This is a genomic window from Agrobacterium tumefaciens (genome assembly GCA_025560025.1).
Classification (GTDB): domain Bacteria; phylum Pseudomonadota; class Alphaproteobacteria; order Rhizobiales; family Rhizobiaceae; genus Agrobacterium.
Window position 1 is genome coordinate 804,609 of the sequence record CP048486.1, and the last position, 332,892, is coordinate 1,137,500.

307 protein-coding genes, 5 tRNA genes and 1 other RNA gene (1 of these 313 cut by a window edge) are annotated in these 332,892 nt (G+C 59.3%); 103 read left to right on the forward strand and 210 right to left on the reverse strand.

Annotated features, from left to right (window positions below):
• The first annotated feature begins 66 nt into the window (after positions 1 to 66).
• Complete coding sequence (locus FY152_17605; protein UXS33979.1) at positions 67 to 1,941, forward strand: acyltransferase; 1,875 nt, start codon at positions 67 to 69, stop codon at positions 1,939 to 1,941.
• Between the two features lie 6 nt (positions 1,942 to 1,947).
• On the opposite strand, the gene FY152_17610 is transcribed toward FY152_17605, so the two are convergent.
• From FY152_17610 to FY152_17805, 40 genes are all read right to left on the reverse strand, one after another.
• The gene (locus FY152_17610) at positions 1,948 to 2,487 is read right to left on the reverse strand and encodes a DUF4376 domain-containing protein (GenBank protein ID UXS33980.1); all 540 of its coding nucleotides are present in this window, start codon (positions 2,485 to 2,487) and stop codon (positions 1,948 to 1,950) included.
• 29 nt (positions 2,488 to 2,516) lie between these two features.
• Positions 2,517 to 3,371: a hypothetical protein gene (locus FY152_17615; GenBank protein ID UXS33981.1), complete on the reverse strand. Its 855-nt coding sequence runs from the start codon at positions 3,369 to 3,371 to the stop codon at positions 2,517 to 2,519.
• 12 nt (positions 3,372 to 3,383) lie between these two features.
• Positions 3,384 to 4,088 carry a DUF2313 domain-containing protein gene (locus FY152_17620; GenBank protein UXS33982.1) on the reverse strand — a complete coding sequence of 235 codons (705 nt, stop codon included), beginning with the start codon at positions 4,086 to 4,088 and terminating at the stop codon, positions 3,384 to 3,386.
• Positions 4,078 to 5,163, reverse strand: coding sequence for a hypothetical protein (locus FY152_17625; protein ID UXS33983.1), 1,086 nt, complete (start codon positions 5,161 to 5,163; stop codon positions 4,078 to 4,080). The genes FY152_17620 and FY152_17625 overlap by 11 nt, the downstream gene beginning before the upstream one ends.
• Entirely contained in the window at positions 5,135 to 5,671 is a 537-nt protein-coding gene (locus tag FY152_17630) for a hypothetical protein (GenBank protein UXS33984.1), read from the reverse strand. The genes FY152_17625 and FY152_17630 overlap by 29 nt, the downstream gene beginning before the upstream one ends.
• Positions 5,672 to 5,681: 10 nt before the next feature.
• Positions 5,682 to 6,170, reverse strand: a complete 489-nt coding sequence (locus tag FY152_17635; GenBank protein UXS33985.1) for a hypothetical protein — start codon at positions 6,168 to 6,170, stop codon at positions 5,682 to 5,684.
• Positions 6,167 to 7,171 (reverse strand): hypothetical protein, encoded by a 1,005-nt coding sequence (locus tag FY152_17640; protein ID UXS33986.1) that lies wholly within the window; start codon positions 7,169 to 7,171, stop codon positions 6,167 to 6,169. The genes FY152_17635 and FY152_17640 overlap by 4 nt, the downstream gene beginning before the upstream one ends.
• 59 nt (positions 7,172 to 7,230) lie before the next feature.
• Entirely contained in the window at positions 7,231 to 7,854 is a 624-nt protein-coding gene (locus FY152_17645) for a hypothetical protein (protein UXS33987.1), read from the reverse strand.
• Complete coding sequence (locus FY152_17650; GenBank protein UXS33988.1) at positions 7,854 to 8,312, reverse strand: hypothetical protein; 459 nt, start codon at positions 8,310 to 8,312, stop codon at positions 7,854 to 7,856. The genes FY152_17645 and FY152_17650 overlap by 1 nt, the downstream gene beginning before the upstream one ends.
• A gap of 25 nt (positions 8,313 to 8,337) precedes the next feature.
• Positions 8,338 to 10,296 carry a phage tail tape measure protein gene (locus FY152_17655; GenBank protein ID UXS33989.1) on the reverse strand — a complete coding sequence of 653 codons (1,959 nt, stop codon included), beginning with the start codon at positions 10,294 to 10,296 and terminating at the stop codon, positions 8,338 to 8,340.
• A gap of 9 nt (positions 10,297 to 10,305) precedes the next feature.
• Positions 10,306 to 10,860, reverse strand: coding sequence for a hypothetical protein (locus tag FY152_17660; GenBank protein UXS33990.1), 555 nt, complete (start codon positions 10,858 to 10,860; stop codon positions 10,306 to 10,308).
• A gap of 112 nt (positions 10,861 to 10,972) precedes the next feature.
• On the reverse strand, positions 10,973 to 11,191 hold the full coding sequence (locus tag FY152_17665) for a hypothetical protein (protein ID UXS33991.1): 219 nt from the start codon (positions 11,189 to 11,191) through the stop codon (positions 10,973 to 10,975).
• A gap of 111 nt (positions 11,192 to 11,302) precedes the next feature.
• Positions 11,303 to 11,674, reverse strand: a complete 372-nt coding sequence (locus FY152_17670) for a hypothetical protein (protein UXS33992.1) — start codon at positions 11,672 to 11,674, stop codon at positions 11,303 to 11,305.
• Positions 11,675 to 11,723: 49 nt separating this feature from the next.
• Positions 11,724 to 13,202, reverse strand: coding sequence for a hypothetical protein (locus FY152_17675; protein UXS33993.1), 1,479 nt, complete (start codon positions 13,200 to 13,202; stop codon positions 11,724 to 11,726).
• Between the two features lie 5 nt (positions 13,203 to 13,207).
• Positions 13,208 to 13,390: a hypothetical protein gene (locus FY152_17680; protein ID UXS33994.1), complete on the reverse strand. Its 183-nt coding sequence runs from the start codon at positions 13,388 to 13,390 to the stop codon at positions 13,208 to 13,210.
• Between the two features lie 13 nt (positions 13,391 to 13,403).
• A complete protein-coding gene (locus FY152_17685; protein ID UXS33995.1) occupies positions 13,404 to 14,132 on the reverse strand; it encodes a hypothetical protein in 729 nt (242 codons plus the stop codon).
• Positions 14,119 to 14,520 (reverse strand): hypothetical protein, encoded by a 402-nt coding sequence (locus tag FY152_17690; protein ID UXS33996.1) that lies wholly within the window; start codon positions 14,518 to 14,520, stop codon positions 14,119 to 14,121. The genes FY152_17685 and FY152_17690 overlap by 14 nt, the downstream gene beginning before the upstream one ends.
• A gap of 5 nt (positions 14,521 to 14,525) precedes the next feature.
• Positions 14,526 to 14,984 carry a hypothetical protein gene (locus FY152_17695; GenBank protein UXS33997.1) on the reverse strand — a complete coding sequence of 153 codons (459 nt, stop codon included), beginning with the start codon at positions 14,982 to 14,984 and terminating at the stop codon, positions 14,526 to 14,528.
• A 40-nt stretch (positions 14,985 to 15,024) separates the two neighbouring features.
• Positions 15,025 to 16,035, reverse strand: a complete 1,011-nt coding sequence (locus tag FY152_17700) for a major capsid protein (GenBank protein UXS33998.1) — start codon at positions 16,033 to 16,035, stop codon at positions 15,025 to 15,027.
• A 13-nt stretch (positions 16,036 to 16,048) separates the two neighbouring features.
• Entirely contained in the window at positions 16,049 to 16,420 is a 372-nt protein-coding gene (locus tag FY152_17705; GenBank protein ID UXS35096.1) for a head decoration protein, read from the reverse strand.
• Positions 16,421 to 16,435: 15 nt separating this feature from the next.
• Entirely contained in the window at positions 16,436 to 16,870 is a 435-nt protein-coding gene (locus FY152_17710) for a hypothetical protein (GenBank protein UXS33999.1), read from the reverse strand.
• 155 nt (positions 16,871 to 17,025) lie between these two features.
• The gene (locus tag FY152_17715) at positions 17,026 to 17,946 is read right to left on the reverse strand and encodes a S49 family peptidase (protein ID UXS34000.1); all 921 of its coding nucleotides are present in this window, start codon (positions 17,944 to 17,946) and stop codon (positions 17,026 to 17,028) included.
• 14 nt (positions 17,947 to 17,960) lie between these two features.
• Entirely contained in the window at positions 17,961 to 18,227 is a 267-nt protein-coding gene (locus FY152_17720; protein ID UXS34001.1) for a hypothetical protein, read from the reverse strand.
• Positions 18,224 to 19,831, reverse strand: a complete 1,608-nt coding sequence (locus tag FY152_17725; GenBank protein UXS34002.1) for a phage portal protein — start codon at positions 19,829 to 19,831, stop codon at positions 18,224 to 18,226. The genes FY152_17720 and FY152_17725 overlap by 4 nt, the downstream gene beginning before the upstream one ends.
• On the reverse strand, positions 19,828 to 21,813 hold the full coding sequence (locus FY152_17730) for a terminase (protein UXS34003.1): 1,986 nt from the start codon (positions 21,811 to 21,813) through the stop codon (positions 19,828 to 19,830). Before FY152_17730 ends, FY152_17725 begins: the two co-directional genes overlap by 4 nt.
• Complete coding sequence (locus FY152_17735; GenBank protein UXS34004.1) at positions 21,810 to 22,415, reverse strand: hypothetical protein; 606 nt, start codon at positions 22,413 to 22,415, stop codon at positions 21,810 to 21,812. The genes FY152_17730 and FY152_17735 overlap by 4 nt, the downstream gene beginning before the upstream one ends.
• Positions 22,416 to 22,886: 471 nt before the next feature.
• Complete coding sequence (locus FY152_17740) at positions 22,887 to 23,540, reverse strand: hypothetical protein (GenBank protein ID UXS34005.1); 654 nt, start codon at positions 23,538 to 23,540, stop codon at positions 22,887 to 22,889.
• Positions 23,527 to 24,738, reverse strand: a complete 1,212-nt coding sequence (locus FY152_17745) for a helix-turn-helix domain-containing protein (protein UXS35097.1) — start codon at positions 24,736 to 24,738, stop codon at positions 23,527 to 23,529. The genes FY152_17740 and FY152_17745 overlap by 14 nt, the downstream gene beginning before the upstream one ends.
• An 11-nt stretch (positions 24,739 to 24,749) precedes the next feature.
• On the reverse strand, positions 24,750 to 25,043 hold the full coding sequence (locus FY152_17750) for a hypothetical protein (GenBank protein ID UXS34006.1): 294 nt from the start codon (positions 25,041 to 25,043) through the stop codon (positions 24,750 to 24,752).
• Positions 25,040 to 25,603 (reverse strand): hypothetical protein, encoded by a 564-nt coding sequence (locus FY152_17755; GenBank protein UXS34007.1) that lies wholly within the window; start codon positions 25,601 to 25,603, stop codon positions 25,040 to 25,042. The genes FY152_17750 and FY152_17755 overlap by 4 nt, the downstream gene beginning before the upstream one ends.
• A complete protein-coding gene (locus tag FY152_17760; protein UXS35098.1) occupies positions 25,600 to 26,313 on the reverse strand; it encodes a hypothetical protein in 714 nt (237 codons plus the stop codon). The genes FY152_17755 and FY152_17760 overlap by 4 nt, the downstream gene beginning before the upstream one ends.
• Before the next feature lie 29 nt (positions 26,314 to 26,342).
• Positions 26,343 to 27,350: a phosphoadenosine phosphosulfate reductase family protein gene (locus FY152_17765; GenBank protein UXS34008.1), complete on the reverse strand. Its 1,008-nt coding sequence runs from the start codon at positions 27,348 to 27,350 to the stop codon at positions 26,343 to 26,345.
• Positions 27,347 to 28,669 carry a ParB N-terminal domain-containing protein gene (locus FY152_17770; protein UXS35099.1) on the reverse strand — a complete coding sequence of 441 codons (1,323 nt, stop codon included), beginning with the start codon at positions 28,667 to 28,669 and terminating at the stop codon, positions 27,347 to 27,349. Before FY152_17770 ends, FY152_17765 begins: the two co-directional genes overlap by 4 nt.
• A 116-nt stretch (positions 28,670 to 28,785) precedes the next feature.
• The gene (locus FY152_17775; GenBank protein UXS34009.1) at positions 28,786 to 28,962 is read right to left on the reverse strand and encodes a hypothetical protein; all 177 of its coding nucleotides are present in this window, start codon (positions 28,960 to 28,962) and stop codon (positions 28,786 to 28,788) included.
• Entirely contained in the window at positions 28,962 to 29,189 is a 228-nt protein-coding gene (locus FY152_17780) for a hypothetical protein (protein ID UXS34010.1), read from the reverse strand. The genes FY152_17775 and FY152_17780 overlap by 1 nt, the downstream gene beginning before the upstream one ends.
• A complete protein-coding gene (locus FY152_17785; GenBank protein ID UXS34011.1) occupies positions 29,186 to 29,353 on the reverse strand; it encodes a hypothetical protein in 168 nt (55 codons plus the stop codon). Before FY152_17785 ends, FY152_17780 begins: the two co-directional genes overlap by 4 nt.
• Entirely contained in the window at positions 29,350 to 30,273 is a 924-nt protein-coding gene (locus tag FY152_17790) for a ParB N-terminal domain-containing protein (GenBank protein ID UXS34012.1), read from the reverse strand. The genes FY152_17785 and FY152_17790 overlap by 4 nt, the downstream gene beginning before the upstream one ends.
• A 5-nt stretch (positions 30,274 to 30,278) precedes the next feature.
• Positions 30,279 to 30,746 carry a hypothetical protein gene (locus FY152_17795; protein ID UXS34013.1) on the reverse strand — a complete coding sequence of 156 codons (468 nt, stop codon included), beginning with the start codon at positions 30,744 to 30,746 and terminating at the stop codon, positions 30,279 to 30,281.
• A 324-nt stretch (positions 30,747 to 31,070) separates the two neighbouring features.
• Positions 31,071 to 31,137 (reverse strand) — tRNA-OTHER (locus FY152_17800).
• A gap of 17 nt (positions 31,138 to 31,154) precedes the next feature.
• Positions 31,155 to 31,409: a hypothetical protein gene (locus FY152_17805; protein ID UXS34014.1), complete on the reverse strand. Its 255-nt coding sequence runs from the start codon at positions 31,407 to 31,409 to the stop codon at positions 31,155 to 31,157.
• An 85-nt stretch (positions 31,410 to 31,494) separates the two neighbouring features.
• On the opposite strand from FY152_17805, the gene FY152_17810 reads away from it, so the two are divergent.
• From FY152_17810 to FY152_17905, 20 genes are all read left to right on the forward strand, one after another.
• Positions 31,495 to 32,166, forward strand: coding sequence for a helix-turn-helix domain-containing protein (locus tag FY152_17810; protein ID UXS35100.1), 672 nt, complete (start codon positions 31,495 to 31,497; stop codon positions 32,164 to 32,166).
• A 1-nt stretch (position 32,167) separates the two neighbouring features.
• Positions 32,168 to 32,605, forward strand: a complete 438-nt coding sequence (locus tag FY152_17815) for a hypothetical protein (protein UXS34015.1) — start codon at positions 32,168 to 32,170, stop codon at positions 32,603 to 32,605.
• Between the two features lie 240 nt (positions 32,606 to 32,845).
• Complete coding sequence (locus FY152_17820; GenBank protein ID UXS35101.1) at positions 32,846 to 33,037, forward strand: hypothetical protein; 192 nt, start codon at positions 32,846 to 32,848, stop codon at positions 33,035 to 33,037.
• Positions 33,038 to 33,095: 58 nt separating this feature from the next.
• Positions 33,096 to 33,359, forward strand: coding sequence for a hypothetical protein (locus FY152_17825; GenBank protein UXS34016.1), 264 nt, complete (start codon positions 33,096 to 33,098; stop codon positions 33,357 to 33,359).
• A gap of 64 nt (positions 33,360 to 33,423) precedes the next feature.
• On the forward strand, positions 33,424 to 33,624 hold the full coding sequence (locus FY152_17830) for a hypothetical protein (GenBank protein ID UXS34017.1): 201 nt from the start codon (positions 33,424 to 33,426) through the stop codon (positions 33,622 to 33,624).
• A gap of 33 nt (positions 33,625 to 33,657) precedes the next feature.
• A complete protein-coding gene (locus tag FY152_17835) occupies positions 33,658 to 34,533 on the forward strand; it encodes a hypothetical protein (GenBank protein UXS34018.1) in 876 nt (291 codons plus the stop codon).
• A gap of 52 nt (positions 34,534 to 34,585) precedes the next feature.
• Positions 34,586 to 35,515: a hypothetical protein gene (locus FY152_17840; protein UXS34019.1), complete on the forward strand. Its 930-nt coding sequence runs from the start codon at positions 34,586 to 34,588 to the stop codon at positions 35,513 to 35,515.
• A gap of 44 nt (positions 35,516 to 35,559) precedes the next feature.
• Positions 35,560 to 35,937, forward strand: coding sequence for a diversity-generating retroelement protein Avd (avd, locus tag FY152_17845; protein ID UXS34020.1), 378 nt, complete (start codon positions 35,560 to 35,562; stop codon positions 35,935 to 35,937).
• A complete protein-coding gene (locus FY152_17850; protein ID UXS34021.1) occupies positions 35,934 to 37,268 on the forward strand; it encodes a Retron-type reverse transcriptase in 1,335 nt (444 codons plus the stop codon). The genes avd and FY152_17850 overlap by 4 nt, the downstream gene beginning before the upstream one ends.
• On the forward strand, positions 37,252 to 37,545 hold the full coding sequence (locus tag FY152_17855) for a hypothetical protein (protein ID UXS34022.1): 294 nt from the start codon (positions 37,252 to 37,254) through the stop codon (positions 37,543 to 37,545). Before FY152_17850 ends, FY152_17855 begins: the two co-directional genes overlap by 17 nt.
• Complete coding sequence (locus tag FY152_17860; GenBank protein ID UXS34023.1) at positions 37,536 to 37,886, forward strand: hypothetical protein; 351 nt, start codon at positions 37,536 to 37,538, stop codon at positions 37,884 to 37,886. The genes FY152_17855 and FY152_17860 overlap by 10 nt, the downstream gene beginning before the upstream one ends.
• 7 nt (positions 37,887 to 37,893) lie before the next feature.
• Positions 37,894 to 39,027: a DNA polymerase III subunit beta gene (gene dnaN, locus FY152_17865; protein UXS34024.1), complete on the forward strand. Its 1,134-nt coding sequence runs from the start codon at positions 37,894 to 37,896 to the stop codon at positions 39,025 to 39,027.
• The gene (locus FY152_17870; protein ID UXS34025.1) at positions 39,027 to 39,614 is read left to right on the forward strand and encodes a hypothetical protein; all 588 of its coding nucleotides are present in this window, start codon (positions 39,027 to 39,029) and stop codon (positions 39,612 to 39,614) included. The genes dnaN and FY152_17870 overlap by 1 nt, the downstream gene beginning before the upstream one ends.
• Positions 39,611 to 40,444: a hypothetical protein gene (locus FY152_17875; protein ID UXS34026.1), complete on the forward strand. Its 834-nt coding sequence runs from the start codon at positions 39,611 to 39,613 to the stop codon at positions 40,442 to 40,444. The genes FY152_17870 and FY152_17875 overlap by 4 nt, the downstream gene beginning before the upstream one ends.
• Entirely contained in the window at positions 40,441 to 40,683 is a 243-nt protein-coding gene (locus FY152_17880) for a hypothetical protein (protein UXS34027.1), read from the forward strand. Before FY152_17875 ends, FY152_17880 begins: the two co-directional genes overlap by 4 nt.
• Positions 40,680 to 41,195 (forward strand): DUF1643 domain-containing protein, encoded by a 516-nt coding sequence (locus FY152_17885; GenBank protein UXS34028.1) that lies wholly within the window; start codon positions 40,680 to 40,682, stop codon positions 41,193 to 41,195. Before FY152_17880 ends, FY152_17885 begins: the two co-directional genes overlap by 4 nt.
• Complete coding sequence (locus FY152_17890) at positions 41,188 to 41,373, forward strand: hypothetical protein (GenBank protein ID UXS34029.1); 186 nt, start codon at positions 41,188 to 41,190, stop codon at positions 41,371 to 41,373. Before FY152_17885 ends, FY152_17890 begins: the two co-directional genes overlap by 8 nt.
• On the forward strand, positions 41,370 to 41,738 hold the full coding sequence (locus FY152_17895; protein UXS34030.1) for an HNH endonuclease: 369 nt from the start codon (positions 41,370 to 41,372) through the stop codon (positions 41,736 to 41,738). Before FY152_17890 ends, FY152_17895 begins: the two co-directional genes overlap by 4 nt.
• Entirely contained in the window at positions 41,738 to 41,908 is a 171-nt protein-coding gene (locus FY152_17900; GenBank protein UXS34031.1) for a hypothetical protein, read from the forward strand. The genes FY152_17895 and FY152_17900 overlap by 1 nt, the downstream gene beginning before the upstream one ends.
• Positions 41,909 to 41,918: 10 nt before the next feature.
• Positions 41,919 to 43,010 carry a tyrosine-type recombinase/integrase gene (locus FY152_17905; GenBank protein ID UXS34032.1) on the forward strand — a complete coding sequence of 364 codons (1,092 nt, stop codon included), beginning with the start codon at positions 41,919 to 41,921 and terminating at the stop codon, positions 43,008 to 43,010.
• Positions 43,011 to 43,227: 217 nt separating this feature from the next.
• Here FY152_17905 and FY152_17910 read toward each other — a convergent pair whose 3' ends face one another.
• The 7 genes from FY152_17910 to FY152_17940 form a co-directional block, all read right to left on the reverse strand.
• Positions 43,228 to 43,989, reverse strand: coding sequence for a sulfite exporter TauE/SafE family protein (locus FY152_17910; GenBank protein ID UXS34033.1), 762 nt, complete (start codon positions 43,987 to 43,989; stop codon positions 43,228 to 43,230).
• A 276-nt stretch (positions 43,990 to 44,265) separates the two neighbouring features.
• Complete coding sequence (pbpC, locus tag FY152_17915; GenBank protein ID UXS34034.1) at positions 44,266 to 46,344, reverse strand: penicillin-binding protein 1C; 2,079 nt, start codon at positions 46,342 to 46,344, stop codon at positions 44,266 to 44,268.
• Positions 46,341 to 51,797 carry a tetratricopeptide repeat protein gene (locus tag FY152_17920; GenBank protein UXS34035.1) on the reverse strand — a complete coding sequence of 1,819 codons (5,457 nt, stop codon included), beginning with the start codon at positions 51,795 to 51,797 and terminating at the stop codon, positions 46,341 to 46,343. The genes pbpC and FY152_17920 overlap by 4 nt, the downstream gene beginning before the upstream one ends.
• Before the next feature lie 120 nt (positions 51,798 to 51,917).
• Positions 51,918 to 52,106 (reverse strand): Trm112 family protein, encoded by a 189-nt coding sequence (locus tag FY152_17925; GenBank protein ID UXS34036.1) that lies wholly within the window; start codon positions 52,104 to 52,106, stop codon positions 51,918 to 51,920.
• Positions 52,107 to 52,117: 11 nt separating this feature from the next.
• Positions 52,118 to 52,789, reverse strand: coding sequence for an LON peptidase substrate-binding domain-containing protein (locus FY152_17930; GenBank protein ID UXS34037.1), 672 nt, complete (start codon positions 52,787 to 52,789; stop codon positions 52,118 to 52,120).
• 68 nt (positions 52,790 to 52,857) lie between these two features.
• The gene (gene trxA / locus FY152_17935) at positions 52,858 to 53,826 is read right to left on the reverse strand and encodes a thioredoxin (GenBank protein UXS34038.1); all 969 of its coding nucleotides are present in this window, start codon (positions 53,824 to 53,826) and stop codon (positions 52,858 to 52,860) included.
• A gap of 54 nt (positions 53,827 to 53,880) precedes the next feature.
• Positions 53,881 to 54,390: a prolyl-tRNA synthetase associated domain-containing protein gene (locus FY152_17940; protein ID UXS34039.1), complete on the reverse strand. Its 510-nt coding sequence runs from the start codon at positions 54,388 to 54,390 to the stop codon at positions 53,881 to 53,883.
• Positions 54,391 to 54,648: 258 nt separating this feature from the next.
• On the opposite strand from FY152_17940, the gene FY152_17945 reads away from it, so the two are divergent.
• Positions 54,649 to 54,723 (forward strand) — tRNA-Gly (locus FY152_17945).
• An 832-nt stretch (positions 54,724 to 55,555) separates the two neighbouring features.
• Here the strand turns inward: FY152_17945 and FY152_17950 are convergent.
• From FY152_17950 to ruvC, 24 genes are all read right to left on the reverse strand, one after another.
• A tRNA-Met gene (locus tag FY152_17950) sits at positions 55,556 to 55,632 on the reverse strand.
• Between the two features lie 136 nt (positions 55,633 to 55,768).
• The gene (gene mnmA / locus FY152_17955) at positions 55,769 to 56,965 is read right to left on the reverse strand and encodes a tRNA 2-thiouridine(34) synthase MnmA (GenBank protein UXS34040.1); all 1,197 of its coding nucleotides are present in this window, start codon (positions 56,963 to 56,965) and stop codon (positions 55,769 to 55,771) included.
• Positions 56,966 to 57,171: 206 nt separating this feature from the next.
• Complete coding sequence (OpgC, locus tag FY152_17960) at positions 57,172 to 58,362, reverse strand: succinyl transferase OpgC (protein UXS34041.1); 1,191 nt, start codon at positions 58,360 to 58,362, stop codon at positions 57,172 to 57,174.
• A 514-nt stretch (positions 58,363 to 58,876) separates the two neighbouring features.
• Positions 58,877 to 59,962 (reverse strand): Tim44 domain-containing protein, encoded by a 1,086-nt coding sequence (locus FY152_17965; GenBank protein ID UXS34042.1) that lies wholly within the window; start codon positions 59,960 to 59,962, stop codon positions 58,877 to 58,879.
• A 225-nt stretch (positions 59,963 to 60,187) separates the two neighbouring features.
• Positions 60,188 to 61,783, reverse strand: a complete 1,596-nt coding sequence (locus FY152_17970) for a phosphoglycerate dehydrogenase (GenBank protein ID UXS34043.1) — start codon at positions 61,781 to 61,783, stop codon at positions 60,188 to 60,190.
• Positions 61,784 to 61,866: 83 nt separating this feature from the next.
• Positions 61,867 to 63,045 (reverse strand): phosphoserine transaminase, encoded by a 1,179-nt coding sequence (locus tag FY152_17975; GenBank protein UXS34044.1) that lies wholly within the window; start codon positions 63,043 to 63,045, stop codon positions 61,867 to 61,869.
• 208 nt (positions 63,046 to 63,253) lie between these two features.
• Positions 63,254 to 64,099 carry a porin family protein gene (locus FY152_17980; GenBank protein UXS34045.1) on the reverse strand — a complete coding sequence of 282 codons (846 nt, stop codon included), beginning with the start codon at positions 64,097 to 64,099 and terminating at the stop codon, positions 63,254 to 63,256.
• Between the two features lie 185 nt (positions 64,100 to 64,284).
• The gene (locus FY152_17985) at positions 64,285 to 65,637 is read right to left on the reverse strand and encodes a phosphoglucosamine mutase (GenBank protein UXS34046.1); all 1,353 of its coding nucleotides are present in this window, start codon (positions 65,635 to 65,637) and stop codon (positions 64,285 to 64,287) included.
• A 191-nt stretch (positions 65,638 to 65,828) separates the two neighbouring features.
• Positions 65,829 to 67,793, reverse strand: a complete 1,965-nt coding sequence (locus FY152_17990) for an ATP-dependent metallopeptidase FtsH/Yme1/Tma family protein (protein UXS34047.1) — start codon at positions 67,791 to 67,793, stop codon at positions 65,829 to 65,831.
• Between the two features lie 154 nt (positions 67,794 to 67,947).
• Positions 67,948 to 69,285: a tRNA lysidine(34) synthetase TilS gene (gene tilS / locus FY152_17995; protein UXS34048.1), complete on the reverse strand. Its 1,338-nt coding sequence runs from the start codon at positions 69,283 to 69,285 to the stop codon at positions 67,948 to 67,950.
• Between the two features lie 26 nt (positions 69,286 to 69,311).
• Positions 69,312 to 70,325, reverse strand: a complete 1,014-nt coding sequence (ybgF, locus tag FY152_18000) for a tol-pal system protein YbgF (protein ID UXS34049.1) — start codon at positions 70,323 to 70,325, stop codon at positions 69,312 to 69,314.
• A 158-nt stretch (positions 70,326 to 70,483) separates the two neighbouring features.
• The gene (gene pal, locus FY152_18005; GenBank protein ID UXS34050.1) at positions 70,484 to 71,017 is read right to left on the reverse strand and encodes a peptidoglycan-associated lipoprotein Pal; all 534 of its coding nucleotides are present in this window, start codon (positions 71,015 to 71,017) and stop codon (positions 70,484 to 70,486) included.
• Between the two features lie 208 nt (positions 71,018 to 71,225).
• Entirely contained in the window at positions 71,226 to 72,533 is a 1,308-nt protein-coding gene (tolB, locus tag FY152_18010; GenBank protein UXS34051.1) for a Tol-Pal system protein TolB, read from the reverse strand.
• A 20-nt stretch (positions 72,534 to 72,553) separates the two neighbouring features.
• Entirely contained in the window at positions 72,554 to 73,723 is a 1,170-nt protein-coding gene (locus tag FY152_18015; GenBank protein ID UXS34052.1) for a hypothetical protein, read from the reverse strand.
• Positions 73,724 to 73,732: 9 nt separating this feature from the next.
• Positions 73,733 to 74,194 carry a protein TolR gene (tolR, locus tag FY152_18020; GenBank protein ID UXS34053.1) on the reverse strand — a complete coding sequence of 154 codons (462 nt, stop codon included), beginning with the start codon at positions 74,192 to 74,194 and terminating at the stop codon, positions 73,733 to 73,735.
• A gap of 57 nt (positions 74,195 to 74,251) precedes the next feature.
• A complete protein-coding gene (gene tolQ, locus FY152_18025; protein ID UXS34054.1) occupies positions 74,252 to 74,971 on the reverse strand; it encodes a protein TolQ in 720 nt (239 codons plus the stop codon).
• A 261-nt stretch (positions 74,972 to 75,232) separates the two neighbouring features.
• A complete protein-coding gene (gene ybgC / locus FY152_18030; protein ID UXS34055.1) occupies positions 75,233 to 75,673 on the reverse strand; it encodes a tol-pal system-associated acyl-CoA thioesterase in 441 nt (146 codons plus the stop codon).
• Positions 75,670 to 76,206, reverse strand: coding sequence for an NUDIX hydrolase (locus FY152_18035; GenBank protein UXS34056.1), 537 nt, complete (start codon positions 76,204 to 76,206; stop codon positions 75,670 to 75,672). Before FY152_18035 ends, ybgC begins: the two co-directional genes overlap by 4 nt.
• Positions 76,203 to 76,730 carry an NUDIX hydrolase gene (locus tag FY152_18040; protein ID UXS34057.1) on the reverse strand — a complete coding sequence of 176 codons (528 nt, stop codon included), beginning with the start codon at positions 76,728 to 76,730 and terminating at the stop codon, positions 76,203 to 76,205. Before FY152_18040 ends, FY152_18035 begins: the two co-directional genes overlap by 4 nt.
• Entirely contained in the window at positions 76,727 to 77,308 is a 582-nt protein-coding gene (locus FY152_18045; protein UXS34058.1) for a damage-inducible protein DinB, read from the reverse strand. The genes FY152_18040 and FY152_18045 overlap by 4 nt, the downstream gene beginning before the upstream one ends.
• 35 nt (positions 77,309 to 77,343) lie before the next feature.
• Positions 77,344 to 77,559 (reverse strand): HVA1 family protein, encoded by a 216-nt coding sequence (locus FY152_18050; GenBank protein UXS35102.1) that lies wholly within the window; start codon positions 77,557 to 77,559, stop codon positions 77,344 to 77,346.
• Positions 77,560 to 77,614: 55 nt separating this feature from the next.
• On the reverse strand, positions 77,615 to 78,655 hold the full coding sequence (ruvB, locus tag FY152_18055) for a Holliday junction branch migration DNA helicase RuvB (protein UXS34059.1): 1,041 nt from the start codon (positions 78,653 to 78,655) through the stop codon (positions 77,615 to 77,617).
• 126 nt (positions 78,656 to 78,781) lie between these two features.
• Positions 78,782 to 79,399, reverse strand: coding sequence for a Holliday junction branch migration protein RuvA (ruvA, locus tag FY152_18060; protein UXS34060.1), 618 nt, complete (start codon positions 79,397 to 79,399; stop codon positions 78,782 to 78,784).
• A gap of 29 nt (positions 79,400 to 79,428) precedes the next feature.
• Complete coding sequence (gene ruvC / locus FY152_18065; protein UXS34061.1) at positions 79,429 to 79,941, reverse strand: crossover junction endodeoxyribonuclease RuvC; 513 nt, start codon at positions 79,939 to 79,941, stop codon at positions 79,429 to 79,431.
• A gap of 248 nt (positions 79,942 to 80,189) precedes the next feature.
• On the opposite strand from ruvC, the gene FY152_18070 reads away from it, so the two are divergent.
• Both FY152_18070 and FY152_18075 read left to right on the forward strand, forming a co-directional pair.
• The gene (locus tag FY152_18070; GenBank protein UXS35103.1) at positions 80,190 to 82,499 is read left to right on the forward strand and encodes a methyl-accepting chemotaxis protein; all 2,310 of its coding nucleotides are present in this window, start codon (positions 80,190 to 80,192) and stop codon (positions 82,497 to 82,499) included.
• 131 nt (positions 82,500 to 82,630) lie between these two features.
• A complete protein-coding gene (locus tag FY152_18075) occupies positions 82,631 to 83,632 on the forward strand; it encodes an LLM class flavin-dependent oxidoreductase (protein ID UXS34062.1) in 1,002 nt (333 codons plus the stop codon).
• A 55-nt stretch (positions 83,633 to 83,687) separates the two neighbouring features.
• Here FY152_18075 and FY152_18080 read toward each other — a convergent pair whose 3' ends face one another.
• On the reverse strand, positions 83,688 to 84,434 hold the full coding sequence (locus tag FY152_18080; GenBank protein ID UXS34063.1) for a YebC/PmpR family DNA-binding transcriptional regulator: 747 nt from the start codon (positions 84,432 to 84,434) through the stop codon (positions 83,688 to 83,690).
• Between the two features lie 199 nt (positions 84,435 to 84,633).
• Between FY152_18080 and FY152_18085 the strand changes: the two genes are divergently transcribed.
• Entirely contained in the window at positions 84,634 to 85,137 is a 504-nt protein-coding gene (locus FY152_18085) for a pyridoxamine 5'-phosphate oxidase family protein (GenBank protein UXS34064.1), read from the forward strand.
• Positions 85,138 to 85,170: 33 nt separating this feature from the next.
• Here the strand turns inward: FY152_18085 and FY152_18090 are convergent, their stop codons facing one another.
• The 7 genes from FY152_18090 to FY152_18120 all read right to left on the reverse strand — a co-directional run bounded on the left by FY152_18090 (position 85,171) and on the right by FY152_18120 (position 90,047).
• Positions 85,171 to 86,028 (reverse strand): MBL fold metallo-hydrolase, encoded by an 858-nt coding sequence (locus FY152_18090; protein ID UXS34065.1) that lies wholly within the window; start codon positions 86,026 to 86,028, stop codon positions 85,171 to 85,173.
• Between the two features lie 117 nt (positions 86,029 to 86,145).
• Positions 86,146 to 86,970: a TIGR00282 family metallophosphoesterase gene (locus FY152_18095; GenBank protein ID UXS34066.1), complete on the reverse strand. Its 825-nt coding sequence runs from the start codon at positions 86,968 to 86,970 to the stop codon at positions 86,146 to 86,148.
• Positions 86,971 to 87,052: 82 nt separating this feature from the next.
• Positions 87,053 to 87,658, reverse strand: coding sequence for a 5-formyltetrahydrofolate cyclo-ligase (locus FY152_18100; GenBank protein UXS34067.1), 606 nt, complete (start codon positions 87,656 to 87,658; stop codon positions 87,053 to 87,055).
• A complete protein-coding gene (locus tag FY152_18105; protein ID UXS35104.1) occupies positions 87,658 to 88,920 on the reverse strand; it encodes an HlyC/CorC family transporter in 1,263 nt (420 codons plus the stop codon). Before FY152_18105 ends, FY152_18100 begins: the two co-directional genes overlap by 1 nt.
• A 228-nt stretch (positions 88,921 to 89,148) precedes the next feature.
• A non-coding RNA gene (gene ssrS / locus FY152_18110) (6S RNA) lies at positions 89,149 to 89,307 on the reverse strand.
• 79 nt (positions 89,308 to 89,386) lie between these two features.
• Complete coding sequence (locus FY152_18115) at positions 89,387 to 89,764, reverse strand: cell division protein ZapA (GenBank protein UXS34068.1); 378 nt, start codon at positions 89,762 to 89,764, stop codon at positions 89,387 to 89,389.
• A 10-nt stretch (positions 89,765 to 89,774) separates the two neighbouring features.
• On the reverse strand, positions 89,775 to 90,047 hold the full coding sequence (locus FY152_18120) for a DUF4164 domain-containing protein (GenBank protein UXS34069.1): 273 nt from the start codon (positions 90,045 to 90,047) through the stop codon (positions 89,775 to 89,777).
• Between the two features lie 324 nt (positions 90,048 to 90,371).
• On the opposite strand from FY152_18120, the gene tkt reads away from it, so the two are divergent.
• Both tkt and gap read left to right on the forward strand, forming a co-directional pair.
• The gene (gene tkt, locus FY152_18125) at positions 90,372 to 92,354 is read left to right on the forward strand and encodes a transketolase (GenBank protein UXS34070.1); all 1,983 of its coding nucleotides are present in this window, start codon (positions 90,372 to 90,374) and stop codon (positions 92,352 to 92,354) included.
• 62 nt (positions 92,355 to 92,416) lie between these two features.
• Complete coding sequence (gene gap, locus FY152_18130; GenBank protein UXS34071.1) at positions 92,417 to 93,427, forward strand: type I glyceraldehyde-3-phosphate dehydrogenase; 1,011 nt, start codon at positions 92,417 to 92,419, stop codon at positions 93,425 to 93,427.
• 190 nt (positions 93,428 to 93,617) lie between these two features.
• Here the strand turns inward: gap and FY152_18135 are convergent, their stop codons facing one another.
• Entirely contained in the window at positions 93,618 to 93,887 is a 270-nt protein-coding gene (locus tag FY152_18135) for a hypothetical protein (GenBank protein ID UXS34072.1), read from the reverse strand.
• A 401-nt stretch (positions 93,888 to 94,288) separates the two neighbouring features.
• Here FY152_18135 and FY152_18140 point away from each other — a divergent pair, with 401 nt between their 5' ends.
• From FY152_18140 to FY152_18165, 6 genes are all read left to right on the forward strand, one after another.
• On the forward strand, positions 94,289 to 96,154 hold the full coding sequence (locus FY152_18140) for a potassium/proton antiporter (protein UXS34073.1): 1,866 nt from the start codon (positions 94,289 to 94,291) through the stop codon (positions 96,152 to 96,154).
• A gap of 67 nt (positions 96,155 to 96,221) precedes the next feature.
• On the forward strand, positions 96,222 to 97,424 hold the full coding sequence (locus FY152_18145) for a phosphoglycerate kinase (protein UXS34074.1): 1,203 nt from the start codon (positions 96,222 to 96,224) through the stop codon (positions 97,422 to 97,424).
• 191 nt (positions 97,425 to 97,615) lie between these two features.
• Positions 97,616 to 98,641, forward strand: a complete 1,026-nt coding sequence (locus FY152_18150; GenBank protein ID UXS34075.1) for a fructose-bisphosphate aldolase class I — start codon at positions 97,616 to 97,618, stop codon at positions 98,639 to 98,641.
• A gap of 349 nt (positions 98,642 to 98,990) precedes the next feature.
• Positions 98,991 to 100,280: an MFS transporter gene (locus FY152_18155; protein ID UXS34076.1), complete on the forward strand. Its 1,290-nt coding sequence runs from the start codon at positions 98,991 to 98,993 to the stop codon at positions 100,278 to 100,280.
• The gene (locus tag FY152_18160; protein ID UXS34077.1) at positions 100,277 to 100,468 is read left to right on the forward strand and encodes a DUF1192 domain-containing protein; all 192 of its coding nucleotides are present in this window, start codon (positions 100,277 to 100,279) and stop codon (positions 100,466 to 100,468) included. Before FY152_18155 ends, FY152_18160 begins: the two co-directional genes overlap by 4 nt.
• A gap of 402 nt (positions 100,469 to 100,870) precedes the next feature.
• Positions 100,871 to 101,386, forward strand: coding sequence for a DUF1465 family protein (locus FY152_18165; protein UXS34078.1), 516 nt, complete (start codon positions 100,871 to 100,873; stop codon positions 101,384 to 101,386).
• A gap of 480 nt (positions 101,387 to 101,866) precedes the next feature.
• Here FY152_18165 and rpmE read toward each other — a convergent pair whose 3' ends face one another.
• Positions 101,867 to 102,088 carry a 50S ribosomal protein L31 gene (gene rpmE / locus FY152_18170; protein UXS34079.1) on the reverse strand — a complete coding sequence of 74 codons (222 nt, stop codon included), beginning with the start codon at positions 102,086 to 102,088 and terminating at the stop codon, positions 101,867 to 101,869.
• Positions 102,089 to 102,349: 261 nt separating this feature from the next.
• Between rpmE and FY152_18175 the strand changes: the two genes are divergently transcribed.
• A complete protein-coding gene (locus tag FY152_18175) occupies positions 102,350 to 104,149 on the forward strand; it encodes an ATP-binding cassette domain-containing protein (protein ID UXS34080.1) in 1,800 nt (599 codons plus the stop codon).
• Here the strand turns inward: FY152_18175 and FY152_18180 are convergent, their stop codons facing one another.
• From FY152_18180 to FY152_18205, 6 genes are all read right to left on the reverse strand, one after another.
• Positions 104,150 to 105,796: an FAD-binding dehydrogenase gene (locus FY152_18180; GenBank protein UXS34081.1), complete on the reverse strand. Its 1,647-nt coding sequence runs from the start codon at positions 105,794 to 105,796 to the stop codon at positions 104,150 to 104,152. It lies immediately after the preceding gene.
• Between the two features lie 87 nt (positions 105,797 to 105,883).
• Complete coding sequence (locus FY152_18185; GenBank protein UXS34082.1) at positions 105,884 to 106,915, reverse strand: peptidoglycan -binding protein; 1,032 nt, start codon at positions 106,913 to 106,915, stop codon at positions 105,884 to 105,886.
• Between the two features lie 2 nt (positions 106,916 to 106,917).
• A complete protein-coding gene (locus FY152_18190) occupies positions 106,918 to 107,937 on the reverse strand; it encodes a flagellar motor protein MotA (protein ID UXS34083.1) in 1,020 nt (339 codons plus the stop codon).
• A gap of 202 nt (positions 107,938 to 108,139) precedes the next feature.
• Complete coding sequence (locus FY152_18195; GenBank protein ID UXS34084.1) at positions 108,140 to 108,940, reverse strand: inositol monophosphatase; 801 nt, start codon at positions 108,938 to 108,940, stop codon at positions 108,140 to 108,142.
• 164 nt (positions 108,941 to 109,104) lie between these two features.
• Positions 109,105 to 110,205, reverse strand: coding sequence for a sel1 repeat family protein (locus FY152_18200; GenBank protein UXS34085.1), 1,101 nt, complete (start codon positions 110,203 to 110,205; stop codon positions 109,105 to 109,107).
• A gap of 8 nt (positions 110,206 to 110,213) precedes the next feature.
• On the reverse strand, positions 110,214 to 110,867 hold the full coding sequence (locus FY152_18205; protein UXS34086.1) for a thiamine phosphate synthase: 654 nt from the start codon (positions 110,865 to 110,867) through the stop codon (positions 110,214 to 110,216).
• A gap of 104 nt (positions 110,868 to 110,971) precedes the next feature.
• Between FY152_18205 and FY152_18210 the strand changes: the two genes are divergently transcribed.
• The gene (locus FY152_18210; protein ID UXS34087.1) at positions 110,972 to 111,736 is read left to right on the forward strand and encodes a sulfite exporter TauE/SafE family protein; all 765 of its coding nucleotides are present in this window, start codon (positions 110,972 to 110,974) and stop codon (positions 111,734 to 111,736) included.
• Between the two features lie 99 nt (positions 111,737 to 111,835).
• Here FY152_18210 and FY152_18215 read toward each other — a convergent pair whose 3' ends face one another.
• Positions 111,836 to 112,012 (reverse strand): DUF465 domain-containing protein, encoded by a 177-nt coding sequence (locus FY152_18215; protein UXS34088.1) that lies wholly within the window; start codon positions 112,010 to 112,012, stop codon positions 111,836 to 111,838.
• A 236-nt stretch (positions 112,013 to 112,248) separates the two neighbouring features.
• Here FY152_18215 and FY152_18220 point away from each other — a divergent pair, with 236 nt between their 5' ends.
• The 5 genes from FY152_18220 to FY152_18240 all read left to right on the forward strand — a co-directional run bounded on the left by FY152_18220 (position 112,249) and on the right by FY152_18240 (position 115,077).
• Positions 112,249 to 112,452: a YdcH family protein gene (locus FY152_18220; protein ID UXS34089.1), complete on the forward strand. Its 204-nt coding sequence runs from the start codon at positions 112,249 to 112,251 to the stop codon at positions 112,450 to 112,452.
• A 47-nt stretch (positions 112,453 to 112,499) separates the two neighbouring features.
• Positions 112,500 to 112,967 (forward strand): 5-(carboxyamino)imidazole ribonucleotide mutase, encoded by a 468-nt coding sequence (purE, locus tag FY152_18225; protein UXS35105.1) that lies wholly within the window; start codon positions 112,500 to 112,502, stop codon positions 112,965 to 112,967.
• A 26-nt stretch (positions 112,968 to 112,993) separates the two neighbouring features.
• Positions 112,994 to 114,091: a 5-(carboxyamino)imidazole ribonucleotide synthase gene (locus FY152_18230; protein ID UXS35106.1), complete on the forward strand. Its 1,098-nt coding sequence runs from the start codon at positions 112,994 to 112,996 to the stop codon at positions 114,089 to 114,091.
• A gap of 139 nt (positions 114,092 to 114,230) precedes the next feature.
• Entirely contained in the window at positions 114,231 to 114,356 is a 126-nt protein-coding gene (gene rpmJ, locus FY152_18235; GenBank protein UXS34090.1) for a 50S ribosomal protein L36, read from the forward strand.
• 100 nt (positions 114,357 to 114,456) lie between these two features.
• Positions 114,457 to 115,077: a hypothetical protein gene (locus FY152_18240; protein ID UXS34091.1), complete on the forward strand. Its 621-nt coding sequence runs from the start codon at positions 114,457 to 114,459 to the stop codon at positions 115,075 to 115,077.
• A gap of 68 nt (positions 115,078 to 115,145) precedes the next feature.
• On the opposite strand, the gene FY152_18245 is transcribed toward FY152_18240, so the two are convergent.
• From FY152_18245 to FY152_18255, 3 genes are all read right to left on the reverse strand, one after another.
• Positions 115,146 to 115,400: a DUF2312 domain-containing protein gene (locus FY152_18245; protein ID UXS34092.1), complete on the reverse strand. Its 255-nt coding sequence runs from the start codon at positions 115,398 to 115,400 to the stop codon at positions 115,146 to 115,148.
• Between the two features lie 152 nt (positions 115,401 to 115,552).
• Positions 115,553 to 115,858, reverse strand: a complete 306-nt coding sequence (locus FY152_18250) for a DUF1244 domain-containing protein (protein ID UXS34093.1) — start codon at positions 115,856 to 115,858, stop codon at positions 115,553 to 115,555.
• A 15-nt stretch (positions 115,859 to 115,873) separates the two neighbouring features.
• Positions 115,874 to 116,662, reverse strand: coding sequence for an amidohydrolase (locus tag FY152_18255; GenBank protein UXS34094.1), 789 nt, complete (start codon positions 116,660 to 116,662; stop codon positions 115,874 to 115,876).
• A gap of 195 nt (positions 116,663 to 116,857) precedes the next feature.
• On the opposite strand from FY152_18255, the gene FY152_18260 reads away from it, so the two are divergent.
• Positions 116,858 to 117,340 (forward strand): DUF1036 domain-containing protein, encoded by a 483-nt coding sequence (locus FY152_18260; GenBank protein ID UXS34095.1) that lies wholly within the window; start codon positions 116,858 to 116,860, stop codon positions 117,338 to 117,340.
• Positions 117,340 to 118,779 carry a pyruvate kinase gene (gene pyk, locus FY152_18265; GenBank protein ID UXS34096.1) on the forward strand — a complete coding sequence of 480 codons (1,440 nt, stop codon included), beginning with the start codon at positions 117,340 to 117,342 and terminating at the stop codon, positions 118,777 to 118,779. Before FY152_18260 ends, pyk begins: the two co-directional genes overlap by 1 nt.
• A gap of 84 nt (positions 118,780 to 118,863) precedes the next feature.
• Here pyk and FY152_18270 read toward each other — a convergent pair whose 3' ends face one another.
• Together FY152_18270 and FY152_18275 are read right to left on the reverse strand one after the other, a co-directional pair.
• Positions 118,864 to 120,768 (reverse strand): DUF882 domain-containing protein, encoded by a 1,905-nt coding sequence (locus tag FY152_18270; GenBank protein UXS34097.1) that lies wholly within the window; start codon positions 120,766 to 120,768, stop codon positions 118,864 to 118,866.
• A gap of 176 nt (positions 120,769 to 120,944) precedes the next feature.
• Positions 120,945 to 122,489 carry a sigma-54-dependent Fis family transcriptional regulator gene (locus FY152_18275; GenBank protein ID UXS34098.1) on the reverse strand — a complete coding sequence of 515 codons (1,545 nt, stop codon included), beginning with the start codon at positions 122,487 to 122,489 and terminating at the stop codon, positions 120,945 to 120,947.
• A gap of 170 nt (positions 122,490 to 122,659) precedes the next feature.
• Here FY152_18275 and FY152_18280 point away from each other — a divergent pair, with 170 nt between their 5' ends.
• Together FY152_18280 and FY152_18285 are read left to right on the forward strand one after the other, a co-directional pair.
• Positions 122,660 to 124,510 (forward strand): M3 family oligoendopeptidase, encoded by a 1,851-nt coding sequence (locus tag FY152_18280; GenBank protein ID UXS34099.1) that lies wholly within the window; start codon positions 122,660 to 122,662, stop codon positions 124,508 to 124,510.
• A 99-nt stretch (positions 124,511 to 124,609) separates the two neighbouring features.
• Complete coding sequence (locus tag FY152_18285; GenBank protein ID UXS34100.1) at positions 124,610 to 125,245, forward strand: hypothetical protein; 636 nt, start codon at positions 124,610 to 124,612, stop codon at positions 125,243 to 125,245.
• Here FY152_18285 and FY152_18290 read toward each other — a convergent pair.
• Positions 125,242 to 126,150 carry a GGDEF domain-containing protein gene (locus FY152_18290; protein UXS34101.1) on the reverse strand — a complete coding sequence of 303 codons (909 nt, stop codon included), beginning with the start codon at positions 126,148 to 126,150 and terminating at the stop codon, positions 125,242 to 125,244. The genes FY152_18285 and FY152_18290 overlap by 4 nt on opposite strands.
• Before the next feature lie 259 nt (positions 126,151 to 126,409).
• On the opposite strand from FY152_18290, the gene FY152_18295 reads away from it, so the two are divergent.
• The 6 genes from FY152_18295 (at position 126,410) to FY152_18320 (ending at position 133,491) form a co-directional block, all read left to right on the forward strand.
• Entirely contained in the window at positions 126,410 to 127,855 is a 1,446-nt protein-coding gene (locus FY152_18295; GenBank protein ID UXS34102.1) for a homospermidine synthase, read from the forward strand.
• Positions 127,856 to 128,002: 147 nt separating this feature from the next.
• Entirely contained in the window at positions 128,003 to 128,377 is a 375-nt protein-coding gene (locus tag FY152_18300; protein ID UXS34103.1) for a hypothetical protein, read from the forward strand.
• A 216-nt stretch (positions 128,378 to 128,593) separates the two neighbouring features.
• Positions 128,594 to 130,531, forward strand: a complete 1,938-nt coding sequence (locus tag FY152_18305) for a LysM peptidoglycan-binding domain-containing protein (GenBank protein ID UXS34104.1) — start codon at positions 128,594 to 128,596, stop codon at positions 130,529 to 130,531.
• 349 nt (positions 130,532 to 130,880) lie between these two features.
• Positions 130,881 to 131,915 (forward strand): ferrochelatase, encoded by a 1,035-nt coding sequence (locus FY152_18310; GenBank protein UXS34105.1) that lies wholly within the window; start codon positions 130,881 to 130,883, stop codon positions 131,913 to 131,915.
• Positions 131,916 to 131,974: 59 nt separating this feature from the next.
• Complete coding sequence (locus tag FY152_18315) at positions 131,975 to 133,021, forward strand: SPFH/Band 7/PHB domain protein (GenBank protein UXS34106.1); 1,047 nt, start codon at positions 131,975 to 131,977, stop codon at positions 133,019 to 133,021.
• 2 nt (positions 133,022 to 133,023) lie between these two features.
• Positions 133,024 to 133,491, forward strand: coding sequence for an NfeD family protein (locus FY152_18320; GenBank protein ID UXS34107.1), 468 nt, complete (start codon positions 133,024 to 133,026; stop codon positions 133,489 to 133,491).
• Between the two features lie 3 nt (positions 133,492 to 133,494).
• Here the strand turns inward: FY152_18320 and FY152_18325 are convergent, their stop codons facing one another.
• Positions 133,495 to 134,490, reverse strand: coding sequence for a KpsF/GutQ family sugar-phosphate isomerase (locus FY152_18325; GenBank protein UXS34108.1), 996 nt, complete (start codon positions 134,488 to 134,490; stop codon positions 133,495 to 133,497).
• A 60-nt stretch (positions 134,491 to 134,550) separates the two neighbouring features.
• Positions 134,551 to 134,916 carry a PAS domain-containing protein gene (locus FY152_18330; GenBank protein UXS34109.1) on the reverse strand — a complete coding sequence of 122 codons (366 nt, stop codon included), beginning with the start codon at positions 134,914 to 134,916 and terminating at the stop codon, positions 134,551 to 134,553.
• Positions 134,917 to 135,332: 416 nt separating this feature from the next.
• Here FY152_18330 and FY152_18335 point away from each other — a divergent pair, with 416 nt between their 5' ends.
• Positions 135,333 to 136,814 (forward strand): outer membrane beta-barrel protein, encoded by a 1,482-nt coding sequence (locus FY152_18335; protein UXS34110.1) that lies wholly within the window; start codon positions 135,333 to 135,335, stop codon positions 136,812 to 136,814.
• Positions 136,815 to 136,877: 63 nt separating this feature from the next.
• On the opposite strand, the gene galU is transcribed toward FY152_18335, so the two are convergent.
• The gene (gene galU, locus FY152_18340; GenBank protein ID UXS34111.1) at positions 136,878 to 137,765 is read right to left on the reverse strand and encodes a UTP--glucose-1-phosphate uridylyltransferase GalU; all 888 of its coding nucleotides are present in this window, start codon (positions 137,763 to 137,765) and stop codon (positions 136,878 to 136,880) included.
• Between the two features lie 195 nt (positions 137,766 to 137,960).
• Between galU and FY152_18345 the strand changes: the two genes are divergently transcribed.
• The 4 genes from FY152_18345 to FY152_18360 all read left to right on the forward strand — a co-directional run bounded on the left by FY152_18345 (position 137,961) and on the right by FY152_18360 (position 142,714).
• On the forward strand, positions 137,961 to 139,184 hold the full coding sequence (locus tag FY152_18345; GenBank protein ID UXS34112.1) for a lytic murein transglycosylase: 1,224 nt from the start codon (positions 137,961 to 137,963) through the stop codon (positions 139,182 to 139,184).
• A gap of 64 nt (positions 139,185 to 139,248) precedes the next feature.
• Positions 139,249 to 140,484: a DUF459 domain-containing protein gene (locus tag FY152_18350; protein UXS34113.1), complete on the forward strand. Its 1,236-nt coding sequence runs from the start codon at positions 139,249 to 139,251 to the stop codon at positions 140,482 to 140,484.
• Between the two features lie 203 nt (positions 140,485 to 140,687).
• A complete protein-coding gene (locus FY152_18355; protein UXS34114.1) occupies positions 140,688 to 141,362 on the forward strand; it encodes a response regulator transcription factor in 675 nt (224 codons plus the stop codon).
• Entirely contained in the window at positions 141,359 to 142,714 is a 1,356-nt protein-coding gene (locus tag FY152_18360; GenBank protein ID UXS34115.1) for a HAMP domain-containing histidine kinase, read from the forward strand. Before FY152_18355 ends, FY152_18360 begins: the two co-directional genes overlap by 4 nt.
• A 178-nt stretch (positions 142,715 to 142,892) precedes the next feature.
• On the opposite strand, the gene FY152_18365 is transcribed toward FY152_18360, so the two are convergent.
• From FY152_18365 to gltB, 3 genes are read right to left on the reverse strand one after another with little or no spacing between them, the layout of a single operon-like run.
• Positions 142,893 to 144,347: a glutamate synthase subunit beta gene (locus FY152_18365; GenBank protein ID UXS34116.1), complete on the reverse strand. Its 1,455-nt coding sequence runs from the start codon at positions 144,345 to 144,347 to the stop codon at positions 142,893 to 142,895.
• 15 nt (positions 144,348 to 144,362) lie between these two features.
• Entirely contained in the window at positions 144,363 to 144,521 is a 159-nt protein-coding gene (locus tag FY152_18370) for a hypothetical protein (protein ID UXS33296.1), read from the reverse strand.
• An 8-nt stretch (positions 144,522 to 144,529) separates the two neighbouring features.
• A complete protein-coding gene (gene gltB, locus FY152_18375; GenBank protein ID UXS34117.1) occupies positions 144,530 to 149,275 on the reverse strand; it encodes a glutamate synthase large subunit in 4,746 nt (1,581 codons plus the stop codon).
• A gap of 371 nt (positions 149,276 to 149,646) precedes the next feature.
• Here gltB and FY152_18380 point away from each other — a divergent pair, with 371 nt between their 5' ends.
• Positions 149,647 to 150,699 (forward strand): low specificity L-threonine aldolase, encoded by a 1,053-nt coding sequence (locus FY152_18380; protein ID UXS34118.1) that lies wholly within the window; start codon positions 149,647 to 149,649, stop codon positions 150,697 to 150,699.
• A 30-nt stretch (positions 150,700 to 150,729) separates the two neighbouring features.
• Here the strand turns inward: FY152_18380 and FY152_18385 are convergent, their stop codons facing one another.
• From FY152_18385 to FY152_18420, 8 genes are all read right to left on the reverse strand, one after another.
• Positions 150,730 to 151,419, reverse strand: coding sequence for a response regulator transcription factor (locus FY152_18385; protein ID UXS34119.1), 690 nt, complete (start codon positions 151,417 to 151,419; stop codon positions 150,730 to 150,732).
• 51 nt (positions 151,420 to 151,470) lie between these two features.
• On the reverse strand, positions 151,471 to 154,173 hold the full coding sequence (locus tag FY152_18390; GenBank protein UXS34120.1) for a sensor histidine kinase KdpD: 2,703 nt from the start codon (positions 154,171 to 154,173) through the stop codon (positions 151,471 to 151,473).
• A 62-nt stretch (positions 154,174 to 154,235) separates the two neighbouring features.
• Positions 154,236 to 154,802: a potassium-transporting ATPase subunit KdpC gene (kdpC, locus tag FY152_18395; protein ID UXS34121.1), complete on the reverse strand. Its 567-nt coding sequence runs from the start codon at positions 154,800 to 154,802 to the stop codon at positions 154,236 to 154,238.
• A gap of 11 nt (positions 154,803 to 154,813) precedes the next feature.
• A complete protein-coding gene (kdpB, locus tag FY152_18400; protein UXS34122.1) occupies positions 154,814 to 156,898 on the reverse strand; it encodes a potassium-transporting ATPase subunit KdpB in 2,085 nt (694 codons plus the stop codon).
• 217 nt (positions 156,899 to 157,115) lie between these two features.
• Positions 157,116 to 158,819 (reverse strand): potassium-transporting ATPase subunit KdpA, encoded by a 1,704-nt coding sequence (gene kdpA / locus FY152_18405; protein ID UXS34123.1) that lies wholly within the window; start codon positions 158,817 to 158,819, stop codon positions 157,116 to 157,118.
• A gap of 33 nt (positions 158,820 to 158,852) precedes the next feature.
• The gene (gene kdpF, locus FY152_18410) at positions 158,853 to 158,942 is read right to left on the reverse strand and encodes a K(+)-transporting ATPase subunit F (GenBank protein ID UXS34124.1); all 90 of its coding nucleotides are present in this window, start codon (positions 158,940 to 158,942) and stop codon (positions 158,853 to 158,855) included.
• Positions 158,943 to 159,261: 319 nt separating this feature from the next.
• Positions 159,262 to 160,215 carry an asparaginase gene (locus FY152_18415; GenBank protein ID UXS34125.1) on the reverse strand — a complete coding sequence of 318 codons (954 nt, stop codon included), beginning with the start codon at positions 160,213 to 160,215 and terminating at the stop codon, positions 159,262 to 159,264.
• A complete protein-coding gene (locus tag FY152_18420; GenBank protein UXS34126.1) occupies positions 160,212 to 161,669 on the reverse strand; it encodes an amino acid permease in 1,458 nt (485 codons plus the stop codon). Before FY152_18420 ends, FY152_18415 begins: the two co-directional genes overlap by 4 nt.
• Positions 161,670 to 161,930: 261 nt before the next feature.
• On the opposite strand from FY152_18420, the gene FY152_18425 reads away from it, so the two are divergent.
• Positions 161,931 to 163,370 carry an aspartate ammonia-lyase gene (locus FY152_18425; GenBank protein UXS34127.1) on the forward strand — a complete coding sequence of 480 codons (1,440 nt, stop codon included), beginning with the start codon at positions 161,931 to 161,933 and terminating at the stop codon, positions 163,368 to 163,370.
• Here FY152_18425 and FY152_18430 read toward each other — a convergent pair.
• From FY152_18430 to FY152_18445, 4 genes are all read right to left on the reverse strand, one after another.
• A complete protein-coding gene (locus FY152_18430; protein UXS34128.1) occupies positions 163,339 to 164,055 on the reverse strand; it encodes a FadR family transcriptional regulator in 717 nt (238 codons plus the stop codon). The two genes, FY152_18425 and FY152_18430, sit on opposite strands and share 32 nt — an antisense overlap.
• A gap of 197 nt (positions 164,056 to 164,252) precedes the next feature.
• The gene (locus FY152_18435) at positions 164,253 to 167,324 is read right to left on the reverse strand and encodes an efflux RND transporter permease subunit (GenBank protein UXS34129.1); all 3,072 of its coding nucleotides are present in this window, start codon (positions 167,322 to 167,324) and stop codon (positions 164,253 to 164,255) included.
• Complete coding sequence (locus tag FY152_18440) at positions 167,321 to 168,406, reverse strand: efflux RND transporter periplasmic adaptor subunit (protein UXS34130.1); 1,086 nt, start codon at positions 168,404 to 168,406, stop codon at positions 167,321 to 167,323. Before FY152_18440 ends, FY152_18435 begins: the two co-directional genes overlap by 4 nt.
• On the reverse strand, positions 168,406 to 169,482 hold the full coding sequence (locus FY152_18445) for an efflux RND transporter periplasmic adaptor subunit (protein ID UXS34131.1): 1,077 nt from the start codon (positions 169,480 to 169,482) through the stop codon (positions 168,406 to 168,408). The genes FY152_18440 and FY152_18445 overlap by 1 nt, the downstream gene beginning before the upstream one ends.
• Positions 169,483 to 169,785: 303 nt before the next feature.
• On the opposite strand from FY152_18445, the gene FY152_18450 reads away from it, so the two are divergent.
• Positions 169,786 to 170,400 carry a TetR/AcrR family transcriptional regulator gene (locus FY152_18450; protein ID UXS35107.1) on the forward strand — a complete coding sequence of 205 codons (615 nt, stop codon included), beginning with the start codon at positions 169,786 to 169,788 and terminating at the stop codon, positions 170,398 to 170,400.
• Between the two features lie 58 nt (positions 170,401 to 170,458).
• Here FY152_18450 and FY152_18455 read toward each other — a convergent pair whose 3' ends face one another.
• Genes FY152_18455 through FY152_18485 form a run of 7 tightly spaced genes read right to left on the reverse strand, consistent with a single transcriptional unit; the run spans position 170,459 to position 179,745 of the window.
• Entirely contained in the window at positions 170,459 to 171,781 is a 1,323-nt protein-coding gene (locus tag FY152_18455; protein ID UXS34132.1) for an NtaA/DmoA family FMN-dependent monooxygenase, read from the reverse strand.
• A gap of 60 nt (positions 171,782 to 171,841) precedes the next feature.
• Entirely contained in the window at positions 171,842 to 173,488 is a 1,647-nt protein-coding gene (locus tag FY152_18460; GenBank protein UXS34133.1) for an ABC transporter ATP-binding protein, read from the reverse strand.
• A complete protein-coding gene (locus tag FY152_18465) occupies positions 173,485 to 174,357 on the reverse strand; it encodes an ABC transporter permease (protein ID UXS34134.1) in 873 nt (290 codons plus the stop codon). The genes FY152_18460 and FY152_18465 overlap by 4 nt, the downstream gene beginning before the upstream one ends.
• Positions 174,354 to 175,370, reverse strand: coding sequence for an ABC transporter permease (locus FY152_18470; GenBank protein ID UXS34135.1), 1,017 nt, complete (start codon positions 175,368 to 175,370; stop codon positions 174,354 to 174,356). Before FY152_18470 ends, FY152_18465 begins: the two co-directional genes overlap by 4 nt.
• A gap of 46 nt (positions 175,371 to 175,416) precedes the next feature.
• On the reverse strand, positions 175,417 to 177,039 hold the full coding sequence (locus FY152_18475; GenBank protein UXS34136.1) for an ABC transporter substrate-binding protein: 1,623 nt from the start codon (positions 177,037 to 177,039) through the stop codon (positions 175,417 to 175,419).
• Between the two features lie 36 nt (positions 177,040 to 177,075).
• Complete coding sequence (locus FY152_18480; GenBank protein ID UXS34137.1) at positions 177,076 to 178,713, reverse strand: ABC transporter substrate-binding protein; 1,638 nt, start codon at positions 178,711 to 178,713, stop codon at positions 177,076 to 177,078.
• 30 nt (positions 178,714 to 178,743) lie between these two features.
• Complete coding sequence (locus tag FY152_18485) at positions 178,744 to 179,745, reverse strand: MsnO8 family LLM class oxidoreductase (GenBank protein ID UXS34138.1); 1,002 nt, start codon at positions 179,743 to 179,745, stop codon at positions 178,744 to 178,746.
• Positions 179,746 to 179,972: 227 nt separating this feature from the next.
• Between FY152_18485 and FY152_18490 the strand changes: the two genes are divergently transcribed.
• From FY152_18490 to FY152_18500, 3 genes are read left to right on the forward strand one after another with little or no spacing between them, the layout of a single operon-like run.
• Entirely contained in the window at positions 179,973 to 180,677 is a 705-nt protein-coding gene (locus FY152_18490) for a GNAT family N-acetyltransferase (GenBank protein ID UXS34139.1), read from the forward strand.
• Positions 180,674 to 181,696 (forward strand): LLM class flavin-dependent oxidoreductase, encoded by a 1,023-nt coding sequence (locus tag FY152_18495; GenBank protein ID UXS34140.1) that lies wholly within the window; start codon positions 180,674 to 180,676, stop codon positions 181,694 to 181,696. The genes FY152_18490 and FY152_18495 overlap by 4 nt, the downstream gene beginning before the upstream one ends.
• A 20-nt stretch (positions 181,697 to 181,716) precedes the next feature.
• Positions 181,717 to 182,985, forward strand: a complete 1,269-nt coding sequence (locus tag FY152_18500; GenBank protein UXS34141.1) for an LLM class flavin-dependent oxidoreductase — start codon at positions 181,717 to 181,719, stop codon at positions 182,983 to 182,985.
• Between the two features lie 123 nt (positions 182,986 to 183,108).
• On the opposite strand, the gene FY152_18505 is transcribed toward FY152_18500, so the two are convergent.
• The 4 genes from FY152_18505 to FY152_18520 form a co-directional block, all read right to left on the reverse strand.
• Positions 183,109 to 184,065, reverse strand: coding sequence for a cysteine synthase family protein (locus FY152_18505; protein ID UXS34142.1), 957 nt, complete (start codon positions 184,063 to 184,065; stop codon positions 183,109 to 183,111).
• A 209-nt stretch (positions 184,066 to 184,274) separates the two neighbouring features.
• Positions 184,275 to 185,528: a monooxygenase gene (locus FY152_18510; protein ID UXS34143.1), complete on the reverse strand. Its 1,254-nt coding sequence runs from the start codon at positions 185,526 to 185,528 to the stop codon at positions 184,275 to 184,277.
• A gap of 45 nt (positions 185,529 to 185,573) precedes the next feature.
• Positions 185,574 to 186,665, reverse strand: coding sequence for a thiosulfate sulfurtransferase (locus FY152_18515; protein UXS34144.1), 1,092 nt, complete (start codon positions 186,663 to 186,665; stop codon positions 185,574 to 185,576).
• A 40-nt stretch (positions 186,666 to 186,705) separates the two neighbouring features.
• Positions 186,706 to 188,313, reverse strand: coding sequence for an ABC transporter substrate-binding protein (locus FY152_18520; protein ID UXS34145.1), 1,608 nt, complete (start codon positions 188,311 to 188,313; stop codon positions 186,706 to 186,708).
• Between the two features lie 398 nt (positions 188,314 to 188,711).
• Between FY152_18520 and FY152_18525 the strand changes: the two genes are divergently transcribed.
• A complete protein-coding gene (locus tag FY152_18525) occupies positions 188,712 to 189,554 on the forward strand; it encodes an NADPH-dependent oxidoreductase (GenBank protein UXS34146.1) in 843 nt (280 codons plus the stop codon).
• Between the two features lie 141 nt (positions 189,555 to 189,695).
• Here the strand turns inward: FY152_18525 and FY152_18530 are convergent, their stop codons facing one another.
• The 6 genes from FY152_18530 to FY152_18555 all read right to left on the reverse strand — a co-directional run bounded on the left by FY152_18530 (position 189,696) and on the right by FY152_18555 (position 197,920).
• Positions 189,696 to 190,850, reverse strand: a complete 1,155-nt coding sequence (locus tag FY152_18530; protein ID UXS34147.1) for a mandelate racemase/muconate lactonizing enzyme family protein — start codon at positions 190,848 to 190,850, stop codon at positions 189,696 to 189,698.
• 24 nt (positions 190,851 to 190,874) lie between these two features.
• Entirely contained in the window at positions 190,875 to 192,083 is a 1,209-nt protein-coding gene (locus FY152_18535; GenBank protein UXS34148.1) for a D-galactonate dehydratase family protein, read from the reverse strand.
• Between the two features lie 3 nt (positions 192,084 to 192,086).
• Positions 192,087 to 193,781: an ABC transporter ATP-binding protein gene (locus tag FY152_18540; protein ID UXS34149.1), complete on the reverse strand. Its 1,695-nt coding sequence runs from the start codon at positions 193,779 to 193,781 to the stop codon at positions 192,087 to 192,089.
• Entirely contained in the window at positions 193,781 to 194,929 is a 1,149-nt protein-coding gene (locus FY152_18545; protein ID UXS34150.1) for an ABC transporter permease, read from the reverse strand. Before FY152_18545 ends, FY152_18540 begins: the two co-directional genes overlap by 1 nt.
• Entirely contained in the window at positions 194,926 to 195,912 is a 987-nt protein-coding gene (locus FY152_18550; protein UXS34151.1) for an ABC transporter permease, read from the reverse strand. Before FY152_18550 ends, FY152_18545 begins: the two co-directional genes overlap by 4 nt.
• A 70-nt stretch (positions 195,913 to 195,982) precedes the next feature.
• Positions 195,983 to 197,920, reverse strand: coding sequence for an ABC transporter substrate-binding protein (locus tag FY152_18555; protein ID UXS34152.1), 1,938 nt, complete (start codon positions 197,918 to 197,920; stop codon positions 195,983 to 195,985).
• A 160-nt stretch (positions 197,921 to 198,080) separates the two neighbouring features.
• Between FY152_18555 and FY152_18560 the strand changes: the two genes are divergently transcribed.
• Together FY152_18560 and FY152_18565 are read left to right on the forward strand one after the other, a co-directional pair.
• Positions 198,081 to 198,773 carry a GntR family transcriptional regulator gene (locus FY152_18560; GenBank protein ID UXS34153.1) on the forward strand — a complete coding sequence of 231 codons (693 nt, stop codon included), beginning with the start codon at positions 198,081 to 198,083 and terminating at the stop codon, positions 198,771 to 198,773.
• A gap of 244 nt (positions 198,774 to 199,017) precedes the next feature.
• On the forward strand, positions 199,018 to 199,698 hold the full coding sequence (locus FY152_18565; GenBank protein ID UXS34154.1) for a DUF2161 domain-containing phosphodiesterase: 681 nt from the start codon (positions 199,018 to 199,020) through the stop codon (positions 199,696 to 199,698).
• 92 nt (positions 199,699 to 199,790) lie between these two features.
• On the opposite strand, the gene FY152_18570 is transcribed toward FY152_18565, so the two are convergent.
• The 7 genes from FY152_18570 to FY152_18600 all read right to left on the reverse strand — a co-directional run bounded on the left by FY152_18570 (position 199,791) and on the right by FY152_18600 (position 206,685).
• Positions 199,791 to 200,153 (reverse strand): hypothetical protein, encoded by a 363-nt coding sequence (locus tag FY152_18570; protein ID UXS35108.1) that lies wholly within the window; start codon positions 200,151 to 200,153, stop codon positions 199,791 to 199,793.
• Positions 200,154 to 200,445: 292 nt separating this feature from the next.
• Positions 200,446 to 200,535: transfer RNA gene (locus tag FY152_18575), tRNA-Ser, on the reverse strand.
• A 197-nt stretch (positions 200,536 to 200,732) separates the two neighbouring features.
• Positions 200,733 to 201,614 carry a dihydrodipicolinate synthase family protein gene (locus tag FY152_18580; protein UXS34155.1) on the reverse strand — a complete coding sequence of 294 codons (882 nt, stop codon included), beginning with the start codon at positions 201,612 to 201,614 and terminating at the stop codon, positions 200,733 to 200,735.
• A complete protein-coding gene (locus FY152_18585; protein ID UXS34156.1) occupies positions 201,611 to 203,254 on the reverse strand; it encodes an ABC transporter ATP-binding protein in 1,644 nt (547 codons plus the stop codon). The genes FY152_18580 and FY152_18585 overlap by 4 nt, the downstream gene beginning before the upstream one ends.
• Positions 203,247 to 204,170, reverse strand: a complete 924-nt coding sequence (locus tag FY152_18590; GenBank protein UXS34157.1) for an ABC transporter permease — start codon at positions 204,168 to 204,170, stop codon at positions 203,247 to 203,249. The genes FY152_18585 and FY152_18590 overlap by 8 nt, the downstream gene beginning before the upstream one ends.
• Positions 204,171 to 204,185: 15 nt before the next feature.
• A complete protein-coding gene (locus tag FY152_18595) occupies positions 204,186 to 205,100 on the reverse strand; it encodes an ABC transporter permease (GenBank protein UXS34158.1) in 915 nt (304 codons plus the stop codon).
• A gap of 76 nt (positions 205,101 to 205,176) precedes the next feature.
• Positions 205,177 to 206,685 carry a peptide ABC transporter substrate-binding protein gene (locus FY152_18600; protein ID UXS34159.1) on the reverse strand — a complete coding sequence of 503 codons (1,509 nt, stop codon included), beginning with the start codon at positions 206,683 to 206,685 and terminating at the stop codon, positions 205,177 to 205,179.
• A 323-nt stretch (positions 206,686 to 207,008) separates the two neighbouring features.
• Between FY152_18600 and FY152_18605 the strand changes: the two genes are divergently transcribed.
• Genes FY152_18605 through FY152_18615 form a run of 3 tightly spaced genes read left to right on the forward strand, consistent with a single transcriptional unit; the run spans position 207,009 to position 210,282 of the window.
• Positions 207,009 to 208,205, forward strand: a complete 1,197-nt coding sequence (locus FY152_18605) for a glycosyl hydrolase (GenBank protein UXS34160.1) — start codon at positions 207,009 to 207,011, stop codon at positions 208,203 to 208,205.
• Positions 208,202 to 209,158 (forward strand): 4-hydroxythreonine-4-phosphate dehydrogenase PdxA, encoded by a 957-nt coding sequence (gene pdxA / locus FY152_18610; protein UXS34161.1) that lies wholly within the window; start codon positions 208,202 to 208,204, stop codon positions 209,156 to 209,158. Before FY152_18605 ends, pdxA begins: the two co-directional genes overlap by 4 nt.
• Positions 209,155 to 210,282, forward strand: coding sequence for an iron-containing alcohol dehydrogenase (locus FY152_18615; protein ID UXS34162.1), 1,128 nt, complete (start codon positions 209,155 to 209,157; stop codon positions 210,280 to 210,282). The genes pdxA and FY152_18615 overlap by 4 nt, the downstream gene beginning before the upstream one ends.
• Before the next feature lie 47 nt (positions 210,283 to 210,329).
• On the opposite strand, the gene FY152_18620 is transcribed toward FY152_18615, so the two are convergent.
• The 4 genes from FY152_18620 to FY152_18635 all read right to left on the reverse strand — a co-directional run bounded on the left by FY152_18620 (position 210,330) and on the right by FY152_18635 (position 215,081).
• A complete protein-coding gene (locus tag FY152_18620) occupies positions 210,330 to 211,037 on the reverse strand; it encodes a FadR family transcriptional regulator (protein ID UXS35109.1) in 708 nt (235 codons plus the stop codon).
• A 4-nt stretch (positions 211,038 to 211,041) separates the two neighbouring features.
• Positions 211,042 to 212,082, reverse strand: a complete 1,041-nt coding sequence (locus FY152_18625; GenBank protein UXS34163.1) for a four-carbon acid sugar kinase family protein — start codon at positions 212,080 to 212,082, stop codon at positions 211,042 to 211,044.
• Between the two features lie 197 nt (positions 212,083 to 212,279).
• Entirely contained in the window at positions 212,280 to 214,523 is a 2,244-nt protein-coding gene (locus FY152_18630; protein UXS34164.1) for a polysaccharide deacetylase family protein, read from the reverse strand.
• 168 nt (positions 214,524 to 214,691) lie between these two features.
• Complete coding sequence (locus FY152_18635) at positions 214,692 to 215,081, reverse strand: acyl-CoA thioesterase (protein UXS34165.1); 390 nt, start codon at positions 215,079 to 215,081, stop codon at positions 214,692 to 214,694.
• Between the two features lie 174 nt (positions 215,082 to 215,255).
• Here FY152_18635 and FY152_18640 point away from each other — a divergent pair, with 174 nt between their 5' ends.
• Positions 215,256 to 215,450 (forward strand): hypothetical protein, encoded by a 195-nt coding sequence (locus FY152_18640; GenBank protein ID UXS34166.1) that lies wholly within the window; start codon positions 215,256 to 215,258, stop codon positions 215,448 to 215,450.
• Between the two features lie 27 nt (positions 215,451 to 215,477).
• Here the strand turns inward: FY152_18640 and FY152_18645 are convergent, their stop codons facing one another.
• A complete protein-coding gene (locus tag FY152_18645; protein UXS34167.1) occupies positions 215,478 to 217,286 on the reverse strand; it encodes an ABC transporter ATP-binding protein/permease in 1,809 nt (602 codons plus the stop codon).
• A complete protein-coding gene (locus tag FY152_18650; protein UXS34168.1) occupies positions 217,271 to 217,507 on the reverse strand; it encodes a hypothetical protein in 237 nt (78 codons plus the stop codon). The genes FY152_18645 and FY152_18650 overlap by 16 nt, the downstream gene beginning before the upstream one ends.
• A 72-nt stretch (positions 217,508 to 217,579) precedes the next feature.
• Between FY152_18650 and FY152_18655 the strand changes: the two genes are divergently transcribed.
• The 7 genes from FY152_18655 (at position 217,580) to FY152_18685 (ending at position 229,740) form a co-directional block, all read left to right on the forward strand.
• On the forward strand, positions 217,580 to 220,906 hold the full coding sequence (locus FY152_18655; protein ID UXS34169.1) for a transglutaminase family protein: 3,327 nt from the start codon (positions 217,580 to 217,582) through the stop codon (positions 220,904 to 220,906).
• A 1-nt stretch (position 220,907) separates the two neighbouring features.
• Complete coding sequence (locus FY152_18660) at positions 220,908 to 223,313, forward strand: circularly permuted type 2 ATP-grasp protein (GenBank protein ID UXS34170.1); 2,406 nt, start codon at positions 220,908 to 220,910, stop codon at positions 223,311 to 223,313.
• Between the two features lie 4 nt (positions 223,314 to 223,317).
• Entirely contained in the window at positions 223,318 to 224,199 is an 882-nt protein-coding gene (locus FY152_18665; protein UXS34171.1) for a transglutaminase family protein, read from the forward strand.
• 166 nt (positions 224,200 to 224,365) lie between these two features.
• Entirely contained in the window at positions 224,366 to 225,604 is a 1,239-nt protein-coding gene (locus FY152_18670; protein ID UXS34172.1) for a VWA domain-containing protein, read from the forward strand.
• Positions 225,605 to 225,764: 160 nt separating this feature from the next.
• On the forward strand, positions 225,765 to 227,387 hold the full coding sequence (locus FY152_18675) for an ABC-F family ATP-binding cassette domain-containing protein (protein ID UXS34173.1): 1,623 nt from the start codon (positions 225,765 to 225,767) through the stop codon (positions 227,385 to 227,387).
• Positions 227,388 to 227,448: 61 nt separating this feature from the next.
• Complete coding sequence (locus FY152_18680) at positions 227,449 to 228,459, forward strand: 2-hydroxyacid dehydrogenase (GenBank protein UXS34174.1); 1,011 nt, start codon at positions 227,449 to 227,451, stop codon at positions 228,457 to 228,459.
• Between the two features lie 132 nt (positions 228,460 to 228,591).
• The gene (locus FY152_18685) at positions 228,592 to 229,740 is read left to right on the forward strand and encodes an alpha-hydroxy-acid oxidizing protein (protein UXS34175.1); all 1,149 of its coding nucleotides are present in this window, start codon (positions 228,592 to 228,594) and stop codon (positions 229,738 to 229,740) included.
• Positions 229,741 to 229,805: 65 nt separating this feature from the next.
• Here the strand turns inward: FY152_18685 and FY152_18690 are convergent, their stop codons facing one another.
• Positions 229,806 to 230,150 (reverse strand): hypothetical protein, encoded by a 345-nt coding sequence (locus FY152_18690; protein UXS34176.1) that lies wholly within the window; start codon positions 230,148 to 230,150, stop codon positions 229,806 to 229,808.
• Between the two features lie 203 nt (positions 230,151 to 230,353).
• On the opposite strand from FY152_18690, the gene FY152_18695 reads away from it, so the two are divergent.
• Entirely contained in the window at positions 230,354 to 231,331 is a 978-nt protein-coding gene (locus FY152_18695; GenBank protein UXS34177.1) for a winged helix-turn-helix transcriptional regulator, read from the forward strand.
• On the opposite strand, the gene FY152_18700 is transcribed toward FY152_18695, so the two are convergent.
• Positions 231,328 to 231,765 carry an Lrp/AsnC family transcriptional regulator gene (locus FY152_18700; protein ID UXS34178.1) on the reverse strand — a complete coding sequence of 146 codons (438 nt, stop codon included), beginning with the start codon at positions 231,763 to 231,765 and terminating at the stop codon, positions 231,328 to 231,330. The two genes, FY152_18695 and FY152_18700, sit on opposite strands and share 4 nt — an antisense overlap.
• 133 nt (positions 231,766 to 231,898) lie before the next feature.
• Between FY152_18700 and FY152_18705 the strand changes: the two genes are divergently transcribed.
• Entirely contained in the window at positions 231,899 to 232,948 is a 1,050-nt protein-coding gene (locus tag FY152_18705; GenBank protein ID UXS34179.1) for an ornithine cyclodeaminase, read from the forward strand.
• 11 nt (positions 232,949 to 232,959) lie between these two features.
• Positions 232,960 to 233,883, forward strand: coding sequence for an amidinotransferase (locus tag FY152_18710; protein ID UXS34180.1), 924 nt, complete (start codon positions 232,960 to 232,962; stop codon positions 233,881 to 233,883).
• Positions 233,884 to 233,889: 6 nt separating this feature from the next.
• Here FY152_18710 and FY152_18715 read toward each other — a convergent pair whose 3' ends face one another.
• The 15 genes from FY152_18715 to FY152_18785 form a co-directional block, all read right to left on the reverse strand.
• Complete coding sequence (locus tag FY152_18715; protein UXS34181.1) at positions 233,890 to 234,921, reverse strand: L-idonate 5-dehydrogenase; 1,032 nt, start codon at positions 234,919 to 234,921, stop codon at positions 233,890 to 233,892.
• Between the two features lie 65 nt (positions 234,922 to 234,986).
• Positions 234,987 to 235,661 (reverse strand): RraA family protein, encoded by a 675-nt coding sequence (locus FY152_18720; protein UXS34182.1) that lies wholly within the window; start codon positions 235,659 to 235,661, stop codon positions 234,987 to 234,989.
• Between the two features lie 91 nt (positions 235,662 to 235,752).
• A complete protein-coding gene (locus FY152_18725; protein UXS34183.1) occupies positions 235,753 to 236,589 on the reverse strand; it encodes an ABC transporter substrate-binding protein in 837 nt (278 codons plus the stop codon).
• A gap of 31 nt (positions 236,590 to 236,620) precedes the next feature.
• Positions 236,621 to 237,385 carry an amino acid ABC transporter ATP-binding protein gene (locus tag FY152_18730; GenBank protein UXS34184.1) on the reverse strand — a complete coding sequence of 255 codons (765 nt, stop codon included), beginning with the start codon at positions 237,383 to 237,385 and terminating at the stop codon, positions 236,621 to 236,623.
• The gene (locus tag FY152_18735; protein ID UXS34185.1) at positions 237,382 to 238,143 is read right to left on the reverse strand and encodes an amino acid ABC transporter permease; all 762 of its coding nucleotides are present in this window, start codon (positions 238,141 to 238,143) and stop codon (positions 237,382 to 237,384) included. Before FY152_18735 ends, FY152_18730 begins: the two co-directional genes overlap by 4 nt.
• Complete coding sequence (locus FY152_18740) at positions 238,140 to 238,847, reverse strand: amino acid ABC transporter permease (GenBank protein UXS34186.1); 708 nt, start codon at positions 238,845 to 238,847, stop codon at positions 238,140 to 238,142. The genes FY152_18735 and FY152_18740 overlap by 4 nt, the downstream gene beginning before the upstream one ends.
• Positions 238,844 to 239,629, reverse strand: coding sequence for an SDR family oxidoreductase (locus FY152_18745; GenBank protein ID UXS34187.1), 786 nt, complete (start codon positions 239,627 to 239,629; stop codon positions 238,844 to 238,846). The genes FY152_18740 and FY152_18745 overlap by 4 nt, the downstream gene beginning before the upstream one ends.
• A gap of 168 nt (positions 239,630 to 239,797) precedes the next feature.
• The gene (locus FY152_18750) at positions 239,798 to 240,733 is read right to left on the reverse strand and encodes a 2-hydroxyacid dehydrogenase (GenBank protein ID UXS34188.1); all 936 of its coding nucleotides are present in this window, start codon (positions 240,731 to 240,733) and stop codon (positions 239,798 to 239,800) included.
• Between the two features lie 9 nt (positions 240,734 to 240,742).
• On the reverse strand, positions 240,743 to 241,498 hold the full coding sequence (locus tag FY152_18755; GenBank protein UXS34189.1) for an SDR family oxidoreductase: 756 nt from the start codon (positions 241,496 to 241,498) through the stop codon (positions 240,743 to 240,745).
• Positions 241,495 to 242,481 carry an SDR family oxidoreductase gene (locus FY152_18760; protein UXS34190.1) on the reverse strand — a complete coding sequence of 329 codons (987 nt, stop codon included), beginning with the start codon at positions 242,479 to 242,481 and terminating at the stop codon, positions 241,495 to 241,497. Before FY152_18760 ends, FY152_18755 begins: the two co-directional genes overlap by 4 nt.
• A 42-nt stretch (positions 242,482 to 242,523) precedes the next feature.
• A complete protein-coding gene (locus FY152_18765) occupies positions 242,524 to 244,035 on the reverse strand; it encodes a tripartite tricarboxylate transporter permease (GenBank protein UXS34191.1) in 1,512 nt (503 codons plus the stop codon).
• Entirely contained in the window at positions 244,032 to 244,484 is a 453-nt protein-coding gene (locus tag FY152_18770; protein UXS34192.1) for a tripartite tricarboxylate transporter TctB family protein, read from the reverse strand. The genes FY152_18765 and FY152_18770 overlap by 4 nt, the downstream gene beginning before the upstream one ends.
• A 73-nt stretch (positions 244,485 to 244,557) precedes the next feature.
• Positions 244,558 to 245,226, reverse strand: a complete 669-nt coding sequence (locus FY152_18775; protein UXS34193.1) for a 4-carboxy-4-hydroxy-2-oxoadipate aldolase/oxaloacetate decarboxylase — start codon at positions 245,224 to 245,226, stop codon at positions 244,558 to 244,560.
• Between the two features lie 97 nt (positions 245,227 to 245,323).
• On the reverse strand, positions 245,324 to 246,277 hold the full coding sequence (locus FY152_18780; protein UXS34194.1) for a tripartite tricarboxylate transporter substrate binding protein: 954 nt from the start codon (positions 246,275 to 246,277) through the stop codon (positions 245,324 to 245,326).
• A gap of 101 nt (positions 246,278 to 246,378) precedes the next feature.
• On the reverse strand, positions 246,379 to 247,260 hold the full coding sequence (locus tag FY152_18785; GenBank protein UXS34195.1) for a LysR family transcriptional regulator: 882 nt from the start codon (positions 247,258 to 247,260) through the stop codon (positions 246,379 to 246,381).
• Positions 247,261 to 247,458: 198 nt separating this feature from the next.
• On the opposite strand from FY152_18785, the gene FY152_18790 reads away from it, so the two are divergent.
• On the forward strand, positions 247,459 to 248,388 hold the full coding sequence (locus FY152_18790) for a DMT family transporter (GenBank protein UXS34196.1): 930 nt from the start codon (positions 247,459 to 247,461) through the stop codon (positions 248,386 to 248,388).
• Here FY152_18790 and FY152_18795 read toward each other — a convergent pair.
• Positions 248,357 to 249,283 (reverse strand): DMT family transporter, encoded by a 927-nt coding sequence (locus FY152_18795; GenBank protein UXS34197.1) that lies wholly within the window; start codon positions 249,281 to 249,283, stop codon positions 248,357 to 248,359. The two genes, FY152_18790 and FY152_18795, sit on opposite strands and share 32 nt — an antisense overlap.
• 194 nt (positions 249,284 to 249,477) lie before the next feature.
• Between FY152_18795 and accB the strand changes: the two genes are divergently transcribed.
• Genes accB through FY152_18825 form a run of 6 tightly spaced genes read left to right on the forward strand, consistent with a single transcriptional unit; the run spans position 249,478 to position 254,265 of the window.
• The gene (gene accB, locus FY152_18800) at positions 249,478 to 249,942 is read left to right on the forward strand and encodes an acetyl-CoA carboxylase biotin carboxyl carrier protein (GenBank protein ID UXS34198.1); all 465 of its coding nucleotides are present in this window, start codon (positions 249,478 to 249,480) and stop codon (positions 249,940 to 249,942) included.
• Positions 249,939 to 251,330 carry an acetyl-CoA carboxylase biotin carboxylase subunit gene (gene accC / locus FY152_18805; GenBank protein UXS34199.1) on the forward strand — a complete coding sequence of 464 codons (1,392 nt, stop codon included), beginning with the start codon at positions 249,939 to 249,941 and terminating at the stop codon, positions 251,328 to 251,330. The genes accB and accC overlap by 4 nt, the downstream gene beginning before the upstream one ends.
• Positions 251,327 to 251,767, forward strand: coding sequence for a hypothetical protein (locus FY152_18810; GenBank protein UXS34200.1), 441 nt, complete (start codon positions 251,327 to 251,329; stop codon positions 251,765 to 251,767). The genes accC and FY152_18810 overlap by 4 nt, the downstream gene beginning before the upstream one ends.
• Positions 251,764 to 252,477 carry a 5-oxoprolinase subunit PxpB gene (gene pxpB / locus FY152_18815; GenBank protein UXS34201.1) on the forward strand — a complete coding sequence of 238 codons (714 nt, stop codon included), beginning with the start codon at positions 251,764 to 251,766 and terminating at the stop codon, positions 252,475 to 252,477. The genes FY152_18810 and pxpB overlap by 4 nt, the downstream gene beginning before the upstream one ends.
• Positions 252,474 to 253,472, forward strand: coding sequence for a biotin-dependent carboxyltransferase family protein (locus FY152_18820; protein ID UXS34202.1), 999 nt, complete (start codon positions 252,474 to 252,476; stop codon positions 253,470 to 253,472). The genes pxpB and FY152_18820 overlap by 4 nt, the downstream gene beginning before the upstream one ends.
• A 25-nt stretch (positions 253,473 to 253,497) precedes the next feature.
• Positions 253,498 to 254,265, forward strand: a complete 768-nt coding sequence (locus FY152_18825) for a LamB/YcsF family protein (GenBank protein ID UXS34203.1) — start codon at positions 253,498 to 253,500, stop codon at positions 254,263 to 254,265.
• Between the two features lie 153 nt (positions 254,266 to 254,418).
• Here the strand turns inward: FY152_18825 and FY152_18830 are convergent, their stop codons facing one another.
• Genes FY152_18830 through FY152_18845 form a run of 4 tightly spaced genes read right to left on the reverse strand, consistent with a single transcriptional unit; the run spans position 254,419 to position 258,366 of the window.
• A complete protein-coding gene (locus FY152_18830; GenBank protein UXS34204.1) occupies positions 254,419 to 255,522 on the reverse strand; it encodes an ABC transporter ATP-binding protein in 1,104 nt (367 codons plus the stop codon).
• Positions 255,523 to 255,531: 9 nt separating this feature from the next.
• On the reverse strand, positions 255,532 to 256,608 hold the full coding sequence (locus tag FY152_18835) for an ABC transporter substrate-binding protein (GenBank protein ID UXS34205.1): 1,077 nt from the start codon (positions 256,606 to 256,608) through the stop codon (positions 255,532 to 255,534).
• Between the two features lie 25 nt (positions 256,609 to 256,633).
• Positions 256,634 to 257,437, reverse strand: a complete 804-nt coding sequence (locus FY152_18840) for an ABC transporter permease (GenBank protein UXS34206.1) — start codon at positions 257,435 to 257,437, stop codon at positions 256,634 to 256,636.
• Positions 257,434 to 258,366 (reverse strand): ABC transporter permease, encoded by a 933-nt coding sequence (locus tag FY152_18845; protein ID UXS34207.1) that lies wholly within the window; start codon positions 258,364 to 258,366, stop codon positions 257,434 to 257,436. The genes FY152_18840 and FY152_18845 overlap by 4 nt, the downstream gene beginning before the upstream one ends.
• 431 nt (positions 258,367 to 258,797) lie before the next feature.
• Between FY152_18845 and FY152_18850 the strand changes: the two genes are divergently transcribed.
• Positions 258,798 to 260,000, forward strand: a complete 1,203-nt coding sequence (locus FY152_18850; protein UXS34208.1) for a pyridoxal phosphate-dependent aminotransferase — start codon at positions 258,798 to 258,800, stop codon at positions 259,998 to 260,000.
• Between the two features lie 10 nt (positions 260,001 to 260,010).
• A complete protein-coding gene (locus FY152_18855) occupies positions 260,011 to 260,703 on the forward strand; it encodes an SDR family NAD(P)-dependent oxidoreductase (GenBank protein UXS34209.1) in 693 nt (230 codons plus the stop codon).
• Between the two features lie 63 nt (positions 260,704 to 260,766).
• Here the strand turns inward: FY152_18855 and FY152_18860 are convergent, their stop codons facing one another.
• The 11 genes from FY152_18860 to FY152_18910 all read right to left on the reverse strand — a co-directional run bounded on the left by FY152_18860 (position 260,767) and on the right by FY152_18910 (position 272,422).
• On the reverse strand, positions 260,767 to 261,672 hold the full coding sequence (locus FY152_18860) for a LysR family transcriptional regulator (protein UXS34210.1): 906 nt from the start codon (positions 261,670 to 261,672) through the stop codon (positions 260,767 to 260,769).
• Positions 261,673 to 261,807: 135 nt separating this feature from the next.
• Entirely contained in the window at positions 261,808 to 263,310 is a 1,503-nt protein-coding gene (locus FY152_18865) for a carbohydrate kinase (protein ID UXS34211.1), read from the reverse strand.
• A complete protein-coding gene (locus tag FY152_18870) occupies positions 263,303 to 264,145 on the reverse strand; it encodes an aldolase (protein UXS35110.1) in 843 nt (280 codons plus the stop codon). The genes FY152_18865 and FY152_18870 overlap by 8 nt, the downstream gene beginning before the upstream one ends.
• A 2-nt stretch (positions 264,146 to 264,147) precedes the next feature.
• Positions 264,148 to 265,872 (reverse strand): glycerol-3-phosphate dehydrogenase/oxidase, encoded by a 1,725-nt coding sequence (locus FY152_18875; protein UXS34212.1) that lies wholly within the window; start codon positions 265,870 to 265,872, stop codon positions 264,148 to 264,150.
• A gap of 121 nt (positions 265,873 to 265,993) precedes the next feature.
• Positions 265,994 to 266,992, reverse strand: a complete 999-nt coding sequence (locus tag FY152_18880) for an aldo/keto reductase (protein UXS34213.1) — start codon at positions 266,990 to 266,992, stop codon at positions 265,994 to 265,996.
• Complete coding sequence (locus FY152_18885; GenBank protein UXS34214.1) at positions 266,989 to 267,963, reverse strand: sugar-binding transcriptional regulator; 975 nt, start codon at positions 267,961 to 267,963, stop codon at positions 266,989 to 266,991. The genes FY152_18880 and FY152_18885 overlap by 4 nt, the downstream gene beginning before the upstream one ends.
• Before the next feature lie 41 nt (positions 267,964 to 268,004).
• Positions 268,005 to 269,006 carry an ABC transporter permease gene (locus tag FY152_18890; protein ID UXS34215.1) on the reverse strand — a complete coding sequence of 334 codons (1,002 nt, stop codon included), beginning with the start codon at positions 269,004 to 269,006 and terminating at the stop codon, positions 268,005 to 268,007.
• Positions 269,007 to 269,018: 12 nt separating this feature from the next.
• Complete coding sequence (locus tag FY152_18895) at positions 269,019 to 270,539, reverse strand: sugar ABC transporter ATP-binding protein (protein UXS34216.1); 1,521 nt, start codon at positions 270,537 to 270,539, stop codon at positions 269,019 to 269,021.
• Positions 270,540 to 270,608: 69 nt separating this feature from the next.
• On the reverse strand, positions 270,609 to 271,622 hold the full coding sequence (locus FY152_18900; protein ID UXS34217.1) for a sugar ABC transporter substrate-binding protein: 1,014 nt from the start codon (positions 271,620 to 271,622) through the stop codon (positions 270,609 to 270,611).
• Between the two features lie 281 nt (positions 271,623 to 271,903).
• Positions 271,904 to 271,978 (reverse strand) — tRNA-Val (locus FY152_18905).
• A gap of 81 nt (positions 271,979 to 272,059) precedes the next feature.
• Positions 272,060 to 272,422, reverse strand: coding sequence for a response regulator (locus tag FY152_18910; GenBank protein UXS34218.1), 363 nt, complete (start codon positions 272,420 to 272,422; stop codon positions 272,060 to 272,062).
• A 182-nt stretch (positions 272,423 to 272,604) separates the two neighbouring features.
• Between FY152_18910 and FY152_18915 the strand changes: the two genes are divergently transcribed.
• Together FY152_18915 and hisN are read left to right on the forward strand one after the other, a co-directional pair.
• A complete protein-coding gene (locus tag FY152_18915; protein ID UXS34219.1) occupies positions 272,605 to 273,489 on the forward strand; it encodes an N-formylglutamate amidohydrolase in 885 nt (294 codons plus the stop codon).
• 320 nt (positions 273,490 to 273,809) lie between these two features.
• Complete coding sequence (gene hisN, locus FY152_18920) at positions 273,810 to 274,586, forward strand: histidinol-phosphatase (GenBank protein UXS34220.1); 777 nt, start codon at positions 273,810 to 273,812, stop codon at positions 274,584 to 274,586.
• A gap of 22 nt (positions 274,587 to 274,608) precedes the next feature.
• Here hisN and FY152_18925 read toward each other — a convergent pair whose 3' ends face one another.
• The gene (locus tag FY152_18925; GenBank protein UXS34221.1) at positions 274,609 to 275,550 is read right to left on the reverse strand and encodes an alpha/beta hydrolase; all 942 of its coding nucleotides are present in this window, start codon (positions 275,548 to 275,550) and stop codon (positions 274,609 to 274,611) included.
• Between the two features lie 390 nt (positions 275,551 to 275,940).
• Here FY152_18925 and FY152_18930 point away from each other — a divergent pair, with 390 nt between their 5' ends.
• On the forward strand, positions 275,941 to 276,423 hold the full coding sequence (locus tag FY152_18930) for an Hsp20 family protein (protein ID UXS34222.1): 483 nt from the start codon (positions 275,941 to 275,943) through the stop codon (positions 276,421 to 276,423).
• 66 nt (positions 276,424 to 276,489) lie between these two features.
• On the opposite strand, the gene FY152_18935 is transcribed toward FY152_18930, so the two are convergent.
• Complete coding sequence (locus FY152_18935) at positions 276,490 to 277,509, reverse strand: bile acid:sodium symporter (GenBank protein UXS34223.1); 1,020 nt, start codon at positions 277,507 to 277,509, stop codon at positions 276,490 to 276,492.
• A 99-nt stretch (positions 277,510 to 277,608) separates the two neighbouring features.
• On the opposite strand from FY152_18935, the gene FY152_18940 reads away from it, so the two are divergent.
• Positions 277,609 to 278,469 carry a LysR family transcriptional regulator gene (locus FY152_18940; protein UXS34224.1) on the forward strand — a complete coding sequence of 287 codons (861 nt, stop codon included), beginning with the start codon at positions 277,609 to 277,611 and terminating at the stop codon, positions 278,467 to 278,469.
• A 6-nt stretch (positions 278,470 to 278,475) separates the two neighbouring features.
• Here FY152_18940 and glpK read toward each other — a convergent pair whose 3' ends face one another.
• The 19 genes from glpK to FY152_19035 form a co-directional block, all read right to left on the reverse strand.
• The gene (gene glpK / locus FY152_18945; protein UXS34225.1) at positions 278,476 to 279,975 is read right to left on the reverse strand and encodes a glycerol kinase GlpK; all 1,500 of its coding nucleotides are present in this window, start codon (positions 279,973 to 279,975) and stop codon (positions 278,476 to 278,478) included.
• A 69-nt stretch (positions 279,976 to 280,044) separates the two neighbouring features.
• Entirely contained in the window at positions 280,045 to 281,766 is a 1,722-nt protein-coding gene (locus tag FY152_18950; protein UXS34226.1) for a carbohydrate ABC transporter substrate-binding protein, read from the reverse strand.
• A 74-nt stretch (positions 281,767 to 281,840) separates the two neighbouring features.
• Positions 281,841 to 282,134 carry a DUF2160 domain-containing protein gene (locus FY152_18955; protein ID UXS34227.1) on the reverse strand — a complete coding sequence of 98 codons (294 nt, stop codon included), beginning with the start codon at positions 282,132 to 282,134 and terminating at the stop codon, positions 281,841 to 281,843.
• Between the two features lie 2 nt (positions 282,135 to 282,136).
• On the reverse strand, positions 282,137 to 283,048 hold the full coding sequence (locus tag FY152_18960; GenBank protein ID UXS34228.1) for a carbohydrate ABC transporter permease: 912 nt from the start codon (positions 283,046 to 283,048) through the stop codon (positions 282,137 to 282,139).
• Between the two features lie 3 nt (positions 283,049 to 283,051).
• A complete protein-coding gene (locus FY152_18965; GenBank protein ID UXS34229.1) occupies positions 283,052 to 283,918 on the reverse strand; it encodes a sugar ABC transporter permease in 867 nt (288 codons plus the stop codon).
• 2 nt (positions 283,919 to 283,920) lie between these two features.
• Positions 283,921 to 284,991 (reverse strand): ABC transporter ATP-binding protein, encoded by a 1,071-nt coding sequence (locus FY152_18970; GenBank protein UXS34230.1) that lies wholly within the window; start codon positions 284,989 to 284,991, stop codon positions 283,921 to 283,923.
• 12 nt (positions 284,992 to 285,003) lie between these two features.
• Positions 285,004 to 286,074: an ABC transporter ATP-binding protein gene (locus FY152_18975; protein UXS34231.1), complete on the reverse strand. Its 1,071-nt coding sequence runs from the start codon at positions 286,072 to 286,074 to the stop codon at positions 285,004 to 285,006.
• Positions 286,075 to 286,111: 37 nt separating this feature from the next.
• Positions 286,112 to 287,635, reverse strand: a complete 1,524-nt coding sequence (glpD, locus tag FY152_18980) for a glycerol-3-phosphate dehydrogenase (GenBank protein ID UXS34232.1) — start codon at positions 287,633 to 287,635, stop codon at positions 286,112 to 286,114.
• A gap of 107 nt (positions 287,636 to 287,742) precedes the next feature.
• Positions 287,743 to 288,516 carry a DeoR/GlpR transcriptional regulator gene (locus FY152_18985; GenBank protein UXS34233.1) on the reverse strand — a complete coding sequence of 258 codons (774 nt, stop codon included), beginning with the start codon at positions 288,514 to 288,516 and terminating at the stop codon, positions 287,743 to 287,745.
• Positions 288,517 to 288,667: 151 nt separating this feature from the next.
• A complete protein-coding gene (cobA, locus tag FY152_18990) occupies positions 288,668 to 290,146 on the reverse strand; it encodes a uroporphyrinogen-III C-methyltransferase (GenBank protein UXS34234.1) in 1,479 nt (492 codons plus the stop codon).
• Complete coding sequence (locus tag FY152_18995; GenBank protein UXS34235.1) at positions 290,118 to 292,766, reverse strand: molybdopterin-dependent oxidoreductase; 2,649 nt, start codon at positions 292,764 to 292,766, stop codon at positions 290,118 to 290,120. Before FY152_18995 ends, cobA begins: the two co-directional genes overlap by 29 nt.
• A gap of 214 nt (positions 292,767 to 292,980) precedes the next feature.
• On the reverse strand, positions 292,981 to 293,316 hold the full coding sequence (gene nirD / locus FY152_19000; GenBank protein ID UXS34236.1) for a nitrite reductase small subunit NirD: 336 nt from the start codon (positions 293,314 to 293,316) through the stop codon (positions 292,981 to 292,983).
• A gap of 5 nt (positions 293,317 to 293,321) precedes the next feature.
• Positions 293,322 to 295,769, reverse strand: coding sequence for an NAD(P)/FAD-dependent oxidoreductase (locus FY152_19005; GenBank protein UXS34237.1), 2,448 nt, complete (start codon positions 295,767 to 295,769; stop codon positions 293,322 to 293,324).
• A 5-nt stretch (positions 295,770 to 295,774) separates the two neighbouring features.
• On the reverse strand, positions 295,775 to 296,572 hold the full coding sequence (locus FY152_19010) for an ABC transporter ATP-binding protein (GenBank protein UXS34238.1): 798 nt from the start codon (positions 296,570 to 296,572) through the stop codon (positions 295,775 to 295,777).
• Between the two features lie 13 nt (positions 296,573 to 296,585).
• The gene (ntrB, locus tag FY152_19015; protein UXS34239.1) at positions 296,586 to 297,479 is read right to left on the reverse strand and encodes a nitrate ABC transporter permease; all 894 of its coding nucleotides are present in this window, start codon (positions 297,477 to 297,479) and stop codon (positions 296,586 to 296,588) included.
• A gap of 115 nt (positions 297,480 to 297,594) precedes the next feature.
• Positions 297,595 to 298,887 (reverse strand): ABC transporter substrate-binding protein, encoded by a 1,293-nt coding sequence (locus FY152_19020; protein UXS34240.1) that lies wholly within the window; start codon positions 298,885 to 298,887, stop codon positions 297,595 to 297,597.
• 379 nt (positions 298,888 to 299,266) lie between these two features.
• On the reverse strand, positions 299,267 to 300,562 hold the full coding sequence (locus tag FY152_19025) for an ABC transporter substrate-binding protein (protein ID UXS34241.1): 1,296 nt from the start codon (positions 300,560 to 300,562) through the stop codon (positions 299,267 to 299,269).
• A gap of 36 nt (positions 300,563 to 300,598) precedes the next feature.
• Positions 300,599 to 301,186, reverse strand: a complete 588-nt coding sequence (locus FY152_19030; GenBank protein UXS34242.1) for an ANTAR domain-containing response regulator — start codon at positions 301,184 to 301,186, stop codon at positions 300,599 to 300,601.
• A gap of 102 nt (positions 301,187 to 301,288) precedes the next feature.
• Entirely contained in the window at positions 301,289 to 301,954 is a 666-nt protein-coding gene (locus FY152_19035; protein UXS34243.1) for a GntR family transcriptional regulator, read from the reverse strand.
• A gap of 265 nt (positions 301,955 to 302,219) precedes the next feature.
• Between FY152_19035 and FY152_19040 the strand changes: the two genes are divergently transcribed.
• The 6 genes from FY152_19040 (at position 302,220) to amyA (ending at position 310,038) form a co-directional block, all read left to right on the forward strand.
• A complete protein-coding gene (locus FY152_19040; GenBank protein UXS34244.1) occupies positions 302,220 to 303,476 on the forward strand; it encodes a divalent metal cation transporter in 1,257 nt (418 codons plus the stop codon).
• A 20-nt stretch (positions 303,477 to 303,496) separates the two neighbouring features.
• On the forward strand, positions 303,497 to 304,264 hold the full coding sequence (locus FY152_19045; protein ID UXS34245.1) for a LamB/YcsF family protein: 768 nt from the start codon (positions 303,497 to 303,499) through the stop codon (positions 304,262 to 304,264).
• Positions 304,265 to 304,275: 11 nt separating this feature from the next.
• Positions 304,276 to 305,085: a putative hydro-lyase gene (locus FY152_19050; GenBank protein UXS34246.1), complete on the forward strand. Its 810-nt coding sequence runs from the start codon at positions 304,276 to 304,278 to the stop codon at positions 305,083 to 305,085.
• A 7-nt stretch (positions 305,086 to 305,092) separates the two neighbouring features.
• Positions 305,093 to 306,709 carry a 5-oxoprolinase/urea amidolyase family protein gene (locus FY152_19055; protein ID UXS35111.1) on the forward strand — a complete coding sequence of 539 codons (1,617 nt, stop codon included), beginning with the start codon at positions 305,093 to 305,095 and terminating at the stop codon, positions 306,707 to 306,709.
• A complete protein-coding gene (locus FY152_19060; GenBank protein ID UXS34247.1) occupies positions 306,706 to 308,439 on the forward strand; it encodes a biotin/lipoyl-binding protein in 1,734 nt (577 codons plus the stop codon). The genes FY152_19055 and FY152_19060 overlap by 4 nt, the downstream gene beginning before the upstream one ends.
• A 111-nt stretch (positions 308,440 to 308,550) precedes the next feature.
• Complete coding sequence (amyA, locus tag FY152_19065; protein ID UXS34248.1) at positions 308,551 to 310,038, forward strand: alpha-amylase; 1,488 nt, start codon at positions 308,551 to 308,553, stop codon at positions 310,036 to 310,038.
• A 38-nt stretch (positions 310,039 to 310,076) separates the two neighbouring features.
• On the opposite strand, the gene soxR is transcribed toward amyA, so the two are convergent.
• Both soxR and FY152_19075 read right to left on the reverse strand, forming a co-directional pair.
• The gene (soxR, locus tag FY152_19070) at positions 310,077 to 310,532 is read right to left on the reverse strand and encodes a redox-sensitive transcriptional activator SoxR (protein UXS34249.1); all 456 of its coding nucleotides are present in this window, start codon (positions 310,530 to 310,532) and stop codon (positions 310,077 to 310,079) included.
• 159 nt (positions 310,533 to 310,691) lie between these two features.
• Entirely contained in the window at positions 310,692 to 312,800 is a 2,109-nt protein-coding gene (locus tag FY152_19075) for a TonB-dependent siderophore receptor (protein ID UXS34250.1), read from the reverse strand.
• A 147-nt stretch (positions 312,801 to 312,947) separates the two neighbouring features.
• On the opposite strand from FY152_19075, the gene FY152_19080 reads away from it, so the two are divergent.
• The gene (locus tag FY152_19080) at positions 312,948 to 314,417 is read left to right on the forward strand and encodes a glycosyl transferase family protein (protein UXS34251.1); all 1,470 of its coding nucleotides are present in this window, start codon (positions 312,948 to 312,950) and stop codon (positions 314,415 to 314,417) included.
• 4 nt (positions 314,418 to 314,421) lie between these two features.
• Here the strand turns inward: FY152_19080 and FY152_19085 are convergent, their stop codons facing one another.
• The 6 genes from FY152_19085 to repA all read right to left on the reverse strand — a co-directional run bounded on the left by FY152_19085 (position 314,422) and on the right by repA (position 320,377).
• A complete protein-coding gene (locus tag FY152_19085; GenBank protein ID UXS34252.1) occupies positions 314,422 to 315,621 on the reverse strand; it encodes a hypothetical protein in 1,200 nt (399 codons plus the stop codon).
• 45 nt (positions 315,622 to 315,666) lie between these two features.
• Positions 315,667 to 315,942, reverse strand: coding sequence for a hypothetical protein (locus FY152_19090; GenBank protein ID UXS35112.1), 276 nt, complete (start codon positions 315,940 to 315,942; stop codon positions 315,667 to 315,669).
• Between the two features lie 66 nt (positions 315,943 to 316,008).
• Positions 316,009 to 316,221, reverse strand: coding sequence for a hypothetical protein (locus FY152_19095; GenBank protein UXS34253.1), 213 nt, complete (start codon positions 316,219 to 316,221; stop codon positions 316,009 to 316,011).
• 468 nt (positions 316,222 to 316,689) lie between these two features.
• Entirely contained in the window at positions 316,690 to 317,967 is a 1,278-nt protein-coding gene (locus FY152_19100; protein UXS34254.1) for a replication initiation protein RepC, read from the reverse strand.
• Positions 317,968 to 318,152: 185 nt separating this feature from the next.
• Positions 318,153 to 319,166 carry a plasmid partitioning protein RepB gene (gene repB / locus FY152_19105; protein UXS34255.1) on the reverse strand — a complete coding sequence of 338 codons (1,014 nt, stop codon included), beginning with the start codon at positions 319,164 to 319,166 and terminating at the stop codon, positions 318,153 to 318,155.
• Positions 319,163 to 320,377, reverse strand: a complete 1,215-nt coding sequence (repA, locus tag FY152_19110) for a plasmid partitioning protein RepA (protein UXS34256.1) — start codon at positions 320,375 to 320,377, stop codon at positions 319,163 to 319,165. The genes repB and repA overlap by 4 nt, the downstream gene beginning before the upstream one ends.
• A gap of 429 nt (positions 320,378 to 320,806) precedes the next feature.
• Here repA and FY152_19115 point away from each other — a divergent pair, with 429 nt between their 5' ends.
• From FY152_19115 to FY152_19130, 4 genes are all read left to right on the forward strand, one after another.
• Positions 320,807 to 322,192: an FAD-binding protein gene (locus FY152_19115; protein ID UXS34257.1), complete on the forward strand. Its 1,386-nt coding sequence runs from the start codon at positions 320,807 to 320,809 to the stop codon at positions 322,190 to 322,192.
• Between the two features lie 304 nt (positions 322,193 to 322,496).
• Positions 322,497 to 322,892 (forward strand): RidA family protein, encoded by a 396-nt coding sequence (locus FY152_19120; GenBank protein UXS34258.1) that lies wholly within the window; start codon positions 322,497 to 322,499, stop codon positions 322,890 to 322,892.
• A gap of 31 nt (positions 322,893 to 322,923) precedes the next feature.
• Positions 322,924 to 324,012: a D-TA family PLP-dependent enzyme gene (locus tag FY152_19125; protein ID UXS34259.1), complete on the forward strand. Its 1,089-nt coding sequence runs from the start codon at positions 322,924 to 322,926 to the stop codon at positions 324,010 to 324,012.
• Positions 324,013 to 324,083: 71 nt separating this feature from the next.
• Positions 324,084 to 325,562: a M81 family metallopeptidase gene (locus FY152_19130; protein ID UXS34260.1), complete on the forward strand. Its 1,479-nt coding sequence runs from the start codon at positions 324,084 to 324,086 to the stop codon at positions 325,560 to 325,562.
• Positions 325,563 to 325,574: 12 nt separating this feature from the next.
• Here FY152_19130 and FY152_19135 read toward each other — a convergent pair whose 3' ends face one another.
• The 6 genes from FY152_19135 to FY152_19160 all read right to left on the reverse strand — a co-directional run bounded on the left by FY152_19135 (position 325,575) and on the right by FY152_19160 (position 332,717).
• Positions 325,575 to 326,144, reverse strand: coding sequence for a HutD family protein (locus FY152_19135; protein ID UXS34261.1), 570 nt, complete (start codon positions 326,142 to 326,144; stop codon positions 325,575 to 325,577).
• 48 nt (positions 326,145 to 326,192) lie between these two features.
• Positions 326,193 to 327,218, reverse strand: coding sequence for an alpha/beta hydrolase (locus tag FY152_19140; GenBank protein ID UXS34262.1), 1,026 nt, complete (start codon positions 327,216 to 327,218; stop codon positions 326,193 to 326,195).
• Between the two features lie 220 nt (positions 327,219 to 327,438).
• Complete coding sequence (locus FY152_19145; GenBank protein ID UXS34263.1) at positions 327,439 to 329,112, reverse strand: urocanate hydratase; 1,674 nt, start codon at positions 329,110 to 329,112, stop codon at positions 327,439 to 327,441.
• Between the two features lie 11 nt (positions 329,113 to 329,123).
• Positions 329,124 to 329,924, reverse strand: coding sequence for an N-formylglutamate deformylase (gene hutG, locus FY152_19150; protein UXS34264.1), 801 nt, complete (start codon positions 329,922 to 329,924; stop codon positions 329,124 to 329,126).
• A 1-nt stretch (position 329,925) separates the two neighbouring features.
• Entirely contained in the window at positions 329,926 to 331,461 is a 1,536-nt protein-coding gene (hutH, locus tag FY152_19155; GenBank protein UXS34265.1) for a histidine ammonia-lyase, read from the reverse strand.
• The gene (locus FY152_19160; GenBank protein UXS34266.1) at positions 331,458 to 332,717 is read right to left on the reverse strand and encodes an imidazolonepropionase; all 1,260 of its coding nucleotides are present in this window, start codon (positions 332,715 to 332,717) and stop codon (positions 331,458 to 331,460) included. Before FY152_19160 ends, hutH begins: the two co-directional genes overlap by 4 nt.
• 116 nt (positions 332,718 to 332,833) lie before the next feature.
• On the opposite strand from FY152_19160, the gene FY152_19165 reads away from it, so the two are divergent.
• Positions 332,834 to 332,892, forward strand: partial view of a formimidoylglutamate deiminase gene (locus FY152_19165; GenBank protein UXS34267.1) — the 5' portion only. It continues 1,288 nt past the right edge of the window; only the first 59 of its 1,347 coding nucleotides appear in the window; the start codon lies at positions 332,834 to 332,836; its stop codon lies off the right edge, out of view.

The window sequence follows — 332,892 nt, forward strand, 5'->3', positions numbered from 1 at the left end:
AGGGTTGCATTTGGACACTGTCTTGTTTACCGAAACGTCTGGCGACCCTGATGGCGGCTTGTGAATATGACCTTGAATGTAGCGTACCGTCCCGACATAGACGGCCTTCGCGCCGTTGCGGTGCTAGCCGTCGTGATTTACCACGCCTTTCCAGAGACGCTTCCCGGCGGGTTCGTCGGGGTTGATGTATTCTTCGTCATCTCCGGTTTTTTGATCACCTTGATTATCGTAAATGAAGCGCAAGGCAGCGGCTTCTCATTCTTGCGGTTCTACGACCGTCGATTTCGCCGTATTGCCCCAGCGTTGTGGGTAGTCCTGACCGCAAGTCTGGCCTACGGCTACTTCACGCTACTGCCGGAAACCTTTCTCCGACTGGCGGAGCAGGTTGCCGCATCGGTATTTGGTGCTGCCAATATCTACTATCTGATGCACAGCGGGTACTTCGATCCAAGCTCAGAAACTCAGCCGATGCTGCATATGTGGTCACTCTCGGTTGAGGAACAATTTTACCTTTTCTGGCCGGCCATCATCGCGATGTGCTGGAAATTCTCAGGCCGAAGCACGAGAGCAGTGACGGCGGCGGCTTTCGTGGTCATTTTCGGAGCCAGCCTGACGGCTTCAATCTACTTCACGAAGGTGGACCAATCGCTGGCGTTCTATCTGATGCCGACCCGCGCATGGGAGTTGGCCTTGGGCGCCCTTTTGGTATTTGCCCCGGCCCTAAGAGGGGCGCGCGCACTCATTGCTCCACTACTCGGGCTGGCGTTGGTAGCAGCATCGGTAACCGTCTTCAATTCAAGCATGCCCTTCCCCGGCACTATCGCACTTATACCTTGCTTGGGGGCTGCCTTGGTCATATGGCCGCGGCGACCGGAGTTTTCGGGCCCAAAGGTGCTAACAGCAAGGTGTTCTGTATTTCTCGGGAAAATATCGTACTCCCTCTATCTTTGGCATTGGCCGGTTCTGGTTTTCGCTGGCATCAGGTATGAGTGGAACATACCTTACTGGGTCAGGTTGTTGCTCGTCATAGCTAGCGTCCTCCTGGCCGCGGCCACGTGGTGGCTCGTGGAATCCCCTCTACGCCGTTGGAAACCTAATCCTAAAACCGGGATTGGTTATGGTGCCGCCGGCAGCTTCGGAATTTCACTCATCGCTGCCATTGTGATCTTCAACGCGGGCTTTCCCCAGCGCTTTCCGGCGTCCGTGAATGCGGCTATCGCAATGAAGACCTATGATTATGCCCCAATGTTTCGAGAAGGGTCTTGCTTTCTCGACCCAAAGCAGCCCGCCACAGAATTTCGCACGGACGACTGCATCGGCGAGCACGACGTTGTTCTGTGGGGAGACAGCCACGCCGCCCACTTTTACCAATCTCTAAACGAAAAGATTCCGGGCGGCGTAGGCCAAGCGACAGCAAGTGCATGCCCTCCAATGGTTGGATTAACGATACCCGATCGCCCGCATTGCGGAAATTTCAACGCCACAGTGATTGAGAGATTGGTATCTCACCCACCGAAAACTGTTATTTTAGCAGCGGCATGGACACTATTGCCCGAAAATATCTTGCCTGAGATTTCTGCCAGGCTTGATGAAACGGTCGCGACGCTCTCTAACGCAGGAATAGAGGTCAAGGTCCTTGGTCAGGTACCGTCGTATCGAGTGACCGTTCCAGACTTGGTAGCCGTACGCACTCAAAGTGGAATGGCAGAACGAGGTCAACGATCCGACCTTAATGAAAAACTCATCCCCCTTGATGATAAGCTCGCCGCCCACTTCCAGCCATCTGGCCGATACATTTCGGTGCTGAGATCCGTTTGCGACGCCGACCTGTCGTGCCCGTTGCTGACCGACAAAGGTCCGGTTCAGTTCGACTACAGCCACCTGACGCGCGACGGCGCATCCATGTTCGTTGGCAAATTCATCGAGCGGCTCATCCGTTAACCAGTTTCACGGCCATCCACTTTCAATGTCAATGGCATTCAGAACTGATTGCGTCTCCGCTTCCGACACGGCATCTTTTAATGTGCGGCCGCGCTGCCTGATCCCGGCGTAGTAATCTCCTACCAGAGCTGCGATTGCGAGACCGGCCCCTGGGTCTGGCATGGGGATACGGACATTCTCGACCGTAATCCATCCCTGACTATAACTCTCCGGCCATGCGATAGCGCCAGTCGATGCAGCCATGGCGGTTGTCGCCATAGCTCCCATGTCAACCCTGCTGGCATCGTCTAGGGCGACATGAAGGCCACCTTCTGTCTCAAACCCGTCAGCGAGCCGTGCTGCAATTTGATCTTCTACTGATGAGAGTTTGAGTGCCTTACTATAGGAAAAGACGATTTCGTCGCGTGACACGCCTCTTAACTTTCCCATGACCTCCTCGTCCCCATCGAAACAGTTTTCGACGGGGTGCCAAGAACATAAGCGACGCTCAGAAACAGTGAGCGAATGGAGGTACGCGGGCAGATCGTTTGGATCAATGGAAAACATTCTTGCCTGCTTTCTTTCTTGAAGGATGATCAAATGCTCAGGCGGTTCCCGGACATACGCCCGTTCACGATCGACGCGCCCGATGGAGTGTAGGCGCAGTGACGAACCACATCACCCGTATTGAGGCGTAATACGGCAGTTGTCGACGTGCCCTCGGAATTACCGGTCTCTTCCACCGAATTCACACCGACACGAACACCATTAACCTGGATTTGGGAGGAAAGATTATTCACAGATGGCGAGCATACCAAGAACGTATTCAATACATAAATGCCCGCATCAGCGGCTCCAATCGTGACTGATCCGGACGCCTCCGTAGACGCGGGAAGCACTAATGACTTTGAAGAATAGTTGGTGAGAACGATGACGCCAGCCGCGACAGATTGAGTGATGCCGGACATGATGAACGATCGGCTTCGACGCAACCCCATTACACGAAAGGCGGCACCATCATAGATGAGCTCTGTAATGCCCTGCATCTCCCCACCGATCAGGGGGTAACCATCTTGCGAAATGACGGGCCGATTACCCAGTCCGTTCAGGTTAAGTGTCGGCGCAACTCCCGAAACCACGGCGACATTGATACGGATTGGAGCGCCGACAATATCCGCATATGATTCCGGGGCGGGAGAAAGAGCCGCAGTGAACGCTGTGGCCGTCCCTCCAGCGACAGCATAATTCACCTTTCCGGATTGAACAGCATGAGCAAGCTGCAGTTCGTTCGCCGGTTCCATACCGGACTTTAAAATAAAATCGACGATTTCGCGTTGAGGGGTTTCGATCGCAGCCGCAGGGACAGGTGATCCACGGACAGCGCCAGGCACATCCTTGTCGACATACGATGCATTCGGATCGGTCGATCCGTAGGGAGGATGATATTTCATTGAAGGATCCGTTCAACTGGATAAGACAGGGATCGCCCATGCCGGCGAATGTTGTCGCAAAAGGCAAAGCAACCGTTCCGCTTCACCGTAGGAGAAGAGCGGGTCGTACCCGCACTCGCTTTCACCGGCCCGGAAATAGTCGACTGCCAAATCGGTTACCGTCACGAGCCAGTAAACTTCTTGCCTGACATGCCCGACTGTGTGCTCGCCACCGCATTCCGAAAAGCCGCATTCGAAGATTGCCGGCTCCTCGATTGTGATCGTAAAACCATAAGAAGCTGCGAGCCTTATGAAGTCCGGAGGAGTGACGATGGCGACCGCCATCAATTTCGCTTCGAGCGCCCGCAGTCTTGCCGCCACGCTCTCCTCATCGGCGGCACAGGCATCCGGAAGGCCGTATTCGACCTCCCAGTCGGGTAGCATCTCATCGACACCGAATACTGTGCTTTCATTAACGAGCTTGAACGCGCGCGCGTACAACCATTCCCAAGGCGAAATTAGCACTCGCGTGAAATCGGCGAGCCGGCTCGAAAGAGATATTGCCTGCCCATCTGGCGTGCCAAAGGCAGCACCAGGCGGCCAGAGCGAAACGGCGCCGCCGATAAGGTCATCGTTAGATGGCGAGGCCAGACTGTCCCATGCAGACGGAACACCGCCGGCAGGTGCACCGGCGCTGGCCACTGTGGTTCTGGTGTTCAATCCCGGATCACGAGCCAAAATCAAACTCCCCATTTACTGGAAACTGCCCACCTATCAGCACGATATCGGCGGCCGGCTCGACGAGGGTGTGCCGATCTTCTCCAGTCACTCCAGATATGATTTCCGAATACCAGCTACGGGAGACAGTGAAGCTGTCTCCGGTAAGTCCGGGGCGGCATCTGGCAAGATACATTGCAGTGATGCCGCTCTTGATGGCCGCCCGAATTTCAGCGGTATCACCGGAAAGACCCGTTATAGTGACGTCCACAGGGCGAGGAACCGGGGCCGTGGCGACACTGTCATCAACACGGATCAGCCTCTGCTCATCAATGACGGCCTGCACCGCCTCGACATCGGAGGCAAGGGGAATGTTGTCTTCCCGCCCGTTGAACAGAAAGTGCACGACAATGCCACCGGGTGAAGCGGGAACACGAAAAGCCCACGCTTTCAGCACGCCGGACACGCCCATCGCGATCCGCTCGTAATCCGTCAGGGTTCCGCCGCCAGGCGGGTTGCGCTTACGCTGCAGTCCGCGCTCCTTGAGGCTGTCAGCATCTTCTGCATCTGCTCCGCCACCAAGCCCGTCATCGTCGACCAGCCAACTGGTGCCGAGTGTGGGATAAAGACCAGGGTCAGCAAGAGATAAAAGGCCAGCGCTCGCACGGTTACCGGTCGCCCCTTTCACCTCGGCAACGATAGGGACCGCCAGTGCACCATCTGCGCCCGAGGTGACGGGCAATGTGGAGACATAGGTCACATTGCCGGAGACGAAGCGAATACCGGACGGATAAGTCGTCGAAGCTGCACCCGCGCCGGTAATCTCTCCGCGCGCAGTTGTTGCGGATCGCTGGTAGATGCCCACCTCGGCGGCATGGAGCTTGATCCAAGCAAGGCTTGTCGAGGTCGATAGAAGGATCTGTTTCGAGAGCCAGCCCATGCGCAGTTCGAATTCGTAGGAGATCACTGCAAGAACCTTGCCAACGATCGTCACGAAATTGTTCTTCAGCGCGGTATCCGTGCCGGGCATATATCGCCTGAAGGCGCCACGCACCGCAGCCGAGGCATCATTCAGCGAGCGGATATTCCACGCCATCTATCTGTCTCCATAACAGTCCGAATTTCTGGTTGAACACGGTCTCGCCGTCCCGGCCGTAGAGCGCGATATCGAGGTCGAGGCGGTTTTTCGCCCGGCTGGCGACGGAGGTCACATCGATGCGTGCAACTGCGCCCTGCGTCACGAGAGGCTGCAAGGCTTCGCGAGCATAGTCCTGCGCATCCACCTCGATGCCGTCGTAGATCGACTGCCGCCTCAACAGCCAAAGGCGAGAACCGAGAACATCTTCGCCGTCGAGACGATCGAAGCTGTCGCCGAGCCATCCGCGATTCTGCTCATCGTCCCGCAACTCGCTGTCCTCGACCCGACGATCCGTCATCAGAAGGATCAGCACCTGCGTTGCCAGTCCCTGCTCTGCGCGAAAATCACCCGGCGCAAACGCATGATCGAGATCGTTCAGCAAAAGATCGCCAACGAGGCCATCCCAGCCGAGATCGGGCGAACGATAGATTTCGTCCGCCTCGTCTAGAGGTATGATGCGAAGCATGTGGCTTTTCCTATACGGGTGCACCCGTTTGACCGGTTCCCGGAACAACACCGGTGTGGCAGTGGGTGTCGCCGATATCCTTGCCGTTATGGCGGACCGACCCGCCCTGAATATCAACACCATCGGCGGAGACAGTGAACGTCACACCGCCCTTGCGGATCTGGTAAGCGTTGCCCGCAACATCCACGACGATACCATCGCCCATGACCACCTTGATAATGTTGCCGGCAGCATCGTAAAGCGCCGAGCCGCCGCCAGGTATATCAGCCGGCCGATGGCCTGGATGCTCCAAACCGAGAACAACCGCGAAATCCGGATTGCCCGGAGACGGCAACAGAAGCCCTTTCGATCCCGCAGGTGGTGAAGAGGCAAAGCCGTGTGGCTCCGGGCGATGGATACGAGTGTATCCGTCATTGAACATTCCCCGCCCGGAAACAAATTGTTGGCCAGCCTTCTCTTCAAGGCGGCCATCAAAGTCGAAACGTATGAAGCCGCTCATTCGTCCTCGAAGTCCCCTTCATCGATCGCCGCAGCAGAATAGCCGGACGTCGTCTTGCCGCGCGGGTTCTCGCCGCCCAGTGCGCGAGGATCCGCGAGCGAAAGTGTCGCCCTCGTCATCTCCGCCTGCTCGAAATCAATATCCTTGATGATCATCCAGCCGTCGAGGCCAAGCCAGTCATCGTCAACGCAGACAAGGTAGTTTGGCTGCCAGAGCTTGCCTGCCTCATCGCGCCAGCCGCTGACAACAATCGTCGCGGTAGTACCGTTGCCTGCCGCCCGCCGCGCGTGCCATGCGGCACGTTTTTTCATGCGGCCGGTGGATGCTTCACCTTCGTGCCGCAAGATCAGCGTCCGCTTGCGGCTGATGCCGTTGTCCTTCGCCGACGACTGGCCACGAAACTGCTGCTTATCGCTGCCTTCCGTGGCCTGCCCGCGAACCTTGATGTCACTGTACCGGCCTTTTTCCGTAAAGCTGGCGCTGGAGCCAGGCAGGATGTTGACGCCCCGTTTCAGCTTGCCGGCATGCTTTCCGGCAGGCTTCGTCGCCAATTTGACGCGACCTTCCGGCGTGTCATGGATCAGAAGAGCCCTGCCCCGCGAACGACGCTCAATACTGGAAAACGCGCTCTCCCCGACCATGAGTTTGTGGCGCGCTTCTTTCGGCAATTCGCTGCCATCCGTCTCAATGCCGATTCCGTGGCTATCCAGATCCCTGGCAATATCGTCGAGGCTCTTGTCGAGAATTTCGCCGCTCGCATGTTCTGCCGAGCATTCGACAAAATCCACGGTCCGAGAGACGATGCCGCAGGAGAGCGACCGGCTTTCTTCATCGTAACCGGTATCGACGTCGCGCACATAGCCGGTAAGCAACAAATCGCCGCTCGCCGTGATCTTCGTCGGCTTGCCCGGCATGACGGGCAGGCCGGATCCCGTGATGACAAAATCGGCATTCGCGCTGCGCGCAGCCTCTTCTGCCGACACCCTGATATTGATGCGCATGATCGGCGGCAGGCCGTCGCAGACGACCGTCTCGAATGGTCCTGTCGAAATTTCCTGCATTATTTTTCCAGAGCATTGAAAGCCGATGGCATGAGCAGCGGCGTGGAAACGCCGGCGATTTCGACAAGGCTTTCAGCCCTGTTAGCATCGCCGTAAAGCTGGTAAGCGAGAAATGTAGAAGGCAGCGATATGCCTGTTTCGACCCGAACCACCGGAACCGCGTCTGCTGCCTGATCCGACACCAGGCGGACCGCCACATTCGTCAGGGCAGAGAGCCACATATAAAGATCGACACCGTCTGCACCCATGGCCGAAACCACACTCAGGGCAGCATCGCCAGCGGAGGCAATCCGGTCACGGCCCGCCCGCGCCTGCGGCCGGGAAATCCATTCCGCGCGCCCACCTGCGACAGCAAGTCCGGCGGCAAGCAAAACAGAGGCTGCGTTTGTGGTGTCTGCATCCTCGAATTGCCCGGATCGGAGGGTATCGAAGCCGGGTGCCGACGTAACACTCTCGGCAACGACCCGCATAATCGACAGGCTTTCCATCGCGAAATCATCAGCGGAAAGCATGGGGGCAGCATCAAGGCGCGCCGCGATATTTTCCGCATCGAGCGCATCCACGACAATGGTAGTAGCGAGACTGCCAAGCCAACCACATATTGCCTGTTTGTCAGCAGCCATCAGAACAACCTTCCGAATGCAGACGCGGCCACCGACAAGGCGCCGATAAAGGTGGTATCGACGTCGGCGAGGCTGAGAGAAGACAGAACCTCTCCGATAGCAGGTGCCGCGGTGAATTCGAACGCGACATACCCACGGCGATCCCGCTCCCGGGACCGGTGAAAATCCTCGACATAGGCAAGCTGACCAGCATCCATTGGAAGAACCAGCCTTCCGGGACCTGCGGCGAGACAAGCAGATGTTAAGAGCGAAGCGGAAATATCACTGGCATCGCCGAGGAGATAAGCCGTGACGCTGAACGAGGGCGTCTTGAGACCCATCTCCTCCATGCGTGTACGCCTGCCGCCAGCATATTCGTGCCGCGCCAGACGTTTTCCGCCGGACAAATCCTCGAAATCCACCCAGAAGCGGATACCGCGAAAACTGGCGGGCCGGAGCGTTGATGCCCAGTCTCTCATGTTTCGGTTCTCCGCTTAACGGGGTTTACTGTGCGCCAGTCGGCTTCGAGATATCCGGCGGGAAAGTCCTGCCGGTATCAGCGTTTGCGAGAGCTTTACCCCCCTGCGCGCCAATTGCGGTCGCATTGATCCGGAGGTTCTGCAACCTGTTGGCCGCATCCAGGAGTTTCTGTGCAGCAGCAGTCAATCCCGAGAGAAAGCTGTCGCCAGCGCTTTGCAGTTTTTGCGATCCGCTCTCGATGGCAGCAGCAGCAGTCTGACCTCCATCGGCAATTGACTTCCCAGCCTGGGTTCCCGCAACCTCGGTCGACTGTTCGAGACGCTCGCGAATTCCGCGAAACACATCCATGTTCGCAACTTCGGTCGATATCTTCTGTCCCGCCACTCGGCCTTGCCCGTACTCGCGGTACTGGCGCTGGAGATCGCTGGTAGCAGATGGTCCGGAGGCAATTTCTCTTGGGCGAGGTGCGGGGATGGGTGCGGAACCAGCAGGCAATGTCCGGTTGGTATATCCATGCCCACCGCCCGGGAAATCCCCGATAACAACCGGCCGCCCCTGACGGCCAGTCGAGGCACGAGGGCGGCGCGGATCGTCTCTGCCGGCCCCATATCTGGAAGCCCAATATTCGCCGAGAAACTTCTCGTCGCGGTATCCACCTTCATAGGCGAGATCCATCTCCTCTGTCGTGGAGATGACCCCAAGGTTCCGTCGGAACCAGCCCCACCCCCGCTTTTCCATGCCGCGCTGACGGGCGTTGTAGCGATCCAGCTGCTTGACGCCGCCATCCATGAGGGGTGTGACCGCAGGCGCGACACTTTCGCCCAAAGATGTTTTCAGTTTTTCCCAGCTGTTTGACATCCTGTCGATCGATGCTTGCGTGTCTCCGAAGATGCGGTTCACATCGCGAAAAACAGTGCCGTTGACTTCAGCGGAATTCATCGTGTCGATAAACCGCTTCAGGCTGTCGCTACTGGTCATCAGGGACTGCATGCCCAGACGGAATTCCTGATCGCTGAACAGCAGCGGAAGCTTGGAAAGGTCGCCCTTGATCGCCTCATTCGAGAGCCGGATGAACGCTGTGACGGCGTCTTCTCCGGTTTTCTTTGCGGCCTCCATCTCCTTTCGAAGATCGATGCCGAACTTGGCAAACTTCTTGCCCGTTTCTTCAGAATACATCTTGCCGAAGATGTTTTGCGCCTGAGTAGCGGCGCTGCTGGCGTCGCCTGTGTCCTCGCGGATCGTCTGAAGGATGGCAACAAGTTTCTTCAGACCATCCTCACCCTTGTAACCGAGCGTCGCGAAACTGTTTGCGAGGCCGGGGATGTATTGCGCCATATCCTTCAGTTCAAACTGGCCGGCCTTGCCGCCCATGACCATGATATCGAAGGCGCGCTGCATATTCTTCGTTTCGATCTTCAGGGCGTCGGCGGCCTTGAGACCGGTGTTGGCGATGTCCTGCGTTGCCGCGCCCGTGGCCTGCGCCGTGGCGAGTACGGAAGGCAGGAACGCCATCGCCTCATCCAGCGACTTGCCGGAAGCAACAAGCGTATCAATCGCCTCGATTGCGGGCTGCACGCTGTCGTAGTTCAGATCCTTCGCGATCTGCTGCGCCTGCGCGAAGGCCTCCTTTGTCTGCGCCGCCGACGCATCGGCCGTGATGCCGATGCGGGTCATCTGGCGTTCAAGCGCCGCAAAATCCTTGACCGTACCCGCAATCGCGCGGCCTACCTCATAGGCACCATAGCCGGCGATACCGGTTCGCAGCATCGTGCCGGCTTTGTTAAAGCCTTCGGCAGCGCGCTGCATTCCAGCCGAATGCCGATTGATCGACGCGACCTTGCGGTCGAAGTCGGACGCGGTCTTGTTGAACCGCGACATCTGACGCTCGATCTGGCCCATGCGGGTCGCGACGGAGCGGAAAGCAGGACTGGTGCTGTCCTTGCCATCGATCTCAAGCTCGGCGCGGATTTTCCGATTGGCCATGGATGCATCCTATCGAGGTAAGAGACGTTCGATTTCGTGAACGACACGCGGAAAGAAATAGTCTTCGATCACGCCAGCAAGGACATCGAGATAGACATCCGGATTGTTGGTGATGGCGTGGGCCGGGTTCGCTGCGAACAATTCGCGGATCTGCTCGCGCTTGCCGGTCGCAGACGACATTTGCGTGCCTGGCACCCGGCGAAATGCACCAACATGGCCGCTTTTCATGGCAGCGATGAAGGCGTGGCGATATGAGCCGCGAAGCTTCGCATAGACGCCGGATGCATTCTGCACTGCGCCAAGACGCTGCAAGGGTATCCAGCCGGACTCGGTAACAACCTTTGAGGTGTTACCACCAGCGTTGAAATGCGCCGTCGTCAGCGACGCGACCAGTTCGCGTGGCATTTGCGTGTGCGGACCGAGGCGGGCAACGATGCGTGATCTCGCGGTCTGGGCTACGCGCGTCATGGCACGGCGCATCGCTTTGGTGCGGATTTCACCGGGGAGCCGCCGGAAGGCGCGCTCCAGTTCCTCGAAATCCTTGCTGTTCATTTCCAGTCTCATGACCGGCTCCGTTTTCGTTCCGCGAAGAGGACAGCACGATTGCACCAGTGCGCGATTTCAGCGGCGGTCATGTTCTGTACCCGCATCGGGTCCCAGCCGAGTTGAAACACCATCAGATCGACGGCGTCAACAACCCCGGCTGCCGCATAAAAAAATCGCAAACAGCCTCGGCGACTTCGATCGCATCATGCGCCTCCAGTACCGAAAGTGCGTCATAGGATGGCGAAAGGCACACATTCAGGAGATGACGGTCAATCGCCTCATAGTGCGTGACGACCATCGGCTGACCGGCAACCACGTGCGTTTCACGCGGTTCACCGATGCCGTCCATGTAGATCTCTTTGTATGTTGGCGCCCGAAGCCGAACTTCCGAGAATGGTTGAACTCCCGGAAACTCATATTTCCGAGAAAGAGAGATGATCCTTTCCGTCATGGCCGCCCCTTATCCGCGACGGTATGTTTCGCCGACGATCAGGAGGCCAGAAAGCTCACCGTTCAACCGGTTGGAACTGGGTTCGCCGCTGAAAAACGCATTGAAGTAATAATGCGTCACCCCCGTAAACTCTTCCTGGATGGTGAAATTCTGACGAGGAGCGGTCATGAGCGCATTGAAATCGACGTCCGACGCATCCTTGAATGTCACCTCGGCGCGCGGCGCGGTCGGCGTGCCGACGCGATCGGTTGAACCGTCCTGATTGGTGATAGCTTCGTTTGATTGCCCTGCCGACAGCACGGTAAAATTGCCGCGCAGCGACAGAAGTGGACCACTCGCGAGACGGACGGTCATGCGCCCGCCAAAATCATTTCCTGCCATGGGTGTTCTCCGCAGATGGGATCAAAGAGAGAAAGAGGCGGAGACCGCCTCAAAGCTGAGCGTAGACGCGAGCAAGGCCGGCGAAGATATCGAGCGGGTTGACGCGATCCATCGGCAGGACAATGTCCACCCGGTTCGGATTGTCGAGATTGCGGGTAACGGTAATCTGCGCAGCGATATCGTTGCCGAATTCCAGAACACCGCGCCGCGAAAGGTCGATGCAGGCATGCACCAGCGTCGCCTTTATATCGAGGACCGTGACCAGGGTGGGCAGGTTCGCCGGATTGTCGTCGGCAATCGCCTTATTGGAATGCTCGTAGGCCAGCTGCGCGCGAATGAATTTCAGGGCATAGGTCAACTGGTAGACCGCCTGAATATCACGGAGAGCCGTGTCCGGCACGCCGTTCGTCGTCTGCTGCTGGGTGATGATCTTGTCGATGATCACGTCGCCGCTGCGATCAACCTTCCACGCCGAAACGCCGTTCTGCAGCCACGCATTGCGCGTCGGGTAATCCGGCCAGTAATTGCGATCACGCGGGGCGATCACACCGCTGACGACAAGGCCGGACTGATTTGCGGAAACGCGACCATCGGAGCCGGAGCCGAGCATGGGCAGCGCCCGTGACACAACGGCGCTGACTGCTTCGTAGTCGGGGGTGCCATTGCCGCCGCCCGAAAGGATCGGGATCAGCGACAGATGCCATGTGTCGCGCGCCAGACCCTTCGTATTCACCTGACTGTCGGTGCCCGTGAAGGGATAGAAGGCATGGCCGTAAAGCTGCTGATCATATCCCCAGCGTGATGTCACGAACGCATCGAGTAGCGCCACGGCGGCATCGTCACTGAATGCGGAAACGATCGCCTCGAAAGGATCGTCGCCCATCGCGGCGAGGATGGCGGAAAGGTCCGGATTGCCTGCACCTGGCGTTGTCGTTGCCGCCGTCAGGTTGGCGCTGGTAAAGACGTTCCCGCCTTCCAGAACCGGAATGAAGATGTCGAGCCTGCCCGCATAGGCACCCTTGTGCCGTGCCGTGAGGGTGACAACGTTCGTGGCCACCGTCGCCGTGAAAGGCAAGCTCTTCTTCGTGAGCGCATTGAAATAGGCGTTGATCGCCGCAGCAAGCGCCGAGGCCGTATCGTTCGCCGAGGTCCCGGCGGCGATATCGATCGATACGCTTTCGCCGGCGACCTGAACCACGGCCTGTCCGCCCGCCGCAGGAATGGCGCCGACAGTCAATGTCCGGACTTCCGCCGTGCCGGTATCGGCGACGCGGCCAAGGTAGATCACCTGCGCCGGCGCATTCTTTCTGGCGCGGATGAACATGCTTTCCAACATCGAACCGCGACCGGCAAGACGACGGGCTTCATTGACGGTGCTGCAGATGGCGATCTGGCCTTCAGCAAGAGCGCCGCCGGCGATGCCGAAGCCGAGCAGGATTTCGTTCAGTTCAGAGGAGAACTGCCCGCCGGACTCGATATCGAAGGCGAGCAGCGGTGCGACGATATTGTCGGGAATGTTGTTCACCATCGGGGTCAATCCTTCCTGGACGGTTTCACGGTTTCGGCCGGCGTTTCTTCGGCCTGTTCTTTTTCGACCAGGTCACCGGTCTCGATCATGCGGCGATGCTGGCGCGAAAGCGGATCGATGGGACGGCCACCTTCCGGCCAGCCGCCGGGGATGGCGCACCCTTTGGCCGCCACATAAATCTTGGACATTGGAAATCTCCGGTCAGGGGATCAGGTCGTTTTGACCTATTTCAAGCGAGGTGCTGCCCGGTCCAGCCGTCACACCGTGAATAGTGCTCAGCTGATCGGGGTTTTCAGCCGCAAAACAGGCTGCCAGTTCGGCAAGCTTCTGTTTTGCGTAACTGCCGTCAGGCAATGCTGCCGCAACCGACCCGAGCGGCTCAGGCAGGCCGGGGCGGCTCATGTCGAAATCGTCATCGCCGATTGCGAGGTTAAAGGTGCAGAAAATCCGCTGCCAGCGAAGGCCGAATTCCGGAACGGCGTGCGTCTCTTCGTCAACGCGCAACACCTGCTTGACGAGTTTTCTCCATGGCGCTCCGGCTGCGCTGAATTCAAGACGGCGTCGAACCTGCGCAACCAGGGCAGCAAGAACAAGTCTTGCCTCAACATCGGTACCTGCCGTCATGGCGTCGACATAATCCGTGCCGCCTTCGCGAGTGATGACCGCAAGCTCTGCCATGACAAGCAGCGAAACAGTAGCTTCAGTGTCATCGAAACCCGAAGCTGCGCCAGCGGCGTCCGCACTGCTTTTTTGCGTATAGACCGAGAGAACGGGCGTGTATTTCCGCTCCTGATCAATTTCGGTCAACGTAGGCCCGCGGCTATCAAATACGCGCGAGCCGGCCAGCGTCGGAAAATTCCCGCCTTCAGGAATATTGCTCGGCCTCAGAAGCTCGATTGCCACCAGCCTTACAGCTTCAGCCGCCAACATTCCTCACCTCCGAGACAAACCACGCAGGCCTGCTTGATCCATCCTTGCGCGAGGCCTCGACGCGCCAGGTCTTCTCGCCAACCACGATATGATCGCCCATTCTGGGCGACCATGGCCACAATCCTACATGGGCGGTGATGACGGCGTCGTAAGAGATGACCCCGTTACCCGACTGCGGGTCAGCAGACGGATACCTCCGGATGATGTCGCTTGTCGGCTCGAGATCGACAGAACACATGAAATCAAACGGCGCGCGCGCCGGGTCATCCTGTTCTGAATGATTGACGGTGGCACCCGGTCGCCTTCCTATCAGGCGACCGGTTTTGGTATCGAAGGTCGCCGCGCAGGCGTCTTCCGTGAAGGCCCGTGCGGCTTCCCAGTCAACCATTGCGATCAAGCTTTCAGGAGCAAAAGTTCCGCCTCGGCGGCACTGAGATCGACCTGAGCCGCATCAAGCGCTACAGTATCTGTCCCAGCCGCCGTTACCGCAGCCTTCGCGTTTTCGACCTTCTTTTCAGCCGCATCGATCTCTTCGGCTTTCTTCTTTGCAGCTGCGTCCGCCTCGGACCTCTTTTTTACTGCGGCGTCGGTTTCGGATTTTTCGTCGCTGTCGGAAGATTTGCCTGTGACAGCGATAGCAAAACGATCATCAATAAGGTGCTGGCCATAGTCGACGGGGACTTTGACAGGCTCGTGCGGCGAGCAAACCTTGTCTTCTTTGAGGGACAATACCGCGGCGGGGATAATTCCCCCACGCGGGAACGCAATCGACATTGTTTTCTTTGACATGGATTGTTCCTCTTCCTGTTTCACCGCGCCAAACAACATGACGCTGCAAAACAGGAAGCCCATAAGGCTTCCTGTTCGACTGTATTTCTGGAGTGCCGCCCGATCAGGTCAGGGTCAACCTGCGCAGTGTCTGAGGGCGCGTGCAAACCGAAATTGCATTCATCTGCACTTCGAGATCGTAACCCTTGCCGTTGCGCTTCTCGATCGCACGACTATAGAACGGCAGTCCGGGGGTGTTGACCGTTTCATTGTAATCGGCCGGCGCGAACCTGGTGATAAACAGGTCAGGGACACCTTCCATTACCACCCGAGCCTCGTTGTGGGCGATGTAGGGAGAACCGAGATCTGCCGTCGCCTTGGCGCCGGTTTTGTATCGCTCCCACGTCGCGCCGCCCCAGACGAAGCTGTCCGGAACATCCTGACGAAGAACGGCCGCGCCGGAATTGTACAGGAATGTTTCCCGGACGGATTTGTGCTGCCAGAGAGCCTTGTGGAAATCGCGCCCGGTAAAAACCCTGATTCCTCCATAGGCTTCATCGAGAGAATCTTCGAGCGAGTAAATCACATCCTGCCAGAGACTGGTAACGACCGTGCTGTCGACATCCAGCTCGAGAGATACAGCTGCCGGCACTGCCAGTCCGAACAGGTTATAGAGATCAACGAGAACACCGCCGGACTTGGATGTAACGATGCCCTTGATGGCGCCCACTCGCTGGTGTTCCAGGGTCATCGTCAGATCCCGTGCATGGCGCTGCGCCTTGCGATTGACGCGACCCTCAAGATTTTCGAGGCTGCTTTCAGTACCGAACTCGCGGACATTCTGCACTTCGTCAGCGGCGATACTGTCATCCCGCTGATAATGCGGGACGCCGATGATGTGCTTGCTACGATCGTCGTCGCCTGTCGTTTCGCCGGAACCACCGCGAGAGGTCGGCTCGACGAGGCTGAGTTTTCCGTTGCGCATTTCGATCGAAACGCTCGTCGTCGAAACGCTGTCTTCTTCAAAAAGCGCCGCTGCGGAAATCTGACCGGGGCGATAGGGCTCGGCGTTGACGGCGGCAGTGAGGCTCTCAAGGCTGAAAGGATCGCCGGTATGTGCGTTTGGTGCGGCCATGGATCAGATCTCCTTATCGGGCCTTGATGGTCACGGCACGAAGCTGTGTCAGCTTCGCAGCGCGCTTGGTTGCGTCGTCGACACTGGCGTCGAACACCAGCATCGGATTTTTCACCTCAGCGTCATTGGTGATGCAGACCGCTTTAACGTCGGTTGAAGTCGCATCGACTTCGTAGCCGAGGATAGCGATGGCGGTTTCCGCCCCCTCCTTGCCGACGACGCTCGCGTTTGGAGAAGCAACATATTTGCTGCTCGCCGTCACCTTACCGAGAACGGTGCCCGCAAGAAGCTTGCCAGCCCCGGATGCGATGGTGAGAACCTCGCGAGAAAGGTATCCGTTCGCTTCGGACAGCAGGACGGCCAAATCGCGCGGAGTTTCAGTCATGGAAATGGCCATGGATCATTCTCCCTTGGTCTGGTTACGGCGCGCCGCAAAGATCGCGTCGCGATTGATCTTCGGCGATGCCTTTGCAGCGGACGAGGCAGAACCCGGCATGGCCAGGCTGGCGGCCGCAAGACGCTGTTGCTCGTAGGTTCTCGCAGAGCCCGCTTCTCCTTCTCCTGCCTTCGAGGATGCAGCCTGTGCGGCGGGAACATTCGCGGACACGAAGGCGATAACGGCTTCCGCTGTCATCTGCGGGGATGCGCCGGCAAGCTCGATTGCAGCATTCAGGCGGCCGGCGTCTCCCTTGATGCCTTCAGCGGAGGCAATGGCGTTGATGCGGCCCATGGCCGCAGCGAAACCGTCGTCGCCACCGGAAGCAGCTGTGACGACGGCGGCGAGTGCTCCAGCCGCGGCGGACGCCGGGCCGGACTGGGACTGTTGGACAGTCATGTCACCTCCAGTGGTGGGTTGAGCCGCGCAAGGCGGCGGGTCGGAAGGCGGAGCTTTCGCGCCGGTTTCACCTTCGTTCTCAAACATGAGAACGTCGGCCGTCGATCCGGGAAGCACCGCCGCCCGAATGGCATCTATCAGACTTGACATTGCGTTCATCTCCTTTGGACCGCCTTCACAAAGGCGTCGAAGGTTGCCAGTGGATCACCGACAGCGTCGATGAGGCCGATCTTCAAGGCATCACCCGCTTCGTAGATATCCGCTTCAGTCGCAAGCGCGGATGCTTTTGTGATGCGGCCGGAGCGGCCTTTGCCGACAACTTCAGCAAATTTTTGCCGCATCACTTCGGCCTGCCCACGCCAGCGCCCAGCCAGAGCGGCGGAAAGAGGCTCATACGGGTTTCCGTCAGCCTTTTTTCCTCCGGCACGAATGATCGTAACTTTGATCCCGGAATCGTCCAGCGCCTTGGAATAGTCGGCATGCAACATGATGACGCCAATAGATCCTGCCCCCCCGAATTCCGGCATCACGACAGAACGCGCTTGCGAGGCCAGCAAATAGCCAGCGGAATAAGCGAAGTCAGTGAGGATCGAAATGGTGGGCTTCTCCTTCGACAGGAGGGCCATGGCTGAAGCGACCTCGAAGGCACCATTCACCTGGCCTCCATAGCTGTCGACCTCAAACACCACGCCTCTGACATCAGGACTTCGGCGGGCCATGGCGATCTGGGCAAGCAGCCCCTGATAACTCGTCTGCCCTGAATTAGCACCAATCCACCCGCCTTTGTGCACAAGGGTGCCTTCGATCGGAATGATCGCCACCCCCTGGTAAAGATCAAATGGCAGCAGATTGGCGCCCGTGTAGGCCCTCTCAAGACGGTTGCCAACTTTTCCCGCCAAGGGACGCCCATTTCCTCCCGCCACATGACTGACAGCATCACCGGGATTGGAAACCACAACGGTGTCGCCCGCGATTCTACTGCCCAGTCCATGCAAAAAAGCCTCAGCTTTTCTGGCGTCGTACATCAGTGGCGTATTAAAAACCTGCTGGGCAATATGGGCATAACTCAAGCTCATGGCTTTTCTCGATCCTAAAACTTAAGCCGCCAACGACGCGACGGGCGGCAACCGATCATCTTCGCTTGGCAGGCCGCCTGCAGGCGGACGAGCTCTTTATCGATATCGGCGATGCTGGACGACGCGACCTTTACCCGCTGTTGCATAACAGGAGAGCGAATTTCGCTCTCCTCGATTTGCTCGCCTGCAAGGCGCTTCGCTTTCGCCGCAGCAAGCGCTGCATAGAGAGCACACGGGTCTTCTACATCGACAACGACACCCGCAATCTTCACGGTATTCATGCGGGCGCGCCTTCCTTCTGCGTCGTTTCGGCTGCCGGCTTCGAACCATATCCACGTTCAAACGGGCTCCGCATGCCGGCTTTCACATAACGCTCGTGCCACATGAGCCGGCTCTCAAATACTTCCTCCGGATCGTCGCCGAGTTCGGCACATTCGCGTTCCAGCGTTCCTGTACCGTTGGCGATACGCTCGCTGGATGCCTTTGCACGCTTCTCGTCATCGGCAGTCGGTTTCGAAGGCCCCTGGCAAATTGCCCAAAGGATTTCCTCCCGAAATTGGCGGAAAACTTCATATCCGCCCTTGAACGGTATCCGTCCCTCGCCGATTTCTTCATCCAGCCACCCCGCGTAGGGAACCAGAACGTGTGGTGCCGCAATGCGGTCCGTACGTCTCTGGGCGATGGGCCAGAGAGCCGAATTTTCCATGTTCGTACTGGCATAGGTGGCATTGGTATAGTCCAAGGTATACCCGCCATATGACATGCCGAGCGCCCGCGCCGTCTCACGATGGAGCGAGGCCATGAAACTTTGAGATTCCTTTCCAGGTGTGGAAATGGACTTGAATTCAAGATCTTCACCCGGAGCGAGGTGGGAAACGCCAGCTCCGGCACCGAGGCGAATTTCCGATTCCGCGGCGCGATCCAGTTGCGCCTTGAAGTATTGCGCAAAGTCAGACGCAATATCTTCCACACCGGTGGCGCCGCTTTCCTTCATGCTTTCCAGCGCCTCGAACGCTTCTGCGCTCGGCTTGTCGCTTTTCAGGATGGCAGCGTAAATCGTCTGCAAAAAATGGACCTGGGCCATCGCGTCATCAGTGTTCTCCGCCATCAGGTATTTTCTGAATGTTGTGGCGAGAGGCGACAGGCCACGAACATCGTCCGAAGAGAACGGATCGAACGCATGCATGACGAGCTGTCGCCCGTCTGCGTCCCGTGCGGCATAATCGATTTTCGTCGTCATGCCGTCGCGGCGCTCTTGGAAGCGGTAATGCGTCGGGCGTCCATAGGCATCATGAATGACGCCCTGATACATCCCTTCGATTTCATTCGTATCCTGCACCAGTTTCTGCGGGGAAACGAGCAGAAACTTTGTACCTGTTCTGGTTCCCGGCAGCCTTTGCGCTTCCGGCAAATAGGACACAATGCCCGTACTTTCCCCGAATGCGAGCCAGTGTCTCAGGCCCACATCGGTCTGCTGGGGGATTGTGAATTTCGCACGGAAGTCGCATTCCAGCGGGTTCCATGCCCAAACCTTGAAACGCCCCTTTACCATCCGTGTCCAAGAAACAGCTTCGGCGCGGTCGTAACCGAATTTCGTCAGATCTGGACGCGGGTTCAACTGCAGTTCGACGCCGACCGTGTCGGCAAGGATCTGGTCAGCCGCGCCGCGCAGCCGTCCGGAATTCTGCAGCATATCCATGGCAAGGGCTGCCGCCCGCCACCATACGCGGCGGATTTCGTCGCGATGCTCTCTCAGCGATGCAGGACGGGAAGCTATGATGCCGGATTGTGTATCACGAAGGTACCCGGCCCGATGACGGGACGGATTTCCGGCAGGAACAGCGACACTGCCGGCCTTCACCCGTACCCGCATCTTTTCCGTCATCGTCTTTTCGCCCACCTGTTTTCGACTGGTTTCTTCACCGGCAGAGGTGGCACGATCGGAGATTGCTCCGGCGGTACCCTCTCTGCCACTTGCTGGCTTTCCGGCGACAAAAGGTCGACCGGTGTTGCAGGTTCATATTTCGCGCGGAGCGCAGCCCACTGGCTTTTGGTCAGGCGAGAGATGCCGAGGTGTTCAGCCATCGCCATCGCGTAGATGCGGCAATCAAGAAAGTGGTTATGCTCTCGACGAGGCATCCACTCTTCGTGCAGCTTGCCCTTCACCATCTTCTGGCTGAAATATTCCGCAGTCAGCTGCTGAAAATACTCCTCGCCCAGATCCATATGGAAATGGCAGTAACCTGGTGGATCTGTCGCTTCACCCGAACGCAAACCGGTTTTGTGAAGGTTTCCGTAGAACTCCGCCTTCAACGCCCAGGTGCCGACCGGCCACGACATAGCCGAACCATGCCTCTTGCGTTTTCCACGCTTGTTTACGGATTTGCGCACAGGTGGGCTAATCGCAGCGACGCCACGCCCTGGCATACCCTTGATGGCGTACGCATTCGGGCGCCGCCGACACCATTCGAGCACCTGAGTAGGTCGGTACCCACTGTCGACAGCCAAAGCTTCGATCTTGCGCAGGACACCGTGGCTGTCAGGAAATTCCTGTTCACAAAATTCTTCGAGAAGGAGCCACGCGCCGCCTTGTGGATTATCCGTCGCACCTTCGAAGAACTCAGCGAAAACATTCCAGCTCTGGCGATCTTCTGCGAAGACAACGCCCTCACAGTAAATGCCGTAGGACTGAACGTCAGCACCGGCAACAAAGAGTAGACCACCAGCTGGAATTGTGCCCGCGAGGTATTCTTCCCGTCGCTCCATAAGCCGTTGATGATCGGGGGCATTCCCTTTCATCTGGTAGGGCTTGGCGCAAATCAGATTGGAATAATCCTTTGCGCCCGCCTCGCCCTTGGCCTCATATTTGATCTTGTCTTCCGCGATGGCCTCATAGGACATCATGAGCGACATGAAGGCATCCACATGGAAGCCGGGATGCCTGTCCGGACCCGTTATCGTCGGAATATAGCGCCCTTGCTGCACAGCAGGGACACGCTCCATTTCCGAAATGTGATGCGTGCAACTAACACACCGCATAACCGTCTTATGCAGATGCTCCCGATTTATCAGAAGATTGGCATCTTCCTGAACCTGCTCGGTACCGCACTCCGGACAGCGGATGTACCAGAAACGTTGATCCGAACGGCGAAAATCACGGTCAATGCGGCAATGGCCCGGACCTTCTCCGAGCGCGTCACCGCTATCGAGTTCCGGTGTCGAAAGCCCAAATATCTTGTAGGTTTTCTGCCGACGAAACGCAGTGAAGCGACCGAAGAACAGGTTTTCCGGATCCGCTCCGTTAGGAAGCGTCTGCCATTTTGAAACCTCGTCCTTCACCCCGAAGCGGGTCGTCTTGGCCGAAAGGTCCATAACGGTATTGGCGTTCGCCAGATAAAGCGATCCGCCGGGAAACTTCTTTTCGTAAGTCGTAGATCCTACCCCGGACCGGCTGGTCGTCGGCATGATGATCTGTTTTCCGGTATGCTTCTGCCAGGCGTCAATGAGCGGCTGAAGCTTGCCAGAATTGATATCCTGCAGGGTATCGAGACCCGGCACGCCGTAAATCGAGTTGTCCGGGCAGGTCTCTGCAATGTAGAGCATCCACGCCAGCGCCAGAATTGAGACGCCGGTCTGTTGCGATTTTCGAACCGTTACCTCTGTGCATGGATGCTCAAGACTGAGGCACTGCGCGATTTCGACGAGATACGGCGCATCTTCGGCCGACCATAAATCTCCCTTTTTTGGACCATCCACGAGAACGATGTTTTGAGGAAGATACACGTCAAAGGGGACTGGAGCCTCACTCCGGATTGTTCGCGCCAAGGCTGAAGACACAAGGCGAAAGGCCCCGGGATGCACCGTCATGCGTCTTCATCCTCAATCAGCGGGTCGCTCTCGGGCGCTGTTTCCGCCAGAGCTTCGAGCTTGTCGGCGATGTCATTGCAAATATCGATTGCGATCTGACGAAGTAGCACGCGGACACCGTGAACCCCTTCTTTCGAAACGGCCAAAGCGATTGTGTCAGCCCGATTAGGAAGGCGCTTAACGATGGACTGAATTTCTCCGCCAATGATCGCAACAGCCTGATCGGTTCTGTCTTTGCGGATAAGAGCTCCGCAATCTTCCTGATGTCGGATCTTTTCGCGCCCGACTTTAAGCCATTCTGATTGCCGGCGCGCTTCGTCAAAACTGTTCTCATCTCGGAACGGAAGCTCCGGTGGAGACTTGCCGTCCGCCCTACCATCTGGAGACCGAAGCGGCGCGGTTGCCTTGGCAGGGTTCACATGCCTCTGTCGATAGTGGTCATAGTGGGCAAGAGATACCGCGACCACCTGCCCCTGTGAGCCACGCTCAATCGGAGTGTCCGGGCGATCTTCCGCCAGCTTTTTCACGGTCTTGGAAACGGCAGCCTTGGAAACACCGTCCCGCGCAGCAATCTGCGCGATGGACCACATCACATCGCTCATCGTTGACCCGTTCGTTAACCCATGCGTTAACGCCGTTAACCCCGTTAACCCAATTTTTTCAACTGTTTGACTGGCGGCTTTTCGGGGTCGTCCCGGCCCGCAGGGGGAGAAATCCCGGTACGGTCCCTTGACCCAGGGGGGGGGCATCGGACCCCCTCGAAGGTCATGATGACGCCTTGCCCAAGGGCTGCTCAATCCTTCCATGGCGATGGCGACCGTTGAACGTTAGGTTCAAACCATCGGTCATTCAAAGGCATCTGCCCAGAGCGAGGCGGGCTGGTAATTCTGCGGCGAGAATGTCGCCCATACCTACAATGCAAGAAGGCGACCAATTGGCCGCCTTATCTGTCATCGTCGCATAGCTGTAGCACTGACCCTGAATCGGTGTCTCGCTCGGGAGACTGTCAGGGCTGGGTCCGGGCGCTAGAGCAAAAGCCCGCTAAGAACCGGATTGACCATGCGCATTTGTACTCACACTTTTTCGAGCATGACAAGAGGCATGTTGAAGACCGTGGGCTTGCCGAAGATTTCGATGGTGACGACAGCATCACCTTGATCAGCGCCACCAAAGGCATCAACCGCAACCTCAAAGCCGACGAATGGACCGCTGGTTATCCTGACCTTATCGCCCTTCCTGATGGCATCAGATCGACGGTTGTGATCATACACACCTTGTGCCGCCAACTCCTTGAACTGGCTTATCGATTCCGTATTTATCTTGACCGCAACCTCACCCGACATAATGATACTCTTGACGTGATCGAAGGTGAGGATACCCCGCAGCGCATAAGCATCTGCCACACAGAAAACGAACACTATGCCGTTGAAAACGGGCGTCGGTTTTGATGGAAGTATCTTATATCTACGCTTCCGCTCAGGTCCTTGCCGCATGATGACGCAGGCCTCTATACCTGCATCGATCATGGCATTTTCAACAATATTCTCCCGTCCGTACTCGACCTGAGCGATAATCCAAGCCGAATCGGAAACGCCATGCGCCCTCTCTTTCGATGCCGATTCGCGCTCATGGGCCACTCTCGCCGCCTCTTGCGCGATGCGATCTAGCTTCGCGAAGCCCTTGGGTGAGACGTAACCGCAGATATCTTCGAACTTATGCTGCATCATCGTTCCGTCCCTCGTTCAGTCTGGATTTGAAGTTCTCAATTGCGATGGACACGGCCTCGTCGAGATCGTTCACGTCAGCGGGTATCGGCGGGAACTGGGCGAACTCCAGACGTTCCGGAGCAAGCGGCCATGGCCAGCATCGCTCCGCGTAGGCACGCTTCCATGCCTCCCATACAGGCCCGTTGACGGCGACCCGCTCAAAGTCCTTACTGATCTCGACAATGCGGTTCGTTACCGTGAAGCGCTTGCGCTCGATAAGCTGGACGGCCTCCGGCCAACCCTGCCTTTCCTTCTTATCGCGCCAGATCAGGTCCTTCTTTTCCGGCTTGTTCTCGATGATATTCTGCTCGATAAGCGTCAGGGAGAGCGCCCGAACAGGAAGAAAAAGCTTCGTCATCAGGAGCGCGCGACCAGCGCGGGAAAACACTGAGACCATCTCCGTCGTCTCGGTCTGCGGTGATTGCACGCTCTGTTCCGCAAGCTTCACCCAGCGCCGTTCCTTCAGGTATTTGGCCGCAGAGCAGAGATATTTTCGACCGGTGGACAGGGCGACGGCCTGATAGTTCTCCGAGTGAGCAAGCGCACTGGCCCGCTCATCTGGCGACAATGCGCCCCACTCCCGGCGCGCATCCGGCTCGCTGTCGTGGATCGCCGTCTTCCACGACAGGAAGAACCGCTTGAACGCCGTTTCGATCGCTTTCGGATTTTCTTCCTCATCCCCCAAATTGCCGCGCGCAGGCGCATCTCTCTCTACTGAAGGTTCTATTGATGGTTCTATTACGGTTCGGGTGACATGGTGACACCCCTCTCCGCAGTCAGTGTCACCCGTCTCCGTCGTCGGTGTCACCCGTGTCATGGTGTCACCCGTCTGATCTGCCGGGATGACGGGTGACATGGTGTCACCCGTTGTTTCCGGCTGTTTTGCGTCCGGAAGGCGGTCAATGGCTCGCATATCGAAGTCATATCGTGTCGCCTCACCAGGGCGACCCGTGGCCTTCCTGACGATGATCAACAGGCCTTCGTTGACGAAATCGGCGAGAAGGCGCTGCACGGTCCGGACGGACAATTCTGTTTCCTGCGCCAGCGTTTCCACGGACGGCCAGATACCCTTGCCGTTATCGTCGGCGAAGTCAGCCAGCCGAACCGCCAGCATCTTGCGGCTGCTGGAGCCAAGCTGCGCGCGGAACAGACGGCTCATGATGAGAATGCTCACTTCACACCGCCTTTCCGCGCCAGCGTCTCCATGAAGGTGCGGGCGGCGTTCAGCAGGTGCTCGACATCGGCCGGCAGGCGCCCGAAGCGATCCCGCACCGTCAGCAGCGCCGAGATCTCCAGATCGACAAGCTGTTCACCGCGCATAAACCCGGCCTTTCGCAGGGCGCGGTAAATGGCGGTTTGCTCGCGATAAAAGGTGAATGTCGGGATGTTGAGCAGCCACCGCGCCCGCTCCGCATCCGTCCTGCAATCCTGTAACTGTTCGATAACCGGCGAAATCCCCGTCACGACCGGCCCCCTTTCCATAATTCGAAGTCCGAGCGCAGGTCGATAAACGCCGCCTGCGCCCGCTCCTCACGATTGAGTTGTGTCTTGCTGGTGATGCCGATCAGACTTTTCAGGACCGTATCGGCATGTTCCTTGTTGTGGATGGTGCGCGACTGGGCGGGATGCTGCCGCTGCTCAAGAAATCGATGAAACAGCGTATCCGCGCACAACATGGCCGCATTTGCGGCGAAATCGCCCTCGCGCAAGCGGCTGGTCAGCTGGCGTTCCGGCGGCTGGCTTTGACCGCTTCGAAAGGCAATCTTGGCGCGCTCCCGCAGGGTCAGGAAGAGGATGGTGTTTTCCAGCGCCCCGGTCAGTAGCTCGATTTCATCCGGCAGGGCGTCCGCATAGAGCGTGCCGAGGATGACGCTCTCACCCGTCGAGCGCCGCGCGATGATATGCGTCTGGTCACCATCGGCATCGATCCGCCACCTGTCGCCCTTGCAGCGTCGGGTGATATCCTCCAAACGCGCGACGCGGGCCTTTTCACGCTGGCGATTTTCCTGCTCGCGCACCGTCATGCCGCCACCCCAAGGGCGTATCCGCCCCATTGCAGCGCCATGGCGGCAGCGATACCCGGTTGCGTCTGCGACCGGATTTTCCAGCGGTCTGCACCTGGCGATGCTCGATGAACAACGGACCATCGCTTGTGCTCGTCAGTTCCCGCCTTGGGCGGAACCAGCCTGTTTGTCGCCACGAGTGACGGCAGGCCCCGAAGATAAAAGGATGTCGCCTTGAAGGACGGATCACCGAAATGCCATGGCTGCACCGTCTGGGCGGCCTTGTGATAGTTCCGGATCCGCTCCTTGGCATGCCGGTGCATGACAGGGTTTTCCACGGCGATGCGCGGTATCGGCGCATTCCAGCAGTCGGAAAACAGCGCAGCGCCCTCATCAAGAAGCCGCCACATGATGGAAAGCCGGTCCTCGCGGGACAGAACGGCCCAAACCTCCCGTTCCGCGTCCGTCGCCTCATTCGGGGCATTCTTCGGCGGATCGACCAGCCATCGAACGCCGGAGTTGCAAAGTCGGGTGCATGGCGGATGCATGACGGCCAGCAAATCCCAGCCTTCGTGCAGGATGTCGCGGATGTCGCAGATGATATGCCGGTTGCTGCCATCATCCGCCGGCAACAGGTCGCAGGACCAGACATCATGCCCCAATGCCGCAAAGGCGCGGCGAACGACGCCCGAGGTTTCGCAGCCGATCAGAACCTTGAGCGGCTTTGCGATTTTCAGGGAGGATTCTAGGAAGGCAACCGTCACTCGCACGCCCCCCACTGATTACAGGAGGTGTTGAAGTCGGCCCGCATGAGCGCGAGGCCGTCATATTGCAGGCCGCCACGCGATGTCTTCGACCACTCAACGCGCGCACGGATACCTGTTCGCCCGAGCGACCAATCATAATCTTCATTTTCCCAGCCGCACGCCAGGAGTGGATCGTCGGTAACATTGAAGAATGTGGAATTGCCTCTCTTGCTGACGCTGGAAACGAGGGCTTCCCATTCCTCTATCTTGTCTATGTGGTCTGGAAATCGTTCTGCAATGGCGCGCATTTCGTCTTTGCGGCACATGATGCAAGGCATGCATCCAACACGCCCCATCCCGGAATCGTAAAGCGGATTCCAAGGAACGGAATGCTTGCGATGGAAGTCGAAAACTTCTTCTTCCAGCCATTCAATAAGCGGTCGATAAGCATATGCTGTCCAGCTTTCGCCCGCCCGCCGATCTGCGGCGGGAAGCGAGAACGGAACAGGGTTGATACGCTGGAGCCGAGGCAAGTCACGGCGCGCAATACTCTCTTGGTGGCGAACGCCCTGCCATGAGATCAGCGTATTACCAGACTCAAGGATTGGGCGCTGGACCGTTTCGAACATCGGCACCAGCTTGAGTTCGTCCGTACAAAAACGGGTTTTGGATGAAGGGAATCGCGTTTTCCAAAGGCAAAGGTCAAGGAAGGGATTGCCGGTCGGATGCAGCAGCGCAAGTGCCCTCTCCACCTTGTCCATCGGCACGCCCTCGACGGGCCAGACGCGGGCAACGTATTCTCGCTTCTTGGCAAGCTTGGCGGTAAAATCTGCCTTCACCCACTCGATTTCAGGCCCGCCAGTCCGCCCCGGCAGTTCCCGCACGAAATCATAGGTCCATTCATGCTCGTTGCCGGTATCGGCAAAGACGGCGCGAAACGGCAGACCGCGTTCCATGGCGCGGAGATAGAGCGCCGTCGAATCCTTGCCGCCCGAAACGGAAACCACATGCGAAAGCGTCATTCCGCACCGCCTTCCGGCGCGCCGGCCTGATTGCCCCAGAACTCCCACGTTCCATTCAGGCGCACGTCGCCATCCGCGAGGCTCTCGCGGCGCTGGAACATTTCGAGCTTGGGCATGGTCGGATAAAGCCGGTCGATCTGTTCAGCGAACCAGACGGGCTTTTCGCTGTGACGTCCGACCGGATGTTCGGTGCATTTGATGGGCTGGGTGCCGGGAATGGGCGCGGGGAAATCGCCGCGCGTGCCGATCAGCAGAAGTTCGAGGTTGTCGAAGCTCCAGTACCCGGTCCCGGTCTGATCGCCGGGATAGATTTTCTTCCAGCCCCAATAGCTCTTGTAGGTATACCCCCAGCGTTCCAGCGCCCTGACGCCATTGGCAAGGTCCGTCACCCACATGAAAATCGCCGAATTATGAGCGCCGGGGCAACCGAGCGACATGATGTCGTCGAGGGACATCGTCGGATAGTGGTTCTCGGCGCTCTTTTCGCCGCCGGTCACTTCCGAATAGGTTTTGAAACGCCATGGCGGGTCCGCGTAAATGATCGGGAACGCCCTGCCCTGATCCTGCCCGACACCTTGCCACCATGGTGCAACGTTCTGGCGCGCGGCGATCTGGACCGCGAGATCGGTGCGGACGGCATGTCGCATCTTCTGATCCTCGGCGCGCTTGATCTTGGCGACCTTCGCTAATTCCTTGAAATTCGCCGGTTCCGGCAGGAACATGGTGCGGATTGGCTTGACCGCCGGCTGAGAAACGCCATCGCGGCCCACGATTGTCGCTTGGTGGGGAATTTCCCCACCATCGACCATGCGTTTTCGTGCCGCCGATACCGTCTTGTGATCCACGCCGAGCTGCGCGGCTATGGCGCGATTGGAAACCGTCGGCGCATCCTTAAGATGCTCCTGAATAATCGCCTGCCGCTGCGCGCCGGAAAGATGACGACGCGCGAAGTTGAGAGAACGGGCAAATGATCGCTTGCCTTCTTCTGTCAGTTGCTTGCGGATGAAGCGGGGCCAGTCGGTAATACCGAGCATCTTGCAGATGGCGACACGGTGGTGGCCGTCGAGGATTTCACCGGCCTCGTCATATTCGACCGGAACCTTGACACCGTGCGCGGCGATATCATCGTAAAGCGCCTTGAAGTCGTCATCGGAAAGCGGCGGCAAAAGCTGGTACGGTCCGGTCACCACGATGCGGCTTATGTTATCTTCCGGCAGCTTGCCTTCGGTTTTTGCGCGCTCGATGACGGCAGCCGCGCGATCGCCCGGACGAAACAAGTTGCCATCCTTCGGGTCGCGCGTGAGATAGCGGTGACCCATTGCCGAGCAGGCCGTGCGCACCTCCTGCGAGGTCTGGCAGCGGTATTCGCCGTCGCGCAGCGCGGATGCAATGATGTTCAGGCCGGCATCCTTCGGCATCTGGAGAGATTGCGCCGTCATGCTGCACCGCCTTTGCGCATCAGGCGCAGATCGGTTTCGCGGATGATCTCGGTGGCACGTTCCACCGATACGCCGCGCGCCAGAAGTCGAGCAGCGAAGCGCGGCACGAACTCGAAACCGGCATCATTTATTGCCGTGCGGATCGGGGCGGGAAGTGCATCGAACAGTTCCATCAATGCACCCCTCTCAACTGGCGGAGATAGGCCTGCCCGCTGCTGGTGATGATCGCCTGCCGCTTGTCATTGGACAGACGGACGTATCCGGCGCGCATGCACTGGACTGCGGACGGCATTTCACCGTGGTGGATCTCGCGCCAGCCGTCAGCATGGGCGACGTGTCGCAAAAAACCGCGGTCACGATCCGAAAGCGGATGCTCAAAAAGAGAAACAGCGGCACTCAATGTCCTGCCTCCTCGACAATGCGGCAAACCTCGCATTCAGCGAGGCGCAGCGTTTCAGCGATTTCATGGGTGGATCGACCGGAGCGCCAAAGCTCCATCACCCGCGCGGTGCGGGCCTCATGTACGAGTTTGGAACGGCTGGTTTCGGCGATGCAGAGCGTCACAGGTTAACTCCGATGGCCGCCACACGCGCCATAGCTTCCTGCCGCGTCAGCTTTTCGGATGGCGGTAAAGCAATTCGCGCCGGAAACGCGGTGTCGATCCATCCAAGAATGCCGGCGCGCAGCGTTTCGGATCTTGGCGGATGTTTGCGTCCAAGGCGAAGTGCGGCACGGCGTTCGGATGCGTCGCGATCCACCAGATCCCAGATGTCGTATTTTTCCAGCGCGGGAACGAAGCCCGGGTTCGATAGCGCCGGCGGCCGCTCCGAAAGAGCGAGAAGCAACGGGATCAGAAGTGCCGAATCCCAGATTTCGCGATTGTCGTTGTATCCCTCTGCCTTCATCAGCACTTTGAGGGCGGCAACAACCGCATCGCGTGGGCGCGTTTCGATGACCGAGAGAAACCCCTTGATGCCGTAGATATCGCCCGCAACTTTCGTGAGAGACGATCCGTTCGAGGTCATCAAACGGCAACCGCCTTCTTCGGCTATCGATTGAGCTGTGACCGCCCATTGCTCGCCGGCAGCAAGCGCAGCCTTCAGGAGCTGCCAAACCGTTACGGCGGTGACCACGCCATTGACGGCAGCGAAGGCCGCCGCCTGCTCGGTCCTGTTCATCTGGACGATCTGACAGGGAACCTGCGAGAATCCGCAAATGGCGGCGGCATGCGTGCGGTGCTGGCCGTCGATTATCGCATATGCCCCCCCCTCCACGGGGGAGACGAACACCGGCGAGAACATGGACCAGCGGAAATTTGCCGCGATGCGACGGATCGCCTTCCAGTTCTGCAGCTTCAGGTCACGCTGGTAATCTTCGTCGATGACCAACTGATCGATATCGATCCATTGAAGGATGGGAGCCGGGCCGGCGGAAACTTCTGCCGGCCGGTCAATTTTTGAGAATTCTACCTTTCGCAATGCCATGCCAGTCAGCCTTTCTTGATGTTCACGAGCATCTCTTTCAGCTCGCGAATTGCTTCGTGGATTTCCTTGCCGATCCGCTTCTTTGCGGCGGCCGTGCCAAGCGTTCCGGATGCCTGGGCGGCTTGCAGTTCACGCACGACGTCCATGACCTCGCTCATCAGGTCGATGGCGTCCGTCTCTGTTACGGGTCGCGCCTCATGAGGGTGATCGTCATCGATAACCAGCTTGAAGCCGAGCGTGCGCGCCATAGCGGCGACGATGACGGGCGTTTTCGCACGCCGGTCCGCCTCGATGGCAACATCGACCGGAATCAAGGTTTCTTCGTTTTCGATATTGAAGCTGGCGTAGTTGGAGAGCGTGGAAACCGTCACGCGCGTCAGCAACGGAAAATTGGTCACGCCGCCGCCCAGCTTGTAGCTGGCGTCTGTCGCGCCTTTCAGGCTGCGGATTTCTTCTTCGGAAATAGTGCGCACGAAAACACCCCTGAAAACGCGTCAAGGAAAGAAAATCGGAAAAGGATTCGGTGAAGCCCGCGCGGGCGCGGCCTATTCGTTGCCCATCAGATCAACCGCAGCCCCGCCACATCAGCGGCGGCAGGAACAGGAGAGACAAAGATGAACGCAACGAAAGAAAAGGGCCGCCGGAGCCGGGAGGAGAGGCGTCACGGCGGGTGCGCAGAGGGGAAAGGAGTAACCCTCGCGCAACAGGAAAGACGTTCCGGACGGAAGGGTCCGCAGGCATGTAAAGCCTCTTCCGTCCGGTATCCCGTGCGCGCACTGCCGGGAAAGCGCCGGGATTGGTTGCAGCGGCAGGATTCGAACCGGGGGCATAAACCACGCGGGATGACCGCATCCCTACGCTGCGATAAAACTGGAGCGCCGTCATTCTACGGCCTCCTGCGTCCTGGTCACTTCAGGCCGCTGTACATCAGCGGGCCACGTAATATCTTTGGGCCAATGATCCGAAAACCATTGCATCGCCTTTTCAAAGGTCCCCGTCGCGAGATCGCCACCACTGGCTATACCATCGAGCTTTGCGCCACGATTGAAGACAATCGTTGACAAGCGCTTTCGGCCAATCCCGGCGGAAGCTGCATAAAGGTCTGCGATGCGGACAATCTGATCTTTCATAGCCATGCGGGCTAAATGCGGTCTTTTGTCCGCATTTGTCAAGGTCAAAAGACCGCTTTTGTTTGACCGCATTGCGGCTGATAATCCGCACATGGAGAACAAAGTGCTAGATACAATCAGGCAAGTCATTGATGAGCTTGGCATAACACCAGAGGAAGCAGCCAAACGCAGCGGCCTTGAGCGGAGTTATTTTCGGAAGCTTTTCGAGCGAGGCACGACGCCGAAGCTGGATACGATGCGGAAGATAGCCGCGGGATTGGATGTTCCGCTTGACCGACTCTCGGGAGACAGCCCTTCTTTCGACAGCAAAGAGAACAGCGGGAAAAACCTCAGGATGCCGGATCGGCATGAAATGCCCAACGATGTGCCGGTTCTAGGTACAGCGGCAGGTTCGCACCTGCGCGGCGCGTTTCAGATTACGCCGGATCCCGTTGATTTCGTGAGGAGGCCACCTGCGCTTATGGGTGCGAGAGATATCTATTCGTTGTATGTTGAGGGCGAGTCAATGATCCCTCAGTTCTGGCCCGCCGACCTGCTATTTGTCAGTCCGCACAAGCCTGTGAAGGTAGGTGACCCGGTGGTCCTTCAAAGCCAACTAAATGGAAACGGCTCGATTGAAGCGACAATCGGCATTTTTCTGCGTCGAACCTCGGACTGGATTGTCATCCAAAAACATAACCCTAGGGCGGAAGTCGAAATTTCGCGATCCACGATAATATCGATGCACAAAGTGCTAACAATGAACGAGCTTTTTGGAGTGTAACATGAAGACCTGCGTAATGATTGCCGTCGTTGCTCTGGCACTCTCGGCGACCCCAACCTTCGCGCAGGCTGACAAACTCCCGAAGAAGAATTGCGCGCCAGCCGCAGATCCGGCGGAATGCGCAACGCAGGCGTCAAAGATCGCCAACGACTGGAAAAAGGCGAACAAGGGCGATTATGCGAGCCAGCGCAATATCGCATTTTGCTTTAAGGACGGATGCGGCGGCGCGATAGAGACGAATTTTGTATCCGCGTGCGCCGGGCGGATGATTATCCAGGCTGCGGACAACAACAAGGATGTTGCAGATCGCTGGAGTTTCGATGCCGACTGCAAGTCGCTGACAAACTCAGACCGCCGCACCGCCCTGGGTGAAGCCGAAAAGCTTTTCAAGCGCATCTACGGAAAGCAGATGCCAATAGAGCGCCTACTGAACAACTAGCGCTCGAAACGACGAATCACCTCATCGATACTGCAATAAAAAACCGCTTTTGGCGCAATGCCTTAAGTGGCACTTGCGGTCATTTGTCCGCATTTCGGTTGACAGCGGACAAATGACCGCATTATTGTCCTCTCCATCCAAGCCGCTTGACCTCACGGCTCGGAGAAAGACCGGGCGGCGACCCTACCCCTCTCAACCTCGCGCCGCCCGGTCCAACCTCAACGGATGGAGACCGACATGCTGCACATCAAAACCAAAAACGACGAAGAGCTTAAGGATGTCATGTCCGACGCGATGCTGCGTAAGGGTGAAACCTGCACAGTGACGGATCTGCGCGAGCACTTCACTGACGCCGAAATCCGCCGTTGCGGGAAAGATGCGGCCATCCGCGCATACGACAAGCGCGTCCTCGAAAAGCGCGCCGCCGCGTGATCATCCGCTCCGGTTTCCGCCTCGCCCGAGGCGGTTTCCCGAACGGATGGAGATCAACATGGCGAAATTCTCACCAGCACAACGCCGCAAGGCACATTGCGGACCCGCATTCAGGCAGTCGTACATTGATGACGGCTGGCGCGCAGGTGCTGCACACATCATCTCGGCATTCACGCGTCTGCGGGCAGCGTCCGAAATCCGCAAGCGCTACCAAACCGGCCATGTACGGGCATCCGACGCGCTCCGTATTTCATACGTCACACTTCTCCATGCTCGGAAGGATTTGCACATCGGCCGTCGCATGACGCCTTTGCCAGCCTAACGCCGCATCCGCTTCGGTGTCCGTCTCATCCACGAGGCGGCATCCGAAACGGATGGAGGCAGCTTTGATCCACATTTCCCCGATGATCCCGCAGACCCGCCATGACCTCGGCACCTTCCGCAAGGATAGCGCCGTACCTTATGGCCGCTTCTTTCTGGCCTGCGTCACCGCCGTGCTTTTGCTCGGCTGCATTGGCGGGATCGCGCTCTCCGCCACCCGTCTCTCCGAAATCGAACGCATCTACGCCGCTGACGCGCGCGTCTGACCACTTCCAGCCCAAACCAAAAAGGACCAGACCATGACGACCACTGCCGAACAGCAGACAATCAGCATTCATAGCCCCAGCCCCGGCGCGCCGATCCTGCTCGCCACCGGCCCGACCTCGATTTCCATCAAGGCCGGTTCGCTGGTCGGGATCGGCGACCGCACATATTCCTATGACCGCGAAACCGTGATCGCGCTCGACGATCTGGTGCCCGGTCGCGATTATGCTGTCGGCATCAACGCTGTCGGCGATCTGTTCGCCACCGTCGCCAACGACAATCCGCTGAACGGTGATTTCTTCGCCGGTTTCCATTTCGCTCCCGGTGGCAATGCCGTCGAGCGTAAGGGTGGCGACAGCGTACCCGCCATCAATCCGCACTCGCTCTGGGATATCGAGTATCGCCCCGCCTGCCCGGATCCGCGCGGCATGGTGCGCGTCATCGCCGGAAACATCGTCTGGGTCGATATCTATCTTCTCGGCGTCGATCACGCCGTTCACGGCACCAGCCGCTTTGGCGTGGCGCCAGCGACCGGCAGCACGCTGGATATTCTCGACTACAACACCGCGAAATCCATCCTCGAAGGCCACGGCAAGCGCCTGCTGACCTATGAAGAATTCCGCACCGCCGCCCATGGCGTGACGGAACGCTCTGCCGCCAACAATCGCACCCGCACAACCGGACTCGATGCCGCGCGCACCAGCCTCTACGGCCTCATGCAAGCGACCGGCAATCTCTGGGTATGGGGAACTGACGGCGACATCGACGACCCGCGGCCGTCCCTCTTTGGCGGCTCCTGGATCAGCGGCGGGCACGCCGGCTCCCGGTCTGCGTACTTGGACTGCTGGCCCGGGTACTCGGGCGGGAGCTTCGGGGCGCGCGGCGCGAGCGACCACCTGACGCCTGCCTGACGCGCGCGAAAGCGCGAGTCTCTTTCTCTCCCCTTCAATCAGGATTATCACCATGACGGCAATCGCCAACCTGAAACACAATACGCTGGCGCTGGCGCGCACAGACATTTTAAGCCCGGTTCTGGCCGCGATCGGTCGCAGCGATATCGTTATCAAGGCCGGGACCATTGTCACACTCGACAATCGTCCCCATCGCTTCGACAACGACACGCCTGTGCCGGCGGGCGATCTTCTTCCTGGTCGCGATTATGGCGTCGGCGTCGATGAGAACGGCAACCTGTTTTGCAAAGTTCTGGAATCGTCACCCACCGAAGAAGCGCTGTTTGCCGGTTTTCATTTTGCGCCCGGTGGAAATGCCCGCGCCCGTGAAGGCGGCGACACCAAGCCCGCCATCAACCCTTATTCCATCTGGGATATCGGCTTTCGCCCATCCTGCCCGGATCCGCGCGGCATGGCGCTTGTGGAAACCTTGGGCGGCAAGCTGTTCTGGACTGATATCTACCTTCTGGATGCCGACCACCACGAACAGGGCACCAGCCGCGCAAAGGCGATCATCGCCGATGGCCGCGACCTGCCGATGAGGCTCGACGGCCAGAGCCGACACAGGAAGCTCGACTATGCAACGGCGGCGGAAATCTATGCCGGCCACGGCAAGCGCCTTCTCGGCGCAGAAGAGTTCTTCTCCGCCGCCTATGGCGTGAAGGAGCGCACATCCCGCAGCGACGAGCCGACCGTAACCGGATCGCTCGAAGACAACGCCGTCAGCTTTATCAGCAAGTGGGGCCTGTTCGATATCACCGGCACCATGTGGCAGTGGGGCACAGACGGCCACCCCGACGACCCGCGTCCGTCCCTCTTTGGCGGCTCCTGGGTCAGCGGCGAGTTCGCCGGCTCCCGGTCTGCGAGCTTGGGCTGCTGGCCCGAGAGCTCGCTCGGGTGCATCGGGGCGCGCGGCGCGAGCGACCACCTGAACCATGCCTGACCTGCGCGAAAGCGCGGGTCTCCTGAAACGGATGATCGCCAGCCATGACACGAGATGAGTTTGTAAATCCGCAGGATCTGGCGATCGTCGAGAAATTCGAGAAAGCCGTGGCCTACCTGTACCCGATATTCCAGCGTTGCCCGCGCAGCCACAGTGTGTTGCGCGACAGGCTGATCGGGCTGCTGTTTGACCAGGTCGGTTTTCTCTATCAGGCAGCGAAGTCGAAACAGGCCTCAAAGCTCTACGCGGCAGACGCCAATCTGGCAACGCTGCGCTTCTGGTTGCGCTTTGCCTCCGATCCGAAACTGAAATTCCTTTCCCATCACCAGCACAAGGTGGCGCTTCGCCACATCGCTGAAGCGGGATCGATGCTCGGTCAGTGGATCAGATCGGCAAAAGGCAACGGGCGGTCGGGGTCATGATGCTGTTGCGTCCGTCCATCTTTGGCGGCTCCTGGATCAACGGCGAGAACGCCGGCTCCCGGTATGCGAACTTGGACTACTGGCCCGAGAACTCGAACGAGAACATCGGGGCGCGCGGCGCGAGCGACGACCTATCCACGGCTCGGCGACGGTCACGGCCTCGCCGGTCATCTTCCACGGTCGGCACGGCGGTTTGCGCTCTGCCGCCAAGGTGGTCGGCCCGTCCGTCCGGCTTCGGCGAACACATGACAGGGTCCGGTACAGCGGGGAGTAGCGGCAATGCCGTCGAAACCCGCGACCGGCAATCCGGAGTGATTACCATGGGAAAGAAATACCGGAATCTTATCGGCCAGATCACAGCGGACGCCAACATGCGCCGCGCCTACAGGCGCACCGCCAACGGCAAGCGCCTGACGACAGGCTTTCTGGAATTCAACGAGTTTTCGATCCTCAATCTGGAGGATCTGGCGCAGGCCATGCGTGACGGCACCTATCGTCCCGGCCAGCCGCACGAGTTCAAGATCTTCGATCCGAAGGAGCGGATGATATCGGCGCTGCCCTTTGAGGATCGCGTGGCGCAGCATGCGCTTTGCGCCGTTATCGAACCGATTTTTCAGGTGACGCTGTTGCCACGTACTTTCGCCTGCCGACCGGGCAAGGGAACGCATGCGGCGGCAAAGGCCGTACAGGCCGATATGCGCCGCCTCAGCCTCGACAGCGAACAGCTTTACATCCTCAAGACGGACTTCTCCCGGTACTTCGCCAGCATCGAGCATGGCGCGCTGTGGCAGCTGATCGAAGCGAAGATTTCCTGCTGCGCCACGCTGCGCCTGATCGAAGCCATGTTGCCGCGCACGGGCGTTGGCCTGCCGATCGGCAATCTGCTGTCGCAGATCTTCGCCAACATTTACGGCGGCGTGGTTGACCGGCACCTGCAGCAGGATCTCGGCGAGCGATACTGGTATCGCTACATGGACGATATCGTGGTGCTGGGGCAATCATCCGAGCATCTGCGGAAGGTGCGTGCTTCTATCGAGGATCTGTCGCGCGAGCGGCTTGGCCTGCGGTTTTCCAAATGGAGCATCCAGCCCGTCAGCCGTGGCGTCAACTTTGTCGGTTATCGCATCTGGCCCACCCATAAGCTGCTGCGCCGTGACAGTGTCACGCGCGCAAAGCGCAAGATCCGCGCCTATCGCGCCGGCGGCGATCATCGAAGGCTGGAGAAATTCCTTGCCGCATGGGTCGGGCACGCCAAGTGGGCCGATAGCCGCAATCTTCTCAAATCCCTCAACATCCACGAAAGGAGTGTCCATCATGCGGCACACCGATAAGCGCGGCCCCGCAAAACTGCCATCGTCCGTCATGCTGGTGCGTTGCGTCCAGCGCGGCATGGGTCGCACCCAGATTGCCGAACACTATGGCGCAAGCGTCAGCCGCGTCACGACGCGCTGCAAGGAGCTTGGCATCACGGCCCCTCTCTACGGCAAGACGTGGAACGAGGCCCGTTTCGATTTCACCACCGTCGTCATCCGCCGCTTCGGCAGCAGCATCACGCTGCCCTGCCCCAGCATGTACGCGAAAATTCTGGAGAGCCGCAAATGTTTGTAAATCAGGAAGTCACTATCGATTTCTCCGGCGACGACATCGACGACCGCGTCGTCGAGTGGTTGCTTGAACATCGTCTCCAGGCAGAAGAGCTTGGCGACCTCACATTTACCGCGAAGGTTCAGGTCGAAATCGGCGATCTCGACGAAGACGACATTATTGCCGCATACGACAAGCTGAACAAGCTCGACAACAGCGACCTCTATCATCTCGGCGAGGCCTACCGACGCATGGCGGAAGGCAATCTTGATGAGGCGATGGAGATCCTATCGCGTCACTTTGATCTTGCCCCCCCGTACCACGAACGGGCGATTGCCGACCTCATCACCGGAAAACGGAACTGAGGGCGACATGAGCAAAGAGCCTATCCATTTCCGCGCGCACCGGTCCGAGCTTGCGGCAGCGCTTGCAGCCGTTACCGAGGCCGTTCCCGCCAAGGATAATATTCCGATCCTTGAAAACGTGCTGCTGCAGCCGGACGGTGACCGCCTGATGTTGCGCGGCACCAATCTCGATCTTGAAATCGAAACCCGCTGCGAGCTACTGGAAGCATCTGCCGGCGAGGGGCTGACGATTGCAGCGGACGAGTTCTATCGCATCGTCAAGAATATGCCGGAGTCTGCCGAAATCACCGTCGCCCCCGGAAAATTCCCCGGACAGGTGACGGTCAGTGGCGGCCGGTCACGTTTTAATCTGCACACCCTGCCCGTGTCCGACTTCCCTTCCATTGGTGCGGATCGGCCGCCGCTGGCTTTCACGGTGCAGGCAAACGTCTTGACCGATGCGCTGGGTAGGGTGGCCTATGCCATGAATACCACCATGAAGGATCGCCCATATCTTTCCGGCACCTTCGTCGAGGGACTGGAGAATGGCAGACTTGCCATCGTCGCGACGGACGGCCTCAAGATGGCGGCCTCGCGGATCTCGCCGACCGAGTTGAATGCATTCGATCCGCCCATCATCCCGATCAAGACCGTCCAGGCGATCCGCAAGCTTGTCGGTCACAGCAAGGCGATATGCTCGTTTTACATCAACGACCGCAAGATCGTGATGGAGTGCGAGGACATCTCACTCGTCTCCAAGCTGATTGAAGGCTCGTTCCCGGACTACAAGCGCATCATTCCGCCACGTAACACCGTCTTCCTGCGCGCCGACCGTGCCGCAGTCAGCAAGGCCATCACGCGTGTGAGTGTCATCGCCGGCGACATCAGCAAATCTTCCGTCCGCCTCGACATAGGTCAAGGCTCAATGCAGATCGAGCTTATGGCGCGGGATGGTCAGAACGCTTCGGAGCCGGTCGATATCGAATTCGACGGCGACAGCCATCTGCGGGGTTTCAATCCGACGTTCGTCAACGAAACCCTGTCCAGCATTTCCACCACATCGTTTTGTCTCCACGGCACGGACCCCGGCGCGCCGGGACATTTCACGCCGGATGGCGACGCCGACGAGGATTACATCGTCATGCCTATGAGGGTTTCCTGATGACTGAGCAAACCGCACCCGTCCACCGTATCATTGGCCCGACCATCCTTCTCGGATCCGGCACCTATTTCGATTTCGATAACCCCGAGGCCGCAGAACTGACGATTGAGGATGTGGCTTACAGCCTCGCCTTCCAGTCGCGCTTCACTGGCCAGTGCGTTAGCCGGCGCACCGGCAAGCGGGTCTACTATCCCATCGCCCAGCATTGCGTCATCATGGCGGGCTACGCCGAACCGGGGCACAAGATGGCAGCACTCATGCATGAAGTGGGTGAGGTAACCTGCGGCGATATGAGCTCGCCCCTGAAATCCAAGTGCCCGGATTATAAGACTATCGAAAAGCGCTGCGAGGCGGCCGGTCTGTCGCATTTCGGGATCAACATCGTTTCCCCTTGGTATATCAAACATCTCGATCTGCGCACGTTGGCGACAGAGCAGCGCGATCTTATGCCCAGCAAAGGCGAGACGTGGGAAATGGTCGGCGGGCGCCAGCCATTCGAGGCGGAGATATTCCCTTGGGAAAATCCGCACGCCGCCGCCGAGGCATTCCTTGAAACCTACTACGCATTGCGGAGGGCAGGTGAATGACAAAATCTCATTTACTCCGCAGGAGAGCCGCACGTCGCACCGGATACGAGGAAGGTCTCGCCGCAGGAGAGGTCGAACGAAACAACCTGAAGGGCAAATATCAGTCGATCATCGTACTTCTCGACGCTGCACGCGAGCGGATCCAGGAGATATTTGACCACCTCGATGACGAGGTTGACCGCGTCTACCTCGGCAGCACGAACCATCGTGACTGGCTGCGAGAGATGCTCGATCACATGGATCGCTGGTCTTTTGACGCTATGCTGCCAAAGGGCGACATCAACAAGATGGAGGGCGATCCTTATGCCGAAATCAGAGCGCAGCGTGCACGTGCAAAAGCGGCGGAAACGGAGCTAGGCAGTCGCACACGCGCATTGGATGAGGCGGAAGCTGAGGTTAAGCGCCTGCGTACCGGCATAAAAAGACTCTCCGACGAGGAGGAGCTCTGCGCGGAGACGACCGGAGACGACCCATTCTCTTTGATTTACCTCGCGGCGAAGCTTGCCGGCGCCGAAAAGGTGAGTGCCGAAAATGAGCGGTTGCGAGAAAAAGCAGAGGCCGAGCTGAACCGACTTCAGAGCTGGCGTCCGATCTCCGAGGCTGATAACAGCATCGCTTATGTCCACATCGTTGGGGACATAAAGATCGGCAATTCATATCCGATCTGGGCGCGCGACGCTGACGGACGCGTGTATGAGGCTCTCTGGTCTGACAACGAGAAAAAGGCCTACTGGTGCGATATCGACGGCGAAAGCCCTGTCGATCCCGTGGAGTTCATGCCTCATCCGCTTGATCGTCAATACGACAGCCTCGATGAGGTGAAGCAATGAGCGAGACAATCAAGGACAGCTTACGCGGGCTCAATGCCGCGAAAGCAATCGTAGACGGCCGCGACCCTAACGCAGACTATGCCAAGATCCTTGTAACTGCCGAACATGCTTTTGCGACGGTCTTGCTTGCATGCATGGGCGGCGATGCTCGCAAAGCAGTCGGCATGCTCAACGAGGGTCTGATCCCCGGCATTGAGCACAGGATCGCTTTCTATGCATCGAAAGGCGGTGTTTTATGAGCGATCTACTTATGACTCGCCGCGCTGTATTTTCCGAATGCGGCCTCTATCGCTACCTTCTTGAACACGACTACGGCCGATCCGGCCCTGTTATTTCGCTCGGAATGGTCAATCCATCTGATGCGAACGAGGAGAAGAACGATTCCACCATGACGAAAGTGGACGGCTTCGCGTATCGGCTTGGCGCCAGCAAGGTCATCGTCTGGAACTTGTGCGCGCTCGTTAACAAGGACGTGAAGGCATTGGCGCGCGCCGCTGATCCGGTCGGCCCCGAGAATGATGCGTATATCGCGAAGGCTACACAGGGCGCGGATATTCACATCGTGGCATGGGGTCCAACCACCAAGTTGCCTAAAGCTCTGCGCGCCAGGTGGCAATCCGTTGTCGATGTTCTGCGAGACGCCGGTGCAAACCCGATGTGCTGGGGACTGGCGAAGGACGGTCAGCCTCGACACCCGTTGATGGTGGCGTACGCAACACCCCTCATTCCGTGGAGGGTACCGAATGAGTGAAACGCTTGAGCAAAAACTTGCCGACTTCCTTGACGCGCTGGATGAATGGGATTGCGACGACAACACAGAGCGCGACAAAGCGAACCTCGATTTCCAGCGCTGCGGTTACGATCTGTCGGAATACGTCGAATATCAGGACGGCGACGGACCGCTTCACTCAAAGAGTGAGGTGAATTGATGTCGCGCCGCCAGTCGATCCGCGAAAAAATTATGAGCCGCATCCAGATAGACGCTGAAACCGGATGCTGGATCTGGACCGGCCCGACCTCCGGCAGCACCGGGCGCGGGCGAGGCTACCCCCGTATGTGGCTCGGCGGCCAGACTGTGGCTGTCCATATTACGATGTGGACAAACGAACACGGCTATGTTCCCGGCAAGATGGAGCTGGACCACAAGTGCCGGAACCGTCTCTGCGTCAATCCAAATCCCGATCACCTCGAAATGGTAACCCGGAAAGTCAACGCCCTGCGCCGAGAAGAAGCACGTCGCATGCGATGCGAGGAAATAGCGGGCCGCACCATGTCCATGGAGGATCATTCCTAATGACCCAGCCAGCTATTTTGCGAAAGCAAGACATGATGCGCGCGGCCGAGGTCGCCAATAATTCGGGCTGCCGGATCGAGATAAAGGTCGGCGACACCGTCATCACCGTCATACCCAGTTGCGAAAACGAGAAGGTGAAGGGAATTGACTACTCGCGTCCCGTACTGTGATATCTCGGGCATGCCGAGAAAACTTTACCCACACGTCCACAAGCAAAAGACTCGCCATGACAAGTGGGTCTTTTATTTCCGTCTTGGAAAAGGGAAGCGCGTTCGTTTGCCCAATCCGAATGATCCGACCTTCAAAGCGGCCTATATGGCTGCGCTGAACGGTTCTCCGGTTAAGGTGGAAACCGCACACGAAGGCACGCTGGGCTGGTTGTGGGAGAGATATACGACAGAGAGCGCGAAGTGGGCAGGATACAGCGCCGCCACCCAAAAGCAGCAGCGGCTGATCATGGCGAAGGTGCTCAAGACCGCTGCAAAGTCATCGCTAAAAGTCGTCACTCAGGACGTCATTCAGGAGGGCGTTGATAAGCGCCACGAGACGCCGGCGCAGGCCGGGAATTTCATCAAGGTAATGCGGGGCATGTTCGGCTGGGCAAAGAAAATGCGGTTGGTGGCCGTGGATCCATCGCTTGGCGTGGAAGCCCCCGACTACAAAAAGGGCGGATTTCCAGCTTGGACCATCGACGAGGTTAAGGCGTTCCGCCAGAAATACGAAATCGGGACAACTGCTCGACTGGCGATGGAGCTTATGCTTTTGGCGGGCTTACGCCGATCAGATCTTGTAAGGGCCGGCCGCCAGCATATCAGCGGCAAGATCCTCTCTATGGATACAGAGAAGACAGGCGCGCGGATCACCGTCGAACTTTCCGACGATCTGATCACCGTCATTAATGCCACGCCTCGCAAGGGCCTGCACCTGGTCGAGACATCCCGGGGAAAGCCTTTCGTTAAGGAGGGATTCGGGAATTGGTTTCGGGACCAGTGCAATGAGGCGAAGGTCTACAAGTCCGCGCACGGCCTACGAAAGCTCAGCGCTACGCTTGCCGCCGAAGGTGGTGCGGCCTCACATCACCTGCTTGCTCAGTACGGCTGGACCAACTTGGCGACCGCAGAAATATACACCCGTGGTATCGATAGGCGCCGACTTGGGATCGAGACAAGCCGCATCGTGGCGGATCAGATCGGGAACATAACTTCCCCTCACCCAGTTCCAGGTGAGGGAATTAGCGCAGAAAGCGAAATAAAAACAAATACTAAGAAATAAGGTGGCACACCTCTCGTGGACACCATTTTCCTGTTATCCGTTGCAGCCTGCTCAAGGCAGCAAGTCCTCGGCATACTACAAACGGAGGCAGCGCGCCTGCTTCGGCGTTTCCGACAGCATTCCATCGCCGCAGGCGAAATCGATGAAGGTCCGGTTCGCCCTTCCCAACTGAGATTGCCGTTCCCGGCCTCTGGCTGTTTCCACGGCTACAGGCCTTTCAAAGCCCCGTCACGCCATCCCAGATCAGCTTCACCGCCACCAGCGCCACGGAAGTGTAGGTCAGCGGATAGAAGATGGAGGCGCGCATGCGGCGCACCGTCCAGGCGCCGAGCCATGTCGACACGATCGCCAGCGGAACCATCAGGGCGGCTCGCCCGAGGTTCTGCGCGCCGAAACCGCCCAAGGCGGCGTAAGGCACGAGTTTCAGGACATTGGTGATTGCAAAAAACATCACATTGGTACCCGTGAAGACCTTGGGGTCCATCCGAAGCGGCAGGAGATACACCTGAAGCGGCGGCGCACCGGCATGCGCCACGAAGCTGGTGTAACCCGCAAGCAGGCTCCAGAACCGCCCAGCCATCGGTCGCTCCCTTGCAACCGTGGTCAGAGCACTTTTCGCGAAGACGACACGCAGCACGAACACCGCCGAGACCACGCCAACGACCAGACGGACGACGGCGTCCGAGGTGATTTCGGCGGTCATCCATCCAAGCCCGATGCCAACGACGGCTGCTGGCAAAAGCTGGCGCATGATCCTCCAGTCGACCCAGCTGCGCCAGGCCGCAACGCCAACCATGTCCATGACGACGAGGATCGGAAGCAGGATCGCTGCCGCGGTTACGGGCGACATCACCAGCGCCATGAGCGGAACGCCAAGCAAGCTCATGCCACCGAGACCGCCCTTGGAGAGACCGACCAGCACGACCGCGAGAATGGTGACACCCAGCTCCAGAGGAGAGTTGAAAAGGGTCAAGCGCATCTCCTCGGCAATGCCGCAGGCATCCCTGCCGGATGCCGCACATAAATATCAGCCCTTTTTAGTCGGACCTTTTGACGGTAGATATCAGCGACGACCGCGCTGACGATGATCGGTTCATGGCGATCTCCTGATAGTAAGCATTCACGCCCAGAAATGTGAAGCCCGACATCAACGAAGCGTGGATCACGACACTGAAAATCTGCACCCAGCCGCCCCACAGAGGCTCGTCAAGAGTTGCTACCGCGATGGCATGACGCGCCGTCGTATTCTAAACGCTCACTCGATAAACACCCGCACGCTCGAAGCGCGGCCATCGGCGTCGATCACCGTCAGCGTCGAAAATCCCTGACCCTCCGGCCGCCATTCGCTGTTGCGGCGAAGGGAGACATCCGGCAGGGGCATGCCGTTGGCGAGCCAGCGGAAGGGCGCACGCCCACCCTGCAGCTTCAGCACCAGCGGCGAAATGCCCGACTGGCTGGAAAGCTCGACCCTTGCCCCTTCCGGCGGGTAAACGATGCGGGGGGCACTTTCCCGTCTCGAGGCGGAAAGGAGACCGCTTGCGGTCAGGGTGAAACGCCGCTGGTTGGCGGGAAGGTCGCTCACGGCGACGCGGGCGACACCGGAAGGTGCCGCCGGCATCGGCGTGATTGCCACGCCGGATTTTTCGAAAGCCTCGAACAGAATAGGGGCCGCGGTCGCGTAACCGGCAATGCCGGGCACAGCACCGTTGTCGGCACGCCCGACCCAGACCCCGAGTACATGCCGCCCGTCAAAGCCCACCGACCAGGCATCGCGATAACCATAGCTGGTGCCGGTTTTGTAAGCGATGCCGCGCTGCTTCATGCCAAGCGGCGGCAGCACGCCGGAGAGAATGTCGGTAATATTCCAGATTGCCGCATCGGAAAACAGCCGGTCGCCCCCCAGTCGTTCAGGGAAGGAACGGATACCGTCACCCAGCCGCACGGGATCACTACTGCCGGCAAGTCCCGTATAAAGCTGCACCAGATCAACAAGCGAAATGCCGGCACCGCCAAGCGCGATGGCGAGGCCCGGCGCTTCGTTTGCGGGGAGCACCAGCTTCACCCCTACCCGCCGGAAACGCACCATCAGCGCAGACGGGCTGACCGCATCCAGAAGCTTGACGGCGGGCACGTTGAGCGACAGTTGCAGCGCCTGCCGGATGCTGACATCGCCCTGATAATGCATATCGAAATTGCGTGGCCGGTAACCGGAAAAATCGGCCGGTCGATCCTCGATGATGGTTTCCTGCCCGACAAGACCGTCTTCGAAGGCGAGGCCATAAATGAACGGCTTGAGGGTGGAGCCCGGCGAGCGCACGGCCCGGCTCATTTCCACGAAACCGCGCCTTGCCGTATCGAGATAATCCGCCGAACCGACTTCGGCGAGAATATCTCCGGTCTGCGCATCGGCCATGACGATGGCGACGGACACCTTGTCTCCCAGCTTTTCCGCCGCATGGCGGGCAACGGCTTCCAGTTCCCGCTGGATCGGCAGTTTCAGCGTCGAACGCGCTTCAGCGACATTCGGAAACTTGGTCCGCGCGGCAACGGCCATATGCGGCGCATAGGAAGGCAGATCTCGCCGGTTGGAGGGCACATCCGCAAGCGCCGCCCGTTCCGCCTCCCCTTCACCCACCACCCGCTCGACGGCAAGCCGTTGCAAGACACGCTCCCGCGCCTGCTTCGCCGCCGCCGGAAAACGATCCGGGCGGCGCTTTTCGGGCAATTGCGGCAACGCCACCAGAAGGGCAGCCTCCGCCGTGTCCAGGCGGGCGGGCTCTTTGCCAAACCAGGCGAGACTTGCGGCGCGAACGCCCTCGATATTGCCACCATAGGGCGCGATGTTAAGATAGAGATCGAGGATTTCCGCCTTGCTGAGCCGTCTCTCGATCTGGAGTGCACGTGCGGCCTGCAGGAATTTCGCCGAGAACGACCGGTCGGCGCGCGGTTCGATCAGCCGCGCCACCTGCATGGAAAGCGTCGAAGCGCCGGAAACGATCCTGCCGTTGCTCACCAGTTGCCAGCCGGAGCGCAGCAGCGCCCAGGGGTCGACACCGTGATGATCGTAAAAGCGCTGGTCCTCATAGGCCACCAGCATGCGCAGGAACTGTGGGTCAACCTCGGCGGCCGTGGTTTTAAGCCGCCAGCGGCCATCCGGTGTCGAAAAGGCGCGCAGCAGCCGGCCGTCGCGATCCAGCACCTCGAAGGATCGTTGCCGGGCAGCCTCAAGCGGCGGCGGATAGGCCTTGTCCAGCGCATCGAGACCGAAGGCCGCGCCGCCCACAAGCAACGCGACCGTCACAATGCCTGCGATGATTGCCTTTTTCCGGCTCATGGGGTTGCCGAGCGCACCTCCATGCGGCCGGTTGCCGTGCGGGCGGCAAATTGCGGCCGGTACATATCTTCAACCGAAGCTGCCGGATGATCATAGGTGCCGGGGGTAACGGCGCGGACCACATAAGCGAGCGCAATCTCCGAACTGTCGCCGGCCGAGCGGTCGAAGGCCGCCACGAAACGATCGTAGCGGAATTCCGTATGCGCCGCTTCCGTTTCCGGCAGCCAGTCGAAATTCGACAGTTCCGCCGAATTGACTAGGCTCGGATTGTCGATTTCAAAACCGGAGGGCAACAGGTCCGTCACCAGAATGCGTGACTGCCAGTTATTTTGCGGGACGATATTCAGCGCCACCACATAACGCTCGTTTTGCGTGACCTCGCTCGGGTTCACCTCCTCGCCATCCATGGAATAATAGGTGCGGGTAATGGTGAAGCCCTCGCCACCGGCTGCAAGCGGCTGCGAAGGCGGCGCCACCGTGGTGACGACGGCCGTGACCGGATCTGCCGAGGCATTGGCAATTTTCAGGGGAGCCGCCAGCAATTCATCGCCGCTCATCCGCTTGCCGAAGCCGCCGGTCTGCAGATCACCGTTCACATCGAGGCGGATATCCTTGTCCTCGCCTTTGACGGCGCGGGCGGCAAGCAGCATCCATGCCTGTTCCTGGGTGCTGGTATAGGGCTTCTTTTCCCATTCCTTCGCCACCGCACCGGCAAGCTGCGGCACGACAGCCGGAACCGGGCGGCTTTCCGCCGCAAGCGCCAGCGTCGCGGCACCGTCGCGCAACGCGGAACCGTAATCCGCCCTTGCGAAGCTGACATTGGTGGCGCGGCTTGCCATGTCGAGCGACGCGCCGAACACCGTCTTCGAACGAGCCTGATCGCCATAGAGCGAGAGGGCGGCGGCAACCTGTGCCTTGGCTAGCGGCGTCGGGAAATCGGCAAGCGCCGTATCCGCGTAATAACGCAGATCGTTGATTGCCGCCTTGCGGTTACGCGCCAGCACGTAGAGCGAATAGGCGATCTCGTTGCCGCGATCCTTGACATTGCTGTCATAGGAAAGACCGTTCTGCAGGTTGTTCAGCGCCTGCACCATGGCCTCCTCGGGAACATCGTATTTCTGTTCCCGTGCGCGGGTCAGGAAGTCGCTGATATAGGCATCCAGCCACAGATCGCCGTAACCGGGCGACCAGAGGCCGAAACTGCCGGAGCTCGACTGGAAGGACAGTACCCGGTAGATCGCCTCCTGAACCCGTTTGCGGGTATCAGGGTCTTCCGCAACTCCGCTATCCTTCGTCATTTCCGAAACATAGAGCAGCGGCAAGGCCCGGCTCGTCGTCTGCTCGGCGCAGCCGTAAGGATATTTGTCGAGCATCATCACCAGCGCCGGAATATCGAAGGCGGGCGAACGCGTGACGTTAACGGCGACCGAAGAGCCGAGCAGCATGCTGTCGGCCAGAAGATCGCCATTGATCGTCAGGCTGCTATTGGGCGCAATCTTGATTTCACGCCGCGTCGTAACCGGCAGAACGGCCGGGCGAACCGGAATGTTCAGAACCTGCTCCAGCGAAATGCCGGCAGCATTGGAAACCTTGATGGTGATTGCACCATTGCCGGGCTGTTCGCCCGTCAGCGGAACGGTCAGCGAGGACTTTCCACCTTTCTGAAGCGCCAATGTCTGCGATAGCTCGCCCTGATCGACCGTCAGCGCCGTATTACTGGTCACATCCAGCCGGTAATCGCCGGCCTCGCCATCGGTATTGGCGATATCGAGCCGCAATTGCGAGACGTCACCGGGTGCGAGGAATTTCGGTGCACTGGCCGTCACCACGACGGGGTCACGAATAATGGCATCGGAGACCGCATGTCCCACGCCCGTCTTCGTCCAGGCCACCGCCATGATGCGGGCCGTGCCGTTGAACTGAGGAATATCGAAGCTCACCGTCGCCTTGCCGTCAGCATCGAGTTCGACCGGACCGGCGAAGAAAGCCACGAGCTTTTCGGTGGGTGGGCTGCCCTGAAGTGCTGCGCCCCCGCCATCGCCGCCCGTGCGCAGGCGACCGGTAGCGCCAAGCGAACCGTCGATCAGGCGGCCATAGAGGTCGCGGATTTCCAGCCCCAGCCGGCGCTGGCCGAAATACCATTCATCCGGTTTCGGCGGCTCATAGCGGGTGAGGTTCAATATGCCGACATCGACCGCGGCAACGATGGCATAGGCCTTTTCACCCACGCCCGCACCGGCCACGCTGATCGGGATTTCAAGCGGCTGGCGCGGCAATGTCTTTTGCGGCGCGCCGAGCGTGACGGCAAGCTTGCGCTCGGCCGGATCGACGGCAAGCCACTTGATGCCGATGGCGCGCATCGGCATGCGGCTTTCCTGCGCATCGCCGGGACGGAACAGCGTGGCCGTGACATAAGCGCCAGCACCCCATTCCTCGGTGACAGGAATGTCGATCTCGCCGCCATCCTCGCCGATCTCGGCATTCTGCACGGCAATCAGCTTTTCCGAACCGGAAGTGATCATCAATTCGCCGGCAAAGCGCGACGAAACCTTGAGTTTGGCCGTATCGCCGATCTTGTAGCTCTGCTTGTCGAGGGCAATTTCCAGCGCATCCGGTGTCTCCGTCGAGCTTGCCTCGACATAAAAACCGGCATCGAACTCAACGCTGGAGACAGGCGCGCCATTGCCGGCGCCCTCCACTTCCAGCCGGTAGCGGCCCCAAGTGACAGGCACGGAAATCTCGCCGCCATTGGCATCGACGGACAAGGTGCCAGCCTCTTGCTGCTTGGTATATTCCACAGGCTCGTAACGCCAGGAATTGCCCTGACGATACCATTGATAGTTCCGCTCGACCTTGATGAGCTTCCAGTTGAGGCCGCTCATCGCCTGTTTGGCACCGTCGGCACTAACACCGATGATGTGGAAACGGCCAACGGAGTTCTGGGCGAGGTCACCGGAAAATTGCGGTTTGATGCCAATGACAGGCGCTTCTGCCTTGATAGGCAGTGTCAGCGAGCGCTCCACGGCGCGGCCACCCGCCTCGCGCATGCGCACGGTGATGTTGGCGGAGAGAAGCTGCGTGGTGGATGGCAGATCGGTCAGGTCGACATTGAAGCTTGCCTTGCCTTCTTCGTCCAGCGCCGGAAGATCGGCAAGCGCGGTGCGATTTTCCTCTTCGCTTTCCTCATCGGCCAGACCGAAGAAATAACCTTCGAAATCCGCATTCGTGCGCGTCGGCTTGATGGCGACTTCGCCTTCCAGCGTGAGGCCGGCGGCGGGAGCGCCATAAAGATACCGGCCATCGACATCGATTACCGTTTCCGCGCCCGGATCGATTTGTTTCGCCTTGCTGGAGAGATAGAACTCGGTGCGATCAGGCACGAAATCATCGACCAGAAAGCTCTTTTCGCTGATGGCCGACGTTTTCGGATCGGTGTGGATGCGCACTGTCCAGGTGCCACGCATGGCATTTGCCTGCAACGGCAGGTCGACCGCATGGCCGCCCAGCGCCTTGCCGTCGCTGACGAAGCGCCGGTCCTCGACGCCGTCAGGGCGTGAGAAGATGAAGGTGAGCGGCAGATCCTCAATCGCCTTTCCGTCGACATCACGGGCCAGCGCCGCCGCATGGACGGTCTCGCCGGCGCGGTAGATGCCGCGCTCGGTCCAGCTGAACACATCGATGGCGCCGGGTGCTGCACGTCCCGTCACACCGCGGTCCGACAGATCGAAGCCGGCGCGTGTCATGTCGAGGAACACATAATCCTTATCGCCATTGCGCGCCGTCAGGATGGCGGGAGCCTGCGCCGCCGTGCCGCGCATCAGGCCGGCGGAAAACACCGCCCTGCCATCCGCATCCGTCTTTGCGATACCGAGCACTTCATTGTTCTTGGCGAGCAGCTGCAAATCGACGTCCGCAAGCGGCTTGGCGCTGCCAAGGGCGCGGACGAAGACGTTCAGGCCATCGGTTCCGGCATAGGTGGTAATGCCGGTGTCGGATACGAGGAACCATTGCGTGGCGCGGGAATCCCAGGTTTCCGGCGCGGTACCCGGCGGCACGGCGGTCAGCACATAGATGCCGGGCTTGCGCTCCGGCAGGGCCTCATCCACCGGAAAGCTTGTCACCACGTCCTTGTTGAGGTCGGGCTGAATGTCGATTGCGCCCTGCCAGACCAGCTCGCCGATTTCGTTTTCAATGCGGTCGGCATTATAACCGTCCATCTGCGTCAGAAATTGAGAGTTGGTGAGAAGCGTAGTGATGTTGCGGTCGCCGACGCGGTAAAGCTTCAGGTCGGCCTTGTCGGCATTGACCGAGACGATGGGAATGCCGCGCCGCGCAGTGCCTGGCAGCACGAAATTCTCACCCGTGAAGCGCACGCTGGCGGCACGGTCACGCACGTAAATATCGAGATCGACCTGTTTTTCCAGCGGCTCGTCGACCGAGGAGGGCAGACCGGCGCGCAGCGCGATCTTGTAACGCTGGCCATGCGTCAGCCCTTCGACGCAAATCTCGCTGCCCTTGGCCTCGATGGCCTTGGGTGCGGTTCCATCCAACGTGATGAAGGAGGAATAATCGATACCGTTCTTCACCAGCGGTTCGGAAAACTGCACGCAGGCGCGCGGGCTGACGCTATCGGTATCCACCGTATTGTTGATGACGCGGAAACCCTGCCGCGCGCGCAGATCGGCATAGGTCGCCTTGGTCTGCGCATCATCGGTAAGCGCGAGGCTCTCCTTATAGGCATTGAGTGCTGCGCGATAATTCTGGGTTCGTTCGAAAGCCTTCGCCAGCCGGTTCAGGGCCTCGGTGCGGGCGCTGACCGTGCGGCTCAGCTGATAGGCGTTGATAGCGGCAGACGCGGCCTGCCCGGCAATCGAATAATTATCGGTGACCTGCGCCGCCTTTTCCGACAGTTCCGCCCAGAGCGCGCCGTCGTCAGGTGTAATCGCGAGCGCCTGTTTATAGGTGGTAACCGCATCGGGAATATTGCCTGCCGCTGCCTGCTGCCGTGCGGTCTGCACAAGCGTTTCCACGCCCTGTCCGCCCTCGCCGTCATTGGCCGCAAGGCCGGATTTCAGCCGCCGCGCCTCCTGTTGCAGGCTGTCCGTTACGAAGGACAGGCGCTGTGGCGCACCGATATCGGCCTCAGCCGCCACTTCCACGATCTTGCCGGCAACGGCGCCGGGAAAGGCATTCAGCTGATTGAAATCCGACTTGAGGAAACACCATTTCACCTTGGGATTGTAGGTGAAGGCCTTGCAAGCCGCGTCACCAACGCAAATCTCGCCGCATTGCTCCAGGGAGACATTCTGTTCGGTTCTGAGATCGAAACCGAAATAATCACCATTCTGGGTGGTGACGACCTTGCGGGAAGGCTCCGCTGCCACGGCTGGAAGAAAAGCAATGGCGGTTGAGACCGCAACCAACGAGATCCGGACGAGCGCGCGCAACGACATCAGTTTTCTCCCCGCAACAGACATGTCGGGCGGGACTCTGGTCAAATCCACGCATGGTTGTCAACGCATCATCGTCAACTTGCGACATGACAATGCGTCGCGGACGCGAGGCGGACAGCACTAGTCTTCTATCTTGCGCGCTTCTGAAATCAGCATGATCGGCACGCCGTCGCGGATCGGGTAGGCAAGCCTTGCACTTTCGGAGATCAACTCGTTGTGGGCCCGGTCGTAGGAAAGGCGCCCCTTCGTCAAAGGGCAGACCAGCAGCTCCAGCAGCTTCGGATCGACATTGCTCATCCTGTCGTCCATGGCGGCGGCCCCTATTGCAGCACGTTGCCGCCCTCGCCCGACCCTTGAGCAAGAACGATTTCGGTGATGGCGATCAATGTTTCGGCCCGCGTCTTCAGGTCGGGCGCCTCCAGCAATGCCTGTTTTTCGGCCGGCCCGAAAGGAGACATCATGGAAAGCGAATTAACGAGAACGCGGTTGCCCGCCCTTTCCACGCTTTCCCAATCCGCCTCCAGCTGGTTGGCATCGAGAAACGCGCGGAAAACCCGCAGCAGGTTCTCGCGGTCCACCGCCTCCTCGTCATATTCACCGGAAAGATCGGCGATGAAAGGCGCATGGCGGAAACTGCGATAGGGCTTGCCCGCATCCACCTCTTCCAGCAGGCGGAAACGGCATACTCCGGTGAGCGAAATGATGTAACGGCCGTCACCCGTTTCGGAAAAGGAGGTAATGCGTCCAAGGCACCCGACGGCGCTGAGAGGACCACCCTCCAGCCCCGCCTCAATGACGTTAAGAGCCGGCTGCACCATGCCGATGACGCGGTGGCCAGCCAGTGCCATATCGATCATGGCGAGATATCGCGGTTCGAAGACATTGAGCGGAAGATGGCCTTCCGGCAAAAGCAGCGCGCCCGACAATGGAAACACCGGTACGGTTTCCGGCAGATCGTCGTTCTTCACATATCTCGCATTTCCGACATGCATGGGATCAAGCCCCCTGTTCACTGCTGCCCGGCCGGCGGATCAACCGCCAAGGCCGGGATATGCCCGCATTACGAAAACAGTATAGCCGAAAGCTTCCTGCGACCGGCGACTGTTGCCGGGTCCTTGAAGCCCCAGGCCTCGAAAAACTCCAGAAGCTGGCGGCGCGCACCGTCATCGTCGAAGGTCCGGTCCTTGCGCATGACATAAAGCAGATGATCCGCCGCCTCGTCGCGTCGCCCCTGGGCGTTCAGGACCTTGGCGAGCTTCACTCGCGCCTCGAAATGGTCGGGATTGATCTCAATATCGCGTTCCAGCGCCACCGGGTCGCCAATCTTGCGGGCTTCTTCATATTGCGCGATCTTTTTCGAGACGAGCTGGATGCCCGCATCCTCGGCCAACTCTGCCGGCAGAGAAGAGAGGAGTTCGCTTGCCCGCTCATATTGACCGGCAGCAACCATGCATTCGGCGATACCGGCAATCGCGGCCGGATTTTCCGGATCAGCCTGCATGACGGCGCCAAACAACTGCGCCGCGCCGTTAAAATCGCCATCCGCCAGAAGCTGTTTCGCTTCGGCCAGAGCGGCTTCGATCTCCGCTTTCGGATCACCCGCATCGGGTCCGGCGATCTTGTCGATGAATTGCTTGATCTGGCTTTCCGGCACGGCCCCCATAAAGCCGTCGACAGGCCTGCCATCTAGGAAAGCAACAATGGCTGGAATGGACTGGATGCCGAGCTGGCCCGGAATGGATGGGTGATCATCGATATTCAGCTTCACGAGCTTCACGCGGCCATTGGCCTCGTTGACGACCTTTTCGAGTACCGGCGTGAGCTGCTTGCAAGGACCGCACCATGGCGCCCAGAAATCCACCAGAACCGGCTGTTGGCGCGATTCCTCGAGAACATCCTTGGAGAAGGCGGCCGTCGTCGTATCCTTGATATGGCCGGAGGATGCACCGTTCAGATCCCCGCTATATTGCGCGCTGCCGGACATCTGCCCGCCATAGGAACTGCCGTAAGGATTGTTCGTGCCGCTCATGCCGGTCTCCCGTAATCTCTGTCGTATTGTCTTAATTGAAGCAAAGATCGTATCTCACTCGCTGACTTTCAAGACAAGCGGCGTATGACCCGTCGCCTCCAGAAAACGAATGAGGTCGCTGTTTCCGATCGTCGTCGTCTGGTCGTTGGAAAGCGGATGGCCATTGATCAGCTCGTTTTCGAGGAGCGCGCTGTCGAGCACGAAGGTAACCTGCCCGCCGGCATCGTTGATGGCGCCGAAAACCGTGACGGAACCCGGCACGACGCCCAGATATTCCAGCATTTTTTCCGGTCTGCCAAAGGACACCCGGCTTGCAGCACCAATCGTCTTGTGGACGCTCTTCAGGTCGACGACCGCATTTTCCTCGACGGTCAGAACGAAATACTGATCCTTTTTGTCTTTTACAAAAAGGTTCTTCGTATGACCGCCCGGGATGAGATCACGCAGGGACTGGGACTCGGCAACGGTGTAGACCGGCTCATGCGCCTTCGTCGTATGCGCAATGCCGAGCCCGTCCAGAAACGCGAACAAATCCGTTGCCGTCTTCGGAGAATTTTCCACCATTTCCTGCCGCCCTGTCCTTGCCGATTCCGATATGTTTGCCGCCATGATTAAGGGCGCCACCCGGGCTTGGCAACGCGTGAAAATAGAACGGGACGAAAATTCTCAATCATTTCCGCCGCTTGTCGCATTTCTCAAAGAAATTTTCGCGTTTTTGTCATTTCCCTGTTGCATTCCAAAATCGATTGAGCGATATAGCGCCCGTCGCCGCCAGTCGGACGGCCCACGGTTCAGCTTACTACCCCGGACCGATGGATTTGAGCGGGTGTAGCTCAGGGGTAGAGCACAACCTTGCCAAGGTTGGGGTCGAGGGTTCAAATCCCTTCGCCCGCTCCAAATTTCCAAGCCACAGATATTACATTTAAATATCTCACCTTGCTTTGCGCGGGCCGGACCAATTCATGTTGTTCGGCGTTCAGGGTTGTCATGGTTTTCGTTCCGCGAGCAGGCACGAAATTGCCGGCGCCTGCGGAACTTATGGAGAGAACGAGCGTTTCTCACACGAGGCTCCTAACCTCAGTTCCCCTCTGAATTGCCCGCCGCGAGCGGGCATTTTTTTGCGCTGGGGTCGCCAACGAAAAAATGCGACACGCCCTGGAACAGCTTTAACGTACGGGGCGTTCTCTTGTGTCGATCAACGCCGGGGAAACAACCCATGTCCTCACATCTCAAAAGCCGCGCCCTGATTGCCGCATTCGCGATCCTTTTAGCACCGCCCGCATCTTTTGCCGCCGACATGATCGTATATAGCCATGATCAGGCTCCACGGTACAAAACACACTATAAGCAGCGCGCCATACAAAGCGCCTATTCGAATCACGCTGAAATGCGCTGCAGCGAGAATGTCGTATCCTACCGGTCGCCCTATGAGCGACACACGGAAGTGGTCACGCTCTGCCATCCGCCACTAAACTGGCGAACAAGCCCATCAACGGCAACAATATGGTCGCCATGATCTTGCCATAATTCATTCGATGTGCTTTTGTTCACCCGCCCTTGTGGGAGGGGGTAGAGGTTGAGACCCGCCGGCTGCATTGACAGCAGGCGGGTTTCCCTTTTTTTGGCGTCAGGCTATGGGCCAGCACAACGCCAGAGCCGCTTGCAGCCTTCGAAGTGTGAAAAGCGCACGCGAATGCGCCAACCGGCTTTTTTTGATTTTAGGTGAAAATGGTAGCGGGAGAGGGACTTGAACCCCCGACACGCGGATTATGATTCCGCTGCTCTAACCACCTGAGCTACCCCGCCACAGGGGAAACGTGACAGCCATGTGACCGTCCGCTCCATCAGGATGAGCGGCTTATAAGGTGCCGCTCCCCAAAGTGTCAAGCGCATGATGCGCAAAAAATTCGCTTTCCACGAGAGCGATAAAAACCCAACTGTTTCAGGCGGCAGCCGGCTTTTCCAGAAGCGCCTTCAGCGAAGCCTCGGCTTCCACCGAGCGTTCCGAACGTTCGATGAAGCCGCCGCCATAAACGCGGGCATCGGCGCCCGGTGCGGAATAGAGCACGCAGGCCTGACCGGGGGCGACGCCGGCCTCGCCGGTCATCAGATCCACATAGATACCGTTTTCATCGGCATGCAGGATCGCTTCCGTCGGCGGGCGCGTGGACCGCACCTTGGCGAAACAGGCGAAGCCCTGCCCGGCATCCGTTGCAAGCTCACCATCGCCAAGCCAGTTCATGTCACGCAGATATACCCGTCGGGTTTCCAGCGCCTCACGCGGTCCGACGATGACCCGGCGGCCCCGAGCATCGAGATGCACGACATAGAGCGGCTCTCCGGTCGCGACACCGATGCCCCGGCGCTGGCCGATGGTATAATGCACGATACCATCGTGGCGGCCGAGCACGCGACCGTCCAGATGAACGATATCACCGGCCAATGCCGCATTCGGCTTCAGCTTGTTGATGATATCGGTATATTTGCCCTGCGGCACAAAACAGATGTCCTGGCTATCGGCCTTCTTGGCGACGACAAGCCCCATATCTTCCGCAAGGGCCCGTGTTTCGGCCTTGGAGAGGCCGCCAAGCGGAAAGCGCAGATAGTCGATCTGCTCCTGCGTCGTGGCAAACAGGAACCAGCTCTGGTCACGGTCGCTATCGATCGGGCGATAGAGCGCACGCCGCCCCGGCTGGCCGGAAACGGGATTGGGGCGCGAACGGATATAATGGCCGGTTGCCAGCGCATCGGCGCCCAGTTCCTGCGCCGTGGCGAGCAGATCGGCAAATTTTACCGTCTGGTTGCAGGCGACGCAGGGGATCGGCGTTTCACCCATGGCATAGGCTTCGGCAAAGGGATTGATGACGGTCTCACGGAACCGCGCTTCGTAATCCAGCACATAGTGGGGAATTCCGAGCGTTTCGCAGACCCTGCGCGCATCGTCAATATCCTGCCCCGCGCAACAGGAGCCGGCGCGGTGCACGGCCGCACCATGATCATAAAGCTGGAGGGTAATGCCGAGGACATCATAGCCCTCGCGCTTGAGGATACCGGCCACCACTGAAGAATCGACGCCACCGGACATGGCGACAACGATCCGGGTATCTTCCGGCCTCTTGTCAAAATCGAGCGTATTCACGTTTTTTCCCATCGTCAGTCATAACGGGGGTAAAGGCCCCGCCGCCTGTCGGTCATCCGCCACGTGAGCATCAGCCGAAAATCGGACTGTTCTGGCTCACTACCCTGCGGATTTAAGGGCTGCATATAGAAAGGAATGGCCGCGCACGCAAGTACGGGGCGGAAAACCGCCCCGTCAAGCCGTCAGATTCAGGTATTGAGGGCCTGTTAAGCGCCAGCGGTCTTCTGGCCGCTGCTGCCGATCCACTTGTCGCGTTCCCTCCACAGGGCCGGCAAGGCCAGCAAGCCTATGGCCGTGAAGGCGATCAGCGTCTTGCTGACCTGCGACAGTTCCGCCGTGCGGCCATCCAGATAATAGACGCCATAGACGATGGCCACGTGCCAGACATAGACCTGCAGCGAATGGCGGCCGAGCAATTGCAGGAACTTCAGAGACAGCACCCAGATCACGCCCTCGGCAATGGAGCGCACAAGCGGACGATGGTGTTTCGGGCCAGCGATTACCAGCCATGTCAGGCCGACACCCACGGCAAGGAAGTTGATGAGATAGACCGGACCGAAATCGGCACGGATTTCCATGGTGGAGAATTTGCCCATCATGAATTCCGGCATCAGTCCCCAGGCGGTGGCGATGCGCAGCGGCAGGAAGAACAGGCAGATCAGAAGTGCAGCCTTAGGCAGCCATGTGTGCTGCGGCGAGAAGATCGCCTTCCACGGAATGCGGTTCTGCGCCGTCATCGCGCCCATCACCAGCGCCGAATAGAATACCAGCTGCCAGCCGAGCAGGTTGAAGCTGACGCGGATGCCCTGCTCATCCGCACCCTTGACGAGTTCGTTGAGCGGCGTTGTCACGATCTGCTGAAGACCGAGCTGACCGGCCATCCAGACCAGCAGGGAGCCGGCCATCACATAGGCCCACTTGCCGTCGAGGCAGAGCTTCACCAGCACCGGCGCAAACAGCATGTAGACGATGTATTGCGGCAGGATATCCATGAAGGTCGGCTGGAAGAGGAATGTCGCAATCGCCGCCAGACGCAGCGGATCGTCGAATGTCGTCATGCCAAGCCAGTTATACCAGATATAAGGCGCATGCGGGATGACCATGCGGAAGAACAGCACGGCGATGACCAGACCCATGGCGTAGCGATAAAGCTCCATCGCCCGGTTCCAGATCATCTGTTTACCGGCGTCATAGCCGTACTTCATCATCTTGCGGGCATAGACCATGCCGATCAGCAGACCGGACAGAAACACGAAGCCCTGCGCGTCTTCCACGAAGGCAAACTGACGGTGGTTGATTTCCACGAGCCAGAATCCGCCGGCAAACACCAAATGGTTGATCAGCATGAAGACGAGGAAATAACCACGCATCCCGTCGATCAGGTCAAAGCGTTTCATCTCGATAGCTCTCCGTTCTCGCGGGCCGTGCATTGCCCGGCCACCCAGCCCGGCTTGCGGGAGGCTGGCCGGGAATTGGATTGTCAACGCTGTTTTGCGCCTGAGGTTCCCTTTCCAAAGCGGTTTAGAACCGGCACGAAAAGTCACATTGACGTGTATGTCCCGTGGTTAAGACGCGGGGACTGAATGCCGGATGAATGAAAAAGGGCAATTCCGTGGAGCAAGCGAGCTATGCGCCAGCACGACACCTCGCTGAAGAGGACGCAAACCCTTGCATGGCAAGGAGAAACGGATGCCGCCACGTACGGGGGCGATACAGATATCACCCGTGAGATTTATCAGTCATCTTTTTGAAGAACTCCGCTCTTCCGCCGGATCACCTCGGCGCCGGTCGAATCAATGGAAAGCCAAAGACGGAAGTCGATGTCGGGATATCGCGGATCACGACAAACGAAAGCCCGGAGGTGCGTGATGACCTCCGGGCCGTTTCATTCACAAAGTACTATGTCTAGCCTCAGGCGGCGGCCTGAATGGCGGCGACCTGCCAGTTGTCGTTGCCGGCGCGGCGTACGAAGGTCCACATTTCCACCGATTCGGACGGATGCTGCTCGTCTCCCTCGATTACCTTGCCGGACGTACGGTCACGCATCACATCGATGGCGGAGTAGCGCATCGCAACCGTTGCATAGTCCTGGCCTTCTTCATGCCAGGCTTCAGCGACATCGCCCTGCAGCAGCGTCACGTCGCGCACGTCGTTTTTCACGCCGCTCGTGGCGTTGTCGCTCAGCTCCTCGGCGAGATAGGACATGGCTTCCGGCGTCGTCAGCTTGCGCAGGGTGCCGTAGTCCTCGGCCGCATAGGCGGACTGAACGTCTTCCAGCATTTTCTGGAAGGTTTCGAGATCTCCCTGGGTGATGCCGATCTCATCACCTTCGGAAATGGCGTTCTCGTGCGCCACCGGCTTCACCGTTGCGGCAGTGGCAGTGGCCGCGGCCGCGCCGCCCGCAGCACCGGCAAGCGCGCCGATCTTCGGAATCTTGAACGAAGACGCGGAAGGACCTGCCTGCGAGCCGCCATTAAAGGAAGAACCGGAATGATCCGTGCGCTGAGAGCCGCCGGCTGCACCATAAGCGGGCTGGCCCTGACGGCGCGATGCGAAGAAACGCATGGCGAGCATGACCAGACCACCGATAAGCAGTACCTGCAGCAGCATGCCGAAGAAACCGGCCATGCCGCCAAAACCGCCGCCCATCAGCATGCCGAACAGACCACCCATCAACAGGCCGCCCATCAGACCACCCATCATGCCGCCAAACAGGCCACGGCTCTGCTGCGGGGCCGCCTGCGCACCGGGACGGGCTGGCTGGGCAGCACCCGGCGCTGCCTGGTTGGTATTGGGGGTCATGCTGCGATTAATCGGCGCGGTCTGGCCCGGCGCAGTGCTGGTCGAGGGCGGTGCGGAATATGTCCGCGTACCACGGCTGCCGAAACCGCCGCCGGCCCGGCGTGCTTCTGCCATATCAACCGCCACGAAAGACACCGCGATACCAAGCGCGGCGACTGCGAACAAACCCTTGAAGCGCCGAAAGGCAGCAAACATCGTTATCTCCTGTTGGCCGCCCTCCCATGAGCGGCATGTCAGCAGCCGATATAGCAACTCATGATCATCATTTTTAGACCACTCGGCTTAAATTTTTTGTGATATGCAACCGAAACGCGAGATGGACACCTGACGCAGCAAAACCGCCGTTTGGAAAAACGAAAAACCCGGCACAGGGTCTCCCCTGCACCGGGCCTTATTGTCCCCTTGGGAGGAACGATAAGATCAGTCGACGTTGAAAGTCAGCGGCTTGACCTGGCGGATCGCCGGGTTGGCGCGCAGCTTGTCCAGAACGGTTTCGGAAACCGGACCATCGACATAAAGAAGTGCGATGGCGTCGCCACCTTCCTTTTCGCGGCCGAGCTGGAAGTTGGCGATGTTGACGCCAGCCTCACCGAGCGTAGTGCCCATGAAACCGATCATGCCGGGAACGTCGGTATTGGTGATGTAGATCATGTGCGATCCGACATCGGCATCCATGTTGATGTTCTTGATCTGGATGAAGCGCGGCTTGCCATCCGAGAACACCGTGCCGGCAACCGAGCGGATCTGGTTTTCCGTCTTGACCGTCAGCTTGATGTAACCGTCGTAAACGCCGGTCTTGTCGCGCTTGACCTCGGAGAGGATAATGCCCTTTTCCTTGATCATGACAGGTGCCGAAACCATGTTCACATCTGCAACCTGGCTGCGGATCAGGCCGGCCAGCAATGCACTGGTCAATGCCTTCGTGTTCATGTTGGCGGTTGCGCCATCATAAAGGATTTCGATTTCCTTGGTGGCGCTTTCCTGCACCTGGCCAACGAAGGAGCCGAGAACATCCGCCAGACGGATGAAGGGCTTCAGGCGCGGCGCTTCTTCCGCCGTGATCGACGGCATGTTGATGGCGTTGGAAACCGCACCCTTGACGAGGTAATCCGACATCTGCTCGGCAACCTGAAGGGCGACGTTTTCCTGTGCTTCCGTGGTGGATGCACCAAGATGCGGCGTGCAGACGACATTCGGCAGGCCGAAAAGCGGGCTTTCAGTGGCGGGCTCGACTTCGAACACGTCAAAACCGGCGCCGGCGACATGGCCGGACTTGATGGCATCGGCAAGGGCCGCTTCATCCACCAGACCACCACGGGCGCAGTTGACGATACGCACGCCCTTCTTGGTCTTGGCAAGGTTCTCTGCATTGAGAATGCCGCGCGTCTTGTCGGTCATCGGCACGTGCAGGGTGATGAAATCGGCCTGGGCCAGAAGCTCGTCCAGTTCAACCTTGGTGACGCCCATTTCCTGCGCGCGCTCGGGCGACAGGAAGGGGTCATAGGCCAGAACATGCATCTTGAGGCCGAGTGCACGCGAGCAGACAATGGAGCCGATGTTGCCGGCGCCTATGACGCCGAGCGTCTTACCGGTGATTTCGACACCCATGAATTTCGACTTTTCCCACTTGCCGGCCTGCGTGGAGCTGTCAGCGGCCGGAAGCTGGCGCGCAACGGCGAACATCAGCGCGATAGCGTGTTCCGCTGTCGTGATGGAGTTGCCGAAAGGCGTGTTCATGACGATGATACCGCGGCGCGATGCAGCCGGAATATCGACATTGTCGACGCCGATGCCGGCGCGGCCGATGACCTTGAGATTGGTCGCCGCCTCGATCAGCTTTTCCGTTGCCTTGGTGGCGGAGCGGATGGCAAGACCATCGTAATTGCCGATGATTTCGGCAAGCTTGTCCTTGTCCTTGCCGAGCTTCGGCTGGAAATCGACTTCGACGCCACGATCGCGGAAGATCTGAACGGCGGTTTCCGACAGTTCGTCGGATACGAGTACGCGAGGTGCCATGGTCCACGGGCTCCTTGAAAAACGGTGCAGTTTTGAAAGCGGGGAATGTGCGGCCCTGCATCAGCGCAGGGCCGGTATCAAAATCAGGCGGCAGCCTTGGAAAGTGCTGCCTTCTGCGTCTGGTAGGCCCAGGCCAGCCAGGGCATGACGGCTTCCATATCCGCCGTCTCGATGGTGGCGCCGGCCCAGATACGCAGACCGGACGGGGCGTCACGGTAAGCGCCGATATCGAGGGCGACATTTTCCTTTTCGAGCAGGGCGACAACGCCCTTGGCGAAATCAGCCTGCGCGGCCGCATCCAGCGCCTGCACCTCGGGATCAACGATCTTCAGGCAGACGGAGGTGTTGGAGCGGGTTTCCGGCTTGACGGCCAGATTGGCGATCCAATTATTCTTTTCGATGAAGTCGTAAATCACCTTGGCATTGGCATCGGCACGGCCGATCAGTGCCTTGAGGCCACCGAGGTTCTTCGCCCACAGCAGCGCGTCGATGTAATCCTCAACGCAGAGCATGGACGGCGTATTGATGGTTTCGCCGGTGAAGATGCCTTCGATCAGCTTGCCGCCGGAGACCATGCGGAAGATTTTCGGCAGCGGCCATGCCGGCGCGTAGCTCAGCAGACGCTCGACAGCACGGGGCGAAAGGATGATGACACCATGGCCGCCTTCGCCGCCCAGAACCTTCTGCCAGGAGAAGGTAACGACGTCGAGTTTGGTAAAGTCCATGTCCTGTGCGAAGGCCGCCGAAGTGGCGTCGCAGATGGTCAGGCCCTTGCGGTCGGCCGGGATGAAATCGGCATTGGGGACGCGAACGCCCGAAGTGGTGCCGTTCCAGGTGAAAACCACGTCGCGGTCGAAATCGACTTCGGCAAGGTTCGGCAGGAGGCCGTAATCAGCCTCGAACTTGCGCACGTCCTTCAGCTTCAGCTGCTTGACGACGTCGGTTACCCAGCCAGCGCCGAAGCTTTCCCAGGCGAGCATGTCAACGCCGCGTTCGCCGAGCAGCGACCAGAGCGCCATTTCAACGGCGCCGGTATCAGATGCCGGAACGATACCGATGCGATAATCGGCAGGAACAGCAAGAATTTCACGGGTGAGATCGATGGCCTGCTTCAGCTTGGCTTTGCCAACCTTGGCGCGATGCGAGCGACCGAGCGGCGCATCGGAGAGAGCATCTAGCGACCAACCGGGGCGCTTCGAGCAGGGACCAGAAGAGAAATGCGTATTGCCCGGACGAACGCCCGGCTTCACTATATCTGTCATTTGACTACCCTTTCAGATAGGCGCCTCTCGTTAGGGAGAGGTGTCCTGACGCCGTTGCTATTCCTGTCGCCGGTTTCAGTCAAGCGGAATATGTCGCTACGCAGAAGAATCTTGGTCCATATGCGTCATGGGCGATGCCGCTAAAACAAAAACCGCCCGCACCCGGAGAGGATGCGGACGGCTCGAAGCTATCAGTCTGGCGTGACGTTTATTTATAAACGGCAGGCTGCAGCGGAATATCCGCGGGCGGCATGTATTGTGCCGTGTCGCAACCGTTGAAGACATAACGGCCGCCGACGCGCACTTCGTGCGAATAAAGACCCTTGTCACGGCCCGGACCACCATTGTTCTCGTAACCGAACATGTCGCCCTTGTTGATGTGGCGGAAACGATAGCCAATATCGGCCTTCAGGTTACAGGTGACGTCGATGGAGGCACCGGCCATCAGCGCATAAGCAAAGCGCCACTTGCCCTTGCCGCCATGTTCGGTGGTCGGGTCGCAGCCGAGGCCGTTGGTGCTGCACGAGGAGTTGCGCAGCTTGTCCCACTTGACATAGGAGCCACCGATACCACCACCGACATAAGGCGTGATGCGGCCATAAGTGCCAAGATCGACATAGGCATTGGCCATCAGTGTATAGGCCCGGAGCGAGCTCAGATCAGTCGAGACGCAGGGACCGGGAACGGAGCCGCAGCCACCGATCGTGGAGCCGCGGAAATCCGACTTGCCCATATAGTCGAAGGTCACGTCGCTGCGGAAATAGTTGTTGAACTGATAACCGACACCCGCGCCAATGATATAGCTGTCCTTGATTTTGGCGGTATCAAAATCCTGCAGATAACCGCCCGGCCCACCCTGGTAATAATGGGCGCCGCGCAGCTTGTTGAAGGAATAACCAACATCGCCGCGCAGATACCAGCCGCTGGACTGCGTGATCTGAACTTCGGGGGCCTCAACATAGGCCGGCGCAGGTTCGGCTTGATAAAGATCGGCAGCGAAGGCGCTCGTGCCGGTCATCAGAACGGCCAGAATGCCGGCCAAAGCATTTTTCATGACTTCCACTCCAGAAGAGGCACCTGCGTTGCGACAGCAGATGCCAGTGAACTGTTCAGTCACGGAGATTGGCGTAAAATGGTTAAGTCCCGATTAACCACGATCATTCACTATATTTATTAGCGAATACTCAAAGAAAAAGCCGGCTGGACGGCCGGCTTTTCTATTATTGCTATCGGCCCAACTTAGGCGGCGGAACGAGCGCTTGAGATAACGCCGACGAGATCATTGACGATCTGCTCCACCTGCGCGCTGTCGTCGCCCTCGGCCATGACGCGGATCAATGGTTCCGTGCCGGAAGGGCGAATGACGAGACGGCCATTATTGGCCAGTGCGCTTTCCGCATCCGCAATCGCCTGCTGCACGATAGGATTTTCAAGCGGCTTGCCGCCCGAAATACGCACATTCTTCAAAAGCTGCGGCACAGGCTCAAACTTGCGGCAAACCTCGCTGACGGTGCGGCCGGAGCGTTTGACCTTGGCAAGAACCTGCAGTGCCGCAACGAGGCCATCGCCGGTCGTGCCGTAATCCGACAGCACGATATGGCCGGACTGCTCGCCGCCGACGTTGAAATTATGGTTGCGCATGTGCTCAACAACATAACGGTCGCCTACCTTCGTACGGGCAAGGGTGAGGCCCTTGTCACCAAGGAAACGTTCGAGACCGAGGTTTGACATGACGGTGGCGACGATGCCACCGCCGCGCAGCGTCTTGTCGTCAGCCCAGCTATCGGCAATCACGGCCATCAGTTGGTCGCCATCAACGATCTCGCCGCGTTCGTCGACGATGATGACGCGGTCCGCATCACCATCGAGCGCGATGCCAATATCGGCCCGCACCTCATGCACCTTCTTCTGCAGGGCTTCCGGATGGGTGGAGCCGCATTCGAGGTTGATATTGATACCATTCGGTTCGTTGCCGATGGTGACGACCTCTGCGCCGAGTTCCCAGAGTGCCGCCGGGGCCACCTTGTAAGCGGCGCCATTGGCGCAGTCGATGGCAATCCTCAGTCCGCTCAGCGTCACATCACGCGGCAGGGTGCGTTTGACGAATTCGATATAACGGTAGATATCGCCATCCACGCGCTTTGCGCGACCGATCTCGCTCGGCTTGGCAAGCTGCGCGTAAATATCCTTGTCGAGAAGATCTTCGATCTCCAGTTCCAGCTCATCGGAAAGCTTATATCCATCCGGTCCGAACAGCTTGATGCCATTGTCGGAAAAGGGATTGTGCGACGCCGAGATCATCACGCCGATATCGGCACGCAGCGAGCGGGTGAGCATCGCCACAGCCGGCGTCGGGATCGGCCCGAGCAGGAAGACATCGAGGCCGGCTGCGGTAAATCCGGCAACCAGCGCATTTTCCAGCATGTAGCCCGAAAGCCGCGTATCCTTGCCGATGACGACACGATGGCGATGATGGCCACGGCGGAAGATCGTGCCGACCGCAATGCCCACACGCATCGCCAGATCCGGCGTCATGGGGAAGACGTTCGATTGTCCGCGGATACCATCGGTTCCGAAATAACGGCGTGCCATTTGAACTCCAAATCTTTTCCAGCATTCCGGCAAAAGCTGAAAACAGCCGGAAGCGTTTTTGGCTAGATGCCACAAACCACGATAAACAGCACGTAAATTACCGCAAAAATGGCTTATATCTTGTTACCAAACTGAAAAGGCCACCCGGAAAACCGGGTGGCCTTTTACAATCGCTCGCTCGGCGCTGGCGATCAGTGCGGCTGCGGCTCCATGCCGCCTTCGGCCTCACCATCGCCCTTGGCTTCGCCATCGCCCTTCACTTCACTCGGGCCGTCCTTCTTGGTGCCGGCCTTCGGCACTGCCGAACCGCGGCTGCCGGGAGAATCGTCGCCCAGATCGCGGGCGGGCTTCTCGCCCTTCAGCAGGGCCTTGATCTCGTCACCCGTCAGGGTTTCGTATTCAAGAAGGCCCTCGGCAATGGCGACGAATCCATCGTGGTTATCAGTCAGGATACGCCGTGCCTCGGTATAGGCCTCGTCGATCAGACGGCGAACTTCGGTGTCGATCGTCTGCGCCGTTGCTTCGGAGACATTCTTCGACTGCGAGACGGAATGGCCAAGGAAGACTTCCTGCTGGTTCTCACCGTAGGAAACCTGGCCAAGAGCATCGGAGAAGCCCCATTGCGTGACCATGGCGCGGGCAAGCTTGGTGGCCTGCTCGATATCCGAAGACGCGCCTGACGTGATGTTCTCCTTGCCGAAAGTCAGTTCCTCGGCAACACGTCCACCCATCATGATGACGAGGCGCGACACCATCCACTTGTAGCTCATGGAGTAGCGGTCGCCTTCCGGCAGCTGCATGACCATGCCGAGTGCACGGCCGCGCGGGATGATCGTCGCCTTGTGCAACGGATCGGCCACGGCAACCTTCAGCGCGGTGATGGCATGGCCGGCTTCGTGGTAGGCGGTCAGCTTCTTTTCTGCCTCGGTCATGGCGGAGGAGCGGCGTTCCGCACCCATCATGATCTTGTCCTTGGCGTCTTCGAATTCCTGCATGGTGACCACACGCTTGTTGCGGCGGGCGGCCATAAGGGCAGCTTCGTTGACGAGGTTCATCAGGTCCGCACCCGAAAAACCGGGGGTGCCGCGGGCCAGAACCTTGAGATCGACATTCGGCGCCAGCGGCACGTTGCGGATATGCACCTTGAGGATGCGCTCACGGCCAACGATGTCCGGGTTCGGCACGACGACCTGACGGTCGAAACGGCCGGGACGCAGAAGTGCCGGGTCAAGAACGTCAGGACGGTTGGTGGCGGCGATAAGGATGATGCCTTCATTCGCCTCGAAACCGTCCATCTCGACCAGCAGCTGGTTCAGCGTCTGTTCGCGCTCATCGTTACCGCCGCCAAGACCGGCGCCACGATGGCGACCGACAGCGTCGATTTCGTCGATGAAGATGATGCAGGGTGCGTTCTTCTTCGCCTGTTCGAACATGTCACGCACGCGGCTTGCACCGACGCCCACGAACATTTCCACGAAGTCCGAACCGGAAATGGTGAAGAAGGGCACATTGGCTTCACCGGCGACGGAACGCGCCAGAAGCGTCTTACCGGTACCGGGAGGGCCGACCAGAAGCACGCCGCGCGGGATTTTACCGCCGAGGCGCTGGAACTTCTGCGGATCGCGCAGGAATTCGACGATTTCCTCGAGGTCCTGCTTGGCTTCGTCCACGCCGGCAACATCGTCAAACGTCACGCGGCCATGGGCTTCCGTCAGAAGCTTGGCCTTGGACTTGCCAAAGCCCATTGCGCCACGCGAGCCGCCCTGCATCTGCCGCATGAAGAACAGCCAGACGCCGAGGATGAGGAACATCGGCAAAAGCGTACCGAGATAGCTCAAAAAACCGGAGGATCCGTCGCTTTCAGGACGCGCCACGATGGTCACGTTCTTGCTTTGCAACCGCTCCATCAGGCTGTCGTCGATGACGGGGGAATAGGTCTGAAAGGCCGTGCCGTTTTCGGTATAGGTTCCGAGAACCCGGTTACCGGTGACGGTCACGTCGCGAACTCGCCCGGAATCCACATCGCGAAGAAACTGGGAATACGGAATTTCCCGCGAACCCGTTTGCGTCGGCGACGTCTGGAACATGCTGAACAGCGCGATCAGCAAGAGGGCGATCACGGCCCACAAGGCGAAATTTCTGAAATTTGGGTTCATCGAACTCCCCGAACTCACACGGGCATGTTTGCTGCCCGCTCTTACGTGCCCCTAACATAAGGACGACATCTGCCGTTGCCAAGGCGAAGGGCGTTATCTGATGCGTTTTGGTGTAAAAAGTATTCCAAGGCAATTCACGAAAAAGAGGCCGGATTTAAACCGGGGGCTGTGGATATGCCGCCCGTCCGAATAAATTGGCGATTGCATTCGCCAACTCCAGGTCGAAGCGCGGCAGGAAAAGATCAAAAGGTGCAAGCCTCGGCGTAATGATGATGGCATCTGATAACGAACCCGGCCCATCCGTCGCTGCGACGATTTGCGGCAGACCCGCCATTGCCGGCTTCGCCACCCCAGCCGGTACCGACGAAAAAAGCGCAGCCGCTTGCGCAGCGTCACCGGTCCTGCGCGCTTTGACATGGACTGGAAAAGCCGATCCGTTCTTCACAAGGAAACGATCGTCCCACAGCCCCTGTTGATACGCGCCTACTGGAAGCTCCGGCAGGTTTCGCTGCTCGCGAAACATATAGAGCCCGTCCCTCCGACGATCGAGCAGGACGCGCCCAACCGTCAGTCGCCCGTTTTCACCCGTTTTGAGAAACCGCAAAACGCGCTCCATGCTGCCTGCGGCGGGAAAATATGCCCTTCCGCCCAGGGTGGCGACCAGCGCCGCCAGCCCATGCCGGAACTCTGGAAGATCGGGATCGATGCCATCGCCGGCCAATCTGGCCAGCGCGGCGTGAAAGACCTCTGTGTGACCGCGCAGGAAAATGGCTGTTTTTTCGGAAAGCGCCTGTCTTTTCAGAGAAGCCTCCACATCGATACGGACAGGGGAAGGGGCAAGCGCCTGCCGCACCCGCACTCTCTCATATCGGATATTCTCATTGCTCGGATCGTCAAACCAGCTGCGTGAGCAGGACGAGACGTAGTCGCGGATCGCCTGCCTCTCGCACATCAGAAACGGCCTCATGATCCAGTGACGACTATCGTATAAGACTGCGTCCGCCATGCCGGAGAGACCTGGATTGTCAGAGCCGCCGCCGCGGGCGGCACGCATCGCCACGGTCTCACGCTGGTCGCCGACGGTATGTCCGGTCACGACAAGATCGGCGCCGATCTCACGGGCAACCTCGGCAATTAGGCGGTAACGGGCAAGCCGGGAGGCTTCGGAAAGGCCCGAGGCCGGTTTGGCATCGTCCCATCGGCGAATGACGTGGGGGATGCCAAGCTCCGCACAAAGCACGCCGACCTTGAGCGCCTCATCGGCGGATTCCGCTCTCAGCGCATGGTCGACCGTAACGGCGGAAAGTCGCAAACGGTCCTGACTCCATTCCGCTGCTGCCTCATGCAATGCCAGCAACAGGCCGGTTGAATCACTGCCGCCGGAGATTGCGACGAGGATATGGGCGGGTTTGCGAAGATTTTCGACAAACGACCTTGCCGCCGCAAGCGGCGCAACTGTCCTTTGGCTCAGAATACGGGCATCAACCGGCATGGAAACACCCGCAACGCAGGGAAAAATCAGCAGCTCAGCCGCTTCTGTTCGCTGGCAACCTTGTTCAGCACGGTCTTCGAAGCACTGGGATAACGCTTCGGCACCTCGCGCAGCGTGGCGCAGGCGGTTTCGGTATTGTCGAGAGCGGCAAGCGACATGCCGAGCTTCATCAGCATTTCCGGCGCTTTCGGAGATTTGCCATAGGTCTGGTGACCGTTCAGGAAGGTTTTTGCTGCCTCGTTGAACTTGCCCTGCGAATATAGCGCCTCGCCCAGCCAGAAGCTGGCATCCGCAGCCTTAGCGCCCTTGGGATAACCCTGGAGATATTGCTGGAAACCCTGCTCCGCCAGCTTGTAGTCACCGGAAAGAACATGGCCGTAAGCGGCCTGATAGATATCGCTCTCGCTGGTCAGCGCCGCCGTATTGACCGGATCGGTCTTGCGCGGGCTATTGCCGGTGGTCACACCGGGAAGACTGCCTGACGAGTTGTTGGCGCCCTGATTGAGCGTACCGCCAATCGGCATTCCCTTGGAATCGAGTTCGATGGAGCCGAGTGTCGTCTCTCCCGGTGCGCCTGTCGGCGCATTGGAAGGAGCAGATGGCGAAACGGAAGCGCCACCCTCGGGTGGCGTTTCGATAATCGTTGCAACGTCGTCGGTCGGTGGCGTGGCCGGACTTACCGGACTGGCCTCCGCCTTCTTTTTCGGCGTCGCGGGACTTGCGGCCTTGCCGCCGGCATTGCCGCTTTCCAGTTCCTGGAAGCGGAACTCATTGTCCTCCTGCGCCTTGCGGATCGTTTCCTGCATCTGCAAAAGCTGGAAGCTCATTTCCTCGATACGGCCGTTGAGCTGCCGGATCTGTTCTTCAAGCTGCTGAACCCGATAGGCTTCATTGGCCTGAACCCGGACGACCGGGGCCTGTTGAGAGTTGATCGTGCCGAAGCTACCCCCCGCACCGAACAGCGGACCCGAAACGGCGATGCCGCTCAGGCCGGTGCAGGCTGCAAGCCCCAGCATTCCCGCCACGACAAGTTTCTTCATCTCATTCGTCCTGCCTTAACTGATTTGCACCGGAATGGCGCAAGCCGGATTTTTTCCATATCAACCAAAAAAGCAACTTAACTTCGGCCAAACTATGAAAAAAACAAAAGGCGGCCCGAAGACCGCCTTCCATTTGAGATCACAATAACGTCAGGCAATCACATGCCCGCGCCACCGAGAACCGTAACGGCGCGGCGGTTCTGCGACCAGCAGGAGATGTCGTCGCAAACGGCGACCGGACGTTCCTTGCCGTAGGAGATCGTCTTCATGCGGTTTGCCGGAACGCCCTGGGAAGCCAGGAAGTCACGGGTTGCAGCAGCGCGGCGGGCGCCGAGTGCAAGGTTGTATTCGCGTGTACCGCGTTCGTCGGCATGGCCTTCGACCGTGATCGCGTAGTTCGGGTAACGGGCGAGCCACTGTGCCTGGCGCTGCAGGGTCTGCTGCGCATCGGCGCGGATCGAGGTCGAGTCCGTATCGAAGAAGATGCGGTCGCCGACATTGACCGTGAAGTCCTGCTGGGAGCCCGGCGTTGCGGAACCCGCGCCACCAAGGCCGAGTTCACCGGCGCTGTTCGGCATGTTCTTCTTGTTCGCGCAGCCTGCGAGAGCAAGCGCGAGCGTCATGGCGATGACAGCCGGGTTACGGGCCAGTTTCTGCATCGGGCTGAGTGCCGAAATGTGTGTACGGCTCATCGCCGGTCTCTCCTTGGAATTTCAATAACGTTGCCAGACAATAACTGATCGCGGTTAATAGCCGGCAAACGCTTATGGTTAACAGAAAGGAAATGTCCCACTTTTTTGCTCCCTCACAACAGTTTGCGGCAAGAAAGAGGCGCATTCCCGCATGGCATGCATAAAACATGACGGCGCCGGATATTCCGACGCCGTCATGACAGTCATATCAGTCCAGAAGCGGCGACCATGCCGGGTCCGAAGCAAAGGTCGGCGTCTTGATGAGCTGTTCGTTATAGCCCGTCAGGTCGATCGAATAGAGCTGCGGACCGCCGGCACCGGCGTTCTGACGGAAGAACATCAGCACGCGGCCGTTCGGCGCCCAGGTCGGGCCTTCATTGTGGAAGCCGCTGGTCAGAATGCGCTCGCCCGAACCGTCGGTCTTCATCACGCCGATGGAGAACTTGCCGCCCGACTGTTTGGTGAAGGCGATCAGATCGCCGCGCGGCGACCATACCGGCGTGGAATAGGAACCATCGCCGAAGGAGAGGCGCTGCTGGCCGGAACCATCCGCATTCATCACATAAATCTGCTGACGGCCGCCACGGTCGCTTTCAAAGGCGACGCGCTGTCCATCCGGAGAAAATGATGGCGCCGTATCAATCGCGGACGTGTTCGTCAGCCGCGTCGTGGTGCGCGAGCGCAGGTCCATGGTGTAGATATTGGCGTTGCCATCCTGCTGCAGACTCATGATGACCTTCTGTCCATCAGGCGAGAAGCGCGGCGAGAACGTCATGCCGGGGAAGTTGCCAACGACTTCGCGCTGTCCGGTTTCCAGCTGCAGCAGGTAAACGCGCGGCTGCTGGCCCTCGAAGGACATGTAGGTCACTTCCTGACGGTTCGGCGAGAAACGCGGCGTCAGAACGATGTCATTGGAATTGGTGAGGTTACGGACGTTGAAACCGTCCTGATCCATGATCGACAGCTGGCGCTTGCGGGCCGTCTTCGGGCCGCTTTCGGAGACGAAGACAACGCGGGTGTCGAAGTAACCCTTCTCACCCGTGATCCGCTCATAGATGGCATCCGCGATGATGTGGGCGACACGGCGCCAGTTTTCCGGCTGGGTGAAGAATTGCTGGCCGGTCATTTGCTGGCCCGCAAAAGTATCCCACAGCCGGAATTCGGCACGCAGGCGGCCATCGCTTTCGCGTGTCACGCGGCCGGTCACAAGCGCCTGGGCGTTGATAACCTTCCAGTCTTCAAAACGCGGCTGCTGATCCGGACTGGTAATCTTTTCGATGAAGGCGCTCTTGTTGACCGGCGCGAAAAGACCGGAGCGCTGCAGATCGGCTGCGATGACGGCCGAAACCTGGGCACCGATGCCGTCTCCCGACATGAAGTCGGTGATGGCGATGGGCAAGGGCTCGACGTTACCCTTGTTGATGTTGATTTCCACCCGCGCAAAAGCCGGTGCGGAGAAAACCGACATGAGGGCCGCGACAGCGAGCACCAGCCGGATCGGCGAGAATATTTTCATGTTGCCAGGCCTTTCAGCATTCATAGCAATTCACTGGGATCGAAGTTCACAACGACTTCGTTCCATGCGTCATATTTGTCGGCAGGAAGGTTCGTGAACGGAGCAGAACGCATAATGGCGCGATAGGCTCCGCCGGAAAGAGCACGGCGCGTTCCTTCGGAACCGCCCGTTGCTTCGATCTCGGGCCGACCGATGATGGTTCCATCACGGTCGAGCTTCATGGTGACCCGAACGCGAACGTCCGAGGCATCCGCCATGCCGGGAATGATCTGCCAGTTCTTCTGGATCGCGCCACGCAGCGCATCCATTTCCGTCTGGCTGAGCGTCGAACCGCCCGTTGTCTTCTTGCCGCCAAGCGAAGCGGTTTGCGTCGACCGCTTCGCGCCGCCACCGGAGGGCGCCTGCTTGTTCAACAGGGCTGCAACATCGTCGGCGTTGAAATCGCTTTCCTTGGACGAGGCGGATTTCGCCGTCTCCTGCTTCTTCTCGCCCGGCTTCTTGTCGGAAGGCTTGTCGGTGGACTTTGCCTGGTCGGGCTTGGTCTCGGCCGGTTTTTCAGCGGGCTTCTGCTCTGCAGGCTTGGTTTCAGCCTGCTTCGGCTCTTCCGGCTTCGGCGGCTCGGGGCGGGAATTCGGGCGTGGAACGTTCTGCGGCACGGGAATCTCGGCCGGCTCCTGCGTGGCCGGCGGCGGTTCTTCCGCCTTGGTTTCCTGCGGGGGCGGCTCCGTCTTCGGCTGGGGCGCAATTTCAGGTTTGGTTTGCGGCAAGGCGGCCATTTCCTGCGGCTTGGGAGCCGAGGTCTCTTCCTTGACGATTTCCTTTACCTCGTTCGCCTTGGTATCGACGACCGGCTGCGGCTTTTCCTGCTTTGGCGGGGCAGCGGCGCTGATATTGTCGTTAGGCTTGGTGGTCGGCGTCGGCGGCGCGTCAAGATCGGCCGTGTTGTTGCCGACATTCTGGGCGTTCTCGATGATGTCAGGACGTGTGGTCGGAACAGGAGCGGACTTTTCCGCCTTCGGTGCCTTCTTGTCGCCCTGCTGGATCTGGGTCAGTTCCTCAATGGGCACCAGTTCCACCGGCAAGGCCTCGGCCTGCGACACGTCGAGCGGTTCCGGCGAGCCCAGGGAAACGAGGGCGAAAGCCAGAAGCGACGCATGCACGATCGCGGATGTGGTGATGCTGCCCTTCATCGTTTTACGTCAATTGTCCTGTTTCTGCTGGGTCACAAGGCCGATATTCTTGAAGCCCGCCGCCTGGATACGCGCCATCACATCGGCGACGACGCCGTATGCGGCAACGGAATCCGCGCGCACGAAGATACGTTCGTTATAACCAGTCGTGGCGATTGCCTGCAGCTTGTCGGCCACTTCGGCCGCCTGGATTTCGGTCTCCTGCAAATGGATCTGGCCATTGGCATTGACCGAAATGGTGATCGGCTGCGTGTCCGAATTCAGCGCATTGGCGGATGTCTGCGGCAGATCGATCGGTACGCCGACCGTCATCATCGGCGCTGCCACCATGAAGATGATGAGCAGCACGAGCATGACGTCGACCAGCGGCGTCACGTTGATCTCGCTTATCGCGCCGCCTTTGCGCCGTCCGCCGCGCCCACCCCGGCGTCCACCGGAACCGCCGCCGCTGCCACCTGCTGACATACCCATATCATCTACTCCATTTTGCCTTGCGGCAAATTACTGCACAGCATGCATTGGGGCCGCTTATTGGGCGGCCTGCCGTGTCTGAAGTTTTTCATCGATCTGGCGCGACAGGATCGCGGAGAACTCGTCGGCGAAGCCTTCCATACGGGCGGAAAGCTTGTGCGCGTCGGCCGTGAACTTGTTATAGGCGATAACTGCCGGAATAGCCGCGACAAGGCCGATAGCCGTTGCCAGAAGCGCTTCGGCGATACCCGGCGCCACGACCGCAAGGTTGGTCGACTTCGAACCGGCAATCGCCTGGAACGAGGTCATGATACCGACAACCGTACCGAAGAGGCCGATAAAGGGACCAGCCGAGCCGATGGTGGCGAGCGAACCGAGGCGAGCCTCATATTGTTCGCCTTCACGCGCGATCGTTACATCCATCGCCCGGTCGATACGCATCTGCAGACCGATGGGCGAACGCGCGCCGCGTTCGAATGATTTTTTCCATTCCCGCATGGCGGAAACGAAAATTGCCGCAAGACCGCCATTCTGGCGTTCCGCCAGCGTGCGATAAAGCTCCTCTAGCGACTGGCCAGACCAGAAGACCTGTTCGAACTGGTCGAACTGGCGCTTTGCCTTGCCGAAGCTCACATATTTGTCAAAGACGATCGCCCACGTCCAGACCGAGGCGGCGATAAGTCCGATCATCACGAGCTTCACGATGAGGCCCGCCTGCATAAACAGTGCCCAGAGACTTACATCGTGCGTCGCCGCTGCCAAACCTGCCTGTTCCATAAATATCCAATCCCCGAATCCAAACGCCCGGTACGGGACCGGGCGATTCAAACGCGTGTTAACGCTCGAAGTCATGCGGCGACAGCCGCCAACCCCTTTGCCATACCCCGATACTTGCCAGTAAGCCTTACTTGCCAATAAATTTGGTGAAAGGAAGGCGTGCGCCGCACAAATGCCAGTTGCTAAAGTAAGACACCATTATGGTTAAAGGAGTGTTACAACCGCGCCACGCCTGGTGGATTTACTGGACCGGGCCGCCAATTACTTCAGGAATTTTTCCGCCACCGTCTCCGGAAGACGCCTTGGGCGACCATTGGCATTGATGACGGCAATGATGACCCTCGCGGCAACCAGCAGGGTTTCACCACGCCGGATTTCCTGATTGAGCACCATTTTCGCGCCGCCGGCCTTTTCTGTCACAGTGGTGATTGTCAGCACATCATCCATCCGCGCCGGGGTCTTGAAATCGATCTCCATGCGGTGGACGACGAAAACAAGGCCTTCCTCGTCAGCCGTCAGAAGCGCGCTCTGCTCGCAACCGAGACAACGCAGGTAATCGGTGCGTCCACGCTCGAGAAAATGCAGATAGCGCGCGTGATACACGAGGCCGGAAAAATCCGTGTCCTCATAATAGACGCGTTGTGTCAGGCGGTGCCCGTGTTCGATGAGTTCGCCTGAAAGCGAAACCAAAAGCTCGCTCATACTGTCTCCCTGGAAAGTTCGGCCGCATCGAAGCAACCTTCGCGGACGATAAGATGCTCGTGGCGCTGGGGCAGGTTCTCGATGCGGTCTGCAATAAAACGAGGCCTGAGATCGTGATCCAGCAGGGTGGAAGATTGCGCAGGCAGCCAGCGGAACTCTACCTCGACGCCATCCAGCACCCGGTGCACGATATCGGTACCATGGAAAGGAAAGGCCTGGCGAAGCGAAACCAGATAATAAAACGCCAGCTCATGCGCGGCATAATCGTCATAGGCGAAAAAATTCTCGGCCGACCAGAGGAGGCGCTCAACGGTACAATCCCGATCAAGCTCCTCGCCGATCTCGCGGATGATGGTTTCCTGCGAGCTTTCGCCTATTTCCGCCCGCCCGCCCGGCAAGGCCCAATAACTGTCCTTGGTGCCGCGCTGGACGAGAATATGGTCGTTCTGAAAAATAAGCGCCGCGACGCGCATGCTGAAAAGCTGCGGTTTCCGGTCCAGCCGGATCATGTGGCGTTCGGGGGCAGAAGTCATTTATCGTCCAGATCGCCGTCATGCCAGACGAGATGTCTCGTCGTCTTCGGCAGGTGTTCTATTTCGTCGGCGATGAAATAGGGCGGAATATCAAGCTCCGTCAATGCCTGCCGGGTCGCCGCGACCCAGCGGAATTCCAGCTCGTTATCGCCGTCCTGAACACGGTGGATGATTGCGGTGGGATGAAAAGCCAGCGTCTCCGGCAAGTCCATCAGGTAATAGAAACCGAGTTCGTGCCAGTCCTTGCCCTCGTAGTGGAAAAAATTCTCAACCGCCCATAAAAGCCGCCCGACCTTGGCCTCGACGCCAAGCTCCTCCACCATTTCGCGCGCCAGCGTTTCCTCCGAGCGCTCGCCCATTTCGGCGCGGCCACCCGGAAAGGTCCAGAATTTTTCATGCGATGCCCGGTGCACCAGCACGTGTCCATCACGAAACGCCAGCCCTGCGACACGCATCTGGAAAATGCGTTTCGGCTTGAACTTCATGCGGATGCGGGTGTCCTGCGTCTTGTTATCGTGCGTCATTGTCCGGACCTGCGGGCTGGAAACATCAAATCGGTTTCCGTCCACCCTAACGCATCCATCTCTTCTTTTCTTGCCTTTGCATCATCGCCCACAATGAATTCATCCAGTTGCGGCGGCTTGATCATGGTGCCGGACAACATGGCATGCGCCTGCCCCCGATGATGCGTCTGGTGCTGGAAGAGATGGGACAGGATATCGTCGCAGCGATCCTGCTGGATGCGCGTGCCGCGATGGATATTGACGGTTGCGGCAAGGCCGTCTTCATCGAGCCCGTCGACAAAGGCGATCAGTACCTCGTCCAGGTCCATCTGGGCGCTCCGCAGCGCCGGCATCGTGGCGAAGGGCTCCTCTGTGGCAAAGGCAGCCAGACCGAGCGTCCCGCCCTGGAGGGCATCGATATAGAATCGGTCGACGGTGTAGATGTGGTTCAGCGTGGCGCGGAGCGTTGGAAAGAAGCTGACACGACGGGCGATAAACTCCTCCTGCGAAAGCTGAAGACAGGCTTGGTGCAGCCGGAAATTGGCCAGCCGGTTGTTGCGCGCGAGTTTGCGGAAGATCCGCAGCGGATCGTAAGGCATATGGATTCCTCCATTGACGTCGAATATCGGCGTTTTCAATCGACGCGTTCAAGCTCCGATCTGCTTTTCAGAACCCTGGCGCCGTCTTCCTGTTCGATCAGATAGGCAGGCTCCTGCCTGCTCGCCCTCCGCTTTATTCTGGAGCCGGCGATGGTGCGTTCGACATTATCCGTGAAAGTCTCGACGATTTTACCTTCACCGGTACCACTGCCCCAGTTCCACCGGACCTTCGTGCCCTTGCGATACACCAACATGATCATCTCCGTACCAAAGACGATCAAATGCCGGCACGCCGGGCTTGTTCCCTCAATCCTCCTCCAGCGTCAGCCGGAACTGCGCTGCCTCAAGATCCTTGGGCGGCTGCATTCCCAGATGTTTCCAGGCCGTCCCGGTCAGAATACGCCCGCGCGGTGTGCGCTGGATGAAGCCCTGCTGGATCATATAGGGCTCGATAATATCCTCGATCGCATCGCGTGGCTCCGAAAGGCCGGCGGCGATGGTTTCGATGCCGACCGGGCCGCCGCCGAAATTGACGGCGATCATGGTGAGATACCGCATGTCCAACTGGTCGAGACCCATTTTGTCGACCAGCAGCCGCGTCAAAGCTTCGTCGGCGATCTCACGCGTGACCGCTTCCGCCCGCGCCACCTCGGCGAAATCGCGCACGCGGCGCAAGAGCCGGCCGGCGATGCGCGGCGTGCCACGGGCACGCCTTGCCACCTCGCGCGCGCCTTCATCGGTCATATTCAGCCCCATCAGCCGCGCGCCGCGCCGGACGATCAGCTCCAGCTCATCCACCGTGTAGAAGGCCAACCGGACGGGGATGCCGAAACGGTCGCGCAGCGGCGTCGTCAGCAAACCGAGACGCGTGGTCGCGGCAACGAGAGTGAATTTGGAAAGATCGATCTTGACCGAACGGGCCGCCGGCCCCTCGCCGATGATGAGGTCGAGCTGGAAATCCTCCATGGCGGGGTAGAGGATTTCTTCCACCGCCGGGTTGAGGCGGTGGATTTCATCGATGAAAAGAACATCGCGCTCCTCGAGATTAGTGAGAAGTGCGGCAAGATCGCCCGCCTTGGCGATGACAGGGCCGGATGTCGACTTGAAGTTGACGCCAAGCTCCTTGGCCATGATCTGTGCCAGCGTGGTCTTGCCGAGGCCGGGCGGTCCGACGAACAGCACGTGATCCAGCGCCTCGCCACGGTTCTTGGCGGCCTCGATGAACACCTTAAGATTGGCGCGGGCTTCCGCCTGGCCAGTAAAATCGTCCAGCGACTGTGGACGCATGGTGGTGTCGATATCCTCACCGCGCTTGTCCGCAGAAATCAGTCTGTCCGCATCGCTCATTCAGGGCATTCCATTGTTCTAAACCGAATTCATGAGATGGTCTTCGCCGCTATATCATGACTGTCGCATCAAGGCGCTTCACGAAATTCAATATCGCGCCCGAACAGCATGTGTACTGCGTTCAGCCTATCGCGAAAGCTCTTTCAGCCCGAGCCGGATCAGCCTGGCGCTGTCGCCGCCCTCCCCGCCATTCTTCAATGCGGCAGCTACCGCATTGGCCGCCTGATCGCGTGAATAGCCGAGATTGGTGAGTGCGGAAACGGCATCCGCCACCGGCGCGGATGCGACACCTTCGCCAAGCTCCTGCTTCAATCCTATCGAGGCGGAAGCCTCTCCCGCAAAGGCGGGCGCCTTGTTGCGAAGCTCGGTCACGAGGCGCACCGCCACTTTCGGCCCCACACCGGGCGCACGTGAAATCATCACCTTGTCCTGAAGCGCAATGGCATTGGCCAGTTCGGAGGGCGACAAGGTGGAAAGGACGGCCAAGGCCACTTTCGAACCCACACCCTGCACGCTCTGCAACAGGTTGAACCATTCCCGCTCCAGCGCCGAGAGAAAGCCGAAGAGTTTCAGCTGGTCCTCGCGCACATAGGTTTCGATGAACAGCACCACCGCCTCCCCGACGGAGCCGATTTTCGACAGCGTGCGGGCCGAACAATAGGCGACATAACAAACGCCATGCACATCCACCAGCACGTAATCCGCGCCGATTTCCTCGATGCTGCCTTTCAGTTTTCCGATCATGATGCCGCCCGCTGCAATGAGACTTTATATTAACCGGCCGCCAGTAGCCGCCGCATTCTGTCACCGCCGCGATTATGGGCGTGGCAGATGGCGATGGCGAGCGCGTCCGCTGCATCGTTACCCTTGAATTCGGCCTTCGGCATCAGGATTTTCAGCATCATGTGAATTTGCTGCTTTTCGCCGTGCCCGACACCGATGACGGCTTTTTTGACCGCATTCGGTGCATATTCAAAAACAGGCAATCCCGCCCGTGCCGGAACCAGCATGGCGATGCCGCGCGCCTGACCGAGTTTCAGCGTGGCCACCGCATCCTTGTTCACGAAAGTCTGCTCCACCGCCGCCTCGTCGGGCTGATGGCTGTGCACGATATCGGCCAGCCCGTCATGCAGCTGGCACAGGCGGGAAGCGAGGTCCATATCGCCATCCGATGTCACGGTACCGGACGCAACAAACCGAAGGCTGTTGCCAAGAGTGTCGATGACACCCCATCCGGTGCGACGCAATCCGGGGTCGATGCCGATGATTCGAATCGTCTTTTGCATGAGTTACCTTATCTTTCCGGCTGTGACCCTGCCAGTGATAAGTGAACAAAACGACAACATTCATCAAATTTGCAGTGCAGCATTTACCTCTGCTTAAACCGCGTACCGCATTGTTCCCGCACAAAATCAAAAAAGGGGAGCTGCGGGCATGATGATCCGCAGCATAATATTCAAGCCATATCAGCCATCCGGTGGCGCCATTCATGCTTGGCGTGGGAACTGATCCGGCATTGGGGGCTGCAGCAGCCATGCTGAACCGTTTTCATTCCATATCCACCAAAGTGCTGGTGATTTTCCTTGCACTGATGGCGATCTCGACCGGGGCTCTGACACTTCTCGGTTATCAAAGCAGCAGCGGCGTTCTCGAAGAGCAGGCGTCGAAATCCATGGAAAGCATTCTCGTCTTCCGCGGCGACATGCTTCAGGAGCGCCTTGAACAGCTGAAGACACAGGCGGATTCCATCGCCAAGATCGAATCCCTGCAAATGGCCGTGGTCTCGATGCGCAGCGGCTGGGGCACCGTGCAGAAAAGCTCCGGCGACGCCAAGGCGGAATTGCAGCGCGTCTTCGTCAAGGAAAACCCCTTCACCGACAGGGAAAAGCTGATCAAGCCAGAAAACCCGAGCGGCTTTTATTATTCCACCCATGAGAAGACCCAGACGGATATCGGCGGTTATCTGAAGGAAACACCGTTCAGCGACGTTCTCTTCATCGATCCCGCCGGCACGGTCTATTACTCTTATCTCAAGGGACCAGCTTTCGGAGAAACGATCACGGGCGGCGCCTGGGCGGAAAGCGGCCTTGGCGCTGCATTTGCCCGCGGAGCCGCCAACGCCGAAAAAGCCGTGAACGACGTGGCGCAGACGAGTTTTTCCGGCCTGCGGATCGACGCTGCAACGAATGAAGCCGGCATTTATTATGGCATTCCGGTCGTCAAATTCGGCGCGTTCAAGGGCATTGTCCTCTTCCGCGTCAAGCAGGAGATCTTCAGCCAGATACTCGAAAAAGGCGTTGCCGCCGGCAGCTCCGAAAAATCCGCGATCATTTCTGCCGATGGCAAGGTTCTGGGCGTGGAGGGCGGCAGGCTCGTCAGTCTCGATCCGGTAATCTATGGCTTCCATGGAGAAGCACTGAACGCGGCCGGCATGACGATTGCCAAGATCGACCGGCCGGATGGCGAGGCCAATGCCTATGCGCGGCCTTTCGCTTTCGCCGGTGAAAAATATCTCGCTGTCGAAAGCATGTTGCGCAGCGAGTTGAATGCAGGTTCCATCTCGATTGCCGGCACACTTGCCGTGATCGGCCTTGGCGTTCTGGCCGCCATGTGCGTGGCGACAGCCTTTTTCGCACGGCGGCTGTTCGCGCCGCTGGAAAAGCTTGCCGGGCTGACCGGCGAAGTGGCGGCTGGCAGGCTGGATGCCGAAATCGGCAATCAAGACCGCAACGACGAGATTGGCCGAATGGCGCAGGCACTCGGCAGTTTCCGCGAAAAGCTCATCCTGCAGCGGGAGATGGAGGAGACCGCATCGCGCACGCGGGAGGAAGCCGAAACGGCGCGACGCGCGCATCTTGCCGAGCGCGAAGCCGAGGCCGGCACGCTGCAAATGGTCGTGCGGTCTCTGGATGAAGGTCTGGACCGGCTGGCGAACGGCAATCTCGCCTATCGCATAGACACTGTCTTCCCGGAGGATCTCGAAAGCCTGCGCCATAATTTCAATACGGCGCTTGCCCGACTCAGCGAAACGATGCAGGCCATCGGCGGCAATTCCGCCGCCGTTCGTGGTGGCTCGGAAGAAATGCGGGTGGGAGCGGACCAGCTGGCGGAACGCACGGAACGTCAGGCTGCCTCCATCACCGAGACGGCAAGTGCCATCAAGGCGATCACCGAAGCGGTTCGTGACCAGATCGACCGCGCCGAACAGGCGACAAGGATCGCTCGCGATGCCAGCACGGAAGCCACGGCCTCGAGCCGCGTGATGGAACAGACCATCGCCGCCATGGAGGCGATCCAGACCTCGTCGCGTCAGATCAACCAGATCATCGGCGTCATCGACGAAATCGCCTTCCAGACGAACCTGCTTGCCTTGAATGCGGGTGTCGAGGCCGCCCGTGCGGGCGACGCCGGCAAGGGTTTTGCCGTCGTGGCGCAGGAGGTGCGTGAACTCGCGCAAAGGTCAGCCGCGGCCGCAAAGGAGATCACCAGCCTGCTGAAGCGCTCGACCGACGAGGTTTCCGCGGGCGTGGTGCTGGTCGAAAAGGCCGGCGCTTCGCTGACCGGCATCGGCAAGCATGTGCAGACCATCAGTTCCCGCATCGAGGAGATCATGGAATCCACCCGCGATGAGGCGCACACGCTTGCGGAAATCAACAGTACCGTCACCAGCCTCGACACCATGACCCAGCAGAACGCCGCCATGGTGGAGGAAACGACGGCAGCCATCCACAATCTCGCCTCCGAAGCGGGCGAAATGGATGGCAGGCTCGGACAATTCGTGCTGGCCCCTGACCAGGATGCGCAAGGGTATCGTGAAACCCGGCAATTCCGGCGGGCGGGCTGAGACAGTGAAAGGGGCCTCTTCGGAGGCCCCAATTTTTTTGAACCATCCATCAATTCTATGCGACTTCACTGGTAAATCGGGACACGCGCCTTACATCCGCAACAAAGATTATATTTCTGCAGGAGCGTCGGATGATCCCCTTTTCCATTCTCGACCTTTCGCCCATTGGCGAAGGCGAGAGCGTCAGCGAGGCGCTTGAAAATTCCCGCCGCATGGCGATCAAGGCTGAAGACCATGGCTATAACCGCATCTGGCTGGCGGAACACCATGGGATGCCGGGTATTGCCAGTGCCGCAACCTCGCTCGTCATCGCCCATGTGGGCGCAGCCACGAAACATATCCGGGTCGGCTCGGGTGGCATCATGCTGCCCAACCATTCCCCGCTTGTCATTGCCGAACAGTTCGGCACGCTTGCAGCGCTGCTGCCCGGTCGTGTCGATCTCGGTCTTGGCCGCGCGCCCGGAACCGACATGCGGACGGCAAGGGCACTACGCCGCAACCTCGATGCGGGTGCGGAAAACTTCCCGCAGGATATTATCGAACTCCAGCGCTACCTCGGTCCACCGCAGCAGGATCAGGCGATCTTGGCCGTGCCCGGCATGAATTCGAACGTGCCGCTGTGGCTGCTCGGCTCCAGCACCTACAGCGCGCATCTGGCGGCAGCGCTCGGCCTGCCCTATTCCTTCGCCTCACATTTTGCCCCTGACATGCTGATGGAGGCGATCCATATCTATCGCGAGCGCTTCCAGCCCTCCGAGGTACTGGACAAGCCCTATGTGATGGTGGGTGTGATGGGTGTGGGCGCCGATACGGACGAGGAGGCGCAACATCTCTTCACCTCGTCGCAGCAGCAATTCGTCAATCTGCGCCGCAATGTCCGCACCCCGTTCCCGAAGCCGGTGCACAGCATGGACGGTTACTGGAACGAGATGGAGCGTTTCTCCGTGGAACATACATTGCGTTTCGCCGCCGTCGGCTCGCCCGAAACGATCAGCCGCCATCTTGACGGTTTCCTCGCCGAGACACAGGCGGACGAGCTGATCGTCTCGATGCCGATCCACGACATCGAAAAACGGCTGCGCTCCGTGGAGATTTTCGCCGATGTTCGGACCTCCATCAGGAAGGCCGCCTAAACAAAAAGCCCCGGAGCGACAACGCTACCGGGGCTTTTTTAGAAGATATGAAATGTCAGGCGGAAAGCTTGGCGAGAATTTCTTCGGAAACCTCGAAGTTGGAATAGACGTTCTGCACGTCGTCATCGTCTTCGAGATTGTCGATGAGCTTCATCAGAGACTGCGCCTTTTCCTCATCCACCGGCACCGTGTTCTGCGACTTCCAGATGGCCTTGACGCTTTCGGCTTCACCCAGCACGCCTTCCAGCGCCTTGGAAACCTCGTTCATCGCTTCGAAACCGCAGATGATGGTATGGCCGTCTTCGGTGGTTTCGACATCGTCGGCACCCGCCTCGATAGCCGCTTCCATGACCTTGTCGGCATCGCCGACTTCCGCCTTGTAGGTGATTTCGCCGACACGGTCGAAGGAGAAGGATACGGAACCGGTTTCGCCGAGAGCGCCGCCAGCCTTGGTGAAGATGGAGCGCACGTTGGAAGCGGTACGGTTACGGTTGTCGGTCAGGGCCTCGACGATGACGGCGACGCCGCCCGGACCATAGCCCTCGTAACGGACTTCATCGTAGTTTTCTCCGTCTGCGCCGGAGGCCTTCTTGATGGCACGCTCGATATTGTCTTTCGGCATGGACTGGGCCTTGGCGTTCTGGATTGCCAGACGCAGGCGCGGGTTCATGTTCGGGTCGGGCATGCCCGTCTTTGCCGCAACGGTGATTTCACGCGCAAGCTTGGAAAACATTTTGGACCGTACGGAGTCCTGCTTGCCCTTGCGGTGCATGATGTTCTTGAACTGTGAATGACCAGCCATGGAAAACCTGATTGTCGTAATTTGGAGATTGCGGGCCTTATAAGTGCGATAGGCCCATCGTTCAAGCCCGCAAGCGCTTTCTCTTGCCCGCAAGAATATAAGGAACTGATTTATCCGCTTTTCGTTTTGTTCATGAAAGCGGAAGAGCCGGACATTTTAGCCCTCCCGGTTGCCGCAGCGAACCTGAAGGAGGAAGCACATGGTCAGCCTGACTGAAGCAAGAGAAGCCCCTGCCCGCCAGCTCTGGGACGAGGTCAATTCGGTCCATGCCGGCATGCTCGGCCTCGAGGGCCTGCACAATCATATGCAGCCAATGGCACCGCACGCCGACCCCAAGACCAACACGATATGGTTTTTCTCCAAGAAGGATACCGATCTGGTCAAAACGCTGAAACCGGGTTCGCGGGCGCATTTTTGCCTCGTTGGCAAGGACCATGATTATCACGCCTGCCTTTCGGGTGTGCTTGAGGCGCGTGACGACAAGGCAAAGATCGAGGAATACTGGAACTCCGTTACCGCCGCCTGGTACGAACATGGAAAATCCGATCCGCAATTGACGATGCTGGCGCTTCACGTTGACGATGCCGAAATCTGGGCCTCGACCGACAGCACGCTTAAATTCGGCTGGGAAATCGCCAAGGCCAATATGTCCGACGACAAGACACCGGATGTCGGCGTGCGCCAGCACCTCGCCTTCGCCTGATAACGGGCTCCCCCGCATTCCCCGCCGGCCCCTCTATTGCATGCCTTTTGGCACCAGTATCTGCGGCTGGCGGGGAAGATTTCTCATTGAGACCCGGATGATCGGATCGCTCGCATAGGCAATCCGGAAACTTGCACCAAACATCGTGAGAAACTGCTCCAGCGGCGCACCGGTGCGGTGCATCGGCAAGATCAGCGCGGAACGAAGGCGCTTGACCACGCGGCTCATGCTGTCGGCGCCCATCGTCAGCCCACCATCAACAGGCACCATCAGTACATCCAGACGGCCTATCTCGGCATAGTGCGTATCCGTCAACTCATGATGCAAATGGCCGAGATGACCAATGCACAGCCCCGCGACCTCGAAGATGAAGATGGAATTGCCGTTTTCCTGAAAGGATTCGTAATCGCCCCAGCGGTTGCGGATGTCGGTCGCGACATTGCGGATATAGACATCGTCCACGAGAACCTTGTGTTCGGCCTTTTCCCCCGGCGTATCGCTCCAGCCATGCAATACATATTGAATCGCCGGGTCGGGATTGAGGGTGAAATGCGTCGAATGAGCCCGGTTCATCGTCACCACAGTCGGCGTGACGGGCGGACGATAAACGCCGTTATAATCGGTGGCGATCGTCACGCCGCCGGGGCTTTCGATGAGATAGGTGGAATGGCCGATGAAGCTGATCTTCACCTCTTCCTTCGCCGTCGCCTGCGCCAGCTGAACACTTGGCTGATTGAGGGGCGGTTCGAAGCTCGCGAACATGACGCCGGGTATGTTGCGGGCGATCGCCTGGCACTGGCTGACTGGAGGACGGTTTTCCGTTTGGGCAAAGGTCGCTCCCGCACAGGTGAGCAGACCCGTTATTGCAAGCATAAGCACACGCAGCATCATGCCACTCCCCTGAACTTGCGAAGGTTGAGAGGATGAGACAGGTTTTGCCGGGCGTCCAGTTTCAAGAACGGCGGGACGCTCACAATCTCGTCATTGTGAACGTCTCAAGGGGGCCTGTTAAGCCCAGAAGGACGGGAGGGTTTCGGCAAGCCTCGGGCCGATGCGCAGCGGTGCGATCTTTTCCGCAAGGCCGGTGCGATCCGATATCTCGACTCCCACGCCGCAGATTGTCGCAGGCCCGCTGGCCGCCTCGAAGCGGCCCTTCGGCATTTTGGAAATGAAGCGGTTGATCGGCTCTTCCTTCTCCATGCCAAGCGAACTGTCATAATCGCCACACATGCCGGCATCCGACATATAGGCGGTTCCGCCGTTCAATATCTGCGCGTCGGCGGTCGGAACATGGGTATGAGTGCCGACAACGAAGCTTGCGCGCCCATCGACGAAATGGCCGAAACACTGTTTTTCGCTGGTTGCCTCGGCGTGGAAATCGAAAATGATGGCGTCAGCCTGCTCTTTCAGCGGGCAGGCAGCGAGAATGTTTTCTGCCGACTTGAAGGGATCGTCCAGTTCCGGATGCATGAACACGCGGCCCATGATGTTGGCGACGAGCACGCGCGCGCCGTTGCGGGCATAAAAGATGCCGGAGCCCTTGCCCGGCGTGCCATCGGGATAATTGGCGGGCCGCAGGAACTGATCGTGGCGCTCGCAGAAGGAAACCGCCTCTTTCTGATCCCAGACATGATTGCCTGTCGTCACCACATCGGCGCCGGCATTGATGGTTTCGAGATAGATATCCTCGGTGATGCCGAAACCGCCGGCGGCGTTTTCACCGTTGACGATGACGAAATCAAGCTTCAGATCGGAAATCAGCCCCGGCAGCCTGTCCCAGACCGCCGTGCGTCCGGTCTTGCCAACCATGTCTCCGAGAAAAAGAAGTCTCATTCACCGCCCCGTTTTGCGTATGTTCTTTGGATTTCGTCCCTCTAGCGGGTAATCCGTCTTTTAAAAAGTGCTAAAGCACCGTTTACCCATTATCTGGCATCAACCGCTGGCCGGAAAACCAGCGCAGGCCGCTCTCCGTCAGAACAGCATGAAGCGGCACATCGTGGGGCTCTGCCGGCACCGACGGCACTTCCTGACAGTCAAAGGCGACGCCGATGAGAATGGGAAACCGACCCTTGCCATGCAATCTCGCAATGGCGCGGTCATAGTGTCCCGCGCCATAACCGATCCGCTGGCCCTGCCCGTCAAAAACAGATAGCGGCACGAGTAGAATATCCGGATCGAGAACCGCCGCACCCTCCCCCGGGCCGGTCGTGCCGAAGCCGCTCTTCACCAGCGGCGTGTCCGCCTCGAAGGCACGAAAGACGATGGTTTCACGGTCAAGCACAACGGGGAGAACGAGACGCCCGCCCCTTGTCCGCAACGCTTCCATGAGCAATCGGGTATCGACCTCAGAGCGGATCGGCATAAAGCCGGAAATCAAGGTGCCCGGCGCAAAGGGAATGCCAGAGGCACCGTGAGCCGTTATAGACTGGCTCTTCTGCTGCCGCTCGGCCGGTGTCAGGGCGTCGCGCGCGGCAAGCCTTTCGCCGCGCAGTCTCGCTTTTTCGGCAATGTCGCCGGACATCAGGCGGCCCGGCTCACAAGCACCTTGTCGATACGGTGTCCGTCGAGATCGATAACCTCGAAACGCCAGCCGTTGCGGGTGACATGTTCGCCCAGTTCCGGCAGGCGACGGAATTCGTCCAGAACCAGACCGGCAACGGTTTCGAACTCTGCATCCTCGTCGATCTGAAAGCCCATGCGATAGGCAAACTCATCGGCCGGCATCCAGCCGGCAACGAGGAACGAACCGTCTTCGCGCTCGACCATGGCAGGCTCTTCGTCATTATCTTCCTGGAAGGCACCGGTGATGGCCTCCAGAACGTCGCCGGAACTGACGATACCTTCGAAGTGACCGTACTCGTCGTATACCAGCACCATATGCACGGTGGAACGGCGCAGCGACTGAATGACGTCCACGGCGCTCGTCAGATCCGAGACCACAGGAACTTCACGCAGAAGTTCGCGGACATTCAGTTCTTTTCCGGATGCCAGCGCATCGAAAGCGTCCTTGGCGAAAAGCACGCCCAGAATCTCATCCGAGGCGCCGTTGCGCACGGGCAGACGGGAACGCTGCGTCTCGCGAAGCTGCACGCGGATTTCTTCCGCGCTGTCTTCGATATCGACCACTTCCACATCGCGGCGCGGCGTCATCAGGCCGCGCGCGTTACGGTCGGCAAGGCGCATGACGCTGGTGATCATCGCCGACTCCTCGGTCTCGATCACGCCGGCACTGTGGGCCTCCGCCAGAACCGTGCGAATTTCATCGTCGGTTACCGATGCATTGGACTCGCCGCTATGGCCGAGAAGGGCGAGAACCGTCTTACCGGATTTGTCGAGTAGCCACACCAGAGGCGCACCGACCCTCGAAAGCAGCATCATGGTGGGCGCGACGCGGGCGGCCACCTTTTCCGGATCGCGCAACGCGATCTGCTTGGGCACAAGCTCGCCGACGATCAGCGACAGATAGGTGATGGCGACAACCACCGAACCGACGCCAAGCGCATCGGCGGCGCGGTCGGGAATGCCCTGTTCCAGAAGCCAGGCAGTGAAACGGGCGCCGAGCGTGGCGCCGGAAAAAGCACCGGAAAGGACGCCGACCAGCGTGATGCCGATCTGCACCGTGGAAAGGAAGCGTCCTGGATTTTCGGAAAGGCTGAGCGCCATTGTGGCGCCCTTGCTGCCCTGGGAGGCAAGCACCTTGAGCCTCGCCGGTCTGGAGGAGACAACGGCAAGCTCGGACATGGCAAGCACACCGTTCAATACGGTGAGCAGAACCACGATCATAATTTCAGTAAACAAGTTTAGCTCTTTGGGCTGTTGAACGGCACGTCGCGGTTTTGGCCGCAGCGCCCTTTCTGTAAAAGGGCATGACAGACATACCAATCCGGATAATAGGGAATTGTTCCGCCAATGCAATGATGGCGGGATAAAAAAGCCGAGCCCGGCAGCAATGAAAATAACTGTCGACTATATCAGGGTCAGGGAAGAGCCGGGGTTAACCCGGAACTTCAAGCGCGATCCACGGCGACCGATGGAGATTTACGATCCTGGGTGCCTACAAAAGTAGGTGGGCACCGTGTGTCCAGCCCCACGGGACTGGCCAGGGACAGCTCCCTTTGGATCGAGTATGGCCCCAGGGATTGTGGTTCCTGTCGGGAAGCGCAGAACGCGCTACAGATATAAGACGTATCGAACCAAACCACCAGAGGGCCGGCAGCGAAATTTTGCCGGCGCAAAGCTTCTCTGGCGATCAATGCGCCGCAGGCTTCGGCCGCGCCAGCAATTTTTCCGTAATGCCGTTCAGGCGGTCGGCCAGATCGCCGATGGCGAGCGCCACCATCTCGTCCGATTTCGCCCTGTGCTCGGCCATGCCGTCGCGGTTGCGGGAAAGGGAGGTGACTTCGCCCTCCAGTTTCTCGAGCTTGCGATTGATCTCGGAAAGCTCGTCCATCACCATGATGCCCGCCATGACGGTGAGCCTGAGATCGCCGATTTCGCCGAACTGGCTCTTGAGATGTCCGACGTAACGGTCAAAGCGGGTGGCAAGATCGGTCAGGTGGTCTTCCTGTCCCGCTTCGCACGCCATGCGATAGGCCTTGCCGTCGATCATAACAGTAACTTGCGCCATGAAACCGCTCCTATCGATCCAGCACCGCGCGGATCGTCTCCATCGCCGTCACCAGACGGCGGGAAACCTCGCGGTTGACTTCCTCAAGACGGTTGGCGCGAAATTCGGCCTGATCAAGCTCATGCGCGAGCCTGGCGCGGTCGACATGGACCCGCTTGACCTCGTTATCGATCTCGCCCGTCTCCCTTTGCCGTTCGATACGCATATCGATGGCATTTTCGAGATTTGTGATGGCAGCACTCAGCTCCGTCAGCGCAGATTGTACGGTCTTCTCAGCCGACATCGTTTTTTCCAACTTGCAAGCAACCGGCCGAATCGTCCGGTTTCAGGCCTTTTCAACAATCACGAGGTTATTACCCGATTTATCATCCAGTCAATCAAACCAGTGCATTGAGGCGTTTTGCTCTGTGGATGAACGAGGAAGCCTCGGCACATATCGCGCAGATTTTGTCCGGACACCCGATTTTCTAAACGATTTTTATCTTCGACAGAACCGCAAACGCCCGTGGATTTATTGACTTGCCTGCCTCACCTGCTATGGATCAACCCGCTTTTTGGATAGTTGCGTAAAACTATCTCCTTTCACCCGGAAACAGACGGAAAAGCCATGATTTCTCGCGACAAACACAACCGGATGGCAAATGCGATCCGCTTTCTTGCCATGGATGCAGTGGAGAAGGCCAATTCCGGCCATCCCGGTCTGCCGATGGGCGCCGCTGATGTCGCCACCGTTCTCTTCACCCGTTACCTGAAATTCGATCCCAAGGCTCCGCTGTGGGCGGATCGCGACCGCTTCGTGCTGTCGGCGGGTCATGGTTCGATGCTTCTTTACTCGCTGCTCTATTTGACGGGCTACGAGGATATGACGATCGACGAGATCAAGCGCTTCCGTCAATTCGGGTCCAAGACCGCCGGCCATCCGGAATATGGCCACGCCACGGGCATCGAGACGACCACCGGTCCGCTCGGCCAGGGCATCGCCAACGCCGTCGGCATGGCAATCGCCGAACGCAAGCTGGAAGAGGAGTTCGGCTCCGACCTGCAGAGCCACTTCACTTACGTGCTGTGCGGTGACGGCTGCCTCATGGAAGGCATCAGCCACGAAGCCATCGCGCTTGCCGGCCACCTGAAGCTCAACAAGCTCGTTCTGTTCTGGGATGACAACAACATCACCATCGACGGTGAGGTGGGTCTTTCCGACAGCACCGACCAGATCGCCCGCTTCAACGCCGTTCACTGGAACACAATCCGCGTCGACGGCCACGATCCGGACGCGATTGCAGCCGCCATCGAAGCCGCGCAGAAATCCGACCGCCCGACCTTCATCGCCTGCAAGACCGTGATCGGTTTCGGCGCGCCCAACAAGCAGGGCACCCACAAGGTTCATGGCAACCCGCTCGGCGCCGAAGAAATCGCCGCTGCGCGCAAGAGCCTCAACTGGGAAGCCGAAGCTTTCGTCATTCCGGAAGACGTGCTGGATGCATGGCGTCTCGCCGGCCTGCGCTCCACCAAGACCCGCCAGGACTGGGAAGCCCGCCTCGAAGCCGCTGAAGCCGGCAAGAAGGCCGAGTTCAAGCGCCGTTTCGCCGGCGACCTGCCCGGCAACTTCGACAGCTCCATCGATGCCTTCAAGAAGAAGATCATCGAAAACAACCCGACGGTTGCCACCCGCAAGGCGTCGGAAGACTCGCTCGAAGTCATCAACGGCGTCCTGCCGGAAATGATCGGCGGTTCAGCTGACTTGACGCCGTCCAACAACACCAAGACCAGCCAGATGAAGTCCATCACGCCGACGGATTTCTCCGGTCGTTACCTGCATTACGGCATCCGCGAGCACGGCATGGCGGCGGCGATGAACGGCATCGCCCTGCATGGCGGTCTCATTCCCTATGCCGGCGGCTTCCTGATCTTCTCGGATTATTGCCGTCCGTCGATCCGCCTTGCCGCACTCATGGGTATCCGCGTCGTCCATGTTCTGACGCATGATTCCATCGGCGTTGGCGAAGACGGCCCGACCCACCAGCCGGTCGAGCAGATCGCAGCGCTGCGCGCCATTCCGAACCTTCTCGTCTTCCGCCCGGCGGATGAAACCGAGACGGCGGAATGCTGGCAGCTGGCTCTCGAGCAGAAGCATCGTCCGTCTGCTCTAGCGCTTACCCGCCAGAACCTTGCGCCCTCGCGCAAGGAATATGAAGAAAAGAACCTCTCCGCTTACGGCGCTTACGAACTCGTCTCCGCCAGTGACGCCAAGGTTTCGATCTTCGCATCGGGTTCGGAAGTCGAAGTGGCGCTCAAGGCAGCCGCAACGCTGAAGGACAACGGCGTTTCCGCCCGCGTCGTCTCCGTTCCCTGCTTCGAACTCTTCAAGGAACAGCCGGAAACCTATCGCAACGCCATCATCGGCAAGGCGCCGGTCAAGATCGCGGTGGAAGCCGCCATCCGCCAGGGCTGGGATTACTTCATCGGCTCCGACGGCGCATTCGTCGGCATGCATTCCTTCGGTGCGTCTGCACCGGCGAAGGATCTCTTCAAGCACTTCGGCATCACGGCGGAAGCCGTTGTCGCCGCAGTCGAGGCAAAACTCGCGTGAGGACCCCAAGCCCTCACCATTCAAGCAAAGACCAAGCCCATATCTTGATCGGGAGACTGTAAATGACTGTAAAAGTTGCCATTAACGGCTTCGGCCGCATCGGCCGCAATGTTCTGCGCGCCATCGTCGAATCCGGCCGCACCGATATCGAAGTCGTTGCCATCAACGACCTCGGCCCGGTTGAAACCAACGCGCACCTGCTGCGCTACGATTCGATCCACGGCAAGTTCCCGGCCGAGGTGAAGGTCGAAGGCGACACGATCATCGTTGGCGGCGGCAAGCCGATCAAGGTGACGGCTGTTCGCGATCCCGCAACGCTGCCGCACAAGGAACTCGGCGTGGATATCGCGCTCGAATGCACGGGCATCTTCACCGCCCGCGACAAGGCTGCCGCGCACCTGACCGCCGGCGCAAAGCGCGTCATCGTGTCCGCTCCGGCTGACGGTGCAGACCTCACGGTCGTCTTCGGCGTCAATGACGACCAGCTGACGAAGGACCACCTGGTCATTTCCAACGCATCCTGCACCACCAACTGCCTCGTGCCGGTTGTGAAGGTTCTCGATGACGTCGTTGGCATCGACCATGGTTTCATGACCACGATCCACTCCTATACGGGCGATCAGCCGACGCTGGACACCATGCACAAGGATCTGTACCGCGCCCGCGCCGCAGCCCTGTCCATGATCCCGACCTCGACCGGTGCAGCCAAGGCCGTTGGCCTCGTTCTGCCGCACCTCAAGGGCAAGCTGGACGGCACGTCGATCCGCGTTCCGACCCCGAACGTTTCGGTTGTCGACTTCAAGTTCATCGCCAAGCGCGACACGACGGTTGAGGAAATCAACGAAGCGATCAAGTCCGCTTCCAACGGCAAGCTGAAGGGCATTCTCGGCTATACCGAAGAGCCGCTGGTTTCCCGCGACTTCAACCATGACAGCCATTCCTCGATCTTCGCGATCGACCAGACCAAGGTCATGGAAGGCAAGTTCGTGCGCGTCCTGTCCTGGTACGACAATGAGTGGGGCTTCTCCAACCGCATGTCGGATACGGCCGTCGCCTTCGCGAAGACCATCTAAGCAAATATCACTTTCGTAAAAACCGGCAGGAGCGATCCTGCCGGTTTTTGTTTGCCTGAAAAATGCCGGCGGGAATGAGGGATCCCGCCGGCATCGATCCAGAAGCAAGGCGGGGCGCTTCGGATCGAAACAATCACCGGCGGAGAGACGATGCGGCCGTCCCTCAACCAGTACGGGGCACGCGCATCCGTCATTTTCTGTTGTTGATAATGACCGGGCCGGAATTCCCGGCGCTGCTCCAGATCGTATCGAAAGTCTGTTGCCGCAAATCACTTTGCTGCATGGAGAGCTTCATCATGCAGTCGGCAAAATCCCGAGAACCTTCAGGGTAGCCAAAGACGCGACAACGCTCGCGTTGAGCAGCCATATTTTCGGCCGTCTGTTCCGTGCTTGAGCAACCCGAAACTATCGAGCCCGCCACCAGCACCATAATAAATCCAGTAATATTTATCCGCTTCATCCGATCGCTCCGGTAGTGTTGAAAAGCAATTCGGACGAGAGAAATAACGCCGCTGCATTGTCTCTATGTTACGTCGAAACCCGGGCGCCTGAATTGTTTCGGCGGAGCATATTTCGCGTTGCGCGCCTTGGATTTTTTCGCTCATACGCCGAAAAAATTCCCATTTCCTGCCTTTGTCTGGTCCATTTTGAAACGGACAAGAAGAACAGGGATAACGGTCGTGCGCAATGCACTTCGGCCCTGCCGTATCATTCGATACACCCCGCCTTGCGTCGCCTTTCAACGCCAGCAGAAACAGCGCTGACAGACCGCAACCCGTGGCGCATTGACTGCAGACGCGCAGAGCATTCATTGCGCCACGGGTTGCGGTCTATCAACGCGGTTTGAATGAGGCGGTGGACGTGGAATCATTTTATATTCTGTTGCTGGTGGCAACTGTTCTGGTTCTCGTCGCCGCCTTTTCGAGCCTTATCGCCTTCCGGTTCGGCGCGCCCCTCCTTCTGCTTTTCCTGATGATCGGCCTTGGGGCTGGTGTGGATGGCCTCGGCATCGAATTTACCAACAATCCGCTGGCCTATATGCTTGGCTCGCTCGTGCTTGCCGTTATCCTCTTCGATTCCGGGTTCGGCACGTCCATCCAGTCCTTCCGGCTTTCCGCAGCACCCGCCGTCGCTCTCGCCACAGTCGGCGTCATCCTCACATCCGTCTTTTTTGCCGGCGCGGCGGCCCTGCTGCTCGGGCTTTCCTGGTTGGAAGGCCTGCTGCTCGGCGCCATCGTCGCCTCCACGGATGCGGCGGCCGTGTTCTTCCTGCTGCGCATCGGCGGCATCCATATCCGCGATCAGGTGCGTTCGACGCTGGAAGTCGAATCCGGCACCAACGATCCGATGGCGATCTTCCTTACCATCGCCCTGGTCGAAATCATCGCCAAGGGCCAGGGGCTGGCCGGCATCGATAGCGGCTTTCTGCTGCTTTTCATTGAGCAGATGGGGCTTGGCGTGATCTTCGGCCTGCTCGGCGGCGTCATGATCGCCACCGTCGTCAATCGGTTCGCCGCCGACCGCGGGCTTGCGCCGATCTTCGTGCTGGCGCTGGCGCTGCTCGTCTTCTCCTTCACCGGCACAATTGGCGGCAGCGGTTTTCTGGCGGTCTATGTGGCAGGCATCGTTGCCGGCAACCGCCGGATCTTCGCCAAGGAAACCATTCGCCGTTTCCATGAGGGCCTGACCTGGCTTGCCCAGATCATCATGTTCCTGATGCTCGGCCTGCTCGCCACCCCGTCGCAATTTCCGGCAATCGCCATTCCGGCCGTGCTGCTCGCGCTTTTCCTGATCTTCGTCGCCCGCCCGCTCGCGGTATGGCTCAGCCTCATGCCCTTCAACTATACACAGCAGGAAACATCCTTCGTGGCCTGGGTGGGCCTGCGCGGCGCGGTTTCCATCCTGCTCGCCATCATGCCCATTCTCGGCGGGCTTGATGATGCGCAGATCTATTTCAACGCCGCCTTCATCATCGTGCTGGTGTCGCTGCTGGTGCAGGGCTGGACCATCAAGCCGGTAGCGACGAAACTCGGACTGATCGTGCCGCCGCGCATGGGCGAGGTGGACAAGCTGGAAGTCGATCTACCCGGCACTGCCAATCACGAACTGATCTCCTACCGGGTCGCCAAGGGTAGCGCCATCATGCAGGGCGAGCGCATTCCGCGCTGGGCCATGCCTTCGCTGGTGGTGCGCGACGGCAAATCGATCCGCTACCAATATGCCGGGCGGCTGCGGGAGAACGATCTCGTCTACCTCTTCATCGCGCCCGGCTATTCCCGCCTGATCGACCGGCTGTTCGCCAGCGCCCTGCCGGTTGCCGATGACGACGCCGATTTCTTCGGCACTTTCGCGATCTCGCCCGCCCGCCCGGCAAAGGAACTGGACGCAGCCTATGGCCCCGGCCTGCTTTCGCCCGCCGAGCAGGCGATGAGCGTCGCGGAACTCATCGAGGCGCGCCTTGCCGGAAAGGCCGACTACGCCGACCGCGTGCGCCTTGGCTCCATCGTGCTGATCGTTCGCACACTGGACGAGCACGAGGCGATAACGGGTGTGGGCATCTCCCTCGAGCCGGTGGAGCCGGCCACCAGCCTGCCCATCTTCATCAGCTTTTCAGAAATCCTCAACCGTGTACGCAACCATCTGGCAGAGAAGCGCCAGCCACGCTCCGCCAGCATTGAAGAAAGCGCCCCCGCCGCTGCGAATACAGTGAGAGAAAATGAGGCCTGACCGGCTTGCGTCGTCAATCAGGCATAGTATGGTCCGTGCCGAACTCGCAACAAATCAGGATCGACCTATGCCCGCTTTCAAGACCCTCGACGACCTCAACGACATTGCCGGAAAGCGCGTTCTCGTCCGCGTTGATCTCAACGTGCCGGTCGCAGATGGCAAGGTGACGGACGCAACCCGTATCGAACGCGTTGCGCCAACCATTCTGGAACTCTCCTCCAAGGGCGCGAAAGTCATTCTGCTTGCCCATTTCGGCCGTCCGAAGGGCGAACCTGTCGCCGACATGTCGCTTTCCCAGATCGTGCCTGCCGTCGAGGAAGTGCTCGATCACGCCGTTTCCTTCGCAGCCGACTGCATCGGCGCACCGGCGGCGGACGCCGTCGCTAAACTGAACGATGGCGATATCCTGCTTCTGGAAAACACCCGTTTCCACAAGGGCGAAGAAAAGAACGATCCGGCCTTCGTCGAAGCTCTGGCGGCCAATGGCGATATCTATGTGAACGACGCCTTCTCCGCCGCCCACCGCGCCCACGCTTCCACCGAAGGCCTTGCACGCCACCTGCCCGCCTATGCCGGCCGCACCATGCAGGCCGAGCTTGAGGCTCTGGAAAAGGGCCTCGGCCAGCCGGTGCGTCCGGTCGTTGCCATCGTCGGCGGCGCCAAGGTTTCGAGCAAGATCGATCTGCTGATGAACCTCGTCAAGAAGGTCGATGCCTTGGTCATCGGCGGCGGCATGGCCAACACCTTCCTCGCCGCCCGCGGCGCACAGGTCGGCAAATCGCTCTGTGAGCATGATCTCGCCGAGACTGCGAAGCAGATCATGATCGAGGCAGCGACATCCGGCTGCGCCATCGTGCTGCCGGAAGACGGCGTCGTCGCCCGCGAATTCAAGGCCGGTGCGGCCAATGAAATTGTCGACATCAACGCCATTCCCGTCGACGCCATGGTTCTCGATGTCGGCCCAAAATCGGTTGAAAGCATCAAGGCCTGGATTTCCCGCGCCGAAACGCTGGTCTGGAACGGCCCGCTCGGCGCTTTCGAAATCGAACCCTTCGACGCGGCGACCGTGGCTGCCGCAAAACACGCGGCGGAATGCACCAAGGCCGGCAAGCTCGTCTCCGTCGCTGGCGGCGGCGACACCGTTGCCGCGCTCAACCACGCCGGCGTTTCCGAGGATTTCTCCTATGTTTCGACGGCTGGCGGCGCCTTCCTCGAATGGATGGAAGGCAAGGAATTGCCGGGCGTTGCCATCCTGACCGCCGCCAAGTAAACTCATCCTACTTGCCTGACACAAGGCCGGACAAGCCATGCTTGTCCGGCCTTGCTTTTTGGTAAGCGGCACCGGGAGGAAAAGTTTCAAACGATTGAAATCATTTCAATCGTTTCAATGAGTTAGCGTGCCATTTCCCTGCCCTGGAACTTCTGTTATCGGAAATTTATTGTGCCTTGGGAGAATAGCAAATGACCGAACGTCTCGAAGACATTGCAATCAAAATGGTCGCCGACGGCAAGGGCCTGCTCGCCGCCGACGAATCCACGGGAACGATCAAAAAGCGTTTCGACAGCATCAATCTGGAGTCCACCGAGACCGCCCGCCGCGATTATCGCGAGATGCTGTTCCGTTCCGACGACGCCATGAAGAAATACATCTCCGGCGTCATCCTTTATGAAGAGACCCTGTTCCAGAAGGCCGCCGACGGCACGCCTTTCGTTGATATCATCAAGGCCGCCGGCAGCCTGCCGGGCATCAAGGTGGATATCGGCGCCAAGCCGATGGCTTTCCACCCGCATGAATTCATCACCGAAGGCCTCGACGGTCTTTACGAGCGCCTGCGCAAGTATCATGAGGCCGGCGCGCGTTTCGCCAAGTGGCGCGGTGTCATCACCATCGGTGAGCAGCGTCCGAGCTGGGGTTCGATCAAGGCAAACTCCCAGTCGCTCGCCCGTTACGCCGCTCTCTGCCAGCAGGCGGATATCGTGCCGATCGTGGAGCCGGAAGTGCTGATGGACGGCGAGCCGGGCACGCATGACATCGACCGCTGTGCGGAAGTCACGCAATGGGTTCTCCAGACCGTCTTTGCGGACCTGTTCGACGCCCGCGTGAACCTTGAAGGCATGATCCTCAAGCCGAACATGATCATCGACGGCAAGAAGGCCCGCAAGGCTTCTGTCGAGGAAGTGGCGGAAAAGACCGTGAAGGTTCTGAAGGCGACCGTGCCTTCCGCCGTTCCGGGCATCGCCTTCCTTTCCGGCGGCCAGTCCTCCGAAGAGGCAACCGCGCATCTCTCCGCCATGAATGCCGGTTACGACCTGCCCTGGTCGCTGACCTATTCCTACGGCCGCGCGCTTCAGGATACGGCCCTCAAGACATGGGGCGGCAAGCAGGAGAATGTTGCTGCCGGTCAGCGCGCCTTCACGCACCGCGCTGCGATGAACAGCCTCGCCGCCAAGGGCAACTGGAAGCAGGAACTAGAAAAGGCGGCCTGAGGCCCTCGCCGCAGGTTTTCAGCCAAACAAAAGCCGCCCCATTGGGCGGCTTTTTTGTTACGGACGCAGAAGCAGCGTCACCGACCAAATGACAAAGGCGGCAACCGCAATCTTCCAGCAATCGCCTCTTTTCTTGAGGCCCGGCAGACCAAGCGGCCGAATGATCTGGACCACCATGGCCAGCAGTAAAAAAAGGCCGATCGCCTTTGTCATTTATTGAGCCTTTTCTTTATTTCTGCATCGTCACAGGCTGGACATTTTTACCGTTCACCAGAAGAGTGCAACTCATTCGGGTAATCCCGTTCTATGACCTGTCCGACCGTCCGTCCGAACGCATGAGAGTGTCTTCATGAGCAGAAATCTTCTACCCGTATTCGCTCTTTTATCCAGCACTCTGTTTCTTTTTCTCGGCAACGGCCTTCAGGGCCTCGTGCTGCCGGTTCGCGGTTCGGCGGAAGGTTACTCCAATGAAATACTGGGCTTTCTCGGCACTTCCTGGGCGGCCGGCTTCGTCATCGGCTGCTTCGTGGCGCCCGCCATCGTGCGCCGTGCGGGGCATGTCAGGGCTTTTGGCTCCTTCGTCGCGCTGATCTGCCTGACGGTGCTGATGACCGGCCTCATCGTCGATGATGTCTGGTGGATTGCCCTGCGCGCACTGACCGGCTTCTGCACGGCCGGCACCTCGATGATCATCGAAAGCTGGCTGAACGAGCGTGCGACCAATGAGAGCCGCGGCATGATCTTTTCGCTCTATATCGCCATCACGCTGCTTGGCGTCGTGGCCGGGCAGATGATCGTGCCGATGGGCGACATCAGCAATACCTCGCTGTTCATGATCTGCGGCATCATCTACTGCATCGCCATTCTGCCGGCCACGCTTTCCAAGGCGGCGAGCCCCCAGCCCCTGCAGAAGGTCAGTCTGGATTTACCGGCGCTCTACCGCAATTCACCGGTCTCTTTCGTCGGCATTCTGATGATCGGCATCGCCAACGGTGCTTATGGTACGCTCGGCGCTGTCTTTGGCGCACGAGCCGGTCTCGACCCGACCATGATCGCCATCATGGTCTCCGTCACGATTTTCGTCGGCGCGCTGGCGCAGTTTCCGGCGGGCCGCCTGTCGGACCGGATAGACCGCCGTTACGTCCTGGCCGGGTTGGCCGGGCTCGGCGCGGTCGCGGGCCTTGCCGTCGCGGCGGTGCAACCGCATGATGTCTATGTATTGATCGCCATGATCGCCGTTTATGGCGCCGCCGCCAACGCGCTCTATCCCATCGCTGTGGCGCATGCCAACGACTATGCCGCCTCGGAAGACTTCGTCAAAGTCTCGGGCGGGTTGCTGCTGCTTTATGGCATCGGCACCATTATCGGCCCGACACTCGGCGGCGCGGTCATGACCTATTTCGGCCCCTATGCGCTGTTTCTGGTAACAGCCGTCGCCCATGTGCTGATCACAGCCTATGCCATCATCAGAAGCCGTCAGCGTGCCGCCCTTTCGACCGACGAAAAGGACAATTTCTCGACCATGATGCCGACGACGCCCTCCCCACTCGTCACGCCGGAAAGCATTGCACTTGATCCGCGCGCGCCGCAATATCCCGGGGACGATGGCAACTATGTTGAAAAAGGAGCAGGCATATGAGCCTCTTTGACGATGACCGTCCGCAAAAACCGCTGGCGCACGAGATCGGCTGCGATCTCAGCCTTCTTTCGGTAGACGAACTGACTGGCCGCATCGACCTCCTGCAAACGGAAATCACCCGGCTTGAAGAGGAGCGGACAAGGAAGTCCGCCGGCCGGCTGGCGGCGGAGAATCTCTTCCGGTCCTGACAACCGATCTCTGCAGGGCCTTGGAAAGAACCCGCAAGCCGCAAGATGCGGCCGGCGTGGTGTGCGCAAATAAACAACCTGGCGCAGTCTTTCGTTTACCATTAACCAAAAATTAAGCTTTCTGAGAGATTACTATACATGTCCAGTTCTTCTGGATCTCAGGCATCTTCTCCATTCGGCGAATTGGTCTGATTTTTCTCCCTGTTTTACCTTGAGAGCCGCTTTCGCGGCTCTTTTTTTGCCAGACGGCAAATTCCGTAAAACTGTGGGTATTAACCCTTCTTTAATAATTGCCTTGCGCATTTCAGGTAAAGATACCATCCTGAAAACACTAAAGGCCGGAACAAAATATCCCGGTCGTCGTTGCCTGACAGTGTGGTGCGTGAGCAGGGATTTAAAGAAATGTCGGAACAGGTTTTAAATACCATAAGCTTTGCGGGGCGCGCGGCTGCTTCCAACCAGTTCAAGACCCTCTATACCGAAGGCATGACCTTGGTAGAGGAAACGGCAAGCTATCTCGATGGCGCCGGTCGCGTCGCTTCCAAGGTTCTGCCGCGCATGGCCTCGGTTCTTTATGCGGCGGAATCGATGCGCCTCACCACCCGTCTGATGCAGATGGCCTCCTGGCTGCTGCTGCAGCGCGCCGTTAATAATGGTGAGATGACGCGCGATCAGGTTCTGAGCGAAAAGAACAAGGTGCGTCTCGACAGCTTCAATGTTGACCGCAACGCGCCCGGCTGGAACGATCTGCCGGAATCCTTCCGCGACCTCATCGAACGCTCTCTGCGCCTCCAGAACCGCATCGCCCTTCTTGACCGCGAAATCTATCGTCCGTCCGAAGCCACCAAGGTGCCGGACAATGAAAACAGCGTGCAGGCGCAGCTCAACCTTCTGCGCACGGCTTTCTCCATCAACTGAGAAAAGACGATCTTATCCGGACAATTTGAAAAGCAGGCTTATCGGCCTGCTTTTTTTGTTTCTGGAAGGAAGTAGAAATATCTAGGTATGAAGCAATAAATTTCATCGCCACGCCACATTTCATATTTTAATAAACATCTACCGCACAATAATAGGAGCGAAAATGCGTATCCTTAAGTATATTATGGCTACGTCCGGATGCGCCCTACTAATTGTCGCTTTTATTATCGGCAAAGAATTCTGGGATATAAACGAAAAGATTGACCGGTGCTTTGATGACTACTCTCCGGCATACATCCATGATGACGCCGCGAGAGCCGCTGCCTGCGATTGATCAAACCATGCACCCGTAACATTTAGGGTCTCTGGTCGCTATCAATAAAGCTGTTGTAATCACCCTGAGGCAAATCCAGTCGAAACGGGGCAACAAAAAAGCCCGGTAAAAACCGGGCTTTTTTAAATGATCCGTCCGCAAGAGGATCAGAGGCCGAGGCCGCCGAAACGCTTGTTGAACTTGGAAACGCGACCACCGCGGTCCATAAGCTGCTGGTTGCCGCCCGTCCATGCCGGATGGGACTTGGGGTCGATTTCAAGGTTCATGACGGCGCCTTCCGAACCCCAGGTAGAGCGGGTTTCGTATTCGGTGCCATCGGTCATGACCACCTTGATCGTGTGATAATCGGGATGGATATCAGCCTTCATGACAATCTTCCTGGTTAAGTGACGTGCGGTCCATTTGCCGCAATTGCGTCAACTGAGCCATTTCAATAAATGAAGCCATAGACCAGATGGGCTATGGCTTCCCAATTCGATGCGGAGCCTATACATGAAGGTCGCCCAGATAACAAGAGCCTGCTATCCCCTTGTGAAAGGAGATGGCCGCAGGGGCAGGAATTTTACCGCAGGCCGGAAATTCGACCCCAAAAGACCGAAAAACGGCGCGGAACGAGGAGCATAAAGGACGTGGCAGATATTGAAGCGCAGAAAGCGGCGAAACAGAGAAGCCTGAAGCCGCTTCTTGGCCTTTTCCCCTATCTCAGGCGTTATCGCGGCCTGATGGCGGCTGCCCTTTTCGCACTTGTCCTGTCTTCCGCCACCACACTCGCCCTGCCGCTTGCCGTCCGCCGTATCATTGATCACGGCTTCCAGACGCCCGATGGCGGCATGATCAACAGCTATTTCGCCATGCTGCTGGCAATTGCCGTCCTCCTCGCGCTTGCCAGCGCCATGCGCTATTATTACGTCATGACCATTGGCGAAAGGGTCGTTGCCGACCTGCGCCGCGATGTCTTTGCCCATCTCACCACGCTGTCGCAGCAGTTTTTCGATACTAATCGATCCGGTGAACTGACCTCGCGGCTGACCGCCGACACGGTGCAGATCCGTTCCGCCTTCGGGTCATCCGCCTCTGTAGCATTGCGCAACATCATCATGTGTTGTGGCGCAGTGGCGATGATGATCTATACCAGCCCCGGCCTTTCCGGTCTTGCGCTGCTTGCCATTCCCTTCATCGTGTTTCCGCTGATCGCTTTCGGACGTTCCGTCCGCGCCCGCTCGCGCACCACGCAGGACACATTGGCCAATTCCGCCGCCTATGCTTCCGAGACGATTGCGGCGAGCCGCACGGTGCAATCCTTTAATGCCGAGACCCTCGCAAATGCGCGTTATGGCGCCTCCGTGGAGGCCGCCTATCAGGGTGCGCGCGCCGCGATCGGTGCACGCTCCATCCTCACTGCCGTTGCCATTGCGCTGGTCTTCGGCAGCGTCGTCGGCATTCTCTGGTATGGCGCACAGAGCGTCCTGTCCGGCGGCATGACCGCCGGCACGCTCGGCCAATTCGTGCTTTATTCAGTCATCGCTGCAAGCGGCCTTGGCCAGCTTTCGGAAGTCTGGGGGGAACTGGCGCAGGCGGGCGGTGCCGCCGAACGGCTTTCCGAACTACTGGACGAGCGCTCACCCGTCATCGAACCGACGGCGCCCATTGCCCTGATACAGCCTCCGCGCGGCGAGGCGGCATTTGAGAATGTCGATTTCATCTACCCCCTCGCGACGGGACGGCCGATCATCTCCGGCCTCTCCTTCAAGGTGAACGCCGGTGAAACCGTTGCCATTGTCGGCCCATCCGGCGCGGGCAAGAGCACGGTCTTTTCGCTACTGATGCGGTTTTACGATCCGCAAAAAGGCCGCATCACTGTTGATGGCACGGATATCCGCGACGTCAGCCTGGCGGACCTGCGCGCGCGCCTTTCCATCGTTCCGCAGGATGTGGCGATATTCGCCTCCTCCATCCACGATAACATCGCCTTCGGCCGGCCGGATGCGACACGCGAGGAGGTCCGTGCGGCTGCGACCGCCGCACAGGCGGACAGTTTCATCGCGCGACTGACCGATGGTTATGATACGCAGGTGGGTGAACGCGGCGTTACGCTTTCCGGTGGCCAGCGCCAACGCATTGCGATTGCCCGCGCGATCCTGCGCAATGCGCCGATTCTGCTGCTCGACGAGGCGACCTCAGCGCTCGATGCGGAAAGCGAAATGCTGGTGCAGAAGGCTCTCGATGAGCTGATGAAGACCCGTACTACCATCGTCATCGCCCACCGCCTCGCCACCGTGCTGAAGGCCGACCGCATTCTGGTGATGGATGAGGGCCGTGTCATCGAGGAAGGCACGCACCAGAGCCTCATTCGCCAGAACGGCCTTTATGCAAAGCTTGCCCGACTGCAATTCCAGACGGGGCCGGACGAATTGCGCTTCCAGGCTTAATCACGCCAGCACTTTGCGCCCTGCAACACGGCCTGAAAACAGGCAACCACCAAGGAATGTGCCCTCAAGCGCATTATAGCCGTGCATGCCGCCACCGCCGAAACCCGCCACCTCACCGGCGGCATAAAGACCCGGCACCGGCGCACCGGCACCATCCAGCACGCGCGCCTCAAGGTCCGTATGCAGACCGCCCAGCGTCTTGCGTGTCAACACATGCAGGCGCACGGCGATTAATGGTCCCATCGCGGGATCGAGCAGCCGATGTGGTTTTGCGGTGCGCATCAGCCTGTCGCCAAGATAACGACGTGCGCCATGGATTGCCGTCACCTGCGCATCCTTGCAGAAACCGTTTTCGATCTCACGGTCGCGCGCCTCTATCTGGTGGCGAAGATGGCCAATATCCAATCGGTCATCGCCGCTGATTGCATTCATCGCCGGTACAAGTTCTTCCAGCGTGTCGCGGACAGCAAAATCCTCCCCGCACTCCATGAAAGCCTGTACCGGCCCGGGTGGCTCTTTGCCCAGACGTTTGAGGAGCAGCCGCACATCTTTACCCGTCAGATCAGGATTTTGCTCCGAGCCTGAAAGAGCGAATTCTTTCTTGATGATCGCCTTGGTCAAGATGAACCAGCTATGGCCGCTGCCGCGCTCGCCCAGCATTTTAAGCGTGCCGAGCGTATCGAAGCCCGGCATGGCGGGCGCTGTGAGCCGGTTTCCATCCGCATCACACCAGAAGGACGAAGGGCCGGGCAGGATGCGGATACCGTGGCCCGGCCAGATCGGATCATGGTTTCTCACGCCTTCGGTATAGTGCCACATCCGGTCGCGATTGATGACCGTTCCACCAGCTGTTTCCGAAATCGCGATCATCCGACCATCCACATGAGCGGGTACGCCGCACACCATGTTCGCGGGAGGCTTGCCGAGCCGCTCTACCGGCCAGTTACGCCGCACCAGCTCCTGATTGCCGCCGATGCCGCCGGAACTGACGATGACGGCCGAGGCCGCAATGGTGAAATCCCCCGCTACGTCCCGGCTGCTCTGTTGTCCGCGCAACACCGGATCCGTTGCAAGAACAGCGCCGGAAATGCCAGTCACGCGGCCGTCGGTGATATCCAGCCGATCGACGCGATGACGAAACCGGAGGGTTAGCCGGCCGCTCGCTGCCATGGTTTTCGCCTTTTCAGCAAAAGGCGCCAGCACGCCGGGACCCGTGCCCCATGTGACGTGGAAACGCGGCACGGAATTGCCGTGGCCATGGGCAAGGGCGCCGCCACGCTCGGCCCAGCCAACCACCGGAAACCAGCGCATGCCCAGCCGATGCAACCATTCACGTTTCTCGCCGGCGGCGAAATTGAGATAGGCTTCGGCCCACCGTTGCGGCCAATGATCTTCTGAGCGATCAAAACCGGCCGAACCAAACCAATCCTGCCTCGCCAGATCAAGACTGTCGCGCACCCGCATAAGGCGCTGCTCGGGACTATCGATGAAAAACAGCCCACCGAGCGACCAGAAAGCCTGCCCGCCAAGGTTCTGCTCTCCTTCCTGATCCACAAGGCAAACGCTGAGACCACGCTCGACAGCCTCCGTTGCCGCGACCAGTCCAGCAAGCCCCGCACCGACAACAATCACATCATACCGCTCCATCAGTCCCTCCCAGATATGACGGAATTACTTTTACGCGAACGTAAATTCACTCGCGTCACAAGGCAACCGCCAAGATGCGGCTTCTGACTAGCGCTCGGTGAGCTTCAGTTCGATACGGCGGTTCTGCTGGCGCGCTTCCGGCGTGTCGCCTTCTGCAATCGGCTGATATTCGCCGAACCCGGCAGCAACCAGACGGTTTGACGGAACGCCCTTGGAGATCAGGAATTTCACCACCGAGGTGGCGCGGGCTGAGGAAAGTTCCCAATTGTCGCGGTAACGGCCGGAGCCGGAAAGCTGGACATTGTCCGTATGACCGTCAACGCGCAGGACCCAGTTGATCTCCGCCGGGATTTCCTTGGCAAGATCGATCAAAGCCGTCGCCAGCTTCTCCATCTCAGCCTGCCCTTCCGGATTAAGCTCGTTGCCACCGGAAGGAAACAGCACTTCGGACTGGAAGACGAAACGGTCACCGACGATACGGATATTTTCGCGATCCGAGAGGATTTCGCGCAGACGCCCGAAGAAATCAGACCGATAACGGTTCAGTTCCTGCACCCTCTGCGCCAGCGCCACATTGAGGCGACGGCCGAGATCGGCGATCTTGACCTGAGACGAGGCATCCTTGGCTTCCGAAGCCTGAAGCGCAGCCTCCACCGAAGCGATCTGCGCCCTGAGTGCCGCAATCTGCTGGTTGAGCAATTCGATCTGGGCGGAGGCACGGGAATTTGCCTGTTTCTGGTCGTCCAGTTCGCCGGTAAGGCTACCGATCCGGGCATTGGCGCTTGCATTGTTGCCCGATCCCGCATCAAGAAGCGACTGCAGGCGCGAGCGTTCGTTTTCGGATGCGGCAAGGGTGGATTGAAGGCTCGCCAGTGCGTCCTCGATATCCTGCTTGTTGCCCTTTTCCATGGCCAAAAGCTCGGTCAGTTCCGCTATCTGGCTGTTGAGGCGCGTCAGCACCTCGTCCTTGCCGGTGATTTCCCGCGACAGCACGAATTGCGCCAGCACGAAAACCGTGAGCAGAAACATGATGGCCATGAGCAGCGTCGAGAGCGCATCGACGAAACCCGGCCAATAATCCACACCCCTGTCGCGGCGGCGGTTGCGCGCAAGCGCCATGGCTACTCGCTCCCGTTATCGTGCCGGGTGCGTCCGGAGGATTTTGTCTCCCCGTCGATGCGTGTCGACAGCCGATCGAGCGTGCGCCGGAGCGACCTCGATTCCTCCTGCTGCGCCTCGATCCAGTCGCGCAGCATCTGCTGTTCGCTGCGCATATTCTTGACCAGGCCCTGAATGCCCTCGGCAAGGCTGGTCATGGCCGCGAGCGAACGCTCGGTGCTGACAACTGCACCGGGTTCAGCCTTGAACTCCCTCGGCATTTCCGCCGAGGTATCCGTCACGGAAGACAGCCAGTTCTCGAGCTGGGTGTAAAAACGATTCTGGGCGCGGCCTGCCTGAAGATCGAGAAATCCGAGGATCAGCGAGCCCGAAAGACCAAGCAGCGATGAGGAAAACGCCGTTCCCATGCCCGCCAGCGGCGCGGTCAGGCCGGCCTTGAGGGAGCCGAGAATATCGTTGCTGTCGCCGGCGCTTGGATCAAGCGACTGGATGACGTTGCTGATGGCGCCAATGGTGCCAATGAGGCCCCAGAAGGTGCCGAGCAGGCCAAGGAAAACCAGAAGGCCAACGAGATAACGCGAGGTATCGCGTGTCTCATCAAGGCGAGTCGCGATGGAATCGAGGATCGTGCGCTGCGTAACGGCGGAAAGCCGGACCTCACCGCGCTTGCCGATCAGCGTGCTCATGGGGGCAAGCAGTTTTGGCGCGCGGCCAACCTTCTCAACGCTGCCGGCGGCGCGGAACGCGTTGAACCAGCGCACTTCCGAACGCAGGCTCATTGTCTGCGTGAACACCAGAATGATGCCGATGGCGAGAACGCCGAGAATGAAACCGTTGAGACCCGGGTTCGTCATGAAGGCGGTGTGCGCCTGCCGGTAAAGAATGGCCGCTAGGAAACCGACGAGGATCAGAAACAGAACCATCGTCCAGAGAAACGGTGTCGGGCTGGACAGCTTGTGGCTGTATTGCCGCGTGGTCACCGGCTTCTCGACGCCGAGATCAAGTAACTCCGAATCCGCCATAACGTTCGCATTCCCTTCGGTCAGGTATCCAGCGGAAGCTATTTGAAAATTGCGACGATTTGAAGCGAAAAGCCGGTCTTTCGTCATACGCATTTTGCAAAGACGGATGGGACCAGCGCTCAGGAAAATAAAAACGCCCGGCAAGGGTTCGCCGGGCGCTTAAAAACTTGCATTAAACGGCAGGTTTTCTGCCGGAAATCGATCAGCGGCCCGGTATCGGGCGGTTGGCGACTTCCACAAGCGACTTGTGGATATATTCATTTCCAGCCGCAACAGTACCGCTGCCGAAGATGTCCGTGCCGCCCTTGATATCAGAGGCGAAGCCACCGGCCTCGCGAATCAGCACCAGACCGGCCGCCATGTCCCAGGGCGAAAGATCCGCCTCCCAGAAACCGTCGAGACGGCCCGCAGCAACATAGGCAAGGTCAAGTGCTGCCGCGCCCATGCGGCGAATGCCGGCCGCTTCACCCATGACGTGACGGAGCTCGACGAGGAATTTACCGTGATTGCCACGGCCGAGATGCGGCACACCGCAGCCGATGACGCAATCGGTCAACGCCTTACGCGCTGCAACACGAATGCGGCGATCGTTGAGGAAGGCGCCGCCGCCACGCTCGGCAGTATAGAGTTCGTCGGTCGCCGGGTTGAAGATCACGCCGGCGACGACTTCACCGTTACGCTCCAGCGCGATGGAAACGGCGAAATGCGGAATGCCGTGCAGGAAATTGGTCGTGCCATCAAGCGGATCGACGATCCAGCGATGGGCGCCATCACTGCCTTTTTCCTCGCCGCCTTCCTCGCCCAGGAAGTCGTAGGTGGGGCGGGCCTTCATCAGTTCATCGCGCACGATCTTCTCGGCCTTGAGGTCTGCCTGTGACACGAAGTCACTCGGTCCCTTGACCGAAACCTGAAGGTTCTGCACTTCACCGAAGTCACGCGACAAAGACTTACCCGCCTTGATGGCGGCCTGAACCATGACATTGAGAAGGGCTGAACGGGCCATCGAGTTTGTTTCCTGGAAAGCTTGCGAACCGCCCGAAAGCTTGCCGGGCAGGCACGTCATTATTTTCTTGAATTGAAAGTTTGCGGTTCAAGACCACAAAACGCGCGGAAATTCAAGGCAAAAAGCCCGCGGGCGAACGCCGGCAGCGGTTGAGCCGCCCTGCATCACACCGGGCGGAACCGATTTGCCGCCTCGATCGCCTTTTTCTGCTGCTCGTCGGTGATGCCGAGATAAAAATCCTCAAGAGCCGGATCCTTGAGCCCTGCACGCCGGGAAAGCACATACCATTTAGCCGCTTCCACCGGGTCGGGTCGGGTGCCCAGTGCCTGAATATAGAGGTGCGCCACCTTGTTCTGGGCCACGACATTGCCGCGCTGTGCAGCGCCATAAAGCCAGCGGAAGCCCTCATCCAGATTTCGCTCGCCGCCAAAACCATTGACCAGCCAGATGCCGAGATCGACCTGCGCGGTATCGTAGCCCGCCTTCGCGGCCCGCATCAGCCAGTCCCTTGCCTTGGCCTTCTTTTCGGCAGGCACATCCTTGAGCGACCAGTAAATCTGCGACACCGCATATTGCGCGTCGGCAATGCCCTGTTCGGCGGATTTCTCATAAAACGGCATGGCCATCAGCAATCCCTTGGCACCAGGATTTTCCGAAACCAGGATCTGCCCCCAGTTGAACTGGGCCGAGGCATTGCCGGCTTCCGCGGCCCGGCGCATGTAATCGTCGGCCTTCACCTTGTCGCGGGTGACGAATTTACCTTCCATCAGGATCAGGGCGAATTTGAACATGGCGACGGCGTCACCACCCTGCGCCGCCTGCTGGTACCAGAAAGCCGCTGTCTTTTCGTCACGGGCAATGCCGAGCCCGCGCGACATCATTTCCGCCACCAGCGTCTGGGCAGCCGCATCGCCGTTCTGCGCGCGGTTCAACGCCTTGTCGAGCGCCTGCACATATTCACCGCGCTGGAAATGACCGTAGGCCTCGTCCACCCTGCCCTTGAACTCCTTTTCAGGCGGCAGGGCCGGCAGTTCGGCCCCCATGCGCTGATAGACGTTGACGCCCTGCGACGGTTGCAAATCCTTCTGTTCTTCCGATTGCACCCTGCCCTGACGGGAAGGCTGCGCCTCATCCTCCATCTGCCGGGAAAGCGCGTTGCTTTCGCTCTGCGGTCCGGACTGGGCAAAAGCAATGCCCGCCGACGCGCCAAAAATCAGCGTCATCAGCGAAACGGAAAGGCAGAAAGGAACCGAGCGCATGAACATCGCCTGTATCAACCGCCAAACCGTGGCGCTTTTTCGTCAAGCAACGCGTTGATTTCAGAAACGGCCTGGGCGGCGCCGGCAGCATTGTCGAAAACGCCGCTGCGCATCGCCACAAATTCCACACCGGTTTCAGCAACGGCAATCACCGAGGATGGATCCGTGCCGCCCATGACGATGGCCGGGATTTCGATCATCGAAGCCCACCACTCGCCAAGCGCCAGATTTTTGGGGTGCGCTTCCGGCTTGATGTCGCCTTCGAGCTTGCCAAAAAAGACGTAGTCCGGATTGGACTCACCCTGTTCCAGAGCCTTGTGACGGTCATCCGCATTGCCGCCGCCGACGATCATCTTGGGCGTGAAATTTTCAACGGCTTCGGCAAGCGCCTCGGCATTGCCCGCCACATGCAGGCCGTCCGCCTTCACCCGGCCCGCAACCCGGCTATCGCCCGCGATGAGCGCAGCCGCACCCGCCTTCTGGACGAGAGGCACGATCAGTTCGGCACGCTTCTGGAAAGAGGCGTCATCCAGACCGTATTGCGGAATGATGACCGAGGCCACATCGCCGCCCCGCAGTGCTTCTTCCACATCTGTCGCCTGCTTTTGCGCATCGTCCGATTGCGGGACGATCAGAACAAGGCGGCAACGGTCTTCAACTATGGTCATTGGTTCGTCCATTTCAGGCAGAAGACACTTCCGGCGCGATCTGCACTCGTTTTGATATGATAAATCCGATAAACCGGACCGGCGAAAGGATCAACCATCCATCCATGCTGACCGATTTTCATTTTTTCCTCGTCGCCATCCCCGCAGTCGTGCTTGTCGGCCTTTCCAAGGGTGGTTTGGGCGGCGCGCTGGCGCTGATGGGCGTGCCGCTGATGGCGCTTGCAATCCCGCCGGTACAGGCAGCGGCGATCTTCCTGCCGATCCTGATCGTGATGGATCTCGTGGCGCTTTGGGCGTGGCGACACCACAATCACCGGCAGACGCTCCTCATCATGCTGCCCGGCGCAATCGCCGGCATCGCACTCGGCTGGGCAACCTCGAGCCTCATATCTGCAGATGCGATGCGGCTTGTCGTCGCCTCGGTGACGATCCTCTTCGTGCTGCGCTATTTCCACGAGAGCTTCAAAAGCCGCAACGGGCAGCAAATCCCGGCCAGACCACAACGGCCGGCCGCCGCAACGCTCTGGTCCAGCCTTTCGGGTTATGCGAGTTTTGTCGCCCATGCGGGCGGCCCGCCCTTCCAGATCTATGTCCTGCCGCTGAAGCTCGACCCCAAGACCTATACCGGCATGAGCGTGCGTTTCTTCGCCATCATGAACGCGATCAAGCTCATTCCCTATTTTGCGCTGGGCGCGCTGGACGCCACCAACCTCAAGACCTCGGCCAGCCTTTTGCCAGTCGCAATGCTGGCGACGCTCGCCGGTGCAAGGGTGGTGAAATACCTGAAACCATCGGTGTTTTACCCGCTGATGTATACCATGGCGCTGATCGCGGCCCTGAAACTGCTATGGGACGGACTGCCCTTTTAGGTTTTGACAGCCACTAAAAAGCCCTGGCAACACCGCAGGTGTCGTCAGGGCCGAAAAGGAACCGTCAGTCCTTCATTGAAGGCTGCGGCATGGCATCATTTAATGCCTTGTGGAGGCTTTAAGCCTCTGCAGTTCATCCTTCAGGCGCAGTTTTCGACGTTTGAGGTCAGCGATCTCTGTGTCGTCCGAAGACGGGGAAGCAAGAATACTTTCGAGCTCTTCCTCCAGAGCACCGTGTTTCTTTTCGAGCGATGCAATATGAGCCTGAATGGTCATGCGGCACGTCCTTCCATTTTTAAGCCTACCTCCAGCTCTCCATCGCTGGAGTTTCAGGTTTGCGACGACAATGTGACATGGATTAATGGTATTGTCGAAGGCGAAATGAAGGCAATTAGTGGGCAATTTGGTCGCAACGGATAACTTCCCGTTACCGCGATTTGATGATAGAGGCTCGAGAACAGACGACATAGGCGCCGGAGGCTATCCGGCTGGCATAAAATGGGGATGACAAGATGCCCGATCAGGACCAGGCGGACATCAGGCTCACGCTGGCGCGGCTGCGCCAGGAGCATGAGGATTATGACGCTGCGATCAATGCGATGATCCAGACCAGCTGCGATGCGCTGAGGATACAGCGCATGAAGAAGAAGAAGCTGGCCGTCAAGGACAAGATGACCCAGCTCGAAGACCAGGTCATTCCCGATATCATTGCCTGAGCCGGAGAAATTACGTGACAGCAGAAACGCCCCCCGTCGCCATCATCATGGGCAGCCAGTCCGACTGGGAGACCATGAAAAACGCCGCCGATACGCTGGATGCGCTGGATGTGGAATATGAAGCCCGCATCATTTCCGCCCACCGCACGCCGGATCGACTTTATGATTTCGCCAATGGCGCAAAGGATGAGGGCTTCAAGGTCATCATCGCCGGTGCCGGCGGCGCTGCCCATCTGCCAGGCATGACGGCCGCCATGACCCCGCTTCCGGTCTTCGGCGTTCCGGTGCAGTCTAAGACGATGTCCGGACAGGACAGCCTCTATTCCATCGTCCAGATGCCCGCCGGCATCCCCGTCGGCACGCTCGCCATCGGCAAGGCCGGCGCAATCAACGCCGCCCTTCTTGCGGCAGCGGTTCTGGCGCTCAGTGACGAGGATCTTGCTGACAGGCTTGATGCGTGGCGCGCGCGCCAGTCGGCGGCTGTGGCCGAATATCCCATGGACAGCGCCCAGTGACGGCATCCGGGACAGCTGACGCGACGATGGACACCAATAATTTGACCAAGGGCAACCTCACCATCGGCATTATCGGCGGCGGACAGCTCGGCCGCATGCTGGCAATGGCCGCAGCCCGCCTCAACCACCGCACCATCGTGCTGGAGCCCCAGGCCGATTGTCCGGCCGCACAGGTCTGCAACAGCCAGATCGTCGCGGACTATGACGATGAAACCGCGCTTGCCGAACTCGCCGGTCTTTGCGATGTCGTGACTTACGAATTCGAGAACGTGCCCGTTGCGGCAGCCGAGACGCTCGCCGCCTCCGTTCCTGTCTATCCACCCCCGCAGGCGCTCAGCGCCTCGCAGGACCGGCTGACGGAGAAGCGCTTCCTCAACGGTTGCGGCATTCCGACCGCCGATTTTCGCGCCGTGGACAGCCAGGACGATCTGGACGCAGCATTAGCCGCTTTCGGCGGCAAAGGCGTGTTGAAAACCCGCCGCATGGGCTATGACGGCAAGGGCCAGCGTCTTTTCCGGGGCGGCGAGGACATCACGGGCGCTTTCGAGGCGCTTGGCGGCGTGCCGCTTATCCTCGAAAGCTTCGTTGCCTTCGAGCGGGAGATATCGATCATCGCCGCCCGGTTCAGGGACGGCACGGTCACCTGCTACGATCCCGCCGAGAACGTTCACCTGAACGGCATTCTGCATACTTCGACCGTGCCGGCAGCGCTTTCCGACGGGGCGAAGGATGTTGCCGTACAGTCGGCGGAAAAGCTTCTGGCGGCGCTCGATTATGTCGGCGTGATCGGCATCGAATTCTTCGTCCTGCCCGATGGTTCGCTGGTCGCCAATGAAATGGCGCCGCGTGTTCACAATACCGGGCACTGGACGGAAGCCGCCTGCGTGATCTCGCAATTCGAACAGCATATGCGTGCGGTCTCGGGTCTTGTTCCCGGCAGCACGGCCCGCCATTCGGATTGCGTCATGACCAACCTCATCGGCGATGACATCGACGATGTTCCGGCATGGCTGTCGAAAAAAGACTGCCTCGTGCATCTCTATGGCAAGACCGAAGCGCGCCCCGGCCGCAAGATGGGCCATGTGACAGAGCTTTTGCACATAGGAAAAGCCTCAGTCTTTTAAGGCAAAGACACCGGCAAGTGTTGACAGGCAGGGGTCAAACGGGTATTTGCCTGCCAACCGAAAAGAGCGCGCCCCGTTGCGCGCTTTTGATTGTTTGAATAAGCACGGTAAAAGCCGTGCAAAACTGCGGACCAGTAAAATGAAAATCAAGAATTCGCTTAAAGCGCTTAAGGCCCGTCATCGCGATAACCGCCTGGTTCGCCGCAAGGGCCGCGTCTACATCATCAACAAGCAGAACCCGCGCTTCAAGGCTCGTCAGGGCTGATTGACTGCGACTGCGGTTCGCGATCAGATCGCGGATCACTTTGTTGACAGAGTAGAACTTTGCATTTGATATTGGGCGCAGTCGGGTTAAGCTTTGACCCATGCGCCCAAATCGTTTTTGCATGGCTATCATCGTCACACAGGGTTTCCTGTTTTCGGCCCTTCCGTTTCCGGGAGTGGCTGCCATTGGCCATGCGGCGGATGCGACTGTTCCCGCAGCGGCGGAACCTGCGCTTTCACCCGCCAAAACCGTCGACACTCTTTTTGCATCCCTGAAGAAAGAGCGAAACGCCGTCAAGGCGCGCAGCATCGCCAACCAGATTGCTTCCGAATGGAATGATTCCGGCAGTGCGACGATCAATCTTCTGATGCAATGGGCAGGCGAAGCTTCAGACGAGAAGCGCAATGCCGCCGCTTACGATTTTCTCGACCAGATTATCCTGCTCGACCCCGATTATGTGCAGGCGCCCTATCGCCGCGCCATGGTGCATTTCGCCGACGGCGACACCCGCAAGGCGATGGCGGATATCAACCTGACGCTGGAGAAAGAACCGCGCTATTTTCCGGCGCTGGCAAGCCTTGCCAATATCCTCGAAGCCTCCGGCCGCGAGGAGTTGGCGCTAAAGGCCTGGGAACGCTATCTGGTGCTTTATCCGGCCGACAGGGACGCCCGCAAACAGGCCATCGATCTTTCCGAAAAGCTGGCCGGCACACGCGGCTGAGATTGCAAGAAGCACAAATAAAAATCGCCGCAAAAGCGGCGATTATTTACTAACTCAGCATCAGCCGGTCATTCCATGCCAAGCGCGGCCATATAGGTCTGCAGGATGGTTTCTTCCTCAATACGCTCGTTGGCATCCTTCTTGCGCAGGCGGATGATGGTGCGGATCGCCTTGGTGTCATAACCACGACCCTTCGCCTCGCCCATGACATCCTTGATGTCGCCCTGGATGGCGGCCTTTTCTTCTTCGAGACGCTCGACGCGCTCGATGAATTGACGCAGTTCGGCGGCGGCGACGGTTTCGGTGGTGCTGGTTTCGTCCATCATAACATCCTTTATTGGCGGCTCGTCTGAGCCTTGTTCATTCGATCCGGCTGGAAGCTCCTGCCGGTCGCCACCACCCGGGCGGCACAAATTCAGGCCTGTGAACTGCCCATTGCCGGGCCTCACGTCAAGTCGTTTCCGTCGATCAGGGGTTATTCCTTGGGTCGGCTCTGCTCAAAGGCAGCTTTCTGGGCGTCGCTCGCTTCCGCCTGATATTTTGCCTTCCAGTCTTCATAGGGCATCCCATAGACGATTTCCCGGGATTGATCCTTGCTGAGCGGAACACCCGCCTCTTCAGCCGCCTCCCGATACCAGTTGGAAAGACAATTGCGGCAAAAACCGGCGAGATTCATCATGTCGATGTTCTGCACATCATGGCGCTCGCGAAGATGCTGCACCAGACGGCGGAAGGCGGCGGCCTCGAACTCGATCTGCTGTTTGTCGTTCTGTGTCGTCATGGGGCAACTCCAGGCTCAATAGGGGCCGGTGCGAGAGGCGAACAGCTGGTACTCATGCAGGACGGGATCGTCGTTCATTGCGGCAAAAATGGGAGCGAGCCGGTCTGACCAGTCGGCAATCCCCTCCTCATCCGCGATCAGATCCTGCCGAACCTCAAGAAGCGCATGCGGTATGCCCTTCATCATGCAATGGCGGTACATGGTGTCACCCTTCAGCGCTCCGTCATAGGGTTCGTTGTCGCCGACGAGAATGTCGCCGGTCGCGCGCAGATGCGCCAGAAGCGGATCGACCACACGATTATCCGTGTCCCAGAGAACAGCCGCATGCCAGGGCCGCGGCGTTTCCTTCCAGAACGGCGTGTAGGAATGCAGCGACAGAACGAGAGGCGCCTCCCCGGACGACTGCGCGACACCGTTGAGCACGCGATCAACGGCATCGTGATAAGGCCGGTGAAAAATCTCGATGCGCTTCTGCCATTCCTCATCAGAAATCGGGTGATTGCCGGGGATGATAGCGCCGTCCGAAATCTTCATGATGAGAGTGGGATCGTCCTCACCGCGATTCGGATCGATCAGCAGCCGCGAAAAGCGCCCGAGGACCGCCGGCACGCCAAGGCGGGCGGCGAGCGACCGCGTCAACCCTTCTATGCCGATATCAAATGCGATATGGCGATGAAAAGCGGTTTGCGGAAGGCCAAGTTTGCCGTAGTGTGCCGGCAGGAGGTTCATGGCATGGTCCGCCAGAAGAACCATGCCTTTGTCATAATCGCCTTCTATGATTTCATAGGGTATGAAGTCGTTCATCGATGATTTTCTGGGGCAGGATTGAGGAGAAAAGCTTGATGGCATGGCTTGAGGCCGGGCGCAAGTTTCGGCGAAAGAACAGCCATCTACCTTATCGCACTCATGATCCCACGAACAATATAATCGATTAAACTCGCGTTGACTTTCTCTGGCGGCCACGCCAAGAAGTGTGTTCATTATAACCATGGAATCCGGATGGAAGCCGTGACTCAGTCATCTCTAGCTCTTCCTCGCCTTTTTCGGCATATCACCCGTCTTTTTTCCGCAGCGGCATTGTTTCTGACCCCGTTTGTGTTCGTGGAGACCGCCCATGCGGATTTCCGCGTCTGCAACAGCACGCAAAACCTCGTGGGGGTCGCAATCGGCTACCGGGCACAAAACGGCTGGGTCAGCGAAGGCTGGTGGCAGGTTCCCTCCTCTACCTGCGCAACGCTGATAGAGGGTGAGCTGCAGTCGCGTTATTATTATCTTTATGCCGAGGATGCCGCCCATGGCGGACGCTGGACCGGTGACGTCAACATGTGCGTGGCGGAAAACGAGTTCAAGATCGACGGCGTAGACGATTGTTATGCCCGCAGCTTCCAGAGAATGGGTTTCAAGGAATATGACACGGGCAGACAGGGCAGCTGGATGGTCCAGCTTTCCGATACGCCAGGCACACAGGGAAATCAAAACTGATGAAGCGTAACCGCAAAGTCAAAATTCTTGCAACTCTCGGCCCAGCCTCCTCCGAAGAGGCGATGATCGAGAAGCTGCATCTGGCCGGCGCCGATCTCTTCCGCATCAACATGAGCCATGCGAGCCACGACGTGATGCGGACGCTCATTCAGCGTATCCGTTCGGTCGAGAGCCGTAACGGCCGTCCCATCGGCATTCTGGCCGACCTGCAGGGTCCCAAGCTGCGCGTCGGAAAATTCGCCGAAACCAAGGTCGATCTCGTTCCGGGCCAGACATTCACGCTGGACAATAATGACGCCCCCGGCGACAACAGCCGCGTTTTCCTGCCGCACCCTGAAATTCTCGAAGCGGTCAAGCCTGGCCATCGCCTGTTGATCGACGACGGCAAGCTGCATCTGCGCGCTGAAAAATGCGACGGCAAGAGCATCGTCACCACGGTCGTTTCCGGCACCCGGATTTCCGACCGCAAGGGCATCAGCCTGCCCGACACCCTGCTTGGCGTCGGCGTGCTGACCGATAAGGACCGCGTCGATCTCGATGCCGTTCTGGCGACCAATGAAGTGGACTGGGTTGCACTTTCTTTCGTCCAGCGTCCGGAAGACCTGGCCGAAGTCCGCAAGATTTCCCGCGGCCGCGTTGGCCTGATGTCCAAGATCGAGAAGCCGCAGGCGATCGAGCGGATCGAGGAAATCATTGAACTTTCCGACGCATTGATGGTCGCACGCGGCGATCTCGGTGTCGAAATGCCTCTGGAAGCAGTTCCCGGCATCCAGAAGCAGCTGACGCGCGCCTGCCGTCGGGCCGGCAAGCCCGTCGTTGTCGCCACCCAGATGCTGGAATCCATGATTACCGCACCGGTTCCGACCCGCGCCGAGGTGTCGGACGTCGCGACTGCCGTTTTCGAAGGCGCCGATGCCATCATGCTTTCGGCTGAATCAGCCTCCGGTGATTATCCGGTCGAAGCCGTGTCGACCATGGCGTCCATCGCCAGCACGGTGGAACAGGATCCCTATTATTCCAACATCATCTACGCGCAGCGCCCGCAGCCGGAAGCAACTGGCGCCGACGCGATTTCGCTTGCCGCCCGCCAGATTGCCGAAACGCTGAAGCTTGCGGCGATCGTCACCTATACGTCCTCCGGCACGACGGGCCTGCGCGCCGCGCGTGAACGGCCGCAGGTTCCGATCATTGCGCTTTCGCCGATCATCCAGACCGCACGCCGCCTGTCGGTGGTATGGGGCCTGCACTGCGTCGTCACCGGCGATGCCAGCGATCTGGACGACATGGTGAACCGCGCTTGTCGCATCGTCGTTTCCGAAGGTTTCGGCAAGCCGGGCGAGCGCATCATCATCTCCGCCGGCGTACCACTCGGAACCCCCGGCGCAACCAATATGGTGCGCATCGCCTATATCGGTTCGGACGGCCAGAGCGGCGTCTGAAGTCGGAACAAACCGTCATAAAAAAACCCGCCGTTACCGGCGGGTTTTTTGTTGGCCTTTCGGCCGCATTACAACAGCTTGAGCTCAGTGCATTTTCACCGGCGTGCTGAAGCGGCTGGACTCGATTGCCGCAGCGCCCGGCCTGAAGCTTGCCGAGGTGGCAGAGGCCGACATGTCGTGGCTGAGCATGCGGTTGGCGATAACGCGCGGCGCCTTCACCGAACGCCCGGTCGTACCCTTGTTCTGGTTGAGCGCCCAATCCGAGATCAGATCCTGCGTCAGACGGCCACCACCAACCATCGCCTGATGGGAAACAGCCGCATCCTGCTTGCTCGGGCGCGAACCCTTGGTCGGCAAGCCAGCAGTGAGGCCACCATTGATGGCGGGCTTGAGGTCGAAGGCATCGCCGAAGCCCTGCTTCGATTCTGCCTTGGCCGTTTCGGCCGGCGCTACCGTAACCTTGTGGTTGACAGCGGCCGGGAACGCAGCAGCTGTCGGAACGGCAGCCGATTGAACCTGCGAACGGGCAGCCTGACCGCTCTGTTCAAGAGCCGCCACCACTGTCGGCGAAAGCGTATCCTGCTGTGCGTCGGCGAGATCGTCTTCGCCTTCGGGATCCGCATTGGCCGCTGCCAGCAGGGCTTCCGCGACTGCCGGGCGATTGGCGGGAACCGGAACGGAGGCAAGTTCACCGGTCGCAGCCGGGGTTGCGCCATCTGCCGAAGCCGTCAGGATCGATCCTTCTGCATCGCCTCTCATGCCACGCGGCCCGAGAAGTGTCGGCACGGGTACGGATACCTCAGCCAGATCGGCAAATTGCTGACGCTCAGCCGGAGCGGACGCCGGTGTCGGCGTTGTCGCAGCCTGCAGTGCATCCTGCGCAGCGTTTCGGGCAGGAGAATAAAGTGCAGTCGCAAGGCCGGTATTGGCCGGCTGATTGCCGAAGACAGGACGAGCCGTTGGCAGCGGCGCATCGTTCACGCCAGGAAGAGATTGTGCGGAAGCAACGGCAATGGCCTGTTCCGGCTCGGGCGCTGCGGGCTGCGGAGCAGCCGGCCGTGCGACAGCCGGGCGTTCTGCGGGCTCCGGCGCTGCGATGCTATCCGGATCTTCGTCCTCATCGCCTCCACCGCCAAAGAGTGTCTGCAACAGCGTCTTACGCTTGCCGCCGCCGGAAGAAGCAGGACCGGAACCGGCGCTGGAAGCAACCTGGATAGAGGATGAGCTGACGCGCTTCTTGTAATCCGCCAGAGCCTGCTCGTAACCGGGAAGCGGCTTACCGTCGGAGGGAAGATGCAGCGTATTGCCGTTCGGGAAGATGCGGACGAGTTCCTGGCGGCTCATGCGCGGCCAGGCGCGAACGCCGCCGACATCCATGTGCACGAAGGGGGAACCGGAACTCGGATAGAAACCAACGCCGCCGATCTGCATCTGCATGCCGATTTCGCGCAGACGCGCCAGCTTCACGCCGGGTATGTAAAAATCCATGGCCTTGCCGAGCATATGCTGGCTTTTTTCCGCGACACCCTTGGTCCGGGTGCGCAGGAGACCATTGGTCTCCGGCGAGCGAAAGGCCGAAACGACGTTGATGTAATCGGTCGCGCCGCTGCGGCGATAAACTTCCCAGACGAGATCGAACAGGCGCGGGTCCATCCGTGTCGGCTGGTTGCGGCGCCAGTCACGCAGGAACCGGTTCAGCTCCTGCAGACCCTTCTGGTCGTATTTGCCATTGCGCTTGAAGGTGATGACCGCCTTCTCGCGTGTATGGATATAATACAGTTTAAGGCTGCGCGTCTCGGCGAAGGCTTCCGTCGCCGAGGCACCTACGAAAGGCATGGCGGCGAGCATCAGGCAGGCAAAGGTGACAGCGCGTGCCGACAGCTTCGTGCATATATCCTTGATCAAGCCGCGCGCGATCTTGGTCGACAGCGCGTTATTCCGATGCAGATATGGCAATTCGATCCCCGCCTGGAAGACAATTTCTGTCACATTGCCTCAAATGAACGTCAAATACGGTGACACGATGGCAAAATTGCCACACACATGCAACCTTCCTCTACATAGTGAATCAGCCACTAACAAGAGGTTTATAGACGGTAAGCGGATATCCTTGCTCAGAAGTTAACGAATCTCACGATCTGCCGGGGAATATGCCATTTGCGGCATCAGGCGGCATCTCGAAGCGGATCATCGGGATCGATGCCATAATCCTTCAGTTTTCGATAAAGCGTCGATCGCCCTATGCCGAGTTTCCGTGCGACCTGGCTCATCTGCCCGCGATAGAAACGAAGGGCGAAGCGGATAAGCTCTTCCTCGATCTCCGCCAGTTTTCGGATATTGCCCGAATCGTCCATGCTGGAGATCAGGTTGCCTCCGCGGTAGATGGTCGTCGAAATATCCGCCGTATCCTCAAGAACGGCGTTCGTTTCGGCCAATGGCGGCGGCGGTGAATAGGCCGCGAGTTTCAGCGACGATCCAGACGGCGACCGGATGGAATCTCCCGCATCATCCCCCGTCGCAAATTCCGGCAGTTGCAGCGCGATCTGCGGAAAATCGGAATCCGCCAGTTCCTCGCCCTGCGACAGCACGACAGCGCGGAAAACGGCGTTTTCAAGCTGGCGAATATTGCCCGGCCAATCATAAGCCGTCAGCAGCGCCAGGGCGCTGGCGTCAAGGCCAACGGGGTTGGGCAATTTCTGCTCCGCCGAAAAACGCTCGGCGAAAACCCGCGCAAGATGGGGAATATCCTCCTTGCGGCGGCGCAGCGCCGGAATGGTGATCGGGAAGACGTTGAGGCGATAATAGAGATCCTCGCGGAAACGGCCTTCCTTCACCTCTTCGATAAGGTTCTTGTTGGTGGCGGAAATCAGCCGGACGTTGACCTTCTGGACCCGCGCGGAGCCGACGGTTTCGATTTCGCCCTGCTGAACGGCACGCAGCAGCTTGACCTGAACGTCCAGCGGCAGATCGCCGATTTCATCAAGGAACAGCGTTCCGCCATCCGCCTCCATGAATTTGCCGACATGCTTTTCCGTGGCCCCCGTGAAAGCGCCCTTCTCATGGCCGAAGAGAATGCTTTCGACCAGATTGTGCGGGATAGCGCCGCAATTGACGGTGATGAACGGCTTGTTCGACCGGTCACCGGCCGACTGGATGGCACGCGCGACCATTTCCTTGCCAACACCGGATTCACCTTCCAGCACCACGGGAATGCTGGACTGGGCGGCACGTTGTGCGAGCTCGATGACCCTCAGCATTGCGGGGCTTGCGGAAACGATATCGGTAAAATTCACTGCATTGCTCCGTCCGCGCCTGCCCGTGCGGGCCTTTGCCTCTCTCCTGTCGAGTTTGAGAGCATTGGAGATGGCGGCGCCGATCCTTTCCGGCGAGACCGGCTTGACGACGAAATCGAAGGCGCCGGCGCGCATGGCCTGCACGACGGTGTCGATGCCGCCCTGCCCCGTCTGGACGATGACGGGAACATCGGTGCCAAGTTCACCCACGGCTTTCAAAAAGGTCAGGCCGTCCATTTCCGGCATCATAAGGTCGAGGACAACAACATTGATCTCGCCGCTATATTGCTTGAGCAGCTCGAGCCCCGCTTTGCCGTTTTCGGCAAGCAAGGCGAGATGCCCATAACGTTCCACCGCGTTTTTGAGCAGGCGGCGCTGGACAGGATCATCGTCTATCACGAGAACATGCGCGGTCATTTTTGGCTCCGGTTTCCGGTTTATGGACCTGCGTCATGCGGTCCCTTATGCCGCACTCTGGCACAGGAGACTTGAACATCCAGTTTTGAGATTTGCTTGCATTTTATCCATTGCTACGGGAAACAAAGGCCCCATATGCTTCGAAAAGCATAACCAGAAGGATACGTCCGATGACCCTTAATCGCTCCATTCCGCAACCCGTCTTTTCCCTTGCGGAAACCTCCGGTCCCGTGCTTGGCGACCTGCCCGGCTGGAAGCTTTCGGATCTCTATCCGTCGGGCGATTCGCCAGAATATAAGGGTGATCTCGAGAAGGCGGCGGCGATGGCGACGGCTTTCGAGGATAAATGGAAGGGCAAGCTTGAGACCGCCGCAAAGGCGACAGGCGCCAACGGCATCGGCGCGGCTCTCAAGGAGTATGAAGCGCTGGACGATCTCATCGGCCGCATCGGCTCCTTTGCCGGACTGACCTATTTTTCCGATACGTCGAACCCGGCAAACGGCAAGCTTTACGGCGACGCGCAGGCGAAACTGACGGATATTTCCGCCCACCTCCTGTTCTTTACGCTTGAACTCAACCGCATCGACGATGCGGTGATGGACGCCTGCATGGCAAATGATGCAGCGGCAGGGCATTACCGGCCCTGGCTCGTGGATTTGCGCAAGGACAAGCCGCACCAGCTTGACGACCAGCTGGAACAGCTGTTCCTTGAAAAGTCGATGACCAGCGCCTCGGCCTTCAACCGTCTGTTCGACGAGACGATGGCCGATCTGCGTTTTGATATTGACGGCGCAAGCCTTCCGCTGGAAGTGACGCTCAACATGCTCCAGGAGCCGGAGCCGGAAACCCGCAGGAAGGCGGCGGAAGCGCTGAGCGCCACCTTCAAGGAGAATCTGCGGGTCTTCACCCTCATCACCAACACGCTCGCCAAGGACAAGGATATTTCCGACCGCTGGCGCAAGTTCGAAGACATTGCCGACAGCCGCCATCTGGCGAACCGCGTCGAGCGCGAGGTGGTTGATGCGCTGGCCGCCGCCGTCAAAAACGCCTATCCGCGCCTTTCGCATCGCTATTACGCCATGAAGGCGAAATGGCTCGGCATGGAACAGATGAACTACTGGGACCGCAACGCGCCGCTTCCCGATACGTCCAATACGATCATTCCATGGGATGAGGCGAAGGATACCGTGCTTTCCGCCTATGGCGATTTCGCCCCTGAGATGGCCGATATCGCCCGCCGTTTCTTCGATGAGGAATGGATCGACGCCCCCGCCCGCCCCGGCAAGGCGCCGGGTGCATTCGCACACCCCACCGTGCCATCGGCCCACCCTTACGTTCTGGTCAACTATCTCGGCAAACCGCGTGATGTGATGACGCTCGCCCACGAGCTTGGTCATGGCGTGCATCAGGTGCTGGCCGGCGGCCAGGGCGCGCTGATGTGCGCCACGCCGCTGACGCTTGCAGAAACAGCCTCCGTCTTCGGTGAAATGCTGACCTTCCGCAAGCTGCTCGACGACACCAAGGACGTGAGAGAACGCAAGGCCATGCTCGCCCGCAAGGTCGAGGACATGATCAATACTGTCGTGCGACAGATCGCGTTTTACGAATTCGAACGCAAGCTGCACACCGCCCGCAAACAGGGCGAGTTGACCTCTGAACAGATCGGTGAATTGTGGCTTTCCGTTCAGGCCGAAAGCCTCGGCCCGGCGATCCGGATTTCCGAGGGTTATGAGACATGGTGGACCTATATCCCCCATTTCATCCATTCACCCTTCTATGTTTATGCCTATGCCTTCGGTGACTGCCTGGTGAACTCGCTTTATGCGGTCTACCAGAAAGCCGAGACCGGTTTTCAGGATAAATATTTCGAGCTTTTGAAAGCGGGCGGCACCAAGCACCATTCCGAGCTTTTGAAACCCTTCGGTCTTGATGCGACCGATCCTTCCTTCTGGGACAAGGGCCTTTCGATGATCGAGGGGCTGATCGACGAGCTGGAAGCGCTGGACAACAAACAGGCTTAACCTCGCCAGCCGGCAGGGCTATCCTATTTCGAACAAGCTTTGCCGGTTGATATCGCCGGTATGGACACCAATGATGACGACAGGCGACGAGCAAAGGCAATGAAGCGCAAACCCGCCGATCTGACCCTGAGAGAAACACTGCGCTGGGAGCCGCAAACCGGCTTTCAGCGCATTGACCAGCATATGCGCCGGCTGTTGCGCTCGGCCGATGCGCTTGGTTTTCGCGCACCGGTCAATGCGGTCCAGGTTCTGGAAAAGAAGGTCGGCGGCGAAACCCCGCTCTGCGTCAAGTTGATCATGAACTACAAGGGCGAACTGGACATCGAAACGGCTGATTTCCAGCCGTTGCGGGAGAACACGGTTTGGCGGGTCCGCATCGCGAAACAAACCACTCTCGATTCCGCCGATACCTTCTATCGCCACAAGTCGTCGCGCCGGGAACCCTATGATGCCGCCCGTGCCGAATTTTCAGCCGCGGATGCGGACGAGGTTTTGCTGCTCAACGAACGCGGAGAGTTATGCGAGGGATCGTCCACCAGCATCTTCGTCGAATTGCCGGACGGGCAACTACTGACGCCGCCGCTCGACAGCGGCATTCTGCCGGGCGTCCTGCGCGCTGATCTTATCCGTGAGCGCAAGGCACGCGGACAGGCACTGAAGCCGGAGGATATTGCCGGGCGGCGGCTCTTCGTCGGCAATTCGCTGCATGGATTGATTGCGGCGGAACTGGTTTAGGCCGTCACAGCCAGAAGCCGGTCGCGGCCCTTCTCCTTGGCAGCATAAAGCGCCTGATCGGCGCGCATGAAAATCTCGTCGGCGCTTTCCGCCATGCGATAGGACGTCATGCCGGCGGAGCAGCTATACGAGAAATCCGGAAAATCGGCGAGAGGTCTTGAAAGGCGTACCCTTTGCAGCAACCGCTCGACAATCTCACGGCTTTCCGAAACCGAGCTGCGCGGCAGGACAAGCATGAATTCCTCACCGCCGATCCTGCCAAAACAGTCCACCCGGCGGATAACGGAATGGGCGATGCCGACGAAATCGCGCAGAACCGCATCGCCGCATTTGTGGCCGAAACGATCGTTGATCTGCTTGAAAAAATCGATATCGAGGGTGCAAAGGCAAAAGGGTGCTTCAAGGCCTTTGCCCACCCGCTCCACCTGTAGGGCCAGTTTCGCGAAAACGAAACGCCGGTTTGCCGTTCCGGTCAATTCATCCGTCTGCGAAGCGCGCACCGCAAGATCCCGGTCCTGCCGCAGGGCTCTGTAGCCCTGGCGCAATTCCGTGACGTCGCTTGCAACGCAGAGCATCCAGCCATCCTGCTGCACCGTCTCCGTCATCCAGAACCAGCGACCGTCATACATGTCCATCTCGAAGGCGCGATAGGGCAGCTTGCCGCGCCGGGACTGCGCTGACATCAGCCACCCCTCGAAATCGTTGTTTCTGATGACGACGCCGGTGCCCAGCCGCTGGTTCAGCCGCATGATATCCGCCCAGGTCGGAAAATCACCGGCGGCAAGCTGAAAGCTCTCCCGAAATGATGGGTTGGCATGCCGCAACCGATCCCCGGAATCATAGAGGGCAATGAGAACGGGGGTGGCACTCTGAAGCGCTGCGACACGCTCGATAAGACTATCCAACAGGCAACTCTCCTGTGATGGCGAAAAACTCCCCCGTCGTCATCCGTCCAAAGCCCCCAAGCCTTTGGACATATATACGAAAAGAAGAACCTAATTATAAACGCACTATCTAAAATGCGAAGAGGCAGAATGTGGTGGAAAGGATGCGCGCGGCCATCTCACCACCGCCACCGTCATATGTCCGTCATCCGCCTGCCCTTTATTGTGGCACGCTTTTATGATCTAGCTTACTTATTGGCTGAAAAAGGAAAATTGACGAATGACGGATGCAAACCACCCGATTTACGGCGATATTGACGGCCCCATCATCATGATCGGCTTCGGCTCCATCGGGCGCGGTACTCTTCCGTTGATCGAACGTCATTTCAATTTCGACAGGACCCGGCTCGTCGTCATCGACCCGCGCGAGGATATCGCTGCGTTTCTGGCCGAGAGGAACATTCGCCATATCCGCACACATCTGACCAAGGAGAACTATAAGGAGGTTCTCAAACCGCTTCTCAAAGGGGTTCAGGGTCAGGGCTTCTGCGTCAATCTTTCGGTCGATGCCGCATCCGTGGATCTGATGCGGCTCTGTCGCAAACACGGCATGCTCTATATCGACACCGTGGTGGAGCCATGGCCCGGTTTTTATTTCGACGCCGACGCCGACAACGCCTCCAGAACCAATTATTCGCTGCGCGAGACCATGCTGAAGGAAAAGGCGCGCAAACCGGGCGGCACCACGGCGGTTTCCACCTGCGGCGCCAATCCGGGCATGGTATCCTGGTTCGTGAAGCAGGCGCTGATCAACCTCGCCAGGGATACGGGTCTCGACATCGAGGAGCCGCAGCCGCATGACCGGGAAGCATGGGCAAAGCTCATGAAACAGCTTGGCGTCAAAGGCGTGCATGTGGCCGAGCGCGACACGCAGCGGGCAAGGGAACCCAAGCCCTTCGGCGCTTTCTGGAACACCTGGTCCGTCGAGGGTTTTATTGCAGAAGGTTTTCAACCCGCCGAACTCGGCTGGGGAACGCATGAAAACTGGATGCCCAAAAACGCAAAAAAACAGAAAAAGGGTAGCAAGGCGGCCATCTATCTCGATCAGCCCGGCGCCAATACGCGGGTGCGAACATGGTGCCCGGGCCAGGGCCCGCAATATGGATTTCTGGTCACCCATAACGAGGCGATCTCGATTTCCGACTATTTCACCCTTCGCAATGACGATGGCGGCGTGATCTACCGCCCTACCTGTCATTATGCCTATCACCCCTGCAACGACGCCATTCTTTCCCTGCACGAACTTTTCGGCAATGGCGGCACGGCCCAGCCGATCCAGCATGTGCTCGGCGAAGACGAACTGGTCGACGGCGCCGACGAGCTGGGTGTTCTTCTCTATGGCCATGACAAAAACGCCTATTGGTACGGATCACGGCTGAGCCTGCAGGAAGCGCGCTCGCTTGCCCCCTACCAGAACGCAACCGGATTGCAGGTCAGTTCGGCAGTTCTGGCAGGAATGGTCTGGGCAATTGAGAATCCACAGGTGGGCATCGTTGAGGCGGACGAAATGGATTACCGCCGGTGCCTCGAGGTGCAGCGCCCCTATCTCGGCCCGGTCGAGGGACATTATACGGACTGGACACCGCTCGATGGTCGACCCGGCCTGTTCCCCGACAATATCGACAAGTCCGACCCCTGGCAGTTCCGCAATATTCTGGTGCGCTGAGGGACGGAGTCTCATATTTGTCACGCCGGCGCTTTCATGCGGGACGTCAGGAACCCGGGAGAGCAAACAACGTTGCCTTGAAATAAGTAACGCTTCACGGCATGGTCGAAGCACAAGGGTTTCATCGAATCGCAGGAGAACAGGCTCATGAACTTCAAGACAAGCGCTGCTTTGCTTTCAGCCGCCATCGCGGTGTCTTCATGCGTCGCGCCGGGTCCCTCCCAGCAGACCTCGATGGCCCCATCGCTTGCCCGCGGGCCGGCCGTCGATGGCCGCTGGATCGACCGTAACGGCATCGTATCGACATTCCAGAACGGCGCTTTCTCCACGCGTTCGACCGACACTAATACGCTTCTGGCCTCCGGCACCTATGTCACGATTTCGCCGACACTCTACGAAATCAACATGACGTCCCTGGTGCGCAATACGCAGTCGCGCGTCAACTGCGCTCTCGTCTCCCCGTCACAATTGAATTGCACGACAGACACAAACAGTCAGTTCTCGCTGACACGTCAAGGCTGATAACATCACCTTTTCAATGAGATGACCTTATGGAACGCACGCCTCAGGCGTGCGTTCTTCTTTATTGCGCGGCTGTCATAATTTCGCTTGCGGCAGCTGCCGCTAAATGGAAACATCGCGCTTTGAAAGACTGACATGTTTTCAGATTAGAGAATAAGCACGGCCGGATGATGATCGACCGGCCCGGGCTTCCGCTTTGAACAGGAGAGAGGGACCATGAAGAAAATTTTGGGACTGGGCATGCTGAGCGTTTCGGCAATAACGCTTTCAGCCGGAGTGGCTCTGGCCGATTACGAGCTCAATATTCTTCACATCAACGATTTTCACTCCCGTATCGAATCGATCAACAAGTTCGACTCGACCTGCTCGGCGGAAGAAGAAGGCAAAAACGAATGCTTCGGCGGCGCCGCCCGTCTTCTGACCGCCATCAATCAGACCCGCGATGCCCTGAAGGCTGAAGGCAAGAACGTTCTGCTGCTCAATGCCGGCGACAATTTCCAGGGATCGCTGTTCTACACCACCTATAAGGGCACGGTGGAAGCGGAAGTGCTGAACGCCATGAAGTTCGACGCCATGACCGTCGGCAACCACGAGTTCGACGATAGCGAGGACGGTCTTGCAGGTTTCCTCGACAAGGTTCAGTTTCCGGTCGTGACCGCCAATGTGGTCGCCACCGCCGCCTCCAAAATCGGAGATCGCGTCAAGCCTTCCATCGTTCTTGAAGTCGGCGGGCAGAAAATCGGCATCGTCGGCGCCGTGGCCAATGACACGGCGGAACTGGCGACGCCCGGCCCCAATATCACCATTGCCGAAGACGTCGCGAAAATCAGCGAACAGGTGCAGAAGCTGAAGCAGGACGGCGTCAACAAGATCATCGCCCTCACCCATGTCGGATATCCGCGCGACCTCGAATTCATCGCGAAAATTCCGGATGTGGATGTCGTAGTCGGCGGTCACTCGCATACCCTGCTTTCCAACACCGACCAGAAGGCCGAAGGCCCCTATCCGACACTCGTCGACAATCCCGGCGGCTACAAGGTTCCGGTCGTTCAGGCCGGGCAATACAGCAAATATCTCGGCGACCTGCGCGTCGTCTTCGATGACAGCGGCGTGGTCAAGGAAAGCAAGGGCGATCCAATCCTGATCGATTCCTCCTTCAAGCCCGATGAAGCCACGCTCAAGCGTATCGATGAGCTGAAAGCGCCGATCGAGGCTTTGAAAGCCAAGGTTGTCGGCACTTCGGAAGGCCCGATCGAGGGCGACCGCAAGATTTGCCGCGTCAAGGAATGCTCCATGGGCAATCTGGTCGCGGATGCAACGCTTGCCCGTGTGAAGGATCAGGGCGTCACCATTGCTTTCGCCAATAGCGGCGGTCTGCGCTCCTCCATCGACGGTGGCGATGTCTCTATGGGCGAGGTCCTGACGGTTCTGCCGTTCCAGAACACCGTTGCAACCTTCCAGCTGAAGGGCGAGGACATTCGCGCCGCTCTCGAAAACGGCGTCAGCCAGATCGATGACGGTGCGGGCCGCTTCATGCAGGTTTCCGGCCTGAAATATTCCTTCGACCGCTCGAAGCCAGCCGGCAGCCGTGTCGTTTCGGTTGAGGTCAAGGAAGGGGACGCTTTCGCGCCGCTCGACCCGGCCAAGACCTATATTGTCGCGGCCAATAACTACGTGCGCACCGGCGGTGACGGCTTCAAGGTCTTTGCGACCAAGGCAATCAACGCCTATGACTTCGGCCCGAACCTCGAAGAGGCAGTCGCCGCCTATATCACCGCAAACAGCCCCTATAAGCCCTATACGGATGGCCGCATCAGCGAAGTCACGCCCGCCGGTTACGTGGCTCCGGCAAAACCCGCAGCACCGGCACCCGCGGCAACCGCCCCGGCGCCTGCAGCAAGCACACCTGCTCCAGCCGCCACACCGGCCCCGGCACCCGCAGCGCCTGCGGCCACCGCACCGGCCGCTACTGCGCCTGCGGCAGCCGCTGCTGCCGTCAGCAAATATGTCGTTGAAAAGGGTGACTCGCTCTGGAAGATCGCTGCCGAAAAATATGGCGACGGCGCTCTCTGGACCAGAATTGCCAAGGCGAACACGCTGAAGCATCCGAACCACATCGAAATCGGTGAGGAACTGGAGCTTCCGGCGCAATAAGCCGGTAGCGACCAGACAGGGCAATTTGCCGCAGACCGGAAGCCGACCCTCAACCACGGGGTCGGCTTCTTATTTTCCTATAAAAAACAGGTCATTACAGGCCGCACTTTGCAAAAGGGCATCGTGCCTGTCAGCCAGCCCCGGAAATCAACTCCACCGGTGGTTCAATCCTGAGAAATTTCGTCTAGAACACGTGAACAAATTGACGACAGGGGCGTATAGCTCAAGCATTTGCGACAGGATCCGTCAGGGTTCTCGTCGGTATGCATAAAACAAAAGATGGAGCCTTTCCGCCCTCTCCCAAACGGAAAGCTCTTGTGCAAACAGTCCGAATTTCAGGGTGTCATTCATGGCGATAGAACTATCCGCACTCCCCGTAGACCATCCCGGCATAAGATTTGGCAAGGTCGGCGTCCTGCTCGTCAATCTTGGCACGCCTGATGGTACGGATTACTGGCCGATGCGCCGTTATCTGGCGGAATTCTTAAGCGACAAGCGCGTGATCGAATGGTCCCGGCTCTACTGGTATCCGATCCTGTACGGCATCGTTCTCAACAAACGCCCTCAGAAGGTCGGCAAGGCCTATGAGGAAATCTGGAACCACGAGCGGAACGAAAGTTATCTGCGCACCTATACCCGCAGCCAGGGCGAGCTCATGGCAGAGGCGCTGAAGGATTTGCCCAATGTCGTCGTTGACTGGGCCATGCGTTACGGCCAACCCTCCATCGCTTCCAAAATCGATGCGCTGAAGGAGCAGGGCTGTGAAAAAATCCTGCTTTTCCCGCTGTACCCGCAATATGCCGCATCGACCACGGCAACCGTAAACGACAAGGCATTCGAGCACCTGATGAAGTTGCGCTGGCAGCCTGCGCTTCGCACCGTGCCGCCCTATCATGACGATCCGTCCTATATCGACGCGCTCGCCGCCTCTGTCAAAAACCATCTGGCGACGCTGGACTGGGAGCCGGAGATGCTGATCACCTCCTTCCACGGCATTCCGCAATCCTATTTCAAAAAGGGTGATCCCTATTACTGTCACTGCCAGAAAACCGCCCGCCTGCTGCGCGAGGCGCTGGGACGGACAGACAAGAATTTCATGATCACCTTCCAGTCGCGTTTCGGGCCGGAGGAATGGCTGCAGCCCTATACTGACAAGACCGTGGAAAAACTGGCTTCGGAGGGTATCAAGCGCATTGCTGTCATGAATCCCGGCTTCGTATCGGATTGTCTTGAGACGCTTGAAGAAATTGCCGGTGAAGCCGGTGAGATTTTCCTGCATAATGGCGGCGAGAAATTCACCCATATCCCCTGTCTTAACGACAGCGCCGAGGGCATGGATGTTCTCGAAAAGGTTGTGCGTCGGGAGTTGCAAGGCTGGGTGTAATCTTGCCATAACGATGCTGGGGTAAAACCCCTGACGGTTCTTACCCTGGAGGAAATGTGATGATTGAATTGGGCGGTTTCGATATTGTTGTTCTGGCAGCGGTGGTGCTGGTTATTCTGGTGCTGTTTGCCGGTATCAAGACCGTGCCGCAGGGACATCGTTACACGGTTGAACGGTTCGGGCGCTACACCCGCACGCTCGAGCCCGGCCTTAACCTCATCGTACCCTTCATCGAAAGCATCGGTTCAAAAATGAATGTCATGGAGCAGGTGCTCCATATACCGACACAGGAAGTTATCACACGCGATAATGCCAGTGTCTCCGCCGATGCCGTCACCTTCTATCAGGTGCTCAATGCCGCACAGGCCGCCTACCAGATTTCCAATCTGGAAATGGCGATCGAAAACCTCACCATGACGAACATCCGCTCGGTAATGGGGTCGATGGATCTCGACGAATTGCTGTCCAACCGCGATGCGATCAATGATCGCCTGCTGCGCGTGGTGGATGAGGCCGTGGGACCATGGGGCATCAAGGTCACGCGCATCGAGATCAAGGATATCGCGCCGCCAAAGGACCTCGTCGATTCCATGGCACGGCAGATGAAGGCCGAGCGTGAAAAACGCGCGCAGGTTCTGGAAGCCGAAGGTGCGCGAAACGCTCAGATCCTGCGCGCGGAAGGTGCAAAGCAATCCGCTATTCTTGAGGCGGAAGGTCAGCGCGAAGCGGCGTTCCGCGATGCCGAGGCGCGCGAACGCCTGGCAGAGGCCGAAGCCAACGCCACCCGCATGGTGTCGGAAGCCATCGCCGCCGGTAATGTCCACGCCATCAACTACTTCGTTGCCCAGAAATACACCGAAGCGCTCGCCGAGATCGGCACAGCCAAAAATTCGAAGATCGTATTGATGCCGATGGAAGCCTCGGCGCTGATTGGTTCTCTCGGTGGTATCGGCACGATTGCGAAAGAGGTGTTCGGCGACAGGGGCGATGCGCCAACCGCACCTGCCCCCACGCCTTCCCGCTCCGTGCCGCCAACACGGTCTTCCGGACAGACCATCAACGTCACGGTTCCCGGCAATCCCTTCGGTTCTTCATCGGAGAAGTGACGATGCTGCAACGGCTTGCCTCAGAATTTGGACCATGGAGCTGGTGGATCGTCGGCTTCATTCTGCTGGCCGCCGAACTGGTCGCTCCGGGTGTATTCCTGATCTGGATCGGGCTTGCCGCGCTGGTCATCGGCGCGCTCTCGCTGTTTTTCTGGGAAGCGGGATTCTGGGCATGGCAATTGCAGTTCGTGCTGTTTGCCGCCCTCTCCATCATCTTTGCCCTGCTCGGCCGGAGATATTTCGGCAGGAACCGGGACACCAGCGATGAACCCTTTCTCAACCAGCGGGAGGCAAGCCTTGTCGGTCGCACGGCAACCCTGCAGGAACCGATCGTCGAAGGGCGTGGCCGGATAAGGCTGGATGATACGTGGTGGTCCGTCAACGGCGAGGATATGCCTGCCGGAACACGGGTCAGGATCGCAGCCGCACGTGGCCGCACCTTGGTTATAGAACCGCTCGACCGATCCTGACGATCAGGCGACGCCGATCCGCAGAAGATCGTGGAAATGCACCAGCCCGATGGGCCTGTTGTCTTCATCCACCACGATCAGCGCGCCAATATGATATTTTTCCAGCGTCGCCAGGGCGCTGGTCGCCAGCACCGATTTTTTCACCGTTTTCGGATTGCGGGTCATGATGTCATCCACCGTCAATTCCGCGAGGTTGCGCGACAGGTTGCGGGCCATGTCACCTTCGGTAACGATGCCGCACAGGCGGCCATCCTCGTCCAGAATGCCGACGCAGCCGAAATGCTTGCGGGAGAGAACGCCGACCGCTTCCGGCATGGCCGTTCCCTTATCGACCAGCGGCACACGATCGCCCGTATGCATGATATCGCTGACCAGCGTGAGGCTGGCGCCCAGTTTGCCACCGGGATGAAACACCTTGAAATCACCGGCAGTGAAATTGCGCGCTTCCAGAAGCGCAACGGCAAGGGCATCGCCGAGTGCCAGCTGCATCAACGTGGAGGTTGTTGGCGCGAGACCGAGCGGACAGGCTTCCTGTTCATTGGGAACCAGAAGCACGATATCTGAAGCTTTCGCCAGCGACGAATTTTCCGAACAGGTCAGCGCGATCAGCGGAATGGAGAAACGGCGCGAATAGTTGATGATGCTGCGCAGCTCGGCACTCTCACCGCCCTTGGAAATGGCGAGAATTACATCATCGCCGCCAATCATGCCCAGGTCGCCATGGTTGGCCTCGGCCGCATGCACAAAAAAGGCAGGCGTTCCGGTGGAGGCGAAGGTGGCCGCGAGCTTCGCGCCTATATGTCCGCTTTTGCCGACCCCGGTTATGATGAGACGGCCATTCGACTGGCCAATGGTCTCGATCGCCTTGCAGAAAGGCTCGGAAAGCCCGTTTCTGAGAGCGTCCTCAAGAGCAGCAAGGCCAGCCCGCTCCATCGAAATCGTCCGCACGGCGGATTCGATGGCATTGTCTTCGACCAGTTTGACGGCGCGCGTAATCATGGCCGACTGTTACTCTTTCACCCGGAATAAGTCCACTCTCCAGCGGAAAAGCGCCGTGTTTTAGTGTCGCAAGTCCGGTGGAGAAATCTCCTCCATCGTTCCCAGTCGCTTAAAGGGGATGTTTTCTTCATCGACAAGATACCGTCCGACGGTCCTCACCCACGACACCGAGCCGTCGTCTCGGCGCACGGCATATTCCTGGCTGTAGAAACTTGCCGCCTTCAGCGTGGTCAACGCGGTCTCGATGACGCTATTTCGATGATCCAGATCCACTTTTTCAAGCATCTGGAAAATACTGATGCCCTGCATCGCCTGTCGCAGCGGAATTCCGAAGAGTTCAGCGCATATTTCGTCCAGATAAAATCGATCGTTGGTAATATCCCAGCAATAAAAACCAACCTGATTGATGTTCAAAACGGGATTCATGAAAAGACGCTGTCACAAAAATAAAAATCAATAGGAATTGCTAAGAAATTATAGCCAGTTCCTGCTAATCATAGGGCGATTCCGTGCCAAATTGAAACGTTTAAATCTGATCATATTAGAAATATTTTGCATTATGGCAAATTTCCTCGAGCGGCCTCGCCTCGGAAAATCCGGCTGCCCGATCAGACGACAACGGCGACGGATTTCCTGGCTATGACCGCAGCGCTGAAATCCCGGCAATCTTTATCAACTGTTAACCATAAAAAACCTATTGTTAAAGCGATGTTAAAACTTGCGTCGTCTGCCTGATCGCCGGTTTGTCCACGTCATTCTCAACGGCCTGTCGTCATTGGCCGGCAGAGATGCCTTGGTGAACTTTCGATCCGGCATCGGCCAGATTCGCCGGGTGAAGAGGAATGAATGTGAGGGGCGCCGCCACACGTCTGTCGACGTCGCGGAAAGCAGCAACCATGCTGCTTGCCTGCACGCTTCTTTGCACGTCCGGAAACGCCTTTGCCCAGAGCGTGGTCACGCCGGTGCCGACTGCGGCTCCTTCCCGCGCCGGAACTCCTCCGGGCGTCCCGGCGGAAGAGGCGGAGGCAAACACGACGCCGGCCACACCCGCGCCCGCACCGCAGCAGCTATGGCGGCCTTCCAACAATCCCGGTGATCCGATCTTTGAACAGCAGGACGAAGCGGGACAGCCCTATGCCGAGGCCGAAAACCCCTATGAACCGACGGTCGATGGTGGCGAAAACCCGCAAGTGCCGACCCAACCCGGACAGACGCCGGGGATCCGGCTCGGCACATTCCTGCTGCGGCCTTCGATCAGCCAGACGATCAATACGGAAAAACAGAGCAATACCGGCGGGCCTTCCCGGCGCAACTACCTGACAACGGGCATACGTGGGACGCTGACCAGTGACTGGTCTCGCCACGCGCTGACCGTGACGGGCGACGGCGCCTGGGAAAGAAATTTCGGCAGCGACAAGGATGGCGAAGAGCCGAGGGCAAGGCTCGAGGCCGATCTGCGCCTCGATCTCGGTGAAGAAACGACCGTCAATCTTACGGCCGGTTACGAATTCAGCCGCGAAGATACGACAGATCCCAACGCTTTGACCGGCGCATCGGTGCAGGGCGGCGAACACCGCTTCACGACCGGCGCATCCATTGAACGGGATTTCGGCAAGCTGCGCGGGTTGGCGGCGCTCGATCTTTCGCGAACGGTCTATACGGATGCGAAGGGCCTGAACGGCCAGCCGATCAGCCTGAGCGACCGCGACCAGAAGGCTGCAAACCTGCGCGGTCGCATTGGCTACGAATTGTCGCCGGCCTTGATCCCCTTCCTCGAACTGAACGTCGGAACGACGAAATATGACAGCCGCCTGGATAATTCCGGTTACGCCCGCTCCTCGAATTCCTACGGTGCGAAGATCGGAACCGAGGTAGACCTCGGCGAGAAGACACGCGGCGAGGCCGCAATAGGCTACCTGCGCAAACAATATGACGACGACCGCCTTGCCGCCATCGGCGCATTGACGTTGGACGGCGAACTGAACTGGTCACCCCAGCGCGGTACCAACGTTAATCTCGGGCTGCGCACGATGATTGAGGACTTCGCCGGCGGCCCGCAGGGTGGCTGGATTTCCTATCGCCTTGATGCCGGCCTGACCCACGAATTGCGCAGCAATCTGGTCGCGCGACTGACGGGGCAGATCGTTCACCGCACCTTCCCCTCCTCCGACATCGATAATGTCGTGGAATATACCGCAGGCGCCGGACTGACCTGGGGCCTGAACCGCTATCTCGATCTGACGGCGGATGTCAGCTACCAGTGGACGCCGGTTTATGACAGCAACGAACTGCGTGTCGGCGCAGGACTTGTCCTGAAGCGATAAACTGTCTCCAAAACAGAAATCCCGGCGCGAAGGCCGGGATCCCAATCTCATATTTTGGCTGAATTACTTCAGGCCGTCGATAAGTGCCTTAATCGGCTCCTCGATCGCAGGACGAATATCGCCGCGCTCCAGAGCGAAGGCGACGTTGGCGAGGATGAAACCATCCTTTGCACCGCAATCGAAAGTCTGGCCGCGGAAATGATAGCCGGAAAATTCCTGCGACTTGGCGAGCGTCAGCATGCCATCCGTCAGCTGGATTTCATTCCCGGCGCCGCGCTCCTGATTTTCGAGAATGTCGAAAATCTCCGGCTGAAGGATGTAGCGGCCGTTAATATAGAAATTCGACGGCGCCGTGCCCTTGGCAGGCTTTTCGACCATTTCAGTGATCTTGAAACCTTCGCCAACGGTGTCGCCCACGCCGACGATACCGTATTTATGCGTCTGGTCGGGAGCGCATTCCTGCACGGCGATGACGTTGCCGGCGGTCTGGTCGTAAAGTTCGACCATGCCCTTCAGGCAGCTCTTCTGCGAGTGCATGATCATGTCAGGCAAAAGCACGGCGAAAGGCTCATCACCGACGATGTCACGCGCGCACCATACCGCGTGGCCAAGGCCGAGCGGCACCTGCTGGCGCGTGAAGCTTGCCGTGCCCGCCTTGGGCAGAAGGCCGGCCAGCAATGTCAGCTCGGCATTCTTGTTGCGCTCACGCAGCATCTGTTCGAGTTCAAATTGAATATCAAAATAATCTTCGATGACCGCCTTGCCGCGGCCGGTAACGAATACAAAATGCTCGATGCCCGCTTCCGCCGCCTCATCAACGACATATTGAATGACAGGCTTGTCGACGACGGTGAGCATCTCTTTCGGAACCGCCTTGGTTGCGGGCAGGAAACGCGTGCCGAGACCTGCGACCGGAAATACGGCCTTCCGAATTTTCTTCTGTTCTACCACATATCCCTCCTGAGAGATAAAACTTGATCACAATCCCCGCACGCTGTTGTTATTTCAAAAATAACAACGTTTTGTAAAGGGTGACGCTACCATCTATTAATGGTAAAGAATTTGTTGACGTTCTTTTGTTATCCATGATGACGCCCGATGCGTTTTCGCAATCGAAATGACATTCGAGAGAACGAAAGACTGACGATGACAAAGATGATCCTTTCAGGTGTCCGCAAATTCGGCTGCATGATGGCTGCAGGTCTGGCAATCTCGCTGGCGCCCGTTTCTGCTCACGCAGATGCGGGGTTCAGACAGTGGATCAACCAGTTCTACGCAACAGCCGCGAAAGAAGGCATTAGCAAGGCCACATATCAAAAGGCCTTTGCCGGCGTCAGCGAGCCGGACCCGGACGCGCTGCGCAAGGCAACTTTTCAGCCGGAATTCACCACCCAGGTCTGGGATTATCTCGATTCCCGCGTTAACCCCTATACGGTGCGGATCGGTCGGGAAATGAAGATGAAGCATGCAACGACCCTCAACTGGATCGAGCGCAACTTCAATGTCGACAAACACATCATCCTCGCCATCTGGTCGATGGAATCGAATTACGGCGCCGTTCTCGAAAAGCCGGAGCGACTGCACAATATTCCGCAGGCGCTGGCCACGCTCGCCTATTCCGACCCCAAGCGCGCCAAATTCGCGCGGACACAATTGATCGCCGCGCTCAAAATCCTGCAGGCCGGCGATGTGACGCCAAAGCAATTGACGGGTTCCTGGGCAGGGGCGATGGGCCACACCCAGTTCATCCCGACCAGCTATCTGCTTTACGCGGTGGACGCCGACGGCAACGGCAAGCGCGATATCTGGCACTCGGTTCCCGATGCGCTGGCAACCGCTGCCAATCTTCTTTCCAAGAACGGCTGGGAGCCCGGCCGCACCTGGGGTTATGAGACCGCCGTACCGCGTGGCGGCGCGCGTTATGAAGGCCAGACGAAGACCGTTGCCGAATGGGCAAAGCTTGGTTTTACCCGTCCGAACGGGAAGAATTTCACACGCGGCTCCGACCGCGCCATGCTGAAATTGCAGGGGGGCGCAAACGGCCCCGGTTTCCTGATGATGAAAAACTTCTTCACCATCAAGAAGTACAATGCATCGGACAGCTACGCGCTGGCAGTTGGCCTGCTTGCGGACGAAATTGCCGGTTATGGCGGCATGCAGCAGAAATGGCCGCGTCCGGACGGCACGCTCGATATTCGTGAAAAATTCGAACTCCAGACCCGCATGAAGGAACTGGGTTATTACGATGGCGAAATCGACGGCAATTTCGGCTCCGGGTCGAAGGCCGCAATCAGCGCCATCCAGTCGCGCATGGGCATGGAAAATGACGGCCAGCCGTCGCAGCGATTGCTGAGAGCCCTGCGCAATTAATAATGTGCCGGCGAATTCGGCGACGGTCGTTACCGCCGCCGAGCCATCCGGAAAGGTCGATGCCATGAGTAGGAAACCTGCGGCGAAAAGCGGAAAGACAGGTTGGCGTGTCTGCGCCATCATCCTTTGTGCTGCGCTGTGCACGCCGCTCGTCCCTTCCCAAAGCTTCGCCCAGGAACAGCGGCGTACCCTGTTCGAAATGCTGTTCGGCAGGCCTGTAGGCCGGGAGGATGCGCCCAGCCGCGAATACCAGCCCCGCAACCGCCGGGATTTCCCATCAGCCCCACGCGAAAGAGCCGTCACTCGCCCGCAACCCGCGAGAAAAGCGCCGTCGGTGGTTCAGATGCGAACCATAAAACCGGAACCCGCCGCCAAACTTGAAAATGCAAGGCGCGTGCTGGTCGTCGGCGATTTTCTGGCCGGCGGCATGGGGGAGGAACTGGTCAACGCCTTTGCCAGTTCACCGGCAATCGCCGTCGATGTGCGGGCAAACGGCTCCTCAGGTCTCGTTCGCACTGATTATTACGACTGGTTCGCCAATCTGCCGCAATTCATAACCGAGACCAATCCGGCGACGATCGTCATCATGATGGGATCGAACGATCGCCAGCAGATGCAGATCGGCGATATCAGGGAAAAATTCGGCACCGATGTCTGGTTCAAGGAATATGAACGGCGGATCGATGAACTTCTGACTATTGCGGGCCGCAAGAAGGTGCCGCTGCTATGGGTTGGTCTGCCCGCCTTCCAGTCGCCCTCGCTCACAGCCGATCTGGTCGGCTTCAACCGGCTTTATCGCAGCCATGTCGAGAAATATGGCGGCGAATTCGTGGATGTGTGGGACGGCTTCGTCGACGAGGCGGGGAAATTCGTCATTACCGGTTACGACATGAACGGTCAGCAGGCCCGTCTGCGCGAAGCCGATGGCGTCGGCATGACAAGCGCCGGCAAGCGCAAGCTTGCTTTTTACGTCGAGAAATTCGTGCGCCGGCACCTCGACAGCGCCGGCCCTGATCTCGTGAAACTGGACGGCAGCAACCTGCCAGCGCTTACTTCGCTGCCGGCGCTTGGCATCGACGCGGGACAGGTGCGCACGCAACCGATCAGCCTTACCGATCCGGCGCTTGACGGCGGCGACAAGCTGCTTGGCGATACTCCGGTGACAGCAGGACCGACACGCGTATCGGTGGTGGAATCACCACGCGAGCGGCTGACCAAACGCGGCGAGATGGCCGATGCGCCGGCAGGCCGCATCGATGATTACCGCATCGTCCCGGATACGGCACAGGCCAGACAATAGGCGCTACATCACCAGCATGAGAGCCCGTCAGGGCGTAATGTTTAGGCAATCCGAAAATGGCAGGATAAGTGAAGCTCTGCGGGAGCGCGGCCTATAACCGCGTTTTTGCAAGGCGATATCTCTTCGTTACATCCACGAAGCTGTTGTTTTATTTCATGCGCGGCCCTGCGGGGAAAGCGCGCAGACATTGCCGAGAACACGTCATGCGCCTGCTGCTTGTTGAAGACGAACGCGAAATGGCAGCAGCCCTGTCCGCCGCCCTGCACCGGTTCGATATCATCGTCGATAATGTCGGGACGCTCGACCTTGCCCGCCATGCGATCATGGACGGTGTTCACGATCTTGTCGTGCTTGACCGGCAACTGCCCGATGGCGACGGCATCGAACTCATAGAAGATCTGCGCCTGCTGCCCGTCACCCCGCCCGTCATCGTGTTAACGGCGCAGGGAACACTTGCAGACCGGGTGAACGGTCTCAACCTTGGAGCGGACGATTATCTTGGCAAGCCCTTCGCCGTCGAGGAGCTTCTTGCCCGTATCCGCGCCCTGATGCGCAGACCGGCAGGCGCGGTAACGATGACGGCGAGACTGGGCAAGCTGGAATTCTGCTTCGAAACCCGGGAAGTGCGCATCAAGGGGGAGTTTATTCCCCTGACCAGACGTGAACTGCTTATTCTCGAAGCCCTGTTGCGTCGGCAGGGCCGAACGGTGCTTCGTTCGGTGCTGGAGGAGGCCGTCTATAATTTCGACGATGAAATCCAGTCCAATGCGCTTGATTCCCATATTTCACGCCTGCGCCGCAAATTGCAGGCGGCGGATGCGGGCCTTGAGGTCCACGGCATTCGCGGTGTTGGTTATCTTCTGAGAGCGGCCGCATGAAGCTGGCCAGACGGAAATCGCTCAAACATCGCCTGACAATTCAATTGCTGCTGTTCCAGATCGGCAGCCTTTTCATCGTCAGTGCGGCCTTCGTCGCTTACCTGTCGAGCGGCGGCGCAGGCAGCGCCCTGCTCAGCCCCCAGGCAGCCCAGATCACCGCCAATGCAATCATGCGGGACAAGGATGGCCGGCTGAGACTGGAAGAAACAGAGGAGTTTGCCGCGCTGCGCAACGACATGCCCGATTTCTGGTTCGTTGCGGTCAGCGAAAAAGGTGAAATCGTGCAGGGCGGGCCGGTACCGGAGGTCTTCAGCAATATGGATCAACAGCTTAGCGACATCAAAGTTTCGGATGTGCGCGACGCGGCATTGTCCTATTCCTATCTCGCCGTCGTGCGCATCGCCGTCGTTCGCCGTGCTTCGGGGCCGGCTGGTGAATTCGTCATGATCGGCAAAGGCGGCCCGTTCAGCATGACATTCCCGGTCCTGCTGTTTTCCAACATATTGATCATGCCCATCCTCATTCTCATGTCCATCGTGACGATCGTGACCATTCCCTGGATCATCCGCAGGGAATTTCTCGCCCTTTCCGCCATTGCGCATGCGGCGGAAACCATCGATATCGACAGACGCGGATATCGATTGCCTGACAGTAATATTCCACAGGAAGTGCAGCCGCTCGTGCATGCCGTCAACGGCGCGCTGCAGCGGTTGGACGATGGTTATGAACGGCACAAGCGTTTCATTCTCGATGCCGCCCATGAATTGCGCACCCCGGTCGCCATTCTCCAGACCCGCGTTGAAACGCTGCTCGACGGGCCGGACCGGAGCAGAATATTGGCCGATGCCAGCCGTATCGCCGTGCTTGCCGAACAATTGCTCGATCTGCAGCGACTTGGCGGGCAAAAGGCGCCCCTTATCCCGCTTGATCTTGTCGGTCTTTGCCGGTCGGTCGTGGCGGACATGGCGCCGCTTGCGATTTCTCAAGGATACGGGCTTTCATTCGAGCCAGAGGAAGAACCGATCCTCGCCCTTGCGGATGACGCCTCGCTGCAGCGCGCCCTTATGAACATCGTGCAAAACGCCATCGAACATGGCGGCAATCGCGGAACCATCACCATAAAAGTCGGGGCCAACCGTGTGATAGACATATCCGATGAGGGTCAGGGAATTCCCGAAGAAGACCGGGAAGCCGTGTTCGACGCGTTCCATCGGTTAAGGCCCAAAGATCGCGGCACCGGACTCGGTCTCAACCTCGTACAGGAAATCGTCCGATACCATGGCGGAGAGATCACCATTGGTGATTCACCTACCGGCGGCGCCTCCTTCCGCATCAGCCTACCCTATTGCTGAAACGATCTCATTTTCGGAAACACGTAATGTCATTGCAATTTTAAGGCGCGATATAGTGTCCGTCGCCTGAATGCGAGACCTTCGTTGCATTTCGGTTCTCCAGTCAAACAAAAGGCCTGTTGTGCAACACAACAGGCCTTTCTGTTTTCGGATGGCGGCCTGCGCCGCATCGTCTGGCTCAGCGCGGCAGGACGGTTGCGCCCATCAGCGCCTCGTCGATTGCGCGTGCCGCCTGGCGGCCTTCACGGATGGCCCACACAACCAGCGACTGGCCACGACGAACGTCGCCCGCCGCCCACAGCTTGTCGACCGAGGTTCTGTAGTCCGTCTCATTGGCGACCACATTGGTAGAACCGCGACGATCGGTATTGAGCGTCAGCTTGCCATTCATTTCCTTCAGCACGCTATCGGTGAAGGGGCCGGAGAAGCCGATGGCGATAAAGGCGAGATCAGCCTTGATGATGAATTCCGTGCCGGCGATGGGCTTGCGGCGATCATCCACCTGACAGCACTTCACACCGGTCAGAACGCCATCTTCACCAACGAATTCGAGCGTGGCGACCTGGAACTCGCGGATGGCGCCTTCAGCCTGCGACGAAGAGGTGCGCATCTTGGTTGCCCAGAAAGGCCAGACCGCGAGCTTGTCTTCCTTTTCCGGCGGCATCGGGCGGATGTCGAGCTGCGTGACTTTCACCGCACCCTGACGGAAAGCCGTACCGACGCAGTCAGACGCCGTATCGCCGCCGCCGACAACGACGACGTGCTTGCCGCCGGCGAGGATCGGATCGGCAGGCCAGCCGATGCTGTCGATGTTTTCGCGGCCGACGCGGCGGTTCTGCTGCACGAGGTAAGGCATGGCGTCGTAAACGCCGTTGAAATCAGCGCCGCCGATACCGGCCGGGCGCGGGGTTTCCGAACCGCCGCAATAAAGCACGGCATCGTGGTCGGCCAGAAGCGTCTCGACCGTCACATCCACGCCGACATTGACGCCGCAATGGAAGGTAACGCCTTCGCCCTTGATCTGCTCGACACGGCGATCGATGAAGTTCTTCTCCATCTTGAAGTCAGGAATACCGTAACGCAGCAACCCGCCGGGCTTCGATTCACGCTCGTAGACATGCACTTCATGACCCGCGCGGCCAAGCTGCTGTGCGGCGGCCATGCCCGAGGGGCCGGAACCGATGACGGCAACTTTTTTCCCGGTGTGGATTGTCGCCGGCTTCGGCACGATAAAGCCCAGCTCATAGGCCTTGTCGGCGATGGCCTGCTCGACGGTCTTGATCGCGACCGGTGCATCCTCGAGGTTCAGCGTGCACGCCTCCTCACAAGGCGCGGGACAGACGCGGCCGGTGAATTCCGGGAAGTTGTTGGTGGAGTGGAGGTTGCGGATCGCCTCTTCCCAGTTGTTGTTATAGACCAGATCGTTCCAGTCGGGGATCTGGTTGTGCACGGGACAGCCGGTCGGACCGTGACAATAGGGAATGCCGCAATCCATGCAGCGTGCCGACTGCTTCTGCACCTCGGCATCCGACATCGGAATGGTGAATTCGCGGAAATGGCGGATGCGGTCCGATGCGGGCTGATACTTGCCCACCTGCCGGTCGATCTCCAGAAAACCTGTAACCTTGCCCACGTTTATGTCCTCACATCAAAGCGGAGCGCCTGTCGGGCCCCAGTACCAGTAAGCGAAACCAAAAGCCGCCCCCAGCACGATGAACTCAAATCCGGTCTCGCCGCTCGTCCAGTAGATCGCCGTGGGAACGGCGACCGCGATCATCAGCGAGACCAGTTGGTGTAGTATCCTCACGCGGCGGATTACTCCGCCGCCACGCCCATGCGCATGCGCTCCATTTCCTCAAGCGCACGACGGTATTCGACCGGCATGACCTTGCGGAACTTCGGACGGAACTCGCTCCAGCGGTCGAGTATATCCTTGGCGCGCGACGAGTTTGTGTAGTGGAAATGGTTGGAGATCAGCTGGTAGAGACGCTCCTCATCGTGGCGCGTCATGTCCTCGGAAACGTCTACACGCCCCTTGTGCATGAGGTCGCCGCCGTGATGGTGCAGCTTCTCCAGCATGTCGTCCTCTTCCGGAACCGGCTCCAGCTCGACCATGGCCATGTTGCAGCGGGTGGCGAAATCGCCCGTCTCATCGAGAACATAAGCCACACCGCCGGACATGCCGGCCGCGAAGTTGCGGCCCGTTTCGCCGAGAACGACCACGATACCACCGGTCATATATTCGCAACCGTGATCGCCGACACCTTCGACAACCGCGACCGCGCCGGAGTTACGCACCGCGAAGCGCTCACCCGCGACACCGCGGAAATAGCATTCGCCGGTGATTGCGCCATAAAGAACGGTGTTGCCGACGATGATCGAGTTTTCCGCGACGATGCGGGTGTTTTCCGGCGGGCGCACGATGATGCGGCCACCCGACAGACCCTTGCCCACATAGTCGTTGCCGTCACCCACCAGATCGAAGGTGATGCCGCGTGCGAGGAACGCGCCGAAGGACTGGCCCGCCGTCCCCTTGAGGGTGACGTGGATCGTATCGTCCTTCAGACCCTTGTGGCCCCAGCGCTTGGCAAGCGCACCCGAAAGCATGGCGCCGGCGGAACGGTCAACGTTCTTGATCGGCACTTCGAACACGACGGGCTCGCGGTTTTCCAGCGACGGCAGCGACTTCTCGATCAGCTTGCGGTCGAGAATGTCGTCAATCGGGTGCTTCTGGCGCTCGGTCCAGAAGGTCGCCTCCTTGGGAGCTTCGACCTTGTGGAAGATGCGGCTGAAATCCAGCCCCTTGGCCTTCCAGTGCGCCAGCATCTCATCCTTCTCCAGCAGTTCGGAAGCGCCGATGATCTCATCCAGCTTGGTAACACCAAGCGAGGCGAGAATTTCGCGCACTTCTTCAGCCACGAAGAAGAAATAGTTGATGACGTGTTCCGGCGTGCCCTTGAAGCGCTTGCGCAGAACCGGATCCTGCGTCGCGACGCCGACCGGGCAGGTGTTGAGATGGCACTTGCGCATCATGATGCAGCCGGCCGCAATCAGCGGCGCGGTGGCAAAGCCGAATTCATCCGCACCGAGCAGCGCGCCGATGATGACGTCGCGGCCCGTCTTCAGGCCGCCATCCACCTGCAAGGCGATGCGCGAACGAAGGCCGTTCAGCACCAGAGTCTGCTGGGTTTCGGCAAGGCCGATTTCCCACGGTGAACCGGCGTGCTTGAGCGAAGTCAGCGGCGACGCACCCGTGCCGCCATCGAAACCGGCAATGGTGATATGGTCGGCGCGCGCCTTGGCGACACCGGCCGCAACCGTGCCGACGCCGACTTCCGACACCAGCTTCACCGAAACATCGGCTTCCGGGTTGACGTTCTTCAGATCGTAGATCAGCTGCGCCAGATCTTCGATAGAGTAGATATCATGATGCGGCGGCGGCGAAATGAGGCCGACGCCCGGCGTCGAATGCCGGGTCTTGGCAACGGTCGCATCCACCTTATGGCCGGGCAGTTGGCCGCCCTCGCCGGGCTTGGCACCCTGCGCCACCTTGATCTGCAACATATCGGCATTGACGAGATATTCCGTCGTCACGCCGAAGCGGCCGGAGGCGATCTGCTTGATGGCCGAGCGTTCCGGGTTCGGCTTGCCGTTCAGGAGCGGCATGTAACGGTCGGACTCTTCGCCACCTTCGCCGGTGTTGGACTTGCCGCCGATGCGGTTCATGGCAATCGCAAGCGTGGTATGCGCCTCGCGGCTGATCGAGCCGAAGGACATGGCGCCCGTCGAGAAACGCTTGACGATATCGACCGCCGGTTCGACGTCATCGATGGAAACAGGCTTGCGGCCGAGCGCTTCCGCCGACTTGACCTTGAACAACCCGCGAATGGTGTTCATGCGCAGCGCCGTCTCATTCACCATGCCGGCGAATTCGCGGTAACGCTCCTGGCTGTTGCCGCGCACGGCGTGCTGCAGCGAGGCAACCGCATCCGGCGTCCAGGCGTGGCTTTCGCCGCGCATGCGATAGGCATATTCGCCGCCAATATCGAGCGTATTGGCAAGGATCGGGTCCTTGCCGAAGGCGGCCGTGTGGCGCGTCACGGTTTCTTCCGCAATCTCCGTCAGGCCAACGCCTTCGATCGAGGTGGCGGTGCCGAAGAAATACTTCTCAACGAATTCCGAAGACAGGCCGATGGCGTCGAAAATCTGCGCGCCGCAATAGGACTGGTAGGTGGAAATGCCCATCTTGGACATGACCTTGAGGATGCCCTTGCCGACCGCCTTGATGTAGCGATAGACGACTTCGTCCTCGGAGACTTCCTTCGGGAAAGCGCCGTGCTTGTGCATGTCGAGCAGGGTATCGAAGGCGAGATAGGGATTGATCGCCTCGGCACCATAACCGGCCAGCAGGCAGAAATGGTGGATTTCGCGCGGCTCGCCGGTTTCGACGACGAGACCGACCGAGGTGCGCAGGCCCTTGCGGATCAGGTGATGGTGCACGGCGGCCGTCGCCAGCAGGGCGGGGATCGCAATGCGGTCCGGGCCGAGCTGGCGGTCGGAGAGAACGATGATGTTGTAACCGCCGCGAACAGCCGATTCCGCACGCTCGCACAAGCGGTCGAGCATATCTGGCATGCCTTCGGCGCCGCGCTCCACATCATAGGTGAAGTCGAGTGTCTTGGTGTCGAAACGGTCTTCCGTGTGGCCGATGGAGCGAATCTTTTCCAGATCGCCATTGGTCAGGATCGGCTGGCGCACTTCCAGACGCTTGGCGCGGGCGGCACCTTCATGGTCGAGAATATTCGGACGCGGACCGATGAAGGACACGAGGCTCATCACCAGTTCTTCGCGGATCGGGTCAATCGGCGGGTTGGTGACCTGCGCGAAGTTCTGCTTGAAATAGGTGTAAAGCAGCTTCGACTTTTCCGACATGGCCGAAATCGGCGTATCGGTACCCATGGAGCCAATGGCTTCCTGACCGGTGGTCGCCATGGGCGACATCAGGAGCTTCGTATCTTCGCTGGTGTAACCGAAGGCCTGCTGACGGTCGAGCAGCGACACGTCGCGGCGCAACGCGCGCGGTTCAACCGGCTTCAGCTCTTCGAGGATGAGCTGCGTGCGGTCGAGCCACGTGCGGTAGGGGTGCTTGGCGGCAAGCTCGTGCTTCACTTCCTCGTCGGAAATGATCGAACCCTTTTCCATGTCGATCAGCAGCATCTTGCCGGGCTGCAAACGCCACTTCTTGACGATGCGCTCTTCCGGCACCGGCAGCGTGCCGGCTTCGGACGCCATGATGATGCGGTCATCATCGGTGACGAGATAACGTGCCGGGCGCAGACCGTTGCGGTCGAGCGTCGCGCCGATCTGCTTGCCATCGGTGAAGGCAACGGCGGCCGGGCCGTCCCACGGCTCCATCAGCGCGGCGTGATATTCGTAGAATGCCTTGCGTTCGGCCGACATGGACTGGTTGCCGGCCCAGGCCTCGGGGATCAGCATCATCACGGCATGGGCCATGGAATAACCGCCGCGCACGAGGAATTCGAGCGCATTGTCGAAGCAGGCAGTGTCCGACTGGCCTTCATAGGAAATCGGCCAGAGCTTGGAGATATCGTCGCCGAACAGCGCCGACGAAACGGATGCCTGACGCGCCGCCATCCAGTTGACGTTGCCGCGCAGCGTGTTGATTTCGCCGTTATGGGCGACCATGCGGTAGGGATGCGCGAGCTTCCAGGACGGGAAGGTGTTTGTCGAGAAGCGCTGGTGCACCAGTGCAACCGCGGATTCGAAGCGCGGATCCGCCAGATCCTTGTAATAGGCGCCCACCTGGTAGGCGAGGAACATACCCTTGTAGACGATAGTCGAGGAAGACAGCGATACGGGATAAAAATCCTGCGTCTCCTTGCCGCCACCCTCGTCATAGATGCGGTTGGACAGTACCTTGCGGATCAGAAACAGCTTGCGCTCGAAATCGGCATTGGTGGCAGCGTCACGCCCGGCGCCGATGAAAACCTGAACATGGTGCGGTTCGGTTCCGGCAATATCCGGGGCCTTGGAGAGCGATGCATTGTCAACAGGCACGTCACGGAAGCCGAGGAACTGCTGCTCCTCCTCGCCGATGACATCGACGATCACCTTCTTGTAGTGCTCGATGCGGGACGGATCGCGCGGCATGAAGATGTGGCCGACGGCATATTCACCGGCCTTCGGCAGCGTCACGCCCTGCGCCGCCATTTCCTCACGGAAAAAGCGGTCGGGGATCTGCACGAGAATGCCCGCGCCGTCACCCATCAGCGGATCGGCGCCGACTGCGCCACGATGTGTGAGATTTTCGAGAATGAACAGGCCGTCCTTGACGATCTGGTGCGACTTCTGGCCCTTCATATGGGCCACAAAGCCGACGCCGCAGGCATCATGTTCATTGGCGGGATCATAAAGACCCTGCTTTTCCGGCAAGCCGCCCGCGAAACGCCCCTTCGCAGAAACGGGTGCGGCCGCAGCCGCGGTGGGACAGTCTGTGGTCAGGGTTGCGGCGGCGATCTCTGCCTGCGGCTTGTTCGTCATTTTTGTCCCTCCTGCAATATTACCTGCATGGTTTCATGCGAAGATCCGGCTCGACGCGAATTTTTGCTTCCCGCAAAATCCACACTCAACCCGGCTCGATCAAATTTAGGACAGCAAAGCTGTCTCAATTCGTGAGAATTTTGGCAGAAACCGGTGGATTTAGCAAGGGTACGAATCCAATTAGTCGAACTACCGTTTTGCAGCGAAGTTTCGATACTGACCTATTGCGCGAAACTTTCTTGTCTCAAAGCGGGCCGACCCGTTGCTTTCATTGCCGGATTTGCCAATCGCCACGTTAGGTCCTAGAACTTTTTTCGGTCATCGGTCACGCCTTACCAAATCGAACCCCAGCCATCGGAAAGCCTTCAGAGATGTTTTTTGCTTCAGACAATTGGGCCGGCGCCCATCCGGCCGTCAACGAACGGCTTTCGCGGGAATCCACCCGGTTTGCCGCCGCTTACGGCACCAGCGAACTCGATCTCTCCATCGAAAAGCGCTTCAACGAGATTTTCGAGCGCGAGGTGGCTGTGTTCTTCGTCGCAACAGGCACGGCGGCCAACTCGCTTTCGCTGGCAAGCATCGCCCGCCCCGGCGGCCTGACCTTCTGTCACTCCGAAGCGCATGTGATCGAGGATGAATGTGGCGCACCGGATTTCTTCTCCGGCATGCGTATGGTCGCCGTAGAGGGACCGAACGGCAAGATGCTGCCGGAAAACCTGATCGAGCGCATTGCGCGTTATCCGCAGGACGCAGTCCATCACGGCCGCGCCGCAGCCATCACCATGACGCAGGCGACCGAGGCCGGGACCGTCTATACGCTCGATGAAATCGACGCCATAGCCAAAATCGCAAAAGACAACGGCCTGCCGCTGCATATGGATGGCGCACGTTTCGCCAATGCGCTGGCCGCGCTCGGTGCCACGCCCGCGGAAATGACCTGGAAACGCGGCGTCGACGTCCTGTCTTTCGGCGGCACGAAAAATGGCTGCTGGTGTGCGGAAGCCATCGTCTTCTTCGATCCCTCGCTCGCCCGGGATTTTTCCTTCCTGCGCAAGCGCACCGCCCAGCTTTTTTCCAAGTCGCGCTTCATCGCCGCGCAGTTCGAGGCCTATCTGCAGGACGACCTGTGGCTCGGTCTCGCCAGCCACGCCAATGCCATGGCCAACCAGCTGCGCGCCGGTTTCGCGTCGCTGAACAGCGCCCGCCTTGCATGGCCGACCCAGGCCAATGAAGTGTTCGCCATTCTGCCAAAGGCAGCTGCGGAAGCAGCGACGGAAAAAGGTGCAAAGTTCTACGACTGGCTCGAGCCGCGCGACATGCCGGAAAAGGTCGGCAAGGATGAAGTGCTGATCCGCATGGTCACCAGCTTCGCGACGACCGAGGCCGATGTCGACGAATTCCTGTCGATCTGCGCCGCCGTTTGACAAACATCAGGGCGTCGCATCGCGACGCCCTCACACCTCCTGCAGCCGGTAACCCACACCGGTTTCCGTCAGAATATAACGGGGCTGATCCGGGATCTTTTCGATCTTCTGGCGAAGCTGGCGCACATAGACCCGCAAATATTGCACGTCGGTCAGTTCATCCCACACATGCTCCAGCAGGAAGCGGTGCGTCAGCACCTTGCCCGCATGCTGCACCAGAACCCTGAGGATGTCGTATTCCTTGGGCGAGAGTTTCACCTCGCGGTCCTCCACCTTCACAATGCGCCTGACGAGATCAACCGACAGGTCCCCGGTCTGAAACACCGGCCTCTCCCCTTGGGTCTGCAATCGATGGCGCAGGGCGACGCGGATGCGGGCGACGAGCTCATTCATGCCGAAAGGCTTGGTGATATAGTCATCGGCCCCCAGTTCCAGCGCCTTGACGATACCCGCCTCATCCGTGCGGCTGGAAAGGATGATGACCGGCAGCGCCAGCCCTTCGCCCCGCCATTTCGCCAGAAGATCATGTCCCGACATATCCGGCAGGCCGAGATCGAGAACAACGAGATCAGGCTTGTCCTCACGCATCAGTTCCATCGCAACACGGGCGTTCATCGCCTCGCTGACCGCATAATCCTGCGTCGAGAGACCAACCCGCAGAAGCTTGCGGATAGGCGGCTCGTCATCGACGATCAGAATGCGGACGGCGGAATTGGTCATTCCCGATCTCCTCTGGCGGTGGCGTGAATGATTCTCTCCTGAAATCGCGCCCTAATCATGATCTAGCACAGGTGCCTCGGTGGGAGCCGGCAGGCTTATCGTGAATTGCGCGCCTGAGCGACCCGGTCTGTTTTCCGCACGGATCGACCCGCCCATGGCCTCGATGAACCCCTTGCAGATGGAAAGCCCGAGACCCGTCCCGGCCTGCACATGGTCCACCTTGCGCACCCGGTAAAAACTGTCGAAGACCCGTTCCGTATCATCAGGCGGAATACCCGGTCCCGCATCTGCCACGGACAGGACGATATTCTTGCCCTGCCGCCAGCCGCGAATCTCGATAATCGTGTGTTCGGGCGCGTATTTGGCCGCATTGTCGATGAGATTGAACAGGACCTGTTCGAAAAGCACGGGATCGACCTTCAGCATTGGCAGGTCGGAGGGAATATCCAGAACGATTTCATGCCTGACGACGATTTTTGCCGCGCGCGAAAGTGCGGTTCCAATCATGTCGCCGACGAAATGCAGACCGTAATTCGGCTCCATCGCACCCGAGCCGATCCGGGTCATATCAAGAAGATTGGAGATGAAGCGGTTCAGCCGTTCGGATTCCTCGACGATCGTCGACAGCAGTTCGGCGCGCGCATCCGGCGGGATGTCCTCAGCGAAATCCTTTAGCGTTCCGGCCGAACCCAGAATGGCCGCAAGCGGCGTCTTGAGATCATGGGAAATGGATGTCAGCAGCGCCGTGCGCAGCCGGTCGGTTTCCGCCGCAAGCCTTGCCCGGTCGACATCCGAGACAAGCTGAATCCGCTCGATGGCAAGTGCCGCCTGATCGGCCAAGGCATCGAACAGCCGTTGCTGTTCCGGCGTCAGAAGCGGACCGAGCCGGTCATCGTCCAGCCCCACCACACCGACGGCCCCGCTGCCGGTGCGCAGGGGCAGATAAAGACGTTTGGCGCCGGGAAGCGTATCCGCGCCCCTGCCCGCAGCCTTGTTGTGCTCCCAGGCCCATTGCGCAGCGGCAATATCGGCATCCACCAGCGTATCATCAGGCGGATATCCCGCCTTGACCGTGATCGTATTGTTTTCCGGCAAAAGCAGAACGATCCGGACCTTCAGCATCGAGGCCATCTGGAAAGCGGCCGCCCACAGCACATCGTCCAGCGTTCCGGTTACCGAAAGCTTCTTGGAGAACAGATATAGATCTTCCGTCGTTCGCGCCCTTGCCCGCGCGGCGGCGGCCTGCCGTTGCACCGCCGCCGTGAGGTTGGAAGCGACAAGCGCCACACCAAAATAAAACAGCAGCGCCACGACACTTTCCGGATCGCGAACGGTCAGCGTGTAACGCGGCTCAAGGAAGAAAAAATTGAATGAGAAAGCGCCAAGCAGGGAAGCATAAAGCGCTGGTCCCAGCCCGCCGCGTACGGCGGCGGCCAGAACCGCCATCAGGAACACCAGCGCCAGATTTCTGACGTCGAGCGTCTGGTCGAGCACGATGCCGGCCACGATTGCCAGGCAGACAAACAGGGTGCTGTTAAGATAGGGCCATATGGAAGGATGCGATTGCGCCGAGGCCGGCTTTGCGGCCTGACCCGGCTTCTCTTCCTTTTTATCGCCGGAAATGACGTGAACGCTGATATCGCCCGCATGATCAATCAGATCATGCGTCAGCGAGCGCTGAAAAATCCGCTGCCACCACGATTTTCGCGGGCGGCCGATGATGATGTGAGTGAAATTATTGGCGTTGGCGTAGGAGATGATCTCGCGTGTCAGGTCGAGCGCCGGCAGGGTCACCGTCTCACCACCGAGCTGCTGGGCGAGCCGCATGGTGCCGGCCAGCCGGTCCTTCTCCACCTCTGACAATTGTTGAGACCGCGGCGTATCGAGATGCAGCGCCGTCCATGGTGCGCGCAGACGATCTGCCTGCCGGCGGGCATAACGCACCAGCCCGGGACCGTTGCCGCCGTGATCGAGACAGACCAGCACCCTGTCTCCCGCAGCCCAAGGGCCGGAAATGGCGTGGGACTGCATGTGGTTGAGCAATTGCTCGTCCACCCGCTGCGCGGTGCGCCGCAGCGCCAGCTCGCGCAGCGCCGTCAGATTGCCGCGCGAAAAATAGTTCTCGATAGCGCGCCGCGCCGTGCGCGGCATATAGACCTTGCCATCCTGCAGGCGCTTTATCAGATCGTCGGGGGTGATATCGATGATTTCGACATCGTCGGCCCGGTCGATAATGCTGTCCGGCACCGTTTCGCGCACACGGATACGGGTGATCTGCGCCACCACATCGTTCAGACTTTCGACATGCTGGATGTTGAGGGTCGTATAGACATCGATGCCCTGCGCCAGAATTTCCTGAACATCCATATAACGCTTGGGGTGGCGGCTGCCGGCGGCATTGGTGTGGGCCAACTCATCAACAAGGACCAGAGCCGGGCGACGGGCGAGAATGGCATCGAGATCCATCTCGTCCAGCACCTGGCCACGATAGTCGATATTCCGGCGCGTAATGATCTCGAAACCGTGCACCAGCGTTTCGGTTTCCTTGCGACCATGCGTTTCCACAACACCGATGACGGTGTCGACACCCTCCGCCAGCTTCGCCCGCCCCGACATCAGCATTTCATAGGTCTTGCCGACACCGGGTGCCGCGCCCAGAAAAATTTTCAGCCGGCCCCGCGCCTCGCGCCGGGCGTTTTCCAAGAGCGCATCGGGCGATGGTCGGCTCGGCATATCGCGATTGTCGTCAGGCATGAAACCGATCACCAATAATCGAGGCTATGGCGATTCCCCAGAAGCGCCATAGCCATTTCAGTTTATGAGCCGGCTGCGTCAAGGGCCATGTTGAGTGCCAGCACGTTTACGACAGGCTCACCCATGAAGCCGAGTTCCGGTCCCTCGACATGGCGCTCGACGATGGCGCGCAGCGCCGCTTCGTCCATGCCCCTTGCCTTGGCGACGCGCGGAACCTGAAAATAGGCGGCATCAGGCGAGACGTGCGGGTCGAGCCCGCTGCCCGATGCCGTCACCAGATCGGCTGGAACCTCCGCTGCGGGATTTTCGGCTTTTGCCGCACCGTAATCCTGCTTTACCCGGTCAATCAGTTTGGCGCTTGTCGGCCCGAGGTTGGAGCCAGAAGACGAAGCGGCATTGTAGCCATCGCCAGCAGCGGAAGGTCTGCCGTGGAAATATTTCTCGCCGGTGAAGGCCTGCCCGATCAATTGAGAGCCGACCACCGTGCCATTCTTCTCAATCAGGCTACCATTTGCCTGGACGGGGAAAATCGCCTGCGCGAGACCTGTCATTCCCAAGGGATAAGCAAGGCCGGTGATGGCGGTGGTGGCGAGGATCAGCACCAGTGCGGGACGTAACTGTTTCAACATTTCAATACTCCTCAGGCGAGACCGAGCGCCGTGATGGCAAGGTCGATGGCCTTGATGCCGATGAAGGGCACGATGATGCCGCCCAGACCATAGATGACGAGATTGCGCGACAAGAGCGCGCCGGCGCCGATCGGGCGGTATTTGACACCCTTCAGCGAGAGCGGGATGAGTGCGATGATGATGAGCGCATTGAAGATGATGGCGGAGAGGATCGCGCTCTGCGGCGTCGAAAGCCCCATGATATTCAGCACGCCAAGCTGCGGATAAAAGGCCAGGAACATCGCCGGGATGATGGCGAAATATTTCGCGATGTCGTTGGCGATGGAGAATGTGGTCAGCGCGCCGCGCGTCATCAGCAATTGCTTGCCGATTTCAACGATCTCGATGAGCTTGGTCGGATCACTGTCGAGATCGACCATATTGCCCGCCTCGCGTGCCGCCACCGTACCCGTGTTCATGGCAACGCCGACATCGGCCTGCGCCAGCGCCGGGGCGTCGTTGGTGCCATCACCGCACATGGCGACAAGCTTGCCCTTGGCCTGTTCCTCGCGGATAAGCTCCAGCTTGTTTTCCGGTGTCGCCTGGGCGAGGAAATCATCGACCCCGGCTTCTGCCGCAATCGCAGCAGCCGTCATCGGGTTGTCACCCGTGATCATCACCGTGCGGATACCCATACGGCGAAGCTCGGCGAAACGCTCGCGAATGCCGCCCTTCACGATATCCTTCAGCTGCACGACACCCAGCAGCTTTCCGTCCCGCACAACGGCGAGCGGCGTGCCGCCAGTCTTGGCGATCTCTTCCGCAATGGTGCGGATGTCCCGCGTGGCATCCGTTTCGGTTTTGACGGCAAGCGCCACATTGCCCTGTTGCGAAGCGCCGCCATTAACATAGTCGAGAACGGCGTCGACTGCGCCCTTGCGAATGGAGGAGCCCTCGAAATCGACACCACTCATGCGGGTCTGGGCGGTGAAGGGTACGAAATTCGCATGCAGCTTCTGCATGTCGCGGGCGCGTATACCGTATTTTTCCTTGGCCAGAACCACGATGGACCGGCCTTCCGGCGTTTCGTCGGCAAGGGATGCAAGCTGGGCCGCATCGGCCAGTTCCTGCTCGGAAACACCGGCGACGGGACGAAACTCGGTCGCCTGCCGGTTACCGAGGGTGATGGTGCCGGTCTTGTCGAGCAGCAGCGTATCCACATCGCCGGCCGCCTCGACAGCACGGCCCGACATGGCCAACACGTTGAAACGAACCAGCCTGTCCATGCCGGCAATGCCGATGGCGGACAAAAGAGCACCGATGGTCGTGGGGATGAGCGTTACGAACAACGCCACCAGCACGATGATCGGGATGGAACCGCCGGCATAGGCCGCAAAGCTTGGAATGGTCGCGGTGGCCAAAACGAAAATCAGCGTCATGCCGGCGAGCAAAATGTTGAGTGCGATCTCGTTCGGCGTCTTCTGGCGCTCAGCACCTTCGACGAGCGAAATCATCCGGTCAAGGAAGGTGGAGCCGGCAGCGGCGGTGATGCGAACCCTGATCCAGTCCGACAGCACCTGCGTGCCGCCTGTCACGGCCGAGCGATCACCGCCGGATTCACGGATGACGGGGGCGGATTCGCCCGTTATCGCCGCTTCGTTGACGGAGGCGACACCTTCGATGACCTCACCGTCTGAGGGAATGATATCGCCCGCCTCGACGAGAACGACATCGTTCACCTTCAGGCTGGTGCCCGCTACCATCTTATACTGGCTGCGGTCATCGCCGCTCAGCAGTTTCGCCTGGGTTTCGGTGCGGGTCCTGCGCAGCGAATCCGCCTGCGCCTTGCCACGCCCTTCGGCAACCGCCTCGGCGAAATTGGCAAACAGCACGGTGAACCAGAGCCAGAGGTTGATCTGGAAGGAGAAGCCGAGATTGGCGCTGCCGATGATGAGGTCGCGAATGAACAGAACGGTGGTCAGCACCGATACAGTCGCCACCACGAACATGACGGGGTTGCGCGCAAGCGTGCGCGGATTGAGCTTTTTGAATGCGGCGGCGACCGCCGGTACGAGAATGCGAGAATCGATGATGCTCGCTTGTTTGGACTGGCTCATGAAGAGGCTCCAGCGTTTGAAACAGGGCGACCGATGAAGGTCGATCAGCCCGTGAGAACTTCGAGAGCGACGACGGCAGCGAACAGGGCCGCCATCATCGCAAGAATGAGATTGGAAGCGCACCAGCCGCCGGGGCCGGCGCTCCTGTTGACAGGAGCACCGGTGCGGACACGAGGTTTGCGTCCATGTCGGGAGGTGTCATTGGTCATGGCGCACCTCAAAAGACCTGACCTGCGGCCATCACCAGATGTTCCACGACCGGACCGAGCGCCAGGGCCGGCAGGAAGGTGAGGCCGCCGACGATCAGGATCGTGCCGACAAGCAGGCCGACGAAGAGCGGACCATCCGTGGGGAAGGTGCCGGCCGAAGCCGGAACGGTCTTCTTGGTGATCAGCGAACCGGCAATTGCCAGCGCGGGAATGATCACCAGAAAACGGCCCATCAGCATGCCAAGGCCAAGCGTGATGTTGTACCAGGTCGTATTGCCGGTGAGGCCGCCGAAGGCAGAGCCGTTATTGGCGGCCGCCGACGTATAGGCATAGAGGATCTCGGAAAACCCGTGCGGTCCCGCAGTACCGATCGAGGCGACCGCTGAGGGCAGGATCGTGGCAGTGGCGGTGAAAACCAGCATGGCAAGCGGCAGGCAGAGAATGGCCAGAACCGCCATCTTCATTTCCTTGGCCTCGATCTTTTTGCCGAGATATTCCGGCGTGCGCCCAACCATCAGCCCCGCCACGAAGATGGCGATGATGATGAACAGGAGAATGCCGTAGAAACCCGCGCCGACGCCGCCGACGATGACCTCACCCAACTGCATGTTGATGAGCGGGATAAGACCGCCAAGCGCCGTGAAGCTGCCATGCATCGCGTTGACCGCGCCGCAGGATGCAGCGGTGGTGATGACCGCAAAGAGAGACGAAAGCGCCACGCCAAAACGGGCCTCCTTGCCTTCCATATTGCCGCCGGCAAGACCGAAGCTGTGCATCAACGGATTTCCGGCCGCTTCCGCCCAATAGGTAACCGCAACACCAGCGATGAACAGAACACCCATGGCGGCGAGGATCGCCCAGCCCTGACGGGTGTTGCCCACCATGCGACCAAACACGTTGGTGAAGGCCGCGCCGATTGCGAAGATCGACACCATCTGGATCATGTTGGAAATGGCATCGGGATTTTCGAAAGGATGCGCGGAATTGGCGTTGAAGAAACCGCCGCCATTGGTGCCGAGCATCTTGATCGCCAGCTGCGACGCCACGGGGCCGACGGCAATCATTTGCTGCGCGCCTTCCAGCGTCTGCGCATTCACATAGGCGCCGAGCGTCTGTGGCACGCCGAGCCAGACATAAACGAGGGTCAGCACGATGCAGAGGGGTAAAAGCACGTAGAGGGTCGAGCGGACCATATCCACCCAGAAATTGCCGATCGCCTTGCCGGAAGCGCGGGAAAACGCGCGGATCAGGCCCATGGCGATTGCCATGCCTGTTGCGGCGGAAACGAAGTTCTGCACGGTGAGGCCAGCCATCTGGGTCAGATAGGACAGGGTGCTTTCGCCGCCATAATTCTGCCAGTTGGTGTTGGTGACGAAGCTGACTGCCGTATTGAAGGACAATTCCGGCCCTACGGCCGCCATTCCCTGCGGATTATAGGGCAGCACCGCTTGAAAGCGCATCAGGGCATAAAGCAGGGCAAAACCGAGGAGGTTGAAGAGAAGCATGGAAAACGCATAGGTCGTCCAGTGCTGTTCCTCGCGCTCGCTCGTTCCGGCAAGCGCATAGAGGCCGCGCTCGACGGGTGCGAGCACCGGCGACAGCAGGGTACGTTCGCCATTAAAGACACGCGCCATATAGAAGCCGAGCGGCTTCACCAGCACAACAACGATCCCGCAAAAAAGCAGGATCTGAAACCATCCATTAAGTGTCATGGTATTGAACTTTCAATAGCCGCCGCTTCCCGATCAGAAGCGTTCGGGGCGAATGAGAGCATAGGTGAGATAGGCGGCGATAAAGACGGTGACGGCACCGCTCAAGACATAGTCGAAGATCATCGCAGCCTCCGCCTAAAGCCGGTCGCAGGCGCGCGTATAGGCAAAGCAGAGTGCGAAAAACACCGTGGCCGCGCCGATCAGAATAACATCCATCATCGATGGGGACTCCCTTTTAAATCGAGGAGCCGGACAGGAAGAAAAGCGCCGTCATGTGGGACGTCGCTTCTCATTCTTTCTGGCTTGAGAAGGGAACACCATCCCTTCCCGCACAGAAGAATGCACCCGAACCGCATAAAGGTTCGAGACGGCGGGGGATGGAATAAAATAGGAATCCTATAGGAATTTTGATGCCCGCAAAGGCGGGCATCTCAGCCGCTTCTTAGTGAGAAAGCGGCTCGCCGAAGGCGGAAACAATGGTTGCCGCCGGGCTTTTGCAAGCCAGCAGCGCCGCCAGCAGAATGCGGGCTTGCCCCGGCCGAAGGGTGGAGGAATGCACGGCGCCCGCCGCAACGAGGTCATGCCCGCCGCCGCCGCCGCCATAACTCGCCACCAACAGCCCTTCCGGCACACGGCTGGAAACGACGACGGGAACACCGCGCTCAGTACAACGCTTCACGGCAACGGCAATGCCCGGATTGGCGTTGCCGGAACCAAGTGCCGCAAGCACGATCCCATCAGCACCGGCCTTTAGACTGGCCTCGATATGGGCGGCATCGCAACCGGGATAAATGGCAACGATATCGACCCGCAGATCGGCGACGGGAGCGGCAAGGTCCATCGCTGCGGCATGCGCCGCCGGTCGCGCGGAGCGAAAGGCATCCGCGGCATCCGCACTCCGCTTGTAAAGCCCCCAGGCCGGCAGGCATCTGCCGCCGAAGGACAGGAGTACGCCACGCTCGGCATTCGCCTGATCGAGTGCGGTTTCAATCGCCCGAGCCAGATTGGCCGGCCCATCCGTATTTGGATGGTCCGCGGTGAACTGCGCGCCGGTGAAGACAACCGGTTTGGTGATGGCGTGCTGCAAATGCACGAGCAGTAAGGATTCTTCCATCGCGTCGGTGCCGTGCAGAATAACGACGCCTGCCACGGCGGGGTCATTGAGCTCCACGCCAACGGCGTCACTGATGCGCTGCATGTCGGCCAATGTCAGACTGGAAGAGTCCTTCGCCATCAGATCGATCGGCTTCAGCCGGGCGGTGATCTGCGGAACCAGCGCAAGCAGGTCCTCGCCCGAAAGGCTGGGCGTGCTGGCACCATCGGCGCCACGCCTGCTGGCGATGGTGCCACCGGTGGCGATGACCGCCACCAGCGGTATTGCGCCCTGCCCGCTCAATGCGATGCTCCCGCACCTGCGCGCTCGGCGGCCAGACGGTGGATACGATCGCGCAGCAGATACCAGCCGATGACCAGCGCCGGGATGATGACCAGCAGCGAGGCGATGGTCCACGAGCCGATGGGATAATCGAAGGCCATCAGTACCAGCACGCCGAAGAGGAAGATAAGTGTGAGGATGCCGGTATAAGGCGCACCGAACATGCGGAAATCCGGGCGCACCAGCTCGCCGCGCCGGGAAAGCTGCCAGAGCTTCAACTGGCAGAGAACGATAACCGCCCATGCGCAGATGATGCCAAGCGCCGAGAGGTTGAGTGCGATCTCGAAGGCAGCGGCGGGAACGACGGCATTCAGCGCCACACCGAGAACGGTGACGACGGCGGTCACGGCGATGCCGCCATAGGGCACGCCGGCCTTGTTCATCTTCGCAAGCGCTGCCGGCGCCGAGCCGGAAACCGCCATGGAGTGCAGAATACGGCCGGTGGAATAAAGGCCGGCATTAAGCGATGACAGCACGGCGGTCAGAACCACGAGGTTCATGATCACGTCAGCGCCCTGCACGCCGATGGAGCCAAAGAAGGTGACGAAGGGGCTCTCGCCGGCCTTGTAGGCGGTATAGGGCAGAAGCAGCGTGAACAGCAGCACCGAGCCGACATAAAACACGACGAGGCGCAGAACCACGGCGCGGATGGCGCGGGGCATGACCTTGCGCGGGTCTTCGGTTTCGCCTGCCGCCGTGCCGATCAGTTCGATGGAGGCATAAGCGAAGACGACGCCCTGTATGATGACGAAGGCTGGCAAAATGCCGTTCGGGAAGAAACCGCCATTATCGGTAATGATGCTGAAACCGGTAACGTGGCCTTCAATGGGGGTGCCGAAAATGACGAAATAGACGCCGACGACCAGAAAAATGGCGAGCGCCAGTACCTTGATGAGGCTGAACCAGAATTCAAGCTCACCGAAGACCTTCACGGACAGCATGTTCATCGCCAGCACGACCAGAAGTGCCGTCATCGCAAAGACCCATTGGTCGATACCAGCGAGCCACGGAACATATTGCTTGAAGAAATTCATGTAGAGGGCAACGGCGGTCACATCCGCCACCGAGGTCATGGCCCAGTTCAGCCAATACATCCAGCCGGCGGCGAAGGCCATTTTCTCGCCGTAGAATTCGCGGGCATAGGACACGAAGGAACCGGAGCTCGGACGATGCATGATCAGCTCGCCGAGCGCGCGCAGCACCAGAAACGCGAAGAAACCGCAGAGCGCATAAACGAACACCAGCGCCGGGCCTGCCTGCGCCAAACGCCCGCCCGCACCGAGGAAAAGCCCGGTGCCGATGGCGCCGCCAATGGCGATCATCTGGATCTGACGCGGCTTTAGGGCCTTGTGGTAACCGAGATCTTCTTCGACGAAGACCTCACGGTCGGCAGACGCCGTTTTCCCAGAATGCATGGATATTTATCCTCCCGATAAAGTGCTTGCAGTCGGCGATAAGCCGGAAATGAAAATGAAACTGGCACAGTCCGCGCTGGAATATGGCCAGCATGCATGCTCATGCACGCTGTAAAGCTGCATGACAGATTTTCGCCCCTCATAATGGCAGATAATGCCGTTCGTCAAGCGTATTCGATATGATTGACCTTCTCCTCCCCCCGAATTAAGGTCGAAAAATCTGTAAGACAGCTTTACAGATATAGCAACGCTTAAAAGCCAGTGGAGGAAAAAGTGAGCGTGACGCGCAAGGAGCATGATTTGCTCGGGACGAAGGAAATTCCGGCGGATGTCTATTGGGGCGTGCACACGGCGCGCGCCGTGGAAAACTTCAAGATCACCGGGGTGACCATCGGCCACAACCCCTATCTCGTCAGGGGACTGGCCTATGTGAAGGAGGCGGCGGCACGCGCAAATCACGAGCTCGGCCTTCTCGACACCGAACGCATGGAAGCCATCGCCGAGGCCTGCCGCGAAATCCGCGCCGGCGCGCTGCATGAGCAGTTCGTGGTGGATGAAATCCAGGGCGGCGCCGGCACCTCCACCAACATGAACGCCAATGAGGTGATCGCCAACCGTGCGCTCGAACTGCTCGGCCACGGAAAAGGCGACTATGCCCGCCTTCACCCGAATGATCATGTCAATCTCAGCCAGTCGACCAACGACGCCTATCCGACCGCGATCAATGTCGGGCTGATCGAGGCGATCGACGATCTGGCGACTTCCATGGGCGTGCTGAAGGATGCCTTCGACCGCAAGGCGCAGGAATTTGCCGGCTTCATCAAGATCGGCCGCACGCAATTGCAGGACGCCGTACCGATGACGCTCGGCCAGGAATTCCGCACTTTCGTGGTGATGCTGGGAGAAGATCAGGCGCGCCTCATCGAATCCGCAGCACTTCTGCACGAGATCAACCTCGGCGCCACCGCCATCGGTACCGGGCTGAATGCGCCGCGTGGTTATGCCGAGCTTGCCTGCCAGCATCTGGCGGAACTGACCGGACGACCGCTGGTGACGGCGGCAGACCTCATCGAGGCCACACAGGACCCCGGCGCCTTCGTGCATCTCTCCGGCGTGCTGAAACGCGTTGCCGTGAAGCTGTCGAAAACCTGCAACGACCTTCGCCTGCTCTCTTCCGGCCCGCGCGCCGGGATTGGCGAAATCACCCTGCCATCGGTTCAGGCGGGTTCCAGCATCATGCCGGGCAAGATCAATCCGGTCATTCCCGAAGTGGTCAACCAGGTGGCCTATGCGGTGATCGGCAATGACATCACCATCACCATGGCGGCCGAAGCCGGGCAGCTGCAGCTAAACGCTTTCGAGCCAATCATCGTGCGAGCCTTGTCGCAGAGCATCAGCCAGCTAAGCGCGGCCTGCCGCACGCTGGCGGAACGCTGCGTCGACGGCATTGTCGCCAATCCGGCGATCATGGCGCAGCGTGTGGAAGAATCCATCGGTCTCGCCACCGCGCTCAACCCGCTGATTGGTTATTATGCGGCAACCGAAGTGGCCAAGGAGGCGCTTGCCAGCGGCCGCACCGTGCCGCAGGTGGTTCTGGAACGAGGTTATCTCACCGATGCGCAATTGCAGCAGGCGCTGAGCCCGCGGCACCTTGCAAACCTGCCCGCCGTCACGGCTGGCGAAGCCGATCTTCGCCAATAATCGTGGTCACCACCTGTTTCACCTGCCCAAGGTGAAGCTCCATCGCCTCCCGCGCCTCGGGCGCTGAACCCCGCCGGATCGCCTCGACGATCCGGCGGTGCTCGTAATTCGAAGCAACGCGGCGACCGGCCATCAGGTTCACCATCTCGGATTGCTGGGATACGGCCTCGCGGGCATCCGCTACCACCTTGGCGAACAGTCCGTTGGCCGAAGCTTCCGCAATAGCGCAATGGAATTGCCCATCCAGCAGCACCCAGGGATGCGGCCTTTCCTCGGATTCCATCCGATCGCAAAGGTCCAGCAAGACCTCCAGCTGCGCCTCGGTGCGCCTCAACGCCGCCCAACCGGCCGCAGGAACCTCGATGAAGGGGCGCGCCTCGATCAGGTCGCGGGCAGAATATGTCCCGTAATTCAATTCGGAAGGTGGCGTCGGCGTCATCACATAGGTGCCGCTTCCGGTGCGGGTCTGCGTCAGCCCCAAAGTCTGGAGCGAGCGCAAAGCCTCGCGAATGATCGGCCGGCTGACACCATATCGTGCGGCAAGATCCGCCTCGGAAGGCAGCCGGGTGCCAACCGCAAGCTGACCCGAGGTGATGGCGGAACGGATATCATCGAACACCGCTTCTGCAGCATTCTTGCGATTGATCGGCTGCGCATCCGCAAGCCAATCCGACAACCCGCCCATCTTCAAACCCTCCGCACTCTCAATATGTTCGCAATATCAACGCAAAACCAGAATCGTCCAAACGCAAAAAGGACGGCCGCCGCTCTCGCGGCCAAGCCGACCTTCCTAACATTATCCTGCCCGCCGGAACAACGACGGCGGATATTTTTGTTGGAGTGAGGGTGCGGCCCCACCGCACCCTCTCTCCGCGCCCGATATTACGCCTTGATTTCAGCTGCCTCCGGTTTGTCCTCCTCACGCGGAATGCGGAACCACGCGACATAGAGCGCCGGCAGGAAAAGCAGGGTAAGCGCCGTACCCACCACAATGCCGCCCATCATCGCATAGGCCATCGGCCCCCAGAAGATTTCCCGCGATATGGGGATGAGGGCAAGCGTGGCCGCCGCCGCCGTCAGCATGATCGGCCGCATGCGGTGCTCGGTCGCCTCGATGACGGCGCGCCATGCCGAGACCCCTTCGCTTCTCAGATGCTCGATCTGCACGACGAGGATGACCGAGTTGCGGATCAGGATGCCGATCAGCGCCAGCACGCCGAGAATGGCGACGAAACCCATCGGTGCATTGGAGAAGAGCAGCGCCACCACGACGCCGATCAGGGCAGTCGGCGCCACGGCAAAGACCAGGAACAGCCGGCTGAAGCTCTGCAACTGGATCATCAGGATGGTCGCCATTGCAAACAGCATCATGGGCACGACAGCGACGATCGGCGCTTGCGAATCCGCACTGGATTCCACCGAACCGCCCGTCTCCAGCGTGTAGCCGACGGGAAGCGTTTTCTGGAACGCCTCGATCTTCGGTTTCAGCTGCTCCACGATCGTCGCCGGCTGCGTTGGACCGATAATGGCAGCCTTGACGGTGACCGTCGGGATCCGGTCGCGACGCCAGATGGTCGGCTGCTCCAGCTCATAACGGAAATTGGCGATTGCCGAGAGCGGCACGGCCTTGCCGTTGGTTGCCGGCAATTGCAGGTTTTGCAAGGTCTCGATAGAGCCGCGCTCCGAAAGCTGCGCCCGCGCCACCACGTTGACGAGGTAGATATCGTCCCTCACCTGCGTGACGGTGGAGCCTTCGACAATGCTGTTCATGGCATTGGCGATGTCTTCCGACGAGACGCCGAGCTGGCGGGCCTTGTCCTGCAGAACATCCACTTTCACCACGCGCGTCGGCTCGTTCCAGTCCATCACCATGTTGGACAGCAGCCGGTGTTCGCCGACGATGCCCGACAATTGCTGCCCAAGCTCACGGACCTTCTGGATATCAGGACCGCTCAGGCGATATTGCACCGGCTTTCCGACCGGCGGACCGATATCGAGCAGTTTCACGAAGGCGTCGGTGCCGATAAAAGTCTTGTTCAGATAGTCCTGCAGCTCGGCGCGCACCTTGTCACGCACATCCAGCCCCTTGGTGACGATGACCGTCTGGCCGAAGGTGACATCAGGCGTCTGCACGTCGAAGGACAGGATGAAACGCGGCGCGCCTTCGCCGACATAGGTTGTCCAATGGTCGATATCCGGATTCTTGGCCAGCATGTCCTGCTCAAACTGCGCCATCTGCCGGTTGGTTTCGGCAATCGAACTGTTCTGCGGCAGATTCCAGTCAACGATTAGCTCCACGCGGTCGGATGACGGGAAGAACTGCTGCTGCACAAGGCCCATGCCGCCGACGGAAAGGCCGAACAGCGCGATGGTGAGGATAATCGTCACCCAGCGCCAGCGCAGCGCCCGGCCGAGAAGCCAGGAAAAGGCAGAGGCAAAGCGGCCCTTTTTCTCATGGTGCGATTTCATCGTCTTCGGCAGGATCGTCACGCCGAGCAGCGGCGTAAACAGAACCGCGACGATCCATGACACGATCAGCGAAACGGCGATCACCACAAAAAGCGTGAAGGTGAATTCACCCGCCGCACTGTTGTTGAGGCCGACCGGAATGAAGCCGGCAACGGTGACCAGCGTACCGGTCAACATCGGGAAAGCGGTGGAGGTGTAAACATAGGTCGCCGCTTTCCTGAGATCGTCACCAACCTCAAGCCGCGCGACCATCATCTCGACGGCGATCATCGCATCGTCGACGAGAAGCCCGAGCGCGATGATGAGGGCGCCCAGAGAGATGCGTTGCAGCGAGATGCCGGTATATTCCATGTAGACGAAGGTGATCGCCAGCACGAGCGGAATGGAAACGGCAACCACCATGCCGGCCCTGAGACCAAGGCTGATGAAGCTGATGACGAGAACGATGGCGATGGCCTCGAACAGCGCCGAGGTGAAGCCCGAGACCGCCTCATCGACCACGGCCGGCTGATCGGACACACGATGCACATCGACACCAACAGGCAGATCCGCCACCACCCGCTTCATCTGCGCATCCAGCGCCTCGCCGAAATGCAGCAGGTTCGCGCCAGTTTTCATGCCGATAGCAAGGCCGATGGCCGGCTGACCGTTAAAGCGGAACAGCGAGGACGGCGGATCAACATAACCGCGCCGGATCGTCGCCACTTCCGTCAGCGGGAAGAACCGGTTGTTGACCCGCAGATTGATGGACCGCAGGCTGTCTTCCGAGGTGAACTGGCCGCTGACGCGCAGCGCCACGCGTTCAGGTCCGGCATTCACGAAGCCGGATTGCGTGACGGCGTTTTGCGATTGCAGGGTCTTGATGATCGACTGCTGGTCGATGCCGAGCGCCGCGATCTGCCGTGTGGAGAACTCCAGATAGATCGTCTCGTCCTGCGCGCCGATGACATCGACCTTGCCGATATTGTCGACGGTCAGCACCTTCGCACGCGCATCTTCCACCAGATCGCGCAATTGCCGCTGGCTGAGACCGTCGCTGGTGAAGGCGTAGATATTGCCATAGACATCGCCAAAGCGGTCGTTGAAGAAGGGACCGACGACGCCCGAGGGGAAATCGCCCTTGATGTCGCCGATCATGTTGCGCACCCGCACCCAGGTCGGCTCGACGTTGCGCGCCTTGGTTTCCGGCACCAGTTCCACAAAGATCGTCGTGCGACCGGCCACCGTCTGGCTGCGCAGATGATCGAGATTGTCGAGTTCCTCGAGCTTCTTCTCGATCCTGTCGGTCACCTGCCGGGCCACTTCTTCTGCGGAAGCGCCGGGCCATTGCGCACTGATCACCATGGTCTTGATGGTGAAGTTCGGATCTTCCTCGCGACCGAGGTTGAGATAGGAGAAAACGCCGGCAAGAACGAAAACCAGCATGAAGTACCAGACGAGCGAACGGTGTTCGAGCGCCCAGTCGGAGAGATTGAATTTCTTCACTGACGGACCTCCTGATCGATCCTGATGGCCTGTCCATCCCTAAGCTTGTGAACGCCGGCGCTGGCAACACGCTCGCCGGGCTTGACGCCGCCGGTGATGCGCACGATGCCGCCTTCGACAGGCTCGCCCTCAATCGTGACCGGGCGGAGTGTTACCGTTGCCGTATCGGCATTGACGATCCAGACACCCCATCCATTGTCGGTCTTCAGCAGAGCCGATGATGGAAGCATGATCTGCGGTTCGGAGGCGGCAAGCACCGAGGCAGTAACGACGGAACCGAGCCGGAATGCCGGCGGTGCATCCTGAAGGCTGATTTTCGTGCGGCGCGTGCGCGTCGCCGTTTCGGCTTCCGGAGCAATCTCGCGCACCACGCCGGTGGTGCGGATTTTCGGGTCGAGCTGCAGGGCGATCTCGAAGGTCGAGCCGATTTCCAGCCGCTGAGCCGCAAATTGCGGAACGTCGACCACCACATCACGCACTTCCGGGCGGGCGATGGTTACAACCGTCTGGCCGGCAGAAACGACCTGACCGATTTCGCCTGAGGTTGCTGTCACCACACCGTCAAATTCCGCATGCAGCTGCGCATAACCCAGCTGCTCCTCGGCCTTGTCCAGATTTGCACGGGCCTTGGCAACAGAGGCATTGGCGGTGCGCGTGGCCTGCTCGGCCTCCTCAAGCGCCGCTTCCGTGCCGCTTCGAGCCTCGGCCAGTACACGCTGGCGCTGTTCGGTCGTCACTGCGTTGGCGAGTTGCGCTTCGGCATTGGAAAGATCGGACTGTGCACTTTTCACCGAAAGTTCGAGCGCCAGCGGATCGATCGACGCCACCACATCGCCTTTCTTGACCAGGTCGGCCACATCGACATTGCGGGCTATGATCCGACCAAGAACGCGAAAACCGAGATCGGTCTGAATCCGCGATTCCACCGTACCGGTCAGCCGCAGTGCATCCGCCGCCTTCTCCTCCACAACAACGGACAGAACAGGGCGCGGCGCCTCGGCGGCTGCTTCCTGCTTCTCCTCACAGGAGGAAACCGCAATCGCGACAGCCACCAACAACAAGCTTCTGTATATACTGGACATTATTGTGCCTGCCCCTTTTCATAGGCGACCTTTTCGCCGGCGCGGAGAAATTTGGTCCCGACGGTCACGACGAGATCGCCGGGGTTAAGCCCCTGCGCAATGACGAATTGACCGGTCTCGTAATCGGCGACCTCTACGCGCCGCATGGCGATTTCCGAGGATTGCGGATCGACCACCCAGACGGCGGGGAAGCCGTCCTGCGACGTCATCGCCGACCACGGAAGCTCAATCGCATCGACCTGTTTGAAGCGGAAATGGCCGGATACCGGCGCGCCGAGCGGCATGGTCATATCGCCGTTCAGGCCGACCTTGACCCTGATCGTTCCATTATCGGGGTCTATCGTCGGAGAAATCTCCCGCACCGGCGCCGCAACGCTGCGGGTGGGGTCCGACAGGAGGCTGACATTGACGAGATTGTCGATATCGCGCTCAAGGAAGAGAGATTCATAAACATCAAAAACCGCGTCACGCGGGCCGTCATGCGCCAGCGTGAAGACGAGCTGGGCGGCCTGGGCCACCTGGCCGACCTCCACGTTGCGGGCCGTGATCACCCCGTCTGCATCGGCCCTGAGCTCGGTATAGGAGAGCGCATCGCGCGCCGTGTCGAGCTGCGCCTGCGCCGATCTCACTGCCCCTTGCGTGGTCAGCAGGGTTTCCTGCGCCTTATCGACGGCCGAACGTGAGGTCACCTGCGTCTTGAAGAGGCTTTGCTGACGGTCGAATGTCAATTGCGCCTGCGTCTGCTGCGCTTCGGCAGATTGCAGGTTCGCCAGAGCGACATCGATATCGGCCTTTTGCTCTTCGGGGTCGATGCGGGCGAGCAATTGCCCGGTCGTTACCCGCGCACCCACATCCACCAGCCGCTCGGTAATCTTGCCGCTGACCCGGAAGGACAGGTCCGTCTGGACACGAGCCCTCACTTCACCGGTGATGACGCTGCCGCGATCGACCGGCTTTTTTGTCGCTGTAACCACATCGACGGTGCGCAGCGGCTTTTCCGTGGGAGGCTCTTCATTGCTGCAGGACGACAGGGCGAAAACTCCGCCAACCATCGCCGCTATAAGAATGGTTTTCATGGTGACCTCTTGATCTTCGCCCCATCCTATAATATTTGACTGACTGAATAGTCAATGAAATTCTTGCATCGCCGATCGAAGAACCTTTTGGACACCGGATCGAGCGTCCCGAATGATCATTGCAAGAGTTTTCCCGCCACGCGCTTTCACGCGCATGCGGGATGCTTTGGCATATTGAACCACGCACCACCTCTTGCAAAAATCGATTCCGGTTTTTGCGCCGGTGCTATAGCAAGCGACCTGTCATTCCGCCGATCACGACGGACAAAATGGCACGCGCCCAAATACGTAGGGATCCGGGGTATGGCAAAAGCAAAGCTGACACGTGCTGAACAGAAGATACAACGTCCGCTGCAAATTCTCGACGCCGCATTTGAGGAATTTACCAAAAGGGGATTTACGGCGACGCGGGTTGAAGACATTGCCGAGCGGGTGGGAGTGACGAAAGGCACGGTCTACGTCTATTTCGAAACCAAGGAAGCGCTGTTCGAGGCAATGATCAGACATGCCTCTGCCCCTTTTCAGGAGACCTTCAAGGCCTATGCGCGCACGTCCGAAGACCCCGTCGAAGAGCTTCGCCTGTTGCTCGAGTTCCTGTTCGACGCGCTTGTCGACAACAGGATGATGCGGGAGCTGTTCCGCCTCATAGTCGCGGAAGGCGCAAAATTCCCCGATCTCATAGACCAGCACCATGATGTGTTGATGGCACCGGTATTCGCGCGCATCGATGCAATTCTCGAAGAGGGCGTGGCGAAAAAGAGGTTCAGGGCCAACCCGCCGGAACTCGCCAAGGTCGTGATGTCACCAATGGTCGGAACATTGGTGTTCAGGCTGATTTTTGACGACCGGCGTAGTCTGGACAGGAAGGCGGTTCTCAAGATTCATCTGGAATTGATTATGCGCGGGTTGCTGGCTTAACTGCCTTCAGCCGACGCGGCCAATGCCCCGCCGGCTCGCTTGGTCTGACGACGAGCACCTAAGCCGTACGTGCGCCGGTGAAATTGTCCGAGGCTGCAAATTCGGGTAGCTGGAGGTTGCCGCGGAAGTCGTCGCTTATATAATCAGTGTCGATGATTGCACGGCGGCGCAGTTCCGGCAGAAGTCCGTTGACCAGAAGGTCCTCCTGCTCGGGATTGCCAAACCCGTGAAGAGAAAGAACGTCGAGAATTCCCGCGCGATATCGCTCCTCGATGGCATCCACAAGTTTCTCGGGCGTACCCGCCACGGACCAATGCCCCGTTTCCTGGGCCTGGATAATCAATTCGCGCAATGACAGCCCCTGCTTGACGTAGCGGCGGAAAACTTCCACCCGACCGCGTCTGCGGTTGATGCTTGTCACGTCCGGCAGCAAGGTATCGGGTAGGGACTGGTCAAGCGGCAAGCCGGAAAGGTCGAGATCGCCGCCCAGCATATCCGCCAGTTTCAGTCGCCCCTGCTCGTAGTCGATGCGCTCATGCTTTTCCTTCAATCGACGTGCGACATCCGCATCGGACTCGCCAATGACCGCGTGGAAGGAATTCATGATCAGGGGCAGGCCGCCGGCACGGCCGAAAGCTATTGCCCGCCGCCGCAATTCGGTCGCGAATGCGACGGCATCTTCGAAACGAGGCTGCGATGTGTAGACAACCTCGGCATAACGTGCGCCAACGGTAACACCCGCTTCCGACTGGCCGGCCTGGAACAGCACGGCCCTGCCCTGCGGCAGCGGCGGCACATTGAGCGGTCCCTGCACGCTGAAATACCGACCCTTATAGGCGATGGGGTGAAATTTGGCGGGATCCACTGCGATTGCGCCCGAGGATTTGCGCTGGGCCGCGTCCCGCTCGTTGGCATCATAAAGGGCGTTGACGACTTCGATGAACTCCGCTGCGCGCTCGTAACGCTCCTCCGGGCTTGGCAAGGCTTCGCCGAAATTTTCCTCGCCGACGGAAGATGTCACTGCATTCCAGCCCGCGCGGCCGCCGCTGAGGTGATCCAGCGTGCCGATCTGGCGCGCAAGATTGTAAGGGTGATGGAAGGTGGTGGAAATCGTCGCGATCAAACCGATCCGCGATGTCGCCTGGCTGAGCGCCGCCAGCGTCACGATCGGCTCCTGAATGCCTGCCGTACCAGCAAGACCGGCGGGATCGATATGAAGAAGATCGGCTGTAAACAGGCCGGTGATCTTTTCAGCTTCGGCCTTTTTCGCCAGTTCCACCGCGCGTTTGATGCCGGTTGTCGCAATGGGGTCGTTCGATGCGGCAACCACGCTGCTTGCACCGGTGAGTGTTTTCAGACGTCGGGGGCGAGTGAGCGCCATGATCGGTTCCTTTTCAATGCTGGTTCGTGTTTCTTGCCGGATGGCAGGCAAATGGCGGGCTCACGCAAGCACGGGAACCGCATCGATCAGTTTTCGCGTGTAGCCATGCCGGGGAGCGGAGAATACCTCTGCGACATCGCCGCTTTCGACGATGCGACCGTCTTTCATCACTAGCACCCGGTCGGTCAGGTGGCGCACGACACCGAGATCATGAGAGATGAACAGCAGCGAGGTGCCGGATGCCGCCTGGAGTTCCGCGAGAAGATCGAGAACCTGCGCCTGAACCGAAACATCCAATGCGCTCACCGGCTCGTCGGCGACCAGGAGGCGCGGGCGCGGGGCAAATGCTCTGGCGATGGCCACGCGCTGGCGCTGCCCGCCTGAAAGCTCGCGGGGATAACGGCTGAGGAAATCGCCGCCCAGCCGAACGGCTTCGAGGACTTCCAGCACGCGGTCACGACGCTCAGCACCGCGAAGCCCAGTGACATCGAGGCTTTCGCCAACAATCTTCTCAACCGTATAACGCGGATCGAAGGAGCTGAAGGCATCCTGGGCGATCAGCTGCATGGTGCCGCGGCGCGATCTGCGCAGGCTTTCCGCAACATTGTTCCATGGCTGGCCCTCGATCAAAACCGTGCCTTCCTCGGGTTCGACAAGCCCCAGAACCATTTTTGCGACGGTCGTCTTTCCGGAACCGGACTCGCCCACGATGCCAAGCGCCTCACCGGCGGAAAGCTCGAAGGAGACATCGTTGACGACAGGCGCGTTTTCCGGACCGCCGTAATGTTTGACGAGATTGTGGACTGAAAGAACATGCTTGCCCGGATGGACGGTCCTCAGCGGCAGCGGCTCGCGTTGCGAAACTGGTGCTCCCCCGCCGTCAACCGGCAGCGGCACCGCTGACGAAAGCCGATAACCCTTCGATCCGGCCGATGGCACGGCGTCGAGCAATTGGCGCGTATAGGCGCGTTTCGGCCGACGCAACAGCTCTTGCGTTGGCCCTTCCTCGACGATTCTGCCTTCGTTCATGACAAGAACGCGGTCGGCAAGACGCGAGACCACCGCCAGATCATGGCTGATCAACAGCAGCGTATGTCCAGCTTTTCGACGTTCGGCCAGCAGATCGAGAATCTGTTTCTGCACCGTCGCATCGAGTGCCGTGGTCGGTTCATCTGCGATCAACAGCGAGGGGTTGCGGGCGATTGCCGTCGCGATTAGGGCGCGCTGCCGCAGCCCACCGGAAAGCTGGTGCGGATATTGGCGCAGCCGGCGAACGGGATCGGGAATGCCGACAGACTTCAACAGCACATGGCTGTCGAAACCTTCCGGCGCACGGGCAAAGAGTTTCCGACGGCCGGCGGCATCGGAAAGCTGCTGCGAAATCCGGCGCAGCGGATCGAGCGAGACCAGCGCATCCTGCAGGACAAAGCCAATCTTCTCCCCGCGAAGACGTCGCCAGTCTGCTTCGCGCAGGCCCAGCACATTTTCTCCCGCTACCTCGAACCTGTCCGCTGTCACCCTGGCGGCATGACCGGCAAGCCCGATCAACGAACGGGCAGTGACCGATTTTCCTGACCCGGATTCCCCGACAAGCGCGACGGTTTCGCCGCGATAGATGGTCAGATCGATGCCGTGTACGACGGTGTTGTCACCGTTGCCGCGCGGAAAACCGATCTTCAGATTGCGCACATCGATAAGCGGCGTCATGCCCGTCTCCTGCCTTCGAATGCGAGCTGCCAGCGTTTTCCCAGAATGCTGATGGCAATGACGGTGAGGGTGATGGCGAGGCCCGGCCAGATGCCGATCCACCACGCCACCCGCAGATAATTGCGCGCTTCCGCCAGCATGGCACCCCATTCGGGGATTGGCGGTTGCGGCCCCATGCCGAGAAAGCTGAGGCCCGCTGCCTGAATGATGGTGGAGCCGAGGCCGATCGTCGCCAGAATGGGAACCTGTGCTATCGCATGCGGCAGCACATGCCGGGTGACCAGCGTAAAGCGGCCGAGACCGAAGGTTTTCGCCTGTTCCACATAACCGCTTCTGGCGATGACGAAGGTCTGGGCGCGCACCACGCGGGCAAAACGCGGCACGGAAGCGACACCGAGCGCGAAAATGAGATTGACCGTTCCCGGCCCGGTAAACGAGATCAGCACCAGCGCCAGAAGCAGATCCGGGAACGACGATACGACATCTAGAAACCGCGATATCAGTTCATCCACCGCGCCGCGTGCAAGACCGGCGACAAGGCCGAGAAGGGAACCGACCAGCGCGGCAATGACGATGGCGCTGACACCGATCAGGATCGAATAACGCGCGCCATAGACCACCCGCGAAAAGACATCACGGCCCAGATGGTCGGTTCCGAACCAATGTTCGGCAGATGGCGGCATCTGCGCTTGCAGGGGATCAGCCAGCAGGGGATTGGCGGCGGTGACAAATTGCGGCCAGATGGTCGCCGTTGCCACAAAAAGCAGAAACAGTGATGAGAGTGTCAGCCCCGGTCTGGCAAACAGCACCGATAAAACCTGTCGCAGACGCCCGGTGGCGGATAGGGGCGTGTCGAAGGAAATGCTCATGGCTTTTTCCTCCCACCCTCACTGCGCAGTCTGGGATCAAGCAGCAGGTACAGGACATCCACGAGCGTGCTCATCACCACATAGATGAGTGCGGACAGGATGGCGACCGCCAGGACCACCGGCATGTCATGTGCAAGAACGGCGTCGACTGTTATCCGCCCGAGGCCCGGACGTCCGAACACCGCTTCGGTGATGACGGCGCCGGACAAAAGATTGCCGACCAGCCAGCCGGCAAGGGTTACGGTCGGGAGCGCGGCATGGCGAAGGCCGTGGCGCAGCCTGAGGACAAGATCGCTTGCGCCCCAGCTACGAACCGTCAGCGCAAAAGGCTCCTCAAGCGCCCGTTCCAGCCCTTCACGCAGGACCTGTCCAAGAACGGCGCCGAGCGACAGGCCAAGCGACAGGGCCGGCAGCACCAGCGCCGACAGGTTCCGGTCGCCGGAAACGGGGAAAATCTTGAAGGTGAATGAAAAGACGTAAAGCAGCAGAATGCCCAGCCAGAATGTCGGCGTGGAGATCAGCGTCAGTTCCAGACCGCCGGCAATGCTGCGCGATATGGGTTTGCCGGCGGTGAGGATGGCGCTTGTGACCGCGAAGACGATGGCAACCGCAAGTGCGGCGGCAGTCAGCTTCAGCGTCGGCAGCATCTGCGTTGCCACAAGGCTCGATATATCGGTCTGCAGAATATAAGAGCGGCCGAAATCGCCGTGCAGCAGTCGTGTCAGATAAGCGAGATACTGGTCGAGAATGGACTGATCCAGCCCCCACTCGGCACGGATGGCCGCCTCAACCTCGGGCGTGCGGATCTGTTCACCGATCAGCAGGCTGACAATGTCTCCGGGGGCAAGCTGGATGCTGATAAAGCTCAGCGTCACCGCCGCCCACAGGACCAGTATGCCCGAGCCGATGCGGCCGAGAACCTGAAGCGGCAGGCCGCCCCGCCGCCGGAAACGCCCGCGGCGGAAAAAGGACGTCGGTGCCTGGCCCAGGGATGTCACATTGTCAGCGCTCATGCCGTCCAATCTCACTTTGTTTCAGTTGTCAGCCGGTCCTGAAGGACTATTCGCTCCGCCACACGTCGTAGGCGTTTTCAGGCAATTGCTTGAACGGCCGGAAGCTGATGCCTTTCACATGTTTTGCGGCGGCAACCTGATCTTCGGGCTCATAAAGCGGGATGGCGTAAGCCTGATCGACAATCGCGAAACGCTGCAGCTTGGCATAAACCTCGAAACGCTTTTTCTGATCGAGGGTCGATGCCGCCGCGTTCAGCCATTGCGCCAGTTCCGGCGCTTCGGCGCGGCTGTAGTTGATGGTGCCACCCTTCTGAAGCGGCAGGTAATGATATTCAATGTCGATCGCATCCGTCGGCGTGTTGGAATTGGCGATGGAGCCGAACTGGCCGGTCTTGCGGCGATCCGTATAGGTGCCCGCATCGACATAATTGATGGCTAGATCGATGCCCGCCACTTGCCGGGCCTGCGCCTGCAGCGCCTGCAAAAGGACATCGCGCTGATCGCGCACCGTGGCCTGCGCCTGCACGACATCAATGGTCAGACGCTTGCCGTCCTTGGTGCGGAAACCGTCCGCATCCTTCTCGCGCCAGCCCGCTTCGTCCAGCAACCTGTTGGCCAGTTCAGCATCTGCCCCGTAAGCGTTCTCGATGCTCTTGTCATAAAACTGCGGATCGATCGGCGAGGTGATGCCCCAGGCACGGGTGCGTTCACCGCGATAAACCGCCTTCAGGACCTTGTCGATATCAAGCGAAGCGAGGAGCGCCTTGCGTACTTTGACATCCTGCGTCGGACCCCAGGTGACATTGAGGAAGAGCGAGTAAGGCGTGCCCGTATTGAGCGCCGTCTGATAGGTAAAGTCGGGATTATCCTTGAAGAGAGCCGCGTCGTTGCCCGAAATCCCTTCGATCACATCGAGCTGCCCGGAGGTCAGTGCGCCGGTCCTTACCGAGGATTCCGGCAGGAAACGATAGGTCACCTGATCGAGATAGGCCGCTCCCTGGTGTCTGGCGGTCTTCGGCGCCCAATTATAATCGGGGTTCTTTTCGAACTGGATTTCCTGACCCTTGACGTAGCGCTTGAGAATGAAAGGACCGGTTCCGGCGACTTCCGGTCCGCCAGCCTTGATCTGCGGCGATGCAAAAGCCGCCGGCGACAGGATTTCGAGGCCCGCGACATAATCGAGGAAGGGTGCGTAAATGTCTTTCAGGGTGAAAGATACCGTATGGGAATCGACAGCCTTCAGCTCGGCGATGCGCGAAACAGGACCGGCGCTGACGCTGGTGGAATAGGCAGGATCTTTAAGCTTTTCGAAATTGGCGATCACCGCCTGCGCATCGAATTTCTGGCCGTCGGTGAAGGTGACGTCGTCACGCAGCTTGAACGTATAGGTCTTGCCATCCTCGGAAATGCTGTGGCCGGTCGCGAGCCACGGCACATATCCGCCATCGGCAGTCCGCGCCAGAAGCGATTCATAGGCGTTTCGCAGCAAAAGCTTGGTCTTGTCCTGGCCGTTCAGTTGCGGATTGAGCGTCGCCGGTTCCGTCTCGACACCCCAGGTCAATGTACCGCCACTGACGGGCTTGGCGTCCTGCGCAGAAGACAGCACCGGGAAGGCCGAAATTGCCAGCAGCGCGGTGCCTGCGACGACGAACTGTCTGCGATTGAGCATACTTAAACTCCATTAAAATATTGAATCGCCGACGGATCAGGCGTTTTGCTGAAGCCAGATATCGTAGGCATTATCGGGAAGGCGTTTGAAGGGTCTGAAGCCGACACCCTTGACCGCGACCGAAGCGGCAATCTGGTCGTCGGGCACATAAAGAGGCAGTCCGAGTGCCTGCTCCAGAAGCGCATAACGCTGCAATTTCGCGTAGATTTCGAAGCGTTTTTGCTGATCGAGCGTCGATGCCGCCTCATCCAGCCAGGCGGATATTTCCGGCGCCTCGGTGCGGCTGTAATTGATCGATCCGCCCTTGTCGCGCGGCAGATAGTGGAAATAGATCGTGACGCCGTTTTCCTGCGTCGTCGTCGAATTCGGAATAATGCCGTACTGGCCGTCCTTCTGGCGGCTGGAATAGGTCCCCGCATCGACATATTGCAAGGCAAGATCGATACCGGCATTCTGGCGCAGCTGTGCCTGCACCGCCTGCAGGAGAATATCGCGCTGGTCACGCACGGTCGATTGCGACTGCACGACCTCGATCGTCAATCGCTTGCCGTCCTTCACGCGGAAACCATCACCGTCGCGGGCGGACCAGCCGGCTTCATCGAGCAGGCTATTGGCAAGCTTCGGATTGAAACCATAGGCCTGCTCGATGCTCTTGTCGTAGAAATCGGTATCCGCGGGGGTGAGAATACCCCAGGCACGCTGGCGTTCGCCGCGATAGACGGCTTGCAGGATCTGGTCCACGTCAACCGCCGCCTGAAATGCCCTGCGTATTTTAACGTCGGCAGTCGGCCCGTAATTGACGTTGAGGTAAAGCGTATAGGGCGTACCGGTATTGATTGCCGTCTGATAGGAAAATTCCGGGTCGTCCCGGAAGAGACCTGCATCATTGCCCGGAATTCCCTCGATCACCTGGACCTGACCGGAAGACAGAGCACCGCTGCGCACGGCGGATTCCGGCAGGAAACGATAGGTCACCTCATCCAGATAGGCTGGCCCCTGATGGCCGGCAGTCGCCGGCGCCCAGTTGTAACCGGGATTTTTGACGAAACGGATTTCCTGACCCTTGACGTAACGGTCGAGAACGAACGGCCCGGTGCCGGCGATTCCAGGCCCTCCGGATTTCAGCTGCGGTGAAGAGAAGGCCCGCGGCGACAGGATTTCAATACCGGAAGCGCCGTCAAGGAAAGGCGCATAGACCCGCCCGAGCTTAAGGACGAGCGTGTGCTCGTCCACGGCAAGCGCTTCGGTGACGTGAGACAGGTGGCCGGCGCTGATACTGCCGGAATAGGTCGGCTCCTTCAGCTTGGTGAAATTGAGCGCCACCGCGGCAGCGTTGAACTTCTCGCCATCGCTGAACGTCACGTCGTCGCGCAAGATGAAAGTGTATTGTTTGCCGTCGTCGGAGATCGAATAGCTTTTAGCCAGCCATGGCGCATAACCGCCATCGGGCGTACGGGCCAGAAGCGACTCATAGGCATTGCGCAGAATGAGCTTCGCCTTGGCCTGCCCGTTCAGATGCGGATTGAGCGTGCTTGGCTCGGTCTCCACAGCCCAGATCAACGAACCGCCGCTCGTCGGTTTCTGCGTGGTATCGCCTGCACCGAAGGCGACCCGGCTGCCGGCAAAAATCGCTGCGGCGCTCGTTGCCAGAATGAAATGACGTCTGGTTACCATATCTAATCCCCTGTGCCGAATGGCCTGCCTTCACGCAGCGAGAGCGCGGCTGGCTGCCGCCAGATATTCGATTGTCTTCAGGCGATGCGCGCCGTCGGATACGGGGCAATCCACGACGAATTCGTCGATGCCATGATGGTGATGAAGCCGGAGCAGTTCGGCACGGACAGTGGATGGCGAACCGCGCACGATAAGCGGGCTGCGTTCCTCGATACGATAATGCGTCGCGCCTGCTTGCCGGACATATTCCCGGGCCTGCTCCTCGCTGCCGACATTCACGCCCTGCCCGCCTTCAACCTCGACGCGAAAGCGACGGCTTTCAACCGCAAGCGCATCTGCGGCCTCATCGGTTTCGGCAACCACGACGGCCACGGCGAGAACCGCATATTTGCCGCCGGCGGTTCTGAACGCATCCAGCGCCTCGGAAATGGCCGCCTCATTGCCATGGATATGGCCGGCATAAACGAAGTTCCATCTCAGCCTGCCGGCAAGCCGCCCACTTTCCGGGCTCGCCCCGAGCAGGAAACGGTTTGGCGGCGAAGGCGGAAGGGGATAGGCCGCAAGCCTGTCTTCACCCCGAGTTTCTGCTCCGTCATCGCTGACATACTGCTCGAGATCCTCAAGCTGCCGTTCAAACGAGGGCTTGCGCGCCGGATCATAGGCGCCCTGAAGGGCACGCGTGGAGAGTGGAAGCCCACCCGGCGCCTTGCCAATGCCCAGATCGACACGGCCGGGCGCAAGCGTTGAAAGGAGCTTGAAGTTTTCGGCGACCTTGTAGGCGCTGTAATGCTGCAGCATAACGCCTCCAGAGCCGATATTGATCCGCTGGGTCTGCGCCAACAGAAAACCGATCAGCACTTCGGGAGACGAGCTTGCCAGTTTTGGCGAGTTATGGTGCTCGGCAACCCAGAAGCGCAGGAAGCCGTGAGCTTCCGCTTTTTGCGCCAGCGTCACTGTTCTTTGCAGCGCCGCCACGGCGCTTTCATCGTGATGGATCGGACTCTTGTCGAGAAAGCTCAAACCAAAGGTCATCGACACTCCAAGGTAACGGTCATTAATTTGATAAAATCTATATTTTTAGTGATATAAATAATCGAGCAATGATATTTCCTTATTCAATTGCACAATAAAAGATCATGCCGCGCCAAAGCCGCATGCCTTGCGCCATGCTTCTGCCCGCGGCTGAGGCCGGTGCAAGCTTTCAACGCCTGATCAGCACCGCCCGGACAGCCGGCTTTCGTGTCCAAGCGAGACAAGCCATGCCCGATGTCATCATTCACTCCTCTTTACTTCACCCCTTGACCCAACCTCTCATCGAAGGCCTGATCAGCGAATATGACGGGCGATATGGCGCGACAGATCGCCCCGGCGGTGCGCGCGGCGAGATATTCCGATATCCGGAAGGGCTCTACTCCCCGCCGCTGGGCGATCTCCTGCTGGTGCAGCGAGATGGCAGGACCATTGCCGGCGGCGCCTTCATGAGCCACGACGACGAAACGGCCGAAATAAAGCGGATATGGACCGATCCATCGCTGCGACGTCAGGGACTTGCCCGCACCATCATGTCGGCGCTTGAAGAAAGCGCTGCAGCCCTTGGCTATACCCGCACCTATCTCTCGACCGGATTTCGTCAGCCGGAAGCCGTGGCGCTTTACCTCAGCCTTGGATATCGCCCGCTTTTCGACCCGGCGGCCGATCCGCATCTTTATCGCTCGCTACCTTTCGAAAAGCACATCGGTGCCAGGGCCGGGCACAGGGGAAACACGCCCGTCTATCCTCCCGCCGCTTCCTTCGAAGAGGCGACCGCGCGAGTGAAAGCTTTAAAGGAAGGGCAGGAGGCGAAAATCCTGGCGCGCTTTGCCGGACACAGCGCAGCACGGGCTGAGGCCGGACGCGATGAACTATCGTACCAGAGCGTGCTTTCCGCCCGTACGGCTCAACCCTCAGCACGGAGTGCGACATGACTTTCGCAACGAATTTTCATCTGGGCATAGACCTCAGTCACCGTTCGCTTGATGTATTCGGGCAAGACAGCAAGTCAAATGGCCTTCTCCGGCGTCTTGACGAAGGTTTCGATCTCATCACCCTTGAAGACGATTTTGCGTGCTCCACAGGCGATGGCCTCGACGCCATATTGCTCGCAAACTGGCTTGGCGCCCGAACCAGCCATGCCGGCATCCTCGCCGGTGCGCCGATCAACTTCCTTGAACCCTTCCATGTATCGACCGCCATCGCCACACTCGATTACGTTACCGAAGGTCGTGCCGGCCTTCTTGCGCAACCGCTTGAGGGCAGCCGGGCGGCTGCGGCAAGACGCGCGACAGGGGAGCTTAACGGCTATCCGGAAAACAACCGCCAGGCGCTCGAACGGGATTTCGATGAAGCGATAGACGTCATTCGTCGGCTCTGGGACAGCTGGGAAGATGACGCCGTCATCCGCGATCCGGAAAGCCAGCGCTTCATTGACGGCGCAAAATTGCGCTATGTCGATTTCAGGGGCGCAAATTTTAACGTCCTCGGCCCGTCGATCACACCGCGGCCTCCACAAGGCCAGCCCGTCATCGCTGCCATAGTGGGACCTGAAGACAGCACCCTTCCGACCTCCGCCGTCGATCTCGCCTTCCTGCGTGCAAGCGAGAGCGAGCTTTTGTCGCTGGTGAGGGGGCTCAAATCCAGACATCCGGAGCTGCGGCTCCTTGCCGACATCGGCATTGGGGCTGACGAGCCCGAAAAAGATACGATCCCGCAATGGAAGAGTGACGTGGAGACGACGATTTCGCAGGCACGTGCATTGGCCGCAGCGGGGCTGGATGGCATCCGCTTCCTGCCACGGCAACCGGAACGGGACCTTGCACCCCTCGCGGATCATATCCTGCCGGCGCTTCGCAATGCCGGACTTGCGCAACCAGGACGCGGATCGACGCTGCGTGACCGCCTGTCATTGCCTGCCGCCGTGAACCGTTACGCCGTCGCAGCCGCCTGAAAGCCATCGGAAATAACACCATGTCAAAGAAGCAAGTCATCATCGGGGCCCAGTTTCCGGGCGTCAACAACTTCACGGTCTGGAGCGATCCAGCGGCCGGCAGCCAGATCGCCTTCTCGTCTTTCAGGCATTTCGCCGAAACGGTGGAGCGGGGAAAACTGGACTTCATTTTCCTCGCAGAGGGGTTACGGGTACGCGAACAGAAGGGTCGTTTCCACGAACTGGATGTGGTTGGGCGGCCGAACACATTGGCGATCCTGACGGCAATCTCCGCCGTCACCACCAATGTGGGCCTGATCGGAACGCTCACCACAACATTTAACGAGCCCTATCCGTTAGCCCGCCAGCTTGCCACGCTTGATACCCTTTCAAACGGCCGCGCCGGCTGGAATGTCGTCACCTCGCCCGGCGCCTTTACCGGCGCGAATTTCCGAAGAGGCGACCATCTGCCCTTTGCCGAACGTTATGAGCGCGCAAGGGAATTTATCGAGGCGACGCGGGCCATCTGGAAGGGGCAGGATTTTGCCTTCAAGTCCAAGCACTTCGATATCGCCGGCCGTTCCGATCTGCCACCCTCGCCGCAAGGCGCTCCCGTCATCGCGCAGGCCGGAGATTCCGAGACCGGCCGCGAGCTAGCCGCCAGCCACGCCGATGTCATCTATTCCCGCCACGGCACGCTTGAGGATGGGCAGGCCTTCTACAAGGACGTCAAGGCGCGGCTTTCCAGATATGGCCGCAGCGCGGACGACCTGAAAATATTGCCCGGCGCCGCTTTCGTTCTGGGCGACAGCCAGGAAGATGCCGAGGAACGGCAGCGCGCCATTCGTTTGCAGCAGGTAAGCCCGAAAAACGCGATCGTATTTCTGGAACAGGTATGGAATCGCGATCTCTCTTCTTATGACCCGGATGGACCGCTGCCGGAGATCGACCCCGAAGTCGCCTCTCCTGCAGTTGCGCAAGGCCGTGCGAGCCGTGTCGACGACCGGCTGGAAACCGCCCGCACCTGGCGGGAAATCGCCAAGCGCGAAAAATTGAGCATCCGTCAGCTCATCATCAAGGTGACGGCACGCCAGCATTTCATCGGCACGCCGGAAACGGTGGCGAGACAGATCAACAACTACGTTCAGGAAAACGCCGCCGACGGCTTCGTTTTTGCCCCGCATCTTACGCCAACAGGCTTTGATGAGTTCGTCGACAAGGTCATTCCCTATCTTCAGGAATGGGGCGTCTACCGACAGCAATATGAAACGCAGACATTGCGGGGCAATCTCGGCCTCGCCGTGCATTGATCCTTGGTTCACTCCGGGACCTACGAGAAATACCGACAGGCCACCTTTTTCAAGGCCTGTCGGCACTTGCTTTCAAACGAGTGCGCCACGGAATTCTAAATTCCGTACCCCTTGCTTGATCTTTCAGTCCAGCGCATCAAAAAGCGAAAGATATCGCTCACCACTATCGGGAAAGACGACGGCAATCGTCTTGCCCCTGTTTTCCACGCGCCGTGAAAGTTCGATGGCAACCGCGATGGCAGCGCCGGACGAGGTTCCGACCAGGAGGCCTTCCTCCCTTGCGACAGCAAGTGCCGCCCGCCGCGCCTGCTCGGTCGTAACGGCGACAACCTCATCCACAACGCCCTTGTTGTAAGTCTCCGGCAGGGTGCTTTCCTCCACCTCCGTGACCTTGTGAACGCCTTCGATCGTCGGTGCCCCAGGGTTATCGGGGGACGGAACGGACTCCGGCGTAGGCTCGGCAACGACAATTTTTATTTCCGGGTTTTGCGACTTGAGAAAGCGCCCGGCACCGGAAACGGTGCCGCCCGTACCAACCGTAGCCACCAGAATATCGATGTTTCCGTCGGTATCGCGCCAAATCTCGGGCCCGGTCGTCTCGAAATGCACCTGCGGGTTGGCGTCATTGGAGCGCTGACCGGTGTAAAAGGCGTCAGGGTTTTCACCCTTGATCCGATCGATAATGCGATGGATCGCATCGGGCTGGAAAAGCTCCTCGTTTTCGATCAGTTCGATCTCGGATCCAAATTGGCGCAGAATATTGATCTTATCCTCGCTGATCGTATTGCGAAGGTAAAATTTCGTGCGATATCCGCGCGCGGCGGCGACAGCCGCAAATCCTATACCCGTATTGCCACTGGTGAGATCAAAAAGAAGATCACCCGGCTTCAATTTGCCGTTCTTCTCCGCTTCGCGGATGATGCCCCATGCGGTTCGGTCTTTCACGCTGCCTGCGGGATTGAGGTACTCGATCTTGGCAAGGATCCTCGACGAAAGATCGTATTTCTCCGCTATTCTGGCGAGTTCCACGAGCGGCGTGTTGCCGACGAGTTCCGTAAAATCACGATAGATCCTGCCCAATTTCGCTATCCTGTTTTGAATTGAAGGGGATGTGAAACGACCCGGACAAGGCGCGGGCTCACCTGGCTTCCATCCGTTGACGAGAAGAAATAGGAGGTTGAAAGCGGGCTTGGCGAGACATCTTCACGCTCAGGCGACACGGTGTTTCGCCCATGATGCAAATCTGCCCAGGCCGATCGTCGCAGCGCCATCCGTGACGCACAGCTTTCTCACGCGTCAGTTTTTTCGCTCTCAGTTCGTGGGGCTATTCCCACACCTCCCTGCGGTATTGGCAGGGTGCCGTTCACCGCGAAATCTCCCACGATACGGTCGTGATAAATGCGGGGATTGTGCGAGGTTATGGTGCGGGCGTTTCGCCAGTGCCGGTCCAGACCATGGCTGCGCTTTGCCGCGGAGGCGCCAAGGGCATCGAAAAGGATCGTGGAAGCGTCGAGGATCAGATTGCTGACCACGGTAACCGACTGGCTGACCTCGAGGTCCGCATTGCGATTTGCCAGCGCAATGCGCTCCTCATCCCCGGAGAGATTGGCCTCATAGGCAGCCTGCAAGGCTTCTGCCGCCTTTAACACGATAACGCCGGCGCTGTAGGCCGCACCTCTCACCCGCCCCACGACCTGAAGCACCTGTGGGTCTTCGGCAAAACGCGAGGCGTTGCTGCGCTGATAGACCCGCTTGCGTTCCGCCACATGACGGGCGATTTCCGTGGCGGCCGCGCGGCCAATGCCGGCAAGTGAGGCCAGATGGACAAGCTGGAAAAAGCCGCCTGAATAGCTGAAGCGAAGGGCGCTTGGCTTGATGAGATCATCGGAAATCGCCACGTCCGTAAAACGCGCCGTACCGCTGGCCGTCAGTGCCTGCCCAAAACCGTCCCAGTCGTTGAGAATCTCAACGCCTTCCGCCCTGGTGGGAACGAGAGCGCCAACCGGTACGCCATCGCCATCCACGGCGCCGAGCGTGATCCAGTCGGCATAAAGCGAGCCGGTCGTATAATATTTCTCGCCATTCAGCCGCCAGCCGCCGCCATATCGGGTAAGCTGGGTGGAATATGTTCCAATCCGGGCATCTCCCAATTCGGAAAAACCGCTGCCGATGGTTTCGTCCTGTCCGATCCGGGTAAGCCATGCATCCCGCCATGACGAAGCTGCAGCGTTGAGCAGGTCCTCCGTGAACCCCAGGTGGCTGCGGTAGGCATTGGTGAGATTGGGATCCGCTTCCGCCAGTTCGATGATGAGCCCGAAAAGCTCCGGAAGCGTCAAACCGAGACCACCAAACTCCTCCGGCAGACGCAGCCTGGAAAAGCCGGCTTTTTTCAATGCTTGATAATCATCGAAACGAAGCTCGCGATCGAGATCGTGCCGTATGGAATCCCTGCCAATTTCGGAAAAAATCCCCCGAAAATTCTCGGCTATCGTATCAAAGCGTGCGCTGGGAGCGGAACCCCAGGCCTGGGCGGCATTGGTCATTACAAATTCCTGTCTGTGGACCACTCTGGTGAATATCCCGCCGACCTATGCGGCAGCGGCTTCGGCACCCTGTTCGAAGTCGTGCAAATGAATGGCGATTTCAAAGCCCCGGCGTTTCAGCCAGTGGGCAACCACGCTTGCGCGGGCGCCCAGCAGGTCATCCACCAGAATGACCCGCGCTCCGCGCACGGCAATGGTGCGATAGGCAACACCGAGAAGCTGTCCGCCTTCCGAAGAAATCGAACCTTGCAGGTGTGAGACCGCGAATTCTTCCGGTGTTCTGACATCGAGGAAATAGGTCGTTCGCGCCGGGTCCCGCAACCATGTCTCGGCCGTGACATGATCGATAAACAACACCTCGTCATCGCGGGAAAATGTTTCCAGACGTGTCTTTGCGATGTGCCTGGCGTCATCACTGGCGGGCGAATAGGTTTGTGAAAGACCCGTTTCCAGTTCAAACCCGTCATCCGTCCAGCCGCGCGTCCCATCATGCAAATAGCTGACATCGTTTTCGACACCGGCGTCGATCAACGTCTGGGCGCCAAGGATTGCACGGGGAAGGCCCGCACAGGAGACGACAACCCTTGTTTTGGGTGAGGGCACGAGGTCGGAAAAACGCAGCAGAAGTTCTGCACCCGGCACACCAATGGCACCCGGAACGTGCGCCTTTTCATATTCCGCTATTGTGCGGGTGTCGATGACGACAACATCTTCGCCGGCTTCCTTCCACGCCTTGAGTTCGCGGGCGAAAACGACGGGTGTGTTCTTTTCGCCGCGTATCTGCTGGACGAAGGGAACGCCGGGAATATCGAATGTCGGCAAGGCGTCAACGCCGCCCTCAATCCACGCCGGAATTCCTCCGCGCAGAAAATGAATGTCGCTCCAGCCCCTGGCGGCCAGCCGCTCCGCCGCCTGCTCCGCGCTTCCCTTGCCATCATCCACCAGAACGGTTCGCACGACGCGGCGTGGAATGAAGCGCTCGATTTCCGCATCCAGTCTTTCAGCCGGAAGGTTGGTCGCAAACAGCGGCGAGGCATACCCCACCTCTTCTGCGGAGCGAATGTCGAGAACGGCAAGCTCCCTGCCATCTCTCAACCATTCGATGAGGCGGTCTTTGGTTACAGCATGTACGGACATTGCGTATCCTCCTGGCAAATCCTGATTTCAGATGTGGGTTTCAGGCGGTGGGATCGAGCCACAGATCGCCGAAACTCCAGTTGAGACCCTGCGCGCCGGTGACGTAGTTCTTGACCCGCTTGTGCGCGACGATCTGGCTTCCCGCCGCGACCAGATCGACCGAGGCGACGTCGTTATGGATGAGGTGCTGAAACTTGCTCCAGATCACCCAGCGTTTTTTCGGATCCGGCTCGATGGCCGCAGCCTCCAGAAGCGCATCCGCCTCGGGATTGGCGTAGTTGGCCGCGTTGGAAAAGGGCAGCCCGATCTTGAAATTCTTGCTCCAATAGGCGCGCTGGATGCCGAGCGACGGATCGAAAGTGTTGGAAAGGGATTCCACTACCAGATCAAAAGCGCGATCCGTGTAGACCGTCTTCAGATAGGTCGGCAGGTCGTATTTGCGGATTTCGACGGCGACGCCGATCTTCTCGAGCTGGTTGCGAAGCACATCCGCAAAGCCGGGAGCGAGATAGGAATTATAGGTCAAACGCGCTGCAAAACGTTTGCCGTCGTCCTTGCGGGGATATCCCGCCGCATCGAGCAGTTTTTCCGCTTGCCCGGGATCATAGCCATGGGCCTTGACCGATGCGTCGTACCAGTTCGGTAGGGCTGTGCTGACGGGGCTCGGCGATACCTGCGCATAACCGAAAAGCGCCACATTGACGATTTCATCAAGATTGATCGCCTTGGCAATGGCAAGGCGGACATCTTTCTTGCGGAAGATTTCGTTATCGTAATTGAAAAACAGCTGTTGCTGCGGACCCGCATAGGCATAGGTGTTGGTGTCCAGAACGAGATCGGGGTTCTGTTTCAACCGTTCGAGATCCGCCAGCGGAACCGGGTTGTCGCCAATATCGACTTCACCCGTTTCCAGTGCCACGGCCCGGGCAGCCGGATCGGTGATGATGCGCAGAATGATGCGATCGAGATAAGGTTTGCCCGCATCCCAATAGTCAGGGTTTCGTTCGAAGATCAGATGGCTTCCCGGTGTCCATTCGGTGAGCTTGAAGGGACCGGTGCCAATCGCGGTCTGCAGCGTCTGGCCGTCGGCGGGCTTCAGCTTTTCAAAAATATGCTTCGGCACAATCGGCGATTCCGAACTCGATTGCGCGGCGATCAGAAACGGCGCCGGTTTGGAAAGAACGATAATCGCGGTCAAGGGGTCCGGCGTCTCCACCGCCTCGACATTCTGATAGGTTATGCGGCCGCGCGGATGGGCTTCCTTCAGGCGGAAAATCGAAAACGCGACGTCTTGCGAGGTAAAATCCTGACCATCGTGCCATTTTACATTTGGGCGAAGTTTGAAAGTGTAACGAAGATGGTCATCCGAAACGGACCATTCCGTGGCCAGCAAAGGTTGCGGATTGAGGTCGAAATCGAATGTCAGAAGACCTTCGACGATCTTCGGACCGATCGCCTGCCCCGTGCCGGACGACGTGTTGATGGCAAAAAGCGCGTTGCCGGGATCAACACGATAAAGCAGCTTGAGGGTGCCGCCGGACACGGGCCGGCTCGCATCGCTGCTTGCAGCGAATAACGAGCCTGGCAGGGCCGTCCCTGCCGTTGCCAGAAGAAGCATTTTGTTGAACTGGCGGCGTCCTATCGTCATGAAAATCCCCGTTTGAAAACGTCGTTTCGATGACGAAAGCATCGGGGCAAAGCGGCGCGTTCCTAAGAAGAAAATTCTTCTCATCCCACAAAGAAAACATTTCTTGCAGAATTTTATTCCAATACGTGCGCGGCGAGGCACCAGAATTTGTGCTGAATTACAGGACTGCCTTGGATCGCCGTTGCGTTTCTTCGCAGCACGGCGAGATAAAAGGAAATCTCGACCGCACGTGTCTGGGACTTCGCTTGGAAATGTTGTTTCACTGAAAAAACGCGAATGAGTAAGACATTGCTCGGCACAGGACCTCGCACAGCATATCAAGTCACAGGCGCTTAGCCACCTTCCCCGGCCCCCATCCGGCCCTGCCCTCCACTCCCAACATTCCGGAGTTTCGTACGATGACCCTGCCCAGCTCGATCACCAAACTGGAAATCCCACAGCAGCGGGTCGAGGCCCGTTACGGGGCACAGGCAGCTTTTTCTCCCCCTTTCTGGAACGACACCATCGATGCCTTGCTAAACCATCGAACCGCGCGCGCTTATCTGCCCAAGGCACTGCCGGAAGGCAGCCTGGAACTTCTGGTCGCAGCCGCTCAATCCGCGCCGACCTCGTCCAATCTTCAGGCGTGGAGCGTCGTGGCGGTTCAGGACAAGGATCGCAAGGCGCGGCTTGCAGACTTCACGGGTGGTAACGGCCACATAAAAGATGCGCCTGTCTTCCTCATCTGGCTGATTGACCTGAAGCGCCTGCGAACCGTTGCTTCCAACCATGGCAACAAGGGCGAAGGGCTGGATTATCTGGAAAGCTTCCTTATCGGCGCCATTGATGCAGCATTGGCTGCGCAGAACGCCGTTGCCGCCATCGATTCACTCGGACTTGGCTCCTGCTATGTGGGTGGTATTCGAAACAGACCGGAAGACGTGTCCCGTGAACTGAACCTGCCACCCGAGACGGTGGCGGTTTTTGGCCTTACGGTCGGTTATCCCGACCCTGCGGCGAAAACCGATGTGAAACCGCGCCTGCCGCAATCATCCATTCTCTTTCATGAGACCTATTCGGAAGCGGGAGGGGATGACCTCAATGCTTACGATGAAGTTTTGAAAGTGTTTCAGGAAAAGCAGGGGCTGCCGCAAAATGGCTGGACGGCTCCCATTGCCAAACGCGTGCAGGATGCCGAGGCGCTGAAGGGCCGCGCGGATTTGAGCCACACGTTGCGTCGCCTCGGATTCGGCATCAAATAAACGCCGACGGCCGCAGCCAAGATGTTGCCATCGTCATCACCCGATGGCTAGCCCGTTCACAACCGCTGACAGAATACCGCTGGAAAGAGTTCGGAACCGGCGTCCAGAAGACGCCGGTTGGCGGCCGACCATGGAGGCAGGCTACCAGTTCGTCACCGAACCATCGCGACGTTTCAGATGTGGCGCCTCCCAAAACTCGAAACTCTGTTTGGCCAGCAGGTCTTCATTTACCTCGATACCAAGACCAGGGGCATCAGAAACCGGGTAGAACGCACCTTCGAGCTTCGGCTGGACGGGAAAGAAATCCGAATTGTCGAAACCAAGATGGGTTTCTGCCGGGCTGTTGCGGGTCTCAAGCCAGGAGAAGTTCGGAACGGCCGCGCAGAAATGCACGGTCGCAGCCGTGCAGACGGGTCCAAGCGGATTATGCGGCATCATGTCGACATAGTGGGTCTCGCTCCATGCGGCCACCTTCATCGATTCCGTCAGTCCACCGACATTGCAGACATCGAGGCGGTTGAACTGATGGATATCCCGCTCGATATAGGGCTGAAACTGCCATTTCGATGAGAACTCCTCGCCAATGGCGAAGGGCACGTCAGTCATCCGCCGCAATGCTTCATAGGCCTCGGGGCTTTCGGCCCGGATAGGCTCCTCCAGGAAATCAAGCGTGCCGGATGGCATCTTCTGGCAAAAGCTTGCGGCCTCCGCGACCGTCAACCGGTGGTGATAATCGATGCCGAGCACGATATCCTCGCCCAGCTCCTCACGCGCCTTCACCAGCCATTTCGCCGTCGCTGCTATATGTTCACGCGGCTCGTAGATCTCTTTCTCTTCATGCCCCGAAGGAGAAAGCCGCATGGCCGTCCAGCCATGATCGATCAGCATCTTTGCCTGGTCGATCATTTCCGGCCCCGGTGCAGCAAAGGTTGTCGCAAACGTGGGAATACGATCACGCTGCTTGCCCCCCAGCAATTCATAGACCGGGACGCCAAGCGCTTTACCCTTGATATCGTGGAGCGCAATATCGATCGCCGAAATCGCCGCCTGCAACACGCGCCCGCCCTCGAAATACTGGCTGCGATACATTTCCTGCCAGAGCGCGCCGATCTTGAATGGATCCTGCCCCTTGAGGAATTCCGCATAATGTTCCAGCGCCCCGACCACGGCTTTTTCCCGGCCCGAAAGCCCGCTTTCACCCCAGCCGAAAATACCCTCATCCGTCTCTATCTTGACGAGAAGCTGGTTGCGAATGCCGACCTTGACGGCATAGGTCTTGATGGTGGTGATCTTCATTGTCTTATCTCCCCTTCGCGTCGCTTACCAATGCCAGAGCGTGCCGTCTTCGAGACGGTTCACGGGTAGATAGGCCCGTTCGTAAGGGAATTTGGCGGCAAGCTTTTCGTCGATGTCGACGCCGTGGCCGATCGCCTCACCGGGATGCAGGTAACCGTCGCTGAGGCTCCATGCGCCGGGGAAGACTTCGAGGATCTGAGGCAGATAGCCGGAATATTCCTGGATACCGAAATTCGGCACCCAGAGATCAAGATGCAGGTTGGCGCCGAGGCAGATCGGCGACATGTCCATTGCGCCATGGCAGGCGGTACGAACGTTGTAGATGCTGGCGAAATCCATGATGCGTCGCAGGGCCGTAACACCACCCGCGTGAACACAGGTGGTGCGAATGTAGTCGATGAGCTGCTCCTCGATCAGCAGTCGCGCATCCCATATCGTGTTGAAGACCTCGCCGACGGCAAGCGGCGTCGTCGTATGCTGGCGGATCAGACGAAAACCCTCCTGATGCTCGGCTGCGACTGTGTCTTCCAGCCAGAACAACCGGGCGAATTCCAGATCCTTGCCAAGCCTTGCCGCCTCAATCGGTGTGAGGCGGTGGTGGCTGTCGTGCAACAACTCCACGTCCCAGCCATGCGCCTCGCGCACAGCCTCGAACAGTTTCGGTATATGACGCAGATATTTTGAGGTGGACCAGACTTCCTCATGCGGGACGGCGTCATCCACGGCGTTGTTTGTCACCGTCTTGGCACCGGTGCCATAGACATCGGGCAGACCCGGTATCCCGCATTGGACGCGAACCGCCCTGTAACCCTCATCGATGCGCTTGCCGACCGCTTCGACGGCCTCCGTAATGTTGGTTCCCTGCGCGTGAGTATAGCAGAGAACCCTGTCACGGCTCGCGCCACCGAGAAGCTGATAGAGCGGCATGTTGGCGGCCTTGGCCTTGATGTCCCACAGCGCCATGTCAATACCGGCGATCGCAGCCATCGTCACCGGACCGCGACGCCAATAGGCACCACGATAAAAATACTGCCATATGTCTTCGATGCGGGACGGATCTCGGCCGATCAGAAGCGGTGCGAGATGTTCCTCCAGATAGGCGACGACCGCCTTTTCCCGCCCGTTGAGCGTCGCATCACCAACACCGGTCAGCCCTTCGTCGGTAAATATCTTCACCGTGACGAAGTTGCGGCCGGGGGAGCAGACGATGACTTTGACATCTGTGATTTTCATGACTTATCCGTTCAATGCATGGTTCGCGACATAGCGCACACGGCTGTGCAAACGCCGATCGCGCGGGTCTGGATGGGGAATGGCGGAGAGCAGCGCACGGGTGTAGTCGTGCGTCGGATTGTTGACGACCTGATCGGTATCGCCGGCCTCAACGATCTGTCCGCGATACATCACGGCAACGCGGTCGCACATGTAACGGATCACCGACATATCGTGGGAGATGAAGACGTAGGAAAGGCCAAGCTCGTCCTGCAGCTTCATCATCAGATCGAGAATCTGCGAGCGAAGCGAGACGTCGAGCGCCGAGGTCGCCTCGTCGGCGACAATCAACCTTGGCTTGATGGCGATGGCGCGTGCGATGCCGATGCGCTGGCGTTGGCCGCCGGAAAAGGCATGGGGGTAGCGCTCACGCCAGGCAGGCTCCAGACCCACCTGTTCCATCAGCTCCGCCACCCTCTGGTCCAGCTCCCTGCCCTTCATGCCGGCAAGCTTCAGCGGTTCGGCAATGATCTGCGCAACCGTTTTGCGGGGACTGAGCGATCCGACCGGGTCCTGGAAGATCATCCGCACCTCGCGGCGAACCTCCTTCAGCTGCGAGCTGCTCGCCGTCCTCAAGTCAATGACGTTTCCGTCCGGGCGGCGATAGTTGATATTCCCGGCTTCGGGATCATAGATACGCAGCAGGCAGCGCCCCATCGTCGTCTTGCCCGAGCCAGACTCACCGACAATACCGAGTGTTTCGCCCGGACGGACGGTGAGTGAAACACCGTTTACCGCTTTAACGCCGGATGGAAATGTCAGCGACATGTCGCTGACTTCAAGCAGCGGCGCCGCATCCGCCGGGATCGCGGCACGCTTCAACCTGATGTCGGCCTTGCTTTCCAGTCGCACGACCGAGCCAATCAGCCGCTTGGTATAATCATCTTTCGGTGCGTGGAAGACTTCGTCAACGCTGCCATGTTCCATCACGCGGCCGCGATACATGACGAGCACTTCGTCTGCGATCTCTGCCACCACGCCCATGTCATGGGTGATGAAGATCACGGCCATCCCGTGGCTCTGCTGCAGCTTCCTGATGAGATCGAGAATTTCCGCCTGGGTGGTCACATCAAGCGCTGTCGTCGGCTCGTCGGCTATCAGAACCGACGGATTGCAGGCGAGCGCCATAGCGATCATTACCCGCTGGCGCATGCCACCCGAAAATTCAAATGTGTAGCGATCAATCGCCTGTTCCGCCCGCGGGATTTCCACCTGCTTGAGCAATTCCAGAACACGCTCACGGCGCTCGAGTTTCGGCGTGCCGAAATGTATGCGCAAGGCTTCACCGATCTGATCACCGATCCGGTGGACGGGAGACAGCGAACTCATCGGCTCCTGAAAGATCATCGCGATCTCCCGGCCGCGAACCTCACGAATCTCCTTGCCGCGGGGATCGAGCCTCGCAAGATCGACAGTCGATCCGTCCTGGCGCGTCAGGACGATGGAGCCGCCTTCGATCTTGCCCGGCTTGTCGACGATCTGCAGGATCGAGCGCGCAGTAACCGACTTGCCGGAGCCACTTTCACCAACCACGCAGAGCGTCTTGCCGCGTTTCAACTCGAAAGACACACCGTCGACCGCCTTGAAGGTGCCGGTGCGCGTCGTGAAGTAGGTGCGCAGGTCATCAACCCTGAGTATTGTATCATTTGTCATGGTCATCAGGTGTTCTCATAGGGATCGGCCGCATCGCGCAGTCCGTCTCCAAGGAAGTTGAGGGAAAGCACCGCGATGACGATGGCCGCGGCCGGCGTGAAGAGCAGCCAGGGTGCCTGCGCAACGGCACGAATGTTCTGCGCCTCCTGCAGAAGAACGCCCCAGGAGATGATGGGCGGCTGAAGCCCGATGCCGAGGAAGGACAGGGCTGTTTCCGCCAGGATCATCGTCGGAATGGCGAGCGTCACGGTTGCGATGATATGGCTCATGAAGGACGGCACGAGATGGTGGAATATGATGCCGAGTTCACTCATCCCGTCGAGCCTTGCTGCGGTGACGAAATCCTCGTTGCGCAGGGAAAGAAATTTGCCTCGTACCTCTCGCGCAAGGCTGGTCCAGCCGAGCAGCGACACAATCAGCGTGATGACGAAATAGGTCCTGAGCGGCGGCCAGCCGACCGGGATTGCGGCCGCAAGGCCCATCCACAGAGGGATCGTCGGTATGGACCGCAGGAGTTCGATGACACGCTGGATCGCCACATCCGTCCAGCCGCCGAAGAAGCCGGAGATGCCGCCGATGGTGACACCAAGCACAAGGCTCATGGCAACGCCCACAAGGCCGATGGAAAGCGAGATGCGCGCGCCATAAACGACACGAGAGAAGATGTCGCGGCCCAGGCGATCGGCACCGAACACATAAAGACTGTCACCCGGGCGCGCATCAACGAGGCCGAACAGCTTGGTCTTCATGGGAATGAAGCCGGCAAGCGTGTAGGGATCGGACGGCACGAAGAAGCCGACGGCAATCGGCTTGGCCGGATCCGCAGAAAACTCGCGCCGCATCGACTGGGTGTTGAGCGTCATCTTAAGCTGATCGACATGCGGCATAAACGCGCCATCGTGGATCAGTGAAAGGCCCTGCGGCGGCGCATAGGTGAAACGCGCATTGGTGGCGTTCGGATCGAACGGTGCGATGAACTCCGCAAACAGCGCGACGAGATACATCAAGGCGATGACAACGAGACTGGCCAGCGCGATCTTGTGCTTCTTGAACTTCAGCCAGAACAGGCGCCACTGGCCGGCAACGGCCAAGTCCTTGCCGCGGAGATCGACAACGGCATCCGTGTCGGAGGGAATCTGGGTCATGTCGGTCATTGCAGTCTAATCCTCGGGTCGGTCAGCGCGAGCAGGAGGTCGGAGATCAACGTGCCGATAATGGTGAGAACGGAGATCAGGAGGATGAGGGAGCCGGCAAGGTACATGTCCTGGGCCAGAAGCGCGCGCAACAGGAGCGGACCGGTCGTCGGCAGGCTCATGACGACGGAGACGATGATCTCGCCCGAAATGACGGCCGGCAGTATCCAGCCGAGCGTCGAGATGAGCGGATTGAGTGCCAGCCTGACCGGATAGCGCATCAGAAGCTCGAATTCCGACATGCCCTTGGCGCGTGCGGTGGTGACATAAGGCTTGGAGAGTTCGTCGAGCAGGTTGGCGCGCATGATCCGTACCAAAGCTGCAAGCGAGCCAAGGCCAATCACGATCACCGGCAGCCAGACATGTTTGGCGAAATCAGAAAGCTTGCCGAGGCTCCAGGCGGCATCGGCATATTCGGGAGAAAACAGCCCGCCGACACTCTGACCGAACCATGCGGACATCAAATACATGGCGGAGAGCGCCATGAGGAAGTCGGGCACGGCAAGGAAGAAGAAGGCGAGAAAGGTCGCCGTATAATCCGAGATCGAATATTGCCGCACCGCCGAGAGGATGCCGATCGGGATTGCCACTGCCCAGACAAAGCAGAGGGTCAGGACCGACAGCAGCAGGGAAAAACCCAGACGGCTCCAGATCAACTCCGTGACCGGCTTGCCAAGCTCGAACGAAATACCGAAATCGCCGCGAAGGACGATACCTGCCATCCATTTATAGTACTGGAAATACATCGGCTGATCGAGACCGTAGCGCTCGCGCATGGCGGCAAGCGTTCCGGCCTCGACCGCGCCGCCCTGGGCAGCCCAGTCGGCCATAAGCGTCGTCAGATAGTCGCCCGGTGGCAACTGGATGATGGCAAAGGCGATGATCGATACGGCGAGCAGCGTCGGAATAGCGAACACCAGCCGTTTGGCGATATAGCGAAGCATGAGCAATGACCATTTCGGGGTGTGGTGTGGCCGGAAGCTTCATGCTTCCGGCCAGGATCTCTGGGATCGTTTATTGGGCTTTTTCGAAGTACCACTGCGAGAGGGTCGGTGCCGGGTGCCAGAGGTTGCCGGTGATCGGAATGCCGTTCACGACATTTTTCAGATCCTTGGACACCATCATATATTTGGGCATCGGGCGGGAAATGCCGATATTCAGGAAGTTTTCTGCCGAAAGCGTCAGGAATTCCTTCATCCGCGCCTTGCGATCGTCATCGCTGGACGACGCATTGACCTTGTCATAGGCAGCCATCAGAGCCTTGATCTCGGCCGGTGGTTCCTCGCCAGTCTGCGGATTGGCATACCATTCGGCCCACTTTACCGCGAAGAAGATGTCCGCCTTCTGGAACGGCATGTAGCAACGTGGATCGGTATAAACCTCATTCAGCCCGCCGACGCAGTTCCAGATATAGGCATCCTGCTCATTGGCGTTCCACATCGAATTCAGACGCGCGCGATCAGTGGTACGGATCTGGATGTCGATGCCCACTTTCTTGGCATATTCCTGCACCATCTGCATGATGTCGGGATAGGAGAGGCCGAAGGCATCCGCCACCATGAAATTGATCGTGAAGCGTTTGCCCGTCTCGTCGAGACGATACCCCTGACCATCCTTGTTCGGCATGATCTCATCGAGCGCGGCATTGGCCGCAACCGGATCATATTCCGTGTATTGCGTCGCTTCCTTCTCGTTGAACAGTTCGTTCTCGGGCTGCACCGCCACCTGGGCTGGCGCGCCCTGCCCGACATAGACCAGATCGATGATCTCCTGCCGGTTGATCGCATGGCTGAGCGCGATGCGGAAATCCTTGTTCTGGAAAACCTTCCTCTTCACGGGATCGGTGGAGTTGAGGTTAAGCAGGATGACCGCATCGTTGGCCGGCAGGTCCTTGACGTCGACGAAGCGGAAGTTGCCGCTCTCCTGGCCATCAAACAGCACCGACTTGAAAGTCGCGTTGTTGATGTGGCGAAAAGCAAAGTCGAACTCACCGGATGTCATCTTCAACGCCATCAACTGCGGATCGTCCAGCTTTGCCCAGGTCACATTGTCGATATAGGGCAGCTGGTTACCCTCGCTGTCGACCTTCCAGTAATAGGGATTGCGCTTTGCTGCGACCCGTTCGCCATCCGCATAGGGAATGGTCAGAATCCAGGGATTGAGCGTCGGCAATTCGAGGTTTTGCCAATATGCCGGCTGAAAGGTCAGCGAGACCTTGGAGTTGAACAGTGCGACCCAGTCCCCTGCCGCCGGATTGGCCTTCAGCAGAGCCGGAATGCCGTCTTTGTTGTACTTCTCATGGAACTGGCTGAGATAGTGCTTCGGATAGATGACGGGCAGATGCCCCTGACCATAGGCCAATTGCTGCAGGAACAGGCCGTAAGGCGAGTCAAACTTGAACTCTACCGTCTGCTCATCGATTTTACGAACCTTGACGGGTTTGCCAGCGACCGTGAAGGTAGGATTCTTGGCCGGCGAAAGCGCCGGGTTCATGAATACATCCTCGTACCAGAACATGATGTCGTCGACGGTGAAAGGCTGACCGTCGCTCCACTTCAGGCCCTTGCGAAGCGTGAAAGTGTAAGTTGTGGCGTCATCGGAAACGGTGAATTTTTCGGCCAGCGACGGCTCCACCTTGCTCCATTTGGGATCCCACCTGACGAGCAGTTCGTTGGCAATCGTTCGCGTCAGATTGTACTGATCGCCGTTCGCCAGAATGGTCGTCCGCAACGTACCACCATACTTGCCGACACCGTCCACCATCGTCTCGACAAACGGATTTTCCGGCAGCCGCTCAGCCACGGCAGGCAATGTACCCGCCTTCACCTGCTCCTCAAGCGCGGGCGCCTGTTTGTAGTCTGCCGCCCACGTCGGAAACAACCCAGCCGAAAGTGCGACCGTGACGATTGCAGCAGACACACCAAGTCGATTCAGCACACGCTGATAGCTCATAAATTCTCCTCCCGCCGAATATCGGCTCTCCCGAAACGCACCCTCCCCGGGCACACATCACACGATAACTCACAGATCGTACATTATTTGTCAACAGCGATGTACGCTCTTTACGTTTTGCTATTGGCGACGGGAAAGAAAATGGATTAAAAGCAACCTCATGAGCACAATTTTAAAGCTGGAAACAACCGACACGGAAAACGCGAAACCGAGTGATGAAGCTGGCGCCTCGATCTACGAGCGCTTGCGTGACGACATCATTTCCGGTCGCGTCAAAGCCAATGAGAGGCTGAAGGTTGCCGAACTCGCAACCCGGCTTGGGACATCAACCAACCCGATCCGCGAGGCGCTGCAACAGCTTCGAGGTGAGGGCTTCGTCGTGATGAGCCCCAACCGGGGCGCACGCGTGAGGCCGATCGACGAAGATTTCGTACGTGACATCTGCGAAATCGAAGTGCTGATCGAGCCTGCGCTCACACGCTGGTTCGTAAGCATTGCCACGCACAGCGACATCGCCGAACTGGAGCGTCTGCAGGGAGCGATCGAAAAGATGAACTTCGGCGACGAGATGGCTCACTCCAACCTCGACCTGCAGTTCCATCAGCTGATGTACAATCGGCACTACAATCGTCATGCCGTGGAACTCTGGGTGCGTCATCGCCACATCCTTTGGGCGATTAGCAGAGGATTTCCGACCTCCCTCAGTCGCCAGGCCAACGTGCTGGCCGAACACCGAGAACTTATAGCCTGCGTCAAAGCGCAGGATGCGGAAGGCGCAGCTGATGCGATAGCACGCCATGTGGAAGGCTCAGGCAGGCACATCATAGAACGCATGCGCCTTAGCAAAAGGTAAGTGATATAGCTCCCCGCGCTGATATTGGAACGATCGACAAAGCTCCAAGAAAGCTGCCTTGCGACCTATCCGTTTTGTGAAGGCCGTCTGCATCGACGGTCAGCCAGCACCGCGGGCGAAAGGCGCGCGTCTCGACACCGCCACCGCCACCAACTTATTACCGCGTCTGCGGCTATAATGGTTGTCCTGCGCAGGCGGATAGATGTATTCAAGGGGCCAAATATTCACTCAAACCTGCAGGCACATGGAAACTTCGCTTTATCTGCCCGTCAAAGGCTTCCTTGAGAAGGCGGGTTACACTGTCAAAGGCGAAGTTGGCGGCTGTGACCTCGTTGGCTTGAGCGATACGGATTCCTCCGTGGTCGTGGTCTGCGAGCTAAAGCTCAGCTTCAATCTGGAACTCATTTTGCAGGCCGTCGATCGCGCCACTATAGCGGACGAGGTCTGGATCGCGGCCAGAGTTTCAGCCAGGGGTAAAGGCCGCGAGGCTGACAAACGCTACCGCGATCTCTGCCGCAGGCTCGGCGTCGGCATGCTCGGCATTTCCGATGCTGGAGACGTCAGCATTATCGTCAACTCCGTAACACCGATGCCACGAACCAATCCGAAACGGCGTTCGAGGCTTATGCGTGAACACCAAAGGCGACGCGGCGATCCGGCCGTCGGTGGAAGCACACGCGCGCCTATAATGACCGCCTATCGCCAGCAGGCGCTCGGCTGCGCTTTGGCTCTCGCAACTGGACCGATGCGTGTGCGTGAAATCAGATCAAGCGTCCCGGATGCCGGGAAGATTCTGCTGGCCAACGTCTATGGCTGGTTTGAGCGGCTCGACAGAGGAGTGTATGGCTTGACCGAGGCAGGTCGGCAAGCACTCCAGCAATGGCCGCCGCAAGAAACGCCGGTAACAGCGATAGCGCCCGCCTGATTCTGTTCCGCACCGGAACGCGACGTTGCCTCACGACATATCGCTTTCCAGGCCACTCGACCACTCACTGCCAGGAACCAGCCCTGCGGGCTTCACACTTCGACAGGCTCGCGAACATCATCCAAGAGAAAGTGCACGATTACATAATTCGTCGTATATTTCTGACCGCTATCGGAGACACTCTCAACGCTGCCACCGTCGGAGGGATGCCATTTCTGGTAATGAGGATTGTTGGCGATCAGCGTAATCGCCTTGCCCGAAAACCGGCCATTCAACCGGTAACGGGCCTCTGCCAGATGCCAAATCTTCTCAAAATCCTGCTGGCTGATACGGCTTTTCAAAGCCTTCCTGGATACCACCTCTCCGGGCGAACTATCATCCTGTGCCGCCGATGGAATATGCAGGTCAACCTCTTCCGCACCGTCCAGCAGAAAGGCAAAGTCGTCTGGCCACATCCGTCTCACGTATCGCTCCTCCCAAAGCTTAACGTCCTACAACACAATCATGATAGCGCCTCCGCCGCGAGAGGCAATGGCGGATATGAACATACGTTCTCAGCAGTCCCCACCGCTCCTTATCGTCGCCCCATTTTTTCCGTCGACAACATATGTTCGAGGCATATTCTCATCAGCCAGCATAACGCAAAAAACGCGTCCCGTGGGGCCAGCACATTGCATGCTTCAGCACGGCATCGAATGAAATCAACTAATTCGGGGGGAGGGAATATCACGCATCAGCGTTTGACTATGGCGGAGAGGGTGGGATTCGAACCCACGATACCCTTGCAGGTATGCCGCATTTCGAGTGCGGTGCATTCGACCACTCTGCCACCTCTCCGCATGCGCGAACGCTTGCGTTGCGCGCTCCTCTTAAACATCAATGGCGTGACTGACAAGGGGAATTTCGTGTTTGTGTCACAAATTATTCGTCATGGATGAGGCTCGGGAAATGCATCGGCTTCTGGCCGTTTTCGCAGATATTTTTAAGGTGACGCGCACAATCCGCAGGGGTGCGCGTCACATTCGATAGCAGCGTCAGATCCGTTGATAACGCCGCAGGATTTCCAGGATTTTTTCATCCTGCGCTTTATCCGGCAGAAGGGCAGGTTGGCGGCTGGCGCCGACGGATGGGTCCTGGAGATAAAGCGAGCGTTTGACCATGGCCGGTGCGAAGCCGAGGGTATAGAGATCGGTGCGGAAGTCGGCGTAGATTGCCTGCTGGCGTTCGGCCTCGGTGATGTCACCGGCGTTGAAAGCATTGAGAATGCCGGCCAGCACATCCGGCAGCGCGTTGCCAAGGCCGGAAATGCAGCCTGCGGCACCGTTCTGCAACGACCAGAGAACGAGGTGATCCGGGCCGGAATAAACCTCGAAACCGGGCATCTCCTTTGCCACCTGAAGATAGGCTTCGAGCGTCTGCTGCGCGCCGCCGGAATCCTTGATGCCGGCGATATTGCCGTGGGTGGCGAGTTTGCGGGCGGTTTCCGGCTCTATGTGGTTCTGGGTGCGGGCGGGAATGTCATAGAGATAGACCGGTGTTTCAATGGCGTCGGCCACCGTCGAGAAATGGCGGATCAAGCCGTCCTGCGTGCAGGCGATGAAGAAGGGCGTGATGACGGCGATACCGTTGACGCCGATACGGTCGAAGGCTTTGGCAAGTTGCAGGGTTTCGAAAGTGGCGGGCATGCCGGCATTCACGATGACCTTGGCACGGCCTGCAACTTCATCCACCACCTCTTCCGTCAGCCGGATTTTTTCCGCATGCGTCAGCGCGGTAAAATCGCCATTGGTGCCGGCGCACATGATGTTGTTGCCGGCCGCCACCTGGCGGCGCACCTGTGCGCGGGTCGCTTCGTAATTGATGGTTTCGTCCTCGTTGAAACAGGTGACGAGCGCGACGAAAGCTTGTTTGCTCATGAAAGAACTCCGCTTGAATTTCCGATGGCGTTGCCGGCGACGGCCGGATGACGCTGAGATTGCATATCGGGGTCGGGATCGAGGCTCGCGGATAGAAGGGCACGGGTATAGGCCTCGCGCGGCGCTTCGAACACCTGTCGGACGGTGCCGAACTCCACAACCTCTCCACGTTGCATGACCATGACGTGATCGGCAAAATCCCGAACCACCGGCAAATCATGCGCGATGAAGATGAAGGAGAGGCCCATTTCGCGGCGCAGCTTGTCCAGCAGTGCGATAACCTGCGCCTGAACCGAAACGTCGAGCGCCGAGACCGCCTCGTCGCAGATGATGAGCTTCGGTTCCAGCGCCAATGCGCGGGCGATCGCGATCCGCTGCCGCTGGCCGCCGGAGAACTGGTGCGGATAACGACGCATATGTTCCGGTGAGAGACCCACCTGATGCAGCAATTCGGCAACCCGCTCACGCCATCTTGCTCTGGGCAATATCTCCGGATGGATGATCCAGGCCTCGGAAATCAGCTGGAACACCGTCATGCGAGGATTGAGCGACTGGGTGGGGTCCTGAAACACCATCTGCAAATCGCGCCGGAGCGCAAAGAGTTCGGCAGGCGGAAGCTTGAAGAGGTCGCGCCCCTTCCACAAGGCGCTGCCCGCATCCGGCTCATCCAGCCGCAAGAGAATACGCGCCAGCGTCGACTTACCGGAACCGCTTTCGCCGACGACCGCGATGGTTTCGCCTTCCATGAGGTCGAAGGAAACGCCCTTCAGCGCCTCGAAGGCGCCGTAACGCTTGCGCACATCACGCACGCTGAGCAGCGCTTCGCCCGCCGCCTGCGGCTCGTGCATGTCGCCCCTGCCGGGTGCGGCGCTGATGAGCTTGCGGGTATAGGGGTGCTGCGGATTGCGATAGACCTCGCGAACCGTGCCGGCCTCGACCAGAACGCCCTTTTCCATCACTACGACGCGATCGGCGATTTCGGCGACGACGCCGAGATCGTGGGTGATGATGAGCACGGCCATGCCGGTTTCCCGCTGCAATTCCTTGAGCAGCGAAAGCACCTCGGCCTGCACCGTCACGTCAAGCGCGGTGGTCGGTTCATCCGCGATCAGGAGGTCGGGCCGAAGCGCCAACGCCATGGCGATCATGACGCGCTGGCGCTGGCCGCCGGAAAATTCATGCGGATATTTCTTCAAGGCCCCGTCCGGGTCGGGAATGCCGACGCGGGCGACAAGCCGCCTCGCCTCCGCTTCGGCCTTTGCCTTGTCCATGCCGTGGGTGGTCATCGCCTCACGGATCTGCCAGCCGACGGTATAGACCGGATTGAGATGGCTGAGCGGATCCTGAAAGATCATGGCGATACGCCGGCCGTTGATCTCGCGGCGCGCTTCGGCCGGCATGGTCAGAAGGTCCTGGCCGTCGAGCAATATCTGACCGCCGCTGATATGCCCGGGCGGCATGTCGATGAGGTTCATGATGGCCGAGGACGATACCGACTTGCCCGAACCGCTTTCGCCGAGGATGGCCAGCGTTTCGCCACGGTCGATATGGTAGGAGACATCCTTCACCGCATGGACGACACCGCTTGCGGTGTGGAACTCCACGGAAAGGTTGCGCACGTCGAGAAGATGGTCAGCCATGCTTGCGGCCTTTCATTTCCAGCCGCCAGCGCTGCACGGGATCAAGCGCGATGCGCAGCCAGTTGGAAAGCAGGTTGAGCGACAGGGTGGTAAGGATGATGGCAAGTCCCGGCCAGAAGGACAGCCACCAGGCATTGGTGAGATATTGCCGCCCCTGCGAAATCATCAGGCCCCAGGTGATTTCCGGCGGTTGAATGCCGATGCCGAGGAAGGACAACGCGCTTTCCGCCAGCATCACATAGGCGAAATCGAGCGTGGCAAGCGTCGTCAGCGTCGGCAACACGACGGGCAGGATGTGGCGGAACAGGATGCGTTTGCCCGATGCGCCCATGACCCTAGCCGCCTGCACGAACATGCGCTCGCGCACTTCCAGCACCTCCGCCCTCGTGGTGCGGATGTAAACGGGAATGCGGGTGATGGCGAGAACCAGCATCAGGTTGAGGATGGAGGAGCCGAGCAGATAAAGCACGATGACCGCGATCAGCAGCGACGGGAACGACATGATCACATCGGCGAGCCGCATGATGATCTGGCCGACACGGTTGGAGGAAAAACCGGCGATCAGCCCGAGCACGGTGCCAGTGATGGCGGAAAGAAGCACCGCGCCGGCCGCGATCATCATCGTATTTTGCGTGGCGGCGACAATGCGCGCGAGAAGCGAACGGCCGAGCGCATCCGCTCCCAACCAGAAATACCACTCGCGCTGCCAGTCGAACGGGGCGAGGTTGCGCCCGCGCAGGTTCTGTTTCGTCGCCAGATCGCCAAGCCATGCCGGGCCGACAAAAGCGAGGATAACGACGATGATGAGAAAGATCGCGGCGCAGAGCGCGAATTTATCCGCCCACAACATGCGCAGCATGCGTGTTGCGAAGGAAGGCTCGGCGATGATCTCGGTGTCGGCGCTGGAAAGGCTCATGGCTGAACGGCCTCCTCAGTGCCGGATACGCGGATCGAGGAGCGCATAGGCGATATCGATCAGAAGATTCATCAGGAAGATCGCCAGCGCGGTCACGAGAATGGCGGCCAGCACGACGTTGAAATCGCGCTGAAGAATGGAATCGATCATCAGCTTGCCGACACCGGGAAAACCGAAAATCGTTTCGACGATGACGGCGCCGTTGAGAAGGCTTGCCGCCTGGTCGCCAATGACGGTGATGACCGGCAGCATGGCGTTTCGCAAGGCGTGAATAAAGATGATCGGACCCGACTTCACGCCCTTGGCGCGCGCCGTTTTGACATAGGCCGAGGACAAAGCGCCGATCATCGAGCCGCGCACCACCTGTACGATAATGCCGAAGGGGCGCACGAACAGGACCGCAATCGGCAATATCCAGTGCAGCACGGAGCCCGTGCCCGACGTGGGCAGCCAGGCGAGATTGACGGAGAATACGACGATAGCGACAATCGCCAGCCAGAAATCCGGAACGGATGCACCGATGAGCGAGATGCTCGAGGCCATGCGGTCGAAGAAGCCGCCGGAGCGGAAAGCCGCAAGCGAACCGACAACGATGGCGGCGGTGGTGACGAGCGACATGGTGATGACCGCAAGCCACAGCGTCCAGACGAAAGCCTCCAGCACCACATCCAGCGCCGGGCGGGCTTTCCTGAGCGATTCGCCGAGGTCACCCGTCATCACATCGCCCGCATAACGCAGGAACTGCACCATCAGCGGATCGTTCAGCCCGTGCAGCGCCCGGAACTGCTGCTTCAACTCTTCCGAAGCTTCCACCGGCAGAAACAGTGCGGCCGGGTCTCCCGTCAGGCGGGACAGGAAGAAAACCATGACGATGAGGCCGATCAGAGAGATCAGGCTCGCAACGGAACGTTTTCGGATGAAGCTCAGCATGGTTGCCTCCGGTTTTTCAATGCGGCGGCGAAGCTTTCGCCGCGCCGCCGCTTCTCAATTGACAAGACGCGGGGTCTTATTTGATGCCGATTTCCGAAAGCTGCAGCATCGAGTTGGTGGCGATGGTGGGCTTGAAGTCCAGCCGCTCCGAGACGCGGGAGAAGCCGACCATGTGGAACAGCAGCACATCCGCCACCACATCGTCGTGCAGATAGGCGATGAGTTCCGACCAGAGCTTGGCGCGCTCGTCACCCACGGCTGCGGATGCACGTTCGATCAGATCGTCCACCTTCTTGTCCGAGAAGCCCGACTGCGTGCCCTTGGTGGCATATTTGAAGAACATGGTGAAGGACGGGTCGCCCTTGGAATTATCGTGCATGGCGGCTACGATCTGCGGTCCACGGCCTTCCTTGAAGGGCTTGGAGTAATAGCTTTCGTGCTCGGCCACTTCCACGAATTTCAGGTCGATCTTGAAGCCGACATCCTGCAATTGCTGCTGGATCGCCTCCATGATCTCGGTGACGTTGGGGAAATTCGCGGTGCGCGCGATGATGGTGATCGGCGTATCCACCTTCACACCGGCAGCCTTTGCTTCCTCAAGCAGCTTCTTTGCGCCCTCGGGGTCATAGGGGAAGACCTTGACGTCGGGGTTCCAGCCAAGCGTGGTCGGCGGAACGAGCGCGGTGGCCAGCACGGCACCCTCCGGAACAAGCGTGCCGAGGAAGGCCTGCCGGTCGATGGCAAGGTTGAGTGCGCGGCGCACCCGCACATCGTTCAGCGGCGCAATATTGTGATCGAGACGCATATAGACCGTCTCGCTGTCGAGATAGGAAAAGTCGGTTTTCGTATTGGTAGCGTCGAGCTGCGAAATGGAAGGTGAAAGATCGGCTTCACCGGTCTGCACCATGGCGGCGCGAACCGAAGGATCGGCGCGGAAAAGATAGGTCGCTTCCGTCACCTGCGGCTTGGCGCCCCAATAATCGTCGCGTGCTGTGAGGACAATCTGCTGGCCCGGTGTCCAGTTGGTCAGCTTGTAAGGCCCGGTGCCAACAGGCTCGCGGATGAATTCCATCTTGGTTTCTTCGGGAACGATGGTGACAAGCGACATCAAGAGCGGCAGAATGGGCTGCGCCGGGTCGGTCTTGAAGTCGATCGTGTGATCATCAACGATCGACGGGGTCACCGTCATGCCGCCGAAATAACGACGGGATTCGCAGGCGTTCTTGTCGCTCATGATGCGTTCGAAGCTGTGCTTGACGTCCTTGGCATCGAATGCCGTGCCATCGGAAAACTTCACGCCTTCACGCAGGTGGAAACGCCAGCTGCCATCGGCATTCTGCTCCCACTTCTCGGCAAGGCGCGGCTGAACACCCTTCTTGCCGCGCACATCAAGCTCGGTCAGCGTCTCGCTGACATTTTCCATGATAATGCGGCCGATATTGGAGCGGGTCGCCATGCAGGGTTCAAGCAGATCAGCTTCTTCCGCCAGCACGATCTTGATCGGCCCCGATGCCGCAAGCGCCGGCGAAACCGCGGCGCTGAGGGAACCCAAGACAAGGGCGCCCGCAATCAATGACTTCTTCATTCCGTTCTCCTCCCAGATTCAGAAATTCAGCAACATGGCGGCGCGCCGCAAGGGGCATCTGAAAAATCCCCGTCTCCTGTATTGAGGAGCATGACATGCGGATGATTGTCTCCTCCACCCGTGAGCAGAGCATCGACGTTATCGCATTTTTTGTCAATTTATTTTTCGAATGCGATTTTTATTCAAGCCAAATCCATTAATTTTATTATTTAAAAACAATTATTTAATTCAGAAAATCAAAAATACAGGATCCTTTCTTTTCATCAAATAAACTTGACAACTTTTTGAATATGTCATTTTCATCGAGACAAGAGGAGACCACGATGACCCCTGACGACATCGCTCAAGCCATGACCGGAGCCATCCATGCCGTGTCGCAAAACCGGCAGGAAGCGTTCCTGCCGTCACCCATGATCCAGAACCATGCGAGCTTCCTGCACCTTCTGGATGACGGCACCTTGCTCTGCGCCTGGTTCGGCGGCACGCTGGAAGGAAAATCGGATATTTCGATTTTCGCATCCGTGCTGACAGCGGGCGCAACCCGCTGGGGACCGCCGCAGCGCCTGAGCCACGACCCCGCCCATTCCGAACAGAACCCGGTCCTCTTCACTGCGCCGGATGGCGTTCTCTGGCTGTTTCACACAGCCCAACCCTCCGGCAATCAGGATGAATGCCGCATTCGCATGGCACGCATCCACCGCGATGCGACTGCACCGGAAAAGCTTATTTCCGACGAAGGACGTTTTCTCGATCTCCCGCAGGGCTGCTTCATCCGCGCGCCGCTTCGCATCCGCGATGACGGCGCCTGGCTGCTGCCGATCTTCCGCTGCGTCCAACGCCCCGGCCAGAAATGGAACGGCAGCCACGATACGGCAGCGCTCGGCATATCCACGGACAATGGCGCGACTTGGCAATTGCAGGAACTGGAGGAATCGACCGGCTGCGTGCATATGAGCCTGGTCGCGGTGACGGATGGCCACTACGCCGCCTTCTTCCGCCGCCGTCAGGCCGATTTCGTCTTTCGCACGGAAAGCGCCGATGGCGGCCGCTCGTGGTCAAAGCCGCAGCCGACCGATGTGCCCAACAATAATTCCTCCATTGCGATCATCAGGCTGAACGATGGCAGGCTGGCCATGATCTGCAACCCCGTCAACGCCGCGCAGTCGAGCGATCGCCGCGCCTCGCTTTATGACGAGCTAGGAGAAGAAGACGACAGGCCGGATGCCGATCCGAGCGGCGGCTGTGTGCCGGTCTGGGGCGTGCCGCGCGCGCCGGTTTCGATCCGCCTGTCCGACGATGGCGGGCGCAGTTTTACCACCCGGATCCTGATCGAAGACGGGCCGGGCACCTGCCTTTCGAACGATTCGACCGATGGACGCAATCTGGAAATGTCCTATCCGTGGCTTCTGGAAGCGCCGGACGGTACGCTGCATGCGAGCTACACCTATCATCGCCGCGCAATCAAATATGTCCGGCTGGCGCCCGGCTGGGCTAACAAGAACGACGGGAGACAAAGATGAGCAACATCATTGGCATCACCATGGGCGACCCCTGCGGTGTCGGCCCCGAGATCACGGTGCGGGCGCTCGCCGAAATGTCTGCCCCGGATCGCGTGGCGACGCGGATTTACGGCAACCTCACCACGCTGGAAGCGGCGCGGGATGCGCTCGGCGTTGATATCGATCTTTCTCAGCGCGTGGTCGACCTGCCCGTGGATGGCGCGCCGCTGCCCTGGGGTACATTGTCGCCAGTGGCCGGAGACGCCGCGTTCCGCTTTATCGAAAAGGCCGTTCGTGATGCCGAAGCGGGCGCAATCGGCTGCATCGTCACCGCGCCGATCAACAAGGAAGCCTTGAACCTCGCCGGTCATCATTATGACGGGCACACCGGCATGTTGCGAAGCCTCACCGGCTCCTCGGCCGCCTATATGCTGCTCGCCTCCGAACGGCTGAAGGTCATTCACGTTTCCACTCATGTCTCCCTGCAGGAAGCCATTCGCCGCGCGACGACGGAGCGGGTGCTGGCGACCATCCGTGCCGGCAATGCGCATCTGAAGCGCATCGGTTACGAGCGGCCGCGCATCGCGGTTGCCGGCATCAATCCACATTGTGGTGAAAATGGCCTGTTCGGCACCGAGGATGACGACCAGATCGCACCGGCAGTCGCAGCCGCACGCGCCGAAGGCATCGAGGTGCAGGGACCGATTTCCGCCGATACCGTTTTCCATCGGGCTTATTCCGGCGCTTTCGATCTCGTCGTCGCGCAATATCACGATCAGGGCCATATCCCGATCAAGCTTGTCGCTTTCGACACCGCCGTCAATGTCTCGGTCGATCTGCCGATAGACCGCACCTCCGTCGATCACGGCACGGCTTTCGATATCGCCGGCAAGGGCATCGCCGATCACGGCAACATGAAAGAGGCGATCGCCTATGCGCGCAGGCTCGTGGCGGGCAAGGAGCGGAAGGAATGAGCATCATGTCGACAGCTCCCATTCTCATCCACCAGCCACGACGGCTCGCCGTTGGCGCTGGCACCATTTCACAGGTCGGCACCTGGGCGGGAAAAACCGCATCGACCCTGATTATCGCCACACCGTTGACGGCAAAATTTGCCGAACGGCTGCAATTGCAGGGCCCTTTCACGATCTTCGACGCCATTCCCGGCGAGCCCGACACCGCAACGCTCGATGCCGCCCTTGCCGCGGCGCGCGCTGCCCAACCCGATCTCGTCATCGGCCTCGGTGGCGGTTCCGTAATGGATGTGGCGAAGCTGGTCGCCGCCCTCTGGAATTCCAGCCAGTCGCTTGAAGACGTGGCCGGACCGAACAGGGTTGCCGGGCGCGACACACGGCTGGTGCAGATCGCCACCACCGCCGGCACCGGCTCGGAGGCCGGCATCCGCTCGCTCATCACAGACCCGGTGAAAGGCAGCAAGATCGCGGTCGAAAGCCCTTATCTGATCGCGGATTTCGCCGTGCTTGATCCGGAACTCACCTATTCCGTGCCATCGGCCGTAACGGCGGCAACGGGGGTGGATGCCATGGCCCATTGCGTGGAAGCCTTCACCAACCGCAAGGCCCATCCGATGATCGACGGTTTCGCCCGCATGGGCTTTGCACTGGTCGGCAAATATCTGGCGCGCGCCGTTCGTGATGGCGCGGATACTGAGGCGCGGGAAGGCATGATGCTCGCTTCCTATTATGGCGGCATCTGCCTCGGCCCGGTCAATACGGCGGCCGGCCACGCCATCGCCTATCCGCTCGGCACGCTTCTCAACCTGCCGCATGGGCTGGCAAACGCCATCGTCTTTCCGCATGTTCTGGCCTTCAACCAGCCTTCGGTTTCGGCGAAGACGGCGGAAGTGGCGGGAGCGCTCGGGCTTCGCGAACATCTTTCACCTGATGATCTGCGCAAGGCGGCAACCGATTTCTGTGTCGGGCTCGGTATCGAAATGTCGCTCGCACGGCATGGCGCGACTGAGGCCGATCTTCCCCGCTACGCCGAGGATGCGCACGCCATCCGCCGGCTGATGGATAATAATCCGGTCGATATGAGCCTTGAAGACGTGCTCGGTATTTACCGCCGCGCTTTCTGAGCGGAAATCCGTTGCGCGCTCCCGCGCATCGGTCTGCGGCTGCTTCCTTAATCCGCGTGCGAAGATTCAAACAGGCGGTCACGCGATCCCGTCAGATGCTGAAGCATCAGCTGGCGGGCCGCCTCCGCATCCCCTTCCGCAATCGCCTTTGCAATCGCCTCGTGCTCGGCAAAAACACGGGCAAGGCCTGACGCCTCACGCTTCACCGACATGCCGTGGAACTTCATGCCCATGGCAATATGATCTTTCAGGGCCTCCATCGCGGTGGAGAAATAGCTGTTCCTTGCCGCCCGCGCGATGGCGAGGTGAAACTGATAGTCGGCATCCTCGCGGTGGGACTGGCGATTGGTGGCGTCCCGCATCAGCTCGAGCGCCTTTTTGATCGCTGCAAGCCTCTCGCCATCATGTCGCAGCGCCGCCGCCGCAGCGGCGGCAGGCTCCAGCGTCAGTCGAAATTCGTAACAGTTCAGAAGGTCTGCGACATTTTCCAATTGCCCGAAACCGAGTGGCTCGCGCAGGCCGAAGGCCCGGACATAGCTGCCGGAACCCCTGCGGGAATAGATAAACCCCTGCTCACGCAGCCGCCGCAGCGCCTCGCGAACAACCGGCCTCGAAACTTCGAATTCCATGGCCAGTTCATGTTCGGTCGGCAGCCGTTCATCCGGCTTATAGGCACCGGATTTGATCGCCCGATGCATTCTCTCGAAAATAATGTCCGGAAGTGCCTTGCGCGCCGTTTCTTTCATCAGCCCCATCTGGTCAGCTCTCTCCAGCGTCATTGTCGCCAAGCATCATTTTCGCGATCCGTTTCAACGTGTCAGCTTGCCCAAAACCGCCGGATTTCGCAATGATGCATTGGTCACCGGACCAGCCAACCCCAAGACCGGGCAGGCATTCGCCGGCAAGACGCAGACGCGAAATGCCCATGGCGCGCAACACGGCTTCGGCCGTGGCTCCGCCCGACAAAAGCAGCGTGGCAGCCCCGGCGGTAAAGAGTGGAACGACCCCCTGCCCCAGCCGTTCGGAAACGTCGAGCGGCGAAAGATCATCCGTTCCCTGCGTCGCCTGAATGAGCGTCAAACGGGAACCTGCCTGTGCCTGAGAAGGGACTGCGCCACCGGGCGCGTCGACAATAGACGCCAACCCTTCACCCTTCAGGACTTCAATCTGCCCGACGGTGATCGGATCTCGCGACCCGATGACAAAAAGCCCATTGCCCGAACGAATGGTTGCCGCTTCAGACGCCGCTCTTCCCGTCATCGTCTCGGCCAGCGCCTCGGCAAGCCCGCGCGCACCCACCAGGAGATCAACGCCTTCTGCCCGTCCGGCAACAAGAGCCTCACTCATCTCCGCCTTGGATCGGGTATCGGGTATTGTACAGCGGCCAGCATGCTGACCCAGCCTTTCACGGACCGGAATGGTGCCATCGACACCGAAACCGGACACCGCCCCATTAATGACAACGCGCGCGAAATCCGGAATGGCGGGAGCGACAAGCGCATGCCGATAGGAAATCGCATCCATTTCCGCCGCGATATGTCCCTTCAGGCGGGAATCGATCTTCTTGAACAAAACAATATCGGCCGGAACCAAGCCCAAAAGCTGCCGGGTGAGGCGGTACGCTTCATCGGCCTCTCCATCACGGCATCCCAGATTGACGCTGAGAACCTCCGGTGCATCCGCAAGCGCTGCGCAGACGCCATCAAGGCCGATAGCAACCTCGGTTGCAAGCCCGCGCCCGGCAAAGGGGGCAGCTGCGTCGAGCGCGCCGGTCAGATCGTCGGCAATAATCAACAGCACGGGCAAGGCCTTCAGAAAAGTTGTAATGTTTCTCTTCAAGAAATTTATTTATAATCAATAGATAACAACATGTGAATAACAAAAATAGGCGCTACTTGAATATTTGGATGAGGGCTGAATCTGGAACGGGCGAGCAGCCTCGGGCCGCACCATCATAAGCGGCGCCACGGGAAGACGTAGACGAGAGGGTTTCGTCGTTACAGGAAGCGGAAGGGCAGGCCGGAGATCAGCGCTTTGACAAATCGCTTTTTCTGAAAATGTCCGTTCAGCGATACGCGTGGCAGCAGCATCGGCTTTTCAAGACTATGTGGCCCCAGCACACCGGCCTGCGTGGTAACCGCCACGGAAAAACCCGCGTTAAACACCGCCTCCGCCTCACGCTCTCCGGCGGCCTTTGTCCAGCCATACGGATAGGAAAAGGACTGAGGCCGACGGCCAACATAGGCCTCCACCCGGTGCGTCGATTCCTCGATCTCGTCAGCAAGACGCGCCGCATCGATCCTGCGCATGTTCACATGCGTCATGGTGTGTGCGCCAAGGTGAGCCAGGGGATCATGCGACAGCGCCTTCAGTTCTGCCGCATCCATGACGAGTTCATCCACGATCGCGATGGGATCGATACCGTGTTGCCTCGCGACATGGTCAATCCGCTCCACCGCCTCATCCTCTGCTGTGGTCTGAACGAAATTTTCAAGACGTGTGAATGCTTCCGCTTTTTGCGAAAGGCTGGCGCACTTGACGTGTTCCGACCCGGACCCGAAATCAAAGTCAAACGACGTGACTTTTTGCGTCAGCGCAGCCGCGGATTCCCACCACACGCTACGCGTCCTCTCGACAAAACCCGGCGTGATGAAAATCGTATAGGGAACGCCGAATTTGCGGAAAACCGGAGCGGCATATTCCGCATTGTTGCGATAACCGTCGTCAAGCGTGAAGGCGCAAAACGCCCTCCTTTCGGAATTATCGGCAAGCAGGCCCGGCAGATCGTGCAGATGAACGGGAACCAGACCACATTCAAGGGCAGCCTCTATCGCCTCTTCCAGAAATTGCGGCGTGATCGACAAATGCGCATTGGGCGAAAAAGCTGATGTTTCTTCATGCGGGCGAACATGGTGCAGCGTGAAGATAACGCCACGCCCGGTAAAGGATGGAAAGGCCGAACGAACCGCGGGGAGGGAGCTCACCTCCAGTCCTGCCCGTATGGCCCCGTATTTCAGGGAGCGTTTCACCGACTTCAGCAGCATCCCTGCCGATTGCCGTGAATTCAGGCCGGGCAAAACCCGTTTTTTAATGACTCTCCAGACCGTGAGCGGCAGATCGATTAGGCCCGGCAAGGGGTCGTTGGTCGCAAAGGCAGCCCAGCTGCGGATTTTCCGCAAAGAGGCGAAATAGTCGCCGATACGCGTCTGACCACGCCGGTTCAACGTGAATGCCGCAACGGCATCCCGGACGAGATAGGACCAGGATACGCCTTGCCGCGCACGCACGGCCTGACCGGTCGACACATCATTGGCGACCTGCCACAGCAAGGCGCCAAGATCGATACCGGCTGCCGAACACAGGCCGAACCAGGACCACGGGCGCGGATTGACATCGAGAAGTTTCAGCGATCCGTCCCTGCCGTCCTGCTTGAATTCCACCTCGACCAACCCGCTGTGACCGGCCGACTTCAATATTTTCCGGGCCGCATCGATTGCATCGGCATTGTCGACAACCTCAACGCAAGTGCTGGTATAACCGAAATCGACGGGATATTGGCGCGTGCGCCGGGCGGTGAATTCGGCAACCGGCTCACCGTTCCGCCAGAGCGCCGCATAGGAAAACTGGCTTTCTCCTCCGCCGGGAATAAGCTCCTGCACCACGACATTGCCGGCGCCGATCTCGCCGCTCGCCTCGGTAAAGGCGGCTTTCAACGCCTGCCGGTCATCGGCGCGGATGACCTTTGCCCGCGAAATCACGGTGTCGCCGCCACCCATGTTCGGCTTCAGGATAACGGGAAATGTCATGTCCAGCGCATCGGCGTCATCGGCAGATGTCAGGGCATAGGTGCGGGGAAAGCTGACACCAAGTTCCGCCGCACGCCTGTAGAGCAGCGGTTTCTCACACAGCCATTTAAGGGCTGTCCAGTCCGGCAGGACGATTTTGTAAAGGGCGGAAAGCTCCTCGCGATGTTCCGCAACGAGCTGCACCTCACCGTCTCCCGAAGGCACCAGAAGCCACCCTCTAAGGTCATGCTTCGTGGCCATTTCACGCAAAAACGATATTGCTCCGGCATCGCGCGGACCTGACCAGCGGATCGTTTCGCGCACGAAGCGGGACCAGCCCGGCAGGGGTGAATCATGTGTGAGATAGTGCACAGGCACATTCAGGGCGCCAAGGCTGCGGGCAAGGGCAAGCGTGCCGTGAGCGCCCCCAACAATAACAACTCCTGGAATGGTCAAAGTCTGATCCCCGTCCTACTCCACACCTTGATCGCAAAAATTGTTAAATAAATTGGATATTTCTAAAGTATCGAGCGGCGGCAGATCGAATTGCGGGAACCGAAGCGCCTTGCTCTTTCAACCTGTTGCAAGCAAGCGCTCCGGAATGTGCTTCGCGCGGATGCCGCCTCACGCCTCTTTGCGGACGGCGCGCGGCTCACCATTGTCATCCACCGCAACCATGATGAAGACGGCTTCCGTCACCTTTTCCCGGGAATCCTGATAATGCCTGCGGGTCCAGGCCTCGATCTTGAGCGTGACGGAGGTACGCCCGACCTTTTCGATCCTGGTGTAGACGCATAATGTATCGCCGATCTTGACCGGCTTCTTGAAGACGATCTCATTGACCGCCACGGTGACGGTACGGCCGCCGGCCACATCATTGGCGCGGACGAAAGCGGCAAGGTCCATCTGCGACATCACCCAGCCGCCGAATATATCTCCGGCCGGATTGGCATCCGCCGGCATGGCAAGCGTTCTGAGCGTGAGTTCCATATCTGCGGGCGGTTGCTGGTCCATCTCTCAAAATCCTTTTCACAAACCTCCCGCCGCCGGACTTAAACAACCGCGCGCCATCAGCCAATAGCCGATTTTTCGCGGCAGCCCCTCCAAAACAGCAAGGAATCACAAGGCCATCGTAAGCTTCGGTTAACCATGATGGGGCACGATTCCAAAAAACGCGAGGGCGTGCAAATGGCCTATGACTGGAGTGGAAACAACGCGATACAGCAACGCTACGACCGCATCATTCTGGCGGTCGCCGGCGTCGTCGCCATCAGCCTTGCGACCGGTACCCTCTTCCTGCGCTCGCAGGAAGGGCCGGGCAACACCATAAGCCTTGCCAAACAACAGCGGCTCGATTCGGAAAAATGGCACTTGCGGCTCTGAGCCGACAAGACCTGTGATACCGCGCCCCTATTGCGGAGCGATATCCGGCTTCAACGGACTTTCTTTTGCAGGGGCATGGTCCAGATGGGCCACGGCCGGAGACAGAACCGACAGGAACGTCTCTGACCGGCCGATATAGACAATCGCCACACCCTCAATACCGTGTAAAACCTCCGCCAGCGTATCCTGCGTCTGTTTTTCCAGCCCTTCCAGCAAATCGTCGATGACGATGAATTTCGGTTTGAGCAACAGGGCATTGGCGATCCGGATGCTCGCCTGCTCATCCGAATCCAGTCTCTTGTCCCAGCGAATATTTTCGTCCAGACGGGGAGCCATCTCGCCAAGCCCGCATGCGGTGAGCGCCGCGACATAATCTTCCTCGGTGAACCGCTGGGGTGCACGCGGATAGGCGAGAATTTCGCGCAGCGTGCCGGTCGGCAGATAACCATGCTGGGCAATGAAAAGCGTATCGGATTGTTCGGGCATTTCTATCCTGCCCTGCCCCCACGGCCACAGGCCCGCCATGGCAGCAAACAGCAGCCGCCGGTTCACGCCCTGCTCGCCATTGATCATCAGGCGATCGCCGGGACCGATTTCAACCTCGCCCTCGCGCAGCCAGAAACCCCGCTCCAGATCCTGCCCTCCCGCATCGCGGCAGATAATGACCGACTGAAGGTGGATTTTTCCGTTGTCGGCGCTTCGTTGGAGATCGATCGCCAGCCCATGCTGTTCGACGCTGTCCATCTGGATCAGGGCGTTGCGAAACACCGAAACGCGCTGCAACGTGGCCTTCCAGCTGGCGATCGGCCCAAAATTGTCGATATACCAGCGAAGAGCCGTATTGACCTGGTTGAAAGCACCAACGGCCATCATCAGGCCGCCAAATGTCAGGTTTCCGGAAAAATAAACCGGTGCGGCGATGAGAATGGGCGCGACGACCGCCAACCAGCCGTAGCCGGAAGACACCCAGGTGAGATGGGTGAGCGCCATGGCCAATCCGCGGATCACGCCGAGTACCGCATCGATGTCGACGCCGATCCGCCGCCGCTCGTTTTTTTCGCCGCGCGCAAGCGTAATCGCCGCCAGATTCTCACTAGCGCGCATCAGGGAAAAGCGCAGTTCGGCCTCTTTTGAATAACGCTCTGCATTAAGCCCAACCAGACGGTAGCCGACAAGGTTGCTGAGCAGAGACGCCGAGCCCGCATACAGGATCGCCGCCCAGACCATGTATCCCGGAATGGGGACGAGATCGCCATTGATGGTGATGGAGAAACCCGCCGAAAGCGACCACAAAACGCCGATAAAGCTGATGAGCAGGATCGTCGCATTCACAAGGCCGATGGAAAGCGCCGTGCTGCTTTCCGCCAGATTGCGGACATCGTCATGCAGGCGCTGGTCCGGATTGATCGCAATGGTGCCGAAACCGGCAAGGCGCGCAGCGCGACCCGGTTTCAGCCATTGATCCACCATGTCCTTGGCAAGACCCTCGCGCATGTTCAGCGCCGTCATCTGGTTGAGCCAGGTCTGAATGACGTTGAGCAGCAGCAGCAGCCCGGCAATGATGGCGAAAACCTCAAGCTGGTGAAGGAAGGCGTCGAGATCGCGCCGCTCCAGCGCATTGTAAAACGGGGCGTTCCATTCATTCAGCCTGATCTGCCCATAGGCGGTGAGCAATATCACCGTCAAAAGGGCTATCGACAGCAATATCAGCCGGTTGCGCACGGGAGACGTCCAGAAGGCACGCCCCATCATGCGCAGCTGCGCAGGAAAATCGAGGTCGAAGCCCGAAAGGTTGGCCGCGCTCTTGCGCTGATCGTCGGTCACCGTGGTTGCCATTCATTCCATTCCGAAACGTCAGTCGGCAAAGAAAGCGGGCCGCGACCCTGCGTCTTGCGATGCCAAGCAATAACACGCCGTTGGACCTTGTCCACAATCCTGTCGAAATCCCCGCGGGTACGGTTGAAAAGCCCGGACAATTCTTTGTGCGGGCAAACATCGCGGCCTGTACCAACAATGCGATAGCCCCCGGAAATGATCCTTGCTTTCTTTTCCTGCATTGCACAAAATCCGAATAATTTCAGAGGGGCGGATAAACCGCATAAACCGGAAAAACCGGGCAAGGCAGATTAATGGCGATCAAAGCGAGCATCTATCATCTGACGCATTATAAATATGACAATCCGGTTCGCCTTGGACCACAGATCATAAGATTAAAGCCCGCCTCCCATTCCAGAACCCGCGTCATCAGCCATTCGCTCAAGGTTTCTCCCTCCAACCACTTCGTGAACCTTCAGCAGGACCCTTACGGCAACTACCTCGCCCGTTTCGTTTTTCCCGAGCCGGCGACGGAGTTCAAGATCGAGGTCGATCTTGTCGCCGATATGACGGTTTACAACCCGTTCGATTTCTTCGTCGAGGAAGAAGCGACCAAGTGGCCGTTCGATTATCCGCAGGAACTGCGGGAGGATCTGTCCATCTACATGAAACCGGAGCCGATCGGCCCCCTGTTCACAGCGTTCATGGCCACCGTCGACCGCACGCCCGGACAGCCGACAGTCGATATGGTCGTCGGTCTCAACGCCCGTCTGCAACAGGAAATCGGCTACGTGATCCGCATGGAACCGGGGGTTCAGGCGCCTGAGGAAACGCTGGCTTCCGGCAAGGGATCTTGCCGCGACACCAGCTGGCTGCTGGTGCAGGTTCTGAGGCACCTCGGCCTTGCCGCACGGTTTGTGTCCGGATATCTCATTCAGCTGACACCCGATCTCAAGGCGCTCGACGGCCCCTCTGGAACCGAGGTGGATTTTACCGATCTGCACGCCTGGGCAGAGGTTTACATGCCCGGCGCCGGCTGGATCGGCCTTGACCCCACTTCCGGACTTCTGACCGGCGAAAGCCATATTCCGCTGGCAGCGACACCGCATTATCGCAACGCCGCACCGATTTCCGGCGGCTATTTCGGCGAGGCCAACACGGAATTTGCTTTCGACATGCAGGTCCGGCGCGTCGCCGAAACCCCGCGCATCACCAGGCCATTTTCCGACGATAGCTGGGAAAGCCTCAACGCACTCGGCGAAAAGGTCGATCAGGTTCTGAATGCTCACGACGTGCGATTGACCATGGGTGGCGAGCCGACCTTCGTTTCCATCGACGATTTCGAATCCGACGAATGGAACACCGGCGCGGTCGGACCAACGAAGCGCGAAAAGGCGGACGCCCTGATCCGCCGCCTGCGCGAACGTTTCGCCCCTGGCGGCTTTCTGCATTACGGGCAGGGCAAATGGTATCCCGGGGAAAGCCTGCCGCGCTGGACCTTTTCGCTTTACTGGCGGAAGGATGGAATGCCGATCTGGCAGGACCCGGCGCTGATCGCCGAAGAGGGGGCAGATGCCGGGGTCAAGGCCGAAGATGCGCAGAAGCTGCTCAGCGGCATCGCCACCCACCTTGGCATTGAAAAGGAACTGGTGCTGCCGGCCTATGAGGATCCGGCAGAATGGATCATCAAGGAAGGCAACCTTCCCGACAATGTTGACCCATCCAATTCCAAACTGAAGGATCCCGAGGAGCGAAACCGTATTGCCCGTGTTTTCGAACGCGGCCTGACGACACCGACGGGTTATATTCTTCCGGTGCAAGCCTGGAACGCCAAGGCCAACGGCAAGCGCTGGGTCAGCGAGAAGTGGAAGACACGGCGCGGCAAGATTTTCCTTGTTCCGGGCGACAGCCCGGTGGGATATCGCCTGCCGCTCGGCACATTGCCCTATGTGCCGCCATCCGCCTATCCCTATATCCACGAAGCCGACCCCTCGATCCCGCGAGGGCCGCTTCCAGACATATTCAAACCTTCCGGACGCACCATGCCGGAAGCCTCTTTCCATGCCGATGGAGGCGCGACCCAGGAACGCGTCGAGCAGACACTTGGCGAAATCGGCGGTGCCGTACGCACCGCCATGTCAGTGGAACCGCGCGATGGCCGGCTCTGCGTCTTCATGCCGCCGGTCGAACGCATCGAGGATTATCTCGAACTGATTGCAGCGGCGGAAGCTGCGGCGGCCGATCTCGGATTGCCCGTTCACATCGAAGGTTATGCGCCGCCGCATGATGAGCGCATCAATGTCATTCGCGTCGCGCCCGATCCCGGCGTCATCGAGGTCAATATCCACCCTGCCTCCAGCTGGAAGGATTGCGTCGACATCACGACCGCGGTCTATGATGAGGCGCGCCAGACGCGTCTCGGCGCAGACAAGTTCATGATCGATGGCCGGCATACCGGCACCGGTGGCGGCAACCATGTGGTGGTGGGCGGCGCCAACCCCAATGACAGCCCCTTCCTGCGCCGGCCCGATCTTCTGAAAAGCCTCGTTTTGCACTGGCAGCGGCATCCGTCCCTTTCCTATCTGTTCTCCGGCCTGTTCATCGGCCCGACAAGTCAGGCGCCACGCATCGACGAAGCCCGTCACGACAGTCTCTACGAGCTGGAAATCGCGCTTTCGCAGGTTCCTGCCCCCGGGGAGGGCGTGCCGCCGCTGCCCTGGCTGGTCGACCGCCTGTTCCGCAACCTCCTGACGGATGTCACGGGCAACACCCACCGGGCTGAAATCTGTATCGACAAGCTGTTTTCACCGGACGGACCAACCGGCCGTCTCGGCCTTGTGGAATTCCGTGGCTTCGAAATGCCTCCGAATGCCCGCATGTCGCTTGCCCAGCAATTGCTGGTGCGCGCCCTCATTGCCCGCTTCTGGCAAAACCCAGCCGGCGGTAAATTCGTGCGCTGGGGCACGGCGCTCGCCGATCGCTTCATGCTGTCGCATTACATCTGGGCGGATTTTCTGGATGTGCTTGCCGATCTCAGGGAAAACGGCTTCGACCTAAAGCCGGAATGGTTCACCGCCCAGCAGGAATTCCGTTTCCCCTTCTTCGGCGAAGTGGAATATGAGGGCGCGAAACTGGAATTGCGCCAGGCTCTGGAACCCTGGCATGTGATGGGCGAACAGGGCGCCATCGGGGGAACCGTGCGTTTTGTCGACTCTTCCGTCGAACGCCTGCAGGTGCGCCTCGAAACATCCAATCCGTCGCGTTACACCGTCGCCTGCAACGGACGCGCGGTTCCGCTTGCAACAACGGAGAACCGCAGCGTGGCGGTTGCCGGTGTCCGCTTCAAGGCATGGCAGCCCGCCTCCGGCCTGCATCCCGTTCTGCCCGTCAATTCACCCTTGACCTTTGACATTTATGATACATGGTCGAGGCGATCGATCGGCGGATGCATCTATCATGTTGCTCATCCGGGCGGGCGCAATTACGAGACGTTTCCCGTCAACGGCAATGAGGCCGAGGCACGCCGCCTCGCCCGTTTCGAACCATGGGGGCATACGGCAGGGCAATACCCGCTTCATGGGGAAACCGTGTCGCCAGAATTTCCGCTGACGCTTGATCTGCGTCGGCCATACGGAGTTTAAATTGTCCAAAGCCCCGGCAACGGAACGCAAGACGGAAACGAGCGCGCAACCGCGCGGGCTTGATTATTCCACCTTGCCGGGCGTGGCGGATGAAATGCTCGACACCAATGGCAAGGTCAGGCCGGTCTGGAAGAACCTGCTCGGCGCACTCTCGCGCATGTCTGAGCGCGAACTGCATGAACGCTTTGCCCGCACCGACCGCTATCTGCGCGATGCGGGCGTGTTCTACCGCGATTACGGCAAGGGCAGCAGCGAAAGAAACTGGCCGATCTCCCATATTCCGGTGCTGATCGACGACAGGGAATGGGCTGTTCTTTCCGAGGGACTCAAACAGCGCGCCAATCTTCTCGAAGCCATGGTCGCCGATTTTTACGGCGAAAACCGGCTGGTGAAGGAAGGTTACGTGCCGCCGGCGCTGATCGCCTCCAATCCGGAATATCTGCGGCCGATGGTCGGTGTAAAACCGGCAAGCGGCCACTATCTGCATTTCTGCTCGTTTGAAATCGGGCGTGGACCTGATGGAAACTGGTGGGTGCTGGCCGACAGAACGCAGGCGCCTTCGGGCGCAGGTTTCGCGCTCGAAAACCGGGTGGCGACCACGCGTGCCCTGTCCGACATCTATGCGGAAACCCATGTGCACCGTCTCGCCTCGTTTTTTGGCGCTTTCCGCGACACATTGCAGGCGCACAGAAAACACCCCGATGACCGTATCGCGGTGCTGACGCCCGGACCCGCCAACGAAACCTATTTCGAACACGCCTATATAGCCCGTTATCTCGGCTTCATGCTGCTGGAAGGTGAGGATCTGACCGTCGTCAACGGCCGCGTCATGGTCAGAACCGTGGCGGGGCTGAAACCGATCGGTGTGCTCTGGCGGCGTCTCGATGCTTCCTATTCCGATCCGCTGGAACTCAACCAGCAATCCCATATCGGCACGCCCGGCATGGTGCAGGCGCTGCGCAACGAGGCGCTCACCATCGTCAATGCGCTTGGCAGCGGTATTCTCGAAACGCGGGCCTTGCTGTCCTTCATGCCGCGCGTTTGCCGCCATCTTCTTGGCGAAGACCTGAAACTGCCATCGATAGCGACATGGTGGTGCGGGCAGGAATCGGAACGGCGCCACGTTGCCGGCAATATCGAAGGCATGGTCATAGGCCCGGCCTATTCCCGGCTTCCCTTCTTCGACGACAACGGCCAATCGGTGCTGGGCTCTTCCCTGCGTGAAACGGCCAAGGAATCGATCAGCGACTGGCTCGCCTCGGACGGCCACAGGCTGGTCGGCCAGGAGGTGGTCACACTCTCCACCACGCCGGCCTATGTCGATAACAAGCTCGTGCCACGCCCGATGAGCCTTCGCGTTTTTGCCGCCCGCACCCAGGATGGCTGGCAGATCATGCCCGGCGGTTTTGCGCGGATCGGCAGCAGCAACGACGTGTCCGCCATCGCCATGCAATCGGGCGGCAGTGCGGCGGATGTCTGGATCGTCAGCGACAAGCCGGTGGAACGCACCACGCTTTTGCCGGCGGAAGAGAGCTTCACCCGCAACATGCCGGGCAGCCTGCCAAGCCGGGCCGCCGACAACCTCTTCTGGCTCGGTCGTTATATCGAGCGCTCGGAAGGCGCATTGCGCATCCTGCGTGCCTGGCACGGGCGTTATGCCGAATCGGCCGATCCGCGCCAGCCGCTGCTTGCCCATGTGACGCGTTATCTCGAAGCGCTGGATGTGGAGATGAACGATGCCGTGCCGGAAAGCCTGCTGAACAATATCAACAGCGCGGTTTATTCCGCCAGCAACATCCGCGACCGCTTTTCACCCGATGGATGGCTGGCGCTGAACGATCTTGCCAAAACCGCCCGTCGGTTCCACGCCAAGGTGGCGCCTGGCGACGACGCAACGCACGCCATGACGATCCTGTTGCGCAAGCTTGCCGGCTTTGCCGGTCTCGTGCACGAAAACATGTATCGTTTCACCGGCTGGCGTTTTCTGTCGATCGGCCGCTATCTCGAACGTGGCCTGCATATGACACGGCTGCTCGGCCATATGACCGGACCCGATGCGCCCGATGGGTCCTATGACATGCTGCTGGAAATCGGCGACAGCGTCATGACCCATCGCCGCCGCTACAATGTCAGCACGGCGGGCCTGACCGTCACCGATCTTCTGGCGCTTGATCCGCTCAACCCACGGTCCATTCTGTTTCAGCTGAACGAAATCCGCACGGAGGTGGAACAGCTTCCGAACGCCTTTGTAAACGGGCAGATGTCGCCTTTTTACCGCGAGGCGATGCGGCTGCATTCCGGCCTTGCCGTCATGACGCCGGAAAACATGAACGGCGCGATTTATCGCCAACTCGAAACGGACATGGAACATTTGTCCGATGTTCTCGCCCGAACCTATCTCGGATAAATCGATGCTTTACGATCTTTCCCTGCATATGGGTTACACCTACGACACACCGGCCCATGGTGCGCGGCACATCATCCGTGTCCTGCCTTTGTCCATCCCCGGCCGGCAGCGGCTTATCGCCGGATCTCTCGATGTCTCTCCAGTGCCGGAAGAACGCGTCGTTTTCGACGACTTCTTTCATCAATCGGCCACCTCCGTGCATCTGCGCGCGCCGCATGAGAAGCTGGATATCCGCATGCAGGCGCGCGTGATGGTCGAGACGGCGGCCCTGACGGCCGATTTTTCACCGGAGCTTTCAAGGTTGCCGCAAGATCTTGCCGATGTCTGGTCGCTCGATTTCCAGTCGCCGCACCACTTCATCGGTGCCAGCCCGAGAATAGGGACGGATGCGGCGATCTCGGCTTATGCGCGGGAATTGCTGAAACCCGGAATGACCATTCGCGAAATCGCGCTTGCAATGTGCAAACGCATCCATAAGGACTTCACCTATGACGGTGAGGCGACGACTGTGGATACGACACCGTCCGAAGCCTTCAAGCTGAAACGCGGCGTATGCCAGGATTTTTCGCATATCATGATCATGGCACTGCGTAGCCTCGGCATTCCCACCGGTTATGTCAGCGGCTTCCTGCGCACCATTCCACCGCCGGGCAAGGAACGCCTGGAAGGCGCCGATGCGATGCATGCCTGGGTCCGCATCTGGTGCGGCGAGGCCACCGGTTATCTGGAACTCGACCCCACCAATGACATCGTGGCCGGAAGCGATCATATCGTTGTCGGTTATGGCCGGGACTATTCCGACGTCGCGCCGGTGATCGGGGTATTAAAGAGCTACGGCAACCAGCAGATAAAGCAGGCCGTTGACGTCATCCCCGTCCAGCAATGACGCAGGGTGTGTTATTTCGATCTTTGCACAAACCAATTCTTGAAAATACTTCAAAAACTGCACCAATTTGAACGCTGCATAAAATTGAACCCATAACGTTAGTGGATTTTACATCGTTTACGGGTTTCCTGCGCTCAGTCGTATATTCTAATCGGTGAGCCCTGTCATGACCGCCTCCTCACATCAAAAACTGAAGCGCCGTTTCTTTAGCGATACGAGCGGTAATTTCGGCATCATGACGGCAATATTGCTGCCGGTGCTGCTGGGGTTTGCCGGAGCCGGCATGGAACTGGCGAATGTGATGCAGGTGAAAGCGGACTTGCAGAATACGGCGGATTCAGCGGCCCTTGCAGCAGCGACCGAGGCTCGTTTGAAGGAAGGCGCACTGACCGACGAACAAATCAAGGAGATCGCCAAGGCCTTCATCGCCAGCCAGCTGGAAAAGAACCTGACCGAGGAAGAGAAGAAGGCAATCGAGAAGAATTCGCCAATCAATGTCGGTACGACGGAAGATACCCGTGGCAAGACTTACACAATCGAGACCACGATCAACCGCGAGATACAGCTCAATCCCCTGCTTGGATTAGTCGGGGTAAAAACACTTGAAGTTTCAGCAACCGGTACCGCAAAGAGCACGGTCAACAAGGGCGCGCCGATTTCCATGTATCTGGTGCTGGATCGCTCGGGTTCGATGTCCTTCAAGACCGATACCGTCGACACCAAAAAAACGTCGTGCCAGAACTACACGTCCGATAACTGGGGCAGCTATCCCAATCTTAAGAACACATCGCCCTGCTACGTTAACAAGGCCGCATCGTTGAAAACCGCAGTGGGCTTTCTCGTCGCCACCTTGAACAAGGCCGATCCGACCTCTGCCCTTAGTGGCGGTTCCCAGCTCGTTCGAACTGGTGCTTCGGTTTACACCCATGAGAGCTACGCCGCTCAGGCAATCAACTGGGGTACGAGCGGCGTTGTCAGCTATGTGGACAAAAATATCCCGGAATTTCCATCCGGTGGCACGGACGCCACGAGCGGTCTGAACGCCGCTTACGCCGCCCTGAAAAAGGCGAATACAACCGAAGCGAACGCCCACAAGGCGAAGAAAAGCGAATCCTTCGAGCGTTACATCGTTCTCATGACGGACGGCGAAATGACGGGGTACAGCGCCAATTGGAACTCCACTATCGACCAGACGGTACGCAACACCTGCGATACGGCCAAGAAGGACGGTATCAAGATTTTCAGCGTGGCCTTCATGGCGCCGGACAAGGGCAAATCCCTGCTGCAATATTGCGCCTCAAACCTCGACAATTATTACGCGCCGGAAAATATGGAGCAGATCGTCACCGCCTTTGGTGAAATCGCCCGCAAGGCCGCCGGCAGCATAGCCACACTGACCAACTGATGAAAATTCGGCGAGCGAAGCCCCTGAGACGGCCTCGTTTGCAAGGAACGATACTTCCTGGCGATCCTGTTCGGCTGCATGGCTGGCAAGGCGTGAGCGGCAGGTGACAGCGGCGGCGGCCCGTGGCATAGGAGGGCACTCCCATTCCCAAGGCCCCGTCATGATCCGCATCGAAAATATCAGCAAGTCGAACAGTCACCGCATTCTTTACATCGAGGCCTCCGCCGCGCTCAATCGCGGCGAGAAGATTGGCCTTGTCGGCCCGAACGGCGCTGGCAAGACCACGCTGTTCCGGATGATCACCGGCGAGGAACAGCCCGATGAGGGACAGGTCGTTGCCGAAAAGGGCATGACGGTTGGTTATTTCAATCAGGATGTCGGTGAAATGTCCGGTCGCTCCGCCGTGGCCGAAGTCATGGAAGGCGCCGGCCCGGTCAGCGAAGTGGCGGCTGAGCTCAGGCAACTGGAAGCCGCCATGTCCGATCCGGACCGGATGGACGAGATGGACGCCATTATCGAACGTTACGGCGAAGTGCAGGCGCGGTATGAGGAGCTGGACGGCTATGCGCTGGAGGGCCGTGCCCGCGAGGTTCTGGACGGCCTCAGCTTCAGCCAGGAGATGATGGACGGTGATGTTGGAAAACTTTCCGGCGGCTGGAAAATGCGCGTGGCGCTCGCCCGCATTCTTCTGATGCGCCCGGACGTGATGCTGCTCGACGAACCCTCTAACCATCTCGATCTTGAAAGCCTGATCTGGCTCGAGGATTTTCTGAAGAATTATGACGGCGCGCTTTTGATGACCTCGCACGACCGCGAATTCATGAACCGCATCGTCACCAAGATCATCGAGATCGACGGCGGCAGCCTCACCACCTATTCCGGCGATTACGGCTTTTACGAACAGCAGCGCGCGCAGAACGAAAAACAGCAGCAGGCGCAGTTCGAGCGTCAGCAGGCCATGCTTGCCAAGGAAATTAAATTCATTGAGCGCTTCAAGGCGCGCGCCTCGCACGCTGCACAAGTGCAGAGCCGGGTGAAGAAACTCGACAAGATCGACCGTGTCGAACCGCCGCGCCGGCGCCAGACGGTCGCTTTCGAATTCGCACCGGCACCCCGATCGGGTGAGGATGTCGTCGCACTGAAAAAAGTGAACAAGGCTTATGGCAGCCGCACGATCTATGGTGAACTGGACTTCATGGTACGCCGTAGGGAACGCTGGTGCATCATGGGCGTCAACGGCGCCGGAAAATCGACATTGCTGAAACTGGTGACCGGCACAACCGAGCCGGATTCCGGCAATGTCACGCTCGGCGCCAGCGTCAAGCTCGGTTATTTCGCCCAGCACGCCATGGATGTTCTGGATGGTGACAGCACCATTCTCGAATGGCTGGAAGAACGCTTTCCGAAAGCCGGGCAAGCGCCGCTGCGCGCCCTTGCCGGCTGTTTCGGCTTTTCCGGCGATGACGTGGAAAAACGCTGCCGCGTCCTCTCCGGCGGCGAGAAAGCCCGTCTCGTCATGGCGGCCATGCTGTTTGATCCGCCGAATTTCCTCGTTCTGGACGAACCGACGAACCATCTCGATCTCGACACCAAGGAAATGCTGATCAAGGCCCTGTCGCAATATGAAGGCACGATGCTGTTCGTTTCCCACGATCGCCATTTCCTCGCCGCCCTTTCAAACCGGGTGCTGGAGCTGACGCCGGATGGCATCCACCAATATGGCGGCGGATACACGGAATATGTGGAAAGCACCGGACAGGAAGCGCCGGGCCTGCGGAGCTAGCCAAAGACCGAACGCATAGGGCCCGCGACGGCAGGTTTCGTAACCGATACTGGAGAAGCAGATGCGGATCGTGGTCTATAGCGCCAAACCCTATGACAGGCAGTTTCTTGACGCCGCTACCCCGTCCGGCATGCGGATGCAATATTGCGAAGCGCGCCTCTCCCTTGAGACGGTGGCTCTCGCTAAAGGAGCTGTCGCGATCTGCGCCTTCGTCAACGACGATCTGTCGCGACCCGTGCTCGAGAAGCTGGTGGAGAGCGGCGTGCGGCTCGTCGCCCTGCGCTGCGCCGGCTTCAATCAGGTTGATCTCGCGGCGGCCGAGACGCTGGGCCTGACAATCGCCCGTGTCCCCGCCTATTCGCCCTATGCAGTCGCCGAGCACACCATGGCACTCATCCTGGCGCTCAACCGCAAGATTCACCGCGCCTATAACCGGGTGCGCGAAGGCAACTTCGCCCTTGATGGGCTGCTTGGTTTCGATCTGCACGGCAAGACGGTCGGCATCGTCGGCACGGGAAAGATCGGCGCGATTTTTGCGCGCATCGCGGCCGGCTTCGGCTGTCGTCTCATCGGGCACGATCCATATCCGAATCCCGATTGCGAGGCCCTGGGCATGGTTTATGTTGCCCGGGAGGAGTTGCTCCGCACATCGGACATTCTTGCGCTGATGTGCCCGCTCACGCCTCAGACCCGCCATCTGATCCGCAGGGAAACGTTACCACTGCTGAAAAAAGGCGTGATGCTCGTCAACACCAGCCGCGGCGCAATCATCGATACGCGGGCCGCGATTGCAGGTCTGAAGGATGGCACGATCGGCAGTCTCGGCATCGATGTCTACGAAGAGGAGGCCGATCTCTTCTTCGAAGATCTTTCAAACGACGTGCTGCGCGACGATGTCTTCGCGCGACTGCTGACCTTCCCCAATGTTCTGGTCACTGGCCATCAGGGTTTCTTCACGCAGGAAGCTCTCAAGAATATCGCGGACACCACGATCGGCAACATCCAGAGCTTCTTCGACACCGGCAAAGCCCTGCACACCGTTTCCACCCAGCAGCTGGCAAACCCTGCCTGAATCGCCGCAGCCGACCAAAAGCCTTTCAACAGGGAACCGAAATCGTCCTTGGTGCAATTGCCCGTGCCAAATCCCCGGTATAGGTTTCGGCGATCTTTTGAACGCTTTCACACCGGACCGGTCGGATAACAGATGCAACTCAAGGACTGCTATAATTTCCACGACTTTCGCCGCATGGCGAAGCAGCGTCTTCCCGGACCGATCTTCAACTACATAGACGGCGCCGCCGATGACGAGGTGACGTACCGCCGCAACACGGCCGCCTTCGAGAACTGTGATCTCGTTCCCGACGTGTTGCGCGGCGTCGCGGATGTGGACATGTCTGTCACCGTCATGGGCCAGAAGCTGGCGATGCCGGTCTATTGTTCCCCGACGGCGCTGCAGCGGCTCTTTCACCATCAGGGTGAGCGGGCAGTCGCGGCGGCTGCGGGAAAATATGGCACCATGTTCGGCGTCTCCTCGCTTGGCACCACCAGCCTCGAGGAAGCGCGCCGCATCAGCGGCGGGCCGCAGGTCTATCAGTTCTATTTCCACAAGGACCGTGGCCTAAACCGCGATATGATGGCACGGGCCAAGACTGCCGGCGTGCAGACGATGATGCTGACGGTGGATAGCATCACGGGTGGAAACCGCGAGCGGGACAAGCGAACCGGCTTTGCCATTCCCTTCAAGCTCAATCTTTCCGGCATCGCGCAATTCGCAATCAAGCCTGCCTGGGGCATTAATTACCTCACGCACGAGCGCTTCAGCCTGCCGCAGCTTGATGGCCACATCAAAATGGATGGTGGCGCGCTCTCCATCAGCCGCTATTTCACCGAGATGCTCGACCCTTCCATGAACTGGGACGATGTGGCGCAGATGGTGCGCGAATGGGGCGGCCCCTTTTGCCTGAAGGGGATCATGTCCGTCGATGACGCAAGACGCGCCGTCGAGATCGGCTGCAGCGGCATTGTGCTTTCCAATCACGGCGGCCGCCAGCTGGATGGCTCCCGCAGCGCCTTCGATCAGCTCTCCGAGATTGTCGATGCGGTCGGTGACCGGATCGACGTCATGATGGATGGCGGCGTGCAGCGCGGGACGCATGTTCTCAAGGCGCTCTCTCTCGGGGCGAAGGCCGTGGGGCTTGGCCGCTATTATCTTTTCCCGCTGGCTGCCGCCGGGCAATCCGGTGTGGAGCGCGCTCTTGAGCTGATGCGTATCGAGATCGAGCGCGGCATGAAGCTGATGGGTTGCACCACGGTCGACCAGCTGACACGCCGGAACGTGCGGTTTCGCGACTAAGGTGGGTGGAAAAGAGTGAGTTGGGTTTTCACCCGAAACATTCCAATCAGCGAGCCAGAGTAGTGTTAGAGCCGGCCACTGGCATCACATACCATTTCGGCCGCATTTCGCCGATGTTCCAGAAGCGCCGCGCCGATACTCCAGATAAGCGCCAGACAAATCAGCCCGCAGACACCGCCCGCCATCAATGAACGATGGCGCCTGGCGCCGGAAAGAAACAGCCATCCAACAATGGCGTAGGCCGCGAGTGCCGGCACGGCTGCGATCAGCACGGACATCGGCCCATCGCAATCAACGGCATCAATGCCGATAGCGCGATATTGATTTGGCGTTCCCAACACCCCCAGGGCTGCGACGGGAAACATCGCAGCTAAAACGGCATAACGGAAGAATCGAGGCGTATCGGGCATGGCCTCTCCATAGCCGGATAAAAACTGTGCGAACCGGCAAGAGACCCGGTGAATGGACGTTTGCCGACAGCCGCAGCTTCACAATCCTTTTTCCGAGTTATGGGGTGAGGATTGCCCGCTTTCGCGGAGAAATCCAGCATTTTGAACAACGCGATCTTGGCAGGTCATGCAGATTATGATTATGGTTGTATCGTGCAACCATAATGGATTTCAGCGTGTCACAGCAACCCTTCCCCATAAACGACATCCGCTCCACCTCGCGCCGCCTTGTCCGCGAACTCGGTTTCATGGGTGGGGGTTTCGCTGGCACCGATTTGCCGCCCTCTGCCGTCCATGCGCTGATTGAGCTCGACGCCTGCCCGGGTATCACGGCGCGTGATCTGGGCAAACTGCTCCGGCTTGAGAAGTCAAGCGTCAGCCGCATGCTCCGCAAGCTTGTCCTATCTGGTGATGTTCTGGAGGAGACGGATGGGGAGGATAGTCGCATCAAACGGCTGTATCTCACCGGACGAGGACAGGAGAGGGTTGGAGCAATTCACGGCTTTGCAAACCGGCAGGTCTCGAGCGCCATGATGCGGCTTACGCCGGCGGACGGACATACGATCCTCGAAGGGCTGCGCCTTTACGCCGATGCGCTGGGAGACCGGGGCGAGGCCGCTACGCCCGCGATCGAAATCGTCGAAGGTTACAGGCCGGGCCTCATTGCCCGCATCACGCAGATGCACGCGCTCTATTACGCCCGGACATCGGGTTTCGGCCAGCGCTTCGAATCCGTTGTCGCCGAAGGTCTCGCCTCCTTTTGCAACCGGCTCGAAAACCCGAAAAATGCAATATGGGTCGCAATGCGGGGACAGGAGATCATCGGCTCCGTTGCCATCGACGGCGAGGATCTGGGATCCGGTATCGCGCATCTGCGCTGGTTCATTGTCGATGATGGCGTGCGTGGAGGCGGGGTCGGACGCCGGCTGCTGGCGGCTGCACTTGCCTTTGCAGATGAAAAGGCCTTCGCTGAGACCCATCTATGGACGTTCAACGGCCTTCTGGCCGCACGGCATCTTTATGAAGCCAATGGCTTTACGTGTATGGAGGAACATCCGGGCAGCCAGTGGGGAAGCGAGGTTCTGGAACAGCGTTTTGTCAGGCACCTGAAGGGTAAAGCTGTTTTCTCCGTCAGTGATTAGACGCTACTCAGCAAGAGGCTGGTTTCGCTGTTCGAGACACCGTCTATCATGCGGACCTCGCGCAGCACGCGATCGAAATCCGAGAGGCTTCCGGCGCGAATATTGGCCACGAGGTCCCAGTTGCCATTGGTGGTGTGCAGCGAGGAAATCTCTGCGATACCACGCAGCTTGCGGATGACCTGCGTGGTGGATTTGCCCATGACCTCGATCATCATGACCGCATGCACCGCCCGGTCATCATAATCCTCACGCACACGCACGGTAAAACCAAGCAGCGTGCCGGTTTCCGTCAACCGGTCCAACCTGTTTTGAACCGTACCGCGCGCCACGCCCAATACATCGGACAGCTTGGCCAGCGAGGCGCGGCCGTCGACCCTCAGATGGGCAATGATTTGCCGGTCTAGCTCATCGGGCATGTATTTGGCGATGCTCATTGAAATTCCTGACAGAATTGACAACAGGACTGAGCATATTGTGCAAAATAGTTTCAGAAATAACAAGGTTTTGCGATTTCGGTTGAACAGGTGTGGCGGATATCCTCATTCCAACAAGTGAGGAGTTGCCCATATGCCCCTGTCCCCATCCGCCAAAGCCCTTATCCCCTTCGTCAGCGTCGAAAACATGATGCGCCTCGTGCATCATATCGGCATCGAGCAGATGCTCGTTGAGCTAACCGACGCCATCGAAGCCGATTTTCGCCGATGGGAGTGCTTCGACAAGACACCCCGCGTTGCCTCCCATTCCCGCGAAGGCGTCATCGAACTGATGCCAACATCAGACGGTGAGATTTACGGCTTCAAATATGTGAACGGCCATCCGAAAAACATGGCCGAGGGGCTCCAGACCGTGACCGCTTTCGGCCTGCTTGCCTCAGTCTCGACCGGTTATCCAGTGCTTTTGACCGAGATGACGCTCCTGACGGCGCTGCGCACTGCCGCCACCTCGGCAATGGCCGCCCGCCATCTTGCGCCGAAGGGTGCCGACACCATGGCGATGATCGGCAACGGAGCTCAGGCGGAATTCCAGGCGCTGGCCATGAAGGCGGTACTCGGCATAAAGGAAGTGCGCCTTTACGACATCGACCCCCGCGCCACCGAAAAGACAGCCGCGAACCTGAAAGGGAGCGGCCTGACCGTGACCCCATGCAAATCGGCACAGGCCGCAATCGAAGGGGCCGGCATCGTCACCACCTGCACCGCCGACAAGCAATATGCGACAATCCTGACCGACAATATGGTCGGCGCCGGTGTGCACATCAACGCCATCGGCGGCGATTGTCCCGGCAAGACGGAACTGCACAGGGATATATTGCTGCGCGCCGACACCTTCGTTGAATATCCGCCGCAGACGCGTATCGAGGGTGAAATTCAGCAGATGGACCCGGATTATCAGGTGACCGAGCTTTGGAAAGTAATCGTCGGCGAAGCCGAAGGACGGCGGGACGCAGGCCAGATCACCCTGTTCGACAGCGTCGGTTTCGCCATAGAGGACTTTTCCGCACTGCGTTACGTGCGCGGAAAGCTGGAGGGCTCCGCCTTTTACAAGGAGATCGACATCATCGCCGATCCCGATGATCCACGCGATCTCTTCGGCATGCTGCAACGCGCCCGGGCCTGAGGAGCAAGGTTATGAAAAAAACCTATTCCATTCAAGCTCCGGCCGCGGTCGTAATGGTGCGTCCGCACCATTTCACGGTCAATACCGAGACCGCAGCCGACAACCGGTTTCAGGCAACGCCCGACAGCGGCGAGGACTTCAGCGCCATCGCCCATGCGCAAATCACCCGCGCCGCACAGACGCTGGAAAGCCATGGCGTGACCGTGCATCTCTTTGAAGACGAAGGCAGCCGCACACCGGATTCGGTCTTTCCCAATAACTGGTTTTCCACCCATGCGGGCGGCCATGTCGCCATCTATCCGATGAAAGCCGAAAGCCGCAGGCTCGAGCGACGCCAGGACGTCATCGAGATGCTGAAAAACCGCTACCGCGTTCAGGACATCATCGATTATTCCGGCCTGGAGCCGGACGGCCTGTTTCTGGAAGGAACCGGCGCGATGGTTCTCGATCATATCGACCGTGTCGCCTACGCCGTACGCTCCGACCGCACCGATCCGATCGCGCTCGAACGCTTCTCGACCCATTTCAATTTCGAGCCGATGGTGTTCGACGCACGCGACGAAGCCGGCGTGCCGGTCTACCACACCAATGTGCTGATGTGCATCGGCACGGATTACGCGATGATAGGTCTCGACATGATCGCCGACGGCCTGCGGCGCGCGGAAATCGTCAACCGGCTCGAACGCTCGGGACGACAAGTCATCGCGCTTACCAACGCCCAGATTCGCAGCTTCGTCGGCAATGCGCTGGAGCTACAGGGACGCGACGGCCGCATCCTTGCGCTCTCCACCACCGCATTCGCGTCGCTCACACCGGCCCAGATAGATACGATCCGCGAGAGCGCCGTTCCCGTGCCGCTGGATATACCAACAATCGAGAAGGCCGGCGGTTCGGTGCGCTGCACGCTTGCCGGCATTCATCTGATGCCACGGTGAGAGAGATCAGAAGGCGAGTTGAACCTTCATCGACCTGCTTCTGTCACCGGCGGCTTCGAATGCCGCAACCGCCTCTTCCAATGGAAAGGTTCCGGTCAGCAAGGGCTTCAGGTCGACACGGCGCTGGTTGATGAAATCGACGGCAAGTCCGAATTCCTCATGGAACCGGAAAGTGCCCTTCATCTCGATTTCCTTGGCAACCACCATGTTCTGCGGAATGGACACATCGCCGCCGAGACCGAGTTGCACCACCGTTGAGCGCGGCTTCAGCGCTTCAAGACCCGAACGGACGGCCCTTTCATTGCCGGACGCCTCGAATTGCACATCGAAATAGCCCTTGTTTACCGAATAGGCGGAGAGCGCATCCGGATCACTGGCGACATTGATGACACGGTCGGCACCGATGGCGAGCGCCTTTTGAAGAACCGCATCCATGACGTCGGTTGCGACGATTTCTCGCGCGCCATGGGCGCGGGCGGCGATGATGGCAAGCGCACCGATCGGCCCACAGCCGGTGACGAGAACGCGTTTGTCGGTCAATGCGCCGGCGCGGTTGACGCCATGCAGCGTTACCGCGAAAGGTTCGGCCATCGCCGCTTCATGAATGGAGACGCCATCCCGCACCTTGTGGCACTGATAGGCCTCGGCGACGAGACGCTGACGAAACGCGCCCTGAATATGCGGCATGGGCATGGCGGAGCCGTAAAAGCGCATGTTGAGGCACTGGTTCTGCTGACCCTTCAGGCAGAATTCGCAATGGTTGCAGGGCCGGCTCGGCGATACGGCAACACGGTCGCCGACGGCGAGGCCGGAGACACCCTCCCCCAAAGCCTTGATGGTGCCGGCCACCTCATGGCCGAGGATCATCGGCTCCCGCACGCGCACCGTGCCGAAGCCGCCATGATTGTAATAATGCAGATCGGAGCCGCAGATGCCACCCGCTTCGATGGCCACATCGACCTGCCCCGGGCCGGGCTGCTCGGCCTCCCGTTCCTCGATCCGCAGATCCTTCGCCGCGTGGATGACAACCGCTTTCATAGTCTCTCCTCCCATAAGGCTCGCACGGCGGCAGTCGCCGCCGTTGCCCATTGTCCGGACTTGTCTCAAATATCGACCACGAGGCCCTTGGCTTTCAGAACCGGCTCGAGCTTGCTGACCTCGATCACCGACTTGCCCTGCTTGTAGGCTTCGATGTAACCGGCCTCGGCATCTTCGCGGGCCTGCGAAAGCTTGGCCGCTTCCTGCGCTTCTTCGCGCCTGACGACCACAAGGCCATCGGCGTCGCCGACGATGATATCGCCCGGATTGATGATTTCGCCGCCGACGATCACCTGATCGTTGACCGCAGCAATGGTCTCCTTGACCGTGCCCTTGATGCAGACGCTGAGCGAGAAGACCGGGAAGCCGAGGTCCCGCAGTTGCAGCGTATCGCGCACGCCGGTATCCGTCACCAGGCCACCGATGCCTTTTGCGAGGCAGGCATTGGCGAGAACGTCACCGAAGGAACCGGCTTCTTCATATTCGCCGGCGGAAACGACGATGATGTCACCCGGCTTGGCATAGTTGATGGCGAGCTGCAGCATGATGTTGTCGCGCGGCGCGCATTTCACCGTGAAGGCCGGGCCGCAAAGCTTCATGCGATAATCGACCGGTTTCAGTCGAGAGGACAATGCGCCGCGACGTCCCTGCGCCTCATGGATCGTGGCGGGAGAGAATTTGGCAAGGGCGTCGACATCCGCCTTGGCCGGACGCTGCGCGATATCTTTAATGTGGATCATGAAAAACCTCCCACGTTGAAGCTGTCGGCGAGAGCTTCTCGCCGACCGATAGTGTTGAAGAGTTGGAAATTGGCCGAGGCTGAGCCGAAACTCAGGGGATCGGGTCGAACTTCAGTTCGGACAGAGGCACGACCTTGTCGGTGCGTGTCATCTTGTATTCGGTGTTCGGGCCAAGCCACTTGTCCCAGATGCGGTTGATCTCGCCATCCGCATCGAGCTTGCGCAGGATTTCGTTGATCTTTGCGGTCAGCGCCGGGTTGTCCTTGGCCATGCCGATGCCGATGGGCTGGAAGAGCATCGGCTCTTCGATCATGCGCATCGGCTTGCCCTTGGTCTTGGATTCATTGACGAACTTGGTCATCGTCATGGTGTTGCCGACAATGCCGCGCGCCTTGCCCTGCTGGACGGCGAGATAGGCGGATGCCGTATCCTGGAATGTCAGCGGCTCGGACTTGTTGAGCTTGACGGAGAGTTCCGACGTCGACCCCTTGCTGGACGCGATGCGCTGGCCGACGAAATCGGACTTCTTGGTGCCGGGGTCATCGACCGGAACGATCAGCATTTCCTTAGCCAGATAATATGGGTCGCTGAACTGGATCTGTTCGGCGCGGCTCTGGGTGTAAGCGAGGTTGGCGACCGAGAGGTCGACGCGGCCGAGCTTGACTTCGGGAACGCGCGCTTCAACCGACACTGGCTTGATCTCTGCCTTGACGCCGAGTTCCTTGGCGATGGCGCCGCACAGATCGACATCGAAGCCCGCCATTTCGCGCGTCTTCGGGTCCGGCGAGGCGAAAGGCGGCACATCGGCGAATGTCGCGCAACGCAGCGTCTTGTTCGCAATGATCGTATCGAGCTGGTCGGCCTTGGCCGGCAGGACCGCAGCCGAGGTTGCCAATATGGCGGTAAGAGTAATGCACTTCCAGTTCATTTCAGTTCTCCCGTTATTATAGAGGTTGGGTCTAGTGTCTCAAATCGGCAAGAAACCGCTGGGCACGCGGATGTTGCGGATTTTTGAAAAACTCGTCCGGTTTTGCCGTTTCGAGAATGCGCCCGGCATCGATGAACCAGATGCGGTCGGCCACTTCACGGGCAAAGCCCATTTCATGGGTGACGCAGAGCATGGTCATGCCTTCGGCGGCGAGGCTCTTCATGACCGCGAGCACCTCACCGACCATTTCCGGATCGAGCGCTGAGGTCGGCTCGTCGAACAGCATGACCGGCGGCTCCATGGCGAGCGCCCGCGCGATGGCGACGCGCTGTTGCTGACCGCCGGAAAGCTGGGCGGGATAGGAACCGGCCTTATCGGCAAGGCCGACGCGATCGAGAAGCTTCAGCGCCTTGTCATGGGCGACCGCGGGAGAAACACCCTTCACTCGGATCGGCGACATGGAGACATTTTCCACCACCGAAAGATGCGGGAAGAGGTTGAAGCTCTGGAAGACGAACCCGACCCGGCTGCGCAGCGCGTTCAGCTCCTTTGCGCGCATCTGGGCATGGATGTTCCTGCCATCCAGCATGATCGACCCGCTGCTGATCTCTTCCAGACGGTTGATCGTGCGGATGAGGGTGGACTTGCCGGAACCCGACGGCCCGCAAATGACGACGACCTCGCCACGGGTGACGTTTTCGTTGACATCCTTGAGCACCTGATAATCGCCATAGCTTTTGCAGACCTGCGAAAGCGTGATGGTGTAGTCCTGAGTGGCGGAAACTGGCGCGGTCATAGCTGCTCCGTAGCGATATTGGCGGGGGCCGGTGCCGTGTCTGCGGCAAGCTTGCCGCGCGGGCCGGCCCGGCGGCGGGCGATACGTCGCTCGAGAAGATTGGCGACATGGGTGAGCGACCAGCAGATGATGTAATAAACCAGCGCCAGAATGAGGAAGACCTGGAAGGGCTGGGTCAAAAGCTGATTGTTCACCTGGTTTGCCGCAAAGGTCAGATCAGGCACATTGATGACATAACCGAGCGTCGTATCCTTGATGGTGGATACGAAAGTCGAGATCAGGCTCGGGATCATGTTGTAGAGCGCCTGCGGCAGGATGACATAACGCATCGCACCGAAATAACCGTGGCCAAGCGCCCGTGCTGCATCCATCTGCCCCGTGCCCAGCGATACGATGCCGGCACGGACGACTTCACTCATGAAAGCGCCCTGATAGATGACGAGCGTGGTCAGCATCGTCACGAAGCTCGGCACATCGGCGCCGGTCCAGAGCGGAACGAGAAAATAGCTCCAGAGAATGAGCATCAGCAGCGGCACGCCACGGGTGAAATAGACCACCGCGGTCACCGGCCAGCGCAGGGCCCGCCATTTCGACAGCCGCGCCAGCGCCATCAGGATGCTGACGGGAAAGGCGAGCGCGATGCTGAGCGCTGAGAGGATGAGCGTGTTGGCAAGGCCGCCGAGCGGACCATTGGGATATTGGCCGATCAGGAGCAGCAGCCAGTAATCCTGGATGATTGTGATCATGTCGTGGATCATGCCCGCGCCCTCCGCAGAGGATCGGCACGCATGGAGATATAGGCTCCAAGACCCATGATCAGCAGCGAGAAGAACAGATAAAGCACGGTGGCGACCAGATAGACCTCAAACGTCCGGAAACTCAGATTTTCGACCTCCTTGACCGCATGGGTCAGTTCCGGTGCGCCGATCAGAACGCCGAGACTGCTGTTCTTGAAAAGCGAGGTGCTGTGGTTGATGAGCGGCGGCAGCGCGTTGCGAACGCCCTGCGGCATGATGACGAAGCGCATGGCCGAGACATAGCTATGCCCGAGCGCACGCGCCGCCTCCATCTGGCCGGGATTGATGGAGCGAACGCCCGAACGCAGATCCTCGCTGAAATAGGCCGCCTGACAGAGGCCAAGGCCGATAATGGCGAAGATCGCTTCCGCATTGTGGCTGGAAAGCCAGTTGGCCAGCCCGCTCGGCAGCAGCGTGAAGACGCCGAAATACCAGAGCATCAGCTGCACCAGCGTCGGCACGTTGCGATGATAGGACACATAGGCCGCCACCAGTGGGTCGCCGAAGCGGAAGGGCGAGAGGCGGATAGCGAGAAGCACGATGGCCAGCGACATGGCGAGCAGCCACGAGCCGGCATAGATGATGAACGTCATCTGGATGCCATGCAAAAGCATCGAGACATAGTCCGCATTGTTCAAGATTGCGCCGAGGTCAAAACCGCTCACGCGACTTTTCCTCCGGCTCCGCCCGCCGCGACCTTTTCAGAGGTCTGGGGCTTGGCCGTCTGCAGCCCGCCCATGACCTGAAGCGTCGGGGTAATTTCCATGTGGCCGATATTCATGGCCACGGGTGCGGCGATGGCAAACGCAATCGCATCGGCGATATCGGATGCCTGCGGCAATTCGAAACCATCGATGAAACGTTCGCGAATGCTCGGATCATCGCCGTGCACATGGTTGAAAATGTCGGTCGCGACGCGGCCGGGGCAGATTTCCGTCACCCGCACGCGTTTACCGAAAGCATCGATACGCAGCTGGTTGGACAGCATTGCCACGCCGGCCTTGCTGGCATGATAGGTGGAATTGCCGCCGAAATTGTAATTGCCGGCAATGGAGGAGATGTTGATGACATGACCGCGATCGCGCGCCACCATAGCCGGCACCACCATGCGGCACAGATGCAGCACGGCGCGCAGGTTCACATCGATCAGGAGATCGATATCGCTCTCATCCGCTTCCAGAAACTTCTTCGGGCGGTCGACACCGGCATTGTTCACGAGGACATCGAACGCAACTTCACTGGTGAGCTTTGCAAGCGCCGGCCGATCCGTCACATCGATGGCGTGGGCAAAGCAGCCCGTGCGCTTCGCCAGCTTGTTGAGAGCGTCCGCACTTCTGGCAACCGCATGCACTTCCAGCCCTTCGCGGCAAAGGCGCTCCACGACGGCGGCGCCAATTCCGGAAGATGCGCCGGTTACGAGTGCGGTCTTGTAATCTGAGAATGGCATGTTTGTCCCCTATCGTTGAGCAAACATTAGTGAAGCTTTCATCGCTTGCCTAAGACCGATTTTTTTTGGAGTAATAAGCAACTTGTATGGATGGTGATTGCGCCACTTTCAGCGATGCGGCAATCCGGCCGGCGGGGCATGCATCCCCATGCCGGCCACCGGCACATTCTAGACCACGGCCGTCGGCAGGTCCTGCCCTGCGAAATGCGCATCCAGATTGGCGAGAACCAGAGCGCCCATCTGAAGCCGCGTCTCATGGGTCGCAGCGCCGATGTGCGGGGCGAGAACGACATTGCGCATGCCGATCAGCGCCTCGGGAACATGCGGCTCGTTCTCGAAGACATCGAGCGCCGCACCCTTCAGCCCGCCTGCCATAAGAATATCGACCAGCGCCTTTTCATCCACCAGCGATCCTCTGGCAACGTTGACGAGCACACCGCCCGGCCCCAGCGCCGCCAACACCTCGCGGTTGATCGCGTGTCTGGTCTCCGGCGTCGCCGCCGCCGCGACGATCAGGACATCGCAGGCGCTTGCGAGCGACACTGCCGTTGAATGATAACCATAGGCCACGTCCTGTTTCCGCCGGCTGAAATAGGAAATCTCCGCGTCGAAGGCTTCCAGCCGCGCTGCGATGGCGCGGCCTATGCGACCAAGCCCATAAATCCCGTAACGCCGCCGCGAGGCCTTGTTGCCAAGCGGCATCTCGACTTTTTTCCACTCTCCCGAGCGGACATGGTGATCCGCGCTGACAAGCTGGCGCAACAGCATGATGGAAAGGCCGATGGCGAGATCGGCGACATCCTCGGTCAGCACGTCAGGCGTGTTCGTCACCCTGAAGCCGCGCGCGCGGGCCTGATCGAGATCGACCTTGTCGAAACCGACGCCGTTGATGGCGACGATTTCGAGAGCGGGCAGGCAGGCGGCGAGATCAGGGGCAAGGCCGATATGGCCGCCGGTGACAACAGCCTTTATCGAAGCCGCCTCCGCCTGCAGAAACGCCTGTTTGTCGGATATTTCGTGCCAGCGATAGACCCGGAAGCGTTTTTGCAGCTCGGCCTCGATCTGCGGCTGAAGAGGGTAGGTTTGCAGAAGATCCGGCTTCATGCGCGCTCCTCACCCACGGCCGACGAACGGCATGCCGCTCGCCATCACCGTCATGGTCAGCACATTCGCCTCGAGCGGCAGCGAGGCCATATGCACCACGGCCCGGGCGACGATGCTGGCATCGATGGTGGGTTCGATGGCGGTGCTGCCATCCGCCTGCAGCACCCCGGTCGCCATGGCACGCGTCATTTCGGTGCTGGCATTGCCGATATCGATCTGGCCGCAGGCGATGTTGAATGCCCGGCCATCCAGCGCGGCCGACTTGGTAAGGCCGGTGATCGCGTGTTTGGTCGCGGTGTATGGCGCCGAACGCGGACGCGGCGTGGTGGCCGAAATCGAGCCATTATTGATGATGCGCCCGCCCTGCGGCGACTGCGCCTTCATCTGACGAAACGCCGCCTGCGTGCAAAGGAAAGCGCCGGTGAGATTGGCTCCCACCACGGCATTCCAGGTTTCGAACGGTACATCTTCGATATGGACCGCCGGTGCCGACATGCCGGCATTGTTGACCAGAAGGTCGAGGCGGCCAAAACGTCCGGTGACCTCCGCAAACAGCCGTTCGACATCGACCGGAAGGGAAATATCGGCCGCGACGGCCAGAATACGGTCTCCATGTTCGCGCCATTCGGCGACGGCGGTATCCAGAACCTCACGCCGCCGCCCCGTGATCGCAACGCTGTAACCCTCTTCCAGGAGCGCCTTGGCAATCGCCTTGCCTACTCCTGTTCCTCCGCCCGTAACGAGCGCGATCTTTCCATCACTCATGCTGCTTTCCCCTCCAGCTCATCTTCCACATGCGCCTGAATGATTTCGGCAAAGGACGTTTCCGCCCGGAAGCCGAGCGACAGCGCAAGCTGCGGATCGTAATCCTCGGCCCAGCCGTCGACGATCCGGATGATCCGCTCGTCGGGAACGCGCTTGATAAGCGCTACGGCCTTTTCCCCGGCAAAGGCACGCAGGGCCTCGATTTCATCGGCCACCGTGGCAGAAAGCCCCGGCATGATGAGATTGCGGCGAACGCCAAGCCCGGAGAGATCGACGGTCGCGGCGCGCAACAGGAAGGCGACGGCCGAGCGCGGGCTGGCGAACCAGTGGCGCACGGTATCGGCAACGGGCAGCACCGCCTCCTGGCCCACCAGCGGTTCGCGCAGGATATTGGAGAAGAAGCCGGAGGCGGCCGCATTCGGCTTGCCGGGGCGGATGCAGATGGTGGGCAGGCGGAGGCTGACGCCATCGAAGAAACCGCGACGGCTATAATCCGCAAGCAACAGCTCCACGATCGCCTTCTGCGTGCCATAGCTGGTCAGCGGTGCCGGCAGGAACTCGTCGCCGATCACCTTGGGAAATGGCGATCCGAACACGGCGAGCGACGAGCAAAAGACCACCCGCGGCCGATATCCGTCCTTCTGATGCTCCAGACGAATAGCCTCGAACAGTGAACGTCCGCCATCGAGATTGATGCGATAGCCTTTCTCGAAATCGGCCTCCGCCTCTCCCGAAACCACGGCGGCGAGGTTGAAGATCACATCCGGTCGCTTGGCGATCAGCTTTTCGGCGACGCCGACATTCGAAAGATCGCTGCGCTCGCCGGTCACTGCGCCGCCGAAGCCTTTCGGCGCAACCGGCTCGAAAACATCCGTCAGGGTCATCTCGGTGATCTTCGCACCGCCAAGCGCTCCGTCAGAAGCGAGACGTTGCGTCAATTTGCGGCCGATCATTCCGGCCGCGCCGATTATCAGAATATGCATGGTTCACCTTTGTTTGGCCGGCCGCGCCGGCTTGATTAATCGTCAGTCGTCGTCACCCTGAAACACCACCTCGCGACGGCGCATGATCGCCGGCATCGCCATCATGATGACGACCATGCCGGACAAAGCGAGCAGGGTGGCGCTGATCGGATGGGTGACGAATGTCGAGAAACTTCCCTGCGAAATCAGCAGCCCAAGACGCATATTCTGCTCCAGAAGCGGACCGAGAACGAAGCCCAGCACCAGCGGCGCCGGCTCGCAGCCGATCTTGCGCAGGAAGAAGCCGACAATGCCGAAGACCGCGCAGAACAGAACGTCGATGACGCTGTAGGACAGTCCATAGGCCCCGATGGCGCAGAACATCAAAATGGCGGGGCATAAGAAGCGATAGGGAATGCCGAGAAGGCGGACCCAGATGCCGATCAGCGGCAGGTTCAGCACCAGAAGCAAAAGATTGCCCACCCACATGCTGGCGATAAGCCCCCAGAAAAGGTCGGGCCGCGATTGCATGACCTCCGGTCCCGGCGTAATGCCCTGGATCATCATCGCCCCGACCATCAGCGCCATCAGGCCGTTGGCGGGAATGCCGAGCGTCAGAAGCGGGATGAAGGAGGTCTGCGCGCCGGCATTATTGGCGCTTTCCGGCCCCGCCAGCCCTTCGATTGCGCCCTTGCCGAAACGGGATGGATCCTTGGCGATCTTGCGTTCCAGCGCGTAGCTCGCGAAAGAACTCATGATCGCACCGCCACCGGGCAGCACGCCGAGGAAAGAACCGAGCGCCGTGCCACGCAGGACGGCGGGGAAAGCCTGTTTGAAATCCTCCCGCGTCGGCATCAGCGATCCGGTCTTTACCGCTCCCGCATCCCGCTCCACGCCCTGCTGCAGGTTGAAGAGGATTTCGCTGACGCCTAGCAGCCCGATGGCAAGAACGACGAAATCGATGCCGTCGAACAGTTCCGCCATGCCGAAAGTGAAACGCTGCTCGCCCGATGTCGGATCGATGCCGACGAGGCTGAGCGCGATACCGAAGGCGACCATGCCGACCGCCTTGACCGGCGATCCGCTGGACAGGAACACGGCAAATAGCAGCCCGAAGATCACCAGACTGAAATAATCGGCCGGGCCGAAGGCAAGCGCAATGGCCGAAAGCGGCTTTGCGACAACGACGATCAGGACCGTCGCCACCGTGCCGGCAAAAAACGACCCGAGCGCCGCCGTGGCCAGCGCCACACCCGCCCTGCCCTGCCGCGCCATGGCATATCCATCGATGCAGGTGACGACGGACGAGGATTCGCCCGGCAGATTGACAAGGATCGCCGTGGTCGAACCGCCATATTGCGCACCGTAGAAAATCCCCGCAAGCATGATCAGCGCCGCCGTATCCGGCATGGTATAGGTGATGGGCAGAAGCAGTGCGACAGTGGCGGAAGGGCCAATGCCCGGCAGGATGCCGATCATCGTACCGAGCGTGACACCCAGCAGGCAATAAAAGAGGTTTACCGGCGTGACGGCCACACCGAAACCGAGGACGATATTGGAAAGAAGATCGGTCATGGCAGCAGCGGTATCCTCTGTCCGAGACCCACAACGAAAATGAGGATACAGGCAAGGATGAGCACCGCTGAAAGCAGCAGAACTTCAACCGGCCGGATCCTGCCATAGGCGATGCAGGCGAGCACGATCAGCACGAAAGCAGCGGCGATAAAGCCCAATGGCTCGATCAGCAGCGCAAAGCCTGCAATGCCGGCCACCGCCAGAAACGGGCGCATTTTCGGCGCCACCCAGGCTTCGGACGGTGTCTTTCCCAGCAGATCCTGCAAAACCAGCGCGATACCCAGCGCAAACATCAAGGCCGCGATGACCGTCGGCATATAACCCGGTCCGGGCTGGAAATTGGTGCCCATGCTCAGCGGCCGCGCGCCATAATAAAGCCCGGCGGCGGCCACCAGAAAGAAAGCCCCGGACAGAATATTCGCCGTCAGTTTCGAGCCGTGTTCGGCCATGATTATCTCCCCTCCACATTGAGAAATACGCCGCGCCTCCCGACACGGCGTATTCAGATGTCGAAACGCCGGCTCAATCGGCCCAGACACATCCTTTCGAGCGCATCATTTCATAGCGATCCTCGATATCCATCTTGCCCTGACGGTGCAGTTCCATCATGTGGTTCTCGTGGTCGTCGCGCTCCCGGCAGGCCTTGACGAGTTTCGGGATATCGCTCTCGCGAACGACGACAACGCCGTCATCATCGCCGCAGATTATATCGCCGGGGCTGATCAGTTCACCGCCCACCACGACCGGATGGTTGATGGTGCCGAGCGTGTCCTTGGAGGTACCCTTCATGCAAAGCCCGAGCGAGAACACCGGGAAACCGATCTCGCGCAGCCCCTTGCCATCACGCACGGCGGCGCTGACCACGAAGCCGACAATGCCCTTGCCGATGCAGGCGGCAGCCAGCACATCGCCAAAGCCGCCCTGATTGGGATTGTCGCCGCCATCGATGACCAGCACATCGCCGGGCTTTGCCAGATTGATGGCCTCGAAGATCATCAGATTATCGCCAATATGGCATTTTGCGGTGATTGCCGGGCCGCAGATTTTCAGACCGGGCTTGATCGGCTTGATGCGATAATCGAGAGCGCCGAGCTTGCCCTGCGCCTCGTGAATGGTGGCGGGGCTGAATTTGCTGATCGCCTCGATATCGGCTCTGGAAGGGCGCTGGAAATTGCGGATGACATGGGCCATGGGCCGGATTCCTTTCAACAGTGGGTCATGCCTGGGCCAAACGCGGCCCAAGCGTCAATTTTCATTGGGGATGAGAGAAGCGGTCGGTACCGGCCGCTTATTTTGTCCAGGGCTTGCTTTTCCAGAGCTCGGCCAGATTGGCGTTGCCCTTCTTGAGCGCCTCGGCAAATTCGGCCTGTGTCAGCGGCAGCATCGTCAGCTCGCGCTTTTTGGCATCGGCAAGATAGTCCGGGTCCTTCAGCGCCTTCTGGAAAGCATCGACCAGCCTCGCCTCCACATCCGCCGGCAAGCCCTTCGGCGCGCCGAAGCCCGCCAGCAGGCTGAACTGAACATTGTAGCCGGCTTCCTTGAAGGTCGGCACATCAGGCGAAAGCGGCGAACGCTCGGCACCGGAGGTCGCAAGCACACGCAGCGCGCCGGAACGATTGTCGGCAAAGACCTCGTTGAGGTTCATGAAACCGAGCGTGACGTGGTTGCCGAGCATGGCAAGCCGTGCCGGCCCGCCACCATTGAATGGCACGAAATTGAGCTTCACGCCCGCCGCCTCTTCGAACAGCAAAGCGGTGATCTGGCTCGGATGGCCGATGCCCGTCACACCGACGACGACCGGGTTCCCCTTGGCCGCCTCCACGAATTCCCTGGCGGTCTTGATCGGCGATACCTTGTTGACCGTCAGCGCCAGATCGCCGCCGATCTGGTTTGCGAGCGGCGTGAAGGCCTCTTCCTTGTAGCTGGCATTGCCCTGCACGATCGGCGAATACATCGACGGGAAATTCAGCGCTCCGATGGTGTAACCGTCAGGCTTCGCATTGGCGATATAGGTCGCTCCGATCAACCCGCCGGCGCCTTCGCGGTTTTCCACCACAACGGATGTGCCGAGATATTTTTCAAGATAGGGCACCAGCGCCCGCGACTGGATATCGGTCCCGCCGCCGGCCGGATAACCGATGACGAGCGTCACCGGCCGCTCCGGATATTCCGCCACCGCCCCTCCCGCAGCCAGCATTCCCGCCGCCGCCAGCATGCCAAACAGAGATGTCTTCAAACGCATATCTTTTCCTCCCCGATACGCTTTCACCGGGGAGGCTAGGAAGAAGCCATCAACAATACAAATACCGAGTTTTCAATTTACCCATACAGATCGTTTATGGGTTAAATGCCCGGCTCGCGTCTTGCGACAGCCCGCAAAAGGTCGCGGAACAGCCTGAACGTTCGCTCATCCACCTCCCTGCCCTTCAGCAGATGGATGGAGCGATAAATGACGGGCTCGGTAATATGGGCGGCCTGAAGCTGACCGGCCTCCTGCTCCTGCTGCACCGAATTCCATGACAGGATCGTCGCACCGATACCGGCGCTGACGGCGCGTTTGATCGTATCCTGCCCGTCGATCTCCATGGTCACGTTCAGTGTTATGCCGGCACGGGCGGCGGCCTCGTCGATCGATATGCGCAGTGGATTGTCCTTCGGCGGCAGGATCAGGTTGAGCCCTGCTGCAGCCTCAAGCGGCATCGACCGGCCGATAGGCCTTGAAGAAACGGCAAACAGGCTCTCCTTGACGATAAGATCGTCGGCCTTGTCCTCCGCACCGACCAGCGCAACGGCCATATCCACCTTGCCGAGACGAATGAGCCGCAGGGATTCGTCATTGCGCGCCTCTATCAGCCGCAGCGAAACCTTGGGCATCGAAGCGGCAACCTCGCTGATGATGCTCGGCGCAAACGCCGTGGCCCAGGAGGGGATGAGGCTCAGCCGGATCACCCGCTCATCCAGATAGGCCATGGCCCGGATTTCCGCTTCCGCCTGCCGCACCTTCTCGGTAATCTCCCGCGCATGGGAAAGCAGGACTTCACCCTTTTCCGTCGCCTTCACCCCGCGCGCCAGCCGGTGCAGCACGGGAAAACCCACCAGCCGCTCCAGTTCCGTAATGTGATGGCTGAGCGCCGGCTGGGCTATCCCCAATTGCCGCGCCGCCGCCGACATGGAGCCGCAATCGGCAATCGCGACCAGATATCGCAGCCTGCGCAAATCCAACATGCCCGCTTAAACCTCCCGCCGGTTCGAGTTGCGATCATGACACCAAATCACCGCGCGGGCCTAGGGGAAAAGCGCCGTCCGGCGGTCCTGCCGGCCTTCAAGGAAGTGATGGGGTAAGACAAGATTCTTATGACAGCCGGCTAAGGCTTTTCTCCGCTTCTTCCCCATGACACGGTTTGGGCTGCGATGGGGAGCGGGATGAATCCTAAGACCGGAATTTTGCTCAAGCTGACGGCCATGCTGGCATTCACAGTCATGTCCGCCTGCGTGAAGGGCCTGGACGGGGCGATCCCCGTCGGCGAAGTCGTCTTCTGCCGGGGATTTTTTGCCCTCATTCCCCTCTGTCTCTGGTTCATCGCCTCCTCGGAGCGGATAAGCGTGCCGGCCGCGAGGAATATCGGGCGCCTGCTCGCGGGCAGTTCGGCCGGGCTTGGCGGCATGTTCTTCGGCTTTCTGGCACTCGCCTATCTGCCGCTGGTGAATGTGACGGTGCTGAGCTACACGACACCGCTTTTCACCATCATGCTGGCGGCGCTGCTTCTAGGCGAAAAAGTGCGGATATACCGCTGGTCCGCCGTGCTCACCGGTTTCATCGGCGTCTTCATCACGCTGTCGCCGAAACTGATTTTCGATGCCGCCTCAGGCCCCGCTCAAATCGACAGCGTCGCGATGATCGGAACCGCACTGGCGCTGACCGGTGCGCTTTGCGCGGCCTTTTCCTCCATCGCCGTCCGCCATCTGAACAGCATCGAAAAGCCGTCGCGCATCGTTCTCATCTATACGCTGACGGGTGTCGTGGCCGGCCTCGCCACGCTCGGATTTGGATGGAAGATGCCGGATTTTCACCAGTTCCTGCTGCTCGCCGGCGGCGGCCTTGCCGGCGGCATCGGCCAGATCGCCATGACGCTGAGCCTGCGCCACGCCCAGGCCTCGCTGCTGGCGCCGTTCGACTATACGACGATGATATGGGCAATCGCCCTCGGTTATCTCTTCATGGCCGAAGTGCCGACGGGCGCGACCATCGTTGGCGCCTTGACTGTCATCGCCGCCGGGCTTTTCGCCATGTGGCGCGAAAACCGGCTGGCGAAACAGGCCGTCAGGGAGCCGACAGCGTCAGCTGTTCCGTGACGCGCTTTTTGTGCAGCCGCCTTTCCCGCCACAGCGTGAACAAGCCAGCGGCAACCACGATGGAAGCCCCCAGAATGGTCGTCAGGGCCGGAACCTGATCCATGAAGGCATAACCGATCAACAGCGCCCAGATCATCGTGGTGTAATCGAACGGCGCCAGCAGCGAGGCCTCGGCATAACGCAGGCTGAGCGTCACCAGTATCTGCGCGATACCGCCAATGAGACCGGTGCCGATCAACAGGGTCCATTGCCACGCGGTCGGCATTTTCCAGCCCATGCCAATGCTGGCAAAGCCGATGACGGTGGTGAGCAGGGTGAAATAGAAGATGATTGCGCCGGTATTTTCCGTCTGCGTCAGATGCCGGATCTGGATCATCGATATAGCGGAGAAAAGAGCCGCCGCCAGACCGAACAGACCGCCGAGCATGGCGATGCCGGAACCGGAGGCGGCATCCGAAACATCGAAGGAAAAATGCGGCGACAGGATCAGCACGATGCCGCAGAGCCCGACGACCACCGCCGTCCAGCGGTAAATCCTGACAACTTCCTTGAGAAGCAGCACCGCCAGAATGACGGTGAAGAGCGGTGTCGCGTAGCTGATGGCCGTCGCGTCGGCCAGCGGAATATAGGCGAGCGCCAGATAGCTGAAGACCATGCCGCCAGTGCCGGAAAAACTCCGCACCAGATGGCCGCCAATATGGCTGGTTGCCACCTGCCTTCGCAAACCACCCTGCGCCGCCATCCACAGACAGAGCGGCAACATGGCCACCGCCGATCTGAAAAAGACCACCTGCCCGATGGGTATCTCACCCCTGAGGCTGCTGATGCAGGCGCCCATCAGCACCAGAGCAAGCGCAGCGGAGATTTTGAGGAGAATGCCTTTGCGGGAATCCATGGTTCGTTCCTTCGGACGTCTTTGAACCGTTTCATCACGTGGCGGCGGGATATCAAACCGGAAAGCAATGTCCATAGGAACTTCGTCTGACCCCATCAATCCCGCCCCCATGGTAGCTATTGCTGATGGACAGGGTGCGGATTCCGCTCCGCCCGCCTGCCGCCGTGGGGACAAAAAAGACGTTGGAAACCAATATGGATCTGGAAAAGATCAAGAAACTGATCGAGTTCGTCGGCTCTTCGCGAGTGTCCGAATTGACCGTGAGCCAGGAGGGAACCACGGTCCGGATCATCCGCGAAAACAATGCCGTTTCACCGCAGGCGCCATCATCGCAGCCCCTTCCCGTTGCGGTAGCCGAAACGGCATCCGAGACACCCCGCGCCGAAGAACAGGCGCCGGCATCCGCCGCAGCCGCACCGGCGTCATCCGGCATCGTCGCAGCACCCTCATTCGGCCTTTTCCATCGCGCCCCGAGCCCGGGTGCGGCGCCTTTCGCCGAAGCCGGTGACGAGGTCAGGCAAGGACAGGAACTCTTCATCATCGAGGCGATGAAAGTGTTCAACACCGTGAGGGCCGAACGAAGCGGCAGGATCGCCAGATTTATCGCCAATGACGGCGAAGACATCGAACTTGGACAGCCGGTGCTGGAGTTCGAATGATGGACGCGACACTCCCAAAGGTGGCTGAGCCAAGAACATTCGACAGCGTGCTGATCGCCAATCGCGGCGAGATTGCCTTGCGGGTGCAGCGCGCTTGCCGTGAACTTGGCCTGAAGACCGTCATGATCTATTCGGAAGCCGATAAGGATGCGGATTATCTGAAGGCGGCCGATACCGCCATTTGCATCGGCCCGGCCTCTCCCGGCCAGAGCTATCTCAACGCGCCGGCCATACTGCTTGCGATGGAGCTGACCGGCGCCGGTGCGGTTCATCCCGGTTATGGTTTTCTGTCCGAAAGAGCGTCTTTTTCGGAAGCCGTAGAGGCGGCGGGGGCGGTCTTCATCGGCCCGCGCGCCGACGCCATCCGCACCATGGGCGACAAGATCGCGGCGAAGCGGGCAATGATGGAGGCCGGTGTGCCCTGCGTTCCCGGTCCCGATTCCGCCCTGCCGGATGACATGGCCGAAGTCTCCAAAATCGCCGCCGAAATCGGCTATCCCGTCATCGTCAAAGCGGCCGGCGGCGGCGGCGGGCGCGGCATGCGTGTCGTGCACGAGGCCTCCACCCTTCAGGATGCCGTTCTCGTCACGCGCGAGGAGGCAAGCCGGGCCTTCGGGACACCGGAACTCTATATCGAGAAATTCCTCGAACATCCGCGCCATGTCGAAATTCAGGTTCTCTGCGATGGTCAGGGCGGCGGGGTCTGGGTGGGGCTGCGCGATTGTTCCATGCAGCGCCGCCACCAGAAGGTCGTCGAAGAAGGTCCGGCCATCGGCATCCCGCCCGATGTCGCGGCTTTCGTCGGCAATCGCTGCGTCGAAGCCTGCCGCCAGATCGGTTATCGCGGGGTCGGCACCTTCGAGTTTCTTTACGAGAATGGCGAATTTTATTTCATCGAGATGAATACCCGCCTGCAGGTCGAACATCCGGTCACGGAAATGACCTCGGGCGTGGATCTGGTGCGCCAGCAGCTTCTCGTCGCTCTCGGCCATCCGCTCGAGATTTCGCAGGAGGATATCGTCTGCGAAGGCCATTCGATCGAATGCCGCATCAATGCCGAAGACCCCTATAGCTTCATTCCCTGCCCCGGCCTGATCACGGCTCTGCACTTGCCGGGCGGCCCCGGCGTTCGGGTCGATACCCATGTGACGGCGGGTTATCGGGTTTCGGCTCATTACGATTCGCTGATCGCCAAGCTCATCGTCCATGCGCCGACCCGCGAACAGGCGATCCTGCGCATGCGGCGCGCGCTTGGCGAAATGCGCATCGAAGGCGTTTCCACCAACCTGCCGCTGCACCGGGAAATATTGCAGGACCCGGCCTTTTCCGAAGGCGGCACGGATATTCATTACCTCGAGCATTGGCTTGCAGCGCGGAGTGCACAGTGAAGCGACAGCCTGTTTCCATATCCCGCTACAGCGAGCCCGGCACGATTGCCGATCTTGCCGCTCACCTCGAACGCAACAACGTTTCCGCCATTGAAATAGAGACGCCGGATGGATCATTGAAGATCGTCGCCATGGCAGGCGGTCAGGCCCCTGCCGCACAGCGGCCCATTGAAGCGGCCAAAGCGCCGGTAAAGGCGGGGGATATTCTTGCCCGTGCACCGATGGCCGGCATCTTCACGCCTGCGCATCCGCAGCGCCCCGATCGGGCGGTTCAGACAGGACAATCCGTAGCGAAAGGCGAGATCGTCGCATTCATCGCGGCCGGACCCGTGCTTGTTCCGATCATCGCCGAAAAAGCCGGCACCGTCGGCGAAATCGTGACGGAAGCCGGTGCGCTTGTCGGCTATGGCTCCACCCTTCTCAAGACCGAAACATGATGGTGACGTCGATGAGCAACCTCCCGCTGAAAACACCCCACGTCACCCCCGCCCATCTGGGCCTGCCGAAAATCTCGATGATCGGCAACAAAACGTTTCTGATCGAAGCGCCCGGCGAGCTGGACCTGCCCGCCCAGAGGCGCATCTGGGCGCTGACGCGCGCATTGAAGGACCGCCCCGAGGTGCTGGAACTCATACCCGGCATGACCAACCTGCTGATCGTGCTGCGCGGCACGCCTGAAGATGCCGGGCATCTGCAGGATGAGCTTCTCGACATCTGGCAAAGGACGGCGGAACTCGATCTTCTGGGCAAGACCATCGAAGTGCCGACGACCTATGGCGGCGAACACGCCATCGACCTTGCGGCGATCTGCGACTATTCCGGCTTGCCCGATAAGGAGGTCGTGCGCCTTCACTTCGAGCGTACCTATACGGTTTTCGCCGTCGGCAGCGCGCCGGGCTTCGGTTATCTCGGCGGTCTCGACCCACGCATTTTCATGCCGCGCAAAAAAGTTCCGTCGCTGCGCATGTTGAAGGGCATGGTGACGATCGGCGGCATGCAGTCCGGCATCTCGGTTCTGACCGGACCGAATGGCTGGAACTCGCTGGGCTTCACCGAAATCACCATGTTCGACGCCACCGCCGAACAGCCGGCGGTGCTGGCGCCCGGTGACCGCGTTCGTTTCCTTCCCGAAAGGATCGAACTATGATCCATATTCTTGCCTGCGGGCCGCTGAACACCGTGCAGGATCTCGGCCGCGCGGGTTATCGCAATATCGGCATCACCGCCACGGGCGCGATGGATCCCATCGCGCTCAGGGTCGGCAATATTCTCGTCGGCAACGGCGAGGATGCCGCCGCGATTGAAATCCAGACCTTTCCTTTCCGCATCGAATTCGAAGAGGCGCTGACCTTCGCGGTAACCGGCGCGGATTGCGCTGCACGGCTCGATGGTGCGGATTTACCGCCTTACTGGTGTGTGCGGGCCGAGAAGGGTCAAATCCTCGAGCTTTCGACCCCGCTGAAAAATGCGCGGGCCTATCTCTGCCTTCAGGGCGGCATCGACGTTCCAGTGGTGATGGGATCGCGTAGCACTTCTCTTCGCGGCTCATTCGGCGGTCACGAAGGACGCCACCTCACCACCGGCGACAGGCTGTCCGTTCTGCCATCCGCACCACCGGCGCTGCCGGCAAGCGGCCTCGGTGTCATGCAGCTTCCCGAGGCGATGCCGGACATGTTTCCGGTATCCGACAATGGCGAATTGCTGCTGAGAGCAATTCCCGCCGCCGAACATGATCTTTTCGGCGAAGGTGCGGAACGTTTCTGGTCCGAGGCCTGGAAAATCACCTCGCAGAGCGACCGCACCGGCTACCGGCTTGCCGGCACGCCACTTATGCTTTCGGCTCCCGTCGAGTTGCGCTCCTATGGCGTCATTCCGGGTGTGGTTCAGGTGCCGCCGGGCGGCGAGCCGATCATCCAGATGAGCGACGCCAACACGGCCGGCGGTTATCCGAAGATGGCCGGTATCATCGACAGCGATCTTTGGCGGCTCGGACAGGCGCGCATCGGCAGTCGCATCCGCTTCGTGCAGGCAACGGTACGCGAGGCGCTGGAGGTCGAGCAGGCAATCGACGCCTATTTCGCCGATATCCGCAAAACCCTGCCGCTGGTCACCGGCGCACTCGGCACGCTCGCAAAACGATAATCCTGAAAAACACGGAGAGGGAACCATGAAGATCGATGTTAATTCCGATATGGGCGAAGGTTTCGGCGTCTATAAGGTCTGCGACGACGAGAAGCTTATGGAAGTCGTCTCTTCGGCGAATATCGCCTGCGGCTTCCATGCCGGCGATCCGGAAATGATGGCGCGCATGGTGCGTTTGGCTAAACAGAACGGCGTCGGCGTCGGCGCCCATCCGGGCCTCGCCGACCGTCTCGGCTTCGGCCGCCGCGAAATTCCCGTCGATGCGGAAGAAATGGAACAGCAGGTTCTCTACCAGCTCGGCGCGCTTTCGGCGATTGCGAAAGCGCAGGATGTCGCGCTCTCCCATATCAGTTTCCATGCCGCCATGGGCAACATGATCAACCGCGATGCGGCGCTTGCCGAACGGATCATGAAAAAGATCAGGGCGGTCGATCCCAATCTCATCGTCTTTTCGATGCCGGACATGCTGATCGAAAAGGCGGCGCTGGATTGCGGGCTGAAGGTGCTCAACCTCTTTCTCGCCGACCGGGCCTATGATGTGAAGGGCCAGCTCGTGCCACGCAAGCTGCCCAATTCCGTCATCAAGGAAGAGGGAAAAGTTCGCGCACGCGTGCGCCAGTTTCTGGAAAAAGGCACGGTCACGACCATCGAGGGCGAGACCATCCCCGTTCGCGCCAGATCGATCCTCGTTCATAGCGATACACCTGGCTCGCTGGAGCTTGCGCGCACGGTGCGCAGCGAAGTGGAAGCCTGCGGCGGCAGCGTCGTGCCGGCTCGCGAAGTCGTCGCCTGAAGCGGCATACGCCTCATATCCTGAAGCACAAAAAATTACGGCACCGCATTCCAGGTCAGGAGCGCGGTGCCGTAATTTTGCCGGCTATGGAATACGGCCCGGATTTCGATCCGTCGCCAGCCGGGCCGCCTGAGCGATCCGGCCGCACAAGCATCAATTCAGCTGGATCACGTGATTGCTGTCGCTCGTCCAGCTCAGTCTCACCCGGTCGCCAGCGGCGCTGACGGCATTGGTGAAACCTTCCGTCTGGGTCTGCCGGTAGGCGATCATCGGCTCGCCATTGTCCAGACGCAGGTAATAATGCAGCATGAAGCCGCGATAGACGACCTGCTCCACCCGCGCCGTGGTGGAATTGCTGGCGTTTTCACCTGCGTCCACCGCAAGCGGTGAGACCGAGATCGCTTCGGGGCGAACGGTCACGACGACCTTGTCGCCCTGAACCGCCCCCATATCCTCGACATCGAGCCGCACGCCCGAACCGGTGACCAGCCTTGCGGAACGACCATTGCGCTCCGCCACGCTCGCCTCGAAGAAGTTCGAGGCGCCGATAAAACCCGCGACGAAGCGGGTCAGCGGCTTCTGGTAGATTTCGCCGGCCGGTGCGATCTGCTCGAGATTGCCATCCCGCATCACGGCAATCTGGTCCGCCATGGTCAGGGCTTCGTCCTGATCGTGGGTCACCATGATGGTGGTGAGGCCAAGCCGCTGCTGCAGGCTGCGGATCTCGACCTGCATGCTTTCCCTCAGGCCCTTGTCGAGCGCACCGAGCGGTTCGTCGAGGAGCAGCATCGAAGGCTCGATCACCAGCGCACGCGCCAGCGCCACACGTTGCTGCTGGCCGCCGGAAAGCTGCACCGGCAGTCGGTCGCCGAAGGCGTGCAGCTGAACGAGATCGAGCGCCTGCTTCACGCGCCCTTCCCGGTCAGCCTTCGAGATGCCCCGCATCTCCAGACCGAAGGCGACGTTTTCGGCAACGGTCATGTGGGGAAACAGGGCGTAGTTCTGGAAAAGCATGCCAACATTGCGGCGGTGAACCGGGGTACGCGTGGTCGGCTTGCCGCCGACCACGATTTCACCCGAGGTGGGATCGACAAGCCCCGCAATCATGCGCAGGCAGGTCGTTTTCCCGCAGCCGCTCGGGCCGAGAAGCGCCAGGATTTCCCCTGCCTTGACGGTAAGCGAAACATCATCGACGGCAACGACCTGACCGCTGTAATGCTTGGTCAGTCTCTCCAGGCGGACTTCTACGGATTTCATCAGCGTTCCTCAGCCGTTAAAGGTCTGGTTGTATTTTTCGAGCCACTGGGCGCGGCGCGGAATGATGTATTTCCAGTCCGGCGTGAAGAGGTTGAGCGATTCCATCTTCGCTTCCGGATAAGCGAGGAACTTCGCCGTATCTGCGCCGAACTCGATGCCCTTGACGGAGGGCGCGCTCAGCGTCGCTTCCGAAAGCATCTTCTGCACACCGGGATCGAGGATGCGGTTGATATAGGCAAGCGCGAGATCGCGGTGCGGCCCGCCCTTTACCAGCGCGATGGAATTGATGCCGGTGAATGCGCCTTCCTTCGGGAAGGTCATGTCCAGCGGCACGCCCTTCTTGGTGTGCGGATAAACCGCCTTGGAATATTCGATGCCGCCGAAATCCGCCTGGCCCTGTGCCACCATCATCGTCTGCGCTTCCGCGTCATAGATCGAGAGCACGTTCGGCTTCAGCTCGGCGAGTTTCGCCCAGCCGGCATCGGTATCATATTGCGCCTCTTTCAGCGGCTTGCCGGTCGCAAGGGCGGCGGCCACCATCAGCATCAGAACGCTCTGGGTGTTCTTCGGTGTGTTGAGAAGCATGCGGCGGGCATATTTCTTGTCGAACATCTGTTCGTAGCTTTCGAACGGCTTGCCCGTTGTCGGATTGTAGAACAGGCCGGCGATAGAGATCGCAAAACCGACGCCGAAATTGTCTTCGAAAAGATAACGGGAATAGACATTCTTGAGGTTGGGGATTTCGTCCATCGGCAATTGTTCGATCAGGCCTTCCTCCTTGGCCTGCGGAACGCCGACATCGTCCATCGACATCACGCTATATTGCGGATTTTCGCGCGTGGCGCGCAGCGTGGCGATATTGGCGAGCGTCGCGCCTTCGGTCGTCAGGACCCGGCACTTATATTCCTTTTCGAAAGCCGGGATCACTTCCTTCTTGATCAGTCCGCCCTGCGCCGAATTGTAGACGCCGACATACATGGTGCGGTCCTGTGCGGAAGCCGCGGTGTAGAAATAGGGTGTGGCGAGCGCGCCTGCGGTGACTGTCAGGAAACTGCGCCGTTTCATGATGATGGTCTTGTCTGTCATTTCCGGTACCCCTCTTGTTGTTGATTTACATAGCCATTGCCCGGCGCAGACCCACCAGCCTGTCGAGGACGAGCACGACGGTCACCGCCAGAAGGATGATGATGGTGGACATGGTCGCGACCGAAGGATCGAAGACCGTGCCGATCTGGCGATAGAGAACGATGGGCACGGGCAGGTTTGCGGAATCTGCCAGCCACATCGAAACGGGATAATTGTCGAAAGAAACCATGAAGCAGAAGATCGAGCCGGAGGCGACGCCGGGCGCGATCTGCGGAAAGATCACCCGCGTGAAGGTTTTCCAGCGTGTAGCACCAAGCGTGCGCGCCGCCTCCTCGAGGCTGACATTAACGAGCTGAAGACTGGTCAGCACCGTGCGGATAACATAGGGCGACGTTACGACGGTGTGGGCGATCAGAAGCTTCAGCTTGGTATCCATCCAGCCATAACCGGAGAAAAGCTGCAGCAATGCAAGGCCGGTCACCAGCACGGGAAAGATCAGCGGCGAAAGCAGCAGCCCCTTCATCAACGAGCGGCCGATGAACTTTCCACGGGAGAGTGCGAAGGCTGCCGGAACGCCGAGCGCCAGTGACAGAATGGTGGTCGCCACCGCCAGTGCTGCACTGAAGGTGAGGCCAGCCGTGAATTCCTCATTCTGCATTACCGCCGCATACCAGCGGAAGGTGAAACCCTGTGGCGGGAAGGTGACGAAATAACTGTCGGAAAACGAGATGGCGACAACTAGGATGATAGGAGCCAGGATGAAGACCATCATGGCGGCGGTGATCGCGTAAAGGACGATGGCGGAAGTGCCGGTCAGCTTGTTGTTCATGACGCGCTTGCCTTGATACGACGCCCGCCGAGCAGCCGCATCGAGACGGCGTTGATCAGAATGACGATGAAAACGAGGATGGTGGCGATGGTGGCGCCGAACGGCCAGTCATAGACCGCGAGAACCTGCTGTTCGACCATGTTGCCGAGCATCTGCGAGCCGGGACCGCCGATCAGAGCGGGAATGACGTAGGATGCCGAGGCCAGAGAGAAGACCAGCGTGAAACCCGCTAACAGACCGGGAAGGCTGAGCGGGAAGGTAATCCGCAGGAACACTTTCCATGCCGGCGCGCCCAAAGTTCTGGCGGCCTGCTGCAGATTCGGATCGATCTTTCCGAGAGCCGAGGACAGCGGCAGTACCATCATCGGGAAGAAAATGTGCAGGGAGCCGATAACCACGGCGGCATCCGAAAACAGCAGCGTCATCGGACTGTCTATGATGCCAAGATTCATCAGCACGTAATTCAGAAGGCCGGTCGGACCGTTGCCAAGAATGAGCTGCCAGCCGTAAGCACGTACCACCACGCTAACGGCAAGCGGTGCAATCACGATCAACGTGATGATACGGGTCATGACGATATTGCCGCGCACGAGAACGGTCGCGACCGGATAGGCCAGTATCGCCGCAAGAACCGAGGTGATCAGGCTGATGCGGATCGTCGCCCAGAGGACCTTCTGGTAAAGATCCACCTCGAAAAACCTGACATAATGGGCAAGCGTGAAGGGGGAGCCGATCAGCCCCTGCGAATTCTGGGTCATGAGGCTGAAGCTCATCAGCCGAACCGCCGGCCAGAAGAAAAAGATCAGCAGAAAGATCAGCAGCGGCAGGATGAGGATGCCGGGCGAAAACAGCCGACGCTCGAGGGCCTTCCAGCCGGAAACTCCACGGCGTGGCGGGGCATGTGGTTCCATGATCGCAATATCCGACATCTATACTCCCGTCGCGTTGAATACGGCACGAGGCATCGCGTTGAGCCGAACGAGATCGTCCAGGCCCTATGACTAGAATTTGCTGGGTGTGCTCCCTGTCGAGGCATCCGGTCTTTTGCCGGCGCCTGTCGCATATTTCTGCATTTTCGCGCCGGTTACCTCTCTGGGTAATATTGCCCCGACGCGTCGTTCCCTTGTTGTTGCGCCAAGCTTAGGGGCTAAGCCGACGGGCTGCATAATATTTTATTCCTCTGAGGTCATCGCATACGCATATGGACTGCCCACCCCATTTTGGCGGCGATGCATCAAAATCCCGTATGACCTCACATCGAAGTCGTATTGGGGAAACAGCCGAAAATTCCCGTAACCTCCTTGTCATGCACTGGCGTCGCGACGATGCCTGTCTTCACCGTTACAATCGGAAATAATCCATGCCCACCATCGCCCAACGCCTTAACAACGTCACCGTGTCAGCTTCGCTCGCCATGACCCAGAAAGCCCGCGATCTCGCCGCTCAGGGCATCAAGGTCATCAGCCTGTCATCCGGCGAACCGGATTTCCCGACGCCTGCCCACGCGGTCGAGGCGGCGCATGCGGCGGCCCTTGCCGGCGACACGAAATATCCGCCCGCCGACGGAACGCCGGCGCTACGGGCCGCGATCCAGCGGAAGTTCAAGCGCGACAATAATCTCGATTACGATCCGAGCCAGATCCTGGTGGCGGGCGGCGGCAAGCAGATCATCTTCAACGCCATCATGGCCACCTGTGACCCGGGCGATGAGGTCGTCATTCCCGCGCCGTCGTGGATCAGCTATGCCGATATCGTGAAGTTCGCGGGCGCAGTGCCCGTGCCGGTGGTTTGCCCGGAGAATAACGGTTTCCGCCTGCGCGCTGAAGATCTCGAAGCCGCCATCACCCCGAAGACCAAGTGGCTGCTTTTCAACTTCCCCAACAACCCCACGGGCGCCGCCTGCTCGCGCGCGGAAATGAAGGAAATCGCCGAGGTCATGCTGCGGCATCCGCATGTCTGGATCATGACCGACGACATGTATGAGCACCTGATCTATGACGACTTCGAATTCTGCACCATCGCCGAAGTCGAGCCGCGCCTCTATGATCGTGTCCTGACAGTCAACGGTGCATCGAAGGCCTATGCCATGACCGGCTGGCGCCTCGGTTTCTGCGGCGGCCCGAAAGATCTCATCAAGGCCATCAGCAACGTCAATACCCAGAACAGCGGCGGCGTCGCGACCATCGTGCAGGCTGCCGCCGTCGCGGTTCTCGACGGCCCGCAAGATCTGCTGAAGGAGCGCGCCGATATCTACAAGACGCGTCGCGACTTCGTACTAGGCAAGCTGGCCGAGATCGACGGCCTTCGCTGCCACAAGCCCGAAGGCGCCTTCTATATCTTCCCGAATATTGCCGCGCTGATCGGCAAGACGACGAAGGGCGGCACGAAGATCGAGAACGATACCGATTTCGTCATGGCGCTTCTCGCCGAACATCACGTTGCGACAGTGCAGGGCGCGGCCTATGGCCTCAGCCCCTTCTTCCGGCTTTCCTATGCCACCAGCATGGAAAACCTTGCCGAAGGCTGCGCCCGCATCGCCGAATTCTGCAATGGAATGAAATAGGGAGAACAGCATGTTGGGAGGAAGTGGCCGTGTCATCATGGTTTCCGGCGCATCGCGGGGCCTTGGCCTTGCGATCGCCAAAAGGCTTCACGAAGCCGGGTTCACCGTCGCGGCGGGAGCGAGAAATCCGGCCGCCATTGCGGTGAAGGATCGGCTTTCGGCCGATCGCTACGATGCGGAAGAGGCTGGCTCGGCGGAGGCCTGGGTTGAGGCCGTTGCCACCAGATATGGCCGGATCGACGGGCTGGTGAATTGCGCCGGCATCAACCCCAAAGTCCGGGTCATGGATGCGGGTGAAGAAAGCCTCGACCAGATGTGGCGCATCAACGTCAAGGGTCCGCTGAGGGTAACCCGCGCCGCCATTCCCCATCTCGTAAAAACCGGACAGGGCAGGGTCATCAATGTCGCCTCACTGGCGGGACGCCGCGTGGGGTCGAATGTGGGTTATGCGATGACGAAATTCGCCGTCGTCGCCCTCACCCACGGCATCCGGCAGGAATTGTGGGACAGCGGCGTACGTGCCACCGCGCTTTGCCCCGGCTATATCGCAACCGATATGACCGTTGGCGAAACGGAAGTCAGCCGCGAGGATATGACCCAGCCGGACGATCTCGCCGAAATGGTCGAAACCCTGCTTCGCCTGCCGAACAACCTTTCGGTGGCCGAATTGCTGGTGAACTGCCGCAAGGAAGCAATGCTTTGATCTTTTCCACGCGCGGCACCGGGAAACGGTGCTGCGCGTGGCTTTAAAACCGGCCTGACCCTTTTATTTCAGGGTCTCCGCCAGTTGCAGCAATATCTCCTTCACGGCAAGCGCCGGCTCGGAGAGCGGCGTATTGTCCGATACGCAGAAGGACAAGGTTTCCTCAATCATCGGGCTGGCGATCTGCCTGACGACGATGTCCTCATTGGATTCCGCCACGATACGGTCGGCGATGGCCTTGGGCGTTATGGTCGCGCCAAGCCCGGCATCCACGCCGCGCGCTATGGTCCTGACCGATTCCAGCTCCGCCATCACGATCAGATCCTTGCGGCTGCGGGTAAAGGCGAGATTGATGGCGCGGCGCACGAAATTATAGGTCGGCGGCAGAAGGAACGGCAAAAACGCCAGATCGGCGACCGTGACCGGCGCATCGCCCGGTTCCACGCCGAAGCTGCGATGTACGACCAGCACGAATTCCTCACGAAATAGCGGCGTGAACTTGACCCCCCGGATCGGCCCGACGCCATGGATCAAACCCATTTCCAGACGGCCGTTCATAATCATCTGGCTATAGGGCTGGCTGACACTTTCCGTGATGTGCAGCAGAATGCCGGGATGAAGTCGCTTGGTTTCCTCCATGAGACGCAGCGAAAGCGTGGCGGCGCTGCTGAAGGGCGCAAGACCCACCGACACCTTGCCGGAAAGCACAGCGCCCGCTTCCAGAGCCTCCGCCTGCGCCTGCTCCATCTGCCGCAAAATGACCTGCGCATGCCTGTAGACGACCTTGCCGGCATCGGTCATGACAACGCCCTGCTGGCTTCGGGTCAAAAGTTTCTGGCGGAAATGCTCCTCGATACTCGCCAGCTGTTGGCTGAGCGCCGGCTGGGCAATATGCAGCACATCAGCCGCTCTTGTTATGCTACCCATGTCGACAATCGTGATAAACGATTTCAGGCGCCTGATATCCATCTGCTGTTGATCATCCCATTGCTGCTTGCAGGAATAAGATGCTCAATTTGCAGACAAAGTCCATCTTCCATTTCCCGCCCGGACTTCCAGCCGTGGCGCAGCTGATGCGCGCCACGGGGCCTTCTGGCGGAGCGACTATCGCTCCTGCAAACGCAGGTCGCTCCAGAAGCTGCGCAGCTGTTCGGTCAGCTGCGTATAAAGGCCATAGCGCCGCCGGTAATGCGTGATCTGGCCCGCATCCGGTTGATATGCATTGGCCACACGCGTCATCGCCGCGACTGCCTCTTCATAGTCGGGATAAAGACGGATCGCCACGGCCGCACCGATTGCCGCACCAAGCGCACCGGTCTCGCGGGCCTCCGCGACCCGCAGGGGAATTCCCAGAACATCCGCCATGATCTGCGGCCAGTGCTGGCTGCGGGAACCGCCGCCGGACATCACGGCACCCTCGACAGGCAGGCCCGCTTCACGCAGGACGCCGATGTGGCGACGGTGTTCGAAACATACCCCCTCGAACAGCGCTCGCAACATATGGCCTTCGCCGTGCCAGCCCGCGAGACCGTAAAATCCGCCGCGGAATTCCGCGCCCAGCCGCGAGCCGAAGATGAACGGGTGGAAGAACGGATCGTCGCCGCGTGGCGTGACGGAACCGACCTGCTCGTTGCAGCGCTCGAAGGCATGGTCGCCGTGGTCGGCCCGAACACGATGCACATACCATTCGAGATTGGCTGCGGACGTGGCGCTGGATTCGATATTGACATAGCGGTTGCGGCCGAAGGTCGTGACCATGAAGACATCGGGGCTGACAACCGGCTTATCCGCGAAAACCTGATTGATGCTCCAGGTGCCAGCGATGATGGAAGCTTCCCCGGCATTGATGACACCCGACCCCATGGCGCTGGAGACGACATCGAAGAAACCGCCGATAACGGGCGTGCCTTGAGAAAGCCCCGTCAGACCCGAAGCCTCAGCTGTTACATGGCCGACGATATCCGCCGATTCCACGAGGCGTGGGAAAAAATCGACCGCATCGTCAAGCCCGTAGAGCGCCAGAAGTTCCCGGTCGAGCTTCGCTTCGGGGAAGGCAAGCAACCCCGCACCGCTGAGATCGGAAATATCATTCGCGAGGCACCCCGTCAGGCGGAAGTTGACGAAGTCCTTGCAGAACAGCACCGTTCCGGTCTGCGCATATATGTCTGGCGCATGTCGTTTTACCCAGGCAAGCAGGCTGGGCGTTTGTGCTGGCCATGGCCGCTGCAGGCAACGGGCCTGCAATTGCGCTCCGCTTTTTCGGTCAAGCTCGGCCGCCACATCGGCGGCGCGGCTGTCGAGCGACTGGATGCCGATCAGAGGCTGCTGCCCCTTGTCCAGGAGATAGAGACCGTTGCCATGGCCGGCGCAGCCGACCGCAAGGATGCTTGCGGGGTCGACGGAGGATTTCGCCAGAAGCTCACGGATTGCCTCGCATCCATTGCGCCATAATTCCTCAAGATCGCGCTCGACATAGCCGGGCTGCGGAAATGTGGAATGGCCGTCAATGGCGTGTTGCGCAACCTGCCGGCCCGCCGTGTCGAACAACACGGCCTTGATCACCGTATTGCCGACATCCAGACCCAATATGTGATTTTTATCAGCCACGATTATAGATGTCCCATGCTTCCTCACCGCCCGCACCCTGGTGGATGATGGCCATCAAGGCCGCAACGACGGCCTTCGGATTGTCATGCTGATAGATGTTGCGTCCATAAACCATTCCGTTCGCACCCTCGGCCATCAGCGCCGCCGATTTCGCCAGCACGTTGCGCAAATCCTCACGCCCTCCGCCCCGCACCAGCACCGGGCAGCGCGCCGCCTCGATCACGCGGTGAAAATCATGCGGGTTGCTGGTCGGGTCGGCCTTGATGATATCGGCTCCCATTTCCGAAGCAAGACGCACCAGCGTGACGATCTTTTCAGCATCGCCATCCACCTGATACCCGCCGCGCACATCATTGGGCAGCATCACCAGCGGCTCGATCATCAGCGGCATGCCGAAACGATGGCAATCGGCCCGCACGCGGCTGATATTTTCGACACATTGGCGAAACAGCTCCGGCTCGTCAGGCAGCATGAACAGATTAACGACAACGCAGGTGGCATCCATCTCCAGCGCACCGATGATCGGATCGTGATAATTCTGAAGCTGCGACCACATGGTTCTGTGGCGCGTGGAATTGTAAGGGTTACCCATGTCGATGCGCATGACGAGCGCCGGCTTGTCCCGCTCCGGCCTCTGCTGCAGCAGATCCGCCTGGCCGTAAACCATCTGGATGGCGTCGGGACCGGCCTCCACCAGCCTGTCGACGGTCTGCGCCATATCTTCCAGCCCGACGAGGAAGCTCGGTTCGTTGCAAACCCCGTGATCGATGGCCACATCCAGGCATCCGCCATTGCGGAACAGCCGGTTCATGCGCGCCTTTTTCGAAATCCGCATCATCATGCATTCTCCTTGCATCTGTGTTGAAGCATTGCCGGCGTGACGCCGTAAAAGGTCTCCAGCTCATCAATGAGCCGCTGCCGTTCCGCCGCCGCTTGGCTCGGCGTCCAGCCCAACTCGCGCACCGCAACATTCAGGATCGCATCGATCAGATCGGCATCTATGACGCCGGTGATGGCAAGCGTCGTGCGTCGCAGGATGAGGTCGGTCAGGTGCCGGACATGTTCGGAGCGGATCAACCAGACCAGCTCGGCGGCCGTGATTGGCAGATTTTCGCAAAGCGGTGCATCATCCGGGCGGGCCCGGCAAAAGCCCATCAATTCGAGTGCGCGTGAACCATAGGCCAACGCCAGATGCTCAGCCCTATCCCTCCCGATTGAAAACTCCTCCACCAGCAGGGCCGGCAGGCGTCCCGCCCCGGTGGGGAAATTCCTGCCGCCGCCGATAGGGCGGTCCATCGTGTCGGCCCGCCGCTTGCGTCCGAGAAAGGCCAGAACATCGTCGGTCACCTGTTCACCAAAGGCCCTGAAGGTCGTCCACTTGCCGCCGATCATGCAGAATTGCGGCGGATCGCCCGCAACGCGGTGGACGAAATGGCTGCGGGAAATTCTTCCGGTAAAGGCGGCATCACTGCGCGGTAGCGGGCGTATGCCGCTGAAACTGAAGACGATGTCGGAATGGTCGACAGTAATCCGCGGAAAGACCTGACGGATCGCCTCGAGAATGTAATCTCGCTCCTCGGGCTCGCATCGCACCCGCTCGGGACGCTCCACCTTTATGTCGGTGGAGCCGGCCAGAACCCGGCCGAGATAGGGAAAAAGGATACAGACGCGGTTGTCGGCATTCTCGAAAAAGATCATATGGCCGTTCAGGGCCTTGAGAAGCGCCTCATTGGCGATGATCAGATGCGATCCCTTGGTTCCAGAAACGGTCGGTTTTGCCTTCTCCGCCGCCGGGGCGGCGGTCAGCGCACCAATCGTCTCATCGATCCAGGCGCCGGTCGCATTGACGATGACCCTTGGCCGGATCGACAGGGTTTCGTCCATTCCCTCAATCCGAAGTCGATATTCACCATCAAGACGGACAAGCTCGGCATAGTTTAGCGCAATACTTTGTGGCGCATCGGCGCAAGTGTCGATCAGAAGCTCCAGCGCAAGCCGTTCGGGCTGGCTGATCCAGGCATCGTAATAAGTTGCCGAATATCTGATCCCCGGGGTTAGACCCGGCCAACGCTCCAGCGTCTTGCCCGCGCTGCGAAACTCATGGCGAGGCAGGATGCGGTTTTTGCGGGTAACGAAGTCATAGAGCATGAGGCCCGCCTTGATGGCGAGCGCCCCCCGGCTGGCCGGTTTGCCGCCGGAGCCGGCAAAGGTTGCCGCCGCGTTGAACAGGCCGCTGAAAGTCGAAAAAATCGGAATTGTCGTCGGCAGCGGATGAACCATATGCGGCGCAAGCCTCAGAAGTGCATCTCGCTCCCGCAACGATTCCGCAACGAGGCCGAATTCACCGTTTTCGAGATAACGCAGGCCGCCATGGATCATGCGCGAGGGTGCGGCGCTGCAACCGGAGGAGAAATCGTTACGCTCGACCAGCAGCACCCGCAGCCCCTGCAAGGCAAGATCACGATAGGCGGCAATTCCGTTGATGCCGCCGCCGATGACGACGGCGTCGAAATCACCGTCGAGCCGGATACGGCGCAGAGCGTCCTCGCGAAAACTGGGCATAGAAATACCGTTCGCCGGCTGATGACCAGCGTCCCAATGTTGTTGACCGTTTAAAGCGACAGGAGAGACGGGAGGCGAAAAATTATCTTGTCTTCGCGAGGCCCCGTCTCAGCGACATGATTTAAGTATCGAGCCCGACAAGATGCTCGGCGACACCGGCGCTGATGAGAGCCAGTTCACCCTCAGTAAGTCGCAGGCGGGCCGCAGCGGCGTTTTCAACCGCCTGAGCCGGATCGCGCGCACCGCACAGCGAGAAGGTGATGCCAGGCTGGGCAATCGTCCAGGCAATCACCACCTGCGCTATCGACGCCGCATGCGCTTCGGCCACGGGTTGCAGCGACCGCATCAGCCGCGCGATCTTCTCGCGGTTCGCCTGGCTGAAGCGCGGATTGCCGTGGCGCTGGTCATCCTCCGCAAAGACCCGCTCAGGCCCAACCTTGCCCGACAGGAGACCAAGCGCGAGGGACGAATAACTCAAAACCGAGACAGCATTCCTTCGGCAAAGCGGCAGCAGGGTCGTCTCGATATCCCGCTTCACCATGGAATATTCTTCCTGAATGGCATCAAGCGCGCCGGTGGCGATATAGGCCTCAAGATCGCCGGGCGAGACATTGCTTGCCCCGATGGAGCGGATTTTCCCCTCCTCCTTCAGCCGCACCAGAGCTCCAACCGTTTCGGCAATCGGCGTCGTGGCGTCTTGCCAATGGGTGACGTAGTGATCGATATAGTCGGTTCCGAGCCGTTTCAGACTTTCTTCGACCTCATAACGGATAGAGGCAGGACCAAGATAACGGTGAACGGGTTTACCATCCTGATGGAAGAAATAAGCGCCCTCGTTCACGTGCCAGACGAGGCCGCATTTGGTGACCAGCACCACCTTGTCGCGCCTGCCGGCAATCGCCTTGCCGACAATGGTTTCTGCGAGCCCCATGCCATAGGCCGGCGCGGTGTCGATCAGGGAAATGCCGGCATCAATCGAGGCCTGAATGGCGGCGATGGATTGCCGCTCGTCGGTGCCGCCCCACATCCAGCCGCCGATGGCCCAGGTGCCCAGCCCCACGGCAGATGCGCCAATGCCGCTGCCGCCGATTGTCCGGGTCAATATTGCATTGTCCGTCACGAAGTTTCCCCTTCTTCCTGATCCAGTAAATAACCGGCGATCGCCTCGTCCACGACGAGCGAGGTCAGATAGCGGCCGGCAAGCGTGGCCGCCACCGGCCCGGCCTTGATGGCGCCTGCCGCCACGCCGATGATGTTCGGGCACCGGGCGAGTTGCCCGGGGTCCAGCGCCACCACGCGCGAATTGAGATCGATACGCGCCAGTTGCCCGTCCGCCATGGTGAGATGGGCAAGAAATTCGCCGGCAATACCAGCATCCACCAGCGCCTGCCCGCCACGGGCCGCATCCGGCAGAAGATCGTAATAGCCGGAACCGGGCGCTTCCACCGAACCGATGCCGACCAGCGCCACCTGCGCCTGCCGCGCCAAGTCGAATACCTCACGGATCGATGCGACATTCATCAGCAGATCACGCTGTTCCTCGTCCTCGGCAAACAATGGCGCATGAACGAGCGATGCGCTGCCGCCCAGCTTTTCTGCCAGTTGCGTGGCGAGATGATTGACATCCGTATAGTGCTTGCCCTGCACACCGCCGGTCAGCGGCACCACCCGCACATCGAAACGGCGCTCCGCCTCCAGATTGTCGACAACGGCACTCACCGCCTTGCCGCCGGTAATCGCGATCACATCGCCGTCACGAATAGTCTCCAGCAAGTGGTTGGCGGCTACCCGACCCACCATCTGCAAGGCGGTTTCCGGATTATCGGAGACTGTTGGCGTCACCACCGACTGCCTGAGGCCGAAACGCTGGGTGATCTCGTTTTCAAGGTCCACCAGCCGCTGATAGGGGCTGGCGATGGTGATTTTCACCATGCCCGCCTTACGGCCGGCCGCAATCATGCGGTTGACCTTGGTATGGGAAAGATTGAGCCGCTCGGCGATTTCCGACTGCTTCACACCCTCGATGAAATGCAGCACCAGGACGGAATATATCTGTCGCTGCTGATCGAAATCGTCCTTGATGTCCAGCATGATCGTCTTTCTCCAGTTACCCATCGCCACTCAACGGGCGTTCAGCGGCGACGCTTGACCAGATAGTGGTCGAACAGAACCGCAGTCAGCAATATGCTGCCCCTGATGATGTCCTGCCAGTAGACAGACACATTGAGCAAGGCAAGCGAACTGGAAACGACCGAAAGAAGGATCGCACCGAGGATCGCGCCCAGAATGGTGCCTGAACCGCCCGAGAGGCTGGCGCCGCCGATGACCGCAGCCGCAATCACGTTGAGTTCCATGCCGATGCCGAAGCTCGGCTGGGCGGAGCCGAAGCGCGCCATGTATATGACGCCCGCAACGCCTGCCAGCATCGAACAAAGCGTGGTGGTGGCAAAGACGACCCGGCCGACGCGAATGCCGGAATAGGCCGCGGCCTTGGGATTGCTGCCGGTATAGAACACCTTGCGGAATGCCGTCGTTCGGCGCAACAGGAGATCGAAGGAAACGACAACCACCGCGAATATGATCAGCACCAGCGGAATGCCGCCAAGCGCGCCCTGGCCGATGAACTTGAATTCCGGCGGCAGCGAGTAGAGGCCGAGCGGGCGGCCGCCCGTTGCCAGCAGGCAAACGCCGCGCGCAATCACCATAACGCCAAGCGACACGATGAAATGATGCAGGCCGACAACCGTTGTCAGAAATCCCATGGCCATGCCCACCAATGTCGTCAGGCAGATCGCCAGCCCAGCCGCGACCCAGGGATCAACACCGTTGAGGAAAAGCCAGCCAGCCGCCACCATGGCAAGCGCCGTGACGGAGCCGACGGAAAGATCGATGCCGCCCGAGATCAGCAGGATCGTCATGCCGACAACGACGATGCTTTCGATGGCGAAGACCATGGCCATGGCCCGCAGATTGTCCACGGTCAGAAAATACGGCGATATGAACGACATCACTGCAAAAAGCGCGAGGATGATGACGATGAGCCCGGTTTCCCGAGCCTTGAGCGCGGGTTCCCACCAGCCGGTACGGCGAACCGCCGTTTCAGCTATGCCCGAAGGTGTTTCCGATGTTGCCATTTTCCCGCTCCCTCAGGCCCCGACAGGGCTCTCTGCAATATTGATCGATGCAAGCTGCATGATCTTTTCTTCCGTCATGTCCTCACCCTCCACCTCACCGGTGATGCGCCCCTCGCGCACGACCAGCACGCGGTCGCTGACGCCGATGAGTTCCGGCAGTTCCGAGGATATGACGACCACGCCCACGCCCTCACGCGCCAGTTCCCGGATCTGCCGATGGATTTCGGCTTTGGCGCCCACATCCACACCGCGTGTCGGCTCGTCCAGAAAGATGACCTCGGGTTCCACCGACAGCATCTTGGCCAGCGCCACCTTCTGCTGGTTGCCACCGCTCAGGGTCGATACCGCGTCGCCAACGCTGTTCGCCCGCAATTTCAGCCGCCGTCCCAGCTCATCGGCACGCTTCATCTCCTTGCGACGCTCAATGAAGCCCATGCCATTCGATATCCTGCCGATATCGAGTGCGGAGACATTCGCGGCGATGGACATATTGAGGAACAAGCCGTCGCCCTTGCGATCCTCGGAGAGATAGACGAGCCCCTCGCGAATGCTGTCACGATAGTCTTTCAGCTTCAGCGGCCGCCCCCGCAGCGTAACCTCGCCTTTCGGTTTTCCCTCCAGCCGGCAGACCGCCCGGGCGATCTCGCTTCGGCCCGCACCGATGAGGCCGGCAAGCCCCAGGATTTCGCCCCGACGCAGATCGAAATCGACATCGAAAACACGCTTTCCTTCATTCAAACCCCGAACCGAAAGAATGACCTCGTCTGATTTTTCATCTTCCGCGAGCTTGGGCGGATAGAGCTTGTCGAGAACACGCCCCACCATGCTGTTGACGACCTCCTCCGGGGAAATCTCTGCGATATTCGCCGTCTTGATGTGGCAACCGTCGCGCATCACCGTAATGCGGTCGCAATGTTCGAAAATTTCCGCCATCCGGTGCGAGATATAGATGATGGCAATCCCGCGCTCAGCCAGCCGGTGCATGATCCTGAAAAGGGTCTGGGCCTCGGTTTCGGTCAGGGCCGCCGTTGGCTCATCGAGGATCAGGATACGGCAATCCAGCGTCAGCGCCTTGGCGATCTCGACGATCTGCTGTTGCGAAATCGACAGATCGCCGGCGCGGCTGGCAGGGTCGATGTCGCCGATTTCCTTGAGGATGGTTGCCGCCCGCCTGGCAAGGTCACGATAGTTCATGAACCAGGAACGGCTTTGACCGGTCTCCGACATGAACATGTTTTCAGCAACTGAAATCTCCGGGCAGAGCGCAATCTCCTGATGCACGAAACCGATACCAAGCCGGTTCGCCGCATTGGGTGAGGCTATCCGCACCGGTTTGCCGTCCAGCAGTATTTCGCCACCGTCAGGCTGCAGAATACCATCGATAATATGCATCAGCGTCGACTTGCCGGCGCCGTTTTCACCCGCCAGCGCATGGATCTCGCCGCGCCGCAGCTCAAGTGCGGCACTGCGCAACGCCCGCACGGGGCCGAACGCCTTATGAATATTCGTCATGTTGAGGATGACCTCGCCCATAACGCCCTCCCGAAGCTGCTTCCCCTTTGGCCGGCGAGGCTTAAACCTCGCCGGTTTCAGGGCGGCGCGTCAGCGCCCCTTCATATAGTTATTGAGATCAAAGGAAGCGGCGTTCGCCTTGGTTATCACGGCGAAACCATTGTCCATCGACGGAACCTGCATCGGGTTGAAACCGGACACCTTGTAGTCGTTGAACGGGTCGATCAGGTCCGAATGGGCACCCAGAAAGGTGTTCATGAAACCCATGAAGCCCTGAACGCCCTGATTGGGATTGATGGACATGTAGATATTGCCCTGCTTGATGTGCTCCAGCGTGGCCGGGGTGATATCAGCATGCAGGATCAGGACCTTCTTCTTCGCCTCAAGGACGGCCGCCGTCGCACCTTCGGCCGAACCTGCCTCGGGAATCCACAGAGCGCCGAGATTGGGATTGGCCTGCAACAGGGCGCCGACCGCCTGATAGGCGAGGTTCGAATCCTGATTGGTTGCCTGGCGGCCGACCAGCTTCATCTGCGGATAGGTGCGGCCCATATAGTCGATGAGGGCAGTGACGCGCAGATCGTGATTGCTTTGTCCCGGATTTTCCAGAACGGCATATTCACCTTTTTCGCCGAGCTTCTTGACGATTTCGTCAGCCGCAAATTTCGCCTCGGCGACATTGTCCGAGGTAATATAAGCGGTGCGCTTCGACTTCGGCGAATCCGCCGCAAAAGTCGTGACCGATACGCCGGAGCCGATCGCCTTGTTGATAGGCTCGATAAAGGGATCGGCCTGCATCGGATGCAGCAGAATGCCCTTCGGCTTTTTCACCAGCTCCTGCTCGAAGGAGGCAATCTGCTTCGTGATGTCATATTCGGGCGTGCCGGTGAAAACCGCCTCGCAGCCCAGAGCCTTCGCAGCCTGCTTGAACCCCTCGAAGACCGGCACCCAATAGGGATGGCTGGAAACCATGACGTTCATCACATAGGTTTCACCCGGCTCGCAGGCGAATTTGCCCGCAGCGGCGGCCGGAGAACCGGCAGCAGCAGAAATCGCCACGGCAAAAACACCCGCAGCAACGGTCGATTTCAGAAAAGCCAACATATTCCCCTCCCAAGGACAATGACTTAATCCGCAATAAATTTTGAGTGGTGTAATTTATTGCATGTGACTTGAGATATCTGGAAACCAAACGCTCGTCAATGCATGTGAATTTTATTTTTGATGGTGAAATTTATTGCGCGCATTAAAGGTGGAGGAGGTTGCCGCCAAGATAAACCATCCTTCGGGGGGTTCGAAAAGGGCAGGGAGAACTTTGACCAAACACTGGCTGGAAACGAGAAAAGGGTTTCTGATTGCTCAGAAACCCTTTTCAAAAATTCGGATGGTGGGCGTGACAGGGATTGAACCTGTGACCCCTACGATGTCAACGTAGTGCTCTCCCGCTGAGCTACACGCCCTCCGTGGCGGCGGATAGACCACAAAACCGGTTCATGCGTCAACTGCTTTTTTTCGGTTTTATGAAGGTTTTTTGAGACCCCTTACGCCACAAGGAGTTTGTTCACCTCATCCACCAGATCGCGCAGATGGAAAGGCTTGGAAAGCACCTTGGCGTCCTTCGGAGCCTTCGAATCGGCGTTCAAGGCGACGGCTGCAAAGCCGGTGATGAACATGACTTTCAGGTCGGGATCGAGTTCGGTCGCACGGCGGGCCAGTTCGATACCATCCATTTCAGGCATGACGATATCGGTCAGCAACAGCGAAAAGGGCTCCTCGCGAAGCCGGTCGTAGGCGCTGGCGCCATTGTCGAAGGAAGAAACCTTATAACCGGCTTTTTCCAGCGCCTTGACGAGGAAGCGGCGCATATCGTTGTCGTCTTCAGCAAGAAGAATTTTCTGATTCATCGTTAAGTGACCGTAACTGCTCAATGTTTGGAATACCCTAGCCCGATTATAGGATTTTCACGGTAAATATCCTGTGAAGACGAGAATCGGTATAGCGCTATATGGGCGATAGTATGGACTTGCCGCACTGTAACTGGCAACATGATCATCCTGATTGTTTGCGACATGGTAAATGGGTCTGAATGGACTGGGTAACGGGTGAATATGAGCTGTTCGAAGTAACGGAACCTGCCGTTCAAACCCTGCCATTCGTCTATAATTCACCCCATAGCGGCCGCTGTTACCCCATCTCCTTCCTGGAATCGGCACGGCTTGATTCGCACGAGATCCGGCGCTCGGAAGATCACTTCGTCGACGAGCTGTTCGCCGCAGCGCCCGAAATCGGCGCGCCGCTTTTGAAGGCGAATTTTCCCCGCGCCTATCTCGACGTCAATCGCGAGCCCTACGAGCTTGATCCGCGCATGTTCGAAGGCACCCTGCCGCCCTATGCCAATATAGGTTCCATGCGGGTGGCCGGCGGCCTCGGAACGGTGCCACGCATCGTCGCCGAGAACATGGACATCTATGCCCACCGCCTGCCGGTGGATGAGGCGCTGTCGCGTATCGAGACGATCTACAAACCCTACCACGCCTGCCTGCGCAGGCTTCTTTCCCGCACCCATGCCAATTTCGGCATGGCGGTCCTGATCGATTGCCATTCCATGCCGGGCAATATCCGCGTCGCGGGCTCGAACCTGCGGCCGGACGTGATTATCGGCGACCGTTACGGCACCAGCGCTTCCCAGGAAGTCTCCCGCGCCGCCCTGCATTTTCTCGAGGAGCTGGGTTTCGTTGCGGTCTGCAACAAGCCCTATGCCGGCGGCTTCATCACCGAACATTACGGGCGGCCGATCCGCTCCCTCCATGCTTTGCAGATCGAGGTCAACCGGGCGCTTTATGTCGATGAAAAGACGCTTTCGAAGAAAGCCGATTTTCCAGCCATTCAGGCATCGCTTGAAATCTTCATGCGCCAGCTTGGCGTCTTCGTTTCGGATTATGCGATCGAGACCTCGCTCGCCGCCGAATAACGCCGAATTCCCCCGATAGTTCATACGCTTATTCCAGATTTCCTGGCCGCGCGCCGGGCAAAAAAAACCGCGCCTTGGCGCGGTCAAGTCTAGGGAGGAAACACCCAAGGAGGGTATTTACAGTCAAAGACTGTAGCTTGACGTTATGCATTGAATGCACAATTGTCAATCAATTTATTTCATGCATATTTTTTAGGCTTATGCCGAAAATATGGAAACCTCTACTCCGGCAACCGTACGAGTGGACGGCGGATGTGATTCCAGTCTATGCATCTTGCCATACAGTCCAGGCCCCAATGATTCAGGCAATGAGGTTCCATATGCTGCCCGACCGGGATTTCTTCTTCAAACTTGCCGATGCAGCCAGCGCTGAAACGCTTCCCCGCTTCCGCACGGGCATTGCCGTCACCAACAAGCAGGATGGCGGCTATGATCCGGTAACGGAAGGCGATCAGGCTGCTGAAAGCGCCATTCGCGCCCTGATCGAGGCGCACTTTCCGCAGCATGGCATTCTTGGTGAAGAACATGGCAATGTCGGTCTCGACCGCGAGCATATCTGGGTTATCGACCCCATTGACGGCACACGCGCCTTCATTTCCGGCGTGCCTGTCTGGGGCACGCTGATCGGCTTCCAGTCGGCCGGCCGCGCCACGATGGGCGTTATGGACCAGCCCTTCACGAAAGAACGTTATTTTGCCGATGGTCAAGCGGCCTGGTATTTCGGCCCCGATGGCGAGCGCAGGATCCGCACGCGCGAATGCACTTCGCTGTCGGATGCGGTGCTGTTCACCACCACGCCCCATATCTTCACCGCAGAAGAAAAGCCATTTTATGAAAAGGTGGAAGAACAGGTCCGCCTGTTCCGTTATGGCGTGGATTGTTACGCCTATTGCCTGCTCGCTGCCGGTCATGTCGATCTGGTGATCGAGTCCGGTCTGAAGCCCTATGATGTCGGCGCGCTCATTCCGGTGGTCGAACAGGCTGGCGGCGTCATGACCACCTGGGATGGCGGGCGTCCGGAAGATGGCGGCCGCATTCTAGCCGCGGGCTCCAAAGCCGTGCACGAACAGGCACTCGCCATTCTCTCGAAACTATAAATCGTTTCGTGTCGGCGGCCATTCACTCCGGCGCAAAAAAGGCGTCGATGGCCGCCAGCGCCTGTTTACGGAAAACGTCGCGCTCATGCAGCAATTCGTGGCGCGCGCCGGTTATGGGAAGAAGCTGCGCCGCCCGGAAGTTGCGCGACAGTTCCTCCTGCGCCTTATAGGGCGTGATCGTATCCAGCATCGGCGCGAGAATAAGGGTCGGAATGGTTATGTTTGTCAGGTGGTCCTGGCGGGTTACCCGCGCCATGGCCTTCAAGGCTTCATAGACCCAACGCGCCGTCGGCGCACCAATGAACAATTCCGGAAACTGCCGATGCAGCGAAAGATTCCTGGCAAAACGTCTGGCGTCGGAAGTCAGCGGGTTACCGTCGAAATCCCGTTCGCGCTGGTCCTTACCGAGCTGAACCCTTCCAAGGCCGACGAGACTTAGGGCCGTCGAAACCAGCCGGATGACAGACGACGGAACGGATTGCTGACTGTCCAGCTCGATGAATGGCGAACAAAGCGCCAGGCGGTCGATCCGGTTCGACAGACGGGGTGCGGCGGCAAGTGCTGCAAGCGCGCCGGTGGAATGGGCGATCATGAAGAATGGCAGACGCGTATCCGGCAACACCACCTGCTCGAGAAAAAGGCTGATATCCCGCTGGTAGTCGGAGAACCGCCGGACATGCCCCGCACCCGGCTTCTTCAGCAGCCTTTCGGAACCGCCCTGCCCGCGCGTGTCAAAGGTCGCGACCCAGAACCCCATGGCTGTCAGATCGTTGATCGTTTCGAAGTATTTTTCGATACATTCGTTCCGGCCATGCAGCAGAACGACGGTTCCACGGGCAATGTGCCGGCTGGCGCGGAAGATCGCATATCGAAGCTGTTTGCCGCGATCGCCGGTAAAATAACCGACGGTATGGTTGCCGGGAACCGGGTTGTCTTCGCTTTCGCGCAATGTGGCTTCGATCATCGGTCTTTTCCGGCTTTTCTGCCCTCTCGGGATAGGTCGACGGCAAGCGAAGGTCAAAGAAAAAATTGCCGGAACCGTCGGTTAAAGCAGTCGCGGTTCCGGCCAGTAAGACAGAAGAAGAAGGGACGTTATTGCTTCTGTCCACGGAGAATGTCTCCGATGACTGAAGTTTTATGGCTCTCAAACTGAACGATGCCGGAACCTGACGTTCAGCCATGGTTCATCTTGCCATTCGCCTTTTCGCCCTCGCCGCACCCCCCTTGACGTGGCGACGGGCCATTCCCATCTCATTCATGCGGTCGCCAGAACGGGACCGCGCCATATGTCCGGCCGTCGCCAGAACGGGACGCCGGGCTTAACCGCAAACAGTCGCTTCATAAGGAGGACACCATGCGTCACGTCGATTTTTCCCCCCTTTACCGCTCCACCGTCGGTTTCGACCGTCTCTTCTCGATGCTCGACGGCCTCGGACAACCCGAACAGGCCCAGTCTTATCCGCCCTACAATATCGAGCGGACCGGCGAGAATACCTATCGCATCACCATGGCTGTTGCCGGTTTCGATGAAACCGAACTAAGCATCGAATCCCGCGCCAATACGCTGACGGTGAAGGCCGAGAAGGCCGCAGATGAGAAATCATCCGAAGGTGAGTTCCTGTATCGCGGCATTGCCACACGCGCTTTCGAACGACGCTTCCAGCTGGCCGACCACGTCGAAGTCCAGACCGCTTCCTTAAAGAACGGCCTGCTTCACATCGATCTCGTCCGCAACATTCCGGAAGCCATGAAACCGCGCCGCATCGCGATCTCGTCCGACAGCGCCGATGCGCCGAAGACGATCGAAGCACAGATCACGCCGGCCCAGGTCAACTAAGCCGATCCGGATATCAAACGAACGGCCCCGTCATGGGGCCGTTTTTATTTGATGAAAATTCACCCTTCAGCGGGTGGAGACGACCGCGCCTTCTGCAGCCGCCGCCTCCGATATGGCCGCTTTTTCATGGGCCTTTCGGGCATAACGCTGGGCCAGCACCGCGCAGACCATCAGCTGAATCTGGTGGAAAAGCATGATCGGCAGGACGATTGCGCCAATGCTCTGGCCGGCGAAAATCGCGCCCGCCATGGGCACGCCGCTGGCGAGGCTCTTTTTCGAGCCGCAGAAGGTGATGGTGATTTCATCCGCCTTGTCGAAACCGAGCGCGCGGCTGCCGAACATCGTGACACAGAGAACAAGCGCCAGAAGCACGATGTTGATGACGATGACCACGCCGATATCACGCAGGGAAAACGTCTGCCAGATGCCTTCGATGACGGCGTCCGAGAAGGCAAGATAGACTACCATCAGGATGGAACCGCGATCGACAGGGGACAGCAACTTCTTGCGCGCCCTGATCCAGTCGCCGATCCACGGCTGCAGCACCTGACCGGCGATGAACGGCAACAGAAGTTGCAGGAAGATCTGCAGGAAAGCATCCAGCGAGAATCCGCCGCCATGGCCGCCCACCGTAAACAGCAGGCCGACCAGCAGCGGGGTCAGGAACATGCCGAAAATATTCGATGCGGAAGCCGAACAGATCGCAGCCGGCACGTTTCCTCCAGCCATGGAGGTGAAAGCGATGGAAGATTGCACGGTGGATGGCAGAACGCAGAGAAACAGCACACCCATATAGAGCGGCGCAGGCAGAATATTTTCGGGAATGAAACCGATCGCCACGCCGAGCAGCGGGAAAAGGCCGAAGGTGACGAGCAGGATCGCCAGATGCAGGCGCCAGTGCAGGATACCGGCAATCACCACATCCCGCGAAAGCCGGGCGCCGTGCAGAAAGAACAGCAATGCGATCGCCAGCTTCGTCGCAAGCCCGAAATAGTCCGCAGGCTCTCCGCTGATGGGCAGAAACGAGGCCAAAATCACGGTGGCAACCAGCATCATTGTGAAGCGGTCGGGCAGGAAGCGGGTCATGGGAAGTCTTTCCGGCATCGGTTTTGCTTGAAACGCGCGTTACTATCGCTCATCATGAATTTGGATGCAAAGATTAACAGTTATCGCGATTCCAGATAAATGCTGAACCTTCAACATCTTGCCAGCTTCGTCATGCTTCAGCAAACCGGCAGCTTCACGCTGGCTGCTGAACGGCTGGGCATTGGCCAATCCACTGTCAGCCAACATATTCAAAGGCTTGAGGCCACACTTGGCCGCCGGCTGATCGCGCGCAGCACCCATCAGGTAAGGTTGACGGGTGAAGGTGAGGCGCTGCTCGGTTATGCCCGCAACATGCTGGAAATCGACAGCAAGGTGTCCTCACTGTTCAGCGAGAACCGCCTGCGCGGGCGCTTAAGGCTCGGCGTTTCCGAGGATTTCGTCGCCAGTCGGCTGACCGCCATTCTGGAAGAATTCATCCGCCTTTATCCTTTGGTGGATCTGGAACTGACGGTTTCGCTGAGCGGCGTGCTTTACCAGATGCAGGATAATGGCGAGCTGGACGTCGTGCTCGCCAAACGCCGGCTCGGCGACAAGCTTGGGCATTTTCTCTACCGCGAACCGCTGGTCTGGCTGGCCCGCGACCCGGAGCGGATGCTGAGCCAGCCCGACGCCCTGCCGCTGATCGCCTTTCCACCACCGAGCATTACCAGAAAGGCGGCGCAGGAAGCACTCGACCGGGCCGGTCTTGCTTGGCGCATCGTCTGTACCTGTGGCAGTCTCAGTGGATTGACCGCTGCCGCAAGGGCGGGCATGGGCATTCTGGTGCAACCGCGCAGCATGGCGCCCGCCGGTCTCAAGGAGATTGCGGCGGATGTGCTGCCGGCGCTCGAAGACGTTGAATTCGTGCTTCAGCCCAGCAAGGGCACCGACACGAAACTGGTGCGCGCCCTTTCCGATCTCGTTTCCAGCAAGAGCATCGCACCGGGCAGTTTCGTGTAAATTCTGTCAGCCATCCCGCCGCGAAAGGCAGCGACCGACACTATCCCGCCAGCCGGCGATGGCATTTTTTCGTTCTGTCTCGTCCATATCGGGATTGAAACGGCGGTCGCGTTTCCAATGGGCGGCGAAGGCTTCACGATCCGGCCAGATACCGGCGCGTGAGGCAGCGAGCCAGGCCGCACCCAGAATGGTGGTTTCCAGAAAGACAGGCCGGTCCACCGGTGCGGCGAGAACATCGGCCAGCCGCTGCATGGTCCAGTCGGAGGCGACCATACCGCCATCGACCCTCAGCACCGTCTTGCCATTGTCGCCCGCCCAGTCCTTGCGCATGGCGTCCAGCAGATCAAAAGTCTGATAGGCAACGCTTTCCAGCGCCGCACGCGCAAATTCCGCAGGTCCGGTGCCACGCGTCAGGCCGAAAATCGCGCCCCGCGCCTCTGCATCCCAATAGGGAGCGCCGAGGCCGGTGAAAGCCGGCACCAGATAGACCCGCTGCTTGGGATCGGCTTTTTCGGCAAGCGCGCTGACTTCGGAGGCGACCGAAATGAAGCCCAGCTCGTCACGCAGCCATTGTACCGCGGCACCCGCAATAAAGATTGAGCCTTCAAGCGCATAGGTCGTCACCCCATCGAGACGATAGGCAATTGTCGTGAGCAGCCGATTAGTCGAAGTCACCCGGTCGGTTCCGGTGTTAAGAAGCGCAAAACAGCCGGTGCCGTAGGTCGATTTCATCATGCCCGGTTCGAAGCAGGCATTACCGATCACGGCCGCCTGCTGGTCGCCCGCCACACCGAGGATCGGGATTTCCGCGCCCAGAAGCGACTTGTCCGTCACGCCGAAATCGGCGGCGCAATCCAGCACCTCCGGCAGCATGGCGCGAGGAATATCGAGGATGGACAGCAGCTCGTCATCCCAGGCATTGTCTTCGATATTGTAGATCAGCGTTCGCGAGGCGTTGGTCGCGTCGGTCACATGGTGACGACCGCCGGTGAGGCGATAGATCAGGAAACTATCGACCGTGCCAAAGCAGATTTCGCCCTTCACGGCTTTTTCGCGAAGGCCGCTGACGCTATCCAGAAGCCATTTGAGCTTGGTGCCGGAAAAATACGGGTCGAGCAGCAGGCCGGTCTTTTTCGAAAAAAGCGGCTCCAGCCCCTGTCGTTTCAGATCTTCGCAAATGGGCGCAGCGCGGCGATCCTGCCAGACCACCGCCCGGTGCACGGCCTCGCCGGTGTTACGGTCCCAGAGCACCGTCGTTTCACGCTGGTTGGTGATGCCGATCGCTTCGATGTCGGAAGCGGCGATGCCGGCATCGGCGAGCGCCAGCCGGATGGTTTCGAGCACGCTTTTCCAGATATCCTCTGCATCGTGTTCCACCCAGCCGGAGGCCGGGAAATGCTGCGGAAATTCTCGCTGTCCGACACCGATGACCCGCATGTCGCGATCAAAGACCATCGACCGTGTCGATGTCGTTCCCTGATCGATCGCCAGAATATAACCGCCCATTATGTCACTCCCTTTCAAACGCAATGACCGGGGCGGCTTGCCGCCCCGGTTTAAGATTTCATGCAGAGATTACTTCTGCCAGCTTTTGACCAGTTCGTCGTAATTGACGGTGACCGGCTTTTCCTTTTCGTTGGCAATCTTCAGCTGCGGCGCCAGATTGCCCTTCGAAACAGCGTCCTTGTTCCAGTAGTCGATATCGTGTTCTTCCGCCAGTTTCGGACCGATATCGCCCTGCACGCCGGCACGCTCGATACGGGCCATGACTTTTTCCTGTTCGGCGCAGAGCGAGTCCATCGCGGCCTGAGCGGTCTTCGCACCGGACGACGCATCGCCGATTGCCTGCCACCACAGCTGTGCCAGCTTCGGATAATCAGGAACGTTGGTGCCGGTCGGAGACCATTGCACGCGGGCCGGCGAACGATAGAACTCAATCAGACCGCCGAGCTTGGCGGCACGGTCCGTGAAGCTCTGGTGATGGATAGTGCTGTCACGAATGAAGGTGAGACCCACATGGCTCTTCTTCACATCGACCGTCTTCGAGGTCACGAACTGCGCATAGAGCCACGCGGCCTTGGCGCGGTCGTCGGGGGTGGATTTCATCAGCGTCCACGAACCCACATCCTGATAACCGAGCTTCATGCCGTCCTTCCAGTAGACGCCATGCGGGGAAGGCGCGACGCGCCATTTCGGCGAACCGTCTTCGTTCACGACAGGCAGGCCGGGCTTGGCCATATCGGCGGTGAAGGCCGTGTACCAGAAGATCTGCTGGGCGATGTTACCCTGTGCCGGCACCGGTCCGGATTCGGAGAAGGTCATGCCCTGCGCTTCCGGCGGCGCATATTTCTTCAGCCATTCGAGATATTTCTCGATGGAATAGACTGAAGCCGGACCGTTGGTATCACCACCGCGCGCCACGCAGGAGCCGACCGGCTGCGACTTTTCGTTGACCTTGATGCCCCATTCATCGACCGGCAGGCCGTTCGGCAGGCCCTTGTCGCCGTTACCCGCCATGGAAAGCCAGGCATCGGTGAAGCGCCAGCCGAGTGACGGGTCCTTCTTGCCGTAGTCCATATGGCCAAAGACCTTCTTGCCGCCGACATCGCGGCCGGTGAAGAATTCGGCAATATCCTCATAGGCCGACCAGTTGACCGGAACACCGAGGTCATAACCGTATTTGGCCTTGAAATCGGCCTTGTTCTTGTCGTCGTTGAACCAGTCGTAACGGAACCAGTAGAGGTTCGCGAACTGCTGGTCGGGAAGCTGGTAGAGCTTCTTGTCCGGCGCCGTTGTAAAGGCGCTGCCGATGAAATCCTTGAGGTCGAGGCCGGGATTGGTGACGTCCTTGCCCTCATTGGCCATGAAATCGGTCAAGTTGCGCACCTGCTGGTAGCGCCAATGCGTGCCGATAAGGTCGCTGTCATTCACCCAGCCGTCATAGAGGTTCTGGCCGGTCTGCATCTGAGTCTGGATTTTTTCGACGACGTCACCTTCCTGGATGATGTCGTGTGTGACCTTGATGCCGGTAATGGCGGTAAAGGCCGGAGCCAGAACCTTCGATTCATATTCATGTGTGGTCAGGGATTCGGAAACCACCTTGATTTCCATGCCTGAAAAGGGTTTTGCCGCATCGACAAACCATTGCAGCTCCTTTTCCTGCTCCGCACGGGAAAGGGACGACATGTCGCCGATTTCCTTGTCCAGAAACTGCTTTCCTTCCTCCATTCCGGCAAAAGCGGAACCCGTCATTGCCAGCAGCATGGCTGCCGTCGTCGTCATCAGATGCCGTCGCATATCAGTCCTCCCAAGGGTTGCGATTGCATGAAGTCTGCGGGTGCGGTTTTCCTCCGCCGCACCTTTTTCCTGCTCTAGACAAAACGGAAAACGCCGATGGCGTAGACCGCGGACAGAGCGAGAGCCCACCACAGGTTCGGGCCGACCAGCCCGAGCCATGCGAGATGAATGAAGGCGCTGCCGAGCAGCGAGATGAACAGCCTGTCGCCGCGCGTCGTCTCGAAGCGCAACAGGCCGAAGCGGGGATTGCCGCCGGGCGAGAGACGTTCCCAGAACCACATGCCGACCAGCAGCACGGCGATGGCACCGAAAAAGGCAGCCGTCTGCCAGGTCCACGCCATCCAGGTAAAATCGGGCATCTTCGTCATGGTCAAACCCTCCCCAGCGCGAAGCCCTTGGCGATGTAATTGCGCACAAACCAGATAACCAGCGCGCCCGGTATCAGGGTCAGCACACCGGCAGCGGCAAGCAGACCCCAGTCCATGCCGGCGGCGGAAACGGTGCGTGTCATCGTCGCGGCAATCGGTTTTGCATCCGTGGTCGTCAGCGTGCGGGCGATCAGCAGCTCGACCCACGAGAACATGAAGCTGAAGAAGCAGGCGACACCGATGCCGGAGGCGATGAGCGGCATGAAAATCTTCACGAAAAATTTCGGGAAGGAATAGCCGTCAATATAAGCGGTCTCATCGATTTCCTTCGGCACGCCGGACATGAAACCTTCGAGGATCCACACCGCCAGCGGCACGTTGAACAGGCAATGCGCCAGCGCCACGGCGATATGCGTGTCGATAAGCCCGAAAGCCGAATAGAGCTGGAAGAAGGGCAGCGCGAAAACGGCGGGCGGCGCCATGCGGTTGGTCAGCAGCCAGAAGAACAGGTGCTTGTCACCGAGAAAACGGTAACGCGAGAAGGCATAGGCCGCCGGAAGCGCTGCGGCAACCGATATCACCATGTTCATAACGACGTAGATGATCGAGTTGATGTAACCCGAGTACCAGGAGGAATCGGTAAAGATCGTCCGGTAGTTCTGAAGCGTCGGCTGGTGCGGATAAAGCGTCATGGACGACACGATTTCCGCATTCGTCTTGAAGCTCATATTGATGAGCCAGTAGATCGGCACCAGCAGAAGGATGATATAGATCGTCGGCACCAGCCAGGAAAAGCGCGATGGTCCGTGACGGCGGCGCGAGCGTGCGGCAATGCCTGATAATCCCGCCGAGGCGGCTTTTACCGGCGAATTTCCCATCCGTTCCATGCCTGTGGTGACATCAGAGGCGCTCATGTCTCAAGTCTCCGCGTCGTGGCTGGTCATGACGGTGTAGAACACCCAGGACAGCAGCAGGATGATGAGGAAGTAGATCAGCGACATGGCCGCAGCCGGCCCGAGGTCGAACTGGCCGAGCGCCATCTTCACGAGATCGATGGACAGGAAGGTGGTGGAGTTGCCCGGACCGCCGCCGGTGACGACGAAAGGCTCGGTATAGATCATGAAGCTGTCCATGAAGCGCAGCAGGAAAGCGATCAGCAACACCCGCTTCATCTTTGGCAGCTGGATGAACCGGAACACCGCAAAACGCGATGCGCCATCGATCCTTGCCGCCTGATAATAGGCATCCGGAATGGACACGAGGCTGGCGTAGCACAGGAGCACGACAAGGCTCGTCCAGTGCCAGACATCCATGATGACGACGGTGATCCAGGCATCGAGCGGATCGTTGACATAGTTGTAATCAAGCCCCAGCTGATTGGCGTAATAACCGAGCAGGCCGATATCGCTGCGGCCGAAGACCTGCCAGATCGTGCCCACGACATTCCACGGTACCAGCAGCGGCAACGCCATGGTGACAAGGCAAACAGGCACGCCGATGCCGGATTTCGGCATCTTGAGCGCGATGAAGATGCCGAGCGGAATTTCAATCGCCAGAATGATGCCGGAAAATAGCAGGTTGCGCCCCAGCGCATCCCAGAACCGGTCCGATGCCAGAATTTCCTCGAACCATTGTGTTCCGGCCCAGAAGAACTGGTTGTTGCCGAACGTATCCTGCACTGAATAATTCACGACGGTCATCAGCGGAATGACGGCGGAAAAGGCAACCAGCACCAGCACCGGCAGCACCATGAACCACGCCTTGTTGTTCCAGCTCTTTTCCATGGTCAGGCCCCCATCTTCACGCGCCAGGAATCGGCAAAGACGCCGATGGCGGCCGGATCGAAGCGAACACCCGCTTCCGCCGGGATTTCCTCGTCTTCGGCAACGACGATCGCGAGTTTCTGACCGGCGAACCGGGCACGCACGATCTTCTGCCGGCCAATATCCTCGACCTTGTCGACGATGATCGGCATGCCGCCCCGCTCCAGCCGGATAAATTCCGGGCGGACACCAATCTCGATGCGCTGCGCGCCATCGACCTTTGGTACACCGGCAAGCGGCACACCAAGGCCGCCGACCACCGCGGTCGCGCCGTCTATCTTGGCGGGAAGCACATTCATGCCCGGCGAGCCGATGAAGTAACCGACAAACGTATGTCCCGGCCGTTCGAAAAGCTCGGCCGGCGTGCCGATCTGAACGATCTGTCCGTCATACATCACCACCACCTTGTCGGCGAAGGTCAGCGCCTCAGTCTGGTCATGGGTGACATAAACCATGGTGAAACCGGACTGCCGGTGCAGCCGCTTCAGCTGCGAGCGCAGCACCCATTTCATATGCGGATCGATCACCGTCAGCGGTTCGTCAAAGAGGATGGCGTTGACGTCGGAGCGCACCAGCCCGCGCGCCAGCGAAATCTTCTGCTTCTGGTCCGCCGTCAGACCGCGGGCGCGGCGTTTGGCCATGCCGGACAGATCGGTCATCTCAAGGATGTCCCGCACCCGGCGGTCAACTTCGGCTTCCGGCACATGCCGGTTGCGTAGCGGAAAGGCCAGATTGTCATAGACCGTCATCGTGTCGTAGACGACCGGGAACTGGAACACCTGCGCGATGTTACGGTCTTCGGTGGCGAGATCGGTCACGTCCGTTCCATCGAAGGCGATCCGGCCTTCGGAAGGACGCAGCAGCCCGGAAATGATGTTGAGCAGCGTGGTCTTGCCGCAGCCGGAAGGGCCGAGCAGCGCATAGGCGCCGCCATCCTCCCATTCGTGATGCACCTCTTTCAGGGCATAGTCGCCAGCGGCCTGCGCCTTGGCATTATAGGCGTGGCGGATGTGATCGAGCGTGATGCGTGCCATGACCGATCTCCCTTACGCCGCTTTGCCGATGGCGCGGCCGTCTACATCAAAAGCCATCAGGTGCCGTGTATCGAGAAACAGCTCGATATCCCTGTCCGGCTCGATGTCGTGAATGCCATGCGCCAGCATGACCCAGCGCCGGCCCGAAAACTCCACATGGACGAAACTTTCCGACCCGGCAATTTCCGAAATCAGCGTCCGCGCCCGGATGGATTGCCGCGCCTCGCCCTTCGCCTGCGGGAAAAGATGATGCGGCTGGAAGGCGATGGTCAAAGGTCCATCCGGCACGGCGGCAAGATGCGCCGGCACCGCAATCACTGCCTGGTCAGCACGGGTAAATGCACCGCCCGCCTTGACGACCTCGATGGTGTTGAGCGGCGGGTCTGCAAAAATTTCCGCGGTGACGATATCCACCGGGCGCCGGTAAACCTCGATGGTGCGGCTGAACTGCGTTACCCTGCCCTCATTGAGCGTTGCGGTATTGCCGCCCAAAAGCAGCGCCTCGGAAGGTTCGGTCGTCGCATAAACGAAGATCGCACCGGATTCGGCGAAGATGCGCGGTAGTTCCTCGCGTAATTCCTCGCGAAGCTTGTAATCGAGATTGGCCAGCGGCTCATCGAGCAGAACCAGATTGGCGTTCTTGACGATGGCGCGGGCAAGTGCCGTTCGCTGCTGCTGGCCGCCGGAAAGATTGAGTGGCGTGCGGTCGAGATAGGGTGTCAGCTTCAGAAGCTCGGCGGCTTTCCTCACTTCCCTGTCGATGGTCGCCTGATCCTTGCCAGCAACGCGCATGGGCGAGGCGATGTTTTCGTAAACGCTCAGCGCCGGATAATTGATGAATTGCTGATAGACCATGGCGACGTTGCGTTTCTGCACCGGCCATCCCGTCACGTCCTCCCCGTTAAAGAAGATCGTGCCGCCGCTTGGCTTGTCCAGCCCGGCCATCAGCCGCATCAGCGTCGTTTTGCCCGAAAGTGTCGGTCCAAGCAGGACGTTCAGGCTTCCGCGCTGTAACGTCAGATCGGTCGGGTGAATATGATATTCACCACCCGCCATCTTCGAGACGTTTCGCAATTCAAGCATGGTGATCCAAAGCCTCCTCCGCTTGTCGTCCGGATCGTCAGATTGCCTTCAAGCGTTCCCCTGCAATGTCGTCGATATAGGTCTCCAGCCCGCGCACCTCTTCAGGCGTGAAGAAAAGGCCCTGCTTGGTGCGCCGCCACAGAATATCCTCCGCCGTCAGCGCCCATTCGCGCGCCATCAGCCAGCGGACCTCTACCTCATAAAGCGTGCCGCCGAAATGACGGCCTAGTGCTGACGCCTCCGTGGCAGAGCCGATCAGCACAGCCGCATCCGTCCCGTAGCAACGCACAAGCCGCTTGGCATGACGCTCTTCGAGAAAGGGGTAACGCGACCGCAGTGTAGTAACCTCCGCCGCATAGGCCTCGGCACCGAAATTTCCACCCGGCAAATGCGAACCCGCCGTCCATGGCGCGCCCTTTTCACCCAGTGCATCGCCGATTTTTTCAAGAGCATGTTCGGCAAGCCGCCGATAGGTGGTGAGCTTGCCGCCGAAAATATTGAGAAGCGGTGCTTCGCCTTCCGCCCCTTCGGTTTTCAGCACATAATCGCGGGTGGCTTCCTGCGCTTTCGACGCGCCGTCATCGAAAAGCGGCCGCACGCCAGAATAGGTCCAGACGATGTCCGCCTTTGTAACCGGCGAGGCAAAATATTCGCTTGCCGCGCTGCAAAGATAGCTGATTTCCTCCTCGGTGATCCTAACAGCCCGGGGGTCGGCGGTATAGTCGCGATCCGTCGTGCCGATCAGCGTAAAATCCTGTTCGTAAGGGATGGCGAAGATGATGCGCCCGTCCGGATTCTGGAAGAAATAGGCGCGTGGATCGGCAAACTTCCTGCGCACGATGATGTGGCTGCCCTGTACCAGGCGAACATTGTGGACATTGTTTTTGCCGAATGTCGAAGACAGAACCTTGTCCACCCAGGGGCCGGCGGCATTCACCAGCATGCGCGCGCGATAGGTTGCGGTTTCACCGGCAGCACTTTTCGTTTCAACCCGCCAGAAGGCGCCTTCGCGTCGCGCCGAAACCACCTGTGTGCGGTTAAGGATCAAAGCGCCGCGATCGGCGGCATCACGGACGTTCAGCACCACGAGACGGGCATCGTCCACCCAGCCGTCGGAATATTCGAAGGCGCGGGCGAAAATAGGCTTCAGCGGTTTTCCGGCGGGATCGCGGCGCAGATCGAGCGAGCGCGTGGCAGGCAAAAGCTTGCGGCCGCCAAGGTGATCATAAAGAAAAAGCCCGAGACGCACGAGCCAGGCCGGACGCACGCCACCCTTCTGGAACGGCAGGACGAAGCGCATGGGCCAGATGATGTGCGGCGCCATGGCCCACAAAACCTCACGCTCCATCAGCGCCTCACGCACCAGACGAAACTCATAATGTTCGAGATAACGCAAACCGCCGTGAATAAGCTTGGTAGCGGCGGACGAGGTTCCGGAGGCGAAATCGTTCATTTCCGCAAGTGCGACGGAATAGCCCCTGCCGACGGCGTCACGCGCGATACCGCAGCCATTGATGCCGCCGCCGATCACGAAAATATCGTGGATTGCCTCGTCAGACATAAACTCTCCCGTGCTTTCATCGACGCTCTCCTCATCGATATATTGAAAGCACGGACATCTAATTCGAAGACAAAACGAATGTCAAACGAAATTCCGACGACGTAAGATCAGGCCTCACGCGCCTCGGTTTCAATCAGCCGAACGTCATGATCTGCACAGATGGAACGGATCGAATCGACCGGACAATGATCGGTGATGAAGGTATGCACCTGCGAAAGATGGCCGATGCGCACCGGGGCCGTGCGCTCGAATTTCAGCGAATCCGACACCAGAATAACATGGCGGGCATTGGAAATGATCGCCTGCGCAACCTTGACCTCGCGGAAGTCGAAGTCCAGCAGGGCGCCGTCCTCATCAATAGCTGAAACGCCGATGACGGCGAAATCGACCTTGAACTGGCGGATGAAATCCACTGCCGCCTCGCCGACGATGCCGCCATCGGAACCACGCACGACGCCGCCGGCAATCACCACCTCGATACCCGGGAAAACCCGCAACCTGTTGGCAACATTGATATTGTTTGTGATGACCATCAATTCGTGATGGTCCGCCAGCGCTTCTCCCACCGCTTCAGTCGTCGTGCCGATGTTAATGAAAAGCGACGAGTTATTGGGAATGAGGGCGGCAGCGGCAGCGCCGATCGCCTGTTTTTCAACGGAAGCGATGGCGCGGCGCGCCTCGTATTTGACGTTCTCGTTGCCGCTTGGAAAAAGCGCGCCACCGTGGATGCGCGTCAGCACCCGCGTGTCGCAGAGATCGTTCAGGTCCTTGCGGATCGTCTGAGGGGTCACCGAAAACCGTGCCGCCAGCTCATCCACCAGCACCCGCCCGTTCGCTTTTGCCAGCGCAACGATTTCATCCTGACGCGGTGTAAGCAGCATTTCACCCTCCCTCCTCTTTCAATTTTTTCGTTTTATTGAAGAGCGAACGAAAAACCAATGTCAAGGGACGGTTTTATGGCCGCCTCTGGCAAGAGATGGACGGCGGAACAAAGCAATGCCGTAAGCCAAAAGAAGATGCTTGAATGGCTTATTAGCCGGCTCTCTGAGAAAACAGGCCCACCGGCTCCTGCGGACCGACATCTGAAGACGCTGAGGACGCCGCACGGAACGCATCGCCGATGCCAATCAGCAACGGCTCGTTCACGCCCAGCCTGTTCACTGCCGCAGCCAGCTCTGCGAGCGAACCGCACCAGCGTCGTTCATTGGCCCGGCTGACCGAAATCATGATGGCAACAGGCGTCGAGGCGGGCATTCCGTGGAAGAGCAGAGAGGACTGGATATCGGCAGCGGTTCGGCCACCCATGTAAAACACGGTGGTCACGGCGGGATCGGAGAGCGACTTCCAGTCGATATTCTCCGGCAATTTTCCCTGCCGGGAATGACCGGTGACGAAGCGGACCGACTGCGCATGGTCACGATGCGTCAGGGAAACACCAAGACGTGAGGCCATGGCGCTTGCGGCGGTAATACCCGGCACAATCTCAACCGGAATATTTTCTGCTTGCAGCGCGGCAATCTCCTCGCCGGCGCGTCCGAAAATCATCGGATCACCGGATTTCAGCCGAACCACCCGTTTGCCGGCCTTGGCGAGGCGGATCATCATGTCATTGATGTCTTCCTGCCGGCAGCTTTCCCGGCCGCCGCGCTTGCCGACCAGCATGCGCTTCGCCTCCCGCCGCGCCAGTTCCAGCACCTCGGCTGAAACGAGATCGTCGAACAGGATGACATCGGCCGCCTGCAAAGCGCGCACCGCTTTCAGCGTCAGCAATTCGGCATCGCCCGGCCCTGCCCCCACAAGCGTCACTAGGCCGCGCCCCGATCCCGCCCGCGCGGCCTGCATTCCGATATCCGCAAGCAGCCGTTCCTCGCTGCCCTCATCCAGCCTTTCGGTAAAAGCCCGATCGACGAATTTTTCCCAGAAAGAACGCCGCAACGCACCGGGAGCGAGCCGCAGATTGACGCGCTCTCGGATTGTCTGGGCAAGCGCACCCCAATCCTTCAGCGACAGCGGCAGCAATGTCTCGATGCGCCGACGAATGGCCTGCGCCAGAATGGGTGCTGCACCATCGGTGGAGATAGAAACCACCACCGGCGAGCGATTGACGATGGAGCCGAACTGGAACTGGCAGAATTCCGGCTTGTCGATGACATTGACGGGAACACCAGCCGCCCGCGCTACATCGTAGAAGCTCTCGGCTTCCGTATCGGTTTCGCAATCCGCCAGCGCCAGTTCCGCGCCGTCGAAGATATCCGGACCCCACGGACGGTCATGCCATGTCAGCATCGGGCTGTTTCCGATAAGCGCTGTAAAGCTTTCCGAAAGCTCGCTTTCCTCGCAATAAAGATGCAATTCCGCCCCGCAGGCGAGCAGCAGTTCCGCCTTCCAGGCGGCCCCGTCCGATCCGCCCGCCAGCACCACGCGCTTGCCCTCAAGCCCCCAGAAGACCGGCAACTTGGCGAGCCTCTCCATGCGGGCCGGTTCATTCCGCTGCGGTTTTAAGGCATCCATAGATGATCCCCCTGATTTCGGCGCGGCAGGAGCCGCAATTGGTTCCAGCATTCAACGCCTTGCCGATGGCTTCGACGCTGTGGCAGCCTTCGCGGATGGCCGCGGTAATCTGGTTCACCCCGACATTAAAGCAGGAGCAGACGGTGGCACCCGGATCGGCGCGGCCGGCACCGGGGCGACCGGCAACCAGCGCAAAACGCATGCGCAGATCCTCATGGCGTTCGGTCAATTGCGAGATCGCCCAGTTGCGGGCGACGGCCACCGGCTGTCTGGCGATGAACAGCGCCGCCAGCAGGATATCGCCATCGAAGAAGGCGAGGCGCAGATCGCCCGTCTGCCGGTCGCTATAGCCCAGCGGCTCGATCCTGACATCAATGCCGAAGACCTGCCGCGCCCAGAATGTCCAGTCCTGCGGCTCCTCGACAAAGGCAAGCTCCATACGATAGCCGCCATCCGCTTTGGCCGTGGCCCAGTAAGCACAATCCGGCGCATCCGGGCGGATGCGGGAGATGGCGAAACCATAGGCCTTCGCTTCGAAGCGCCTTGCCCTTACCGCTACGTTTTTCGAGGCGGGCTGACCGGAATGCGGGTCCGTCACCGGCGCAACCACGACATCAATGCGCGCCTGCGAGGCGAACTGGTCGTTCCAATGCATCGGCGCAAACACCGAGCCGCGCGCCTGCCTTTCGCTCACCAGCGCCCGCAGCAGAACCTTGCCATGGGGACTTTCCATCTCCACCAGATCGGCGCTTTCTATTCCGAGCGCCTGCGCATCGCGCGGGTGAAGCTCGGCGAAGGGTTCGGCGATATGGGCAGTAAGGCGTGCACTTTTGCCGGTGCGGGTCATGGTGTGCCATTGATCGCGGATGCGGCCGGTATTCAGTGTCAGCGGATAATCCGCCGATGTCCTGCACGTCTCCGGCAAGGCCGTGGCAATGAAGCGCGCCTTGCCATCGGCGTGGTAAAACCGTCCATCCGCGAAAAACCGGGTGACGACGCCACTGCCCCGCTCCACTTTCGGCCATTGGAAGGACGCCATAGTGTCGTAGGATTCGGGCTCTATCCCGCTGATGTCGAAATCGCGACTGCCCATATTCTCAAAGCCGGAAAGAGCGGCATGTTCGGCAAAAATCTCCGATGGCTGGCCATAGGCGAAGGCCGTGCCGAAACCCATGCGCCGGCCCGCTTCCGCCATTTGCCACCAGTCTGCTTTCGCTTCGCCCGGCGCATCGAGAAAACCGCGCTGGCGGGAAATGCGCCGCTCGGAATTGGTGACGGTGCCGTCCTTTTCACCCCAGCCAAGCGATGGCAGAAGCACATGAGCATGGCGGGCCGTATCGGTATTGGCCATGACATCGGACACCACGACGAAAGGACAGGCCGTGATGGCCGCCTCGACGGCACCGGCATCCGGCATGGAAACCACCGGGTTGGTCGCCATGATCCACAGCGCCTTGATGCGGCCATCGGCCACCGCCCGGAACATATCCACCGCCTTCAGGCCGGGTTTTTCCGCAATGGCGGGCGAGGCCCAGAAGCGCCGCACGCGGTCGCGATCCTCGGCATTTTCGATAGCCATATGGGCGGCCAGCATATTGGCCAGCCCACCGACCTCGCGCCCGCCCATGGCGTTCGGCTGGCCAGTTAGCGAAAACGGCCCCATGCCCGGTCTGCCGATGCGGCCGGTGGCGAGGTGGCAATTGATGATCGCGTTGACCTTGTCGGTGCCGCTTTCAGACTGGTTGACGCCCTGGCTGTAGCAGGTGACGGTTTTTTCGGTGCGTTCGAACAATTCGTAAAAGGAAATCAGTTCGGCAATCGTCAGGCCCGTGGCTTCGGCGATCTCTGGCAGACTGTGTCCGGTTGCTGCCTGTATTGCTGCATCAAAACCGACCGTGTGATTTTCCACATAACCGCGATCGATTGCAGGACTATCGGAAAGATGCGCCAGCAGGGCGGTAAACAGCGCCACATCTCCATCCGGGCGGATGGCGAGGTGCATGTCGGCAATATCGGCGCTCATCGTCCGGCGCGGATCGATAACGACGACTTTCATTTCCGGCCGTGCCGCCTTTGCCGCCGCGAGCCTTTGGTAAAGCACCGGATGGCACCATGCGAGGTTGGAACCGGTGAGGATCACCAGATCGGCAAGCTCCATATCCTCATAGGTGCCCGGCACCGTATCGGCCCCGAAGGCGCGGCGATGGCCGGCGACCGACGACGACATGCAGAGCCTTGAATTGGTATCGATATTGGCCGAGCCGATGAAACCTTTCATCAGCTTGTTGGCGAGGTAATAATCCTCCGTCAGCAATTGGCCGGAGACGTAAAAGGCAACGGAGTCCGGGCCGTGTTCGGCAATGGCTTGAGAAAACCGGGAGGCGACGAGGTCAAGCGCTTCGTCCCATGCCGCCCGCCTGCCGCTGATTTCAGGGTGGAGCAGGCGACCGTCGAGATCGATGGTCTCAGCCAGAGCCGAACCTTTGGAACATAGTCTTCCGAAATTGGCGGGGTGGTCCTGATCGCCCCTGACGGAAACGGCACCGTTATCTTTGACGGTGGCGATGACGCCGCAGCCGACGCCGCAATAGGGACAGGTGGTTTTTGTTTCAGTGGGCATGGGTTTGCCCTCTCGGTGGGTGGCGTTTACCCCCCTCTGTCCTGCCGGACATCTCCCCCTCAAGAGGGGAGATCGACAAGCGGAAGGCTTGCCGCTTCATCTCTGCGACCGGCGACGCAAGCCATGAATGGAAATTCGTGCCGCAAATGATCTCCCCCCTTGAGGGGGAGATGTCCGGCAGGACAGAGGGGGGTAACGCCACCGCCATCGCAATTCACTCCGCCGCAATCATCAGAGTTTCAAGCGCTATCGAAAGCCTTCCATCCAGATTGCGCACCGGAATGGTCTTCACCTCACCCTCATCCGCCCCCAGCGCCTTACCGGTTTCCAGCGAAATGACCCAATTATGCAAGGGACACGTCACCGAAGCCCCGTGCACGATGCCCTGGCTCAGCGGCCCGCCCTTGTGCGGGCAATGGTCCTCGATGGCGAAGACCTGATTTTCCGCCGTGCGGAACACGGCGATCTTGCCCATTGGCGTTTTGACGCAACGCGCGCCGCGCAGCGGAATGTCGGAGATATCGCCAATATCGATCCAGTTGCTGTCCATCGTTCTCACTCCGCCGCCTCACTGAAACCGATTGCCGCCATGGGCCTGAACTCGTGCTTGTCGTGGCCGGATACGCGTTCGGACCAGGGATCGACCTGCGCGAATTTCTGGCTGAAGACGAAACGATCGAAGTAGGCCTTGCGCTTTTCCGCATCGTCCATGATCTGGCGGCGGATTTCGTCGTAACCGATGCGCTTTGCCCATTTGTAGATGCGCTCGAGATAGCGGGCCTGTTCGCGATACATCTGCGTCAGCGCCACGATATGCTCCAGCGCCTCATCCTCGGTTTTGACAAGACCCAGAACTTCCGTGCCCTTGATATCGAGACCGGCAGCACCGGCAAAATGGATCTCGAAACCGGAATCGACGCAGATGACACCGATATCCTTGCAGGTCGCCTCCGCGCAGTTGCGCGGACAGCCGGAAACGGCAAGTTTCAGCTTGGCGGGCGTCCACGAGCCCCACATGAATTTTTCGATGCGGATGCCAAGGCCGGTGGAATCCTGCGTGCCGAAGCGGCACCATTGCTGGCCGACGCAGGTTTTGACCGTGCGCAAACCTTTGGCGTAGGCCTGGCCGGAAATGAAACCGGCCTTGCCGAGATCGGCCCAGACGGCGGGCAAATCCTCCTTCTCGATGCCGAGAAGATCGATGCGCTGGCCGCCGGTCACCTTCACCATCGGGATTTCGAATTTGTCGACCACATCCGCAATAGCCCGGAGTTCGGAGGAAGAGGTAACCCCGCCCCACATGCGCGGCACGACGGAATAGGTGCCGTCCTTCTGGATATTGGCGTGAACGCGCTCATTGATATAACGCGACTGATAATCGTCGGCATATTCATCCGGAAAGTCGCAGACGAGGTAATAATTGAGCGCCGGCCGGCATTTGGCGCAGCCGCAGGAGGTCTTCCATTCCAGTTCCTGCATCACGGCGGGAATGGTCTTCAGCCCCTTGGCCTTGATGAGACGGCGCACATCGTCATGGCCGAGATCGGTGCATTTGCACATGGGCTGCACGGCAGCGGGGTTATAGCTGTCGCCGAGCGTTATCGTCATCAGTTGTTCGACAAGGCCGGTGCAATTGCCGCAGGAGGCGGATGCCTTCGTGTGGGCGCGCACATCGTCCAGCGATGTCAGCCCCTTGGAGGTGATGGCCGAGGTGATCTTGCCCTTACAGACGCCGTTGCAGCCGCAGATTTCCGCATCATCCGGCAAGGCTGCAACGGCCGCCATAGGGTCCAGCGGCGACCCTCCCTGATAGGCCTGGCCGAAGATCAGGGTTTCACGCATGGCGGAAATATCGGTCGATTTCTTCATCAGGTCGAAGAACCACGACCCGTCCGCCGTCTCGCCGTAAAGCACTGCGCCGATGATGCGGTTTTCCTTGAGGATCAGGCGCTTGTAGACACCGGCGGTGGCATCGCGCAGCACGATTTCCTCGCGGTCGTCGCCTTCGGCGAAATCACCGGCGGAAAACAGGTTGATGCCGGTGACCTTCAGCTTGGTATTAGTGACGGAGCCATTATATTCGGCCGAACCTCCGCACAGCCGGTCGGCCAGCACGCGGGCCGATTCATAAAGCGGCGCAACGAGGCCGTAACACATGCCGCGATGTTCGGCGCATTCGCCAAGCGCGTAGATCGAGGCGTCCGAGGTCATCATGCCGTCATCCACCACGATGCCGCGATTGACGGCGATACCCGCCTCCTTGGCGAGACCCGAGGCAGGACGGATGCCGACCGCCATCACCACCATGTCGCCCTTGATGACCCGGCCGTCTTCCAGCTCGATACCTTCGACCTTCCCCTCACCCAGAATGCATTTGGTATTGGCCTTGGTGATGATGTCGATGCCGCGTTCGTTAAGCGCCTTTTCGAGAAGATAGGCCGCTGCCGGATCGAGCTGACGCTCCATGATCGTCGGCATCAGGTGGATGACGGTGACATCCATGCCCTGGCGCTTAAGGCCATAGGCGGCTTCCAGCCCGAGAAGGCCGGCGCCTATGACGATGGCGCGGCCCTTGCCCTCGGCGATGTCAAGCATCTTCGTCACATCGTCAAGATCGCGGTAGGCGAGCACGCCCGGCAGTTGATGGCCGGGGACGGGAATGATGAAGGGCGACGAACCGGTGGCGATCACCAGCTTGTCGTAGGAAACCGTGATGCCGTTTTCGCTGGTCACGGTCTTCCTGTCGCGGTCGATGCCGGTGACCTTCGCTCCCTTGTGCAGCGTGACATTGTTAGCCGCATACCATTCGTCATTATGAATGACGATGTCTTCATAGCTCTTTTCGCCTGAGAGCACCGGCGAGAGCATGATGCGGTCGTAATTGACGCGCGGCTCGGCGTTGAAAATGGTGACGTCGTAAAGGCCGGGAGCGGTTTCGAACAGGTTTTCCAGCATGCGCCCCGGCGCCATGCCATTGCCGATGATGACGAGTTTTTGCGTCATGGGCGTTACTCCGCAGCTTCGACGAAGCGGTGACGTTCGTAAAGGAACTTCAACACGGCCTCGCGGCATTTGAGGTAGGTCTTGTCGGATGCGAGCTCGATGCGGTTGCGCGGGCGTGCCAGCGGCACGTCAAGCACTTCGCCAATATGGGCGGCGGGACCGTTGGTCATCATCACGATACGGTCGGAGAGCAGCACCGCCTCGTCGACATCATGGGTGATCATGACCATGGTGTTGCCGAGCCGGGCGTGGATTTCCATCACCGCGTCCTGAAGATGGGCGCGCGTCAGCGCGTCCAGCGCACCAAAGGGCTCGTCCAGCAGCAGGATTTTCGGCTCCATGGCGAGCGCGCGGGCAATGCCGACACGCTGCTTCATGCCGCCGGAAATTTCCGAGGGCTTCTTGTCCTTGGCATGGGCCATCTGCACGAGATCGAGGTTGCGCATGACCCAGTCATGCCGCTCGGCCCGGGTCTTGCTATTGCGAAAGACCTTCTCCACGGCGAGATTGACGTTTTCATAAACCGAAAGCCAGGGCAGCAGGCTATGGTTCTGGAACACGACGGCGCGTTCCGGGCCGGGCTCGTTGACCTCGCGGTTTTCGAGAAGCACCGCGCCGGCAGACACTTTCGTCAGTCCGGCGATGAGATTGAGCATGGTGGACTTGCCGCAGCCGGAATGGCCGATGACGGAGACGAATTCGCCTTTTTCGATGGTGAGGTTGATGCCTTTCAGCACCTCGGCGCGCGAACCGCCCTTGTCGAAATATTTGTCGATGTGATCGAGCTTCAAATAAGCGTTCATAATTTTGGCCCTCTCAATTAGCCGCTGCGCCGCGGGTGATGACCTTGCCGAGCGCCGCCACCAGCTTGTCGAGCATGAAGCCGACAACGCCGATGTAAGCGAGCGCTACGATGATGTCGGGCAGGCGGGAAGAGTTCCACGCATCCCAGATGAAGAAGCCGATGCCGACACCGCCGGTCAGCATTTCCGCCGCAACGATGGCAAGCCACGAAAGACCGACACCGATGCGCAGGCCGGTGAAGATGTAAGGTGCCGCCGAAGGCAGCATGATCTTGAAGAAGAATTCCAGCTGGTTGAGCCGCAGCACCTGCGCCACGTTGCGGTAATCCTGCGGAATATTGCGCACGCCGACTGCGGTATTGATGATGACCGGCCAGATGGAGGTGATGAAGATCACGAAAATGGCCGAAGGATTGCTGTCCTGAAAGGCGGCCAGCGAAAGCGGCAGCCAGGCAAGCGGCGGCACGGTGCGCAGCACCTGGAAGATCGGATCGAGACCGCGCATGGCCCAGACCGACTGGCCGATCACCGCACCGAGGATGATGCCGGCAATGGCGGCGAGGCCGAAACCGTAAGCCACACGCTCCAGCGAGACCAAGACACGCAGGCCGAGGCCGATATCCTGCGAACCGTTATGGAAGAACGGCGATACTATGAGATCGTAGCTCTCCTCGAAAACCTGGCTCGGCGGCGGCAGCGATGAGCCGGGGGCGGAACAGAGCAATTGCCAGACGCCCAGCAGAATGGCGAGAACGATGAACGGCGGTATGATATTGCGAGCCGCCGCCGCACCCCATTTGCGCAGATCGATCCGCGAGGCAGATTTCGGCGCAAGCGACACGACGTTTGCCTTCTGCGCTACCGGCTGCTGCGGCTCTTCGTTGAATTTTCGGGCCAATGCGGACATGGGCATTTCCTCTTGATTTCGGTTGCGGTCTGGGGCTCGCCCCTCATCCGGTCTTCAGTCGCGCCGGTTGGGCAGCGCACCTGGCGGATGAGGGGCGATACCCCGGGTCTCCTCCTCAGGAGGCCGCCTTGATGGACAGGCTTTCGAGATAGGCCGACGGATTTTCCGGGTCGAAGACCTTGCCGTCGAAGAAGGTTTCCTTGCCGCGCGAGGTGGAGGCGGGCAGATCGGCAACGCCGAGATCCTTGGCCGCCGCGCGCCAGATATCCTCACGGTTCACCTTCTCCACCAGCGCGTTCACATCCGTATCGGGCGCGAATTTGCCCCAGCGGATGTTTTCCGCGATGAACCAGCTGTCATGGCTGCGGAAGGGATAGGAGGCATGGTCCTGCCAGAACTTCATCTGCAGGCCGGTATTTTCGAGCACGCGGCCGTTGCCGTAATTGATGTTGCCCTTGAGACGGCCAAGCACATCCTTCGGCGGCACGTTGAACCATTGGCGTTTGCCGAGGATGGTGGACATTTCCTCCTTGTGCGCCATGTCATCGCACCATTGCTGCGCCTCCATCACGGCCATCAGCAGCGCCTTGGTGGCGTTGGGGTTCTTCTCCACCCAGTCGGCGCGCATGCCGAGCGCCTTTTCCGGATGCCCCTTCCAGAGCTCTCCGGTGGTACAGGCGGTGAAACCGATGCCCTGATTGACGAGCTGCTCGTTCCAGGGTTCGCCCACACAGAAGACATCCATATTGCCGACCTTCATATTGGCAACCATCTGCGGCGGCGGAACGACGATGGTGGAGACGTCCTTGTCCGGATCGATGCCGCCGGCGGCCAGCCAGTAGCGGATCCAGAGATCATGCGTGCCGCCGGGGAAGGTCATGGCGGCCTTGATTTCCTTGCCCTCGGCCTTCTTTTTCTCGAAAGCCGCCTTCAGCTTGGAGGCATCCAGCTGAACGCCGGTTTCGGCATATTCCTTGGCGACGGAAATGCCCTGGCTGTCGAGGTTGAGGCGGGCGAGGATGGTCATCGGCACCGGCACATTGTTCTGGGTCACCTTGCCGGTATGCATGAGATAGGGCATGGGCGTCAGAATATGCGCGCCATCGATGCCGTTCGATGCGCCGCCGAGCACGAGATTGTCGCGTGTCGCACCCCAGGAGGCCTGTTTCAGAACCTCGACGTCAGGCATGCCGTGTTTGGCGAACAGGCCCTTTTCCGCTGCAATGATGAGCGGAGCGGCATCCGTGAGCGCGATAAAGCCGATTTTCGCGCCTTTCACCTCGGGCTCAGCGGTGGCTGCGAAAGCACCGGACGGAAAGGCCACGCGCACGGCGCTGACAAGGGCGGCGGTGGCTGTCGTCTTCAGTATCGTGCGGCGGCTGATATCGCCGGAGAATATCTTTTTCATTCGCATGTTCCCCTTATTGGGCCACCTCTGCGGGTGACGTTTTCGCTTGCGAAAAAACCTGAAAATAAAAAAACGCCGCTCGGTGTTTGCGCCTGCGGAACGGGAGGTGTTCCGGGCAGCAAAACCTTGCGACGTCTATGTCTTTGAAAGCGCCTATGCCGCGCCCTGCTTGCCCCGATCGCCGTTGACCGGTGCAAACAGGAAGAAGCAAAGAGCGTGCCAGTTTATATATTTAAAGCTATAATACTGAAAATAAATGGTAATTTTTGAAATTCGAACGAGTGCTCAGATTTTGATCAACGCAATTTTTGTCTGCTGTTTGTGCAAAATAAAAGGCTCCGCGCTTGAAATTTGCGCAGCCCGCAAGGCCTGACGCCAATCACGCCTCTCCAGCGGGCGGTGAAAACGGCGAGGATGTGCGCACGGAAAAGGCATTGACGTAACCCGCAATATCGGCCGGATCGAAAACGAAACCATCCACGAAACGGTCCCCCTCTTCCTGCCCTTCGATACGGATATCGGCATCGCCGGGTGCATTGGCATCTCCCAGCGCCGCCCGATAAATATCGGGTCGATAGGCGGATACAGCAGCCTGTACGCCCGCTTCAGAAAATTCCGCCTGCCCCCAGCGGATCATCTGGCTGTAAATCCACAATGCCTGGCTCCGGCGCGGATAATTGGCATGGCCGTGATGGAAGATGAAATAATTGTCGATGATCCGGCGGTTGCCCTGGCTGTCGATATTGAACTCACCGGCGAGCACATGGCGGATGATGCTTTGCGGCGCATCGATATAACGGGGATCGGCGAGCGCCCTGCTGAGCTCATCGTGATTTTCCGCAAGGTCACACCAACGCGCCGCCGCATCGAGCGCCGTCAGCAGCCGGCCGACCGTTTCCTGCTGGCCTTCCGCCCATTCAGGCCGCATGCCAATGACTTTTTCGGGCGCGGAAGGCCATAAATCCTGCTTGGCCGCAACGATCCTGCCCACACCGCGTTCGGCGGCGACGATGTTCCACGGCGCGCCGACACAGAAGCCGTCGATAGCGCCCGCCGCCAGCGCATCCGATGTCAGGGGCGGCGGTACCACCACCAGCTTGACATCATGATCGGGGTGAATACCGCCAGCGGCAAGCCAATAACGGAATTCGTAATTGTGAGACGAAAACGGATAGGTCATGCCCAGCGTCGGCGGCGCTTCGCCCCGCGCTCGCATGTCAACGAGCACCTGCTTCAGCGCCTTGGCGTTTTCCAGCGCTCCCGCTGTTTCGGAAAGGCCCGTCAACGCCTTCATCCGGGCAAAAAGCCGGGTCGAAAGCGTAATCGCATTGCCGCCTCGCCCGAGCGAAAAGGGCGTGATCGTCGGTGAAGGGTTGGAGCCGAGCCCGAGCATGGAGGCAACAGGCATTGGCGAGAGCATATGCGCGATATCGAATTGCCTGAATGCCAGCCGGTCACGCACGTTCGCCCAGGACACATCCTTGACGAGATCGAGCGACAGGCCCTCGCGCTCGGCAAAACCGAATTCGGCCGCTGCGATCAGGACGGAGGCGTCGACAAGCGGGATGAAACCGGCACGCAGGCGTTTTTGCCGATCATTGCCCACGATTGCGGGCGCGCCTGTTGCCCGTGTCCCTGCACTATCCGATCCGGCCGTTTTTTCCGGTGCCGCCATATCATACACTCCACACTGTCCAACCGGCGGGGTTCGTCACATCAACAGACCCGCTGCGGTGACCACGCTTTGCGCGATCTCGGAAATTTTCTTTTTCTCGTTCATTGCCGTTTGTCGCAAAAGCGCGAAGGCTTCCTCCTCGGAAAGGCCACGCATCTTCATCAGGATGCCCTTGGCGCGCTCGATGACCTTGCGTTCCTCCAGTGCCGATTTGGCGTCGGCAAGTTCCCGTTGCAGCCGGCTGAAAGCATTAAAGCGGCTGACCGCCATATCGAGAATGGGCTTGACCCGCTCTTTCTTCAGCCCGTCCACCACATAGGCGGAAACGCCAGCTTCGACGGCTGCCTCGATGGAAGCCGTATCGGAGCGGTCGACAAACATGGCGATTGGACGACCGACCGTGCGCGTGAGCTGGAACAGATGCTCCATCATGTCACGGTTGGGGTTTTCGAGATCGATGAAGATGACATCGGGCTGCAGCGTCTCGATGGTGCGCGCCACACCGTTCACCTCATGGATGACGGTGACGCGATGATAACCGGCCTCGCGCAATCCCTCCTCGATGATGGAGGCTCGGATCGCGTTTTCGTCGATAACGAGAATGGTGAGGTCGCGAAGCGTCATGGACGCATTGATGACGCAGCGCAGCAAACTTGGCAATCGGCTGCGCGAGCAAAAATAAGGCGGAAGCGAAAAGGAGCGTCACGCCCCTCCTCACCGGACATGTCAGGAAGCGTGTTCGACGGCGCGTTCGAGCGCCTTCAAAACCGTACGCTCTGACAGATTGAGGTAGATTTCCATCTCGTCGCCCGCTTCGCCAGCCTTTCCTTCCTCCATGAGCGACAGGATCTTGCTGTTCATGTCGACGAAGGGAGAATGAAGCTGTTCAGGGTCTTTCAACAGGCCAAAACAAAGCCTGAGTTCAGCGGCGATGCGTTCGTAAAAATCGCTGAGACGCGCGCTATCGAGGAGATCGACCACGGCGGCATGAAATTTCATATTGGCGCTGCCCACGCCCAGCCAGTCGGCCTGGTCGCGCTTCACCTTGGCATCCTCGACCGCCGCGCGCATCGTCCGGATAGCCGGATGCTTGTGCCAGGCCTGACGCAGGGCGCCGCATTCCACCATGCGCCGCACGCGATAGATGTCGATCACGGATGCCATGGTGGGAACAGCAACGAAAACGCCGCGATTGGCCTCGTGGCGCAACAGCCCATCCTTTGTCAGCAGACGGAAAGCTTCGCGCAGGGAATTGCGGGAGACATCAAAGCGCTCGCTGAAGGCTGCCTCCGATAGACGCTGTCCCGGCATCAACTCGCCGGAGATCAGCAGGGTCCGGATACCCTTGGCCAATCGATCCGCAAGCGGAAGACCTTCTATCGTTTCCGTCATGGCGCTTCTTTCCTTAAGGCAATGCAGCATCGGGAATTCCGTGACAGGCAAGTTCGGGCACGGCATGATTGCCCATAGCACAAAGCATTAGCAAAGCACGAAAAAAACGTGATTAAATCCTGCTCATGACGTCCAACAAATAGACAAAATGAAAGAACGATAACTTTATATTGTTGAACAAAGTTGACAATTTCGCAGAACACGACAAGATCGGCGGCATAAAGCATCCGCGAGGGGCGGATTGCGACAGGAGCGGAGAAAATCCATGGAGCAGAAAAAGCTCACGCCCGCCGACCCGAACGAGGTCGCACAGAAGGCGAAAAACCAGCGTTATGCCTTGCTTTCGGCAATGTTCTTGATGTCCATGTCCGCTGTCGGACCGGGCTTCATCACGCAAACAGCGAATTTCACGGTGAAACTGGGCGCCGCATTCGCATTCGCCATCATTATTTCCATCCTGATCGACTTTGTCGTGCAGGCCAATATCTGGCGCATCGTTACCATTACCCGCATGCGGGCACCGGCCATCGCCAATGCCGCCATTCCGGGTTCGGGTTATCTGCTCGCCATTCTCGTCATCATCGGCGGCCTGTTTTTCAACATCGGCAATATCGGCGGCGCCGGCCTCGGCTTTAACGCCATGATCGATCTCGACCCGAAGATCGGCGGCGCGATCGGCGCGCTGGCGGCCATCGGTATCTTCCTGTCCCGTCGGGCGGGCATTGCCATGGACCGCGTCGTTTTCGTGGCCGCCTTTGTCAAACTCGCGCTGATCCTTTACGCAGCTTATGTTTCCGGCCCGCCGGTGGCAGAAGCCTTCCGCCAGACCTTCCTGCCGGATACGATCGATTTCGTCACCATCACCACCATCGTCGGTGGCACGGTCGGCGGCTATATCACCTATGCCGGCGCGCATCGCCTGCTGGACAAGGGAATGGTCGGCGTTGAAAATATCAATGCGGTCAATCGCGCGGCATTGAGCGGCATCGCGATTACCGGCGTTCTGCGCTACATCCTGTTCCTTGCCATTCTCGGCGTCGTCGCAAGCGGCGTGGTCATCGATCTCTCGGGCAAAGCTGCAAACCCGGCGGGCCAAGCTTTCCATGCCGCCGCCGGCAATATCGGCTACCGTCTGTTTGGCGCGGTTTTCCTCGCCTCGGCCATGACCAGCATCATCGGTGCGGCCTACACCTCCGTTTCGTTCCTGACGGCTTTCAAGCCCGACATCACGGAACGCCAGCGCAATTTGGCCACCGTCGGCTTCATCGCCATTTCGCTGATCGCCTATATCATCATCACCACACCGCCCGCAGCCATGCTCGTCTTTGTCGGCGGCCTGAACGGTCTCGTTCTGCCCATCGGCCTTTCGATCTTTATGTATGCCGCCTGGAAACGCGCCGATCTGATGCACGGCTATCACTACCCGCGCTGGCTGCTGGTGCTTGGCGTGCTGACCTGCGTACTCACCTGGTATATGGCCTATAAGTCGGCGGGCGCGATCTTTGCCCTGCTCGGCTACTGATAAATTTAAGGGAGGCAAACATGGCCGCTATCGATCTCAACAGCGATCTTGGCGAAAGCTACGGCGCATGGCGCATGGGAGACGACGAGGCGATGCTCGCCATCGTTTCCAGCGCCAACATCGCCTGCGGATTTCATGCCGGTGACCCGGCCGGTATCTACCGCACCGTCAAGGCCGCCGCCGAAAAGGGCGTGGTCGTCGGCGCCCATGTTTCCTATCCTGACCGCGTCGGCTTCGGCCGCCGCGATCTGGACGCGACTTCGGAAGAACTGATCGCCGATGTCATCTACCAGATCGGCGCACTGAAAGGCGTCGCCGCCGCTGCCGGCACAACGGTGCGTTACGTCAAGCCGCACGGCGCGCTTTACAACCGCATCGCCAATGACGCGAAACAGGGGCAGGCCGTCATTGACGGCATCAAGGCCATAGATCCTTCGCTGGTACTGATGGGTCTCGCGAACGCGCCTATCCTCGATCTTGCCCGCAAAGCAGGCCTTGCCGTTGTCGCAGAAGCTTTCGCGGATCGCGCCTATACGCCTCAGGGCCAGCTCGTCTCCCGCCGCGAGGCCGGTGCCGTGCTGCACGACGCGGCCAAAATCGCCGACCGCATGGTACAGCTTGCCCGCGAAGGCACGCTTGAGGCCATCGATGGCAGCATCATAAAGATCGAAGCGCAATCCATCTGCGTGCATGGCGACAGCCCCGGCGCGGTCGCCATCGCCCAGGAAATCCGCCGTCGTTTCGAGGCTGATGGTATCGACATCCGTTCCTTTGCATCCAATCGCTGAAAGGATAGCCGATGACGATACCGACATCCTATCTCAACCACACGGACGCGGAGGCCGCGCGCCAGGCCCGTGCGACCTATCGCGACGGCCTCGTCGCCCCAACTTCCGGCATTGCACCCGGCTTCACGCAGGCGAACATGATCGTGCTGCCGCGCGACTGGGCCTTCGATTTCCTGCTTTACGCGCAGCGCAATCCCAAACCCTGCCCGGTGCTGGATGTCTCCGATCCCGGTTCGCCCACCACGCTTCTGGCGCCCGGCGCCGATCTGAGAACCGATCTGCCACTCTACCGCATCTGGCGGGACGGCAAGCTCGTCGAGGAAACGGCTGACGCCACCGCCGCCTGGGCGGAGCGTGACGATCTCGTCGCCTTCCTGATCGGCTGCAGCTTCACCTTCGAAACGCCGATGGTGGAAGCGGGCATCGAAATCCGCCACATGACCGACAAGAGCAATGTGCCGATGTATCTCACCAACCGAGCGTGCCGCCCGGCCGGTCGGCTAAAGGGCAATATGGTCGTTTCCATGCGGCCGATCCCGGCCTCGCGCGTGGCCGATGCTGCGACCATTTCGGGACGTTTCCCGGCCGTACACGGGTCACCCGTGCATGTCGGCGCACCGGAAGAGATCGGAATTACCGATCTTGCAAAGCCTGATTTCGGCGATGCGGTGCGGATCGAGCCGGGCGAAGTTCCGGTGTTCTGGGCCTGCGGCGTGACGCCGCAGGCGGCCGTGATGGCGTCTGGCGTGCCCTTTGCGATCACCCATGCGCCGGGACACATGTTCATCACCGACATTCCCGATTCAGCCTATCACGCGTGAGGACATGATGCGTTTTCTCCCCGTCAGCCTCACCACCATTCTTGTTGAACTCGCCGATCTCGATGAAACGCTGGCGCTTTTCGCCTCGCTTCAGAACGATCCGGTCGAGGGCATCGAAGAGACGGTTCCGGCTGCCCGCACCCTGATGATCCGCTTTCGCCCTGAAAAGATCGATGCCGAAGCGCTGGCCGCGCGGCTGGCAAGCCGTGATCTCTCGGCAAAAATCGCGCCTTCGGACAATCTCGTTGAAATCCCCGTCCACTATAATGGTGAGGATCTCGCCGATGTTGCCGAATTGACCGGCATGAGCATCGAAGAGGTCATCCGCCGCCATACCGAAAGCGAATTCACCGTGGCCTTCTGCGGTTTCGCTCCCGGCTTCGGTTATCTGGTCGGTGGCGATCCGGCGCTGCATGTGCCGCGCCGGCAAAGCCCGCGCACCCGCATTCCGGCAGGTTCAGTGGCGCTGGCCGGTGCCTTCAGCGGCGTCTATCCGCAAAACAGCCCCGGCGGCTGGCAGATTATCGGCACCACGCCGGTCAAGATGTGGGATATAGACCGCGATCCCGGTGCGCTTTTTCAGCCGGGTTACCGGGTGCGTTTCTTCGACATGGACAAGGCCGGCAAAACGGTCGACATCCCCGTCTCGGCACCACGCAGCGCCGGGAAAGACCGGGCAAAAGTAGGCCCGCATTTCGAGGTGCTCGCAGCCCCCATGCCCGCCATCTTCCAGGATCTCGGCCGTTTCGGCCAGACCGGACAGGGCGTCTCGGCCTCCGGTGCGCTGGATCGTGGCGCGTTCAATGCCGCAAACCGCATCGTTGGTAATCCCGTCAACACGCCATGTCTCGAACTGACGCTCGGTGGATTTTCCTTTAAAAGCACAAGCCGTGCCGTCATCGGCATTGCAGGTGCGCCCTGCCCCGTCACCATCACCACGACGGATAGCAGCTTCGCAGCAAAGACCCATGGCCCGGTGTCGCTCGAACCCGGTGATGTGGTCACTTTCGGCCAGCCGCCAAAGGGCATGCGCTGTTATCTTGCCGTACGCGGCGGCTTCGATGTCGAGCCGGTGCTCGGCAGCTTCGCGACGGATACGCTGGCTGTCGTCGGCCCAGAGCCGGTGGGTGCAGGCGCCATCCTGCCGCTTAAGGGCGAGAAGACCGGCCTTTCCAGCGTATCGATTGACGAGGTTCCGGCCTTCGAAGCGCCGGCAACGGGCGAGGTCGTCACGCTGGACGTCGTTCTCGGACCACGAACGGACTGGTTCACGCAGAAGGGCATCGAGACCCTGACCGGCCAGCTCTGGCAGGTCACCCCGCAATCGAACCGGGTCGGCATCCGCCTTGCCGGCGACGTGCCGGTGGAGCGCAAGGACAGCGCCGAATTGCCGAGCGAAGGCACCGCGACGGGAGCGATCCAGATTCCCCATAGCGGCCAGCCGGTTCTCTTCCTTGCCGATCACCCGTTGACCGGCGGGTATCCCGTCATCGGCGCGGTCGCCGAATATCATCTCGATCTTGCCGGGCAGATCCCGGTGAACGCCAAAATCAAATTCCGCCCGATCGGCTCCTTCGCCGAAATCGCGGCCAAGAACACAGAATTCCGAGGAGAAAAGCGATGAAAAAAGTGCTGATTGCCAATCGCGGCGAGATCGCGGTCCGCATCATCCGCGCATGTCGCGATTACGGCCTGCAATCGGTCGCCGTTTATGCCGATCCCGATCAGGATGCCCTTTTCGTCCGTCTGGCGGATGAGGCCTATGCGCTGGAGGGCGTGCGTCCCGCCGAGACCTATCTCGATATCGCCAAGCTGATCGCGATTGCCAAATGCGCCGGTGCGGATGCCGTGCATCCCGGTTACGGTTTCCTGTCCGAGCGCGCCGAATTTGCGCGTGCCGTTCTCGATGCCGGCCTCATCTGGATCGGCCCCGATCCGCATGTCATCGAGGCACTGGGCGACAAGGTAGAGGCACGGCGCATTGCCACCGGCGTTGGCGCACCGCTGGTCGCCGGCAGTGACGGCCCGGTCGCTTCCGCCGCCGAAGTCACCGCCTTTGCGGAACAACACGGCCTGCCCGTCGCCATCAAGGCGGCCCATGGCGGCGGTGGTCGCGGCCTGAAGGTTGCGTGGAAGATGGAAGAGATCGCCGATCTCTACGAATCCGCCGTGCGCGAGGCGACGGCCGCCTTTGGCCGCGGCGAGTGTTTCCTCGAGCGTTTCCTCGACCGGCCGCGCCATATCGAGGCGCAGGTTCTGGCCGACAAGCATGGCAATGTGCTCGTCCTCGGCACCCGCGACTGCTCGCTGCAGCGCCGGAACCAGAAGCTCATCGAGGAGGCTCCTGCCCCGTTCCTCTCCGACGAACAGCGGCAGAAAATCCATGCAGCTGCCAAAGCTATCTGCGCCGCTGCCGGTTATTCCGGCGCCGGCACCGTCGAATTCCTGCTCGGCGTCGATGGCACGATTTCCTTCCTCGAGGTCAATACGCGCCTGCAGGTGGAACATCCCGTTACCGAGGAAACCACCGGTATCGATCTCGTCATCGAACAGTTCCGTATTGCCGAAGGCCATAGACTGCGGGTTCTCGAAACGCCGGAACCGCGTGGACATTCGATGGAATTCCGCATCAATGCCGAAGATCCAGGCCGGGGCTTCCTGCCGACGCCCGGCTCGATCTCGCTTTTCGACGCCCCCTCCGGTCCCGGCATTCGCGTGGATAGCGGCGTCGTCAGCGGCTCCAGCGTGCCGGGCGTGTTCGACTCGCTGATGGCAAAGCTGATCGTCACGGGTGCCGACCGCGATCAGGTTCTGCGCCGTGCCCGCCGCGCGCTCAAAGAATTCCGTATCGAAGGCATCGCCACGGTCCTGCCGTTCCATCGCGCCGCGATCGAGACCGATGATTTCATCGGCACCGACGGCTTCAAGGTTCACACCCGCTGGATCGAGACCGACTTCGCCGCCATGCCGGATGCCATGGAACGCCCGGCACCGGCCGACGACCCTTCCATCACCCGCACTTTTCTGGAAATCGACGGCAAGCGTGTATCGGTCGGTTTGCCCAGCCTGCTGCTCTCCAGCCTCGGTGCGGTTAGCGGCAACAGCGCGGCTGCTCCCGGCGCCGCCGCCCCCAAGGAAAAGGAAGGCGAAATCACTGCCCCGGTTTCCGGCACCCTGCAATCCTTCAAGGTAAAAGAGGGCGACACGGTTTCGCAAGGCGATCTTCTGGCCGTCATGGAAGCCATGAAGATGGAGACGCAGATTGTCGCCACCAAGGCGGGCAAAGTTCGCCTGATTGTCAAGGAAGGCGACTATCTGCAGGCGGGCGCTGCCCTTCTCGACATAGCCGGCTAATATACGGACAGGCCACCTGCCTCACAATTGCAAATCGCGTATGGCCGGCGGCGGAACCCTTTCGCCGCCGGGCCGTTTATGGCGCGACCTGCTAACGACTGTGAGGGAAATATGGCCGGACGCACCTTGCTTCAGTTCTTCCATTGGTATTATCCGGACGGAGGGAAATTATGGAGCGAGGTGGCCGAACAGGCCGAAAGCCTCGCCAAAATGGGCATCACCGATATCTGGCTGCCACCGGCCTATAAAGGCGCCGCCGGCGGCTATTCGGTAGGTTACGATACCTACGATCTCTTCGATCTCGGTGAATTCGACCAGAAGGGCACCATCGCCACAAAATATGGCGATCGCGCCGCTCTCGAACATGCGGGCCGGACGCTGAAGGAAAACGGCATTCGCGTCATTCATGACGTGGTTCTCAATCACAAGATGGGTGCGGATGAGAAGGAAAAGGTGCGGGTTCGCCGCGTCAATCCCGAAGACCGTACCGAGATCGACGATGAAGACTTTCAGGCGCTGGCCTATACGCGTTTCACCTTTCCCGGCCGCAACGGCAAACATTCCAAATTCATCTGGGACCTGAAGTGCTTCAGCGGTGTCGACCACATCGAGGAACCGACCGAAGACGGCATTTTCCGCCTCGTCAACGAATATGGCGATGGGGAATGGAATGAGGAAGTCGATCAGGAAAACGGCAATTTCGATTATCTGATGGGTGCCGATGTCGAATTCAGAAACCGGGCGGTTTACGAAGAGCTCAAATATTGGGGCCGCTGGCTCTCCGAGCAGGTACAGGTCGATGGCTTCCGGCTGGATGCAGCCAAACATATTCCGGCCTGGTTCTTCCGCGACTGGGTCGGCCACATGCGCGAAACGGTCGATCCCGATCTTTTCGTCGTGGCGGAATATTGGCACCCCGATCTCGACGCGCTGAAAAGCTATCTCGAACTCGTCGACAAGCAGCTGATGCTTTTCGATGTCGCCCTCCACCACCGCTTCCATGATGCGTCCAAACAGGGCGGCGATTTCGACATGCGTATCATCTTCGATGGTTCGCTTGTCTCCGCCGTTCCAGACCATGCCGTCACGTTGGTCGACAATCACGACACGCAGCCGCTGCAATCGCTGGAAGCGCCGGTGGAACCATGGTTCAAACCTCTTGCCTATGCGATCATTCTGCTGCGCGAAGAGGGTGTTCCCTGTGTCTTCTATCCCGATCTGTTCGGCACGAGCTACACCGACACCGGCAATGACGGCAACGAATATAAAATCGATATGCCGGCGATCGAATGCCTGCCAAAGCTCATCGAGGCACGCAGCCGCTTCGCCAACGGAGCGCAGACGGATATTCTCGACGATGCAAGCTGCATCGCCTTCATCCGCCACGGCGCCGCCGATGCGCCGGGTTGCGTGGTGGTGATGTCGAATGGCGAACCGGCGGAGAAGCAGGTCGATCTCGGCGCCGACCGCGCCGGCACAGTATGGCGCGATTTTCTCGGTCACCGTGAGGAAGAGATTACCCTTAATGATAGCGGCAAGGGCGTTTTCCCGACCAATGGCGGCAGCGTCAGTGTCTGGATTGCGGCCAACGCCGAGTGAGGACAATCAGTTTCAAAAGGGCAGGCCCAAAATCTTGCTCATTCTGCCGGAACAAGGCGGCGCGCACCCGCGCCGCCATCGGCCAGAATATCGTCCGGATTGCGCAAGGGGCAGTCGTCCAGCGAAAGACAACCGCAGCCGATGCAGCCGGTCAGCTGATCCCGTAGCTGGATCAGGCTGTTGATCCGAAACTGAAGCATCTCCCGCCAGGACTGTGAGAACCTGCGCCAGTCCGCCGCCGTCGCCACCCGATCCTGCGGCAGATCCGCCATCGCTTCCCTGATGATGCTGAGCTGGATGCCGGCGCGCTGCGCGATACGGATGATCGCGATACGCCGCAGGACGGCGCGGTGATAACGACGCTGGTTGCCGGCGGTTCGCCAGCCTTCGATCAACCCCTTCGCCTCGTAGAAATGAACGGTGGAAACGGCGACGCCGCTACGGTGCGCAACCTCTCCCACCGTCAGGCTGTGTTTAAACACGCTATTTTCCATTCTGGCTCCTGTCTCCGGAACGATTTCCGCTCGGGAAACGCGGAAACATATTAAAGAGCAGCCGGTATAATTCCTCAACTATAGTTGAGGTCAATAGGCGAATGGTCAAAAAAAGAGGCGCCCGATGGGCGCCTCAGAAGTCTCGTCAATTGGCCGGGTTCAGAACTTCGCGGTCATGCTGATCCAGAAACGGCGGCCTTCCATGACAGTGTTGAAATCGTCGGTGCCGACATCCTTGTCGAAGACGTTGTAGACGGCCGCGTTGAGATCGACGTTTTCGGCCACCGCATATTTCGCGCCGATATCGAGGGTCGTGTAGGCCTCGTATTTGCGTCCGGCCTTGCCGTTGATCGTCACCGGCGTCCCGTTGGTGCCGATGCGTGGGCCGGCATTGATTTCCGATCCGTGGTAATTCACCGAGGCCCACGCTTCCAGCCCGTCTATCGGCGTCACCCAGTCACCACGCAGATTGGCCATATGCTCCGGTGTCCGCGCCAGCGGGAAACCTTCATAGTCGCCGGTTTTCTGTTCGGAATGCGTATAGGTGTAGTTGCCACGCAGCGTCAGTTCCGGCGTGGCGTACCAGGTCGCCGTCAGCTCCACACCCTGAATGACCGCATCGTCGATATTGTAATTATACCAGAGGCGATAATTGCGGTCTTCGCTCCAGCGGGCGGGCGTTCCATCCGGATTGAGCACCAGCGCGTTGGAAATCTTGTCCTTGAAATCAGTGTAGAAATAGGTGGCGCCGAGAGCAACGTCGCCATTATCCCAGAGCGCGGCCACTTCGTAGCTTGTGCTCTTTTCCGCCTCGAGGCCCGGATCGCCGATGATCACGCCACACGTGCCGCTCGGGCCGTAAGTGCAACCGCCGCCGCCGGTCGTATAGGCATAACCTGGCGCGATCTGGCGGATTTCAGGCGCGCGAAAACCGGTGGAAATGCCGCCCTTAATCGTCAGCTCGTCCGTAGCGCTCCAGACACCGTAAAGACGCGGGCTGAAATGATTGCCGTATTTTTCGTGGTTATCGAGGCGAAGACCGCCCGTCAGTGCAAAATTATCGACGATGCGCCATTCATCCTCGACAAACAGCGCCCATTGCGTCGCCGAGAATGTCTCATCCAGATTGGTGCGACGTCCCGGATTCTGATCCGTCAGCCGCGCCTCGAAATATTGACCGCCCGTGACCAGCGTGTGGTTGCCGAAGAGTTCGAAGGGCGTGGTGAATTTGCCGTCGAGAACAGTGTTGCGCACTTCCGGTGAACGCGGATTTTCGGTGACACGACCCGTGCGGATGTTTCTGGTGAAATTGGTGCGCTCGGCCCATTCCTGCTGGAAGGAGAATTCGGACGTGGTGGGTCCCCACCGGCCGGTATGCGACAATGACCAATGGTCGCGCGTATTGGTATTGTAGGTGCCGTTGGCATCGGTTGCCGCCAGCGTGTCGCCGGGCTCGGCGCTGCGGCGCAGCCTCGTCTTGCCGCCTTCGAGATAAATGTCGTGGTCTTCGTTCGGCGTAAAGGTCAGGCGGCCGTTGAAATCATATTCCTTGGCGCCGGTAGTGCCGCTCAGAATACGGTCTTCGCCGCGATTGAAGCCCCTGCCCCAGACCTGAAGGCCCAGCTGATCCTTGAGGATCGGCCCGTTGGCATACCAGGAGACCTGGCCGCTATTGCCGAATTTGGAATGCTGCTGGACCGTGCCCTCGGTGGTAACAGAACCGGACCAGACATCACCGACCTTGCGGGTGATGATGTTGATGACGCCGCCCATGGCATCGGAACCATAGAGGGACGACATCGGGCCGCGCACGACTTCGATACGCTCGATGGCCGAAACCGGCGGCACGAAGCTCTGTTCGAAACCGGAATTGCCGTTGGTGCGGGCGTCGCGGGTACTCTGCCGCTTGCCGTCAATGAGGATCAGCGTATAGGCGCCGGGCAATCCGCGAATGAAGATGTCCTTCTCATTGGCGATGCCGGTGACGGATACGCCCTGCACCTCGCGAAGGGCATCCGTCAGATCGCGATACGAGCCCTTCTCCAGATCTTCCCGCGTCACGACCGTGATGCTGGCCGGAGCGTCCTTCACATTCTGCTCGAAGCCGGATGCGGTGACGACGATCTGCTGCAGAACGGTGTTCCCGCCCGATGCCTGCTGCGCGAAAGCGGGCGCGGCGAAGCTGAGCGCTGTTCCTGCCATAGCTGTCGAAAGACCGGCCTTTATTATTGTCGCGGCCATATCTCGACCGCGGTACTTCAATTCCATGTTACGCCCCCGCATTTAACTTGAGAATTTAACCCCACTTATTTAGGAGGGAGTGCAGGCGCAACGCGTTTGTTTTCGAACCGTTCTAAATTCCAGAAATTGCAAAAAGGGCTCCACCAATCGGCGGCGGAGTAAAAAAACAGCAAGATGACAACCGGCAAGAGAAAAGAACAATCGGCTTCCCCAACAAAGCCCGACAGGCTTGGACAGCTGAAATTACTTGTCGCTTTCGATGCTTTGCTGCGGGAAGGCAGTGTCAGCCGCGCAGCGGCCGGCATGGGACTGCCGACATCTTCGATGAGCCGGATATTACAGCAGCTGCGCGAAAAATACGGCGATCAGCTGTTCTTGCGTACCGGCCAGGGTTTGCGCCCCACGCCATTTGCCGAGAACATGCGGTTGCGCATTCGTTCGCTGGCGGCGGAGGCGGACAACCTTATCGATTATTCACAGGAAAAACCGGCAGCACCCGCAGCCGCCAATGCCAGCGGCTGGGAGCGCCCCGTCTTGATGAAGGCGCCGCCGCTTTCGCTTCGTCCCAGCGTTCTTCTGGAAGGACAACCGACACCGGAAAATATCGCGGATCGTCTCGCCCGCATCGGTCACAATGCCGATCCGCAGCAGCGGCTCGCCAAATATATCGCGACCTCGGCGATGGGGGTCGGCAACAGCCGCCCGCTCAGCCAGACGGAGGCGATGGATGCGCTCGCAATCATTCTCGATGGCGATGCCGATCCGATACAGATAGGCGCGCTGCTTGCGACCATGCATTATCGTGGCGTAACCGCAGCGGAGCTTGCCGGCTTCATCGAAGCCATGTGGCAGCACATCGGAAGGGACCGGCAAGGGCCTGCCACCGTCGATCTCGACTGGCCCGCCTATATGTCGCCCAAACATCGCGATGCGCCCTGGTTCCTGCATTCTGCCCGCCTTGTTGCCATGGCGGGATATAGTGTCCTGTTGCATGGCCATGTCGGCCAGGGAGAAAACGGCGGCAAGCTCGAACTTGCGGCTGAAGCCTGCGGAATTCCGCTCTGCCAGTCTCTCTCGCAAGCGGCCCGGGCCACAGCCTCAGAACGCATCGCCTACCTGCCGATCGGTGGTCTTTCCGCACAGTTTCAAAGCCTGCTCGGCCTATACGGCATTCTGGAAATGCGCCTGCCGCTTAATACGGTCGTGCATCTCCTCAATCCGCTTCGCGCCAGAAGCACCGTCATCGGTGTCGCCCGCCCCTCCTATCAAGAGCTTCATCGCGATACCGCGCGGCTGCTTTCGGTCGAGAATCTCGCCATTCTCGGCAATACACGGGACTTTGCGCAATTCACGCCGTTCCGCAGCACCCGGATTTTTGGCCTCTCGAAGGGCAAGGATGTCGAATTCGTCATTCCCGCCCGCGAAACACCGCCCGCTGAAATGCCGACCATGTTTACGACTTTTGAATATTGGCGGGCTGTCTGGACAGGTGCCGCAAGGGACGAGAGGGCAGAAACCATCATCGTCTCTACCGCAGCCATCGCGCTGATGCTGGTCAATGATATGGCTCTGCCGTTTGATGAGGCCTATGCGCGCAGCCTGCGGCTATGGCACGACAGGGCGCGCAATTTCGCCAGCGCCTGAGCTTTCAGGCATTGGCGACAGATTTTTTCAGCGCCAGATATTCCCAGAGAGCAACCAGCAGCAGAATGCTGGTGCTTGCCAGCTGCAGCATATAGAGCGGTATGCCCGGCACCGGCAAAAGCAGGCAGAACGCCGCAACGCCGGCGAAATGCGAGATGGGTCGCTGATAGGGGGCGGCTATCTTGACGCCGATATTGCCGGCAAGAAACAGGACAGGGCCGCCCAGAATGGCGATGGCCTCCCTCATCGTCGCAGCTTCATGGGCATGGGACAGGCTGAAATCCTCCCCCACTGCCGTCAGGATGATGCCGGCAACGATGGGCAGGTGCCCATAATTGAAAAGATTATGGGCAATCTTCGCCTTCTCATCGGCATTTTCGGCCTTTCTGGAGGCCTCTTCCTGCCCATGATGGAAATAGATCCACCACATTGCCACGGTGCTGACGAAGGCCGAACAGAAGACGATGAATGTCAGGCCGGAATTCATATATTCCGTGGCAGTGCGGCCCGTGGTGAGGATCGTTTCACCAAGGCAGATAATAACGAAAAGGGCACATCGCTCCGCAAGGTGCTCGCCGGAGAGGTGCAGTCTGTCCGCATCGCTCGACTTCAGCCCGGGTACGACATAACGGCAGGCAGGCCCCGCATATTCGATCGCGAGTGCGATGCCCCATAACAGGATGCGATCCGTCAGATCGACAAGCCCGCCTGCCAGCCAGAAGAGGCTGGATATGACAAGCCAGATCGTCACACGCACGAAAACCAGAAAAGACTGCCGGTCTTCTCCCTTGAAGGCATAAAGCGCAAAAAGGCTGCGCCCCACCTGCATGGCGCTATAGATCAGGGCAAAGACGAAACCCTGTTCCGCAAAGGCATCGGGCAGTGCGATAGCCAGCAGCACCCCGCCGAACATCAACACGAAGAGGAGAATCCTGACCGGCTCCTTTTCCGTATTCAGAAGGTTGGTGATCCAGGTGGTGTGTATCCACAGCCACCACAGCGACAATATCAGGATGCCCGCCTCAAGCGCTGCCGTCGGTCCGAAGTCCTTGGCAAGCGCGTGGGAAAGCTGGATGAGTGCAAAAACAAAGACGAGGTCGAAGAACAGTTCAGGAAAGGTCGCTTTTTCAGCCTCCTGCCCCTCCCGTTTGATCCAGCTTCGTGCATCCGGTCTAGATCCGGAAATTTTGCTCTCGGTCCCCATTCTGCCCCTGTATATCGAGTATGAATTATTGCGATCGCCTTATTGCTACGACAGAAGGTCTTTTGCCGAAGAATCAAGCGTCGAGACCCGGCCCGGGAATTGCAGCGCCCGCGCGTTGTCGGGATAAAAACGCGGGCCCACCAGACGCACTTTCTTGCCCGCTACATCAACGATGTAGTCTGACGCAATATCCTTGGGCGAGAATCCGGCGCTATGGGTTTCTGCCCCTTGCAAAGTGCTAACCTCCAGAGGCTGAGCATATGTTGGATGGGCCGCTACGGGGATGAGAATTGCCGCTAGAAAAAGAGGTTTGGAAAGCATCGGCGTATCCTGAAACAATTGATTGCGCCATAAACAGCCCGCACCGGGTTTGGTTCCGGTCACCTCTCAGCTATCCCCGTCCAGATAGGTGCGATATTGCACATAGTCGGCACTTGGCTTCCCATCGACAATTTCCGGCGGACGCCCCTTACCTCCGGTCAGATAACCGGTATTTTCAAGTACCGTCTTCAAAAGCTTTTCAATGGCCATGTGCCGGGGCAAGGCACTATCCGCCATATAAAGAGCGACGGCCAACTCCATATCGTCCGAGAAAACCATAACACCAGCAATCCGTTGAAGTGATGAAATAGAACGCGGAACATTCCTGAAGGTTCAATTTCAACGCTCTGGAGTGCGACCTTCATGCGTTCCCTGGATAGTCACTCACGAATTTGCCGGATCGTTTCTCGCAGCAGCGTCCGCCGACTTATCGTTTGAGTTTCGACCACAGTCGGGCAGGCTGTATTATGCATAAATGCCGCTTTCCCGTCCGGACCACCGAATTTCCGCTTAAAAAACAGCCTGACTCAAGCGATTGAAACCAATGGCGGAAAACCGTAAACGAAAGCTAATTGGCACTTAGTTTTCATTACCTCGCATTAACCATAGCTCAGCCTTTGGCTGGATTTGCGCCTAGACGTTACCAGCCTCACACCGAATCTTTCGAGTATCGAGAAAACGATGCAAATGTAACTTCAGACGGCGATTTCCGCAAGCTGCAGCGGCGTCGCTTCACCTGACGCCAACTTACCATGTCATGCCCTTCTCCATCTCGCCTTTCCGCCCCCGCAGCTGCGCCTGAAGCATGGCCTGAAGATCGAACCCGCCTTCATGAGCCTTGCGGGTCAGATTGCGCAGATATCCGCCGAGCGAGCTTATCTGATCCGCCTTTTGCAGCAGGCAGGCAAGGATGGCTGCAGTTCCCTGCCGGCCGAAGGTCGCTATGGCGTCCTGGTAGGCCGACTGGCTGATGTTGAACATGGTTTTGATCACCGATGTTGCCACCTCGAGATCACGCCAGCCGGTAATCGCTCCCCCAGGGGCATAGAGGGAAATATCCGGGCAAGCCTTCAAAACCAAAACAATATCAGGAACAAAAAATTGCTTATGAAGAACGGGCTTTGGCTGCTGCGGCAAAGGTTTCGTACTGGTGGGTGCGGCATATGATGGTCGGATGGCAACCGTGCCTGCAGGCGCAACGGCATCCGGTTCACGAAAATCCTGCGGTTTAGATATGGATTCGGATTCTGAATTCTTTATGAGGCGCTCATTTTGGCAGTCATTGCCGCCCGATTTTTCCGATTTTTCGATATTTTCCAGATAGTTGGTCACTTCTGCGCGTAAGGAAGCCAAAAATCCGGCGATTTCCTTCAGTTCAGCAGGTTTTGAATTGCGGCCAAGGGAACGCGCAGTCGCATTGTAGCGAAGCTGGAATGTTTCGAAGGTCTCAACATCACCGCTTGCGGCAATCATTTCGCAAAGTTTCTGAATATCGCGGCGGCAAAGGCTGATGTTTTCACGAAGGCGCTGAAGATCGAGCCGTTCACGAAGGATGCGGTCTGCCAGTTCCTCGATTTCCATTTTGCGGGCAAGAAGCGGCGCCAGCGAAAAACCATAGGCTTCGCTGATTTCCCCACCCCTGTGTTTGCGGGCATAACGTTTTCCGTTCGGACTATCCTTGCGGATGATGAGACCGGCTTCGACAAGGGCCGAGAGATGCCGGCGCAAAGTCTGTTCGGCCATGCCATGAGCCCTGAGCGACAATTGCGTATTGGACGGGAAGACCACCAATCCGGCTTCGCTGGAAAGTTCGTTTTTCGGATAGAAGCTCAAAAGCGCGTTCAATACCGCCAGAGAACGATCGGTCACGCCTAGCAACGGTCTCGCTTCACAGACCGAACGATAGAGTTTCCATTTATCGACCGCCTCGACCTTCTTGGTCTTTTGCGCGGCAAACTGGGTTGCGAGGACGCCAAACGACATCGCTCGCCGCCCAAAGGGCGTCGTTACACATGTGCTGTCCATGTCTTTCACCTTTCACAAGGCAAAAGAAAATCGCTCACCGAAAAATTCGATGCCAAGACTCTTGACTATGATTCGCGGAAATGAGATTCTTTGGGTGCTTAGATCAAAGAAAGGCTTCCGTGCGGCAACGTTCGGGGGCTTTTTTCTTTTGTGATGCGTCTCCTGTTAGTCGTTAGATTTAGAAATCACTGTTTGGACCGGTATTCGGCAAACAGCGCCTGAAGATGTTCAAGAACGAAATCGGCAAATTCCGGCGCTTCGTTCTTGTCGATGGATATGTCCAGCTTGCGATCGCTCTCCACGACCTTTGCCAGACGGCTGCCGCTTTCCGATGACCAGACACCGGTCTTTTTTGCCTGTGCCTTGGGCTTCAGGAAATCCAGAAGCGACTTGAAACGCTCTTCGGATGGAAGCGCGGCAACCGAAGGTTCCCTGACATAAGCGCGCGCCGCTTCCTTGACCTGCGATGATGAGAGTTGATCGGCCAGATCCATCCAGTTGCGGCGGCCGACGCTGGGGGCCGGACCGATCAGATCCACCAGATCCTCCGGAATGCGGCCGACAACCGACAGCATGTTGGAAAGATCACCCTTATGCAGCGACATTGCCGCCATGATCGTGTCCCGGGGAAACCGAATCTGCAATTTCTGCGCAAACCGCGCCTTTTCGATATAGGTGAGGTCGCGGCGTTCGTTGTTTTCCTGTCCCTGGGCAACGACGAGCTGTTCGTCGCTGAGATCGCGGACGACGGCTTTGACGGGAATACCGAGGCTGGAAACGGCCCGCAGACGGCGATGACCGAAAGCGACCTGATAACGGCCCGGAAAATCGGGATGGGGGCGCACCAGAATGGGGACCTGCTGGCCCTGCTCACGAATGGCTTCCACCAGACCTGCATCCGCCTCTTCCGAGGCTGGCATGCGATCGGGAATGAAGGACGGATCGATATCGGCGGGGCTGAGGGAAACGATCGTCAGGCCCTCTGCAAGCTGCCTTTCGATCTCTTCAGCACGCTTGGCGCGTTCGGATACTTCATTCAGCGACTGGCCGATCATGCCAACAGGGGAATTGACGACATCCGTCACCAGTTCGGGAGAACCGAGGATAGGGCGGATGCGCGGTCGCGACCGCTCCGGGGCAGCATCATTATTGTCGGTGCCCGGCGTGCCGAGATTGGCGAAAATCTGTTTTCTGCTCATGCTGCCCTACCCCACGCTTTCTTAATCAGGCCTTCAATTTCACCGTTGACGTTGTTCATGGCTTCAAGCGCGCGATCATAGGTCGAGCGGGTGAATTGCGTTCTCTCCACTTCAAACAGCGTCTGGTTGGTCAAGCCGGCATCCGAGACGGCGGTGCTCTTCAGCATTGGGTGAATGAGGACGTTTTCACCGAAGATAGAGCGCAGGAAAGCCACCATCTGGTTTTGCGGGCCGTCACTCGGTTCAAAACGGGTGATGAGATAACGCATCCAATTATAGTCGGACCGTGCACCGGCCCTGCCGATTTCCGCGAGAAGATCGCCCGTCATGGCCAGAAACTGGTTCATGGACATCACATCCAGCATTTGCGGATGAACGGTGACCAGAACCGATGTCGCAGCCGTCAGTGCCGAAAGCGTGAGGTAACCGAGTTGTGGCGGGCAATCGATGACGACGACGTCGTAGAAGTTCTGAGCCTGGGCGATTGCCTGGCCGATACGGGCGAAGAAAAGCGTATCGCCCGGCGCGCGGCGCATCAGTGCGCGCGGCGTGTCGTGCTCGAACTCCATAAGTTCCAGATTGCCAGGAACGATATGAAGGTTGGGAATATAGGTGCCGCGAACGATCTCAGCCATCGGCCGGCGCTCATCATCGTAACGGATCGCGCCATAGAGCGTTTCGTTCGGCCCGACATCAATCTCCGGCTGGTGGCCGAAGAGTGCGGACAGACTTGCCTGCGGGTCGAGATCGATGGCGAGCACCCGGTAGCCGCGAAGCGCCAGATATTGCGCCAGATGCGCGGATGTCGTCGTCTTGCCCGAACCGCCCTTGAAATTCATGACGGCGATGACCTGCAATTCTTCACCGTCGCGACGATGGGGCAGGTAACGGCGTGTGCCACGTGCGCCCTGATCGAGAAGCCGTCTGATTTCATCCATGTCCTCGACCGAATAGGAACGGCGGCCGGAAGCCTGCGCCGCATCCAGCTCCGGACGCTCGGCAGCGATCTGGCGAAGATAAGCTTCGCCGATGCCGATAAGCCGGGCGGTTTCAGCAGGCGAGAAATGGCGCATGCTCTTTTCGGTGTGGGGTGAAAACGTATTTGCGTTATGCGCCTGCAATTGGGCTGACAACGCAGCCGAATGCTGTTGTATAAGGCCCGTTAGGTCGGGTGCCCCTGCAGCAAGTCTTGAGTCGGCACTCTGTGTCATTTGTCTTCTTTCGCTCGATATTGCAGTAGCGGTTTTTTTCGAAAAAGGCGGTTTTTTCCGCAACTGAGATATAAGCGCCGATTCTCTTTTTGGCGCAATAGGCTTTTTTCTCAGATGCAAAAGAGCCGCTAAGGCATTGTGGAAGAATCAGATTTGCCTTTTATGACAGTTTGACGGTTAGCCGCGGCTAACTTGGCATCCTCTTGATGCAATCAGGCAAGTTTTTCTCACTATTCCGGCTCGGCGAGGGAAGTGGGCGAGAAAGTTTGCCGCGGCAAACTTTTGCATCTCCATGCAAATCGACCAGCGCTAATGACGTAAAGTGAAGGGTGGACATTCGCAGGTGTTTAATCTCTACTCTCTGACTAGGGTATCAACGAGGTCGTCACCCATCGACCATGTTCATGCTGTTGCAGGTTGGAGGAGTAAATGTCCTATGATGTCGCTATCGTCGGGTCCGGTTTCTCGGCCATCTGTACTGTCGCTCATCTTTTATCCTCGCTGCCAGCGGATGCTTCTGTCGCCATTGTCGGCGACGAGTCGGATTTCGGTCGTGGCACGGCCTATCGCACGGAGCTGCCCTATCATCGACTGAATGTGCCGGCAGGGCGAATGAGTGTGTTTCCTGATCGGCCCGATGACTTTCTTGACTGGTTAACCGAAAACGGAATCGGGCAGGATCCGTTGTTGTTTGCCTCGCGCGGGGATTATGGTCTCTATCTAAGAGACAGGCTGGCCTCGTTGCTTCGCAGCAGGGACCAGCGGGCACGGGTAGATTTCATCCGCGCAAAGGCATCCGCCTGCCTGCCGGATGGTGAGGGCGGATTTTCCTTCACCCTGGAGAATGGCGAAGCATTACGCGCGCAGAATGTTGTCTTATGCCTGGGTGTTGGCGCCGCGGGTTTGCCGGTGCAAACCGTCGCGAAAGAGGAAGAAAGGTTGCCGCGCATCATTGGTCATTGCTGGCAACCCGGATGGCTGTCGAGAGTGAGGGCGGGAGATCGCATCTGTATTCTCGGCTCCGGTCTGACGATGATCGACCAGGTTCTGACCCTGCGGGGAAAAGGCCATCGCGGTCCTATTCATGTTCTCTCTCGACGCGGTTTGGTACCACACCCTCACGTCAGCCCGCCACTTGCCGCTACTATTCCGCATTTGCCGGAGAGGTCGACGGAAATCAGCCGGCTACTGCAGTCGTTGCGCAAACAAGTGAGAGAAGGCGCGCCATGGCGTACAGTGATGGATGGCTTACGACCAAGGACACAGGCGTTGTGGCAGAGCCTGACAGCTGAGCAGCGCAGCAGGTTTCTGCGGCATGCTTTACCCTGGTGGAATATTCACCGGCACCGTATCGCGCCTGAAGTACACAAGGCCTTTGAGAAACTCCTCGCTGAGGGCGTTCTGGAAATCCATGCAGGTTACCTCCGCTCTCTCGAGGAGCAGGATGAAGGGATCACGGTCTCTTATCGCCGCAGGCATACGCAGATCATCAAAGAGTTTCAGGTTGACTGGGTCGTCAATTGTACGGGGATGGAGCGAGCAGGGATTGGCCATTCACGTCTTCTCGAAACCATGCAGGGTGATGGCGTCCTTCTCCTCGATCCTCTTGGGCTAGGAGTCGAGGTTGATGCCGAATCCCGTCTGATAAGGGCGGATGGGCAAAACTGGCCAGGCCTTTTTGCCGCCGGCGCGCTGACGGCGGGTCGCTTCTGGGAAATTACGGCCGTTCCGGATATTCGTGTACAGGCTCAGAAAATTGCCGAGGCCGTGACGGAAAGAATAACGTCTAACGGACGGATGTCTGCGCTCGGTTGACGTCAGTGACGGGTCGGCCAGGAGTACATTGGGGCTGTAGATGCGACACTCAATGTTCAGTGCATTATGAAGTTTGCCGCGGCAAACTTTCACGTCTTATTGCAGCGGATCCATTGTTTTGGTTGGTTGCCATCCAGATTGACTTCATATGGAGGCCCCATGTCAAAAGGATGCGCACTGTCGCGTCGCGATATGATATTTACGTGTTTGCTAAATAATTTACATCACTTGTGGAATATAGCCGCAAAACAGGCTATAAAACCGAAAAAATGTGAAATTGATGAAAATTATTTGCGAGGCATCTATGGAAAAGCAGAGGCTGGTAAGATTCGAGACGGCAGATAGCCAGGCAGGTGGCCAGCGCCGCCCCTTCGCCAAAGCCGTCAGGGCAGGGGATTTTGTCTATGTGTCCGGTCAGGTGCCGACCGTCGATGGTGAGGTCGTGACCGGCGGCATCGTGGCGCAGACCGAGCAGGTCGTGGCCAACATCAAAGCTGTTCTGGCACTCGCCGATTGCACGCTCGCTGACGTCGTCAAGGTCAATGTCTGGCTCGATGATGCGCGTGACTTTTCGAGCTTCAATGCTGTTTTCCAGAAATATTTCATCGATCATCCGCCGGCGCGATCAACCGTTCAGTCGCCCCTTATGGTCGATGCCAAGGTAGAAATGGATGTTATTGCCTACAAGCCGCTGGCTTGATGCCCGATATTTCTGATTTTGAGAGCATATGATGACCTATCCCTGGCCTGATGAAGGTACACCACTCGATGCCATTTCGACACCAATGCCGGTGATCGACGAGGACCGGCTTGCTGCCAATATTCTCAAGGCGCAATCCTATCTCAACGGCCATGGCAAGGCTTTCCGTCCCCACATCAAGACGCACAAGATACCCGCTATCGCAAGACAGCAGCTTGAGGCCGGCGCCATCGGCATCAATTGCCAGAAAGTCAGCGAAGCGGAGGTTTTCGCGGATGCCGGGTTTGACGATATCCTGATTACCTACAATATCATCGGTCCGGCAAAACTTGCGCGGTTGCAGGCGCTCAACGCCCGTATCGGCGGGCTGAGCGTTGTTGCCGATAGCGCGGTGACGATTGCCGGACTTGCCGGAACATTCAATGCGCAAAGACCGCTTGCGGTGCTCGTGGAATGCGATACGGGCGGAAAGCGCTGCGGTGTGCAGACCCCGCAGGTCGCATTGGAACTTGCTGAAAAGATCGTCGCGGCACCGGGTCTCGAATTCAGGGGCATTTTGACCTATCCAGCCCCCGGCGGGGCGGAAAAGGTGGAAACCTTTATCAGCGAGACCATAGCGTTGCTGGCGGCAAAAGGTATCGACTGCCCTGTCCGTTCAAGCGGCGGCTCGCCAGATTTCTTCTCCGCTCACCTCGTTCCTTCCGCGACCGAGCACCGGGCGGGCACCTATGTCTATAATGACCGCTCGATGCTGCGTGCCGGACATTGCACCGCCGGCGATCTGGCGATGCATGTCCTTGCCACCGTGGTATCGAGACCCACGGCCGATCGCGCCGTGCTAGATTGCGGCTCGAAAGCCCTGACCTCCGATCTTCTGGGTTTCAGCGATTACGGGATGATCGAGGGATATGAGGGCGCAAAAATCATTTCGCTTTCGGAAGAGCATGCGGTCGTCGATTTGTCGGCCTGCGGCTCGGTCCGGCCTGAAATCGGTGACATCGTCAGGGTCGTGCCGAACCACACCTGTGTCGTCAGTAATCTTTTCGACCGCATGGTTTTCCATCGAAATGGTCTGGTGACGCGTGTGGAGGAGGTCGCGGCACGCGGCACCGTCTGGTGATGTTACCCGGCTAATTAAATTGCGAAACGGGTGCTGCTGACAGGCGGGCACCGGCAAAGAGAATCACAGTCATGCGCATATTCACGGCATCGCTTGCCACCGAGACCAACACGTTTTCACCCGTTCCGACGGATATGGATGCTTTTCGCGCCGCCTTTTATGCCGGGCCGGGCGAACATCCGGAAACGCCGACACTCTGCTCCTCGCCGGTGCCAATCCTGCGCCGCCGTGGCAAGGCGGAAGGGTTCACGGTTATCGAGGGAACGTCCTGCTGGGCAGAGCCGGCTGGACTCATCCAATGCCAAACCTATGAAACGCTGCGCGATACGATTCTTGCGGAGCTTACGGCGGCTTTGCCGGTCGATGCGGTGGTTCTTGGTCTCCATGGCGCCATGGTGGCGCAGGGTTACGACGATCCGGAAGGCGATTTCCTGTCGCGCATCCGGGCGCTTGTTGGACCCGATGTGTTGATAGCGGCGGAATTCGATCCCCACAGCCATTTAACGGCGCTGAGGGTCGCCAATCTTGACATCATGGCAACGTTTCTGGAATTCCCGCATACGGATTTCGAAGAGCGTGGTGAGCATGTGGTGGATATGGCGCTGCGGACCCTGCGTGGAGAAATCAGGCCGGTTATTTCCACTTTCGACTGCCGGATGATTACGATTTATCCCACCAGCCGTGAGCCGATGCGGTCTTATGTCGACCGCCTGAAGGCACTGGAAGGCAAGGATGGCATCCTTTCCGTTTCGGTCATTCACGGGTTTATGGCGGGTGATGTACCGGATATGGGCACGCGTATAGTCGTCGTAACCGACAATGACAGGCAAAAGGGCGACGTACTGGCCGAAAAACTCGGCCATGAGCTTTATGCCATGCGCAAGCTGACGGCCATGCCGATGCTCGATACGGAAGCCGGTCTGGACAAGGCCCTTACGATCCGCGGCAATAATCCAGATATGCCGGTGGTGATTTCGGATATATGGGACAATCCAGGCGGTGGCGTTGCGGGGGACGCGACCCATATTCTGCGGCGCATGGTGGAGCGCGGCATGGACAAGATCGGCGTTGCAACGATTTGGGATCCGATTGCCGTGTCGTTCTGTCATGCGGCAGGTGAGGGCGCCGAAATCGATCTGCGCATCGGCGGCAAATCCAGCCCTGAAGGCGGTGAGCCGCTGGATTTCCGGATAAGGGTAATGCGCACTGCGGAAGCGGGCTGGCAGAGTTTCCGCAACAGCCGCGTCACGCTCGGCCGTGCCGCCGTTGTAAGGCCGGTTGGAACAGAGATTGATATCATTCTCATTACCAGCCGTACGCAAACTTATGAGCCGGATATCTTTTCCAATCTTGGCATCGATTTTGCCGCGAAAGATGTGCTCCTGGTGAAGTCCACCAACCACTTCCATGCCGGTTTTGCGCCGATTGCCTCAGAGATCGTTTATATCGCCGCGCCCACATCCTATCCGACCGATCCGGCAAAAACGGCCTATCGCAAGGCAAGCCTGCAGCTCTGGCCAAGGGTTGCAGATCCGCTGGGGCTGGATTGAGGCCGCGGTGCTTCAGGTCGGCTGCAGCGTAATCAGAAAGAAAGTGCTTTCATCATGCCCGGCCTCGATGGTGAAGGGCATGTTGTTCTCCATGAAAATGCCATCCAGCTTATCCAGTCGGACAAGCTCGTTATTGACCGAGATAGTTACAGGATCGAGCGCGAGAACCAGCCTTGTGCCCACTTTCGCTTCGGCCGAATAGCTGCCGACAAGCCTCTGGACGTTGTGGGTGAAGGATGAGCGACGGGTCATGACGTTAAGGTCGACGATTGCGCCATCCAACAGGGTGGCATCCACCGGAACATCCGCGGCGAAGGGCAGGGGCGTGCTCTTCGCTGTCAACGGCATCGGCTCCTGCCCCGCAATCGCAAGTGCCATGCCGTTACCTTTGATAATCGCAAGCGTACGGTCTATGCCGGGGAAGCTGGAAAACGGTCCATCCTGAGCAACGGTCGCCATGCTGATGCGCCAGTCAAATGCATTGACGGAAGCGCCAGGCGGGTGGATGGCAATTTCCACCGTAACGCCACCGCCGTTTTTCCACGGCATGGTCTTGTATTCGGAAGCGCGTATTATTTTCATGTGATATCCAAAATCAGTCTTGGTGGATTAGGCGACAGAAGATTGTCATCAGCGATCATTCTCGATGCGCTGCTCAAGCATTCTCTGGGCCGCTTTTAGATCGGACCGCCGGCCGGCGACCTTTTCGATGGCGGCAATGGCAAGGTCGCTGGCGACATAATCGGATTTATGCCCGAGATTGTGCACGACGATCAAAGTGGAGCCGCTGATATCTCTGGTGAGATGGCGGGAATGCACGTCTGGTGAGACGATGGTGTCCGTATCTCCCGTTATGATGACAGTCGGCGCCTTGATGCGCGGATAGTCCAACGAAGCTCCACGCGCCCATTCATTGAGGGCTGCGACCTCCTGGGCGTTATGCCGAAAAGCCCTGGGTCGCAGGGCCGCGACGGCATGCGTCGCCTCCACATAATCGGCAGGCCTGTGGTTGGGTGCGAAAACGCCACGTGTTGCCTGATCCAGCGCCAGAAGACCGGCCGGCGGAGCAATGAAGGTACTGAAGAGCGGGCCGCTGAATGGCGCATTTGCCGCCGTATAATACCAGGCAATTCCGCCTTCCCACGGATAGACGGCGGGAGACAGGAATACGAGGCCCGCAACCATGTCCGGATGACGCACCGCAAGTGATGCCGCGATGGCGCCGCCAAAGGAATGACCGACGACAATGGCTCTAGGCACGCCGCGTTTTTTCATAAGCTGTGCGATGGCGTCGGCTTGCCCGTCCGGGAGAATATTTCTCTTGCCGCCAATGTCCGAGTTGCCGTGCCCCGGCCTGTCGACAAACAGCAATTTTGCCCGGCCTCCAAGCTTTTCGAGAAACGAGAACATCGGATCGTAAAGACTGGCGCTCGCCCCGTGAATAAAGAGGATCGGCGGGAGTTCTGCTCTCTTTCCGGCTTCGACCAGCACGCTGTTCAGCTTGTAGCCGCCAACGTCGATCCGCACCGGCATGATGGGCTGCTTTTCAGACGCCATGGCATGGTTGGCGGATACCGGGAGAAGCGCTCCAAACAGAAGAGTAAAGGCAAGCGGAAGGAATCTCTGCGCCATTCGTCGATCTACCATGTCCTTCATGCCCGCCCTCACGGTTAGCGCGGCTTTCCAACGAGCATAAAGCCGGTCGGTTAAAAACAGCAACGAGCAAAGCCGCAGACAGAGAAGAAGTTCCAAGAGCCGCCGGTGCGGCGTTGCAACTGATCATTCCCGACGACTTGCTAATGCGCGAAGGGCTGGCGCGACCGTCCTCTACAATCTGACAAGCGGCGCAGTTTTCTGCCTGCGCCGCTTTGTCTTTTTAGTTTCCGAGAATTCCAGGCAGACGCAGGCCCTGTTGTTTTGCGCAATCGAGGGCGATCTCGTAACCGGCATCGGCATGCCGCATGACGCCGGTTGCCGGGTCGTTAAAGAGCACGCGTTCAAGCCGCCTGGCCGCATCGTCCGATCCGTCGGCGCAGATGACGACGCCCGAATGCTGGGAAAAGCCCATGCCGACGCCGCCGCCGTGATGCAGCGATACCCAGGTCGCACCCGATGCCGTATTAAGCAATGCGTTGAGCAGCGGCCAGTCGGACACGGCATCCGAGCCGTCCTGCATCGCCTCTGTTTCCCGGTTCGGCGAGGCGACCGAGCCGCTGTCGAGATGATCGCGGCCAATGACGATCGGAGCCTTCAGCTCGCCGTTCCTGACCATTTCATTGAAGGCAAGCCCGAGGCGGTGACGGTCGCCAAGCCCGACCCAGCAGATGCGGGCCGGGACACCCTGGAAAGCGATGCGCTCGCGCGCCATGTCCAGCCAGTTATGCAGGTGCTTGTTATCCGGCAGCAACTCCTTCACCTTGGCGTCGGTCTTGTAGATGTCTTCCGGATCGCCCGAAAGAGCCGCCCAGCGGAACGGGCCGATGCCCTTGCAGAACAGCGGGCGGATATAGGCCGGCACGAAGCCGGGGAAAGCAAAGGCGTTTTCAAGACCCTCATCCTTGGCGACCTGACGGATGTTGTTGCCGTAGTCGAAGGTCGGGATGCCCATGTCCTGGAAGGCGATCATCGCTTCGACGTGGTCGCGCATGGAGGCGCGGGCGGCCTTTTCCACCGACTTCGGATCGCTGACCCGCTTTTCCTTCCATTGGCCCATGGTCCAGCCCTTGGGAAGATAGCCGTTGATCGGGTCGTGGGCCGAGGTCTGGTCCGTGACCATGTCGGGGCGGATGCCGCGGCGGACCATTTCCGGCAGGATTTCGGCGCAGTTGCCGAGCAGGCCGACGGACTTGGCTTCACCCTTCTTCGTCCAGCCGGCGATCATGTCCATGGCTTCGTCCAGCGTTTCGGCCTTCTCGTCGAGATAGCGGGTGCGCAGGCGGAAATCGATCGAATCCGGGTTGCACTCGACGGCAAGGCAGGATGCGCCGGCCATGACGGCTGCGAGCGGCTGGGCGCCGCCCATGCCGCCGAGGCCGCCGGTCAGGACCCACTTGCCCTTGAGGTTGCCGTTATAATGCTGATTGCCGGCTTCGACGAAGGTCTCATAGGTACCCTGCACGATGCCCTGGGTGCCGATATAGATCCATGAGCCGGCGGTCATCTGGCCGTACATGGCGAGACCCTTCTTATCCAGCTCGTTGAAATGGTCCCAGGTCGCCCAGTGCGGCACCAGGTTGGAATTGGCGATCAGGACACGCGGCGCATCCTTGTGGGTGCGGAAAACACCGACCGGCTTGCCCGACTGCACGACGAGCGTTTCATCCTCGTTCAAATCCTTCAGCGTCGCGACGATGCGGTCGAAATCGGCCCAGGTGCGGGCGGCGCGGCCGATGCCGCCATAGACGACCAGCTCATGCGGGTTCTCCGCCACGTCAGGATCGAGATTGTTCATCAGCATGCGCAGCGGCGCTTCGGTCATCCAGCTCTTGGTGTTGAGCTCAATGCCCTTTGGCGCGCGGACGTCGCGGATGTTGTGGCGCGGATTGTTCATGTGATTTCCCCTTATCCTTTTGTCGCAAGCGCGAAATTTTCGAGACGTGTCAGAATGGTCTTGAGATGGCCGCGCAGGCGTTCGGCCTTTTGCACGTCATAGGCAAAGGGCGGCGTCTCGCTGCCAAGATGGGTGGATTGGGCCAGTTCCATCTGAATGGCGTGCACGCCCGCTTCCGGCTTTCCATAATGGCGTGTTGTCCAGCCGCCTTTGAAACGGCCGTTCAGAATGCTGTCGTAACCCTCTGCGGCAGCGGTCACTTCCACGGCTATTTTTTCGATGGCCGGGTCGCAAGTCCTGCCCATATCGGTGCCGATATTGAAATCAGGCAGCTTGCCTTCAAACAGGAAGGGGATATGCGAGCGGATGGAATGGCAGTCATAGAGGATGGCTATGCCGTGGATTGCCTTCACCCGTTCGATTTCCGCCGCCAGCGCCGCGTGATAGGGCGCGTGAAAGGTTTCCAGCCGGGCGGCGATATCGTCCTGATCGGGTTCCTGTCCCTCATTCCAGATCGGCTTGCCGTCGAAATCGGTATCTGGAACGAGGCCGGTGGTGTTTTGCCCCGGATAGAGGCTGACGCCTTCGGGATCGCGGTTGGCGTCGATCACGTAACGATGAAAGGTGGCACGGACCGTCGTTACATCGGGGAGCAGGCCTGCATAGAGGTCATGAATATGCCAGTCGGTATCAGCGAGTACCCTGCCATTGTCATTCAGGCGTTGCCAGATTTCCGCGGGAACATCGGTGCCGGTGTGGGGCAGGCCGAGAATGACCGGCGATGAGCCCTTTTTAATGTCGAAGACGCGCATCTTACACCTCCAGCTTAGGCAGGATGCCTTCCGAAATAACGGAAACCAGAGCGCCGGTGGCGATCAGATCGGAAGCCGCCTTCAAATCCGGCGCCATATAACGGTCCTCTTCAAGCGAAGGGATCGCCTGACGCAGCACGGCGATTGCCTTTTGCAGCTCGGGGCTGGTTTTCAGCGGTCCGCGCAGCTCGACACCCTGAACGGCCGAAAGCGCTTCAATGCCAAGGATGGCAAAGAGATTTTCCGTCATGGGCAGCAGGCGGCGCGCGCCATGGCAGGCCATGGACACATGGTCTTCCTGGTTGGCCGAGGTTGGCGTCGAATCCACGGAGGCCGGATGCGCCATCTGCTTGTTCTCGCTCATCAGCGCGGCAGACGTGACTTCGGCGATCATCAGACCGGAATTCAGGCCCGGTTTCTTCGAAAGAAAGGCGGGCAGGCCATAGGAGAGGGCCGGATCGACCAGAAGCGCCACGCGGCGCTGCGCGATCGCGCCGATTTCGCAGATGGCGAGCGCCGTCTGATCGGCAGCAAAGGCCACCGGTTCGGCGTGGAAATTGCCGCCGGACACGACGGAATTGTCGGAAAGCACCAGCGGATTGTCCGTTACCGCATTGGCTTCGATTTCAAGCGTGCGGGCCACCTGTCTCAGAAGATCGAGGCAGGCGCCATCCACCTGCGGCTGGCAGCGAATGCAATAGGGATCCTGAACACGCTCGTCACCCTCGATATGGCTGACACGGATTTCAGATCCTTCCAGCAGGTTGCGCAGCGCAGCGCCCGCATCGATCTGGCCCTTATGGCCGCGCAATGTGTGAATGTCGGGATGGAAGGGGGCGGAAGAACCCATGGCGGCATCAGTGGACAGCGCGCCGGTAATCAGTGCCGCCTGTGCCGCGCGGTGGGCGCGGAAAAGACCGGCGAGCGCCAATGCCGTCGAGGTCTGCGTGCCGTTGATCAGCGCCAGCCCTTCCTTGGCGGCGAGAACGACCGGGGTCAGCCCGGCTTTGGCGAGTGCTTCGCCGGCGGGCAGAAGCGCTCCTTCATAAAAGGCCTCGCCTTCGCCCATCATCACGGCGGCCATATGGGCAAGCGGCGCGAGATCGCCGGAGGCGCCAACCGAACCCTTTTCCGGGATGGAAGGGATGACACCCTTTTCCAGCATACCCTCGATCAACCGCACCAGCTCCAGCCGCACGCCGGATGCGCCGCGACCGAGTGAAATCAGCTTCAGCGCCATGATCAGGCGAACGACATTTTCGGGAAGTGGCGCGCCGACGCCGCAGCAATGCGACAGGATGAGGTTACGCTGCAGCGTTGCCACATCGGCTGCGTCGATCTTGATGGAAGCGAGCTTGCCGAAACCGGTATTGATGCCATAGACCGGTGCATTGCCGGCGGCGATTTCGGCGATGCGTGCCGCCGCTTTTTTTATGCCGGCATCGAACGAGCGGTCGAGTTTGGCCGTGCCGTTGTCCCAGTAGATCGCGGCAAGTTCGGCAAGGGTGACGTTGCCGGGGTGAAGCGTGATAGTCATGGGTAAACCTTCTGTCCCTTAAAAATACGGGCATGGAGCGGATTAAAACCGATGCGGTAGACAAGCTCGGCCGGGCGTTCGATGTCCCAGATAGCGAAATCGGCAGATTTTCCCGCTTCCAGCGTGCCTGTTTCGGCAAGCAGGCCGAGCGCTTTTGCGGCATTGCGCGTCGCCGCCGTGAGGCACTCTTCCACCGTCATGTGGAAAAGCGTGGCGCCCATATTCATGGTCAGCAGCAGGGATGTGAGCGGCGAGGTGCCGGGATTGCAATCGGTCGCAAGTGCGATATCGGCGCCCGCATCGCGCAGGGCCTGAACCGGAGGAGCCTGTTTTTCCCGGAGTGCGTAAAAAGCGCCGGGCAGAAGCACGGCCACCGTTCCCGCCGTCACCAGCGCCTTTGCACCCGCTTCATCAAGATATTCCAGATGATCGGCGGAAAGTGCGCCGTAGGATGCCGCCAACGCGGTGCCGCCGAGATTGGAAAGCTGTTCGGCATGCAGCTTGACCGGAAGCCCCAGCTGTTTTGCCTTTTCGAAAACCCGGGTCATTTCCTCGACGGAAAAGGCGATGCCCTCGCAAAAACCGTCCACCGCATCCACCAGCCCCTCGGCCTGGGCCTTGTCCAGCCCCGGTAGAACCACATCCGTAATATAATCGGCGTTGCGGCCCTTATATTCGGCGGGTGTCGCATGCGCGGCGAGATAGCTGGTGACGATCCGCACGGGACGCAGGGTCTCGAGCTTGCGGGCGACGCGCAGCATTTTCAGTTCGGTTTCGATATTGAGACCGTACCCGGATTTGATTTCGATGGTTGAAATGCCCTCGGCCAGCAGCGTGTCGAGGCGCGGCAGCGCCTGCGCAAGCAGGGCGTCTTCCGAAAGAGCGCGCGTATCACGCACGGAAGACACGATGCCACCGCCGGCTTTGGCGATTTCCTCATAGGTCGCACCATTCAGCCGCATCTCGAATTCCATGGCGCGATTGCCGCCGAACACCAGATGGGTGTGGCAGTCGATCAAGGCCGGAGTGATCCAGCGACCGCCGCAGTCGTTTGTCTCGTCTGCCGCGGCCACATCGGCGGGCAGATCGCTCTCAGGTCCGGCAAAAACAATGCGGCCGTTGCGCACGGCAATGGCGGCATTTTCGATTGCGCCGATGCCCTCCATCGAAGGGTTGAATGTCGCGAGCCGAGCATTGCGCCACAATGATGTGACGTTTTCCGGCGCCATTCCCTTTGCAGATTTGTTCCCTGGCATTTGCTTTTCGCCTTTCTTTTATGCGCCAAATGTATATACATAATAATGAGCTTGGCAAGCCGCAATTTCGTGTTTGAAACGGGCCTTGCCGGAAGAGACCAAGAGGAGAGGGTGGCATGACGGCAATTCACGCGGGCGCAGCGCTTCTGAATGACGGGTGGGCGCAGGATGTTCG

What these genes read in the sequence shown, in the direction of transcription:
- FY152_17605 (UXS33979.1), top strand. Translation starts at nt 67, where the DNA reads ATGACCTTGAATGTAGCGTACCGTCCCGACATAGACGGCCTTCGCGCC.
- FY152_17610 (UXS33980.1), bottom strand. Translation starts at nt 2,487, where the DNA reads ATGTTTTCCATTGATCCAAACGATCTGCCCGCGTACCTCCATTCGCTC.
- FY152_17615 (UXS33981.1), bottom strand. Translation starts at nt 3,371, where the DNA reads ATGAAATATCATCCTCCCTACGGATCGACCGATCCGAATGCATCGTAT.
- FY152_17625 (UXS33983.1), bottom strand. Translation starts at nt 5,163, where the DNA reads ATGGCGTGGAATATCCGCTCGCTGAATGATGCCTCGGCTGCGGTGCGT.
- FY152_17630 (UXS33984.1), bottom strand. Translation starts at nt 5,671, where the DNA reads ATGCTTCGCATCATACCTCTAGACGAGGCGGACGAAATCTATCGTTCG.
- FY152_17635 (UXS33985.1), bottom strand. Translation starts at nt 6,170, where the DNA reads ATGAGCGGCTTCATACGTTTCGACTTTGATGGCCGCCTTGAAGAGAAG.
- FY152_17640 (UXS33986.1), bottom strand. Translation starts at nt 7,171, where the DNA reads ATGCGCATCAATATCAGGGTGTCGGCAGAAGAGGCTGCGCGCAGCGCG.
- FY152_17645 (UXS33987.1), bottom strand. Translation starts at nt 7,854, where the DNA reads ATGGCTGCTGACAAACAGGCAATATGTGGTTGGCTTGGCAGTCTCGCT.
- FY152_17650 (UXS33988.1), bottom strand. Translation starts at nt 8,312, where the DNA reads ATGAGAGACTGGGCATCAACGCTCCGGCCCGCCAGTTTTCGCGGTATC.
- FY152_17655 (UXS33989.1), bottom strand. Translation starts at nt 10,296, where the DNA reads ATGGCCAATCGGAAAATCCGCGCCGAGCTTGAGATCGATGGCAAGGAC.
- FY152_17660 (UXS33990.1), bottom strand. Translation starts at nt 10,860, where the DNA reads ATGAGACTGGAAATGAACAGCAAGGATTTCGAGGAACTGGAGCGCGCC.
- FY152_17665 (UXS33991.1), bottom strand. Translation starts at nt 11,191, where the DNA reads ATGGACGGCATCGGTGAACCGCGTGAAACGCACGTGGTTGCCGGTCAG.
- FY152_17670 (UXS33992.1), bottom strand. Translation starts at nt 11,674, where the DNA reads ATGGCAGGAAATGATTTTGGCGGGCGCATGACCGTCCGTCTCGCGAGT.
- FY152_17675 (UXS33993.1), bottom strand. Translation starts at nt 13,202, where the DNA reads ATGGTGAACAACATTCCCGACAATATCGTCGCACCGCTGCTCGCCTTC.
- FY152_17680 (UXS33994.1), bottom strand. Translation starts at nt 13,390, where the DNA reads ATGTCCAAGATTTATGTGGCGGCCAAAGGGTGCGCCATCCCCGGCGGC.
- FY152_17685 (UXS33995.1), bottom strand. Translation starts at nt 14,132, where the DNA reads ATGTTGGCGGCTGAAGCTGTAAGGCTGGTGGCAATCGAGCTTCTGAGG.
- FY152_17690 (UXS33996.1), bottom strand. Translation starts at nt 14,520, where the DNA reads ATGGTTGACTGGGAAGCCGCACGGGCCTTCACGGAAGACGCCTGCGCG.
- FY152_17695 (UXS33997.1), bottom strand. Translation starts at nt 14,984, where the DNA reads ATGGGCTTCCTGTTTTGCAGCGTCATGTTGTTTGGCGCGGTGAAACAG.
- FY152_17700 (UXS33998.1), bottom strand. Translation starts at nt 16,035, where the DNA reads ATGGCCGCACCAAACGCACATACCGGCGATCCTTTCAGCCTTGAGAGC.
- FY152_17705 (UXS35096.1), bottom strand. Translation starts at nt 16,420, where the DNA reads ATGACTGAAACTCCGCGCGATTTGGCCGTCCTGCTGTCCGAAGCGAAC.
- FY152_17710 (UXS33999.1), bottom strand. Translation starts at nt 16,870, where the DNA reads ATGACTGTCCAACAGTCCCAGTCCGGCCCGGCGTCCGCCGCGGCTGGA.
- FY152_17715 (UXS34000.1), bottom strand. Translation starts at nt 17,946, where the DNA reads ATGAGCTTGAGTTATGCCCATATTGCCCAGCAGGTTTTTAATACGCCA.
- FY152_17720 (UXS34001.1), bottom strand. Translation starts at nt 18,227, where the DNA reads ATGAATACCGTGAAGATTGCGGGTGTCGTTGTCGATGTAGAAGACCCG.
- FY152_17725 (UXS34002.1), bottom strand. Translation starts at nt 19,831, where the DNA reads ATGACGGAAAAGATGCGGGTACGGGTGAAGGCCGGCAGTGTCGCTGTT.
- FY152_17730 (UXS34003.1), bottom strand. Translation starts at nt 21,813, where the DNA reads ATGACGGTGCATCCCGGGGCCTTTCGCCTTGTGTCTTCAGCCTTGGCG.
- FY152_17735 (UXS34004.1), bottom strand. Translation starts at nt 22,415, where the DNA reads ATGAGCGATGTGATGTGGTCCATCGCGCAGATTGCTGCGCGGGACGGT.
- FY152_17740 (UXS34005.1), bottom strand. Translation starts at nt 23,540, where the DNA reads ATGATGCAGCATAAGTTCGAAGATATCTGCGGTTACGTCTCACCCAAG.
- FY152_17745 (UXS35097.1), bottom strand. Translation starts at nt 24,738, where the DNA reads ATGAGCCGTCTGTTCCGCGCGCAGCTTGGCTCCAGCAGCCGCAAGATG.
- FY152_17755 (UXS34007.1), bottom strand. Translation starts at nt 25,603, where the DNA reads ATGACGGTGCGCGAGCAGGAAAATCGCCAGCGTGAAAAGGCCCGCGTC.
- FY152_17765 (UXS34008.1), bottom strand. Translation starts at nt 27,350, where the DNA reads ATGACGCTTTCGCATGTGGTTTCCGTTTCGGGCGGCAAGGATTCGACG.
- FY152_17770 (UXS35099.1), bottom strand. Translation starts at nt 28,669, where the DNA reads ATGGGTCACCGCTATCTCACGCGCGACCCGAAGGATGGCAACTTGTTT.
- FY152_17775 (UXS34009.1), bottom strand. Translation starts at nt 28,962, where the DNA reads ATGGAACTGTTCGATGCACTTCCCGCCCCGATCCGCACGGCAATAAAT.
- FY152_17790 (UXS34012.1), bottom strand. Translation starts at nt 30,273, where the DNA reads ATGGCATTGCGAAAGGTAGAATTCTCAAAAATTGACCGGCCGGCAGAA.
- FY152_17805 (UXS34014.1), bottom strand. Translation starts at nt 31,409, where the DNA reads ATGGCTATGAAAGATCAGATTGTCCGCATCGCAGACCTTTATGCAGCT.
- FY152_17810 (UXS35100.1), top strand. Translation starts at nt 31,495, where the DNA reads ATGGAGAACAAAGTGCTAGATACAATCAGGCAAGTCATTGATGAGCTT.
- FY152_17815 (UXS34015.1), top strand. Translation starts at nt 32,168, where the DNA reads ATGAAGACCTGCGTAATGATTGCCGTCGTTGCTCTGGCACTCTCGGCG.
- FY152_17825 (UXS34016.1), top strand. Translation starts at nt 33,096, where the DNA reads ATGGCGAAATTCTCACCAGCACAACGCCGCAAGGCACATTGCGGACCC.
- FY152_17835 (UXS34018.1), top strand. Translation starts at nt 33,658, where the DNA reads ATGACGACCACTGCCGAACAGCAGACAATCAGCATTCATAGCCCCAGC.
- FY152_17840 (UXS34019.1), top strand. Translation starts at nt 34,586, where the DNA reads ATGACGGCAATCGCCAACCTGAAACACAATACGCTGGCGCTGGCGCGC.
- avd (UXS34020.1), top strand. Translation starts at nt 35,560, where the DNA reads ATGACACGAGATGAGTTTGTAAATCCGCAGGATCTGGCGATCGTCGAG.
- FY152_17850 (UXS34021.1), top strand. Translation starts at nt 35,934, where the DNA reads ATGATGCTGTTGCGTCCGTCCATCTTTGGCGGCTCCTGGATCAACGGC.
- FY152_17855 (UXS34022.1), top strand. Translation starts at nt 37,252, where the DNA reads ATGCGGCACACCGATAAGCGCGGCCCCGCAAAACTGCCATCGTCCGTC.
- FY152_17860 (UXS34023.1), top strand. Translation starts at nt 37,536, where the DNA reads ATGTTTGTAAATCAGGAAGTCACTATCGATTTCTCCGGCGACGACATC.
- dnaN (UXS34024.1), top strand. Translation starts at nt 37,894, where the DNA reads ATGAGCAAAGAGCCTATCCATTTCCGCGCGCACCGGTCCGAGCTTGCG.
- FY152_17870 (UXS34025.1), top strand. Translation starts at nt 39,027, where the DNA reads ATGACTGAGCAAACCGCACCCGTCCACCGTATCATTGGCCCGACCATC.
- FY152_17875 (UXS34026.1), top strand. Translation starts at nt 39,611, where the DNA reads ATGACAAAATCTCATTTACTCCGCAGGAGAGCCGCACGTCGCACCGGA.
- FY152_17880 (UXS34027.1), top strand. Translation starts at nt 40,441, where the DNA reads ATGAGCGAGACAATCAAGGACAGCTTACGCGGGCTCAATGCCGCGAAA.
- FY152_17885 (UXS34028.1), top strand. Translation starts at nt 40,680, where the DNA reads ATGAGCGATCTACTTATGACTCGCCGCGCTGTATTTTCCGAATGCGGC.
- FY152_17890 (UXS34029.1), top strand. Translation starts at nt 41,188, where the DNA reads ATGAGTGAAACGCTTGAGCAAAAACTTGCCGACTTCCTTGACGCGCTG.
- FY152_17900 (UXS34031.1), top strand. Translation starts at nt 41,738, where the DNA reads ATGACCCAGCCAGCTATTTTGCGAAAGCAAGACATGATGCGCGCGGCC.
- FY152_17905 (UXS34032.1), top strand. Translation starts at nt 41,919, where the DNA reads ATGCCGAGAAAACTTTACCCACACGTCCACAAGCAAAAGACTCGCCAT.
- FY152_17910 (UXS34033.1), bottom strand. Translation starts at nt 43,989, where the DNA reads ATGCGCTTGACCCTTTTCAACTCTCCTCTGGAGCTGGGTGTCACCATT.
- pbpC (UXS34034.1), bottom strand. Translation starts at nt 46,344, where the DNA reads ATGAGCCGGAAAAAGGCAATCATCGCAGGCATTGTGACGGTCGCGTTG.
- FY152_17920 (UXS34035.1), bottom strand. Translation starts at nt 51,797, where the DNA reads ATGTCGTTGCGCGCGCTCGTCCGGATCTCGTTGGTTGCGGTCTCAACC.
- FY152_17925 (UXS34036.1), bottom strand. Translation starts at nt 52,106, where the DNA reads ATGGACGACAGGATGAGCAATGTCGATCCGAAGCTGCTGGAGCTGCTG.
- FY152_17930 (UXS34037.1), bottom strand. Translation starts at nt 52,789, where the DNA reads ATGCATGTCGGAAATGCGAGATATGTGAAGAACGACGATCTGCCGGAA.
- trxA (UXS34038.1), bottom strand. Translation starts at nt 53,826, where the DNA reads ATGAGCGGCACGAACAATCCTTACGGCAGTTCCTATGGCGGGCAGATG.
- FY152_17940 (UXS34039.1), bottom strand. Translation starts at nt 54,390, where the DNA reads ATGGTGGAAAATTCTCCGAAGACGGCAACGGATTTGTTCGCGTTTCTG.
- OpgC (UXS34041.1), bottom strand. Translation starts at nt 58,362, where the DNA reads ATGAAACGCTTTGACCTGATCGACGGGATGCGTGGTTATTTCCTCGTC.
- FY152_17965 (UXS34042.1), bottom strand. Translation starts at nt 59,962, where the DNA reads ATGTTTGCTGCCTTTCGGCGCTTCAAGGGTTTGTTCGCAGTCGCCGCG.
- FY152_17970 (UXS34043.1), bottom strand. Translation starts at nt 61,783, where the DNA reads ATGGCACCTCGCGTACTCGTATCCGACGAACTGTCGGAAACCGCCGTT.
- FY152_17975 (UXS34044.1), bottom strand. Translation starts at nt 63,045, where the DNA reads ATGACAGATATAGTGAAGCCGGGCGTTCGTCCGGGCAATACGCATTTC.
- FY152_17980 (UXS34045.1), bottom strand. Translation starts at nt 64,099, where the DNA reads ATGAAAAATGCTTTGGCCGGCATTCTGGCCGTTCTGATGACCGGCACG.
- FY152_17985 (UXS34046.1), bottom strand. Translation starts at nt 65,637, where the DNA reads ATGGCACGCCGTTATTTCGGAACCGATGGTATCCGCGGACAATCGAAC.
- FY152_17990 (UXS34047.1), bottom strand. Translation starts at nt 67,793, where the DNA reads ATGAACCCAAATTTCAGAAATTTCGCCTTGTGGGCCGTGATCGCCCTC.
- tilS (UXS34048.1), bottom strand. Translation starts at nt 69,285, where the DNA reads ATGCCGGTTGATGCCCGTATTCTGAGCCAAAGGACAGTTGCGCCGCTT.
- ybgF (UXS34049.1), bottom strand. Translation starts at nt 70,325, where the DNA reads ATGAAGAAACTTGTCGTGGCGGGAATGCTGGGGCTTGCAGCCTGCACC.
- pal (UXS34050.1), bottom strand. Translation starts at nt 71,017, where the DNA reads ATGAGCCGTACACACATTTCGGCACTCAGCCCGATGCAGAAACTGGCC.
- tolB (UXS34051.1), bottom strand. Translation starts at nt 72,533, where the DNA reads ATGAAAATATTCTCGCCGATCCGGCTGGTGCTCGCTGTCGCGGCCCTC.
- FY152_18015 (UXS34052.1), bottom strand. Translation starts at nt 73,723, where the DNA reads ATGAAGGGCAGCATCACCACATCCGCGATCGTGCATGCGTCGCTTCTG.
- tolR (UXS34053.1), bottom strand. Translation starts at nt 74,194, where the DNA reads ATGGGTATGTCAGCAGGTGGCAGCGGCGGCGGTTCCGGTGGACGCCGG.
- tolQ (UXS34054.1), bottom strand. Translation starts at nt 74,971, where the DNA reads ATGGAACAGGCAGGTTTGGCAGCGGCGACGCACGATGTAAGTCTCTGG.
- ybgC (UXS34055.1), bottom strand. Translation starts at nt 75,673, where the DNA reads ATGAGCGAGCTTTTGGTTTCGCTTTCAGGCGAACTCATCGAACACGGG.
- FY152_18035 (UXS34056.1), bottom strand. Translation starts at nt 76,206, where the DNA reads ATGACTTCTGCCCCCGAACGCCACATGATCCGGCTGGACCGGAAACCG.
- FY152_18040 (UXS34057.1), bottom strand. Translation starts at nt 76,730, where the DNA reads ATGACGCACGATAACAAGACGCAGGACACCCGCATCCGCATGAAGTTC.
- FY152_18045 (UXS34058.1), bottom strand. Translation starts at nt 77,308, where the DNA reads ATGCCTTACGATCCGCTGCGGATCTTCCGCAAACTCGCGCGCAACAAC.
- ruvB (UXS34059.1), bottom strand. Translation starts at nt 78,655, where the DNA reads ATGAGCGATGCGGACAGACTGATTTCTGCGGACAAGCGCGGTGAGGAT.
- ruvA (UXS34060.1), bottom strand. Translation starts at nt 79,399, where the DNA reads ATGATCGGAAAACTGAAAGGCAGCATCGAGGAAATCGGCGCGGATTAC.
- ruvC (UXS34061.1), bottom strand. Translation starts at nt 79,941, where the DNA reads ATGCAAAAGACGATTCGAATCATCGGCATCGACCCCGGATTGCGTCGC.
- FY152_18070 (UXS35103.1), top strand. Translation starts at nt 80,190, where the DNA reads ATGCTGAACCGTTTTCATTCCATATCCACCAAAGTGCTGGTGATTTTC.
- FY152_18075 (UXS34062.1), top strand. Translation starts at nt 82,631, where the DNA reads ATGATCCCCTTTTCCATTCTCGACCTTTCGCCCATTGGCGAAGGCGAG.
- FY152_18080 (UXS34063.1), bottom strand. Translation starts at nt 84,434, where the DNA reads ATGGCTGGTCATTCACAGTTCAAGAACATCATGCACCGCAAGGGCAAG.
- FY152_18085 (UXS34064.1), top strand. Translation starts at nt 84,634, where the DNA reads ATGGTCAGCCTGACTGAAGCAAGAGAAGCCCCTGCCCGCCAGCTCTGG.
- FY152_18090 (UXS34065.1), bottom strand. Translation starts at nt 86,028, where the DNA reads ATGATGCTGCGTGTGCTTATGCTTGCAATAACGGGTCTGCTCACCTGT.
- FY152_18095 (UXS34066.1), bottom strand. Translation starts at nt 86,970, where the DNA reads ATGAGACTTCTTTTTCTCGGAGACATGGTTGGCAAGACCGGACGCACG.
- FY152_18100 (UXS34067.1), bottom strand. Translation starts at nt 87,658, where the DNA reads ATGTCCGGCGACATTGCCGAAAAAGCGAGACTGCGCGGCGAAAGGCTT.
- FY152_18105 (UXS35104.1), bottom strand. Translation starts at nt 88,920, where the DNA reads ATGATCGTGGTTCTGCTCACCGTATTGAACGGTGTGCTTGCCATGTCC.
- FY152_18115 (UXS34068.1), bottom strand. Translation starts at nt 89,764, where the DNA reads ATGGCGCAAGTTACTGTTATGATCGACGGCAAGGCCTATCGCATGGCG.
- FY152_18120 (UXS34069.1), bottom strand. Translation starts at nt 90,047, where the DNA reads ATGTCGGCTGAGAAGACCGTACAATCTGCGCTGACGGAGCTGAGTGCT.
- tkt (UXS34070.1), top strand. Translation starts at nt 90,372, where the DNA reads ATGATTTCTCGCGACAAACACAACCGGATGGCAAATGCGATCCGCTTT.
- gap (UXS34071.1), top strand. Translation starts at nt 92,417, where the DNA reads ATGACTGTAAAAGTTGCCATTAACGGCTTCGGCCGCATCGGCCGCAAT.
- FY152_18135 (UXS34072.1), bottom strand. Translation starts at nt 93,887, where the DNA reads ATGAAGCGGATAAATATTACTGGATTTATTATGGTGCTGGTGGCGGGC.
- FY152_18145 (UXS34074.1), top strand. Translation starts at nt 96,222, where the DNA reads ATGCCCGCTTTCAAGACCCTCGACGACCTCAACGACATTGCCGGAAAG.
- FY152_18150 (UXS34075.1), top strand. Translation starts at nt 97,616, where the DNA reads ATGACCGAACGTCTCGAAGACATTGCAATCAAAATGGTCGCCGACGGC.
- FY152_18155 (UXS34076.1), top strand. Translation starts at nt 98,991, where the DNA reads ATGAGCAGAAATCTTCTACCCGTATTCGCTCTTTTATCCAGCACTCTG.
- FY152_18160 (UXS34077.1), top strand. Translation starts at nt 100,277, where the DNA reads ATGAGCCTCTTTGACGATGACCGTCCGCAAAAACCGCTGGCGCACGAG.
- FY152_18165 (UXS34078.1), top strand. Translation starts at nt 100,871, where the DNA reads ATGTCGGAACAGGTTTTAAATACCATAAGCTTTGCGGGGCGCGCGGCT.
- rpmE (UXS34079.1), bottom strand. Translation starts at nt 102,088, where the DNA reads ATGAAGGCTGATATCCATCCCGATTATCACACGATCAAGGTGGTCATG.
- FY152_18180 (UXS34081.1), bottom strand. Translation starts at nt 105,796, where the DNA reads ATGGAGCGGTATGATGTGATTGTTGTCGGTGCGGGGCTTGCTGGACTG.
- FY152_18185 (UXS34082.1), bottom strand. Translation starts at nt 106,915, where the DNA reads ATGGCGCTTGCGCGCAACCGCCGCCGCGACAGGGGTGTGGATTATTGG.
- FY152_18190 (UXS34083.1), bottom strand. Translation starts at nt 107,937, where the DNA reads ATGGCGGATTCGGAGTTACTTGATCTCGGCGTCGAGAAGCCGGTGACC.
- FY152_18195 (UXS34084.1), bottom strand. Translation starts at nt 108,940, where the DNA reads ATGGCCCGTTCAGCCCTTCTCAATGTCATGGTTCAGGCCGCCATCAAG.
- FY152_18200 (UXS34085.1), bottom strand. Translation starts at nt 110,205, where the DNA reads ATGTTCATGCGCTCGGTTCCTTTCTGCCTTTCCGTTTCGCTGATGACG.
- FY152_18205 (UXS34086.1), bottom strand. Translation starts at nt 110,867, where the DNA reads ATGACCATAGTTGAAGACCGTTGCCGCCTTGTTCTGATCGTCCCGCAA.
- FY152_18210 (UXS34087.1), top strand. Translation starts at nt 110,972, where the DNA reads ATGCTGACCGATTTTCATTTTTTCCTCGTCGCCATCCCCGCAGTCGTG.
- FY152_18215 (UXS34088.1), bottom strand. Translation starts at nt 112,012, where the DNA reads ATGACCATTCAGGCTCATATTGCATCGCTCGAAAAGAAACACGGTGCT.
- FY152_18220 (UXS34089.1), top strand. Translation starts at nt 112,249, where the DNA reads ATGCCCGATCAGGACCAGGCGGACATCAGGCTCACGCTGGCGCGGCTG.
- purE (UXS35105.1), top strand. Translation starts at nt 112,500, where the DNA reads ATGGGCAGCCAGTCCGACTGGGAGACCATGAAAAACGCCGCCGATACG.
- FY152_18230 (UXS35106.1), top strand. Translation starts at nt 112,994, where the DNA reads ATGGACACCAATAATTTGACCAAGGGCAACCTCACCATCGGCATTATC.
- rpmJ (UXS34090.1), top strand. Translation starts at nt 114,231, where the DNA reads ATGAAAATCAAGAATTCGCTTAAAGCGCTTAAGGCCCGTCATCGCGAT.
- FY152_18240 (UXS34091.1), top strand. Translation starts at nt 114,457, where the DNA reads ATGCGCCCAAATCGTTTTTGCATGGCTATCATCGTCACACAGGGTTTC.
- FY152_18245 (UXS34092.1), bottom strand. Translation starts at nt 115,400, where the DNA reads ATGGACGAAACCAGCACCACCGAAACCGTCGCCGCCGCCGAACTGCGT.
- FY152_18250 (UXS34093.1), bottom strand. Translation starts at nt 115,858, where the DNA reads ATGACGACACAGAACGACAAACAGCAGATCGAGTTCGAGGCCGCCGCC.
- FY152_18255 (UXS34094.1), bottom strand. Translation starts at nt 116,662, where the DNA reads ATGAACGACTTCATACCCTATGAAATCATAGAAGGCGATTATGACAAA.
- FY152_18260 (UXS34095.1), top strand. Translation starts at nt 116,858, where the DNA reads ATGGAAGCCGTGACTCAGTCATCTCTAGCTCTTCCTCGCCTTTTTCGG.
- pyk (UXS34096.1), top strand. Translation starts at nt 117,340, where the DNA reads ATGAAGCGTAACCGCAAAGTCAAAATTCTTGCAACTCTCGGCCCAGCC.
- FY152_18275 (UXS34098.1), bottom strand. Translation starts at nt 122,489, where the DNA reads ATGACCGCGCATGTTCTCGTGATAGACGATGATCCTGTCCAGCGCCGC.
- FY152_18280 (UXS34099.1), top strand. Translation starts at nt 122,660, where the DNA reads ATGACCCTTAATCGCTCCATTCCGCAACCCGTCTTTTCCCTTGCGGAA.
- FY152_18285 (UXS34100.1), top strand. Translation starts at nt 124,610, where the DNA reads ATGAAGCGCAAACCCGCCGATCTGACCCTGAGAGAAACACTGCGCTGG.
- FY152_18295 (UXS34102.1), top strand. Translation starts at nt 126,410, where the DNA reads ATGACGGATGCAAACCACCCGATTTACGGCGATATTGACGGCCCCATC.
- FY152_18300 (UXS34103.1), top strand. Translation starts at nt 128,003, where the DNA reads ATGAACTTCAAGACAAGCGCTGCTTTGCTTTCAGCCGCCATCGCGGTG.
- FY152_18305 (UXS34104.1), top strand. Translation starts at nt 128,594, where the DNA reads ATGAAGAAAATTTTGGGACTGGGCATGCTGAGCGTTTCGGCAATAACG.
- FY152_18310 (UXS34105.1), top strand. Translation starts at nt 130,881, where the DNA reads ATGGCGATAGAACTATCCGCACTCCCCGTAGACCATCCCGGCATAAGA.
- FY152_18315 (UXS34106.1), top strand. Translation starts at nt 131,975, where the DNA reads ATGATTGAATTGGGCGGTTTCGATATTGTTGTTCTGGCAGCGGTGGTG.
- FY152_18320 (UXS34107.1), top strand. Translation starts at nt 133,024, where the DNA reads ATGCTGCAACGGCTTGCCTCAGAATTTGGACCATGGAGCTGGTGGATC.
- FY152_18325 (UXS34108.1), bottom strand. Translation starts at nt 134,490, where the DNA reads ATGATTACGCGCGCCGTCAAACTGGTCGAAGACAATGCCATCGAATCC.
- FY152_18330 (UXS34109.1), bottom strand. Translation starts at nt 134,916, where the DNA reads ATGAATCCCGTTTTGAACATCAATCAGGTTGGTTTTTATTGCTGGGAT.
- FY152_18335 (UXS34110.1), top strand. Translation starts at nt 135,333, where the DNA reads ATGAATGTGAGGGGCGCCGCCACACGTCTGTCGACGTCGCGGAAAGCA.
- FY152_18345 (UXS34112.1), top strand. Translation starts at nt 137,961, where the DNA reads ATGACAAAGATGATCCTTTCAGGTGTCCGCAAATTCGGCTGCATGATG.
- FY152_18350 (UXS34113.1), top strand. Translation starts at nt 139,249, where the DNA reads ATGAGTAGGAAACCTGCGGCGAAAAGCGGAAAGACAGGTTGGCGTGTC.
- FY152_18355 (UXS34114.1), top strand. Translation starts at nt 140,688, where the DNA reads ATGCGCCTGCTGCTTGTTGAAGACGAACGCGAAATGGCAGCAGCCCTG.
- FY152_18360 (UXS34115.1), top strand. Translation starts at nt 141,359, where the DNA reads ATGAAGCTGGCCAGACGGAAATCGCTCAAACATCGCCTGACAATTCAA.
- gltB (UXS34117.1), bottom strand. Translation starts at nt 149,275, where the DNA reads ATGACGAACAAGCCGCAGGCAGAGATCGCCGCCGCAACCCTGACCACA.
- FY152_18380 (UXS34118.1), top strand. Translation starts at nt 149,647, where the DNA reads ATGTTTTTTGCTTCAGACAATTGGGCCGGCGCCCATCCGGCCGTCAAC.
- FY152_18385 (UXS34119.1), bottom strand. Translation starts at nt 151,419, where the DNA reads ATGACCAATTCCGCCGTCCGCATTCTGATCGTCGATGACGAGCCGCCT.
- FY152_18390 (UXS34120.1), bottom strand. Translation starts at nt 154,173, where the DNA reads ATGCCTGACGACAATCGCGATATGCCGAGCCGACCATCGCCCGATGCG.
- kdpC (UXS34121.1), bottom strand. Translation starts at nt 154,802, where the DNA reads ATGTTGAAACAGTTACGTCCCGCACTGGTGCTGATCCTCGCCACCACC.
- kdpB (UXS34122.1), bottom strand. Translation starts at nt 156,898, where the DNA reads ATGAGCCAGTCCAAACAAGCGAGCATCATCGATTCTCGCATTCTCGTA.
- kdpA (UXS34123.1), bottom strand. Translation starts at nt 158,819, where the DNA reads ATGACACTTAATGGATGGTTTCAGATCCTGCTTTTTTGCGGGATCGTT.
- kdpF (UXS34124.1), bottom strand. Translation starts at nt 158,942, where the DNA reads ATGATCTTCGACTATGTCTTGAGCGGTGCCGTCACCGTCTTTATCGCC.
- FY152_18420 (UXS34126.1), bottom strand. Translation starts at nt 161,669, where the DNA reads ATGCATTCTGGGAAAACGGCGTCTGCCGACCGTGAGGTCTTCGTCGAA.
- FY152_18430 (UXS34128.1), bottom strand. Translation starts at nt 164,055, where the DNA reads ATGGGCGGGTTGTCGGATTGGCTTGCGGATGCGCAGCCGATCAATCGC.
- FY152_18440 (UXS34130.1), bottom strand. Translation starts at nt 168,406, where the DNA reads ATGTCCAGTATATACAGAAGCTTGTTGTTGGTGGCTGTCGCGATTGCG.
- FY152_18445 (UXS34131.1), bottom strand. Translation starts at nt 169,482, where the DNA reads ATGAAAACCATTCTTATAGCGGCGATGGTTGGCGGAGTTTTCGCCCTG.
- FY152_18450 (UXS35107.1), top strand. Translation starts at nt 169,786, where the DNA reads ATGGCAAAAGCAAAGCTGACACGTGCTGAACAGAAGATACAACGTCCG.
- FY152_18455 (UXS34132.1), bottom strand. Translation starts at nt 171,781, where the DNA reads ATGGCGCTCACTCGCCCCCGACGTCTGAAAACACTCACCGGTGCAAGC.
- FY152_18460 (UXS34133.1), bottom strand. Translation starts at nt 173,488, where the DNA reads ATGACGCCGCTTATCGATGTGCGCAATCTGAAGATCGGTTTTCCGCGC.
- FY152_18465 (UXS34134.1), bottom strand. Translation starts at nt 174,357, where the DNA reads ATGAGCATTTCCTTCGACACGCCCCTATCCGCCACCGGGCGTCTGCGA.
- FY152_18470 (UXS34135.1), bottom strand. Translation starts at nt 175,370, where the DNA reads ATGAGCGCTGACAATGTGACATCCCTGGGCCAGGCACCGACGTCCTTT.
- FY152_18475 (UXS34136.1), bottom strand. Translation starts at nt 177,039, where the DNA reads ATGCTCAATCGCAGACAGTTCGTCGTCGCAGGCACCGCGCTGCTGGCA.
- FY152_18480 (UXS34137.1), bottom strand. Translation starts at nt 178,713, where the DNA reads ATGGTAACCAGACGTCATTTCATTCTGGCAACGAGCGCCGCAGCGATT.
- FY152_18485 (UXS34138.1), bottom strand. Translation starts at nt 179,745, where the DNA reads ATGACCTTTGGTTTGAGCTTTCTCGACAAGAGTCCGATCCATCACGAT.
- FY152_18490 (UXS34139.1), top strand. Translation starts at nt 179,973, where the DNA reads ATGCCCGATGTCATCATTCACTCCTCTTTACTTCACCCCTTGACCCAA.
- FY152_18495 (UXS34140.1), top strand. Translation starts at nt 180,674, where the DNA reads ATGACTTTCGCAACGAATTTTCATCTGGGCATAGACCTCAGTCACCGT.
- FY152_18500 (UXS34141.1), top strand. Translation starts at nt 181,717, where the DNA reads ATGTCAAAGAAGCAAGTCATCATCGGGGCCCAGTTTCCGGGCGTCAAC.
- FY152_18510 (UXS34143.1), bottom strand. Translation starts at nt 185,528, where the DNA reads ATGACCAATGCCGCCCAGGCCTGGGGTTCCGCTCCCAGCGCACGCTTT.
- FY152_18515 (UXS34144.1), bottom strand. Translation starts at nt 186,665, where the DNA reads ATGTCCGTACATGCTGTAACCAAAGACCGCCTCATCGAATGGTTGAGA.
- FY152_18520 (UXS34145.1), bottom strand. Translation starts at nt 188,313, where the DNA reads ATGACGATAGGACGCCGCCAGTTCAACAAAATGCTTCTTCTGGCAACG.
- FY152_18525 (UXS34146.1), top strand. Translation starts at nt 188,712, where the DNA reads ATGACCCTGCCCAGCTCGATCACCAAACTGGAAATCCCACAGCAGCGG.
- FY152_18530 (UXS34147.1), bottom strand. Translation starts at nt 190,850, where the DNA reads ATGAAGATCACCACCATCAAGACCTATGCCGTCAAGGTCGGCATTCGC.
- FY152_18535 (UXS34148.1), bottom strand. Translation starts at nt 192,083, where the DNA reads ATGAAAATCACAGATGTCAAAGTCATCGTCTGCTCCCCCGGCCGCAAC.
- FY152_18540 (UXS34149.1), bottom strand. Translation starts at nt 193,781, where the DNA reads ATGACCATGACAAATGATACAATACTCAGGGTTGATGACCTGCGCACC.
- FY152_18545 (UXS34150.1), bottom strand. Translation starts at nt 194,929, where the DNA reads ATGACCGACATGACCCAGATTCCCTCCGACACGGATGCCGTTGTCGAT.
- FY152_18550 (UXS34151.1), bottom strand. Translation starts at nt 195,912, where the DNA reads ATGCTTCGCTATATCGCCAAACGGCTGGTGTTCGCTATTCCGACGCTG.
- FY152_18555 (UXS34152.1), bottom strand. Translation starts at nt 197,920, where the DNA reads ATGAGCTATCAGCGTGTGCTGAATCGACTTGGTGTGTCTGCTGCAATC.
- FY152_18560 (UXS34153.1), top strand. Translation starts at nt 198,081, where the DNA reads ATGAGCACAATTTTAAAGCTGGAAACAACCGACACGGAAAACGCGAAA.
- FY152_18565 (UXS34154.1), top strand. Translation starts at nt 199,018, where the DNA reads ATGGAAACTTCGCTTTATCTGCCCGTCAAAGGCTTCCTTGAGAAGGCG.
- FY152_18570 (UXS35108.1), bottom strand. Translation starts at nt 200,153, where the DNA reads ATGTGGCCAGACGACTTTGCCTTTCTGCTGGACGGTGCGGAAGAGGTT.
- FY152_18580 (UXS34155.1), bottom strand. Translation starts at nt 201,614, where the DNA reads ATGAGCAAACAAGCTTTCGTCGCGCTCGTCACCTGTTTCAACGAGGAC.
- FY152_18585 (UXS34156.1), bottom strand. Translation starts at nt 203,254, where the DNA reads ATGGCTGACCATCTTCTCGACGTGCGCAACCTTTCCGTGGAGTTCCAC.
- FY152_18590 (UXS34157.1), bottom strand. Translation starts at nt 204,170, where the DNA reads ATGAGCCTTTCCAGCGCCGACACCGAGATCATCGCCGAGCCTTCCTTC.
- FY152_18595 (UXS34158.1), bottom strand. Translation starts at nt 205,100, where the DNA reads ATGCTGAGCTTCATCCGAAAACGTTCCGTTGCGAGCCTGATCTCTCTG.
- FY152_18600 (UXS34159.1), bottom strand. Translation starts at nt 206,685, where the DNA reads ATGAAGAAGTCATTGATTGCGGGCGCCCTTGTCTTGGGTTCCCTCAGC.
- FY152_18605 (UXS34160.1), top strand. Translation starts at nt 207,009, where the DNA reads ATGACCCCTGACGACATCGCTCAAGCCATGACCGGAGCCATCCATGCC.
- pdxA (UXS34161.1), top strand. Translation starts at nt 208,202, where the DNA reads ATGAGCAACATCATTGGCATCACCATGGGCGACCCCTGCGGTGTCGGC.
- FY152_18615 (UXS34162.1), top strand. Translation starts at nt 209,155, where the DNA reads ATGAGCATCATGTCGACAGCTCCCATTCTCATCCACCAGCCACGACGG.
- FY152_18620 (UXS35109.1), bottom strand. Translation starts at nt 211,037, where the DNA reads ATGGGGCTGATGAAAGAAACGGCGCGCAAGGCACTTCCGGACATTATT.
- FY152_18635 (UXS34165.1), bottom strand. Translation starts at nt 215,081, where the DNA reads ATGGACCAGCAACCGCCCGCAGATATGGAACTCACGCTCAGAACGCTT.
- FY152_18640 (UXS34166.1), top strand. Translation starts at nt 215,256, where the DNA reads ATGGCCTATGACTGGAGTGGAAACAACGCGATACAGCAACGCTACGAC.
- FY152_18645 (UXS34167.1), bottom strand. Translation starts at nt 217,286, where the DNA reads ATGGCAACCACGGTGACCGACGATCAGCGCAAGAGCGCGGCCAACCTT.
- FY152_18650 (UXS34168.1), bottom strand. Translation starts at nt 217,507, where the DNA reads ATGCAGGAAAAGAAAGCAAGGATCATTTCCGGGGGCTATCGCATTGTT.
- FY152_18655 (UXS34169.1), top strand. Translation starts at nt 217,580, where the DNA reads ATGGCGATCAAAGCGAGCATCTATCATCTGACGCATTATAAATATGAC.
- FY152_18665 (UXS34171.1), top strand. Translation starts at nt 223,318, where the DNA reads ATGCTTTACGATCTTTCCCTGCATATGGGTTACACCTACGACACACCG.
- FY152_18670 (UXS34172.1), top strand. Translation starts at nt 224,366, where the DNA reads ATGACCGCCTCCTCACATCAAAAACTGAAGCGCCGTTTCTTTAGCGAT.
- FY152_18675 (UXS34173.1), top strand. Translation starts at nt 225,765, where the DNA reads ATGATCCGCATCGAAAATATCAGCAAGTCGAACAGTCACCGCATTCTT.
- FY152_18680 (UXS34174.1), top strand. Translation starts at nt 227,449, where the DNA reads ATGCGGATCGTGGTCTATAGCGCCAAACCCTATGACAGGCAGTTTCTT.
- FY152_18685 (UXS34175.1), top strand. Translation starts at nt 228,592, where the DNA reads ATGCAACTCAAGGACTGCTATAATTTCCACGACTTTCGCCGCATGGCG.
- FY152_18690 (UXS34176.1), bottom strand. Translation starts at nt 230,150, where the DNA reads ATGCCCGATACGCCTCGATTCTTCCGTTATGCCGTTTTAGCTGCGATG.
- FY152_18695 (UXS34177.1), top strand. Translation starts at nt 230,354, where the DNA reads ATGGATTTCAGCGTGTCACAGCAACCCTTCCCCATAAACGACATCCGC.
- FY152_18700 (UXS34178.1), bottom strand. Translation starts at nt 231,765, where the DNA reads ATGAGCATCGCCAAATACATGCCCGATGAGCTAGACCGGCAAATCATT.
- FY152_18705 (UXS34179.1), top strand. Translation starts at nt 231,899, where the DNA reads ATGCCCCTGTCCCCATCCGCCAAAGCCCTTATCCCCTTCGTCAGCGTC.
- FY152_18710 (UXS34180.1), top strand. Translation starts at nt 232,960, where the DNA reads ATGAAAAAAACCTATTCCATTCAAGCTCCGGCCGCGGTCGTAATGGTG.
- FY152_18715 (UXS34181.1), bottom strand. Translation starts at nt 234,921, where the DNA reads ATGAAAGCGGTTGTCATCCACGCGGCGAAGGATCTGCGGATCGAGGAA.
- FY152_18720 (UXS34182.1), bottom strand. Translation starts at nt 235,661, where the DNA reads ATGATCCACATTAAAGATATCGCGCAGCGTCCGGCCAAGGCGGATGTC.
- FY152_18725 (UXS34183.1), bottom strand. Translation starts at nt 236,589, where the DNA reads ATGAACTGGAAGTGCATTACTCTTACCGCCATATTGGCAACCTCGGCT.
- FY152_18730 (UXS34184.1), bottom strand. Translation starts at nt 237,385, where the DNA reads ATGACCGCGCCAGTTTCCGCCACTCAGGACTACACCATCACGCTTTCG.
- FY152_18735 (UXS34185.1), bottom strand. Translation starts at nt 238,143, where the DNA reads ATGATCCACGACATGATCACAATCATCCAGGATTACTGGCTGCTGCTC.
- FY152_18745 (UXS34187.1), bottom strand. Translation starts at nt 239,629, where the DNA reads ATGCCATTCTCAGATTACAAGACCGCACTCGTAACCGGCGCATCTTCC.
- FY152_18750 (UXS34188.1), bottom strand. Translation starts at nt 240,733, where the DNA reads ATGAAGCCGGATCTTCTGCAAACCTACCCTCTTCAGCCGCAGATCGAG.
- FY152_18755 (UXS34189.1), bottom strand. Translation starts at nt 241,498, where the DNA reads ATGAGTGATGGAAAGATCGCGCTCGTTACGGGCGGAGGAACAGGAGTA.
- FY152_18760 (UXS34190.1), bottom strand. Translation starts at nt 242,481, where the DNA reads ATGCATATTCTGATAATCGGCGCGGCCGGAATGATCGGCCGCAAATTG.
- FY152_18765 (UXS34191.1), bottom strand. Translation starts at nt 244,035, where the DNA reads ATGACCGATCTTCTTTCCAATATCGTCCTCGGTTTCGGTGTGGCCGTC.
- FY152_18770 (UXS34192.1), bottom strand. Translation starts at nt 244,484, where the DNA reads ATGGCCGAACACGGCTCGAAACTGACGGCGAATATTCTGTCCGGGGCT.
- FY152_18775 (UXS34193.1), bottom strand. Translation starts at nt 245,226, where the DNA reads ATGGCCCATGTCATCCGCAATTTCCAGCGCCCTTCCAGAGCCGATATC.
- FY152_18780 (UXS34194.1), bottom strand. Translation starts at nt 246,277, where the DNA reads ATGCGTTTGAAGACATCTCTGTTTGGCATGCTGGCGGCGGCGGGAATG.
- FY152_18785 (UXS34195.1), bottom strand. Translation starts at nt 247,260, where the DNA reads ATGTTGGATTTGCGCAGGCTGCGATATCTGGTCGCGATTGCCGATTGC.
- FY152_18790 (UXS34196.1), top strand. Translation starts at nt 247,459, where the DNA reads ATGAATCCTAAGACCGGAATTTTGCTCAAGCTGACGGCCATGCTGGCA.
- FY152_18795 (UXS34197.1), bottom strand. Translation starts at nt 249,283, where the DNA reads ATGGATTCCCGCAAAGGCATTCTCCTCAAAATCTCCGCTGCGCTTGCT.
- accB (UXS34198.1), top strand. Translation starts at nt 249,478, where the DNA reads ATGGATCTGGAAAAGATCAAGAAACTGATCGAGTTCGTCGGCTCTTCG.
- accC (UXS34199.1), top strand. Translation starts at nt 249,939, where the DNA reads ATGATGGACGCGACACTCCCAAAGGTGGCTGAGCCAAGAACATTCGAC.
- pxpB (UXS34201.1), top strand. Translation starts at nt 251,764, where the DNA reads ATGATGGTGACGTCGATGAGCAACCTCCCGCTGAAAACACCCCACGTC.
- FY152_18820 (UXS34202.1), top strand. Translation starts at nt 252,474, where the DNA reads ATGATCCATATTCTTGCCTGCGGGCCGCTGAACACCGTGCAGGATCTC.
- FY152_18825 (UXS34203.1), top strand. Translation starts at nt 253,498, where the DNA reads ATGAAGATCGATGTTAATTCCGATATGGGCGAAGGTTTCGGCGTCTAT.
- FY152_18830 (UXS34204.1), bottom strand. Translation starts at nt 255,522, where the DNA reads ATGAAATCCGTAGAAGTCCGCCTGGAGAGACTGACCAAGCATTACAGC.
- FY152_18835 (UXS34205.1), bottom strand. Translation starts at nt 256,608, where the DNA reads ATGACAGACAAGACCATCATCATGAAACGGCGCAGTTTCCTGACAGTC.
- FY152_18840 (UXS34206.1), bottom strand. Translation starts at nt 257,437, where the DNA reads ATGAACAACAAGCTGACCGGCACTTCCGCCATCGTCCTTTACGCGATC.
- FY152_18845 (UXS34207.1), bottom strand. Translation starts at nt 258,366, where the DNA reads ATGTCGGATATTGCGATCATGGAACCACATGCCCCGCCACGCCGTGGA.
- FY152_18850 (UXS34208.1), top strand. Translation starts at nt 258,798, where the DNA reads ATGCCCACCATCGCCCAACGCCTTAACAACGTCACCGTGTCAGCTTCG.
- FY152_18855 (UXS34209.1), top strand. Translation starts at nt 260,011, where the DNA reads ATGTTGGGAGGAAGTGGCCGTGTCATCATGGTTTCCGGCGCATCGCGG.
- FY152_18860 (UXS34210.1), bottom strand. Translation starts at nt 261,672, where the DNA reads ATGGATATCAGGCGCCTGAAATCGTTTATCACGATTGTCGACATGGGT.
- FY152_18870 (UXS35110.1), bottom strand. Translation starts at nt 264,145, where the DNA reads ATGCGGATTTCGAAAAAGGCGCGCATGAACCGGCTGTTCCGCAATGGC.
- FY152_18875 (UXS34212.1), bottom strand. Translation starts at nt 265,872, where the DNA reads ATGCCCAGTTTTCGCGAGGACGCTCTGCGCCGTATCCGGCTCGACGGT.
- FY152_18885 (UXS34214.1), bottom strand. Translation starts at nt 267,963, where the DNA reads ATGCTGGACATCAAGGACGATTTCGATCAGCAGCGACAGATATATTCC.
- FY152_18890 (UXS34215.1), bottom strand. Translation starts at nt 269,006, where the DNA reads ATGGCAACATCGGAAACACCTTCGGGCATAGCTGAAACGGCGGTTCGC.
- FY152_18895 (UXS34216.1), bottom strand. Translation starts at nt 270,539, where the DNA reads ATGGGCGAGGTCATCCTCAACATGACGAATATTCATAAGGCGTTCGGC.
- FY152_18900 (UXS34217.1), bottom strand. Translation starts at nt 271,622, where the DNA reads ATGTTGGCTTTTCTGAAATCGACCGTTGCTGCGGGTGTTTTTGCCGTG.
- FY152_18910 (UXS34218.1), bottom strand. Translation starts at nt 272,422, where the DNA reads ATGAATCAGAAAATTCTTCTTGCTGAAGACGACAACGATATGCGCCGC.
- FY152_18915 (UXS34219.1), top strand. Translation starts at nt 272,605, where the DNA reads ATGGACTGGGTAACGGGTGAATATGAGCTGTTCGAAGTAACGGAACCT.
- hisN (UXS34220.1), top strand. Translation starts at nt 273,810, where the DNA reads ATGCTGCCCGACCGGGATTTCTTCTTCAAACTTGCCGATGCAGCCAGC.
- FY152_18925 (UXS34221.1), bottom strand. Translation starts at nt 275,550, where the DNA reads ATGATCGAAGCCACATTGCGCGAAAGCGAAGACAACCCGGTTCCCGGC.
- FY152_18930 (UXS34222.1), top strand. Translation starts at nt 275,941, where the DNA reads ATGCGTCACGTCGATTTTTCCCCCCTTTACCGCTCCACCGTCGGTTTC.
- FY152_18935 (UXS34223.1), bottom strand. Translation starts at nt 277,509, where the DNA reads ATGACCCGCTTCCTGCCCGACCGCTTCACAATGATGCTGGTTGCCACC.
- FY152_18940 (UXS34224.1), top strand. Translation starts at nt 277,609, where the DNA reads ATGCTGAACCTTCAACATCTTGCCAGCTTCGTCATGCTTCAGCAAACC.
- glpK (UXS34225.1), bottom strand. Translation starts at nt 279,975, where the DNA reads ATGGGCGGTTATATTCTGGCGATCGATCAGGGAACGACATCGACACGG.
- FY152_18950 (UXS34226.1), bottom strand. Translation starts at nt 281,766, where the DNA reads ATGCGACGGCATCTGATGACGACGACGGCAGCCATGCTGCTGGCAATG.
- FY152_18955 (UXS34227.1), bottom strand. Translation starts at nt 282,134, where the DNA reads ATGACGAAGATGCCCGATTTTACCTGGATGGCGTGGACCTGGCAGACG.
- FY152_18960 (UXS34228.1), bottom strand. Translation starts at nt 283,048, where the DNA reads ATGAGCGCCTCTGATGTCACCACAGGCATGGAACGGATGGGAAATTCG.
- FY152_18965 (UXS34229.1), bottom strand. Translation starts at nt 283,918, where the DNA reads ATGGAAAAGAGCTGGAACAACAAGGCGTGGTTCATGGTGCTGCCGGTG.
- FY152_18970 (UXS34230.1), bottom strand. Translation starts at nt 284,991, where the DNA reads ATGGCACGCATCACGCTCGATCACATCCGCCACGCCTATAATGCCAAG.
- FY152_18975 (UXS34231.1), bottom strand. Translation starts at nt 286,074, where the DNA reads ATGCTTGAATTGCGAAACGTCTCGAAGATGGCGGGTGGTGAATATCAT.
- glpD (UXS34232.1), bottom strand. Translation starts at nt 287,635, where the DNA reads ATGTCTGACGAGGCAATCCACGATATTTTCGTGATCGGCGGCGGCATC.
- FY152_18985 (UXS34233.1), bottom strand. Translation starts at nt 288,516, where the DNA reads ATGCTGCTTACACCGCGTCAGGATGAAATCGTTGCGCTGGCAAAAGCG.
- cobA (UXS34234.1), bottom strand. Translation starts at nt 290,146, where the DNA reads ATGGATGCCTTAAAACCGCAGCGGAATGAACCGGCCCGCATGGAGAGG.
- FY152_18995 (UXS34235.1), bottom strand. Translation starts at nt 292,766, where the DNA reads ATGCCCACTGAAACAAAAACCACCTGTCCCTATTGCGGCGTCGGCTGC.
- nirD (UXS34236.1), bottom strand. Translation starts at nt 293,316, where the DNA reads ATGGACAGCAACTGGATCGATATTGGCGATATCTCCGACATTCCGCTG.
- FY152_19005 (UXS34237.1), bottom strand. Translation starts at nt 295,769, where the DNA reads ATGACGCAAAAACTCGTCATCATCGGCAATGGCATGGCGCCGGGGCGC.
- FY152_19010 (UXS34238.1), bottom strand. Translation starts at nt 296,572, where the DNA reads ATGAACGCTTATTTGAAGCTCGATCACATCGACAAATATTTCGACAAG.
- ntrB (UXS34239.1), bottom strand. Translation starts at nt 297,479, where the DNA reads ATGTCCGCATTGGCCCGAAAATTCAACGAAGAGCCGCAGCAGCCGGTA.
- FY152_19020 (UXS34240.1), bottom strand. Translation starts at nt 298,887, where the DNA reads ATGAAAAAGATATTCTCCGGCGATATCAGCCGCCGCACGATACTGAAG.
- FY152_19025 (UXS34241.1), bottom strand. Translation starts at nt 300,562, where the DNA reads ATGGCGGCACCGGAAAAAACGGCCGGATCGGATAGTGCAGGGACACGG.
- FY152_19030 (UXS34242.1), bottom strand. Translation starts at nt 301,186, where the DNA reads ATGACGCTTCGCGACCTCACCATTCTCGTTATCGACGAAAACGCGATC.
- FY152_19035 (UXS34243.1), bottom strand. Translation starts at nt 301,954, where the DNA reads ATGACGGAAACGATAGAAGGTCTTCCGCTTGCGGATCGATTGGCCAAG.
- FY152_19040 (UXS34244.1), top strand. Translation starts at nt 302,220, where the DNA reads ATGGAGCAGAAAAAGCTCACGCCCGCCGACCCGAACGAGGTCGCACAG.
- FY152_19045 (UXS34245.1), top strand. Translation starts at nt 303,497, where the DNA reads ATGGCCGCTATCGATCTCAACAGCGATCTTGGCGAAAGCTACGGCGCA.
- FY152_19050 (UXS34246.1), top strand. Translation starts at nt 304,276, where the DNA reads ATGACGATACCGACATCCTATCTCAACCACACGGACGCGGAGGCCGCG.
- FY152_19055 (UXS35111.1), top strand. Translation starts at nt 305,093, where the DNA reads ATGCGTTTTCTCCCCGTCAGCCTCACCACCATTCTTGTTGAACTCGCC.
- FY152_19060 (UXS34247.1), top strand. Translation starts at nt 306,706, where the DNA reads ATGAAAAAAGTGCTGATTGCCAATCGCGGCGAGATCGCGGTCCGCATC.
- amyA (UXS34248.1), top strand. Translation starts at nt 308,551, where the DNA reads ATGGCCGGACGCACCTTGCTTCAGTTCTTCCATTGGTATTATCCGGAC.
- soxR (UXS34249.1), bottom strand. Translation starts at nt 310,532, where the DNA reads ATGGAAAATAGCGTGTTTAAACACAGCCTGACGGTGGGAGAGGTTGCG.
- FY152_19075 (UXS34250.1), bottom strand. Translation starts at nt 312,800, where the DNA reads ATGGAATTGAAGTACCGCGGTCGAGATATGGCCGCGACAATAATAAAG.
- FY152_19080 (UXS34251.1), top strand. Translation starts at nt 312,948, where the DNA reads ATGACAACCGGCAAGAGAAAAGAACAATCGGCTTCCCCAACAAAGCCC.
- FY152_19085 (UXS34252.1), bottom strand. Translation starts at nt 315,621, where the DNA reads ATGGGGACCGAGAGCAAAATTTCCGGATCTAGACCGGATGCACGAAGC.
- FY152_19090 (UXS35112.1), bottom strand. Translation starts at nt 315,942, where the DNA reads ATGCTTTCCAAACCTCTTTTTCTAGCGGCAATTCTCATCCCCGTAGCG.
- FY152_19095 (UXS34253.1), bottom strand. Translation starts at nt 316,221, where the DNA reads ATGGTTTTCTCGGACGATATGGAGTTGGCCGTCGCTCTTTATATGGCG.
- FY152_19100 (UXS34254.1), bottom strand. Translation starts at nt 317,967, where the DNA reads ATGGACAGCACATGTGTAACGACGCCCTTTGGGCGGCGAGCGATGTCG.
- repB (UXS34255.1), bottom strand. Translation starts at nt 319,166, where the DNA reads ATGAGCAGAAAACAGATTTTCGCCAATCTCGGCACGCCGGGCACCGAC.
- repA (UXS34256.1), bottom strand. Translation starts at nt 320,377, where the DNA reads ATGACACAGAGTGCCGACTCAAGACTTGCTGCAGGGGCACCCGACCTA.
- FY152_19115 (UXS34257.1), top strand. Translation starts at nt 320,807, where the DNA reads ATGTCCTATGATGTCGCTATCGTCGGGTCCGGTTTCTCGGCCATCTGT.
- FY152_19120 (UXS34258.1), top strand. Translation starts at nt 322,497, where the DNA reads ATGGAAAAGCAGAGGCTGGTAAGATTCGAGACGGCAGATAGCCAGGCA.
- FY152_19125 (UXS34259.1), top strand. Translation starts at nt 322,924, where the DNA reads ATGACCTATCCCTGGCCTGATGAAGGTACACCACTCGATGCCATTTCG.
- FY152_19130 (UXS34260.1), top strand. Translation starts at nt 324,084, where the DNA reads ATGCGCATATTCACGGCATCGCTTGCCACCGAGACCAACACGTTTTCA.
- FY152_19135 (UXS34261.1), bottom strand. Translation starts at nt 326,144, where the DNA reads ATGAAAATAATACGCGCTTCCGAATACAAGACCATGCCGTGGAAAAAC.
- FY152_19140 (UXS34262.1), bottom strand. Translation starts at nt 327,218, where the DNA reads ATGAAGGACATGGTAGATCGACGAATGGCGCAGAGATTCCTTCCGCTT.
- FY152_19145 (UXS34263.1), bottom strand. Translation starts at nt 329,112, where the DNA reads ATGAACAATCCGCGCCACAACATCCGCGACGTCCGCGCGCCAAAGGGC.
- hutG (UXS34264.1), bottom strand. Translation starts at nt 329,924, where the DNA reads ATGCGCGTCTTCGACATTAAAAAGGGCTCATCGCCGGTCATTCTCGGC.
- hutH (UXS34265.1), bottom strand. Translation starts at nt 331,461, where the DNA reads ATGACTATCACGCTTCACCCCGGCAACGTCACCCTTGCCGAACTTGCC.
- FY152_19160 (UXS34266.1), bottom strand. Translation starts at nt 332,717, where the DNA reads ATGCCAGGGAACAAATCTGCAAAGGGAATGGCGCCGGAAAACGTCACA.